A 453,567-nucleotide genomic window follows, 5' to 3' on the forward strand; every position below is an offset into this window, starting at 1 on the left:
GCCTTGGTCGCCGCGGACAGGCCGAGGCCGTCCAGCGCGCGCAGGGTCCATTCCATGTGCGCCATGGCGTTCGGCAGCAGCTGCGGCCGGGTGAACGAGATGACCCCGGGCAGCCAGTGGTGCCGCTGCGTGAGCTGCCACAGCTGGCGCGAGACCAGTTCCAGCTTGGCGCGCCAGCCGTCCGGCCCTGGATCGGGCAGGTCCTGTTCGCCGAACACGGCGTCGGCCATCTCGGCCACCAGTTCGTCCTTGCCGCTCACCTGCCGGTACAGCGACATCGGGCCCACGCCCAGTTCGGTCGCGAGCCGTCGCATGGACACCGCGTCCAGGCCCTCGGTGTCGGCTATCCGGATGGCGGTGCGGACGAGCCGTTCCCGGCCCGGCACCGGTTCGCCGCTTTCCCGGCGTCGCTGACCCGCGCGGGCGCTGACCACCGTGCCGGAGCCGACCCTGGTTTCGAGCAGTCCGGCGTCGCGCAGGATGGCCATCGCCTTGGTGGCGGTCGCGACGGCCACGCCCCAGTCCTCGGCGACCCGGCGGATGGACGGCATCCGATCACCCGCGCGCAGCTCACCGGCGGCGATGCGGGCTTGGACCGAGCTGACGATCCGACGGTACGGCGGGTCCGGCATACCCCGATTGTACTAGTTCACTAGGCCGGATTACTAGCACAGAGTCTGAGAGAAAGCCATGAATAACAACAAAAACAGTCGAGAGGCAGTACATCGCCAATACGGTGTATCTCATGAGTGAGATCGTGGCCGGCGGATCCGGCGAATTCATGACCGTGCGGCACCTGCGGGTGTCCGGCAGCCAGGCCGAGATCGGCCGGGCGCTCGCCGAAGAGGCCAAGACGCACCACGGCTGGCAGCCGCTGCCCGCCGACCCGACGATCAGCCGCGCCCGCCGGGCGTGGTTCGAACGCCACTGGCCGCAGCACCACGCGCGCATGGCCGGTGCCGCCGAGGTGGCCGGTGTGGCGCCGGACGACGAGCGGGTGCACCTGGACTCGCTCGGCGGGGTGCCGCTCGGCTCGGGCTGCTCGGCCAGCTGGTGCGCGCCGTCCGCCACCACCAACGGGCTCGTCGGGCGCAACTACGACTTCTTCACCGTCGGCTGGGAGACGATGTTCGCGCTGATGTCCGGCGGCGAGACCCCGGAGGACGAGCCGCCCGCCGCTGCACGCCCGTACGTGGTCACCAGCGTGCCCGACGACGGGCCCGCCGTGACCTTCGTGACGATGAGCGAGCTGGACTGCGCGATGGACGGCATCAACGAGCACGGCCTCGCCGTGGTGCTCCTGATCGCCGACGCGGAAAACGCGGGTGCGCCCGTGCCCGCCGGGCCGCAGGTCGGGCTCAGCCCGGCGCAGCTGCCCCGGTTCCTGCTGGACACCTGCGAGAACGTCGAGCAGGCCAAGGCGGCGCTGCTCGGCGCCAAGCAGTACGACCTCGGCGTGCCGCTGCACTACCTGATCGCGGACCCGTCCGGCCGGGCCTTCGTCTGGGAGCACGCGCACGGCGGCGTCGAGCACATCGTCGAGCCGGACGGCGACGCCCTGTGCGTGACGAACCACCTGCTCCACCGCCCCGCCGACTCGTCACGGGACGGTGAGGAGACCATGTTCACCCACGACCGCCTCGACCGGCTGGACAAGCGGACGAAGTCGGGCCCGATGTCGCCGTCCCTGCTCCGCGACGCCCTCGACGAGGTGCGGTTCACGCCGGGGGCCTACCCGCTGCGCACCCTGTGGCGCACCGTGTTCGACCTGGGGGAGCGGAGCATGTCCACCCACTTCTACCTGGGCGACACCGCGGACGGTGAGTCCCGGTACAGCCCGGAGCTCACCTTCCAGCCGGCGCGGTAGCTCAGACGTCCTTGGCGCACTTGCCGTTCGGCTGGCCGTTCGAACCGATGACCGGCCAGCCGAGTACGCCGCGGGTCACCGGGCCGTAGATGCCGTCGTCGTCCACACCGGCGTTGGCCTGCGCGTGGGCCAGCGCCTTCTTGGTCATGGTGCCGAAGTCGCCGTCGGCGCTGATGTTCGCCTTCTGGTTGCACCACTTGAGCGCCTGCTGGAGCGGGACCACGGCGGAGCCGGAGTCGCCGTACGCGAGCTGGCAGTTCCGGCCGGCGGAGGTGTGCGCGGGCTGGCGGAAGTAACCGCCGGTGACCGTGAGCTTCTTGACCGTGTTGCACGTGCTCACCGCGGCCGGTGCCGCCGAAGCGGCAGCCGGGGCGAGGCCGAAAGCCGTGGCGAGTACCGCGATGGTGACCAGGGTCCGTCGCATGATTGCTCCCTTCGTTCGCCGAACATGCTCGCCACGCCGCTTTCACCGTGCTTTCAGGCTGGCCAGACCGACTCGGTCACCTTGATCTCGTCGGTGGTCAGGATCGCCACGGCGGCCCGGTAGCCGGGGCCCGGGTGCAGGTCGGCCATCCGCGTGCCGTCCGGCGTCAAAGCCGCGTCGCCGGAGTGGAGCAGGCGGGCGGGTTCGCCGAACGGGGAAAGGGTCAGCGCCTGCAGCGGGATCTTCAGGCCACGTCCGGTCGCCTTCATCAAGGCTTCCTTGCGCGTCCAGTAGGTGAAGAAGGCCTCCGTCCGCTCCGGCGCGGAGAGACCGTTCAGAGCCGCTCGCTCATCGGCGTTCAGGGCGTATTCGATGAGCGAGTCGTCGGCGCGCCGGGTGGCGGTTTCCACGTCCAGGCCGAGCGGCGCCTCCGCGACCGCCAGGCCGATCCAGTCGCCCGAGTGGGAGATGGAGAACCGGAAATCCGCGCCCGGCACCCGGGGCGGGCCGTGGGGCTTGCCGCAGTCCTCGCAGGTCGCGTCCAGCTCGATCGAGCCGGGGGAGCGGCCCAGCCGCTCCCCGGAGACCGTTTTCGCCAGCACGCGCCCGGTCAGGAAGCGCAGTTTGTCCTCGTCCTTGCGGTACGCCTGGTACCGGTCGACCTCTTCGGGGGCCAGCAGCGCCAGCCGGTCCGCGGTGGCGGGCAGCGGCGCCGCCCACCAGACCGTGCAGTCGATCACGAACTCTCCTTGGTCGCCACGGGATGGGTGTCCTCTTCATGTTCGTCGAGCAGCGTCGCCTCGTCGAACGGCCGGTGCCCGGCGAGCACCTCGTGCACCTGCTCCCGGTCGATCTCGCTGGTCCAGGTGCCGATCAGCACGGTGGCCACCGCGTTGCCGGCGAAGTTGGTCAGCGCCCGCGCCTCGGACATGAACCGGTCGATGCCGACGATGAAGCCGACCCCGTCGACCAGTTCCGGCCGGTGCGAGGACAACCCGCCCGCCAGCGTGGCCAGCCCGGCGCCGGTCACCCCGGCGGCGCCCTTGGACGCGATGATCATGAACACCAGCAGCGAGATCTGCTCACCGACCGACAGCGGCGCGTTGAGCGCTTCGGCGATGAACAGCGAGGCCATGGTCAGGTAGATCGCGGTGCCGTCGAGGTTGAACGAGTACCCCGTCGGCACGGTGATGCCGACCACCGGCTTGCTGACGCCCAGGTGCTCCATCTTCGCGATGAGCCGCGGCAGCGCCGATTCCGACGACGAGGTGGACAGGATCAGCAGGAACTCGCGGCCGAGGTAGCGCAGCAGGGAGAACAGGTTGATCTTCGCGATCAGCCAGGTCATCAGCGCCAGCACCACGAAGACGAAGATCGCGCAGGTCAGGTAGAAGCCGATCATGATGACGGCCAGGCTGCGCAGGGCCGCCCAGCCGGTCTCGCCGACCACCGCGGCGATCGCGCCGAACGCGCCGACCGGTGCCGCCCACATGATCATCGCCAGGATGCGGAACACCAGCCGCTGGATGTGCTCGACCCCGCGCCGGATCGGCTCACCCTTCGAGCCCAGCTTCTGCAGCGCGAACCCGGCGAGCAGCGCGACCAGCAGGGTCTGCAGCACCTCGCCCTCGGTGAACGCCGAGACCAGCGTGGCCGGGATGATGCCGAGCAGGAACTCGGTGGTCGACTCGCTCTCCTTGACCTGGCTCTGGCCGGACTTCGCGATCGAGTCGGTCAGGTTCAGCCCGTCACCGGGGTGCAGGATGTTGCCGACCACCAGGCCGATCACCAGCGCCACGGTGGACATCACCAGGAAGTAGCCGATGGCCAGGCCGCCGACCTTGCCCACCTTCGCGGCCCTGGTCACCGAGCCGACGCCGAGCACGATGGTGCAGAAGATGATCGGCGAGATCATCATCTTGATCAGGTTCACGAACCCGGTGCCGAGCGGCTTGAGTTCCTTGGCCAGCCCCGGGGCGACGAAGCCGACCACGCAGCCGAGGAGCACCGCGGCGATCACCGCGATGTACAGGTAGTGCGTCCGGTCGCGACGGCGCGTCTGCGGCGGTTCGGTCGCCATTGGCTCTCCTTGCCCGGGCCTGGTGATCAGTTTTCCGCGGGAAACCTACGGCAACACCTGGTCTTCGTACAGCTGAGTGCTACCGTCGACTAAGCAAGCGCTTAGTCATATGCGGGAGGCCGGCCGATGGACTTCACCCTCAGTGTCGAAGAACGGGAAGTGCGTGACTGGGTGCGCACTTTCGTCCAGCGGGAGCTGATCCCGCTCGAGCAGGAGGTGCTGCGGCGCGAGCGCGCCGGGCAGCCCGGCCTGACCGGGGACGAACTCACCGCACTGCAGCTCAAGGCCAAGGAATCCGGGTTCTGGGGCGTGCAGACGCCCGAGAGCTACGGCGGCATGGGGCTGTCCGCGGTGATGACCGCGCTACTGGAGGCCGAGCTGGGGCGCACCTTCGTGCAGTTCCGCTTCGGCGGCGCGGCGGACAACATCCTGTTCCACGGCAACGAGGAGCAGAAGGAGCGGTACCTGCTCCCGACCATCTCGGGCGAGCGGAAGTCGTGCTTCGCGATCACCGAACCGGGTGCGGGCTCGGACGCCAAGGCCATCCGCACCTCGGCGCGCAAGGTCGGCTCCGACTGGGTGATCAACGGCGAGAAGACCTTCATCACCGGTGGCAACGAAGCCGACTTCACCATGGTCTTCGCGATCACCGACCCGGAGAAGGGGGCCGACGGCGGGGTCACCTGCTTCCTGGTCGACCGCGACATGGGCTGGCGCTCGGAGTACATCGACACGATGGGCGAATGGGGCCCGGCGGCGCTGGTCTTCGAGGACGTCCGGGTGCCGGAGAGCCAGATCCTCGGTGAGCTGGGCGGCGGGTTCAAGCTCGCCATGCAGTGGATCGGCCGGGGCCGCTACCTGCTGCCCGCGCGGGCGATCGGCTCGTGCGAGCGACTGCTCGGCATGGCCATCGAGCACGCCAACACCCGCGAGACCTTCGGCGCGCCGATCGCCGACCGGCAGGCCATCCAGTGGATGATCGCCGACTCCGGCGTGGAGCTGGAGGCGCTGCGCTGGCTGGTGCTGCACGCGGCCTGGCAGGTCGACCAGGGCCTCGACTCGCGGCACGCGCAGTCCATCGCGAAGCTCTACGGCGGCGTGAAGGCCAACGAGATCGTCGACCGCGTGCTGCAGATCCACGGCGGCATGGGCTACACCCGAGAGCTGCCGATCGAGCGCTGGTACCGCGAACTGCGGCTGCTGCGCATCTACGAGGGCACCGACGAGATCCAGCGCCGCACCATCGCGCGCAACCTGCTCAAGGGGCACGTCAAGCTGGGCGGGGTGCTCGGGTGAGGACCAACGCGGTCGTCGTGCGCGGTGACGAGCCGGCGCGCGTCGAGGAGATCACCCTGCGCGAGCCGGGGCCCGGCGAGGTGCTGGTGCGCGTGGTCGCGGCCAGCCTGTGCCACTCGGACCTGTCGGTGATCAACGGAACGCTGGCGCACGAGAAGCCCGTCGTGCTCGGGCACGAGACGTCCGGGCTGGTCGCCAGGACCGGACCGGACGTGGAGGGCTTCGCCGAGGGCGATCCGGTGCTGCTGCTGTGGAATCCGCCGTGCGGCGACTGCTGGTACTGCGAGCAGGGCGAGCCGTACCTGTGCGAGAACACCGCGCAGCACTGGGCCGGCTCGCACGGCGTGGACGGTGACGGCGCCAAGGTCCACCCGTGCCTCGGGGTCGGCGGTTTCGCCGAGTACACCGTGGTTCCGGCGTCCGCCTGCCGCCGCCTGCCCGCGGACATCCCGCTCGACCTGGCCGCGTTGCTCGGCTGCGCGGTGACCACCGGTGTCGGCGCGGTGCTGTCCACCGCGAACGTCCACAGTGGTCAGTCGGTGGTGGTGGTCGGCCTCGGCGGGGTGGGCCTGGCCGCCGTGCAGGGCGCGCGCATCGCGGGCGCGAACCCGATCATCGCGGTGGACCGGGTCCAGGAGAAGCTCGCGCTGGCCGCCTCGATGGGGGCCACCGACACGCTGCTCGCCGGGCCGGAGGTGCGCAAGCGGGTCAAGGCGCTGACCGGCGGCCGTGGCGCGGACCACGTGTTCGACTGCGTGGGGCTGGCCACGACCATCAAGGAGGGCTGGAAGACCGCTCGGCGCGGGGGCACGCTCACCGTGGTGGGCATCGGAGGCAAGACCGAGGTGGTCGAGTTCAGCTCGCTGGAGCTCTACCACTTCGCCCGCAGCATCCTGACCTGCGTGAACGGTTCGTTCGACCCGGAGCGGGAGCTGCCTGCCTACATCGAGCACGTGCGAGCGGGCCGCCTCGACCTGCCGGCGCTGGTCAGCAAGGAGATCGGCCTGGACGGGGTGCCCGCTGCCCTCGGCGAACTCGCCGAGGGCAAGGTGGCCCGCGTACTGGTCAAACCGGGGGCGTGAGCGCGCAGGGCTGCGGGGAGCAGCCCTGCGCACCACGCGCGAAGGGTCTAGGTGGACTGGGCGCGGACGGCGAGGGGGACGCCGGCCAGGTCCTCCTCGTTGCAGAGGAGCTTGAGGTCGTAGTACGGCCGGCCTTCGCGCTCGTCGTAGTCCAGGTGCAGGGCCAGTACGTCGATGGGCTCACCGAGCCATTCCTGCGCCTGGCGCAGCCAGGTCGCGCAGCGTTCCAGCGCCGCGGGCAGATCGTCGTCACGGAAACCGACCGGGCGATACGGTACGTCCTGTACCTGATCACGGGGGTTCGCCGGGGTCGGCAGACCGGGAGCGAGACCGGATTCGTCCAGTTCGAGTTGGATCGTGTGCTCAGTCACCCTTCGAGCGTCCCCCAGTAATGCCGTCTGAGCAAGGCGCCGCGTGCGGATTTGGCGTGTTCCACACGTCCGCGACCACCGCTCGGCAATATCGGAGATCCGGATCGGGCCCGTTACCGGCGCTTTCCAGCGCCCGCAGCGCCAGCCGGGCGTATTCGGCGGCCAGTGCCTCCAAGGTGAGCGGTCCGCGTGGTGAATACCACCGGGAAACGCCGTTGCACATCTCCAGCAGCGCCAGCCGGGTGATCGACGGCTCGTCGGCGGAGAACACCCCACCGGCGACGCCGTCGGCGATCGCGGAGGTCCACAGCCGCTCGTAGGCGTCCCGCAGGCGCACCACCGGTTCCTGCGCGGCGGGGGAGAGCGCGCGCAGTTCGTTGTCCACCACCCGCGTCTCGTCGGGTCGCAGTGCGTGGCTCATCACATGCAGCGCGACCAGCCTGCCGAGGCGTTCCCGTGGATCCGCAACACCTTCGGTGGCCTTGGCTGCCCCATCGAGCAGCCGTTCCAGGCATTCGCGCATGATGCCCGTGAGCAGTTCCTCCTTGGTGCCCATGTAGTGGTAGAGGCTCGCCGACGACAGCCCCGCGGCCTGCGCCAGGTCGCGGATGCCGGTGCCGTGGAAACCCTTTTCCGCGAACAACCGGACCGCCGCCCGGCGGACGCGGTCGCCGGTGGTCACGGCAGCCACCGGGACTCCGTTCTGTCGTACGCGCCCGCACGCGGGTCTTCCTTGCGCAGTTCGCCCTTGGCCACCCGCTCGGACGGGGTGAGCGGCAGGGTGTCGGCGTAGACCCAGAACCGCGGCACCTTGAAGTACGCCAGCTTTTCCCCGCAGAAGCTCGCGAGTTCCTCCGGGTCGACCGCGCGCTCGCCGGAGAGCACCACGTACGCCTTGATCTCCTCGCCACGCAGTTCGTCCGGGACGGCGATGACCGCGGCGAGCCGGACCTCGGGGTGCAGCAGCAGCGCGCGTTCCACCTCGTCGGCGGAGATGTTCTCACCGCTGCGCCGGATCATGTCCTTGGTCCGGCCCACGTAAAATACGCGGCCACCGGTGTCCATGTGCGCCAGGTCACCGGTGTGGAACCAGCCACCGCGGAACGCGTGCGCGGTCGCCTCGGGATCGTCGTGGTAGCCCTGCATCAGGCCGATGCCGCGGATCAGCAGTTCCCCGGTTTCCCCGCGCGGCAACGGCTTGCCGTGCTCGTCGGCGATCATCACCTCGCGGGCGGAGTTCGGCCTGCCGATGCCGCCGGTGCCGACCAGTTCGTCGTGGTCGGCCACGGAAACCCGGATGTCGCTGCCGGTCTCGGTCATGCCGAACGCCTCGAACCACGGCACGCCCCAGCGCGCCTCCAGTTCGGCGTGCAGGTCGCGGGGGATCGCGGAGGCGAAGATGGCCCGCACGTGGTGCTCGCGGTCCTGCGGGGACTCCGGCTGCCGCAGCAGCAGCGTGGGCATCAGGCCGAGGCAGTAGAACCAGGTGACCCGGTGTTCACGCACCTTCGCCCAGAAGGTGGACGGGTGGAACCGGTCGAGCACCACCAGCTTCGCCCCGGAAGCCAGCCCCAGTGCCACGTTCCACTGTGGATCGATGTAGTGGAACGGCTGCGCGGTGAGCAGCACGTCGCCGGAGTAGACCTCGGGATCGTGCAGCACCAGCGACTTCGCCAGCGTGGTCCAGTAGCGGTGGGGCAGCACGCAGCCCTTCGGCGCGCCGGTGGTACCGGAGGTGTACTGGACGTTCGCCGCGCGCTCCCCGGCCGCGGTGAATTCCCGCGCGGGCCCCGTTTTGGTCAGCTCGTCCGGCGTGCGCACGCTGCCTTCCGGGGCGATGATGGTGAGCAGGTCGACGAATTCCTCGGCGGCCACCACGAGCTTCGCGCCGGAATGGGTGAGCACGTGTGCGCCGTCGAGTTCGCGGTAGTTGGTGTTGATCGGCACCAGGCTCGCGCCGAGTTTGGCCAGTGCGAGCCAGAGCAACGGGAATTCCGGCTGGTTGCGCAGCATCACCGCCACGCGGTCGCCCTCTTCGACGCCGAGTTCGGCGAGTGCGATGGCGAATTCGGTGCTCTGCGCGTCGATGTCGGCGAAGGTGAGCCGTTCGCCGGTGGCGTCGAAGTGCCAGGCTTCCTTCTCCGGCCACTGCTCGGCGGCCCTGGTGACCAGCGCGACCAGGTCGTCCACTCCGTCGAGCCTTTCGGGGGCCCGGGGGTCGTCCCCCGAGCGTGGGCGCGGCCCGGTCATGACCGGTTCCGGAAGTCGTCGGCCGACTTGGCGAAGTCGGGGGAGGTCTCGGTGATCAGCGCGTGGGCGACCTCGAGTTCGAGGGTGGCCTCCAGCGCCGAGTCGATGCCGTGGTCGATGGCGCGCTTGGCCAGCGTGACCGCGGCCGCCGGGCGCTCGGCGAGCTTCTCCGCCCAGCTCAGCGCGGTGTCGTGCAGGTCGTCGTCGCCGGTCAGCTGGTTCACCAGGCCCATGCCCTTGGCCACCGGCGCCTCGATCTTCTCGCCGAAGAGCAGCAGTTCCCTGGCCTTGAGCGGGCCGACGAGCAGCGGCAGCAGCCGGGACGCCGCCCCGGTCACGCTCAGCCCCAGGCCGACCTCGGGAAAGGCGAACACGGCGTCCGGCGAGGCGAGGATCAGGTCGCAGCCGAGCGCGAACTCGGCCCCGGCGCCCACCGCGTACCCGTGGACCGCGGCGACCACCGGCTGCGGCAGGTTGCGCAGCCGCCGGGTGACCTCCTGCAGCCGCTCGATCCGCTGCCGCGAGTCGCCGGTCTGGATCGGTTCTTTGAGGTCGTGACCGGCGCAGAAGGCGCGCCCGCGCCCGGCGAGCACCACGGCCCGCGCACCGGAGCCCGCCACCGCGTCCAGTGCGGCCAGCAGGTCCTCGACGAGTTCGGCGGAGACGGCGTTGAGCCGGTCCGGCCGGTTCAGCCAGAGTTCGGCGATGCCCTTTTCGACGGTGAGTTCCACGGTGCCGGTCATGGGTTCAGCCTAGACGTCCTATCGATCGATCGATAGGGTGAATTCATGCAGGTGGACGCGGTGTACGAGAACGCGCGGGTATGGACCGGCGAGTCCAGGACCGACGCGCTCGCGGTCCTGCACGGCCGGGTGGTGGCGCTTGGGGACGACGCGCGCGAGCTGTCCGCCCGCCGCCGGGTCGACCTGGGCGGTGCCTCGGTGGTGCCCGGCTTCCACGACGCGCACAACCACATGGCGTGGTTCGGCATGGGCTTGGACGACGTGCCGCTGGGCCCGTGCCGCAGCGTCGACGAGGTTTACGACGCCATCGCCGCTCGCGCCCGTGAGGTGCCGCCCGGCACCTGGATCATCGGCAGCGGGTACGACCAGAACAAGCTCGACGGCGGCCACCCCACCCGGCACGGCCTGGACCGGGCGGCGCCGGAGCACCTGGTGCGGCTGAAGCACACCTCCGGGCACATGACCGTGGTCAACTCGCGGGTGCTCGACCAGCTGGACCTGGCGAACTGCCCGGTCGGCGGGGACGTGGTCACCGACGAGCACGGCTCACCGACCGGACTGCTGCGCGAGCAGGCCCAGCTGCTCCTGCGCCCGCTGACCTACCCGACGCCGCTGGAGACGGTCGTCCGCGGTCTCGGCCGGGCGTCCCGGCGGTACCTGTCCGAGGGCATCACCAGCGTGCAGGAGGCGGGTGTCGGCGGCGGGCTGGTCGGTGAGACGCCCGCGGAGGTCGCCGCCTACCAACTCGCCCGCGAGCGCGGCCTGCTCGGCGTGCGGGCCACGGTCATGGTCGCCTCCAGCGTGCTGCACGACCTGGAAGACGTCGGTTTCGGCATCGACCTGGGCATCCGCAGCGGCCTGGGTGACGAGTGGCTGCGGATCGGGCCGATGAAGCTGTTCGCCGACGGCTCGCTCATCGGCCGGACCGCCGCGATGCACGACGACTTCGCGAACGACCCCGGCAACCGCGGCTACTTCCAGGTCCCCGAGGACGAACTCGCCGAGACGATCCTGCGCGCGCACCGGGCGGGCTGGCAGATCGCCACGCACGCGATCGGCGATCGCGCGGTGACCACCGTGCTGGACGCCTACGAAGCCGCGCTGACCGCGCACCCGCGCGCCGATCACCGCCACCGCATCGAACACTGCGGGGTGCTGCGGCCGCAGGAGGTCGCGAAGCTCGCCGGGCTGGGGCTGATCCCGTCCCCGCAGGGCCGGTTCGTCAACGAGATCGGTGACGGCATGCGCGCCGCGCTCGGGCCCGAGCGCGAAGGCTGGTGCTACCGGCTGCGCAGCGTGCTCGACGCGGGGTGTGTCCTGCCCGCCAGCTCGGACCGCCCGGTGGTGGACGGCGCGCCGCTGCTCGGCCTCAACGACATGGTCCGGCGCGAGACCGCGGCCGGGTACGTGCTCGGCCCGCAGGAGCGGCTGACCCCGGAACAGGCCCTGCGCGCGTACACGCACGGCTCCGCCTATGCCGCCTTCCGGGAGCACGAGCTCGGCACACTCACGCCGGGCAAGCTGGCCGATTTCGTGGTGTTGTCAGCGGATCCGACGGTGGCCGAGAGCCTGCCGGAGGCCAGGGTGCTCGCGACGGCTGTGGCGGGTGAGATCGTCCACGAGTAGTTCGGGGGTCCGGGGGTTGTCCCCCGAGCGGCCAACACAGAGTAGTTCGGGGGTCCGGGGGTCGTCCCCCGAGCGGACAACACAGAGGAGGACTGATGCCCGTTCGCGACGCGGTCGCCGGCGACATCGAGGAGATCTGCGCGCTGATCGAAGAGCACGCTGTCTACGAAGGCAAGGACGACCTGAAGCTGGACCGGGACGAACTGGGCGGGTTCCTGTTCGGGCCGTCGCCGAAGGCCTGGGTGCTGATCGCCACGCCGCCGGACTCGGCCGAGGTCGCCGGGTTCGCCTTCTGCTCGTGGAACTTCTCCACCTGGGAAGCACGCCCCGGGATCTGGCTGGACGACCTGTTCATCCGTCCGGAACACCGCCGCCACGGCCTCGGCCGCGAGCTGCTCGACGAGCTGGCCGCCCGCACCCCCGGCCGGGTCGAATGGGACATGCAGGCCGGGAATGCCAAGGCGGAAGCCTTCTACACCCAGCTCGGCGCCGAGCCGGTCCCCGGCTGGATCCGCTACCGCTGGCGGCCCGGCCGGAACCCGTAGGCTGTGGGGCATGTCTGACAGCACCATTCGGCGGTCGTCGTCCATCGAGGACTACGTCCGGGCGATCTACGGGCTGGTGGAGCGCGGCGAGGCGGTGTCGAACACCTCGCTGGCCGGACGGCTGGAGGTGAGCCCGTCCTCGGTGTCGGGCATGGTCACCAAGCTGGCCCAGCTGGGCCTGGTCGCGCACGTGCCGTACCGGGGGATCGAGCTGACCGCCGAGGGCCACCGGCTGGCCCGCGCGGTGCTGCGGCGGCACCGGCTGATCGAGACTTACCTGGTGTCCGAGCTGGGCTACACCTGGGACGAGGTGCACGCCGAGGCGGACGCGCTGGAGCACTCCGTGTCCGACCGGCTGATCGACCGCATCGCGGCGAAGCTGGGCAACCCGGTGCGCGATCCGCACGGCGACCCGATCCCGGCCGTCGACGGCAGCATCGAGGAACTGCCGACGGCCATCCTCGACGAGCTGCAGCCGGGTGTGGTCGGCGAGATCGTGCGCGTCTGGGACACCGACCCCGACCTGCTGCGCTACCTCACCGAGCACGCGATCAACCTCGGTGAGCGCATCGAGGTGGTGGAGCGCCAGCCGTTCGGCGGCCCGATCGTGGTCCGGGTCGGCTCACCGCCGGACGCCGCCACGCACGCGCTCGGCAAGGAGATCGCGCAGGCGCTCAGCGTGGCCGTGCGCCCCCGTTGAAGTCCCGTTAGGACCTTTCCACCGGTTGGAGATTCGCCCTCCCGCACGGGCATTGTTGCGCTTGGGGAGCGGGTCTACCGATCAAGCCGCCGCCGGGAATACGCTGCTGGGCCGGGTACCAGGAGCGGAGTCGCGATGACCGTGCGCACCGAAAGCCGTGAGGTCCGGGTTCTGCTGGAGAGCGGTCCGTTCGCGGCCGCGCTGCGAGCCGCCATCCGGGCGCGTGGCCTGGGCCTGGAGCGCATCCGGTTCCGGCTGCTCGATCGCGGCGTGCCGGTCAGCCTGGCCACGCTGAGCTACTGGCAGTCAGGCCGCTGCCGCCCGGAACGCCCTGAGTCGCTGGCCGCGCTGACCGAGCTGGAGGACGTGCTCGAGGTGCCGCCCGGCTCACTCACCCGCCTGCTCGGCCCACCGCGGCGGCGGACCCCAGCCGCCTTTGCTGCACCACGCCAGCCCCGATCGCGACCGCGGTGACCAGCAGGGTCAGCAGCATGGAGGTCCGGCTGGACCCGTTGACCAGCATGGCCACCACCACCGCGGCGAGCACCACCACGACCAGCAGCGACAGCACCGGGAACGCCCACATCCGCAGGGACAACCCGGCCTCGCCGCCTTCGCGGCGCACCCGCAGCCTGCCGCGGATCTGGGTGGCGGTGATCCACAGGTAGACGATCAGCGCCACCGCGCCCGAGGAGTCGATGAGGAAGGTGAACACCGTCTCGGTGGGCAGGAAGTAGTTGGCCACCACGGTGGCGAAGCCCATCGACGAGGACGCGAGCACCGCGCCCACCGGCACGCCGCGGTGGTTCGTCCGGCCGAACACCGGCGGCGCCTCCCGGCGGCCCGCCATCGAGTAGAGCATGCGCGAGGAGGCGTAGACCCCGGAGTTCAGGCAGGACAGCACCGCGGTCAGCACGATCAGGTCCATGACCACGCTCACCGCCGGGAAGCCCAGCTCGCCGAGCACGGCGGCGTACGCCGCTGGCGGTGACCTCGGCGGAGTTCCACGGCAGCAGCGTCACCACCACCAGGATCGACCCGATGTAGAAGACCAGGATCCGCCACACCACGCTGCGCATGCTCTTGCGCACGGCGTCCTCGGGGTGCTGCGCCTCGCCCGCGGCGACGGTGACCATCTCGGTGCCGAAGAAGGACAGGAACACCACGGTCATCGCGGTCAGCACCGCGCCCCAGCCGTGGGGCAGGAAGCCGCCCTGGCCGGTCAGGTTGCTCATCCCGGGCGCCGGGTGGTCGCCGAACAGGCCCAGTATCGCGCTCACGCCCAGCGCGATGAAGAGCGCGATCGCAGCCAGGACGGGATCGACGGCACCAGCTTGACGGTGATCGCGGCACCGGTGATCGCCTCGAAGCCGATGATCACGCACCACTGGTAGGCGTACAACCAGCCGATCGTGATGCCTGCCCACGGGCCCAGCTCGCGGGTGGCGTAGGTGGCGAACGACCCGGTGTCCGGCGAGGCGACCGCCAGCTCGGCCAGCATCCGCATCACCAGCACGACGACCACACCGGCCACCACGTAGGCGATGAGCACGCCGGGACCGGCGGTTTTGATGGCTTTGCCGCTGCCGACGAACAGCCCGGCGCCGATCACCCCGCCGATCGCGATCATCGACAGCTGCCGGGTGCTCAGCGCGTGGTTCAGTTCGCTCATGCCGCCCCCTGGACCCTGCTCGACGTTGGGGGCAGAGTTTGATCTCATCACCGGTTCGGGTCAAATCAGGGACGGGGAGTGGGATGCGCGCGGTGGTGTTCGAGGAGTACGGGGTTCGCCCGGTTTTGCGCGAGGTGCCCGATCCCGTGCCGTCCGCCGATGGCGCGGTGATCACCGTCGAGGCGACCGGGGTGTGCCGCAGCGACTGGCACTCGTTGCAGGGGCACGACTCCAGCGTCCGGCTGCCGCACGTGGCCGGGCACGAACTGGCCGGGCGGATCAGCGCGCTGGGCCCCCAGGTGCGCGGGTGGTCGATCGGGGATCGGGTGACTGTGCCGTTCGTGTGCGCGTGCGGGACATGCGCGCAATGCGTGGCAGGGCACCAGCAGATCTGCGATCGGCAGTTCCAGCCGGGCGCCACGCACTGGGGCTCGTTCGCCGAGCGGGTCGCGATCGACTGGGCCACGGCCAATCTGGTGCGGTTGCCCGACGAACTCGGCTTCGTCACCGCCGCCGCGCTCGGCTGCCGGTTCGCCACGGCGTTCCGCGCGGTGGTGCGGCAGGGGGAAGTCCGTGCGGGGCAATGGGTCGCCGTGCACGGGTGCGGTGGCGCGGGGATCTCGGCGGTGCTGCTCGCGGTCGCCGCGGGCGCGCGGGTGGTCGCGGTGGACCTCTCACCGGCGGCACTGGCGCTCGCCGTCGACCTCGGTGCCGAGGCCACCGTCTCCGGGGGTGACACGGCTTCGGCGGTCAAGGAGATCACCGGCGGCGGGGCGCACCTGTCGCTGGACTGCGTGGGCTTGCCGGCGACCTGTGCCGCTTCTGTTTCTTCTCTGCGCAAGCGGGGGATCCACGTGCAGGTCGGGCTGATGCCCCCGGAGCAGGGCGTTGCGCCGATCGCGATGCACGAGGTGATCGCGGGGGAGCTGCGGATCGTCGGCACGCACGGGCTGCAGGCGCACGAATACCCGGAAATGCTGGGCTTGGTGGCGTCCGCCGGGCTCGACCTCGACCGGCTGATCGGCCGCCGGATCAGCCTCGACGAGGTGCCGGACGCGCTGGTGGCGATGGACGAACCGGTGGCCGCGCACAGCGGCGTGACTGTCGTCGACCGCATGAGCTAGCGAAATTGTCGGTGCTGCCCGGATCATTCCCTGCGTGGCTTCCACGGGCGAACGGCTGATCGGCACCGACGAGATCGACGAGCCGGAATGGGCGGCGGTCGATCGGCGCGTCGCTGCCTCGAGCACCTGGGCGACGTTGCGGGCGATGCCGCGTGCCGCCGCGATGGTGGTCGGGCTGGCCTGGCAGACCTCGCCGCGGCTGACGGTGCTGCTCGGCGTGCTGCAGGTGCTGTCCGGCTGCGTGACGGCGTTCGGCCTGCTCGCCACGGCCGACGTGTTCACCCGGTTGCTGGAGGAGGGGCCGACGCCCGATCGGGTGCTCGGGTCGCTGCCCGCGATCGGGGTGCTGGTCGCGTCGTACGCGGTGCGCGCGCTGCTGGAGTCGGCGGTCGGCGCGGTGCAGGGCGAGCTGAAACCGCGGGTGGAGCGGCTGGCCGAGGACGAGGTGACCGTCGCCGTGGTCACGGTCGACCTGATCGCCTTCGAGGACGCGGATTTCCGGGAGCTGGCGCGGCAGGGCGGGCAGTACGGGGTGCGGGCGGTGGCGCAGAGCGTCACCCGGTTGTCGGACCTGTGCTCGTCGCTGATCGCGATGCTGGCGGCGGTGGTCACCGCGGGATTGCTGAACCCGTGGCTGGCGCCGGTGCTGCTGGTCGCCGCGGTGGCGGACGGCTGGGCGTCGATGCGGGTGGCGAAGCTGAACTACCGGACGTTCCTGCACATGGTCGGGCGGCAGCGTCGCAAGTGGATAGTCGACGACGTGCTCACCGGGCGGGACGCGTCGCTGGAGCGGCACGCGCTGACGCTGCAGTCACCGCTGCTGGCCGAGCACCGCGCGTTGTGCGACGAGCTGACCGAGTCGGACGTGCGGCTGGAGCGGCAGACCACGGTGATCCGGTTGCTGGGCCGGGTGCTGGCCGGGCTCGGCACCGGGCTGGCGTACGTGGTGCTCGGGTGGCTGCTGTACACGGGCGCGATGGACCTGGCGCTGGCGGGCACGGCGGTGGTGGCGATGCGAACGGCCTCGTCTTCGCTGTCGAACACGATCTACGCGGTGAACTCGTTGTTCGAGGAGTCGTTCTACGTGGATTTCCACCGGGAGCTGAAGGAGCAGTCGCGCCTGCGGGCGCGGCCCCCTTCGGAGGTGCCCGCACCACGGAACCCGGCGACCATCCGGCTGGAGGACGTCTCGTTCACCTATCCGGGGCAGGAAAAGCCCGCGCTGGACGGGATCTCGCTGACCTTGCGGCGGGGTGAGGTGGTCGCGCTGGTGGGGTCGAACGGGAGCGGCAAGACCACGCTGGGGAAGGTGCTGACCGGCCTGTACCTGCCGACGAGCGGACGGGTCTACTGGGACGACGTGGATGTCGCCTCGGTGGACGCGTTCTCGCTGCACGAGCAGGTCGCGGTGATCTCGCAGGAACCGACGCGGTGGCCGATGACCGCGGGGAACAGCATCCGCATCGGCCGCCTCTCGCGTCCGTCCTCGGGGCCACAGTGGACTTCCGCGCTGACGAACTCGGGCGCCGACGAGGTACTGGACGAGCTGCCGAAGGGCCCGGACACCGTCGTCTCGCGCTACTTCAAAGATGCCCAGGAACTCTCGGGCGGGCAAGCGCAACGGTTCGCCGTCGCCCGCGGCATCTTCCGCGACGGCGCCATCCTCATCGCCGACGAACCCACCGCGGCACTCGACGCGAAAGCCGAAGCCCGCGTCTTCGCCGGCCTGCGCCACGCCACCACCACCCACGACGGCACCCGCCGCACCACCGTCCTGGTCACCCACCGACTGGCGAACATCCGCCACGCGGACCGCATCCTCGTCATGGACGCCGGCCACCTCATCCAAGACGGCACCCACGCCACCCTCATGCAAACCCCAGGCCTATACCGCGACTACTACACCCTCCAAGCCACCCCCTACACCTAACCCCACCCCCACCTCCGCCGAACCCACATTCAGACACCCGAGTTCCACGCTCACGCACCCGAACCCCACGTTCGCGCACCCGAGTTCCACATTCGCGCACCCGAACCCCACGTTCGCGCACCCGAACCCCACATTCAGGCAGGCGAACTCCACGTTCGGACGCCCGAGTTCCACACCCATGCAGCCGAAACCCACGCTCCGGCAGCCGAGTTCCACATTCATGCACCCGAGTCCCACATTCAAACGCCCGAGTTCCACCTTCAGCATTCGAGTCACACGCTCGGGCGGGTGACTTCAGGTTCGAGCACCCGAGTCACACGCATGCAGCCACGTTCCGCGTTCAGGCAGGAGAATCCCGCGTTCGTGCACCCGAGTTCCACTTTCATGCACCCGAGTTCTACGTTCGCGCAGCCGAATCCAACATTCAGGCAGATGACCCCAACGTTCAGGCAGGAACTTCACGTTCAGTAGCCGAAACCCGCATTACCGCAGCTGAACCCCACACTTGGGCGCCCGAGCCCCACGTTCGGGTAGGCGACCCCCGCGTTCCTGTGGCCGAGCTCGTCACTCAGGCACCCAGGTTTCACATATCCACAGCCGAGTCCAATGGTCCGGCACCCGAGTCCTACGTTCGCGCGCCCGAGTTCTACGTTCGAGCAGCCGAGCCCCACCGTCGGGCAGCTGAATTCCGCGTTCAGGGCTCGGGTCCGCAGCGGAGGCCTTCCACGCCCATGCAGCCGAGTTCCCCGTAACCGAGTTCCGTGCTGAAGGAGGCAAGTGCCGCGCTCGGGCGCCCCGAGTTCCGCATTCCGGCAGCTGAGTCCCACGTTCGCGCAGCCGAACTCCACGTTCAGGCAGCTGAAACCCACATTCCTGCAGCTGAGTTCCGCATTCAGGTAGCCGAGTCTCACGTTGAGGTAGCCGAGTTCCACGCTAACGCAACCGAGGTCGGCGCTCACGCAGCCGAATCCGGTATTCAAGCAGCCGAGGTAGGCGGGAAGTCGTAGGCGGGAACCCCGAAGCGAAGGGTCACCGTGGGCGGGTGGCGTAGGTGCGTGCCTTCGCCCGGTTTCCGCATACCCGCATGCTGCACCACCGCCGCGCGCCTCGGGGGGACGAGTCCCAGAAGGCCCAGTAGCAGTTGTCGCCTGGGCACAGGCGTAGGCGTTGCCATGAACCGGCGGCCTGCGCCCGGGCGTATCCGATGGCCAGCTGGGTCAGGGCCCGCATGATCGGGGTGGTCGCCTGCGGTTCGAAATCAGGCCCCGAAGTGGCGGCGAACGGCAGGCGCGCGAAGCAGCTTACGTCCACCGGCTCGACGTCCGCGTGGTTCGCCAGCGCCAGGCCCCGCAGGGCCGACCGCAGGGAGAGGGCCAGGCGGAATTCGCGGGCAGAAGCCGGGGCCGAATCCACCATGAAACGCGAAGCCAGCCAACTGGTCAGGGCCGCGGCATCCGTCAGCTCGTCCGTCCCTTCCTCGACATCCATCGAGTTCACGAACGCCAGCACCGGCTCCAGGTACTCCGGCAGCACCAGCGGCGCTCCTGCCACACCAACCACCTCCCGGCTTGACAACCCGAGTGTAACCGATAGAGGCTTATAACCGGTTATGCCTCGCAACAGGTTAGGAGATCCGGTGTCCAAGCAGGCCCAGGCCCCGCCGCACCTTCGCAACGAGTGGTCGTTGCTGGTCTTCACCGCCACCACCAACCTCGCCGACGCGGTCACCAAGGTCGCGCTGCCCCTCCTCGCCGCCTCCCTGACCCGCTCGCCGACCCTCGTCGCGGGTGTCGCGGCGATGCTCTCCCTGCCCTGGCTGCTCACCGCGCTGCACATCGGTGTCCTGGTCGATCGGCTCAACCGCCGCAGCCTCATGGTCGCCGCCGAGGTGGCGCGCCTGGCGTCGATCGCCGTCGCCCTCGCGGCCTACCTGACCGGCGCGCTGTCCCTCCCGCTGATCTTCGGCGTCGCCGGGGTGCTCGGCGTCGCGGAGGTGGTCGCGCTGACCGCGGGCGCCTCGATCATCCCGGCCGCCGTCGCACCCCTCCGGCGGCACAAGGCGACCGCGCGCATCACGGCGGTCGAGTACCTCTGCAACGGATTCCTCGGCGCGCCCGTCGGCGGCTTCCTCGTCGCCGCGGGCGCTGGGCTCGCGCTCGGCGTGACCGGCCTCGTCTATGCCGCCGGTGCGCTGCTCCTCCTGATCCTCGCCGGCGATTTCGCCGCGAAACCCGTCGAACGCCGCTCCGTCCACCTCGAGATCCGCGACGGCCTCACCTTCCTCTGGCAGCACCGGGTTCTCCGCACCATGGCCCTCCTCGTCGCGGTGATGGCCGGTGCGTGGAACGCGTGGCTGGCGATCCTGCCGCTCTACGCCGTCGCCCCCGGACCGCTCGGCTTCGACGCCCGCGGCTACGGCCTGCTCCTCACCTGCCTCGGCGCGGGCGGCGTGCTCGGGGCGCTCATCGTCGGCCCGGTCAACCGGCTGGTCGGCCGCCGCTGGGCGATGTTCGCCGACCTGGTCGGCTCGGTGCTCCTCGTCGCCGTGCCCGCCTTGTGGACCAGCGCCTGGGCGGTCGGCGCGGCCGCGTTCGCCGCCGGGGTCGGCGGCACGATGTGGACGGTCAACGCGCGCCTGCTCGGCCAGGAACTGGTCCCCGACCACCTGCTCGGCCGGTTCAACGCCGCGTACCGACTGGTCAGCTGGGGTGCCGCGCCGGTCGCCGCCGCGCTCGCCGGGGTGCTCACCGAACTCGCCGGCTTCAGCGTGGCGTTCGGCTTCTTCGCGGCCCTCGGCGCGCTGACGATCGTCCCGTTCTTCCGGGTGATGACCGCCGAAGCCCTCCGAACGCGAGAGTAGGGCGAACCCCACCCTCCCTGCACCGGTGCACCCCAGTGCCCCGGCCGCCACCACGCGGAACGCTCGACCCATGACCGTAAGGCGTATCGCGCGCTGGAGCGCGACCCATCCGTGGCAGGCCATCGTGGGGTGGCTCGCCTTCGTCCCGATCGCCTTCGCCGCCGGCACCCTCACCGGCACGAACCAGGCCCAGGGCCCGGACTTCTGGATCGGGGAGGCGGGCCGGGCGGAAGCGACGGCCGCCGAGGGCGGGGTTTCCCGGCCAGCGGTGGAGAACGTGCTCATCACGCCCGCCGCCGAACCGGTCGCGGCCGAGGTCGCCCAGCGGGTGCGCGGCCTCGAAGGCGTGGCCGACGTCGCCGAGCCGGAGGTCTCGCCGGACGGCCGCAGCCTGCTCGTGGTGATCACCATGGCCGGTGACGACCAGCAGGCGGGCGACCACGTCGAACCGGTCCTCGAGCAGACCGGCGCGGTGGCCGCCGCGCATCCGGAGGTCCGCCTGGTGCAGACCGGCGATGCGTCGGTGGAACGCGGTCTCAGCGCGCAACTCGGCCAGGGTGTGCTGGTCACCAAGGCCATCACGCTGCCGGTGACGCTGCTCATCCTGTTCTTGGTCTTCGGTTCACTGCTGGCCGCCGGAATTCCGCTGCTCCTCGCGCTCACCGCCATCCTCGGCTCGGTCGGGCTCTATGGCCTGGCTTCAGCGTTCTTCCCGGACGCGGGCGGCGCGGTCACCAGCATCCTGCTGATGATGGGCATGGCCGTCGGCGTCGACTACTCACTCTTCGCGCTGAAACGCGTGCGTGAGGAGCGTGATCGGTCGAACGGAGAATTGAGCCATGTGGCCGCGGTCGAGATCGCCGCCGCGACCTCGGGACGCGCGATCGTGGTGTCCGGGGCGGCCGTGATCGTCTCGCTGGCCGGACTTTACCTCGCCGGTGACGTCATCTTCTCGTCGATCGCCACCGGCACGATCATCGTGGTCGCGGTCGCCGTGCTCAGCGCGCTGACCGTGCTCCCCGCGCTGCTGGCGAAGCTCGGCCCGCGCATCGAAGGCAAGCGCCACGCCCGGCCGTCCAAGCTGTGGGACCGGCTGCTTCGCCCAGCCGTCGAACACCCGGTGCCGACGCTATTGGTGGGCCTGCTGCTGATCGGCGCGCTCGCCATCCCGGGCCTGAACATGAAGCTCGGCGTCGAAGGCATCAACACCTTCCCGCGTTCGGTGCCGGAAATCGCGGCCTACGACGAACTCGTGGCCGCCTTCCCCGATCGCGGCGCGTCGCACATGGTCGTCATCCGCGGGGAGACCGCCGAACTGGCCGCTGACGCGGTCGCCGGGCTGAGCACCGCGGACTCACGTGTCGTGTCCTCTGTGGACGGCAAGATCCAGCGACTGGAGCTGCCGATCCCGTACTCGGCGGGCACCCCGGAAGCCGACAGCTCACTGGCGCAACTGCGGGCTCAGCCGGTGCCGCCGGGGGTGTCGATCGCGGTGTCGGGTGAACCCGCTCGCGGCGTCGACTACTCGGCGCACCAAGGGGAACGACTGCCGTGGGTGGTCGGGTTCGTGCTGCTGGCCACGTTCGTGATGATGGCGCTGGCCTTCCGCTCGCTGGTCATCGGCGCGCTCGGCCTGGTGCTCAACCTGCTTTCGGTGCTGGCCGCGTGGGGTGCGCTGGTGGTCGTCTTCCAGAGCACCTGGGCGGAGGGCCTGCTCGGCTTCACCTCCACCGGGTTCATCGGCTCACGCACCCCGCTGATGCTCTTCGCGATCCTTTTCGGACTGTCGATGGACTACCAGATCTTCGTGGTGAGCCGGATCCGCGAGGCGGTCGCCCGCGGCCTGCCGACCAGGGAGGCGGTGGTCGACGGCATCACCGGCTCCGCGCGCGTGGTGACCAGTGCCGCGCTCGTGATGGTCTCGGTCTTCGTCGGCTTCATGTTCATCGACCGGATCGAGATGAAGCAGATCGGCCTCGGGCTGGCGCTGGCGGTGCTGCTGGACGCGGTCATCGTCCGGATCCTGCTGCTGCCGGCCGCGATGTCGTTGCTGGGCCGGGTTTCCTGGTGGCCGGGTCGGATCCCGGAGCCCGCACCGGCGCTCAGGACCCCGGCAGGTCGAGTCTGATCCGGCAGCCGGTATCGCCGACCACGGCGATCCGGCCGCCGTGCAGTTCGGCGACCCACCGGGCGATGGCCAGACCGAGCCCGGTGCCGCCGTCGCCGGCGCGTTCCCCGCGGGTGAACCGGTCGAACACGCGCTCGCGGTCGGCCGGTGCGATGCCCGGCCCGTCGTCGGCGACCTCGATGGCGAGGCCGGCGCCCATCGCGGTCGCGCGCACGCGGACTTCGCCGTCCGCGGGTCCGTGGCGGACGGCGTTGTCCAGCAGGTTCGCCACGACCTGGTGCAGGCGTTCCCGATCGGCGAAGGCCCGCGCGCCGGGTGGGCTCACTTCGACGGTGAACCGCACGTCCGCCCGGGTTTCCGCGACGGCTTCCCGCAGCAGCGGCTCGATCTCGAACGACTCGCGGTGCAGCGGCTGGACACCGGCGTCGATCCGCGACAGGTCGAGCAGCTCGGTGACCAGCCTGCCGAGCCGTTCGGTCTGCCCGAGCGCGGTCTTCAACGCGTCTTCGCCGGTCACCCCGTCGACGGCGTTCTCCAGCACGGCCCGCAGCGCGGTGATCGGCGTGCGCAGCTCGTGCGAGACGTTCGCGATCATCTCGCGCCGCTGCTGGTCGGCGGCGCCCAGATCGGCGGCCATCCGGTTGAACGCCAGCGCCAGCTCGCCCACCTCGTCCCGCGAGGTCGCGCGGACGCGCCGCGAATAGTCGCCCTCGGCCATCGCGCGGGCGGCCGCGGTCATCTGCCGCAGCGGCTTGGTCATGCCGTGTGCCAGCACCTGCGTGGTGACCAGCGCGATGACCAGCGCGGCGAGCGCGGTCCGCGGCGGCAGCCAGCCGATCTGGTAGCGGAAGAAGACCAGTGCCGCCCCGGTCGCGCCCATCACCAGCAGGCCGAGCTTCAGCTTGATGGAGCGGACCGGGTCGAGCGGCCGGGGCAGGCTCATCGGGCCTCCAGTGCGTAACCGACGCCGTGCACCGTGCGGATCAGGTCGGCGCCGAGCTTGCGGCGCAACGCTTTCACGTGACTGTCCACTGTGCGCGGTGGGCCTTCCCAGCCCCAGACCTGCGAAACCAGCTCTTCGCGGGTGACCACGGCGTCCGGTCGCCGCGCGAGGTTGGCCAGCAGTTCGAACTCGATCGGGGTCAGGTGCGATTCGCTGCCCGCCCGGCGCACGCGGCGGCGGACCGGGTCGATCTCCAGGTCACCGACGACGATGCGCTCGGGCTCGGCCGCCGCCGTGCGCCCGGCGCGCCGCAGCAGCGCGTGCACGCGGGCGGCCAGTTCCCGGATGGAGAACGGTTTGGTCAGGTAGTCGTCGGCGCCGACGGCCAGCCCCACCAGCAGATCGTTCTCGTCGGCGCGCGCGGTGAGCATCAGCACCGGTACCGGGCGGCGGGCCTGGATGCGCCGGCACACCTCGAGACCGTCGTACCCGGGGAGCATGATGTCGAGGACCACCAGGTCGGGCTCGGTCGCTTCGGCGGCGGCGACCCCGGCCGGTCCGTCGTGCGCGACCTGCACCTCGAACCCCTCGGCCCGCAACCGGGCGGCGACCGATTCGGCGATGGTCCGCTCGTCCTCCACGATCAGCACTCTTCGCTGCATGCACGGACTCTAGGCTGAACAGGGAAAATGCGGTCAACCGCACACCTGAGCGAATCGCGGCTCGATTTTGTCGGACCCGGGTGCGAACATGTGTTCGTGTCCGATCAACATCAACTGCTCGTGCGGGTGCGCAAGCTGCTCGCGAAGGCCGAGGACCCGGCGGTCACCGAAGCCGAGGCCGAGGCGTACAACACCAAGGCGGCCGAGCTCATCGCCCGCTACGGGATCGACCGCGCCGTGCTGGCCGCGGCCGGGCGCCACACCGACACCATCACCAGTGTCAAGATCCCGATGCACAACCCGTACAGCAAGGACAAGGCCCAGCTGCTGAGCTGCGTGGCCGATCCGCTGCGGTGCCGGGTGGTGCTGCTCTGCCGCGGCCAGACCGTGCAGGCGGTCACCGTGTTCGGCTTCCGGTCCGATCTGGACCGGGTGGAACTGCTGTACACCAGCCTGTTGCTGCAGGCGACCACCCAGCTGGCCAGGGTGCGGCCGGGCTGGGCCGGGCAGGGGCAGACGGTCGCGGCCTACCGGCGCACCTGGCTGGCCGGGTTCTCCTCGGCCGTGCGCCTGCGTCTCAAAGCCGCGGAGTCCCGAGCCGTCGCCGAACACGACGAGCCCGGCGGTGCGTCCGCCGAACTCATCGTGCTGGACCGGAAGAAGCTGGTCAACGACGCCTACGACGCTCAGTACGGCAGGCTGCGCAAAGCCTCACCCCGCCACCTCTCCGGCACCGGCTACACCGATGGCCACTTCGCCGGACGGCGGGCGAACCTCGGCAGCACGCACCTGAAAGGCGGTGGTATCGCGCTACCCGCCCGCACCGCTTCCTGACTCCGGCACCCTCTCGCCGCCTTCGCCCGGCCGACGCTGGGCTGGATGACGCTGGGCTGGATGACGCAGGGCTGACCCGGCTCGGGGTGGCTGTTGCCTGCCCGATCGTGCGCCTTGCTCGGTCAGGCTCGGTGGCTTGGTCGCCTGGACCTGGCCGACACTGGAGCTTGATGACGCGCAGGGCTGATCGCGGCCGACTGGTGTGGCCCCGTGCGGGCTTGCTGTTCGGCCGTGGTGCCCGTTTCGGCTGGGGATGGCTGCTGCTTGCCCGATCGCGTGCTTTGCCCGGTCAGGCTCGGTGCACCTGGAACGGGGAGAAGCTCTGCGCCACCGGCATCAGTTCGAGCACGTTCACGTTGACGTGCGCGGGCTGCGCGGTGACCCAGTGCACCGATTCGGCGATGTCCTCGGCGGTCAGCGGCTGCATGCCCGAGTACACCTCGTCCGCCCGGTTCTGGTCGCCTTCGAAGCGGACCACGGAGAACTCCGTGCCGCCCACCATGCCGGGTTCGACCGAGGTCACGCGCACGCCGGTGCCGTGCAGGTCGCTGCGCAGGTTCAGGCTGAACTGGTGCACGAAAGCCTTGGTGGCCCCATACACGTTGCCGCCGGGGTACGGGTAGGTGCCCGCGACCGAACCCAGGTTGACCACGTGCCCGCGGCCCCGGTCGACCATGCCGGGCAGCGCCGCGCGCGTGCAGTGGACCAGGCCGGCGCAGTTGGTTTCGATCATCTGCTGCCAGTCGTCCGGATCGGCCTGGTGCGCCGGCTTGAGGCCCTTGGCCAGGCCGGCGTTGTTGACCAGCACGTCGACCTCGGCGAAGGCGGCGGGCAGGTCGGCGAACGCCGCGTTCACCGCCTCGCGGTCGCGCACGTCCAGTTCCAGCGGGTGCACCGAGTCGCCCAGTTCGCCGGCGAGTTCGGCGAGCTTGTCCGCACGCCGCGCGGTGGCGATCACCTTGGCGCCCTCGGCGGCGAACCGGCGGACGATCGCGGCGCCGAAGCCCGCGCTGGCCCCGGTGACGAAGACGGTTTTCTGTCGCGTACTCACGAGCCGAACCGTACTTCCCCGCCCCGGGCACCCGCGAACGAAGAGAGGAACGCCTCAAGCGTGGCGTCGAACTCGTCTCGCCGTTCGAGATTGGGCATGTGCGCGGCACCGTCGATGACGACCAGCTTCGAACCGCTGATGCGCCGGTGCATGAGTTCGGCCTCCGCGACCGGCGTGTACTCGTCATCCGAGCCCACCACGATCAGCGTGGGCACCGCGACCGTGCCGAGCGATTCCACGTAGTCCAGGCGTTCCGCGCGACCACGCAGTGCCGCCGCCGCGCCCTCCGCCGGTGCACCCCGCATCATGCCGAGCACGTGCTCGCCGACCGCGGGCAGCGCTTCGAGATTGTGCGGCGCGACCATCTTCGACAGTACCTCGTCGGCATACGGGCCGAGACCCTCTCGCAGCAGCCGGTCGGCGGTCTCGTTGCGAAACCGCTTGCCCGCCTCCGTTTCCCCGACCGGCGAGGTGTCGGCGAGCAGCAGCCCGCGCACCCGCTCCGGGAACAGCCGGTGGAACTCCATCACGATCTGCCCGCCCATGGAGAGGCCGCCGAGCACGATCCGGTCCACGTCGAGCCGGTCGAGCAGTTCACCGAGATCGCGGGCGAAGGTCTCCAGGTGGGTTTTGCCCGGCACCACGGTGGTTTCGCCGTAACCCCGCAGATCGGGCGCGATCACCCGCCACTGGGCACCGGCGAACCGCTCGATCTGCGGCTGCCACATGGACCGGTCGAAGGGGTGCCCGTGCACCAAGACCAGCGGTTCGCCGGTGCCTTGATCGGTGTATTCCACCGAAATTGCATCGAGGTCAATTCTGGGCATCGTGCCTGCTCTCGGGTAGCTGGTTGACAATCGCAGGCTATGCCCGAGTAGATTGCCTAGGCAATGAAAACAATTACCTCGGTGCAATTTGGGACAATGCATGGATGACTACCGGCTGATCGCCGACCGCCTCGCCGCCGACATCGGCGAGGGCAGGCTTCGCCCCGGCGACCGCCTGCCACCCCAGCGTCGGTTCGCCCGCGAGCACGGCATCGCCGCGTCGACCGCGACCCGCGTCTACAGCGAGCTGGTCCGCCGCGGGCTGGCCGTCGGTGAGGTCGGCCGCGGCACCTTCATCCGCGCGGCGGGCCCGCCCGCCGATCCCGCGCTCGCTGACCCGGCCGCGGCCCCGATCGACCTCGAACTCAACTTCCCGCTGCTGCCCGAGCAGGCGGAACTGCTGGCCAAGAGCCTGAGCGGACTGCTCCGGCCGGAGGCGCTGGGGGAGGGGTTGCGGCCGACCACGCCATCCGGGACGGCGGTGGTGCGCGAGACTTCGGCGGCCACCCTCGCCCGCGGTGGCTGGACGCCCGATCCCGGCAAGATCCTCTTCGCCGGCAACGGCAGGCAGGCCATCGCGGCGACATTCAGCGCGCTGGCCGGGATCGGCGAGCGCATCGCCGTCGAAGCGCTCACCTACCCGGTGGTCAAGGCGATCGCCACGCGGCTCGGCATCACCCTGGTGCCGATCGAAGTGGACGCCGACGGCATGGTGCCCGACGCCGTGCGCGCGGCCCACCGGATCAGTCCGCTGCGGGCCGTGTACGTGCAGCCCGCGGTGCAGAACCCGCTCGGCATGACCATGTCGGCCGGGCGGCGGCAAGCGCTCGCCGAGGCGCTGACCGAACTCGGCGTGCCCGCGATCGAGGACGGCATCAACGGTTTCCTCCGCGACGACCTGCCGCCACTGCTCGCCCTCGCACCCGAACAGGTGATCCTGGTGGACAGCCTGTCCAAGCGGCTCTCGCCCGGCATGAGCCTCGGCTTCGTGGTGCCGCCGGGCCGCTTCGCCGACCGGATCGCCGCCGCGATGCGCTCGGGTGGCTGGACAGCGCTGCGGTTCGGCATGGAGGTCGCCACCCGTTGCATGGCCGACGGCACGCTCGCCGAGATCGAGGCGGCGAAACGCCTCGACGCGCTGGCGCGACAGGAACTGCGGGCGGAGTGCCTGGCGGAGTTCACCGTCCGCGCGGATCCGCGGTCATTCCATTGCTGGTGGGACCTGCCGGAGCAGTGGCGGGCCGAGACCTTCGTCGCCGCGGCCGCCCGCCGGGGCATCGCGGTGAGCCCGGCGGCCGCGTTCACCGTCGGTGCCGGTCACGCCCCCAGCGCGGTCCGGCTCGCCTTGAGCGGCCCGCCGCCCGCGCAGTTGAAAGCCGCGCTGGATCAGCTGGCCGCACTCGCCCGCGGTACGGCTGAAGACGTCGGGACCGAATGAGCCGGATCGGACAGGTGTAGCACCTGGTACCGGATGCCGTCGGAGGCTGGGGGCTCGCCGTCGTACAGGGTGAACCGCGTCAGCTCCCAGTGGCGAAGGTCGACGGCGAGCACGGTGGCGTACACCGAATCGTCCACGAAAAACTGGGCGCGGGCCACCGCGTCCGCGGGCGCCTCGCCGTCCACAATGGACTCGGACGTGCGGATGCCGGTGGTCGCCGTGCGTGCCGGGCCGCGTGCCACTTCGACCCCGAGCCAGTGCGCGATCGGCGGCCTGCCGAAGCTGTCGCAGAGGCCGCGGAACCCGTCGCCCCACAGGAACCGGTTCATCGCCTCGGCCGAATCCCACCAGTAGAACGGCGCGTACTGGTTGACCGGCGACCCGTGCACCCCGCGCTCACGCACGCAGTACGCCTTGAACCCCAGGCCGTCGAAGGTGTCGAGCGCGCTGCCCCTGGTCGCCACGCGGTGCCGGATGATGCCCATGTCGTAGTCGGCGGGCAGGGTGATCTCGTACTGCATCGCCTGCATCAGGGCCGCCGGACGAGCAGGGTGAGCACGCCTTCGACGGCCCGTTCGAATCCCTCGGACGAGTTGGACGCCCGCGCCAGCACGTACCCGCCCTGCAGCGTGGCGACCACGGTGGCGGCGGTGTGGGCCGGATCGAGCCCGGCGAATTCGCCATCGGCCTGACCTTCGGTGATCACGTCGGCGAGCCGGTTCCGTAGCCAGTCGAAGGTCGCCTCGACCGGACGGCGCAGCTCGGGGCTGCCCATCACGTCGGGATCCTGGGTGAGCCTGCCGATCGGGCAGCCGCGCAGGATCTGCCGTTCACGCTGCAGATAGGCGGCGATGCGCTCGGATGGCTTGCCCGGCCCGGACAGTTCGCTGTCGGCCTGGGCACGTATGGCCTCGGCCGTGCGTTCCACCGCGGCCAGCGCGAGTTCGGGCTTGCCGGCGAAGTGGTGGTACATGCTGCCCTGACCGGCGCCCGCGTGCTGCTGGATGGCCTTCGGGCTGGTGCCGACGTACCCGCGTTCCCACAGCAGCTCGCGCGTGCTCTCGATCAACCTGTCGCGCGTGTCCATTCCCAGACCGTACATACCAGTAGGTACAACAAGCAACACCGTGACCGGATCGGTCCGCATCGGGGCCGGATCCGGTCTGGTGCGGCCCGGCCGCAGGGCGCAGGCTGGGGGCATGAACAGAGCCCTTCTGGTGATCGACGTCCAGGAATCGTTCCGGCAGCGGGACAACTGGCGGCACGTCTCGAACCCGGCGATCGTCGACCGGGTCAACCGGCTGGTGACCGCCGCGCGCGCCGACGGCGACCTGGTGGTGTGGGTGCTGCACAACGAGCCCGGCTCCGGCGGGGTGTTCGACCCGGCCAGCGGGTTCGTCCGGCTGATCGAGGGGCTCGAACCGGAGCCCGGCGAGCCGATGGTGCACAAGACCGCGCACAACGCGTTCACCACCACGAACCTGCAGCAGACGCTGACCGCGCACGGCGTGCGCGAGGTGGTGATCAGCGGCATCCGCACCGAGCAGTGCTGCGAGACCACCGCGCGCGTCGCCTCCGACCTGGGTTACGAGGTCACCTTCGTCACCGAGGCGACCGCGACCACGCCGCTCCCGCACTGGGACGCGCCCGCCGACCGCAGCGCCGACGAGGTGCTCGCCGACCCGCGCACGCTCCAGACCGACGAGATCATCGCGCGCACCGAGTACGCGCTGGCGGGCCGGTTCGCCACCATCCGGACCGTGGACGAGGTCGCGGGTACGCTGACCAGATCGTGACCATCCCGCACCCCCCAACCACGGTCGCCTTCCTCTTGGTGCCGAAGCTGCACCTGCTCGATCTCGCCGGGCCGGCGCAGGTGTTCTCCAGCGCCGATGACCTCGGCCTGGGGTATCGCTTGCGCTATCTCGCCGAACGCCCGCAAGTGCCGACGGCGCAAGGGATCCCGGTGGGTGCGGAAGTGGACTGGCCGGAGCTGACCCGGGACGACATCCTGCTCGTCCCGGGTTGGCGCGCGCCCGAACTCCCCGGCACGGGACCCATCGCGGCGGAGACGCTGGCCCGGATCCGCGCGCACCACGACAGGGGCGGCCTGGTGGCGAGCGTGTGCGCGGGAGCCGACGCGCTCGGCCGGGCCGGACTGCTCGACGGCCGCCGCTGCACCACCCACCACGCCTTGCAGGAGGAGTTGGCACGCCGGTACCCGCTGGCCACGGTGGTGCGCGACGTGCTCTACGTGACCGACGGCCGGGTGGTCACCTCGGCCGGGATCGCCAGCGGCATCGACCTCTCCCTGCACCTGATCGCCGTGCGCCACGGGCCGGGCATGGCCGCGCGGATCGCCCGCGAAATGGTCGTCTACGCCCGCCGCAACGGTGAGGAGCTGCAGGCCAGCGCCATGCTCCGGCACCGCGACCACCTCAACGACGCCGTGCACCGGATCCAGGACCTGATCGACGAGCGGTTCGCCGAGCGCCTGCGCCTGGCCGACCTCGCGCGGTCCGCGGGGTGCAGCGAGCGCACGATCACGCGGTTGTTCGGCCGGGTCACCGGGCTGACCCCGTTGCGCTACCAGCAGGTGTTGCGGGTCGAACGCGCCGACCACCTGATCGCCCAGGGCGTGACCGTCGAGCACGCGGCCCGGTCGGTCGGGTTCGAGGACGCGCGCATGTTGCGACGCCTGCGTTCGCGCGGCTGAACACTCCAGTTTGAGTACCCAGCGTGCTAGCCTCTGGTCTCCTACTCAAATTTGAGTGACGCCCCGGAAGGCGGCCCACCGTGGAGAAGACCATTCCGCTGCTGCCCTGCGTTTCGATCGCCGAGACGCTCGACTTCTACCGCCCGCTCGGCTTCGAAGTGACCTACCAGCAGAAGGCGCCCATCGTGTACGCGGCGATCGCCTTCGACGACGTCGAGTTGCACTTCTTCGTGCTGAAAGGCTTGGTGCCGCAGGACAACTTCAGCACTTGCTACGTGCTGACCGATCGGGTGGACGTGCTGTACGAGCGGTTCACCGGTGGCCTGCGCGCGGCGCTGGGCAAGGTGCCCTCGCGCGGGATGCCGCGGGTCAACCCGCTCAAGAACCTGCGTTCGGGCGCCCGGCAGTTCATCGTGATCGACCCGTCGGGCAACTACGTCCGCATCGGCCAGCCCTTGACCGCGCCGAACAACGGGCTCGCCGAAGGGCCGATCGATGGCCCGAAGCTCGGCCGCGCACTGGAGACTGCCACCATGTTGGCCGACTCGCACGACGATCCACCCGCGGCGGTGCGGGTGCTCGACCGGGCGCTGGCGCTCGACGAGGAAGTGCCCGCGGTGCTGCGTTTCCGTGCGCTGGTGCTGCGGGCGGACCTGGCGGTGCGGCTGGGCGACGAGGACAGGGCCCGCACTCTGCTGTCCGAAGTGGACACTTTCGGGCCGCTCGGTGACGGTGAAGTGGCCGACGAGGTGCGGCGCGTGGAGGACCTGCGCGAACAGCTCGCTTGATCGGGTGAAGCGAACGTGAACCAACTTCAACGCAGATAAACCAACGCGAAACGCTTGATAACCAACATGCTCGCGGTTACCCTGAGGAGGCACCTGGCGCCTGATCGAAAGGACGGAAGCGTGCTCAGCACACGAGTCACCATTGGTTCTTCGGTCGGTCTGCACGCACGGCCGGCCCGGTTGCTCGCCGAGGCCGCCGGCAAGCAGTCCGCCTCCGTCCGCATCGGCCGCTCCGAAGACGCGCTGGTCGACGCGGCGAGCATCCTCGCGGTGATGTCGCTCGGCGTCGGTGGCGGCGAAGACGTGGTGCTGGTGGTGGAAGGCGAAGGCGCGGAAGAGACGCTGCGCGAGCTTTCCGAGCTGCTGGCCCAGGATCTCGACGCCACGGTCCCCGCCTGAGCCATCTAGCCGAAGTCCTAGTCCTCGTCATGCATCGTGGGGAGCGTGACGACACCCACGGCACTGACGGTGGTACTGGCAGGCGGTTCGGAACTGTTCACCGCGGACGGTTGCCCGCTCGACGTCGATGATCTGGACGAGGCGGAAGTCGAATTCGTCCGTTCCCCCGAACCACCACGAGCGGCGGGACACGCCGAGTGACCCCCAGCGCTCGGCGTGTTCCCGCGTAACTCCTTCATTCACGGCCGAGGGCGCGGGCGATGTCGCCGCGTTCGGCGGGCGGCAGGGGAGCGCCGACGGATTCCCGCCGGGCAGTCGCCTCGGACAGCAGGCGGCGGGCTTCCGATTGGTCGCCGGCCAGCGAATGCGCGCACGCCAGGCCTTCGAGGCTGAGGGCGATGGCACGCGGGTCGCCGGTTCGTTCGGCCGCCTTCAGCGCTTTCTGTTGCAGCGCAAGCGCTTCTGTCACATCCCCGCGTAGTTCCGCGACGAAACCCAACTCCGCGAACACCAGCGCCGGGCCCGGATCGAACTTCGCCTCCCGGTGCCAGGCCAGCACCGAACGCAGCGTGGCCTCCGCCAGCTCCAGGTCACCGGCCCGCCGGGCGATCAGCGCGAGACCGAGTTCGGCGTGCACCTCGCCCGCTCGGTAGCCGAGTTCCGCCGACTGCCGCCGCGCGCGTTCGTGCAGCGCGCGTGCTTCATCGAGATCCCCGGTGAGCAGGGCGATCCGGCCCAGGCCGGTCAGGCGGTCGGCCGCATCCGCGCCCAGGCCCAGTTCTTCGGCCAGCCGGAGTCCTTCGCGATGCAGGCGCGCTGCTTCGGGGTAGTCGCCGGACACTTCGGCCAGCGCGGAGAGAGCGTAGGCCGATTGCAGCTGTCCCCACCGGTCGCCGAGCCCGCGGAACATCCGAGCGCTCTCCGCGGCATCACGCTCGACCGCCGCGAGGTCGCCTCGGGTGAACGCTTGCGCGGCCCGCACACTCAGTGCCACCGCGAGTTCCCATTCGTCCTTTGTGGTCTGGATTGCGTCGTTGACCAGCTTTTCGCTGCGTGCGAGGTCTTCGCCGCTGCGAAACAGGGCGAGGCCGAGGGGGAGCGCGTCGGGCACGTGCCGCTGCACCTCGGCGAACCGCCCGCGCATCACCCAGTACCAGGCCAGGGGCTTGCCGACCCGCGCCTTGCGCAGGTTGGGGTGCTCGACGTCCAGTCGTTCCAGCCAAGCGGCTTGTTCCGGGCCGCGAAGGTCGGCTCGCTCGGCGAGTCGGTGGTAGTACTCGCGGTGTCGCCTGTGGACGGTGTCCAGCTCGCCTTTCTCGGCGCAGTAGGCGATTACCGACTCCAGCATCCGGAACCGGCCGTCCCGCACGAAGACCAGTGACCGGTCGACCAGGCTGTCGAGCAGTTCGGCGACGTCCTCCGTCTCGCAGACCGCCTCCGCGGCTTCCAGTGTGCAACCGCCGACGTGCACGGAGAGCTGTCGGAGCACCGTCCGCTCGGCCTCGCTGAGCGGCTCCCAGCTCCAGTCGAGCGTCGCACGCAAGGTCCGATGCCGCAGCGGTGCGTCACGCATCCCTTTGGCCAGCAGGCGAAAGCGGTCGTCGAGGCGGGCGAGCAGTTCGGTGACGCCCAGCGTGCGAACACGCGCAGCGGCGAGTTCCACCGCGAGCGGCAGGCCATCCAGCCGGGCGCAGATCGTCCGTACCGCGGCGAGTTCGTCGGTGGTGAAGCCGAGTGCGGCGGCACGGGACAGGAACAGCTCGACCGCGTCGGCCTCCGGCAGCGGAACCACCTCGTGGATCACCTCGCCGGCGATCCCGATCGGGGACCGGCTGGTGGCCAGCACGCGCAGGCCGGGCGCGGCTTTGAGCAGGCTCGACGCCAGTTCGGCGACCTCGTCCAGTGCGCGTTCGCAATTGTCCAGCACCAGCAGCAACCGCCGGTTCCGCAGCGCCTCGGCCAGTGGCTCGTCCCGCAGGCCCAGCGTGGTGGCCACCGCGTCCGCCAGCGAATCCACAGTGGACTCGATGAGCCACGCGTCCGCGATGCCCGCGGCCACTTCCCAGGCGAGCCGCGTCTTGCCGACGCCGCCGGGACCGGTGAGCGTCACCAGCCGGTGGTCCGCCAGCGACTTCCCCACTTCGGCGACCGTGTCGGCCCGCCCGATCAGCGGAGTCAACGAGGACGGAAGATTCGTCGACGGCCGCGGGGCCTCCAGCGCCGGGCTCTGCTCCAGCATCGCTTGGTGCAGTTCGACCAGCTCAGTGCTCGGATCGAGGCCGAGTTCGTCGGCGAGCCGTGACCGCAGGTCCTCGTAACCGGCGAGTGCGTCGGACTGCCGACCAGACCGGTAGAGCGCGCGCAAGTGTGCGGCCCGCAGTCGTTCCCGCAGCGGATGCTGGGCGACGAGTTCACCCAACTCACCCGCCAGCAGGCTGTGCTCACCGAGGTCCAGCCGTGCTTCGGCGAGCGCTTCGACGACGGCCAGGCGCTGCTCTGCCAGCCGGTCGATCGTGGTCCGCGCGAATTCCTCGTCGTCGAAGCCGGAGAACGCCGGACCGCGCCACAACGCGAGCGCCTCGGTGAGCAGATCGGCACGCACCCGCGGATCTCCCGCGGCACGCGCCCGCGAGATGAGGGCGGTGAATTCGTCGGCATCCACGCTCTCGGCGACCAGGCGGTATCCCGGTGCTTCGGCGACCACCAGGTCACGGCCGATCGCCTGCCGCAGCCGGGAAACCTTGGTCTGCAAGGAGGCCGGCGGATTGGCCGGCGGGCGGTCGCCCCAGAGGTCGTCGATCAGCCGGTCGGCCGACACGGGGCGGCCGCGGTGGACCAGCAGCGCCGCGAGCAGGGCACGCACCTTCAGCTCGGGCACCCCCACCGGCGCCCCGGCCGCGGTCCGCACCTCGAGCGGCCCGAGCACGCCGAATCGCACAGCGCCACGGTAACCGACAGGCGGCCGACAACGGACCGAAAGCGACCCCCGGCAGCTTGGGCTCATGACGAACCGACACGTGACAGTCCTCGGCCTCGGCAAGATGGGCGAGCCGATCGCCGCGACCCTGCTCGCCGCCGGTCACCGCACCACGGTGTGGAACCGCAGCGCGGCGAAGGCGGACGCGCTGGTGGCTCGCGGCGCCCAGCGCGCCGGAACCGTCGCCGAAGCGGTCGCCGCCGGTGAGGTGGTCATCGCCAGTCTGCTGGACGCGGCCGCGGTGCGGGAGGTGCTGACCACCGCGGACCTGACCGGCCGCACCCTGGTCAACGTCACCACCAGCGGTCCAGACGACGCCCGCGAGCTGGCCGGATGGGCCACCGAACGCGGCGCGGCCTACCTCGACGGCGCGATGATGGCTGTCCCGCAAACCCTCGGCACACCGGACGCGCTACTGCTCTACAGCGGGTCGAGCGAGGCGTTCGAAGGTGCGAAGGACGTGCTCGAACTCCTGGGCACCACGAAGTTCCTCGGCGAAGAACCGGCACTCGCCGAGTTCTACGACCTCGCGCTGCTCAGCGCCGGGTACTCCACGCTCGCCGGTTTCCTGCACGCGACCGCGTTGCTGCGCACGGTCGGTGTCGCTCCAGGGGAAATGCTGCCGCTGCTCGACCACTGGCTCGGCGGCATGATCGCCTTCATGCCCGAGCTGGCCGGGGAGATCGAGACCGGCGAGTACGCGGCCGGGGTGTCCAGCGTCGACCTGAACCGCTCGGCGCTGCGCCACATCGTCGAGGTCAGCCGGGCGAGTGGCATCGATCCGGCGCTCCAGCTGCCCATCCAGGACCTGCTGGAACGCCGGGCCGCCGACGGTCACGGGGGCGACAGCTTCTCCAGCCTGGTCGAGGTGCTCACCAAGGTGTGAGCGGTGACCGCGTCGGTCAGTGGCCGGTGGATCGCGGGCGCCAGGTAGTGACCCATGCCGGGGATGGTCGTCAGCCGCGCGCCCGGGATCGACTCGGCGAGGTGCCGCGCGTGCGGCGGCGGGTGGATCGGGTCGAGCGGGGCCTCGATGACCAGCGCGGGCGTGGTGATGCCCGCCAGGTCGGTGGCCCGCTCGGTCCAGTCCTGCCGGATCTGGCCGTGCGGGTGGTCCTCGACCGGCTCCTCGTCCGCCGCGTGTGCACGCGCACGATCCAGTCGTTGCTGTAGTTCGCTCTCGTCGAAGGGGAGCTGATCGCCGGAAAGTCGCCGGTAGAACTCGATTTCCGAGACCGACGCGGGGTTGAAGGCGAGTTCGACGAACCAGCGCTTCGGCGTGGGCAGGCCGTCGAGCGTGGGCTCTCCGGTGAGCGCGCGTTCCCAGTTACCGAAGAAGTCCACGTCCATCGCGCAGCTGCCGAGCAGGGTGATCGCGGTCAGCCGTTCGCGGTGGTCCAGCGCGAGCAACTGGCTGACCGCCGAGCCCATGCCGAACCCGAGCGAGTGCACCCGCTCGAGCTCCCAGCCGTCGAGCACCGCGACCGCGTCGCGGGCCAGATCGTCGAAGTTGTACGGATTCGGCGGGAACTCGCGGTGCGTGGAGCGCCCGGTGTCGCGGTAGTCGTAGCGGAGGACCAGGTGCCCGGCGGCGGCGAGCAGGTGCACCAGGTTCTCCGGCCAGTCCATCGACGACTGGCAGTCCCCGGCGTTCAACAGCAGCGCCGGGGCATCGGGTTCGCCGATCGCCTGGGTCCACAGTTCGACGTCGCCGGATCGGATGATTCGTTCGCGCATGTCCTGGAACGTACGCAGGCGAAAAGGCCGCGCGCACATAGAAATTTGCTCGTGTGAAGGCGTGCCGGTGGTGCGCGCTCGTACGGGAGGTGAAGGGTGGAGGTCGTCACCTTCGAGGGAGAGAAACCATGAGATTCATGATCCTGCTCAAGTCCGACGAGTCGAACGACAGCGGCCGGGCGCCCACCGAAGCCGAACTCACCGAGATGGCGAAGTTCAACGAGGAGATGGTCGGGGCAGGCATCCTGCTCACCGGCGAGGGGCTCGCGCCCAGCGCGGAAGGCGCGCGGGTGAAGCTGAGCAACGGCACGGCGACCGTCACCGACGGGCCGTTCACCGAGGCCAAGGAACTGATCGCCGGGTTCTGGATGATCGAGGTGGCTTCGCTGGAAGAGGCGCTCAGCTGGGTGAAGCGGGTCCCCGGCCCCGACCAGGAGATCGAGGTCCGGCGCGTGCTCGAGGCCGAGGACTTCGGTGAGGCCTTCACCCCGGAACTGCAGGAGAAGGAAGCCAGGATGCGCGCGACCGCCGCCGAGCGCACCGACGGCTAGCCGACTTCGAACACGATCTTCCCCAGCACATGGCCGTCCTCGCTGAGGCGGTGCGCGTCGGCGGCCTGTGCCAGGGGGAAGGTCCGCGCGATGGGCAGGCGCAGCTTCCCGGCGTGCAGCAGCGGCAGCACCTCGGCGAACACCTCCGCGGCAGGCACCTTTTCGCCGCCGCCGCTGGTGAAGTGCACGCCGTGGTCGGCGGCGCTGCCGTCGGCGATGGTCACCACCTTGGCCGGGTCGCCGGTCAGCGCCACGGATTCCTTGAGCACGCCACGCCCGGAGCCGTCGAGCACCACGTCGATGCCGTCCGGCGCGGCTTCGCGAACCCGGTCCGCCCAGCCGTCGCCATAGGCCACCGGGTGGACGCCGAGTTCACGCAGGAACTCGTGCCTCGCCTCGCTGGCCGTGCCGAGCACGGTCAGGCCGCGGGCGATCGCCAGCTGCCCGGCGACCAGGCCGACCGCACCCGCCGCGGCGTGCACCAGCAACGTCTGTCCTGATTGGACATCCAGGTACCGCAGGGTGCGCACGGCGGTCTCGGAGGCGACCGGCAACGCGGCGGCCTCCTCGAAGCTGAGCCAGCCGGGCTTGTGCACCAGGCTGTCCGCGCGCGTGATGACGTGCGTGGCGAGCGCGCCGGAGCCCACGCCGGCGAAGACCTCGTCGCCGGGCGCGGCGGTGTCCACGTCGGGGCCGACCGCCTCGACCACGCCCGCCGCCTCGACACCGGTGCCGCGCGGTTCGGCCAGTTCCTGACCCGGGGTGAACAGGCCGCGGCGGATCTTCCAGTCGACCGGGTTCATCCCCGCGGCCCGGACCGCGAGCCGGACCTCGCCCGGCCCGGGTTCGGGCAGGTCGATCTCTTCCAGCCGGAGTACTTCGGGGCCGCCGTATTCGGCGTACCGGACTGCCTGTGCCATGTTGTCCTTTTCCCAGGTTCAGACGAGCAGGAGCGTCTTGCCAAGCACTGTTCTGCTTTCCATTGTGGCGTGTGCTTCGGCTGCTCGGGCGAGCGGAAACATCCGGCCGATCACCGGTTTCACCCGTCCGGCGACGGCTTCGGCGAGCGTCCGGGCGACGAGGACACGCAGGTCGTCCGGGCTGAACTGCACCTGTTCGATCCCGGTCACCTCGACTCCGCGACGGTCGGCCTCGGCGGTGTCCACTTCGGCGAATCCGCCGCTGGGCACACCGTAGGCGAAGAACCGGCGAGTGGCCGTGCCGAAGGCGGCTTGGCCGATGCCGCCGCCGACCCCGTCGAAGACCACGTCCACTTCGAGGCCGTCGGCCCAGTCCCCGGTGCTGTAGTCGACGACCACGTCGGCCCCGAGTTCCTTGGCCAGCGCGAGTTTCTCGGCGCCCCTGGCGGCCGCGGTCACGTGTGCGCCGGCGGCCTTGGCCACCTGGATCAGCAGGCTGCCCAGCCCACCGGCGGCCGCGGTGATCAGCACCCGATCGCCGGGCCGCGGTTTCGCGGCGTCGACCAGGCTCAACGCCGCCGGTCCGATCTGGAGCAGGGCCGCGGCGGTCCGAACATCGAGCCCGTCCGGGATTTCGACGAGGTTCCCGGCGGGGACGAGCGCCTGTTCCGCGTAACCGCCGCCGCTGATCCCGGCGACGACCTCCTTGCCCACCCAGTCGCGGTCGACGCCTTCACCGACGGCCAGTACCCGCCCGGCCACGCCGGTCCCCGGCACGTAGGGCGGCGTCATCCCGAAGTACTCGGCTCCCCAGCCGCTTCGCAACTGGGCTTCGAGGAACAGCACATCCGCGACGGCCACTCCGACCACCGCCTCCCCCGGCCCCGCGATGGGGGCCGGGACCTCGTCCACCCGCAGCTTTTCGGGTCCCCCGAACCCGCTGACCCGAACCGCTCTCATCGTTGTTGTCACGGTCCCAGCCTTCAACCTCCAGTAAGGTGGAGATCAAGCCAGCGTGGCGTAGAACTCCCGGAGATCGTCGGCGAGCACCTTCGGCGCTTCGTGCGCGGCGTAGTGGCCGCCGGTGTCGTAGGAGTTCCAGCTGGTGATCCGCCGGTGGTCGCGCTCGGCGAACCGGCGGATTGAGTGGAAGTCGCCGGCGAACATGGCCAGCCCGATCGGGGTGGTCGTCGGCCCTTGCGGCTCGGCTCCGGTGTGCGCTTCAGCGTGCGCGTCCTCGTAGTAGAACCGGATCGCCGAGCCGGAGGTGCCGGTCAGCCAGTGGATGGCCACGTTGCCCACGACGAACGCCGGGTCGAGGGTTTCGCCGAAGAGCTGGGCGTTCCAGGCGAGCAGGCCGACCGGCGAGTCCGCGAGCGCGAAGGCCAGCGTCTGCGGCTTCTGGCTGTGCAGCTGGTTGAAGGCGAAGTGGTTGTCGTAGAACCACTGAAGGTGCTGGAGCGCGGCCTGGTCCGTCTCGCTCAGGTCGGCCATCTCGGCGGGGTCGCCGGAGGGGAACGAGAAGAGCTGCGTGACGTGCACGCCGATGACGTGCTCGGGGTCGACGCGGGCGACCTCCGGTGAGATCAGCGAACCGGCGTCGTTGCCGACCGCGCCATAGCGCTGGTAACCGAGGCGGTTCATCAGCTCGGCCCAGGCGCGGGCGGTGCGGAAGCGGTTCCAGCCGGTGGTGCGGGTCGGGCCGGAGAAGCCGAAGCCGGGCAGGGAGGGGATGACCAGGTGGAACGCCGGGCCGCTCTCCGGCTCGGTCAGCAGCTCGATGATGTCGAGGTATTCGAGGATGGTGCCGGGCCAGCCGTGGCTCAGGATCAGCGGCGTGGCGTCCTCGCGGGACGAGCGGACGTGCAGGAAGTGGATGTCCTCGCCGTCGATCTCGGTGACGAACTGCGGGTACGCGTTCAGGCGGGCCTCCAGCGCGCGCCAGTCGAACTCTTCGCGCCAGTGACGCAGGAGCTCGCGGACGCGCTCGACCGGCATGCCGTAGTCGCTGCCGGTGCCGGGGAGTTCGTTCGGCAGGATCGCGTGCTCGAGGCGGTCGGCGAGCTGGTCGAGGTCGGCCTGGGGGATCTCGATGCGGAAGGGGTGGATCACGGCGGGCTCCTTGCGTGAGCGTCGGAACGGAATGATTTGTTCTGTTTGAAGACTAGCAGAGCGGAACAGTCTGTTCCAGTGTTAATCTGGTGCACATGGCAACTACGCAGAGCAGCGGCCTGTCGGGACGCCGTCAGCAGGCCGCGCAGAACGACGGCCTCATCCTCGAAGCCGCGCGCGAGGTGTTCCTGGCCGATCCGAAGGCGCCGGTGTCCGCCGTGGCGAAGCGCGCCGGGGTGGGCATCAGCGCGTTGTACCGGCGGTACCCCGGGAAGGAGGACCTGCTGCGGCACCTGTGCCACGAGGGCCTGCGCCGCTACAACGCCGAAGCCGAGGCGGCGCTGGAGGAGGAGGACGCCGGGCGCGCGTTCACCGGCTTCGTCGAGCGCGTGGTCGACGCCGATGTGCACTCGCTGACCGTGCACCTGGCGGGCACCTTCACCCCGACGCCCGAGATGGGCGCGGACGCTCTGCGCTCCAACGAACTCGCGACGACGCTGGTCGACCGCGCGAAGGAGGCGGGCGCGCTGCGCCAGGACGCGGTGCCGCAGGACATCGGGCTCACCCTGGAAGCCTGCGCCGCCATCCGCGTCGACGACCCCACCCGAACCCGCCAACTCCGGCGTCGAGTGCTGGCCATGCTCCTGCGCACGCTGTCGGCCCTCTCTGACCCGCCACTACCAGGCCCGCCACCCCAGCCGGGTGAGCTGAGCGGCCGCTGGAAGCCCGCGTAACCGGAAATCCACTAGAGGTGGGGGTGGGTGGGCCGGTGGGGTGGGGGATCGCGATTAGCGTTGGGTGCGCTCGCTGCCCGACCTCGACAGGAGACGAAGACGATGGCCAGGATTGTGGTGTTCGGCGGGACCGGGTACGCCGGCGGCAAGATCGCCGCCGAGGCGGAGGGGCGTGGCCACGAGGTGGTTCGCGTGGCCCGCAAGGAACGCGCCGGCGTCACCAGCGGCTCGGTGCACGACGAGGCCTTCGTGCTGGACGTGGCCAAGGGCGCGGACGTCCTCGTCGTCGCGGTGCCCGCCGCGCCCGCTGACGGCAAGAGCCTGGTCGACGCGGTCCCGGCGCTCGCCAAGACCGGGGCCCGGATCGGCGTGGTCGGTGGCGCGGGCAGCTTGCAGGTCTCGCCCGGCGGCCCGCAGCTGGTGGATACGCCCGCCTTCCCGGCCTTCGCGAAGGGCGAGGCGCAGGCCCACGTCGGCGTGCTCGAAGCCCTGCGCGCGCTCCCGGACGACGTCGACTGGTTCTACGTCAGCCCCGCGCCCGCGTTCGGCTCGTTCAACCCCGGCGAGAAGCTCGGCCGCTACCGCGTCGGCGGCGACCAGATCATCGGTGACAGCATCAGCGGCGACGACTACGCACTCGCCTTCGTCGACGAGATCGACAAGCCCGCGCACCAGCGGAAGCGCTTCTCGGTCGCCTACTGAGGCAGTACCACCGACACCACCAGGCCGCCGCCGTCGCGCGGGTGGGCTGTCACCTCGCCGCCGTGGGCCTTGGCGACCGAGCGGACGATCGACAGTCCGAGCCCGGCGCCCTTCGCGGTGGCCAGGCGGTCGGTGGCCAGCCGCCGGAACGGCTCGAACAACGCCGGGATCTCGTACTGCGGCACCACCGCGCCGGTGTTGCGCACCTCGACCTCGGCGCGCCCGTCCGCCCTGGTGCGGCTGACCACGTGCACCCAGCCGCCGGTGTTGTGCCGGATGCCGTTCTCGACCAGGTTCTGCACCAGCCGTTCCAGGAACACCGCGTCCCCGGTGGTCATCGCCTCCGCGGCGTCGGTGCGCACCTCGATCCCCGCCCGCTCGGCCTCCGCCGCGGTCTGCGCGACCACGTGCGTCACCACGTCGGCCAGGTCCACCGGCCGCCGGTCCAGGATCTCGTTCTCCGAACCGGCGAGCAGCAGCAATCCGTTGATCAGCCGCTCGTGCCGCGTGTTGATCTCCAGCAGGGTCTCGCCGAGCTGCTTGACGTCGGGTGACGCGGTCTTCCGGTGCATCGCGACCTCGACCAGCGAGCGGCTCACGGTCAGCGGGGTCCGCAGTTCGTGCGACGCGTTGGCGACGAAGCGGCGTTGACCGTCGAACGACCGGTCCAGCCGTTCGACCATCGTGTTGAACGCGCCCGCCAGGTCCTTCACCTCGTCGTCCGGCCCGTGCAGGGCGATGCGCTCGTGCAGGTTCCGGTCCGCCGCCGGAGCCGTGGCGATGCGGCGCGCGGTGTGGGTGACCTGGTGCAACGGCACCAGCACCCGCCCGGCGACCAGCCAGCCGAACCCGGCGGCCAGCCCGCCGACCACCAGCAGCGCGATGCCGCCCTGGGTGAACAGCGAGGTCGTCGCGGCGTCGTGCAGTTGCTCCTGCTGGTCCCTCATCCACTGCTCGGCGCCGGAGCCGTACAGGACGTCGCCGTTGCCGGTCATCACCACCAGGTGCTTGCGCCCGGGGCCGAGTTCGGGCAGCTGGGTCTTCGAGACGATCTTCGGCCCGGTGCCGGTCAGCTGCTGGTTGAACAGCGCGTAGGTGACGCCGAGCAGCACGATGCCCGCGACCAGGAACAACCCGCCGTAGATCAACGTGAGCCGCGTGCGCAGCGTGACCCGGCGGGGACGGAGGCCGGTCACGGGATCCGGTATCCCACACCGGTGACGGTCTCCACGACCGACGGTTCGCCGAGCTTGCGCCGCAGCTTCAGGATGGTCAGCCGGACCACGCCGGTGAACGGGTCGACGTGCTCGTCCCACGCCTTCTCCAACAGGAACTCCGCCGACACCACGGCACCGTCGGCGCGCAGCAGCTCGGCCAGCACGGCGAACTCCTTTTTGGACAGTGGAACGTAGTGGCCGTCGCGGAAGACCTGGTGCCGCGCGGGATCGAGGGTGATGCCCGCGCGGGTGAGCACCGGTGGCGCGGCCGGACGGGAGCGCCTGCCCAGCGAGTGCACGCGGGCGGCCAGTTCGGGGAAGGCGAACGGCTTGGTCAGGTAGTCGTCGGCGCCGAGCGCGAGGCCGCCGACCCGGTCGGTGATCTCGGCGGACGCGGTCAGCATCAGCACCCTGGCCGGTGACTCCGAGCCGACCACCTCGCGGCACACGTCGTCGCCGTGCACCACCGGGAGGTCGCGGTCGAGCACCACCACGTCGTAGGCGTGCACGTGGAGGCGTTCCAGCGCGGCACCGCCGTCGTAGGCGATGTCCACCGCGTGCGCCTCGTCCCGCAGCCACTCCGCGATCGCGTCGGCGAGCAGCGGCTCGTCCTCGACCACCAGCACCCTCATCCGCGCATGATCCCCGATCGCGGTGTTTCGTCCCCGTTAGCGAACGCGGAAACCCTGCGGAAACGGCCCTTCGGCTTGCATCGGCTCCCACGATTCCCGACACAGGAGGACTGATGCGACGGCTCACCCTCGGCGCGCTGACCGCGCTGACCCTGCTGCTCACCGCGTGTGGCGCCGACGACGGCGGTGATCAGGTGGCTTCGGCGGGGCAGCCGGCCACCGGGGCACCCGCGAGCGCCGCGCCGGACGGAAAAGCCGGTGACATGGGCGTGAAGTTCGCCCAGTGCATGCGCGAGAACGGCGTGGACATGCCCGACCCGGAGCCGGGCAAGGGCGTGCAGCTCAAACTCGACGGCAAGATCCCGAAGGAAGTGGTGGACAAGGCGCAGGAGGCCTGCCGCCAGTACAGCCCCCAGGCCAACGGCAAGGCGAACCCGCAGATGCAGGAGAACGCCCGCAAGTTCGCCGAATGCATGCGGGCCAACGGCGTGGAGGCCTTCGCCGACCCGGACCCGAACCAGGGCGGCATCCGGATCGACAAGCAGCAGGCCGAGGACCCCGACTTCGAGAAGGCGCAGGAAGCCTGCAAGGACCTCATGGCGCTGCCGGAGGGCAAGTGATGCGGAGGAAGGTCGCGGCCGGGGTGGCCGTGGTGGTGGTGGCCGGCGCGGCCACCGCGGGCATGCTGGTGTTCACCCAGATGCGGAGCGAGGCCGGTGACACCGCGGCGAGCGAACTGCCGCCCAGCACGGCGGAAGTGGCCCGGCAGACGCTCAACGACTCGCACGACGCGGACGGCGAACTCGGGTACGGCGTCACCACGACCATCAGCAACCGCCTGCCCGGCACGCTCACCTCCGTTCCCGAAGGTGACGCGAGGATCGCGCGCGGACAGCCACTGTACAAAGTGGACGACAAGCCGGTGGTGCTGATGTACGGCTCGATGCCCGCGTACCGCAACCTGACCGACGGCGTCGAAGGCCCGGATGTGCGGCAGCTGGAGGAGAACCTGCGCGACCTCGGGTACACCGGCTTCACCGTCGACGACGAGTACACCTCGGCCACGGCGACCGCGGTGGCGAACTGGCAGGAGGACCTGGGGCTCGACGAGACCGGGATCGTCGAACTCGGGCGCGTGGTGTTCGCCGACGGTGAGTTGCGGGTGGACAGCGTCGAGGCCAAGGCGGGCGAACCGGCCACGCCGGGACAGAAGGTGCTGACCCACACCGGCGTCGCGAAGGCGATCACCGTGGAACTCGAGCCCGCCGACCAGCGACTGGCCAAAGAGGACACCGAAGTGCAGGTCGAACTGCCGGACGGCAAGAAGATCACCGGTCGCGTCGACGAGGTGTCCACGGTCATCCAGCCGGGCGAGGGGCAGAACCAGGAACCGACCACCAAGGTCGAAGTGATCATCGGCTTCGACGACCAGCAGGCCGCCGAGTCGTACGCGCTGGCCTCGGTGGACGTCACCTTCACCGCGGACAAGCGCGAGAACGTGCTCACCGTCCCGGTGGCCGCGCTGCTGGCGCTGGCCGAAGGCGGTTTCGGGGTGGAGGTCGTGGAAGGCACCGCGACCCGGTACGTGCCGGTGGACACCGGGTTGTTCGCGGACGGCCGGGTGGAGATCTCCGGCAGCGGCATCACCGAGGGCACGGTGGTGGGGGTGCCGAAGTGATCTCGCTGACCGAGGTGAGCAAGACCTACCCCGGCGGGGTCGCCGCGCTCAGCGGGGTTTCGCTGCGCGTGGAGCAGGGGGAACTGGTCGCCATCGTCGGGCCGTCGGGCTCGGGGAAGTCGACCATGCTGAACCTGCTGGGCACGCTGGACCGGCCGACTTCGGGGGACGTGCACATCGACGGCTACGACGTGGCGAAGCTGTCCGACGCCAAGCTGTCCGTGCTGCGGGCGCGCCGGATCGGGTTTGTGTTCCAGCAGTTCCACCTCGCCTCCGGCGTTTCGGCGCTGGAGAACGTCGCGGACGGCCTGCTCTACACGGGTTTGCGAGCGGGGGAGCGGCGACGGCGGGCGTGTGCCGCGCTGGAGCGCGTCGGCCTGGCGCACCGGATGGACCACCGGCCGCACGAACTCTCCGGTGGGGAGCGGCAGCGGGTCGCGGTGGCCAGGGCGGTGGCCGGGGATCCGCCGCTGCTGCTCGCCGACGAGCCGACCGGTGCGCTGGACACGGTGTCCGGGGAGGGCGTGATGCGGTTGATGCGGGAGCTGAACGCGGCGGGCACCACGGTCGTGATCATCACGCACGACCGGGACATCGCCGATTCGCTGCCGCGGCAGGTGCGGATGCGTGACGGTCAGCTCGTGGGGGTGAGCTGATGGCGGACGTACTCGCACCGGCGCGGATGTGGCCGCGTGATGTGCTGAAGGTGGGAGCGATCGGCCTGCGGACGCGGCCGATGCGAGCTTTCCTGTCCGCGCTGGGCATCGCCATCGGCATCGCCGCGATGGTCGCCGTGGTGGGGATTTCCTCGTCGTCGCGGGCCGAGTTGGACCGCACGCTCGACGCGCTGGGCACGAACCTGCTCACCGTCGCGCCGGGCACGACGATGATGGGCGAGCAGGCGCAGCTGCCGCTGGCGTCGGAGGCGATGACTTCGCGGATTTCGCCGGTGGAGTCGCTTTCCGCGGTCGGCCGGATCGAGGACGCGAAGGTGTTCCGCTCGGACAAGATCCCCGAGACGCAGACCAACGGCCTTTCCACCTACGCCGCCCGCAGCGACCTGCTGGCCACGGTCGCGGGTCGGGTGCGGAGCGGGAGCTGGCTGAACGACGCGACCGGTTCGTACCGCGCCACCGTGCTCGGTGCGGTGGCCGCGGAACGCCTGGGCATCGGCCAACCGGGCGCCCAGGTGCTGATCGGCGGCGAGTGGTTCACCGTGCTCGGCATCCTGGAACCGGCGGAACTGGCCCCGGAACTGGACGCCGCGGCGCTGGTCGGGTGGCCGGCCGCCGAGGCTTCGCTGTCCTTCGACGGGCACCCGACGACCATCTACACGCGGTCGCAGGAAACCCAGGTGGAGTCGGTGCGTTCGGTCCTCGGCGCCACGGCGAACCCGGAAGCGCCGAACGAGGTGGAGGTCTCGCGCCCGTCGGACGCGCTGGCCGCCAAGCAAGCCGCCACCGAAGCCTTCACCGGCTTGCTGCTGGGGTTGGGCGCCGTGGCTCTGCTCGTCGGCGGCGTCGGCGTCGCGAACACCATGGTCATCTCGGTCCTGGAGCGACGCGCGGAAATCGGCCTGCGCCGCTCGCTGGGCGCCACCCGGGGCCGCATCCGGAGCCAGTTCCTCGCGGAATCCCTCCTGCTCTCCCTCCTGGGCGGCGTGGGAGGAGCGGTGCTGGGCGCCGGCGTCTCCATCGGCTACGCCTTCTCCCGAGACTGGCCCGCCGTCATCCCACCCTGGTCGCTAGGCGGCGGCATCGCGGCCACCCTGCTGATCGGCGCACTGGCAGGCCTCTACCCAGCGATCCGCGCCTCACGGCTGTCCCCCACGGAAGCCCTGGCCACCCCGTGACGAAAGCGGCGGGGCCGCCGGGAAATCTCCGCGACCCCGCCGCCACCGTCACGGCTCGTACTGGACCTGTGGGTGGTCGTCGGCTTCGTCGTTGCCGTTGTTGCCCGCGGTGTTTCCGAGGTGCTGGGCGCCGGTCGAATTCCAGCCGCCGCCCAGTTCTTCGGGGCTGGTCCGGTGTCGAGGGCCGCCGTCGACGCGGTAGTCGAGGCCTTGCCCGCCCGGGTGGTGGGCGTCCAGCAAGCCCTCGTGGCGGTTGGTCGCCCCGCCCAGCGCACCACCGACCGAGCCGGTGGAACCGCCCGCGATAGCGCTGTCGACCAGTTCGCCGCCGCGTTTGCCGTTGGCGAAGTCGTTCGCGATGTTGCCGGACGCCCCGGCGACCGCGCCTTGCGCGGCCCCCCGCGCGGCGGCGCTGCCGAAGTAGGCGGAGTTGTCGCCGATGGTGTTGGCCACCCCGCGGGACAACCACCGCGATGGTTGCTCCACCGAGGTTTCCCCGGCCTCGTTGGTGATCCTGGTGATCGGCCGGTTCGCGGCCCGGATGCTCGCCGCGGTCGCCGCTCCACCGGTCAGTCCGCCCGCGGCCCCCGCGATGGCGCCCGCCTGGATGGCTTTACCAGTTTTGCCCGCGTCCCATTCGTCTCGATTCCCCGCTCCGGTTTGGAAGGCCTGGATGGTGAGATCGACCGCGAGGTTGATGCCCACGTTGATGACGATCTGCTTGAGCAATTCGGTCAGCAGCCGCATGGCCACCACCCTGGTCGCGGCCATCGCGATCGGGATGCCCGCCGTGCTGGACCCGAGCGTGCCGACCGCCGAAGCGATCAGCAACGCGATCTGCGCGGCCAGGATGATCAGCGCGGCGATGATGCTGAGCTTGGTGTACTCGATGCTGGTCGCGCTCTTCCGGCAGGCGTCGGCGATCTGGCGGCAGAGCTTCGCCAGCTTCGGGTAGTCCGCGTCGTCGCACCGGGTGAAGCCGTTCCAGTGCTGGGTGAAATCCGCTGCCGCGGCGGATTTCATCCCGGCGAGCGCGGCCTTCGCGGCGACGTCACCGTCCTTGGCCACCTCCTCGACCGATTCCGCGGCTTTCTCCCACAACTCGCCCAGGCGGCGCAGCGCGGTCTCGTCGCCTTCCGGCCACGAGGTGCCGATGACCTTCTCGGCCAACCACTTGACCTCGCCGGGAACTTCGATCCCCATCGGGGTTCCTCTCAGTCGCTCAGCCGCCGTTTGGTCTTGGCTTCCTGCTCTTCCCAGTCCTTCGCGGCGATTTCGAGCGCGACGCCGGTTTCCACGGTCGAGCCGGCGATCGTGGTGAACCCCTCCTTCGCCTTCTCGACCGCGGGCAGGTAACCCTTGGCGAACGCGTCGCCGATGCCGTCGCCACCCCAAGGTGCGCCTTCGCCCTGCCCACCGGCGAAGAGGGTGTTCATCGCCTGCTTCAGGTCGTCGGCCGCCGCCTTGAACTTCGGTGCGGCCGCCCGGAGCACGTCCGGGTCGATCCTGGCCGTGGTCACTGGTATCCCCTCTGCATGATCGAGCCGATCGGTTCGTCGTCTTCGAGGTGCTGGGTGCGGGGGCGCGGGCGTGCCGGTGGGGCAGGGGGCACCGGTGCCGTTGCCTGGCCCCCTCGGCCAGGCAACGGCACCGGCGGGTTCAGCGCGGTCAGCGAAGGCGCACCGGGGAAGAGGTCCGGGAGGTCCGGCATGCCTTGGCGCGCCGGGGCGAGCGCGGCTGCCGACTTCGCGTGGGCGGCGGCCGCGGCCGCCTGGATGGTCTGCACCACCAAGTGGCCCAGGCGGTCGGGGGTGTTGCGGAGCAAAGCCGACTGGGCGAACCGGACGCCGGTCACCACGCCGGTCGCGTTCACCGTCACCGCGACCTGGCCGTCCGGTGACTGCGCCTCGCCGGTGGCGTTCGCGGCCTCCGCCTGCGCGGCCTTCAACTCACCGGTTTGCTTGCGCAGGCCCGCTAACATGTCCTCGACCTGGTCGCGCAGCGCGGTGTTGCGCGCGTCCAGCTGATCCTGTTCCACGCGGTACCTCCTGGTCGGCTGGACTCCGAAGTTAGTGCGGGCCTGGGAGGGGCGGTGCCGGTCGATCAACCCACACCGGGCGGGCCCGCCGAGCGCGAGGTCGAGCGAGTCGGCCGCCGGTACGCCGTGGTCGTGCGGACCGCGGTGCTGCTTCCGGTCGCCTGCCTGACGTTGTTCACCGTGCCCCTCGATCGTTCGGTGGCCGTGGTGCTCGCGCTGGCTGCGTGGAGCGCGTTCTACTGGGGCCGCGCGTCGCGGGTGCTGGCGCTCGACACCGCGGTGATCGCGGTGCTTTGCCTCGGCGCGCGGTGGATCGACCCGGTGGCGCTGCTGCACGACAGCACCAGCTGGGTCCTCGTCGCGGTGTCCATCACCGCGGTGTGCCACCAGTGGCTGTGCGAGCCGGTGCCGGGGTTCGTGCTCACCGTGGTGCTGATCGCGGCCTACCTGGCGGGAGCGGCGATCGCCGACCCCGGCGGCTGGACCGCGTCCTTGCCGCTCGGCCTGTGGACGCTGGCCGAAGCCGGGTTGTCGCGTGGGCTGCGGGTGCTGGTGCGCAAGGCGAGCCGGGTGGTGGACCGGGGGACGGCCGCGGGGGAGCGGGTGCGCCGCGAGGCCGAGATCGCCGCGGCTCGCCGTGCCGACGAACGCGAGCACCTCGCCACCATGCACGACACCGCCGCCGCCACCCTGCTGGCGATCGGCACGGGCATGGTCACCGGCCGCGAGCCGTGGCTGGCCGATCGTGCCGCGCGGGATCTCGACGTGCTTGCCGGCCGGGCGGAACTGCCGGAAGGCCGGGTGGACCTGGCCGAGCTGCTCGACGATGTGGCCCGGCACAGTCCGGTGGACGCCGAAATCCGGACCACCGAACCGATTTCCCTGCCGACGAGACCGGCTGTCGCGTTGTGCCGGGCGGCTGGGGAGGCGCTGGAGAACGTCGCCCGGCACGCCGGAGTCGCCACCGCGGTGGTCACCCTGTGCCGTGTGGGTGAAGGCGTTCGGCTCGAAGTGACCGACACCGGCCGGGGATTCGACCCGGCGGCGGTCCCCGCCCACCGCCACGGACTGTCGAAGTCCATTGTGGACAGAGTTGCCCGGGTCGGTGGGACGGCCGTGGTGCGCAGCACGCCCGGCAGCGGCACCACGGTCGAGCTGGCGTGGCATGGCTGAACTGACGGTTTCCCGGCTCTTCCGCGGCCTCCGCCTGGCCACCCTGCTCATCATCGCGGTCACCCTGTTCGGCCTGAACCTGCCGCTGCTGCTGGCGAACGCCGAGGTCTACCGCTCCTTCGCGGTCGAGGTGGCCGCCTTCGCCGTCCTGACGGTGGTCGCCGCGGTCACGGGTGTGCTGATCTGGCGCGACCGCCCGCTCGGCCGGTGGCGCTGGCCGGCGCTCGGCGCGGTGTTCGCCGCGTCGGTGGCCGCGGTGTCGGCCGTGCCGCCGGAACTCGTGGTCACCGAGGCGGAATGGTCCTACGGCACGATCGGCTGGTGCTGCCTGCTGCTGCTCGCCGATCACCGGTTCACCGCGGTGCTGCTGGCCCTGGCCGCGCACCAGGTGTTCAGCTTCGGGCAGCTGATCGCGGTCGGGCAGGCCGATCGGCTGACCCTGGCCGGCCTGGCGACCGTGTCCGTCCTCGTGCTCGGGTACCAGCTCACCGTGGCCGCGGCGACGGCCGCGCTGAACCGGCTGGCCCGCCTCGCCCAGCGCACCGCCGTGCAGGAGGAACGCACCCGCACCGCGGAGGCCGTGGCCGGCCAGCTGCACCGCGATCGCCGTGCCCGCTTCGAGGAACTGGCGACGAGCACCGTGCCGCTGCTGGCCAGGCTCGCCGCCGGAACCCCGGTGCGCGACCGCGCGTCCTACGCCGTGGAGGCGGCCAGGATGCGCCGCCTGTTCGCCGAAACCGACGATGTCGACGACCCGCTGCTGCACGAGCTGCGTGCCTGTGCGGAAGTGGCCGAACGCAAGGGAGTCACGGTGTTCCTCGGCACCTGGGGCGAACGACCGGAGCTGCCCGTCCCGATCCGCCGCGCGCTGACCGAACCGGTGGCGGCCTGCCTCGCCGCCACCGTCGCCGAAGCCAGGGTGACCGTGCTGGGCGCCCCCGGCACCGCGACCGTCAGCGTGGTGACCGACGCGCCACCACCCGTCCGGCTGTCCTCGTCCGCGCAGGTCACCGTCACGCACCGCGAATCCGGCGGCAAGCACTGGGTGGAGGCCGCGTGGCCGGCGAAGTGATCACCGCGGTGGTCATCGACGACCACCCCGCCATCGTCAGCGGCATCGAAGCCTGGTGCGCCGCCGCGGAACCGCCCGTGCGGGTGGTCGACTCCGGTCCCACGGTCGCCGTCGCCTGGCTCGACCCCGGCAGCGAAGCCGACGTGATCGTGCTCGACCTCCAGCTCGCCGCGCCCACCCCGGCTTACGGCGACCTCCGCAGGCTGGTCGACGCCGGCCGCCACGTGGTCGTCTACACCATGCGCGACGACAAGGACACGGCCCTGACCTGCCTCGACATCGGCGCGTCGAGCTACCTCACCAAGGCCGAGGGCCCGGCGCACCTGGTCGCCGCGATCCACGCCGCCGCCAGGCAGCTGCCCTACACCCCGCCCTCCATGGCCAGGGCGATCGGCGTGGACACCCGGCCCGATCGGCCACGCCTCAGCGCCCGCGAGGTCGACGTGCTGGTCAACTGGTTCGCCTGCGAGTCCAAGGACATGGTCGCCGAGAAGCTCGGCCTCTCGGTGCGCACGGTCAACTCCTACATCGACCGCGTGCGGATCAAGTACGCCAACGCGGGCCGCGCGGCACCCACGAAGGCGGGCTTGGTCGCCCGTGCCATCCAGGACGGTCTGGTTCGCCTCGAAGATCTTTAGTTGTCAAGCAGCATCCGGAAGAAAGCACGCACCTCCTTCACGAACGACTCCGGTTGTTCGAGTGCGGCGAAGTGCCCACCCCGCTCGGGTTCGGACCAGTACACGATGTTCGTGTAGCGGTTGGCGGCCCAGCGCCGGGAGGGGCGCGGGGTTTCCCTGGGGAACAGGGTGCAGCCGGTGGGAACTTCGATCAGGTCGCTGGTGGCCTCGGTGAACCACTTCTGCACCTGCCGGATGCTTTCCCAGTACAGGCGCGCGGAGGAAGCACCGGTGCCCGGCAGCCAGTAGATCATCACGCTGTCCAGGATTTCGTCCCTGGTGAGCACGTTTTCCACGTCACCGCCGCAGTCGGTCCAGGAACGCAGCTTCTCCACGATCCACGCGCACAGCCCGACCGGTGAATCGACCAGGGAGTAGCCGATGGTCTGCGGTTTGGTGGACTGCTCGGCGGAGTAGCCGTCCTCCCATTCGCTCGCGTGCCGCAACGCGTCGAGCGATCGCTGCTCGGCTTCGGTGAGGTCGTCGAAGGTGTCCGGATCGGGGGCGGCGAGCGGCGGCATGAGGTGGATGCCGATCAGCCGTTCCGGCGCCTCCACCGCCATGCACGTGGTGATGCTCGTGCCCCAGTCGCTGCCCTGGGCGCCGAACCGCTCGTACCCCAGCTCGCTCATCAGCCGCAGCCACGCCCCGGCGATCCGTTCGATGCCCCACCCCGGCTCGGCGGGTTTGTCGCTGAAGCCGAACCCCGGGATCGACGGGCACACCACGTGGAAGGCGTCGGCGGGATCGGGCGGATCGGTCAGCGGCTCGATCACCTTGAGAAACTCGAGGATCGAGCCGGGCCACCCGCTGGTGAGGACCAGCGGGACGGCGTCCGGGTGCGGCGAGCGGACGTGCAGGAAGTGGATGCCCAGCCCGTCGATCTCCGTTTTGTACTGGGGGAGCGCGTTCAGGCGGGATTCCACGCGCCGCCAGTCGTACCCGGTGGCCCAGTAGTCGCACAGCTCGCGCAGGTACGCCAGCGGCACGCCCTGCGACCAGTCGCCGACCGTCTCGGCCTCTGGCCAGCGCGTGCGCAGCAGGCGATCGCGGAGGTCGAGGAGCTCCGCTTCGGGGACTTCGAGTCGGTGGTCGATCACGGTGGGGACGATAAACGGGTGCCCCGACAGTTTCGCGTTGGTAGCGTCGCGCGGTGCCTTCGACCGTCTTCGCGGACCACACTTTCTCCTTGCCACTGAGCCATGATCACCCCAATGGGGAAAGAATCGAGGTCTACGCGCGCGAGGTGCGGACGCGCACGGATCTGCCGTGGCTGCTGTACCTAAACGGCGGTCCGGGCTTCCCGGCGCCACGGGTGCACGGCGACGAAGGCTGGCTGCGGCGGGCGCTCGCGGACTACCGCGTGCTGCTGCTCGACCAGCGCGGCACCGGCCGGTCCACCCCGCTCAACCGGCACACCCTGCCGCGACTGGGACCACACCTGCACCACTTCCGCGCGGACTCCATCGTGCGCGACGCCGAACTGATCAGGCGCTCCCTGCTGGGCGACGAACCGTGGTCCGTCCTGGGCCAGAGCTTCGGCGGCTACTGCACGGTGACGTACCTGTCCATCGCGCCGGAAGGCTTGCGGGAAGCCCTCATCACCGGCGGCCTGCCCGGTGTCGAAGCCGGCGCGGACACGGTCTACCGGCACCTCTACCCGGTCGTCTCGGCCAAAACGAAGGCGCACTATGCACGCTTCCCCGGCGATCGCGACCAGGTCAAGCGGGTGGTCGAGCACCTGAACGACGACGAAGTCCGCCTGCCGGGCGGCCGTCTGCTGACCGCCGACGCGTTCCGCCTCCTCGGCAATCTGCTGGGCTCCAGCACGGGCAGTCGCCAGCTGCACTACCTGCTGGAGGACCCGTTCACCGCAGGCAGGCTCTCGGACGCGTTCCTGATGCAGGTCGAACGCGAGCTGTCCTGGGCGAGCACGTCCCCGATCTACTCGCTCCTGCACGAGGCCACCTACGCCCAGAACGGCAGGACGGACTGGTCGGGGGAGCGGGTGCGCGCCGAGTTCCCGGACCTGGACTTCCTCGGCGAGATGATCTACCCGTGGATGTTCGAGAACGATCCGCTGCTGCGGCCCTTCCGCGCACTGGCCCACGACCTGGCGCAACACCACTGGCCCGCCCTGTACGACCTGAATCGCTTGCGGGCCAACGAAGTCCCCGTCGCCGCCGCGATCTACGCCGACGACCTGTACATCGCACGGGACCTCTCGCTGGCCACCGCAGAGCTGATCCGCGGCCTACGCCCCTGGCTGACCGCCGACCACGGCCACGACGGCCTGCGCGTGAGCAACGGCGCCGTGCTGGACCACCTCCTCACGAGCCTTCGTCGGGGATGAGGGCGGTGCCGTCCCAGGTGAACCGCGCGGTGGTCACCGCGTCGTCGCCATCGGCGCCGGTGATCAGCTGGTGGATGCCCACCCCGCTCAACTCGGCGTAGGTGCACCACTCGTGGTCCGAGGTGAGCATCAGATCGAGGTCGAGCGCGGACAGCAACGCGAACACCTGCCCGCGGTTCGTGGTGTCCACGCCGACGAAGACCTCGTCGAGCAGGATGACCCGCGGGGCCTCCGGCACGGCTTGGTAGTGCGCGGCGACGGCGGCGAACAGCGGCAGGTGCAGCGCGATCGCCTTCTCGCCGCCGGACAGCGCGCCGTGCAGCTTCCTGGTCAGCAGCTCCCAGCCGTTGCCGTTGGCACGATCGACCTTCACCACGAACCGGTGCCAGGCGGTGTAGTCGAACACCTGGGCCAGCTGCTCTTCCCAGGTGGCCGCGGTGTCGTCGGACCTCGCCTGCTCGATGCGCTCGCGGAAGAACCGGTGCAGGGACTGCCGATTGGCCTCGGAGAGCCGGACCGGGTCCTTGAGCAGCAGTTCCCTGGCGGTCTTGGTGCCGGGCGGCAGGTCGGGCGCGACCTGCCAGACCAGGCGCACGGCCACCTTGGACGCGGTGCGCACGCGTTCCAGGCGGGCGTTCATGCCGTCGACCAGTTCGTTGGCCTGCCGGATCCGGGCCGCGAGGTGGCGGCGGGTGTCGCCGGTCAGCGTCTGGTCGAACAGCTCGCGTTCCCGGTCGGTGATCTCGTGGCGGCTGTCGTCGGCTTCGGTGTCGAGGACGTGCAGCAGTTCGGTGGCGCCGACCCGGACCCCGTCGACCACCGCGGTGAAGATCTGCACGTCCTCGTCGGTTTCGAGGTCCAGATCCGCCCGTGCGCTCAGCGCGCTGCGGCAGGTGTGCACCGATTCGGACAGGCGGTGCAGCGCGTCACCGATGTTCTTGGGGGCGTGCGGCATGCTCGGCCAGGCCGTGGTGACCAGCCGGGCCGCGTCCAGCGCGGCGCGCACGCCTTCGGAGCCGCGCAGGGTCTCTTCGAACTTCGCCAGGTCGTCGAGTCCGCTGTCGGCCGGGAAAACCCCGGTGGCCAGCTGGCGGAACCGGTGCGCGGCCGCGTCCCGCCTGGTCGAGGCGGCTTCACGGGCTTGCTCGTCGATCTCGCGCCGTGCCCCGAGTTCACCGACTTTGGTGGCCAGTTCGTTGACCTCACGCGAGGTCGCCCGCAGTTCCTCGGCGAGGCTGCGCAGCTTTTCCCGGAGCGCGGCGATTTCGGCCAGTACTTCGCGGTAGTCGACGCCGAACGTGCTGTCGACCGCTTCGAGGGTCGCAGCGAGTTTCTCGTGGCGGCTCTCGGCCTCCGCGGCTTCCTCTTCGCGCGCGCTCGCATTGGCCGCCGACCGCTGGGCCTGGTTGCGTGACGTGGCCAGCACCCGCCGCGCTTCCAGCAGCTTTTCGTGGGCTTCGAGCCAGGTTTCCGCCTGTTCGTGGAAGACGGTGACCGCGGATTCCAATGTGGACAGACCGGTGCGCTCGGCGGGCAGGCCGTGTTCGGCGGCGAGGCTGGTCAGCTGCCGCAACGCGCGGGTCACCTCGCCTTCCCTGGCCGTCACCGTGTCGACGCGTTCCTGGACGATCCGGTTGGCCGACCCGAGATCGGCCTCGGCTCGGGTCAGCACCGACGTGGCCTCGATCAGCGGTCCGTGGCCGGGCCGGGCGCCGCGTTCCGTTTCGAGCACTTGACGCCGGGTGCGCAGCGAAGCCAGCTCCCGTTCGAGGGAGGCGATTTCAGCCTCATAGTCGGAAAGCTGGTCTTCCAGGTCCTGGATGCGGAGTTCCCGCGCACGCCGTCGAGCGGTCGAGCCGATGAAGGACGGCTGCTCCTTCTGCCAGCTGCCGGTGACGTTCCCGAGCCGCCAGGTCCCGTCCGCGCCGATCGCCGCCGGGGAATCGGGCAGGACCTCGCCGAACGCCACCGACGTCAGCAACCGCCGCACCGCCCGCGAATCCTCGCTGCCCTCAGGGATGAGCACGTCGGCGAGCGAACCGCCGGTGACCGGCACCAGGGCATCCGGATCGGCGAAGATGTCGTGCCCCTCGATCTCGCCGCGCGGCCCGAGCCACGCGTCGAGCAGGCCGGACGCTTCGAGCGCCGCTTCGATGCCCGCGCGCTCGTTTTCCGCCGTGGTGGCGGCGAAATCGACCAACCGCCACAGCGGTGCGCCCGGCATCCGGCTCCGGTCCGCTGTCCTGGTGGCCGGGGCGGTCGGCGGGATGTCGCGTTCCGTGCTGAGCCGGGCCGCTTCGGCGGCGACTTCATCGCGTTTGGTCCGCGCGACCTCCAGCGCCGCGCTCCGGCTCGTTTCCAGCGTGGTGATCTCCTGCTGGGCGCTCAGCGACGCCGTCTCGACCAGCGCCAGCACGGCCGATTCCGACTCCGCCTGCTCGGCCAGCGCGGACGGGTCCTCGAACCGCAGCTCGTGGCACCCGGATGCCCACTCCACCAGGCGGGCGCCGAATTCGAAGAGCACGGTCTCGCGCTCCACCGCCGCGGTGTCGAGCTTCTGCTGGGCCGTGGAGAACGCCGTCCTGGCCTGGTCGAGGTCGCTTTCCGCCTGGTGCCGCAACGCCACCGCGCGTTCGTGGAAGTCGAGCGCCTTGCCGACCGCGCTGAGCTGTTCGCGCTTGGCGCGTACGGCCGCCCGCAACAACGGGCGGCCGGGTTCCCGGACCAGCTCCGCGTGCACGCTGCTCATCGCGGCCCTCGCGGCGGCGTGCCGGATGTCGGTCCGCTGCACCTTTTCGATCTCCGCGTGCCGGTGTTCGGCCTGCTCAGCGGCTTGCTCCGTGGCGCGGTCACCGTCGGCTTCGGTGCGTTTGCGGTGAGCGTCGTCGCGGATCCTGGTCGCTTCGGCCCTGGCTTCGCGGGTGCGTTCGCGCAGCCTGTCCAGCTCTTGGCCCTGCTTGTACGCGTCGCTCTCCGTCAGCCCGGCCTTGCGCGATTCGGCTGTGCCGATCTCCTTTTCCAGCGCCATCACGCGTTCTTCGGCGGCCTGTTTCCGGGCTTCGACCTCGGCGTGTTCCTCGGCGGACGCCTTCGCTGCCTTGGCGGAGTTCTCCAGCTCGTTCGTCGCCGTGGTCAGGACGGCCGCTCCCGCGCGAAGCACCCGTTGCGCGTACGTCTTCTGCCGTGCGGCGAGGGTGCGGGTCGCCGCGACCTCCTCCTCCAGCGTGGTCAGCTTCTCGCGCTGGGCGTCGAGCCGCTCGAACCCCTCGGCGAGGTCCGCGATCTCCTGCGGGTCGAGCGGTGGCAGGGCCCGGGAAAGCAGGTTCGACAGGAGGCCGGGGTCGAGGCGCTGTGACAGCTTCGGCGTGCGCAACTGCAGCAGTGCCAGGATCAGCGCCTCGTACCGCTGCTCGCTCAGCGAAGGGAACAGCGTGGTGCGGACCTCGGTCCGGTAGTCGGTCGCGCTGCCGTGCACGGTGCCGCTGCCGCCCAGGTGCTCGGCCAGCGCGTTCTTGGTCAGCGGCTGCCCGGCCTCGTTCACCAGCTCGAGGTCGTGGCCGATCCGCAGCCCGGTGGTGAAGTACTCGGGGTGCACGGTGGTGGTGTGGCTGCTCGCCTGGAGCCGGGCACCGCAGGTGAACCAGCGCCCGCCCGCCCGGAACTCGAGCCAGACGTAGCCCACCCGGGTGGTCCCGGTCGCGCCCTCGCCCATCAGGTTCCAGTGCATGGTCCGTTCACCGGTGCCGAAGGTGGACAGCCGGTTCGCCCGCAGGTTCGCGTCGAACAGGAACGGCAGCAGCACCTCGAGCGCCTTGGACTTGCCGCTGCCGTTGGGCCCGCGGAGCAGCAACCGTCCTTTGTGGAACTCGAAGACCTCGTCGTAGTACCGCCAGACGTTGAGGATGCCCGCGCGCGTGGGAACCCAGCGCGAGGGCGGTGCTTCCGGCTCGTCGGCGGCGCGGTGCGGCAGTGCGGTGACGGTCACGGGGTCGTCTCCTCGGTGGTCCTGGTGGCGGAAACGGCGTACCGCGCCGCCGCGGGCAGCGGCCGGACCACGCCCGCGGTGACCCGCACGAGGTCGAAGTCGGTGAGCACGGCCAGCGCGTCGGCGGCCAGCTGGCGCGTGCCCTCGTCACCGCGGTAGCTCTTGGCCCACCGCGGGAAGCGGTCGAGCAGGGCCGCGGCGGTGAACTCGAGCTGCTCCACGGTCGCGGGCCCGCTCATCGTGTCGAGCAGCAGCAGGGCGGCGACCTTGGCGTTGGCCACGTCGTCCGGGAAGCGGCTGTCGGTGGCGATGGAGTCGACGTCGATCAGCAGCACGCCCTCGGCCCGCTCCTCCAGCAGGAATCCGCCCAGCTCGGCGGCCTGCCGGAGCAGGCGGCGCCCGGTGGGGGAGTTGAGGTACGCCTGCTCGTCGGCGGACAGATCGTCGAAGTAGACCACCGGATCATCTACCAGCCTGCGGAAAACCGAATGCCGCAGCCACAGGTTCCGCTGGACGTCCGAGGCGCCGGGCGTGTCCTCGTGCCGGCCGGCGGACAAGCCGTACCGGCGTTCGCGGGAGACCGCTTCGAGCAGCTCCTCGAACCGCAGGGCGACGTCCTCCGCCGGTACCGCCAGCTGTGACGGGCCGACGGGCGCGGCCAGCAGCCGCAACAGCAAGGTCGGGTCGACGCGGTAGAGGACCTTCGCTTCGGCCGACTCGACGAAGGTCTCGGTCACCCCGTCGACGACCTCGACCGCGCCATAGGATTCGAGCAGCCGGAGCACGTCGACGAACGCCATCCGCTCGCTCCGGCTCGACGCGTCGAAGGTGGTGACCACTTCGTCCGCGTTGGTGGCCCTGGTGATCCGGTCGGCCAGCAAGCCGATGGTGGTCACCGGCACCGACTGCAGTTCGGCGGCCACTACGCAGAGCAGCACGTACCGGCGGCGGTCGAACGGTGCCCGGCCGGACCGCAGCCGCCGCGCGGGACGGCTGGCGTCCGCGGCGACGCGCACCTTGACCAGCCGGGCGTACCCCAGCCGCGGCTCGACCGTCAGCGTCCAGCCGCAGTAGTAGTCGAACCACTTCCTGATCGGTTCGCGGCGGCGTCGCACCAGGTCGAACACGTCCGGCGCGGAACGTTCCGTGATCAGCGGCGTGGACAGCAACCAGCGGATGCCGTAGGCGACCTCTTCGCGCTCGGCCGTTACCAACTGGTTGGCGAGCTGGCTCATGTGTCGTCTCCGCTCGCTCGCCGCCGTCGTTGCCCGGCCGCCCGGATCTCGATCTCGTAGTCGGGACCCCGGAACTCGCCGCGCGGGGTGGTCAGCACCGCGATCGCGCCGTCCTGGGGCGGCCGCAGCAGGATCTCGATCCGGCCGTCCGAGGTGGTGCTGCGCCGGGTGCCGCCCGCGCCGGGACCGGTGGCCAGCGCGTTGCCCAGCAGGTCCAGCAGGCGTTCGAAAAGCGCGTGATCGAGCCGCTCGAACGCGGAAAGCCGGATCGCGCCACCGGTGTCGAGCATGTCCCAGGCGGCCTCCAGCTCGGCTCGCTCGGCCAGCGCCTGCTCGGCGCGTGCCGCCTTGATCGCCGCGACATCGCGGACGCGGCCGGTTTTGGTGAAGCGCTCGGCTTTCCCGGCCGACCGCAGCAGCGGGGAGACCGCCACCGGCGGGATCTCGTGCCAGGAAGCGGCCGGGCTGACGAGCTCGGGGTCAGGGTGGGCGAGGTGCGCGTGCCGTGCCGAGCTGAGGCCGAACATGGTCGTCCACAGGCGGTGCAGATCCTCCTGCGCCGGGACGACCGTGAACCACCTGGCCAGCTCGCGGAAGTCGGCGACCGCGCTGCTGGAGCGCCGCTTGGACTCGGTGATCCTGGCGAGCACCTGCAGCAGGGTGATGATCGCGCGCCGCGCGACCAGGTGCAGCTGCTCGACCCGGGGAGCCGAACCGTCCGACGGCCGGAACCACGCGCGCAGCCCCTCCCAGCGGGCGCGGCGGTGCGCCAGCCAGGCCGGGCCGGGATCGGTGCCGGTCAGGTGGGGGAGGTCGGCGCCGAGCAGCGCGCGCTGGTGGAGCACGCCGACGCCGTGTTCCTCGATCTTCCCGATCCGGGTGGCGATGGCGTGGGTGCGGGGTTCCAGGTTCGTCAGGAACTCCTCGAGGTAGGCGACCGTCGACGCCTTGACCTCGTGGAAGGTGGTGAGGTCGGCGCCGTCCGCGCGCAGCAGGCGCTGGAGCTCGCCGTTGAACTGCTTGGTGTTGCCCCGCAGGGCTTCCAGGTGCCCTTCGAGTTCGGTCAGCGTGCTGAAAACGCGCCGGTCGGACCCGGTTTCCAGCTCCTGGACCAGGTCGCCGAGCCGGTCGGAGATGGCGTCGAGCACGGCTGTCTGCAGTGCGCCGGTCGAGGCCAGCAAGCCCATCGCGTGCACCACGCCGGCGAAGGCCGCTTCTCCCTGCCGGGTGAGCGAGTACTGCAGGTTGCGGCGCTCGTACTCGCTGGCCGTGCGGTAGTTCTCCGAGTGGTTCTGGGTGACGTCGACCAGGTTCCAGGTGCGGAGCTGGTCGAGCGCGGTGGCGAGGTCGTTGTCGTCGAGTGCGTCGAGCCAGCCGATCGAGCGCAGGCGGGCGCGGACGTCGTCGAGCCCGAGCGCGGTTTCCAGCCGTTCGTTGGCCTCGCCGAAGGCGTGCAGGACCGCGACGTAGAGCTCGGCCCGGTCGCCGCTGGTGAAGCGGAACATCTCGGGCGGGACGCGGATCGGGTCCATGGCGACCACGGTAGGTGGTGATACCGACAGTTACCGGGAGGTGGGCAGTTCTGTGAGCAAAACCGGGGCCACGCGTTCCTCGGAGACCGTGGTGCCGACGCTCCTCAGGTGGCCGGCGAGCGCCGCGTCCCACGGCACGTCGGTGACCCGGCCGACCGGCGGCCCGTCGCCGATCGCGGCCGCGGCGAGGTAGTCGTCGCTGGTCATCCGCCACGGCCGTGCGCCGGTCCGCGCGATGACGTTCGCGGCGATCCGCAGTCCTTCGCCGTCGAAATCGCCGTGGTAGTGCAGGTTCGCGGTGGCCAGTTGCCGGAGCAGGAGGATGCCCGCGCTGCTCGGCCAGCCGGAGGTGCAGACCATCGGCGGGCAGCGGTCGCCGAAGCGGTCGAGGGCCAGTGCCAGGACGCTGGGGTTCTCGAAGATCCAGACGTCCTGTGGTGGCTGGATTTCGCTCTTCCGGAGTTGCTGCAGGGTAAGCACGGCGGCCTGTCCCGCGTCGGCGCATGCCCGCAGGATCCGGTTTGCGACGTCTTGGTTGGCAGCGCGAAAGCCCGCGGCCAGAACGGTGGAGGACAGCTCGTCGTCCGCGATCCCGGCTTGCTCCCAGAGCGCGCGGCGATCCTGGGCGTTCTGGGGCTGCGGCAGGTCGTAGATGGCGGTCAGGGCCTTCTGGACCAGGCCGGTGAGCCGCCTGCCGTCGTCGAGGGCGTGGGTCTCGCCGAGCACGTTTTCGGCGAAGACCGGCAGGGGCACACCAGCGGCGGGGAGGCGGGCGAGCACTTCGAGCGCTTTTTCGAGCTCCTGCTTGCCGGCCCTGATGGTCGCGGCCCACTCGCCCAGGGCGGGCTGCGCCTCGACGACCGGGTGCGTGGCGAGCCAAGTACGCAACTCAGCGCGTTCGTTCGCCGCCTTTCGGCGCTCAGCCGCACGGTCGCCGATGGGTCCTCGCAGGTGGGTGAGGACGGTCCGAAGGTCCTGGCCGGTGGCCTCCTGCACTGCTTCCTGGAGTCGTGGCAGGGAGATGTCGGCGTGGGGGCCGGGGAGCTTCCGGAGTCCGAGCAGGTCGGCGATGGCCGCCTGCTGATCGGCGTCGAGGGGGCCGACCCGGACCCGGCTCACCGGCAGCCCGGACGACAACCTCGTGTGGACCGCGTGCCACAACGGCGCCAGTTCAGGACGGAAGCTCACAGTGGTCGCAGCATAGACTCAGGCGCGTGACCAGGGACGCGCGTGAGCTGGGGAGCGCATGGACCAAGTTCCAGCGACTTTCGTTTCCGCGGCCTTCGCCCGCGCTGGCTCGGTACGTGGACCGCTTCTGGGTGGTGTCGTGGGATTACGACGAGCCTTACCGGCAGCTGATCGTGCCCCGTCCGAACGTGCACCTGGTGTTCAACCGCAGTGGCGGCGCTTACGTGAACGGTGTGTGGTCCGGCCACCGGATCAAGGTCTTGGAAGGCTCGGACGGCGTCTTCGGCGTGGCGTTCCGGCCGGGCTGTTTCCGCCCGTTCCTGGGGCGCTCGGTGTCTGAGCTGACCGACACCACGGTGGACGCCTCCACGGTGTTCCACGGCGAGGTGCCGGACTCCCCCTCCGTGGCGGCCGTCGAGGAGTTCCTGCTGGCCCAGCGCCCCGCCGCGGATGCCAGGGCCGATCTGGCTGTCGATGCCGTGAACCTGATCATCGCGAAACCCGAGATCACCCGTGTCGCCCTACTGGCCGATGCGCTGGGCATGAACGCGCGGGCCCTGCAACGCCTGTTCGCCGAACACGTCGGCATCGGCCCGAAGTGGGTCATCCGGCGATACCGGCTGCACGAGGTCACCGAACGCCTGTCCGCCGGCAGCGTCGTCGACTGGGCCGCGCTGGCCGCGGAGCTGGGCTACGCGGACCAGGCCCACTTCACCCGGGACTTCAAATCCATGTTCGGTGAATCGCCCACCCACTACGCGGAACGCTACTGAGGTTCCGGCGTCCGCTCGTGCTTGGCAGAATGCGACCTCGTGGTGGCGATCGAGGTGAGCGAAAGTTCGGTGCGGGAACTCGCCGGTCCCAAGTCGTTCGAACGAGGTGAGAAGTACTTCGCCGCCGGGCAGGTCCGCCGGGTGAGCGTCGACGGCAAGACGGTGAGCGCGGCGGTCGAAGGCACGCACGTCTACCGCGTGCAACTCGAAATCACCCGGTGCGGATTACGTGGCACTTGCAGTTGTCCATACGGTGCCGAGAGTTTTTTCTGCAAACACTGCGTGGCGACTGCGCTGGCCTGGCTCGACCAAGGTGGAAAGCCCGGCAAACCACGCCGGAAACCGTTGTCGGACAACGACCTGCGCTCATTTCTCGGCACCTGCGACCAGTCCTGGCTGGTGGACCAGCTGATGACCGCCACCAATTCGGACCCAGTGTTGCGAGCGCGCCTGGCTGTCGCAGCAGGAGCAGACGCCAACAACGCCTTCGACGATCGCGAACTGCGGAAGCGGCTGGAAATGGCTATCGAAGTCGCTGACTACGTCGATGAGGTTGCGGCGTACAGCTATTTCCACCACGTCGATGAAGCCCTGAACGCAGTGGAACACCTGCTGACCGGCGGCTTCCCCCACGCGGCGGCCACCTTGGCGGAATACGCACTGGAACTGCTGGACGCCGCCACCGACCAAGTAGAAGACCTGGACGGCCTGCACGCCATGATCGAGCGGGCCGAAGAGATCCACCAGGCGGGTACCTCATGAGCGCTGCTCGTCCGATACCCAGGAGTGCCCCCGGCAGGATTCGAACCTGCGACACCCGCTTTAGGAGAGCGGTGCTCTATCCCCTGAGCTACGAGGGCGGGGACGTGCGGGTCCCAGCCTACCGGGCCCAGCACCGGGACAGCAGCCCAGGGGAAAGATCAGGGATTGATCACGACGCGTCATAGAACCGCCTGGCCGCCGTCACCGTATTGCCGGATGTCACCAGCGGGTGTGGCTCGCTTCGAAACCGACGCTACCCCTAGGTAACCTTCGGCGATGGGATGCGGGGACCCCGCGTTCCCCCGGCAGCCGGAGGCGTCCGTTGATCAAGGTGATGTTTGCCGACGACGAGGAACTGGTCCGTTCGGGCCTGCGCGCGATGCTGTCCGGCGCCCCGGACATCGAGATCGTCGGGGAGGCCAGCGACGGCAGATCAGCCGTGGAGACCGCGCGCCGCTTCCACCCCGACGTCGTGCTGCTCGACATCAAGATGCGCGCCGCCGACGACGGCATCCGGGCGCTGAGGGCCATCCAGGCCTTCCCCGAGCCACCCACCGTCGCCATGCTGACCACCTTCGACATCGACGAGTACGTCAGCCTCGCCCTGCGGCTCGGGGCCAACGGCTTCCTGCTCAAGGACATCGACCCCGCCGCCCTGCTCAGGGCCATCCGCGACCTCGCCCGCGGCGGAGCCGTGCTCGACCCCGGCGTGGCCGCCCGCATGGTGAACGCCCACCGCGACGAGCAGCGCGCCGCGCAACCCGCGCGCAAGCTGCTGGCCTCGCTGTCCGAACGCGAACGCGAGGTGGTCGGGCTGATCGGCCAGGGCCTCTCGAACGCCGAGATCGGCGGCAGGCTGCACCTGTCCGAAGCCACGGTCAAGGGCTACGTCAGCGCGGTGCTCTCCAAGATCGGCGCGGCCAACCGGGTGCAGGCGGCCCTGCTCGCCTACCGCGGTGGCCTGATCGACTGAACCCGTGCTCATCGCGCTGGAGATGATCGGGCTGGTGGCCTTCGCCGGCTCGGGTGCGCTGGCCGCCGTGCAGGCGCGGCTCGATCTCTTCGGCGTGGTCGTGGTCGGCTTGACCACGGCGCTCGGCGGCGGCATCATCCGCGACGTGCTGCTCGGCATCACCCCGCCGACCACCCTGCGCACCTGGCCCTACCTGGCGGTTTCCGCCGCGACCGCGCTGCTCGTCTTCTTCTTCCACCCGCAGGTCGCGCGCCTGCGCCGGGCCGTGCTGCTCGCCGACGCGCTCGGGCTCGGGGTGTTCGCCACCGCGGGCACCTCGACCGCGCTGCACGCCGGGGCACCGGTCTACACCGCGTGCCTCATTGGCATGACCACCGGTATCGGTGGTGGAGCCGTGCGTGATCTGCTGCTCCGCGAGATCCCGCTCGTGCTGCGCAAGGAGATCTACGCGGTGGCGGCGCTGGCCGGGTGTGTGCTGGTCGGGGTGGGGCACCTGCTGCGGCTCCCGGCCGGGCTGGTCATCACCGCCGCGGCGGTCACCACCGTCGCGATCCGGGTACTGGCGCTCTGGCGCCGCTGGAACGCGCCGGTCGCCAAGGGCACCCCGCCGAGCTCATTCAGCTGATTCCGCGCGTGCTCTTAGGACTGTCTCAGACCGGCGGGTAAGACTGTGCCCATGCGCATTCTCGTTGTCGACGACGACCGGGCGGTCCGGGAGTCGCTCCGCCGCTCCCTGGAGTTCAACGGCTACCAGGTCGAACTGGCCAGCGACGGTGCGATGGCCCTCGAGTCGATCATCGCCAACCGGCCCGACGCGATGGTGCTCGACGTGATGATGCCCCGCCTCGACGGGCTCGAAGTGGCCCGCCGCCTGCGCAGCACCGGCGACGACCTGCCGATCCTCGTGCTCACCGCCCGCGACACCGTCTCCGACCGGGTCTCCGGCCTCGACGCCGGTGCCGACGACTACCTGCCCAAGCCGTTCGCGCTGGAGGAACTGCTCGCCCGCCTGCGTGCCCTGCTCCGCCGCGCCAGCCCGGAAACCCAGCCCGGCCAGCAGGCCGAGACGCTTTCCTTCGCCGACCTCACCCTGGACCCTGGCACCCGCGAGGTCCGCCGCGGCGAGCGCGACATCAGCCTGACCCGCACCGAGTTCGCGCTGATGGAGCTGTTCCTCTCCTACCCGAAACACGTGCTGACCCGCGGCCGCATCCTCGAGGAGGTCTGGGGCTACGACTTCCCGACCTCGGGCAACGCGCTCGAGGTCTACGTCGGCTACCTGCGGCGCAAGACCGAAGCCGGAGGTGAACCGCGGCTCATCCACACCGTCCGCGGTGTCGGCTACGTGCTCCGCGAGACCCCGCCGTGAGCAGTGGAGTTCCCACGGTCGTGGTCGGGCGGGACCCGACGCCCGAGGCGGGTCGTCGCCGGTTGTCGCTCGGCTTCCGCGTCACCATGCTCGCCGCGGTCTGCGTCGCCGGCGCGGTCGCGCTGGCTTCGTTCGGCGCCTACTTCACCGTGCGCGACAACCTGTACAGCCAGATCGACGAGAGCCTGAACGCGCGCGCCAGCACCGTGCTCAACGACCGCGACGTGGTCCGCACGGGCGGCGCGGAGATCCCCGGGTACATCTTCAAGCTCGCCGACGTGCAGTTCGACATCATCTACTCCAACGGCGAGAGCGCGCTGCGCGACCAGATCACCGACCGCCCGCCGATCGGGCCGCAGGAGCGGCAGGTCGCGGCCAGGACCACCGGGCAGTCGATCCGCACCGACGGCCGGGCCGACTCGCGCGTGCTGGCCGTGCCGTACGAGGTCACCGGCGGCACCCCGCTCGCGCTGGTCATCGCCCAGCCGCTCGAAGGCACGAAGCGCACGCTCAACGAGCTGTCCGTGGTGCTGCTGCTGATCGGCGGTGCGGGCATCATCGTCGCCGCGCTCGCCGGGACCGTGGTGGCCCGCGGTGGGCTCCGGCCGGTCGAGCGGCTCACCCAGGCGACTGAACGCGTGGCGAAAACGGGTGATCTGACCCCGATCCCGATCAGCGGTGACGACGAGCTCGCCAGGTTGACCCACAGCTTCAACACCATGCTCGGCACGGTCGCCGAGTCCCAGGAACGCCAGCGCCAGCTGGTCGCCGACGCCGGGCACGAGCTGCGCACCCCGCTGACCTCGTTGCGCACGAACCTGGAACTGCTGCTGGCGGCCAATCGCGCCGGCGCGCCGAAGCTCGCCGACTCCGACCGGGTGGACATCGAGGCCGACATCGGCGCCCAGCTCGACGAGCTGACCCAGCTGATCGGCGACCTCGTCGAACTCGCGCGGGCCGACGAGCCGCGCGCCCAGTTCGAACGGGTCGAGCTGGTCGAGGTGGTCGAGCGCGCGCTGGACCGGGCGCGGCGGCGTGCCGGTGAGATCGAGTTCGATGTGGACCTGCGGCCGTGGGTGCTCAGCGGTGATTCCAGTTCGCTCGAGCGCGCGGTGTTGAACCTGCTGGACAACGCGGTGAAGTTCTCCCCGGCCGACGGGCACGTGCGGCTGCGGCTTTACCCGCTCGGCGACGGCACCGCGGTGGTCGAGGTCGCCGACTCCGGCCCCGGCATCGCCGAAGAGGACCTGCCGAAGGTGTTCGACCGGTTCTACCGCTCGTCGGAAGCCCGTACGCTGCCCGGATCCGGACTGGGGCTGGCCATCGTCAAACAGGCCGCCGAACGCCACGGCGGCACGGTGTACGCGGGGCAGGCGCCGGGCGGCGGCGCACTGCTGACCATCCGGCTCCCCGGGGTGCCCGGCTGAGAATCCTGACGATCGCGGCGGGTGTTTGATCGTGTAGGATTTTGTGTAGTTGATGGGGTTCGGGATGGAGTCGACAAAGTGCTGGCGCGGCAGCGACAGGCGGTGATCCTCGAAGAGGCGCGGCGGACCGGAGCGGTCCGGGTCAGCGACCTCGTCGGCAGGCTGGGCGTATCCGACATGACGGTACGCCGGGACCTCGACGTGCTCGCCAGCCGAGGGCTGGTCGAGAAGGTCTACGGCGGCGCGACCTCGGTGATCGGCAAGAGCACCGACGAGCCGGGCTTCGAGGCGAAGTCCGTGCGCCAGCGCGCGCAGAAGGAGGCCATCGCCGACCTCGCCGCCGGCCTGGTCAAACCGGGCACGGCGATCGGCATCTCGGCGGGCACCACCACCTGGACGCTGGCCAGGGCGCTGGACGCGGTGCCGGGGCTGACCATCGTGACGAACTCGATCCAGGTCGCCGACGTGCTGCGCGGGTCGAGCCAGCCCGACCGCACCGTGGTGCTCACCGGCGGGGTGCGGACCCCGTCGGACGCGCTGGTCGGCCCGGTCGCGGTGAACAGCCTGCGCTCGCTGCACCTGGACGTGGTCTTCCTCGGGGTGCACGGCATGGCCGACGGCCCCGGCTTCACCACGCCGAACCTGACCGAGAGCGAGACCGACCGGGCGCTGGTCGAGGCGGGGCGCCGCCTGGTGGTGCTCGCCGACCACACCAAGTGGGAGACCGTCGGCATCTCCACCATCGCCGACCTCGACGAGGCCGACGTGGTGGTCAGCGACGACGGGTTGTCCGAACGCGCCAGGGAAATCCTCAGTGAGAAAGCTGGAGAGTTGATCATCGCGAATGTGCCGGGGGACGACGAGTGAAGCGCACGTCGCACAAGCTCGCGGACGGCCGGGAGATCATCTACTTCGACGCCGACGAGCACGCCCCGCCGCGGGACGCGGTGGACACCAGGGACCTGCCGCCGGTCGCGGCCGCCTCGGAGATCCGGCTCGACCCGCTCACCGGCGAGTGGGTGGCGATGGCGGCGCACCGCCAGACCCGCACCTACAAGCCGCCTGCCGATCTCTGCCCGCTGTGCCCGACCAAACCGGGCAAGCCCAGCGAGATCCCGGAATCCGACTACGAGGTCGCGGTCTTCGAGAACCGCTTCCCCTCCTTCTCTCAGGGCGTCTCCGGCGTCGAATCCACTGTGGACGGCATGCCGATGGTGCCGCTGGCGCCGGGGCGAGGCCGCTGCGAGGTGGTCTGCTTCACCAGCGACCACGACCGCTCGTTCGGGCAGCTGAGCCCGCGCCAGGTGCGGACCGTGGTGGAGGCGTGGGCCGACCGCACCGCCGAGCTGTCCGCTTTGGACGGTGTGCGCCAGGTCTTCCCGTTCGAGAACCGGGGGGAGGAGATCGGGGTCACCCTGCACCACCCGCACGGGCAGATCTACGCCTACCCGTTCGTGACGCCGAAGACCGCCCGCATGCTGGAAGTCGCGCGGGCCTACCAGGCCGAGCACGGCAGCCACGTGCTCGGGGACGTGCTCGCCGCCGAGCAGGCCGCGGGCAAGCGCGTGGTCGCCCGCGGCGCGCACTGGACGGCCTTCGTGCCGTCCGCCGCGCGCTGGCCGGTGCAGGTGCAGGTGGTGCCGCACCGCCAGGTGCCGGACATCCCCGCGCTCACCGACGCCGAACGCGACGACTTCGCGTCCGTCTACTTGGAAGTCCTGCGCCGGTGTGACGCGCTTTACTCCCGGCCCCTGCCGTACGTCGCGGGCTGGCACCAGGCGCCGGTCGGCGCGGGTCGTGAGGACTGGTGGCTGCACCTCGAGCTGTTCTCCGTGCTGCGGAGCAAGGACAAGTTGAAGTACCTTGCTGGTTCGGAGTCCGGGATGGCTGTCTGGGTCAACGACACCACCCCGGAACAGATCGCGGAGAGGCTGCGCGCCGCGCTCTGAGTCGTTCTGGTGCAACCCACAGCTTCGGCTCAGGTGCCTCTCAGGACCGGAGCGCATGGTGGAGACATGACCGAGAACGACCCGCACGGCCAGAGGCCGGAAGCTCAGGACAAGCCGGATAACTCCGCTGGGAACGAGTACGCCGCGCCGAATCCGTGGTCGGCGCCGAGCGCGCACTCGGAACAACAGCAGAACCCGTACGCGACCCCCGGTCAGCCGTACTACCAGCCGTACCAGACGGGCACGGCCGTCTACGGGACCCCGCAGCCCCAGCCGCAGCCGCAGCGCGGGCAGGGTGGCGCGGGCAAGCTCGTCGCCGGGGTGGCCGCGCTGGCGTTGCTGGTCGGCGGTGGCGCGGGCGCGGTCGGGGGTTATCTGGCCTCGGACGGCGCCACGCAGTCGGCCAGCTCGCTCGAAGCCCCGCAACCCGCCAGGCAGACCGGCAACGCGCCGGCGGGTTCGGTCGAGTCGGTGGCCCAGAAGGTGTCGCCGAGCGTGGTCCAGTTGCAGGTCGCCGGCCGGGGTGGGCAGGCGAACGGCGGCTCGGGCTTCGTGATCGACGCCAACGGCTACGTCCTGACCAACAACCACGTGGTGGAGAACGCCGCGAACGGTGGCGGGCAGATCCAGGTGGTGTTCCAGGACGGGCGCAAGGCCCCGGCGACCGTGGTCGGCCGGGATCCGAGTTCGGACGTGGCGGTGGTGAAGGCCGAGGGCGTCAGCGGGCTGACGCCGGTCGAGCTGGGGCGGTCGGACGATCTGAAGGTCGGCCAGGGCGTGGTCGCCATCGGTTCGCCGTTCGAGCTGTCCGGCACGGTGACCTCGGGCATCGTCAGCGCGCTGCACCGGCCGGTGCGGGCGGGCGGTGAGCAGGGCAGCCAGTCCACCGTGATGGACGCGGTGCAGACCGACGCGGCGATCAACCCGGGCAACTCGGGTGGTCCGCTGGCGAACATGGCCGGTCAGATCATCGGCATCAACTCGGCCATCTACAGCCCGCCGAGCAGCGGCCAGTCGCAGGGCGGCAACGTCGGCATCGGCTTCGCCATCCCGATCGACCAGGCGCGCCGGACCGCGGACGAGATCATCAGGACCGGTCAGGCCACGCAGACCTTCATCGGGGCGACCGTGACCGACGCGCCGGAAGGCGGCGCGTCGATCCGGGAGGTCACCCAGGGCAGCCCCGCCGAGCAGGCCGGGCTCAAGGGCGGCGACGTGGTCACCAAGATCGACGACCGCCTGGTGGACAGCTCGGACGCCCTGGTTGCGGCCATTCGGACGAAAGTTCCGGGCGACAAGGTGAAATTGACGCTTGCCTCTAATAATGTGATAGAGGTCACGCTCGGTGGGCAACCGGTGCCGACCAACTAGACGCTCGGTCGCAGTGGCGACCGAGACCAACTCCCGGCTCGACCCCCAGGGGCCGGTGGAGGAGAACCGCGGGTGACCCGACCAGGTCACCCGCGGTTTTTTCGTGCCCGCACCCATGGTTCGACCAGGGAGAACAGGGCGACGGCGAGCCAGACGACGGCGAGGGTGAGGCCGAGGCCGAGCCAGGTGTCGCCGTCGTGCAGGCCGGGGCTGGGCGAGGTGCCGTAGGTGCGCCACAGCAGCGGGACGGCCAGCAGGCACAGCACCCCGGTGGCCGCGCCGCCGACCAGCACCGGCGGCGAAGCCCAGCGGCTGATGGCGTACCCGAAGACGGCGATCAGTGGCGCGAGCAGCAGGTCGTGCACCAGCGGGCCGGCGACCAGCCAGATGCCGACCGGGATGTCGGCCAGCGGCACCAGCAGCGCTACGCCGTAGAGCAGCGCCGCGAGGCCCGGCAGGGCGAGCAGGATCCTCATCGGACCTCCAGTCGCCGGACCCACTTCGTCTGCAGCACGCCCGGCCGGTTCGGCGCGATCACCCGGCACGGATAACCGTGGTCGGGCGGCAGTTCCTCGCCGTCGAGGGCGAGCGCGAGCAGGGTCAGCGGATCGGCGGTGTGCGTACCGGGCAACTCGCTGGTGGCGTACAGGCCGCCACGTTCGAGGGAAAGCACGCGCACATCGGCACCGGGCTCGGCGCCCGCGGCCCGCAGCAGATCGGGGAACGCGACCCCGCTCCACACGGCCGAGTGGCTCCAGCCTTCGACGCACGCGATCGGCAGCTCCGCGGTGGTCTGGGGGAGCGCGGCGAGTTCGGTGCGCGTGAACGATCTGGTCCCAGCCGCGGTGGCGACTTCGAGGCGCCAAGCCGGATCCCGCGCGGTGTCGAGCACGCCTGCCGCCGCCGCGGTCCGGTTCACCGGCAGGTCCTTGCCCGAACGCCACGAGAGGCCGGAGATGTTGCGCAGCAGGGGAACCGTCGCACCCGCGGTCGCCACCACGGCCACGCCGGTGACCAGCCAGGTGGACCGCAGGAACCCGCGCCGCGACAACCCCGGCGATGGCTTCTCCGGCTCCTTCGCCCCGCGCACGATCGGCAGCTTGACCGCGACGTGCACCACCACCGAACCGATCGCGATCCACGCGACGGCGTAGTGCAGCGACGGGAAGTAGAAGTCCCACGGGTAGTTCTGCGCCACGTTCAGCAGGCCCGTGACCACCTCGAAGAAGGCCGCACCGGACAGCACCAGGATCGACAGCCGCTCCAGCGCGTGCGCGGCCGACCGCACCGGCGGCTTCTCGAACAGCTTCGGATAGACGGTCCACAGCTTCGCCAGCAGCAGCGGGATCGACGCGATGCCGCTGATCACGTGCAGCCCCTGCGTGATCCGGTAGAGCTGCACCGGACGGCTCGGCCAGCCGAACCAGCCGGGCGGGTGCTGGATGAGGTGGCTGAGCAGGCCGGTGAGGAAGCAGATCCCGAAGGCGATGCCGAGCGCCGCGCCGATCCGGGTGGTGACCGCGGGGGAGTGCGCCGCCGCGCGGAAGCGGTTCATGCCCGCCTCAATTCGGCGAACCAGCGGCGTCCACTGATCCCTGTCCACTCCGGGCTGAAGCCGGTCCGGTCCGCGATCCCGTCGATCGCCTCGGCACCGACCCAGGCCCACGGGAACCACGAGCCGGTCCCGATCCGGACGTCGCTTCGCCGCAGCCCACGGCCGGGCGGATCGAGTTCCACCAGCACCGAGCCGTCCGCGCCGAGCAGTCGCCGGACGCGGTCGAGCAGGGCGACCGGATCACCGCCGATGCCGATGTTGCCGTCGGCGAGCAGGACGTGCTGCCAGCGGCCTTCGCCCGGCAGCGTCCGGAAGAGGTCGCGGTGCAGAGCGAGTGCACCGCGGGCTCGGGTCAGCCGGACGGCGACCGCCGAGTGGTCGACGCCGAGCGCGGTGACGCCGCGGGCGGTCAGCGCGGCGGTGAGGCGGCCGGGGCCGCAGCCGAGGTCGAGGGTCGGTCCGGTGCAGCGCCCGAGCAGCAGCTCGTCGCCCGCGCCGGGTTCCTCGCTCCACCGCTCGGCGGGCAGCCGCACGCGTTCGCCGGTGCCCGACTCCAGCCAGCAGGGGCCGCCGAGCAGGCCGGTGTCGAAGGCCGTCATGCCGCCTGCCCCAGCACGGCGGTGGCGAAGCGGCCACTGGTCCGCGATGCCACGGCGATCGCGTCCGCCATGGTGTCCACATCGGACAGACGACTGGCGATGCCGATGGTGAGCCCGTCGAGTGCGTTGCGGGTGAGCGCGCCGGTGTCCGGCCTGGACATCGGCACGTCGGCGAGCACGGCGGCCTGGAGCGGGTCGCGCAGGCCCAGCGCCCACCAGCCGCCGTCGTCGGCGGGGCCGAGCACGGCTTCCCGCTCGTCGAGCCGGGCGGCGGTGGCGGCCAGGAGGTCCGGGGTGACCTGCGGCGTGTCCATGCCGATCTGCAGCACGGGCAGGCCGGGGCAGTGGGCCGCGGTGTCGGCGTGCGCGTTGGCGAGCCGTTCCCCGAAACCGTCCCCACGCTGCGGGAATACCGTGGTGTGCTGCAGCGCGGCGGTGATCTCGCTGCGGTTCGCGGCCTGGCCGAGTGCGCCGGTGAAGGCGACCACCGGTACCGCGCCCGGGGTGGCGAGCACGGCGTCGAGCGTGTCGAGCAGGGACGCGGCGGCGATGGCCGCGGCCTGCTCGGGCGTGGCCGGCGGGCAGAGGCGGGTCTTGGCGAAGCCGGGCACGGGCGCCTTCGCGACCACCAGCAGGGCGAACCCGGTCATCGGGCGAGCACCCGCCCCATGTCGCGGACCGCGCGCAGCGTGCCGCGCACCGAGCCGGAGACCTTCGACTTCGTGCCCTTGGCGCGTTCGCGGTAGCTGACCTCGAACTCCTCGATTCGCCAGCCCGCCCGACCGGCCTTTACCAGCAGTTCCAGCGGATAGCCGAAGGCGCGATCGGTGATGCCCAATGCGAGCAGGTCCGCCCGGCGCGCGACGCGGATCGGCGCGATGTCGCTGACACCGAGCCCGCGCCTGCGCAACAACGCCGCGAGCAGCGCGTTGCCCGCCTTCGCGTGCCACGGCCAGACCCCGCGTTCGACCGGCACCCTCCGGCCGACAGCGAGATCGGCACCGCCCTGGACGGCGGCCACCAGCCGGGGCAGTTCGCGCGGATCCAATGAACCGTCGGCGTCGAGGAAGGCGACCAGTTCGGTCGTCGCCGCCTCGAGTCCACTGTGGACAGCTGCACCGTAACCGCGCCGCGGTTCGTGGACCACCTTGGCGCCCAGGGCCGCGGCAATCTCCGGCGAGCCGTCACCCGAGCCGTTGTCGACCACGATCGCGCGGTAGCCGTCGGGCAGCGCGCCGAGAACCCCGGGCAGCGCGCCCGCTTCGTCGAGACAGGGAAGTATCACGTCGACCATCACGGCTGGTCACGTTAGGTCCGCAGTGGACACTGAGAAAGCCTTGGCGTGCTTACCGAATTGTGACAGCGCGCAGGTTCTTACCGGCTGGTGACATCTGCCGCCCGCGGCTCGACGGGCGGTCGCCGCACGGCTTACCGTGCGCTGGTGGTCGACGTCCAGCCGCGCGAGTCCGTCGCGCTCCGAAGCGATCTGCTCGCCGTCGGCGCCGCCGGGGTACTGGTCGCGCTCGGCACCGCGCTCGGGATCCACTTCAACCGCCCCGGCTCCGGGGTGGTCATCTTCGCGTTCGCGCCGCCGCTCTACGGCGACTGGCTGCCGCGCGTCGGCCCCGGCTCGCTGTTCGCCGTGTTGATCGCCGCTGCCGTGGTGATGTGGGGACCGTCGCTGGCCGAACGGCTTTCGTGGCGGCCGCTGCTCGCGCTCGGCTACGGCGTCACGGTCTGCTGGACGATGGCGCTCGCGCTGGTCGACGGCTTCCGCACGGGGTTCGCCGGACGGCTCGAAAGCGACCACGAGTACCTGCACGAAGTCCCCGGCATCACCGACATCCCGGTCATGCTGCGCGAGTTCAGCTCCCGCATCCTGGACTTCCAGCCCGATTCGTGGACCACTCACGTGTCCGGCCACCCACCCGGCGCCACGCTGGTCTTCGTCTGGCTGGACCGCGCCGGCCTCGGTGGCGGGGCCTGGGCCGCAACCGTTTGCGTCCTGGTCGGCTGCCTGTTCGCGGTGGCCGTCCCGGTGACCGTTCGCGCGCTCGGACGGCCCGATGCGGCTCGCGCGATGGTGCCGTTCGCGGCGCTGTTCCCCGGTGCGATTTGGCTGGGCGTCTCGGCCGACGGGCTGTTTGCCGGGGTGACCGCGACGGGGATCGCGCTGCTGGCGTTGTCCCGGCGGCGACCGCCACTCGCCCTGCTCGCCGGGGTGGTGCTCGGCTTCGGGATCTTCCTCTCGTACGGATTGGTGCTCATCGGCTTGATCGCGCTCGCGGTGGTGCGCAGCTGGCGTGCGCTCGGGCTCGCGCTGGCGGGCGCACTGGCGGTGGTGGCGGTGTTCGCGCTGGCCGGGTTCTGGTGGCTGGACGGCTACCACCTGGTCGTCGAGCGGTACTACCAGGGCATCGCCAGCGAACGGCCGTACGGCTACTGGGTCTGGGCGAACCTGGCGTGCCTGGCGATCGCGATCGGCCCGGCACTGGTGGCAGGAATCCGGCGCACGGTCGCCGGTCGCTGGTCGGATCCGGTGGTCCTGCTCGGGCTGGCGGCGCTGCTGGTGGTCGCGTTCGCGGATCTTTCCGGGCTTTCGAAGGCCGAAACCGAGCGGATCTGGCTACCGTTCGCGGTGTGGCTGCTGCCCGCCGCGGCACTGCTGCCCGCGCCCGGCAGGCGCTGGTGGCTGCTCGCGCAGGCGGCGACGGCGCTCGTGGTGAACCATCTGGTCTTCACGTACTGGTAGGAGCTGGCATGACGCAGGAGAGCGGTCGCGTGCTCGTGGTCGACGACGACGAGACCGTGCGCGACGTGGTGCGCCGGTACCTGGAGGTCGCCGGGTTCACCGTCGAGGTCGCCGGCAGCGGTGAGGACGGGCTGCGGTCGTTCGCCGAGCGGGCGCCCGACCTCGTGGTGCTCGACGTGATGATGCCGGGCATCAGCGGGCTGGAGGTGTGCCGCCGGTTGCGGCGGACGAGCCAGGTGCCGGTGGTGCTGCTGACCGCGCTCGGCGAGGAGGAGAACCGGATCGCCGGGCTCGAACTCGGCGCCGACGACTACGTGACCAAGCCGTTCAGCCCGCGCGAGCTGGCGCTGCGGGTGGTCTCGGTGCTGCGGCGGGCGCGGATGCCCAGCCGTCCCGTCGCGCCCGCGGAGGAACTGCGCGACGGTGATCTCGTGCTGCGGACCACCGCGCGGGACGCCACGCTCGGCGGTGTGGAGCTGCCGTTGACCGCGCGCGAGTTCGACCTGCTGGCCTTCTTCCTGACCCATCCCGGCACCGCCTATTCACGCAGCGATCTGCTGGAGAAGGTCTGGGGCTGGGACTTCGGCGACCAGTCGACGGTGACCGTCCACGTGCGACGGTTGCGCGAGAAGATCGAGCCGCAACCGGCGAAACCCGTGCGGGTGGCCACGGTGTGGGGCGTCGGTTACCGCTACGACCCGGTGGCCGCGCGATGATCGAGTCGGACGAATCCTTCGGCGCCATGCTCACGCACGCGTGGCACATCCTGCCGTTCGCGTTGCTGTTCGCGTTGCCGGTGACCGTGGTGGGCGGGCTGCTGCTCTACCGGCTGCGCCGCGGTTCGCTGGCCAGCACGCTGACCGTGCTGGTGCTGATCCCGCTGGTCGCCACGCTGACCGGGGTGCTCGGGGTCAGCGGGTTCATGTTCAACTCGACGCTGACCACGATGCTGCTGGTGTGCCTGCTGGTCGCGCTGGTGACCGTGCCCTGCGCGATCCTGTTCGGCCGGGCGATCGCGCGGCGCAGCGTCTGGGAGCGGGAGGCGCGTGAACGGGAGCGCGCGGCGGAGGCGTCGCGTCGGGAACTGGTCGCGTGGATCAGCCACGACCTGCGCAGCCCGCTCGCCGGGATCCGCGCGATGGCCGAGGCGCTGGCGGACGGCGTGGTGTGCGAGCCCGCCGAGGTCGCCGGGTACGCGCAGCGCATCGGCGGCGAGACCACCCGCCTGTCGGGCATGGTGGACGACCTGTTCGAGCTGTCCAGGATCACCGCGGGCGCGTTGCGGCTGACCATGTCCGCGGTGCCGCTGCAGGACGTCGTCAGCGACACCATCGCCGCGCAAACCCCGGTGGCACACCGGAAACGCGTGCGCGTCGAGGCGTACGCGCAAGGGGCGCCGGTGGTCAGCGGCAGCGACCCGGAACTGGCGCGGATCGTGCGGAACCTGGTGTCGAACGCGATCCGGCACACGCCGCCGGACGGCACGGTCGCGGTGCAGATCGGGGTGGACGGCGCGGAGGCGCTGATCGCGGTCGACGACGGCTGCGGCGGCATCCCCGACGACGAGATCGGCCGGGTTTTCGACGTCGCCTTCCGGGGCACACGAGCCCGGACGCCGGAGCGCGATGGCGCGGGCGGCGGGCTCGGCCTGGCGATCGCGAAAGGGCTGGTGGAGGCGCACAAGGGTCGAATCTTGGTGCGCAACCACGGCCCTGGCTGCCGTTTCGAGGTGCACCTGCCGCTGGCGGTCTAGGCGCTGTCCTGCGAGTCAAGGTCGCGCTCTCAGCGCCCAGGCGGCCCCTGGCGGCACGGGCGAGTTCGGCCGAGTACGGCCAGTACGAGGCCGAATCGCCCGCACCGCCAGGAACCACCTGGATCACGAAGCCCATCGACCAGACTCACAGGACAGCGCCTAGCTGCCTCGCAGTGGGACGGTCGCGAAGTCAGCCACGCCCTCGGCGAAACCGACGCGCGCGGTGAAGCCGAGCAGCTTTTCGGCGAGGGCGGGATCGGCGACCACGTGCCGCACGTCGGCCGGACGCGCGCCGCCGATGATGCGCGGTGCCGGGCCGCCGCATGCTCGGGCCAGTTCTTCCGCCAGGTCGCCGACGGTGTGCGGCACGCCGGAGCAGATGTTGACCGCGGTGATCTCCTTGGGCGGCTCGGCGTACAGGGCTCGCACGTTCGCCCTGGCGATGTCGTCGACGTGCACGAAGTCGCGCCGCTGACGGCCGTCCTCGAGCACGGTCGGCGCTTCGCCGCGTTCGAGGGCCGAACGGAAGAGGGAGGCGACCCCGGCGTACGGGGTGTTCTTCGGCATCCGTGGGCCGTAGACGTTGTGGTAGCGCAGGGCCCACACCTGGCCGCCGGTCTGCCGGGCCCAGGCGCCGGCCAGGTGTTCCTGGGCGAGCTTGGTGGCGGCGTACGTGCTGCGCGGGTGCAGTGGTGCGTCCTCGGGCACAAGCTGGGATTCGAGCTGCGCGCCGCAGCGGGGGCACCGGGGTTCGAACCGCCCGGCGTCCACATCGGACTTCGACCGGGGTGCGGGCGGGACGGTGCCGTGCTCGGCGCAGGCGTACCGGCCTTCGCCGTAGACGACCATCGAAGACGCGAGCACCAGCTTGCCGACGCCCGCGCGGTGCATGGCCGCGAGCAGGACGGCGGTGCCGTAGTCGTTGTGCCAGGCGTAGGCGGGCGCGTCGGACGGGTCGACCCCGTGCCCGACGATCGCCGCCTGGTGGCAGACGGCGTCCACGCCTTGGAGGAGTTCCGCGAGCAGGTCGGCGTCGGTCACGTCGCCGTGGACGAACCGGTGCTCGCTGAGGTAGTCCGGGGTGACCCGCGCATGCGCGGTCGGGGCCAGGTTGTCGAGGAGGACGGGCTCGTCGCCCGCCTCGCTGAGCTGGTCGGCGATGTGGGAGCCGATGAACCCGGCGCCGCCGGTGAGGAGTACTCGCACGCCGGTCACGCTAGGTGCGGGCGGTGGCTTCGCGGCAGCGTCGCGAGGCATCCGTCAGACTTCCGTCACATCCCCGGCGGCCGGGAGGCGCGCAGTGATCGCGTGGTGCCGATTAGCGCTACGGTGGGCACATGGAACGCAGTGCACAACGGCTGGGCCGTGCCCTTGTGGTGATCGTGGACGACCGTGCCGCTCACGGCGAGGTCGACGACACCGCCGGTCCGCTGGTCACCGAGTTGCTGGAAGAAGCCGGGTTCATCGTCGACGGCACCGTGGTGGTGCACGCCGACACCGTGGCCATCCGGAACGCGCTGAACACCGCCGTGATCGGCGGGGCCGACCTGGTGGTCACCGTCGGGGGCACCGGCGTGTCCCCGCGCGACGTCACGCCCGACGCCACCGTCGGTGTGCTGGACCGCCCGATCCCCGGGATCGGCGAGGCCCTGCGTTCCTCCGGCCTGGCCGCCGGCGCGGTCGACGCGGGCATCTCGCGGGGCCTGGTCGGGGTATCCGGTAGCACGCTCGTGGTCAACCTGGCGGGCTCGCGAGCCGCGGTGCGCGACGGCATGGCCACGCTCTCCGCGCTGGTGCCCTACGTGATCGACGAACTCTCCGGCCTGAACGAGGCCTGATGACCGAACCGCCAGCCGACCGCGATCGCCGCCGGGTCGAGGAGATCTTCGGGGACGTGCTGCCGGAGACCACCTCCGACGAACGCGACCCGGAGCCCCCCGGCGGCGACCGGGACAGCTGGTACCACGAAAACCGGCCGCCCCACCACGATCGCTGAGGTTCGGTTTCAGTCGGTGTCGCGGTTGTCGCGCTGCTGCTGGCGGAGCAGGTCGCGGATCTCCTTGAGCAACTCGACGTCGGTCGGCTCGGCGGGCCCGGCCTCCTTGCCGCGCTTGCGGCGCTCCTGCACCCGCTGCAGCGGCAGCACGAACAGGAAGTAGACCACCGCGGCGACGATCAGGAAGTTGATGCCCGCGTTGAGCACGCCGCCGAAGTCCAGGAACGTGCCCTGGTTGCCGGCGAAGATGAAGAAGCCCAGCCCCTGGGCGGCATCCGACCCACCGATGGCGTTGATCAACGGCTTGATCAGCCCATTGGTGAAGGCGGTCACGATCGCGGTGAACGCCGTGCCGATGACGACCGCCACCGCCAGCTCGACGACGTTGCCGCGCATCAGGAAGTCCTTGAAGCCCTTGAGCACAGGTATTTCTCCTTTCCGACGGGGACCAAACGCCACCGGAGCGTAATCGCAACCGCACCCCCCGGCGCGCCAAAACCCACCCACCTCGCCCCCCGCCACTCCCGCCAGTGCCCCGACCCCACCCTCGCCACCGCCCACGCCTCGGTGCCCTCCCGGCCACCCACCGCTCGCCCGGAAACCTCGCTCGCCAAGGGCCCACGAACGTAGAACTCGGCCGCCCGAACGTGAGGTTCGGCTACCTGAACGTGGGATTCACGTACCCGAGTGCGGAACACGGCTGCCCGAGTGCGGGCTTCGGCTGCCTGAGTGTGGAGTTCGGCTGCCTGGATGTAGGACTCGCGTGCCTGAGTGTGGGGTTCGGCCGTCTGAACGTGGGATTCGGCCGCCTGAGTGTGGGATTCGCGTGCCCGAGCGTGGAACTCGGCCGCCGGAGCGAGGCCTCCATCGGGGCATGGCACCCCCGCGAGTCCCACACTCCCGCAGCCGAACCCCACACTCATGCGGCCGAACTCCACGTTCGCGCAGCTGAGTTCCACGTTCAGGAAGGCGAACTCCGCGTTCAGGTAGGTGAGTTCCACATTGGTGGCAACGGTCGCGTCGCTGGGCGGCAAGGGCGGAAGAGGCTGGGAAGGCGTCGGCGTAAGGCGGGGGTGCGAGGCGAGATGCGTGGGAAGCGCGGCTGGACCGGGCGCGGCATGGCGGGATCTGTGGGCAGGGATTGTGGGGTCGGGCGGCGGATGGGTCGGGAGTGTCAGGGGGCTGGGCAGGGAGTGTGGGGTCGGGCGGCGGGCGGGTTGGGTGCGTCAGGGGCTGGGCAGGGATGGGGAGGCTGGGTGCGTCGGGGGAGGGCTTGGGCGGCAGGTGGCAGGTGGTGGCTGGGTGCATCTGGGCTGGGCAGGGATGGGGAGGCGGGGCGCCGGGGAGAGCTGGGTTGGGTGCGGCTGGGCTGGGCTGGGTGCGGTTGGGCTGGGGTGGGTTGGGTGGTGGGTGGGTTAGCGGAGGGTGATGGTTACGGGGGTGTCCAGGGCGGCGGAGGCGAGGGGGGTGGCGGCGTCGGAGGGGACGGCGATCAGGACCAGTGGGCCTTGGGTGGAGTTCGAGCGGAGCTTCGGGGAGTCGCCGGTGGGGGTGACGACGGTGACCACGGTGACGGCGGAGGCCAGTTGGCGTCGGTGGGCGTCGGCGGCGACGACGTCTACGCGGGTGCCCGGGTGCAGCAGGTCGGCGACATCCGGGTCGGCCAAGCGGATGGGCACGGTTGAGGTGCCGGGCGGACCGTGAGAAGGGGAAACCAGGCGAACATCCGTGAGGGGTTCACCGGCTCGTGCCGCGCTGGTCAGCAGGCGCTCGCCGGACTCGCGGAAACCGGACAGCGCACCCGACGGGCGTAGCTCGCCGGGGATGTGGATGACTTTGGTGTCAGCTGGGGCCAACAGGGTGCCCGGGCTCAGATCGCGCGCGGCGACCAAGGTGGGTTCACCGGCCGGGCCGGGCGGCATGAACACCGGTGAGAGTGCTATGGCGACGGCGGTCAGCGCGAGCAGCGCGGCCAGTGATACCCGTAGGCGACGGCTGTTGACCAGCGCGTTCAGGCGATCGGCCAGGTCTTCGAAGAGGTGCACGGTTTCCCCCGTTGTCCGGTGGGGGATCGGCTTGGTGATCCCCCGCGCCTTCGACGTTAGGGGCGCGGGGGTGGGGTGAGCGAGGTGATCAGGCGGGGCCTGTGGACAAGCGGTCGCCTGTGGACAACTCGGTGGCTCAGGAAGCGGCGGCGGTCTTCGTCGTGGTACTGCTGGAAGAAGACGAGGACGAAGACGACGCCGAGGAGGTGGTCGAAGAGGAAGCAGACGAGTCGCTCTTGCTCGAACTCGAGTCGCTCTTGGCCGCGGTTTCAGCCGGCTTCGAGGACGCACCGGACTTCGAGTCGGAACGCGAGTCGTTGCGGTAGAAACCGCTCCCCTTGAAGATCACGCCGACGGCACCGTAAAGCTTGCGCAGCGGACCGGTGCACTGTGGGCACTCGGTCAGGCTGTCGTCGGAAAACGACTGGACCGCTTCGAAACGGTGGTCGCACTCCTTGCAGGCGTACTGGTACGTGGGCACAGCTGCTCCTTCGGACATTGGCACTCTGGGCTCAAGAGTGCTAACCCTAATTGTGCGTCAGATCATTCCCCCAGTGCAAACCAGTGTTCGTCACACCGCTCTGACCTGGTCGAAGTAGCCTGCCACGATGGCATGCAGGATCAGTGAACTCGTGCTCGACGCCCACGACCCCGCCCGGCTGGCCGCTTTCTGGTGCGAGGTGCTCGGTTACGTCGAACTGGGCCGCGAGGGTGACGACATCGAGATCGGGCCGCCGGACACCGGTTTCGGCGGGCCGCAGCCGACGCTGGTACTCAACGCCTCGACCGACCCGAAGCCCGCCAAGCTGGGCCTGCACATCGACGTGAGCCCGACCGACCGCGACCAGGAAGCCGAGCTCGCCCGCCTGCTCGCGGCCGGGGCCACCCACGCCGACTGCGGGCAGACCGGCGAGGAGAGCTGGTACGTGCTCGCCGACCCGGAGGGCAACGTGTTCTGCCTGCTCAAGAAGCAGATCCCGGCGGTGTGAGGGGAAGGCGGACGAGGCCGCGTCCGGGCAGCAGGACGCCGCTCATCAGGGCGTCGTGCGCTTCGGCGGGCAGCCGCGGCACCAGTTCCTCGTCACGCACGATCGCCACCAGGTCGGCGCGCGAAGTGGCTCCGAGCGAACGGTCGTAGAACCCGGCGCCCCGGCCCAGCCGGACGCCGTGGTGATCGACGGCGAGCGCGGGCACCAGGACCAGTTCGGCCAGCTCGACGGCCGACTCGCCCAGCCGGTCGCCGGTGGGTTCCAGCACGCCCCGGAACCGGCCCGGTGCCAGCGAAGACGAGCCGGTGTACTCGGCCCAGTCCAGTGGTCCGGGAGCGGGCGGCACCACCGGCAGCAGCACCCGTGAACCCGCGGCGAGGAGCACGTCCAGCAGCGCGAGCGAACCCGGCTCCGAACCGAACGGTACGTAGCCGCACACGGTCGTCGCGCGAGGCAGTTCGGCGACGTGCCGGGCCAGCGCGCCCGCCTCGGCCACCCGGCGCGCGATCGGCACGGCCGACCTCGCTCCGGTCAACAGTTCGCGCCACTCCGCCTTGCTCAGGTGCTCATTGCCCGCCGTCCGCACCAGCTCAGGTTAGGCTTTGCGCCCATGACGGGCGCCGAAATCACGCAGACGTTCCGAACCGCCATCGTGCCTGCCGCCGGGCTGGGCACTCGATTCCTGCCGGCCACCAAGGCCGTGCCGAAAGAGCTGCTGCCGGTGGTCAACCGGCCGGGCATCGAGCTGGTCGCCGAAGAGGCCGCCGAAGCCGGGGCGCAGCGCCTGGTGATCGTCACCTCACCGGGCAAGGAGTCGGTGGTCGACTACTTCCGGCCCGCCCCCGAACTCGAGGAAACCCTGTCCGCCAAGGGCAAGACCGACCTGCTGGAGAAGATCCGCCGCGCTCCCGCCCTGCTCGAAGTCGACGTCGCCATCCAGAAGCAGGCGCTGGGCCTCGGCCACGCCGTCGCGCAGGCCGAGCCGAACCTGACCGACGAGGACGAAGCCGTCGCCGTGCTGCTGCCGGACGACCTCGTGCTGCCGACCGGCGTGCTCTCCCGGATGGCCGCGGTGCGGGCGAAGGAGGGCGGCAGCGTGCTCTGCGCCTTCGACATCCCGCGCGAGCAGATCTCCCCCTATGGGGTGTTCGACGTGACCGACACGGAGGACCCCGATGTGAAGCGCGTGCACGGCATGGTGGAGAAGCCGAAGCCGGAGGACGCGCCGTCCACCTACGCCGCGGCCGGGCGATATCTGCTGGACAGGGCCATTTTCGACGCGCTGCGCCGGATCACCCCCGGGTCCGGCGGGGAGCTCCAGCTGACCGACGCGGTGGCCCTGCTGATCGCCGAGGGGCACCCGGTTCATGTGGTGGTCCACCGCGGCGGCAGGCACGATCTCGGGAACCCCGGCGGTTTCCTGCGGGCAGCCGTCGACTTCGCGCTCGACGACCCCGAGTACGGGCCGTCGCTGCGCACCTGGTTGACCGAACGAATCGAGAACGCGAGCCGATGACCGCCCCAGACGCGCCTGACGTCCCCGACGCGCCGAAACCCGCCGCGCCAGCGGAGGGTGTCGCGGAGGAACTCGCCGAGTTCCGCTCCGTCGACGCCCAGATCGCCCTCGCACTGGAAGCCGCGGTACGCCCGCGGCCGGTGCGCGTGGCGATTTCGGAGGCGCAGGGACTGTTGTGCGCCGAGGAGGTCGTGGCCGAGCACGCGCTGCCCGGCTTCGACCAGGCGGCCGTCGACGGGTACGCGGTGCGCAGCGTGGACGTGCGCACGGCCGGCCAGGAACCGGTGCAGCTGCCGGTGGTCGGCGAGATCCCGGCCGGCTCGAGACAGCCGCGCCGGTTGCAGCCGGGCCAGGCCGTGCGCGTGGCGACCGGCGCACCGCTGCCCACGCTCGCCGACGCCGTGGTGCCCACCGCCTACACCGATGGGCACCACGCGAAGGTGACCGTGCACAAGTCGGTGCCGTCGGCCGGGTACGTCCGGCGGACCGGCGAGGACGTGCAGATCGGCGACGTCGCGGTGCGCCAGGGCGACACCATCGGCTCGGCGCAGGTCGGCCTGCTCGCCGCGGTCGGCAAGGCGAAGGTGCTGGTCTACCCGCGGCCGCGGGTGTCCATTGTGTCCGTCGGGGACGAACTGGTGGACATCGACCGCACGCCGTCGGTCGGGCAGGTCTACGACGTGAACTCCTACGCGCTGGCCGCCGCCGCCCGCGACGCCGGAGCCGAGGTGAGCCGCGTCGGGATCGTGGCGAGCGACCCGAAGCGGCTGCGCGAGGTGGTCGAAGGCAGGCTGCTGATGTCCGAAGTGGTCGTGGTGGCCGGTGGCGCGGGTGGCAGTTCCGGCGACGAGGTGCACGCGGCGCTGGCCGAGCTGGGCAGCATCGACCTGACGCGGGTGGCCATGCACCCCGGCTCGGTGCAGGGTTTCGGCAGGCTTGGCCCGGACGCGGTGCCGACGTTCCTGATCCCCGGCAACCCGATGAGCGCGCTGGTGGTCTTCGAGGTGCTGGTGCGCCCGCTGATCCGCGCGGCACGCGGCACGCGGAACCCGCACCGCCGCGTGGTCGGCGCGCGGCTGCTGTCGCCGATCACCTCCACCAAGGGGCGGAAGGGTTTCCTGCGCGGGCAGCTGCTGCGGGACGAGGCCAACGGCGAGTACCTGGTGCAGCCGCTCGGCACCTCCGGCGCGCACCTGCTGGCCTCACTGGCGGAGGCGAACTGCCTGATCAACATCGACGAGGACCTCACCGAAGTGGCCGCCGGCGACGAGGTGAAGGTGACCTTCCTGGCGCAGCGCGGCTGACCGGGGTGTCGCAGCTCTACGGCGTCGAAGGCCGGCATCCCGGGTGGCCGGCGAAGCTCGGTCCCCTCCGGGTGCCCGCGGGTGTGGTCGTGGTGCGGCCGGTGCGGTTGCGCGACGGTGGCGAGTGGAGCCGCACGCGGTTGCGGGATCGCGAGCACCTCGAGGAGTGGGAGCCCAGCGGCACCGGGACCTGGGCGGAGCGGAACTCGGTCTGGTCGTGGCCGCCGCAGTGGTCCGCGCTGCGCTCGCTGGCCCGGCGCGGGCAGTGCCTGCCGTTCACGATCACCGTGGACGGCCGCTTCGCCGGGCAGATCACCGTGGGGAATGTGATCAGAGCCTCGCTGCGGTCCGCGTGGGTCGGGTACTGGGTGTCCACTTCGGCTGTCCGGGGCGGCGTCGCGACGGCGGCCGTGGCGCTGGTGGTGGACCACGCCTTCGGGGTGTCCGGGCTGCACCGCATCGAGGCCACCGTGCGGCCGGAGAACACCGCGAGCGTCCGGGTGCTGACCAAGGCGGGATTCCGGCAGGAGGGCCTGCTCCAGCGTTACCTCGACGTGGCCGGGGACTGGCGCGACCACCTGCTCTTCGGCCTGACCGCGGAAGAAGCAGGCCCGGGGCTCACCGCTCGGCTGATCGCGGCCGGGCTCGCTGACTACGAGTGAGCTGGTCGAGGGGCCTTTACCACATCAAACCGTTTTCACCTAATTCGGTGACAAGTTCCGGAATAAGAACCGGCGAGCCTTCCGGCGATCTGTTACTCCTGTGACTAACGTGACGAACGAAGGAGAGTTCACGTCGGGGGAGGTGACGGGAGATGCCAAGCTCGTTGATCATCGTCGCGCTGGCCGCGGCATGGCTCGTCGTCCTCGTTCCCATGATCGCGCGCAAGCGCCAGGAGATCGCGCGCACCGCCGACTCCGCGTTGGCCGCCAGGGTCGTGCGGAGCGGGAGCACACGCCACGAGGGGCGAGAGGAGTTCGCGATGTCCGAGACCGGGAAGCGCGACCATGACGCCGACGAGTACGACGAGGTCGACGCCGACCTCGAAGACGAGGTGGACGACCTCGACGACCTCGACGACGTGGAGCCCGCAGGCCGGGACCTGCCGCCGTTGCCGCAGCCGCGCGAGGGCAACCGCCAGTACCGGCCGGGCCGCGGTGGGTACGACCCGGAAGCCGCGGAGATCGCGGCCAGGGCGAAGTACGCCTACCGGCAGCGCGTGGTGGTCATCCTGCTGGTGCTCGCCGTGGTCACCGCCGGGCTGGCCGCGTTCCTGACGCCGCTGGTGTGGTGGGCGCACGGGGCGATCGACCTGGTGCTCGTCGGGTACCTCGCGTACCTGCGCCGGCAGGTGCGGATCGAAAGTGAGATCCGGCAGCGGCGGTTGTCGCGCCTGAGCGCGGGCACGCGGGTCACCCGGCGACCGGCACGCGACGAGGACACGACGGCGGAGCCGGTGGCCCCGCCGCGCCGCGAGGTCCCGGAACGCAAGCCCTCGCCGACCTCACGCCTGCGGCGGCACGCCGTCGTGGTCGACCCGGAGGACGAGGACCCCGCCTTCCACGAACTCGACGACCCAGGTCAGCGATCCTTCCGTCGCGCCGCCGGGGAATAAGACCCCCACCACGAGCGGCGCACAGCCACTGTTATGCTGAACGAGCTTTCAGGGGCTGTAGCGCAGTTGGTAGCGCGTCTCGTTCGCATCGAGAAGGTCAGGGGTTCGATTCCCCTCAGCTCCACAGATGGCAGGCTCGTGCTCGCGGAGAGCGCGAGCCTTTTCTGTTCCGCCGTGTTTTCTGGGGGTGCAACCCCCAGGCCCCGCCCGGCGGGCTCTGCCCCCGGACCCCCGTCGGTGGTCACCTTGTTCGAGTAAGTGCTCGTAAGGGTCCACCCGATAGTTCTTTTTCGACACACACTGCCCGTACGCGTTATCGCGTGCGGGCAGTGTTGTTTCCGCGACAGCGCTGGGGGACGGTGCGGCGGCGCAGTGGGGGTTCGGCACAATGCCGGAATGGCTGCAGGATCGTTCGCCGAGTACCTGGCCGGGTTGGACGAGGTGGCGCTGACCGGGCTGCTGCGGGCGCGACCGGACGTGCGGATCGAACCGGTGCCGCGTGGGTTCGAGCAGTTGGCGCAACGGTTGAGCGCGCCGGAATCGCTGGCCGTGGCGCTGCGGTCGGTCGATCGGGACGCGATCGTGGTGGGGCAGGCGGTGGCCGCGCTGGGTTCGCCTGCCACGGTCGAGTCGGTGGCGCGCCTGGTCGAGGCATCGCCATCGGCTGTGCGCGTCGCGCTGCACGAGTTGTGCGGGCGTGGGCTGGCGTGGCCGGAGGCCGGGACGGTGCACCTGCCGGAGCGGTTGGCCGAGCACTGGGCGGCCGAGATCGGCGGTGGCCGTCCGCTCGCCGCGATCGCGCGGTCGGCGCTGCTCGCGGATCTGCGGACGGTGGCCGACGCGCTGGGTATCGAGACGGCCGGACTGCGTAAAACGGAGTTGGTCGCCCGGCTCGTCGAGGTGGTGTCCGATGTCCGCGCGATGGTCGACGTGGTGCGTGCGCTGCCCGCGCCCGCGCTGGACCGCGTGGACCAGTTGCGCCACGGTTACGGCCTGTACCACCACGGTTATGCCGCGCTTGGCGACGCTAGGAGCGCCGATCGCGTGCTGGCTGCCACGGGCCTGGCGGTGCGCGTGAACAACCGGTGGGAGGTGCCCCGGGAGGTCAGCGTCGCGGCCTGGTTGACGCAGCAGGACCTGCTGGTGACCGGACGGCCACCGATCGCTCCGGCCGCGGTCGAGACGGGGGCGGCACTGGCCACCGCGCAGGCGGCGGTGCAGGACCTGCTCAGCGGGGTCACCGCGCTGCTGGACGAGGCGCGCTCGAATTCGATCGCGGCGTTGAAGAAGGGTGGCGTCGGGCCGCGGGAGCGGTCTCGGCTGGCTTCGCGGCTGACGCTGCCTGCCGACGTGCTGGCGTTGGGGATCGACCTCACGTACGCGGCCGGATTGCTGGGCCGGACGGACGGGGGCTATGCGCCGACCGAACAGTACGAGAGGTGGCGGGAGGAGCCGCCGGCTCACCAATGGGCAGAGCTGGCGACCGCGTGGTTCACCTTGGAGCACGCACCGACCAGCCGTGAGATCCAGGGAGACAAGGAACTACCCCCGCCGTTGCCCTCGGCTTCGGCGGCGGGAGCGCTGCGGCGCGCCCTGCTGCGGGCGGCGCGCCACGGGCTTTCGGTACGGGCCGTCGGTGCGCAGATCGATTGGTTCTTCCCTCTGCACGACTATGAAAGCGCGCAGTTGCAGGACAAAGTGGACGCTGCCGTGCGGGAGGCGGAACTGCTGGGCGTGGTCGCCACCGATGTGCTGACCGACTGCGGTGAGCAGCTGGTGGCTCTTCTCGATGGCGGGCTTGTCGACGCCGAGCCAGGGGATCGGGTCGACGGGCTGGCCGATCGGGTGGCCGGCGTGCTGGTGGAGACGCCGTGCGCGGTGATCCTCCAGTCGGATCTGACCGCGGTGGTGTCCGGCCGGCCGACGGTGGCGGTCGCTCGACTGCTGGGAGCAGCCGCCGTGAGCGAGGCCCGGGGCGCCGCGGAGGTGTGGCGGTTCAGCCCGGCCAGTGTCCGGGCGGCATTCGACGCGGGGTGGACCGCCGAGCGGTTGCGCACCGAACTGGCGGCGGTTTCGGCTCGTCCGCTGCCGCAATCGCTGGAGTACCTGGTCGCGGATGTGGCCCGGCAGCACGGCAAGGTCCGGGTGCGGGGAATGCGCTCGTGTGTGGTGGCGGACGAAACCATGATCACCGAGGTACTGCACACCCGGTCGCTGGCGAAACTGTCGCTGGCGCGGGTGGCGCCGACCGTTTTGTCCAGTCCGTACGAATTGGACGACCTGCTGGCGCGGTTGCGTGCGGCGGGATTCTCTCCGGTTCCCGAGGACGCCACGGGCACGGTGATCGTCGAGCAGCGGCAGGAGCACCGTGCGGCCGCACCCCGCCGCGCACTGGCGCGGACCGCGCCCAGGGCGCGGCTGGGGGCGGCGGAGCTGGCGAAACACCTGCTCGCGGACCCCGGAGGGGAGGACGGCGCCCCGTCGGAGACGTTCGAGCGGCTGGCGCAGCTGGGTTCGGGCCTGACCGACACCGAGCTGATCCTGCTGGCCGATGCGCTCGACCACGAGCGAGATGTGCTGATCACCTACCGGAACAAGACCGGTAACCGGACCGTGCGGGAAATCCAGCCGAATCAACTTTACGGCCGTTGGCTGGTCTCCTGGTGTCATCTGCGTGATGCGCAGCGAGAATTCACGGTGACCAACATCGAGTCGGTCGCGCCCGTGGGCTGATGCCACGGAATCATCCAGCGAGCGTGACCGCGGCCAGCTCCCGCCAGTCCGCTTCCGCCCCCTCTCGCGTGGCCTCGGTGAACCGCGCATCACCGAGGTCGCGCCGCGCGGCCTGCTCGATCCTCGCCGAGTCCGGCTGCGAACGGTCTGGTAGGCCCCGCACGCTGTGGGCCGCCGCGAGTAGCCGGGTGGCTTGCTCGTGCTGCCGCTCCCGCAGGGCCAGGTCCGCGATTCCGACGAGGACCTGGGCCAGGAGCGGCGCGTAGCCCGCCTCGGAAGCCACCTCCAGGCCCGCGGCGTGGTGTGCGCGGGCTTCGTCGAGATCCTCGGCGAGGTAGCCCCGCAGGTTCTGGAGCACCGCGCGGACGTTCGTCCGCTCGGCATCCTCGCCCAGCATGGTGGTGGCCACGTCGAGTTGCCGGTGCGCCTGTCCGGTGTCACCGCGCCAGCGCGCGAGCTCCGCTTTCGCCAGCGCCAGTTCGGCCAGCGGGCTCGGCCAGACAACCCGTTCCGCGGCCCGCTGCGCTTCGGCCATCGCGGCCGCGGCGGCGGGCCCGTCACCCCGTAGGCAGTGCAACAGGGCCTGCTGTGCCCGGATCCGCACGATGTCTTCGATGGCACCGATCTCGGTGACGACCACGACCGCCTGTTCGTAGTACTCGTGCGCGCCCGCGAAATCACCGCGGACAGCGGTCCGGGTCGCCAGTTCGGCGAGGGCGAACGAGATGCCCCACCGCTCACCGAGCGCGCGGAACTCTTCGAGCGCCGCTTCGAAGTAGTCGTCAGCCTCCCGGCCCTCGTGCCCGATCGCCACCCGCACCTTGCCGAGGTGAAGCCGGGCCAGGGCGCGCACCCAGGGGTCCGCGTCGCCGAGCAGCGGCTCGAACGCCGAAGCGGCCGTCTCCGGTGCCTGCACCATGCGCTCCAGCGGACCGGTGAACGTCAGTGCCGGGTGCTTGCCCCGCGCCCGCTTGCCGCTCTCGTAGGCCTGGTGGATCCACTTCGCCGCCTGGTGCTGGTCACCCAGCCCGGAGGTCATGAAGGTGACGATGAACGCGTACACCACGGCACGGCTCTCGTCGTCCACTTCGCCGGGCAGGGCGACGGCCGCCATGATCAGCTCGTTGCCCTCGACCTTGCGTCCGCCGAGCCACCAGTACCACCCGGCGGCAGCGGCGAGCCGCATCGCCCCACGGGCCTCGCCTGCCGCGATCGCGTTGCGCATCGCGGCGGTGATGTTGTCGTGCTCCGCTTCGAGCGCGGCAAGCCAGTCCAGCTGCTCGGCGCGGCGGAGGTGCGGGTCCGCGGTTTCGGTGAGTTCGGTGAAGCAGGCGAGATGGGCGCGGCGCGCGAGGTCCGCCTCCCACGCCTCCGCGAGCCGGTGCCCGGCGTATTCCCTGATCATGCCGAGGATCCGGTAGCGCGGCGCCCCGTCGCCTTCGATGACCACCAGCGACTTCTCGGCGAGCGCGGTCAGGAGTTCGAGCACCTGCCCCGCCTCGACCGTGTCGCCCGCGCAGACCCGTTCGGCCGCTTCCAGGCTCGCCCCGCCCGCGAACACCGAGAGCCTGCGCAGCACCACCCGTTCGGCGTCGGAGAGCAGTTCCCAGCTCCAGTCGATCACCGCGCGCAGCGTCCGGTGCCGCGGCAGGGCGGTGCGGCTGCCGCCGGTCAGCAGGCGGAACCGGTCGTCGAGCCGGTTGGCGAGCTGGTCGGGGGACATGGTGCGCAACCGGGCCGCGGCGAGTTCGATGGCCAGCGGCATGCCGTCCAGCGCCCGGCAGATGCGTGCCATGGTCGACCAGCCGCCGGCGTCGATCGCGAGGTCGCTGCGTACCGCGCCGGCGCGCTCCCGCAGCAGCCGGACGGCCGGGGAGGACTCGATTTCGGCGGGGCCGGCGTCCTCCGCGGGCAGGACCAGCGGCGCGACCGGCCACAGCGCCTCACCGAAGATGGCGAGCGGTTCCCGGCTCGTCGCGAGGATCCGCAGTCGCCGGCATTCCCCCAGGACCCGGTGGGCGAACGCGGCCGCGGATTCGATCACGTGCTCGCAGTTGTCCAGGATCAGCACCATCGACCGGTCGCGGACCGCGGCGACGAACCGTTCCACCGGTTCCGCGTCCGGGGCCCCGCTGAGCAGCGCGTCCCGCAGGCCGAGCGCGGCGAGCGCCGACTGCGCCACGTCACCGTCCACACCGAGCGGTGCGAGTTCCACCAGCCAGGCGCCGTCCGGCAGGACGCCGAGCAGCGTGCGCGCGGTTTCCGTGGCCAGCCTGGTCTTTCCCGAACCGCCGGGACCGACCAGGGTGGTGAGGCGGTGCTCGGCGACGAGTTCGACGACCGCGGCGACATCGGCGTCCTTGCCGACGTAGCTGGTCAGTTCGGCGCGCAGGTTGGTCTTCCGGACCTCCGCCTGCCGTCCCAGCTCGCCCCGCAACAACGCGACGTGCAACGCGGACAGCTCCGGTGAGGGGTCGACGCCGAGTGTCTCGGCCAGGATTTCCCGCGTGCGCTGGTACACGAGCAGCGCCTCGGATTCGCGGCCGCTCGCGACGAGTGCCCGCATCAACGCGGCGACCAGCCGTTCCCGCACCGGGTTCGCGGCCACGAGGTCGGTCAGTTCGGTGACCAGCTTCGCGCCGTGGCCGAGGCCGATCTCCGCGTCGTACCGGTCCTCCAGCGCGGTCAGGCGCAGCCCTTCGAGCCGTGTGACCGCCACGTCGAACGTCGCGCTTTCCTGCAGGCCGACGTCCTGCATGGCCGCACCGCGCCACAACGCGAGGGCTTCGCGCAACCGCCGTGGGTCATCGTCTTCGCGGGCCCGGCCGATGAGGCGCTCGAACCGCACGGCGTCGACGGCGTCGGGCTCCACCGCCAGCCGGTAGCCGTTCGGCCGGCCGTCGATCGAGCCTTCCGGCAGCACCTTCCGCAGCCGGGAAACCAGGCGCTGCAACGCATTCGCGGCGTCGGCGGGTGGGTGCTCACCCCAGATCCAGTCGACGAGCGCCGCCTTCGGGACCACCTGACCCGGGTCGAGCGCGAGGGCGGCCAGCAGCCCGCGCAGCCGGGCGCCCGGTACGTCGGCGAGGGTGCCGTCAGCCGTGCGCACCTCGAAAGAACCCAGCAACCCGATCTGCACCTGGCCGATCTTGCCACGGCCGGGACCGTGTCAGTGCCGTGTCAGGTCCATGGCGGGACTCGTCGGCCATCGTGGTGGCACCAAACCACCACGAGAGGAATCCCGATGAGCCGGACGGTCTCCGTTCCCCACGGTCTCCCCATGGACCGCGACGCGGGCCCCTTCGACCCGCCCAGCGCGCTCACGGAGCTGCGCGAGGCCCGCCCGGTCAGCCCGATGATCTTCCCCGACGGTCACGAAGGCTGGCTCGTCACCGGTTACGAGGCGGTCCGCCAGCTGATGGCCGACACCCGGTTCAGCTCCCGGCAGGACCTCGGCATCATGCACGTGCCGTACGAGACGCCGGGCATTCCGGCCGCCACCGAGCCGTCGCCGCCGATGCCCGGTCTGTTCATCGCCATGGACCCGCCGGAGCACGGCAGGCTGCGGCGCAGGCTCACCGGCGCCTTCACGGTGAAGCGCATGAAGCGGCTCGAAGAGCAGATCATCGAGATCACCGAGCGGCAGCTGGACGAGCTGGCGCGCCTGGCGCCGCCGGTCGACCTGGTCAAGGAGTTCGCGCTGCCGGTGCCGTCGCTGGTGATCTGCGAACTGCTCGGCGTGCCCTACGAAGACCGGGAGACCTTCCAGGTCAACTCCGCCCAGTTCATGGTCAAGGACCAGACGCTGGAGGAGAAGATGGGTGCGCTGGTCGCGATCAACACCTACCTCGCCGAGCTGGTCACCCGCAAGCGCGCCGAGCCCGGCGAGGACATCCTGTCGGACCTGGCCCGCCACGAGGACCTGACCATCGAGGAACTGGTCGGGGCCGCCTTCCTGCTGCTGCTCGCGGGCCACGAAACCACCGCGAACATGCTGTCGCTGGGCACTTTCGCGCTCCTGGAGCACCCGGAGCAGCTGGCCGAGCTGCGGGCCGACCCGGCGCTGGTGCCGGATGCCGTCGAGGAGCTCATGCGGTACCTGTCCGTGGCCGACATCTTCTACCGCTACGCCTCGGAGGACCTCGAACTCGGCGGCGAGACGATTCCCGAAGGCTCGACCGTGGTCGTCTCGCTCCTGGCCGCCAACCGTGACCCCGAGCGCTTCGAGAATCCGGACACCCTGGTGTTCGGGCGCAAGGCCCGCGGGCACCTGTCCTTCGGCCACGGCATCCACCAGTGCCTCGGGCAGCAGCTGGCTCGCATCGAGATGCGCGCGGGTTTCGAAGGACTGGTGCGCCGCTTCCCGGACCTCGCACTCGCCGTTCCCGCCGGCGAGGTGAAGCTGCGGACCGACATGAACATCTACGGCGTCCACGAACTGCCGGTCACCTGGACGAAAACGGCCGGGTAACGCGGCTTTCCTCAGGAGCCGGTCACGGCCTGGCCGGTGGCGGGGTCGTAGGGGAAGGAGACGTGCTGGTGGATCATCCGCCACCGGTCGTGGCGCCGCTGGAAGATCCGCGTGCCCCGTGAGCGGGTCTCGGTGAAGGTGCCGTCCGGGAGTTCGGCGCGCATGTGGTTGAGGCCCCAGGCCACGGCGATGTCATCCCGGGCCAGTATCTGCAGGTCGGGGACGTGCCATTCGACGGCACCGGTGCTCTGCCCGAGACCCGCCCGGCAGGCTTCCCGGACGGCGGCGATGCCGATGACCTGCAGGGGCGCCTCGTGTTCGTAGGAAACGATGTCCTCGGCGATGTGGGACATCAGGCCGTCTAGATCCTTAAGGGAGGTGCCCTCGAACCACTCCTCGTGGATCTCGCGAACGCGGGACTCGCCGTCGGTCGCCAGCGGGAACGAGTGGTGTTCGTGGGCGATCAGCCAGCGGCCGGATTCCTTGCGCAGCCCGAAGGTCAGGCGCAGGCGCTGATCCCCGAGGTCGGCGGGCATGCCGCAGCGCAGCAAGGCGAAGGCGTAGGCCACGTCTTCGCCGGCGGTGATCTCCAGCGACTCGATCTCGAAGATCGCGCCGTTCGCCTGCCAGTCGAAGAAGGCGGGCCAGGTTTCCCGGTAGGCGGCGATGCCGCGCACGCCCTGCTGCGGCTGCGGCACGTCGAACATCACCACGTCGTCGGCGTGCCCGGCTAGCACGCCGTCCAGGTCGCACTGGTGCACCGCGGTCGCCCACTGCTCGATGAGGGTACGAATTTGTTCGCTCATACCCCTGTAACCCGGCGAACCGGCGGAACTCATCGCGCGACGGTGAGAATCTTCCCGCAGGTGTCCTCGGCGGGCAGCGCGCGCAGGATGGCGTGCGCGAGGTTCGCCCGTGAGATCACGAAACCACGCCGTACCCCGTCGTCGACAGCGGTCCGGTAGTCACCGCGCGGGCCTTCGGTGAGCCGTGGCGGGCGGATGATCGTCCAGTCCAGGACACTCGCGCGGATCAACTCTTCCATCCGGGTCATGTCGGCGAACGGGTGCCGCAGTGCCCGCTGGACGATCGGCTTCACCAGCACCTTGGTCAGCGGGTCGTCGCCGTCGGTGGCCAGGCCGGAGGCACTGACCACCACCAGCCGCCGGGTGCCCGCGGCGGTCATCGCGCGCAGGATGCTCGCCGTGCCTTCGGCGCAGATGGTGGTGGGGCCGCGGCCGTTCCTGGTGCCCAGTGCCGAGATCACGCCGTCGGCACCGGCGACCGCCGGTTCGATCGCGGCCGGGTCGAGCGTGTCGGCTTCGACGACGGTCAGGTCGGTTCTGTCCAGCTTCGACGGGTCTCTGACCACGGCGGTGACCTGGTGCCCGGCCGCGCACGCCTGCTCGACGACGTGCTTGCCGGTGGCGCCGGTGGCCCCGAAGACGGTGAGTTTCATCTGCCCTCCAGGTTGGTGAGTGCTTACTAACCTCTATAGTGGGTGAGCACTCACCAACGTGTCAACCGGGTCCATCAGGAGGCGCTTTGAGCACGCGCGACCGCATCCTCGACGCCGCCGCGCAGGTGATGCGCAGCCACGGCCTGGCCAAGGCGACCACCAAGGAGATCGCGAAGGCGGCCGGGTTCTCCGAAGCCGCGCTGTACAAGCACTTCCGCGACAAGACCGACATGTTCCTCGCGGTGCTCGAAGAACGGATGCCCAGCGGCCTGGCCACGCTGATGGCCGGGTTGCAGAAGCGCGTCGGCGAAGATCCGGTCGAGGACGTGCTGGTCGAATTCGCCCACGCCGCGATCGCCTTCTACGGGCAGACCTTCCCGATCGCGGCCTCGCTGTTCTCCGATCCGCACCTGCTCACCGCGCACCGCGAGGTGGTGCACGACCGCGGCAAGGGCCCGCGCCACGTCGGCGACCTGCTCACCGCCTACCTCGAAGCCGAGCAGCGCGGCGGCCGGATCAGCCAGGAGGCCGATCCGCGCGCGACCGCGGACCTGCTGCTCGGCGCCTGCCTGCAACACGGTTTCCTGAGCAACTTCGACCAGCGGTACGACGACGAACCCACTCGGCGGAAGCTCGCCGAGACCTGGGTGCGCACCCTGCTCGAGGGGTCGGTGGCTTCTCGAGCGCGCGTAGAGCCACGTCCGTGACCCTTCCTGCATGCGAAAGATTGTTGCGAGCCTCTTCATCTCGCTGGACGGCGTGGTCGAGGCCCCCGAAACCTGGCAGGGACCGTTCTTCGACGACCGGATGGGGGAGGTCACCGGCGCCCGGTTCGCCGAGGCCGGCGCGCTCCTGCTCGGCCGCAAGACCTACGAGATCTTTGCCTCCCACTGGCCGAACGAGACCGAGGACGCGCTGGCCGGCGTGCTGAACAGCGTGCCGAAGCTGGTCCTGTCCACCACGCTGGCCTCGGCCGACTGGACGCCGTCGACCGTGCTCAACGAGGACGCGGCGGCGAAGCTGGCCGAAGAGAAGGCCGGCGACGGCGGCGACATCCTGGTTTCCGGCAGCGTCAGCGTGGTCCGCTGGCTGCTCGCCGAGGGCCTGCTCGACGAGCTGGAACTGCTGGTCCACCCGACCGTGCTGGGCAAGGGCGAGCGCCTGTTCGACGACACCCAGGTCAACTTCGAGGTGGCCGAGACCGAGCAGTTCCCCGGCGGGGCGGTCCGCATCATCTACCGCCCGGTGGTTCGATGACCGGGTGAACCGGTGGTGGCCGAAGGGCCCGGCGGGCGACGTGGTGTCGGCCGGGCTCGTGCTGGCGCTCGTGCTGACCTACACCCTCGCGCAGGACGTGCCGCCGGGGCCGTGGGGCCTGGCGCTGATCGTGCTGAGCTGCGGGGTGCTGGCGGTGCGCCGCCGCTACCCGGTGCCGGTCGCGGTGGCCACCATGCTCGGCGTCGGGCTGTACTACCCGCTGATCGGCGCGGGCAGTCCCGTGCTGCTGACGTTGATGATCGCGCTGTACACGCTGTCGGCGCAGGGGTACCTGCGTGCCGCCGCGGTGGTCGCCGGGATCACCGTCGCGGCCACGCTGGCCGGTGAGCTGGCGAGCGTCACCCGGCACGTCGACGACGTCGCGATGGTCATGCTGCTCGGCTGGATCGTCGCCGTGCTCGCGCTCGGCAGGCTCAAGCGGCAGGTCGAACTCGGCCGCGAGGAAGAGGCCCGTCGCCGCGCCACCGAGGAGCGGCTGCGCATCGCGCGTGAACTGCACGACGCGCTCGGGCACCACCTGTCGCTGATCACCGTCCAGGCCGGGGCGGCGCTGCACGCGAACGATCCCGGGCAGTCGACCGGCGCGCTGACCGCGATCAAGCAGGCGGGCCAGGAAGCCCTGCGGGAGTTGCGATCCACGCTGGACGTGCTCCGGACGCCGGTGGACTCCGCGCCGGGGCTCGACCGGCTCGACGAGTTGTTCGGGCACGCGCGAGCGATGGGCCTGGCGGTGACCGCCGAACTGGACGAGCCGCGCCCGGTGCCGCCGGAGATCGGCCTCGCAGCCTACCGCATCGTGCAGGAAGCGCTGACCAACGCGATCCGCCACTCCGGCGCGAGTACGGTCGTGGTGCGGGTCCGGTACGGCGACGATGGTGAGCTGCGCGTGGAGATCGAGGACAACGGGTCCGGCGGGCCGGTCACGCCCGGCCACGGCCTTCGCGGGATGCGCGAGCGGGTGCGGGCCGCGGGCGGCGAGCTGACCATGCCCGCGCGGGACACCGGGCTGGCCGTGCACGCCCGGCTGCCGATCGGCGGGCGGCGGTGATCCGGGTTCTGCTGGCCGACGACCAGAACCTGGTCCGCGCCGGGTTCAAGTCCATTTTGGACGGCGAGGCCGACATCACCGTGGTGGGCGAGGCGGCCGACGGGGAAGCGGTGCTGAGCCTGGCCGCGGAACTGCGGCCGGACGTGGTGCTGATGGACATCCGGATGCCCCGCCTGGACGGCTTGGCGGCCACCCGGCGGATCCTCGGCGACCCCCGGCTGGCCGGGGTCAAGGTGATCATCCTGACCACCTTCGACCTCGACGAGTACGTCTACGGCGCGTTGCGCGCGGGCGCCAGCGGATTCCTGGTCAAGGACACCGAACCGACCGAGCTGATCCACGGCGTGCGGGTGGTCGCGCGCGGGGACGCGCTCCTCGCGCCCTCGGTCACCCGGCGGCTGATCGCCGAGTTCGCCCACCGGGTCACCCGCCCGGAACCGAGCCCGCGGCTGAACTCGCTGACCGAGCGCGAACGCGAGGTGATGACCCTGGTCGCGGCCGGGCTGTCGAACGACGAGATCGCCCGGCGGCTGGTGCTCAGCCCGGCCACCGCCAAGACCCACGTCAGCCGGATCATGACCAAAGTGGACGCTCGCGACCGCGCGCAACTGGTGGTCCTCGCTTATGAGGCGGCGATGGTGACACCCCGGTGGGCACAACCCGGGTAGTACGGGATCGCCCGTAGGGAACAACTCCGGTGGTAGGGCGGGTCGGCCCGCCGGTATGACGACGCGACCCGGGTCGCTGCCCGAACCTGTTCGCGTGAACACAACAGTGGTGGAACCGAGTTCGTTCGAACGGCTCGCGGGGTGGTCGCAACGGCACCGCCGGGTGGCCATCCTGCTCTGGATCGTGGTGCTCGCCGCGATCACCCTCGCCTCGCAGGCCGTCGGCAGCGCCTACGAGGACGACCACGCGCTGCCGGGCACGGAATCCCAGCAACTGCAGGACCGCTACGGCGGGCAGGCCGGGGCGTCCGCGCAGATCGTGGTGCGCCACGAGAACGGTGTGCCCGCCGAGCGGGTGGACCGGATGCTCGCGCAACTGCCCCACCTCGCCGGGCCGCCGAGCCCGCTACGGTTCTCCGGGGACGGCCGCACCGCCTACGCGAGCGTGCCGCTGGCCGAGGACATCCCGGCCGAGGACACCCGCCGCCTGATCGACACGGCGAAGGCGGCCGAGGGTGACGGGCTGGTTGTCGCGCTGGGCGGGGACGCGGTCCGGGCGGCGGCGGAAGGCGGTGGCGGACCGGCCGAAGGCGCGGGACTGCTGGCCTCGCTGGTGATCCTCGTGTTCATGTTCGGCTCGATCCTGGCCGCGAGCCTGCCGGTGCTCACCGCGGTCTTCGCGGTCGGCAGCTCGCTCGGCGTGATCGTGCTGGCGTCCCAGGTGTTCACGCTGCCCAGCTACGTGCCGTACCTGATGATGCTGGTCGGCCTCGGGGTCGGCATCGACTACGCACTGCTGATCTTTTCCCGCTACCGCACGGAAATCCTGCGCGGGGTGGATCGGGAGCAGGCCACCAGGACGGCGTTGGACACCGCGGGCCGGTCGGTGTTGTTCGCCGGGCTCACGGTGATCATCGCGCTGGCCGGGTTGCTGGTGCTGGGCCTGGGTTCGCTGCGCGGGGTGGCGCTGGCGGTGGCGATGACCGTGCTGCTGACCATGGTCGCGGCGGTCACCCTGCTGCCGGCGTTGCTGACCGTGTTCGGCCGCCGCATCGAACGGGCGGTCACCCAGCGCGGCAGGGCACCCGGCGACCGGTGGCGGAAGTGGGGCGCGCTGGTGCAGCGCCGCCCGTGGGCGCCGCTGGTGCTCGCGGTGGCCGCGCTCGGCGTGCTTTCGCTGCCCGCGCTGGGCATGCGGCTCGGCTTCGCCGATGCCGGGACGGAGTCGCCGGAGCAGCCCACGCGCCAGGCGTACGACCTGCTCGCCGAGGGTTTCGGGCCGGGGTTCAACGGGCCGCTGATCGTGGTGGCCGACGGTGGCGATCCGGCCGCGCTCTCGCGGGTTCTGGAGGACACGCCAGGCGTGGACACGAGTACGACCACCGGGGGAGCGGTCTCGACCACGCTCGTCTTCCCGGAGAGCGGGCCGCAGGACGAGGCGACGCACGAACTGGTCACGCGGTTGCGTGGCGAGGTACTGCCCGCGCTGGAGGCGCGGACCGGCGGTGAGTACCTGGTCGGCGGATCGACGGCGGCGGCCGACGACTTCGCCACCGCCATCGCCGAGCGGCTGCCGCTGTTCATCGGTGTGGTGGTGCTGCTCTCGGCGTTGCTGCTGCTGGTGGTGTTCCGGTCGATCCTGGTGCCGTTGAAGGCGGCCGTGCTGAACCTGCTGAGCATCGGGGCTTCGCTCGGCGTGATCACGCTGGTCTTCGGCGAAGGCTGGTTCGGCGCGCAGCCCGGCCCGATCGAGGCCTTCGTGCCGGTGATGATCTTCGCGATCGTGTTCGGACTGTCCATGGACTACGAGGTGTTCCTGGTTTCCCGCATGCACGAGGAATGGCGGCGTTCCGGGGATGCGGCACGCGCGGTCCGCGAGGGACTGGCGAACACCGGCGGGGTGATCACCGCGGCCGCCGGGATCATGATCGTGGTGTTCGGCGCGTTCGTGCTCAGCGCGGACCGCATGCTCCAGCAGTTCGGCCTGGGACTGGCGGTCGCGGTGCTGCTGGACGCGGTGGTCATCCGTTGTCTGATCGTCCCCGCGGTGATGCGGCTGTTCGGGGCGAAAGCCTGGTGGCTGCCCACATGGCTGGATCGGCGGCTCCCCAAGGTCGCGCTGGAGCGGTAGAGAGGTCTGCATGCACATGACGCCGGACGAGTTCCGCACCTATGGCAAGCAGGTCGTCGACTGGATCGCCGATTACCGCGACGGCATCGAGAACCACCCCGTGCGCGCGAAGGTCCAACCGGGAGAGATCCGGGCCGGGCTGCCCGCGCACCCGCCGGAGCGGGGCGAGCCGTTCGACCGGCTGCTGGCCGACCTGGACGAGCGGATCCTGCCCGGCGTCACGCACTGGCAGCACCCCGACTTCTTCGCCTACTTCCCGGCGAACGCGACCGGCCCGTCGATCCTCGGCGACCTGCTCTCGTCCGGGCTCGGGGTGCAGGGCATGGTGTGGGCGACCAGCCCGGCCTGCACCGAACTGGAAACCGTGGTGGTGGACTGGCTGGCGGAACTGCTCGGGTTGCCAGCGGGTTTCCGCACCGACGGGCCCGGCGGCGGGGTCATCCAGGATTCGGCGTCCAGCGCGGCGCTGGTCGCGGTGCTCGCCGCGCTGCACCGGGTCAGCGGCGGCACCGTCGGCGACGAGGGGATTTCCCGGCGGTACACCATCTACGTCACCTCGGAGACGCACTCCGCGCTGGAGAAAGCGGGCCGGATCACCGGGATCGGGGCGCGGAACGTGCGCGTGGTCGACGTCGATCCGTCGACGCTGGCAATGGATCCGGTGCACCTGGCGGCGTTGCTCGAAGCGGATACCGCCGCCGGGGCCGTGCCGGCACTGGTGTGCGCGACCATCGGCACCACCTCGACCACGGCGATCGACCCGGTGGCCGCGATCGGCGAGGTGTGCCAGGCGCACGGGGTCTGGCTGCACGTCGACGCCGCCTACGCGGGAGTGGCCGCGGTGTGCCCGGAACTGCGGTGGATCAACGAAGGTGTGGCCGAGTACGTGGACTCGTACGCGACCAATCCGCACAAGTGGCTGCTGACCAACCACGACTGCACGGTGTTGTGGGTGACCGACCGCGCGCCGCTGATCGGCGCGCTGTCGATCCTGCCGGAATTCCTGCGCAACCCGGCGACCGAATCCGGCGCGGTGATCGACTACCGCGACTGGCAGGTCCCGCTCGGCCGCCGGTTCCGCGCGCTGAAGCTGTGGGCGGTGCTGCGGTGGTACGGCGCCGAAGGGCTGCGTGCGCACATCCGGTCCGGTATCGAACTGGCCGCCGAGTTCGCCGCGCTCGTCGCCGCGGACGACCGGTTCGAACTGCACGCGCCGCGGCACTTCGGCCTGGTCTGCTTCCGTCCGAAGTGGACCGACGAGCGGATACTGGCGTTGCTGGAGCGGCTGAACGACTCCGGCGAGCTGTACCTCAGCCACACCAGGGTGCACGGCAGGGTGACGCTGCGGTTCGCGGTGGGCAGCACGTCGACCACGGCCCAGCACGTCCGCGACGCCTGGGCGACCATCTCCGCCGCCGTGGCTCAGGCGGGTCCGAGGTAGGCGTCCAGGGTGACCGCCAGCGGCACGTCGATGGACGGCGCGAAGCTGGCCTTGGCGAGCCCGCCCCACAACCACAGCTCGGCCAGCCCGTGCAGGGCCGCCCACAGCGAGGCCGCGACCAGCCGCGGGTCGGTGTCCCCGGTCGACGCGGCGGCGGCCAGTTCCGCGAAGAAGTCGAAGACCGCACTGCTGGCGCGGACGAGTTGGGCGTCGCCGGTGTCGAGCAGGTCGTGCCGGAACATCAGCTCGAACATCGCCGGGTTGTCCAGCGCGAACCCGACGTACGCCCGGCACGCGGCGATCAGCCGGGCCCGCGGCGGACCGTCGGGCAACTCCTCGCGCCGGGCGTACAACTCGGCGAAGCCGGTGGCCGCGACCGCGGAGAGCAGTTCGGCGCGGCCGGCGAAGTGCCGCAGCGGAGCCCCGTGCGAGACGCCGGTGTGCTTCGCGATCCCGCGCAGCGTGACCGCCTCCACGCCCTCGGCGGCGAGCAGCGCGACCGCGCTCGCGATCAGGCGTTGCCGGGGAGCGGGGCGGAGATCCATGCCCTGATCTCGTCGGTGGAGATCGGCTGCAGTTCCGGGCGCTTGGGCAGGAAGCCGTCGCCGGGGGAGCGGCCGATCAGGCGGTTGCGGACGCGGGTGACGGCGACCGGGCGCACCACGTGCCACAGCCATTCCGCGTGCGCGCGGGTGTCCGGCCGGGCGGGATCTCCCGGCAGGTCGGCCAGCCAGCTGGGTTCGAACGGCACCGCCAGCGCGTCGAGCAGGTGCGCGGCGAGGCGGCGGTGGCCGAGGTCGGACAGGTGCAGGCGGTCGCGGCCGAAGTAGCGCAGGTCGTCGGCGGCGCGGTCGGGCCAGAGGTCGACCAGCCGGGCGCCGTAGCTTGAGGCGGACTCGCGGATGGCTTCGTTGAGTGACTCGATGCGCGGGCGCAAGCGCTTGCCGAACGGCATCCGGTGCGAAATGTCGCTCAGCGTGAACACCACCACGGTCGGCGCCAGCTCGGTGACCCGGCGGACGGCGGTGCCCACGCGGCGGGCGATCTCGGCGGATCCGGAGCCGGTGAGCACGTCGTTGGCGCCGCCGAACAACGCCACGAGGTCGGGTTCGAGCGCGTTGAGCGCGGGTACCTGCTCAGCGGTGATCTGGTCCAGCCGCCGGCCGCGCACGCCCAGGTTGGCGTAGCGGAACCCGGGTTCGTCCATGGCCAGCCGGGCGGCGGCGAGGTCGGCCCAGCCGCGGTAGCGCCCGCCCGCCGGATGCGGGTCGTCGAGCCCTTCCGTGCAGCTGTCGCCGAGCGCGACAAAGCGTTCGTAACCCATTCATCTCTCCGTCACCGTTTGTTCAGCCGGGTCCCACTTTGTAGCAAACCGATGTAGACGGTGTCTACTTGTGGTTTGTTGGACGGCATGGAGCTGAGCGAACGGTTCGGGAGTTCGAGCGGTGAGGTGCGCTGGACCAGCGTGGGCGACGGCCCGCCGCTGGTGCTGCTGCACGGGACGCCGTTCTCGGCGTTCGTCTGGCGGCGGTTCGCCGAGACGCTGGCCGAGTGGTGGCGGGTCTACCTGTGGGACATGCCCGGCTACGGCGGTTCGGCCAAGTTCGACGGCCAGGACGTGTCGCTGGCCGCGCAGGGCCGGGTGTTCGCCGAACTGCTGGCGCACTGGGACCTGGAGCGCCCGGCGGTGGTCGCGCACGACTTCGGCGGCGCGGTCGCGTTGCGCGCGCACCTGCTGCACGGCCGCGCGTACGAACGGCTCGCCGTGGTCGATCCGGTGGCGCTGGCGCCGTGGGGTTCGCCGTTCTTCCGGCTGGTACGGGAGAACGCGGCGGTGTTCGAGCAGCTGCCGCCGTTCCTGCACGAGGCGCTGGTGCGGGAGTACGTCAACTCGGCCAGCTCGCCGGGGCTGCACCCGGACGTGCTGGCGCGGCTGGTCGAACCGTGGCTCGGTGAGTCGGGTCAGCCCGCGTTCTACCGGCAGATCGCGCAGGCGGACCAGCGCTACACCGACGAGGTCCAGTCGCGGTACCCGGAGCTGGACCTGCCGTTCCTGGTCTGCTGGGGCGCCGACGACCAGTGGATCCCACCGGCGAAGGCCGCCGAACTGGCCGGGCTGGTGCCCGGTGCCCGACTGCGGCTGATCGAGGGAGCCGGGCACCTCGTGCAGGAGGACAACCCGGCGGCGCTGCTCGGCGCTCTGCTGCCCTTCCTGCGGGCTGAACGGGGATGAATATTTACGAACGGTCGTGCTAATTTCTCGGCATGACCGAACTGCTGATCAACGGGGTATTCGTCGGGCAGCCCAGCGTGCTCGGGCACCAGCGCGGCGAGCCGGTGCTCAGTGGCATCACCAAGACCAGGACCGGCGAGGCGCAGCTCGAGCTGTCCGAGGTCAACCTCACCGGTGACGGCCAGGCCGACCTCAGCGTGCACGGCGGCCCGGACAAGGCGGTCTACGCCTACCCGGCCGAGCACTACGAGGGCTGGGTCGCCGACGCCTTCGACCTGGAGGCGGGCGCGGTCGGGGAGAACCTGTCGGTCCTCGGCGCCGAGGAGGACACCATCCGCATCGGCGACGTTTTCTCCTGGGGTGAGGCGCACGTGGAGGTCTCCCAGCCGCGGACGCCGTGCTACAAGCTCGGCATGAAGACCGGCCGGAAGGACATCATCCCGGCGATGATCGACTCCGGCCGCAGCGGCTGGTACCTGCGCGTGCGGCGCACCGGCACGGTGCCGACCACCGGCGCGCTCACCCTTCTCGACCGCGACGAGGCGAGCCCGACGATCAGCGAGCTGTACCTGGTCCTCTACGCGAACCCGGCGAATCTGGACGACGGGCAGCGTGCGGCGTACCTGGAGCTGGCGCGCCGGGCGGTGAAGGCGCCCGCGCTGTCCGAGCAGTTCCGCCAGGGCCTGACGGGCAAGCTGCTGCGGGTGGAAGCACGCGATGCCGGTTGACGGCAGGCTGGTGCGCGGAGACGCGACCCGGCAGGCGGTGCTCCGGCGGGCGATGGACGTCGCGTCGGTCGAAGGGCTCGACGGGCTGTCCATCGGCGGGCTCGCCAAGGAACTGGACCTGAGCAAGAGCGGGGTTTTCGCGGTCTTCGGCTCGAAGGAGGAGCTACAGCTCGCCACCATCGACGCGGCGAACGCGATCTTCACCGAGCAGGTGGTCGACCGGGTACCGGCTTCGGCGACCGGCGTGGACCGGTTCAGCGAGCTGTGCGAACGCTGGCTGGATTACTCGGAGAAGCGGATCTTCCCCGGCGGCTGCTTCTTCTTCCACACGTCCGCCGAATACGACGCGCGGGACGGGCGGGTGCACGACGCGCTGGTCGCGCGGAGCCGGAACTGGACCCGGCTGCTGGTCGACACCCTGCGTGCGGCCGACGTGGACGATGCGGAACAGGTCGTCTTCGAGGTCGAGGCGCTGGCTCGCACGGCCAACGCCTTCTCCGTGCTGCACGGGAGCCCGGACGCATACCGGCGGGCGCGGATCGGAATCCGCGCCCGCCTGGCTGAACTGCGCTGACTACTTCCAGTCGATCTGCGGCGACCGGTAGAAGTCGATGCCCTGGGCGCTCAGCCGCGGGCCCTGCTTCGCGAGCCGGTCACGGTAGTTCTCCCAGTTGTGCTTGGCCTGCGGCGACCAGCCGAGTTCGGCGATCGCGGTGAGCCGCGGGAACGCCATGAACTCGATGTCCTCGATGTTCCGCAGGGTTTCCGACCACAACGGGGCTTCCACGCCCAGCACGGACGACTCCGGCACACCGGGGACGAACGTGCCCGGGTCCCACTCGTACGCGGTCTTGACCTCGATGTACCCGGCCCACTTCAGGCCCAGCTTGGTGTTCTCGTCGTACTTCATGTCCAGGTACGCCTTGTTGGCCGGCGAAACCAGGACCTTGCTGCCCCGCTTGACGGCCTCGGCCACCGCGGCGTCGCCGTCCGGCGTGCTCCACCAGTACTGCGGGGTGGTGGTGGCCGGCGAGTTGGCCTTGGCGATCTCGTGCCAGCCGAACGGCTTCTTGCCGTACTTCGCCGTCATCGGGATGACGCGCTCCATGAACTTCTTGAAGTCCTCGTCCGTGGTCGCGTGCGCCTCGTCCCCGCCGATGTGCAGGTACGGGCCGGGCGTCATGGCCGCCAGTTCGCGGATGACGTCCTCGACGAACTTGTAGGTCAGCTCGTCGTCGATGCACAGCGAGGAGTAGCCGACCTCGATGTCCGTGCGCGGCGCCGGGGCGACCCCGTCGCAGTTCAGCTCCGCGTAGGTGGCCTGCGCGGCGTTGGTGTGCCCCGGCATGTCGATCTCGGGCACGATGGTGATCTGCCGCTCGGCCGCGTACTTGTTCAGCGCCGCGTAGTCGGCCTTGGTCAGGAAGCCCGCGCCGACGCCGTCCACGCCGGTGCCCGGGCCGCCGCCGACCGTGGTCAGCTTCGGCCAGCTGTCGATCTGGATGCGCCAGCCCTGGTCGTCGGTCAGGTGCAGGTGCAGGTAGTTGATCTTGTACTGGGCGATCTCGTCGATGTAGGTGCGGATCTCGTCCGGCGTGTGGAAGTGCCGGGCCAGGTCCAGGAATGCGCCCCGGTAGCCGAAGCGCGGGTAGTCCACGATCCGCCCGCCCGCCACCGACCAGGCGGTCCGCTGCGGGGTGTCGGCCTCGATCTTGGCGCCGAACAGCTGGCGCAGCGACTGCACGCCGTTGAACAGCCCGGCCGCGGAGTTGGCCCGGATGGTCACCCCGGTGACGTTCGAGTCGAGCTGGTAGCCCTGGTCACCGATGCGCTTGTCGGCACCGCCGAGCAGCAGCGAGATGCCCGGGATCCACGAGGGGCCGGAGCTGACCTTGAGCGGGTAGCCGGTGGCCGGGCGCAGCAGTCCGGCCAGGTGGTCGCCGACCTGCTTGGCTTCCTTCGAACCCGGCTGGGTGTGGATGCGGCTGAGCGGGGTCAGCCAGAACTTGGTGTGCCCGTTGGGCTTGACTTCGACCGGCGCGGGCAGCACGTCGGTCAGCTGGGTTCCGCCCGCGGTCGACTGGGTGGCCGCCTCCTCGGGTGCCGCAGCGGCGGCTCCCGAAGTGGCCACCGTCGACACGGCCAGTACGGCCGCACCGAGCAAGGCGGACAAGGACAAACGCTTCCTCACGGAGCACCTCCGGCAGGGAGACTAAGAGTGCATAAAGGTATAGACCAATAACTCGGGCAGCACAACGGCCGTTGGAAGGGGTTGAGGAATTTCGCGGCCGTTGCCGGAGCGGGGAATGCGTAACCGGACGATCACTCGCTGCGCAGGGTGGTGCGCAGCGCGTCAAGAACGGCGGGGTCTTCGATCGTCGAGGGAACCGGCTCGTCCCGCCCGTCCGCGATACCCCGCATGGTCTTGCGGAGAATCTTGCCGGACCGGGTTTTCGGCAGCGCGTCCACAACCGACACGTCGCGGAATGCCGCCACCGGGCCGATATCGCGGCGCACCGCGGCGACGAGTTCCTCGCGCAGCCGGTCACCGTCGATGTCCACTCCGGACTTGAGCACGACGAAACCCCTGGGCAGCTGGCCTTTCAGCGGGTCGCGCACGCCGATCACCGCGCATTCGGCGACCGCTGGGTGCGCGGCGAGCACGGCCTCCATCGAGCCGGTCGAAAGCCGGTGCCCGGCCACGTTGATGACGTCGTCGGTGCGGCCCATCACGAAGAGGTAGCCGTCTTCGTCGAAATAACCGGAATCGCCGGTGAGATAATGCCCTTCGTAACGCGAGAGGTAGGCCTCGACGTACCGGTCGTCGTCGCCCCAAAGGGTCGGCAAAGTGCCGGGCGGCAAGGGGAGTTTGAGGGCGATGGCGCCTTCCCTCCCGGCGGGCAGGTCGTTGCCCTCCTGGTCCAGGACGCGCACGTCGTACCCGGGCACCGGCACGGTCGACGAACCCGGCTTCACCGGCATCGGCTCGATGCCGCGCGGGTTCGCCGAAATGGGCCAGCCGGTTTCGGTCTGCCACCAGTGGTCGATCACCGGCGTGCCGAGCTTTTCTTTCGCCCAGTGGTAAGTCTCGGGATCGAGCCGTTCCCCGGCGAGGAACAGCGTGCCGAACTCCGAGAGGTCGTACTTCGCCAGTTCGGCCGCGTCCGGGTCGACCTTCTTGATCGCGCGCAACGCGGTCGGCGCGGTGAACAGCGCCTTGACCCCGTGTTCGGCGATCACCCGCCAGAACGCGCCCGCGTCCGGGGTGCCGACCGGCTTCCCTTCGTAGAGCACCGTGGTCGCCCCGACCAGCAGCGGCGCGTAGACGATGTAGGAGTGGCCGACCACCCAGCCGACGTCGGAGGCGGTCCACCAGACGTCACCGGGGCCGATGTCGTAGATCGCGCCCATCGACCAGGCCAGCGCCACCGCGTGCCCGCCGGTGTCGCGCACGACGCCCTTCGGCTTGCCGGTGGTGCCCGAGGTGTAGAGGACGTACAGCGGATCGGTGGCGGCGACCGGCACCGGATCGGCCGGCGACGCGCCCGCGACCAGCTCGTTCCAGTCTATGTCGCGCTCGCCGAGTTCGGCGCGGACGGCGTCGCGTTGCAGCACCACGACCCGGTCCGGCTGGTGCTCGGTGCCCCGCAGCGCCTCTTCGATGATCGGCTTGTACTCGACCACCCGCGTGGGTTCGATGCCGCAGGACGCGGTCACGATGACCTTCGGCTTGGCGTCGTCGACGCGGGCCGCCAGTTCCTTGGGCGCGAAGCCGCCGAACACCACCGAGTGAACCGCACCGAGCCGCGCGCACGCGAGCATGGAGATCACCGCCTCGGGCACCATCGGCAGGTAGATGATCACCCGGTCGCCGCGTTCGACGCCGAGTGACCGCAACGCCCCGGCGAACCGGGCGACGGCCTCGTGCAGTTCGCGGTAGGTGAAGCGGCGGGTCGTGCCGGTGACGGGGGAGTCGTAGATGAGGGCGGTCTGCTCGCCGCGGTCGGCGAGGTGCCGGTCGAGCGCGTTGTAGGAGGTGTTCAGCTCGCCGTCGGGGAACCACCGGTAGAGCGGCGCGCGCGAGTCGTCCAGCGCCCTCGACGGCTTCCTGGTCCAGTCGATGCCCTCGGCGGCGGCCAGCCAGAAACCCTCGGGATCGGACATGCTCCGCTGGTAGGTCTCGGCGTACTGGGCCATCGGGGGGACCTCCTCGTTGCGATCCGGCACCGACCATCTTGTACCGGTGGCGACGCGCGGGCGAAAGGAAGCACTTGACCAGCGGGAAAGACCGGCCGCACCGGGTGCACCGGGCCTCGCGGGTATCGTGGTCCGCTCGCGCCTGAGACCGAAGAGTCCTTGCCGTGATGAACCTGCCGGGTGACGGCGGCGTCCAACGACAGACCCGACATACTGGAGTCGGGTAGCAGGGCAACGACAAGGAGCGGGAGTGGATTCATTCGCGAGCTCGTTGCTGTCGTTCGCATACGAGGTGTTCGGGCCTGGTTTCTGCCCGGGTGGCGCGGTGTGGGCGACCAGCATGGCGGGCGCGCTGATCGCGTTGTTCCCGGTGGCGGGCGCGGTGATCGTGGCGCTGATCCGGAAGTTCACCGGGAACCGGTACGACCCGACGATGATGGCCGTGTTCGGCCTGGTCGCCGGGTTCTTCACGCTGATCATGCCGTGGTTGCTGTTCATCGGGGTGTCGAGCAACTTCAGCGCGGTGCGGGCCGGTGACGGCGCCGACCTGTCCGCCGGCCTGATGGAGGAGCTGGGCAACAGCCGCTGCGACTTCATCGGCAAGCAGAGCGACTACCTCGGCGGTGGCCAGAACGTCTACGAGGCGCTGTTCTACCCGTCGGGCGGGCTGGCCTACGGCTACTACCTCGGTGCGCTCATCGGGCTGCCCGCGCTCGCCCTGCTGTTCGTCATGCTGCTGGCGCGCACGGCGCTGCGCCGCGGGCCGAAGTGGCCCGCCCGGTTCTTCTGGATCCCGTTCGTGCTGATGTTCTTCTTCAGCATCGGGGTCTCCGCGAACACCGCGGTGCACCTGTGGCTGGGTTTCCTGCCGATCACCGTGCTGGGCATCATGCCGGTGGCGCTGGTCGGCCCACCGGCATGGTCGACGCTGCAACGCTCGGAACGGCCGCCGGAGCGGCGCCCGGTGGAACCGCCGCGGCAACCGCCACCGCCGTACGTGCCGCCGCCCTCGCAGCAGCGTCAACTGCCGCCGCCGCAGCCCCCGAAGGACTACCCGAAGACCGCGCTGGCCCAGCAACCCGAGCCGCAGGTTTCGGCCGCCTCGGAGAGTCCCGGCCTGGCGAACACCCCGGGTCCGATGCCCGTTCCGCCCGGTTCGAGCAGTTCGGGCAGCGGCCGGTACCGCCGGGTCCGGCGACTCGGGCACGGTGGCTTCGGCACCGTGTGGGAGGCCGTGGACAACCAGCTCGGCCGCACGATCGCGCTGAAGATCGCACACGCGCCGGACCGCGACACGGTGGAGCGGATGCAGCGCGAGGCACGGGCGCTGGCCGTGGTGAACCACCCGAACTGCGTGAAGGTGTACGACCTGGTCGAGGAGCCGGACGGGCTCGCGCTGGTGATGGAGTACCTGGAGGGTCAGCCGCTGGGTGCCGCCGTGGACACCGGCGGCCCACTGGACGACGTGGCCGCGGGCCGGCTGTGGGCGACCATGGCGGGCGCCCTGTCGGCGGCGCACGAAAAGGGCGTCCTGCACCGGGACGTGAAGCCGTCGAACGTGATCTTGGACCCCGGGGGCATCGCGCACCTGATCGACTTCGGCATCGCGCGCAGCAAGGGCGACTCGCAACTGACCGCGACCGGCATGATGATCGGAACGCCGGACTTCACCGCCCCGGAGACGGCCGCGGGTGCGCCCGCGTCCCCGGCCTCGGACGCCTGGCAACTGGCCGCGACGGTCAGCTACGCCCTGTCAGGCCAGCCTCCGCGCGGCACGCGGGAAACCCCGATGGCCGCGCTCATGGCCGCGGCGCGTGCGGAACCGGCGAACAAACTGCCGCCGCGGAGCGTCCACTCGCGGCTGCTGATCGCCTCGCTGGACCCGGAACCCCGCCGCCGCCCCACGCTGAACTCGGTGCGGAAGGAAGTCGAAGGCTGGCTCTCGCGCGCCGGCAAGTCCCCGGACGGCCCAGTCACCCGAGTAGTCCCACGGGCGCACTGATTCTTGGGCTGGTGTCACGGATGTGGCTTTGGGGGCCGATTCCGCCCCGAAAGCCACATTCGTGACACCCACCGCGGCGGAGCACGCCACGACCCCCCCCAGAACCCCCCGCAATGCCATGAATGGGGCATTCCAAGCGTTCTACGCAAGTAATGCCCCACTCATAGCATCCGTCAGGGCACGCACCCCCCCAGCGCAACCGCCGCCCGGACACCCCACCAGAGCATCCGCCCAGACCCCCACCCCGCCCCGATCCAAAGCCAAAACACGGCGAAGACCTCGATGTCAAGGCATCTTTCCCGCCTTGACATCGAGGTCTTCGCCGTAGTCACAATCAAAACCCGGGGCGGCCCCCCGTCCGACCAAGCCGAACGCCCAGCGCCCGCGAACCTCGCCCGCTCAAACCCGGAACTCGGCTACCCCAACGTGGAACTCGGCTCCCCGAACGTGGGACTCGACTACCTGAACGTGGGGCTCGCGTGCCTGAACGTGGGACTCGGCTACCTGAACGTGGGGTTCGCCCGGGTGGTCCCCAAGCTCAGCGTAGGGAGTTCAGGTGCGCCCGGACCGGGGCCGAGAAGGCGCCTCCGGACGTAGCGTCCCAGTTGGTCGACCAGGTCATCACGCCGCCGATTCCCGGGAAAGCCGTTTCCGGCACGTAGGTTCCGCAGTTCGTGCGCTTCGCCAGGCAGCTCAGGGCGTTGTTCACCACGGTCGGGTTCACGTAACCGCTGCCCGCCGCCGAACGCGAGGCCGGCAGGCCCAGCGACACCTGGTCCGGTCGCAGCGTCCGCAGCAGGAAGCACGCCTGCGCGGTGATGAAGTCGACGCTGCCCTGGCTGACCACCTGGTCGTTGCAGCCGAGCATGCTGCCCGAGTTGTAGTACTGCGTGTGCACCACGGTGATCAGGTCCTTGGTCCGCTCGATCAACTGCAGGTACCGTCCGCCCGGCTGCACGTCGATGGTCTGCGGCGCCATGGTCAGCAGGAACCCCGCTCCCAGGCGCGAGCGCAGCTGCTGGATCGCACTGGTGGTGTTCGCGACGTTCAGCCCGTGCTCCAGGTCCACGTCGAGACCCTGGATGCCGAACGACTGCGCGATCGCGGTGAACGAGTCGACGAAGTTGGTCACCTTCGACGGCGAGCTCAGGTCGACGTTGCCCTTCTCTCCGCCGATCGACAGCACGATCGACTTGCCCGCGGCCTTCTTCGCGGCGATGTCCGCCTTGAGGTCAGCGTCGGTGTATCCGCCGACCGCGCTCGCCAGGCCCGGGTCGACGCCGAAGGTCACCGCCCCCGGTTTGGCCGGGTCGGCGTTGGCGAACGCCAGCACGAGCACGTCGTAGGCGTTCGGCACGTCGGAAAGCTTCTGCGCCTTCGCGCCGTTGACGAAGTTCTGCCAGTAACCGGTCAGGTGCTTGTCGGGCACCGCCGCGCCCGCGGTGGCGGGCAGGCCGGTGAGCAGCAGCGCCGCTCCGGCCAGTGCGGCGAACAGGGACCTGCGGAGGGACATGGCCGTCTCCTTCATGTGGTCTAAACCAATGTCCCCATGGTCGACCCACTGTCACGGAACGGCAACACGACGAAAGTCGGAAAGGTCAGCGCCAGGACGGCAGCCACAGCTCCGACTGCCAGTGCTCGTTGGTGATCGACACGCCGTTGAGGACCGGCCACAGCCAGGCGAAGTTCGCCACCACGAGCCCCACGTACAGCGACACGACCAGCAGCCCGGTGCCCCGCCGTTCGAAGCCCTGGCGCACCGCGCCGAGTATCTGCCCGAGCGCCAGTGTCAGGCCGAGCATCAGGAACGGCGCCATCGGCGTGGCGTAGAAGAAGTACATCTGGCGGTCGAGGTTGACGAACCACGGCAGCAGCCCGGCCAGGTAGCCGACCACCACGGCGGCGTAGCGCCAGTCCGCGCGGAACGCCGAGCGCCACAGCCCCCACGCCAGCACCGGCAGCGAGAGCCACCACATCGCCGGGGTGCCGATCAGCATGGTGGCCCGCACGCAGTCGGCCTCGCCGCAGCCGACGGCCTCCGCGCCCGACCCGTAGGAGTAGAGCATCGGGCGCAGGCCCATCGGCCACGTCCACGGCTTCGACTCCCACGGGTGCGGGTCGTTCTCCGGGGTCTTCAGCCCGGAGTGGAAGTCGAGCACGTGCAGCGAGTAGTGCACCAGGGAGGCGAGCGCGTCCGGCACCCAGCCGAAGATCCACCACGGCTGGATGTCGTCCAGTGCCACCAGGTGCCGGTCGGTGCCGGTCTCGCTGGCGAACCAGAACGCCCAGGTGCCCAGGTAGACCAGCACCGGGATGGCGACCAGCGCCCACAACGCGGGGGCGACGTCGCGGCGCAGCGTGCCCAGCCACGGCCGCGGCACGCCGGCCGCGCGGCGGGCCGCCACGTCGAAAGCCACGCAGAGCAGGCCGAACGCGACGATGTAGTACAGCCCGGACCACTTGACGCCGAGCGAAAGCCCGATCATCACGCCGCCGGTGAACCGCCACCAGCGGAACCCGAGCCGCGGCCCGTACGGCGATTCGTCCGCCCAGCCTTCGCGCACGGCCAGCGCCATCCGCTCGCGCACCTGGTCGCGGTCGAGCAGGAGGCAGCCGAACGCGGCCACCACGAACAACGCGATGAAGATGTCCAGCATGCCCATCCGCGACTGCAGGTGGAGCACGCCGTCGCTGATCACCAGCACGCCCGCCACGCCGCCGAGGAAGGTGGACCTGGTCAGCCGTCGCGCGATCCGGATGACCAGCAGGATGAGCAGGGTGCCCGCGAGCGCCGCGGAGAAGCGCCAGCCCCAGCCGTTGTAGCCGAAGAGCCATTCGCCGATCGCGATCAGCTGCTTGGCCACCGGCGGGTGCACGATCAGCTCGTAGGCGTAGTTGTCCTCGTACCCGCCGTTGCGCAGCATCTGCCACGCCTGCGGCACGTAGTGCTTCTCGTCGAAGACCGGCGTGCCCTTGTCGGTCGGGTGACCGAGGTTCTGGAACCGCAGCACGCCACCGATGAGCGTCAGGACCAGCGTGACCACCCAGCCGCGCAGCCGGTCGGCAGGCATCGCGCGGCCGAGCAGGGTGGCCTCGCGATCGGACCGCGGGGCGTACTCGTCGACCGGATCCGGGTACGCGCCGTCGCCGGACGAGCGCGTCAGGAGTGCGGTCACGGGGACCGATCCTAGGCGCTGTCCTGCGGGTCTGGTCGATGGGCTTCGTGATCCAGGTGGTTCCTGGCGGTGCGGGCGGGTCGGCCTCGTACTGGCCGTACTCGGCCGAGTCGCCCGTGCCGCCAGGGGCGCCTGGGCGCGGAGAGCGCGACCTCGACTCGCAGGACTGCGCCTGGGCGGCGTGCTGTGAGTTCGCCGCGAGTGCCCGGCTAGGCTGCCTTTCATGCCGGAGACCGGGCGGCTGGTGCTCGCCGCGACACCGCTGGGGGACGTGGGCGACGCGTCCCGGCGACTGGTCGAGGCGCTCGCCGCGGCTGACGTCATCGCCGCCGAGGACACCCGGCGCCTGCGCTCGCTGGCCGCCGCACTCGACGTCACGCCGACGGGTCGTGTGGTCAGCTTCTACGAGGACGTCGAGACCTCGCGGCTCCCGAAACTGCTCGAAGCGCTCCGATCAGGTGAGACCGTCCTCCTGGTCACCGACGCGGGTATGCCCAGCGTGTCCGATCCCGGTTACCGCCTGGTGGCGGCCTGCGTCGAAGAGGACCTGCCGGTCACCTGCCTGCCAGGACCGTCCGCGGTAACCACCGCGCTGGCGTTGTCCGGCCTGGCGTCGGACCGCTTCTGCTTCGACGGCTTCGCCCCGCGCAAGGGCGGAGAACGGGCCAAGTGGCTAAGTGGACTGGCCACTGAGCCACGCACCACCGTCTTCTTCGAGTCACCCCACCGCCTGGCGAGCACGCTGCGCGACGCCGCCGGTGTGCTCGGCGCGGATCGGCGGGCGGCCGTCTGCCGCGAGCTGACCAAGACCTACGAAGAGGTCAAGCGCGGTGAGCTCGGCGAGCTGGCGGACTGGGCCGACGAGGGCGTGCGCGGGGAGATCACCGTGGTGCTCGCGGGCGCGCCGCCGCGGTCGACCAGTGTCGAGGACCTGGTCGCCGAGGTCGCGGAGCGGGCGGCCGCCGGGGAGCGGCTCAAGACGGTCGCCGCCGAAGTGGCCGAAGCGACCGGGGTCTCCAAGAAGGAGCTGTACGACGCCGTGCTGACCGCGCGCCGGTCAGCGAAGTAACGCGGCGACGGCCTCCCGCGCCTTGTCGGCGTCGGGTTCCTCGCCGGAGATGATGTCGGTGTAGATGAACGACTCGGCGATCCGCACGATCAGGTAGGCCAGGTCGTGCACCGGCAGCGGCGGCTCCAGCGTGCCGTTGCCGATCTCCTCGGTCAGCATCGCCTCCACCGCCGCGATGGTCCGGCGCTGCACCAGGCTCGCCTTCGTGGTCAGCAGGCGCAGCGCGCGTTCGGGCTCGCGCCGCAGGAACGCGCGGAACGGCTGGTCGCTGTTGACCGTGCGCACGTAGGTCCCGACGACCTCGGCGACGCGGGCCCCGCCCGACCCCCCGATGGCCCGGTTGTGCCGGTCGAAGGCACGTTCGGTGATCGACCAGATGACCTCGCCGAGCAGCTGCTCCCGGTTGCCGACCCAGCGGAACAGCGTGGCCCGGCCCACCTTCAGCTCGGCGGCCAGCTCCTGCATGTCGATCCGCCGCCCGTCGAGGAACCACTGCCGCGCCAGGGTGAACGCGTCCGTCACGTCCGGTTTGGTGGAGACCACGTAGGGAACATAACACGGCATTGTCTCATGATGAGACGATCAGTAGGATCGTCTCATCCGACGAGGGAAAGGCTGGCTGGAATGCGTGCTGTGCAGGTGACCGAGTTCGGCGGACCCGAGGTCCTGAAGCTGGTGGAGCTGCCGGATCCGGAGCCCGGTCCCGGTGAGGTGCTGATCGAGGTCGACCACGCCGGCGTCAACTACGCCGACACGCACGCGGCGGAGAACAGCTACCTCGCGCCCACCGAGCTGCCGCTCGTGCCCGGCGGTGAGGTCGTCGGCCGCACGCCGGACGGCAGGCGCGTGGTCGCGCTGCTCCACAAGTCCGGCGGGTACGCGGAGAAGGCCGTCGCCCCGGAGGCGACCACCTACGAGGTGCCGGACGGCGTGGACGACAACGCCGCGCTCGCGTTCATCGTCCAGGGCATGACCGCGTGGCTGATGCTGCGCAAGAACGCGCACCTGGAGGCCGGTGAATCGGTGGTCGTGCACGCGGCGGCCGGTGGGGTCGGCTCGCTCGCCGTGCAGCTGGCGAAGGCGTGGGGCGCCGGCCGGGTGATCGCCACGGCCAGCTCGGAGGACAAGCGGAAGGTGGCGCTCGACCTGGGCGCCGACGTGGTCGTGGACTCCCGCGCGGAGAACATGACCGACGTGCTGCGCGAGGCCAACGGCGGCAAGCGGGTGGACATCGTGCTCGACATGACCGGCGGCCGCATCACCGACGAGAGCATCGCCGCGCTGGCGCCGTTCGGCCGGCTGGCCTTCTACGGCATGGCCAGCCGCGAGCAGCCGAAGCCGGTCGAGCTGCGCAACCTGCTCGGCCACTCGACCACCATCTCCGGCATCTGGCTGCCGCACGCGCTGCGCCTGCCCGGCAACCTCTTCGAGCGCGGCCTGGCCGAGCTGTTCGAGCTGGCGAAGAGCGGCGAGGTCAAGGCGATCAAGGGCGGCGAATACGCCCTCGCCGACGCACGCAAGGCGCACGAGGACATCCGCTCCCGCGCGACCACCGGCAAGCTGGTCCTCAACCCCCGGGCGTAGCCAGCAGCCGTTCCAGTGGCGCGGCCTTGTGCAGGCACTCCTGCCATTCGCGCTCCGGGTCGGAGTCGGCGGTGATGCCACCGCCGACGCCCAGCCACAGCGTGCCCGCGTGCACCTCGAACGTGCGGATCGCGACGTTCAGCTCGAGCCCGGCCACCGGGGACACCAGGCCCATCGCGCCGGTGTAGACCCCGCGGGGCACGGGCTCGAGCTCGGCGATCAGGTCGAGCGCGCGGATCTTCGGCGCGCCGGTCACCGAGCCGGGCGGGAAGGTGGCCGCGAGCAGCCCGGCGTCCCCGGTCACCATTCGTCCCTCCACAGTGGACTCCAGGTGCCAGACGCCGGGCGCCGGGCGGACGGCGAGCAGTTCGGGCACCCGGACGCTGCCGACCGCGCACACCCGGCCGAGGTCGTTGCGCACCAGATCGGTGATCATCACGTTCTCCGCGACGTCCTTTTCGGACCGCCGCAGCTCGCCCGCGAGGTGGTCGTCACCGGGACCGCGGCGCGGCAGCGTGCCCTTGATCGGCACCGACCGCACGAGGTCGCCGTGCCGGGCGAGGAACAGTTCCGGGGACAGCGAGACGACCGCACCCCAGTCGCCGCTGAGGAACGCGGCCCGCCGCGGGTGCAACCGCCGCACGCCCTCGCCGAACAACGCGCTCGCGCTGCCTTCGAACGTGGTCGAGAACCGCGTGCAGATGTTCGCCTGGAACAACTCCCCGGCTTCGATGGCGTGCACGCAGGCCTTCACCGCGTCTTGGTGTTCGGTGGGCAGGGGCCGGTTCAGTTCCGCCGCCGTCCAGCCGAGCCGGGGTGGCACCCCGTTCAGCGTCGCTTCGAGTTCCCGCCGCAACTCGTGGGGTTCATCGCCGTCGACCAGAGCTTCGAACCACCACTGGCCGTCATTGTCCAGTCGCAGCACGTGATCCGCCCAGCCCCAGGCGGCGCGCGGCAGCGGGGTCCGCCGTTCACTGGGATCGGTCAGGTCGTAGGAGAGATAGCCGAACCAGCCGCCGCCGATCGCGCCGGGAACCAGGTCGTCGACCTCGTCGAGCGGCAGTGAATACGCGTCGGCCACCTCGCCGATCGCCACGCTGGGCGCGAGCACTGCCCGCGAGCCGAACCACTCACCCGACAACGCCGCGGGCGGCGGCAGGCCGAGGGTGCGGGCGCGCGCGTCGAGCAGCGACAGCGCCGCTTCGGGCGCCACCGTCGAGTGCAACGCTCCGCGCACCAACCGCATGGCGGCCATTGTGACCTACCGTCGGGGCATGGTCCGAGTACTGGAAACCAGCCAAGTGGCCCAGATCACCGGCGCGGGCACGGCGAACCGCACCGACGAGCGGTTCGGCATCCACGCCACCGACCTCGGCATCCTCTGGGACGCCGGGGACGGGCGCGTGCTGGTGCTCTTCGGTGACACCTACGGCCAGGGCTGGGGCGGAGACGGCGCCGGGCCGCCGGAAGCCGACTGGCGGTGCAACGTGCTGGCCCATTCGTCCGAACGCGACCTGCGGCACGGGCTCGTGCTGGAGGGCGTGGTCGCCAGGGCCGACGGCTCGGCCGCGCAGGTGCTCGCCTCGGCAGGCCGCCGCGACGAGGTGACGATCATCCCCAACGCCGGTATCGCGGTCGACGGCAAGCAGTACGTGCAGTACATGTCCGTGCGCGCCTGGGGACCACCGGGCCAGTGGCACACCAACTACGCCGGCATCGCGGTCTCCGCCGACGGGGGCGCCACCTGGGAGCAGCCGCGCCGGGCCCGCTGGATCAACCGCGCCGAGGGCGACCACCCGTTCCAGATCGGCTCGTTCGCCCGCGACGAGCAGCACGTGTACCTGTTCGGCACCACCAACGGCCGCTTCGGCCCGGCCTACCTGGCGCGCGTCGATCCGGCGTCGGTGCTCGAACCCGCGGCCTACCGGTACTGGACCGGCGACGGCTGGGGCCGCGACGAGTTCGCCGCCGCGCCGGTGCTCCCGGGGCCGGTGGGGGAGCTGTCCGTGGAATACAGCGTCCACTTCGGATGCTGGCTGGCGCTGCACCTCGACGAGCGCCGGGCGGCGATCGTCCTGCGCACGGCCGATCGCCTCGAAGGTCCGTGGTCGGACGGTCAGATCGTGGTGTCCGGACAGGACCGGCCCGCGCTCTACGGCGGCTACCTGCACCCGTGGGCGCTCGACGGCGACGAGATCTACTACCTGATTTCCCAGTGGGGGCCGTACAACGTCTACCTGATGCGGACGCGATTACAGGAGTAGGTCCGACAGGACGAAGGGATACACCACGGCGTCGTAACCGATCTCGCCGTGGAAGCCCGGTGCGTCGTCACCGCTGCCGTGCTGGTGCACACCGAGTCGCGAGTGGAACCAGCCGGGACGGCCGGGGATGCCGTTGTGCCGCGCCAGCCAGAGCACCACTTCGGAGTCGGCCCACTTGTCCGGGTGCAGTTCGTGCAGCCACTGCTCGTAACCGGCGTAGACCAGCACCCGCTTGATGTTCGCCGCGTGCCGGATCCCGCGGATCCACGACTTGATGAACCGGTCGCTGATGCCGGGCGCGCGCACATCCAGTGAGGGCGCCAGCGATCCCGGCGCGAACACCCCGAGTGGACTCGCGGTGCGCTGGAAGTGCGTCACCTGTTCGTGCACCGAACCGGGGCGCGCGAAATGGCGGGCGCCGGTGTGCAGTCCGGCCGTCTGCGCGGCCCGCACGTTGCGGATCGCCGCTGAATCGCTCCAGTTCGTGCTTTCCGTGATCGTCACGCTGGAGAACAGGACTCCGTGCGCGCGCACGGTCCGCCAGTCGTCCACGGTTTCGTGGTGGGACAGGTTGATCCCGCGTTCGGGCTCGGGTTCGCGCAATCCGCCTCCTCCCCCGAGGTGGGTGAAAGGCCACCATACGTGCGATCAGCACATATGGTGGCCTCAGCGGACCAGCGTGTCCGAAAAACCCGGACCGTCAGGAGTTCTCCTTCTGGAACGTGCGCACACCCCAGAACACGCTCAGCACGGCCATCACCACCAGCGCCAGGCACCCGGTGAACAACGCGTCCATCGTGATGTCGCCGCGGAAGGCGGCGCGTTCGGCGTCGACCACATGGGAGAACGGGTTGATGCGCGAGAGGTTGTACAGCCACGAAGGCGCCAGCCCGGTGGTGATCGGCACGAGGATGCCGGACAGCAGCAGCAACGGCATCAGCACCGCGTTCAACAACGCCGGGAACGCCGTCTCGCTCTTGATCATCAGCGCCACCGCGTAGGACGCCGAGCCCAGCGTGATCGCCAGCAGTGCCACGATCACCAGGCTCAGCAGCACCCCGGCCACCGGAGCGTCCAAGGGGAACACCAGGAACGCCACCACGATGATCAGCAGCGCCTGCACGACCGCCTGGAAACTGGCCGCGAACAGCTTGCCGAACAGCAGCGCGGCGCGGCTGATCGGCGTCACCCGGAACCGCTCGGTGACCCCGGCGCGGTATTCGGCGAGCAGGCCGAAGCCGGCGAAGGAGGTGCCGAACAACGCGGTCTGCACCATGATCGCCGGGGTGAGCACCGCCCAGGAGTTGCCCGGCGGGAAGCCCGGCGTGTTCTGGACCACCTTCTCCATCAGCGGGCCGAAGAAGAACAGGTAGAGCAGCGGCTGCATGATGCCGATCAGCACCCACGCCGGGTTGCGCAGGGACAGCGTCATGTCCCGCTTGAAGATCAGCCAGATGTCACGGAACACGAGCGGCCTCCGGGGTCGGGGTGGCGGCTTCCGCGTCACGCAGGGAACGGCCGGTCAGGGTGAGGAACACGTCGTCGAGCGTGGGCCGGTGCACCTGCATCGACTCCATCGCGATGCCGGCGGCGTCCAGCGCGCGCAGCAACTCGGGCATGGCCACGTCCCCGCGCGGCACCCGGAACCGCACGGTGTCCTCCACAATGGACACCTCGTGCGCGCCGGTCAGCTTGCCGGCGATTTCGGCGGCGGCGCCGGTCGACTCCAGCGGCACCCCGATGGTCACGCCGTCGCCGGAGACGCCGGCCTTGAGCGAGTCGGGGGTGCCCTCGGCGGCGATCTCGCCGTTGTCGATGACCAGGATCCGGTCGCACAGCGAGTCGGCCTCGTCCAGGTAGTGCGTGGTGAGGAAGACGGTCACGCCGTGCTCGGTGCGCAGCGAGCGGATGTGCTCCCACAGGTTCGCCCGGCTCTGCGGGTCGAGCGCGGTGGTCGGCTCGTCGAGGAAGACCAGGCCGGGCCGGTGGATCAGGCCGAGCACGATGTCGAGGCGGCGGCGCTGGCCGCCGGAAAGCGTCTTGGTCTGGCGCTGGTCCAGGCCGGACAGGTCGAGCTGCTCGGACAGTTCGGCGCCGCGGGCCAGCGACTCGGCCTTGGTCAGCCCGTAGAGCCTGCCCTGGATCTCGATCTCTTCGATGACCTTGCAGTCCTGCCAGGTGCCCCCGGCCTGGGCGACGTAGCCGATGCGGCGGCGCACGCCGAGCGGGTCGGCCAGCAGGTCGCAGCCGCCGACGGTGGCCTGCCCGGAGGTCGGCTTGAGCAGCGTGGTCAGCATCCGGAGCGTGGTGGTCTTCCCGGCGCCGTTGGGCCCGAGGAAGCCGACGAGTTCCCCCTCGGCCACGTCGATGTCGACGCCCCTGACCGCGTCGACCGTGCGGCCACGGGCGGTGAACCGCCTGGCGAGGCCGCGTGCGGTGATCATGGAATCCCCTCTCGGTAATCAAGTTTGACTAGTGCTGCGCCCGGCATGTTTCCCTACCTATCGCCAGCAGGTCAAACGTGATTACCGGGAACGGGAAACGTGGGCGGATCGTCGTCGGCCATCCGGTACTCCCCGGCCTCCAGCGCGGCGACCAGGTCGTGCACCCAGGCGCGCGTGGTCTCGGTCTGCCCGCCCCACAGCCGGTACATCCGCACCACGTGCGGCGGGTGCCCCCACTCGTGCGCGTGCACCGCGGTCTGCAGGATCTCCGCGATCGCGCCGTCGAGCCGGACCTCCATCAGTTTGAGCAGCTCGATCGCCCGGCGGCGGGGCAGCATCGGCATCAGCGCGATGCCCGCGGACAGCAGCGGCCCGGCGTCGTCGGCGTCGGACAGCGCGCCGGAGAGCAGGTGGAAGAACTCCTGCTCGCCCTCGGCGGTGAGCTGGTAGGCCGTGCGGTCCGGCCCGCGACCTGCCTCCGTGCTGACCTCTTCCAGCAGCTGTTCCGCGGCCATCTTCTTCAGCGCGTGGTAGATCGACCCCGGCTGCACGTTGGCCCACTTGTCCGCGCGCCAGCCCAGCAGTTCCCGCCGCACCTGGTAGCCGTGGGCCCGTCCGCTGATCCGCAGCACGCCGAGCACCAGCAAGCGGGTCGCGGACAACGAGCCTCCCAGGACAAAACGCATGTGACAGCTTCCGTAGGCTAATCGGGTATGAGCACCCCTGTGTTGACCGCGGTGGCCTGGCCCTACGCCAACGGCCCCCGCCACATCGGCCACGTGTCCGGCTTCGGCGTCCCGTCCGACGTCTTCTCCCGCTACCAGCGAATGGCCGGCAACCGGGTGCTCATGGTCTCCGGCACCGACGAGCACGGCACGCCGATCACCGTGCAGGCCGACAAGGAAGGCCTGACCTCGCAGCAGACCGCGGACAAGTACACCCGCCAAATCGGTGAGGACCTGCGCGGCCTCGGCCTGACCTACGACCTGTTCACCCGCACCAGCACCGGCAACCACGCCGCGGTCACCCAGCAGATCTTCCTGGCCCTGCACCGCAACGGCTACGTGGTGCCGAAGACCACCCGCGGCGCGATCAGCCCGTCCACCGGGCGCACCCTGCCCGACCGCTACGTCGAGGGCACCTGCCCGATCTGCGGCTACGACGGCGCACGCGGCGACCAGTGCGACAACTGCGGCAACCAGCTGGACGCCGCCGAGCTGATCAACCCGAAGTCCCGGATCAACGGCGAGACGCCGAAGTTCGTCGAGACCGAGCACTACTTCCTCGACCTGCCCGCGTTCACCCAGACACTGGGCAAGTGGCTGTCCACCAAGACCGACTGGCGGCCGAACGTCCTCAACTTCACCAAGAACCTGGTCGACGACATGCGGCCGCGCCCGATCACCCGCGACCTGGACTGGGGCGTGAAGATCCCGCTCGACGGCTGGCGCGACCAGCCGATGAAGCGGTTCTACGTCTGGTTCGACGCGGTCATCGGCTACTTCTCGGCCAGCGTCGAGTGGGCGCGGCGCTCCGGTGACCCGGACGCCTGGCAGCAGTGGTGGACCAACCCGGACGCCCGGTCGTACTACTTCATGGGCAAGGACAACATCACCTTCCACGCCCAGATCTGGCCCGCGCTGCTGATGGGGCACAACGGCCATGGCGACAAGGGCGGCGAGCCGGGCCCGTACGGCGAGCTGAACCTGCCGAGCGAGATCGTCTCCAGCGAGTTCCTCACCATGAGCGGCTCGAAGTTCTCCACCTCGCGCGGCACGGTCATCTACGTCAACGACTTCCTGCGCGAATACGGCCCGGACACGCTGCGGTACTTCATCGCCGCGGCCGGCCCCGAGACCCAGGACACCGCGTTCACCTGGGACGAGTTCGTCCGGCGCACCAACTTCGAGCTGGCCAACGAGTGGGGCAACCTGGTCAACCGGTCGATCTCGATGGCGCACAAGAACAACGGCGGCGTGCCCGCGCCGTCCGCGCCGACCGCGGCCGACGAGGAGCTGAAGGCGCTGTCGCGCCAGGCCTTCGAGACCGTCGGCGCCCACCTCGGGCGCTCGCGGTTCAAGATGGCGCTGGGCGAGGCGATGAAGGTGGTCTCGGCGGCGAACAAGTACCTGTCCGACCAGGAGCCGTGGAAGCTCAAGGAGGACACCGCGCGGCGCGACAGCGTGCTGCACACCGCGCTCCAGGTGGTTTCCGACGCCAACACCATGCTGACCCCGTTCCTGCCGCACTCGGCGCAGAAGGTGCACGAGGCGCTCGGCGGCACCGGGGTCTGGGCGGCCCAGCCGGAACTGCAGGACGTCGAGGACCTCGACATCGACGGCCGGACCAACCCGATCCTGACCGGTGACTACGCCGCCGAGCAGGCGCAGTGGTCGTCCGCGCCGATCGAGGTGGGCCGTCCGCTGGCCAAGCCGTCGCCGCTGTTCGCCAAGCTCGACGCCAAGCTGGGCGAGACCGGGCCCGAATGGGCGCCGATCGAGCCGTGAGCAAGAAGGACGAGAGTGGTTCGGGGGTCCGGGGGGCGTCCCCCGTGCCGAAGACGCTGCCACCGGTGCCGGAGAAGCTCCCGGCACCGGTGGTCGACGCGCACACGCACATGGACGCCTGCGGCGCGGTCACCGCGGCGGACGTGACCGCCATGGCCGACCGCGCCGAGGCCGCCGGGGTGACCCGCCTGGTCACCGTCGCCGACGACCTCGCCGCCGCCCGCTGGGCCGCCGAAGCGTCCACATGGGACAGTCGCGTGTTCGCCGCGGTCGCGGTGCACCCCACGCGCACCAAGGACTTCGGTGAGGCCGAACGGTCCGAAGTGGAGCGACTGGCCCGCGGTGAGCGGGTGGTCGCGGTCGGCGAGACCGGGCTGGACTACTACTGGGACTACTCGCCGCACGACGCCCAGCAGGAGGCCTTCCGCTGGCACATCGACCTCGCCAAGCGGCTCGGCAAGACGCTGATGATCCACGACCGCGACGCGCACGACGACGTGTTCCGCATCCTCGCCGAGGAGGGCGCGCCGGAGACGGTGGTCTTCCACTGCTTCTCCGGTGACGGAGAGTTCGCCCGCCGGTGCCTCGACGCGGGTTACGTGCTCTCGTTCGCCGGCACGGTGACGTTCAAGAACGCGCGCGGACTGCACGAGGCGGCGCGGATCTCACCACTCGGTCAATTCGTGGTCGAGACGGATGCACCATTTTTGACCCCCCATCCCCACCGGGGCAGGCCCAATGAGCCCTACTGCACGGCCTACACCGTGCGTTACCTCGCTGAGCTGCGGGAAGAGTCCGTGGAAACGATCTCGAACGCCGTGCGGCAGACCGCCGAACGGGTCTTCCGACTGCCCACTGTTACTTAGGGTTTGACGCATTGCGACAAAGGATCAGCCCTGTTGGGCCATCCGAGGAGTGATGCAGATCACGAGATCGCGGGGGGTGTTTGCGCAACCCCCGAGTCTTCGTTACTGTCCCGTGATCGTGCCGGTCGGTTACCCGCAGAGGGGTCGCCGCTGGGACACCCACAGTCACGTCAGTGCACGTCGGGGAAGTGCGAACGGGCCCCCGAAGCCCGGGACCACTTGGATGGCGCTGACTGCGGGAGCCGGATAACTGGCGCTCCGGCGCCGAAATGAAGGCAACGGCCTTTTTGTGAAAGGGATCGACCCAGTGACTGGTGGTTACAGGCGCGAGTACTCGCGCCAGGACAACCCGATGAGCACGTTCGCCTCCTCCCGCGGGGGTGTCGGCACGCTCGACTGGCCCAACCCCGAGGGCGAGCTCGACTTCTCCGACGACCTCAACGTCACCCAGCACGACGTCCTCGCCGTGCTCGGCCCCGACGCCGACGCGTTGATGGCCGAGGCCAACGTTGACGTCGACGAGCTGATCCGGCTGATCAACGCCGAGACCACGATGCTCCCGCCGATCGTGATCCCGGACGAGATCAGCGAGGACCGCGTCGCCCAAGGCGAGCCGATGCCGGTCGAGGCCGGTGTGGTAAAGGCCGTCAAGACGTGGAAGAAGCGCTTCCTCAAGGGCACCGTGCTCGCCGTGCTGCTCACCCTGACCGGTGGCGGCGCCGCCGCGATGGCGATGAACAAGAGCGTCACGGTCGACGTCGACGGCGCGCAGCAGACGGTCAACACCTTCGGCGGCACGGTCGGCGAGGTGCTCAAGGACGCCGGCTACTCGATCGGCGCGCACGACGCGATCTCGCCGTCGCCGGACGCCGCGGTCGCCGACGACACCGTCATCACCCTGGAGCGCGGCCGCCAGCTGAACCTCATGGTCGACGGCACCCCGCGCGAGTCGTGGGTGCGTGCCACCACGGTTTCCGAGGCGCTGACCCAGCTCGGCCTCGCCGAGGCGAGCAAGGCCGGCACCTGGATGTCGGCCCCCGGCGACGGGCAGATCCCGCTCGAGGGCATGACCCTCGAGATCAAGACGCTGAAGAACGTCACGCTCTACGACGGTGGCAGCGACCCGCGTCAGGTCCAGACCAACGCGGTGACCGCGAAGGAGTTCTTCGGCGAGCTCCAGCTGACGATCGGCCCGGAGGACAGGGTCGACGGCGGCATGGACTACAAGCTGACCGACGGCGCCGAGGTGCACGTCAGCCGCACCGGCGTGTCGGTGATCAACGAGAACGAAGAGATCCCGCCGCCGGTCGAGGAGATCAAGGACGACACCCTCGACAAGGGCAAGACCGTCGTCGAGGAAGCGGGCGAAGCCGGTTCGAAGAACGTCACCTACCGGGTGACGAAGGAGAACGACAAGGAAGTCGCCCGGGAGAAGCTTTCCGAGGAGATCACCAAGGAAGCCAAGCCGAAGAAGGTCCGGGTCGGCACCAAGAAGGCCGCGGTCCCGCCGGTCTCCGGTGGTGCGGTGTGGGACAAGCTCGCGCAGTGCGAGTCCACCGGCAACTGGGCCGCGAACACCGGCAACGGCTACTACGGCGGCCTGCAGTTCAACGCCAGCACCTGGAAGGCCTACGGCGGCACGCAGTACGCCCCGCTGGCGCACCAGGCGACCCGGGAGCAGCAGATCGCCGTCGCCACCAAACTCCGCGATGACCGCGGCGGCTACGGCGCCTGGCCGCACTGCTCGAAGAAGCTGGGTCTCTGACGCACCCCCGCTCCACTCCGCTCCGTTGACCGTGGCTTCCCTCCAACAAGGGAAGCCACTTTCATATGCGCCCCCTCGGCTCCACTGTCACGAATGTGGCTTTGGGGGCCGATTCCGCCCCCAAAGCCACATTCGTGACACCGCGCGCCCAGCCGCCCCCGCCCAAGCCCGCACCCCCGGGCGCATCCCGCTACCCAGCTGAGCCTCCGGGACCCAACGCCCGCGACGCACCCCACCCAGCCGAACCCAGGCAGCCACCCCCCCCGAAGCAGCCCCCTCCCCAAGCCGAGCCCCCGGCACCCAACGCCCGCAGCCGAACCCCACGTTCAGGCACCCGAACCTCACACTCAGGCACCCGAATCCCACACTCAGGCAGCCGAATCCCACACTCAGGCGCCGCGCATCGCGACCACCCAGCCGGGCCCGCGCTACAAGCCCAGGGGCATCCGCTCCCAAGCCGAACCCGGGCGCCCAACCTCCAGGGAGCGCCCAGCCCCCTCCCCAAGCCGAACCCGGGCGCCCAACCTCCAGGGAGCGCCCAGCCCCCTCCCCAAGCCGAACCCGGGCGCCCAACCTCCAGGGAGCGCCCAGCCCCCTCCCCAAGCCGAACCCGGGCGCCCAACCTCCAGGGAGCGCCCAGCCCCCTCCCCAAGCCGAACCCGGGCGCCCAACCTCCAGGGAGCGCCCAGCCCCCTCCCCAAGCCGAACCCGGGCGCCCAACCTCCAGGGAGCGCCCAGCCCCCTCCCCAAGCCGAACCCGGGCGCCCAACCTCCAGGGAGCGCCCAGCCCCCTCCCCAAGCCGAACCCGGGCGCCCAACCTCCAGGGAGCGCCCAGCCCCCTCCCCAAGCCGAACCCGGGCGCCCAACCTCCAGGGAGCGCCCAGTCCACCCCCTCACCCCGATCCAAAGCCCAAACACGGCGGGGATTCTGTTGTCAAGGCACGCTTTCCCGCCTTGACAACAGAACCCCCGCCGTAGTCACAATCAAGCGCCGGGGTGACCCCGCCCCCGACCCCATCCCGCCCAAGCCCCACCCGCCCAACCAACCACGGACGCCTAGACTCACGACCCGTGACCAAACCTGCCGGGCTACTCGGCCCCGCCGAGATCCGCGGCCTGGCGGCCGAGCTGGACGTGCGGCCGACCAAGAAGCTCGGCCAGAACTTCGTGCACGACCCCAACACCGTCCGCCGGATCGTCGAGCTGGGGGCGGTCACCGAGGACGACCTCGTGCTCGAAGTCGGCCCCGGTCTCGGGTCGCTGACGCTGGGCCTGCTCGCCACCGGCGCGCGCGTGGTCGCCGTCGAGATCGATCCGGTGCTCGCCAAGCGGCTGCCGGACACCGTCGCCGCGCACGCGAAGCCCGAGCACGCCGCGAACCTGAACGTCGTCGAAGCCGACGCGCTCAAGATCGACGAGAACCACGTGGGCGAGCCCACCACGCTCGTCGCGAACCTGCCCTACAACGTCGCCGTGCCCGTCGTGCTGCAGCTGCTCGCCGGACTCCCGAGCCTGCGCCGCGGCCTGGTGATGGTCCAGACCGAGGTGGCCGACCGCATGGCCGCCGGCCCTGGCAGCCGGATCTACGGCGTGCCCAGCGTCAAGCTCGCCTGGTACGGCCGCGCCAGGAAGGTCGCCGCGGTGCCGCGCGCGGTGTTCTGGCCGGTGCCCAACGTCGACTCCGCGCTGGTCGGCTTCGAACGGGTCCAGACCACTCGTCCCGCCGAGCGGAAGACCGTCTTCGCCGTGGTGGACGCCGCCTTCTCGCAGCGGCGCAAGACCCTGCGCGCGGCGCTGGCCGGGTGGGCCGGCTCCGCCGAGCGCGCGGGGGAGTTGCTGACCGCGGCCGGTGTCGACCCGCGCACCCGAGGTGAGCAGCTCACCGTCGACGACTTCGCCAGGATCGCCGCCGCCGCGGAAAACGAGGGTTGACGCCGCTGTTCGTGTGATCTCCGACCACGGACTTGCTTTCCGTGAGCCGGATCGGGTGTACTCCTTGTGCGTCCATCCGGAGCGACTGAGAGGCCTGGCTCGCTGAAGTCGCAGCAACCACCCGCAAGGGCAGGTGCTAACGCCAGGACCGATGGAGGATCCTGTGTATCGGTCGCGAATGCTGACCCGGCGCCGAGTAGTGGATGAAGGTCGCCGCACGGTAAGTGCGTGTCGACGCTCCAACGTCTGACCTAGTAACCACTTCGCCGCTTTCCGGTCTCCGCTCACACCGTCGTCGACAATTCCGGCGGTGCTTCCTTAGTGCCTCGGCGCTCGTTCGCGCCCAGCTGTTGGAGCATTCACGTGATCACGCTCGAAAATCTGACCAAGTCCTTCCCCGGCGACTCCGCGCCCGTCCTGGCCCTGCGGGACGTCAACTTCGACATCAACGCCGGCTCGCTCTACGGCGTGGTCGGCCCGGCCGGCTCCGGCAAGTCCACCCTGACCCGCTGCGTCGCGCTGCAGGAGCGCCCCGACCGCGGGGTCGTCCGCCTCGACGGTCTCAACACCGGCACGCTCGACGGCCGCCGCCTGCGGGAGATCCGCCGCCAGGTCGGCATCGTCGACGGCCGGGCCGCGCTGCAGCCCGAACGCACCGTCGCCGGGAACGTGGCCTCGCCGCTGGAGCAGCTCGGGGTCGACGGCCCGCGCCGCCGCACCCGCGTCGGCACCCTGCTCGACCTCGTCGGCCTGACCCAGCGCGGCGGCCAGCACCCCGCCGAGCTGAACCCGGGGCAGCGCCGCCGGGTGGCCGTGGCGAAGGCACTGGCCACCTCGCCCTCCGTGCTGCTCGCCGACGACCCGACCGCCGGGCTCGGGGTCGAGGACGCCGCCGGCGTGCTCACCGCGCTCGACCGGGCCCGTGCCGAGCTGGGCTTGACCGTGCTCGTCACCACGCCGGACGCCGGTGTCGTCCGCCGCATCTGCGACGACGTCGCGGTGCTCGAGGACGGCAAGGTGGTGGAGAACGGCAACGTCCTCTCCCTGCTGGTCGACCCGTCGAGCCGCACCGCGCAGGCGCTGCTGCCCGCCATCGAGACCACCCGCGCGCAGTCCGCCCGCTACGACCGCTCGGTCGACGTGGTGCTGATCGGCTTCGCTTCGGTCGGCGCGCTGCTGCCCGAGGCGGCGACCCGGTTCGGCATCGACATCGCCACCATCGGCGGCGGCCTGACCCGGATCGGTGACACCCCGGTCGGCCGCTTCCGCATCGGCCTGCGCGGGGAGCAGGCCGACGGCGCGCTGGCGTGGATCGCCGAGCGCGGCGCCCACGTCACCCACCCGGTCAGCGGTCCGCAGGGCGTCGCCGCCTGAGCCGGCCGGAGTCGTGAGTGCCCGGGGCCGGAACGGGCCGGTGCACTCACGGCTTTTTTGCCGCCACGTAGGCTTGGGCCGTGCTCGCTGTCGTTCCGCCTCCAGTCACCGTCCGGGTGCCGTCGAAGATCAACCTGCACCTGGCGGTCGGTGACCTGCGCGAAGACGGTTACCACGAGTTGGTGACCGTGTTCCAGGCGTTGTCGCTGGCCGACGAGGTGACCGTGGCGGTCACCGACGATCCCGGTGTCGAGGTGTACGGCGAGGGCGAGAAGTCCGTGCCCACCGGGGCCAACAACCTGGCGTGGCGCGCGGTGCAGGCGCTGGCCGCGCACGTCGGCCGCGCCGAGAGCGAGTCCAAGGTCCGGGTGGTGCTGCGCAAGGGCATCCCGGTGGCCGGCGGCATGGCCGGGGGCAGTGCCGACGCGGCCGCCACCCTGGTCGGCCTGGCCTCGCTGTGGAAGCTGGAGATCACCCGCGACGAACTCGCCGACATCGCCGCGAAACTGGGCAGCGACGTGCCGTTCGCGCTCTACGGCGGCACCGCGCTCGGCACCGGCCGCGGCGAGCGCCTGGTGCCGGTGCTTTCGCGGCACACCTTCCACTGGGTGCTCGCCTTCGACCAGAAGGGCCTGTCCACCCCGAGGGTCTTCGCCGAACTCGACCGGCTGCGCGAGGAGGGCGATCCACCGCGGATCGGTTCGCACGCGCCGGTGGTCGAGGCGCTCGCGTCCGGCGATCCGCGGCAGCTGGCTCTCCTGCTGGGCAACGACCTCCAGGCCGCCGCCGTCTCACTGCGCCCGGGGCTGCGCCGCACGCTGCGCGCCGGGGTGAACGCCGGTGCGCTGGCCGGCACGGTCTCCGGCTCAGGCCCGACCTGCGCCTTCCTCTGCGAAGACGCCGAAACCGCGCTCGAAGTGGCGGCCGAGCTGTCCGGCGCCGGGGTGTGCCGCACGGTCCGGGTCGCGCACGGGCCGGTGCCCGGCGCCCGGATGGTCGGCGGCGAAAACGACCACCGTCCCGTTCCCCCGCAGGTGCACGCGTAATGGTCAACCTGGTCAACCTCGAATCGGTCTCCAAGTCCTACGGCGTCCGCCCGTTGCTGGACAACGTCTCGCTCGGGGTCGGTGAGGGCGAGCGCATCGGCGTCGTCGGCCTCAACGGCGGCGGCAAGACCACCCTGCTCGAAGTGCTCACCGGCATCGCCGGGCCGGACAGCGGCCGGGTCAGCCAGGTGCGCGGGCTGCGCATGGCCGTGGTCACCCAGCGCACCGAGCTGATCGGCGAAACCGTGCGCGAAGCCGCGCTGGCCGCCTATGGCGCCGAGCACGAATGGGCCGCCGACGCCCGTGTCCGGTCCATTGTGGAGGGTCTGGGGATCATCGGGCTGGGCCTGGACAACCCGACGGCCACGCTGTCCGGCGGTGAACGGCGCCGGGTGGCGCTGGCCGCCGCGCTGGTCGGCGAGCTGGACCTGGTGGTGCTCGACGAGCCGACCAACCACCTCGACATCGAAGGCGTGCACTGGCTGGCCGACCACCTGCTGGCGCGCCGGGTCGCGCTGGTGGTGGTCACCCACGACCGCTGGTTCCTCGACACCGTGTGCGGGCAGACCTGGGAGGTCGTCGGCGGACGGGTCGAGCAGTACGAAGGTGGTTACGCGGACTGGGTTTTCGCGCGGGCCGAACGCGCGCGGCTGGCCGCGACGATGGAGGAGAAGCGGCAGAACCTGGCGCGCAAGGAACTCGCGTGGCTGCAACGCGGTGCGAAGGCACGCACGTCCAAGCCGCGCTACCGGATCGAAGCCGCCGAGGCGCTGATCTCCGACGTGCCACCGCCGCGGGATTCCGTCGAGCTGATGAGCTTCGCCAGGCGGCGACTGGGCAAGACGGTCGTCGAGCTGGAGGACGTGACCCTGACCGCGGGCGAGAAAGCCTTGCTGGACAACGTGACCTGGCGCATCGGCCCGGGTGACCGGATCGGCCTGGTCGGGGTGAACGGCTCCGGCAAGACCACGCTGCTCAAGGCGCTGGGCGGCGAGGTCCCGCTGGCGGACGGGCGCCGGATCGAAGGCAAGACGGTCCGCCTGGCGCACCTGACCCAGGAGCTGGAAGACCTGCCGGGGCACCTGCGCGTGCTGGAGGCGGTCGAAGAGATCGCCGGGCGCGTGGTGCTGGGCAAGCACGAGCTGTCCGCGTCGCAACTGGCCGAGAAGCTGGGCTTCCCGCCGGCGCGGCAGTGGACGCCGGTCGAAGACCTCTCCGGCGGCGAGCGGCGCCGGTTGCAGCTGGTGCGCCTGCTGATGGCCGAGCCGAACGTGCTGCTGCTCGACGAGCCGACGAACGACCTGGACATCGACACCCTGCAGCAGCTGGAAGACCTGCTCGACTCGTGGCCGGGCACCATGGTGGTCGTCTCGCACGACCGGTACCTGGTGGAACGGGTCTGCGACGCGGTGTACGGGCTGTTCGGCGACGGGCGCATCACGCACCTGCCCGGCGGCATCGAGGAGTACCTGAAGCGGCGCCTCAGCTCGGTGCCGGAGCGGCAGTCCACCAAGCGGGCGCCGGGATCCGCCGACGACCAGCCGAAACTGTCCTCCGCCGAAGTCCGCGCGCTCGGCAAGGAGCTGTCCCGGCTCGAGCGCAAGCTGGACCAGTTGCACGACAAGGAGCAGAAGCTGCACGCGCGGCTGCTCGAAGCGGCGACCGACCCGGCGAAGCTGATGGAGCTGAACGCTCAGCTGAAGACCGTGCAGGCGGAGAAGGACGAGGTCGAGCAGCGCTGGCTGGAGACCTCCGAAGCGGTCGAGTAGCGCTGCACCTTTAGAGTGAGTCCATGAGTCGGTTCGTGGACACCCTGGTCGCCACCGCGGCCGCGGGCGGTCAGCAGCGGGGCATGGTCACTGGGGAGCCGGGGGAGCCGGTTCGCCGCACCTGGGCGGAGGTCCACGAGCAGGCGAAGCGGTTCGCGGGCGAGCTGATCCACCGCGGGCTGGAGCCCGGCAGCGCGGTCGCCGTGCTCGCCGCCGCGCCGGCGCTGATCGCGCCCACCGTGCAGGCCGTGTGGCTGGCCGGTGGCAGCGTGACCATGCTGCACCAGCCGACCCCGCGCACCGATCTGGCCGAATGGGCCGAGGACACCCTGCGCGTGCTGCGGATGATCGGCTCGGAGCTGGTGCTGCTCGGCGAGCCGTTCGACGCGCTGGCGCCGGTGCTGACCGAGCACGACATCGCCTTCCACTCGATCACCGAGCTGGACGCGGGCGAGCCGATCACCGAGCCGGTGCCGATCGGCGAGGACGACCTCGCGCTGCTGCAGCTGACCAGCGGGTCCACCGCCGAGCCGAAGGCCGTGCGGATCACCCACGGCAACCTCTACACCAACGTCAAGGCCATGGTCGAGCGCGCCGAGTTCGACTTCGGCACCGACGTGATGGTCTCGTGGCTGCCGACCTTCCACGACATGGGCATGGTCGGCTTCCTGACCGTGCCGATGACCTTCGGCGTGGAGCTGGTCAAGATCACCCCGGTCGAGTTCCTGTCCGGGCCGCTGATCTGGCCGCGGCTGATCACCAAGTACGGCGGCACCACCACCGCCGCGCCGAACTTCGCCTACGCGGTGGTCGGCAAGCGCATGGCCCGCGCCGACGAGGCCTTCGACCTGTCGAAGCTGCGGATCGCGCTGAACGGCGCCGAGCCGATCGACGAGACGGCCGTGCAGACCTTCGTGGACGCCGGGGCGCGGTTCAAGATGCCGCCGGAGTGCGTGTTCCCGGCCTACGGCATGGCGGAGGCGACGCTCGCGGTGTCGTTCGCGCCGCTGTTCACCGGGCTGACGCTGGACGTGGTGGAGGCCGACGCGCTGGAGGCGCACAACCGTGCGGTGCCGGTGCCCGAGGACGACCCGCGCCGCGGCACCGAGGACGTGCGTTCGTTCGCCGTGCTCGGCCGCCCACTCGACGGGCTCGAAGCGCAGATCGCCGACGACAGCGGCAAGGTCCTCGGCGAGCGCGAGGTCGGCGAGATCCGCCTGCGCGGGCCTGCCGTCACGCCGGGGTACTTCACCGTGGACGGTCCACTCGAGACACAGGACGCCGAGGGCTGGATCGACACCGGCGACCTCGGGTACCTGGTGGACGGGCAGATCGTCATCTGCGGGCGCCGCAAGGACGTGATCATCATGGGCGGGCGCAACATCTACCCGACCGACATCGAACGCGCGGCCACCTCGGTCGAGGGCGTGCGCCTGGGCAACGCGGTCGCGGTCCGGCTCGACGCGGGCAGCAGGCGCGAGCGGTTCGCCGTGGTGCTGGAGTCCAAACTGGCCGGCAACGAGGAAGAAGAACGGCGCGTGGCCAAGGAAGTCGCCGCCCGCGTACGCGACGCGGTGGACGTACGCCCGTTCGCCGTACTGGTCCTCCCCGCCGGAAGCCTGCCGAAAACCCCCTCCGGCAAGGTGAAGCGCGCCGCCACCGCCACCCGCTACGCCGACCAGATCAACCAAGCCGCCCACTGACGAGCCCCACGTTCCCGCAGCCGAACCCCACACTCAGGGCCTCGAGCCAACCGAGTCCCAGAAGGCCCGAATGCTATGAGTGGGGCATTACTAGCGTTCAATGCAAGTAATGCCCCACTCATAGCATTCAGCGGCCCGGGTGCTCAGCTGCGCACGCGTCGCCAGAGGGATTTGCGGGTGTGCGAGTGTTCCAGCGCGGGTGCGATGTAGGCGTTCGTCGGTGCGTGCGGGGTCCAGCCTTCGCGCGCGGCCAGCGTGCTTTCGACCTGTCGCAGGAAGGCGTCGACCTCCTGCTGGTCGTATCCCCGCTTCCCCAGCGGCGGCCTGCCGAACGCGGCCTCGTGCACCTGCGCCGCGGTCAGGTGGTCCTGTCCGTCGAGGGTCTTCGCGACCCGGTCGAGGAAGTCGTCCACCGCGGTCTCGCTGTAACCCCGCGAGCCGATCGGCGCCCGTTGGAATCGGATGGCCAGCACGTCCACCGCGGTGAGCACCATCATCGCTCCGAATACTGGTCGACGGGCGCGGACCGCGCCCTGGCGTCGGTGGCCTGTGAGGCGTCACGGGCGGCGGGCACCTGGGGCGCCCGCAAGTCCGCGCCGAGGTGCGCGACCAGGGCCTCCTCGGCGGTGTCGAGGAACTCGTCGACCTCGCGCTCGTCGTACCCGCGCTTGCCGATCAGCGGCCTGCCGAACAACACGTGGTGCACCTCTGCCGCAGTCAGGTCGTCCTGCCCGTCGAGGGTGCCCGCGATGCGCCGGACGAACTCGTCGACCTCCGGCTTGGCGTAACCACGGCGGCCGATCGGCGCGTTCGCGAAGGCGACGCGCCGGGCGTCATCGGCGGTCAAGGACATGAGGGGTCTCCCTAGGGTGTCGGTTACGTCCCCTGTCCGTCCTAGCCCGCGCGGGGCGGGACGGGGAAGCCCTGCGACCTGAATGAGGGCGGCAAGCCACGCCTTTGGGTGAGCAAGTGGCCACTCAGGGTGGCGATCCTCACCCGGCGTGGAAGGCGTTCTGGGCCGCCAGCAGCCCCTTCTCGAGCAGCGCTTCGACGGCGTCGGCGCAGCGGTCGAGGTTGAGCGCGAGTTCCTTGCGCTCGACGGTGGAGAAGTCCTTGAGCACGTAGTCGGCCGGGTCCATCCGGCCGGGCGGGCGGTCGACGCCGAAGCGCACCCGGAAGTAGTCCTTGGTGCCGAGCGACTTGGTGATCGAGCGGAGACCGTTGTGCCCGTTGTCGCCGCCGCCGAACTTGAGCTTCAGCGCGCCGTAGGGCAGGTCCAGTTCGTCGTGCACGACGACCACCCCGTCCGGCCCGACCTTGAAGAAGCGCGCCGCACCGGCGACCGGGCCGCCGGAGAGGTTCATGAAGGACCGGGGCTTGACCAGCGCCACCTTGCGCCCGGCGAGGCGCCCTTCGAGCACGTCGCCGCCGCTCTTGTGCGACTTGAACTTGCCGCCCATGCGAGCGGCCAATTCGTCCAGCACGAGGAAACCGGCGTTGTGCCGGTTGCCCGCGTACCGGGGCCCCGGATTGCCGAGGCCGGCGAGCACGATCTGCTCGCCGGCCCCCGGCAGGTCGACATCCACGAGGGAATTACTCCTCGGTGGTCTCGGGCGCGTCCTCGACCACGCCGGCGCCTTCGGCGTCGACCTGGCTCTCCATGGCGGCCTCGTTCGGCGCCTCGTTCACCGCGACGACCAGGTGGTCGCCCTCGGTGATCAGCTCGGCGCCCTGGGGCAGCTCGATCTGCGAAGCGAGGATCTGGGTGCCGGCGGTGAGCCCCTCGATGGAGACCTCCACCTGCTCCGGGATGTGCAGGGCCTCGACCTCGATCTGCAGCGCGTCCAGGTCGTGCTGGACCAGGGTGCCCGGGGCGGCGTCGCCGGTGAGGACCACCGGCACGTCCACGGTGACCTTCTCGCCGCTCTTGACCACGAGCAGGTCGACGTGCTCGATGTAGTTCTTCAGCGGGTGGACCACGATGGTCTTGGTCAGCGCCAGTTCGATGGAGCTGTCGACGTCCAGGGTGATCACGGCGTTGCTGCCGTTCTCACGGACGACGCGGGCGAACTCGAGAGCCGGCAGCGACAGGTGCCGGGGGTCCGAGCCGTGACCATAGAGAACCGCGGGGATCTTGCCGGCACGCCGCGTGCGACGCGCGGCGCCCTTGCCGAACTCGGTGCGTGGTTCGACGGACAGACGTACCTCGGACACGGTGAAGCACTCCTTACAAATCTTCAGCGAACTCAGGTGTGGTGAGGTCCTGGGGGAGAACCATCTCGGCTGCGCCGGCGGCGAATCCCACGACGTGACTTGGACGCGTGGCGACTCAAGCCGCCGCGTCGATCACGTCGGACACCACCGGGTGCTTGCGTGGAGTCCGCCTCGCCGAGACAACCCGGACAGTGTAGAGCAAGGTGTTCGGGCGGCTTTGCGGCGGGGATCGGGAACCGTTATCGAACGGTGGCGTCGGATGAGTACATTTCGTCTGGCGAAACGAAAGCGAGGGCCGTCATGGGGTGGAGCCGGGTGCGCGGGTACGCCGTGCTCGCGGTCGGGGCGGCGCTGGCGCTGTCCGGGTGCGAGGTGTCCACCATCGGCGCGGCCGGGCCCGCCGCGGCCGATCAGGCCAGGGCCGACGCGCGGACGGCCCAGCGCGACGCGGTCAAGGCGGCCGTCGACGACCTGGGCGAGCAGCAGGCCATCGCCTACCGCAGCCAGGTGCGCAACGACGCCGGTGAGCTGGTCGACCTCGCGCTGAACGTGACCAAGAACGGCACCAGCTACGGCGCGCTCGGCGTCGGCGGTCAGGTGGTGAACCTGGTTGAGGCGGACGGCAAGCCCTACCTCTCCGCGCCGGCGGCCTACTGGAAGACCAAGGGCGTCGACGACGCGCAGGCCGAGGAGTACGGCAAGCGCTGGATGTTCGTCGAAGACACCGACCTGCCGCTGAGCCCGAGCAAGGTGCTGATCCCGCGCGAGATCCGCACCGCGCTCTACGACGCCTCGCTCGAGCTGGACCAGCTCGCCGACCCGGTCAAGACGCGGCTGGCGGACGGCACGGAGGTCTACGAGCTGGCGCTGCCGGGCGGCAAGCTGCAGGTCACCGCGACCCGGCCGCACCGGGTGGTCTCGTTCGACGCCGGGCTGGTCGCGAACGTGGGCAAGGCGTTCGGCTCGGGCACGGTGGTCACACCCGGCGGGCTGACCGGGGACGCGCTGGTGCAGTTCAAGAACGGCCTCGGCGGCGCGGTCGACGCGTTCGCGCAGGCCTTCGACTACGCCGCGGAGCTGGTGGTGCTGGTGGACGGCAACGACCTCCAGTGCGCGACCAGCGGGTCGTGCACCTCGAACGTCAAGGTGAGCAACTCGATCATCGGCGCGGACGGCCGGGTTTCCGGGGTGCGCGTGCTGGTGAAGGCGGACGTGAGCGCGCCGGGGCTGGGCAGCCAGACGTGCACCGCGGAGGCGACCGCCGCGCCCAACGCCACGGTCGACGTGCCGTGCACGGTGAGGTTCAGCGTGCCGAACCGCACCGCGTCCTACCAGGTGACCTCGATGCCGACGGCGACCGGCGAGGCGATCGCCGCGGTGGACGTGGGCGGGGTCAAGCAGAAGATCGAGGCGGAGTTCGCCACGCTCGGCGGTTAGCGCATGGCTCTGAGAATCGGTGCGAAGCGTTTCATCGCCGGTTCGAAGACGGTGAAGTAGGTGAAGCCGAAGCGGTCGCGGAGTTCGTGGACCCGGTCGATGATCTGGTGCTCGGTGCCGATCAACAACTGCGGGGCTTCGAGCATCGCGTCCACTGTGGACTCGGCGCGTTCGGCCCATTCCGTTGCGGCGGCCCGTTTGTCGTCGGTGACGACGACGTCCTGGATGAGCATGTTCGACTCGGTACTCTGGTTGAGACCGGCGTAGAAGGCGACGCGCTCGGCGAGTTCGGCTTCGGTGGCCAGTCGCCAGATGCCCGGCTCGGCGCCGGGCTTCGGTTTGAGCCCGGCGAACCCGACGATCTGCGCGTGCTCGGCGGCGATCCGGAGCACGCCCTTGCTGTGGCCCGCGATCAGCAGGGGCGGCACCTCGACGTCGACCGCTTCGAGGCGTCGGCGGAGGTCGGTGATCGTGGTGGTGAGGTACTCGAGTCGGGTGCGGAGGTCCTGCCAGGGCAGGCCCGCGTCGTCGAACTCGGCCTTCATGTGGCCCGCCCCGAGCCCGAGCTCGAACCGGCCGCCGGTGAGCTGCACGGTGGCGGCCACGTCCCTGGCGAGCAGGGCCGGGTTGTGGAAGGGGACGTTGAGCACGAGGGTGCCCACCTTGATCCGCTCGGTCACCACGGCCGCGGCGGCGATGGCGGGGAAGGGCGCGGGCGCCGTACCGCCGATGTGGTCGGGCACGGTGATGACGTCGTAGCCGAGTTCCTCGGCGGCTCGGCACTTGGCCGTCCATTCGGGGGCGGTGCCGATGGAGCGGAGGGTTACGCCGAATCTCATAGGGGGGACGGTAGGGCGTTTTTTGGGTGGGGTGGGGGTGTTTCGCGTAGGGCGGATTCCTGGTGTGACCACCCCGGTTTTTTATTGTGACTACGGCGGGGATTCTGTTGTCAAGGCGGGAAAGCGTGCCTTGACAACAGAATCCCCGCCGTGTTTGGGCTTGGGATCGGGGTGGGGGAGGGGGTCTGGATGCTCCCTGGACTTGAGCGCCCGGGTTCGGCTTGGGGAGGGGGCTGGATGCTCCCTGGGGGGTTTGGGCGCCCGGGTTCGGTTTGGGAGCGGGATGTTTCCTGGACTTGAGCGTCCGGGTTCGGCTGGGTGAGGTGGCCGGGATGTTCCCGGGGTGTTCCCTGGGGATTAGGCGCCCGGGGCCCGGCTGGGTGGTCGCGATGCGCTGCGGGCGTTGGGTGCCGGGGGCTCGGCTGGGGAGCGGGATGTTCCCTGGGTTTGAACGCCCGGGCTCTGCTGGTGGTGGATGCGCCCTGGGGCTCGGCTCCTGGTGTCGCGGAGGGGGCGTGGATGTCACGAATGTGGCTTTCGGGACGTTGGATGTCTCGAAAGCCACATTCGTGACAGTGGGGGCTCGAAGGGGGCCGTGAATGTGGCTTTCACGGCGTAATTCGCTGTGAAAGCCACATTCACGGCACCAAGAGCGTCAGGCTTGGCCGTCGAAGAGGCTGGTGACCGAGCCGTCTTCGAAGACCTGTTGGATGGCTCGGGCCAGCAGGGGGGCGATCGAGAGCACCGTGAGGCCCGGGAAGCGCTTCTCTTCGGGGATCGGCAGCGTGTTGGTCAGGATGACCTCGCGCGCCTTGCAGTTCGAGAGGCGGTCGGTGGCGGGGTCCGACAGGATGCCGTGCGTGGAGGCGATCACCACGTCCGAGGCGCCTTCGTTCAGCAGCGCTTCCGTGGCCTTCACGATGGTGCCACCGGTGTCGATCATGTCGTCGATCAGCACGCACAGCCTGCCCTCGACCTTGCCGACCACGCGGTTCGCCACCGCCTGGTTGGGCTTGTCCGGGTCGCGGGTCTTGTGGATGAAGGCGATCGGCTTGTTGCCGAGTTGCTCCGCCCACTTCTCCGCCAGGCGCACCCGGCCGGAGTCCGGCGACACGACGGTGATCTCGTGCTCGGCGTAGGTGCGGTTGATGTGCTCGGCCAGCAGGTTCTGCGCCAGCAAGTGGTCCACCGGCCCGTCGAAGAAGCCCTGGATCTGCGCGGTGTGCAGGTCGACCGTCATGATCCGGTCGGCACCGGCGGTCTTGAACAGGTCCGCGATGAGCCGCGCCGAGATGGGCTCGCGGCCCTTGTGCTTCTTGTCCTGCCGGGCGTACGGGTAGAACGGCATGATCACGGTGATCCGCTTGGCGCTCGCGCGCTTGAGCGCGTCCACCATGATCAGCTGCTCCATCACCCACTCGTTGATCGGCTGCGGGTGGCTCTGCAGCACGAAGGCGTCACACCCGCGCACCGACTCCTGGAACCGGACGAAGATCTCCCCGTTGGCGAAGTTGTGCGCCGTCTGGGGAGTGATGGTGAGGTTGAGGTGCTTGGCCACCTCTTCGGCCAGCTCTGGGTGGGCGCGGCCGGAGAAGAGCATCAGGTTCTTCTTCGGCGTACCGGACTTCGGGCTCATTTCTGCGACTCCCCGTCGTTTTCCACTTCGTTTCGGGCGAGAGCCGCCTCGGCTGCCTCCGCCGCGGGAGTGCCCGGTCGCTTCCGGGCCACCCAGCCTTCGATGTTGCGCTGCGGTCCCCCGGACACCGCCAGCGCGCCCGGCGGCACGTTCCGCCGGATCACCGCACCCGCCCCGCTGGCGGCGCCGTCGCCGACGGTCACCGGAGCGACGTACATGTTGTCCGAGCCCATCCGGACGTGGGAGCCGATGGTGGTGTGGTGCTTGTGCACGCCGTCGTAGTTGACGAACACACTGGCCGCGCCGATGTTGCTCTGCTCGCCGATGGTGGCGTCGCCGACGTAGCTCAGGTGCGGCACCTTGGTGCCCCGGCCGATGTCGGCGTTCTTGGTCTCGACGAAGGTGCCGATCTTGCCCTTGTCCCCGAGCCGGGTCCCCGGGCGCAGGTAGGCGAACGGGCCGACGCTGACGTTTTCGCCGAGCACCGCGCCCGAACCGTGCGTGCGGACCACGCTGGCGCCCGCGCCGACCTCGACGTCGGTCAGCGTGGTGTCCGGGCCGATCGTCGCGCCCTCGCCGACCGTGGTGGCGCCCTTCAGCTGGACGCCCGGCTCGATGCGCACGTCGCGGGCCAGCGTCACCCCGGCGTCGAGCCAGGTGGTGGCCGGGTCGACCACTGTGACCCCGGCGCGCTGCCAGGCCCGCACGAGCCGCCGGTTCAGCTCGGCGCCCAGCACCGACAGCTGCACCCGGTCGTTCACGCCCTCGGTCAGCCACGGGTCCTCGACCACCAGCGTGCCGACCGCCCTGCCGTCGCCGCGCGCGATGCTCAGCACGTCGGTCAGGTACAGCTCGCCCTGCGCGTTGTCGGTGGACAGCCGGGACAGCCCGTCGGCCAGCACGGCCGCGTCGAAGGCGTAGACCCCGGAGTTGATCTCGGTGATCGCCAGCTGGGTCTCGTCGGCGTCCTTCTGCTCGACGATGGCGGTGATCCCGCCGTCGGCGTCGCGCACGATCCGGCCGTACCCGGTCGGGTCGGGGACCACCGAGGTCAGCACGGTCACCGCGTTGCCGGCGCCGGTGTGCTCGGCGAGCAGCGCGGCCAGGGTCTCGGTGTCCAGCAGCGGCACGTCGCCGTAGCTGACCACCACCGTGCCGGTCAGCTGGGGCGGCAGCGTGGCCAGCGCGCACCCGACCGCGTGCCCGGTGCCGTTCTGCGCCTCCTGCACCGCGGTGCCGATCGGGCGGCCGAGCTGCTTGGCGACCTCGTCCAGGTGCCCGCTGACCGCCTCCCGGCCGTGGCCGACGACCACGACGAGGTGCTCGGGGTCGAGTCCGGCGGCGGCCCGCACCGCGTGTTCGACGAGCGGCCGCCCGGCGATCGGGTGCAGCACCTTCGGGGTGGTCGACCGCATGCGGGTGCCCTCGCCCGCGGCGAGGATCAAGGTTGTCAAAGGCCCGGTCACAACGCTCCTAGCGCTCCTTGTGTGCGTTTCCGCCGGGGCCCGATCCTACGTGTGCTCTCGCAGTCCCCACGCCGGGTCGGTGTCGGCGGGCTCACCCGGCCAGCCCGCGGCGGGCTCACCGGCTTCCAGAAAGGCCGAGGCGACCTGATTCCCACCTCGGCGTTTTGCCTGGTACATGGCGGCATCGGCCCGGGAGAGCACCTGCTCGGCCCGTTCCTGCGCGCGGATGGAGACAAGTCCAACCGAAAGAGTCACCCCGTGGGAGAGGTGGTGCGGAAGTGACGCGACGGCCGTCACAGCGCGGCTGAGGGCCTGGGTGGCCGCGGACACCGGCGCCCCTGGCAGCAGCACGATGAACTCGTCACCGCCGTAGCGCGCCACGATGTCGTCCCCGCGCAGGGCGTCGCGCAGCGTGCTGGCCACCACGCGCAGCACGTCGTCACCCTCCGCGTGCGAATGCCGGTCGTTGACGCCCTTGAACCCGTCGAGGTCGACCAGTGCCACGGCGAGCGGGTGTGATGTTGCCGACGAAGCCAGCGCGCGCAGGCGCTCGTCGAGCGCGCGGCGATTGGGCAGCCCGGTCAGCGGGTCCTGCAGCGCCTGCTGGGTCATCTCGCCGTGTTCGGCGGAGAGCCGCTCGTGCTCGCGGCGCGCGGTGAGCGTGGCGATCTGCGACTCGCGCAGCGTCCACAGCTCGGCCTCCAGCGCGCCGGCGTAGTTCAGCAGCAGCGTGGGCGCCAAGGCGGAACTGTCCGATTCCTTGGAGAGGTCCTCGTTCTGGTGCGTTTCCAGCTTCGCCAGCTCGCGCACGAGGTTGAGCCGCATCGACGGCTGGGAGTTGTCCTCGGCGGCGTTCGCACGCGCCGAGTTCAGCACCTCCAGCGCCTCTTCGCGGCGGCCGATTTGGTCCAGGCACCTGGCCAGCGCGATGGTCACGATGACCTGCTCGTGCGGGTAGCCGGGCTCGGTCAGCAGGCCGCGCAGGCGGTCGAGGTGGACCGCGTCGGGCGCGGCCAGCGCCAGCGCGGCGGCCAGCACGCCGACCTGGTCGATCGCGGGCACCCCGGACTTGCGCGGGAACAGCGACTCGGCGAAGGGCGCTTCCGCGGCCACCGCCATCGAGGCCGCGGTGCGGAACTTCTCCACCGCCTCGTCGTAGCGGCCGACGCGTTCGAGCCGCAGGCCCCAGCCGAGCATCATCTTGACCCGGTTGATCAGCTGCAGGGTGATCTCGTGTGGCCCGGCGCTGTCGCGGATCGCCTGGTGCGCCCGGGAGATCACCTCCTCCGCGGCCTCGTAGACGCCGAGCTGGTTGAGCACCAGCCAGCAGTCGATCAGCGCGCTGGCCAGCAGCTTGTCCCAGGCGCGGCGGCCGAGTTGCACGTCGGGGGTGGCGGAGTCGTCCAGGATGGCCAGTGCCCTGGCGATCTCGGTGAGCGCCGCGTCCTCCTGCTCGGCCAGCACCAGCCGCCGCCCGCGCAGCGCGTGCGCGTCGGCCCGCAGCAGGGCCAGGCCGTGCCTGCGGGTGTGCGCGAGCATCTCGTCGACCTTGGGCTCGGCGTCGGCGGCCATGCCCTTGGTGACCAGGCGGGCCAGGCACACCGACCGGAGCAACTGGGCGACCAGGATCGGCTCGCCGCGGCGCTGGGTTTCCTCCAGCAGCTCGTCGAGGGTCTCGATGATCTTGACCTGCTCGGCGTACTCGCTGCGCTGCACGGTGGCGATGAGTTCGCGGGCACGGCCGACCAGCCAGGCGTCCGACATCTCGATCAGCGCCGGGCGGCGGTGCTGCTTGGGCTCACTCACGTCGTCGTGCAGTGGTTTCAACCCCCTCGGCTGTTTCCGATCGGGCGCGCGTGCTCCGCCGCCAGGATTCGAACCTGAACTGTCAGAACCAAAATCTGAAGTGCTGCCAATTACACTACGGCGGATCGTGCCTGGTCAGGATAGCCAGCCCGGCCCAGGCCAGGCCACACGGGTTGGCCTCGCGCGCGATCATGCCTGGTGGGCCCGACGTCACGCCTTTTGACTCTCCCCAGCCAGCACAACTTCCGGTACCGTAACTTACGGCATCGTAGGTAAGGACACCCTTGGTGATGAGGGGTCCACCGTAGGAAGAAGTGACGTGTATGACGGCCACCCTTGACCGTTCCGCCTCCGGAGATTCCCCAGCAGCAAAAGGCCCCAAACCGGTCATCGACGGGCAGCGGTCCTTTCCCATCCAGTTCTCGGTCTACCTCGGGGTCATCGCACCCCTGCTGGCGCTGCTGGTAGCTGTTCCCTTCGCCTGGGGGTGGGGCCTGAGCTGGGTGGATGTCGGACTCTTCGTGCTCTTCTACTGCATCAGCGGTCTGGGTATCACGGTCTCGTTCCACCGCTACTTCACACACGGCTCGTTCAAGGCGAAGCCGTGGCTGCGGGTGGCGCTGGCCATCGCCGGCAGCATGGCGCTGCAGGGCCCGGTGATCACCTGGGTCGCCGACCACCGCCGCCACCACGCCTTCTCCGACCGCGACGGCGACCCGCACTCGCCGTGGGCCTTCGGCACCACGCCGCTGGCGGTGGCCAAGGGCTTCTGGCACGCGCACATGGGCTGGCTGTTCGAGCGCGACCAGACCAACGCCGAGCGCTTCGCCCCGGACCTGGTCAACGACCCGGCCATCGCGCGGGTGAACCGCCAGTTCGGCCTGTGGACCCTGGTCAGCCTGCTCGGCCCGGCGCTGCTCGGCGGGCTGCTCTCCTGGTCGCTGTGGGGCGCGGTGACCGCGTTCTTCTGGGCCGGGCTGGTCCGCGTCTGCGTGCTGCACCACGTGACCTGGTCGGTCAACTCGATCTGCCACATGATCGGTGAGCGCCCGTTCGCCGCGCGCGACCGGTCGGCGAACTTCTGGCCGCTGGCGATCTTCTCCTTCGGGGAGTCGTGGCACAACCTGCACCACGCCGACCCGACCTCGGCCAGGCACGGCGTGCAGCGCGGCCAGATCGACATCTCCGCGCGGGTGATCTGGCTGTTCGAGAAGTTCGGCTGGGCGCACAGCGTGCGCTGGCCGACGCCGCAGCGACTGGCCCGGCTTTCGACGGAAAGCAAATAAGATTCAGGCCCGGACGGTAGGGTGCCCCGGTGGCGGCCAAACGTCGGGGAAAGCGTGAAGGGATCACCGGGGTGCGTCCAGGCACCCCGGTGACCCGTGTCCGGATGACCGGTGCCGAACGCCGTCAGCAGTTGCTGAACGTGGCGCGGGCGCTGTTCGCCGAAAAGGGGTTCGACGGCGCGTCGGTCGAGGAGATCGCGCACCGCGCCAACGTCTCGAAACCCGTGGTGTACGAGCACTTCGGTGGCAAAGAGGGCATCTACGCGGTGGTCGTCGACCGCGAGACCCAGCTGCTGCTCGACCGCATGGTGTCCACTTTGCACGGTGGGCACCCGAGGGCGATGCTGGAGCAGGCCGCCATCGCGCTGCTGTCCTACGTGGAGGATTCGCACGACGGGTTCCGCATCCTGGTGCGGGATTCACCGGTGGCCAGTTCCACCGGCACGTTCTCCACGCTGCTCAACGACATCGCCAGCCAGGTCGAGCACATCCTGGGGCAGCAGTTCACCGCGCGCGGGTACGACGACAAGCTCGCCGCGCTGTACGCGCAGTCGCTGGTGGGCATGGTCGCGCTGACCGGCCAGTGGTGGCTGGACGCGCGCAAGCCCAAGCGCGACGAGGTGGCCGCGCACCTGGTCAACCTCGCTTGGAACGGGCTTTCCAACCTGGAGCACAAGCCGAAACTGCGCCTGAACTAACGGGTCCAGAGCTTGCGGATTTCCGGTATCGTCGGTCTCCCGCCGCCATTGAAAGCGCTTACTGCGAAAAGGGGAACCGATGGTGCAGAGCAGGGAAATCGTCGTCACCGGCGGCGGGACCGGGATCGGGTACGCCGTGGCCGCGAAGTTCGCGGCGGCGGGCGAGAACGTCACGATCACCGGGCGCCGCGAGAAGGTGCTCTCGGAGGCCGCCGCGCTGCTCGGCGCGAAGTACGTGGCCTTCGACGCCGCGGACGCCGCCGCGGTGGAGCGGGCGCTCGCCGAGTTGCCGGAGCGCGTCGACGTGCTGGTGAACAACGCCGGCGGCAACACCGACCGCATCCGCGAGAAGGCCACCGACCTGGCCGGGGTCGCGGACGCCTGGCGGGCGAACTTCGAGGCGAACGTGCTGACCACCGTGCTGGTGACCACCGCGCTGCAGCCGCGGCTGGCCGAGCGGGCGCGGGTGGTGACCATCGGCTCGATCGCGGCGAAGGCCGGTTCCGGTTCGTACGGCGCGGCGAAGGCGGCGCTGGAATCGTGGAACGTCAACCTGGCCAAGCAACTGGGGACCTCGGGCGCCACGGCGAACATCGTCGCGCCGGGCGTCATCCTGGACACCGAGTTCTTCCAGGGCACGCTGGACGAGAAGTGGCTGGAGAGCAGGCTGTCCGCGGCGATCAACAAGCGTGCCGGGCAGCCGGACGAAATCGCTGATGCGGTTCTGTTCTTGGCTGGGACGGGGGCGGGGCACGTTACGGGGCAGGTGTTGCATGTGAATGGTGGGGCTTATCTGAGTTCGTAGTTCGGGGGTCCGCCCCGGTTTTTTAGTGTGACTACGGCGAAGGCCCCGATGTCAAGGTGGGAAAGATGCCTTGACATCGGGGCCTTCGCCGTGTTCTTGGCTGTGGACCGGGGTGGGGTGGGGGGTCTGGGCGGTGCTCCTGCTGGGGTGCCCCGGGCGGCGGTCGGGTTGGTGGCTCCGGGCGACGATTGGGCTCGGGGCGGCGGGGGACGAACGCTATGAATGGGGCATTACTAGCGTTGGATGCAAGTAATGCCCCACTCATAGCATTGGGCCGTAGGGGGGCGAGTGTCACGAATGTGGCTTTCACGGCGGAATGTGCCGTGAAAGCCACATTCACGGCACCCCGGCGACCCTTAGGCCAGGGTGACTCGGAGGAGTTTGTCGTTGTCCCCGGTCGAGGTGGTCACGTACAGGGCGCCGTCCGGGCCGGTGCGGACGCCGCGCAGGCGGCCGAACTCCGAGTTGAACTCCGGCGGCAGGTACACATCGGTCACCGCGCCGGGGCCGTCCATGGTGAACACCAGCAGCTTCTGCCCGCGCAGCGCGGCCAGCACCATCCGCCCGTCCAGTTCGCCCCACTGCGGACCGGTCAGGAAGGCCGCGCCCGAGGGCGCCTCGGTGGTCTTGCCCGAGGTCCACGCCTGCGGCACGGCGTCGGGGAAGCGCTCCAGGTCGGTCATCGGCACGCTTTCGTCGTACTCGTCGACCGTGCCGCCCTGCGACGGGTCCCACCCGTAGTTGCCGCCCGCCTTGACCAGGCTCAGCTCGTCGAAGTTCGTCGGCCCGTGCTCGGAGACGAACACCTGCCCGGTCCCGGTGCGCACGGCCACGCCCTGCACGTTGCGGTGCCCGTAGGTGTACACGCGCCGCTCGTTCGCGTTCGCCGACGACGCGAACGGGTTGTCCGGCAGCCCTTCCCCCGTCTGGAGGTCGATCCGCAGCACCTTGCCGCCGAGGTTGGTGCGGTCCTGCGGCACGTCCGGGTCGTCCGCCGCGTCCCCGGTGCCGACCAGCAGCGCCCCGTCCTCGGCCAGGGTCGGGCGGCAGCCGCTGTGCCTGCCGTTCGGGTTCACCGGCATGCCGGTGAGCAGGGTCTGCACGCGCTGCGCGGAAGTTCCGTCGGCGGACAGCGTCCAGGTGATCAGCCGGACGTCGGTCGGCGTCTCACCCTGCTTGTAGTTCTGACAGGTGGTGAACTTGCGCGATCGGGCGAAATCCGGGTGGACGACCAGGCCGAGCAGACCGCTCTCGTGTTCGACGAAGAGGTCGGCGAAATCGGCCTTCACCTCCGTCGTGGTCGCCCCCGGTTGCAGCCCGGAAACCAGTGCGATCTTGCCCGGCCGCTGGGTGACGAGCGCCTTGCCGTCGGGCAGGAAACCGATGTCCCAGCCGTGCGTCAGACCCCCGGCGACCTCCTCGACCTTCAGCGCGAGGCCCGCGGGCTTCCCGGCGGGCGCGGCGTTGGACGGGGGCGCCGGCGGCGTGGCGGCCTCCGGTTCGGGGGGTGTGTCGCTGCAGGCCGAGGTGAGCGTGACCAGCGCGGCGATCATCGCGATTCCGGCTTTTCGTGCGGGCATGGACCCCAGCATGCACCGTGGTGACCGGCCGCGAAAGTGTCGGTCGCTCCACGTAGGCTGGTTCGCGACGCACCAGGTGAGGGGAAGTCTGCGGTGAACTCTGCAGTGAACAACGCCGTTCTGTCCGGTCTTGTGGAGTCCACCCTGTCCGGCTCCGCGCTGCGCCCCGTGCTGGACCGTGCCGGGGCGCCGATCCTCGAACTGCAGGGGCCGACAGCGGCCCGGCAGCTGGTCGCGGCCGCCCTCGCCAGCCCCGGTGGCGCCGATCGCCCGGTCCTCGCCGTCACGGCCACCGGCCGCGAGGCCGACGAGCTGACAGCCGCGCTCTCGGCCATGCTCGGCCCGGACGCGGTCGCGGACTTCCCGTCCTGGGAAACGCTGCCGCACGAGCGCCTTTCGCCCCGCGCGGACACCGTCGGGCGTCGCCTCGAGGTGCTGCACCGGCTCAACGGGCCCGGCCACGGCGGCCTGCGCGCGGTGGTCTCCACCGTGCGCAGCCTGATCCAGCCGATGGCCCCCGGCCTGGGCACGCTCGCGCCGGTCGACCTGCGGGTCGGCGAGGAGCAGGAGTTCGAGGGCGTGCTCGAACGGCTGGTCGAGCTGGCCTACGCCCGCGTCGACATGGTGGAAAAGCGCGGTGAGTTCGCCGTGCGCGGCGGCATCCTCGACGTCTTCCCGCCGACGGCCGAGCACCCGCACCGCATCGAGTTCTGGGGCGACGAGGTCAGCGAGATCCGCGCGTTCGCGGTGTCGGACCAGCGATCGCTGCCCGGCGAGATCACCGCGGTCGCCGCGCCGCCGTGCCGCGAGCTGCTGCTCACCGCGGACGTCAAGGCCCGCGCGGCCGAGCTGGCGCAGACCCATGCCGCGGACGCCCAGCTGGCCGAGATGCTCACCAAGCTCGCGGACGGGATCCCTTGCGAGGGAATGGAAGCGCTCATCCCGGTGCTGTGCGCGGGTGAGCTGGAGCTGCTCACCGACGCGATGCCGGTGGGCACCCACGTGCTGCTCGCCGACCCGGAGAAGATCCGCGCGCGGGCACACGACCTGGTCCGCACCGGCCAGGAGTTCCTCGAAGCATCCTGGACCACGGCCGCCAGCGGTGGCGCCGCGCCGATCGACCTCGGCGCCTCCGCCTACCGCGACCTGACCGAGGTGGCCGCGCACGCCCAGAACACCAAACGCCCCTGGTGGACGCTGTCGCAGCTGACCACCGAGGGCCGGGACGTGGTGCACGTCGCGGTCGAGGCCGCGCCCGCCTACCGCGGTGAGTTCGAGCGCGCGATCGCCGACCTGCGCGCGCACACCGCTTCCGGCGGCGCCGCGGTCATCGTGGTCGCCGGGCACGGCACGGCCAGCCGCGTGGCCGAGCAGCTGGGCGCGGCCGAGGTCCCCGCCCGGCAGGTGGAGCGGCTGGAGGAGCCGCCGGAGGCCGGGCTCGCGACGATCACCTGTGGTGGGCTGTCCGACGGGTTCGCGCTGCCCGGCCAGGCGCTGGTGGTGCTCAGCGAAGCGGACCTGACCGGCCGCGGCGCGGGCGCCGGATCGTCCACAAGGGACTTCAACACCAAGATGCCGTCGCGGCGGCGCAACGCGGTCGACCCGATCGCGCTCAAGGCCGGCGACTACGTGGTGCACGACCAGCACGGCATCGGCCGGTTCGTGGAGATGGTGCAGCGCACGGTCGCCGGGGCCACCCGCGAGTACCTGCTGCTCGAATACGCCTCGTCCAAGCGCGGCCACCCCGGCGACCGCCTGTTCGTGCCGACCGACCAGCTCGACGAGGTCTCCCGCTACGTCGGCGGTGAGCTGCCCACGCTGAACAAGCTCGGCGGCTCGGACTGGAAGAACACCAAGGCCAAGGCGCGCAAGGCGGTCAAGGAGATCGCCGCCGAGCTGGTGCAGCTCTACGCCGCCCGCCAGGCCGCGCCGGGGCACGCCTTCGGCCCGGACACCCCGTGGCAGAGCGAGCTGGAAGACGCCTTCCCGTTCACCGAGACCGGCGACCAGCTCGCCGCGATCGACGAGGTCAAGACCGACATGGAACGCGGCGTCCCGATGGACCGCGTGATCTGCGGTGACGTCGGCTACGGCAAGACCGAGATCGCCGTGCGCGCGGCGTTCAAGGCGGTGCAGGACGGCAAGCAGGTGGCCGTGCTGGTGCCGACCACGCTGCTCGCGCAGCAGCACCTGAGCACCTTCGCCGAGCGCATGCAGTCGTTCCCGGTGACCATCAAGGGCCTGTCGCGGTTCACCTCGAAGACCGATTCGGAGCTGACGCTCGAAGGACTGGCCGCCGGCGAGGTGGACATCGTCATCGGCACGCACCGGCTGCTGCAGACCGGTGTCCGCTACAAGGACCTCGGCCTGGTGATCGTGGACGAGGAGCAGCGGTTCGGCGTCGAGCACAAGGAGCACATCAAGGCGCTGCGCACGCACGTCGACGTGCTGACCATGTCGGCGACCCCGATCCCGCGCACGCTGGAGATGTCGCTGGCAGGCATCCGCGAGATGTCCACCATCCTCACCCCGCCCGAAGACCGGCACCCGATCCTGACCTACGTCGGCGCGTACGACGACAAGCAGGTCGGCGCCGCGATCCGCCGCGAACTCCTGCGTGACGGCCAGGTCTTCTACGTGCACAACCGGGTTTCGACGATCGAGAAGGCCGCCAAGCGGATCCGCGAGCTGGTGCCGGACGCGCGGGTCGCGGTCGCGCACGGGCAGATGAACGAGGACAAGCTCGAGCACCTCATCGAAAGTTTCTGGGCACGCGAGTTCGACGTGCTGGTGTGCACGACGATCGTGGAGACCGGACTGGACATCTCGAACGCGAACACGTTGATCGTCGAGCGCGGTGACCTGCTCGGCCTGGCGCAGCTGCACCAGTTGCGCGGGCGTGTCGGCCGTGGGCGCGAGCGCGGGTACGCGTACTTCCTGTACCCGGGGGAGGCGCCGCTGACCGAGACCGCGCACGACCGGCTGGCCACCATCGCGCAGAACACCGAACTCGGCGCCGGCATGGCGGTCGCGATGAAGGACCTGGAGATCCGCGGCGCCGGGAACATCCTGGGCGCCGAGCAGTCCGGGCACATCGCGGGCGTCGGCTTCGACCTGTACGTGCGGCTGGTCGGCGAGGCGGTGGACGTGTTCCGCCGCAGTGCCGGCGCGGAGCCGCTGGAGGACGAGGCACCCGCCGAAGTCCGGGTCGACCTGCCGGTGGACGCGCACATCCCGCACGACTACGTGCCCGGCGAGCGGCTGCGCCTGGAGGCGTACCGCAAGATCGCCGCGGCTACCGACGGCGCCGCGCTGGACGCGGTGCGCGAGGAACTGGTCGACCGCTACGGCCAGCCGCCCGCCTCGGTGGGCAGGCTGCTGGCGGTCGCGCGGTTCCGGCACGCCTGCCGCGCGTCCGGGGTGACCGAGGTGTCCACGCAGGGCAACAGCATCCGGTTCGCGCCGCTGCCGCTGGCCGATTCGCAGCTGGTGCGGCTGAAGCGCTTGTACCCCAAGGCGATGTACAAGGCGGTGACGCACACGGTGTCGGTGCCGAAGCCGACCGAGGGCGGGGCGGGCGGCCGGATGGGTACGCCCCAGCTGCGCGATGAGCCGCTGCTGGACTGGTGCACCAAACTGCTGCGATCGCTGACGAAGGCACCGGCCGCGGTCGGTTGACGAACCGGTCGTTCCCCAGCGGCGAACGGATGTGAGAGGGTAGGCGCTGTGATGCGGATCATGGGTCGCCCGCGGGCGCTGTTTGCCGTCCTGACCACCGGTCTTGTGCTCGCCGGCTGCGGCTCCGGGCCGAGCCAGGTGGACTCGGCCGCGATCGTCGGTGACCGGTCCGTGCCCCTGGAGTCGGTCCAGCAGGAAATCAACTGGTTGCTGCAGAACTCGCCGGACGCGCAGCAGGCGCAGCAGCAGCGCAAGCTCGACCTGAACGCCCGCGTGGTGGTCGACGGCCGCATCCTGCACGAACTGCTCGCCGTGGCCGCGCAGCGCGAAGGCCTGCGCGTGGACCCGGTCCAGGTCAACGAACTCATCGAGCGCAGCGGCGGGGCCGCGGCCATCGCGCCGCGCGTGAACACCTCGGTCGAGCGCGTGCCCGAGTTCGTCTCCGACTTCCTGATGACCCAGGAGCTGGGCGCGAAGTACGCCTCGTCGCTGTCGGTCGACGTGGTCGGCACGGTGATCACCGAGGAGTCGCCCGGCTCGACCGCGAAGGACCAGGCGCTCGCGCTGGCCAAGAAGATCGCCGAGCAGCCCGCGCGGGCCGGTGAGGTGATCAGCGAGTCGAACCTGCGGGTGCTGCAGCAGCCGCTGAACTTGGCCGCGACCCAGGGCGAGCAGGGTGGCGCGGAGGCGCTGCCGGGCAGCGCGCTGTTCGGCGCGAAGCCGGGCACCGTGGTCGTGGTGCAGCCGAGCCAGCAGCAGGCGGGCTGGTTCGTCGCGCTGGTGAAGGACCGCACGACCACGTCCGCGGCGCCGCAGACGCCGATCGCGCCGGACTCGGAAGCCGTCTACCAGCTCGGCAAGCGACTGCTGCAGCCGATCGCGGAGGAACTCGGCATCAAGGTCAACCCGCGCTACGGCGTGTGGGACGCGGCGAGCATGGCCGTGCTGCCGAACCCCGACGAGGCGACGGGCTACCAGTTCCCGGTGAAGGCCGTGCAACCATTGCGGCCATGAACACGGTCGTACTGGCACCCGCGGCACTGCCCGCGGTGCTGCCCGCCGCCGCGTGGCCCGCGCTGCGCTCGGCCGATGTGGTCTACGCGGCCGGTGACCTGCCCGAGGTGACGCGGGTCGCGCTGGACGCGAAGGTCGCGCCCGCGCCGGAAGAACTGCTGCGCGCGACCGGTGCCGTGGTGCTGGTCGCGGCGGATCGCGGTGACCCGGGCGCTGCGGCGCTGCTGGAGGCCGGGGCGGCGCTGGTCTCGGTGCCGGTGCCCGCGGTGGTCGAAGCCGTGGCGGTGATGGACGCACTGCGTTCGCCGGGTGGGTGCCCGTGGGACGCCGCGCAGACGCACGACTCGTTGCGGCAGTACCTGGTCGAGGAGACCTACGAACTGCTGGAAGCCATCGAGGACGGCGACCGGGCGGCGCTGCGCGAGGAACTGGGCGACGTGTTGCTGCAGGTGCTGTTCCACGCCCGCGTGGCGGCGGAGGACGGGCAGGACCCGTTCGACATCGAGGACGTCGCCGGTGAGCTGGTGGCGAAACTGGTCGGGCGGCACCCGCACGTGTTCGGCGGTGACGAGGTGATCGACACGGCCGAGCACCAGCAGGTCCGGTGGGAAGAGCTGAAGCAGACCGAAAAGCGCCGGGAGTCCATTGTGGATGGGGTGGCGCTGGGGCAGCCGGCCGTGGCGCTGGCGGGCAAACTGGGCCAGCGCACCGGCCGCGCCGGCCTACCGCCCGACCTCTTCCCCGCCGGGGACACCGATGCCGAACAACTCTTCCGCCTGGCGGCTTCCGCGCGACGAGCCGGCGTGGACCCGGAAGGCGAACTACGAGCCGTCGCGAAGCGCTTCGCCGCCGACGTCCGCTCCGCCGAAGCCTCCGCCCGCTCCGCCGGCGTCACCCCCCAAGACCCCCCCACCTGGCGCCACCACTGGCCCCACTAACCCCACCCCCGAACCCCACACTCACGCACCCGAGTACCACGTTCAGGCATCCGAACCCCACACTCAGGCACCCGAGTTCGACATTCGAGCGCGAGTGGCACGTTCAGGCAGCCGAGTTCCACGTTCAGGAGCCCGAGTCCGACATTCGCGGGGCGAGTTCCACATTCGAGCATCCGAGTTCCACACTCGGGCAGCCGAATCCCACGTTCAGGCATCCGAGTTCCGCATTGGGGACGCCGGTGCCGAGTTGAGGTGGCCAGGCTCCAGGGCTCGGGCTGCCGGGTTCCGCGCTCAGACAGCCGAGTCCCACGTTCAGGCACCTGAGTCCTACGCTCCCGCAGCCGAGTTCCACACTCGCGAGTCCGAGTTCTACATTCGCGTGCGCGAGTCCGCTTTCAGATAGCTGAGCTGACTGGTGGGGACTGTTCCAAGATCGGTGTTTCCGGCCCGACACGCCGGGCTGAGGTCCGGCGGGATGGGCACTGTGAGTGATGACATCTGAGGTTGTGAGTCCACGTAAGCGTGAGGGCAAGCCGGCGCGGGAGCTGTCGCCGGAGCAGGCCGCTGCGGCGGCGATGGTGGCCGAGGCCAAGGCCCGGGGGCTGGCGCTGACCGGCCCGGACGGCTTGCTGAAGCTGTTCACCAAGAATGTGCTGGAGACCGCGCTCAACGAGGAGATGACCGAGCATCTCGGGCACGAGAAGAATCGTGCCGAGGCGGACCGGGCCTCGACGAACGTGCGGAATGGGGCACGGCCGAAGACGGTGATCTCCGATGCCGCCGGCGAGGTCGGCATCGAGGTTCCCCGAGATCGGGAAGGCACGTTCGAGCCACAGATCGTGAAGAAGCGGCAGCGACGGCTCACGGATGTGGACGAGATCGTGTTGTCGCTGTATGCGAAAGGCATGACCACGGGTGAGATCTCAGCGCATTTCGCCGAGATCTATGGTGCCTCGGTGTCGAAGGAGACGGTGTCGCGGATTACCGACAAGGTCGTGGCGGAGATGAACGAGTGGGCCAACCGGCCCCTCGATGCGGTGTATGCGGCGGTGTTCATCGACGCGATCCATGTCAAGGTCCGCGACGGCCAGGTCGCCAACCGTCCGGTCTACGCGGCTATCGGGGTCACGGTGGACGGGCGCAAGGACGTCCTGGGTCTGTGGATGGGCACTGGTGGTGAGGGCGCGAAGTTCTGGATGAGCGTGCTGATCGACCTGAAGAACCGTGGCATCGGTGACGTGTTCTTCCTCGTCTGCGACGGACTGAAAGGCCTGCCCGAAGTGGTGGCGAATGTGTGGCCGCAGGCTGTCGTGCAAACCTGCATTGTTCACCTGATCCGGAACACATTCCGGCTGGTGTCCCGCAAAGACTGGGACGCGGTCAAACGAGAGATCAAACCCATCTACACCGCGCCTAATCCCGCCGCCGCGCTCGCCGCGCTGAACGATCTCGACGAAACCTGGGGAAGAAAATACGCGGCGATGATCCGGCTCTGGCGCAACGCCTGGGACGAGTTCATTCCGTTCCTCGACTACGACGTCGAGATCCGGCGCATGATCTGTTCCACGAACGCGATCGAGTCGCTCAATGCCCGCTATCGGCGGGCGATCCGCGCACGCGGGCATTTCCCGACCGAGCAAGCGGCGATGAAGTGCCTGTACCTTGTGACCCGCAGCCTGGACCCGACCGGGACAGGCCGCACCCGATGGACGATGCGCTGGACACCCGTGCTCAACGCCTTCGCCATCACCTTCGGTGACCGCTGGCCGGCCGCCGAAACCTACTGATCAACAACGCCGGAAACACCGATCACGGGATAGACCCGACTGGTGAACTCGGCCGCCGAACCGCGGGCCTCGGCCGTCCGAGTGTGGGATTCGGCTGCCGGAAGGTGAGACTCGCGTGTCCGAGTGCGGGGTTCGACTGCTTGAGTGTGGAACTCGCGTGTCCGAGTGTGGGGATCGGCTGCCTGAGGGTGGAACTCGCGTGCTCGAGTGTGGGGTTCGGTTGCGTGAGTGTGGGAGTCGCGTGCGCGAACGTGGGGTTCGGATGCCTGAACGTGGAACTCGGCTGCCTGGGCGTGGGACTCGGCTGCTGGAGTGTGGAACTCGGCTGCCTGGACGTGGGGTTCGGGTGTTTGAACGTGGGTTTGTGGTTGAGGGGGTCGTGGGTGGGGGTGAGGCCGTAACCTGAACGGGTGGTCGAACCCTCGCCTGTGGAGACGTTGCCCGGGCCGCCGCCGCGGCGGAGGTCTGGGCGGCTCATGACGCGGCTGGCGCTGGTGGCCACCCTGATCGTGGCCGGGCTGGTGCTGGTCCTCACCATCGGCGTGACCCGCAGCCAACGGGACGAACCCGACAACCCGCCCCTCCCGGTGCCCGATCAGCGGCCCCAGCCGGGGGTCGCGGTGCCACGGCAGGCGTTGCCCGCGCCCCAGGATCGGCTCAACGCCTCCGATCAGGCCGAACTCGACGCCTGGGCGCAGAAGGTCGCCGCCGCGACCAATGTGTCGCCGCGGGTGCTGACCGGTTACGGCAAGGCCGAGATGTGGATGCGTTCCCAGCAACCCGGCTGCCGCATCTCGTGGGCGATGCTCGCCGGCGTCGGGCGCGTCGAGTCGCAGCACGCCGGGTTCGGGGGCGCCGAAGTCGGTGCCGACGGCCGGGTGAGCAAGCCGATCATCGGCATCCCGCTCGACGGCTCCGAAGGCGTGAAAGCCGTCCCCGACACCGACGACGGCAAGCTCGACGGCGACCAGCAGTGGGACCGCGCCGTCGGCCCCATGCAGTTCCTCCCGGCCACCTGGCAGCGCCACGCCGCCCGCGCGGCAGGCGACGGCGCCCAGCCCGACCCCCAGAACATCGACGACGCCGCCCTCACCGCCGCCCGTTACCTCTGCTCGTCCGGCGGTGATCTGAGCACCCCGGACGGCTGGTGGAAGGCCGTGCTCACCTACAACCAGTCGGTCGAATACGGACAGGACGTGTTCAGCGGCGCCGATGCCTACGCCGCCGCCATCCCCATCCCCTAGGATCGACGACCATGGGGCCCGCATCTCTGTTCGACGAGCAAGCACCCGCCTACGACGCCGACGGTTTCCACGACCGGGTCGCCACCGCGCTGGTGGACGGCCTGGAGAACACGCCCGCGCGGAGCGTGCTCGACGTGGCCACCGGCACCGGTGCCGCCGCGTTCGCCGCGCTGCGCCTGCTGAACCCGGCCGGTATCACCGCGGTCGACCTCTCCGGCGGCATGATCGCCCGAGCTCGGCAGCGCGCGGCCGAGCTCGACCCCGAAGGCCGGATTTCGTGGCTGGTCGCCCCTGCCGTGCCCGCCCCGGTGTCCGATGTGGACACCGTGCTCTGCGCGTCCTCACTCCACTTCCTCGGCCTCGCCGCCATCGAAGACTGGCTGCGCGTGCTCAAGCCGGGCGGCCGCGTCGCGTTCACCCTGCCGTTCGCGGGCACCTTCAACCCGTCCGGGCCGATCGCCGGGCACGTGGCCGCCGACCTCCCCATTCCGTCCGATGTGGACGAAGCCGCCGCGGTGGCCGCCGGGTTCACCGACGTGCGCGTGCGGCGCTGGGAGACCGACGGCCGCGTCGTCTTCCTGGTCCACGGCCGCAAGCCCTAGGACCGCCGCAACCGCAGCAGGTTGTCGAGACGGGTACCCGCCTTGCTCTCCGGCTGCGAGACCTCCTCGTCCGCCTCGACCCGCCACTGCGGACCGAGTGCCAGCGAAGCCAGCACCTCCGAAGTGGTCGGCAGCGGCCCGTGCTCTGGGTGCTCACCGGCGTGCCCGATGATCAGCAGCACCCCGCCCGGCGCGACCGCGTCCCTCGCCGCCTGGCCGAGGATGCGGTTGCGTTCGCCGTCCCCGGCCACCGGCGAGTGCAGGAACGACGCCGACACCAGATCGAACTCACCGTCCGGAAAGGACAGTGTGAGATCGTGCCGCTGCCAGTCGATCCGGTCGGCGGCCCCGGCATCGGCCGCGTGCGCCGCGGCCCGCTTCAGCGCGGTCTCCGACACGTCGACCGCGGTGACCCGCCAGCCCGCCGACGCCAGCCAGATCGCGTCACCGCCCTCGCCGCAGCCGAGGTCCAGCGCGGTGCCCGGCCGCAGGTCCGCGACTTCCCGCACCAGTAGCGAGTTCGGCTTGCCCGACCACACCTCGCGCTCGCTGTAGAACTCCTCCCAGAACTCCGCCGCCTCGCTCATTCGCCCGCTCCGACCAGGTCGGCGTGGATGCCGATCGCGGCTCGCGCCCCGTCACCGGCGGCGGTGATCACCTGCGCCCGCAGGTCGACCACGTTGCCGGCGGCCCACACCCAGCTCACGCTGGTCCGGCCGAAGGAATCCACCTTGACCAGCCCGTCTTCGCCGTGCGCGCAGCCGAGGTTGACCAGGATCCGGTCCTTCGGCACGAACTTCGGCGCGACGAACACCGTGTCGCGCTCGACCACCGTGCCGTCGGCCAGTTCCACCCCGCGCAGCCGGTGTTCCGCGGTGCTCAGCCGGGAAACCGGGCCGGTGACCACCTTCACGCCGCGCGCGCTCAGCCGCGCCAGCGCGTCGGCGTCCGGCGGGTTGTCGTGGCTGAAGAACACCACGTCATCACTCCACTCGCGGAGCAGTTCCGCCTGGTGCGCCGAGTTCGGTGAGGTGGCGAGCACCCCGATCCGCTGGTCGCGCACCTCCCAGCCGTGGCAGTAGGGGCAGTGGTGCACGTCGATCGCCCACAGGTCCCGGACGCCGGGCAGGTCGGGCAGTTCGTCGGTCAGCCCGGTCGCCACCAGCAGCCGCTTGGCGCCGAGCAGCCGCCCGTCGGCCAGTTCGACGGTCCGGTCGTGCCGCACCGCGCGCACCACCCCGTCGAGCACCTCGCCGCCGTAACCCTCCACCTCGGACCGCCCGATGGCGAGCAGTTCGCCCGGTGGCGTGCCGTCCCTGGAGACGAACCCGTGGACGCCCTCGGCCGGGGCGTTGCGCGGGTTGCCGCCGTCGACCACGGCCACCCGCCGGCGTGCCCTGGCCAGCACCTGGGCCGCGTTCAGTCCGGCCGGCCCACCGCCGATGATGATCACGTCGTAGTCGCTCATGTCCCCGAGCATCCGGACCTTCCGGCGAATTGGCAAAGTTATTTGCCGATCTGGCAAAATGGCCGTCATGTCCGAGATCGAGCAGGTGCTCAGCGGCGTCGGCCCCCGGTTGAAGGCGCTGCGGCGCGAGCGGCGGATGACGCTCGGCGCGCTCGCCGAGTCGACCGGCATCTCGCAGAGCACGCTCTCGCGGCTGGAGTCCGGGCAACGCCGGGCCACCCTGGAACTGCTGCTGCAGCTGGCCCGTGCCTATCAGGTGCCACTCGACGACCTGGTCGGCGCGCCCGCGGTCGGTGACCCACGCGTGCGGATCGAGGCCAAGGAGACCAACGGCATGACCACCATGGCGCTGAGCAAGCGCCCCGGTCAGCCGCAGGCGTACAAGCTGGTCGTGCCGCCGCGCGGGGAGGTCGACCTCAAGGTGCACGAGGGCTACGAGTGGATGTACGTGCTCGACGGCCGGTTGCGCCTGGTCCTCGGCGATCGCGACATGGTGCTCGGGCCGGGCGAGGCGGCCGAGTTCGACACGCGCGTGCCGCACTGGTTCGGCGCCGCCGACGAGTACCCGGTGGAGGTGCTTTCGCTGTTCGGCAAGCAGGGTGAGCGAGCCCACCTGCGCGCGCGGGCCGGGAAGGGCTAGTCGTTGCCGCGCAACGCGATGCGCGCGGTCAGTTCGGACACGCCGTCCTGGTAGTCGGGCACCGGGTACATCGCGTTCGCCATGCGCATCTGCCCGAGCGCCTCCGCCAGCCGGTCCATCCGCTGCAGCGTGCGCCCGAGCACGAACCGCGCGTAGTGGTCGGTGGGGTCCAGCTCCAGCACCCGGCGCAGGGCGGCCTCGGCCCGGCGCAGCTGCGCTGAGAGGAAGTAGGCGCGCCCGGCGAGCAACTGCACGCTCGGCTTGTCCGGCTCCGCCTCGAGCACCGGCTGGAGCAGCTTCAGCGCTTCGAGCGGCCGGCGCGCGCTGACCAGGTCCTCCGCCTTGCGGAACGCCGTGAACCGATCCTCCGCCGGGTCCTGTTCCTGAGCAACCATGGTCCCTTCGACGCTACCCGCGAGCGCGGGCCCGCGCGACGGCCGAGCCGGTGATCACGCGGGCCGGAGGGGGTGCGGCCCACCGCGGAAGTTCACATGGTGGACTAACCCGTCATGAGCGAAGAGCACGAAGGGGGAGCGCGCTACCTCGGGCTGGCGCCGTACCTCTACTACACCGACGCCACCGAAGCGCTGGACTGGCTGGTCAGGGTGTTCGGCTTCACCGAGAAGGTCCGGTACGTCGATTCGTCCGGTGTGGTCTTCCAGGCCACCCTCCAGGCGGGGACGGCCGAGGTGCAGCTCGCCGGCGCCGGCTCCGACTACTGGGAGTCCAAGGGGGTCGACGGCCCGGTCGGGCAGCTCAACATCGTCTACGTGGCCGATGTGGACGCGCAGTACTCCCGGGTCTGCGCGGCGCTGGGTGAGGACGCCGACCTGGCCCCGCCGCAGGACCAGCCCTACGGCGCGCGGGTGTTCACCGTGCCCGACGTCGGCGGCAACAGCTGGACCTTCTGGCAGCAGGTGTCCGAGCGGGTCGAGCTGCCCGCGGGCTGGCAGGTCATCCGCAACGGGTGACGTGAGCCTCCAACGGGTGACCCTCGTCAACGGCTACGCTGGGCGGCGTCGTGGCTGGGACAACCGGACGAGGAGCAAGGCGTGGCGGTAATCGAACAGGTAGGCGCGCGCGAGATTCTGGATTCGCGCGGCAACCCGACGGTCGAGGTGGAGGTGGCTCTCGACGACGGCACGCTGGCGCGGGCCGCGGTCCCGTCGGGTGCGTCGACCGGTGAGTACGAAGCCGTCGAACTGCGTGACGGTGACACCGCCCGCTACGGCGGCAAGGGCGTGGAGCGCGCGGTCGCCGCGGTGCTCGACGAGATCGGCCCGGACCTGGCCGGTGTGGACGCGGTCGACCAGCGCATCGTCGACCAGAAGCTGGTGGACCTGGACGGCACGCCGGACAAGTCGCGCCTGGGCGCCAACGCCATCCTCGGCGTCTCCCTCGCGGTCGCCAAGGCCGCCGCGGACTCGGCCGAGCTGGAGCTGTTCCGCTACCTCGGCGGGCCGAACGCGCACGTGCTGCCGGTGCCGATGCTGAACATCCTCAACGGTGGCGCGCACGCCGACACCGATGTGGACATCCAGGAGTTCATGATCGCGCCGATCGGCGCGGAGACCTTCCGCGAGGCCCTGCGCTGGGGCACCGAGGTCTACCACTCGCTCAAGTCGGTGCTCAAGAGCCGCGGCCTGGCCACCGGCCTCGGCGACGAGGGGGGGTTCGCGCCCAGCCTGAAGAACAACCGCGAGGCGCTCGACCTGATCCTCACCGCCATCGAGAAGGCGGGCTACACCCCGGGCCGCGACGTCGCGCTCGCGCTCGACGTGGCCGCCACCGAGTTCCACAACGACGGCGCGTACACCTTCGAAGGCGCGAAGAAGAGCGCCGAGCAGCTCATCGGCTACTACACCGAGCTGGTCGACGCCTACCCGCTGGTGTCCATCGAGGACCCGCTGGGCGAGGACGACTGGGACGGCTGGGTGCGGCTGACCGCCGAGCTCGGCGAGCGGGTGCAGCTGGTCGGCGACGACCTGTTCGTCACCAACCCGGACCGCCTCGAGGACGGCATCACCCGCCGCGCGGCGAACGCGCTGCTGGTGAAGGTCAACCAGATCGGCACGCTGTCCGAGACGCTGGACGCGGTGTCACTGGCCACCTCCTACGGCTACAAGTCGATGATGAGCCACCGCTCCGGCGAGACCGAGGACACCTTCATCGCGGACCTGGCGGTCGCCACCGGCGTCGGCCAGATCAAGACCGGCGCGCCGGCCCGCGGTGAGCGCGTCGCCAAGTACAACCAGCTGCTCCGCATCGAGGAGACGCTGGCCGACGCAGCCAGGTACGCCGGCGACCTGGCTTTCCCGAGGTTCACCCCGGAGTCCTGATCCACCATGGCCGAGCGCGGCGGGAGAAGCCGGGAGCGCACCGGCGGGCGGGCGAGGAAGTCCTACGCCCGCCGGCCGGAGCGCGTGCACCGGGAAGGCAGGCGAGCCCGGTTGCGGCGGGGCTGGAGCGCGAAACGCGCTTCCGGCGCCGCCCGCGTGCTCGGGCTGTCGAACACCCGCCGCGCGGCGGTCGTGGCGATCGTGGTGTGCGCGCTCGCGTTCACCATCGCCGTGCCGCTGCGCACCTACCTCACCCAGCGCTCGGAGGTCTCCGAGCAACAGCAGCAGCGCGAAAAGCTGCGTGAGGAAGTCGCGCAGCTCGAAGCCCGCAAGGCCGAACTCGCCGACCCGGCGCAGGTGCAGGCCGAGGCCCGCCGCCGGCTGCGGTACGTGATGCCGGGGGAGACCCCGTACATGGTGCAGTTGCCCGAGGACAAGCAGCCCGCGCCGAACCAGCCGCCCGGCGAGCAGGCACCGCCGCCGTCCGGGCCGTGGTACGAGCGCCTGTGGGACCAGGCGACCGGGTAGCTACGCTGAGCGCCGTGAGCAGCACCGAAACCCCCCGGTTCGAACCCGTCACCGCGCAGGACGAGGCGGTGATCGCGGAACAGCTGGGCCGCCCGCCCCGCGCCCTGCGCGCGGTGGCCGCGCGCTGCCCGAGCGGGCACCCGTCGGTGGTGCAGACCAGCCCGAAACTGGAGAACGGCACGCCGTTCCCGACGCTGTACTACCTGACCTGCCCGCGCCTGTCGTCGATGGTCGGACGGCTGGAAGCGTCCGGGCTGATGAAGGAAATGACCGAGCGCCTGTCCACCGACGAGGAACTGGCCGCCGCCTACCTGCGGGCGCACCGCTCGTACCTGGCGCAGCGCGACGCGATCGAACCGCTGGGCCACGAGGTCACCGCGGGCGGGATGCCGGGCCGGGTCAAGTGCCTGCACGTCCACCTGGCGCACACGCTGGCCTGCGGGCCGGGCGTGAACCCCTTCGGCGACGAGACTTTGGCGTTGTTGCAAGCCGAAGGCTGGCCCTCGGGCGAGTGCGCGTCTGTCGCAAAAGGACAGTAACGTTCCACGGGCCGCCGGAGATATGTCCACCGGGTAGGACTCTCACGGGAAAGGCGTTCTCGGCGTGCGGTTGTTCGGGGTCTCCGGTGCGGTCGGGGAAAAATCCAGGGAATTCGGCCTGCGCTCTCGGACGGCGCTCGTGGTGCTCGGCGGCACGCTCGCCGTGGCGCCCACCTTCACGCTGACCGGCGGGACCGAGGGCTGGATCAAGGTGGCCAACCAGATCGCGCCGCCCGGCGGCGGCGATCCCGGGTCCGCCGTGGTCGGCGTGGACGGCAGCCTGCCGCAGCCGCCCGATCCCGAAGCGCTGCTCGCCGACGTGCCGCCGCCCGGCCCGCTCGGCATCCCCGGGAGCGCACTGCGCGCCTACCAGAACGCGGCGAACATCCTCGGCTCCGAGCAGCCCGCCTGCCACATCGACTGGGCGCTGATCGCCAGCATCGGCCGGATCGAGTCGAACCACGCACGCGGCGGTTACCTCGACGCGAAGGGCAACACGCTCGAACCGATCCTGGGCCCGGTGCTCGACGGCGTCGGCCCGGTGGCCGCGATCAGCGACACCGACGGCGGCCGCTACGACGGCGACACCGTGTGGGACCGCGCCGTCGGACCCACCCAGTTCATCCCGTCGACCTGGCAGGGCTACGCCTCGGACGGCAACGCCGACGGTGAGACCGACCCGAACAACATCTACGACGCCACGCTCGGCTCTGGTCGTTACCTCTGTTCCGGTGGTCTGGACCTGGCGAACCAGGAGCAGTTGCGCACCGCGGTCTTCCGCTACAACAACTCCGACAGCTACGTGACCACGGTGCTCACCTGGGCACAGGCCTACCGCACCGGCGTCACCCCGCTGCCGGACAGCGACGTGCCGGTGGGGCCGGCGAACCCGGTCACCGAACCCGCGCCCGCCCCGGTCACGCCGCCGCCCGCGCCCGTGGACCCCGGCACGCCGTCGAACCCGTCGAACCCGCCGGGTCCCGGGGAGCCGGGGCCGTCGCTGCCGCCGTCGCAAAGCGAGCCGCCGCCCACCTGTGAATCGGTTCCGCCCAGTTCGTCGACGCCACCTTCGTCGACCACGCCGCCGCCTTCTTCCTCGCTGCCGCCGTGTGAACCCAGTACACCGCCGTCCTCCGAACCGGACGCGGAGCCGGGGTCGCCGGCCCCGTGAGGACCCGCTCGCGTTCTGTACAACGAAAGAACTAGGCCATTCGGCCGCTCTTTATCGGCTTCCGATGAACGAGAACCCGGTGGTTGTGGAAATCTGACAGGGCCGTGGGCTTTTGTGCGTTGCCGGTGTTTTCGCCCACTTCACATCCGGCATGCTGAGCTACCAAGTGCGGTAACGGCGCGATGCGACGTGGAGGTCATGCGGGTGCGGGTGTGGCAGAGGCGCGGGGTACGCGCCGGACAGACCAGATCAAGACGGCGGACACGGGCGATGGCATGGGGTGCGCCCCTGCTGGCGTTGCCGCTCATGGTGCCCGGCAGTGGCATCGGCGGGTTCACCCTGCTCGGCGACTCCAGTCCCAGCCGCTATCTCGATGCGCAGGGCCAGCCGGTGGATGCGCAGGGCAACCCGGTCAGCGTGAACGGCAGCCTGCCCAACGGTGACTCGATCGGCCAGCAGCTGCTCGCCGACGCGGGCAACCCGGACGCGCTGAACGGCAACGCCGGGCTGCCGTCGGGTCCGCTGGGCATCCCGGGGTCCGCGCTGAAGGCCTACACGCGGGCCGCCGACCACCTCGCCGCCAGCCAGCCCGGCTGCAACATGCACTGGTCGCTGCTGGCCAGCATCGGGCGCATCGAGTCGGGTCACGCGCGCGGCGGCAACGTCGACGTCGCGGGCTACACCCGTGCGCCCATCCTGGGCCCGGTGCTGAACGGGGCCGGTCCGGTCGCCGCGATCAGCGACACCGACGGCGGTGCCTACGACGGCGACACGGTGTGGGACCGCGCGGTCGGCCCGATGCAGTTCATCCCGTCGACCTGGCAGGGCTACGCCTCCGACGGCAACGGGGACGGCGATCGCAACCCGAACAACATCTACGACGCCACCCTCGGCGCCGGGCGGTACCTCTGCTCGGGCGGGCTGAACACCGCCGACCCGCAGCAGCGCGCCACCGCGGTCTTCCGCTACAACCACTCCGATTCGTACGTGCGCACGGTGCTGAGCTGGGCCGAGGCGTACGCCGGGGGCGTGCACCCGACGACGGACCACCAGGGCCCGATCCTCGCGGCGCCGCAGGCCCCCTCGGGCGGTGGCGCGCCGGGCGAGGTGCCGCTGCCGTCGGTGCCGCCGCCGGGCGGCCCGAGCACACCGCCGCCGTCGACCTCGAACCCGCCGAGCTCGTCGAACCCGCCCTCGTCGTCGATCCCGAGCACGACGAACCCGCCGAGTTCCTCGAACCCGCCGTCGTCGACGAACCCGCCGTCGAGCACCCCGCCGGAGACGACCACGCCGCCGGAGACCACCCCGCCGCCGGACTGCGTGACGCCCGAACCGGGCACCACGCCGGAACCGCCGGCCGAGGGTGAGCCGCCGCTGTGCGAGGACACCTCCTCCGAGGCGCCGACGACTCCCTAGTACCGGAGTGGTGGACAGCCCACCGGCCTACGCGGGCCGGTGGGCTGTTCGTCGTTAGGGTGGGTGCCATGCCTCGTGTTGCCGCGATCGACTGTGGGACCAACTCCATCCGCCTGCTCGTCGCCGAGCTGACCGAACGCCATGACGGCACGTTCGACCTGCGCGACCTGCACCGCGAGATGCGCGTCGTCCGGCTCGGGCAGGGGGTGGACGCCACCGGCAGGCTCGCGCCGGAAGCGCTGGAGCGCACCCGCGCCGCGCTGGCCGACTACACCATCGCCGCGCGCCGCAAGGGCGTCGAGAAGGTGCGCATGGTCGCCACCTCCGCCACCCGCGACGCGAGCAACCGCGACGAGTTCTTCGCCATGACCCGCGAGGTGCTGGGCACCGAGGCCGAGGTCATCACCGGCGACGAGGAGGCCCGGCTGTCGTTCACCGGCGCGGTCGGCGAGCAGGACCCCGACGACGGCCCGTTCCTGGTGGTCGACGTCGGCGGCGGCTCGACCGAGCTGGTGCTGGGCACCTGGGACGGCAAGTGCGCCGAGGTGCTCGCCGCGCGTTCGGTGGACATCGGCTGCGTGCGGATCACCGAGCGCACGCTGAAGTCGGACCCGCCGACCGCCGACGAGGTCACCGCGGCGCACAAGCTGGCCACCGAGGTGCTCAACGAGGCGTTCGAGGTGGTCGACGTCTCGCGGGCGAACACCTGGATCGGCGTCGCGGGCACGGTCACCACGCTGTCCGCGGTGGCGCAGGAGCTGCCGCAGTACGACACCGAGCGCGTGCACCTGTCGAAGCTGTCCCGCGCGGACATCGACCGGCTCACCGACGACCTGCTCGGCGTGGACCACGCGGCCCGCGCGGCGAACCCGGTGATCCACCCGGGCCGGGTCGACGTGATCGGCGGTGGCGCGGTCATCGTGCGGGCGCTGGCCGAGCAGTTCGCCGAGCGCGGCGGCCCGGCGGAGCTGGTGGTCAGCGAGCACGACATCCTCGACGGGATCGCCCTGTCGCTGGCCCCCTGACGCCCCTCCTTCCCCTCCGCTGAACGCTATGAGTGGGGCATTACTTGCATTGAACGCAAGTAATGCCCCACTCATAGCGTTCGCCCGGGCGGGGAGGGACGTGTGACGAGTGCGGTGAAGCGCTTGCGGCATTCAGCGGGTTCACGTTGCTCCGTTGGTGTGGGGCTGACGGAGTAATGTGGATCATCGTGATTCTTTCGCAATGATTTGCGTCTGTGGTCTGGCTCACCCTCCCGGCTAGCGTGCCCCTTCATGAAGGCGCGAATGCGGACGACGCGGCTGGCAGTGCTCACGATGACGACGGCCATGGTGCTGAGCTCGTGCGGGGGCGGTGGCGATGACTCGCCCGGCACCGGCGACACCGGGGGCGCCATCTCGGTGTTCAACACCGAACCCGAGAACCCGCTGGTGCCGGGGAACACCACCGAGTTCGGCGGCGGGCAGGTGATGGACGCGATGTTCACCGGCCTGATCGCCTACGACCCGCAGACCACCGAGGTGAAGAACGCGGTCGCCGACTCGATCACCGACGTCGACTCGAAGGTCTACACCTTCAAGCTGAAGCCGGGCTGGAAGTTCCACGACGGCACCGACGTGCGGGCGAAGAACTTCGTCGACGCCTGGAACTGGACCGCCTTCGGCCCCAACGCCACCCAGGGCGCGCCGTTCTTCTCCGACATCCAGGGCTACGACGAGGTGAACCCGGCCGACCCGGACGGCAAGAGCGGCCCGCAGCAGGCCCCGGCGCCCGCCACGGACAAGATGTCCGGGCTCAGGGTGGTCGACGACCACACCTTCGAGGTGACGCTGAAGAGCTCGTCGCCGGTGTTCAAGGTCAAGCTCGGCTACGAGGTCTTCTCACCGCTGCCGGACTCGTTCTTCGCCGACAAGGCCGCCTTCGAGGCCAAGCCGATCGGCAACGGCCCGTTCAAGTTCGTCTCGCGCCAGGTCGGCACCGAGGTGAAGCTGACCAGGTTCGACGAGTACACCGGCCTGGACAAGCCGAAGTTCAAGGACCTGACCTTCAAGGTCTACCAGAGCCGCGAGGCCGCCTACCCCGACCTGGTCGGCAACCAGCTCGACTTCATCGAGGAGCTGCCGCCGAACGCGCTCGCCGGGCAGCAGCACAAGACCGACCTCGGCGACCGCGTGGTCGAGAGCGACTCGCTGATGAACCAGACGCTGTCCTTCCCGCTGTACCAGGAGAAGTACCAGAACCCGGACCTGCGCAAGGCGATCTCGATGGCGATCAACCGCGAGGAGATCACCACCCGCGTCTACGAGGGCAGCCGACGGCCCGCCGACGGCCTGGTGCACCCGCTGATCAAGGGCTACCAGAAGGGCCAGTGCGGCGAGCTGTGCACGTTCAACCCGGACAAGGCCCGTGAGCACCTGGCGAAATCCGGGTTCACCGGCACGCTGAAGATCATCAGCAACTCCGACGGCGGGCACAGCGAATGGGCCACCGCGGCGGCGAACAGCATCAAGAACACGCTCGGCATCGAGTGCGTCTTCGAACCGGCTACCAGCCTCGGCGAGTTCCGCGGGAAGATCAACGCCCGCGAGATGACCGACATGTACCGCGCCGGCTGGGTCGCCGACTACCCGTCGATCGAGAACTTCCTCAACCCGATCTACAAGACCGGCGCCTCGTCGAACGACGGTGAGTACTCGAACCCCGAGGTGGACGCGAAGCTCGCCGCCGCGGACACTGCGGCATCGGAGGAGGAAGGCATCAAGCTCTACCTCGAAGCCGAGAAGATGATCCTGAACGACCTGCCGTTCGTTCCACTGTGGACGCAGAACACCATCGGCGGGAAGTCCGACCGGCTCGTCTCGGCGAAGCTGAGCGCCTTCCGGAAGCTCGACCTGACCAGCGTCGAAGTGGCCTGAATTGGGCCGGTATGTACTGCGGAGGCTGCTGCAGATGGTGCCGGTGTTCCTCGGCACCACCTTCGGCATCTACCTGCTGGTGTGGGCGTTGCCCGGGGACCCGTTCGCGGGCAAGTGCGGCGAGCGGGACTGCCCGGACGCGTTCGTCGCGGCGATGAACGAGAAGTACAACCTGGACGACACGATCTTCGTGCAGTACGGGAAGTACCTGTGGAACCTGCTGCGGGGTGACTTCGGTGAGACCTTCTCCGGGGTGCCGGTGAGCGAGCTGATCGCCAACTCGTACCCGGTGACGGTCCGGCTGGCCGTGGTGGCGCTGCTGATCGAGGCGGTCATCGGCATCACCGCCGGCGTGGTCACCGGCCTGCGGCGGCGCGGGTTCCTGGACAGCCTGGTGCTGGTGTCCACGCTGTTCCTGATCTCCATCCCGGTCTTCGTCACCGGGTACGTGCTGCAACTGCTGCTCGGGCTGGAGTGGGGGATCATCAACCCCACCGTTTCGTCGAAGGCCGGGTTCGGTGAGCTGATCGTGCCCGGTTTCGTGCTGGCCAGCCTGTCGATGGCGTACGTGGCCCGGCTGACCAGGGCCAGCATCGCGGAAACCCGGCGCGCGGACTACGTGCGGACCGCGGTGGCGAAGGGGCTGCCGCAGTCGCGAGTGGTCGGCGTGCACATGCTGCGCAACGCGGCGTTGCCGGTGATCACCTTCCTCGGCACCGATCTCGGCGCGTTCATGGGCGGCGCGATCGTCACCGAGGGCATCTTCAACATCCCCGGCATCGGCGGGCTGATCTTCAAGTCCATCCAGTCCAAGGAGGGTGCCACGGTGACCGGGCTGGTGGTCCTGCTGGTGCTGGTCTACCTGCTGATGAACCTGCTCGTGGACCTGCTCTACGGCGTGCTCGACCCGAGGATCCGCTATGACTGACCCGGCGACCGCGGCGACCGGGGTGTCCGCGCGACCCCGTGGCCTGTTCGGCGACGCGTGGCGCGACCTGCGGCGGCGGCCGATGTTCTGGATCTCGTCGTCGATCATCCTGGTGATCGTGGTGATGGCGGTGTTCCCGTCGCTGTTCACCTCGGCCGACCCGAGCCTCGGCGACCTGGGGCGCCAGCGGCAACCGCCGTCCGCGCAGGCCTGGTTCGGCTACGACAACCAGGGCTACGACATCTACGCCCGCGTCATCCACGGCGCTCGGGCGTCCATTGTGGTCGGTGTCCTGGCGACGCTGGGCGTGGTGCTGCTCGGCGGGCTCTTCGGCATCCTGGCCGGGTACTACGGCGGCTGGCTCGACACGGTGATCTCGCGGATCGCGGACGTGTTCTTCGGGCTGCCGTTCGTGCTCGGCGCGATCGTCATCCTGACCACGCTGAACTCGGCGGGCGACGCCGGTGCGGTGCGGATCGTGGTGCAGGTGGTGCTGTCCATCGCGTTGCTGTCGTGGCCGGTTTCGCTGCGGATCATGCGCTCGGCGGCGATCACCGCGAAGCAGCAGGACTACGTGAAGGCGGCGCGGGCACTGGGCGCGAGCGGCACGCGGATCATCTTCCGGCACCTGCTGCCGAACTGCCTGGCGCCGGTGCTGGTCTACGCGACCATCGCGCTGGGCGCGTTCATCGGCGTGGAGGCGACGCTGTCCTACCTGGGCATCGGGTTGCGGCCGCCGGTGGTCTCGTGGGGCGTGATGATCAACGACGCGCGGACGTACGTGCGCGCGGCCCCGCACCTGCTGTTGTTCCCGGCCGGTTTCCTGGTCACCACCGTGCTGGCCTTCGTCATGCTCGGCGACGCCGTGCGCGAAGCCCTCGACCCGCGGGCCCGGTGATCCACAATGGACAGATTGCTGGAGATCGACGACCTGCGCGTGGAGTTCCGCACCCCGGACGGGGTGGCGAGCGTGCTGAACGGCGTCAGCTACCACGTGGACGCGGGGGAGACCCTGGCCGTGCTCGGCGAATCGGGGTCGGGCAAGAGCGTGACCGCGCAGACGGTGCTGGGCATCCTGGATCGGCCGCCCGCGGTGATCACCGGTGGGGCGATCCGGTTCCACGGCGAGGACCTGCTGACCGCGAGTGCCCGGCGGCAGCGCGAGGTACGCGGCGGCGGCATCGCGATGATCTTCCAGGACGCGCTTTCCGCGCTGAATCCCGTGTTCACCGTGGGGTTCCAGATCGAGGAACAGTTGCGGCTGCGCAAGGGCATGAGCCGGCGGGCGGCGCGGGCGCGGGCGGTGGAACTGCTGGATCTGGTGCACATCCCGAACGCCGCTTCGCGGGTGCGGGAGTACCCGCACCAGTTCTCGGGTGGGATGCGGCAGCGGGCGATGATCGCGATGGCGCTGGCACTGGACCCGGAACTGCTGATCGCCGACGAGCCGACCACGGCGCTGGACGTGACGGTGCAAGCTCAGATCATGGACCTCCTGGCGGAAATCCAGGCGGAACGGCGGATGGGCCTCGTGTTGATCACGCACGATCTGGGGGTTGTCGCCGAAGTCGCCGATCGGATCGCGGTAATGTACGCCGGTAGGATTGTTGAACAATCCGACGTCCATACGTTGTTCCGATCCCCCGCGCACCCCTATACCGCGGCCCTGATGAACTCCCTGCCCCGCCTGGACCAGAAGGGGCAAAGCCTGGAAACCATCACCGGCCTGCCCCCGAGCCTGCTCGACATCCCGCCGGGCTGCCCCTTCCACCCACGCTGCCCCCGCGCCGAAGCCCTCTGCTCCACCACCCGCCCACCCCACCACGAACCTGCCCCGGGCCGGTACAGCGCCTGCCACTTCGCCACCGAGGTACTCCAAGGTGACTGACCCCCGCCACGCCGCACCCGCCCACCTCACCGTTTCGGCTCCCGGCCGCCGGACCTTCACCGTTTCGGCGCCCCGGCCGCCCTGCTCAGTACGCTCCCGGCGCCCGGCCGCTTTGCCTCGCCGTTCTGGCCCACCCGCTCTCTCCGGTTCGCTCCGACACCCGGCGATCGCGCCTCCCTCGCTCCGGTGCCCGCTCGACCTTCGCCGTTTCGGCCCCGCTCGCTCCAGCCACCCCGCCCGGCAGTCGGCCATCCCGACTTCCTCACTCCGGTTCCTGGCCGCTTCGCTGTCACCGTTTCGGCCACTGGTCGCCTTGCCCCGGGCTGCCTTGCTCTCACTTTCCGGCCCCCGCCGCTCCGGCATCTGGCCGTCCCGCCTTCCTCGCCCCGGCACCCGTCCGCATCGTTCGGCCCCCGGGACTTCGCCCCCCCAGTCCGGCGCTCGGCCGCCGCACCGTTCGGCATCCGCCCGTCCACGCCCACCGTCCCGGCATCCGAGCGTGCTGCCCTCGATTTCCAGCCCGGAGCCGGGCCAAGCCGGGAAACCGGCACCCTGCCAGTCCAGCGCGGAAGGTGTGATGCGCGGTGAATGAGCCGATCCTCCGGGTCTCCGGTCTCGTCAAGCACTTCCCCGTCCGCACCGGCGTGGTCTTCAAGCGGACCGTGGGCCAGGTCAAGGCGGTCAACGGCGTCTCGTTCGAACTGGCCGCGGGGGAGACGCTGGGCATCGTCGGCGAGTCCGGGTGCGGTAAGTCGACGCTGGCCCAGGTGCTCCTCCGGCTCGAGGAACCCACAGCGGGCAAGGCCTACTTCGAGGGCCGCGACATCTTCGCCATGCGCGGCACCGAACTCCGCCGCCTGCGCCGCAACATCCAGATCGTGCTCCAGGACCCGTACACCTCGCTCAACCCCCGGATGACCGTCGGCGACATCGTCGGCGAGCCGTTCGAGATCCACCCCGAGGTGGCCCCCAAAGCCGACCGGGCCCGGAAGGTGCGCGAACTGCTGGACGTCGTCGGGCTCAACCCCGAGCACCTCAACCGCTACCCGCACCAGTTCTCCGGCGGCCAGCGCCAGCGCATCGGCATCGCCAGGGCGCTCGCGCTGCGGCCCAAGGTGATCATCTGCGACGAACCCGTTTCCGCGCTCGACGTCTCCATCCAGGCCCAGGTGATGAATCTGCTGGAGGATCTGCGCGCCGAATTCGGATTGTCCTATGTGTTCATCGCGCACGACCTTTCCGTGGTACGCCACCTCTCCACCCGGGTCGCGGTGATGTACCTCGGCAAGATCGTCGAGATCGGCACCGAGGACGACATCTACAACCGGCCGTCCCACCCGTACACGCAGGCGCTGTTGTCCGCTGTTCCGGTAGCGGACCCGTCACTGCGCGGTCACCGCCAGGTGATCCGGCTCGAAGGCGATGTGCCGAGCCCGGTGGACCCGCCGTCCGGCTGTCCATTCCGGACACGCTGCTGGAAGGCCCAGGACCTCTGCGCCACCGAGGAACCGGCGCTCGAACTCCGCGCGGGCGGGCATTCCAGCGCCTGCCACTTCGCCGAAGAACGGCACGTCGTTCCCTGACTTTCGCCGGTGGCCGGTTTCCGGCGCGCGTCGTACATTCCGCCTACCGCAGCAGTAGGAGGAAATCAGCGTGAAGTCCAACGCCGCCATCGGCCTGGTCACCGCGAGCGCGCCGGCGAACGGCTTCAGCGAGCGCGTCTCCGCCGACCGCGCGGTGTACGGCGCAGCCAAGGCGTAGCCGAACGCGCCGGCGCCGGTCGGCACCGATCCGCTGGACGAGCAGCTGTGGGGCCTCAAGTCGGCTCGTGCGCACCGTGCAGCCGGGCGACAAGCGGGTCAAGGTCGGCCTGCTCGACACCGGTGTCGACGGCACCCACCCGGACATCGCGCCGAACTTCGACGCGGTCCTCTCGCGCAACTTCGTTCGCGACATCCCGGCCGACGAGGCGGGCAACGAAGTCGACGGCTCGTGCGAGTTCCGCGGCTGTGTGGACCCGGTCAACCACGACGACGGCGGGCACGGCACGCACGTGGCGGGCACCATCGGTGCGGCTGCCAACGGTTTCGGCGTCTCCGGCGTGGCCCCGAACGTCAGCATCGTCAACGTCCGCGCCGGCCAGGACTCGGGCAGCTTCTTCCTGCAGCCGGTGGTCGACGCCATCACCGAGGCGGTCAACCGCGCGCTCGACTACGCGCACGGCAAGGGCGTGACGCAGGTGGTCTCGCTGGGCAACCAGCACACCGACCTCGGTGCGCCGCAGCCGGACACCGTCAGCCCGAACTTCCCGGTGAAGACCAACTACGACCGCGACATCGACAACTCGTCCTGCGTGACGCTGCCGGTCGAAGGCCGCCACACCATCGGCGTCTCCGCGTTCGGCCCCTCGCAGGCGAAGGCGGACTACTCGAACTACGGCGTCGAGCAGATCTCGGTTTCCGCGCCGGGTGGTTTCTACCGCGACTACTTCGGCACCCCGTGGTTCTCCACTGTGGAGAACCAGATCCTGTCGACCTACCCGCGCAACGTCGGTGTGGCCGAGGGCCTGCTCGACGCCGACGGCAACATCACGCCGGACGGCGTCAAGGCGGGCGTGCGGAAGGCGACCGCGGCCGACGGCCGGGTCGGCTACTACCAGTGGCTGCAGGGCACTTCGATGGCCTCGCCGCACGCCACCGGCGTCGCCGCGCTGATCGTTTCCCAGTACGGCAAGCCCGGCAGGGGCGGGTTCGGCATGGACCCGGACGCCGTGCAGCGCGTGCTCGAGGGCACCGCGGCGAAGATCGCCTGCCCGGTGCCGCGGACCGTGGACTACCTGGACGAGGGACGCGACGACACCTTCACCGCCACCTGCACGGGTGACACGGCGTTCAACGGTTTCTACGGCCACGGCGCCGTCGACGCCTACTCCGCGGTGACCAGGGGCAAGGAGCACCTGCGTCGCTGAGTTGGTGATTCCCGGAAGTCGTGAGTGCGTGGGGTTGTATTAACGACTTTACGCACTCACGACTTTTGTCCGCTTCTGCGGTAGAACTGTGCGCACCACCGCGTCCAGGAATTGGGAGTCCGATGACCACGAGCGATGCCGGCCGCCTCGGAGACTCGATCGACAAGGTTTCCGTCGGCCGGGTCTACGACTACCTGCTCGGCGGCAGCCACAACTACGCCGCCGACCGGGCGTTCGCCGACGAGCAGATGAAGGCCCTGCCCGACATCCGCCGGTTCGCCAGGTCGAACCGCGCCTTCCTGGGCCGGGCGGTGCGCTACGCCGTCGACTCGGGCATCCGGCAGTTCGTCGACATCGGCTCCGGCCTGCCCACCCAGGGCAACGTGCACGAGGTCGCCGAGGAGGCCGCGCCGGGCGAATGCCGCGTGGTCTACATCGACAACGAGCCGATCGCCCAGGCGCACGCCGAGATCCTGCTCGAACGCACCGCCGACCCCGAGCGCCACCGCGCCATCGACGCCGACTTCTTCGACGGCCCGCAGTTGTGGCGCAGGGTGCGCAACACCGGCCTGATCGACGAGACCCAGCCGATCGCGCTGCTGGTGGTGGCCCTGCTGCACTTCATGCCCGACGAGACCAAGCCGCACGAGGTGCTGCGCGGCTACATCGATCGCCTGCCGCCGGGCAGCATGGTCGCGCTGTCGCACATCCACGTCGACCCGAAGGACGCCGCGACCATCGCCGCCGGCGACAAGGTCGCGGCCGCCTACCGCAAGCAGACGAACAGCCCGGCGGTGCCGCGCCCGCGTCCGGACATCGAGGCGTTCTTCGACGGTCTCGAACTGACCGAACCCGGCCTCGTCTGGCTGCCGCAGTGGCAGCCGGACGGGGACGAGCTGTTCGCCGACCAGCCCGAGAAGTCGCGTGGCCTGGCGGCCGTGGGCTGGAAGACGACCTAGACGATCTAGACGGCCTGTTCCGGCACGGCTGACCGGATGAACGCGCCCAGGTCGGCCGCCTGCCGGACCCGCGAAGGTTCGTGCACGTACATCATGTGCCCGGCCGGGTAGTACGCCCGGTCGATGTTGGCGTGCAGTTCCTCGGGGATCTCGAGGTGCGCGAGCACGTTCTCCGAGCCGAAGTACGGGGTCGCGCCGTCGTAGTGGCCGAAGGCGACGTGGAGCTTCAGGTGCGGGTTCGCCCGCATCGCCGCGCTCAGCGAGCGCACCGCGGACACCGCGCGGCCCTCGAAGTCGCTGTAGGACCACTGCTGGAACACGTTCATCGAAAGGATCTCGTAGGGCAGATCGCTCTCGTAGCCCAGTTCGGTGCGCACGTAGTGGTTGAACGCGGCCGAGTAGGCGCCGATGATCCGGGAGATCGAGGCGTCGTCGCTCATGTGCTCGCGGCCGCCGTCCGGCTCCCAGGTGGTGAACCGGCCGTCCATCCGGCCGACGGTCAGCCCGCGCTCACGCAGCAGCTCGGTGAAGAAGCGCACGTGCTCGATGCGCAGGTTGACGCGGTCCACATAGGACTCGCTCAGCCCGGTCAGGCGCGCCAGTTCACGCACCGCGGCGGCTCGCTCGTCGGTGGTCAGCCGGGCGCCGCGCTGCAGTGCCCACGGCAGGTCGCGTGAGGCGAACGCCTCGGCCTCGGCCAGCACCTCCTCGAGTGGACGGTCGCCGTGGAAGCCGTGGTAGTGCGCGATCGCCGCGTAGGTGGGCAGGAAGCTGAGGTAGGCCTGCTCGTTGCCCTCGGTGAACCGGATCGAGCCCATGTCCAGCACGGACGAGATGAGCAGCAGCCCGTTGAGGTACATGCTGTGCCGGTCCTGCAGGTGCGCCGCCAGCGCGGCCGCGCGCAGGGTGCCGTAGGACTCGCCGGCCAGGAACTTCGGCGAGAGCCAGCGCCCGTTGCGGGAGGTCCACAGCCGGATGAGCTCGCCGACCGACTCCACGTCCGGGGTGAAGCCGAGGTAGTCCTTCGGCTTCTCGCCGGTCACCGCGCGCGAGTAGCCGGTGGAGACGGGGTCGATGAACACCAGGTCGGTGTGTTCGAGCAGGCTTTCCGGGTTGTCGGTCAGCCCGTACGGCGGCGGCGCGGGGGAGTCGACGTCCCCGGAGACGACCCGCCGCGGCCCGAGCACGCCGAGGTGCAGCCAGACGCTCGACGAGCCGGGCCCGCCGTTGAACGCGAAGGTCACCGGGCGCGTCGCCGGGTCGGCGTCGTCGAGGGTGTAGGCGACGAGGAAGACCTCGGCCTTGGCCAGGTGCCCGTCGAACTTGCCGTCGGTGAGCACCTCCTTTTTGAGCACCACGCGCCCGGTCTGGGCGGTGTAGGCCAGTTCCCGGTTCCCCGCGGTCAGCGTGTGCCTGGTGGTGACCAGGTCGTCGCTGGGCTCGGGCGGCTTGGTGTCCTCGTCGGTCTTGTCTGTTTCCGGCATGCCCCGAATCTAGATCACAATGGCCGGATGACCCTGGCCGAGATGGATGCCGAACTGATCGACTGCCGGGCCTGCCCACGATTGGTCGAGTGGCGTGAGCAGGTGGCCGAGACCAAGCGGGCGGCCTTCGCCCACGAGACGTACTGGGGTCGCCCGGTGCCCGGCTTCGGCCCGCCGGACGCGGCGCTGGGCATCGTCGGCCTGGCGCCGGCCGCGCACGGCGCCAACCGCACCGGCCGCATGTTCACCGGCGACCGTTCGGGTGAGGTGCTCTACCGCGCGATGTACGACGTCGGCCTGGCCACGCAGCCGGAAGCGCACCACATCGGCGACGGCCTGGAGCTGATCGGCACGCGGATCACCTCGCCGGTGCACTGCGCACCCCCGGCGAACAAGCCGACGCCCGCCGAACGCGACACCTGCGGCCGGTGGCTGGCCAAGGAGCTGGAACTGCTGGCGCCGACCCTGCGCGCGATCGTGGTACTCGGCGGTTTCGGCTGGCAGGCGCTGATGCCGGTGCTGGCCGCCGCGGGCTGGGCGGTACCCCGGCCACGGCCGAAGTTCGGCCACGGGGTGCGTGTCAAGCTGGAAGGCCCGGCTCCGCTGCAGGTGTTCGGCTGCTTCCACGTCTCGCAGCAGAACACCTTCACCGGCCGCCTCACCCCGGCGATGGTGCGCGAGGTCCTCACCCAAGCCAAGACCGCGGCAGGCATCCGGTGAACCCGCCCGACGAGGTCGACGCCGGTCGGGTGTTGTTGCGGCGCTGGCGCGTGGCCGACGCCGCCGAGTTGCAGCGGGTGGTGGAGGAAGCGCAGGAGCACCTGCGGCCCTGGATGCTCTGGGCCTTCGGTGAGTACCGCGCCTTGGACTTCCTCGGCGGCTGCGACGAGAGATGGGCCGCGGGCCAGTCGTACGCTTACGCGCTGGTCGTCGACGGCCGGGTGGTCGGCGGCGTCGGCTGCGAACGGCGCATCGGGCCCGGCGGCATGGAGCTCGGCTACTGGTTGCACCCGGACTGGACCGGCCGCGGCCTGATGACCACGGCCGTCGAGGCGTTGCTCCCGGTCGTGTTCGCGCTGCCGGACGTCGACCGCGTCCAGATCTGGCACGACGCGGCCAACGAACCCAGCGCCGCGATACCCCGGCGGCTCGGTTTCACCGAGGTCGCGCGGCACCACCCGCCGCGTGAGGAACCGCGGCCGGGGATGGCGGGCACGGACGTCGTCTGGCAGCTCGAGTGAGCTCGCTCACCGGTGACGGAGAGTGGTCAAACTGACGGAATCACCCGCTATGGGTTTATTCTGGCCTTACTTGCTCTACGCTCCGCGATTGGCCGACTACCCGAAGCTGCCACTTGCTGAATCGTTCAATCTTCGGTGGCGACGCTGGTCACAGCAGCGCGGGGTATACGAGCGGGGGCCCTGGATGGGTGCGACCATGGACGCATGGCAGCGAAGTCGGAACCGACTCGGATCCTCGTCCTCGGCGGCGGATATGTCGGTCTGTACACGGCGTTCGGGCTCCAGAAGATGCTGCGGGCGAACGAAGCGTCCGTCACCGTTGTGGACCCCCAGCCGCACATGACGTACCAGCCGTTCCTCCCCGAGGCGGCGGCCGGCGCGATCGAGCCGCGGCACGTGGTGGTCCCGTTGCGGCGCGTGCTCAAGCGGTGCCACGTGCTGACCGCGCGCGTCACCAAGATCGAGCACGAACGCAAGGCCGTGACCGTCGAGGCGGCCGACGGCCACATCGAGCAGCTGTCCTACGACGTGCTGGTGGTCGCGCTGGGTGCGGTGGCGCGCATCCTGCCCATCCCCGGACTCGCCGAGGAGGGCATCGCCTTCAAGACCATCGGCGAGGCGATCTACCTCCGCAACCACGTGCTGACCAAGCTGGACCAGGCGGCCAGCACCCTCGACCCCGAGCTGCGCAAGCGCCTGCTGACCTTCACCGTGGTCGGCGGCGGCTTCGCGGGCATCGAAGCGCTCGCCGAGCTCGAGGACATGACCCGCTTCGCGACCAGGTACTACGAGAACATCGAGCCGTCGGACATCCGCTGGGTGCTCGTCGAGGCCGCGGGCCGCATCCTGCCCGAGGTCCGCGAAACGCTCGGCGTGTGGACCGTGGAGCAGCTGGAGAAGCGCGGCATCGAGGTGTACCTGTCGACCGCGGCGAAGTCGTTCGAAAACGGGCACGTCGTGCTCTCGGACGGCACCGAGTTCGACAGCGACACGATCATCTGGACCGCGGGCGTGAAGGCCAACCCGGTGCTCGGCGACTCGGACCTGCCGCTGGACAAGCGCGGCCGGCTCGAGGCGACCGTGGCACTGCAGGTCGTCGGGCACCCCGACGTGTGGACCGCGGGCGACAACGCCGCGGTGCCGGACCTCGCGCGCACCGAGGACGACCCGTCGGCCACCTGCCCGCCGAACGCGCAGCACGCGGTCCGGCAGGCGCGGCTGATGGCGAAGAACATCATCAAGGTGCTGCGTGGCGGTCAGCCGAAGGACTACTACCACAAGAACCTCGGCGCGGTGGCCGGTCTCGGCCTGCACAAGGGCGTGGCCGACGCGCTGAACCTGAAGATCAAGGGCTTCCCGGCCTGGGTCTTCCACCGCGCCTACCACGTCAAGGCGATGCCCACCTGGAACCGGAAGATCCGCATCTTCTTCGACTGGGTCTTCGGCGGCCTGCTGCGGCGCGAGGTCGTGTCGCTGGGGCAGATCAACAACCCGAAGGACGAGTTCACCAGGGCCACGAAGTCCTGACCTGAGCTGCGAACGCAGGGCTTGGCCGCCTAGGCTGGGCCCTGCCCCCGTAGCCCAACCGGCAGAGGCAGTCGACTTAAAATCGACCCAGTGCGGGTTCGAACCCCGTCGGGGGCACTACCGCGCTGGTCAGCGGGTTCCCCGAAGGGCGTTCTAGATCATCTCCCCGGTTTATCCCCGGAAAAGGGTTCTAGACCCCTTCGGACCACACTGACTCCAGCGCGTCCGCTGCCCGCGGCGAGGCTATCCCACGCCCCAGGTAGTTGTCCTGGGTCATCGACGGCTTGGCGTGCCCGAGCTGATCGGCGATCTCCCGCGCGGTCAGCTTCGCCTCATCCATGATGGTGGCCGCGGTCTTGCGGAACACGTGCGACGTCACCCAGGCGAACTGATCGCTTCCGCGTGCCTCCCTCAGCGTCCGCCGGGTGTTCGACGGGTCCCGAAGGCCACCCCGTGAGTCGGGGAAGACCGGACTCGCGGGTGGGCGGTGTTCCGCCACGGCGGTCACACGCCGGCGACGCAGCATGTCCGCCGCCCACATCGGCAGCCGCAAGGTCCGCTCACTCGCCGGCGTCTTCGGGTCAGTCCGCCGGAGCCCTACACCCTTGATCCGCACCACAGTCCAGTCGATCCGGACGGTTCTGGTGTCGAGATCCACGTCTTCCCAGTACAGCGCCAGCGTCTCGCCGATGCGTACGCCCGTCGCCATCATGAAGCGCGTCAGGTCCGGGAGATCGTGACGACAGGCGTCGGGATCTTGTTCGAGCTGGGCAAGCCACTCCGTTCGTTCGGCCGGCGTGAGCGCGCGGACCTTCCTTCGGGCGCTGCCTTCGATCGGTTCGATGTCCCGTACCGGGTTTCCGGTGATCGCACCGTGCCTCGCCGCGTACCGCAGGATGCCGCTCACGACGGCCCGCGCGGTGATCGCGTGCGCCGGGCTCGACTTCGCGATCAGCGCAGGGAAGAAGCGGTCCAGCCGGGGCACAGTGACTTCGGACATGCGCAGCTCGCCGAACGCGGGGAGTACGTGGTTCTTGAGCATGCTGCGGTAGTTGTCCAGCGTGCCCGGGGCTCGTTTGCCTGCCGCCACCCGGCGTTCCTGCCAAACCAGCCAGCGAGCAGCCACGACATGAAAGCGGGTTTTCGCGGTGATGTCGCTCCCGCTCGGTGTTTGCAGTTCCTCCTTGATCGCGTTTTTGAGCGCGCGCTCCGCCTTGGCCTCCGTGGCGCCGGACCGTTCGATGTCTCGGACACGCCCGTCATGGCTGCGAAAGCTCGCTCGCGCACGAACGCCGGTCTTCGTCGCGTTGAAACGGATTTTGCCGTACGTACCGACCTCCAGCGGTGGTCGTCCCATCACGCGCCCCCTTGAGCAGCCACCCAGGCCGTGACGTCCTCGGGCTGGTAGCGGACGTGCTTGCCGATGCGTTTTCCGGCGGGACCGTAGCCCTTGGTGCGCCACTGGTAGAGGGTGTTCTTCGGGATTCCGAGGTAGTCGGCGACGTCGTCGATGGTCCACAGTCTGGCGTTCATCAGGAGTGCTCCTTTTCGAGGTTTTCCTTGCGGTGTTGGCGCTTCCGTTCGTAGATGGCGTGGGCGATCTCGCGTTCGGTGTCGTCGGCGTAGCCGTTGCCGGCGTGCTTCCAGTGGTTGACGACCAGCACGGAGGCGGGGTCGGTGCCGAGTTGTTCAAGCGCGCGGTGGTGCTGCCAGGTCCGGCGTTCGGTGCGCAGCGCGGTGAAGGTGAGGCTGTAGCGCTGGGATTTGGTGAGGAAGTGACCGCGGAACCCGAGCATGTGCGCCCAGCGGCGGAGGAAGGCCACGTCCTCGTTGGCGCCCAGCTCCCACGCGGCGGTGATCATGGCTTTGTGGTGGGGGTGGATGGTGAGGTGGTCGATGTCGCGTTCGGAGCGCATCGGCCGGTCTGCGGCGTCGCTGGTGGACGTGCCTTTAGTGGCGTATTTGGCGATGTAGCCGGCGAGGGCGCGGTCGCTGATGTCGCCCTGGTCGTCTTCGACGGTGTGGGCGTGTTCGGGGCGGATGGTGCGCACGTCGACCTGGTCTCCCCAGGTAAAGGTGTGCCGGGTGGTGGTGCCGTCCAGGCGGAGCGTTTTGGTGACAGTGGTGGTGGCCGCGGCGGCGGTGACCGCGGCGGCGAGGGTGGTGGCGGTGGCCCAGTCGGGGGCGGGGTCAGCAGCGCCTTCGGGGCCGTCCAGGCGGATGACGGCGTGGAAGTGGATGAGGCCGCGTTTCTGGTATTCGGCGACCTTGGCGTAGGACAGGCGGGCGTGGTCGGCGAAGTCGGCGACGCGGATGCCGGCGGCGGTGGCGAGTTCGCGGCGGAGACGGATGGTGAAGCGGTGCCACAGTTCGCCAGCGTGACCTTGCCACAGAACGGCCCCGCGGTAGTCGTAGGTGTCGGGGTCCAGGGCGGTGCCGGGGCGGGGGTCGTCGTCGTGGTGGTAGGTCCCGCACGGGCAGGGGACGCGTTTGCCGTTGGGTCGGGTGCGGCGGGTGTGCACGGGGCCGAAGGAGGGTGCGGTGAGGGTGAGGAACAGCCGCGGCTTGTCGGTCACGGTGTCGGGGATGGTCTTGCCGCCGGAGACGCCGGCGCGGATGAGGTGGAAGGCGTCCGCGGCGTAGCGGTCCGAACAGGACGGGCACACCGATTCGCGGCGGTTGCCGCACGGGGCGTAGACGGTGCCGTCGGTGCGGTCCAGGACACGGCCGGTGTGGTCGGTGATAACGCGGTGTCCGGTGAGGTGCACGGGTTTGAGGCAGCCGCCAGTGGCCTCGATGCGGGCGCGCAGGCTCGGGAAGTCGGGGCGGGACATGCGGTGGGTGAGGCGAGAGGCCAGCGACGTGGTGTCGTTCTGGGGTGTCACAAGGGTCTCCTGTCGTGCGGGCGCACGGGGACAGGGCCGGGCCACGGTGGTGCTGGAGTGGCCCGGCCCTGGTGTGCGTGGGAAGTGGTGCGTGTCTGGGCTGGTGGTCAGGTGGTGATGGGGTGGTGGTTGACGGTGGTGTTGAGTTCGTCGACCAGGGTGGTGACCATCGGTGCCGGGAGATTGATGCGTGCGGTGATGTCGTCGGCGGTGATCGGTCGGCCCGCGGTGTGAGCGTCGGCGGTGACCGCGGTGACGGCGTCGCGAGCGGTGGCCGGAAGCTTGGCCAGTACTCCGCCGATGTGACGCGGTGACGAGTTCAGTGCGGCCGTCACAGGCGTCTCGATGTCCGGTGTGGTCGGTCGCGTGTGGACCGGTGCGGCGAGTTCGAGATCCGTTTCCGCCGGTGCTGGGGCGGGGTGGCGAAGCAGGAGCTTGACCACGATCAGGAACCCGAGAGCGGGCATCGCCGCGGCGAGCCACCCGAACAGGGTGCGGGGTGCGAGGGCGACTTGCGCGGTCATCTGGATACCGAAGGCGACCACGAGGACCACGACGGGGAAGGTGAGCAGACGGTGGGGGCCGGGGCGTCGGCGGTCGCGCTGGATTTCCAGGCCAGCCATGATGGCCATGCCTTCGATGACGACGGCGTCGGCCCAGGCGAGCCAGCCGTGTTGTCCGTTGTGGACGGCCCAGTCGTGGGTGTGTTTGAACCCGGCAGCCGCGCCGATGCTGCCCAGTATGACCGCGACGGTGACGCGGACGATAGTGGCCGCGTCCGGGCGGGACCGGCGCGGGCTGTCCGGGGTAGTCATGACTGGATACTCCTTTCAGGCTTCAGCCGCTACTTGGATACGGCCATGTCATAGGTGTGGGCTTGCACCCGGCGCAGCTCGGTCGCCTCGACTTCGTGAATGGCGGCCATCTGACCGGCCAGTTCGGACAGTCGAAGCAGGGCGTCTCGGTTGGTCCCGCCGGTTTCCCTAATCACCAAGCGGTCCACGGTGTCGAACTCTTCTTGCAGTCTCGTGAGTTTGGTCAGGCTGGAGTTTGTGCTTCCCATGGCGGTGTTCCTTTCGTTCTGATCAGGCCGCGGCCGGGATGGCCATGGCAGCGGTGAGTTGCGCGTACAGTGCGGTGCCGATCCAGTGGGTGTAGGCCGGGGGGATGGCTTCGGAGAGTTCGTTGCGCGACATCCAGTCGATGCCCATGGCCGTGCGTGCTTGGGCGACGCCCGAGAAGTTGCCCACGACGTGCATGCGCTCGCCGGGGCGCGGAGGGCGGCCCATCTTGGTCAGCGGTTCAAGATGCCGTGGGTGCGCGGGCGTGCGCAGGGGGAAGCTGGTTTCGAACAGCCGATGCCGGTACACGTTGAGCTGGGAGAACATGGTTCCGCACAACAGAATCGGGTTGTGCAGGGGTGCGCCTTCGACGTTCTCAATCACCCAGGGGCGCCCGGTCAGATTGAGCAGGTCCCGGCCCGGGGTGATCAGGTCTGGATGGTCGTTGCCGCGGATGCGCTGGGCCAGGCTGAATCGCTGGCAGGGCCAGGAAGCGGCGATCGCGTCGAACTCGCGGCCGTGGCTGGCGAGGAAGTCCAGGGCGTCGGCCTGGTGGAACTCGAACGGGTAGTTGGGCTGCGGTTCGATGTCGACGCCGACGACGTCGAAGCCGGCATCGTGGTAGCCCTTGCTGGTACCTCCGGCCTTACAACACAGGTCGAGTAATACGGGGCGGGCCATCAGGCGGCGTCCTTCCGGTAGTTGGGTCCGGTTTGGATGTAGCGGGCGTGGGAATCGAGCAGGGCGGCCAGGTAGCGGGCGTACTGCGGTGTCATGGCCAAGTCCCACACCGCTGCCGGTGCGCTACCGGGCCGGGCGGTGTGGTCGATGCGCAGGCACACGTGGTCATCGAAGGTGACCACCGCGGTGTTGCCGACGCTGACTCCGCAGAACCGGACGCCGTCGAGGCTGTGTCGTGGGTAGACCCCGAGGCCATCGGCGAGCAGGTTGAGCGCAGACTCCCACACGTTGTCCTCCGGGCCGGGGATGCTGTCGCGCATGGGGATTACCTCCTGCAGGTGTCAGTCGTGGGTGGTGTCGCGGATGAACGCGTAGTGGTAGGCGCCCGGGGTTCGGCGGGCGTGGCGCCATTCGCCCACGATGAGAGCGGTCACCACGAGGTAGACGACGACGGTCAGCCCGGCGGCGAGCAGGAACAGCCAGAACCCGGTGATGAGGACGTATTCGGCGAGCAGCAGCAGCCCGAAGCCGCCCGTCGTCTTGAGCCAGGTTTTCAAGAAATGCAGCGTGATCATGTAGGACCCCTTCGAAGCAGCATGTGTACGGTTGACGAATCGCTAGGAACGGACGTAGTCAGCGGCATCGCGAGCCCGCTCGACCGCCTGTTGCGCAGCAGCCAGAAATTCCCTGGCCTGGGCGATCTCTGCATTCCTGAAGGCGGCGATCTCGCTCTCTGAACCGGAAGTCGGGTTGCCTGGCCCGACCAAGTCGCGTCGAGCTGCACGGATCGACAGGAGTGCATCAGCGCAGCAGTCTTCCCAAGTAAGAACCATTTCTTGTCCCTTCCGGACAGTCAGGCGGCGAAGGGGACGACGTTGCTGTCGTCGCCGTGATCGATGCCCGGGGTACAGAGCTTCACGAGTTCGTCGATGTCGTCGTCGTCGCTGTAGCCGGCGCGCACACGGATGGGCTGCCGGGACTTCTCCGAGGTGCGGTAGCCGATGCCCTCGCACCCGACTTCGGGGATCTCGTCGGCCAGGGCGCCACGTTCGCGGGCGTCTTCGCCGAGCACAAGGTTCACGTACGTGGCCGACCCGGTGCGCAGAGAGATCCGGCGGGTGAACAGGTCCCGCACCGGCACGATGTCCTTGGTGGGTTCCTGGACGTAGGCGATCACGGCGAACCCGCACGCCCGGCCCTGGGTGAGGATTTCGGCCAGGACCTTGTTGACGGCCATGATGGTCGCGCGGCGGCCACCGAGGGCGGTGAGCATCGCGAGTTCGTCGATCATCAGGATGTCGAACGGCGTCTCGGTGGATGGGGAGAACTTGCGCTTGCCCTCCTGGCGGAGGAGTTCCTGCCGGGCTTTCATCTCGTCACGGAATTCGTAGAGCACCCCGAGCATGGCGTCGATGTCGTCGGGACCGTCGCCGTCGTCGTACTCGACTTCCCCGTCGGCGGAGGTGGCGTATCGGTAGAACAGCGGCCGGCCGCGTTCGGTCTCCATGCCGCCCTTGGGGTCGATCATCCAGACGCGCACGACCCGCTCCCGGATCATCGGCCCGATGGCTCGCAGCGGGTTCCACAGCAGTGAGCCCTTGCCCGAGCCGGTCGCGCCGCTGATCAGCCAGTGCTGACCGATCAGCGGTTCGGTCCAGATCTGGCCGTACTCGGTGTCCCCGAGTTCGATCGCGGACAGGTCGACCTCATCGACTTCGCCGGGGATGTCCACCGGCGGGACCATGTCGTCGAACGGGTTGCCGTGTACCAGGGTGATGGTCAGCACCCGCGGCTTGCTCTTCTCGATCGCGATCACGTCGGCCCCCAGTGCGGAGGCCAGTTCTTCCTGGACCTCGCGGAAGGTGTTGAGCGACTGGCCCTTGCGGATCTGCACCCGGAGGACGTCGATCGATGGAGTGGGGGAGGAGACCTTGAGCAGCCTGGGCACGAGGAGTTCGCCAGTGCGGCGGTGCTGGACGACCAGGTTGCAGTGGTCGAGGGTGTCGCGCCAGGACCGGCCGATGTAGCGGGTCCAGCGGCGGCGGAACGCGCGCAGCCGGGGGGAGGCGATCCGAGTAAAGGAGTCCGGGTGTGCGCGGTACCAGCCGGCGCCCGCGGCGATCAGTCCGCCGGCGATCCCTCCGGTGGTGACGGGGCCGAGCTGGAGCATGCTGGCGCTGATCGCGGTGGGGGTGGCCAGGGCGCCGGGGTGGCGGGCCAGCCACAGCATCGCGCGGGTTTCCACGCGGGTCTTGTGCTTGCTCGGACGGGTCTGGTTGCTGGTCTGCTTGCGTGCCATTTCGCGGGTCTCCCGAGGTGTGGGGAACGCGCGAGGCCGTGACTCCGGACGGTGGAGGTGCACGGCCTCGCTACGTCCAGGTGGTGAAGTCACGTCAACGGTGATGCAGGTGCGTGGTGCCGGTGATCGGGCTTACTTGCGGCGGGCCTTGGGGCGGCGGCGGTCGGTGTCGAACAGCGGTCGCGCGGTCTCCAAGGTGGTGATCATCGTGGCGACCTTGCGGGCGGCGTCGGTGTGCTGCTTGCCGAAGCCTCCGAGCCGGTTGGGCAGCGCGGTCATCGCTTCCCGCAGGCGCTTCATCGCCTTGTCCAGTTCGGTCATCTTCGCGTCGATCTGGTTACTGCTCACGGTGCCCTTCTCTCTTCTCAGTTCGGTGTGCCGGCGGGCGGTGGGTCAGACGCGCCAGCCGCGGGAGATCAGTTCGGCCTTGCGCTTGGTGGAGGCGGCCCGCAGTTCGTCCAGGGCGCTGGAAGCGGCGTTCACGGCCGCCTTGACCTCGGCCTTGGAGGGGACCTGCCAGCCCTCGAACCGGCTGTTGGTCCTGCCACCGTCGTCGAGGCTCTTGGTGAACCTGCCCAGGTCGTCGAAGGCCACGCGGACCTGGTCCAGGGCGAACTCGTACTCGGTGTACTTGGCCTTGTTGTGGTTGTTGATCGTCTGGGAGGTCATCAACTCGCCTTCCGTCGCTGATTATCGGTGGTGGGGCGGGCCATCAGGGCGCGCCACATGCGGGCTTTCTCCCTGCTCGCGCGGGGCACCAGCACCGAGTTACCGGGGCCGGAGTGCCCGTCGCAGGTGTAGATGTGGGTTCCTCCTTTCGTCAGCCACTTCGCGTCCAGGAGCTGGTGAACCGCGTGGGCCTCCGCGACCGGTGCGGCCTCGATCGTCTTCGCCGCGATCAGCCGGAAGACCCGCTCCGCGGGGCCGACCAGGGCGTAACCGGTGTCCGCCGCGGCCTGAAGAACCTTCTCGATCAGCTCCATGTCGTTGATCGGAGGTCGCTCCGAAGCACCGGCGGTCGGCTCGGTGACCTTGTTGCCGAACAGGTCGAGCAAGTCCTCAGCCATGGCCGTCACCTCAGCTCCTTGCACAGGGCGTCGAGCTTCTTGAAGGTCGCGCACGCTTCGTCGGTGAGAGCCTTGATACGAGGGGCGTACTCGCCGGCGCGCGTACCGGCGTCCACACGGACCTGGTCAAGCCTGGCGATCACGTTCGCCAACTGGCCCGCCGCTTCGTAGCACTCCTCATGCAGTGCCCACGCCCAGTAGCCTCCTATGGCCGGAGCAGTCATCTGCTGCCTCACTTCCTGGTCCTGATCGCGACGAACAAGCCGAGAACAAGGGCCAGCACGCCGAACGCAGGCATTGCCACGAGCAGGCAACCGGCGAGCAGAAGCCATATCGGGTACAACGTTTCGCTTGCAAGGTCAGACATCGGTACCTCACATTTGCCATTGGCGACCGCAGACATTGCAGGTCGCGATACGGGTAGGGGAAAGCCAGAAATTCGCTGAACACGCGTGAGAACCCATCACAGGACTCGTTTCGGTCCAGCCGGGTCGAAGGTCGACAGACCGGCGTGTAGTGCGAACAATCGGTCAGCCATGAGTGCGCACCCTTTCCAAGTCGGCGCGAATTCGAAGAACCTCGCGGTAGAGCGTGTTGAGCTGGTTGATCGAGTGCGCGGACCGACGCTGAAAGAACTCGTCCACGGAACCAACCGAGAAGTGCGAATTCTCCAGCAGGCGAGCCGCCTGGTTGATGTTCTCCAGCGCCGCGGTGTAGTCCTCCAGCGCCATGTTCATGGCGATACGGGTGATCACGCGTCCTCCTCCTCGGAGGCCAGGTGCAGCCACGGCCACGCCGCGAGCTGCCACACCAACAGTTCGTCATCGAGCATGAAACCCTCCTTGAAACGTCGAAGACCTACGTTGGTAGAACCCAAAGATCCCCGGAAGAATGACCCCGGGAATCAATGCGCGCCACCACGAATAGCGCGTGATTTGGGCATAGCTCGGCTCACTATGTAATTCTCAATGAACGAATAAGCGCCCTCGCCCGACTCGAAACGGGCTGCCTACCGAAGCAAGGGGAGGGCCACGCCAGGCCGGATCAGGCCACGGGCTTGATACCCATCGCGCCGAATGCGATACCCGACACCGTCTCGCCCCGATCGTTCTTGAACGAGTAGGGCGACACCCGAGCGTCGATCAACTCGACAACCTGGCCCTCTTCGAACGACTCACCCGGGTCCGAGTCCAACGTCACCCGGATCTCCTCGCCCTTCTGGTCCGCGGCCTTGACGAACAGCGCCACCGCGAACTTGGCCTCACCGGTGGTCCCGTCGGTCACCACCTCCTCGCGGCCATCCTTCTTCCGCATCTTCATCGCCGGTGGCTCCGAGATCCGAAGTCGGTAGCCGCTCAGGTTGACCGGAATGTTCCTCATGACTTTCGACCCTCCGTGTTGTGTCCTCTATCACCTGCTGACAACGACGTTAACCGGTCAACGTTCAACGGTCAACGTTAACCGTTGAACTGTTCGCTTATGCACACGTCAGAGGGGTCAACGTTGGCCGACGAACAACTAGACTGGTGGCATGTCACCGCGCGACTTCCGACCCGTCTACCAGCGGGTCCTAGACGACCTCCAGGCGCAAATCGCTGGCGGCGAACTGGCACCCGGCGACGCGCTCCCGAGCGAGGAGGAGCTAGCCGACAAGTACGGCGTATCCCGCACCTCCGTCCGCGGTGCGGTTCGCATCCTCCGAGACGCCGGCATAGTCGAGGTTCGGCGTCCTCTCGGTACCTTCGTGCGAAAGCAGCCGGTACGTACAGTGCGTGCCCCTAGTGAGCGCTACCAGTGGGAGAAGGACCGAGCACACAAGCCGCTTGAGGAACGCCTCGCGACAGGTACAAGCGAGCGTGAAAGCGGTCTTGACACGCCCGAGCTGGAATTCAGTGCCAAGTACACCGTTGTGCCCGCCAGCGATCGAATTGCTTCCGCACTCCAGATCGCCCCGGAGACCGAGGTTCTCCAGCGGGTGTACGTAACCAGTAGTAAGGATTCCGGCACTGCGATCGGCGGCTCTGAGTCGTACATCCCACTAGAGCTGATCGAGTCGAACCCGAAACTCCTGGACGAAGCCAACGAACCGTGGCCAGGAGGCACGCACCACCAGCTCTCAACTGTCGGTATCGAGATCGAATCGATCACGGACAACATCACAGCCCGGATGCCGTCAAGCGACGAGAAGGATTCGATGAAGATTCCGGATGGAACGCCGGTCTTCGAGATTCGGAAGCTCTCCACGGACACGCTCGGTCGCAAAGTCGAGTGCTCCTTCATCGTGCTCCCCGGTGACCGCGCCGAGCTCGAATACACGGTCAGGCTCGACCGCTGGGAGGTAGCGCCAAATGCCGATAATTAGCGTTGTCACGGCCGTACACAGTGGTGGTTCTCGCTACCTTCGAGACGCCTACGAGTCATTGGTCAAACAGGAACTTCCCCGAGACTGGGACTGGCAATGGTGCCTTCAGGAGGATGGAGACACCGGCGAACCGCTGGCCGCGCTCCCGGTTGACTCTCGCATCTCCTACGGCACCGGCCTACCTGCGCGCACCGGTGTCACTCGAACTATGGCCCTGACCCGAGCAGGCGGCCCGCTTATTCGCACACTTGACGCGGACGACATTCTGCTTCCCGGTGCCCTCCAGCGAGACATCAGCACGCTCGAGCAGGTCGCCTGGTGCACCTCTGCGTGCATTGACCTACTGCCCGACGGGACAACGAAGTCTGGACCGTACGACCCGGGAGACGGCCCGGTGGAGAAAGGCCGCTTCTACCGCGAGCATGGCCAACAACGCCTGTCCGTGCAGGCGGTGACATTCGCCGCGCACACCGATCTCGTATGGGCGCTAGGGGGTTGGCCAGCACTCACCGGTGCCGAAACCGACGGCCTTCTACTCGCTGCTGAAGCGGTCTCGAATGGATGGTTCATTGCCCAGCCAAGCCTGCTGTACCGCAAGCACGACGCCCAGACCACGGCCTCGTCCCGCTACTGGCACCAGTCCGAATCCAACGCCCGATTCACAGCCGTTCGCCAGCGCGCCGACGCTCTTCAGCGGTCAGGCTGGACCTGGACTTGGGAACAGCGGAGACCGCAGGATCAGAATGATTGACTTTGGCGAGATCAATAAGGTACGGCGGGAGCCGAACCCTGTCCGCCGAGCTGTCCGAGCTACCGAACTCATTACCGAGTACCAGGAAGCGACGAGTCTGCTCGCTTCCATCCGAAGAGAAGCTGTCGAGGAGGCCCACCACGACCTCGGTATGACCTACACCGAAGTCGCAAATGCTCTAGGCGTGACCAAGGGGCGAGTCACGCAGATCCGCCACACGCCTTCTCCTCCGTCCGACTCTCCATAACGAAGCCTCCATGCGGCACAGGACCGCCGTGTTCAGAGTTTCCTTACTTGTTCAAGGCGGCCCCTCCGGGGCCGCTGAGCACTGTGTTTGATCCGCGGGCAAGCCCCGCCGGGGCGTGCGGCCTCCGGCCGGTCCCCGGCGGTCGCCCGCGGGAACACAGCTCAGCGACCACCCGCCGGAGGGACCGCAAACGAGAAGAGATGTCCTCGCCGGACGGGCAGGTCTCGGAGATGGCCGGCAGTGCACATGAGTTGCGTCCGTGGGCGACCAATCGGCATCTCCTCGACCTCCCACAGGGCTATCAGGCCAGGTCAAGGGGGCGCCAGTCGCGGTACGCCTACTTAGTCGATCAGGCCCCCTTGACCTGGCCTGATCGGGCTACGCCAGGTCGAGGAGATGCCGAGTGGCCACCCACTTGTAGATTGCTACAACAATCTCTGCCTTGAAGCAGACGAGATTAGTCCAGCATTAGAGAGCCTGTGACACCCTCACTCAGGTGCTTTTCAACTACGAACTGCAGTTCCAGGATGCGCGCTCCGTCCACATCCACGCGAAGCACGTAGGCGCCGTACGTGGGCGCTTCAATATCAGTCAACGGAATCGCGAATGGCAAGCCAGGTTTCGGTTCGGGGCATTCGTCCGCGATGGCCAGATCATAAGTAAAGGCACCCACGGCGATATGATCGCTACTGTCCGTAATCAATGTCAGAACCAAGTCGTGGGTGCCAGTCATCTCTTCGAGACTCTCTGGCTCCAGCATTAAGGCGAGGTCGACTTCTAGTGGCGCTGGAAGCTGGGGGCGCCCTAAAACCCGGACGCCGCCACCCAGGACATGCAGGAGGCCCTCTCGGACAGTGGCCTTGTCGCAAAGGACGCCAACCGAAGCTTTCATGGAGAAGCCAGTCCCACCTCGTTGGTGGTAACCCTCACGCCTGGACTTGAGGTCTTCGTGAGAAAACCGCCAGCCGTCCGTGTCAAATTCAGCAACATGCTGACTGGTGACGCTCCGTTGCTGGACGGGTTCGAAGAGTGGGCGCGCACGGTGGTGGTGCACCTGACAGGCGTGTCGTCTGCTAGTTCGTCCCACGCGACGTCTAGGTACGTGAGACCTCGCTCGCGATCGATCCGAACGACGCGTGCTGGCGCGGCCACTTCGTCGTCAGGCTCGAAGGCGGTCACGCTGTGGCCCACGCCGAGCGGGCCGTTGGCGTCAGCGATGCGTGCAACGAGCGAACCGTCGCGGCTACGAGAGTTCAGATCGATCTGGATGCGAACCTTCGGCGCCCTGACTACCGTGTTTTCCTCTTCCATGCTGGGTTCACCTCCTGTCTGGGTTCGAACACTCTGACCAGGGCTTCAACATCCGACTGCCGTAGCGTTGTTCCTAGTACCACATCGTAGTGATGCGGTGGCGGTTCGGACAGTCGTACTGTAAACCCAGCACCTTCTAAGAGCCCTTCGGTGGCCAGCCAGACCTTCTTGCCGCTTACGGGCGCTTCTGTGCAAATGCGAAGGATGAGATCCTCCACGCTGTCGTCTTGGCCTCTGACCAGGCCGAACGTGGAGATGGAGTAGAGCGGCGGTTCCCCTCGACTGAGGCAGTCTTGCCTGGACGTCTCAGCCTGGATGAGGAAGCGTTCGACGTTCATGGGTGAGAACCGCACTATGAGCAGCTCCCCCGGAGTGACCGTCAACACGTGCATGACCCTAGGGGGATGCGCTTGCTGTGCGTAACCTTGCGTGTTGCAACATGACCAACTTGTAACCTACCTTCGGCGACGATTGAGACGTGTGTTGCTGGCTCGGTGGGGCAGCGCGACGGCTCTGAAGCCGAAGCCGGCCCCGTGCCTGGTTGCCGCTAAATTGCCAGGAATCCATGCTAAATGTGACCAAGTGTCGATCAATGACGACGCCTGCGACGTGGCCGGTTCCTGCAGGCGAGAGCCCTCACTGAGGGGCGATGACAGATAGTGACCGAGACTGAGCCCGGATCAGAAGGACTCAGGTTCTCGGTTGGTCACCTAGACGAGGGGGTGTTCGGCCAGGCTCTGCGCGTGCAGTAGCACTAGGTCACGCAGCTCGACTGGTGTTAGCCACTGGCTCCCACGATGGATCATGCGATGACAGTTTGCGCAGAGTACGGCCAGATCGACAAGGCGGGTTTTTGTCTGTCCAGTGACATGCAGCGGGACGACGTGATGGACCTCCGCATACCCCGAGCCGCGCGCGCCGTAGGTCCGTTCGAAGTCGAAGCCACAGACCTCGCAGGCGATGCGGCCGTGGTTGGTGATCACCTGGTTCAGCTTCTTGGCGCGAAGCTTGGGATCCCGTTCGCGCCGTAAGTGGAGGAGGACGAGCGTGCGCCCTTCGGACGCTGCTATCTCTTCGTCGATATCCGGTGTCGGCGGCAGGGTCGATAGCTCACCGGTGTCGACGCCGGCCCGGATGGCGGCAGCCTGTGCGTGCATCTCCTCTGGTCGATTGAGGAAGTCGAACAGGACCTCGCGGTCGAGCTTGCCGCCGCGGGTTCGGACGCCGCCGTACGAAGGATGCTGGGTGGCGATATTCGACGTCTTAAGCTGGACGCTGTCTGGGCTGCGGAAGTTGTGGCCTCGCGCCTCGCGTGGGTACAGGGGCAAGGATTGCAGCAAGGTCGATAACTCGATCGCCCGAGGGTCGCTCGAACGCACCCCTTGCCAGTCGTTTCGGGCGACAAGATCGCAAGCGAGGACGAGCTCGTCGCGGAGCCACAGCAACCGCTCACTCTTGCGAACAGTGAAACCGAGCCGTTCCAGCACCTGAACGACCGTGTTCTGCCCGCCGGAGAAGTCGCTAGCGGCAAGCGGTGAACGACCTGGCAGATACCCGTGCGCAACGCCCACGATGGCCTTCGAGTCGTACTCTCGCCCGTCGTGAAGGAGGATGTAGACCCAGGCCTGGCCGAACTTGTGGCGCTTCCGGAACTCGTCGACTCCAAGTCGATCGTGCTCCGCGATGGCGGCGACCACAGCCTCTCGGGTGACGTCGGTGATACTCACGAGTCGTGACTTTAGGCTCCGGCACCGACAGTCCGATCTTGATGCCGCATGGTATTGCGCCTCAGTGCTGCTCGGCGACCACGACCGCAAGATCATCCGGCCGGTTTACTCCCGGAATTCACTGATCGACAACGACAAAACTCCGCCGATGACAGTCGTTCGCGTTCGCGAAGCGCGCAGGTGTCGGCGGATGTCGGCAGGTGTCGACTGATGACGAACCTAGAAGATCTCTGAACCGTAGGTTATGGGTTCGGGCTCTCCCGTGGGCGTGCGCCAGGTCGCCGACTAGCGAGCAGCAGGCACCTGCGAGGGCGGGACCCCCGCTCTACCCCCGGAAAACGTCACGAGAAGCCCGTAGGCGACAGCAAGGGACAAGTATTCCCTCTTGCTAACGCCGCAGGTGACAGCCTATGACGACAATGCTTGACAAGGGTCCGATAGTTTCGCCTTGAAATCGACCCAGTGCGGGTTCGAACCCCGTCGGGGGCACTACTACTCCAGTAGCCCTACCGCGGTGTGACGACTTGCGGCCCGGATCTTCCTAGCCTGAGCGCATGCGCAGACTGGGCTCGTTGGTACTGGTGGGTTTGCTGCTCGGGCTGGCGATCACGCCGGCCACTGCGGCGACGGCGATCGACTGGCGGCGGTGTTCGCCGGACGAACCGGCGAACTTCGAGTGCGCCGAGGTTCAGGTGCCGCTCGACTACTCGAACCCGTCCGGCCGCAAGATCGACATCGCGGTTTCGCGCGTGAAGGCGACGGGGGATCGTCGTGGCGTGCTGGTGATGAATCCCGGTGGGCCCGGCAGCGCGGGGTTGGACATGCCGATCACCAAGCAGTTCCCGCCGGAGATCGGGCAGCACTACGACCTGGTCGGCTTCGATCCCCGTGGCATCGGGGCGAGTTCGCCGGTCACCTGCGGGCTGGAGCGTGGCTGGTCGCCGATTCCGTTCGAGCGGGCGAAGTTCGACGAGCACGTGGCGCAGACCAAGGCGATCGCGGACCAGTGCTGGGCGGCTCAGCCCGATCTGCTGCCGCACCTCACCACCCGCAACACCGCCCGCGACATGGACGCCATCCGCGCGGCGCTGGGTGAAGCGCGCATTTCGTACTACGGCATCTCCTACGGCACCTACCTCGGCGCCGTCTACACGCAGCTGTTCCCCCGGCGGGCCGAGCGGATCGTGCTGGACAGCAACGTGGATCCGGATCGCGCGTGGCGGGGCATGATCCAGATCTGGGCGGTCTTCGCGGAACGTGCGTTCGGCCTCTTCGCGGATTGGGCGGCGGTCCGGCAGGAGACTTATGGCCTCGGGGGATCGGTGGACGAGGTGCGGAATACTTTCCGGGGATTGTTGAACAATCTGGATCGTCACCCAGTCACCATCGAGGGCGAGACCTACGACGGGAACCGGGTGCGCCTGTTCGCCCGTGGCCTCGGGCAGCGTGAGACCAAGAACCTGGCACTCGCCGCGCTGATGCGGAAACTGCTGGACGCCGAGCGGACGATCACCGTGGCCGCGGCGCAACCACCGGAGGACAACCGGGCGGCCGGCTCCCTGGCGGTCATGTGCGGCGACGCCCGATGGCCGACCGACCCAGCCCAATACCTGCGCGACGCCCTCCGCGACACCCAGCGCTACCCGATGATGGGCGGCCAGACCTCGAACATCTCCCCGTGCGCCTTCTGGCCGAACCCCGTCGAGCCCCGGACCCGAATCCGCGACAACCAGGCCGGAAGCGTCCTCCTGGTGCAGAACGAGTACGACACGCAAACCCCGCTCGAAGGCGCGGCGCACCTGCGTGAACTCCTGCCGGACAACTCCAGGATGCTGCTGGCACAAGGGGCTTGGCGTCACGGCGCCTATCCCGGCCACTGCGCCGACGACACGGTCACCCGCTACCTGCTGGACGGCGAACTGCCCGCGCGGGACGTGACCTGCTCCTAAGGGACGACGAGGCCCGCTTCGTAGGCGAAGATGGTCATCTGCACGCGGTTCGCCGCGTTGATCTTCGCGAAGACGCGGGTGATGTGGGTTTTCACCGTGGCTTCGCTCAGGTGCAACTCGGCGGCGATCACCGAGTTCGGCTTGCCCTGGGCGACCGCGGTGACGATCTGGCGCTCGCGTTCGGTGAGCGCGTTCAACCCGGTCATCGCCCGGTGCCGCCGCGGGTTGCTCCGCGCCGAGACGAAGTGGCCGATCAGCTTCTTGGTGGCACGCGGGGATAGCATCGCCTCCCCGGCACCGACCACGCGCACCGCGTCGATGATCTCCTGCGGCGAGCACTCCTTCAGCAGGAACCCGCTCGCCCCGGCGCCGAGCGCGTCGAACACGTACTGGTCCAGGTCGAAGGTGGTCAGCACGAGCACCTTGGGCGGCCGCGCGAGCGCGGTCACCGCGGCGGTCGCGGCCAGCCCGTCCATGCGGCCCATGCGGATGTCCATCAGCACCACGTCCGGCGCGTGCGCGGTCACCTTCGCGACCGCCTCGTCGCCGTCCCCGGCTTCCCCGACCACGGTGATGTCCCCCGTGCTGGCCAGGATCATGGACAGCCCGGTCCGCACCATCGCGTCGTCGTCGACGAGCAGCACGCGTAAGGGGCGCTGAGTCACCCGGTCATGCTAGTGCGGCTCCCACGGCAGCCACGCCCGGAGGGCGAAGACGCGCTCGTCGGTCGGTCCCGCGCTGACGTTCCCGCCGAGCAGCGAGACCCGTTCGCTGACCCCGGTCAGCCCGGTTCCCGAGCCCGGCGACGGTTCCGGCGCGGTGGCGGGCAACGGGTTCACCACCTCGATCGACAGGCCGGCACCGGGTCCGCCACGCACGGTCACCTCCGCTGTGGATCCCGGCGCGTGCCTCAGGACGTTGGTCAGCGCCTCCTGGGCGATCCGGTACGCCGCGGTGCCCAGTTGCAGGGGTGCGGCGGTCGCCTGGTCGAGCATGATCGTGGCGTTCACCGGAAGTCCGGACTGCCGGGCGCCGGCGATCAGCTCCGGCAGGTCGGTCAGTGTCGGTTGTGGACGTTCGGGCGACTGCGAACCTGTTTCCCGGTCGGCGAAATCCTGACCGTCACGCAGCACGCCGATCACCTGACGCAAGTCCTCAAGGGACTGTCGAGCGGTGGTGCGGACCGTGCGCGCCGCGACGGTCGACGACTCCGGGTCGTGCGTGACTTCCAGCGCGCCGGCTTGCAGTGACAGCAGGGAAAGCCGGTGCCCGAGCACGTCGTGCATCTCGCGGGCGATGCGCGTGCGTTCGGCACGGCGCGTCATCTCCGCGCGCAGTTCCTGCTCCTGGGCTTCGCGGCGGGCGAGGTCGCCGCGCACCCCGCGCACGATGCCGACGGTGAGCGGGATCGCGATCATGAGCGCGGTCAGCAGCAGCACGTCGATGATCTGGGCGAAGCCGTACCGCGTGCCGACGATCGCGCCGGCGATCGACACCTCCTCGTGTCGGTTCGCGTCCCTGAGCACCGCCAGCGCGGTGGCGGCGTAGACGGCGCCGGCGCCGGTCCAAAGCCAGTGGTCCCGGCGGTTCGCGGCGAGCGCGGCAAGCGCGACCAGTGCGGCGAGCGCGTCCGCGCCGAGCAGGAGCGACGGCACGAGCGTGATCCCGGTGATCACCAGCGGCCACTGGTGGCGCCAGCAGAGCATGACGGCCGCGCCGATCGCCGCCAGGAAGCTCAGCGTCGACCACGCGTTCGGCACGAAGGTGTCGGCCTCGGGCAGATAACCGGTGGACGCGAAAACGAAAATGCTGCTGATCACGCAAGCGGTCACCGCGAGCACGGTGATCAGCACGCCAAGTACACGCCGGGCCATGGCACAAAGCGTACGCAGGGGGAGCACCCGGCTCATCGGCGAAACGGCTCCCGCGGAATGGGGAAGTGACGACTTTCGTCGTAGTGCCGAAAGGCTATCGGACGACGCGGGGAAGTGCCTCCGGGTGATTGCATGCGGTTCGCCAGTTCATTCGGAAAGGAAATTCTCTCGTGACCCAGCAAACCCCCTACCCGCCGGCCATGCCCTACCAGGCGCCGCCGCAGCAGCAGCCGCCCCGCAACGGCATCGGCATCACCGGCTTCGTGCTCGGCCTGGTGGGGCTGGTCTTCTCGCCGATCCCGTTCATCGGCGTGATCGCCTGGCCGCTGGTGATCCTCGGCCTGATCTTCTCGATCTTCGGGGTGGTGCGGGCCAACAAGGGCGTGGCCACCAACAAGGTGCTGTCCATTGTGGGCATCGTGGCCTCGGTGGTCGGGCTCGGCGTGTGCGTCGCCTGGGTGTTCATCTTCAACCAGGCGGTCAACGAGGTGCAGGACGAGTACAACCGCACCGCCGCGGTGACCTACGACGTGACCGGGGACGCGACCGGTGTCGAGGTGACCTACGGCGAGGCGCTGAACCCGATTTCGGAGACGGTCAGCACGCTGCCGTGGACGAAGCAGGTGGAGAACAAGGGCGTGGTCAAGGGCGGCATGCTCACCGTCATGGCGGACGAAACCGGTGGTGAGGTCACGTGCAAGATCACCGTCGACGGCGCCGTCGTCGCCACGAACACCGCTTCCGGCCCCTTCGCCGTCGCCGTCTGCACCGGCGCCTGACATTCCCCCAGGGCGTTGCTCGCTTCCCCACGCGAGCAACGCCCTTTCCTTTCTCTGACCCTCACCCCTCCTAATCTCCCGACAATTTCCCCTCCCCTGCTAACCCGCAGATAATTACCCCACTCCCACACCCGCCCACCTATCCCGCAGATAACTTCCCCCTCCCCTCCCGCCCCAATCCACCCACCAATCCCACACCCGCACACGCAGCCTCACCCACCACCACCATCCCCCGCCACCCAAACCCCACGCCCAGAAAGCCGAGTTCCACACTCGCGCAGCCGAACTCCACGTTCATGCAGCCGAGTTCCACGTTCCCGCAGGCGAGTGCCACGTTCCCGCAGCTGAGTTCCGCACTCGTGCACTCGAGTCCCACGTTGCCGCAGCCGAGTTCCGCACTCGGGCGGGCGAGTGCCGCCCTGGTTCCGGCGAGCCCACGGCCGCCGGGCGAGTCCCACACTCGTGCAGCCGACTTCCACGCTGGTGCAGCCGAGTTCTACGTTCCGGCAGCCGAGTTCGACACTCGGGCGGGTGGGTGCCGCCCTGGCTTCGGCGAGCCCCACGTCTTGCCGGGCGAGTCCCACACTGGGGCAGCTGACTTCCACGCTCGTGCAGCCGAGCTCCACGTTCGTGCAGCTGAGGTCCGCACTCGGGTAGCCGAGTTCCACGCTGGTGCAGCCGAGTCCCACGTTGCCGCAGCCGACTTCTGCACTCGGGCGGGCGGGTGCCGCCCTGGTTCCGGTGCGTCCCGAGTTCCGGCAGCCAAGCCCGAGGCTCGGGCGGCCGACTTCTACGCTTGGGCAGCCGAGTCCCTCTCTGGCGCAGGCAAGTTCTGCGTTCCGGCAGCTGAGTCCCACACTCGAGGCTGCCGAGTTCTGCGTTCTGGCAGCCGAGTCCCGCGCTCAGGCAGGCGAGTTCCGCGTTCCGGCAGCTGAGTCCCACGCTCGGCAACCGAGTCCCGCGCAGGCGTAGGCGAGTTCTACGTTCGGGCAGCCGAGTTCTGCGTTCGGGCGGGCGAGTTCTACGTTCCGGCAACCGACTTCCACGTTCGGGCAGCTGAGTGCCGCGTTCGGGCAAGTGAGTTCCACGTTGCCGCAGTTGAGTTCCATGCTCGGGTAGGTGGGTGCTGGCGGCGGCGAGTCCCGCGTTCCGGCGTGAGTGTGGGCCGAGCAGAGGGTTACTGGCGTGCGGCGGCTTCGGCCTGGGCGGCGTCGTAGGCCGAGCGGGCGGCCGCGATTTCCTTCTGGTGGTCCTCCGTCCACGTGACCAGCGCCTGGATCGTGGTGTGCAGCGTCGCGCCGAGGGGGGTGAGGGCGTAGTCGACGCGCGGCGGGACCACCGGGTGCACGGTTCGGTGCACCAGGCCATCCCGCTCCAGGTGACGCAGCGTGGTCGTGAGCATCCGCTGCGAGATGCCTTCGATCTCGTGCCGCAGCTCGGTGAAGCGCAGTGTCTGCCGATCCAGGAGTGAGATCACCAGCAGTGACCACTTGTCCGCGATCCGGTCCAGGATCTGCCGCACCTCGCAGTCCTCCCGCACGTGCCACTGCAGCACGCCGTAATCGTCCTCGGTGCGGCAGGAGTAACTCGGTGAGTTGAAAGTGCCTTCTTCCACGGTTGCCGATGATGCCGCAGGATGCCAATGGTTACAAGAAGGAACTGACCGGCCTCGGGGTAACCGAGGCTGCCGAAGGAGCCGAACCGTGTCCGCACCGCAGCTCTCGCCACCCGAACGGCTCACCGGACGCGCCTGGGGCGTCCTCTTCGTCCTCTGCGGGTCGATCTTCCTGGAGGGGATCGACATCGCCATGCTGAACGTCGCCCTCCCGTCCATCCGCGCCGACCTCGGGCTGTCCACCGCGATGCTGAGCGGCGTGGTGAGCGCCTACGTCCTCGGTTACGCCGGGTTCATGCTGCTCGGCGGGCGCGCCGCCGACATGTTCGGCCGTCGCCGGATGTTCCTCGCGTGGCTCGTGGTCTTCCTGCTCTTCTCCGGCCTCGGCGGGCTCGCCACCGAAGGCTGGATGCTCCTGCTGGCGCGCTTCGCCACCGGTGTCGCCGCCGCGTTCATGACGCCCGCCGGGATGTCGATCATCACCACCAGCTTCGACGAGGGACCGGCGCGCAACCGGGCGCTGCTGGTCTACGCGGGCACCGCGGCAGGCGGCTTCTCGCTCGGCCTGGTCATCGGCGGCCTGCTCACCGCGATCGACTGGCGCTGGGTGTTCTTCGCGCCGGTGATCCTGGCGGCGATCCTGCTGGTCGCCGCGATCCTGTTGATCAAGGACACTGGTCGCCCGGATCGGACCGGCCAGCGCACCGACCTCGCCGGCGCGGTCGCGATCACCAGCTCGATGCTCCTACTGGTCTACGGCGTGGTGCGGCTCGAGCACCCGGCTGACGGCTGGGGCTGGACGGTCGCGGCGTTCGCCGCCGGATTCGCGTCGCTGGCCGCGTTCGTGGTGATCGAGCGGCGGTCCCCGGCACCACTGGTGCGACTGGGCATCTTCCGGTCGGGCACACTGCTGCGGACGAACATCGGAGCGGCGCTCTTCGCCGGGTCGTTCTTCGGCTTCCAGTTCCTCGTGACGCTCTACCTGCAGGAACTGCGCGGCTGGTCCACGGTCGAGACGGGGCTAGCAATGCTAGCGATCGGGGTCGACGCGGTGCTAGCACCGACAGTCACGCCGCGGCTGGTCAACCGGTTCGGCAACACACGGGTGGTCTTCGGCGGCCTGCTGCTCGCGGCGGTGGCGTACGCGTTGTTCCTGCCGATCGGCCTGGATTGGGCTTATGCGGCAATGTTCCCGACGATGCTGCTGCTCGGCATGGCGTTCTCGCTCACCTATGGCCCGTTCACCATCGCCGCCACCGAAGGCGTCGCGGCGGACGAGCAGGGCTTGGCGGGCGGGCTGTTCAACACGGCCTTCCAGTTCGGCGCGGCACTGGGACTGTCGGTGGTCACCGCGGTGAACGTCGCCTTCCTCGACGACGCCAACCCGCTCGACGCCTTCCGCGCCGCGTTGCTGGTGCCGCTGGTCGCGACCGTGCTCGCGGCACTGGTGACCGCCTTCGGTGTCCGCCGGCGCGTGCCCGGCCCCGTACCCGCGCTGGCGGTGACCCGGTGAGGACCCCTCAGCAGCCGATCCGGGTGGTGCCGAGGGCGATGTCGTCGAACCAGAACGTGTCGGCGTCGTTGCCGTAACCCTCCCAGCCGAGCCGCAGATCGGTGACCGCCGGTTGCCAGGCGCGGTTCAGCCACTGCTGGTCGATGTCCGGTGTCGGCGTGCCGTCGACGACCAGGCCGGGCACCTCGGTGGAGTCGAGCCAGGTGCGCAGCGTGCCGTGGTCGAGCTGGAATTCGAAGCAGGACCAGGTGTTCACCGGGAGTGGCGCGCTCTGCGCCACTCCCGCCGGGCTCTGCGCGGGCAGCGTCGCGTCGTCGGACTCGCGATTCCACTGCAGGACTTGGTTTTGCCCGCCGGCGCGCAGGTCGCGGTTGTTGTCGGCGGTGTCGCGCATGGCCATGAAGGTGACGTGCGCCTGGGGCAGGGGAGTGGCGTGGCGGACGTGGAAGCGGCCGTAGAGCACGCTGCCGGTGGTGACGTCGGCGAGGCTGGTGCCGAGGAAGATGTGGTTGCAGTAGTTGCCGCCGCCGGTGACCTTCGCGGACCGGGTGCCGGTGTGGGCGACCGTGGTGTCGATGGTGACCGTGCCGGTGCCCTGGCAGTTGGGCGCGCCGACCGTCCAGCGGCCGCCGGGCGTGGTCATCGCCTCGAAATCCTCGCAGACGGTGGCGGCGCATTCGGCTCCGCGCGCAGGCGCGACGACCACCGCGGTGGTCGCGGCGGCGCAGACGATCGCTAGGGCTCCGGCGAGTTTCCGCATTGGCTGTCCCTTCGTTGGGAGCGCTCCCAAACGAGCGAACCACGGTGAGGTGAAGCTGTAAAGGCGGCCAAACGGCTGGTGTCTCGGTTCGATCACCGGCGACTGCGGACGGTAACGGGCTCCTGGTGGTGACCGACTTGAGGACGAGACCACCAGGGAGAGCGCATGCCGCTGATCAAGAAGAAGACGCCGGAAGAACTCGCTGCCATGGCTGCTGAGCAGGAGCGCGAGTACGCCGAGGCAGAAGAGCGCAAACGGCTCGCGCGCGAAGAACGGGAGCGCAAGGCGTTCGAGGCGTCACCGACCGGGCGGGCGCGGACGGCCTTCGAGCGTGGTGACCACGTCTTCCAGTACTCGATCGACGTGATGAACCAGCAGGCGATCATCATCGCGATGGTGGGCGGCACGACCACGCGGAAGACCACTGACCCGGCCGAAGTGCTGAATTCCGTCTGCGCGGAGGGCTGGGACCTGGTGAACGGCTCGTTCGTCTTCGTCGAGCAGGGCCAGGAAAGTCGCGACAAGTTCCTGTCGTCCGGGCAGAACGTGGCGATCAAGGGGCAGACCGTCGGCTACTACTTGTTCAAGCGCTGCACCGAAAACCGTCTCGTGGTGGGCTGAGCAAAAGCAGTGTCTGAAGTGGACTCAGGGGTGTAGCAGGCGTCGCGGGCCTGGGCCGTGGGCGGCCAGGCGGTCTTCCGGGTTGATCAGCTGGCACTGGTCGAACGACAGGCAGCCGCAGCCGATGCAGTCGGTGAAGCGGTCGCGCATCCGCTCCATCTTCTCGATCCGGCTGTTCAGCTCCTTGCGCCAGCACTCCGACGCCCGCTCCCAGAATTCCTTGGTCGGCGGCGAATCCGCGGGCAGGAAGTCCAGGACCTCCCGGATCACCGCCAGCGGGATGCCGACGCTCTGCGAAGCGCGGATGAACGCCACCCGCCGCAGCATGTGCCTGCCGTAGCGCCGCTGGTTCCCGCTGGTGCGCCGGCTGCGGATGAGGCCCTCGCGCTCGTAGAACCGCAGTGCGGAAGCGGGCACCCCGCAGCGCTCCACCATTTCACCGATGGTCAGTTCCTGCGCGACGGCCATGCCGCCAGCGTAGCTCAACCAATGTTCAGGTCGACCGCACCACGAGGGCCCCTGGTCACCGGGACGCAGCGGTCGGCGGAGCCGTTCGACGCGGCCAGCACGCGTTCGAGGATGCCCAGCGAGGTCTCCAGTTCGGAGATCTGCCCGCGGATGCGCTGCCGCGCCACCTCGAGGTCCTTCGCCAGCCCCGGCCCCGGCACGATGTACTCCGCGGTGCCTTCGACGCACGGCAGCAGCTGCGCGATCTTGCTGCTGCACAGCCCGGCCGAGTAGAACAGCTGGATCTGCACGACCTTGGCGACGTCGCTCTCCTGGAAACAGCGGTAGCCGTTGCCGTCGCGACCGGGCCGGAGCAGGTGCTCCTCTTCGTAGTACCGCAGGGCCCGCACGCTGACACCGGTCCGCCGGGACAGGTCACCGATCCTCATGGACAGAGATTAGCTTGACCCTCACGCCGGTGTGAGGGTTTAGCTTCGCCGCATGCCTACCGCAAGCCCGCTCCTGCGCCCCTACCGAGACGGTGCGCTCGCCCTGCCGAACCGCGTCGCGATGGCCCCGATGACCCGGGGCCGCGCCGACGACGCCACCGGTGTCCCGCACCCGCTGACCAGCCTGTACTACGCCCAGCGCGCCGGCGCCGGGCTGATCGTCACCGAAGGGATCTGGCCCGTCCTGGTGGGCAAGAGCGGTCCCGGCATCCCCGGGCTCGCGACCGCCGAACAAGTCGACGGCTGGCGTGCGGTGACCACCGCCGTGCACGCCGCGGGCGGGCGCGTGTTCGCCCAGCTCTGGCACGCCGGGCGCGTCAGCCACCCGTCCGTGGTCGGCGAGCAGACGGTCGCCGCGTCGGCCGTGCGCGCCCAGGGCCGGATCTACATCGAGGGCGGCTGGGCCGAGACCACCACACCGCGTGAGCTGACCACCGAAGAACTGCCGCGGCTCGCCGAGGACTACGCGACCGCCGCGCGCAACGCGATCGAAGCGGGCTTCGACGGCGTCGAGATCCACGGCGCCAACGGCTACCTGCTGCACGGCTTCCTCGCCGACAACACCAACCTGCGCACCGACCGCTACGCCGACCGGATCCGGTTCCCGCTGGAGGTCACCGAGGCCGTCGTGGCGGCGATCGGCGCGGACCGCGTCGGCTACCGGATCTCACCGGGGAACCCGGAGAACGACCTGGTGGAGGCGAACTGGCCGGCCGTCTACCGCGACCTGCTGCACGAATTCACCCGGCTCGGGCTGGCCTACGTGCACCTCGTGGCCACCGAGGACCGCGTGTTCCCCGAGCTGCGGCCGCACTGGCAGGGGCCGCTCATCGGCAACGTGCACCAGGGGCCGCCGTCGAGCCAGGCCGCGGGGGAGCGGCTGCTCGAGGACGGCCTGGTCGACGTGGTCGCGTTCGGCCGGTTGTTCATCGGCAACCCGGACCTGCCGTCGCGGTTCGCCACCGGGGCGCCGCTGGTCCACGTGAGTGAGAAGCACCACTACGGCTCCGCGCTGGAGGGTTACGTGGACTTCCCCGCGGTCACGACGACGCGGTCGCCTTCTCCGGTGCCTGCTTGACGCCGTTCCCGTTCGGCTGAACCGCCGTGGCGGAGGCCGGCTTCACTTCCTTGGTCTTTTCCGAGCTGGAGGTGGCCGCCTCCGCGTCGGCGGGCGCGGTGACCGACTCGTCCTTCTCGTCCTCGATCGGGTCGAGCGCACCGGCGCTGCGGCTGAGTACCTCGTCGGCCGCGCGCAGCCGGGCCAGCGCCTGCTGCTGCAGCTCGGAGAGCTTGTTCACCTTGGTGGTGGCGTCGGTCGTGCGGCGCTCGGCGTCCCGCGCTGCCTCGTCGACCAGGCGCTTCGCCTCGGCGGTGGCTTCGTCGAGCCGCCGCTTGGCTTCGGCGGTGGCCTCCGCCAGCCGCCGCTCGGCCTGCTGCTTGCTCGCCGCGCGCTGATCGGCGACGTGCTTGTCCAGCGCCGCGTGGTCGGCCGAGAGCTTGGCGTCGAACTCCATCTCCAGCGACCGGCGCTTGCGCTCGGCCTCGATGTCGAGCCGCTCGCGGTGGCGGGTGGCGTCCACGGTCAGGCGCTGCACCTCGGCGCGCGTGGCGTCCAGTGCGGCACGCTGCTCGCGCTGGATGGCGTCGGCCTGCTTGTCCACTTCGGCCAGCAGCTTGGTGTAGCGCTCGCGGAGCTTGTCCGCGGCCTCGGTGGTCGCCGTCCAGTGGCTCTCGGCGGCCACCTTCGCGCGCTGGGTGATCTCCTCGGCGCGCATCTGGGCGAGCTTGACCGTGCGCTGCATGCGCTCGTCGAGGTCCTCGAGCCGCTCCGGCGGCTTCTTCAGCTCCTCGACCCGCGCGTGCATCTTGCTGATCTCGCGGCGGGCGTTCTCCAGCTCTCTGGCCATGGTGTTGGCCTGCGCCGCGGCCGAATCGCGCTCGGCCATGATCCGCCGCACCTGCGCCTCGACGTGGTCGAGGTACTGCAGCACCTGACTGCGGTCGAACCCGTGCCACGCCTGTCCGTATTCACGACGGAGGGGCAGGAACCCGGTTTCGCGTTCGGAGGACCGTCCAGCACTTCCAGCCATGCCTCCGACGTTACCCGCGTCCGGGACCGCGCCCGCGTTCGACCTGCCCTACCAATGGAATCCCTTGGTCAATCGGGCCAGTGCGGTGGCCGCTTTCGAGAGGTGACGTTCGCCACGGCCGAGCTTGAGCCCGCCCGAACCGCCGGCCGCCGCGGAGTCCGGGAAGATGCGGAAACCCTGGTACGCCACGGCATCCGTGAGCGCGGGGGTGAGCGTGTAGGCCAGTCCGATGGCCTGGCCGATCGGCGTGCCGATGTGCTTCGGGCGGTCCTTGAGCGCCTTCAGCACCATCTCCGCCGCCTGATCGGGTGATTTGGTCGGGAAGGCGTCGTAGATCTTCGTCGGGCGGATCATCGGCGTGCGCACCAGTGGCATGTGGATGGTGGTGAAGGTGATCCCGTCGCCGTGTGTTTCGGTGGCGGCGATGCGCGAGAAGTAGTCGAGCGCGGCCTTCGAGGCGGCGTAGGCGGAAAACCGCGGCGCGATGCCCTGCACGCCGATCGAGGACACGTTCACGATGTGCCCGAACTTGCGCTCGGACATGTGCGGCAGCACGGCGAGGATGAGCCGGACCGCGCCGAAGTAGTTGATCGCCATCGCGCGCTCGTAGTCGTGGAAGCGGTCGTAGGACAGCTTGATCGAGCGGCGGATGGACCGGCCGGCGTTGTTCACCAGCATGTCGATGCGGCCGTGCTCGGCCAGCATGGCGTCGACCGCCTTGTGCACCGACTCCTCGTCGGTCAGGTCCGCCGGGTACACCGAGGCGTGCCCGCCCGCGGTGATGATCTCGTCGCGGACCTCCTCCAGTTCGTGCCGCCGCCGGGCGACCAGCAGCGGCACCCCGCCCTGCTCGGCGACCTTCAGCGCGGTCGCCCGGCCGATGCCCGATGACGCGCCGGTGATGATCACGCGACGGCCGTCCAGCTCACCGCGCGGACCGTGCTTGCGCGCGCGGAACGGGTCGAGGTGCTCGCGCCAGTAGCGCCACAGGGCGGGCGCGTAGTCCTCCAGCCGCGGCACCTCCACGCCGGACCCGGCCAGGGCCTTGCGCGTGCTCGCCGAGGCGAACATCGACGGGAAGGTCATCGTCTCCAGCAGCACCGGCGGGATGCCGAGCCGTTCGAGCACCGCGTCGCGCGCGAGGGACACGCCGGGGATGTTCTCGCTGAACCGGACCAGCTTCAGCACCCCGCGCGAGAGCCGCTCGTCCAGTTCGGTGGTGATCACCGGGGCCCCCGCGGCCTTGGCGAAGGCGTTGTAGACGTCGGTGACCGGCTGCGGCTCGGGGTTGACCAGGTGGAAGACCTGCCCGTCGAGCCCCGGCTTGAGGCTCAGCTCGACCAGCGCGTCGGCCACGTAGTCGACCGGGACCAGGTTGGTGTCGCCGATGTCCGGCCCGACCAGCGGCAGGCTGGGCAGCGCGGTCAGCCGCGAGATCGCCGGGAAGACGTAGTACGGGCCGTCGATCTTGTCCATCTCGCCGGTGCGCGAATGCCCGACGACCGCGGCGGGCCGGTAGATCCGGTACGGCACCTCGTGCTGCTCGCGGACCAGGCGTTCGGCTTCGAACTTGGTGCGGTGGTACGGGGTCGGCAGGCGCTGCCCGGCGTCGAACATCTCCTCGGTGAACACGCCCTCGTAGTCACCGGCCACGGCGACGGACGACACGTGGTGCAACCGGCCCGCGCGCAGGTCGGCGGCCAGCGCGAGCACCTGCTGGGTGCCTTCGACGTTGGCGCGGGTGCTCTCTTCGTCGTCGGCGGTGAGGTCGTACAGGGCGGCCAGGTGCATCACGTGGTCGACTTGGCCGCGCAGCTCCTCGCGGGTGCGCTCATCCAGGCCGAGCAGCGGTTCGGTGAGGTCGCCGGTGACCAGTTTCACCCGTTCGGGATGCGGCCAGTCGTCGACGAGCGCGGCCAGCCGGTCCCGCGAGGCCTCGCGGACGACCAGCGTCACCACGTCGACCTCCTCGCGGGTCAGCAGCAGCCGCGTGAAATGGCGGCCGATCAGCCCGGTCGCCCCGGTCACCAGGAAGGTCGCCATTTCTCCTCCAGAATTCGGCCGCACGGAGCCCGCCGGGGCATTGTGCCACCGCGTCCGGGGGACAACCGTGATCAAAGGCCCCTAGTGTGGGCTGCACCGGCACTCGCCGGATATGAGTAAAGTTGTCTTTACCCGACGGGAACCGGCCGGCACGCGCGGTCGTTATACCCGATGCAAGGTGCCAGTAGATCCAGGAGGATCAGGTGCGTTCCAGCAGCAACCCCGCGTTCCGGCGGCTGCCCGTGGGCGGCGGCGGAACCCAGTACGGGCCGAACACGGGCTTCGGCCAGCCGCAGGGTGGCGTGCCCGGTTACGGCCCGCCGCAGGCCCCGGCCGGCTCCGCCGACCGGCCCATGACCGTCGACGACGTCGTCATCAAGACCGGGATGAGCCTCGGCGTCGCGCTCATCACCGGCATCATCACCGCCATCTGGGCGCAGGGCCAGGTCGCGGCCAACGCGATGGGCCCGGTCTTCGGCGCGCTGATCGGCGGCATGCTCGTCGGCCTGGTGATCTCGCTCGTCATCATCTTCAAGCAGAAGCCCAGCGGTCCGCTGACGCTGGCCTACTCGGCCGCCGAAGGTGTGTTCCTCGGTGCCATCTCCGGCGTGTTCGAGATGCTCTACCCGGGCATCGCGCTGCAGGCCATCATCGGCACCGCCGGTGTCTTCGTCACCATGCTGGTCGTCTACAAGACCGGCGCGGTGAAGGTCACCCCCAAGCTGACCAAGTGGATCGTCGGGGCCGTCGTCGGCGCCGGGATCCTCATGCTGGTCAACCTGGTGACCAGCTTCTTCGGCTTCAACCCGCTGCGTGACGGCGGGCCGATCGCGATCATCTTCAGCCTCGTGGTGATCGGCATCGCGGCGTTCTGCTTCCTGCTCGACTTCGACCAGGCAGACCGGATGATCCGCGAAGGCATGCCGTCGAAGTGGGCGTGGTTCGCCGCCTTCGGCCTGATGACCACGCTGGTCTGGCTGTACCTGGAAATCCTGCGGCTGCTCTCGTACCTGCAGAGCGACTAGCCCTGGGGTCCTCCCCAAAGCGGGCGGTATCCGGTGACTCCGGGTGCCGTCCGTTTCTTTTTGCTTCACGTTTCGCTGAAACCGGGGTGCGCGCGGGGGTGGCGGTGTTAGATACGCCGCGTCCCGATCCGTTTCTCATCATTGTGAGGCACCCGTGAGTGTCCCCCCTCCGCCGTCGCAGCCCCAGGCCCAGCCGGGTCCGTACGGTCCCGCGCCTGGGCAGCCGGACGGTGGCTTCGGCGCGCCGCCCCCACCCGCGCCGAAGAAGAACAAGGCGCTCGGCCTGCTGCTGAAGATCGGCGTGCCGGTGCTCGTGGTCCTCGTGGCCGGCGTCATCGGCATCCTGAACTTCGTCGACTCGCCCGCCACCTCCAACGTCGGTGACTGCCTCAACGTCACCCAGTTCAACTCGACGACGGAGCCGACCAAGGCCGACTGCGCCGCGCCGGAGGCGAACCTGCGCATCGGCGCGAAGCTCGACGGCAGCGGCGGTGCCTGCCCGGCGGGCGGCACCTACGACGAGTACACGGTCAGCGGCCGCGGTTCCTACAAGCTCTGCCTGGTGCTCAACGTCAAGCAGGGCGAGTGCGTGGCGAACTTCAGCGCGGGCGAGACCGGCTACAAGCGCGTCCCGTGCACCGACCCGAGCGCCGAGGTCGAATTCCTGAAGGTCGCCGAGGGCGTGGCCGACGAAGCGCTGTGCGAGGGCACGGAGGCGGAGAAGGTGCTCACCTACCCGCAGCCGGCCACCACGCTGTGCTTCCGGCAGGTCCAGGCGTAGCTCCACCCGAGAAGGGCACCTCGTCGCACTCTGTGGGACGAGGTGCCACGGAGCGGACCGGCCACCTACCTTCGGGGCGTGACGACCGAGTCCAAAGTGTTCTCCACCTTTCCGACCTCTTGCGCCGCACCGGAACCCCGTCCCGAAGAGCCGGTGCGCGTGGTGCCGCTGGCCATCGCCGGTGCGCTCGCCCTGGCTCTGACGTGGTACGTCTGGGCTTCCTACGGTGCGAAGAACGGGGTACTGCTGGCCCTCGGCTTCGGCCTGGGGCTGGCCCTGTTCCACTCCCGCTTCGGCTTCACTTCGGCGTGGCGTCAGCTGATCGCCGTGGGCAACGGCCAGGGGCTGCGGGCGCACACCTTGTTGCTGGGCACCGCGACCACGTTGATCGCGTTGATCGTCTCCACCGGGTCCGGCCTGTTCGGCTCGGTGCCGAAGGCGACCGGCGGCCCGATCGGGCTCGCGTTGTTCGCCGGGGCGGTGTTGTTCGCGATCGGCATGCAACTGGGCGGTGCCTGCGCTTCCGGCACGTTGTTCGCGGTCGGGTCCGGGCAGTCGGCGATCGTGCTGACCCTCGGCGGGTTCATCGCCGGTTCGGTGCTCTACACCTGGGCGTTCCCGTTGTTCGACGGCTGGCCCTCGCTGCCGGGCGTGCTGTTGTCCGACCACGTCGGGTGGTTCGGTTCGTGGGTGATCACCATCGCCGCGCTGGCCGCGATCGTCTACGTGACGAAACTGGTGCAGGCGCGGCGGAACCCGCCACCGGTGGACGTGGTCCCGACCGCGCGGGGCTTCGCCAGGATCCTGCGCGGCTCGTGGCCGATCCTGGTCGGCGCGGTGGTGCTCGGCGTGCTGGCCGGCGCGGTTTTCCTGGTGTCCGGCGGGATCTGGGGCGTGACCTTCGCCTTCGCCCTGTGGGGCGCGAAACTGCTCCAGCTGTTCGGGCTGCACCCGGAGGCGTGGGAGTTCTGGCAGGGCACGAGCAACGCCAAGGCACTGGCGAGTCCGGTGTGGACGGACAAGACCACGCTGACCAACGTGGGCATCATGATCGGTGCCGCGATCGCCGCCGCCGCGGCGGGCGCGTGGAAGATCCACAGCCAGATCCCGTGGCGGACCGCGCTGGCCGCGGTGCTCGGCGGCGTGCTGATGGGCATCGGCGCGCGGCTGGCCGGCGGCTGCAACATCGGCGCCTACCTCGGCGGCATCTCCGTGGGCAGCCTGCACGGCTGGCTGTGGGGCCTGTTCGCGTTGGGCGGGACCTGGATCGGGTTGAAGCTGCGGCCGCTGTTCGGGCTGGGGATCCCGAAGCCCGCCGACTCGGTCTGCTGAACGCTATGAGTGGGGCATTACTTGCGTTGATTGCTAGTAATGCCCCACTCATAGCATTCGCGGGGGACTACGAGAGGCGTTCCAGGACCAGGGCCATGCCCTGGCCCCCGCCGACGCACATGGTTTCCAGGCCGAACTGCTTGTCGTGGTGCTGCAGCGAGTTGATCAGCGTCGAGGTGATCCGCGCCCCGGTCATGCCGAACGGGTGGCCGACCGCGATCGCGCCGCCGTTGACGTTCAGCCGCTCGATGTCGATGCCGAGGTCCTGGTAGGACGGGATGACCTGCGCGGCGAACGCCTCGTTGATCTCCACCAGGTCGATGTCGCCGATGGCCAGCCCGGCCCGCTCGAGCGCCCGGCGGGACGCCTCCACCGGACCGTAGCCCATGATTTCCGGTGACAGCCCGGAAACCCCGGTCGACACCACGCGCGCCAGCGGCGTGATGCCGAGTTCCTTCGCCTTGACGTCGGACATGATCACCAGCGCCGCGGCACCGTCGTTGAGCGCGCAGCAGTTGCCCGCGGTGATCCGGCCGTCCGGGCGGAACACCGGCTTCAGCCCGGCGACACCCTCCAGCGTGACCCCGGCGCGCGGGCCGTCGTCCTTCGAGACGATCGTGCCGTCGGGCAGGGTCACCGGCGTGATGTCCTTGGCCCAGAAGCCGTCGGCGATCGCCTTCTCGGCCAGGTTCTGCGACCGGACGCCGAACTCGTCCATCTCCTCGCGCGAGACGTTCTTCAGCCGCGCCAGGTTCTCCGCGGTCTGGCCCATCGCGATGTAGACGTCGGGCAGCTGCCCGTTCTCGCGCGGGTCGGTCCAGCTGTCCGCGCCCTGCTCGGCGGTCGCCTTCGTGCGGGCCTCGGCCTCGGCGAACACCGGGTTGTGCGTGTCGGGCCACGAGTCCGAGCTGCCCTTGGAGAAGCGCGAGACGGTCTCGACACCGGCGGAGATGAACACGTCCCCTTCACCGGCCTTGATCGCGTGCAGCGCCATCCGGGTGGTCTGCAGGCTGGACGAGCAGTAGCGGGTCACCGTGCAGCCGGGCAGGTGGTCGTACCCCAGCTCCACGGCCACCGCGCGGCCCATGTTGAACCCGGACTCACCGCCGGGCAGGCCGCAGCCGAGCATCAGGTCCTCGATCGCGGTGGGGTCGAGCTGCGGCACCTTGGCCAGCGCGGCGCGCACCATCTGCACGGCGAGGTCGTCCGGCCGCATGTTCACCAGCGAACCCTTGTTGGCGCGCCCGATGGGGGAACGCGCGGTGGACACGATCACGGCTTCGGGCATCGTGGGGCTCCTTTAGTCAACTAAGCGGGCGCTCACCTCCATCCTCCACGCTCAGCGCCGCAGGGCAAGCCCCGGGCCGGTTAGGGTGGAGGCGCGCCCCGACCGGGCGCACCTTTGCGCAGAACAGGAGCCGGGAGTGCAGTACGCCGAACACATCATCGACCTGGTGGGCAACACCCCGCTGGTGAAGCTCAACGCGCTGGCCGAGGGGCTCAAGCCGCTGGTGCTGGCGAAGGTCGAGTACGTCAACCCCGGCGGCAGCGTCAAGGACCGCATCGCGCTGCGCATGGTGGAGGCGGCCGAGCGCTCCGGCGAGCTCAAGCCCGGCGGCACGATCGTCGAGCCGACCTCGGGCAACACCGGCGTCGGGCTCGCCATGGTCGCCCAGCGCAAGGGCTACAAGTGCGTGTTCGTCTGCCCGGACAAGGTCAGCGAGGACAAGCGCAACGTGCTCAAGGCCTACGGCGCCGAGGTGGTGGTCTGCCCGACCGCCGTCGCGCCGGAGCACCCGGAGTCCTACTACAACGTCTCCGACCGCCTGGTCGGCGAGATCGAGGGCGCCTGGAAGCCCAACCAGTACGCCAACCCGGAGAACCCGGCCAGCCACTACCACTCGACCGGCCCGGAGCTGTGGCGGCAGACCGACGGCCGGATCACCCACTTCGTCACCGGCGTCGGCACCGGCGGCACCATCTCCGGCACCGGGCGCTACCTCAAGGAGGTCAGCGACGGCAAGGTGAAGATCGTCGGCGCGGACCCGGAGGGCTCGGTCTACTCGGGCGGCTCCGGACGGCCGTACCTGGTCGAAGGCGTCGGCGAGGACTTCTGGCCGGAAACGTACGACCGTTCGGTCGCCGACGAGATCATCCCGGTCTCCGACGCCGACTCCTTCCACATCACCCGCCGCCTCGCCCGCGAAGAGGGCCTGCTGGTCGGCGGCTCGTGCGGGATGGCCGTGGCCGCGGCACTGGAACTGGCCGGGCGGTGCACCGAGGACGACGTGATCGTGGTGCTGCTGCCCGACAGCGGCCGCGGCTACATGGCCAAGGTGTTCAACGACTCGTGGATGGCCTCGCACGGCTTCCTGCCCCCGGACTCGACCGGCGCCACCGTCGGTGACGTGCTCCGCCGCAAGGACGGTGCGCTGCCCGACCTGGTGCACAGCCACCCCAACGAGACGGTCGGCGAGGCCGTGGCCATCCTGCGCGAGTTCGGCGTGAGCCAGATGCCCGTGGTCAGCGCGGAGCCGCCGGTGATGGCCGCCGAGGTGGTCGGCGCGGTCAACGAGCGCGATCTGCTCGAGGCGCTGTTCACCGGCAAGGCCGCGTTGTCCGACCGGCTGGAGACGCACATGTCCCCGCCGCTGCCGACGATGGGCGCCGGGGAGCCGGTCGGTTCGGCGATGACCGCGCTCACCGCCGCCGACGGCGCGCTGGTGCTCGTGGACGGCAAGCCCGCCGGGGTCGTGACCAGGCAGGACCTGCTCGCCTTCCTCGCCGGGAAGTAGGCCGGTTCCAGCGCGTGGCGGGGTCGGGGCGTTACGCGCACTCCACCCCGCCATCAGATAGCGTGTGCTCGAGTTGAGTGAACAGTTCAGGCCCACGTCAAGGGGGTTCAAGACCCACATGAGTGCTCCGCAGCCACCGGACCAGCCTTGGGGCGGCGGGCAGCCGTCTCAAGGCCCGCCGAGCGGCCCCAACCCACAGCAGGAAAACCCGTTCGGTCAGGCCGAGCCGACCCAGGTCGTGCAGCCGGGCCAGCCGCCGGCCGGCGGTGGCCAGTTCGGCGACACCCCGGAACCGACGCAGGTGGTCCAGCCGGGGAGGCCCGGCGACGCCGGTGCCACCCAGGTGGTGAACCCGGTGCAGGGTGGCGGTGAGCCTGGCGCGGACTCCACACAACTGGTGCCCCCTGGCTCGCAGCCGCCACCGGCCATCCCGTACGCCCCGCCCCCCAGCGCGGCGGACAACCCGAACGCGGCCTTCGGCCACCAGCCCGGTGGCGGCTTCGGCGCTCCCGGCGGGTTCGACCCGTCCCACCAGCAGCAGCAGCAACACCCCGGCGGTTTCGGCGGACCCCCGCCCGGTGGGCCCGGCGGTTTCGGCCCGCCTCCCGGCGGCCCCGGTGGCTACGGCCCGCCTCCCGGCCAGGGTGGCTTCGGCCCGCCCCCGGGTGGTTTCGGCGGCCCGCCGCAGGGCGGTGGCGACAGCAGCAAGATGATCTCCATGATCATCGCCGGCGTGCTCGCGCTGCTGGCCGGGCTGTCGCTGATCGTCAACCTGATCAGCCTGATCGACGTGGCCACGCTGCCCGACCCGTGCGAGCACCTGTCCGGTGCCGCGCTGGAGCGGTGCCAGGGCATCGGGGTCGACTACGGCGTCGGCGCCGGCGTGATCATCATGTGGGTGGTCCTGCTGCTCGGCCTGGCCGGTGCGGTCGGCGGCGCGGTGCTGATCTTCCTGCGCAAGAAGCTCGCGCAGTACGTGCTGCTCGGCTCCGGTGGCCTGCTGGTCGTCTTCACCATCGTGGTGGCGGCGATGTACACCTTCGCCGGCAGCCTGATCTTCAACCTGTTCATCGGCCTGCTCGCCGCCGGTGCCGGGGTGCTCGGGTTCTTCCCGGCCACCCAGCCCTACATCGGCATGGAGAGCGGTTCGGCCTTCGGTGGCCAGCAGGGCCAGGGTGGCGGCTTCGGCGGTCCCGGCGGCCCGGGTGGTCCCGGTGGCTTCGGCCCGCCCCCCGGCCAGGGTGGGTTCGGCCCGCCGCCCGGTGGTCCCGGTGGTTACCCGCAGCAGGGCCCGCCCAGCGGTGGCTTCGGCCAGCCGCCCCAGGGTCCGCCGAGTGGTGGCTTCGGCCAGCCGCAGCAGGGTCCGCCCAGCGGCGGTTTCCCGCAGCAGGGTCCTCCCGGGCAGCACCAGCCGCCCGCGTTCGGGCAGCCGGGGCAGCAGCCCCCGCCGCCCGGTGGTTTCCCGCCGCCGCCGGGGCAGCAGCCCCCGCAGCAGTGGTGACCGGATGAGCAAGGGGTGCCCTCGGCCGAACAGCCGAGGGCACCCTTTTTTCGTGCCGGGACCGCTAGGGTGACGGCCTAGGAATCGCGACGCACCTGGGAGATCCCCGTGACGAATCCCTACGGATATCAGGCACAGCCGGGCCCTGGTTACCCCGGACAGCAGGGCTATCCCGCGGCGCAACGCCGGCCCAACGGGGCCACCGCGATCATCGCCGCCGTGCTCGGCCTGGTCCTCGCCGGGACCGCGGGCTACCTGCCGCTCGGCGAGTTGTTCATCGACCTGCCGTCCGGCGTGGACATCGGGGACCTGCCCGGTGGTGTGCTCACCTTCTACGGCCTGCTCACCGGGTGCGCGGTGTTCTCCCTGATCGGCGCGCTGATCACTTTCTTCCGGGCCACCGCCGGCGCGATCCTGCTGCTGATCGGCGCCCTGCTCGGGGCCGTCGCGGTCTTCCTCGAACCGGTGCTCTGGGACCGGGCGTACGGCCTCTACTTCGAAGCCGTCCTCGAATTCTCCAGGACCGAGGGCATCCTGCGGTTCATGATCATGGTGCTGGCGCCGCTCACGCTGATCTTCGCGGTGCTGCCGGCGACCTTCCGGTACCTGAGCCACAAACCGCAGGCCCAGCCGATCTACGGACCGCCGCAGGGATACCCGCCGCAACAGGGCTGGTGACGCCGTGCGGACCGCGGTGGCCGCCGGGGTGCTCGCGCTGTTCGGCGGCCTGTGGCACCTGTTCGGCCTGATCACGGCCGCGGTGGGCCTGATGACCACGCAGGCGGGCTGGTACCAGCTGGTGGTCGGTCTGGGGTTGAACCTGGTGGTCAGCGCGTTGCTGCTGCCGGGGTCGATCATGCTGTTGCGCCGCCGCCCGTACGGCAGGCTGATGGTCATCGCCGGGGTCTGCGCGGCCCTGCTGAGCTACCTGCTGGTGATCCTCAGCGGGCTCGCCGGGCTCAGCGAAAGCGCGGCAGGCGCCAGTCTCGCCATGGCCGGGGTGGTGCTGATGCTCACCCTCGTGCCCGCGGTCGTCACGCTGGGCCTGGTGCTGGTGCCCGCCACGAGCCACTGGGTCAACCACGGTTCCGGTGGTTCCCCCGACCAGCCGGTCGGACCCGGTTACGCTGACCGACCGATGGAGTGGCCACCCGGCCGGTGAATGGGGAGTACCAGTGACGCAGCCGAACTATCCGCAGTACCCGCAGCAACCGCAGTCCGGGGGTTACCCGGCGCAGCCGTACCCCGCCGGGCCGCCCGGATACCCGGGCATGCAGCCGAAGCCCAGCGGCGGCACCGCGATCACCGCCGGCGTGCTGGCCGTGCTCGGTGCGCTGTGGGCGCTGATCTCCCTGGTCGCCAGCATCGTCGTGCTCAGCGAGTACGGCAGCATGCCGGCGTACTCCTACATCGGCCTCGGCCTCACCGCGATCGAGGCGGTGCTGCTGCTCGTCGGCGGCGTCCTGCTGTTCATGAAGAAGCCGGCCGGCCGGTGGATGGTGATCGTCGGCTGTGCGCTGGTGGTGCTGACCTACGCGCTGGGCATGGTGATGACCGCCGTCGGCACGGCGGGCCTGGACAGCTCCGTCGGGGGCGCGGTGGTCGGCGGCGCGGCCGCCGGACTGGTCATCGTGGCCTTGCCCGCGATCGCCACGCTGGTGCTCGCAGCCGTCCCGCCGACCGGGCGCTACCTGCGGCAGAACGCCGCGCCGCAGCAGCCGATGGGCTACCCGCAGGGACCCGGCCCGCAGGGCTGGTGATCCCGGGCGCGGATCTGGGCGCGGCAGTATCGCCGCGCCGGGACCGCCGCGTCCACCCCCGGGCTCGCCGTCTCACTTTTTGGGACGGCGGCTCGCGGGTCGTACCCTGGGATCATGGTTGACGACGTCTTCAGGTTCGGGTTCGAAACGCGCGCGATCCACGCGGGCCAAGAGCCCGATCCGCGAACCGGTGCGGTCATCGTGCCGATCTACCAGACCTCGACCTACGCCCAGGACGGCGTGGGCGGTACGCGCGAGGGCGACTACGAGTACTCGCGCACCGCCAACCCCACACGCACCGCGCTCGAGCAGGCGCTGGCCTCACTGGAAGGCGGCCGCCACGGGCTGGCCTTCGCCTCCGGCATGGCCGCCACCGACGCCGTGCTGCGCACCCTGCTCCGCCCCGGCGACCACCTGGTCCTCGGCGACGACGCCTACGGGGGCACGTTCCGCCTGATCGACAAGGTGCTCACGCATTGGGGCGTGGAGTACTCGGTGGCGCACCTGTCCGACCTCGACGAGGTGCGCGCGGCGATCCGCCCGGAGACCAAGCTGGTCTGGTGCGAGTCGCCGACCAACCCGCTGCTCGGCATCGCCGACATCGCCGCGCTGTCCGGCCTGGCGCACTCGGCGGGCGCGCGGCTGGTGGTGGACAACACCTTCGCCACCCCGTACCTGCAGAACCCGCTCTCGCTCGGCGCCGACCTCGTGCTGCACTCGACCACGAAGTACCTGGGCGGCCACTCGGACGTGGTCGGTGGCGCGGTCATCACCAACGAGGACGAGCTGCGCGAGCGGCTGTTCTTCATGCGCAACACCTCCGGCGCGGTGCCCGGCCCGTTCGACGCCTTCCTCACCCTGCGCGGCATCAAGACGCTCGCCGTGCGCATGGAGCGGCACTGCGACAACGCCGAGCTGATCGCGAACGCGCTGGTCGCGCACCCGAAGGTGGCCAAGGTGTACTACCCGGGGCTGCCGGAGCACCCCGGCCACGAGGTCGCGGCGAAGCAGATGCGCCGGTTCGGCGGCATGGTCTCGTTCACCCACGCCGACGGGGAGCAGGCCGCGCTGGACACCGCCGCGCGGACCGAACTGTTCATCCTGGCGGAGTCGCTGGGCGGCATCGAGTCGCTGATCGAGCACCCGGGGCGGATGACGCACGCCAGCGTGGTGGGCTCGACGCTGCAGGTACCCGCGGAGCTGCTGCGCCTGTCCGTCGGCATCGAAGACAGCCGGGACCTGCTGGACGACCTGCTCAAGGCCCTCGGCTGAGCTTTCGCTGCCGGGCGCGGTGCCGAGTGGGCGCCGCGCCTCAGGGGCGGTAGTTCGAGTGACTGGTCTCGGTGCCGGTCTTCTCCGGTGTGTGCGGCAGCGAGGCGCCGTCCACGCAGCCACCGATCAGCTCGACGTGGTCGTCGTGGCGGACGTACTGGCCGGGGTCCCCACAGCCGGCGGCGTCCACGGTGTAGAAAGCCGCGCCGGTGAGCGCGACGGCCGAGGCCAGACCGGCGATCAGGGGCAGCACACCGACCGACCGGCCCGCGGTGAACACCCGTGACATGCTTTCGCTCCCTGTGGAAAACCGGTGACGAGCTTCAGGGTACCTGGTCCGGCAAAGGTCCTCTGCCGAAGTCGGTGAAGCTGGCATCATCCCCAGGCATGCAACTGGTTGATCTCGACCGGATCCAGGCGGCCCGGACCCTGTTGGCCGGCGTGGTCCGCAAAACCCCGATGGAGCACGCGCGTGACCTGCGGCGACTCCACGGCGGTCCCGTCCACCTCAAATGCGAGAACCTCCAGCGCACCGGGTCGTTCAAGATCCGGGGCGCCTACACCCGCATCCACGGGCTGAGCGAGGAGGAACGCGCGCGTGGTGTGGTCGCCGCGAGCGCGGGGAACCACGCGCAGGGCGTGGCGCTGGCCGCGGCCCTGCTCGGCGCGAAGTCCACCGTGTTCATGCCCCAGCGCGTCCCGCTGCCGAAACTGGCGGCGACCAAGGGATACGGCGCCGACGTGCACCTGCACGGCGACGTGCTGGAGGAGACGCTGGCCGAAGCGATCGCCTTCGCCGAGGAGACCGGCGCGGTGTTCATCCACCCGTTCGACCACCCGGACATCATCGCCGGGCAGGGCACGGTCGGGCTGGAGGTGCTCGAACAGGTGCCCGACGTCGCGACGATCCTGGTCGCCACCGGCGGGGGTGGCCTGGTCGGCGGGGTCGCCTCAGCGGTGAAGGCGGTGCGGCCGGAGGTGAAGGTGATCGGCGTGCAGGCGGAGAACGCGGCTGCCTTCCCGCCTTCGCTGGCGGCCGGGAAACCCGTCCGGCTGAGCTCACTGAGCACCATGGCCGACGGCATCGCGGTCGGCTCACCGGGGCCGGTCAGCTACGCCCACGTGTCCCAGATGGTGGACGACGTGGTCACTGTGACCGAAGAGTCTTTGTCGCGGGCGGTCCTGCTGTGCCTGGAACGGCGGAAGCTCGTCGTCGAACCCGCCGGCGCGGCGGCGGTCGCGGCCCTGCTGCAGCACCCGGGCGCCTTCGAACCGCCGATCGTGGCGGTGCTGTCCGGCGGGAACGTCGACCCGCTGCTGCTGTTGCAGATCATCCAGCACGGCATGAGCGCGGGCGGTCGCTACCTGAAGCTGCGGCTGCGGGTCCCGGACCGCCCGGGCTCGCTGGCCGGGGTCCTGTCGAAGGTGAGCGAGCTGGGCGCGAACGTCGTCGACGTCGAGCACTCGCGGATCTCGGGCGCCCTGCGCCTGGGGGAGGTCGAGGTCTCGCTGAACCTGGAAACCCGGGGCCCGGAACACTGCGCCGAAGTAGGCGCCGCCCTACAACGCGCCGGCTACACCGTCACCTAACTCTCCCACCCGCCTCCACGTCCACGCCCCCGAGTTCCACACTCACACACCCGAACCCCACATTCGTGCAGCCGAACCCCACACTCACGCACCCGAACCCCACACTCACGCACCCGAGTCCCACGTTCGTACCCGAACTCCACGTTCGTGCAGCCGAGTTCCACACCGGGCCTCGCGAGTCCCACGTTCCGGCAGCCGAGTTGCCCACCGGGGAGCACGAGTTCCACGTTCAGGGAGCCGAGTCCCACATTGGCGGGCGCGAGCCCCACATCCAGGCAGGTGAGCCCCGTATCCGGGCTCGCCGAGATCCCGACCCGGGCAGGCCGGAGACGCCCTGGCAGCACGCCCGAGTGTGGAACTCAGCTGCGTGAGCGCCGGACTCGGTTGCCTGAACGTGGAGTTCGGCTGCCTGAGTGTGGAAGTCGGCTACCCGAGTGTGGGGTTCGGGTGCGTGAGCGTGGGGGTCGGGTGCGTGAGCGGGGACTTGGCGGGGTGGGCATCGCTCGCGTGGGGCGAGCGATGCCCCGGTGGGTCAGAGGTTGCCGCGGCGTTCTTGTTCTCGCTCGATGGCTTCGAAGAGGGCCTTGAAGTTGCCCTTGCCGAAGCCCAGCGAGCCGTGGCGTTCGATCAGCTCGTAGAAGACCGTCGGGCGGTCGCCGATGGGCTTGGTGAAGATCTGCAGCAGGTAGCCGTCCTCGTCCCGGTCGACCAGGATCCGGTGCTCCTTGAGCGTCTCGATCGGCACGCGCACCTTGCCGATCCGCGCCCGCAGCTCCGGGTCGTCGTAGTAGGAGTCCGGGGTGTCCAGGAACTCCACACCGGCCGCGCGCATCGCGATGACCGTGTTCACGATGTCGTTGGTGGCCAGCGCGATGTGCTGGCAGCCCGCGCCGCCGTAGAACTCCAGGTACTCGTCGATCTGCGACTTCTTCTTCGCGATGGCCGGCTCGTTGAGCGGGAACTTCACCCGGTGGTTGCCGTTGGAGACCACCTTGCTCATCAGCGCCGAGTACTCGGTGGCGATGTCGTCACCGACGAACTCCGCCATGTTCACGAAGCCCATCACCCGGTGGTACCAGTCCACCCAGTAGTCCATCTTGCCCAGTTCGACGTTGCCGACGCAGTGGTCGACCGCCTGGAACAGCCGCTTCGGCGCGCCCTCCGGCCGCTTGACGGTGCTCTCGCGGGCCACGTACCCGGGCAGGTAGGGGCCGGTGTAGCGGGAGCGGTCGATCAGCGAGTGGCGGGTCTCGCCGTAGGTCGCGATCGAGGCGATGCGCACGGTGCCGTGCTCGTCGGAGATCTCGTAGGGCTCGTCGAGCACGGTCGCGCCCTGCGCGCGGGCGTGCTCGACGCACTTGTCCACGTCGGCGACCTCGAGCGCGAGGTCGGTGACGCCGTCGCCGTGGCGGCGGTGGTGATCCAGCAGCGGGGAGTCCGGCTTGACCCCGCCGTTGATGACGAACCGCGCCGAACCGGACTTCAGCACGAACGACTTCCGCTCGGGGTGCCCGGTCTCGGGACCCGAATAGGCGACCAGCTGCATGCCGAACGCCACCTGGTAGAACCACGCGGTCTGCGTGGCGTTGCCGGAGATGAAGACCACGGCGTCCATGGCCTTCACCGGGAACGGGTCGGCCGACGCGTCGTGGTCGACGAGGCCGACGAGCTGACGCAGCTGGTCATAGCTGACGTCGTCGAGTGCGCCTTGTGGGTCGAGTGTGTGCGTCATGCCACTGAGCATCAGCCTGCCGGGCAAGATGAGCAACAGTCGTCGAATTCACTGGGCAGTATGCTCAAGGAAACCGGGAACCCGCCGGTCAGAGTGGACAACCTGCGCAGGAGATCACCCATGTCCGAAGCCCTCGACGACCTCGACGCGCGCCTGCTCCTGCTGCTCACCGACGCCCCGCGCCTCGGCGTGCTCGAATGCGCGCGGCGGCTGGGGGTGGCACGCGGAACCGTACAGGCCAGGCTGGACCGGCTGGCCGCGAGAGGTGTGCTCGGCGGCTTCCCGCCGGAACTGGACCTGGGTGCGATGGGCTACGGGCTGACCGCGTTCGCCTGGCTGGAGATCGCGCAGGGCCGCCGGACCGAGGTGGCGGCGGCGCTGGCCGCGATCGAAGAGGTGTGCGAGGTGCACGCGACCACCGGGCAGGGCGATCTGTTCGTGCGCATGGTGGCCCGCGACAACGACGACCTGCAGCGGGTGATCGACGCGGTGGTCGGCGTGCCGGACGTGCTGCGAACCTCCACCTCGGTGGCGCTGTCCACCCCCGTCCCACCGCGGGTGCGCCCGTTGCTGGAGCGCACCGCGCGGGGGGCGTAGGGAGCCAGGCCCGATGCTATGAGTGGGGCATTACTTGCAATGAACGCAAGTAATGCCCCACTCATAGCATTCGGCGGTGGGTCAGTCGCGCGCGTGCTCGAGGTAGCGCTTCGCGGACCGCTGCACGATGCCGTGCGCGTCGGCGTTGATGGAGGAGTTCCACCACGCGCCGTGCAGCTTCTCGAACCGGTACGGCTCCAGGATTTCGGCGGCGTGCTTGACGATGCTCGGCCGCTCCGGGATCAGGTTCGGGTAGCTGTACATGAAGCCGACGAACTTGCGATCGGGGATGACCTGCACGATGTCGCCGGTGAGCAGGGCGCCCTGGCCCGCGGCGCCGTCGCGCCAGTGCAGCACCGTGCTGCCGTCGAAGTGCACGCCGAGGTTGATCAGCGTGAGGTCGTCGGCGAGCTGCTTGGAGTCGCCGCTCCACAGCTCGATCGAGTCGTCGGGGCGGGCGATCCAGTCCTTGTCCTTCTCGTGCAGGTAGATCGGCACGTTGAAGGCCTTCGCCCACTCCACCATGGTGGTGTAGTAGTGCGGGTGGCTGATGGCCAGTCCGGTGATGCCCCCGGCCGCCTCGACCGCCGCGACGATTTCGTCGTCGAGGTAGGTGACGCAGTCCCAGAGGAAGTTGCCCGAAGCGGCCTGGACCAGCAGCGCGCGCTGGCCGATGCCGAACCGGGGTTCGGTGCCGATTTCGATCAACCCTTCGCCCGGGTGTTCGATGCGTGCCGAATAGTCACCACTGGCCCGCATGGCGGCGAGAGAGGTCCAGGTTTGGCCGGACTGCGGGACGTACTGGCGTTCGTCCTCGCAGATCTGGCATTCGGTCTGTGGCGTCGCGTACTGGGTCCCGCAGGTCCCGCAAATAGGTAAGTCGCTCAAAACTGCCTCCCAAAGCTTTGCTTCGAAGCTAACCGGAAACATGCGCGCCCGGCCATGGGCACAACTCACGGCCGGGCGTGCATTTTTCAGGTCGGGATCTCAGCTGGAGAGGAAGCGGCGGCTCAGCCGGTGTACGGGACCGCCTTGACCAGCGTCACCTTCTGGGTGTTGCCGTTGGGCAGCTCGTACTCGCGAGCCTCGCCCTCCTTCGCGCCGAGCAGGGCGCGGCCGAGCGGTGACTCCGGGGAGTACACGTCGAGGTCGCCCTCGGCGCCCTCCTCACGGGTCGCGAGCAGGAACTTCTCGTCCTCGTCGTCACCGTCATAACGCACGGTGAGAATCTTGCCGGGCTCCGCGAGTCCGTCGTTGGCCGGGGCTTCGCCCACCTTGGCCGCGCGCAGCAGCTCCTGGAGGTGGCGGATGCGGGACTCCTGGTGGGCCTGTTCCTCACGGGCGGCGTGGTAGCCACCGTTCTCCTTGAGGTCGCCCTCTTCCCGGCTGTCGTTGATCTTCGCGGCGATGACCGGACGATTCTCGATGAGTTCGTCGAGCTCGTGCTTGAGCCTGTCGTAGGCATCCTGGGTCAGCCAGGTCACCTGGGTGTCGCTCACGGTCACCATCTCCTCGTCGGGCCTGCCGGTCTTGGGTATGCAAGCCGGCTACCTCGCCCGACGTGGCTCGCCGGCGAGGCAGGAATAAAGGAAAAACACGGCCCACCTCGGGCCGTGCCGGTAGATCAGCATAACACGAGGAGCGGCTCCCAGGCCGCTCCACAGACCGTTGAACGGACGTTGACCGCCCCGTTCACCCCGTTGGCCGCTATGGGGTTGACAAATATTCCGGTACTTCGTAAGAGCAACCGAATACGTCGGCGGTCACCGGGCGACCGCGGCTTTTGATCACCGCTTTCACCGCGGTGCCGCTCTCCCCGGGAGGTACGAGCACTTCCCGCCGCCCGCTCTCCGCGCCGGTGATGTCGCGCACCCGCACGATGCACACCCCGGGGCGCTCCGGCTCGTCGCGGGTCACGTCGACGGTGATCTCCATCGCGTCGCCGGGCAGCTCGGTGAACAACCGGCGCTCGCCCTCGATCGGCGCGGTGCCGAGGTTGGTGTAGGCCAGTACCGCCACCGCACCGCCGACCAGCAGGCCCGCCGCGCTCAGCGCCCACGTCCGCCACCGCTTCGGCGCCGGCCGTTTCGGCTTGCCGTAGCGGCCTTCCGGCAGGCGGGCGGGCGTTTCGGTGGGCAAACCGGGCCTCCGGGCCGTCTTGTCGGGGTGATGGGGACAATGGGGAAGGAATAGCTGAGGTGAGTATCCGCGTTGGCTGTCTGGGGGCTCGACGTGGGGTCAGCGCAGAGAAAGGATATGCCGGTTATGGGGCTTCGGCTGATGGCGGTGCACGCCCACCCGGACGATGAGTCCAGCAAGGGGGCGGCCACGATGGCGCGCTACGTCGCCGAGGGGCACGAAGTGCTCGTGGTGACCTGCACGGGCGGTGAGGCCGGCAGCATCCTCAATCCGGCGATGGACCGGCCCGAGGTGCTGGAGAACATGTCGGAGATCCGCCGCGAGGAGATGGCGCGCGCGGCGAAGATCCTGGGGGTGCAGCACCGCTGGCTCGGCTTCGTCGACTCGGGCCTGCCCGAGGGCGACCCGCTGCCGCCGCTGCCGGAGGGCTCGTTCGCCACCGTGCCGATCGAGGAGTCCACCGGCCCGCTGGTCGAGGCCATCCGCGACTTCCGCCCGCACGTGATCATCACCTACGACGAGAACGGCGGCTACCCGCACCCGGACCACATCCGCACCCACGAGATCTCGATGGCCGCCTTCGACGCGGCGGGTGACCCGGACGAGTACCCGGAGGCAGGCGACCCGTGGCAGCCGCTGAAGCTGTACTACGTGCACGGCTTCTCCCGCGCCAGGATGACCGCACTGCACGAGGCCCTGCTCGAGGCGGGCCTGGAGTCGCCGTATGAAGAGTGGCTCAAGCGCTGGAGCGACGACAAGCCGGACGTGATGGAGCGGGTGACCACCCGCGTCGAGTGCGGCGACTACTTCGAGCAGCGTGACGAGGCCCTCAAGGCGCACGCCACCCAGATCGACCCGGACAGCCGCTGGTTCGCCACCCCGCTGGAGATCCAGCGCGAGCTGTGGCCGACCGAGGAGTACGAGCTGGTCCGGTCGCTGGTGGACAGCACGGTTCCGGAGGACGATTTGTTCGCGGGCATCGTGGGGGCGGACGAAGGACGCCCCGCCAAGCTCTGAGAAGGTGAGCGCATGAGTTTCGTACTGCCGGACCTGGCCGTGGCACCGGTCACCGCGACAGCGGTGCTGGCCCAGCAGCCCGGCAACGGTGACAACGGCGGCCAGGGCGAGGACTTCGGCAAGTCCTCGCCCGTCGGCCTGCTCGTGTTGATCCTGTTCCTGATCGCCGTGGTCCTGCTGGTCCGCTCGATGACCAAGCACCTCAAGCGGGTGCCCGCCAGCTTCGACAACGACGAGGAACCGGCTCCGGCGAGCGAAGCCAAGCCCGCCGGAACCGAGACCGGTACCAAGGCCCAGGCAGCCGCCGAGACCAAGGCCGAGCCCTCCAGCTAGGCACGGGTCACCGGCACGCGTCCATAGTGGACGGCTCGGCCGCGGTGGCAGGCCCGGCGAGCCGTCTCGGCCGGAATCGGCGACACCGGAACAGTGGGTGACCGGTCCTGGTCCGGTACACCTGGTTTTCCCCGGCCGCCAGGTCCGTTGAGCCGCTGCGCGGCACAGCTTCCTCTGGAACGCTGGACCCATGTCGAACCGACTCGCCGCAGCGACCAGCCCGTACCTGCTCCAGCACGCGGACAACCCGGTCGACTGGTGGCCGTGGGGGCCGGAGGCGCTCGCCGAGGCCCAGCGCCGCGACGTGCCGATCCTGCTCTCGGTCGGATACGCCGCCTGCCACTGGTGCCACGTGATGGCCCACGAGTCCTTCGAAGACGAGGGCACCGCGGCGCTGATGAACGCGAACTTCGTCAACATCAAGGTCGACCGCGAGGAACGCCCGGACATCGACGCGGTCTACATGGCCGCCACGCAGGCGATGACCGGCCAGGGCGGCTGGCCGATGACCTGCTTCCTCACCCCGGAGGGCGAGCCGTTCCACTGCGGCACCTACTACCCGCCGCGCCCGCGCCCCGGGATGCCGTCGTTCCCGCAGTTGCTGGTCGCGGTGGCCGAGGCGTGGACAGAACGGCCGGACGAGCTGCGGGAGGGCGCCGGGCAGATCATGGCGCACCTCACCGAACGCACCGGCCCGCTGAAAGAGTCCGTTGTGGACGATGAGGCACTGGCCGGTGCGGCGGCGAAACTGGCCGAGGACGAGGATCGGGTCCACGGCGGGTTCGGCAGCGCGCCGAAGTTCCCGCCGTCCATGGTGTTGGAGTTCCTGTTGCGGCACCACGAACGCACCGGCTCCGCCGAAGCTCTGTCCATTGTGGAACGCGCCGCGCACGCGATGGGCCGCGGTGGTCTGTACGACCAGCTCGCCGGTGGCTTCGCGCGGTACTCGGTGGACGCCGGCTGGGTGGTGCCGCACTTCGAGAAGATGTTGTACGACAACGCCTTGCTGCTGCGGTTGTACGCGCACCTCGCGCGCCGCACCGGCTCCGACTTCGCCGAGCGGATCGCCGACGAGACCGCCGCGTTCCTGCTCCGCGACCTCCGCACCGAGGAAGGCGCGTTCGCCGCGTCGCTCGACGCCGACACCGACGGCATCGAGGGCCTGACCTACGTCTGGACGCCCAAGCAGCTCACCGAAGTACTGGGGGAGAAGGACGCCGAGTGGGCGGCCGAGCTGTTCCAGGTCACCGAAGCGGGCACCTTCGAAGGCGGCGCGTCCACGCTCCAGCTGCCGCTCGACCCGGACGACGAACCGCGGTGGAACGGCGTGCGCTCGGCACTGCTGCGTGCTCGCGCCGACCGGCCGCAACCCGGGCTGGACGACAAGGTGATCGCCGCGTGGAACGGGCTGGCGATCACCGCGCTGGCCGAAGGCGGCCTCGCCCTCGGCCGGACGCGCTGGATCGACGCCGCCGCCGAGGCCGCGCGGTACCTGGTCGACAACCACCTGGCCGACGGCAGGCTGCGCCGCAGTTCGCGGCACGGCGTGGTCGGGGACGCGGCCGGGGTGCTCGAGGACTACGCCTGCCTGGCGGACGGCCTGCTCGCGCTGCACCAGGCGACGGGCGAGGCGCGCTGGCTGGCCGACGCGACCGAACTGCTGGAGGTCGCGCTGACCCGGTTCGCCGACCCCGAGGTGCCGGGTGCCTTCCACGACACTGCGGACGACGCCGAGCAGTTGGTCCACCGGCCGTCCGACCCGGGGGACAACGCGAGCCCGTCGGGTGCTTCCGCGCTGGCGGGAGCGTTGCTGACGGCTTCGGCGCTGGCCGGTTCGGCGGCCGCGGGCCGGTATCGGGACGCGGCCGAGCAGGCGATCAGCCGCACCGGCGCGCTGTCTTCGCAGATCCCGCGGTTCGCCGGGCACTGGCTGAGCGTGGCCGAAGCGCTGCTGTCCGGTCCGGTGCAGGTCGCGGTGACCGGCCCGGACGCGGTTTCGCGTGCGGAACTGGTCGCCGAAGCCGCGCGGCAGGTGCACGGCGGCGGCATCGTGCTCGGCGGCGTGCCCGACGCCGAAGGCGTGCCGTTGCTCGCCGACCGGCCGCTGGTCGAGGGCGAGGCGGCGGCGTACGTCTGCCGCGGTTACGTCTGCGATCGGCCGGTGACCAGCGTGGAGGACCTGCGCGCGTCGCTCTGACCCGGTCTGTCCGCCGTCAGTGAACGGACCTCGCCTTGCCTGCTTTCCGGCGTAACGTCAGAAGCAACGTAATCATGTAATCAACGTTGCAACGGAGGCAGTGATGGGACGAGGATGGCGCGGACGAGGTGGCTACCAGCAGGCCGAGGTACCGCCTGCCGATGACGCGGCGGCGTGGTTCGCCGGCCGGTTGCCTGACGGCTGGTTCACCGAAGCACCGCGGGTCACGGTCGACCGGGAGGAGATCCTGCTGGTCGGCGAGCTGCCGGCGCTCGACGGCGACTTCGACGACGACGCTGCCCGCAGCGCTGCGGAGTCGGGCCGGATCAGCCGGTTCCGCGAGGAGACGCGGGACGAGCGCATCGAGATCGCCCGCCAGGCGGAACACCGCTACCAGCGGAAGGTCTCGTGGGGCGCGCGGCTCGGCGGCACGCAGGAGCTGTTCACCACGGTGTCGGCGCCGGTGATGACGCGACTGCGGCAGCCGGAGCGTCTGGTGCTCGACACGCTGGTCGACTCGGGTGTGGCGCGTTCGCGGTCGGAGGCGCTGGCGTGGGCGGTCCGGCTGGTCGGGGAGCACGCGGACAGCTGGCTCGGTGAGCTGCGGGACGCCATGTCCAAGGTGGACGACCTGCGGTCGAAGGGGCCGGACCTCGGTTGAGTGACGCGGGTCGCGTCGCGTTTGGTCCTGCGGCAGGCTGGTTACTAGTCAGTAGGTAGTAGCCAGCCCTTGGAGGAGCCGTGCCCGACCTCGAAGTCCAAGCCGAAGCGCTGACCGCGGTACTGGACGGCCGGTGGGCCGAACTCAAGCGCGGCGTCCGCGCGCAGATCGCGGAAGAGAAGTTCCACGACACCACCGATTTGGACACCGAGGCGCACCGGGCGCAGGTGCTGGAGCAGATGCAGGCGCTGGCGCGCACGGACCGGCCCGGCCTGGGCTACGACCCGGAGTACGGCGGTGGCGGGGACGTCGGCGGCTCGCTGACTTCGTTCGAGATGCTCGGTTTCGGTGACCTGTCGCTGATGGTCAAGGCCGGGGTCCAGTGGGGGCTGTTCGGCGGAGCCGTGCAGTTGCTGGGCACCGCGCGGCACCACGAGAAGTACCTGCGCCGCATCACCAGCCTCGACCTGCTCGGCTGCTTCGCGATGACCGAGCACGGGCACGGGTCCGATGTGCAGAACCTGCGCACCACCGCGACCTTCGACGATGGCGGCTTCGTCATCGACACGCCGGACGCGATGGCGGTCAAGGAGTACATCGGGAACGCGGCGCGCGACGGTGAGCTGGCCGTGGTGTTCGCGCAGCTGATCACCGGCGGCGAATCCCGTGGTGTGCACGCTTTCCTGGTGCCGATCCGGATCGACGGCAAGCCCGCGCCCGGCGTGACCATCGAGGACTGCGGCAAGAAGGCGGGCCTCAACGGAGTCGACAATGGACGGTTGTCCTTCGACAAGGTGCGCGTGCCGAGGGAAGCACTGCTGAACCGCTTCGCCGACGTGGCCGAGGACGGCACGTATTCGAGCTCGATCGAAAGCGACAACCGGCGCTTCTTCACCATGCTGGGCACGCTGATCCGCGGCCGGATCAGCGTGGCGGGCAGCGCGGGCAACGCGACCAAGCGGGCACTCGCCGTGGCGGTCCGGTACGCCGAGCGGCGGCGCCAGTTCTTCAAGCCGGACGGCGAAGAGGTCGTGCTGCTGGATTACCGGGCGCACCAACGAAAACTGCTTCCGGCTCTGGCCAAGACGTATGCCCTGCACTTCGCGCAGGAGGAACTGCTCAGCACCCTGCACGACCTCGGCCTCGAGCCCCCTGAGCAGGAACAACGCGAACTCGAATCGCGAGCCGCGGGCATCAAGGCCATCACCACCTGGCACGCCACTTCCACCATCCAGATGGCGCGCGAAGCCTGCGGTGGCGCGGGTTACCTGGCGGAAAACCTGCTGCCCGCCCTGAAAGCGGACACGGATGTCTTCACCACTTTCGAGGGCGACAACACGGTGTTGTTGCAGCTGGTCGCGAAGGGCCTGCTGACCAGTTACAAGGAACAGTTCTCGGACCTCAGCCCGTTCGCCACCGTGCGGTTCGTGGCCGAGCAGATCGTCGAATCCGTCATCGAACGCACCTCCGCGCGGAAGGTCGTCGAACGGCTGGCCACCGCGAGCGACGACGACGTCCTGTTCAACCGGGAATGGCACCTGAAGCTGTTCGAAGACCGGGAAGAACACGTGCTGGACGGCGTCGCCCGCCGCCTGCGCAAAGCCGTGGAGGAAGGCGATCCCTTCGACGCCTTCAACGATGCGCAGGACCACGTGCTGCGGGCGGGTCGTGTCCACGTCGATCGCCTGGTGCTGGAAGCCTTCACCGCCGCCATCGCACGCTGCCAGGACCCCACCGTCGCGGCGCTGCTGGAACGGGTCTGCGACCTCTATGCGCTGTCGAACATCGAAGCGGACCGGGCGTGGTTCCTGGAACACGGCCGCCTCACCTCGGCGCGCTCGAAGGCCGTGGTCGCCGCCGTGAACTCGCTGTGCGCCGAACTACGCCCACACGCGCGCACACTGGTGGACGGCTTCGCCGTGCCCGAACAGTTCCTGCGGGCACCGTTGCTCGATGCTTGAGACTTTGCTGGCGTTGTCCGTGGTAGTTCTCGCGTGAGTTTCAACAGAGCTTTCAACGATACGCTTGAGTCTCATGAGTCAGGACATTCGAGACTTCGTGAACAGCTCCGTGGACGTGCTGGCCTTCGGCGAGCCGACGCACCAGGAACCGGCCTTCGCCCGCGTGCGCAACGACCTGTTCGCGCAACTGGCCGACCTCGGCTTCCGGTCGATCGCCATGGAGACCGACCGCGTGGCCGCGCTCGCCGTGAACGCCTATGTCCAGGAGGGCAAGGGAACCCTCGACGAGGTGATGCGCTCCGGCTTCACCCACGGCTTCGGCGAACTGGACGCGAACCGGCGGCTGATCACCTGGATGCGGGAGTACAACGCCGACCGCCCGGCTGCCGACCGCCTGGCCTTCCACGGTTTCGACGCCCCAATGGAAACCATGAGCGCGCCGAGCCCGCGGCCCTACCTGGAACACGCGCGGGACTACCTGGGCCTGGATGACGACATCGCCGGTATCGCCGGTGACGACGAGCTTTGGAGCCGCACGGAAGCCGTCATGGATTACGGTCAGTCGCCAGGCGCCGGCCCTGAGGCCGCCCGCCTGCGATGCCTCGCCGATGACATGCTGGTCCTGCTGTATTCGCGGGCCCCCAAGCTGCTCGCCACCACTTCACGCGCGGCCTGGCTCAACGCCGAAGTGCACCTCACCGCTGGTCTCGGCATGCTGCGCTACCACGCCCAATGCGCGAAGCCGGTAGAGCCGATGCCCGCGCGGGTCTCAGAACTGGGCGCTGTCCGGGACGCGCTCATGGCGCAGAACCTGCTTTCGCTCCGCCGCACCGAATCCTTCCGCGGCGGGACCCTGCTTTTCGCGCACAACAAGCACCTGCAGGCGAGCGAAAACACCCTCGACATGTGGGACATGGAGCTTTCGTGGGCGCCCGCCGGTGCCATCTTCGCGGCTGTGTCGGATGAGCGGTACACCTTCGTCGCAGGCAGCCTGGGTCACAGCGAGGCCATCGCCCTCGGCGCGCCTCCGCCCGGTACTTATGAGGCCCACCTGCAACCGCTCTTCGAAGGCTGGGGCCTGAGCGCCCCCACGCTGCCGCCACTACAGGTGCGCACCGACACCACCCCGCCGCAGGGCTACTTCCCGCTGGACCCACCCACCCTGAACGACGCCACCGCCCTGCTGCACATCCCCTGACTCCGGGGCGAACAGCCAGGAAGCACCTGGCTGTTCGCCACGGCGGCAGAACGGTGCCGGGGTCAGGCCGTGCCTGGCGACGGCCTGATCATGGTGGAGACCAGCAAAACCGCTGCTAGGAGTACATGGCGAGCCAGATCGCGACGTAGTGCGAAGCGGCGGCCAGCACGGTGCAGGCGTGGAAGTACTCGTGGTAGCCGAAGACGTGGGGCCAGTGGTTCGGCCACTTGACGGCGTAGAAGATCGCGCCCGCGGTGTAGAAGGCGCCGCCGACCAGGAGCAGGACCAGGGCGGTGACGCCGGCGCTGGCCAGTAGTTCCGGCAGCACGAAGACGGCGACCCAGCCCAGTGCGATGTAGATCGGCACGCCCAGCCAGCGCGGGGCGGTGGGCCACAGCAGCTTCAGCGCCACCCCGGCGACGGCGCCGCCCCAGACGATGGCCAGTACGACGTAACCGGTGGGCTTGGACATGGCCAGCAGCGTGAACGGCGTGTACGTCCCGGCGATGAACAGGAAGATCATCGAGTGATCCGCCCGCTTCATCCACTGGTACGCCTTCCGGCTCCAGATGCGGCGGTGGTACAGCGCGCTCACGCCGAACAGGCCCAGCACCGTCAGGCCGTACACCGACGTGGCCAGCGCGGCGAGGCCGGACACCGTCGTGGCTGCCAGGGTGACGAGCGCCGCGGCGGCGACCAGCGAGACGAAGAACGACCAGAAGTGGATGTGCCCGCGCAGGCGAGGGCGGCTTTCGGGGCCCGGCTTCGGTTGTTGTTGCGTATCGGTAGCGGAGCTCACCTGTCCAAGATTACGGGACCGTAGGTCAAAACACAGTGCTCCGTGGCGCGCCCCACCACCTCCGCCGGGTTGCGTACGCTGTGCCGACGTGAGCGTTCGATCATTCGTGGCCGACATCGTGTACAGCGCGTACTCGCGGCGCCTCATCCAGCAGGCCGCGGGCAGGCACCCCCGGCACATCGCGATCATGCTCGACGGCAATCGCAGATGGGCGCGGGAGGCCGGCTTCACCGACGTCAGCGACGGCCACCGGGTCGGCGCCAAGAAGATCGCCGACTTCCTCAGCTGGTGCCGCGAAGCCGAGGTCGAGGTGGTCACCCTCTGGCTGCTGTCCACCGACAACCTCAGCCGCTCCTCCGACGAGATCGAGGCGCTGCTCGAGATCATCCCCGACGTGGTCGACGAGCTTTCCGGCCCGGAAACCGCGTGGCGCCTGCGCATGGTCGGCGCGCTCGACCTGCTCCCCGAGCACACCGCCAAACGGCTGAAGGCCGCCGCCGAGCGCACCGACGAGCGCACCGGCATGGAGGTCAACATCGCCGTCGGCTACGGCGGCCGCCAGGAGATCGCCGACGCCGTGCGCAAACTGCTGCTGCAGCACGCCGACGAGGGAACCAGCATCCGCGAGCTGGCCAAGATCCTCGACGTGGACCACATCTCCGAGCACATGTACACCTCGGGACAGCCCGATCCGGATCTCATCATCCGGACCTCGGGCGAGCAGCGGCTGTCCGGTTTCCTGCTCTGGCAGTCCGCCCACTCGGAGTTCTGGTTCACCGAGGCCTACTGGCCCGCCTTCCGCCGCGTCGACTTCCTGCGTGCGCTGCGTGACTACGCGGTCCGGCACCGGCGGTTCGGCTCCTGAACCCACCGGACCGTTTCAGCGGACCGTGAATGCCGATCCGGCTCACGAGCGCGTTGCCACATCCGGGGCCTGACTGGGGAATCCCGGAAAAGTCCACAGTGTCCCGTGATAACCGCACAGTGGACATTGACGTGCCACCCGAATCGGTGAGAGCTCGCAAATCCGGCTACCCAGCGTGGTAAAGGGCTGTTTCTCACTCCCTGTTCGTAACCTGCGACTGACCGTGAGATGACGGTTTGACGAATCACCTGTGTGGCTGCCTGCAGCGGCCGCCATACGCAGGTAGCTTGCGAAGTGATGGACCGCGACCCCTGCGGGCCATCACGGGAGGCCCCTGGTCGTGGCGGTCGTAGAAGGAGCGGGACATCCGCTCGTGATACGCACGAGTGGGCCGGCACCCGGCCCTCGTGGCCGCGAAGGCTGACGCGCACCGCGTCGAAGCCCGAGCGGACCAACCGGGGCAGTGCCCGGCCCAGCGAGTGCGGGCGTGGTGCCACGCCCACGAGGGAGATGCCGTCGTGACTGCGCAGCGTTTGCCCCGGAAGGCCTCCGGCCGCTCTTCGACCAGTGCCGACGGCACTGAGAAAGTTCTCGGATCCCCAGAATCCCCGCGGCACACCTATGTGCTCGACACCTCGGTCCTGCTGTCCGACCCCCGGGCCGTGACCAGGTTCGCCGAGCACTCCGTGGTTCTGCCGCTGGTGGTCATCAGCGAGCTGGAAGCCAAGCGGCACCACCCCGAACTGGGCTGGTTCGCGCGTGAGGCGCTCCGCCTGCTGGACGACCTCCGGCGCACCCACGGCCGGCTGGACGCCCCGGTTCCGATCGGCGAAAGCGGCGGCACGCTGCACGTCGAGCTGAACCACTCGGACCAGTCCGTGTTGCCGCCCGGTTTCCGCACCGACTCCAACGACCACCGCATCCTGGCCTGCGCGCTGAACCTGCAGGTCGAGCTCGAAGCGGTGACGCTGGTGACCAAGGACATCCCGCTCCGGGTCAAGGCGGGTGCGGTGGGGCTCGTGGCCGATGAGTACCGCGCGCAGGAGGTCACGCCCTCGGGGTGGACCGGCATGGCGGACGTCGACGTGCAGCAGCCGGTGCTCGACGCGCTCTTCCACGACGGGCCGGTCACCCCGGCCGAGTTCGGCCTCGACGAACTGGGTGAACTGCCCTGCCACACCGGCCTGCGGTTGCTGGCGGGCAGCTCCAGCGCGCTCGGCCGGATCACCCCGGACAAGCGCATCCGCCTGGTCCGCGGGGACAAGGAGGCCTTCGGGCTGCACGGCCGGTCCGCGGAGCAGCGGATCGCGCTCGACCTGCTGCTCGACCCCGAGGTCGGCATCGTCTCGCTGGGCGGGCGGGCCGGTACCGGCAAGTCGGCGCTCGCGTTGTGCGCCGGGCTCGAGTCGGTGATGGAACGCCGCGCGCACCGCAAGGTCGTGGTGTTCAGACCGGTCTACGCGGTCGGCGGGCAGGATCTCGGCTACCTGCCCGGCTCGGAGTCGGAGAAGATGCAGCCGTGGGCGCAGGCGGTGTTCGACACCCTCGGCGCGCTGGTCAGCCAGGACGTGCTGGACGAGGTGTTCGACCGCGGCATGCTCGAGGTGCTGCCGCTGACGCACATCCGCGGCCGTTCGCTGCACGACGCCTTCGTGATCGTCGACGAGGCGCAGTCGCTGGAGCGGAACGTGCTGCTGACCGTGCTCTCGCGGCTCGGCACGGCGTCGCGGGTGGTGCTCACGCACGACGTGGCGCAGCGCGACAACCTGCGCGTGGGGCGGCACGACGGGGTTTCGGCGGTCATCGAGAAGCTCAAGGGCCACCCGTTGTTCGCGCACATCACGCTGACGCGGTCGGAACGCTCACCGATCGCCGCCCTGGTGACCGAAATGCTCGAGGACCACTAAAGAGTCCGTAAGTGCCGTGAATGTGGCTTTCACAGCGAAATACGCCGTGAAAGCCACATTCACGGCATCACCAGCCGGCGGGGAGGGGGCGACCTTCGGCGAAACCGGCGGCCGACTGGATGCCCAGCACCGCCCGCTCGTGGAACTCCTCCAGCGTGCGCGCGCCCGCGTAGGTGCACGCCGAGCGCACGCCCGAGCCGATCGAGTCGAGCAGGTCTTCCACGCCGGGCCGGGTCGGGTCCAGTGCCATGCGCGAGGACGAGATGCCCTCCTCGAACAAGCCCTTCTTCGCCCGCTCGTAGACGTTGTCCGTGCGGGTGCGGGCACCGACGGCCCGCTTCGACGCCATGCCGAACGACTCCTTGTACGGCCGCCCCTGCTCGTCGTAGCGCAGGTCGCCGGGGGATTCGTGGGTGCCGGCGAACCACGAGCCGACCATCGCGGCCGACGCGCCGGCCGCCAGCGCGAGCGCGATGTCGCGCGGGTGCCGCACGCCGCCGTCCGCCCACACGTGCTTGCCCAGCTCACGGGCCGCCGCCGCGCATTCGGTGACCGCGGAGAACTGCGGCCTGCCGACGCCGGTGGCCATCCGCGTGGTGCACATCGCGCCGGGGCCGACCCCGACCTTCACCACGTCGGCACCGGCGGCGATCAGGTCGCGCGTGCCCTCGGCGGTGACCACGTTGCCCGCGACCACCGGCACCGCGGGCGAGACCGACCGGACCGCCTTCAGCGCGGCGATCATCTTCTCCTGGTGCCCGTGCGCGGTGTCGACCACCAGCACGTCCACGCCGCCGTTGAGCACGGCTTCCGCCTTCGCCGCCACATCGCCGTTGACGCCGATCGCGGCGGCCACGCGCAGCTTGCCGGAGGCGTCCAGCGCGGGCGAGTAGATCTCCGCCCGCAGCGCCGCGACCGGCGTGAGCACGCCCGCGAGCCGCCCGGTCTCGTCGACGCCCAGCGCGAGCCGGTCGCCGTGCTCGTGCAGGCGCTCGAAGACTTCGCGCGGAGCAGTGTCCAGCGGCACGGTGACCATGGCCGGGTCGACGATCTCGGACAGCCGCGCGAACCGGTCCACGCCCTGGCAGGCCTCCTCGGTGACCACGCCGGTGGGCCGCCCGTCCGCGTCGACCACGACGACCGCGCCGTGGGCCCGCTTGCCGACCAGGTTCAGCGCGTCGGCGACGGCGTCCCCGCCGGTCAGCACGAGCGGGGTGTCCCAGACGACGTGCCTGCTCTTGACCCAGGCGGTGATGTCGGCCACGGCGGCCGGGTCCACGTCCTGCGGCAGCACCACCAGCCCGCCGCGGCGGGCCACCGTCTCGGCCATCCGGCGGCCGGCGACCGCGGTCATGTTCGCCACCACCACCGGGAAGGTGGCACCGGTGCCGTCCGCGGTGGCCAGGTCCACGTCGAACCGGGACTCCACGTCGGAGCGGTTGGGGACGAGGAAGACGTCGTCGTAGGTCAGGTCGTTGGCGGGCCGATGGCCATCCAGAAAGCGCACGAGGACAGCGTAGTTCGGCCGCGCCTCCGGCGCGGCGGGCGAGGTCGCTTTGAGCCGGTCATCGGGACGAACACGTCGTGCCGCTGGGCGGCCCGGCGCGCCCATCCCGATGACCGGCGCGACCTCGCGGTCAACGGGGGGCGATGGCGGTGCCGGTCCGGTACAGCTCGATGAGCAGGGGGCGCAGCCGTTCCCCGGTGGGCGTCAGGCGGTGGCTGGTCCGCGGCGGGAAGCCCGGCAGCGCGGTGCGTTCGGTGAGGCCGCGTTCGGCCAGCGTGGTCAGCCGTTCGGTCAGGACCTTGGCGGACAGGCTGGGCAGCGCCTCCCGCAGTTCGCCGAACGAGCGCGGACCGGCCATCAGTTCACGCAGCACGAGCGTGGTCCAGCGGCCGGAGATCGCGGCCAGCGCGATTTCGACCGGGCAGTCCGGTTCCGGGCGGCGCGTGCGGCCACGGGCGTCCGGCACCAACTCGGCGTCGTAGGTTTCCGTTTGGTGACCTTCGAGGGCATCGGCTTCGCTGAGCACATGTCCAGTCTGCGCCTCACCGGCGACGCCCAGAAGCACCCGTTCGTTTTCGCCGACGCCTTCAACAGCGGCGACAGCGACCTCGTCGAGCAGGTCTACGAGCCCGGCGCCGTGTTCGTGCGCCGCGACGGCACCGGCGTCACCGGGGTCGAACGGCGCCGGGCGAACGAGGAGTTCCTGCGCCTCGGCCTGCCGATCACCGTGCGCCCGCGCCGGGTCGACGTGGTCGGCGACCTCGCGCTGCTGATCGTCGACTGGACGGTCGGCGACAGCATCAGCGGCACCGCGACCGACGTCGCCCGCCGCGGCGAGGACGGGCTCTGGCGCTACGTGATCGACAACCCGTTCGGCGCGTCAGTCCCAGCCGGCTGAGCCGGACTTCTCGTCGCCGATGGTGGTGCCCTCGCCGTGCCCGGTGTTCACGCGGGTGTCCTCGGGCAGCCCGAACAGCTTGTCCTGAATGGACTTCTTGATCGTCGGGTAGTCCGAATAGGACCGTCCGGTGGCGCCGGGGCCGCCGTTGAACAGGGTGTCGCCGGTGAACACCGTGCCGAGGTCGGCGGCGTAGAGGCAGACCGCGCCGGGGGCGTGGCCGGGCGTGTGGATCACCTTGAGCCTGGTGCCCGCGACGGTCAGCTCCTGGCCGTCGGCGAGCTCGCCGTCCGGGGCGCGGTCGGCGTGGGTGAGGTCCCAGAGCACGCGGTCCTCGGGGTGCAGCAGGATCGGCGCGCCGGTCCGGCCCGCCAGTTCGGGAGCGGCGTTGACGTGGTCGTTGTGCGCGTGGGTGCAGACGATGGCGACCACCTTGCGCTCGCCGATCGCGTCCTCGATCCGGGCCGCGTCGTGGGCCGCGTCGATCACCAGTACTTCCTGGTCATCACCGATCAGCCAGACGTTGTTGTCCACTTCCCAGCTGCCGCCGTCGAGTTCGAAGACGCCGGAGGTCACCACGTTCTGCACGATCGCCGTCATGGGCCGGACCCTAACAGTGACCGGGATCACCTTCGAATACTGGCGGTATCTACCGTCCCGTTAAATGACCGGCATGGGTGCGGTCGAACTCCTCGCGGAGCCTCTTCAACTGCGGTGCGGCGCGGAACTGCCGCACCGGATCGCCAAGTCGGCGTTGAGCGAGCAGCTCGGTGACCGCCGCAACCGGCCGTCCGCCGAGCTGGTCGAGCTGTACCGGACGTGGGCGCGCGGCGGCGGGGGCCTGCTCTGCACCGGCAACGTGATGGTCGACCCGTCCGCACTCGGGGAGCCGCGCAACGTTTCCGTGCCGGTGCGGCCCGACGCGGGGGAGTACCGCACCTGGGCCGACGCGGTGACCGGCACCGACGCGCAGCTCTGGGTGCAGCTGAACCACCCCGGCAGGCAGAGCCCGCGGTTCCTTTCGCGCCAGCCGGTCGCGCCATCGGCGGTGCCGTTCGAGACGCGCGGCCTCCGGTCGGTGTTCGTGCCGCCGCGCGAGCTGACCGGTGACGAGATCGAGGCGATCATCGACCGCTTCGCGCTGTCCGCGCTCACCTTCGTCGAAGCGGGGTTCGCCGGGGTCCAGGTGCACGCCGCGCACGGCTACCTGGCGTCGCAGTTCCTGTCGCCGCTGACCAACCGGCGCACCGACGTCTGGGGCCAGCAGCGCAGCCGGTTCCTGCTGGAAGTGGTGCGCGCGGTGCGGGCCGCGATCGGGGACGCGGTGCCGATTTCGGTGAAGCTGAACAGCGCGGACTTCCAGCGCGGCGGCTTCACCGAGGAGGAGTCGCTGGCCGTGGTGCGCGAGCTGGGCGAGGCGGGGATCGACCTGCTGGAGGTGTCCGGCGGCACCTACGAGAAGGCCGCGATGATGGGGATGAGCGGGGAAAGCACCGGTCGCCGCGAGGCCTACTTCCTCGACTACGCGACCAAGGCGCGGAAGGTCACCGACGTCGCGCTGATGGTCACCGGCGGTTTCAGCACCGCCGAGGGCATGGCCGACGCGCTGCGGTTCGGCGCGCTGGACGTGATCGGCCTCGGCCGCCCGCTGACGGTCACCCCGGACCTGACCGCTCGGCTGCTCGCCGGCGAGGAGATCACCGCCGAGCGGCTGTGCCCGAAGACCGGGGTCAAGCTGGCGGACAGCTGGCTGGAGGTGCAGTGGCACACCCAGCAGATGCACCGGATCGCCGCGGGCAAACCGGTCGACGTGCGGCGCGGGGCGCTGCGGTCGCTGGTGCACGCCGGGCTCGGCGACCCGCTGAACGCCTTCCGCCGGGTGCGTGGCTGAAAGATCTTCACAGGTGCGCCCGTGCGCCGCTCCGGATACCGTGAGCGGGCCTGAGCGGACTACAGGGAGACGCACGCATGCTGCGGATTCATCTGTCGGCGGCTGATCTCGGGCGGGTGCGCGTCGCCCGGCAGCCCGACGAACTGTGGAACGTGGCGCTCGGCCTGCAACGGCTCCGCGTCGCGGACAACTCGGCCACGCTCGGTGGCTGGCGGAGCTGGGCCGGTGCCCAGGTGGCCAAGGTGCCCGGTGGCCGGGAGGCGGTGCACCGGCTGGCCACCGTGTTGCCCACCCGCGGGTACTTCCCGGACTTCCTCACTCCGACGCGCGGGGAGACCACGCTCGACGACGGGGTGCGCAAGCTGCTCGACACCCCGGCCGAACGGGTCGAGGCCGAGCTGCGGCTGCTCGGCGATCAGCGCTGGGAGCACACGAAGTGGGTCGCGGAGACCGGGCTGGGACCGCTGGCCGGGGCGATGACCCGGTTCCACGAGGTGGCGATCGCGCCGGTTTCGCGGCAGCTGCGAGCGATGTTCGAGGCCGAGCGCATGGTCCGCGACCGGATCCTGCTCGACCAGGGCGTCGAAGGGCTGCTCGACTCCTTCGCGCCGTTCGCCCGCTGGCGGGCGCCGGTGCTCGAGGTCGACTTCCCGGTGGAGCAGGACCTGGAGCTGGACGAACGCGGGCTGGTGCTGCTGCCCTCGGCCTTCTGCCGCGCCCGGCCGACCAGCCTGCGCGACCCGGGCCTGCCGCCGGTGCTGGTGTACCCGGTGGCGGCGAACTGGAGCGAGCCGCAGGTGGAGGCCGACGCGATCGCCGCGTTGATCGGGCCGACGCGGCAGCAGGTGCTCAGCTGCATCGTGGAGTCCGCCGGTGGGCGGACGACCACCGAAATCGCGCGTGAGCTGGGCGTGTCGACCGCGTCCGCCAGCCAGCACGCGACGGTCCTGCGCAACGCCGGGCTCATCTACAGCAGACGGCTCGGGAGCTCGGTGTTGCACGGGCCGACCGAACTCGGGCGGGCGCTGAGCGCCTAGGCGAGCGTGGCACGCACGGCGTCGATCGTGTCGGCGTCACCTGCTTCCTTGTCCGGCCGGTACCGGAGCACCCTGGCGAAGCGCAGCGCGACCCCGCCCGGGTAACGGGTGCTGACCTGGGCGCCGTCCAGCTCGATCTCCACCACCAGCTCCGGTCGCAAGTAGACGGTCCGCTCGTCGCGCTCGCGTTCGAGTTCCTGGAACTTCGCCGTCTGCCAGGTGAGCAGCTCGTCGGTCAGTCCCTTGAAGGTCTTCCCGACCATGATCGGCGGGCCGCCGTCGGGATCGCGGGCACCGAGGTGCAGGTTCGACAGGTAGCCGGTGCGGCGGCCGTGGCCCCACTCGGCGGCGAGCACCACGAGGTCGAGCGTGTGCACCTGCTTGACCTTGAGCCACGCGCTGCCGCGGCGGCCGGCCGCGTACGGCGAGTCGAGGTCCTTCACCATCACGCCTTCGTGCCCGGCGGCCAGCGAATCGCCGAGCAGCCGCGCCGGATCGGCCGGCTCGACTTCGCCGGGGATCAGGTGCTCGCCGACCACCTTGCGCAGGGCCGCGTTGCGCTCGCGCAACGGCGCGTCGAGCAGATCCTCGCCGTCGAGGTGGAGGCAGTCGAAGAAGTACGGGCGCAGCAGCAGCGCGCGCACCTGCTCGTCACGCGTGCTGCCGAACCGGCTCATCGTCTCCTGGAACGGCCGCGGCCTGCCGTCGTCGGTGAGCGCCAGGGTTTCGCCGTCGAGCACCACCGATTCGCACGGCAGCGCGCGCACCAGGTCGACCAGTTCGGCGACCGAGCCGGTGATCTCACGCAGCGTCCTGGTGTAGACGTGCACCTCGTCGCCGTCGCGGTGCACCTGGATGCGTGCACCGTCCATTTTGTACTCGACCAGCGCGCTCGGGTGCTCGGCGATGGCCTCGGCCAGCGACTCGGCGGGGGAGGCGAGCATCGGGCGGATCGGCCTGCCCAGCTCCAGCCGGAACTCGCCGAGCGCGGCTTCGCCACCGGACATCGCGGCCACGGCCGTCGCGGGGAGCCGCCCGGACAGCATGAACGCGCGGCGGACCACGTCACCCGGCACCTCGGCGGCAGCCGCCACGGCGTCGACCATCACCCCTTCGAGGGCGCCCTGACGCAGCTCCCCGGTCATCAGCCGGACGAGGAACTGCTGCTCCTCCTCGGTGGCGTTGCCGAACAACGCCTGCAACGCCGCCGACCTGGGCTTGGTCGACCCGGCACCGGTGAACTCGGCGATCTCGGTGAGCCGCCGGTCCACCTCGGCGATGGTCAGCACGGGCTGCTCGGCTGGGGTGACGCCGAGCCCGGCGAGCGAACGCCACCCGACGCCGATCCGGCCCTGCACCAGCTGCCCGGTGAGGAAACCGACCACCGGCCCCAGCTCGCCGGGCTCGGCCGCGCGCAGCACTTCGGCCAGCGTGGCGATCTTCGTCTTGCGAGATCGCGTCGCGGTGAGCGCGGCGGAGGCCTGCACGGCGTCGGCGAGCAACATCCGCCCATTGTGCGGTCGACCCCCGACAATTCGCGCGCTCAGGCGCTCCGGCCGTTGGCGACCTCGGCTATTTCGGCGACCACCGCGCGCAACCGGTCCGGTGAGGATGCCGCGTATCCCAGTACCAGTCCGGGAAACGGGCGCCCTGCGGCGGAATGGGCGTAGCCGGAGAGCGCCGGTGCGTGGATGCCGCGTGCCGCCAGTGCCTGGTGCACCTCGGTGTCGTCCGTGCCGTCGGGCAGCCGGAGCACCACGTGCAACCCGGCCGCGATGCCCACCGGGCGCCACGAAGGCAGTGCGGTGGCGAGCGCGTCGAGCAACGCGTCCCGGCGCTGGCGGTAGAGCCGCCGCGTGCGCCGCAGGTGCCGGTCGTAACCGCCGGAGCGCAACATCCGCGCGAGCGCGGCCTGCGGCAGGGGCGCGCAGCCGAGGTCGTGCCGCATCTTCGTCAGAACGACCTCTTCGCGCAGGTTCGGCGGCAACACCAGCCAGCCGATGCGCAACGCGGGGATGAGCACCTTGCTCACGCTGCCGATGTAGGCCACGCGAGTGGGGTCGAGCGCGCGGATGGCGCCGAGGGCGGGCCGGTCGTAGCGGTGTTCGGCGTCGTAGTCGTCCTCGATGACCAATCCGCCGGTCCGCTCGGCCCAGGCCAGCAGCGCGCGGCGCCTTGCCGGGTGCAGCGCCATGCCGAGCGGGAACTGGTGCGCGGCCGTCACGAGCACCGAACCGCAGCCGGGCTCGGTGAGCTTGCTGATGTCGATGCCGTCCTCGTCGACCGGTACGCCGACCGGTTCGAGGCCGTGGGAGGTGAGCAGATCCGCCTGCCCGAGGTGGCTGGGATCCTCGACCGCGATCCGCCGGTCGCCGCGTCGGTGCAGCACGGTCGTCAGCAGGGACAGGGCTTCCGCCGCACCACTGGTGATCACGAGGTCGTCGGGTGTGGTCGGCAGCGCGCGGACGCGGCCGAGGTAGCTCGCCAGTTCCACGCGCAGTTCGTGCAGCCCGGCCGGGTCGGGATAGCCGAGACCCGCGTCCGGCAGCGAATTCAGCGCTTCTCGTTCGGCGGCAAGCCATTCCGCGCGGGGGAAGGCGCCGAGCGCGGGCAGGCCGGGCTTGAGGTCGTAACGCCAGGCGGGTGCGGACGCTTCGGTGGTGGCGCGGGTTTCCTGCCCGCCGCCGATCGGTGCGACGCGGGTGCCGGAACCGCGCTCGGCGAACAGATAGCCCTCGGCGACCAGTTGCGCGTAGAACGCCATCACCGTGCCGCGGGCCAACCCGAGCTGCGTGGCGAGGTCGCGGCTCGACGGCAACCGGGTGTGCGCGGGCAGCCTGCCCGAACGGATCGCCTCGCGCAGCGCGGACTCGGCGGCCTTGCCGGGCCGTCCACCCGCGTCGATGGCCGGGAGCAGCAACTCCCGCAGTGCACTATCGGACACGGGCCGCCTCGCTCATGCCACCCAGTATCTCCAGAGCCCCGGCGATGTCACGAATGTGGCTTTGGGGGCGGAATCGGCCCCCAAAGCCACATTTGTGTCCGAGGAGAGCGGTGATCGCGTAGCGGAGCACGGGTCACCTAGATCCAGTGCTCCGACTGGAGAGCAGAGCACCGGGTGGAGAGCGGCGCTCTGTGGTCCAAGTAAGCGGCCTGGAAGTGGTCCTGTCGACTGGGCCGCTCGGTGATCAAGCTGGGCGGCATGACAACAACGATGGCGCCGGCCCGCGATCGGCTGGGCATCGTCGCCGGGGTGACCACCGCGGCGATCGTCGGTGGCTCGGTGCCGGTCACCGGCATGCTCGACGGCTACCCGCTCCTGCTCGGCCAGGCCCTCCGGTACGGGCTGGCCGGGCTGCTCCTGCTCGCCTGGTTCGGCCTGCGCCGCCGGCCACTGCCCATTCCGAAGTGGACGGACCTGCCCGCGCTGCTCGCGCTGGCCGCGACCGGCATGGTCGGCTTCCAGGCCTGCCTGCTCTACGCCCAGCGCTACGCCGAGCCCGGGCTGGTGGCCGCGGTGCTCGGCGGCAGTCCGCTGGTGCTGGCGGTGGTGGCCCCGCTGCTCGCGCGCAGGCAACCGTCGGCCGCGCCGATCTTCGGTGCGGTGCTGGCGGTCAGCGGGGTCGTGGTGCTCACCGGCGGCGGCGGCGCCACCGGCACCGGACTCGTGCTGGCCGTGCTCGCGATGCTCTGCGAGGCCTGCTTCACCCTCTTCGCGGTCGGCCTGGTGAAGCGGCTCGGGCCGCTGGCCACCTCGGCGTGGAGCTGCCTCGCGGCGGCCGCGGGCAGTGCCCTGCTCTCGACCTTCGTGGAGAGTTGGCGGCTGCCCGACGCGAGGCAGCTCGGCGCCTTGCTGGTGCTGGCCGTGCTCGTCACCGCGGTCGCGTTCGGCATCTGGTACTTCGCGGTGTCCGTGCTCGGCGCCGACCGCGCCGGGGTGCTGATCGGCGTCATGCCCGTCTCCGGCCTGCTGGTCGCCGTGCTGCTCGGCGCCCAGCGGCTGGAGCCGGCCGACCTGGCAGGCGTCGGACTGGTCGGCCTCGGCGTGCTGATCGGCCTGCGCCGCCGCGTGGGGTGACTACTTGCCGCCGCGCGCCATCCGGAGCACGTCGAGTGCCTCGTCCAGCTGCGCTTCGGTGAGCTTGCCGTCGGCGACGTAACCGCGTTCGATGACCACCTCGCGGATCGTCTTCAGCTCCTTGAGCGCCTGCTTCGCCACGGCCGCCGCCTCTTCGTAGCCGATGTACTTGTTCAGCGGCGTCACGATCGACGGCGAACCCTCGGCGTACTCACGTGCCCGGTCGGCGTTCACGGTGATCCCGGCGAACACCTTGTCCGCCAGCAGCCGCGAGACCGCGGCGAGCAGGCGCGCGGACTCCAGCACGTTGCGGGCGATCACCGGCAGGTTCACGTTGAGCTGGAAGTTGCCCTGCGCACCGGCGAAGGCCACCGCCGCGTCGTTGCCGATCACCTGCGCCACCACCTGCAGGGTCGCCTCCGGGATCACCGGGTTGACCTTGCCCGGCATGATCGACGAGCCCGGCTGCAGATCCGGCAGTGCCAGCTCGGCGAGCCCGGTGCGCGGGCCGGAACCCAGCCAGCGCAGGTCGTTCGCGATCTTGTTCAGCGAGACGGCGACCGTGCGCAGGTGCCCCGAGATCTCCACCACGCCGTCCTGGGTGGCCTGCGCCTCGAAGTGGTCGCGGGCCTCGGTCAGCGGCAGGCCGGTCACCTCGGCGAGCTCGGCCGCGACCGCGGCGCCGAAGCCGTCCGGCGCGTTGAGGCCGGAGCCGACCGCGGTGCCGCCGATCGGCAGTTCGCCGAGGCGGTCCAGGCCCGAACGCAGCCGCTCGACGCCGAAGCGCACCTGCGCGGCCCACGCCCCGGCCTCCTGCCCGAGCGTGATCGGCACGGCGTCCATCAGGTGCGTGCGGCCGGACTTGACCACGTCCGCCCACTCCGCCGCCCGGCCCTCGATGGTGCCCGCGAGGTGTTCGAGAGCGGGGATGACGTCGGAGAGCACGGCTTCCGTGGCAGCGACGTGGATGGTGGTCGGGAAGGTGTCGTTGGACGACTGCGAGGCGTTGACGTGGTCGTTCGGGTGCACGTCGCGGCCGAGCGCGCGGGTGGCCAGCGTCGCGATGACCTCGTTGGCGTTCATGTTCGACGAGGTGCCGGAACCGGTCTGGAACACGTCGATCGGGAAGTGCGCGTCGTGCCTTCCGTCGGCCACCTCGTCGGCGGCGGCGGCGATCGCGCCCGCGAGGTCCTCGTCGAGCACGCCGAGCCGGGCGTTCACCCGCGCGGTCGCGGCCTTGAGCAGGCCGAGCGCGCGGATCTGGGCGCGCTCCAGGCCACGGCCGGAGATCGGGAAGTTCTCCACGGCCCGCTGGGTCTGGGCGCGGTACAGCGCGTCGACGGGCACCTTCACTTCGCCCATCGTGTCGTGCTCGATGCGGAATTCCTGTTCAGGCATGACCCCAGTCTGGCCCAGGTGGAGCGGGCCTGCGGAGTGGTCTTTCGCACTAGGGTGGCGTGTGACTGCCGACACACCACCACGCACGGCGGAGGGATTCTTCAGGATGAGCGTGCCCGATTCGACCGTGGACCTGGCGATCATCGGTGCCGGGCCGACCGGCCTGTTCGCCGCGTACTACGCCGGTTTCCGCGGGTTGACCACCGCCGTGATCGACTCGCTGCCCGAGGCCGGCGGCCAGGTGACCGCGATGTACCCGGAGAAGATGATCTACGACGTGGCCGGGTTCCCCGCGGTGCGCGGGAGGGACCTGGTCAACTCGCTGGTCGAGCAGGCCGCGCAGTGGAAGCCGTCGTACCTGCTGGGGCGCAAGGCCGAGCACCTCAGGCACGTGGACGACGGGCTGGAGGTCGTGCTCGACGGCGGTGAGACGCTGCGCACCGGCGCGGTGCTGATCACCGCGGGCATCGGCGAGTTCACCCCGCGCCCGCTGCCCGCCGGGGATGGCTGGCTCGGGCGCGGGATGGTGCACTTCGTGCCTTCGCTGCGTGCGCACGAGGACCAGGACGTGGTCGTGGTCGGCGGGGGCGACTCGGCGTTCGACTGGGTGCTCGCGCTGCACCCGATCGCGCGGAGCGTCACGCTGGTGCACCGGCGCGCGCGGTTCCGGGCGGTGGAGTCGATCGTGCGGCAGGCGCGCGAACTCGGCATCCGGATCATCACCGACGCCGAAGTGACGGAACTGCGCGACACCGGCGATGGCGCGCTCGGCGAGATCACCGTCGAGGTGAAGGGCGGCGGGACGGAGGTGCTGCCGGCGCAGTCGGTGATCGCCGCGCTCGGGTTCACCGCGGACCTGGGGCCGATCGAGAACTGGGGCCTGGAAATCGACCACCGCGCCATCTCGGTCGATTCGACCATGGCGACCGCGAAAGCCCGCGTCTACGCGGCGGGCGATGTCGCCGCGTACCCGGGCAAGGTGAAGCTGATCGCCACCGGTTTCGGCGAAGCGGCCACCGCGGTGAACAACATCGCCGTCGCCCTGAACCCCGACGCACACCTGTTCCCCGGCCACTCCAGCAACGCCGAGTGACCCCCCGGCGAATGCTATGAATGGGGCATTACTTGCATTGAACGCTAGTAATGCCCCACTCATAGCGTTTGCCTAGGGCGCCGGTGGCGGGGGTGGGGTCGTCGGCGCAGGGGCTGGGGTCGTCGTCGACGAAGGGGCTGGGGTGGGCGTCGGTTCTGGTGTGGGCGTAGGTGTGGGAGCGGGGGTCGGCGTGGGCGTCGGTTCTGGGGCCGGCGGTGGTGGTGTCACCTGCTGCGTGATCCACGCCGAGTAAGCGATCGCCGAGGTGTAGATCGACGGGGCCGTGCCGCAGACGTCGGAATCGTTGCCGGGGCGGCTGGTCACGCCCAGCAGCACCCACTTGCCGTCCACTTTGGCCAGTTGCGGCCCGCCCGAATCGCCGTAGCACGAGCCCGCCGTGCCACCCGGGTTGTCGGTGCACAGCTCCACCGCGCCGTCGAACGGCACCGCGGCGCACTTCTCCGGCGCCACGATCGAGGTGTCCAGCTGCTGCAACACCGTCGGCTTGCTCCCACACCCCAGCTGCGCGCACGTCTGCCCCCACCCGAGCAGCCGCGTCGCGGTGCCCGGCGCGGCGGCCACGCCCAGCGGGACCGGTGTCGCCACAGCCGGGGAACTCAGGCGCACCAAGGCGATGTCGCCGCGCGCACCGTCCGGGTCGTACTCCGGGCTCACCACCACCGCGGCCACGAGCATCGCCTCGCCGCCCAGCGTGTGGTCGTTGCTGCCGATCCGCACCTTGAGCATCCCGGGGCTGCGCCCGTCCACGCAGTGCGCGGCCGTGAGCACCCATTCCGGCGCGATCAGCGACGCACCGCAGTTGTGCTTCCCGGAGCTCGACTGCAGCGAAACGATGAACGGGTACGGCTGGTCGGCCGCCACCCCGCCGACGATGTAGGGCTCCACGGCGGAAGCCGGTGCGGCGGCGAGGAGGACGGCGGCCAGTACGGCGGCGACGCGCTTGATCACGGCAGCGGCGGCACCACGTCGAGCTCGTCGGCGTCATCGAGGTGACCGTCGAAGTTGACCGACGAATACGAGCGCAGTTTCGTCAGCCGGTGGTACCCGTCGATCATCCGGACCGTGCCGGACTTCGACCGCATCACGATCGACTGGGTGGTCGCGCCGCCCGCGCGGTAGTGCACGCCGCGCAGCAGGTCGCCGTCGGTGACGCCGGTGGCGCAGAAGAACACGTTGTCGCCCTGGACGAGGTCGTCGGTGGAGAGCACCCGGTCCAGGTCGTGCCCGGCGCCGATCGCCTTCTCGCGCTCCTCGTCGTCCTTCGGCCACAACCGGCCCTGCAGCTCACCGCCGATGCACTTGAGCGCGCTCGCCGCGATGATGCCCTCGGGCGTGCCGCCGATGCCGAGCAGCATGTCCACGCCGGTGTTCGGCCGGGCGACGGCGATCGCGCCCGCCACGTCACCGTCCGAAATGAACCGGATGCGGGCGCCCGCCGCGCGCACGTCCTTGATCAGCCCTTCGTGGCGCGGCCGGTCCAGGATGCACACCGTCACGTCGGACACGCCGCTGTTCTTCGCCTGCGCCACGCGCCGGATGTTCTCCGCGACCGGCGCGGCCAGGTCGACCAGGCCCGCGGCCTCCGGCCCGACGGCCAGCTTCTCCATGTAGAACACCGCGGACGGGTCGAACATCGCGCCGCGTTCGGCGACCGCGAGCACCGCGAGCGCGTTCGGCATGCCCTTGGCCATCAGCGTGGTGCCGTCGATCGGGTCCACCGCGACGTCGCAGTCGGGCCCGTCGCCGTTGCCCACCTCTTCGCCGTTGTAGAGCATCGGGGCTTCGTCCTTCTCGCCCTCGCCGATCACCACCACGCCGCGCATGGACACCGTGCCGACCAGCTGGCGCATGGCGTCCACCGCCGCGCCGTCGCCGCCGTTCTTGTCGCCCTTGCCGACCCAGCGCCCGGCCGCCATCGCGGCGGCCTCGGTCACCCGGACCAGTTCCATGGCCAGGTTGCGGTCGGGCGCCTCCCCACGGCGCGTCGCATCGGTGGGCTGGCTGGGGTTGGACATGTTGCCTCCAGGGTCGTCCAGTCGCCCGGTCATCCTCTCAGATACCGGCAGCACACCGGGTACCCGCGAGCATGGGGTTCCTCACCCAGCGTTGCCCTTTTCGGCGGTTTCGGTGCCGTTCTCCACCGAGGCCAGCGCGGCCTCCACCCGCTCGCGCGCGCCGTCCAGGTGGCGCTCGCAGACCTTGGCGAGCTTCTCGCCCTTCTCCCACAGCGCCAGCGACTGCTCCAGGGACAGCCCGCCGGCCTCCAGGTCGCGCACCACTTCGACCAATTGGTCGCGCGCTTGCTCGTAGCCGAGTTCTTCGGTCACTGTGCCTGCTTCTCCGCTCGACGACGTCCGCCGCAGACTACCGCGCTGGCCATCGCGTTGTCGTAGTCGCTGAAGGCCTTCGCGAACTCCTGGCCGTCACCCTCGGCGATCGCGTCCTCGATCTGGCACTGCGCGCCCGCCACCCGATTGCGGTGTGACGCGCCGTCGGTCGACCACCAACGGGTGCCGACGTACAGCGAAGTCGCCTCGGACAGCTGCCGCAGCCGCGGCGCCAGCCCCCACTGCCCGGCGTTCGCGCACCCGGCGATCAGCGCCGTCCAGCACGCGCCGGCTGCCACGTCCGCCTCCTGCGCGCGGAGCAGCACGGCCCCGGCGCCTGCCCTGGCGGCAGCGCCGCTGGTCAGGGGCAGGAACTCGTTCGCCCGTGGTTCGAGCACGGCTACCCCTCCTCTCCGCCATCCGTGATCACCGCGCGGAGCGCACCGTCGCCGACGCGGATCCGGACCTCGGCGCCTTCCGACACTTCAGAGACCGATCGGAGTACCCCGAGGTTGCCCGCCGCATCGGAGAACTGCACGACCGCGTAACCCCGTTCAAGGGTCGCCGCCGGACCGAGCGCGGTCAACCGGGCGCGCGCGGCGGTCAGCGCGGTTTGTTCTCTGGTCAGCGTGGACAGGATCTCCCGGCGGCCGCGCTGGCGCTGGATCTCCACCTCGTCGGCGCGCCGGGTGATCGGCCCGAGCGGATCGGCCAGCGCCGGACGGCTGCGCAACTGGTCGAGCAGGCGGCGCTGGGTGTCGACCCAGCCGTGCAGCGCGCGGCGGCCGCGATCGCGCATCTGCCGCACGCGCTCGCTCTCCTCGCGCACGTCGGGGACCACGCGCTTGCCCGCGTCGGTGGGCGTGGAGCAGCGCACGTCGGCGACGTGGTCGAGCAGCGGGGTGTCCGGCTCGTGGCCGATCGCGCTGATCACCGGCTTGCGGGCGGCCGAGACCGCGCGGCACAGCGCCTCGTCCGAGAACGGCAGCAGGTCCTCCACGCTGCCGCCGCCGCGGGCGATCACGATCACCTCGATCTCCTTGTCCCGCTCCAAAATGGACAGTGCGTCGAGGATTTCGGGCACCGCGAGCGCGCCCTGGACGGCGGTGTTGATCACCCGGAACCGGGCGCCCGGCCAGCGGGCGTGCGCGTTGACCAGCACGTCGTGCTCGGCCGCCGACGCGCGCCCGGTGATCAGCCCGATGCCCTGGGGCAGGAACGGCAGCCGTCGCTTGCGTTCCGGGGCGAACAGGCCCTCGGCGGCGAGCAAGCGGCGCAGGCGCTCGATCCGCGCGAGCAGCTCGCCGATGCCGACCATGCGGATCTCGCTCGCGCGCAGGCTCAGCGTGCCGCGGCCGAAGAAGTACGCCGGTCGCGCGTTGACCAGCACGCTCGCGCCCTCACGCGGCGGCGGTTCCAGCGTGCGGAGCAGGCCCATCGGGCAGGTGACCGACATGGACACGTCCGCCGCCGGGTCGCGCAGCGTGAGGAAGGCCGTCCCGGTGCCGGGACGGGCGGAGATCTGCGTGACCTGGCCCTCCACCCAGACGGCGCCGAGGCGGTGGATCCAGTCGCCGATCTTGCGCGCCACCGTGCGCACCGGCCAGGGGTTCTCCGCGGTCGAAACCTCGCGAGCCGCGGTTTCGCTCACTGGCCGCCGTCGCCGGGCTGCTGGAGGTTGCCGAGCCGCCGGGCCAGCATGCCGGTGAACGAGGACCGGTTCTGGTGCGCGCGCTCGTAGGCGAGCAGTTCCTCGACCTCTTCGGCGGAGAACCGGCGCAGGCGCGCGCGCAGCTGCGGCAGGGTCAGCTCGTCGTAACCGACGACCCCGGCCGGGCCCGCTTCCTCGACGATCGCCCGTTCTTCGGCGGCCCACGGGTCTTCCGCGATTTCCGCTTCCACGGTCTTAGCCGCGGCCGGTTCGGCTTCGGGTTCCGGCGCGGGCGTGCGGTGGCCGTTGCGCGAGGGCTCGTCCGGCAGGTCCTCGTCGAAGGTGGCCCAGCTGGGCGACTCCTCGACCGGGCGAAGGGTGGACAGCACGTCGTCCCCCTTGATCGCCAGCTCGGTGACGTGCTGCTGGACGCGCATGGAGAACTGGAGTACCTGGCTGGCGACGGTGACCGGGAGGCCGGTGAGCTGCCGCGGCAGTTCGCGAGCCCGCTCTACGGTCGTCACCGCGAGGCCCGCCGCGACGCGCAGCGGGAGCGGGAGTGGCTTCATGCCGTACAGCGTGCCGTACCTAGCCCGTCTTGCCCAACTCTGTGTGTTGTTCGGCGTACTCCAACGGACCAGCGGAAGGACCCACGCGTGACCCCGGGCACAGGGGCGCTACCCGTACCCTGGTGGCATGGACTCAGCGACTCCAGGTACCGAGCCCGCCGAAATCGTCCCGATCAAGCCCCGTGACGGCAAGCGCGTGCTGCTCGCCAAACCACGTGGTTACTGCGCCGGGGTCGACCGCGCGGTGATCGCCGTGGAGAAGGCGCTGGAACTGCACGGCCCGCCGGTGTACGTGCGCAAGGAGATCGTGCACAACCGGCACGTGGTCGAAACGCTGCGTGAGCGCGGCGCGATCTTCGTCGACGAGACGGACGAGGTGCCCGAGGGCGCGCTCGTGGTGTTCTCCGCGCACGGCGTCTCGCCCGCGGTGCACGCCGAAGCCGCGAACCGCAACCTGCGCACCATCGACGCCACCTGCCCGCTGGTGACCAAGGTGCACAAAGAGGTCAACCGGTTCGCCAACAGCGACTACGACATCCTGCTCATCGGCCACGAGGGGCACGAAGAGGTCGAGGGCACCGCGGGTGAGGCACCCGAGCACGTCCAGCTGGTCGACACCGCGGAGGACGTGGACAAGGTCACCGTGCGTGACCCGTCCAAGGTGATCTGGCTGTCCCAGACCACGCTGAGCGTGGACGAGACGATGGAACGGGTGGACCAGCTGCGCGAGCGGTTCCCCGAGATCTCCGACCCGCCCAGCGACGACATCTGCTACGCCACCACGAACCGGCAGGTCGCGGTGAAGGCGCTGGCGCCGGAGTGCGATCTGGTGCTCGTGGTCGGCTCGACCAACTCGTCGAACTCGAAGCGGCTGGTCGAGGTGGCGCTGAAGGCCGGGGCGAAGGACGCGCACCTGGTCGACTTCGCGCACGAGGTGGACGAGTCCTGGTTGGCCGGGGTCACCACGGTCGGCGTGACCAGCGGCGCTTCGGTGCCGGACACGCTGGTGATGAACCTGCTCGACTGGCTGGCCGAACGCGGCTACGGCGACGTCGACGAGGTCACCACGGCCAACGAGAAGATCACCTTCTCGCTGCCGAAGGAGCTGCGCAGCACCGTGCGCTAGGCCGCGTTCCCGGTTAGGTTCGCCTTGAGGGGCAACGGAAATCGGGAGGACGCTCGATGGAGTATCGCCAGCTGGGCCGGTCCGGGCTGCGGGTCTCGGTGCTGACGATGGGCACGATGACCTTCGGCGGTGGCGGCGTGTTCGCGAACGTCGGGGACACCGATGTGGACGGCGCGCGGCGGCAGGTCGACCTGTGCCTCGATGCCGGGGTCAACCTGGTCGACACGGCCAACGTGTACTCGACCGGGGCGTCGGAGGAGATCGTCGGCGAGGTGCTCGAAGGCCGCCGTGACCAGGTGCTGATCTCGACGAAGGTCCGCATGGGCATGGGTGACGGCCCGAACGACGCGGGGCTTTCGCGCCACCACATCATCACGCAGGCCGAGGCGAGCCTGCGGCGGCTGCGGACCGACCACATCGACATCTACCACGTGCACGAGTGGGACGGTCAGACGCCGCTGGAGGAGACGCTGGAGGCGCTCGACACGCTGGTGCGGTCGGGGAAGGTGCGTTACCTGGGGGTGTCGAACTACGCGGGCTGGCAGCTGATGAAGGCGCTGTCGGTGGCGGACGCGCGGGGGTACCAGCGGTTCGTGAGCAACCAGATCTACTACTCGCTGGAAAGCCGGGACGCGGAGTACGAACTCGTGCCGCTTTCGGTGGACCAGGGGCTGGGGATCATGGTGTGGAGCCCGCTGGCCGGTGGCTTGCTCTCGGGCAAGTACCGGCGGGGGAGTTCGGCGGAGGAAGGCCGGCACCTGAGCGCGTGGGACGAGCCGCCGGTGCGGAACGAGTCACGCCTGTACGACACGATCGAGGTGCTGATCTCGATCGGGGAGGCGCACGGCGTCTCGGCGGCGCAGGTCGCCCTGGCGTACCTGCTGACCCGGCCGGCGGTGAGCACCCTGGTGATCGGGGCGCGGAAGGACTCGCAGCTCGAAGACAACCTGGCCGCCGCCTCACTGCGGTTGTCGCCTGACGAGGTGTCCACTTTGGACTCCGTGAGCGCGCCGGACCTGATCTATCCGCACTGGCACCAGGCGAAGACCGCCGGCGACCGGTTGGGTAGGGCGGACGCCGCGTTGCACGGGTCGCGATAGTTCGGGGCGGGCCACCCCGGCTTTTCAGTGTGACTACGGCGGGGCTTGGGTTGTCAAGGCGGGAAAGCGTGCCTTGACAACCCAAGCCCCGCCGTGTTTTTGGCTTCGGACCGGGGATGGAGAGGGATGGGTGGACGCGGTGTGCGGTCTGGGCGCCCCACTCCCGTCTGAGGCCCAGGTGACTGGATTGTCCGACGGTGGGACTGAGCCGTCTGGGCGCAAGACCTGGCTGTCCGCGCGTGTGCCTCGGCCGCCCGGTACATCCAGGCAGCCGACCTCACGCTCACGCAGCCGAACCCCACATTCAGACGCCCGAACTCCACACTCAGGCAGCCGAGTGCCACGTTCAGGTAAATGAGCCCCACGTTCAAGCAGCTGAAGCCCACGTTCGGAACTTGTCCGCGAGCGTGGGACTCGGCTGCCTGAACGTGCGACGGGGCTGTCCGAACGTGGGGTTCGGCTGTCTGGATGCAGGATCCGGGCTCGCGAGTGTGTGGAGTTCGGCTGCGTGAATGTGGGACTCGCCGGGGGCGTTAGACGCCGGGCGAGTTCCTCGTTCTGGGCAGCGTGGGCCTGCCCTTGTATGCGGCCCGGGTGCGGGGCTCGGCTGCTCGAATGTGAGTTCGGGCTGCCTCAACGCGGGGGCCGGACTCGCGAGTGTGGAACTCGGCTCGAATGTGGGGTTCGGCTGCGCGAGTGTGGGACTCGGCTGCCTGAGTGTGAGGCTCGGCTACCCGAATGCGGGCTTCGGCTGCGTGAACGTGAGGTTCGCGGCTGCCTGAGGGGGCTCATGCTCGTGAGCGTGGGGCCCGGGTGCTTAAACGTGAGGTTCGGCTGCCTGGGCGTGGGCTCGGGTGCGCGAGTGTGGGACTCGGCTGCCTGAACGTTGGGCTCGGGTGCCTGAACGTGGGGTTCAGGTGCGTGAGTGTGGGGTTCGGGTGCCTGAGTGTGGGTTTGGGGGCGTGGCGTGGGGGTGGGCTTGCCTGGGGCCGGTAGGTGGGGGTTAGTCGCGGTCTTCGTCCCAGGGGCGGGGGCGTTGTGGTGGGGTGCGACGGCCGGGTGGGCGGCCGGTGCGGTCTTGAGGGGCGTCGGTGCGGGGTGGGGGAGGGGTGCGGCGCGCCGGTTTGCCGTCGGTGGGGGGTGGGGTGCGCTTTCGGGGTTCACGGTCGAGTGGTTCCCGGCGGCGTGGCGGGTCGTCGGCTGGGCGGCGGCGTACGGCACCGGTGCCACCGGCGCTGCTTGCGCCGCCGCTGGCTGGGCGTCGCGGAGGGGTTTCCCGGGAGCGAGCGGAGTCGCGCGCGGCGTCCCTGTCCCGGGTGGCGCCACCGGTGGCTGGGCGCGCGGGGCGACGGGGAGCGGGGGCGTCATCGTCGGCGGGGCGTGAGCGGGGCTTGGCCGGCGGCCGCGCGGCTTCGGCCGGGCGCGGCTCCTTGCTCGCCGCCGACTTCCCGGACTTCCCGGACGCAGCGGACTTACCGGACTTCACCGGCTTCATCGCCGGGTCCGGGTCGCGCTCGCGGAAGATCCGGTAGAAGCCGAGCGCCAGCGCCGCGCCGGTGGTGATGGCCATCGTGGGGAAGCCGTTGATCAGCGGCGTCGCGATCGCGAGCGCGGTGGAGAACTTGTCCCCGCTCGTCGGCGTGCCCGAGAACAGCAGGGCGGCGGGCACGGTGACGGCCAGGATCAGCGGCGGCTGCACCATCGGGCCGAACAGGCTTCTCCGCTGCACCGCCGCGACCGCACCGACCGCGCCCACGAAGTAGGCGCCCTGGAAGATCAGTTCCAGGTTGTCCGTGATCTGCAGGCTGGCCACCGCGCCGAGCGCGGCCAGCCCGAAGCCCAGCAGCACCGCGCCCCACCACGGCAGACCTCGTCGCGTACCCACGACGGGAAGCTCGTCCCAGGGCACGTAGAAGTCGTCGTCGGCGTCAGGGTCGCTCTGCCGATCGCGTATAGCGGTCACAGGCACACCGTATCCCGTGGTCACGGGTGGAATGCCACCACTGTCTCAGCCCGCTGGGCCAACCGGCGTCATCGGGTGATCGACAATGCCGCCATCAGGGCGAATGCGTGCGCCACCGCGAGGTGACCCAGGCCTCTCCTCGAACCCGGAGCGTCTTGATCAGCGTCTAGGCGAACTCCTCCCCACGCCGGATCGCCGGCACCGGCGCCGGACTCGCCGAGGCCTCGGTCAGCGGGGTGACCGCGGCCCGGAAGCCCTCGAGCGCTTCCAGCTCCCGCCGCCGCGCCGAGACGAACCGCTGCAGGTGCGTGCTCGACAGGTTCAGCGCGTCGATCGCCCCGCCCGCCGCCCGGTGCGCCGACGCGGCGGCCTCCCGCACCAGCTCCACGTCCTCGGCCAGCGCCGTCTCGGTCACCGCGAACAACGCCGAGGACGCCAGCACCGCGAACCCGGTCGGCCCGCAGATGAACACCCGCCGGTCCAGCAGCCAGCGCAACAGCTCCGGATCGGTGTCCAGCGCGGCGACCACGGCCGCGTCCGACGGGACGAACATGATCGTGCCGTAGATCGCGTCCGCCCAGCGCGCGTAACCCTTCCCGGCCAGCTCCGCCGCCCGCGACCGCAGGTTGCGCACGTGCACCCGCAGCGCGTCCAGCCGTTCCGCCGGATCGTCGGTCTCCACCGCTTCGGCCCAGCACGCCATGCTCGCCTTGGCGTCCACCGGCACCGTCCGGTCGCCGCCGACCCGCAGCACCATGTCCGGTTTCGCCGCCCCGCCACCGGCCAGGTCGGTCTGCAGCGTGAAGTGCAGCCCTTCGCGCAGGCCCAGCGCCTTCGCCGTTTCCGCCAGCACCTGTTCGCCCAGCTCACCGCGCCCGCTGATGGAGGCGAACGCGACCTCGTAGCGGCGCAGCGCGGCCTGCTGCGCGTCCACGCGCTTGCGCTCGGCGTCGATCTGCCCGACCGCCGCGTCCGCGCGCCGCACGCTGTCCGTGTAGAGCCGCCAGACCAGGGCGATCCCGATCGCGAGCACCAGTGCGACGGCGACGGCCGCCGTGGTGATCACCGTGGTCACCGCAAGCACACTCCTCAGTTCTCCGGTCGAAGGGGTCTGTGCCCATCATGGCCGACCCCACCGACAGAATCCGGGCGGTGACACGCCCACGACAGGTCCCCGGTCTTCGCGGAGGCAGCGCTTAACTTGAGCAACATGAAGGTCCTGCACACCTCGGACTGGCACGTCGGGCGCACCTTCCACGGCACCGACCTGCTGGCCGAGCAGGAAGCGGTACTGGCCCACCTCGCCGAGCTGGTCTCGGCCGAGGCGGTGGACGTCGTGCTCGTCGCCGGGGACGTGTACGACCGCGCGGTGCCGTCCGCCGAGGCCGTGCGGGCCGCCACGCGCGGGCTGGAACTGATCCGCGAGGCGGGCGCCCGCGTGGTGCTCACCCCGGGCAACCACGATTCCGCCGCCCGCCTGGGCGCCTTCGCCGGATTCGCCGCCGCGGGCGGGCTGTACCTGCGCACCACCATCGAAGCCCTGCACGAACCGGTCCTCTTCGAAGACGACCACGGGCCCATCGCCTGCTACGGAATCCCTTACCTGGAGCCGGAACCGGCGCGGCACGCACTGGGTGTGCCGGACGCGAAGGGCCACACCGGCGTGCTCACCGAAGCCATGCGCCGGATTCGCGAAGACCTCGCCACCCGGCCCGCCGGAACGCGGTCCATCGTGCTCGCGCACGCCTTCGTCAGCGGTGCCGCGCCCACTGATTCCGAGCGCACCATCGCCGTCGGCGGCGTCGAAGACGTCGACGGTTCGGTGTTCGACGGCGTGGACTACGTCGCGCTCGGGCACCTGCACGGTCCGCAGGTCCTCGCCGAGCACCTGCGGTACTCCGGCAGCCCGCTCGCGTACTCGTTTTCCGAGTCGCAGCAACGGAAATCCGTGTGGCTGGTCGAACTCGATGCCGACGGGCTCGCCGAAGTCCGCCGCCACGAACTGCCCGTGCCGCGCAAGCTCGCGACCCTGCGCGGAAAGCTCCAAGAGCTGCTCGAATCGCCCGCGCACCAAGAGGTCGAAGAGTGCTACCTCTCGGTCACGCTGACCGACGAAGTCCGCCCGATCGACGCGATGCGCAAGCTGCGCACCAGGTTCGCCTACGCCGTGCACCTGGAATGGGAGCCGGAAGGCGGTCGCGCCACCGGTGAACTCAAGTACTCCGAAGCCATCCGCGGCCGGTCGGACCTGGAGATCGCGTCCACCTTCGTCGCCGACTGCCGCGGCGCCGCGCCCAACGAATCCGAACAGGCGCTGCTGACCCGCGCGCTGGAGGAAGCGGGCAAGCTCGAGGCGGTGGGCCCGGAACTATGAGGCTGCACCGGCTGGAAGTCGCCGCCTTCGGCCCGTTCGCGGGCCGCGAGGTGGTGGACTTCGACGCCCTCGGTGCCGACGGCCTCTTCCTCCTGCACGGCGACACCGGCGCCGGGAAGACCACCCTGCTGGACGCGGTCGCGTTCGCGTTGTTCGGCGTGGTGCCCGGTGCCCGCAACGAAGCCAAGAAACTGCGTTGCGAACTCGCCGAAGCCGAGCAGCTGACCGAGGTCGTGCTCGAGGTGACCGTGCAGGGGCAGCGGCTGCGGCTGGTGCGCAGCCCCGAATACGACCGTCCTAAAAGGAGCGGCGACGGAACGACGAGGCAGCGCGCCAAGTGCTCGCTGACCTGGGTCGGCGAATCCCCGCCGGGGCATCCGGCCGAGGGGCTCACTCGCATCGACGAGGTCGCGCGGACCGTGCAGCGGCTGCTCGGCATGAGCGCGGACCAGTTCTTCCAGGTGGTGCTGCTGCCGCAGGGCGAATTCGCCCGCTTCCTGCGTGCGGACACAGCCGAACGCGAGCAACTGCTGGAGCGGCTCTTCGGCACCAAGCGCTTCTCGGACGTCGAGGCGTGGTTCCGGAACCTGCGGCAGGAACGCATGCGGGAACTGGAGATCCGCCGTCAGACCGTGCGGGAATGGGTCGCGCGCCTGTCACAGGCCGCCGGTGTCGAGGTGCCCGAGGAGATCACCTCCACCTGGGCCGCGGAACTGCGTGAGAGAGCCAATGCCGATGTGGCGCGGGAGTTCGCCGCCGAGACGGCGGCCCGCAAGGCGTGGGAGGCCGCCGATCAGCGCCTGCAGGAAGGCCGCACGTTCGTCGAGCAGGTGCGGCGGGTGCGGGTCGCGGTGGCGAACCTCCAGTCGTGGAAGGAAGGCGAGGCGGAGCGCAAGCGCTGGACAGCCGAGATCGCGGCTGCGCGCCGGGCGATTCCGGTCGCCGAAGCGGTGGCCACCGAGGAGCGGCTGAAGGAGCGGCTCGCGGAGGTCCAGCAATCCGCCAAGCAGCGTGCGCAAACGCTTGCGCGCACCAAGGCGACCGTGCCCGAGCTGCGACAAGAAGCCGGTGAACTGCGCGAAGAGGCCGGCGCGCTCTCCGGACTCGTCGAGGAAGGCGAGCAGCAACAACGGGACATGGCACGCCTCGGCAGGCTCGCGGTGCAGGCCGATCAGGCGAGCGCACGGGCGAAAACGCTGGGCTTCAAGCTCTCGACCATGCCCGCCCGGTCCGAGGAACTGCGGTCGCGGGTCGAAGCGGCGACCCAGGCCGCCGCGAAGCTGGACGGCGCGCAGGCCCGTGCCGACGAGCTGGCCCGCGCTGTCGCTTCGGCGAACCGGATCCCGGCCGCGGAGGCAGCCGTCCGTGCCGCGATCGAGGTGCAGGCCAAGGCCGTCGACCTGCACCAGGAGGCCCGTAGTCGGCTGCTGGACCTGCGGGAACGGCGGCTCAGCGGCATGGCTGCCGAGCTGGCGGCGAAGCTCGGCGACGGCGACCCGTGCCCGGTGTGCGGTTCCGCCGAGCACCCGGCGCCCGCGCTCGCCGGGCGCCAGCAGGTCGGTGAGGCCGAGGAACGCGCCGCCGCCGATGCCGAGCGTGCGGCCGATGCCGAGCGTCAGCGTGTCGTCGAAGCCCGTCACCAGGCCGAAACCCGGCTCGGCGCGCTGCGCGAGGCGTTGCTCGGCCGCACCGCGGAGGACCTCGCCACGGAGTTGACCGAGGTCAGGGCGAATGTCGCGGAACTCGCCGAGCTGGCCGAACACCGCGAACGCCTGGAGCAGGAACAGCGCGGGCTGGCCGCCGAGATCGAGCGGCTGACCGAGCAACGGGCCGCGGCCGAACGCGAGTCGGCGAAGGCGGAGGCCGAGCAGCAAGCGCTCGCGGTGACCGTCGCCGAACGCGGTCAGCGGCTGGAAGAAGCCCGCAAGGAGTACGAGGACGTCGCCGCGCGCCGGGCCGCCTTGCTCGCGCGGGTCAAGGCGATCGAGGAACTGGCCGAGGTGCGGGCGGCGGTCGCGGTCGCCGAGGAGCGGCTGGCCGAGCAACGCGAGACGGTCGCCGAAGTCCTGCGCCGCGCGGAGTTCAAGACGGTGAAGAAGGCGCTGAGCGCGGTCCGCGACGACGCCGACATCGCGCGGCTGGACGAGGCGCTGGTCGAGGCGGACCGCGCGGCGGCAGTCGCCCAGTCGACGCTGACCGAGCCGGAGCTGGCGGGTATCACCGGCGACGAGGTGGTCGACCTCGACGCGGCACGGGCAGCGCTGGAACAGGCGTCTACGCAGGTCGAGACGGCCGTGGCCGCGCATCGGGCCGCCGCGCGGATCGCCGAGGACCTCGCCTCGCTGGGCACCCGCTTCGACGCCGCGTTGCGCAAGCTCGCGCCCGCGGAGGAGGAAGCGGCCGAGCTGGACGCGCTGACCGACGTGGTCAACGGCCGCGGGCAGAACGCGCGGAAGATTTCGCTGCGGTCGTACGTGCTGGCCGCGCGGCTGGAGGAGGTCGCGCTGGCCGCGACGGCCCGGCTGCGCACGATGAGCCAGGGCCGGTACTCGTTCGTGCACTCGGACGCCGCTGGCGCCCGCGGCACCCGCGGTGGCCTTGGGCTGGACGTGCTCGACGACTTCTCCGGCACGGTCCGCCCGGCGAAAACCCTGTCCGGCGGCGAATCCTTCCTGGCCTCGCTCGCACTGGCGCTCGGCTTGGCGGACGTGGTCGCCGCGCAGACCGGCAGCGCGCTGCTGGACACGCTGTTCATCGACGAGGGCTTCGGCACGCTCGACGCCGAGACGCTGGACGTGGTGATGAACGTGCTCGACGAGCTGCGGGCCGGTGGGCGCGTGGTCGGGCTGGTGTCACACGTGGAAGAACTGCGCCAGCGCATCCCGACACGGCTCAAGGTGCGGAAGGCGCGCTCCGGTTCGACGCTCGCGCTACACGCCGGCTGACGCCCGCCACAGGTGCATGCCGGCGTAGGAACGCCAAGGGCGCCAAGGCAAAGCGCGTTCGCTCAACGCGGCGGGGTCACCGGGCAGGCCCAGCGCGACCGCACCCTTGCGGAGGGCGACGTCCCCGGTGAGCAGTACGTCGGGCGCGCCGAGCACGCGCATCAGCACGTAGTCGGCGGTCCACGGGCCGATTCCGGGCAGAGCCAGGAGGTCCGCGCGGAGTTCGGCACAGATCCGTCCAACGTGGACAGTCACTTCGCCGGACGCGAGCGCTTCGGCGACCCCGCAGATGGCCTCGATCCGGCGACGCGGCCCGCGCAGCACCTCGCGGCCGTGTTCGGCGATCACCTGCGCGGTGGGGAAGAGCCTGGTCAGCTCGTCGGTGCGCTGGGCGTCGGGCATCGGGTCGCCGAGTTCGGCGGTGAGCCTGCCCGCGGCGGTCCGCGCGGCGGCGACGGAGATCTGCTGCCCGAGCATGGCGCGGATGACCAGCTCGTGGCCGTCGGCGGCGCCAGGGACGCGCATACCGGGGTCGTAGACGGGAGCCAGCGCCGGATCGGCGGCGAGCACCTCGCCGATCGCCTGCGGGTCGGCGTCGAGGTCGAAGAGGCGGCGCACGCGGGTGACGGCGCTGCTGAGGTCGCGGACGTCGGCGAGGTTCAGGTCGCAGTGGACGTGGTCGGGTTCGGGCGTGAGGTGCACGGTGCCGGGACCGTGGGGGAGACGCAGGGCACGGGCGTAGGTCCGGGGTCCGGCGTGCTCGACCAGGGGGACCGCGCGCTGGGCGAAGAAGGCGAGCAGGCCGTCGGCGTCGAACGGTGGCCGGTACGGGAGCCGCAGCGAGAGCCGCATACCGGCGGCGTCGGCGTCCTGACGTGGGCGAGCGGCCCGAAGTTGGGAGGGCGTCGCGGCGAAGACCTCGCGGATGGTGTCGTTGAACTGGCGGACACTGGCGAACCCGGCGGCGAAGGCGACGTCGGTCAGCGGCATCGCGGACATCTCGATCAACAGGCGGGCGGCGTGCGCGCGGTGGGCGCGGGCGAGCGCGAGCGGACCGGCGCCGAGTTCGGTGGTGAGCACGCGGCCGAGCTGGCGTTCCGAGTAACCGAGGCGGCTGGCGAGGCCGGGCACGCCCTCGCGCTCGACGGTGCCGTCGGCGATCAGCCGCATCGCGCGGGCAGCGAGGTCGGCGCGCACGTTCCACTCGGGTGAGCCGGGCACGGCGTCGGGCAGGCAGCGGCGGCAGGCGCGGTAACCGCCGGACTGGGCGGCTGCTGAGGTCGGGTAGAAGCGCACGTTCTGCGGTTTCGGCGTGTTCGCCGGGCAGGACGGGCGGCAGTAGATGCCGGTGGTGCGCACGGCCATGATGAACTGCCCGTCGAACCGCGCGTCGCGGGAGGCGACCGCGCGGTAGCAGCGTTCGGTGTCCCGCCAGAGGCTCACGGTGGTCGGCGCTTCGGGCGCGATGGTCATGGCTCGATCGTGCCACCGGGCGGGTGCCCCGACTGGCGGGAATCCGACGTCACGTCCGCCGTCCGCCGGTCCGGGGCAGGCACGTAGACTGCCAGCCCGTGAGTCTGACCCTCGGCATCGTCGGCCTGCCCAACGTCGGCAAGTCCACCCTGTTCAACGCGCTGACCCGCAACGACGTGCTCGCCGCGAACTACCCGTTCGCCACCATCGAGCCCAACGTCGGTGTGGTCCCGCTGCCCGACCCGCGGCTGGACAAGCTCGCCGAGGTGTTCGACTCGGCGAAGACCGTGCCCGCGGTGGTGTCGTTCGTGGACATCGCCGGCATCGTCAAGGGCGCGTCGGAGGGGGCCGGGCTGGGCAACAAGTTCCTGGCCAACATCCGCGAGGCGAACGCGATCTGCCAGGTCATCCGCGTGTTCGACGACCCGGACGTGGTGCACGTCGACGGGAAGATCGACCCGCTGTCCGACATCGAGACGATCAACACCGAGCTGATCCTCGCCGACCTGCAGACCCTGGAGAAGGCGCTGCCGCGGCTGGAGAAGGAAGCGCGGACGAAGAAGGAGAACCGGCCCGCGCTGGAGGCCGCGCAGCAGGCGAAGGAGCTCCTCGACTCCGGGCGCACGCTGTTCTCGGCGCAGAAGGAGATCGACGGTTCGCTGCTGCGGGAGCTGAGCCTGCTGACCTCGAAGCCGTTCCTGTACGTGTTCAACGCGGACGAGGGCGTGCTCACCGACCAGGCGCGGCGAGAGGAGCTGGCCAAGCTGGTGGCCCCGGCGGACGCGGTGTTCCTGGACGCCAAGGTCGAGGCGGAGCTGCTCGAACTGGACGACGAGGAGTCGGTGCGGGAGCTGCTGGAGTCGGTCGGCCAGCACGAGCCGGGCCTGCACGCCCTCGCCCGCGCCGGTTTCCACACGCTGGGCCTGCAGACCTACCTGACCGCGGGCCCGAAGGAGTCGCGGGCGTGGACCGTGCCGAAGGGCGCCACCGCCCCCCAAGCCGCCGGCGTAATCCACACCGACTTCGAACGGGGCTTCATCAAAGCGGAGATCGTTTCGTACGCCGACCTCATCGAGGCGGGCTCCATGGCCGCGGCCCGGTCGGCGGGGAAGGTGCGGATGGAAGGCAAGGACTACGTCATGACAGACGGCGACGTGGTTGAGTTCCGACACGGATCACCATCTAAATCGAAGGCGTGACCGTGTCGGAAGCCCGCGAGGCTTCCTGCACGTGATGCTTAACGCCGAGCGGGCCCGACTTCAGGTCGGCCCCGTTCGGCGCTGAAGACGCTGACCGGGGCCTCCGACGGGATGGAGCCCCGCCGTGAGCGTCACTCCGCACAACATCTCACAGTTTTCCGTCGACACGCTGGTCGAGCGCTGGTCAACTGCCCGTAGCCGCACGTTCCTGGCCAAGCACAGAGGTCGCCAACTCGATCCGCGCGAGCTGTTCGCCGAACTCGCCTACGGAGTCCGGATCGCGCAGGAAGTCACCGCCGGTCGGTGGTGCGTGGTCGCTGACCTGCTGCGATTAGGCGCTGTCGACTCTTGGTCACAGATCGCCGACGCCATGGGCTTGGCCGAAACCGAGGCCCGCGCCGGTTTCCACGCTTGGGTCACAGCCCAGTCCGACCTTCGTCGGCGTACCGGCAGTATCGGAATCACCGAAGCCGAAGCCGCCGAGCTGTACGCGCTCTCCGAGGCGGTGACCTGGTGAGCATCGAAGCGATCCACTGGGCACTCAATGCGGCCCCGATCCCTCGGGACCGCCGCGACGCATCCAGCCTGGCGATGGTGCTGGTCGGCCTGGCCAACCACGCCGATCCGGATGGCTGCAACGCCTTCCCCTCGCTGGCGAGGCTGGCCCGATACACCCGGCTATCCGAGCGATCGGTCCGCTACGCCCTGCGAGCGCTGGAGGAACTGGGCCTGATCCGGTCCTCCGACCCCGAGATCGTGGCCGCGTACGTGAAGCGCGCCGATCGGCGTCCCAACGGCTACAACCTCGCTGTCCACCTCGTGGACAACTCCGTCAACGAGGGGCAGAGTCTGCCGCCCGTTGAGCAGCACGAGGGGCAGACACTGCCGTCGCGAGGGGCAAACAACGACACGACGAGGGGCAAAGCTTGCCCCCAAACCGTCCTTAACCGTCAAGGGAACCGTCCTGCGCCCGAGGCGCGCTCGCCGCTCCGGCCGCCCTGCGGCCAGTGCGATGCCCGGCCGGATGATCCAGTTCCGGCCCGGGTGGTCTGGCTCGATGCCGACCGAACGCGTTCGACTCTCTGCCCACGCTGCCACCCGAACGCCAACCGTGCCGGAGGTGCTCGATGAGCGCCGACATCCTCGACCAGGTTCGCCAAGCGGTCACCGAAGCCCGCGCCGCTGGCGACCCCAGGCCCGGCCGCCCGACACTCGTCAGGTTGACCGGCGCGACCGACTACCAAGTCCGCAAGGCCCTGGCCACGCTTGACGGTGAACCGCCACCTGGCGCCAGTGCTGGCGAGCCCGAGCCGCCAGCAGCGCCAGCTCCACCCAATGCATCCGCCCGTCTGCCTCGACCCTGGCCGCTGATCTTCATCGGCCTGGCTGCGGCCGTGGCGATCTGGGGCGGCTGGGTACGCCTCGGCGAGCTGACCGGCTTCGGCCCAATCAATCTGCTGCCCGGTGCCGGTGGCGGATTCACCATGGACACGGCCGTGGTGCTGCCGCTGTCGGTCGAGTTCTATTCGGCCTACGCCCTGCGCGTACTGCTCGCCTCGGACCGGTTGACCGAACGCTCCCGGCGGTTCGCACGGCGATCGTTCCTGGCCAGCTTGGCGGTGGGCGGTGGCGCTCAGATCGCCAGCCACATCATGGCCGCCGCCCACGTCACCAGCGCCCCGTGGCCGGTCACCACGGTTGTGGCTTGCGTGCCGCTGCTCGTGCTCGGGCTGGCGACCGGCCTGGCGACCCTGGTGAAACGGGACGCCAGCGCTGGTGAGCGCTAGTGGTGTTCTCCGGTGGACGCCGCCGACGAGACGAGATGGGGACTTGCCGCGCAGCTGGCGCAAAGGCATTTTCAGCTGAGTTGCCTACTCGATCACGGCAAACACCCTCCGTTACATGCTATCGCTGCTTTTTGCGCTGTCGGACTAACACGTTTGCTACGTCCGAGTGATCGTGCCGTAGAGCCACAGGAGTGCCCTTTAAAGTCGATCTGGGGCGGGGAGGGAGCTGTGCTCGAACCACCGCACCAGACGTGGCAGCTGACAAGGTGGAGGCGGGCTGAGTATGGCGCAGAACAAGGGACAACAACGACGTGAGCGCCAGCGTCGAGAAGCTCTGCAAGCGCAGAAAGCCCAAGAACGGTTTATCGCCCAACAGCAGCGAGAGGTCGAGCGTCAGGAGCGCGAGGCCAAACGCGTCGAGGCCCAGGCTGACCGCGACCGCAAAGTTCAGTATCTCGCCGAACGGATCGCTGAGGCCGAGGAACTTACTACGGCGGTAGCCACTCGAACCGCAACACTTGCAGCTGTCCTGCTTACAGGCTTGAAACGGCAAGCTCCGCTCAATTTCCGCTCGATGCGTCTCACGTTCACGGCCAATACTTGGGCACCTGGAAATCTGGCTAAGGCAGAGCAAGCACCGCGATGGGAAAGTTTCGCGCCACCAGAACCGGGCTTACTGTCGAGAGTGTTCGGGGGAGATGCCCGCCACAGCCAAGCGGTCCAGCAAGCTCGCCTACGGTTCGAACAGGAACAGGCTGCTCACTTGCAGCGAGAAGTGCACCGTGTCGCTCAACTGGAACAACTCCGTCAGCAACATGCCCGGCGTGAGGATGAGCGGAAGCGGCATGCCAGCCAGCACAACGTACAGGTCGATGCGCTACAGCGGGCATTCCAACAAGGTGACCAAGAGGCCGTCGAGCGATGCCTTCGACTCGCATTGGAGGCGGCACCTCTGCCCGATGGCGTTCCTCGCGAAGCGGAGGTCGGATACAGGCCGGATAGCCGGCAGACCCTGGTCGTCCGCGAACTGCCGGACACGGACGTCATCCCAACTGAGGCTGCGTTCCGGTACGTCAAAGTTCGTGACGCGATCGAGCCGACACCTCGAAAGCCTGCTGAAGTTCGGCAGCGATACGCTGATTTAATTGCTCAGATTGCGTTGCTCACGCTGCGAGACGCGTTCGCCGCTGCATCGGCGCAACAAGTCGACGAGGTTACGGTGAACTGCCACCTTTCGACCACCGACCGGGCAACGGGAAAGGCCATTCGACCTTGCCTGCTCACCGTGTCGGCGTCCAGAGAAAAGTTCGATGAACTCGTACTTGATAAGCTCGAGCCGCGGGAGTGCTTGCGACATCTGAATGCTTTGATGTCGCCGCACCCGTACGACGTCGAACCCATCAAGCCGATCTTCGACCCTGACCTGACGCGATTCCGCCTCGTCGATGCCCAATCCGTGGCCGCTGGCCTAGATTCCCGGACCGTGTTGGTGGAGCAGACGCCGGGCGAGTTCGAGCACCTGGTCCGTGAGCTGTTCGAAGCAATGGGCATGCAGTCCTGGGTGACACAGGCGTCACGGGACGACGGTCTCGACGCGATCGCCGTCAACCCCGACCCAGTAATGGGCGGGCTCGCAGTCATCCAGGCCAAGCGCTACGTCAAGAGTGTCCCGGTAGAGGCGGTGAGAGCGCTCTGGGGCACGATGGAGGACAAGAAGGCGGGCACGGGCATCTTGGTCACTACCTCCTACTACGGTAAGGCCGCCCATGATTTCGCCCACCGGAACGAGCGTCTCCGGCTGATTGAAGGGCCGGAGCTGAAGCACCTGATCAAGGAGTTTCTTGGCCAGGACGTCATCGTCGGTGCGAAGGAACCGCCGAAGAACCGGCGTTGACGCGGTGGCACCTGTCAGCTGGCGTCGTAGCTCGCCCGAAGATGCACCTCCGCGCGCGCAAGATCCGCTGAACTCTTGATCCGGAGTTCGAGGTCGCCGGTGCCAAAGTGACCGATGTTGCGCACGTCACGGGAAAAGCCCGGCTCCAGTTCGATCGAGTCGGGATCGACCTTGAGGTAGACGAGCAGCGCTCGACTTTGCGGGTGCACTTCGACGCAGGCGAAGTTCTTCAGCCTCTTGTACGCGAAGTAGAGCTTGCGCGTGGTCTTCTGGATGTCGTCCCCGAACGCCATGAGCTGGGCGTCAAGATCTGCGTAAAGATTTTTGAGTGACTCTGGTGCCTTCGCAAGGTACTCCGTCACCGTCTGCTCGGCCGCAGTTGACGAACCTCCACCGGTGGGTGCCGGAGAAGTCGTGCTGACCGCTGTCAACAACTCCAAAGCGAGCAGTTCACCACCGAAATCGCGGTACCGGACGAGTTCGATGTTGTGGTTGTTTTGCCGCACTGCATGCTCGTCGTAACGGGTGAAGTCCCCGGCAACGCAGACGAGTCGTGGGTTAGTCCAGTCGATCTGCTTGGCAGCATCCTGCCCAAGCCGATCCATCACGAGCAGCTTGAACTCGCCCTGATGGTCGAGCAGCCAGTCCAGGTAAAACAGGCCCTGGTTGATGACGTTCTCGTCCCGTGACCGCTTGTACTCGAAGATCACCGGCGACCCGGTCTCGTCGATACCCAGTGAGTCGATGCGCCCACGATGCTTGGCTCCGGTCGAGTACTCGGATGCCAAGAAACGGACCCCGAACAGCGTGTCCATGTTCGACTCGATCGTCCGTTGTAGCTGACGCTCCAGGGCGACTGCGCTGCCAGCCAGCTCGCGAGCCTTGCCGCCATCGATCCGGAACAGCTTGAGGTCACTCATCGATTACGTTGCCCTGACGCTCGGCCTGGTTGCCCTTTCGGCGGACAGCATGGCCGGGGATGCCGAAGTGGCAAAGGCGGCCTGCGTGAGTGCTTCGGCGAACTGGCGACACTTGATCATGGCTGTGTTGGAGTCGGTGAACAGAATCGACGCTGCTGCCGCGCCGTACGCGACCAGCACAGGTTCGTGACTCAGGAGATACCCGAAGTTTGGCGTTCGCGCCGCTGTCGCTCCGACCTGTTCGTTGAACCCCACTTGCGTCCCCTCCCCGCTTTACCTGAGCTAGGCAGGTTAGCAGCCCAGCTGATCAGCTTATTGGAGCCAAGTGGTTGCTTGAGAACACGATTCTATGAAGGCTCCGCCAGGCGGTGTCTGGCCCAGGTCCGCGCCGCCGCAGTTAGTTCGGCACGCATAGGCAGCGGATCGGTGTGCTGCAAGTACGTCCACATGCCCAGCAGCGCCACCGAGAACGAGGTCAGGGAATCGGCCGAAACTTCTGGCCAGGCAGCGGTGGTGGCCGCCCAGCGCTCCGCGGCTTCAGGAGTGTGGCCCTGGCCGATCAGACGAACGATTAGGTGGGCGGTGTCGACCCAGGCAGCGCCGGTCTGTGACCAGGCCCAGTCGATCACCCATGCCTGGGTGTCGTCGCCGAGGATATTCAGAGGGTGCAGGTCGGTGTGCAGCAGGTTATCCCCGGCGACCGCCTCGATGCCCCTGGCCTCCCAGCTCGCGAGGAGGTCGAGCCGGTCACGGCTCCAGTCGTCGAGTTCGGCCGGTGGTCGGTGTCGCAGCCGTCGCCAGCCGGACATCCAGGCCATCTTGTCCGTCAGGGCTGGCACGTTCGGCGCGCGGCAGCCACGTAGCTCTCGCGACATGGTGGACACCGTGTCGGCCACCATCGGTAGGTCCGGCGAGCCGGGGGAGAGGTCGGCGTGGTGGCCGGTGATGTGTTCGAAGCCCAGCAGCAGCCAGTCCTCGGCGTCGGCTCGCCACAGGAGGCGCGGCGCGACCGCCGGGGGCAGGTAGGGGTTGATGTCTGCCTCGTGGCGGTGCATCGTCCCGCGCTTGCCCCCGGCGTCGGCGATGCCCTTGCAGAAGACCATGCCGCAGTCCGTGTGCAGGGTGGCGGCGAAGTCGGAGTTGCGCCCGGCCGCCGGCGTTTCGGCGTGGGTGACCGGTCCGGTCTCGGCTTCGATCGCGGCGCGCACGGTGGTGGGGAGTTCGTCCCAGGTGTGCAGCATCTGTCCTCAGCTGGCGGGCGGCGGGTCGTCGGAGCAGCCGTTCTTGCACTGCGAACAGTTCACGTTGCACTTGCCGTTCACGGCGGGCCACAGCGCGGGGTCGACAGCGTATCCGGCTCGTTCGATGGCGGCGACCGTGCGCGCCAGCGTGGCGTGGGCGGCTTCGCCGGTCGCCGCCGGGTCGCCGTCCTCGGTGGGCACGTGGTGTAGGAACCGGCCCGCGATCCGGTCGCAGAAGTTCGCGTAGTCGCGGGTGTGCAGGATGAAGGTGTGCCAGCCGGTGTCCACCTGCTCGCTGGGTGCCAGCGGAGCGCCGGTGTTGCGGGCGCAGGCGGCGAGGAACGCCAGTGCCTGCTCCACGATGCGTTCTGCGAGGTCGCGCGGCAGTTGCTCCTCAGCGATGATCCGGCCAGCGAGGCGGTCGAAGAGGGCGGCGGATACCAGCTTGCGGCCGGTGGCGGATGGGGTCAGGACAGCGGTCACAGGTTCTCCTCGATTGAGCGGATAGGTAGTCACCGCGCTGGTCGCGCGGAGTTTCGGGGCGTCCACAAGCGGGGCGCGGTGGCTCTCACGAGCCGGGGCGCGCCCGGTGCGTCCGGGGGCGGCAGGGTGAGCAGGCCGTCTACGACGTCGGCCAGGCTGCCGTCGCGCTGCCACAGCACGCCGCCGGTGTGGTCGGCGCGCAGCGCGGCGGCGTCGGTGACGTAGCGGACCATCAGCGCGTCGGCGGTGCCGGTGCCCGGCCAGGCACGCACACCGCGGACCTCAACCAGCTCGCCGTCGTGGTCGTGCACCGGCAGGAACAGCCATCCGGCGTTGAGCAGGTCGGCCAGGCGCCGCAGCTCCGGGAACGCCGCCAGCGACTGCTCATGGCCGCTGGTCACGAGACGATCCGCAGGTGGGCCCCGGCTGGCACGGGGTCGGGGTCACTCGTGCCAACCGGGAGTCGGGGGAGTTCGGCGGGCCGAGGGGCTGGCACCGGGGTGTCCCGCCGAGGGGGTAAGCCGAAGTGCCGGCGGAACTTGGCGTCGCAGCCCAGGCAGCCGCTGGTTTTGCGTGGCTTGGTTGCCTCGGTGACCTGGTACAGCTCGCCACACAGCAGCAGCACGATCGTCCCGGCGGGCGGACGGCACTTGTGCCAGGTCAGGTGCTCGACGCCGCCGATGACAGGCTGATACGCCGTGACGTTTTCCATCGAGCCGGTGGTGAAGGTCATCGGCATCGCCCGCCGTTCGCATCGGCGGAAGCTGACCGCGAGGGTTGCCGTGTCGTAGCCACCTCTACAGCGTCGACATAGTTGACCAGCGAAAACACAGCCCCGGAGCATGTGTTCCCGAGGCCGCGCGGGCGTTCTCTGCCTTTCGAGCAGGGAAAGTGGTAATCGACCGATGGCGGTAACCTGCGAAACCGTGGACCTTCTCCCGTTCAGTGAGTACGCGGCTTCTCTCAACCGGAAGCGCACGGCCGCCGGCGTGCTGCTGCGCGACGACCGGTCGCGCGTGCTGCTGGTGGAGACCACGTACAAGCCCGAATGGGAAATCCCGGGCGGCGCGGTCGAAGCGGAAGAGGCCCCGTGGGTGACGGCGGCCCGCGAGCTTCACGAGGAGCTGGGCATCACCCGGCCGCTGGGCACGCTGCTGGTCATCGACCACATCCGCACCCAAGGCGTGATGCCGGAGGGACTGGCGTTCGTGTTCGACGGCGGCCTCATCACCGAAGATGAGGTTCGCGGTATCCAGTCGACCGACCCGGAGATTCAGTCCGTGGGGTTATACACGCTGAGCGAGGCCGAGACGCTGGTCAAACCCACCCTGCACGCCCGGATCAGCACGGCCTTGCGCGCGGCCGACAACGGCGCGACCGTGTTTTGCGAAGCCGGTCACCCTGCGACAACCGTCCGGAACTAGCGCATGCCGAGGGGGAACAGTGTCCAGCTCGCTGGCGGAGAACCTGGCGCGCTTCCGCAAGGCGCGCAATCTCTCGCAAGAGGAGCTGGCGGCGGCTGCGTCGGTCGGGGTGGACACCGTAGGACGGATCGAGCGCGGGGAACGCCGGACCACGCGCCCCGCCACCGTCGCGAAGCTCGCGCGGGTACTGGCGGTCACCCCGGACGCACTGCTGGGGTTACTGCCCACCGCCCACGCTGTGCGGGACGCCGAGGTCGCCCGGCTGCGGCAGGCGATCACCGCCAGTGCCGAGGTGCCTGGGTTGGACGACCTCGCCGACAACGACGACATCAGCGACCCGGCCAGCTTGGCCAAGGCCAGCCACGCCACCTGGCGGGCCTATGTCGACGGCCGCCACGGCGAGCTGCTGCACGCCCTGCCGGTCCTGCTCGCCGACGCCCGGCGCCTCGTCCACGCGACCACCGGGGACGCGAACGCCGCCGCGCAGCAGCTGCTGTCCACGGCCTACCGGCTCGGCGCCGGGATCGCCGGACGCCTCGACATGGACGACCTCGCGTGGACCGCCGCCGAGCGCGCCCTGGCCGCCGCCCGCAAGTCCGACAACCCGGAGATCGACTCGGCGATCTCGCTGCGCTACCTCGTGTGGACCCTGATCAAGCAGGGACGCACCGAGGACGCCGAGCGCGTCGCGGTCAAGGCCGCGGAGCAGATCGAGCCCCGGATGCTCGACCGGGACAGCACCCGGGCGGGCGTCTTCGGCAACCTGCTGTTCAACGCCGCCAACGCCGCGCTGCGCTCCGGCAGCGGCGACCGCGCCAACGACCTGCTGGCCATCGCCCAGTCAGCAGCGCTGCGGGCCGGGCGGGATAACGCGACCGAGGCCGCCATCTTCGGTCCCCGGGTGGCGGCCTTCCAGGCAGTGGATCACGCGGTCCGGCTCGGTGACCCGGAGGCCGCGCTCCGGCTTGCGGACCGCATCGCCGAACCACAGGGCCCGGTGCCCGCCTTCTGGGAAGCCGGCCACCGGCTGCACCTGGCCCACGCCGCGGCTCAGCTCCGACGGGACCAGCTGGCTGCGGACCTGTTGAGCGAAGCCCGAGACCTTGCGTCGGACTGGGTGCAGCGTCAGCCGCTCGGGTCCACGGTTATGCGCGGGCTGGTGGATCGGGCTACTCGCCGACGCGGGCGTCGTTTCGCTGACCTCGCGGCGCACTACGGCGTTCTCTGACATCTGCATACACACGATCGGGTGACTGGAAGGCAGCGGAGCCCGACGGCTGTGGCCGGAACCTGCGAGCTGTGACGGATGGTGTTCGCCTGGCTGGCCTGTGCGAACGCGCTTACCGGGCTCTCCGGCTGGCTGTAGACCGCGGAGGCGGCTTATAAGCGGCTGGAGTGTGCACCGTCGGGCGGTTGCCAGGTGCATATCGCCGCTGAGTTACGGGTTCGGGCGATGCTTGCGGGATGGGCGCCGATCGTCTGGCGTGCACGGTGGCGGCACGAGCAGCAGCGACACGGTCAATAGGTAGCGCGTTGATCGTGCGCTCGGCGGCTGCGGCCTGGTGGACGCGGGCATTCGCCTGCTGCCACGCGCAGATTTCGGCGATCAGCCCGGCGAGCGCCAGGACCAGGGCGGCGAGTACGAATCTCTCGCTACCTCGTCCGTGTATTGCTCCGATCGCCGCCAACTTCCGCGCGGCCCGCCGCAACTCCCGGGCCAGCGGGCCGAGGTCGTGCGCCAGCACGCGATGGGGGCTGCGTGCGGCCCGGTCGTAGTAGTCGTGCGCGGTGGTGAGCGGGCCGGGAGTCCGGTATTCCTTTCCCAGTGCGAGCGTGCCGAGCAGTTCGCCGACGGCGTGGGCGATGCCGTCGGGGTCTTCCTGTTTTGTGCGGATCGCTGCGGCCGCGGCGTTGACCACGGCGGTCGCTTCGGCAAGAACATCTTGCCGTGCGTGCGGGGTGGAGCGGCCGTCGTTGGTGCGTTCGACGGAAGTATCCGCGGCGGGTGTGCTGTTCCAGCGGGTAAGGAGTTTCGGCCAGGTGAGATCGGCGGCGAGCTTGCCGCCGCCGAACCACACCAGCTCGCCGCCGCGGGTCTGGTCGAAGCGCGTCGCGTACGCGCAGCCTCGGATTCTTCCCGTCGCGGTATACGACAGTCGGTAGTTGATCTGCAGCTCATCGAGCTTGGCGAAGAACCGATCCGATCCATGGGTGCTGGCTGCGGCTTGGGAGATGAGCCGGTGTAGCTCGGACCGCGCCGTTTCGGAACGCCGGTTCCTGTTCGCTTTGCTGATCTCGCCGCGGGTGGGTTGCTTGGCCGCGGTGCGGTCGATGCCCGGGGTCGGGGTGAGCCCGAATTCCCGCTCGAGTTCCTGGCACGCCTCGCGCAGCCGCGTTTTGTAGAAGGGCGGGGAGAACCGTGTGAGTCGGCCGCTTTCGTGCTGCGCGACGAGGACCGCCATCAGGTGGATGTGATCGTCGGCATGGCGGACCGCGATCCATCGACACCCGGCCTGGTGGATTCCGGTCGCGTCCATCAGCCGTTGCGCAATGTGTTCCCACTGCTTGTCGGACAGCACCGGGTCGTCCGGGTGCAACCTGACCGGGCAATGCCACACGTACCCGTCCTTGAGCACGATCTCCTGTGCCTTCGGGTCGTAGCGGTAGAGCTTCAGCCAGTCTGGTGCGAGTGAAGGCGGCTTCCGCCTCCCGGCGATGCGCAACCACTGCATCCACTCTTGGGCGTTGGGGAGCCCTTCTGGTGTTGGCGCGGGGTTGGCCAGCGGCAGTCCGAATTCCTTCGGCAACTCCTGCATTACCCCGATCAGCTCACGCAAATCGAAGTCGAACTCGCCGGGACCCGTCTTCGGTGGTTGGTGGAAGGCTGGGGCGCCGTCCCAAGACGCGACGACGCGCGGGTTGCGGTGCTCCTCGTGTTCGCCGGGGCCGAGGAGGTAGGCGATCAGTCCGGCCGGGCGCCATCCAGTGACGACCTTCGCGATCACCGCAACGCGTCCCGCAACGCAGCCTGCAGCCCGTGTGCCATGGCGACGCGGCGGCGCACGATCGCCATGATCGCCAGCGCCTCCGCGCCGACAGTTTCGATCTCGTGGGTGCTGTTGGCGTGTCGGGCGACGTCGTTGAGGTTGCCGCCGATCTTCGCCAACTGAACGCTGTGGTGGTTGATGGCCTCCAGCAGCCTGGTCAGCAGCTCCCGGTCGAGCACCTGCCCGCTCACCCGCATCCGGGCGACGTCCAGCGCCGCCTGAGACACGAACGAACCCGGCTGCACGCCATCACGAGCCGCGGCCCGCACGATGACGAGCCACTCGGCGTCGTTGTACGTCAGTGGAGTGCGTGGCTTGCGCGGACCGTGTCGTGAATGCTCGCGCCTCTTCAACCGCCGGACCGATGCCGTCCCGGAGTCTGTCCGGGCGGCGGGTGTGATCTCGTTGTCGTTCATTGCGTTCATCCCCCATGCGGCCCGCCGGCCCGAGGCACCCCCTGCGCCTCGCCGCGGTCCGCTAGGACCAGCCTGCCAGGGTGCACAGCGTCCTGGCGAAGATCCATATGGATCTTCAACATCTTGCTCTGCGGTTCTACCCGGCTACAGCGGCAAGTCGCGTCGCACGGTCACGGGCAATCCGTTCTGCTTCACGTCCAGCCGACTCCGTGGCTGTAGCGGTCAAAGCTGGGAGTAGTAATCGCTGGCGGTACGGCCTTCGAGCATCAATCGGCACGCCGAGCACAAAATGCCTCCGGGCCGCCCAGGAGGGCGCAACCCGCACTTGCTGCATCGTCTTGCTGCGACGCGCGGATGCTCGAGGTTGAGGCAGGTGGCAGTGCGGGGCGCTGGCCGTCCGTGGCGCTTGGTTGGGCGGCCGGGCTGGTACTCGCCGGTTTGCTCGGTCATCTCCTGGAACAGCTCAAGGTCGGCGGGGGAGACGAGCCGCACGTCGCCGAGCAGGTCGCGCATCGCGACAAGCTCACCGGCGGGAAGTCGTTCGGCGACGTCGTCGACGGTGAGGCCGTTCCAAGGCTCGGGGTTCGGGTGCATCTGTCCGCACACTCGACGTGGTCGGCTGCGTTTGCCGCGGTGGCGGCCACCTGTCGGGCAGTAGTCCCAGGCGCTGAGGGTGCAGCGGGTCGGAATCATCCGGCGTGGGCCGAGCGCCGTGGCGGCTCGCGGCGGCGGCAGTGAAGTCCAGGCCAGCTTGTTACACCCGAGCGCCGGTACCTGGGTGAACCAGGGCGGGGTGCGATCGGAGTCTAGGAACCACACCGGCAGCCAGCCCGCACCGAACGACTTGGTGGTCCGGGACTTCACCAGAGTCGGGTCGATCGCCGAGCGCTGTACCTCGATCCCGGTGCGGTACGGGCCGTCGATCGCAACGTCCAAGATCGTGCCTCGTCCGGTGCGGCGCTCCTGTGTTACCTGGTAGCCGGCGTCTTCGGCCGCCCGCTGCCAGTAATCCTTCTGGCGCCGATGCTCGACGGATTCTTCCGCGATCTCGTGATCGTTGGTGCAGCTGCTACCTCGGAAGTGAACTGCCCAGTAACGGCCGCGAGTCAGCCGGACGAACATCTCCGCGCCCTCGTCGTCGACCGGCGCCTGTTGGCACAGTAGGACCCGGTCGTGTCGGCGGATCTCGCCCCGCAGCGACTTGATCAGCTCGAAATCCTGCGAGTTCAGGTGCGCCAAGTCGATCAGGCGATCGTCCTGGCCGTGGATGTAGCGCACCAAGGTCGACATCAGGCGCCTCCCCGCAGCAACTCAGGGCACGACTCTGCACCGACAGGGTCAAGCTCTGTCGTGGAACATCCACCGTCGCAGGCGTTCCGCTTGGTCGTCTACCGCCAAGTCGGGTGGAATCAGCAGGTCGGCTGCACGGTCGAAGTGCGCCGAGTTCCCTGATCCGGACGGCTGGTGTTGGCTGGACGAATGGCACGTTCATCACGTCGAACAGGGCCGCGGACTCCGGCGCCGTCGACGGTCGAGGAGTTCCTCGACGCGCTCGAAAAAGCCGGGGGCGAGTTACGGATCGTGGCGCCGAGCGATGAGGTACGCGCTGCTTGGCGCCGCGTGATCCACCGCATTCGACAGGGCAAGCATGTCCCCGACGGCTGGCATCTGTTGCATCGGGGCCGTGACAGCGGTGACCTCGTCATCGAGATGCGCCCTGGCGAACATCCCGCCGACAAGTACCGTCGACCGGGTGGAGACCGGGTGCCGATTCCGGCTGCGCTGACAGACCCGCACCCCGTGGTCGAGGCACTTCGCGATTCACCGGAGCGCCTTCCGGATTCGCCCGCAAACCGTAGTCGAGCGGTGATGATCGTCCAGGTGATCGCCGAGGAGACGCAGCGTCGCGGCCTTACCGTGGAGCCGGGTATTGGTGATGTGCTTCTTCGGGTGGAGGCGCTGGGAAGCCGGTATGCCATACGAGTCACTGAGGAAAGCGGTGCTCGGTGGACCCTGCGGCTCGTACTTCAAGTGCGCGGCCCTGGAGAACCAGCTGACGCTCGTTGGTGTGACCGTTCTGGCTGGCGAGTCGAAGAGGCTCTAGGACAGGTGCTGGATGAGATCGTTCGACGAGCGGAGGCCGTTCGAGAGGAGGTCGAATTTGAGGAACGACGTCAAGCAGACCGAGCGGCCGCAGAACGCAACAGAGCCGTTTGGGCATATCGGGCGAGTGTCTTGCGTGATCAAGTCGCTGCCTGGCGTGAGGCGGAGGCGATTCGGCGCTACTGCGACCAGCTCGTTGCCTCCGGTACGGACGATCAAGACGAATGGGTGAAGTGGGCGCGGGCGCGTGCATCTGCGATCGACCCGCTCAGGGAACCACCCGGCATGCCGCCTGAGCCAAGTGAGGATTCAGTGCCTCGGCAGCAACCAGCTTCGGTCCGTATGCCGAGAGCACCATTACCGGAACCAAGACCGTGGCATCCGAATCAGAAGTGGTGGTCTCGCTAGCCGGGCCCCCACGGGCTATGGCCGCGCAGGTATGGCTTGAGGTCGTCTGGCCCGGCTTTGGGAGTCGTCGGCATTCCGGCGTGGTTGCGCACAGGATCAGCTTCCTCGGCGTATGTCTCGGCCCAAGTGGCCCATGCGATGACCTCATCTCGGCGCGACGGGTCGACCGAATTGGCGGCATCGCGAAGGGCGGCGGCGTAGGCGAGGACGTCCTCTACCTCGGCTGCTTCCTTGATCCGTGCCCGCAGAGTGTCTTGTCGGTGTTGCTCGGCGAACTGCTCCCTGGCCACGACCATCGCGGCTTCCCAGCGCCTCCTGCGCTCATCAGCTCTGCGAGCCTCCTCCGCGCGGCGTTCGACTGCCGCCTTGATCATGAGTTCTAGCCGGTCGAACATTGCCGTGAGCTGCTGCTCAAGTGGGTTGCCCTCGGCATCCGACCACGCTGGATCTTTGCGGCCATGGCGGCGGTCATCAGAGTGAAGTCTGAGCCACAACCCGTTCTGTGTGCCGCCGCCGATCAGGCTGAACTCGTCGTCCCAGCTGGCCTCGATCGTTACGTACTCCCCGCGACGCTGGCCACCGACCCGTACCCGGTAGTCCCGGAACTTTGCCTCGTCCAGGATCGCTTGCCAGATCCGCAGCATCCGACCGGCTTTCTGCCGCGGGACGTCTGGTATCCAGTCTGGGACGAACGCGCGAGAGTGATAAGGACGCCACCGGTCCGCCTCCCGCCGCTTCATGCCCTCCTGCATCTCGGTTACCAGTGGGTGCGGAACTTTCGGCAATTTCGACGGAACTCGGATAGCGCGTCCGACGAAGTCGCCTTTGGGACGGCTATCGGGCTCCGGCGTAGCGGGACTCGTCTGGCGACTGGGCTTCGGCGGCGCGGTTGGGTCGGTCAGCGAAATCCGAATGGTGTCCTCGGAGGTCCACTTGCTGAGTCGTGCGCTTCCTACTCGCCACAGCCGAAGCTGGGCCGTACGAGCTGCGCGGCGCCAGGCTGCGAGTTCTTCGGGGGCCAAGTCGTTGAGGACGAGGTGCCCACCCGCTTCGGTTACCCGCTTCAGGACCTCTTCGGGCGTGATCTCAGGAAGTTCGGTCTCACCCTCCGTCATAGCCACCACCATAGGTGTCCTGGTCGCCAGCGGCAGGAGAAGGAGGTGGTCGGCATTGTTGATCTTGTCGTACAGTGTCGCTCACCGTGAACAGAGGGGGATACCTGGTGCGGGAGAGTGAACGGGCAGCACAGGTTGTGCGATTCTGGCGAACCATCGAAATGTTCAGTCCGCAAGGCGTGCCCAAGCCGACATTTGACTCCCGGGAGGAATCGGGAAAGACCGTCCTTGACCTCGCAGCGGATGAGCTGGCTCCGTGGCAGCCGGATCATCCTATATGTGCCGCGCCGTTGAGAGAGGGGATGACCTGGCAGTTCACGATCTACGGGGGCTTGTACGAGATATCCGCGGCTCGGGCCGAGATGGTTAGGGTGTTCGGCGAAGACAACAAGCCGGATGATGCGCGGCAGGGCGGCCAGACGGCGATGTTCGCGTTCACGTTGGACGTGGAAGGGTGCCTGGTGGAGAACTCCGCCACGCTGTCGGCCTGTGCCTGGGCGATCAGCCGGCTGAGGTCGCCGGGTCCGGGAGAACCCAATTGGCTCGACGGGTTCGAATTTGATGAGCGTGAATTCGTTGCTGGGCTGAACAAGCTTGTGCCGCCGAAGTTGCAGAACTCGACGAATGTGAGCGAGCAGACCGCAACTCTGCACAAAGTTGGCAAAGCAGTTGCCGAGCACGTCAAGGGTGCTGCCGTCGAGGCCGTGACGGCCGGAGCGGAGGCCACTGGCGTGGCGGTCACGGCGGCAGTCGGTGCCGGTGTGGGGGCAGTCGCGGGATCAGTCGTTGGTGGCATCGCGGGCACGGTCGCGGGCACCTTCGCGGAAAAACTACTTACCCCTGGCACTGGCACGAAGAGTGACGCTGAGCCCGGTGAGACGGCAGCAGGCGCTCCGGAACCGAAAATTCCACGCCTTCAGATGACGGCGCAAACGTTGCATGAGTTTGTAGCGGAGCTGGGCTCGGCATTGGGCCTTCGCGATGCACTCCGTGTGGTAGGGGTCCGCGTCGCGTGCGTACAGGTGCCGATCAGGAAGAGTGATGAGGCAGGTGAGCAGAACTTTCTCAACAGCTACATCGCAAGCGACTTGGCAGAGGTTGAGAAGGCAGTGTGCGGCGCCGGGATCGGGAACGGACTCACTGCATACCTCACCGACAGTCGGCATGTCCAGGTCGCGAACAGGATCGACGTTCGTGCCGGTCGTCATGCGTTGATCTCAGGCGTCGCACCGAGCCGTATCCCCGGCGGACGCTGGCCCACGAGTACGGCGAAGCCTCTCGTGGTGAGTCAGCAGTTCGCGGTCAATCAGATTCTCGATGAGCTCGGCGACAGCACAGGGCTCTTCGCGGTCAACGGCCCGCCTGGCACAGGGAAGACCACGATGCTGCGTGATGTGCTCGCAGCTGTCGTGGTCAAGCGTGCCCGACGACTGGCAGAGCTGGACGATCCGTCGAAGGCGTTCACCGAGGTGCTGCAGCGGGTTCCGCTGAGCAAAAATTACAGCCCTGCCGTGCGTGGAATCCGCCCGGAGTTGACCGGCTTCGAAGTGGTAGTGGCCACCGCAAGCAACGACGCTGCTGCCAACGTGACGGCCGAGATTCCGAGCCTCGATGCGGTGCGCGGCGCTGAGGACGACGCACTAGCCATCGATTACTTCACCGACTTGGCCTCCCATGTGCTCGGCGGCAAGGCATGGGGCATGGTCGCGGCCGTGCTGGGCAACATGAAGAACAGGAGTGCGTTCGCCAGCCGATTCTGGTGGGGAGATGAGGCAAAGAAGAAGGAACGACCAGCCGGGGCAGGGCCCAGTAGCGCGGCCCAGCCAGCCGAGCCTGCCGATGACCCCGAGAACGTCGGGATGCTGGCGATCTTGAAAATGGTGCGCGAGCAGTCGGATGACATCGAGGACTGGGGCGACGCGGTCGCCTCGTTCCAGGATGCAGAATCCGAAGTTCGGCAACTCGCAACTCATCGCCAGGAGGTTGCGGATGCGATCGCCGAGGCATTCCGTTGTCAGGCTGCAGTCCGCGCGGCTGAAGAGCACCTGAGGAACACCCATATCAGATGGGAGCAGACCCAGGACTCGGTCAGATACGCAGTCGGGCAGTTCGATGAGGCGAGCGCTGCCTACTCAAAAATCGATGGGGATTATCAGAACCATCTCGACCGCAAGCCCGGGTTCTGGATCTCGCTCGTGAGAGGCTTCCGGAAACGGCGGCGATGGGCGGGAGGCCGCAGAATACTTGAGGGCCTGCGTTCAGCGGCCAAGTCGAAGCTTGATCAACTGAATCATGCGGTCGTTCAAGGCAAGGCCCATCTCGCGGCTGTGCTTGAGGAGCGTCACCGACACGAGAATGCGCTTAACGACGCGAAGCGCGCTCTGGCTGCCGTCGAGGCGCGCATCGATGTTGCGCGCGACCGTTGGCCAGGTAGGGTCCCGTTTGGTAGTGATGTCGAGGATGACGAAGCATTCCAGTTGTGTGCGCCGTGGGCTGATCAGGAGTTTACAGCTGCCCGGAATCGGCTTTTCCTCGCAGCTTTGAGCTTGCACAAGGCTTTCCTGTTCAATACCGAACGACAGGTGCGCGGGAACCTCGCTGTCATCGCGTCGGCGGTGCGAGGCAAGGTGGACATGAAGCCGAGCACTCTGCTGGCGGCATGGCAGTCGCTGTTTATTGTGGTGCCGATGATCTCTACGACCTTCGCATCGCTGCCCCGCTTGTTCGCTGGGCTCGGGCGGGAGGCGCTCGGCTGGCTGTTTATCGACGAGGCCGGTCAGGCGACGCCGCAGCAAGCGGTCGGCGGGCTTTGGCGGTGTCGCCGGGCAGTGATCGTCGGTGATCCGCAGCAACTTGAACCCATTGTGACGTTGCCGCTTTCTGCTCAACAGACCTTGCTTCGTCACCACGGTGTACATGAGCAGTGGACTCCGGACAACACCTCCACGCAACGGATCGCGGATCGGCTTGCTCGGCACGGTACGGCATTGCCTGAACCAGACGGAGAGTCCAGGATCTGGGTGGGTGCACCGCTACGTGTGCATCGCCGCTGCGACCGGCCGATGTTCGATGTCTCCAATACGATCGCCTACGGCGGAGACTTGATGGTCTACGGAACTAACCACAGCGGTGACTACCCTGGAACGAACGCCTGGATCGACGTTCGAAGTGGGCAATCGCGTGGCAACTGGGTACCAGCTGAAGGCGAGGCTTTGAAGGACCTGCTCGGCCAGTTGGCCGAGCACGGGGTAGCGCCGCGGGACATCCGCGTGGTTAGTCCGTTCCGCGACGTCGTACGAGAAAGCAAGGAAGCTGTACGACGTAGCAGAGAAGAACTTCCATCGTTCGACTGGCGATTCATGAGTAAGAACATCGGCACCGTGCATACTGTGCAGGGCCAGGAGTCCGATGTCATAGTCTTGGTCCTAGGTAGTGCACCCAACCGGCCAGGGGCTCGTGCTTGGGCGGCTGAGAAGCCGAACCTGTTGAATGTAGCTATTTCTCGTGCAAAGCGCCGTTTCTATGTGATCGGGAACCGTGACAACTGGAAGGACCTGCGCTATTTCAATGTTCTGGCGAGGAATTTTCCGGTCGAGTTCTGAGTCCAGCAATTGAAAGGTCGATCGGCCTTTGTCGGGTGCAGGCAGCATCTGCCTGCACCCGACGGAAGAGGTAGATTACGCCGCTGCGTCTGATCGGTGATGCCGTCCTCGTTGGATCACTGGTTTGGCAGTCAGCAGGGTTGTCAGTCGCTCCCTTTGTGAAGCTGTCAAGGCTGGTGCGGCGTCAACAATGCGTCGGACATGAGCGTCCAACTTCGCCTCAACGGACAGTTCCGACTGTTCGGTGGCGGGAATCGGGTAGTCGTTTGCCACTGGGTGGCCCTTCCGAACCAGGAAGGTCGACGACGGTCGTGCTGCTATGGCGCTCCCCCGAACGCGCACGGCCTGACGTGACCCTTCACCGTGTAGGGCGGTAAGGGGCGCGGCGTATCCGGGTGCTCTGGCGACGCGTGGTTTCGATCGCAGGTTGCGGCCTGGTGGCCGTAGCGCACGGTCGGGTTTTCGCTTTCGACTCTCGGGTCCCGCTGGGTTTTTCGCGGCGGGAAGTACTTCCAGCATCAGGAAGAGCAGTACCGGTGCCAGCGCGGTGGGGAACCTTCGTCGGCCAGCCGAGGACAAGACGAGCAGGAGCTTGACCAGCCGAAGCAAGGTGTGAGCCTTGGCGAGGTTCGTGGCATGGATATCTGGAGGTGCGCCGGGACTCCAGTCAGCGGTCAGGTCACTCGCGGCCGATGCTCCGAATACGGTCTTCGTCGTGTGCTGGAGCAGTGCCTCGTAAGCCACGTAGGGCAGGTTCTGGGCGCGTTTCAGCAGGTGAAGTCGCTGCTGATGGTTGCCGGCGAGTTGTTCTTGGCTCGCTCGGAAGCGCGTAGCGAATGCTTCGAAACCCCCGGCGTAGCCGCGGGGAAGCTGAGCCAGGACGGCGTTCTGCTGATCAGGAGTGAGGGTTGAGCGCATCTCGCGGAGAGTGGCGGCACGAGCGAGGATCTCCCCACCTGAGAAGGACTCGGCTTGCGCAGCAGGTGCCGTCAGCTCATCTAGCCAGTGACTTATAGTCACCGTGCTCTTAAAGTCATCCCCCATTGGACCAGCGTAGATCGTCCGGTTCTGCATGTCGATCTACTGGCTTGAGTACACTGAGTGACGATATGGCTTACCGGTGTTCCCGCCATACGACGTCCACGGAGTTCGGGTCAAAGGTCTTCCGGCCGCGCGGCGTCGGTGAGAGCTTGACCGAGCACAGCGCATCCACCACGTTCCGACGGATCATGAGCGGAGCGGCGTCGAACGCTGCCACGGGGTCGACTGCGGATAGCGTCGATGCTGCAGCGCTCCGAGTGGTCAGTCGCACTTGGGTGAGCCGTGCTTTCGCGAGTTCCGCCTTGACCTTCTCGGTCGACACCTTGTAGCGAGGCCCGTCGATGTCGCCCGCATCGTAGTCCGCTTCGATGCGTTCCAGCCTTTCGTTCAGCCGCTTGACTTCCTCGCTGGCAGCCTTCGCTCGCGCGGACTCCTTCGGCGTGATCAAGCCGGCAAGGTCGGGACGGCTCAACCTCTCTCGCATGGTCTTGATCACGAGTTTGTCGATCTGCTGTTGGGAGCGAGTCAGGCAGCCGTTGGGGCAGCGGTACCGGTTGCCTGACCATGAGCGAACCTTCGAGTCGCACTTCGCGCACTCGAACAGGCCGGCGCCGAGGTGCTTACGATCCGTTCCCTGCTGGGTCTTGCGGCGTGGATCGGCTAGCTTGGCTTCGACCAACCTGAAGACCTCGTCTTCGACGATGGCGTCCCAGACTCCTTGCTTGCCGTTCGTCTTGCCTTGGTACACCGCGTGACCTGCGTATCGCGGGTTCGTCAGGATCGTGCGAACGCTCGACGGGTTCCATGGGCGGCCGTGGCGGGTGGCGACTCCGGCTTCGGTGAGCCACATCGCCAGTGCTCGAAGCGAGTCCCCGGCGGCGAACCGGTCGAACAGTTGCCGCACGATTGCGGCCTCGTCCTCGATGACTTCACCAGTGGAGGAGTAGCCGGTCAGTCGGACGCCGAGCGGCGGCTTGCCTCGTTCGGCACGCTGGAGCGCGGCGGCGCGTTGACGTGCGGCTTTCCGTTCGATCTCGCTGCGGGCCACGGTGGCCTTGATCCGGGCGAACATCCGGCCGCCGTCGGTGGATAGGTCGGCTTCGCCGTTCGCCGTGACTAGCAGCAGGCCGCGGTCCTGCGCCGCGTCGATCCAGTCTTCAAGCTGGCGGGGCTGACGGGTGAGCCGATCCAGGTCCCAGCACACCAGCGCGTCGAACTCCCCGGCCTCGTATGCGGAGACCAGCGCGTCGTATCCCGGCCGTGCCTTGTGCTTGTCGGATGCCGAGATGGAGTTGTCTACGAACTCGCCGATGATGTGCCATTGTCGCTGGTCAGCGATGCGTTGGCAGTCCGCGCGCTGCCGCTGAACAGCTAGCTGCTCGCCGGTCGCGTCTAAGCTGACTCGTAGGTAGATGGCGCAGCGACGAGGTCCACTCACCCTTGAAGTGTTGCACGGTGTGGTAACCTGGTCGAATTCCGTTTCAACGTCTGACCAACTCGGGCCGTGATGGCCGGTAACTAGTTGTTACTTTCATTGGGCGCAGGATATGCTGCGTTCAATGAAACCTTCGCCGAGTCTGCTTCCGCTGCTGCGCTCACGCATGCAGGGTGAGCTGCTCGCGCTCGTCTTGCTGTGCCCGCACCGCGAGTACAGCATCAGCGAACTCGCTGCGGCGTGTGGCGTGTCGCCCACCGCGGTGCTGCGCGAAGTCGAGAGGTTGACCGCCGGCGGCATCCTGGAGGACCGGCGGGTGGGCCGGACCCGGCTCGTCAAAGCCCGTACGGACACCCCCCTCTACCGGCCACTGAGTGACGTCATCGCCGTCACGTTCGGGCCGATGCCGTTGTTGACCGAAGCCCTGTCCGAGCTGGCTGGCGTGGACGACGCCTACATCTACGGGTCCTGGGCCGCGCGCTACAGCGGTGAACCGGGTCCGCCGCCGGGTGATGTCGACGTCCTGGTCGTCGGATCGCCCGACCCGGACGAGCTCTTCGATTCGGCCGAACACGTGTCGCGGCGTCTCGGCCGCGAAGTCAACGTCCATCGGATCTCGTCGCAGTCGTGGGCGTCGGAGAGTTCGGATCCGTTCCTCACCAGCGTTCGTGAGCGTCCGCTGGTTCGCCTGAACCTCAACGTGGAGACCCGATGACCCGGTGGAACCAAGGTCGCACAACGATCGACGCGCTCATCGCGCGGGGTGCGGTCGAGCACGTACCGGCTTTCCAGGAGGCCGCGGAGGCCGAACTCGTTCGGGCTCGCACGCACGTCGCGTCGGCGCGGCAGCTGCTGGGCTCGGACCCGGAGGGGTCTTACACGCTCGCCTACGACGGTGCACGTCGTGCGCTGGCGGCGATACTGCAGAACCAGAACCAGAACCAGAACCAGAACCAGAACCAGGGCCTGCGGGCGACGAGCCGTGGAGGGCACATCGCCATCTACGAAGCCGTTCTCGCGCAGCTCGATCCCCCGTTGGGCTCGGTTTTGCGTCCCTTCAACCGGATGCGGGTCCGGCGCAACGAAGTCGCCTACCGCTCTTCGGAGGCACCTTCGGTGACCGCGGACGACGTGGCGGCCGACGTGTCGAAGGTGGAGGCGCTCATCGAGGTCGCCGAGAAGGCGATACCGAACATGCCTCACTATTGACCCACTGCTCGCCGAAGCCGGACGGGAACTCGCCCGGCTCGGCGATGAGTCGGGCGGTCAGCCGGCGATGCCGAGGAGGATGACGGCGATCAGGGTGGTCGCGGTCGCCACGGTGGTGACCCAGGCGCGCTGGGCGGCGGTGAGGGCGGGGGCGGCGTTGTTCATGGGCGCGTCCTAAGAACTGGGTGCTGTTTCGCCCGGGACACCGCGTTGATCAGGCCATATGTTACTCGGTTGTGGCCGAAGTCACGTCCAGGACGGCGTCGATCTGGGCGGCCAGCGCGGTGTCCTTCGCGGTCAATCCGCCGGCCGAGTGAGTCGAGAGGCGGAAGGTGAGTTCGCGCCACCGGATGTCGATGTCCGGGTGGTGGTCGACGCTCTCGGCGATCTCCGCCACCCGGTTGACCACGGCGATCGCCGCGGGGAAGGACGGTAGGGACGCGGTCGCCTCCAGTGCGTCCCCGGTGCGGCTCCAGCGCGGCAGGTGGGAGAGGGCTTCGGCCAGTTCTTGATCACTCAATAGTTCCGCCATGACCCCATGGTGGTACCCCGGCGGGTACGCTGCACCTTCGCCACGGGAGTCCGGTGCGCCGGGCTGAGAGGCGGGCGTGAGCCCGCGACCGTTCGCACCTGAACCGGATCACGCCGGCGTAGGGAGGTCCGCCCTCGCCTGCCGCCGGTGATCCCGAGCAAGGAGGGGCCCATGACACGCACCGTCCGCACGGCGGCCGTGCTGTGCGCGGCTGGGGTGCTGCTCGCCGGTTGCACGCTGTTCTCCGGATCCGAGGAACCGGCGGGCGACGACGTGACCACCATCAAGCTGGTCACGCACGACTCGTTCGCCGCGCCGCAGGAGATCCTCGACGCGTTCCAGCAGCAGTCCGGCATCCGCATCGAGGTGCTCAAGGAGGGGGACGCGGGCGCGCTGACGAACAAGCTGGTGCTGACCAAGGCCAGCCCGATCGCCGACGTCGCGTTCGGCGTCGACTCCACCTTCGCCTCCCGCGCGCTGGCCGAGGGCGTCTTCGAGCCCTACACCAGCCCGGAGGCCGATCGCGGCCCGCAGCGCTACGCCATCGACCCCGAGCACCGGCTGTCCGCGGTCGACGTCGGCGATGTGTGCGTGAACATCGACACCGCCTACTTCGCCGAGAAGGGGCTGCCCGAGCCGAAGACCTTCGACGACCTGGCCGACCCGCAGTACAAGGACCTGCTGGTGGTGGAGAACCCGGCGACCAGCTCGCCCGGCCTCGCCTTCCTGCTCGGCACGGTCGCCAAGTACGGCCCGCAGGGCTGGTCCGAGTACTGGGGCAAGCTGAAGACCAACGGCGTCAAGGCGGTCAGCAGCTGGGAAATCGCCTACAGCCAGGAGTTCTCCGGTTCCTCCGGCAAGGGCGCGCGGCCGCTGGTCGTCTCCTACGCCTCCTCGCCCGCTGCGGAACTGGCCGAAGACGGCAAGCCGCGGACCAAGGCGCTGCTGGACACCTGCTTCCGCCAGGTCGAGTACGCCGGGCTGCTGGCCGGTGGCAAGCAGGCCGACAAGGCCGGGCGCGTGGTCGACTTCCTGCTCTCGCAACAGTTCCAGAGCACGGTCGCGGAGAACATGTACGTCTACCCCTCGCGCGAGGGCGTCGAGCTGCCCGCGAGCTGGGTGCAGGCGGCGCCGCAGCCGCCGAAGCCCGCTTCGCTGCCGGGTGAGGAGATCCAGGCGAACCGCGAGCAGTGGATCGAGCAGTGGCGCGGACTCATCGAGGGCTGATACTCCTCGCACTCCTGCCCCTCGGTTTCCTGGTCGTCTTCTTCGCTTGGCCCGTCGCCGCGATCCTCGGGCTCGGTCTGGGCGACGGCGGGGTGGCCGAGGTGCTGGGCCAGGCGTCGACCTGGCGGCTCGCCGGGTTCACCGTGGGGCAGGCGGCCGCGTCGACCGTGCTTTCCGTGCTCGCCGGGTTGCCGATCGCATTCGTGCTCGCCCGGCTCAAGCTGCCCGGTGTCGCGCTGGTCCGGACCATCGTGCTGGTGCCGTTCGTGCTGCCCACCGTGGTCGTCGGGCTGGCCTTCCGCGCGCTCTGGCCGGACGGCGGTGTGCTGTCGATCGTGCTGGCCAACGCGTTCTTCAACGTCGCGGTGGTGGCTCGCACGGTCGGCGGGCTCTGGTCCCATTTGGACAGACGAGCGGAGGAAGCCGCGCGGGCGCTGGGCGCCTCTTCGTGGCAGGCGTTCCGTTCGGTCACCCTGCCGCGCCTGACCCCGGCGATCTTCTCCGCGTCGGCCGTGGTGTTCCTCTTCTGCTCCACCAGTTTCGGTGTGGTGCTCATCCTGGGCGGCGGCCGGTTCCGCACCTTGGAAACCGAGATCTACCTGCGCACGGTCAACCTGCTCGACCTGTCCGGCGCGGCCGCGCTCTCGCTGGTGCAACTGCTCGCGGTGGTCGCGGCGCTGGTGATCGGCGCGCTCGCGCGCCGCCGCCGGGAGACCGCGTTGCACCTGCGGGCCGCCGCGGAGTCGGTGCGACGGCCCGAAGGCGGCGAATGGTGGGTGGTCGCCGCCGCGGTCGCCGTGCTGGGCCTGCTGCTCACGCCGATCGTGGCCTTGCTGCTGAAGTCGAGCATCGCCGGGTTCGAAGGGCTCGCCACGACCGGCGGCGCGTTGCCGGTGTCCGGCTGGGACGCGGCGTCGCGCTCACTGCGGACCGCGACGGACGCGACCGTGCTGGCGATGTGCGTCGGCGTGCTGGCCTCGGTGGTGCTGGTGTCGTTGCGCCGCCTGCCCGGCCGGTTCGCCAGGGGAGCGGGCGAGACCATGGACGCCGCGCTGATGCTGCCGCTCGGTGTCTCGGCGGTGACGGTCGGCTTCGGCTACCTGGTCACCCTCGACGACCTGCCCGGTGACCTGCGCACTTCACCGCTGCTGGTCCCGTTCGCGCAGGCGCTGGTGATCATCCCGATGATCGTGCGCATGGTGCTGCCGGTGCTGCGCTCGGTCGACGAGCGGCTGCGGCAGGCGGCCGCCACGCTCGGCGCGAGTCCGGCCCGGGTCTGGCGTGAGATCGACTTCCCGCTGGCCGCGCGAACGCTCGTGGCCGCCGCGGGCTTCGGGTACGTGATCGCGCTCGGCGAGTTCGGTGCCACCAGCTTCCTGGCCCGGCCTGGCGAACCGACGCTGCCGGTGGCGATCGCGGCGCTGATCTCGCGGCCCGGCGACCTGAACAGTCAGATGGCGTACGCGGCCTGCGTGCTGTTGATGCTCCTCACCGCGGCCGTGGTGATGGTGATCGACCGGCTCGGGCCGTCGACCGGGGAGTTCTGATGCCACTCACAGCCGAGCACCTGACCGTGCGCTACGGCTCGCTCACCGCCGTCGCGGACGCCTCGCTGGAGATCGGCGACGGGGAAGTGCTGGCGCTGCTGGGACCTTCGGGCTCCGGGAAGTCCACTTTGCTCCGGGCGATCACCGGGCTGGAGCCGCTGAGCGACGGGCGGGTGTGCTGGAACGGCACCGACCTGGCGGGGCTGCCGGTGCACCGCCGGGAGTTCGGCCTGGTCTTCCAGGACGGCCAGCTGTTCCCCCACCGGGACGTCGCCGGCAACATCGCGTTCGGCCTGCGCATGCACCGGGTGCCGAAGGCCGAGCACGCCGCGCGCGTGTCCGAGTTGCTGGAACTGGTGGGGCTCAAGGGATACGGCCGCCGCCGGGTGACCGAGCTGTCCGGTGGCGAGGCGCAGCGGGTCGCGCTGGCCCGCGCGCTGGCACCGCGGCCGCGGTTGCTGCTCCTGGACGAGCCACTGTCCGGATTGGACGCCGAACTCCGGGAACAGCTGGCCATCGACCTGGCCGCGTTGCTCCGCCGCGCCGGGGTGACCACGCTGCTGGTGACGCACGACCAGGAGGAGGCCTTCACCCTGGCCGATCGGGTCGCCGTGCTGGAGGACGGCCGGATCCGCCAGGTGGGCCCGGTGCGCGAGGTCTGGCGGCGGCCGGTGGACGAGCGGGTGGCGCGTTTCCTGGGGGTGACGGCGTTCGTGGACGCGACGGGCCGGGACGGCGTCCTCAGCTCGTCGTTCGGTGACGTCCGCGCGAACGTCGAAGGGCCGGTCCGATTGGGACTGCGGCCGACCGCGCTGCGCAAGGCGGAAACCGGTATCAGCGGCGAAGTCGTCTCGCAGGTCTACCGGCGCGACCACGTCCGGCTGAAGGTCCGCCTCGACGACGGGTCCACAGTGGACGCGGCAGCGCCGGTGCTCGCCGAACTGGAAGCGGGCGATTCCGTCCGGCTCAGGCTCGACCCGGACGGAATCGCCGTGCTCAGCCGTCCTTCGTGATGATGCGCGCGTACGCCAGCGACAGTCCGATCGCGATGTAGCACGCCGCGCGGATGGCGCCTTCGAGCAGGCTCGACGTGGGCACCGGATCGCGCAGCACGTCGGCCAGCGCCTCCCATGACGAGTTCAGCAGGAACGGGTGCAGCCACGACAGCGAGTCGAGCAGCTGCAGCACCGAGGACACGATCACCCCGCCCAGCAGCGAGGCGACCACCAGCATCGGGTGCTCGGTGCAGGCCGAAATCGCCAGCGCCACCGCGCCGATCGCCCACGCCTGCAGGGTCACCCACAGCACCGCGATGGCGATCTTCCCCAGTACCGCGCCGAAACCCGGGGTGGTGCCGGAGAGGGTGAAGATCGCGTCGGTCCCGTTCAGGATCACCCCGGTGACCACGCCGACCACGGCCATCGCGGTGACCGCGACCAGCACGACCACGCCGACGCCGAGCGCCTTGACCGCGAGCAGCCTGCCCCGGCTCACCGGGGAGAGCAGCCAGCCGCGCAGCGTGCCGTGGGACGACTCGCCGGCCAGCGCGTCGGCACTGGCCATCGCCGCGGCCAAGGGCAACAGCAGGCCCAGCCCCATGGTCAGCGCGGCGATCGGCAGCACCAGCGCGTTGCCTGCGGCGGCCACGAGCAGCGAGTCACCACCGTTGTTGGGCCCGTCGGAGCCACCGCTCGGCGGACCGTCCACAAAGGTCAGTCCGATGCCGATGACCGCGGGCATCGCGGCGAGCAGGCCGAGCACCGCGAGGGTGCGCGGACGGCGGAAGATCCAGCGCAGTTCCGCGCGCAGCAGGCGCGGCACGCCGATCGCCCGTGCGGGCGTGGTGTGCGGCAAAGCGGCAGTGCTGTGGTCGGCCGGGGGACCCCCGGACCCCCGGAAAGACGTCAGGGCGGTCATGCGCGTTCCTCTTGCTCGGGCTCGTCCTGGGTCAGCCGGGCGAACAGGTCCTCCAGCCCGGTGCGGGCGCGGCGGGCCTCGTAGACCCCGACCCCGGCCTTCACCAGCGTTTCCAGCACCTGCGGCGGGGTACTGGTGCTCAGGTCCACCCGCACCCCCTCCGGCGTCAGCTTGCTCGGCATCCGGTTCTCCCGCAGCACTTCCATCGCCAGCTCGGTGTCCGGAGTGGACACCAGGAGGTTCGGCGAACCGGACTCCAGCAGTTCGGCGAGCTCACCCTGGGCGACCACGGTGCCGGCGTGCAGCACGGCCACGTGCGTGCAGGTCGCCTCGACCTCGGCGAGCAGGTGCGAGGAGACCACCACGGTGGTGCCCGCGGCGTGCAGCTCGGCGATGATCTTGCGGATGTCGCGGGTGCCCGCCGGGTCCAGCCCGTTCGTCGGCTCGTCCAGCACCACCATCCGGCGCGGCACCAGCAGTGCCCCGGCCAGGCCGAGCCGCTGCTTCATGCCCAGCGAGTACCCCCGGTACCGCCGGTGCGCGGCACCGGTCAGGTTCACCCGGTCCAGCGCCGCGGCCACCGCACCCGGGATGTCCCCTGTGGACAGTCGCGGTTCGGCGGCGGCCATCCGGAACAGGTTCTCCCGGCCGGACAGGAACGGGTGGAAGCCGGGGCCTTCGACCAGGGCGCCGACGTCCGGCAGCGCGCGGCCCGCGCCGTCGGGCATGCGCTCGCCGAGCAGTTCGACCTCGCCCTCGGTGGGCCGGACCAGGCCGAGCAGCATGCGGATGGTGGTCGTCTTGCCCGAGCCGTTCGGGCCGAGCATGCCGAGCACGGCACCGGACGGCACGTCGAGGTCGACCTGGTCCACCGCGACCGTGCCGCGGTAGACCTTGCGCAGGCCGCGGGTCTTCGCGGCCAGTGGGACGGCCGAGGTGGCCGCTCCTTCCGGAACGGCCACCTCGGGTACCCCCTGATGGGTGGTGGTCACTTCGCGCCCAGCGCGTCGATCAGCACCTGCTCCGGCACGGCGCCGGCGGCGAAGCGGCCGTCGTCGGTCAGCAGCGCGGTGCCCACCTTGGTGGTGATCACGTGGCCGGTGCCGAACGGCCCGCTGACCGGCTTGGCGATCTGGCCGAGCAGCGCCTGCACGTCCAGGCCCTCGCTGCCGTCCTGGCCCTCGACCTCGGCGGGCAGCTTGCCGCCCGCGAGCGCGTCCGCGGGGACGCGACCGGTGATCACCGAGTCCCAGCCCTCGCCGACGACCTGCGGGTCGACCGCTTCCTTGGCCTTGTCGGCCTCGGCCTGGTCGGGCTTCGCCTCCGGGGTGACCTCGTCGACCTTGGCCCCGGCGGGCGGGGTGAAGGCGAACAGGTCGGCGGGCTGCTGCTCGACGGCGAACTCGCTGAAGCCGATCTCCAGCGCCGGCTCGGTGGTGCCGTTGGTCAGCACCTCCATGCGCAGCGGCAGCCGGGTCTCGGAGTCCACGGCCACGCGGATCTCGCGCAGCAGCGTCCGCTCGTCCGGCTTCGGCGTGAGCACCAGCTCGTAGGCCGGGCGGTCGGCGACCCTGGCGGTGCCGTCGACGGTGACCGTGCTGAACTCGCGCACCGCCTGGAGCAGCTGCCCGGCGACCGCGGTCGGGTCGGTGAGCTGCCCGTCCTCGGTCATCCCCTCGTGCTGGCCGTGGCCTGCCCCCGCGGGCAGGGTGACCTTGGTGGCGGTGTTGTCGGCGGAGTTGTACGACCAGACGGTGGCGCCGTCGTGCACGACGGTGTTCTCGGCGCCGCCCTGCTTGATCGCCAGCCTGGTCTTGCCGTTGCCGTCGTTGAACACGCGTGCCTCGTCGAGGTCGAGCGTGCCGACGCCGGGCAGTACGGCGGGCAGGCCGAGCTGCTCGGACACGGTCACCGTGCCGCTCAGCGCGGGTGCCTGTGCGGTGAGCACGGACTGGACCAGGTCCTCGGCGCTGACCGCTGGCAGCTCGGGCGGGGCCTCACCGGCGCCGGCCGGCATGGCGATGAAAGCCAGCCCGGCCAGGCCGATCGCGGTGCCCGAGGCCGCGGCGACGAGTGCTTTCTTCCTGGGTTGCATCTCGTGATCTCCCTGTGGTCGGTAGTGCAAGTGTGGAGGATTCCCCAGAGCCAGGCTTCCCTCCTGAGGCTGAGATGGGGCTGAGATGCCGCGTGATGCTGAGAGGGCGCTGAGAGATCAGCCGCGCAAGCCGGCGATCAGGGCATTCTGAGAATCGTGAAACCACGGGTACTGGTTGTCGACGACGAGCCGGGTGTGCGGAAGGCGCTGCAGCGCGGGCTGCGGGCCGAGGGCATGGAAGTGCTCGCCGCCGCGGACGGGCCGAGCGCGCTCAAGCTCGCCGAGACCGGTGCCTTCGACGTGGTGCTGCTCGACATCATGCTCCCCGGCCTGTCCGGGTACCGCGTGCTCCAGGCGCTGCGGGCGCAGGGCGTGCAGACGCCGGTCCTGCTGGTTTCGGCCAAGGACGGCGAGGTGGACCAGGCCGACGGGCTGGACCTGGGCGCCGACGGGTACCTGGTGAAGCCGTTCTCGTTCGTGGTGCTGGTCGCGCAGGTGCGCGCGGTGCTGCGGCGGGCGGCCCCGGACGGCTCGCGTGGGCCGTTGCGCATCGGGTCGCTGCAGGTGGACCGGGCTTCACGCGAGGTCAAGTGGGGCCACGAGCAGGTGGCACTGAGCCCGCGTGAGTTCGCCCTGCTGGAGGTGCTGGTCAGCCGGGCGGGCACGGTGGTGACCAAGGACGAGCTGCTGCGCGCGGTGTGGGGTGACGAGCAGGCCGCCACCCGTAATGTCGTCGAGGTGTACGTGGGATACGTGCGGCGGAAGCTGGACGCGGTCGGCGCGGGCTCGGTGGTGCGCACCGTGCGCGGGCACGGCTACCTGGCCTCCGACCCGCAGCTCGACGAAGTACTGACGCCGGGGTGACCTGGTGGAACCGCCGCGGCCTGCGCTTCCGGATCACGCTGGTCTCGGCCGCGGTCACCTTCGCCTGCCTGGCCGGGCTCGCGCTGATCGCCGGGCGCGGGCTGGGGCCGCTGCTCATCCGGTCGGTCGACTTCGAGCTGAACCAGGCGCTGGCCCCGGCCATCGCCGAGGTCGCCGCCGGGCGCCCGGCCACGCCGTTGTCCGGGGTGACCGTCCGGGTGCTGGACATCGCGGGCGCGCCGCGTGACGGGCTGCCGCCCGCGCCCGGACTCGGTCCGCAGGAGATCCGCGAGCTGAAATCCGGCCTGGCCGTGCGGACCGGCGACGGGGGTGACGGCCCGCGCTGGCGGTGGCTCGGCTCGGTGGTCACCGAACCGGACGGCTCGCAGCGGCTGGTGGTGGTCGGTACCGGGCTGGTCGGGTTCCACGAAGCCGTGTCCGACGGGGCGTTCTGGCTGGTCTGGGTGGCCTTGCTGAGTGCGCTGGTGGCCGCGATGGCGACCTGGCTGGGGGTGCGGTCCGCGCTGGGGCCGGTCACCCGGATGCGCCGCTCGGTACGGGCGCTGCCCGCCGGGGCGCGGTTGCCGTTGCCGTCCGCGCACGACGACCTGCGCGCGCTCGCCGCCGACTTCAACGAACTGCTCGCGCGGCAGGAGGAGGCCGCGCAACGGCTGCGCCGGTTCACCGGGGACGCCGCGCACGAACTGCGGTCGCCGGTGGCCTCGATCCGGGTGCAGGCCGAGGTCGCGGTGGCGAACCCGGATCCGGAACTGGCCCAGGAGACGCTGGCCGACGTGCTCGCCGAGGCCGAACGGCTGTCGGCACTGCTGGATGGGCTGCTCGCGCTGGCGCGGTCGGACGCGGGGGAGTTGCCCGCCGCCGAGCCGGTCGAGCTGGTCACCGAGGCACGGGCCGCGGTCGCGCGCATACCCGCGGACGCGCCGGAGACACGCATCGCCGGTGCGGTCGGGGAGGCGTGGGCACACGCGTCGCACGCCGAGGTGGAGCTGGTGCTGAACAACCTGCTGCGCAACGCGGCCAGGTACGCGCGCGGGCAGATCGTGGTGTCGGTGCTGGCGGGGCGGTCGAGCGTGCGGGTGGTGGTCGACGACGACGGCCCCGGCATCGCGCCCGAGCACCGGGACCGGGTGTTCGACCGGTTCTACCGGGTGGCCGACGACCGGGCGCGCACCTCGGGCGGCACCGGGCTCGGCCTGGCGATGGTCGCCGAGGCGGTGCGGCGGCGCGGTGGTTCGGTGCAGGTCGGGGAGTCGCCGGAGGGCGGGGCGCGGTTCGAGGTGCGGTGGCGGTCGGCTAGCGTGCCGCGCTTGTGAAGACGGTTGTGGGCGCGGCCATCGTGCGGGACGGGAAGCTGCTCGCGCAGCAGCGGGCCTGGCCGGCGGACGCGGACGGCAAGTGGGAACTGCCCGGCGGCCGGGTCGAGCCGGATGAGTCCGAAGTGGACGCTCTGCGGCGGGAGTGCCTGGAGGAACTGGACGCGGCGATCACCGTGGGGGAGCGGGTCGGGCCGGACGTGCCGTTGCCGGGCGGTTCCGTGCTGCGGATCTACGCGGCGCTGATCGAGCCCGACGTCGAGCCGCGGGCCGTGGAACACCGGGACCTGCGCTGGCTTTCCGCCGCCGACCTGGAGTCCCTGGACTGGCTACCGGCGGACCGGATCCTCATCCCACACCTGACCGCGCTGCTGGGGCAATGCTATGAGTGGGGCATTACTAGCATTGAACGCAAGTAATGCCCCACTCATAGCGTTCAACCGGCGCCGACTAGGCGGAGGGCTGAAGCGAGCCGGTGTTCGCCTCGTTCCGCGGCGCGCGTGGCGCCCTGTTTCCGGATGCGGTCCAGTTCCGCCGGGTCGGCCAGCAGCGACCGCGCCGCCGTCCGGATGGGCGTGAGGGTTTCGATGACGGCTTCGGTGACCGCCTCCTTCAGCGCCCCATATGAGCTGAAGGAGGCGGCCAGCTCGGCGGGCGAGCCGCCGAGGCACCCGGCCAGGATGTCCAGCAGGTTCGCCAGGCCAGGCCGCGTTTCCGGCTCGTAGACGACCTCGCTCCCGCCGTCCGTGACCGCCCGTTTGATCTTGCGCCGCAGCGCGTCCGGGTCGTCGAGGACGAACAGCACCCCGACCGAATCGCGCGTCGACTTCGACATCTTCCTGGTCGGGTCGCTCAGGTCCCGCACGCGCGCGGCGGCGGGCGGCAGCACGGCCTCCGGCACGGTGAACACCTCGCCGTAGGTCGCGTTGAACCGCCGCGCGAGCACGCGCGCCAGCTCCACGTGCTGCCGCTGGTCCTCACCGACCGGCACCTGCGTGGCACCCTGCAGCAGGATGTCCGCGGCCATCAGCGCCGGATAGGTGAGCAGGCTCAGCCGCACCCCGGCCTGGCCCTTGCTCTTCTCCTTGAACTGGATCATCCGCGCGGCCTCGCCGTAGCTGCAGGTGCACTCCAGGATCCAGGTCAGCGCGCCCAGCTCGCGGGCGAGATCGGACTGCACGAACACGGTCCGCTCGCCGACCCCGGCCGCGATCAGCACCGCGAGCTGCTCCCTGGCCAGCGACCGCAGCACGGCCGGGTTGTGCGCACCGGTCATGCCGTGCAGGTCGGAGATGAAGTACAGGTCGTCCGGCGCGCCCTCGGCGGCCCAGCGGCGGATCGCGCCGAGGTGGTTGCCGAGGTGGACGTGGCCGGACGGGGTGATGGCGGAGAGCCGGATCACGGGATTTCCCTTCGGGTCGGCGCCGCTCGCTCAAGGTGCCGACACGAAAAACGGCCACCCGAACGGGCGGCCGGTTTGTCACGCGCAAGTCTCAGGCCGCCGTCGGCGGCCACCACATCTGGGACGAAGCGCGCATGCCGCCCACTCTAAGGGATCGGACCCGCATCGACCAGGTGATGAACGGTGTTCACCGGCGAAGGCCGGAGTTACCGTGAACGGATGTATGTCGTACTGGTCAACTACACGGCACCGCTGGAAGAAATCGACTACGTGCTGCCCGACCACGTCGCCTGGCTGACGCGGCAGTACGAACAGCACCACTTCCTCGCCTCCGGCAGGCGCAACCCCCGCGTCGGCGGCGTGATCGTCGCGCGGCCGATGGCCCGCGGGAAACTGGACGCGATCCTGGCCACCGACCCCTTCGCGCTGCAGCACCTGGCGCGCTACGAGGTGATCGAGTTCTCGGCCACGCGGACCGCGCCCGAACTGCACCGGCTGAACGAAGCGCTCACCCACTGAGCGCGCGGGACCTCAGGCGGCGGTCTTGGCCTTCGCCTTCTTCAGCGCGAGCACCGGGCACTTCTTGCAGCGGGGATCGGACCGGCAGCACTTCTTCTTGACCTTGCCCGCCTTGATCCACTTGCGCACGAGCGCCTTCGGATCACCCTTGTGCTTCTTGCCCACACACACTCCCCCGGTAGCGGCCCGTCTCGGAGCCTTTCAGGTTAGATCTGGCTGACCCCTCGGTCACTTCGGAGCGGCTCGTGGGGTCGCGCCGGTCACCGGCCAGGGGTGCGCCAAGGCCGCACGGCGAGGCGCGTCCCAGGCCGGTGACCGGCTCAAAAGCGACCCCACCGCTCCGCCGGAGGCGGGGCAGAAGACACCGTGGCCCTGGTCACACGGGTGTAGCAGGTATCCTGTTCGTGATCGCGTATGACCAGCGCCGCTCTCGCGTGCCTTGGATTGGTTTCCAACACGGGTATCCGCGGTCGCCACCCAATTCCGAAGTATCAGGAGCTCGAGCGTGCCCGCAGCCAGTGTCATCGCCGCCGGGACCGACCGCGGGACGTTCGGCCGGACCCGGCCCGACCTGCGCAACGTCGCCATCGTCGCACACGTCGACCACGGCAAGACCACCCTGGTCGACGCCATGCTCCGCCAGTCCGGCGCCTTCGCCGAACGGGCCGAGATGGTCGACCGCGTGATGGATTCCGGGGAGCTGGAACGCGAAAAGGGCATCACCATCCTCGCGAAGAACACCTCGATCCGGCGCCAGACCGAGGACGGGCCGGTGACGATCAACGTCATCGACACCCCCGGGCACGCCGACTTCGGTGGTGAGGTCGAGCGCGGCCTGGCCATGGTCGACGGGGTGGTGCTGCTGGTCGACGCCAGCGAGGGGCCGCTGCCGCAGACGCGGTTCGTGCTGCGCAAGACCCTGGAGGCCGGGCTGCCGGTGATCCTGGTGGTCAACAAGGTCGACCGCCCGGACGCCCGGATCAGCGAGGTCGTCGAGGAGACCCACGACCTGCTGCTCGACCTGGCCGGTGACATCGAGGACGCCGACCTCGACGCCGTGCTCGACCTGCCGGTGGTCTACGCCTCGGCCCGCGCCGGCAAGGCCGCCCTGGAGCAGCCCGCCGACGGTGCGCTGCCCGAGAGCGAGAACCTGGACCCGCTGTTCGAGACCCTGCTGCGCCACGTGCCGCCGCCCCTCGCCGACCCCGACGGCCCGCTGCGCGCGCTGGTCACCAACCTCGACGCGTCGAACTTCCTCGGCCGCATCGCGCTGATCCGCGTCCACTCGGGCAAGCTGCGCAAGGGTCAGACCGTGGCCTGGCTGCGCGAGGACGGCTCGGTGCACTCCGTGCGCATCTCCGAGCTGCTGGTCACCGAGGCCCTCACCCGCGTCCCGGCCACCGAGGCCAGCGCCGGTGAGCTGGTCGCGATCGCGGGCATCCCCGAGATCACCATCGGTGACACCCTGGCCGACCTGGACAACCCGGAGGCGCTGCCCCGGATCACCGTGGACGAGCCTGCCATCTCGATGACCATCGGCGTGAACACCTCGCCGCTGGCGGGGCGCAACGGCGGCGACAAGGTCACCGCGCGGCTGGTCAAGGCCCGGCTGGACCAGGAGCTGATCGGTAACGTCAGCATCCGCGTCATCCCGACCGAGCGCCCGGACACCTGGGAGGTCCAGGGCCGCGGTGAGCTGGCGCTGGCGATCCTGGTCGAGCAGATGCGCCGCGAGGGCTTCGAGCTGACCGTGGGCAAGCCGCAGGTGGTCACCAGGGTCATCGACGGCAAGGTGCACGAGCCGTTCGAGCGCCTGTCGATCGACGCGCCGGAGGAGCACCTCGGCTCGATCACCCAGCTGCTGGCCGCCCGCAAGGGCAAGATGGAGCACATGGGCGGGCACGGCACCGGCCGGATCAAGCTGGACTACGTGCTGCCCGCGCGTGGCCTGATCGGCTTCCGCACCGACTTCCTCACCGAGACCCGCGGCACCGGTATCGCGAACCACGTGTTCGAGGGCTACCACCCGTGGGCGGGCGAGATCCGCACCCGGCACAGCGGTTCGCTGGTCGCCGACCGCTCCGGCCCGATCACCGCCTACGCGATGATCCAGCTGGCCGACCGCGGCAGCTTCTTCGTGGAGCCGGGCGCAGAGGTGTACGAGGGCATGGTCGTGGGCGAGAACCCGCGTGCCGAGGACCTCGACATCAACATCACCAAGGAGAAGAAGCTGACGAACATGCGTCAGTCCTCCGCCGACGTGATGGAGACGCTGGCCCGGCCGCGCAAGATGGGTCTGGAGGAGGCGCTGGAGTTCTGCGCCGTCGACGAGTGCGTCGAGGTCGCGCCCGACGTGGTCCGGATCCGCAAGGTCACGCTGGACGTGAACACCAGGGCCAAGGAGCGCAACCGGGCCAAGAACCGCGGCTGACCCGGGTCGGCCGGAACCGGCGGTGGGGCTCGCGCGTCTTCTTCTCTAGGGGGCGACGGGCGGGCACTGCGCGTAGCTCCGTTGAGGGTGGCGGTGGGCGACGGCGAGCACTGCGCGTAGCTCCGTTGAGGGCGGCGGTGGGCGACGGCGAGCACTGCGCGTAGCTCCGTTGAGGGCGGCGGTGGGCGACGGGCGGGCCAAACCCGGTGTCGGGGCGATCGCTGTCCATGGCAGCATGGCGGTCCGGCGAGCGAGAGGTGAGCAGTTGCGGTTGAGGCGCGGAACCACCGGACGCGGCGTGCGCGGGCCGCGGCTGGGCGCCATGGGGCTCCTCGCCGCCGCGGCGCTGGCCGGGTGCACCAACACCCCGCCGCCCCCGGTGGTGAGCACCCCGGTCGCCGAGGAGTCCACGCCGCCGGGCCAGACGCCCTCGCAGATCGTCATCGGCGTCGACGACATCGTGGGCGGGTACAACCCGCACAACCTGGCCGACTCCTCGACCGTCACCTCGGCGCTGGCCGAGTTGCTCCTGCCGTCGGTGTTCCGGGCGGGCGAGGACGGCACCCCGCGGCTGGACAAGAACCTGATGGACGCCGCCGAGGTGATCTCGGGTTCGGCACAGGTCAGCTCGGACATGCCGTTCGTGGTCGCCTACGACATCCGGCCCGACGCGTCCTGGTCCGACGGCGCGCCGATCGCCGCCGAGGACTTCGCCTACCTCGCCAACGCGATGAAGGACGAGCCGGGCGTGGTGGATCCGGCGGGCTACCGGCTGATCTCCGACATCCAGTCCCGCGAGGGCGGCAAGCGCGTCGAGGTCACCTTCGCCAAGCCGTACCCCGGCTGGAAGACCCTGTTCAGCGGCCTGCTGCCGCAGCACCTGTTCAAGGACGCCCCCGGCGGCTGGCGTGCCGCGCTCGAGGGCGGTTTCCCGGCTTACGGCGGCCCGTTCTCCATCAAGACGCTGGACCGCGACCGCGGTGAGATCATCCTGGAGCGCAACGAGCGCTGGTGGGAGAAGCCCGCCGCGGTCGACCGCCTGGTGCTGCGCCGTGCCGACCAGGCGGGCACGGCGGCCGCGTTGCGCAGTGGCACAGTGCAGTTTTCCTTGTCCCGCACCGATTCCACCGGCCTCAAGCTGCTCGGTGAACTCGGTGAGTCCGTCCGGTTGCACACCGTGGCCAAGCCGCGGCTGGCCACCGTGCTGCTGCGCCCGACCGGCGCGGAGTTCGACGACGACCGGGTGCGTGGCGCGATCGCCGCCTTGCTCGACCGCACCAAGCTGATCGACGAGGGCACCAAGGGTGGTGCTTCGGCGCAGTTGCGTGCCGATTCGCTGCTGACCCCGCCTTCGGTGCCCGGTTACCAGCCGACCATTCCGGCGAGCGGGGCGCCGGGTGTACCCGACCCGGCGAAGGCCGGTGAACTGCTCGCCAACGCCGGCTACACCCGGGATGCGGGAACCTGGCGGGATTCCACCGGTCGTCAACTGTCCCTTGTGGTCGCTTCGCCGGGGCAGCGGGAGCCGTACGCGACCATCGCCAAGGAGCTGACCTCGCAGCTGGTCGCGGCCGGCGTGGACGTGCGCATGATCAACCCGCAGCCCCGCGAACTGTTCTCGAACCTGCTCGCCCCGCCGGTCGGCGAAGACGCGCAACTGCCGCCCGCCGACGGTGGGGTCGGGGTCGACATCGCGGTGGTGCCGCAGGCCGTGAGCACGAGCCCGGCGCTGACGCTGGCCTCGGAATTCGGCTGCCGCACACCCGAGCCGGAGAGCACCCCGGCGCTGCCGGTGGTCGCGGCGAACCCGGCCGCGTTCTGCGACGAGAGCCTGCAGCCGCGCATCGAGACCGCGCTGACCGACCTCGGCTCCCCGGCCGGAGTGGTCGAGACCATTGAGCCGGAGCTGTGGCAGCGGTTCGTGTCGATCCCGTTGTTCCAGCTCGCCGACACGCTGGCGGTGGGCAAGGGCGTCTCCGGTGTGAGCCAGGGACCGCCGATGACCGGGCCGTTCGGCAACGCGGTGAACTGGACGCGCGGGACCAACTGACCGCCCGTGTCGCGGGTGATTTGCGAAGTTGTGCCGCTCGTCACCCTTTGGTCACGATCACCACTGAACTGGTGACCAGGGGGAGGCAGCCTTTCTAGCGTGCACCAACGGCCGGCGGCCACTGCCGCGGCCAGGTGCTAGGAGGGCACAACCGACATGAGGAGAACCAGAGCGGTCAAGGTCGTCTCGGTGCTCGCCGGCGCGGCGCTCGTGGTGAGCGCCTGCAGCGGCGGTACGGAAGAGGGCGGTGACCCGAACACCGGCTCGGCCGAGGACATCAAGGGCATGGCCGTCGGGAAGTCGCAGACCGGCGACAACTTCAAGCTCGGTGACGCGCCGAACAGCGACGCCATCACCGTGGCCATCGACCAGGGGTACTCGGCGTACAACAACGACACCCCGGACGCCAACAGCTCGTACAACACCTTCGTGCTCACCTCGGTGCTGGCCGGGGCGAACGTGCTGGACGGCAACAACAAGGTCCTGCTCAACAGCGACGTGCTGGAGTCGTGGACGGTCAAGTCCGAGAGCCCGCAGGTCGTGGAGTGGAAGATCAAGCCAGGCGTCAAGTGGTCCGACGGCGAAGCCTGGGACTGCGACGACTTCTGGCTGGCCTGGCTCTCGCACAGCAACCAGGTCAAGGACGGCGACACCCCGGTCTTCCAGTCGGCATCCATCGCCGGGTACGACAAGGTCAGCGCCCCGGTCTGCAAGGACGACCTGACCTTCGAGGCCCAGTTCTCCAGCCCGTTCCTCGACTACAAGGGCATGTTCAACTCCACCGCCGTGCTGCCGGCGCACGTGGTGGAGAAGGGCACCGGCATCGCCGACGTCAAGACGCTCAACCTGCAGAGCAACCTCGAGGACCTGAAGAAGGTCGCCGAGTTCTGGAACACCAAGTTCAAGAACTTCGACAAGGCGCTCATGCCCGGCTCCGGGCCGTACATGATCACCGGCTTCGACCAGAACGGCCAGGCGGTCACCCTGGAGAAGAACCCGAACTGGATCGGCGCCAAGGGCGGCCCGGCGAAGGTGCTCGTCCGCGGCATCCCGGACACCAAGGCGATGGCCACCGCGCTGCAGAACGGCGAGATCGACGTCGCGTCCTCGGTCCAGCCGGACGTCACCGCGGCCAACACGCTCAAGAGCCTGGCCGCGCAGGGCGTCAAGTACGGCTCGGCACCGCGCCTGTCCTTCGAGCACCTCGACCTGAACTTCGCGAAGCCGATCTTCCAGGAGGAGGCCACGCGCAAGGCGTTCTTCGAGGTGGTCAACCGCCAGGAGATCGTGGACAAGCTGCTCAAGGAGGTCCAGGCGGACATCCAGCCGCTGAACAGCCTGGTCTTCTACCCCGGTGAGGAAGGCTTCGCCGACGTCTACAGCGACAAGGCGGGCAAGGGCGCCGAGGCCGCGGCCAAGACGCTGACCGACGCGGGCTGGGTCAAGGGTGCCGACGGCATCTTCGCGAAGAACGGCCAGCGCTTCGCGGTGACGATCACGCACAACACCAACGACCGCCGCAAGCAGACGGTCGAGATCATCATCGCCCAGGCCAAGGCCGCGGGCATCGAGATCACCGACCAGACCGACCCGAACTTCCTCAAGGGCAATCTGGACAAGGGCGAGTACGACGTCGCCCTGTTCGGCTGGTCGGCGGCTCCGTTCAAGGCCGAGCAGCCGCCCATCTACGTGCCCAAGGACCAGGGCGGCAGCCAGAACTACCAGAGCCTGAACGACCCCCGGATCAAGATGGCCTACGACAAGGCGATCGCGGCCACCGACGAGGGCGTCGCGCGGCAGGGTTTCGCGGAGGCGGACCGGTACATCGCGGAAAACTATGCGTCGCTCCCGCTGTTCCAGACCCCGTCCATGTGGGGCTTCCGTGGCATCGACAGGGTGTTCAACCAGTCCTACAACGGCGCGCTGTGGAATGTCGGCGAGTGGGCCGTCACCAAGTAGGTATGCGCACGACTGAGTGATCATTGACTACACCACGGGGCCGGGTGAACACCCGGCCCCGTGTTGCGTCCGGGTGAGGTCCGTTGCGCGGTCGGTACCGGCCGGTAACTGTTGTATTTCCGGACGTTGGTGGGAAGTCACCCTTTGGTCACGATCACGCGGTAACTGGTGACCGGGCGTGCCCGCGCTTTCTAGCGTGCACCCGCAGTGCGCCAATTGAGGGTTGCTTGGCGTGTCATAAGCTCCGGCTCAACTATCCGGGGCGGGTGGGTCCCCAGGTCCGATGCCCCGGGACCCAGTGCTAGGAGGGCACACGTAAATGAGGAGAAGCAAAGCAGTCTCCGCCCTGTCGCTGGTCGCCGGTTCCGCGCTCCTGTTGAGCGCGTGCAGTGGCGGCGGCGGCAACGAGGGCGGCGACCCGAACACGGGCTCGAGCGCCGATATCAAAAGTATGGCGACGGGCAAGGCCCAGAGCGGCGAAAACTTCAAGCTCGGCGCCGCGGCGAACAGCGACCAGGTGATCGTCGGGATCGACCAGGGCTTCTCGGCGTACAACAACGACACGCCGGACTCGAACAGCTCGTACAACACCTACGTGCTGACCACGGTGCTCTCCGGTGCCGACGTGCTCGACGGCAACAACAAGGTGCTGCTCAACAACGACGTGCTGGAGTCGTGGACGGTCACGTCCAAGGAGCCGCAGATCGTCGAGTGGAAGATCAAGCCCGGCGTCAAGTGGTCCGACGGCGACGCCTGGGACTGCGATGACTTCTACCTCGGCTGGCTCTCGCACAGCGGCAAGGTGAAGGACGGCGAGACGCCGGTCTTCAACTCCGCGTCCTCCGCCGGCTACAGCCTGGTCAACGAGGCCACCTGCAAGGACGACCTGACCTTCGAGGCCAAGTTCGAAGCGCCCTACCTCGACTACAAGGGCATGTTCAACTCCACCGCGATGATGCCCGCGCACATCGTGGAGAAGCAGACCGGCATCGCCGACATCACCAAGCTGACCCTGACCAGCCCCATCGAGGAGCTGAAGAAGGCAGGCGACTACTGGACGAACAAGTTCAAGGACTTCGACCCGGCCACCATGCCGGGCTCGGGCCCCTACAAGATCGCCGCCTTCGACGCCAACCAGGAGTCGGTGACCCTGGAGAAGAACCCGCTCTGGATCGGTGAGAAGGGCGGCCCGGCCAAGATCGTCGTCCGCGCCATGAAGGACACCAAGGCGATGGCCACCGCGCTGCAGAACGGCGAGATCGACGTCGCGGCGTCGACCCAGCCGGACGCCACCGCGGCGGCGACCATGAAGGGCCTCGCGGCGCAGGGCGTGACCTACGGCTCGGCCTCGCAGCTGACCTTCGAGCACCTCGACCTGAACTTCGCCAAGCCGATCTTCCAGAAGCAGGAGACCCGCAAGGCGTTCTTCGAGGTGGTCAACCGCCAGGAGATCGTGGACAAGCTCCTCAAGGAGGTCCAGGCCGACGCGCAGCCGCTGAACAGCATCGTCTTCTACCCGGGCGAGCAGGGCTACGTCGACCTGTACAGCGACAAGGCGGGCAAGGGCGCCGAGGCCGCGGCCAAGACGCTGACCGACGCCGGCTGGGTCAAGGGTGCCGACGGCATCTTCGCCAAGGACGGCCAGCGCTTCTCGGTGACGATCACGCACAACCAGAACGACCGCCGCAAGCAGACCGTGGAGATCATCATCGCCCAGGCCAAGGCCGCGGGCATCGAGATCACCGACCAGACCGACCCGAACTTCCTCAAGGGGAACCTGGACAAGGGTGAGTACGACATCGCCCTGTTCGGCTGGTCGTCGGCTCCGTTCAAGGCCGAGCAGCCCTCCATCTACATCCCGAAGGACCAGGGTGGGGCGCAGAACTACCAGAGCCTGAACGACCCGCGCATCAAGACGGCCTTCGACAAGGCGGTCTCGGCGACCGACGAGACCACCGGTACGCAGGCGTACCAGGAAGCCGACAAGTTCATCGCGGAGAACTACGCGACGCTGCCGCTGTTCCAGACCCCGTCCATGTGGGGCTTCCGGGGCATCGACAAGGTGTACATGCAGTCGTACAACGGTGCGCTGTGGAACGCCGGCGAGTGGGAGAAGACCAGCTAGTCCTGGTCCTCCCGCTTCACCGATCGACCCGGCGGGGATCGGGGACGGCCACAAGCCGGCCCCGATCCCCTTCGGAAGTAGCTGTTGACGCCCGGTACCGGGGCACTACGGTGTACCTGGAATTCCGGGTTCGGTTGCTTTTCCACGCCGGGCCCCGACGAGGAGCAATTAGTTGAACCTGGTTGTCTACGTACTACGTCGCATCGCGATCTCCATTCCCATTCTGCTGATCGCGACTTTCCTGTGTTTCCTGATGGTCGCCGGCGCAGGCGACCCGCTCGGGGAACTGCGCGGGAACCCGAACGTCAGCCGCGAGGCGGTCGACGAGCTGGCCCGCCAGCTCGGCCTGGACCAGGGCCTGGTGCCCCGGTACTTCGACTGGCTCGGCAGCTTCCTCACCGGTGACTGGGGCGTGTCCATCGCCCAGGGCCAGGGGTTGCAGCCCGTCTTCCCGAAGGTGATGAGCGCCTTCGAGGTGACCGCCCGGCTGGTCATCGGTACCGAGCTCCTCGCGGTGGTCCTCGGCGTGACCGTCGGCGTGATCGCCGCGGTCAAGCAGTACTCCATCGTCGACTACCTCGCGACCACGGTGGCGTTCCTGCTGTTCTCGATGCCGATCTTCTGCGTCGCCATCGTGCTCAAGCAGTACGCGATCGAGATCAACGTGCTGGTCCGCGACCTCGGGTGGGACGAATGGCTGGGCAATCCCTGGCTGCGCACCACCAGTCCGGAGAACCTGCAGGCGGACGGTGTGTTCGACTTCGCCACCAGGTACGTCGGCGCGTTCCTGCTGCCGACCCTGTCGATCATGGCGATCAGCTTCGCGGCCTACAGCCGCTTCCAGCGCGCTTCGATGCTGGAGACGCTGAACGCGGACTACGTGCGGACCGCGCGGGCGAAGGGCCTGTCCTCGTCCCGGGTGATCTTCCGCCACGCCTTCCGCAACGCGCTGATCCCGGTGACCACGCTGTTCTCGGTCAACTTCGCCGCGGTGCTCACCGGGGCGATCATCACCGAGCGCGTGTTCAACTGGAACGGCATGGGCTCGGTGCTGGTCGAGGCCGTGGACCGGAACGACCCGAACGTGCTGATGGGCTGGCTCGTCCTGGTCGCCGCCATGGTGGTGGTTGCCAATCTGATCGCCGACCTGATGTACGGCATCCTGGACCCGAGGATTCGCGTTGGCTGACATGAACTCGCTCCTCACCGGTGCGGAAACCCCATCGGACGGCACCATGGCGACGCCCGGTGCACCCATGCCGGAGGCGTCCAGCCAAGGCAAACTGGTCCTGCGGAAGTTCGTCCGGCACAAGGCCGCGATGATCTCCAGCGCGGTGCTGTTGCTGCTGGTGCTGATCACCGTGATCATGCCGATCTTCTGGCCGTACGACTACGAGCAGACCGTGGGCGGCTTCCTGCCGCCGACCGGGGAACACCCGCTCGGCACCACGCAGGTCGGCAAGGACATGGTCTCGCAGGTGCTGCGGGGCACCCAGTACTCGCTGCTCATCGCGCTCACCGTGTCGGTCGTGTCGACCACGCTGGGTGTGCTGATCGGGGCCAGCGCGGGCTACCTGCGCGGGTTCACCGACTCGGCGGCCTCGCGGCTGACCGACCTGTTCCTGATCGTGCCGCAGATCGCGGCGGCGGCCATCCTGGTGAAGGTCGCCGGCGGCGGTTCCTGGTACGTGGTGGCGATGGTACTGGCGGCCTTCGGCTGGATGCCGATCGCCCGGATCGTCCGCGCGGAGGCCATGTCGCTTTCGCAGCGGGAGTTCGTCGAGGCCTCCCGGGCGGCCGGTGCCGGAACCGGGCGGATCATCTTCAAGCACCTGGTGCCGAACATGGTCGGCAGCATCACGGTGAACGCGACCCTCGCGGTCGCGCAGGCCGTGCTCGCCGAGGCCGCGCTTTCGTTCATCGGTCTCGGTGTGCAGCTGCCGGACACCTCGCTCGGGCGCGTCATCCTGGAGAACTACGCCCAGCTGCAGGGACGGCCGTGGCTGTTCTTCGGGCCGTTCGTGGTGCTGGTGCTGATCTCGCTCACGATCAACTTCATCGGTGACGGGTTGCGGGACGCGTTCGATCCGCGGCAGCGGAGGATGAAGGCGTAGGTTTCTTGGTCGGGGGTTTTGCCACCCCGGTGTTTTAGTGTGACTACGGCGAAGGCCTCGATGTCAAGGCGGGAAAGATGCCTTGACATCGAGGCCTTCGCCGTGTTTTGGGCTTGGGACCGGGGATGGGGGAGGTTGGGTGGGCTCGATGGTCCACTTTTGTGCCCGGCTTCCGGTTCTGTGCCCGGGTTTGGTCTTGTGTCCGGTTCTGGTCTTGTGTCCGGCTTCCGGTTTCTGATGCCCGGATTCGGTTTGTGTCTGGCTTCCGGTTTGTGCCCGGGTTCCGGTTTGTGGTGTTGAACGGGTAGTTGGTAGGGGGTTGGCTCGGGTGGCCGGGCGCCGGGGGCCGTGGCGCCGAGGGGTGCCGTGAATGTGGCTTTCACGGCGGAATCGGCCGTGAATGTGGCTTTCACGGCACGGGGGATGTCACGAATGTGGCTTTCGGGACATCTAACGTCTCGAAGGCCACATTCGTGACATGGCGGGGCGGGGTCGGTGTCACGAATGTGGCTTTGGGGGCGGAATGTGCCCCCAAAGCCACATTTGTGGCAAAGGAAGGCCCCCGGGAGGGGCCTGGGGGCCTTTGAGCGAGAGGGGGTCAGTCGGCTACGGGGGCGAGTTTGCCGGCTTGCCAGGCCTTGCGGCGCTCGGCTTGCAGGATGGGGTCGGCGACCGGGGCGGCGGAGAGCAGGCGCCGGGTGTAGTCCTCCTGCGGCGAGTGCAGCACCTGGTCACGCGTGCCGACCTCGATCAGCTTCCCGTGCTGCATCACGGCCACGCGGTCAGCGAGCAGGTCGACGACGGCCAGGTCGTGGCTGATGAACAGGCAGGCGAACTGCAGACTCTGCTGCAGGTCGAGGAACAGGTCCAGCACCCGCGCCTGCACCGACACGTCCAGCGCCGAGGTGGGTTCGTCGGCGATGAGGAGTTGCGGGTCCAGTGCGAGCGCCCGCGCGATGGAGACGCGCTGGCGCTGGCCGCCCGAGAGTTCGTGGGGGTAGCGGTTGCGGTAGTTGCCGCCCAGTTCCACGTTGTCGAGCAGGGTCTTCACCCGGTTGTTGAGCGCCTGGCCCTCGACGACCTTGTGCAGCACCAGCGGCTCGGCGATCGACTCGCCGATCGTCATCTTCGGGTCCAAAGTGGACGCCGGGTCCTGGAAGACGATGGAGAAGTAGCGGCGCAGCGGGCGCAGTTCCTTGGTGGTCAGCTTGGTGATGTCACGCCCGGCGATGAACACCGAACCCTCGGTCGGGTCCAGCAGGCGGATCGCGCAGCGGCCGACGGTCGACTTGCCCGAGCCGGACTCGCCGACCAGGCCCAGGATCTCGCCCTTGCTGATGTGCAGCGAGACGTCGTCGACCGCGCGGTTCTTCTGCTGACCCCGGCGGCCCGGGTACTCCAGCACCAGGTTCTTGATTTCGAGCGCGTACGCGGTTTCCTCGATCTGGGCTTCCAGCTCCTTGTCGGTGAGCCGGATCTCCTCGGTGTCGACCTCGATCGAGGTCTCCTCCAGCAGCCGCCTGCCTTCGGGGCGCTGGCCGAGCACGGGCACCGCGGCCAGGAGCTTGCGGGTGTACTCCTCCTGGGGCGAGGCGAACAGTTCGCGCACCGGCGCGCTTTCGACGATCTCGCCCTGGTACATCACCACCACGCGGTCGGCCAGGTCGGCCACCACGCCCATGTCGTGCGTGATCAGCACGATCGCGGTGTTCAACGTGTCCCGCAGCTTGCGCAGCAGGCCGAGGATCTCCGCCTGCACGGTCACGTCGAGCGCGGTGGTCGGCTCGTCGGCGATGATCACCTTCGGGTCGCAGGCGATCGCCATCGCGATCACCACGCGCTGGCGCAGCCCGCCGGAGAGCTGGTGGGGATACTGCTTGAACCGGACCGGCGGGTTCGGGATGCCGACCATCTCCAGCAGCTCGATCGCGCGGGCGTCGGCGGCGGACTTCGACAGGTCCTGGTGGGTGCGCAGCGCCTCGCGGATCTGCCAGCCGATCGTGTAGACCGGGTTCAGCGCGCTCATCGGCTCCTGGAAGATCATCGCGATCTCGTTGCCGCGGATCTTGCGGAGCTCGGCGTCCTTCATGCCACCGAGGTCGGTCTGCTCGAGGCGGCGCTCGCCGGCGATCTGGGTGGTCTTCGGCAGCAGGCCGAGCACCGACATCGAGGTCACGGACTTGCCCGAACCGGACTCGCCCACCACGGCGACGATCTCGCCGGGGGCCACGTCGAAACCGATGCCCTTGACCGCTTCGACGATGCCGTCATCGGTGGAAAAGGTGATGTGCAGGTCCGAGATGGACAGCACGGAACCCGATGTCGTTGTTGCTTCTGTGCTCACCAAGATGCCCTTCGTGGGGGTACACGTAGCGAGCCCTGCAACAGCGCTTTATCGCCGTACTCGAGGTGCCGCTCGCACGTCACGTTCAACTCTGCCCGGCAGGATATCCGAGGTCGCCCCGCGTGGAATACCGACGCGGGAATTAATCTGAACCCGTGATCTCGCCAGAACCCCGCAGGTTGCTGCTGGTCCACGCCCATCCCGACGACGAGACGCTGACCACCGGCGGCACCATCGCCCGGTACGCGGCCGAAGGGGCCGAAGTGACGGTCGTCACGTGCACGCTCGGGGAGGAGGGGGAGATCATCCCGCCCGAGCTGGCCCAGCTCGGCTCCTGGGCGGGCGACCAGCTGGGCGGCTACCGCAGCGGCGAGCTGGCCACGGCCTGCGCCGCGCTGGGTGTCTCCCGGCACCACTACCTCGGCGGCATCGGCCGCTGGCGCGACTCCGGCATGGCGGGCACCCCGTCGGCCGAGCACCCGCGCGCGTTCGTGCGCGGGCTGATCGAGGAGCAGGCGGCCCAGCTGCGCACCCTGCTCGACGAGGTGCGCCCGCAGGTGGTGGTCAGCTACGACGACTTCGGCGGCTACGGCCACCCCGACCACATCCGCGCCCACGAGGTGACCATGGCCGCCGTGGCCGGCGCCGAGTCCGTGGCGCGCGTGTTCCACACGGTGGCCTCCGCCGGGGACACCTCACGCGGCTTGGCGCTGCTCCGGAACCGCGAAGGCGTGCCGTTCCGGGTGCCCGCCGACAGCGAGCTGCCCGCGACCCCGGACGAGGTGATCACCACCAGGGTGGACGTGTCCGGGCAGCTGGCCAAGAAGGTGACGGCCCTGCGGGCGCACGCCACGCAGGTGCACGTCGGTGAGGGCGTGTTCGCCCTGTCCAACAACATCGCGCAGCCGCTGGCCACCACCGAGTGCTTCGTGCTGGCCGCCGGGGACGGCGAAGGCGCGGCGACCGACCTCTTCGGGGGGCTGGCCTGATGCGCTGGCTGATGGCGGTGGTGCTGGTCGTGGACGCGGTGCTGCTGGCCGTGCTCGAACTGTTCTTCCTGCCGATGCGCGCCGACGGCACGCTGCTGCCGGCGCTGGGCTCGTTCCCGGTGCCGCTCTCGCTGGTGGTGGCCGCGGTCACCACGCCGCTGCTGGTGCTGACCGGCCGCGCGCTGGTCGGCCCGCCGTTCGCCGGGATCGTGCTGGCGGTGTGGGCCTTCAGCGCGATCGCCTTCGCCATGTTCGGGCCCGGCGGCGACCGGGTATTCGTCGAGGACTGGCGTGGACTGCTGTTGCTGGCGGTCGGTGCGCTCCCGGGGGCGTTCGCCGTCGGCGGCTCGGTGCGAGCGAAACAGGAGGCGAAACTCCGTGGGTGAGGCGATTTCGGACGCGCAGGTGGTCAAGGTGCTGCGGCCGTTCGTGCGCGGCTGTGGTCCGATGCTGGACGCGCTGCGCGAATCCGACCCGCTCGGGTTGCTGGCGCGCGCGGAACGGCGGGACGGCAACCCGGAACTGGACGAGGTCGATCCGAAGCTGCGCGACAAACTCCTCAACGGCCTGACTTCGGTCAAGGTTCCCGGTACCGAAGCCTGGGCCGCGATGGACGCCGAGGAACGCACCCGCTGGTGGATCAACCGCGTCGGCCGGTTCACCGCGCTGCTCACCTCGATCCCCGGCCTCGGCGGCGCGCTCGCCGACCGGCTGCCGCTGCAGGACGCGCTCGGTGCCGCCGCGCAGGGGCTGCTGCTGTGCGCGATCAGCGGGGAGCACGGCATCACCGAGGTCGGCGACCGCGTGCGGTTGATCGCCTGGGTGCTGTTCGAACGCGACGTCGATCCCGTGCTGGCCGCGGGGAAGGACGCGGCCCACGACCCTTCGGCCGAGGACTCGCGGACCGAGGCACTGACCGAAGAACTGTCCCAGTCGGAGCACCGGCACGGGCGGATGACGGTGAAGGCCGCCGCGCGCACGCTGTGGCGGCTCGGGCGCTCGCTTCTGTCCATCGTGGACGAACTGGAGAAGCGCCCGCGCGGGGGGCTGGTCCACCGGGCCCTCGGCATGCTGCCGGTGGTCGGCATGGCCGGGGACTACCTCGGTGAGCGCTCCGGGCTGAAGAAGGTGGCCAAGCGCGCCCGCGCGTGGATAGACCGGGAAGCCCCCGGCGCGGTTCCGGCTCAGTAACGCCAGAACTGGAAGGCGATCTGGCCGACGGTGGAGGCGTTGGAGTTGCCGCCGACCGCGTCGAAGACCAGTGCGGTGAGGTCCCACAGGGCGTTGCCGATCGCGGGCACCGCGAGGATGAGCGCGAACAGCACCAGCGGGGCCCACGGCCGCGCCTTCGCGCCGAACTCCCGCGCCTGCGGCGAGAGGTACGGCTCGATCGCGCCGTAGCCGTCGAGTCCGGGCACCGGCAGGATGTTGATCACAAAAGCGAGGATCTGCAGCGAGGCCAGGTAGCTCAGGCCGATGACCAGTCCGGTGGGCATCGGGATCAGCGCGACCGAGATGGTCAGCACGATGCCGAGCGCGAGGTTGCTCAGCGGCCCGGCGAGCGAGACCCACGAGGACACCGAACGCGACCGCAGCGCCCACCGGTTGATCCACACCGCGCCGCCCGGCAGCGGGATGCCGCCGATGGCCAGGATCAGCAGCGGGATCAGGATGGAGAAGACCGGGTCGGTGTACTTGCGGATGTCCATCGACAGGTAGCCCTTGGCGGCCACCTCGTGATCGCCACCGCGGTAGGCCACGATGGCGTGGCCGAACTCGTGGAACACCAACGAAACCGCCCAGCCGCCGAGGATCAGCAGCACCGCTCCGGCGGTGCCGGTCCAGTTGCGGTCGCCGATGAACACGCGGCCGGTCAGCTCGTCGAAGGGGAACGGGCTCTGCAGGGCCATGAGCACACCGCCGGCGACGGTGACGGCGAGCAGGCCGTAGAACAAGGGGCTTGGGCGGGTGGCAGAACGGTGCACTGGTCCAGTCTTCCCCATCGACGTTGGGTGGCGCACGGCGTGTCCGCTTGCGCGAACGGTTTCGGTTATCCCCCGAACACGCTACTCAGCTTGACCTGACCCGATTACACGGGTGTAATCACAACTGTGTCATTCGTTGGAGCAAGGGGATCAACGGGTGATTGCGGTACCGCCAGCCTGGGAGTGCGTGGAAGCGAGGAGGCGGACATGCGGGCAGCAGTCGACGGAAGGGAAGGGGGCTCGGTCATGGATTGGGGCGAACGCCCGGAGCAGGAACTGGGGGTTCTCACTGATCTTTTCGACCCGGCCGAGGAACAGCAGTGGCAGGAGCGTGCGCTCTGCGCGCAGACCGACCCCGAGGCGTTCTTCCCCGAAAAGGGGGGTTCCACCAGGGAAGCGAAGCGGATCTGCCAGGGCTGCGAGGTGAAGGACGAATGCCTCGAGTACGCGCTCGGGCACGACGAACGCTTCGGGATCTGGGGCGGGCTGTCGGAGCGGGAGCGCCGCAAGCTCAAGAAACGCGTGGTCTAAGCGAAAGTCACCGCAGACGGCGTGTTCGCCCGGGTCGCGTACCCGGACGGGCACGCCGTCTCGCCATGTGAGCGGCCGGGTTTCCAGTCAGTGAGACCCTCCTAACGCGACAGTCGGCCCCGCCGGGGTGGCGGGCCGGGCGCCCCGGCGCTGGCCGTAGGGTGAGCGCCGTGCCGAGCTTCGCCACCGTGCCCGTTCTCGCGGTTTTGGTCTGCCACAACGGGGAAGCGTGGCTGCCACTGGCGTTGTCCGCGCTGCGGCGCACCGGGCCGCGCCCCCGTCACGTCATCGCGGTGGACACCGGATCCACCGACCGCACCCCGTTGCTGCTCGCCGAAGCCGCCGATCCGGACGGTGCGGTGGGCGGCGCGGGCCCGATCCTCGACGGCGTGCTCACACTCACGGGTGAAACCGGCTTCGCCGAAGCCGTCGCCGACGCGGTGGCGCACGCCACCGATCGCTGGGGCGATCCGGGTTCCTGGCTCTGGCTGCTGCACGACGACTGCGCGCCCGAGCCGGACTGCCTCGACCGGTTGCTGCGCGCGGCCGAAACCTCGCCCTCGGCGGGGGTGCTGGGCCCGATTTCCGTGGACTGGACCGATCCACGGCTGATCACCGAAGCCGGGCTGTCCACCGACGCCTCCGGGCACCGGCAGTCGGTCGCCGGTGATCTGGAGCACCGGCCGGAGCAGAGCACCGAGGTGCTCGCCGTACCGAGCGCCGGCGTGCTGGTGCGCCGCGGGCTGTGGAACGAACTCGGTGGCTTCGACACGGAAATCCCGTTGCTGCGCGAGGACATCGACTTCGGCTGGCGGGCGAACGCGGCGGGCAGCGTAGTGCTGTCCGTGCCGACCGCGCGGATGCGGCACGTCCGCGCGCTGGCCACGGGGGAGCGGACCGCGCACGCGGTGCCGGGTTCGCTCGCCGCCGCCGATCGCGCGCTCGGCCTGCGCACGTTCCTGGTCAACTGCTCAGCGCCGTCGTACTGGTGGGGACTGCCGCGGCTGTTGCTGCTGTGCCTGCTGCGCGGACTCGGATTCGCCTTGCTGCGCCGGGGAAATCGGGCCGCCGCGGAGTTCCGGGCAATCGGTTACCTCACCAGCGGGCGGGCACGGCTGAGAGCGGCACGCCGGGCGCGGGCCGGTCACCGCGGTTCGGTCCGCGGGTTGCTGATCGGCCGGTACGTCCGGCTGCGCAACGCCACCCGTGCGTCGGTGCTTTCGTTGATCAGGCGTCGGGTGGCGAGCGAGGCCGCGCTCGGCAGGTTGCCCGAAACCACCTCCGCCGAAACCGCCTGGATCCCACCGGAGGCGATGGGCGGGGCGACCGGCGGTCGCCGCCCGGTCGGTCCGGACGCGCTGCCCGCCGGGGTGCGCAGTTCGGGGCGCTCGCTGGTGTCCGGGCTGCGGCGGCCCGCCGGGGTGGTCGCGGTGGAACTGCCCGAGGAACCGGCTGCCGCCGAGCCGGAGCGGCCGCGGCCGTCGCCCGGTCCGAGGGAAGCTCCACGCGAACTGGTCTTCGTGGAAGTCAACCGGCGCCGCATCCTCGCCGCGACGGTGTTGTCCCCGCCCGTGGTGCTTTTCGTCGTGCTGACCGCGCTCGCGCTGGTGATGAACGCCGGGCGGCTCGGCTTCGACCTGGCAGGCGGACGGCTGCTGCCGGTCGGTGACCTCGGGCAGCTGTGGTCGGAGTACCTGGCGTCGTGGCACGCGGTCGGCGGTGGCACCGCGGCCGCGGCACCGCCTTCGCTGGCCGTGCTCGGGGTCCTCGGTGCCGTGTTCCAGCCCGTGGGTGGTCCGGCCACGCTGGTCGCGCTGGTGCTGGTGCTCGAAGCGCCGATCGCCGCGCTGCTCGCCTACGCCGTCACGCGGCGGCTGCGGGTGCACCGCTGGGCGCGGGCCGCGGCGGCGGCCGGTTACGGCCTGCTGCCGTCGGCGACCGCGAGCGTGGCCCAGGGCCGCCTGGACGTGGTCGGCGCGCACCTGCTGCTGCCCGTGGTGACTGCTGGAATCGTCGCTGTGCTGACCGCCGAGCGCCGCAAATGGCTGCACACGTCGGTGTTGTGCGCGCTGGGGCTGGCGGTGTTCGGCGCGTTCTCGCCGCTGGGGCACGCGCTCGCGCTGGCCGGCCTGGTGGTCGCCTTCGTGGTGCTGCCGGCGCCCGGACTGCTGCTGCGGCGGGCGGCGTCCGTGGTGATCGTGGTGTTCTTGCCGCTGCTGCTGTTGCTCCCGTGGCCTGCCGTGCTGGTGCGGTACCCGAAGTTCCTGCTGCACGGGCTGGGTGCGCCCGGTGGCGCGCAGCCCGGCCCGGGTGAGCTGTTCGGGCTGGCGCCCGGTGGTCCCGGGGCGTGGCCGGTCGGCGTCGTGGTGCTCGCGGCGGCGTTGATGGCGTTGATCCTGCGGCCGACCCCGCGGGCGCTGCCGGGGCTCGCGCTGGCGGCGCTGGGCACGGCGGGCGTGGTGCTGGTGCGCTCGGTCGAGGTCGCGGCCACCCCGGGAGGGGTGCTGGTGCCGGGCTTCGCCGGGGTGCCGCTGCTGGTGGCCGGGGCCGGCTTGCTGTGGGCGGTGCTCGCGGCCTGCGAGCGGACCACCACCCCGGCCGCGGCCTGGCTGCCGAAGGCGGCGGCGATCGGCGGCGTGGTGTTCCTCGCCGTGCTGGCCACCGGTGCCGTGGTCGCGGGCCGGGAAGGGCCGCTGACCGCGGGAGGTGGCCTCCGGCTCGCGGATCCGCTGACCAGCGAACTGGCGCAGACCCAGCGCTCGGTCTTCGTGCTGGCAGGCGGCGGTGAACCGGCGCGGCAGGCAGCCGGGCGGCTGCCGTCCTACGGCGACGACGACCTGGTGCCGACCACCGGCGCGCCGGAGCGGCTGGCCGACTGGCAGGTCAACCTGCTCAGCGGGGTGCGGGAGCCGGTGCAGGAAGCGCTGGCGGGCATGGCCGCCGACGGGGTCCTGTTCGTGGTGCTGCCGCCGGGCGTGGACGGCGCGCCGATCCAGGCGATCGCCGACGAGCAGGTGGCCGCCGCGCCACCCGCCTCGGACGGGCGCCAGGTGCTGCGGCTGACCACGGTCGGCGGGCCGGTGGTGCTCATCTCACCGGAGCTGGCGCACCGGGCGGTCAACGGCCGCCCGCCGGAGATCCAGTCGCCCGACGCCTCGGTGGCGGGCACGGCGGTGGTCGACGCGGTGCCGCCGGAGGTCCGGGTCCGGGTGTCGGACGGGCCCTCGGGGCGCATCCTGGTGCTGGCCGCCGACGAGGAACCCGGCTGGCGGGCGACGGTCAACGGCGAACAGGCCGCCATCGTGCGGGCCTGGGGTCACCAGGTCGCGGTCGCCGTGCCGACGCGGCAGTCGGAGGTCTTCGTCGAGTACTCGGGTGGTGGGCGGAACATCCTGCTGCTGGTCCAGGTGGCGGCCCTGCTCTTCGCCGCGCTGACCGCGGTGCCGAGCAGGCGGGGTCATTCGCCTTCGATGACGTCCGGTTCCACACCGAGGTAGCCGGCGACCTGCTCGACCAGCACGTCGTGCACGAGTTCGGCCAGTTCCGCCGGGTCCTTCGCGCGGGCCTCCAGCGGCCGCCGGTACAGCACGATCCGCGCCCGCGTCGGCAGGCCCGCCCGGTCGACCCCGGCCGGGACCAGCCGCGACAGCGGGACCGAGCCGTCGTGCAGCACGCCTTCGGTGTTCGCCGGACGGCCGTTGCGCCGGACCTCGGGCACGTCGTCGACCGCCACATCCAGCTTGGTCAGCTCATGCCGCCACCGGGCCTCGATCGGCTCCAGCGCGTCGAGCACGAGCGCGTCGAACTTCTCCGCGCGGCTCGAAGCCGCCGGCAGCGAGGCCGGGTACAGCGGTCCTCGCAGGCCACGCCCGTGCCGGTCCCTGCGCAGGCGCTGCTGCTGTCGGAATCCACGAGCCATCGCCACGAATCGACAGGGTACGCGCCCGTCGCCGCGCCCGGTGCACGAGGCGAGAATCCGCCTCTCCGGTGCGCCTGCGCGATGTGACGCGTGTTAAGCGCTATCGTCTGACCTTGTGCCGAGCGTACGAAAGTGTTCGCGGACAGGGTGCCTGGAGCCCGCTGTCGCCACGCTGACCTACGCCTACAGCGACTCGACCGCTGTCGTGGGACCGTTGGCGACGGCCTCCGAGCCGCACTCCTATGACCTCTGCGAGGAGCACGCCCTGCGGCTGACCGCGCCCCGGGGCTGGGAGGTCGTGCGCCACGAGGGCGGCTTCGCCGCACCCCAGCCCTCTGGTGACGAACTCACCGCACTCGCCGAAGCCGTGCGGGAGGCCGGGCGCTCGGAAGGGCCCGCCACCCGGGTCGAGCCGGAGGCGCCATCCGGCAGGCGCGGCCATCTGCGGGTCCTGCCGGACCCGATCAAACGCTGATCCACCGACTGTTAATTCAGTACCTGCATCGACCGCCGCACCTCGCCGGTAGGCTTTCCGACGCGCATCGAGCGCACCAGCCGTCGTCGAAACCACCGGGAGAGGGCGTGTCAGACCTGTCGGCCATCGTGAAGGCCTACGACATCCGAGGAGTTGTCGGGGAACAGCTGAACGCCGACCTCGTCCGTGACTTCGGGGCCGCGTTCGCCCTGCTCGTGAAGCTGGACGTGCCCACGGCCGTGGTGATCGGCCACGACATGCGCGAGTCCTCGCCCGGCCTGGCCGCGGCCTTCGCCGATGGCGTCACCTCGCAGGGCCTCGACGTGATCAACATCGGCCTCGCCAGCACGGACCAGCTGTACTTCGCCTCCGGCTCGCTCAACCTGCCGGGCGCGATGTTCACCGCCAGCCACAACCCGGCCAAGTACAACGGCATCAAGCTGTGCCGCGCCGGTGCCGCCCCGGTCGGGCAGGACTCCGGCCTGGCCGAGATCCGCGACACGGTGAGCCAGGGCGTGCCCGAGTTCGCCGGGCAGCGCGGCACCGTGACCGAGCGGGACGTGCTCGCCGACTACGCCGCCCACCTGCGCAAGCTGGTCGACCTCTCGGCCAACCGCAGGCTCAAGGTCGTGGTGGACGCGGGCAACGGCATGGGCGGGCACACCGTGCCCACGGTGTTCGAAGGACTGCCGATCGAGGTCGTGCCGATGTACTTCGAGCTCGACGGCAGCTTCCCGAACCACGAGGCCAACCCGCTCGACCCGAAGAACCTGGTCGACCTGCAGGCCAAGGTGCGCGAGACCGGCGCCGACGCGGGCCTGGCCTTCGACGGCGACGCCGACCGCTGCTTCGTCATCGACGAGCGCGGTGAGCCGGTGCCGCCGAGCGCGGTCACCGCGCTGGTCGCGGTGCGCGAGCTGGTCAAGGAGCCGGGCGGCACGATCATCCACAACCTGATCACCTCCCAGGCGGTCCCGGAGATCGTGCGCGAGCACGGCGGGCAGCCGGTGCGGACCAGGGTCGGGCACTCGTTCATCAAGCAGGAGATGGCCACCACCGGCGCGATCTTCGGCGGCGAGCACTCCGCGCACTACTACTTCCGCGACTTCTGGAAGGCCGACACCGGCATGCTGGCCGCGCTGCACGTGCTGGCCGCGCTCGGCGAGCAGGAGGGCCCGCTGTCCGAGCTGACCGCCCAGTACTCGCGCTACGCCGCCTCCGGTGAGATCAACTCGACGGTGGACGACCAGGTGGCGCGCCAGGTCGCGGTCAAGGACGCCTTCGCGGGCCGGTCCGGCGCGCTGGTCGACGAGCTGGACGGGCTGACCGTGCGGCTGGACGACGGCAGCTGGTTCAACCTGCGCGCCTCGAACACCGAGCCGCTGCTGCGCCTCAACGTCGAGGCGGCCGACGAACAGGCCGTCCGTGCCCTGACCGATGAGGTTCTGGCGATAGTTCGTGACTGAGGCGAGGGGAATCACGGACCTCGCGGTGGTAAGGAGGAACCATGGCCGTAACGCTTGACGAGCAGCTGCTCGAGATCCTGGCTTGTCCGTCGGAGGATCACGCGCCGTTGCGGCCGGGATCCCCGGAAGACCCCGAGGCCGACGCGCTCACGTGCACTTCGTGTGGCCGGGTGTACCCGGTCCGCGACGGCATCCCCGTGCTCCTGCTCGACGAAGCCGTCGAGCGGGCCGAGAAGGATCCCGCTTCCGATGGTGATTGACGACACGCTGATCGACGACCCGTCGAGACTGGCCGACGTCGACTCGCGGGGCCTGCTCCGCGCCACCGCGATGGCCGGGGCGCAGGTCCGCGCGACCACCGAGGCGGCGGCCGAGCTCGGCCTGGCCGACCGGCTGGACGTCGGCCGCCCGCGGGCGCTGGTCCTGCTGGCCCGGCCGGGGGTCGGGCGCACGGTGACGAACGTGCTCGCCGCGCTGCTCACCCCGACCTGCCCGGTGCCGATCGTGGTCAGCGAGTTCGTGCCGTCCTGGATCGGCGCGCTCGACGTGGTGCTCGCGCACACCGAGCAGGCCGAAGACCGTGAGCTGGCCGCCTCGCTGGAGCGGGCCGCCCGCTACGGCGCGACCGTGGTGCTCTCGGCGCCACCGGAGGGGCCGGTGGCCGCCTCGGTCTCCGGCCGCGGCCTGCTGCTCGCGCCACGGGTGCCGGTGCCGCCCGAGCTGTCGTTCCCGCGCGCGCTCGTGGCCGGGCTGCTCACCGCGAACGCGCTGGGCCTGCTCGTCGCCGACGTGGAATCGCTGGCCGACCAGCTCGACGCCGAGGCCGAACGCGACCAGCCCAACCACGAGTCGTTCGTCAACCCGGCGAAGGCGCTGGCGCTGCAACTGGCCGACCGCACCCCGCTGCTGTGGGGCCTGGACCCGGTCGCGCTGGCCGTGGCCGGGCACGCCGCGCACTCCTTCGCCTCGCATTCGGCGGTGGTGTGTGACGTGGCCGACTACCACCAGGCGCTCGCCCGCCCGGCGCTGCACCGCGTGGCGGTCGGCAGCACCACCGAGCGCGACATCTTCGCCGACCCGGACGAGGGCGGACTGCCGCAGCCGCGTGTGCTGCTGCTGTCGCTGCGCTCCGGGCCGGGTGCCGAAGCCGCCCGCCGCCAGGCGGAGGACATGCTCGCCGGGGTCGACGTGATCGCCCCGGCCGAGGAGATCGACGCCGACGAGCCCGCCAGGGCGGCGGTGCTCGCGCTGCGGTTCGAGCTCGCCGCGATCTACCTCGGGCTGGCCGCGGGCAGCATCGGCGGGGCAGGCCGCTACACGTCCGCGACCGCGTGAGCGGGCCCGACGCAAGCCAGCGCCGGGCGAATCCCGGCCGAAGTGGTGACTAGGTCGCCGAGGAGTTGAGAGCACAGTGGAGCTGCTGCGCAATGCCGTGCGGCCCTACGCATGGGGATCGAGGACCACCATCCCCGAGCTGCTGGGCCGCCCGGTGCCGGCCCCGCATCCGGAGGCCGAACTCTGGATGGGCGCGCACCCCGGTGACCCGTCGAAGGTGGTCGGGCCCGACGGGGTCGAGCGCAGCCTGCTCGAACTGGTCGAGGCCGACCCCCTGGCGCAGCTGGGCGACCGGTGCGCCGGTGCCTGGGGCAACCGGCTGCCGTTCCTGCTGAAGATCCTGGCCGCCGAGGAGCCGCTGTCGATGCAGGCGCACCCGTCGGCCGACCAGGCCGCCGAGGGGTACGCCCGCGAAGAGGCGGCGGGCATCGCGCGTGACGCGGCGAACCGGAACTACCCGGACCCGACCGCGAAGCCCGAGCTGGTCTGCGCGCTCACCGAGTTCCACGCGCTGGCCGGGTTCCGCGACCCCACGCGCACGGTGAAGCTGCTCAACGCGATCGAGACACCCGGCTTGGCGAAGTACACCAGCCTGCTCGCCGCGCAGCCGGACTCCGACGGGCTGCGTGCCCTGTTCACCACCTGGATCACGCTGCCGCAGGCCACGCTGGACGAGCTGCTGCCCGAGGTGCTGGACGCGTGCGTGCTGCACGTGAAGGACCACGGCGAGTTCGACACCGAATGCCGGACCATCCTCGAGCTGGGCGAGGCGCACCCGCGTGACGCCGGGGTGCTGGCCGCGCTGCTGCTGAACCGGCTGGTGCTGCGCGCGGGCGAGGCGATCTACCTGCCCGCCGGCAACCTGCACCTGTACCTGCACGGCACGGCCGTGGAGATCCTGGCGAACTCGGACAACATCCTGCGCTGCGGGCTGACCCCGAAGCACGTCGACGTGCCCGAGCTGCTGCGCGTGGTGGACTTCGCCGCCGTCGATATGCCGGTGCTCAAGGGCGAACCGAGCACCTGCGGCGCGGTCTACCGGACCGACGCGCGGGAGTTCGAGCTGTCCAGGCTCGAATGGGCGGCGAGCGACCGGGAGTCCGTGGTCGCCGACTGCAGCGGCCCGCAGATCCTCCTGTGCACCGAAGGCGCGCTGCACATCCAGGCCGAGGACGGCCGTGAGCTGAAGCTGGACCGGGGGCAGTCGATCTGGCTGGCGGCGGTCGATCCGGCGGTGCGGATCACCCCCACGGGGAACGCGCCGGCGCAGTTGTTCCGCGCCACCGCGGGCACCTGCTGACCCTGGGTGTGCCACGGCCACCCAAATCCGCGGTGGCCGACCTAGCCTGGAACCCATGGAGACGACGAACCCGCTGGGCCAGTTCCTCCGGGCCCGCCGGTCGCAGGCGCGGCCGGAAGACGCCGGGCTGGCGCCCGGACCCCGGCGACGGGTGAGCGGGCTCCGGCGGGAAGAGGTCGCGCTGCTGGCCGGGGTCAGCACGGACTACTACATCCGCCTGGAGCAGGGGCGCGAGCGCAATCCGTCGGCGCAGGTGCTGGACGCGCTGGCGCGGGCGCTGGACCTGGACGAGGAGTCGGCGGCCCACCTGCACCAGGTCGCGCGCCCGGCGCGCCGCCGCCGACCGGCCGCCGCGGACCGGGTCAGCCCGAACCTGGTGCGCACCATGGCCGCCTGGCCGGACACCCCGGCCGTGGTGATCGGGCCGTACCTGAACGTCCTGGCGCGCAACGCCCTGGGCGGTGCGTTGTTCGCCGGGCACCAGTACAGCGACGACCTGCTGCGCCTGGTCTTCCTCGACCCGGGCGCACGCACGTTCTACCCGGACTGGGAACGCGTGGCGGTGAACACCGTCGGCGCCCTGCGCGCAGCGGCGACCGACCACGACGACCCGCGGCTGATCGAGGTCGTCGGCGAGCTGTCGGTGAAGAGCGCCGAGTTCCGCAAGCTCTGGGCGCGGCACGACATCCGGCAGAAGACGCGCGAGACCAAGCGCTTCCAGCACCCGCTGGTGGGCCCGCTGTCGCTGGCCTACGAAAGCCTGACCGTGAACAGCGCGCCGGGCCAGCAACTGGTGATCTACCAGGCCGAACCGGCCAGCCCGTCGGCCGAAGCCCTCAAACTGCTCGGCAGCCTGGTCGCCAGCGACGCGTGAGCGTGGTCAGGCGGATGTCGTCGAGTGCGTGGCCGATGTCGACCGGGTAGTCGCCGGGCCGCACGTGCCAGCCGTCGCAGACGTCAGCGGGAGCACGGAATTCTCGTTGCGCAGCAAGACGAACGAGCGCTGCGCCAGCTCCGAAACCGTCCGAGACGAAGTGGACATGCCGGAAACGTTGCGCGACTTCCTCGCCCTACCGAGCGCGGGCGGGTGGGCTGGCTCTAGGCTGCAACCCGACAATTCGGGTCGACGCTCCAGGGGGCAGTGGTGGCAGCAAGCGGCGGGACCAAGGCGATTCTGGCGGCGTTGTTCGCCAACGCCGGGATCGCGACGGCCAAGTTCGTCGGATTCCTGATCACCGGTTCGTCCTCGATGCTGGCCGAGTCGGTGCACTCGGTCGCCGACACCTCGAACCAGGGTCTGCTGCTGCTCGGGCAGAAGACCTCGAAGCGCAAGGCCACCAAGGAGCACCCGTTCGGGTTCGGCCGCGACCGGTACTTCTACTCGTTCATCGTCGCGCTGATGCTGTTCACCCTCGGTGCGGCGTTCGCGCTGTACGAGGGCATCCACAAGCTCCAGCACCCCGAGGACCTCAAGTCGCCGATGGTCGCGGTGGTCATCCTGGTGGTGGCGATCGGGCTGGAGTGCTACAGCTTCTACACCGCGATCGTCGAGTCGAAGAAGATCAAGGGCGACGCCACCTGGTGGGGCTTCATCCGCCAGTCCCGCACCCCGGAGCTGCCGGTGGTGCTGCTCGAGGACGCGGGCGCGCTGTTCGGCCTGGTGCTCGCGCTGCTCGGCGTCGGCCTGGCCACCATCACCGGTGACCCGGTCTTCGACGCGCTCGGCACCATCTGCATCGGCCTGCTGCTCGGCGTCATCGCGATCATCCTGATCATCGAGATGAAGAGCCTGCTGATCGGCGAGGGCGCCACGGACAAGGAACTGAGCACCATCGAGGACGAGCTGGCCGCGGGCAAGGTCGAGCGCGTCATCCACATCCGCACCCAGTACATCGGGCCGGACGAGCTGCTGGTCGCCGCGAAGCTCGCGCTGCGCCCCGGCCTGGAGACCGCCGAGGTCGCGCAGGCCATCGACGACGCCGAGCACCGCGTGCGCGCGAAGGTCCCGGCGGCCCGCCTGATCTACCTGGAGCCGGACCTCGACCGGAACCTGGCCGAGCGCGCCGAACGGCACTGACCAGCGCGGCACCGCCCGACCGGCGCTCCGGGGTGGGGACCATTAGGGTGAATCCCCGAACTGGCACCCGCGGAGGAGGTCGACGTTGCCCGGCACGGGTTTGTGGCGCACGAAGTCGGTGGAGCAGTCCATCGCGGACACCGACGAACCGGACACCAAGCTGCGAAGAAACCTCAGCGCCTGGGACCTGACGGTCTTCGGCGTCGCGGTGGTCATCGGCGCGGGCATCTTCACGCTCACCGCGCGCACAGCGGGTGACTTCGCCGGTCCGTCGGTCTCGGTGGCCTTCGTGCTCGCCGCGATCGCCTGCGCGCTGGCGGCGCTCTGCTACGCCGAATTCGCCTCGACGGTGCCGGTGGCGGGCAGCGCGTACACCTTCTCCTACGCCACCTTCGGCGAGTTCATGGCCTGGATCATCGGCTGGGACCTGGTGCTGGAGCTGGCGGTCGGCGCGGCCGCGGTGTCCAAGGGCTGGTCGGTCTACCTGGAGACGGTGCTCGGCTACCTCTTCGGCGACGGCACCCGCACCACCTTCGACGTCGGCGGCCTGACCGTCGACTGGGGTGCGCTGCTGCTGGTGCTCGCCCTGGCCACGGTGCTGACGCTGGGCACGAAGCTGTCCTCGCACGTGTCGATGGTGATCACCGGCATCAAGGTCGCCGTGGTGCTGTTCGTGATCGTGCTGGGCTTCTTCTACGTCAAGGGCTCGAACTACACGCCGTTCGTGCCGCCGTCGCAGCCGGCCGGCGAGTCCGGTGGCGGAATCGAGCAGTCGCTGTTCTCCGCGCTGCTGGGGGGTGAGGGCAGCACCTTCGGCGCGTTCGGCCTGCTGGCCGGTGCCTCGCTGGTGTTCTTCGCGTTCATCGGGTTCGACATCGTGGCCACCACCGCGGAGGAGACGAAGAACCCGCAGAAGTCCGTGCCGCGCGGCATCTTCGGCTCGCTGGCCATCGTGACCGTGCTGTACGTGGCGGTCTCGCTGGTGGTGGTCGGGATGGTGAACTACACCGAGCTGTCCACCGGCACCAAGGCCGACGGCAGTCCCGACCGCAAGACGCTGGCTTCGGCGTTCTCCGCGAACGGGGTCGACTGGGCGGCGAACATCATCTCGATCGGCGCGCTGGCCGGGCTGACCACCGTGGTGATGGTGCTGATGCTGGGGCAGATCCGGGTCATCTACGCCATGTCGCGCGACGGCCTGATGCCGCGTCAGCTGGCCAAGACCGGCAACCGCGGCACGCCGAAGAACGCCACGCTGATCGTGGGCCTGCTGGTCGCCGTGGCGGCCACCTTCTTCCCGGCGGACAAGCTGGAGGAGATGGTGAACGTGGGCACGCTGTTCGCGTTCATCCTGGTCTCCGCCGGGGTGATCGTGCTGCGCAAGACCCGGCCGGACCTGCCGCGCGCGTTCCGCGTGCCGTGGGTCCCGGTCATCCCGATCGCGGCGATCATCGCCTGCCTGTGGCTGATGCTGAACCTGACCGTGCTGACCTGGCTGCGGTTCCTGGCCTGGATGGCGCTGGGCGTGGTCGTCTACTTCGCCTACGGCCGCCGCCACTCGCTGCTGGGGAAGCGGATCAAGAACGAGGGCGCCACGGCTTCACCGTTGCCCGTCGACGGGGCCGATCCGAAGAAGTAGGGGCCCCACCCCGGTTTGGGTGGCCGGCCTCGGCTCGGGGAACGTTCTGGGTGCCGTGAATGTGGCTTTCACGGCCGAATACGCCGTGAAAGCCACATTCACGGCATGTCGACGGTGACGACCCGGCGAAGTATGGCCCGCTCGTGTCACGAATGTGGCCCCGGGTGATGTCGTCAGTTCGGTGAGTGGCGTAGGTCCGGGCGGAATCGGGGGCGTTCCACCGGGGGCAGGTCGCCGAACAGCGGGAACTGCTCAGCCGCCGGGCGCATCGGCTTCCCGGGCAGCTCCAGCCCCGCCGCGCAGGCCACCGCCCGGTCCCATTCCGGATCCGCCAGGTAGTCCGCGTGCCGGCACACGCCCGGCGCCCACCGGTGGCCGGGGGAGGGCGCGCGCAGCGGGTCCGGCAGCCAGTGGTCGCCGCCGAGGACCACGGCGCCCGAGGTCCCGCACTCCGCGGGCGCGAGCGGGCCGACCGTGCCGTCCGGCAGGTAGCCGACGCCGTGCAGCTTGTCGTCCTTGACCTCGTGCCGCCAGGTGGTCACGCCGCCGCCGAAGGTGTCGGTGCCCCGGCTCAGCCCGCGCCACCGCCCGTCCAGCTGCCCGAACAACCGCGCCAGCGCCTGGTGCGGCAGCACCGCCGGGAAGGCGCGCTGATAACCCCACTGCAGCGGCGAGCCCGCGGTCAGCACCCCCACGCGCGACCGGTCGGCCTCCGGCAGCTCCCGCATCAGCCGGGCCGCGGTCACCACGGCCAGCAGGCCGCCGAGGTTGTACCCGGCGAGCACCACGCGCGTGTTCGGCTCCTCCAGGTGCAGCCGTGTGCGGGCGGCCAGCTCGGGCACCACCTTCAGCGCGTAGCAGGGCGGCACGGTCGGGTGCGCCGCCCGCGGCCAGAAGCAGACGAGGTCGGCCAGCGCGCCGAGGTGCCTGCTGCGCTCCGGACTGCTCGCCGCCGTGTAGACCACCCGCAGCAGTCCGGCCGCCAGCGCGCCGAGCGCGAACACGCCCAGCGCCGACAACGGGTCCAGCCAGGTCGGCAGCGGCAGGTCGCCGACCCGCACGGTCAGCAGCGCGAGCGTGGCCGCCGACATCACCAGCACCGTGCTCAGCACCAGCTGGTGCAGCCGCCGCCGTTCCCAGGCCGAGCGCGCCCACGCCGCCGCCGCTTCCTCGCAGTCCTCCGGCTTGTCCTGGAGCATGTCCACGATCTTCGGCACGCCGCGCTTGCGCCGCCGCCGCGGCACCGCACCGGCGAAGCCGACCACCGCGAGCACCGCGGCCACCACGATGCCGACGCCCCAAACCATGGTCAGCAGCGTGTACCCGCGCGGCAGCACCAGGTCGTCGTCACCGAGCAGTTCGCGCGCGGCGATGGCGACACCGGCACCGAAGCCGCCGCCGAGCAGTCCGGCGAGCGCGAGCGCGGGAGCCGAAGCCCACCCGCCGACCCACGGCCGAAGCCGGCGGGGCAGCGTGTTCCACGCCGGACGGGCCAGCAGCGCGGCGGGGACGAGCAGCAGCGCGAACAGCACCACCACCGCGAGCAGCCCGCCGCCGATCACCTCGACCACGCCCTGCGTGCCGGGCAGCACCTGCGGCAGTTCGCGTACCCGCACCACCACCGCGACCACCAGCGCCAGCCCGAGGCCGAGCACCAGCCGTTGCGTCCAGCGGCCGATCGCGCGGGTCAGCACGCGCACGTCCAGCACCGCCACCAGCACCAGCCCGAGCACGATCAGCCCGACCGCCACGCCCCACAGCATCGCGCCGAACGCGTCGGACGGCGGCCGCAGCGGACCGCCGAGCGGCAGCAGCGCGACGCAGGCCAGCGCGGACAGCGTGTGCAGGCAGCGCAGCAGCGGGGTGTCGGGGGAGGTGCGCAGATCGTCGCCGGGCAGCGGCTCACCTTCGGCGGTGATCGGTTTCGACTGCGCGACCGCCCAGTTCGTCGACGAGATCAGGTGCAGCAGGAAGATCAGCACCAGCAACGGGAGCACCCCGGCGGAGAGCCGGAGCACCGAGCTCTCCCGCGTCCACGACGGCGCCCAGTCGAGGCAGCCGGTGTTCGGCGCCAGGCACTGCGCCGCGATCAGGTCGAGCGAGATCACCGCGACCTGGCTCACCAGCAACATGGTCAGCGCGAGCGACGCGATCCGCAGCAGGCTGCGGCACACCGCGGCCAGCACCCGTCCGAATCCGCGCTCGGGCACCGGCGGCAGCATCCAGTGCGCCACGTTCGCCAGTGAGAAGGGGAACAGCAGCGCCCACGTGGCTTTCGCCACACCGCCGGAAGTCATCCGGCTCCAGAGGTAGCCCTCGATGATCCGGGGCACGGTCCGGCCCAGCGCCGGGAGAGTGGGGCCGGGGGCCGGACGGCGGAGCCGATCGGCCGGGCGGGTGAACTGCCCGATCCCGTCACCGGCCACGTCCACCGCCGCGGTCGCGTCGAGCAGGGCCTCGCCGGTGGTGCCGACCAGCCCGGCCACGCGGATTTCCACCACGCGGGCGTCCGGCCCTGGCATCGGCACGAGAGCTCTCCTCACTCTTCCTCAATCGGGGGTCGAGAAAGACACGGTACTGTTCTGGCGTCCGCGAGCCTTGGAGGAACCACCACTATGTCGTCCGAAAGCGTTGCCGCACGGCTGCAGACCCGCAACGGGATCGACTTCGCCGTCGCCGATCTCGGCCTGGCCGAATTCGGCCGCAAGGAGATCCGCCTCGCCGAACACGAAATGCCCGGCCTGATGGCGCTGCGGCGTGAATACTCCGAGGTCTACCCGCTGCGCGGGGCACGGGTTTCGGGCTCGCTGCACATGACCGTGCAGACGGCGGTGCTGATCGAGACGCTGATCGCGCTCGGCGCCGAAGTGCGCTGGGCCTCCTGCAACATCTTCTCCACCCAGGACCACGCGGCCGCCGCGGTGGTGGTCGGCCCGCACGGGACCCCCGAGGAGCCCCAGGGCGTGCCCTGCTTCGCGTGGAAGGGCGAGACGCTCGAGGAGTACTGGTGGTGCACCGAGAAGATGCTCACCTGGGACGGCGAGGGCCCGAACATGATCCTCGACGACGGTGGCGACGCGACCATGTTGGTGCACAAGGGAACCGAGTTCGAGAAGGCCGGCGTGGTGCCGTCGCCGGACGACAACGACCCCGACGAGTGGAAGGTCTTCCTCGGTTTGCTCAAGGAATCGCTGGCCGCGGACACCGGCAAGTGGACCAAGATCGGCGAGGGCGTGCTCGGGGTCACCGAGGAGACCACCACCGGCGTGCTGCGGCTCTACCAGCTCGCCGCCGCGGGTGAGCTGCTGTTCCCGGCGATCAACGTCAACGACGCGGTCACCAAGTCGAAGTTCGACAACCGCTACGGCATCCGCCACTCGCTCATCGACGGCATCAACCGTGGCACCGACGTGCTGATCGGCGGCAAGGTCGCGGTGGTCTGCGGGTACGGCGACGTGGGCAAGGGCGCGGCCGAGTCGCTGGCAGGCCAGGGCGCGCGCGTGATCGTCACCGAGATCGACCCGATCTGCGCGCTGCAGGCGGCGATGGACGGCTACCAGGTCAAGTCGCTGGAGTCGGTGCTGCCCGAGGCGGACCTCATCATCACCACCACCGGCAACAAGGACGTGGTGATGGTCGAGCACATGGCGAAGATGAAGCACCAGGCCATCGTCGGCAACATCGGCCACTTCGACAACGAGCTCGACATGGCCGGGCTGGCGCGGTACCCGGGCATCGTGCGCAACAACATCAAGCCGCAGGTCGACGAGTGGGTGTTCCCCTCCGGCCGGTCGATCATCGTGCTCTCCGAGGGCCGCCTGCTGAACCTGGGCAACGCCACCGGGCACCCGTCGTTCGTGATGTCGAACAGCTTCTCCAACCAGGTGATCGCGCAGATCGAGCTGTTCACCAAGCACGAGGAGTACGACAAGGAGGTGTTCCGGCTGCCGAAGAAGCTCGACGAGAAGGTCGCCAAGATCCACCTCGAGGCGCTCGGCGGTGAGCTGACCAAGCTCACGAAGGAGCAGGCGGAGTACATCGACGTGGACGTCGAGGGCCCGTACAAGCCGGACCACTACCGCTACTGACGGTTCCCGCCGAGCAGGCCCGCCGCCGGACGGTACAGTGCGGCGGTGGGCAGGCTGGTGGTGATCGAGGGGCTGGACGGGGCCGGGAAGCGGACCCTGACGGCAAACCTGACGAAGGCGTTGCACGACAGCGGCGCGACCGTCGGGACGCTGGCGTTCCCCCGGTACGGCAAGAGCGTGCACGCCGATCTGGTGCGCGAAGCGCTGCACCGCGGCCACGGCGATCTCGCCGATTCGGTGTACGGCATGGGGATGCTCTACGCGCTGGACCGCCGCGGCGCGGCCGACGAGATCCGCGGGTCGCTGGACCTGCACGACGTGGTTCTCCTGGACCGCTATGTCTCCTCCAACGCGGCGTACGCGGCCGCGCGACTGCACCAGGACAGCTCCGGTGAAGTGGTGAAGTGGGTCCGCGAACTGGAGATCGACCGTTTCGGTCTCCCGGTGCCCGACGCGCAGATCCTGCTCCGCGTACCCCGTGAGGTGGCCGCGCAGCGCGCTGAGCAGCGTGCCCGCGAAGAAGCCGACAGGGCCAGGGACGCCTTCGAATCCGACTCCGCCCTCCAGGACCGCTGCGGCGCCGTGTACGACCAGCTCGCCGCGGAGCACTGGCTTTCCCGGTGGTTCGTGCTCGACGGCGTGAGCGGGGTCGACGCCCCCGCGCTGGCCGCGGAACTGCGCTCCCTCTGATTCGGACAGTCCGAAGTGGACTAGTACTGGAAGTAGCCCAGCTGCTCGGAAAGCTCCGCGGCGGCATCGGCCATCGGCCGCACGATCTGCCGCACGCGCTGGCGCGAAAGCCGGTAGGACGGCCCGGACGCGCTCATCGCGCCGACCACCTCGCCGTGCGCGCCGTGGATGGGCACCGCGACCGCGTGCATGCCCAGCTCCAGCTCTTCGAAGCTGGCGGCGAAACCGTCTTCGGCGACCCGCTCCAGTTCGGTGGCCAGTTCGGCTGGATCGGTGTGGGTGCGCGGGGTGAACTGCTCCAGCTTCCGGCGCAGGATGCGGCGGCGCTCGGTGTCGGACATGTACGCCAGCAGGACCTTGCCGCTGGAGGTGGCGTGCAGCGGGGTGCGCTGGCCGGTCCAGTTCTGCGTGGTGATCGCGGCGGCCCCGCGTGCCTGGCTGATGTTGATCGCGCCGCCCTGGTCGGCCACCGCGATGTTGACCGTCTCCCCGAGCGACTCCGCCAGTGCCTGGCAGGTCTGCCTGCCCAGCCTGGCCAGGTCCATCCGGCCGGTGGCGGCCCCGGCCAGCCGCACCACGCCGAAGCCGATCACGTACTTGCCCCGCTCGCCGAGCTGCTCCACCAGCCCGCGGGCCTCCAGTACGCTGACCAGCCGCGACGCGGTCGACTTGTGCACGCCCAGCTCGGCGGCGATGTCGGTGATCCCGGTTTCCCCCTGGCGCGCCAGCAGTTCCAGCACGCTGATCGCGCGGTCGACCGACTGGACCTGACTCGGTGCTCCCTTGCTCTGCTCGGGGTTCCCCATGGCGCAACACTAACGGCTGAGGTCATTTTCGCTAGGCCGACCGGGTGTATCCGGCGCTCGCTCCCGGGCCCGGTCAAGGCCCGCTTGATCGTCCATCCGGGCTAAGTCAGGCCGATGATCATCGGCTGTTCGCCGGGTCGTGCGTACCCGGACGGCCGTGAGTGCGAGTATGTGAACATGAAGGCACGTGTCTTGGTGGTCGATGACGACCCCGCCCTCGCGGAGATGCTCACCATCGTGCTGCGTGGGGAGGGGTTCGACACCGCCGTCGTCGCGGACGGTTCACGCGCGCTGCCCGCGTTGCGCGAGCTCAAGCCCGACCTGGTCCTGCTGGACCTGATGCTGCCGGGGATGAACGGCATCGACGTCTGCAAGGCCATCCGCGCCGAGTCGGGCGTGCCGATCGTGATGCTCACCGCGAAGAGCGACACCGTGGACATCGTGCTCGGCCTGGAGTCCGGCGCGGACGACTACGTGGTCAAGCCGTTCAAGCCGAAGGAACTGGTGGCGCGGGTGCGGGCCCGCATGCGCCGCACCGAGTCCGAGCCCGCCGAATCGCTGGCCATCGGCGACCTGACCATCGACGTGCCGGGCCACGAGGTGACCAGGGAGGGCAAGGCCATCCCGCTCACCCCGCTGGAGTTCGACCTGCTGGTCGCGCTCGCGCGCAAGCCGCGCCAGGTGTTCACCCGCGAGGTGCTGCTGGAGCAGGTGTGGGGTTACCGCCACGCCGCCGACACCCGGCTGGTCAACGTGCACGTCCAGCGGCTGCGCTCGAAGGTGGAGAAGGACCCGGAGCACCCCGAGGTGGTGTTGACGGTGCGCGGCGTCGGTTACAAGGCCGGCCCGCCGTGAGCAGACCGTGAGCAGGGTCGCCGCCTTCGGGCGCGGGACCATGACCACGGGCCGCCGCGTGGCCGCCTTCCTCCGCCGCCGATCCATCGACTTCGGCGAGCTGTGGCGCCAGTCCCTGCAGTTCCGGGTCACCATCTCCACCCTGGCGCTGTCGTCGGCGGTGGTGTTCGTGCTGGGCATGGTGCTGCAGAACCAGATCACCGACCGGCTGATCGAGACCAAGAAGGCCGCCGCGATCGCGCAGACCAGGGCCATCCTGGACGACGCGGAGAGCGAGCTGTCGGGCATCGACGCGGCACCCGACGAGCTGAGGTCGCGGCTGGGGAACGCGCTCAAGAAGCTCGCCAGCGCGCCCGGCGGGCAGGACCCGACCAGCGCCAGCGCCGGGGCCTTCGAACCGGTGCTGGCCAGCGCGGACCCGAGCAAGTCCAGCGAGGCCACCGTGTTCGCGGGCCCGTTCGAGAAGGTCACCCCGCGGTTGCGGCAGTTCGTCGAGGGCGAGCAGTTCTCCGAGCAGATCCACACCGCGGGTGTCGAAAGCGCCCGCACCACCTACCTGATGATCGGCGCCCCGATCACCGGCGCGCCGCGCCCGCTGCAGTTGTACCTGCTGTTCCCGCTGACCGCCGAGCAGAACACCGTCTCGACCGTGCAGAACACCCTGATGGTCGGTGGCCTGGTGCTGCTGTTCCTGCTGGTGCTGATCACCAACCTGGTCACCCGCCAGGTGGTGCACCCGGTGCGCCGGGCCGCGGCGGCCGCGGAGAGGTTCGCCGAAGGTGAGCTGGACCAGCGGCTCGGGGTGCTCGGCGAGGACGATCTGGCCAAGCTCGCCGAGTCGTACAACGAGATGGCCGCGAGCATCCAGCGGCAGATCCGGCAGCTGGAGGAGTTCGGCCAGTTGCAGCGCCGGTTCACTTCGGACGTCTCCCACGAGCTGCGCACCCCGCTGACCACCGTGCGCATGGCCGCCGACGTGCTGCACGCCTCGCGCGAGCAGTTCCCGCCGGGTTTGGCGCGGTCCACCGAGCTGCTGGTCGACGAGCTGGACCGGTTCGAAGCGCTGCTCGGCGACCTGCTGGAGATCAGCAGGCTGGACGCCGGCGTGGAGGAGCTGTCCGCCGAGCTGATCGACGCGCGGCCGATCGTGCTGCGGGTGGTCGAGCAGGTGCGGGTGATCGCCGGTGACGCGAACAGCGAGCTGGAGGTCGACCTGCCCGAGACCCCGGTCGAGGCCGAGCTGGACTCCCGCCGGGTCGAACGCATCCTGCGGAACCTGCTGGCCAACGCGGTGGACCACAGCGAAGGGCAGCCGGTGCGCGTGCGCCTGGCCGCCAACGAGCACGCGCTGGCGGTCACCGTGCAGGACTTCGGCGTCGGCCTGCGGACCGGCGAGGCGGGGCTGGTGTTCAACCGGTTCTGGCGCGCCGACCCCTCGCGCAACCGCCGCACCGGCGGCACCGGCCTCGGCCTGGCGATCAGCCACGAGGACGCGAAGCTGCACGGCGGTGAGCTGGAGGCGTGGGGCGAACCGGACCGCGGTGCCTGCTTCCGGCTCACGCTGCCGCTGCGCCAGGGTGAGAAGTGGGAGAGTAGTCCGCTGGACCTGCCGCCCGACGTGCCGCCGGGCGGGTTCATCGGCATCGAACCCGACGAGCCGGCCGGTGAGGTGTCCGTGACGCCGGATCTGGTCGCCGCCGAACGCGAGGAGGCCAGGTGAGGAACCGTCTGCGGGCGGCGGGCGCGTTGCTGGCCTGCCTGCTCCTGCTGGTGGTCGGCGGGTGCGCCACGGTGCCGGAGGAGTCGCAGGCCCGGGTCATCTCGTCGGGCGGCATGGCGACGCCCGCGCCGCCGAACCCCGAGCCGGACAAGGATCTCGACGCGCTCGGCGTGGTCCGCGAGTTCGTCTCGGCGAGCGCGCAGCCGAACAACGACCACAACCGCGCCCGCCTCTTCCTCGACCCGCCGTCCCGGTCGACCTGGCGGCCGGACCGCGGGCTGACCGTGATGGAGGAGAAGTTCGACACGGTCTACTCGCCGAACCAGCCCGAGGACCCGAACCGCCGCGTCGTGCTGCTGCGCGGCACCAACGTGGGCAAACTCGGCCCGGACAGCGCGTTCATCCCGCTGAGGGACAGCTTCGAGCGCCCGGTGCACCTGGCCAGGCAGCCGGACGGCCAGTGGCGGATCGTCTCGCCGGCCAACGACATCGTGATCACCGAGCCCGACTTCACCCGCAACTACTTCCGGGTGCCGGTGTACTTCTTCGCCACCGACCGCAACTCGCTGGTGCCGGACCTGCGGTACGTGGTGCAGAAACCGCAGTCGGGGCTGCCGGGCCGGGTGATCGACCTGCTGCTGGCCGGGCCGTCGGACTTCCTCGACGGCGCGGTGAACAACCCGCTGGGGCAGGCGTCGATCGACCAGAACGTGTCCAACGCGGCGGACGGCGCGGTGGTGGTGCCGCTGACCGGGGTCTCCGAGCAGAGTGACGAACAGAAACGCCTGATCGTGGCGCAGGTGGTGCTTTCGCTGCAGAGCGTGACCAGCAGCCGGATCAGACTGCTCTCGGACGGGGCGCCGCTGGTGCCCGGCCGCGAGGAGTGGCGAGCCAGTGATCTGCCGTCGTACGAGACGAGTTCGTCCCCGGCGTCCGACCTGCCCGGCCTGATGATCTCGGGTGGTCGCGTGCGCTCGCTCAGCGACGGCGCGCCGGTGCCCGGACCCGCGGGCTCGCGGGCCTACGACGTGGTCACCGCGGCGCAGTCGGTCGACGGCAAGCAACTGGCGGTGATCGAACGCCAGGACGGGCGGTTGTGGCTGCGGGTCGGCGAGTTCGGCAGCGAGCTGGCCAGGACCGAGCTGAACGGGGACAGACTCAGCCGGCCGACCTGGCGGCCCGCGCTGACGGGCACCGGGGAGGGCGGTGAGCTGTGGACGGTGGTCGACGGCTCGCAGGTGGTGCGCGTGCTGCGGACCGCGCAGGGCACCTGGGCCAGCCAGGTGGTCAACGCGGACTCGGTGCGCTCGGTGGGCCCGGACATCTCCGCCATCCGCCTCTCCCGGGACGGCACCCGCGCCGCGATGGTGGTCACCGGGCGACTGGTGGTGGTTTCCGTCGTGCGCACCGCCGACTCGGTGAGCCTGCGCTCGCCACGCGTGCTCCAGGAGACGCGGCTGTCGGACGTGACGGACGTGGACTGGGCGAACCAGGACAGCCTGGTCGCGATCACCGGCTCGACCGCACTCCCGGTCGTCCGCGTCCCGGTCGACGGCCTGCGGCTGGACCAGTTCAACCTGTCGAACCTGACCCCGCCGCTGCACGCGATCACCGCCGCCCCGTCCCGCCCGGTCGTGGTCGCCGACCGCGAGGGCCTCTGGACCGCTTCAGAAGTCGGCGAGGTGTGGACCCCGCACGACCACAGCCTCCCGCTGGACACCATCCCCTTCTACCCAGGCTGACACCGGTCCGCCTCACCCCGGCCCGACCGGCCCCGCCACCTCGAACTGCAAGTTCTTACCACTCGATCCGAGACTGTCGGCCCCCGTCGGCAGGCTCTCGGGCATGACCAACCTCATCGACCTCGTCCTCCCGTCCGTCTGCGCCGGCTGCGGCGCGCTCGGGTCCGCCTGCTGCGCCACCTGCGTCCGCGCCTGGGGCGCGCCCGCGCTCGTACCGCTCCCCGAACTCGCCGTGTTCACGCTCGCGGCCTACGCGGGCGTCGCCCGGCGCCTGGTGCTCGCCTACAAGGAACGCGGCCGTCGCGACCTCGCGCCGGTGCTCGGCGAGCTGCTCGCGAAGGCCGTACCGTACTTACCAGGAGCGAGGCCGGCGCCCGACGGCCTGTGGTGGCTCGTGCCCGTGCCCTCGCGCCGGATCGCCTCGCGCATCCGAGGCGGTCCGCACATGCTGAGACTGGCGCGCGCCTGTGCCCGCCGGCTGGCCGAACACGGTCACCCGGCCGCCGTCGCGCCGGGTCTCGTGCTGGACTCGGGAGCCAAGGACGCCGCCGGGCTGGCGCGGCACCAGCGCGCGGCCAACCTCGCCGGCCGGATCGCCCCCGAACGGGCCGGGCTACCTCCGCCCGGCACCCCGGTGCTGCTGCTCGACGACGTGCTGACCACCGGGTCCACGGCGTCGGAGTGCGCCCGCGTCCTCCGCGCGAGCGGCTACCCGGTTACCGCCGGGTTAACGCTCACCAACGCTCACTCATCCGAGTGAAGCTGCGCCGGGAACAATTCGGCACACCTCGCCCGTTGTCGGGATATGACGCGGTCAGCGAGTCAAGCACCCTCGGCGGCACATCCTGCCGCAGTGGTGGCTGTTCTCCTTGCCGCTGTCACCGTCGCGAATTCCGAGCCCCTTTCACTGAGCCTTTGGCGTGAAAGGCAGTACCGCGCAATGCTCCGAACGGGTCGGAAACTGGCGAGTAACCGGCGTAGTCCATTGCTCGCAGTGACGGCTTCTCACGGCTTGACATCCCCCGGCTCGGGGGCTGTTGCTCCGGGCCAGAGCGGGCTAACGTGCTCCGCTATCAGCAATCCCGGTAGGCGGGGAGGTGACAAGCCCATGTCCCTGGCGCCGGAGGCACGCTGAGCCCGCGTCCGGCCGACCGCCACGAGACGTCGTGACCGAGTCGGCGGATTCTCTCAGTGAGGCGTACTTCCGTACCGCTCCGGCGGATTCCGAATAACGCAGTCCCGATTTCACCGGCGCCGTAATGCTCACAAGCTCGCAGTCAATTCAGCGAGGGAGGTCGTGTATGGACATCGTCGTGAAGGGCCGTAACGTGGAGGTGCCCGAGCACTATCGGGCACACGTCAGCGAAAAGCTGTCGCGGCTGGAACGCTATGACAAGAAGGTCATCCGTTACGACGTGGAACTCTTCCACGAACCCAACCGCCGCCAGGCGAAGAACTGCCAGCGCGTGGAGATCACCGTGGTCGGCAAGGGCCCGGCCGTGCGGGCGGAGGCCTGCGCCGGCGACTTCTACGCCGCGCTCGACGTCGCGGTGAACAAGCTCGAGAGCCGCCTCCGCCGGTCCCACGACCGGCGCCGTGTCCACTATGGACGCCGCCGCTCCGAGTCCGTCGCCGAAGCGACGTCGGTGGCAGGCGGGATGGCCGATTCCGGCAGGCGGCCCGCCGCGAGCACCGCGGTACTGGACGCGCCCGTCCACGACGAAATGCCGCTCGACGGCGAAGCCGCCAGAGCGAACGGCATCGATGTACCCCAGCAGCGCTGGGACGACGGTGTGGCCGAACACCTCCCCGGTCGCATCGTCCGCGAGAAGCAGCACGACGCGGAACCCATGACCGTCGACCAGGCTCTCTACGAGATGGAGCTGGTCGGGCACGACTTCTACCTGTTCAACGACTCCGAAAGCGGTAGGCCGAGCGTCGTCTACCGCAGGAAGGGCTTCGACTACGGCGTGATCCAGCTCGCGAAGTGAGTTCACCGTGAGCTGAAACCCGTTCCGACCCTGACGGCCCGGCGGCCCGCACGCGCGACGCGTGCGGGCCGCCGGCCTGTCCGAGCAGCATCTTTCGTACGGCGGTGCGTGCACGAACACCGGCACGTTCCCTACGATGGTGGGTGGGCAACCCCCCGAACCCCCCGAAGTACGCATAGTCATAGTGAGGTCTCCTGAGATGGTTCTGAACCGCCTGCTCCGCGCGGGCGAGGGCAAGATGGTCAAGCGCCTGCGCAACATCGCGGACCACATCAACACCCTCGAAGACGACGTGAAGAACCTTTCGGACGCCGAGCTGCAGGCCAAGACCGGTGAGTTCCGCGAGCGGTTCGCCAACGGGGAATCCCTCGACGACCTGCTGCCGGAGGCCTTCTCGGTGGCTCGCGAGGCCGCCTGGCGGGTGATCGGCCAGCGGCCGTTCGACGTCCAGCTGATGGGCGGCGCCGCGCTGCACCTCGGCCAGGTCGCCGAGATGAAGACCGGTGAAGGCAAGACCCTGACCCAGGTGCTGCCCGCCTACCTCAACGCCATCTCCGGCGAGGGCGTGCACGTCATCACGGTCAACGACTACCTGGCCAAACGTGACGCGGAGTGGATGGGCCGCATCCACCGCTTCCTCGGTCTCGACGTCGGCGTGATCCTCTCCGACATGACCCCGGAGCAGCGCCGCGCGGCCTACAACTGCGACATCACGCACGGGACGAACAACGAGTTCGGCTTCGACTACCTGCGTGACAACATGGCGTGGGACATCAACGACTGCGTGCAGCGCGGGCACAACTTCGCCATCGTCGACGAGGTCGACTCCATCCTGATCGACGAGGCCAGAACGCCGCTGATCATCTCCGGCCCGGCCGACCAGTCCTCGCGCTGGTACATCGAGTTCGCCAGGATGTCGCCGCTGATGAAGCCGGACGTCCACTACGAGGTGGACATCCGCAAGCGCACCGTCGGTGTCACCGAGAAGGGCGTCGCCTTCATCGAGGACCAGCTCGGCATCGACAACCTCTACGAGGCCGCGAACACGCCGCTGGTCGGCTACCTGAACAACGCGCTGAAGGCCAAGGAGCTGTACAAGCGCGACAAGGACTACATCGTCCGCAACGGCGAGGTCCTCATCGTCGACGAGTTCACCGGCCGCATCCTGGCGGGCCGTCGCTACAACGAGGGCATGCACCAGGCGATCGAGGCCAAGGAAGGCGTCGAGATCAAGGCCGAGAACCAGACGCTGGCCACGATCACGCTGCAGAACTTCTTCCGCCTCTACGACAAGCTCTCCGGCATGACCGGTACCGCCGAGACCGAGGCCGCCGAGTTCCACCAGACCTACAAACTGGGTGTGGTGCCGATCCCGACGAACCGGCCGATGGTGCGTTCCGACCAGCCGGACCTCATCTACAAGACCGAGGAGGCGAAGTTCGAGGCGGTCGCCGAGGACATCGCCGAGCGGCACGTCAAGGGCCAGCCGGTGCTGGTCGGCACCACGAGCGTGGAGAAGTCCGAGCACCTGTCGAAGCTGCTGCTCAAGCTGCAGGTGCCGCACGAGGTGCTGAACGCGAAGTACCACGACCGGGAGGCGCTGATCGTGGCGCGCGCCGGGCGCAAGGGCGCGGTCACGGTGGCCACCAACATGGCCGGTCGTGGTACCGACGTCGTGCTCGGCGGCAACCCGGACATCATCGCCGACGACGTGCTGCGCCAGCGCGGTCTCGACCCGGTGGAGCACTCCGAGGAGTACGAGGCCGCGTGGCCGAAGGTGATCGAGCAGGTCAACGCCGAGGTCAAGGCGGAGGCCGAGGAGGTCCGCGAGGCGGGCGGGCTCTACGTGCTGGGCACCGAGCGGCACGAGTCCCGCCGCATCGACAACCAGCTCCGCGGCCGGTCCGGTCGTCAGGGCGACCCGGGTGAGTCCCGGTTCTACCTTTCGCTCGGTGACGAGCTCATGCGCCGGTTCAACGCGACCATGGTCGAGCGCGTGATGACCACCATGCGCCTGCCCGACGACGTGCCGATCGAGCACAAGATGGTCTCCAAGGCGATCAAGAGCGCGCAGACGCAGGTCGAGCAGCAGAACATGGAGATCCGCAAGAACGTCCTCAAGTACGACGAGGTGATGAACCAGCAGCGCCAGGTCATCTACAGCCGTCGCCGGAAGGTGCTCGAGGGCGAGGACCTGCGCGACCAGGTGATGAACATGCTCACCGAGGTGGTCACCGCCTACGTCAACGAGGCCACCGCCGAGGGTTACGCCGAGGACTGGGACCACGAAAAGCTGTGGACCGCGCTGAAGATGCTGTACCCGGTCAAGGTGCAGTGGGAGAACCTCGCCGAGGACACCGACGACCTGGACTCCGAGGCGCTGCGGGAGGCGCTGGTCGCCGACATCCGCGAGGCCTACGAGCGGCGTGAAGCGGAGATCGAGTCCACCGTCGGCGAAGGCGCGATGCGTGAGCTGGAGCGCCGGGTGATGATGTCGGTGCTGGACCGCAAGTGGCGCGAGCACCTCTACGAGATGGACTACCTCAAGGAGGGCATCGGCCTGCGGGCGGTCGCGCAGCGCGACCCGCTGATCGAGTACCAGCGCGAGGGCTTCGACATGTTCGACCGGATGGTCGACGCGCTGAAGGAGGAAGCGGTCGGGCTGCTGTTCAACCTCCAGGTCGAGCGGCAGGACCCGCCGCCCGCCCCGGAACCGGCCACCGACCTGCCGGTCCCGCTGCCCTCCGGTGGCAACGGATCCGCTCCGCGTGAGAACGGCAGGCACGCGCAGCCGGTCCCGCCGCAGCCGAAGCCCGACCCGGTCCCGGCCGCCCTGCGCGGCAAGGGCCTGGACGGCGGCGCCCAGCGAGGCCTGACCTACTCGGGCCCCGCCGAAGACGGCGGCGTCGAATCCCACGGGGACACCGCCGACACCGGCGACGACGCCGGCGGCACCCGCCGGGAACGCCGCGCCGCAGCCCGGGCCCAAGCCAAAAAAGGCAAAAAAGCCCCCCGCCGCTAACCCCCACCCACCCAGGGCCACGCACCGCCTCCCCAGCCGGTGCGTGGCCCTCCCCATACCCCCCGAGTCCCACACTCATACGCCCGAACCCCACGTTCAGGCAGCCGAACCCCACGTTCGAGCGGCCGAACCCCACGCTGGGGTGCGCGGGTCCCACACTCCCGCAGCCGAACCCCACATTCGGGCAGCCGAGTTCCACACTCAGACACCCCAACTCCACGCTCAGGCAGCTGAGTCCCACGTTCAAGTCGCCGAACGCCACCTTGGTGCGCGCGAGTTCCACACTCGTGCAGCCGAGTCGCGCACTCGGGCGGCCGACATCCACGTTCAGGCAGCTGGGTTCCGTGTTCGAGCAGCGGAACCCACGTGGGGCGAGGCCCACTCGGTTAGCCGAACTCCACGTTCAGGCAGCCGAACTCCACGTTGGGGAAGCCGAGGTCCACATTCGGGCGCTGGCGCGCTCCCGGGCCGCCCCTCCACGTTCAGGTAGCTGAACCGTGCGCTCGGGCGGCCGAGTCCTACGTTCGGGCAGCTGAGTTCCACGTTCAAGCAGCGGAACTCCACCTTGCGAGCGCGAATTCCACACTCAGGTAGCCGAAACCCACATCCAGGTAGCCGAGTTCCACACTCGGGCGGGCGAGTCCCACGTTCGGGCGCTAATCCCGCGTTCAGAAGCTGAACCCACCTTGGGGCGTGAATGCACAGTCAGGCAGCTGAGTTCCGCAACAGGCAGCCGTGTCCCACGTTCAGGCACCCGAACTCCACGTTCGGGAAGCCGAGTTCCACACTCAGACGCTCGAACGCCACGTTCGGGCAGCCGAACTGCACGTTGGGGAAGCTGAGGTCCACATTCGGGCGCTGGCGCTCCCGGGCCGCCCCTCCACGTCAGGTAGCCGAGTTCGACGTGCAGGCAGCTGAACCGCGCTCGGGCAGCCGAGTCCTACGTTCGGGCAGCCGAGTCCTACGTTCGGGCAGCCGAGTCCTACGTTCGGGCGGCTGAGTGCCACGTTCGAGCGGCCGAACTCCACGTTGAGGCGCGAACTCCACCGTGGTGCGCGCGAACTCCACGTTGGTGCGCGCGAGTTCCACACTCCTGCACTCGACTCCCGCGCTCAGGCGGCCGAACCCCACGCCCCCGGGCAAGGGCGAGCGGCGCGCCTGCCATCCAAGAACAGCAGGCGCGCCACCACCAGAAACCGTCACCCAGCGCGGTGCTTGTGCAACTGCGGCTCCCCGATCAGGTCGAACGCGACGCACCACCATCCCGAAGCTGTCGCCTCGAAGCGGGCGGCGACGGCGAAGGAGCGCACCCCGCCGTGCACCGTGCCGCAGGTTTCGATGACGCCTGCGACCGGGAAGCACGCCTGGATCGGGGTCTGCAGCGTGTACCGCCGTGCCGTTGTGGTGGTGAGCTTCGCGAAGACGTCCGGTCGCACGAACGGGCGCAGCTGCGCCCGCGGTCTGCGGCCACAGCACAGCTCCAACAGCGCGGTCACCATCCGCTCCAGCGTCCGCCGCCCCGGTACGGGTGGGCCGGGGCGGTGGCGGCCCAACGGCACCCCCGCGAAAATCGGTAGTTCCAGTTGCTGGCCGACGCCACCAGCCGGCACCGCGCGCAGGCGGTCCGCGGCTTCCAGCGTGCTCAGCGGTCGTACATCCACAGGGCCTCTCCCCAGGTCCCGGGCGGCCACGGGCGGCCACCTCCGCCCCGTAGAGCAGTGAACTCCCTGAATCCGGTCCAAGATCGCCCAACTCGGTGACACCCGGCGGCTAAGGTGACCGCCCATGCTGCGGGGACTCGTTCTGGACTACGCCGGGGTGCTCACCGACCCCGATGCCGACGCCCTCTTCCAGGCGGTGGACCTCCTGCGCGATCGCGGGATCAGAACCGCCCTGCTCTCGAACGCGCCGGGTGCCGCGGGGCCGACCAGGCGACGGCTCGATCCGTTCTTCGACGCGCTCGTCTTCTCCGGCGAGGTCGGCGTCGCGAAGCCGGACGAGCGGGTTTTCCTGCTCACCGCGGACCGCCTCGGATTGGGGGCCGGGCAGTGCGTCTTCGTCGACGACTCAGCGGGCAACGTCCGGGGCGCGGTCGCCGCGGGCATGGTCGGCGTGCACCACACCTCGGTCAACAGCACCCTGCTCGAACTGGACGCCCTCTTCTCAGCGTGACCGGCGCACCAGCTCGAAGCACAACACCGCCGCCGCCGCGGACACGTTGAGCGACTCCACCTCACCCGGCATCGGGATGGACAGCCACCCCGTCGCCAGCTCGCCGACGCCCTCGCTGACCCCGCCGGTCTCGCCACCAAGCACGAAGACCGCGCGCTCCGGCAGGGACGCCTCGAAGATCGACTCCCCGGAAGACGACCCCAGCGCGTACACCGCGTACCCGGCTTCGGTCAGCAGCGTCGCGGCCTCCTCGGCGCTGCCGCAGCGCAGCACCGGCGCCCGGAACGCGACCCCGGCCGAGGCCTTGACCACCAGCGGGTCCAGCGCGGCCACCCCGCGCCGCGGCACCACGATGCCGCCGACCCCGGCCGCCGTCGCGGTGCGCAGGATCATGCCGACGTTCGCCGGCGTGGTGATGCCGTCGAGCAACAGGAGCCGTCCCGGCGGCACCCGATCGTCCAGCGCGGCGTGCAGCGGGCGCATCCGCGGCGCCACCACGTCGGCGAGCACGCCCTGGTCCTGCTTGCCGTTGCCGGCCAGCACCTTCACCCGGTGCGCGCTGGCCCGCTGGACCGGCACGCCCGACTCCTTCGCCGCGCGCTGGATCTCCGCCGCCGCGGGACCGCGGGCGGTGTCGGCCAGTATCACCTTGTCGACATCCAGGGCCGGGTCGGCCAGGGCCTCCAGCACGGGCTTGCGCCCGTAGACGGTCAGGAACCGGTCCTTCGGGGACACCGCCGAATTCGACTCACGCACGAGAGCATTAGAGCAGGGTGTGCCAGGATCACCGCATGCACGACCGCCTGTCCGCCCTGGACGCGTCCTTCCTCTTCATGGAGGACCCGGTGACGCCGATGCACGTCGGCGGGGTCGCGGTCTTCGAACGGCCCAGCGCCGGCTTCGACTACTCCGACGTGCTCGCCCTGATCGGGCAGCGCCTCGGCTACCTGCCGCGGTACCGCCAGCGGGTGGTGACCGTGCCGGGCAACCTGGCCAGACCGGTCTGGGTGGACGACGTCGACTTCGACCTCAACTACCACGTGCGCCGCTCCGCGCTGCCCGCTCCCGGCACCGACGACCAGCTGTTCGACCTGGTCGCGCGCCTGGTCTCCCGCCCGCTGGCGCTGGAGCGCCCGCTCTGGGAGGTCTACTTCGTCGAGGGCCTGTCCGACGACCGGATCGCCCTGGTCACCAAGACGCACCAGGCGGTGGTCGACGGCGTCGGCACCATCGAACTCGGTCAGCTGATCCTGGACGAGAGCCCGGCCGAGTCCGAGGAGTTCGAGGACACCTGGACCCCGCGCCGCCAGCCGAGCCGCACGCAGCTCGTGCTCGACGCGGTCACCGAGACCGTGCAGCGACCGGGTGAACTGGTCAACACCGCCAGGGTGGCCGCGCAGGACGCGGTGGCCACGGTCGGCAAGGTCACCGAAGCCATCAGCGGGGTCGCCGCCACGTTGCGCAGCGTCGCCCGGCCCGCGCCGGAGGGGCCGCTGAACGCGCCCGTGTCCGGCGGCCGCATGTACTCCGTGGTGCGCACGCGCCTCGAGGACTTCCGCAAGATCCGCGCCGAGCACGGCGGCACGGTCAACGACGTGGTGCTCGCCGTGGTCACCGGCGCGCTGCGCGAATGGCTGCTGTCCCGCGGGGCCGCGCTCACCTCGGACTCCACCGTGCGCGCGCTGGTGCCGCTGGCGGTCAGCGACGCCGAGACCGAGTACTCCTCCGCGGGCCTGATCGGCAACGAGGTCGCGGCGTACCTGGTCGACCTGCCGGTCGGCGAGCCGAACGCGGTGCTGCGGCTCCAGCACGTCGGGCACGCGATGACCGCGCACTCGGACTCCGGCCGCTCGGTGGCCGCGCGCACGCTGCTGCGCGTCGGTGGGTTCGCTCCGGCCACCCTGCACTCGCTCGGCGCGCGGGCGGCGAACTCGTTCTCCGGGCGGTTCTTCAACCTGGTCATCACCAACTCGCCGGGACCGCAGGAGCCGCGCTACGCCGGTCCGGCGAGAATGACCGAGATGTTCCCCGTGCTGCCGCTGGCCAAGAACCAGGCACTGGCGATCGGGGTCACCTCCTACCTCGGAGGTGTCTACTTCGGACTGAACGGGGATCGCAAGGCCGTGTACGACGTGGACCTGCTCGGCGGGATGATCGAAGAGTCGTTGGAAGAACTCAAGGGAGCGGACTGGTGAGGGTCTACCTGCCTGCGACGATCGCCACACTGCGCCGCTTGGTCGAGGACGGGGAGTTCGCCCCGATCAGCGGGACCGCCTTCGCGCTCACCCCGGCGCTGCGCGAGTCCTACACCAGCGGTGACACCGAGGAACTGGAGTACGCCGCGCTGCTGGACGCGGCCAGGGCCTCGCTGCGCCTGATCGCCGCGGAGGACACCGACGAGAAGGACCCGCCGCGGCGCGTGGTGATCTCGGCCGACGTCGAGCAGGTGACCCCGCGCCCCGATCTGGACGCCGCGGTGGTGCGGGTCGCCGGTCCGGTGGAGCTGACGCAGATCGCCGCCGTGCACGTGGACACCGCCGAAGCCGAAGCCGCCGTGGTGGCCGCCGCCGCGGTGATCGACGCCGCCGACCTGGGTGACGACGACGCCGAGTTCGCCCTCGGCGAGGCCGAGGACCACGAGCTGGCCTGGTATGCCCCGCAGGAGTTGCCGTTCCTGCTCGAACTGCTCTGACCCCTGTTCCCGTGCCAGGATGGGACCGCGCCCACAAGGCGCCCACCCGGCTCGGAAACCACAGGAGGCGAAGCAAGTCATGGACGCGGTGACATCCGTTCCCCACCCGGTCAACGAACCGGTGCACACCTACGTGCCCGGCAGCGGCGAACGGGAGTCCCTGCAGCGCAGGATCGCCGAACTCGAGGGGGAGAAGCACGAGCTGCCGCAGACCATCGGCGGGCGGCGGCGCTTCGCCGGTGGTGAGGCCTTCGACGTGGTCCAGCCGCACGACCACGCGCACGTGCTCGGGGTCTCGGCGAACGCCACCAACGAGGACGTCGCCGACGCGGTGACCGCCGCCAAGGAGGCGGCACCCGGCTGGCGCGACCTGCCCTTCGACGAGCGCGCCGCGGTGTTCCTGCGCGCCGCCGACCTGATCGCCGGGCCCTACCGGGACACGCTCAACGCGGCCACCATCCTCGGCCAGTCGAAGTCGGTGCAGCAGGCGGAGATCGACGCGGCCTGCGAGCTGATCGACTTCCTGCGCTTCAACGTGCACTTCGCCCGCCGCATCCTCGCCGAGCAGCCGATCTCGGTGCCCGGCGCGTGGAACCGGATGGAGTACCGGCCGCTGGACGGTTTCGTCACCGCGATCACCCCGTTCAACTTCACCGCCATCGCGGGCAACCTGCCCAGCAGCCCGGCGCTGATGGGCAACACCGTGGTGTGGAAGCCGACGCCGACGCAGCAGCTGGCCGCGCACTACACCATGGAGGTCTTCGAGAAGGCCGGGCTGCCGCCGGGCGTGATCAACATGGTCACCGGCGACGGGCGCGCGGTCAGCGAGGTGGCACTGTCCGATCCGGACTTCGCCGGGCTGCACTTCACCGGGTCCACCGCCACCTTCAAGCTGCTGTGGCGCACCATCGCGGAGAACCTGGACGGCTACCGCGGCTATCCGCGGATCGTCGGCGAGACCGGCGGCAAGGACTTCGTGGTGGCGCACTCCTCGGCCGACCCGGACAAGCTGGTGACCGCGCTGGTGCGCGCCGCGTTCGAGTACCAGGGCCAGAAGTGTTCCGCGGCTTCGCGAGCGTATATTCCGCAGTCCCTTTGGGACGGTGGGCTGCGCGAGCGGCTGGCCGACGTGACCCGCACGGTGAAGTACGGCGACGTGAGCGACCTGTCGATGTTCGGCGGCGCGGTGATCGACGCGCGCGCCTTCGCCAAGCACCGTGAGCTTCTGTCCAGTGTGGACGGTGATCCGGAGCTGGAGGTGCTGGTCGGTGGCAACTGCGACGACCAGATCGGCTACTTCGTCGAGCCGACGGTGCTGGTCTCGGACAACCCGGCGCACCCGGTGTTCGCCACCGAGTACTTCGGGCCGATCCTCGCCGTGCACGTCTACCCGGACGCCGAGTACGCACGGATCCTCGAAGTGGTCGACCGGTCGGCGGCGTACGCGCTGACCGGCGCGGTGTTCGCCGACGACCGCGCGGCCGTGCAGCAGGCGCACCGGGCGCTGCGGTTCTCCGCGGGCAACTTCTACGTCAACGACCGGCCGACCGGCTCGATCGTCGGCCAGCAGCCGTTCGGCGGCTCGCGGGCCTCGGGCACCAACGACAAGGCGGGCTCGATGTTCAACCTGCAGCGGTGGACCAGCCCGCGCGCGATCAAGGAGACCTTCGACGCGCCGACGGACATCCGCTACCCGCACATGGGCTGAGCACGAAAAACGCCCCCGGAGCCGGGCTCCGGGGGCGTTGTCCGCGTTGCGTACTACTACTTCGGCATCGGCCCGACCTGGTCGGCCGGCGGCGCCTCGACGTCGACCGGCGAACCCCAGTCGGTGTACTTCATGGTCATCTTGGCGTTGCCACCGGGCATCTGCTGGCCGGTCTGCTCGCTCATCTTCTGCATCATCGCGGCCATGTCCATGGTCACCTGGACGGGCAGCTCGTCGGCGTTCAGCCACAGCTCCATCGGCACGACGATGCCGTCGGGCAGCTGCGCGAGGTCCGCCTCGCTGGCACCACCCATGCCACCGGCCTTCTTCAGGTCCAGGTCGACGAAGTAGTGGCTGACCGGCTGGCCGTCCAGCGTGGCAGGCTCGGCCTTGGTGATCCGGCCCGCCTTCTGGATCATCTCCAGCATCTTGCGCGGGTCGCTCTGCTCGGCCTGGTCCATCGCCTGGCCCAGTTCGGCGGCGTCGGCGCCCTCGAGCTTGACCCACGGCTTGCCGCTGGGGGACTGGCCCTCCGGCAGCTTCATGAAGATCTGGCCGTCGACCATGCGCATCTCGATGGACATGCCCATCATCTGCATGCTCATGGTCATCTTGCTGTTGGCGCCCTCGAAGGAGCCCTGCCCGGAGCCGGTGATCTTCTGGCCGAGCATGTCCATCTCGATGGTGAACTTCGCGGTCTTGGCCTGGTCGGCCCGCGCGGAGGCGGCCCGAACCAGTTCCTGCGCGTCGTTGTGCAGCGAGGAGGCCGGCTTGGTGTCGGCCTGCTGGGCCGCGGTGTTCGTGGTGGTCGGCGTGCTCTCGCTGCCACAGGCAGTGAGCGCGAGCAGCAGCGCGAAGCCACTGGCAGCGAGCGCTGTCTTGCGCATCCGGATACCTCTCAGATCTTGTGATCGTCTGGGTGGTTGTCCCCCAGTAGAGTTACAGCGTCCCAGACACGCGCAAACGGGTGTGCGGGGTTGCCAGAATTAAGGTCACGATTCGAGACCGGCGCGGGAAGCAAGCAGCCGTCTGAGTGATGCCAGGCGTTCCGGTTTGGCGTCACCCTGGGTGACCACGTCGTCCAGTACGCAGTCCGGGTCCTCCGGCGGGCCCAGGTGGCCGCAGCCGGACGGGCACTCCTCGGCGGCCGCGGTGAACTCCTCGAAGGAGTCCACGATGTCGTCCGGCGTGATGTGGGCGAGGCCGAACGAGCGGATCCCCGGCGTGTCGATCACCCAGCCGTCGCCGGGCAGGGGCAGCGCGACCGCGGCGACCGAGGTGTGCCGGCCCTTGCCGACCGCGCTGACCACGCCGGTGGCCAGCGAGGCGTCCGGGACCAGGCGGTTGACCAGCGTGGACTTGCCGACGCCGGAGTGCCCGACCAGCGCGGAGACCCGGCCTTCGACCCGGGCGCGCAACTCGTCGGGCTCCTCGTCGTGCCGGGTGACGACCGCGGGCACGGCCAGGTCGGCGTACCCGGCGAGCAGCTCGGCGGGGTCGGCGAGGTCGGCCTTGGTCAGGCAGAGCAGCGGTTCGAGGCCGCCCGCGTAGCAGGCGACGAGGCAGCGGTCGATGAAGCCGGTCCGGGGCTGCGGGTCGGCCAGCGCGGTGACGATGACCAGCTGCTCGGCGTTCGCCACGACCACGCGCTCGAACGGGTCGGTGTCGTCGGCCGTGCGGCGCAGCACGCTGGTGCGTTCGTCGACGCGGACGATCCGGGCGAGCGTGTCCGGGCGGCCGCTGACATCGCCGACCAGGCCCACCGAGTCGCCCACCACCACCGGCGTGCGGCCCAGCTCACGGGCGCGCATGGCGGTCACCGAGCGGGCCGGATCACCGTCGACCGCGCAGGTCCAGCGGCCGCGGTCGACCCCGGTGACCATCGCGGTGGAGGCGTCCGCGTGCTCGGGACGGCGCTTGCTCCGGGGGCGGGTGCCCTTGCCGGGGCGGACGCGGACGTCCGATTCATCCAGCTTGCGCCAGTCCCGCTTGCTCAATCGCCCATCCCCTTCGTCCCGGTGGCCGCTGGCTGAATGATCCCCCATCGAGCGGACACCGGTCACGCGGCGCACTCGCCAAGGCCGCCACGACCGTGGAACCATGGCTGGAGTCCGTGAAAACGCAGATCGGAGGTGGGGCCGCGATGTGTGGTCGTTACGCCGCCACGAAGAACCCGGCCAAGCTGGTGCAGGAGTTCGAAGCGGCCGATGAGACCGGGGGGCACGCCCCCTCGCCGGACCACAACGTGGCGCCGACGAAGAAGGTGCTCGCCGTGGTGCAGCGCCACCCGCGCGACGCCGATGGCCAGGTGCTCGAGGACGAGCCGTCGGTGCGGACGCTGCGGGTGATGCGCTGGGGGCTGGTGCCGTTCTGGGCGAAGGACCCGTCGGTGGGGAACCGGATGATCAACACCCGGTCCGAAACCGCGCACGAGAAGCCCGCGTTCCGCAAGGCGCTGGCGCGCAAGCGCTGCCTGCTCCCGGCCGACGGCTGGTTCGAGTGGCGCCGCAACGGCAAGGAGAAGGAACCGTTCTTCATGACCCCGCGGGACGAGTCCACGCTGGTCATGGCCGGTATCTGGGAGAGCTGGCGTGATCCGAAGGACGCCGACGCGGCGCCGCTGATCACCTGCTCGGTGCTGACCACCGACGCGGTCGGCCCGATCGCCGACATCCACCACCGGATGCCGCTGCTGCTGGCCAAGGACAACTGGGCGAACTGGCTGGACCCCGACCGCGAGGAGATCGGCGAGCTGCTGGCGCCGCCGAGCGCGGAGCTGGTGGACGCGCTGGAGCTGCGGCCGGTGTCGAGCCGGGTCAACAACGTCCGCAACAACGGCCCGGAGCTGCTCGAGCGCGCCGAGCCGGCGACCGACCTCGACGCGGGCGCGTTGTTCGACGCACCGTCGAAATGACCTCCGTCCGGATCGACACCGACCACGGCCCGGCGCGGGCCGAACTGCACTGCGCCGAGCAGGGGCGGGCGGTGCTGCTGCTCGGGCACGGCGCGGGTGGGGGATTCGGCGCGAAGGACCTGATCGTGGTGACCAGGGCGGCGCAGGCGGTGGGGGTGCACGTCGCGCTGGTCGAACAGCCGTACCGCGTGGCGGGCCGCCGCGCCCCGGCGCCCGCGCGGCAACTGGACAACGCCTGGCTGACCGTCGCCGAAGAACTCGCGGACAACCGCTTCGACGGCGAGCCGGTGGTCTTCGGGGGCCGTTCGTCGGGCGCGCGGGTCGCCTGCCGCACGGCCGCGGCGGGCCAGGCGGTGGCCGTGTTGTGCCTTGCCTTCCCGACGCACCCGCCGGGCAAGCCGGAGAAGACACGGCAACCGGAACTGGACGCGGTCGAGGTGCCGACGCTGGTTGTACAGGGTGAGCAGGACCCGTTCGGCGTCCCGGCCGCCGGACCGCACCACGAACTGGTGGTGCTCCAGGGAAACCACAGCCTGAGCGCAGATCTGGACGGCGTCGCGCGCGCCACCTCGGAATGGCTGGAACGAGTCCTGCGCCCCCTCGACTGACCCCACCGATGTGCCGACTCGGCGACCCTGGACGGGGAACTCGGCTACCCGAGTGTGGGGTTCAGCTGCCCGAACGTGGAACTCGGCTGCCTGAGTGTGGAACTCGGCTGCACGAACGTGGGACTCGCCCGGCATGCCCCCGCATCCCGGGCGAGTCCCGCACTCAGGAATGTGAGTCCCACACTCCAGCAGCCGAACCCCACACTCAGGCAGCCGGCCCGAGGTCATCGGACACGAATGTGGCTTTGGGGGCGGATTCGGCCCCCAAAGCCACATTCGTGTCCAGTGAGGCGCGGAGAAAGGGGCTCGGCAGGCTGGGTGGTTAGGCGCCGGCGATGGGGGCGACGGTGGCCTTGGTGAGGCGGATCAGGTCCCCGGGCGCCAGTTCCATTTCCAGGCCCCGCCTGCCGGCCGAGCAGTGGATCGTGTCGAACGACTCGGCTGTGGCATCGATGACCACCGGCAGTCTGCTCCGCTGTCCCAGCGGGGAGATGCCGCCGAGTACGTAGCCCGTGGCGCGCTGGGCGGCTGCCGCCTCGGCCATGCGGGCTTTCTTGCCGCCGACGGCTGCGGCGAGGGCTTTCAGGTCCAGCGAGCCGGTGACCGGGACCACGCCCACGGTCAGGGAGCCGTCCACCTCGGCCACCAGTGTCTTGAACACCCGCGCGGGATCCAAGCCGAGGATTTCCGCCGCCTCGCCGCCGTAGGACTCGTGCCGCGGATCGTGGTCGTACGAATGCAACTTGTGGGTGATCTTCTGCTTCACCAGCAGCGCCGTCGCCGGTGTGCCCTTGCCCGCCATGGGCGGCACCCTACGACGGGAATGCCCGGGCCTGCCACCGTGTTGAACCCAGCGTGTTGACCAAGGTATCCCCCCGCGAAGAGCAGCTCAGGCGACCGGCCGTGCCCAGCCGACCCGGAGTCGCCCGCGTATCCTCTGGGCAGAAGTACGCACGTCTGCCCGACGTGGATTGGGAAGGGAACGGTTTGCCGAGCACGTCAGAACCCGCCGCCTCCGAGGCGGGCACCGAGCAGGAGGACGTCCAGGCCCGGACCGAGCGGTTCGAGCGTGACGCGATGCCCCTGCTGGACCAGCTGTACTCGGCCGCGATGCGGATGACCAGGAACCCGGCCGACGCCGAGGACCTGGTGCAGGAGACCTACCTCAAGGCCTACTCGGCGTTCGCCTCCTTCAAGCAGGGCACCAACCTCAAGGCCTGGATGTACCGCATCCTGACCAACACCTACATCAACGGTTACCGGAAGCGGCAGCGCCAGCCGGTGCAGCAGCCGACCGAGGAGATCACCGACTGGCAGCTGGCCAAGGCGGAGAACCACACCTCGGCAGGCCTGCGCTCGGCCGAGGTCGAGGCCATGGACAAGCTCCCGGACGCCGACGTCAAGGCCGCGCTGCAGCGGCTGCCGGAGGACTTCCGGCTCGCCGTCTACCTCGCCGACGTCGAGGGCTTCGCTTACAAGGAAATCGCTGAAATCATGGACACCCCCATCGGTACTGTGATGTCCCGCCTCCACCGCGGCCGCGCCCAGCTGCGCGACCTGCTCGCCGACGTGGCTCGTGAACGCGGGTTCATCCGCGGGCCCAAGCAGGAGGTGGCAGGGCGATGAACCACTGCTCCGGTGAAGACGGCAAGGCCAAGGTCAACTGCGACGAGGCGCTCGCCGAGATCTACCTGCTCCTGGACCGGGAGTGCAGCCGGGAACACGAGGTCGAGCTGCGCAGGCACCTCGACGAGTGCCCGCCGTGCCTCGAGGAGTACGGGATCGACGAGCAGATCAAGCAGATCCTGGCGCGCAAGTGCGGTGGCGACCTCGCCCCGGACGAGCTGAAGAGCAGGCTGCGCGCGTCGATCCGCAAGACCGTCGAGGAGCGCTCCGGCAAGACGATCGAGCGCACCGAGGTGACGATCGAGCGCGTCACCGAATAGCCCCCGAACACCCGAAGAAGCCCCGGTCACCTGTGGTGGCCGGGGCTTTTTCCTACGCCGAGCTCAGGCGTTGGGCTTCTTGCCGTGGTTGGCGCCGTTCTTCTTGCGGTCGCGGCGCTTGCGAGCTCGCTTCGACATGGATCACTCCTCGTGGATCTCTACCCGGGCAACCCCCCTAGTGTGGCACGTGCCCTAGAACAGGGGTGTTCGGCCTGGGCGGCGACCCCGGACCTCTGGTTGGATTGGGCTCCCAGCTCGCGCGCAGGAGGGGCATCGCCGATGGCCGAGGAAATCCGGGCCGAGATCGTCGCCAACGTTCTGAAGGTGGTCGCCAACGTCGGTGACGACCTCGAGACCGGGGACACCGTGGTGCTCCTGGAGTCGATGAAGATGGAGATCCCGGTGCTCACCGAGGGCTCGGGCAGGCTTTCGCGGCTCGCCGTCGGCGAAGGGGACGTGGTGCAGGAGGGCGATCTGCTCGCCGTGCTGGAATAGCGGGGTGAGCACTCTCTCCGATCTGCTGGCCGAGAACACCGGGCTGTCCGGCGAAGCGGCCGTCCACCTGCAGTCGGTGGTGGCCGAATGGCAACTGCTGGCCGACCTGTCGTTCAGCGACTTCCTGCTCTGGGTGCCGGTGGCCGAGAGCGTCCAGCCCGACGGCGGCGACTTCGTCTGCGTCGCGCAGGCCCGGCCGACCACCGCGCCGACCGCGCACCCCGAGGACGTGGTCGGCAGCCGGTTCACCATCGACGAGCACCCGCAGCTGGACCGCGCGATGCGCGAGGTCAAGATCAGCCGCGAGGAGGACCCGCACTGGTACCGCGACCTGCCGATGCGGCGGGAAGCCATTCCGGTGACCTTCGGCAAGCAGGTGATCGCGGTGCTCAGCCGCGAGACGAACCTGGCCGCGCCGCGGGTACCGAGCCCGCTGGAGATCGCCTACCTCGGCAGCGCGGCGGACCTGTGCCAGATGATCGCCGACGGCAGCTTCCCGGCCGACGGCACGCTCACCGACGTGCACACCAGCCCGCGCGTCGGGGACGGGCTGATCCGGCTCGACCAGTCGGGCACGGTCGTCTTCGCCAGCCCCAACGGGCTGTCCGCCTACCACCGCATGGGCTACGAGTCGGACCTCGTCGGCGTGCGGCTCGCGCCGCTGACCCGCTCGCTGATCCGCGACCCGTTCGACGCGACCGAGGTCTCCCACCGCATCATCGACGCGCTCGACGGCAAGCCGGGTTCGCGCACCGAGGCGGACTCACGCCGGGGCGCGGTCGTGCTGTTCCGTGCGCTGCCGTTGCGGCCCGCCGGGCAGCCGGCCGGCGCGCTGGTGCTCGTCCGCGACGTGACCGAGGTCAAGCGGCGGGATCGCGCGCTGCTGTCGAAGGACGCCACGATCCGCGAGATCCACCATCGGGTGAAGAACAACCTGCAGACCGTGGCCGCGTTGTTGCGCCTGCAGTCGCGCCGCACGGCCAGCGAGGAGGCCAGGCTCGCGCTCGGCGAGTCGGTGCGGCGGGTGTCGTCGATCGCGATGGTGCACGAGGCGCTGTCGATGTCGGTCGACGAACGGGTCGATCTGGACCAGCTGCTCGACAACGTGCTGCCGATGGTCGGCGAGGTGGCCACCGCCGAGGGGAGCGTCACGCTTTCGCGGACCGGCACGTTCGGCATCGTGGTGGCCGAAATCGCCACCCCGCTGGTGATGGTGGTCGCCGAACTCGTGCAGAACGCGGTCGGGCACGCGTTTCCCGGCGGACGGCCGGGCAAGGTCCAGATTTCCGCCGAACGGTCGGCGCGCTGGCTGGACATCGTGATCAGCGATGACGGTCAGGGCCTGCCCGCGGGCTTTTCACTGGAGCGCGCGGACGGTCTCGGTTTGCAGATCGTGCGAACGCTGATCGAATCGGAGCTGCGCGGCTCGCTTTCGCTGCGGCCGGGCCGCGCGGAATCCGGCGGTGGCCGCCGAGGCACGGAAGCGGCGCTGCGCATCCCGCTTTCCCGCCGTCTCTGAGCGGTTTCCTCGATCAACTGCAAGCGCGAACACTTGAGGGCGGGCACCTGAAACGGTGCCCGCCCTCAAACGTGTTGGCGGAGGGACTCAATGGTCCCTGGCGGCCGTGACGCCGGCGGGTGTGGCGGGCGTCGGCCGCGGGTGGTGCTGGGAAAAACGGTGCTGCAAAACAACAATCAGGCGTTGGTGCGCGTGCTGATGTGCGCACGGCGACGCTTGAGCGCGCGTCGCTCGTCCTCGCTCATCCCGCCCCACACGCCGGCATCCTGCCCACTGGCCAAAGCCCAGGCCAAGCAGTCGGAAGCGACGGTGCAACGGTGGCACACGGCCTTCGCCGCGGATACCTGGGAGATGGCCGGACCGCTGGTCCCCACGGGGAAGAACAGCTCGGGGTCCTCGTCTCGGCAGGCCGCGTCGTGGCGCCAGTCCATTTTACTGAGCTCCTTCATGATGGCGCGGCAGTCCGCGCCACAGTCGTCATGGCGGTCGTTTTTTGGGGTGCTTGTGAATGCTTTCACGAAGACCCGTTTTCGACAAGGGTTTTCTGCGGATCGGTGAGTCACCTCACCCAGCCGGGCGACTAGCCTGACCTGCGGTTTCAGTCCGGAACTGGCCGCTGAGCGGAAGGGGAGATGCGGTGAGCGGAGGTTTCCGATCGACGAACGGCACTTGGTACTTTGCCCCGCACGATCACCCTGTCGGTGACGCCGGTCGCGGTGACCGTCACACCATCACCGTCAGCACGTCCGGCACGCTGAGAAACTCCACACTGCTCCGCTGACCCATCAGGTCACCGTCCACCTGGAAGTTTACCGGCTCTTCCGCGTCGATGCGCACTATCGCCAGGTCGTCGTGACGAAGCAAACGCTTGCCCCGGTGCTTGCTCTTCGTGCGCAGCGCCTGGCGCGCCTGGTTGAGCACGGTCGGCATGGCCATGCTCCGCAGTGCGAACAATCCCAGCCCGCTGTCGAAGGAGCACTCGGTGTTCAGGTGCACCGGCCGGTCGCCGAGGTAGGTCCACGGGTCGGTGTTGGAGACGAAGGCCGTGCGCACGGCGGCCGGTTCCGCGCCGGGCACCCGCACGGTGAGCGGCGGGCGGCCGTGCGGCGGGCGGAAGTAGCAGGCGAGCGCCATCCGGGTGTAGAGCGTCGGGCTGGCGCGCTTGCCGCGGCGCTTCTCCACCCCGGCGACCACGTCGGCGTCCCAGCCGAGCCCGGCGTTGAAGGTGAACCAGCGGCCGTCGGCCATGCCGAGCCCCACCCGGCGGCTGCGGTCGTGCTCGATGGCCTGCAGCAACTGGTAGGTGGCCTCGACCGGATCCCGCGGCAGGCCGAGCGCCCTGGCGAACACGTTCGCCGAGCCGCCGGGCACCACGCCGAGCGCCGGCACGCGGTCCGCGCGGCCCGGCATGCCGGAGTTGTCCGCCAGCAGGCCGTTGACCACCTCGTTGACCGTGCCGTCGCCGCCGTGGGCGACGACCAGCTCGATCCCGTCACGGGCCGCCGAACGCGCCACCGCGAGCGCGTGGCCGCGGTAGTCGGTTTCGACGACGTCGAGCTTCACCTCGCTGGCCAGCGCGTGCGCGAGCACGTCGCGGCCACCGGGGGAGGTCGCGGTGGCTTGCGGGTTGACGATGAGCACTGCGCGCACTCCCGCAGAGTAGGTCAGAACCGCACTGTTCCAACCCTTCAACGGGAAGCTGCGAGCCTCGTCACTCGCCGGGTGGTGGGCACTGTGCCGACTGGCCTCCCTGTCTTCACGCGCGCGGACTACGACGCTCGTCGTGACAAGTGCACCCCGGGACCGCCCGGCTCATCAGACGACACCCAGATCTTGACCCGTGCGGCGCCCGGGCGAAAACGGCCGACCGGGTGGCATAACATCGAATGTGTTCACGCACGGTCACCCGTCTCGATTGGACACCGTCAGTGCCGCTCGCCGACAAGTTCCAGCCGGCGCCCCGTGAGGTCCGCCTCGCCGGTGCGCTCACCGCGCTCCCCGGCCTGGCTTCGGTGGTGATCGCGGTGATCCTGCTGGTGAGCGCCTTCGGCGCGGAGGGTGCCAGGGCGGGCAACATCTACGCCGAGGCCGGCTACTACGCCGTGCTCGGCGCCGGAACCCTCGCCTGCGGCATCGGCCTCCTGATGGGCTACACCTGGGCCCGCTCGCCTTCGGTGGTCGTGGCGCTGATGGTGGCCGGGATCGGCTGGTACACCGCCGGGCCCTCGGGCCGCCCCGGCTACGGCGTACCGCTGATCATCGGCGGTCTCCTCGTGGTGGTGCTGCTGTTCCGCCGCCCGTCCCGCGCGTGGGTGCTGGGCATGGCCGAGGGCGAGGACGAGGGCGAGGCGTCCGAGCGCGACGCCGAACGACGGCGCCGCGGTCGCGACCTCTAGAGGCTTTCAGCCAGCTTGCGCAACGGCTCGTCGGTGAGCCGGTGCACGGTCCACTCGTCCATCGGCTCGGCGCCCAGGGCGCGGTAGAACTCCACCGCCGGGTTCCAGTCGAGCACCGACCACTCCAGCCGCGCGTAACCCCGGTTCACGCACTCCTCGGCCAGCGTGGCCAGCAGTGCCTTGCCCAGCCCGGTGCCGCGCTGCTCCGGCCGCACGTAGAGGTCCTCGAGGTAGATGCCGTGCACGCCGCGCCAGGTGGAGAAGTTGAGGAACCAGAGGGTGAAGCCGGCGATCCCGCCGTCCACCTCGGCCACGTGGCCGAAGACCGCGGGCTGCTCGCCGAACAACGCGGTGTGCAGCTGACCGGCCGTCAGGTGGCACTCGTCGGGTGCCTTTTCGAACTCGGCGAGGTCGTACACGAGGCCGACCACATCGTCCACATCGGACTCTCTGATCCGGCGGATGGTGAACTGGGGCAACGGGTTTCCTTTCACTGCGCTGGGATGTTGAGGTGGCGGAGCTGCGGCACGCCGCGTTCGTCGCCGAGTTCGGTGAGCCCGGCGGCCTCCAGCGCGAACCGCACGCCGTCGGTGGCCGCCAGGTCGAGCCAGCGCGCCACCAGCACCCGGCTGAAGTGCCCGTGCCCCACCAGGACCACCGGGCGGTCGGCCAGCAGTTCGCGGATCCGGACCAGCACGCGGTCGGCGCGGGCGGAGACCTGCTCGGCGGTCTCGCCGTTCGGTATCGGGTGCGACCAGACGGTCCAGCCCGGCACCGTCTCGCGGATCTCGTCGGTGGTGATGCCCTCGTAGTCGCCGTAGTCCCACTCGGCGAGCTCCTCGGTGACCTCCGACACGGTGAGCCCGGCGAGTTCGGCGGTCTTCAACGCGCGCTGCCGCGGGCTGGACAGCACCGCGGGCGTGCCTTCGGGCAGCCGGCCTGCCAGGGTCCGTCCTGCGGATCTGGCCTGGTCACGACCGGTGTCGGTGAGCGGCAGGTCGGACCGGCCGGTGTGCTTGCCCTGGGCCGACCACTCGGTCTGGCCGTGCCGGAGAAGGAAGAGAGGATGCTCCACAGGTTGGAATATAGCCGCCGGTGTGCTTCGCTACTGGCGAGTAACAAGGAGGGTGAGCCGATCGTGCGGACCTATTCGCTGTGGCGGTCGCTGGCCGCGAAGCCGGGCGGGAAGCTGCTCTTCTCGGCCGCGATGTGCCTGCGTGTGCCGTATTTCCGGACCGTGCTGCCGCACGTGCGGGACCTCCGGCCGGGCCGGTGCGAGGTCTCGGCGCCGAAGTGGTGGGGTGTCCACAACCACATCGGCACCTTCCACGCGATCGCGGCGTGCAACCTCGCGGAGATCGCGATGGGCATGCTGGCCGAATCGACCGTGCCCCCGACGCACCGCTGGCTGCCCAAGGGCATGTCGGTCGACTACCTGGCGAAGGCGGAGACCGGCCTGACCGCGGTCGCCGAGCTCGCGGCGCTGCCGGAGTTCGGCGAGGAAGGCACCGAGGTACCGGTACCGGTGACCATTCGCGACAAGGCGGGCGAAGTGGTGGTCAGCGGCACGATCACCATCTGGGTCACGAGGAAGAAATAGCCCCGCGCAGTTCCTCGTAACGCGCCACGCAGGCGTCGTAGGACGGCAGCCGTCCTTCGGCGGCCAGCTGCGCCACCGTCGGTGCGTCACGGTCCTTTTCGGACAGAATCGGCTGGATGCCGGTGGGCCACGGCAGGCCCAGTGCCGGGTCCAGCGGGTTCGCACCGTGCTCGGCGGTGGGGTTGAACCCGGTGGAGCACTGGTAGGTCATCGCGGCGTCCTCGAGGGCGATGAAGCTGTGGCCGACGCCCTCGGCCACGTAGACCGCGCGCAGGTTCTCCGCGTCCAGGTGCACCGCGTCCCAGTGGCCGAAGGTCGGCGAGCCGACGCGGAGGTCGACCACCACGTCCAGCAGCGCGCCACGCAGGCACTGCACGTACTTCGCCTGCCCCGGCGGGGTGTCGGCGAAGTGGATGCCGCGGATGGTGCCGCGCCGGGAGTAGCTGTAGTTGGTCTGCGCCAGGTGGAGCGGGTGGCCGACGGTCTCCCGGAACACCGCTTCCTGGAACGGCGCGGTGAACAGACCGCGGTGATCGGGGAATTGACGCGGGGTGAACTCATAGCAATCCCGCACGGCCAACTGGCGCACCTGCATGGGGACCAGCTTAGGGCAGGGCTTCCCAATCCGGACGGACGTCTTGCTAAAAGCCCGTCCGGCAAGGGAAAACACCGGAATATGTGACATCAGCCGCACCAGGGGGCCACAACCACGGATCGGCCTGCCACACTGTCCGGACCGCCGCGTCCGCGGTTCCCCCCGCCGGGAGCCGGACCAGATGCAGCCTCACCACGGGCATCGACGGACGCCTCGCCCGGTCGTAGGCGCTACCGCGCTGGACAGCCGCGCTCGAGGAGCCCAAGCAACTAGAGGGACGGCGCCTGCCGTTTCCCTGTTCGACGTCCCGGGAGAAGTCCAGTGACCTACGCACCAGTCGAAGGTTCGGTTTCCGATGAAGACGGAACCATGACGGGAAAAGCCATGAACGAAGACAGCACGCCGGTGACCGACGAGGAGATCTTCACCGGTCACGAAGGCGGCAAGCTCTCCGTCGCCGCCAACCGGCCGATCTCGGTCGCGCGTGATCTGTCCATCGCCTACACCCCGGGTGTGGCCAAGGTGAGCCGCGCCATCGCCGAGGACGCCGAGCTGGCCAAGCGGTACACCTGGGCCGAGCGGCTGGTCGTGGTGGTCAGCGACGGCACCGCCGTGCTGGGCCTCGGCGACATCGGCCCGAGCGCCTCGCTGCCGGTGATGGAGGGCAAGTCGGTCCTGTTCAAGACCTTCGCCGACCTGAACTCGATCCCGCTGGTGCTGAACACCACGGACGTGGACGAGATCGTCGAGACGCTGGTCCGGCTGCGGCCGTCGTTCGGCGCGGTGAACCTCGAGGACATCGCCGCGCCGCGGTGCTTCGAGCTGGAGGACAAGCTCAAGGCGGCGCTCGACTGCCCGGTCATGCACGACGACCAGCACGGCACCGCGATCGTGGCGCTGGCCGCGCTGCGCGGGGCGAACCTGGTGCTCGGCAAGAACATCACCGACCAGCGCGTGGTGATTTCCGGGGCCGGTGCGGCGGGGGTGGCCTGCGCGCGGATCCTGCAGGCCGCGGGCATCGGCGAGGTCACCGTGCTGGACTCGAAGGGCATCATCCACGAGGGGCGCGACGGGCTGAACTCGGTCAAGCAGGGGCTGGCCGCGTCGACCAACGCGAGCGGGCTGACCGGCGGGCTGCCGGAGGCGATCCGGGGCGCCGACGTGTTCCTCGGGCTGTCGGGGTCCACCATCGAAGAGGAACTGCTGGCCACCATGGCCGGTGACTCGATCGTGTTCGCACTGTCCAATCCGGACCCGGAGATCCACCCGGCGGTGGCCGCCAGGTACGCCTCGATCGTGGCGACCGGGCGCAGCGACTTCCCGAACCAGATCAACAACGTGCTCGCCTTCCCCGGCGTGTTCCGTGGCGCGCTGGACTCGGGGGCGCGGGCGATCACCGAGCGGATGAAGATCGCCGCCGCGGACGCCATCGTCGCCGTGGCCTCCGACGACCTGGGCCCGGACCGCATCGTGCCGAGCCCGCTGGACCCGCGGGTCGCCCTCGAGGTGGCCGCCGCCGTCGCGAAGGCCGCCACCGAAGACGGCGTCGACACCTGACCCCTCCCGCACGCCCACCCCGGGCGCCGCTCGCCCCGCGAGCGGCGCCCCCTTCATCCCACCCCTCCCAACCCCCACGTTCGCGCCCCCTACCCCACGTTCGCGCAGCCGAGTCCCGCCTTCAGGCACGCGAACCCCACGTCCAGGCACCCGAACCCCACGTTCGTGCAGCTGAACCTCACGTTCAGGCGCGCGAGCCCCACGTTCGGGTAGCCGAGCCCCACGTCCAGGCACCCGAACCCCACGTTCGTGCAGCCGAGCCCACGTTCAGGCGCGCAAGCCCCACGTTCGGGTAGCCGAGTCCACGTTCGGGCACGCGACCCCACGCCAGACAGCCGAATCCCACACTCAGGCAGTCGAGTCCTACGTTCAGGCACCCGAACCCCACGTTCAGGCAGGCGCACTCCAAGTTCGGGTAGCCGACCCAACACTCGGGCGGCCGAGTTCCACGTTCAGGCAATCGAGTCCCACGTTGGGGTACCCGGGTTTCACATTGGCGGTGGCGAGTTCCGCATTCGGGCATCCGAGCCTCACGTCAGGCATGCGGGTCCCGCGTTCAAGCAGCCGAGTCCCACATTCAGGCGTCCGAACTCCACATTCGGGCAGCCGAGTCCCACGTTGAGGCAGCTGAGTTCCACGTTCAGGCGCCGAACCCCGCGTTCAGGCAGCCGAGTCGCACATTGGCGGTCGCGAGTTCTGCGCTCAAGCATGCCAATCCCACGTTCGGTGGGCCGACTCCTACGTTGAGGTGGCCGAGTCCCACGTTCGGGAAATCGAGTTCCGCGTTCTCGCGGACGACTCCTACGTTGAGTCAGCTGAGGTCCGCATTGGCGGCGCGAGTCCCGCATTCGGCCGGGCGCGAGTGTGGAACTCGGGCGCGCGAGTGTGGGGTTCGGCTTCGCCAACGTGGGGCTCGGGCTTCTGAGAGTGGGACTCAGCTAGCTGCGTGAGTGTGGAACTCGGCTGCGCGAACGTGGGGTTCGGCTGCGTGAGTGTGGGAGTCGGGCGGCGCGAATGCGGGGTTCAGGTGCCCGAACGTGCAGTTCGGGTGCACGAGTGTGGGATTCGGCTCCCTGAACGTGGGGTTCGGGTGCGTGAGTGTGGGAGTCGGGTGCGTGAGTGTGGGGGTCGGGTGTCTGGATGTGGGTTAGGGGAGGGTTTGGGGGAGGTGGTGGCGGGGGAGGTCGATCAGGCGGTAGGGGTGTAGCGGGGTGGGGATGTTCGGGAGGTTGGCGAGGCGTGCGTGGGCTCGGGTGAGTGGTAGGGCGGGTGAGTCGACGGCATCGGCGACCACGACGGCGTGTTTGTTGTCCGGCAGGCTGCGCAGCAGCTTCAGCTGGTACTTGGAGCCGATCAGGTCCAGCAGGGCGGCTTGCGCGTCCGCGTTGACCAGGTCCGGGTGCGAGTTCGGCACCAGGATCGCCACCCGCGAGGCGTTCGTCGCCAGTAGCAGGCGCAGCAGCCACGGGCCCGGGTCCCCGCTGAGGTCGAAGGCCAGCGCGACGTCCGGCTTGCCGTTGATCGGCTTCGACCAGTCCGGCCGCGGGGTTTCCACCACCGGCCGGTCGGCGATCTCGCGCACGCGGTCCATCAACGCCGCCGAAGAACCGGAGGATTCGACCGACTGCGGGCCGTGCGTGTAGATGCCCTGCTTCGCCTTCTGCTTGCGCGCCCGTGCGGTCGGCTGGCAGACGTACAGGTCCGCGGACGCGCCGATCGCCTGCGCGCCGTGGTAGGAGTGGAAGTCCGGCAGGATCGCCTCGAAGGTCAGCCCCAGCCGCATCAGTTCCTGCTGCACCTGGGCACCGAGCGCCGGGTGCCGCGGGCTGTAGCCGTACGCCAGCAGCAGCCTGCCCAGCGGCGGCTCCGCCAGCGCCTCGATCCCGCGCGCGGCGAACAGGCCCATGCCCTCCGGCGTGTACGGCGGATCGCTGAACACCAGGTCCGCGCTGCCGAGCACGGCGTGCGGCAACCCGATGCGCAGGTCGGCGTGCAGCGTGCGCACCGCCCCAGCGGACCGTTCATCCACATAGGCCAGCACGCGCTCGTCGAGGTCGACCACGGTCAGCTCCGCGTCCGGCCGCAGCGCGTGCACGGCGAGCGAAGTGAGATCGTGATCACCCAGGAACACCAGGCGCGCGCCGCCGAGTTCGTACCGCGCGTCCAGCCACTCCGCGCGCCGCACCACGGTTTCCGCGGTGGCTTGCACGTGGTCCAACGCGGGCAGTGGCGGCGGCACGTGCTCGATCAACGCCGACACCTTCGACAGCAGCTCGGGCGCGCTTTTCCCGGTACGCGGCCGGAATTCGGCGTAGCGCGAGACAGCGGACGGTTGCAGCCGCAGCGCTTTCCCGTCCCGTTCCAGGTCGGAACCGAGCGATTCGAGCAGTTCTTCCACACTCCGCCGCGGCACCGCGGCCCGCCGGATCAGCTCGTCGAACCGGATCCAGCCGTCCGCCAGCAGCGCGATCGCCGTGCGCAGCGGACGCTGGTGCACGCCGTGGGACCGCAGAACCTCGTTCAGTGAACTCACGACGCACAACATATGGAATGCCGTGCCGAGGCGTTTGATCTGGGCTAGGGTTTTCCGACTTGTGGACCCTGCAGGGCCGGCGGGGTCGTTGATGGGAGTGCCACGTGGCAATCGAGTTCCAGGGCGTGACGAAGAAGTACCCGGACGGGACCGTCGCGGTCGACAACCTCAGTCTCACGGTGGAGGACGGGACCATCACCGTGTTCGTCGGGCCGTCCGGCTGCGGCAAGACCACCTCGCTGCGGATGATCAACCGCATGGTGGAGCCGACCTCGGGCACCGTGCTGCTGGACGGCAAGGACGTCTGCGACTCACCGCCCGCGCAGTTGCGCCGCGGCATCGGGTACGTCATCCAGCACGCCGGCCTCTTTCCACATCGGACGGTGCTGGACAACGTGGCCACCGTGCCGCTGCTGTCCGGCTGGGGCAAGGCGAAGGCACGCGAACGCGCGGCCGAACTGCTGGAGACCGTCGGCCTGCCGTCGGAGCTGGGCAAGCGGTACCCGGCCCAGCTTTCCGGTGGTCAGCAGCAGCGCGTCGGGGTGGCGCGCGCGCTGGCCGCGGACTCGCCGGTGCTGCTGATGGACGAGCCGTTCTCCGCGGTGGACCCGATCGTGCGCGAGGGCCTGCAGGACGAATTGCTCCGGCTCCAGCAGCAGCTCGGCAAGACCATCGTCTTCGTCACGCACGACATCGACGAGGCCGTCCGCCTCGGTGACAAGGTCGCGGTGATGCGGGTGGGCGGCAAGCTCGCCCAGTACGGCACGCCGTCGGACGTGCTGCGCCACCCGATCGACGACTTCGTCGCCTCCTTCGTCGGCAAGGACCGCGGTTACCGCGGCCTCTCCTTCCTGACGTCGGAAAACGTGCAGATCGACCCGATCGACACGGTCGAGGTCGGCGCCGTGCCCGGCGAGGGCGCCACCTGGCGGATCGCGGTGAACGGCGACGGCGAGCCACGCGGCTGGCTGCCGCCGAATTCCACTGTGGACGGTGAACTGACCGAGCGCGATCTGGTCGCGGGCGGTTCGTTGTACCATAAGGGCGCCCCGGTGCGTGGCGCGCTGGACGCGGCCCTGTCCTCCCCGGCCAGCCTCGGCGTGGTCGTCGACGACGGTGGCCGGGTGGTCGGCGCGGTGACCGCCCGGCAGGTGCTGGACGTGATCGAGCAGCACCCACAGGGAGCGGCCGGGTAGAGGGGGCGGGTCATGGGCGAGTTCTTCGACGAGCTCGGGCGTTATCTCTCCAGCGCCAACAACCGCGCGCAACTGCTGCAGAACCTGCTCGAACACATCTACCTGGCCTTGCTGCCACTGGTGTTCGGCGTGGTGCTCGCGGTGGCGGTCGGCTGGCTCGGCAAGCGCTGGCGGGTCGCGCGCCGGGTGGCGATGGTGGTGTCGAACCTGCTGTACACGATCCCGTCGCTGGCGCTGTTCGTGGTGATCCCCGGCTTGATCGGGACGAAGATCCTGGACAGCGTCAACGTGATCGTGGCGTTGACCATCTACACCACCGCCTTGCTGGTGCGCCCGGTGCTGGACGCGCTGGATTCGGTGTCCCCGCCGGTGCTCGCGGCCGCGACGGCGATCGGTTACCAGCCGGCGCGCCGCTTCCTCACCGTCGAACTGCCGCTGGCGGTCCCGGTGTTCGCGGCGGGCGTGCGGGTCGGCGCGGTGAGCAACGTCAGCCTGGTCAGCGTCGGCGCGCTGATCGGCACCGGCGGGCTCGGCGTGTTGTTCACCGACGGCTTCCAGCGTGAGTACTTCTCGCCGATCGTGGTCGGCATCGTGCTGACCCTGCTGCTGGCGCTGGTGACGGACCTGCTGCTGGTGTGGCTGCTGCGGCTGAGCACGCCCTGGCAACGGGCGACGGCCAAGCCGGCGCCGGAGGGGAGCGCGGCATGAACGAGATCTTCGGCTGGTTCGGCGATCCGGCCAACTGGCAGGGCGTCGACGGGGTGCCGAACCGGCTGGCCGAGCACCTCGGTTACGTGGCGCTGGCGCTGGTGATCGCGCTGGCGATCGCGATCCCGCTTGGCCTGTTCGTCGGGCACACCGGCCGCGGCGCGGTGGTGCTGGTGGCCGGGAGCAACTCGATTCGCGCGCTGCCCACCCTCGGCCTGGTCACCTTCCTCTTCCTGCTGTTCACAGTGGAGGGTCCGGCGACCACGATCGCGTTGGTGGTGCTGGCGATCCCGCCGATCCTGGCCGGGACGTACGCCGGGTTGCAGGCCACCGACCACGGCGTGGTGGACGCCGCGCAGGGCGTCGGGATGACCGGCTGGCAGCGGTTGTGGAAGGTCGAAGTGCCGATCTCCCTGCCGCTGGTGCTCGGCGGGGTGCGCAACGCCGTGCTGCAGCTGGTGGCGACCGCGGCGGTGGCGGCCTACGTCGGGCTCGGCGGCCTCGGCCGCTTCCTGCTCGACGGGCTGGCCGTGTTCGACTACGGCAAGGTGGTCGCCGGTGCGGTGCTGACCGCGCTGCTGGCCATCGTGCTGGACCTGGTGTTCGCCGGCCTGCAACGGGCCGTGGTGCCGAAGGGGGTCCGGCTGGCCGCGTTGGCCGCCGGGAAGCAGGCCAAGGCGGCGGGAGGCGGCGAGTGAAGCGACGGCTGGGAGTTCTGCTGGCGGTGGTCGCGCTGCTCACCACCGCCTGCGGCGACCCGTTCGAAGGCGGGGCCGAGGGCGGCGCCACCGGCGAGATCATCATCGGCGCCTCCGACGTGGGCGAGAGCCTGCTGCTGGCGCAGATCTACGCGGGCGCGCTGCGGGGCGCCGGGGCCGAGGACGTCACCGTGCGCCCGCCGGTCGGTGGCCGCGAGGTGGTGGTCAAGGCACTGCAGGACCGCTCGCTGTCGGTGGTACCCGACTACACCGGCAACCTGCTGCGGTACTTCGACAAGAACACCGAGGCGACCACGTCCGCGGACGTCTACGGCGAGCTGCGGCAGAAGCTGCCCACCGGGTTCGAGGTGCTCGACCAGGCGCCCGCCGAGGACAAGGATCTGCTGGTGGTGCGCAAGGAACTGGCCGACTCCGGCGTGCGCACGTTCTCCGACCTCGGCCCGCGCTGCGGCGAACTGGTCTTCGGCGGTCCCGGGCAGTGGAGCGACCGCTGGAAGGAGAAGATCAAGGCGCTCTACGGCTGCGAGTTCAAGGAGATCCGGACCACCGACACCGGCGGGCCGGTGACCGTGGCCGCGCTGCGCTCGGGCGAGATCCAGGTGGCGGACCTGTTCAGCACCTCGTCGACCATCCAGAGCAATGGTTTCGTGCCGCTGGAGGACGACAAGGCCATGTTCCCGGCGCAGAACATCGTGCCGCTGGTGGCGAAGGGCACGCTGAACGAGCGCGAGGTGAAGGCGCTCAACGACGTCTCCGCCGCGCTGACCACCGAGAAGCTGACCCGGTTGAACGTGGAATTCAGTGAAGAGAAGCAGAACCCGCTCGACATCGCGGAGAAGTTCCTGCGGGACAACGGGTTGAACGGTTAGATCCGGTCGAACGCCGGTGCGTAGTGGAAGGCGCCGGTGAATTCGGCCGAGTACGCGGTCAGCGGGCGCACCTGGAAGTGCGGGACCCAGTCCGGAGTGGACGGTGTGATGCCGTGCTCGGCGGCGAGCACGAAGCCGAACCGGGAGTAGTAGCCGGGGGAGCCGAGCAGCACCACCACCGGGATCTCCAGTGCGTCCGCGGCCGCGATCACCGCGTGCATCAGCGCCGAGCCGACCCCTGCCGACTGAAATTCCGGGAGCACGCCCAACGGGCCGAGCCCGACCGGCCCCGGCGTGCTCTCGATGCGGGCGTGGCTGCAGCAGACGTGCCCGGCGACCCGGCCGTCGATCTCGGCGACCAGCGACAACGCCGGGAGCAGGTCGCCGTCCGCCCGGAGTTCTCCGACCAGCCTCGACTCCACGGTTTCCGCACCGGGTGCATCGGGTTTGGCGAACGCGGCGTCGTGCACCACCCGGATGGCGGCAGCGTCGGCTTCGGTCTCACGGCGGATCAGCATGCGCCGACCCTGCCGGAGCCCGCTGATGTGGGCAACCGCATAACGAGCGTTCGGTAATCCCTACTTTCGTCGGCAGCCGTTCGAGTCTCCCCATACTCCGTGGGAAACTTGATTTCAAGGTCTACCTTCGGGGGAATCTCCGACTTACGCTCTCTTGCGTGCAACAGAGGGTGAAGCTTCTTTCACCCGCTGCGCACAGTCCCGTTCCCCGGTTACCCCGATTCGGCTGCCCGTCGCCCCTGCGGTGGGCCGGCGAACCCTGCCCTTGGGAGGACCCCCATGAACAAGCGCAGACCACTGGCCGCGCTCGGCCTGGCGGCTGGAGTCGCCGTGCTGACCGCGCTCGGCGGCACCACCGCCGCCACCGCCGCGGAAGGCACGGTCGTCGACGCGAACAGCGCCGACGCGGTACCGGGCAGCTACATCGTGGTGCTCAAGGACGGCGTGTCGGCCCAGTCGGTGGAGGGCGCGGCGCAGACCGTGCTGTCCCGGCACGGCGGCTCGCTGGACCGGCTCTTCACGACCGTGCGCGGCTATTCCGCGAACATGAACGAGACGCAGGCCAAGCGGGCGGCAGCCGACCCCGCGGTGGCCTACGTCGAGCAGAACAAGGTCGTGCGCGCCAGCGCCGACCAGCTCAACCCGCCCTCGTGGGGCCTCGACCGGATCGACCAGCGTGACCTCCCGCTGAACCAGAAGTACAGCTACAGCACCGACGCGGCCAACGTCAGCGCGTACATCATCGACACCGGCATCCTGACCACGCACAACGACTTCGGCGGCCGCGCCACCCACGGCTACGACTTCGTGGACAACGACGCCGACGCCACCGACTGCCAGGGCCACGGCACGCACGTCGCGGGCACCGTCGGCGGCACCGCGCACGGCGTGGCCAAGGCGGCCAAGCTGGTCGCCGTCCGCGTGCTGAACTGCAGCGGCTCCGGCACCACCGCGGGCGTCATCGGCGGCGTGGACTGGGTGACCGCCAACGCGGTCAAGCCCGCGGTCGCCAACATGAGCCTCGGCGGCGGCGCTTCGGCCACCCTGGACAACGCCGTCCGCAACTCGGTCGCCTCCGGCGTCACCTACGGCCTCGCCGCGGGCAACGACACCGGCGCCAACGCCTGCAACACCTCGCCGGCGCGCACCAAGGAAGCCATCACCGTCGGCTCCACCACCAACACCGATGCGCGGTCGAGCTTCTCGAACATCGGTGACTGCCTGGACATCTTCGCGCCCGGCAGCGGGATCACCTCGGCGTGGATCGGTGGCAACACCGCCACCAACACCATCAGCGGCACCTCGATGGCCACCCCGCACGTGGTCGGCGGCGCGGCGCTGTACCTGGCGGCGAACCCCGCGGCCACCCCGGCGCAGGTTTCCGCCGCGCTGGTGGCGAACGGCACCAAGGGCAAGGTGACCAACCCGGGCACCGGCTCGCCGAACGTGCTGCTCTACACCGGTTCCGGCACGCCGGACCCCGACCCCGAGCCCGTCCCGTGCGCCACCACGGCGAACGCCACCGACGTGACCATCCCCGACGCCCCGGCCGCCGCGGTGACCAGCTCGATCACCATCGCCCAGTGCGCGCGCAACGCCAGCGCGACCACCAAGGTCGATGTGCAGATCAAGCACTCCTACCGCGGTGACCTGGTGATCGACCTGCTCGCGCCGGACGGCACCGCGTACCGGCTGAAGAACTCGAACAACGATTCGGGTGACGACGTGAACGCCAGCTACACCGTCAACGCGGGCGCCGAGGCGGCCAACGGCGTGTGGAAGCTGCGGGTGCAGGACATCTACCGGGCGGACACCGGCTACCTGGACAGCTGGACCCTGACCGTCTGATGATCCGGGCCTGAAACGCAATGAGTGGGGCATTACTTGCAATGGATGCGAGTAATGCCCCACTCATAGCATTCGAACTACGTCAGCCTCAGCTGAAGGCCTTGGCGATGATCGCCTTCTGCTCCACTTCGTGCACCTTGGACGAGCCCGCCGACGGAGCCGCCATCGGCCGCCGGGCGGCGACCTCCAGGCCGCCGAAGGTCTCCGGGAACTTGCGCGGCAGGTTCAGCCCGAAGAACGGCCAGGCACCCTGGTTCTCCGGCTCCTCCTGCACCCACATGATCGACTTCGCCGCGGTGTACCGCTCGACCGCGGCCAGCAGCTTCTTCTTCGGCAGCGGGTAGTACTGCTCGACCCGCACCAGCGCCACGTCGTCGACCTGCTGCTTGACCCGCTCGGCCAGCAGCTCCCAGTACATCTTGCCCGAGGTCAGGACCACCTTCCGGACCTTCGCCGGGTCCAGGTGCTCGTCGTCGATCACGGACAGGAACTTCGACTGCTCGGTGAAGTCCTCGACCGACGACTTGACCGCCTTGTCGCGCAGCAGGCGCTTGGGGGTGAAGACCACCAGCGGCCGGTTCACCCCGTCGAGGGCATGGCGGCGCAGCAGGTGGAAGTAGTTCGCCGGGGTGGACGGCACCGAGACGGTCATCGAACCTTCGGCGCACAGCTGCAGGAAGCGCTCGATGCGGCCCGAGGTGTGGTCCGGTCCCTGGCCCTCGTGGCCGTGCGGCAGCAGCAGCACCACGTCGGAGAGCTGGCCCCACTTGGCCTCACCGGAGGAGATGTACTCGTCGATGATGGTCTGGGCGCCGTTGACGAAGTCGCCGAACTGGGCTTCCCACATGACCAGCGCGTCGGAGTTGGCCACCGAGTAGCCGTACTCGAAGCCGACCGCCGCGTACTCGGACAGCGCCGAGTCGTAGATCATCACGCGGCCCTGGTTCTCGGCCAGGTGCTGCAGCGGGGAGTACTCCTCGCCGGTCTTGCGGTCGATGAACACCGAGTGCCGCTGGGTGAAGGTGCCGCGGCGGGAGTCCTGACCGGACAGCCGGACCAGCTTGCCCTCCAGCGCCAGCGAACCGAACGCGAGCAGCTCGCCGAAGGCCCAGTCGATGCCGCCTTCGCGGGACATCTTGTGGCGGCGTTCCATCACCGGCTTGACGCGCGGGTGCGGGGTGAAGCCCTCCGGCACGTCGATGAACGCGTCGCCGATGCGCTCGACCACGTCCTTCGAGATGGCCGTCGGCACCTTCGCGGGCACCTGCTGCTCCTCTTCGACCGAGGGGCTCGCCTTGACCGGGTGCTTCTCCAGCTCGCGGACCTCGTTGAAGACGTGCTCCAGCTGGCTGGAGAAGTCCCGCAGCGCGGCCTCGGCCTCTTCCACGGAGATGTCCCCGCGGCCGATCAGCGACTCGGTGTAGGTCTTCCGCACGCTGCGCTTGGTGTCGATGATGTCGTACATCGCCGGCTGCGTCATCGACGGGTCGTCGCCCTCGTTGTGCCCGCGGCGGCGGTAGCAGATGAGGTCGATCACCACGTCCTTGTTGAACGCCTGGCGGTAGTCCACGGCCAGCTTGGCCACCCAGTGCGCGGCCTCGGGGTCGTCGCCGTTGACGTGGAAGACCGGCGCGCCGATCATCTTCGCCACGTCGGTGGCGTACTGCGAGGACCGCGAGTTCTCCGGCGCGGTGGTGAAGCCGACCTGGTTGTTGATGATCAGGTGCACGGTGCCGCCGGTGCGGTACCCGCGCAGCAGCGCCAGGTTCAGCGTCTCGGCCACCACGCCCTGGCCCGCGAAGGCCGCGTCGCCGTGCAGCAGCACCGGCAGCACGGTGAAGCCCTCGCCACCCTTGTCGAGGATGTCCTGCTTGGCGCGGACGATGCCCTCGAGCACCGGGTCCACGGTCTCCAGGTGCGACGGGTTCGCGGTCAGGGAGACCTTGGTCTCGCCGTCGCCGAACATGCGGAAGTACTTGCCCTCGGCGCCGAGGTGGTACTTCACGTCACCGGAGCCGTGCGCCTGGCCGGGGTCGAGGTTGCCCTCGAATTCCTGGAAGATCTGCGAGATCGGCTTGCCGACGATGTTGGCCAGCACGTTCAGCCTGCCGCGGTGCGGCATGCCGATGACGACCTCGTCCAATTCGTACTCGGCGGCCTTGTCCAGCACGGTGTCCAGCAGCGGGATGGTGGTCTCGCCGCCTTCGAGCGAGAACCGCTTCTGGCCGACGTACTTGGTCTGCAGGAAGGTCTCGAAGGCCTCCGCCGCGTTCAGCTTGGACAGCACGTACTTCTGCACGGCGGGGTCCGGCTTCTCGTGCGGGATCTCCACCCGCTCCTGGATCCACCGGCGCTCGTCGGGGTCGATGATGTGCGTGTACTCGATGCCGACCGTGCGGCAGTAGGAGTTGCGCAGCACGCCGAGGATGTCGCGGAACTTCATCCGCTCCTGGCCGGCGAACCCGCCGACCGGGAACTCGCGGTCCAGGTCCCACAGGGTGAGACCGTGGGTGAGCACGTCGAGGTCCTCGTGGCGGCGCTGGCGGTAGTTCAGCGGGTCGGTGTCGGCCATCAGGTGGCCGCGCATGCGGTAGGCGTCGATCAGCTCGATCACCCTGGCGGTCTTGTCGACCGCGCCCTCGGGGATGTCGGCCACCCAGCGGATCGGCTCGTAGGGCAGCCGCAGCGAGGTGAACACGTCGTCGTAGAAGCCGTCCGAGCCGAGCAGCAGCTCGTGGATGCGCTTGAGGAACTCGCCGGACTCGGCACCCTGGATGATCCGGTGGTCGTAGGTGGAGGTCAGCGTCATGATCTTGCTGACCGCCAGGTCGACCAGGGTCTTCTCGCTGGTGCCCTCGAACGAGGCCGGGTACTGCATGGCGCCGACGCCGATGATGCAGCCCTGCCCGGCCTGCAGCCGCGGCACCGAGTGGTTGGTGCCGATGCCGCCCGGGTTGGTCAGCGAGATCGTGGTGCCGGCGAAGTCGTCGGCGGTGAGCTTGCCGTTGCGGGCCTTCTTGACGATGTCCTCGTAGGCCTGCCAGAACTGCAGGAAGGTCATGTTCTCGGTCGCCTTGACCGAGGCCACCACCAGCGTGCGGGCGCCTTCCTTGCCCTTCATGTCGATCGCCAGCCCGAAGTTCACGTGCTCCGGGGTCACCGCGAACGGCTTGCCGTCGATCAGCTGGTAGTGCCGGTTCATGTTCGGGAAGTCGCGCAGCGCGCGCACCATCGCGTAGCCGATGAGGTGGGTGAAGGAGATCTTCCCGCCCCTGGTCCGCTTCAGGTGGTTGTTGATCACGATGCGGTTGTCGGCCATCAGCTTGGCCGGGACCGCGCGCACACTGGTCGCGGTCGGCACGGACAGCGAGGCGTCCATGTTCTTGGCGATGGCGGCGGCCGCCCCCCGCAGGGGCTTGCTCTCGCCTTCGTTGGTGCTCTTGCTCTCGGCCTTCGCGGCCGGGGCCGCTTCCTTCTTCGGCGCCGGCTTCGCGGGCGCCGGTTCGGCCTTCTTCGGCTGGGCCTTCTCCGGCTCGTTCGCCTTCGGCGCGGACTGGCGTGCCGCCGACTCCGCGTTCTGCTGCGACTGGCGCGAGGGCGGGTTGGCCTGGCCGTTCTTGGCCGGCGCCTCGGTCTTGGCCGTGGCGCGGGCGTTGTCGGCCTTGGACTGCGCGTCCTGGGTCGGCTTGAAGTCGGCGAAGAAGTCATGCCAAGCGGCATCTACCGATGAAGGGTCGGCCAGGAACTGGTCGTACATCTCTTCGACCAGCCACTCGTTGGGGCCGAACTGTGACGCAGGGCTGCTGCTGGACACGGCTTGGGCTCGCCTCTATCCATACTCGATCTCGGGTCCGGTTACGCGCCTACCAGGCTAACCCCCTCGCCGGAGTGCGTGTGACGGAAGTGGCCCTAGCAGGCCGGCCGGAGGTTGGCATTCGTCACTGAATCGATACGGGACAGTGGTCGCGCCGCTGGTCCGGACCCGCGCGGAATGATGGGGAACCGCGGGCGGTGCGGGGCCGTCTGTGCGGGTAGGGACTACGGGAGGGGTGTCCGGTGGCTGACTTGGCCGACGTCGAACGCATGGTGAACGACTGGGAGCGCAACGCGGCGGAGACGTCGCAGAAGTACCAGGCGATGCAGGCCGAGGTGGAGCGCATCTCGATCACCGAGTCGGTCGCCTCGGGCGCGGTGAGCGTGACCGTCGGGCACAACGGGCTGCCCACCGACGTCAAGATGACCCAGGCCGTGCTGAAGATGAGCCCGGACGAGATCGCCGCCAACGTGCTCCGCGCCATGCAGAAGGCGCAATCGAAGTACCCGGAGCGGCTGGCCGAGATCACCGCCGAGACCGTCGGCGACGACTCGACCACCCGGCACCTGGTCGCCACCGCGGTGGACAACTTCCCGGCGCCGCCCGAAGAGGACGAGCCGCCCGCTACGGGACAGCCGCAGGAGCGACGGCTGTACGACAGCGAAGAGGAGTCGCCCGCTGCGCCCAAGGCGCCTCCCGCACCTACACCCAAGCCGACGCCGCGGCGCAAGGGCGGGCCGGGGGACGAGGACGGCGAAGACTTCAGCGACCAGTCGTTCCTGCGCCGCGACTAGGAGGGTGAGCGATGCCACAGGGCTACGAGGTACTCAACGACGAACTGACCGTGCACGCCGGTAAGGTGGACGGCTTTTCCGAGCGGATGCAGACCGCGGTGGACGCGGCGAACACGGTGACCATGGACGACAGCGCGTACGGGGTGATCTGCCAGCCGTTCGCGATGTTGCTGCAGCCGTTCGAGGAGATGGGCGTCAACGCGCTGAAGACGGCGGTCGAATCGCTGAGCGAGACGGCGACCAAGGTCCGCGACTCGGCGGCCGCGTACGAGGAGCGTGAGGGCGGCACCAGCAAGGCGCTGAAGAACGCCGAAGCAGGCTGAGAGCTCGAGGGTGGTGACGTTCAACGGGCTCGCGCCGTGGTCGGACGATGTCCCGAAGGTGGATTTCGACACCCCGGCCGGCCTGGTCGACCTGCACAACTGCGCCGACGTCGTGGGCATCCGGGTGCTGATCGCGGAGCAGTCGGTGGAGTTCGAGTTCCGCTACGCCCCGGACCACACCGAGATCGAATCGGCGGGCAGGCCGGTCCGGCTGCGGTTCGGCTCGGTGTCGGGGTTGCGGATCTCGCAGGCCGAGGATTTCGACGTCCGCGCCGCGGGCACGCTGGAGGGGGTCACCCGGCACAGCGGCTCGGAGTTCGTGGTCGACCTCGGCGACATCCAGTGCACCTTCGCCGCCGAGTCGGTCACGCTGACCCGGTGAGCCCCGGCTCGTTGCGGTCGTCGGCGCCGGGCGGGAGGATCAGGGCGGAGGTGGTTCGGCTGTGCGGCGGTCCACGTTCGCGGAGGTGGTGCGGATCCGGCTCGACCGCGACCGTGAGCTGTTGATCGCCGAGGGGCGGCTGGTGGGCTGGCGGCTCGTCGACGCCGAGGACCTGCGGCTGATCGACTACCTGCGACTTTTCGAGGACGGGCGGCTGCACGTGCTCCTGGCCGGTGGTCCCCGTGACCGGGTGGCGCTGGAGGAGTTGCGCCTGAGACTGGCGGACTGTCCGGCCGCCGGTTCGCCGATGAGCGTGCTGCTGAACGGCTACATCGCGGAAATGCTCGCGATTTTCGACCTCGACGGGGACGAACCGCTCTAGGATGAGCCATCTTTTTCGCCGGGTTTGGGTGGTGAAGTTCTGTGGGCTGCGTTTTCGAAGTCGGTGAGGAAACGGTGTGGCACCCGGCGTCGCGCGTCGGGGAGACCTACCTGGCGCTGGCCGGGGGCATGGCGGGCCTGGTCGGGGTGCCCACTGGTTTCACCGCGACGGCGGCGGATTTTCACCGGGTGGACATCGTTCAATTCGATGTGTTCACCAAACGTGTTTTCGCCGAATATTTCCGCTCCGGCCACGAACTGCGGCGCACGATGGTGGACGCCGTCCTGCGGCCGTCGATCGTGATGCTGGTGCGGGGTGGTGGCCGGATCGAGCCGGCCACGGAGGAGCAGCGACTGTACCTCGTGGAGGCAGGACGATTGGCGAGCGCGATGCCCGCTCAGCGTTCGTAGGGCCGTTATCCGGGCGCGGGCCTGGGCGCGCTTCTGGGCATGGCGGGTGCGCTTCGCCTTGGAGACTCGCCGTCCGCCTCGAATGCGGAACTCGGCCGCCTGAGTAGGACTCGTCTGCCTGAGTGGGACTCGGCTGTCCGTATGTGGGACTCGCCTGTCGGGGGTGTGGGACTCGGCTACCCGAGCGTGGAGCTCGGTTGCCCGGACGTGGCCTCAGATGTGCGAACGTGGAGCTCGGCTGCCTGAGTGTGGAGCTCGGTTGCGCGAGCGTGGAGTTCGGCGGCCTGAGTGTGGGACTCGCTTGTCTGAACGTGGGACTCGGCTGCCTGAGCGTGGGACCCGGCTGCCTGAGCGTTGAACTCGCGCGCTGGAACGTTGACTTCAGCTGGCTGGGTGCAGGATTCGTTTGCGCGAGCGTGGACTTCGGCGGTCTGAACGTGGAATTCAGCGGGCCGAATGTGGATCTCGGCTGCTTGGGTGCGGGTCTCGGTTGCGCGAGTGTGGAACTCGGGTTCCTGAAGGTGGGACTCAGTGGCCCGAGCGCGGACGCCGGGTTCCTGAACGTGGGTGTCGGTTGGGCGAGTGTGGAGTTCAGCCGTCTGAGCGTGGGGTTCGCGTGCGCGAGTGTGGGGTTCGGCTGCCTGAATGTGGATGTCAGGTGTGCGGGCGTGGATTTCGGCTGTCTGAGCGCAGGTTCGGTGGTCCGGCCGCGTGGTGCGGGCTGTCCGAACCTGCTCGAACGTGGAACTCGGATTTTGGACGTGGGACTCAGGGGCTCGAATGTGGATTTCGGGCTCCTGAGTGCGGGTTTCGGCTGCCCGAATGCGGGTTTCGGTTGCACAAGTGTGGTGTTCGGGTGCGCGAACGTGGGACTTGGTGCACGAGTGTGGGACTCGGGGTGCGTGGGTGTGGGGTTCGGGTGCGTGAACGTGGGACTCGGGTGCGTGGGTGGGGGCGGAGGGGTTAGGTGCTTAGGTGCCATAGGTGGGCGTAGGGGCCTGGGGTGGCTAGGAGGTTGGGGTGGGTGTCGAGTTCGACGATGCGGCCGTGGTCCAGGACGGCGATGCGGTCGGCTCGGGCGGCGGTGGCGAGGCGGTGTGCGACGACGAAGGTGGTGCGCCGGTGGGTGATCTGTTCGGTGGCTTGCAGGACGGCGGCTTCGGTGGACGGGTCCAGGGCGGCGGTGGCTTCGTCCAGTAACAGGATGTCCGGATCCACCAGTTCCGCGCGCGCCAGGGCGACCAGTTGCCGTTGTCCGGCGGACAGTGAGCGGCCTCGTTCGCCGACGGGCTGGCGGAAGCCTTGCGGGAGCGCGGCGACGCCTTCCAGGGCGCCGACGGCGCGCACGGCGGCTTCGACTTCGGCGTCTGTCGCTTGTGGACGGCCGTAGCGCACGTTGTCCGCGACGGTGCCCGAGAACAGGTGCGCTTCCTGCGGGACCACGCCCATGCGCGAACGCAGCGAAGTCAGGTCGTACTCGCGGATGTCCACGCCGTCGATCCGCACGGCGCCCTCGGTCACGTCGTAGAAGCGGGCGACGAGTTTGACGGCGGTGGACTTGCCCGCGCCCGTCGCACCGACCAGTGCGATGGTTTCGCCGGGGCGGACGTTCAGCGAAATTCCGGACAGGGCCTTGGTTTCCGTGCCCGTGTAGGCGAAATCGACGGAGTCGAAGGTGACTTCGCCGCGCAGGCGCTCGGGCGCCGGGCGCGGGTTCTCGGCGGCCGGAACGGAACTCGGTGTGCGCAGCAGGTCGCCGATGCGCTTGAGGCCGACCTTCGCCTGCTGGTAACCGTCGAACACCGACGAAAGCTGCTGGATCGGCGAGAAGAACTGCCCCAGGTACAGCAGGAACGCCAGCAGCACCCCGGCCGACAGCGTGCCCTCGGCCACCCGGTTCGCGCCCGCCACCAGCACCACGGCCTCGGCGATGCCGGAAAGCATGGTCACCAAAGGGAAGTACGTGGCGATGTAGCGTTGCGCGCGCAGGCGGGAACGTCGGTACGCGTCGCTCTTGGAGGCGAAGGACTCCGCCGAGCGCTCCTCACGCGTGTACGCCTGCGCGACCCGGATGCCGGTGACGTTCTCCTGCATGTCCGCGTTCACCACGCTGACCCGCTCGCGGGCCTCGGTGTACGCCGCCGACGCCAGGCGCCGGAAGACCACCGTCGCGACCACCAGCACCGGCAGCACCGCGAGCGCGTACAGCGCCAGCGAGACGTCGATCACCAGCAGCGCCACCGAGATGCCGACCAGGGTCAGCGCGCTGACCACCGCGGTGGCCAAGCCGGTCTGCAGGAACGTGGACAACGCGTCGACGTCGGTGGTCATCCGGGTCATGATCTTCCCGGACAACTCGCGCTCGTAGTAGTCCAGCCCGAGCCGTTGCAGGTGCGCGTAACTGCGGACCCGCAGCGCGTAGAGCACGGTCTCGCCGCTGCGTGCGGTGAGCCGGGTCTGCGCGGCGATCACCAGCAAGTCCAGCGCGATCACCAGCGCGCCGATCCCGGTGACCACCCAGATCGCGGTGACCGAACCGGCGATCACGCCCCGGTCGACGCCCTGCTGGTACAGCGCGGGCAGCGCGATGCTCGCGCCCGCGTCCGCCGCCACCAGCGCGACCACCCCGGCCAGCAGCCAGCGCACCGGCCGCAGCATGCCGGCCAGCCGGAAGCGCGGATCCGGCGCGGTCACGTCCATGCCGTGCAGGGCCGGTTCGTCGCGGACAGGAGGGAGTTTGCGCACGCCCTCCAGCAGTTCCTCGGTCGGCGGCAGATCGAGCGAGCCGCTGCCGCGTGGACCGCTCAGCGCGCTCGGGCTCGGCGTACCCGTGCGCTGCTCGGCGGCTTCGGCCAGGCGGGCGACCTCGTCCTCGTGCTCGTCGTCCGGCCAGAGTTCCGGGGTGACGCCGTCGGCGTCGCGTTGCAGCGGCGTGCAGTGGTGCACCGCCTCGACGTCCTCACCCGGTCCGGCGACCAGTTCGCGGAACAGCCGGCAGCGGGCCTCCAGTTCCTCGGCCGTGCCCACGTCGACCACGCGCCCGGCGTCCAGCACGGCGATCCGGTCGGCCAGCGCCAGCGTGGACCGCCGGTGCGCGACCAGCAGCGTGGTGCGCCCGGCGGTGACCGCGCGCAGGGTGTCGTGGATCGCCGCCTCGGTGGCCGTGTCGACCGCGGAGGTCGCGTCGTCGAGCAGCAGGATGCGCGGGTCGGTGATCAGCGCGCGCGCCAGGCCCAGCCGCTGGCGTTGCCCGCCGGACAGCGTCAGCCCGCGTTCGCCGACGAGGGTGTCGTAACCGTCGGGCAGCTGCTGGATGAACTCGTGCGCCTCGGCCGCCTTCGCCGCCGCGACGATCTCCTCGTCGCTCGCGTCCGGCTTGCCGTAGGCGATGTTGTCCCGCACCGACGAGGAGAACAGGAACGCCTCTTCGAACACCACGCCGATGGCCTGCCGCAGCTCGGTGAGCCGGAGATCACGCACGTCGTTTTGTCCGATGTGGACGGATCCGGCGTGCACGTCGTAGAACCGCGGCAGCAGCAGCGAGATGGTCGACTTGCCGGAGCCCGCTGTGCCAACCAGTGCGAGCGTCTCGCCCGGCTGGGCGTGCAAGGACAACCCGTCGAGCACCGGTTCCGTGCGCGTGTAGCCGAACTGCACGTCGTCGAAGCGGATGCCGAGCGGACCGTCCGGCAGCGGGCGCGCGTCCGGCTTCTCGGTCACCTCCGGCTGCGCGTCGATCAGCTCGTACACCCGTTCCGCGCCCGCGCGGGTGAGTTGCGCCTGCACGATCAGGCTCGACAGCATGCGGGCCGGGCCGACCAGCGCCGCGACGTAGGTGGCGAAGGCGAGGAAGGTGCCGAGGCTGACCTCGCCGTTGAGCGCCAGCACCCCGCCGACGCCCAGCACCGCGACCTGACCGGCGGCGGGCAGCGCGGCCGTGGTGGCGGCGGGCCAGGAGGAGAGGCGGGCGGCGCGCAGGCGTTCACCGAAGAGTTTCCGCGCGGTGCGTTCGAGCCGCGCGACCTCGCGGGCCTCCTGGCCGAAGCCCTTCACCACGCGCACACCGGTGACCGTCTCCTCGACGTGCTGCGCCAGATCGGCCGCCCGCTGTTGCGCGGACCACGTCGCCGGGAACAGCCGCTTCCGGCTCAGCGCCACCACGATCGCCACGGCGGGCGCCACCACCAGGGCGATCACCGTCAGGAGGGGGGACATCCACAGCATCGCACCGAGCGCGAGCAGCGCGAAGATCACCGAACCGGCGGAGAGCGGGACCTGCATCAGGATGCTGACCACCAGCTGCAGATCGGTGATCGCGCGCGAGGCGATCTGGCCGGTGCGCAGGGAATCCTGCTTGCCGCCGTCCAGTCGCGACACCGCGCCGAACACCGCCTGGCGCAGGTCGTGCTGCACGTCGAGGGCGAGCCTGCCGCCGACGTACCGGCGCAGGAAGGCGGTGCCGAAGCTGAGCACCTGCAGGCCGATCAGGAACCCGGCCAGCAGGCCGAGCTGCGAGGTCTGCCCGGCCACCGCGTCGTCCACCGCGGCCCGGACGACCAGCGGCCCGACCGCCTGCAAGCCCACGCCGAAGATGGCCGCGCACAGCGACAGCACGACCAGCGCGCGGTGGCGCCAGCAGGCCGCGGCGAGCCGGCGGATCCAGCCGGGGCGGTCCGCTTCGGAGGGTGGGGCGGGGGCCTCGGTGCGAGGCCGGGGCGGGGCAGTGGTCACGTTCGCCAGGCTAGGCGGGATCACCGACAATCGCCGCCGAACGACCCCTACGGGCTGGGGTCCGAACGTCCCCGGAGGCCGGGTCCGAATGCTATGAATGGGGCATTACTAGCGTTCAACGCAAGTAATGCCCCACTCATAGCAATGGCCGAAGCCGAGGCCAAAAACTCAGGTGATGTCTCGGCGTTGGTTGACCAGCCAGCCGCCGACGAAGAAGATCGCGGTCCACGCGGCGAAGATCAGCGCCGAGGCCCACCAGGAGAACGCGCCCGGCGCGCCGGCGGCGTACTGCAGTGCCCACCGGGTTTCCTCGTCCAGGCCCGGCAGGGTGACCCCGGCCGCGCCGAACGCCTCGGCGCCGATCGCGCCGACGATGCCGTTGACCGTGCCGTTCGGCAGCACCCCGCCAAGCCAGGTCACGTCGAGCCAGCCGAAGGCCACGATGACCAGCAGGTTCTCCACCACCAGCAGGTAGATCACCAGGGTGATCACGCTCCCGACCACGCTGTTCCACACCGCGCCGACGCCGATGCCGAACAGGGTGGCCAGCACGGTCGCGAGGATGCCCGCGCCCAGCACGCCGAGGAACTGCGGCGCGCTCGGCATCAGGTTGCTGTCCACGGTGAGCGCCGTGCCGAGCGCCGCGGCGCCGACCACGACCACGCCGTACAGCACGCCCCAGGCCACGTAGGTGATCATCTTCGCGCTCAGCGCGAGCCCGCGGTTCGGCGCGGTCAGGAACGTGGTGGAGATGGTCTTCTTCGAGTACTCACCGGCCAGCGCGAACACCCCGAAGATCACCGGGAAGATCGTGCCGATGTTGATGCCGTGCGCCATCGCCAGCAGGCCGACCGGCCACTCGCTGGGGTTGAGGCCCAGCATGCTGGTGACTTCCCTGGTGTCGGAGCTGCCGAGGAAGTTGGCGAAGTCGTTGGTGGTGAAGCCCCAGCCCAGCGAGAAGACGAAGGCGAACAGCACCGCCGGGATCAGCAGGCCCCACCAGCTCTTGGTGGACAGCGTCTTCCGGAACTCCGCCTTGATCAGCCTGCCCATCAGCGCTGCCCTCCCCACTGCTGTTGTTGTTGCTGCTGCTGGTACTGCTGGGGCGGTGGCGGGCCCCAGCCGGGTTGCTGCGGTGGCTGGGCGCTGAACTGGCCCGCGGTCAGCTGGAAGAACAGCTTCTCCAGGTCCGCGGTCTCCTCGCGCAGCCCGTAGATCGGCACGCCCTGCTGCAGCGCCAGATCACCGACCTGGCGCGCGGTGGCGCCCGCCACGGTCAGCCAGCCGTCCGGCATCGGCTGCACGTCGGGGGCACCGGCCTCCTTGAGCGCGGTCGCCAGCTTGGCGCCGTCGCCCGGCAGCACGATCACCCTGGCCTGCTGCGAGCCACGCAGCTGGTCCACCCGGCCGTGGTACATCGTCTGCCCGCGGCTGATGATCACCACCTGGTCGATGGTCTGCTCCACCTCGGCCAGCAGGTGGCTGGACACCAGCACCGTGCGCCCGCCACTGGCGTAGGACCGCAGGAAGGTGCGCAGCCAGGCGATGCCCTCGGGGTCCAGGCCGTTCGCCGGTTCGTCGAGCACCAGTACCTGCGGGTCGCCGAGCAACGCGGTGGCGAGCGCGAGCCGCTGGCGCATGCCGAGCGAGAAGTCGCCCGCCTTCCGGTGTGCCGCCGAGCTGAGCCCGACCAGGCCGAGCACCTCGTCGGCGCGCTGGTCCGGCACGCCGATCGCGGCGGCGTAGACCAGCAGGTGGTTGCGCGCGGTGCGCTTGGGGTGGAAGCCCTCGTTCTCCAGCACCGAGCCGACCACGCGGGCCGGGTTGCCCAGCTGGTCGTGCGGGCGCCCGTTGATGGTCGCGGTGCCTGCCGTGGGCTTGACCAGCCCCAGCAGCATGCGCAGCGTGGTGGTCTTCCCCGCGCCGTTCGGGCCGAGGAACCCGGTCACCGAACCCGGCTCCACGGCGAAGCTCAGGTTCTGCACCGCTGTCACCGGCCCGAACTGCTTGGTCAGGTTCTGCACCACGATCCGGCCACTGCCGTCGTGCATATCGCCCCCGATCTTCGGCTAGCTGTGGGTGGCATCCTGCCGTACGCGCGGGGCGGCGGGGCGATCTCGGTCACTTTCCGCGTGGCCGGTGCCGACCGTCCCCAATGGAGTCCGGCACGAATGCCCAGGTCGCGGCCACTCCACTGGGTCATTCACCAGTTCCGGTCGCTTCGGGTGGACAACGAATCGCCGACACTTGCCGACCCCGTGCGGCGAAGCCACGCGAGAGTGCCTAGACTGTGCAGTGGCGGCCCGCTCCCAGTGACCCCCAGGCTGGTTGAGCGGGCCGCCGCTTCATGTCCGCGGTCCTTCCGCACCCTCCACGCGCTGCCCCGGCTCCGGGTTGTCCGCGCGAATTCGCTGTCCGTGAAATCGGTGGTTCGCGCTCGCCTACTCTCGTACGGTGTAAGGTAGTCGTACACCGTAAGGGGGGGTTGGTCATGACTCAGCTTTCGCCCGCCGGCCAGGGCGCCTCGCACCCACGCCGCTGGGCGATCCTTCCGTGCTCTGCCTGGCGTTGCTGGTGGTGTTGCTGGACAACACCGTGCTCAACGTGGCCATCCCGGCCATCACCGATTCGCTCGGCGCCACCACCGCCGAGATCCAGTGGATGATCAACGCCTACTCGCTGGTGCTCGCCGGCCTCCTGCTGACCACGGGCTCGTTCGCCGATCGCTTCGGCCGCAAGCGCGCGCTGCTGATCGGGCTGGTGCTGTTCACCGGCGGGTCGGCGATCGCCGCGTTCGCGCAGACGCCGCTGCAGCTGATCCTCGCGCGCGGGGGCATGGGCATCGGGGCGGCGCTGCTGATGCCGAGCACGCTCGCCGTGCTGATGCAGATCTTCGACGAGAAGGAGCGGCCCAAGGCGATCGCCGCGTGGTCCGCGGTGGCGTCGCTGGGGTTCGCGCTCGGCCCGGTGATCGGCGGCGGGCTGCTGGAGAACTTCTGGTGGGGCTCGGTCTTCGTGCTCAACCTGCCGGTCGGGGCGGTCGCGATCACCGCGATCGCGCTGCTGGTCCCGGAGTCGAAGACCCCCACGACGCGGCGGATCGACCTGCCGGGCGTGCTGCTGTCCGTGGTGATGAGCGTGGGCGTCGTCTACGGCATCATCTCGGTGCCCGAGCACGGCTGGGGTTCGGCGCGGGTGCTGGTTCCGCTGGTGGCCGGCCTGCTCGCCGGTGCCGCGTTCATCGTCTGGGAGCGCCGGACCGCCGAGCCGATGCTCGACCTGACGTTGTTCCGGAACCCGCGGTTCACCGGCGCGGTCGCGAGCAACGCGCTGGTCGCCTTCGCCATGGGTGGCTCGCTGTTCCTGTTCACCCAGTACCTGCAGTTCGTGCTGGGCTATTCGCCGCTGGAGGCCGGGTTCCGGGTGATGCCGCTGGCGGTCAGCGTGCTGCTGGTGACCCCGTTCAGCCCGCGGATCAGCGCGTGGATCGGCATTCCGGCGACTATCGCCGCCGGGTTGGCCGTGCTCGGCGGCGGGTTGCTCGCGCTCAGCTTCGTCACCACCGACAGCGGGTACGGGCCGACGCTGCTCGGCCTGGTGCTCGTCGGCGCCGGGGTCGGCATCGCCATGCCCACCTCGGCGAACGCGCTGATGGGCGCGATCCCCCGTGAACGCGCCGGAATCGCGTCCGGGCTGACCTCGACGCTGCAGGAACTCGGGACCTCGCTGGGCGTGGCGATCCTCGGCAGCCTGGTGTCGGCGCGGTTCGCCGCCGAACTGCCGTCGTTCCTGCCGGACGGGGTGGAGCGGTCGATCGGCCTCGCGCTGCAGGCGGCGGGCACACCCGAGGCGGTGCACGAAGTGCGGGACGCCTTCGTCAGCGGGATCTCGGTGAGCCTGCTCTGCGGGGCGGCGGCCGCGGTCGCGGCGGGCGTGCTCGCGTGGGTCCTCCTGCGCCGGGAGGGCGGGGATAGGGTGGATGCGTGACTGAAGAAGGGCCGTTGCTCGACAGCATCTGGCTGACCGAGCGCCGGACCACCACCGCACGGCAACCGGGCCTGACGCGCGAGCAGATCGTCCGCGCGGCCGTGGAGATGCTCGACGCCGACGGCCTGCCCGCGCTGTCGATGCGCAAGCTCGCCGCCCAGCTCGACGTGGCGCCGATGTCGCTCTACTGGCACGTGCCGACCAAGGACGCGCTGCTGGAACTGGCGCTGGACGCGGTTTCCGGGGAGATCCGGCTGCCACCGGAGGACGACGACTGGGCGGACCGCCTGCGCGCGATCGCCGGTGGCCTGCGGAAAACCGTGCGCGCGCACCCGTGGACCGCCTCGGTCTACGGGGTGATGCTGAACGCCGGGCCGGAGGCGATGCGCGTGTACGACGCGTTCGTCGGCGCGCTGGAGGATTCCCCGTTGCCGCGCGAGGAGATCGCGCCGGCGGCGAACGTGCTGAACAACTTCATCTACGGGTTCATCGTCAACGAGATGAAGTGGTCCCAGCGGGTCGCCGCGCACGGTTCGTCGTTCGAACAGGTCGGCGCCGAGGTGGCGGAGAAGTTCACCGCGGCCTACGGCGACCGGTTCCCGCGGATCACGCGGTACCTCGGGCTCGCCGACGCGCAGGACCCCGACGAGCTGTTCGAGTACGGACTGGCCCGGGTGCTCCACGGACTCGCCGCGGAGCACCCGTCCTGACCAGTCAGACGACCTGGGACAGGGGGGTGTGGGCGAGGCCGTGCGCGACGGCGACGGGCTCGTTCGTGAGCTGCCCGGCGTGCGTGTTGAGGCCCTTCGCCAGGCTCGAGTCGGCACGCAGCGCGGGCTGCCAGCCGAGGTCGGCCAGCGCCACCGCGTAGGGCAGGGTCACGTTCGTCAGCCCGTAGGTCGAGGTCCGCGGCACCGCGCCCGGCATGTTCGCCACGCAGTAGAAGACCGAGTCGTGCACCTGGTAGGTCGGCTCGTCGTGGGTGGTCGGGCGCGAGTCGGCGAAGCAGCCGCCCTGGTCGATCGCGATGTCGACGAGCACGCTGCCCGGCTTCATCCGCGCCACCAGCTCGTTGGAGACCAGCTTCGGCGCTTTCGCGCCGGGCACCAGCACCGCGCCGATCACCAGGTCGGCTTCGAGCACGGCCTGCTCCACGGAGAAGGCGTTCGAGGTGACCGTGCGGATGCGGCCACCGAAGTCGTTGTCGATCTGACGCAGGCGGTCGACGTTGGTGTCGAGGATTTCGACGTCCGAGCCGAGGCCCAGTGCGACCCGTGCCGCGTTGAGCCCGGCCACACCGCCACCGATGACCACCACGCGCGCCGGGTGCACGCCGGGGATGCCGCCGGGCAGCACACCGCGGCCACCGCTCGGCTTCATCATCGCGTAGGCACCGACCTGCGGGGCCAGCCGTCCGGCGACCTCCGACATCGGGGCCAGCAGCGGCAGCGCGCCGTTCGGGGTCTGCACGGTCTCGTACGCCACGGCCGTGGTGCCCGCCTTCAGCAGCGCCTCGGTCAGCGGCTGGTCGGCGGCGAGGTGCAGGTAGGTGAACAGCACCTGGTCGGCCCGCAGGCGGTGGTACTCCTCGGCGATGGGCTCCTTGACCTTGAGGACGAGCTCGCCCTCGGCCCAGGTGTCGTCGGCGTTGGCGACGATCTTCGCGCCCGCCGAGAGGTACTCGTCGTCGGTGATGGCCGAGCCGAGGCCGGCGTCGGCCTCGACGAAGACGTCGTGCCCGCGGCGGGTCAGCTCGTGCACCCCGGCCGGGGTGAGGGCGACCCGGTATTCGTGGGTCTTGATCTCACGGGGGACGGCGATCCGCACGGCTGCCTCCTGTGTCTGGTTGACGAAGTGCTCTGCTTCACGGTGAAGCACTCGGACGGCGGTGTCATCGTGCTGGCCGGACAGGATTGCCCTGGGTTCGTGGTGGCCTCAGAACAGTTCTTGACCTCCACCGAACTGGAGCTCGCAGAGTTGCCGCATGAGAGCCGTGTGGTTGAGGGAGTTCGGCGAGCCAGGGGTGCTGGTCGCGGGGGAGGCGCCGGAGCCGGTGCCCGGATCGGGTGAGGTGCTGATCGACGTCGAGTTCGCGAACCTGACCTACGTCGAGACGCAGTTCCGGCGCACGGGTTTCGGCCCGTTCCGCGGGGAGTTCCCGATGATCATGGGCAACGGCGTCGGCGGGGTGGTGCTGGCGGCCGAGGACGGGTCGCTGGTGGGCAAGCGCGTGGTGAGCAGCCTGCGGGGGTCCGGCGGTTACGCCGAGCGGGCGGTCGCACCGGTGGGGAACGTGCTGGAGGTGCCGGCCGGACTCGGGCTCGACGACGCGGTGGCGCTGCTCGCGGACGGGCGGACCGCGCTCATGCTGATCCGCGCGGCGGCGTTGACCGGGGGTGAACGCGTGCTGGTCGAGGCGGCCGCCGGTGGGGTCGGCAGCCTCCTCGTCCAGCTCGCCAAGGCGGCGGGGGCCGAGGTGCTGGCGGCCGCGGGCGGTCCCGAGAAGCTCGCGCTGGCCAAGGAACTCGGCGCCGACGTGACACTCGACTATCGGCAGCCCGACTGGGCCGAACCGGTCGACGTGGTGTTCGACGGCGTGGGCGGGCGGATCGGCCGCGCCGCGTTCGAAGCGGTGCGGCCGGGCGGGCGGGTGTTCGTGTTCGGGCAGGCCAGTGGGGAGGCCAGCGACCTCGAAGACGCCGAAGCGCGAGGGGTGCGGATCGAACGAGGGCCGCTGGCGAAGCCCGAAGAGATGCCGGTGCTCGCGCTCCAGGCGCTGACCGAGGCCGCCGCGGGCAGGCTGCGGCCGGTGATCGGGCAGCGCTTCCCGCTGGAACGCGCGGCCGACGCGCACGCGGCCATCGAAGCCAGGTCCACGCTCGGCAAGACCCTGCTGGAGGTCCGGTGAAAATCGGCGTCTACCTCGACGGTTCCACCCCGGATTCGTTCGTCGCGCACGCACGCCGGGCCGAGGACGCCGGCCTGGAATCGGTGTGGGTCGGGGACCACCTGATCACCGCCTCGCCGCGCATGGACAGCATCGTCGCGCTGACCGCCGCGGCCGCCGCCACGACCCGCGTCAAGGTGGGCTTCGGGGTGCTCGTGCTCGCGTTGCGGCCGGCTGCCTGGGCGGCGAAGCAGATCGCCACCCTCCAATCGCTGTCCGGCAACCGGGTGCTGCTCGGGGTCGGCACCGGCGGGGACGCGCACGGGGAACTCGGCTGGCGGGCGGCGGGGGTGCCGTTCGCCGAACGCGGCAAGCGGACCACGGCGATGCTGGAGGTGCTGCCGGACCTGGTCGCGGGCCGACCGGCCACTGTGGACGGGGTGGAGTTCGCGCTGGCGCCGGGGGCCCAGATGCCGCCGCTGATCATCGGCAGCGGGCCGGGGCTGTTGCGGCGGGTGGCGCGGTTCGGGGACGAATGGTTCCCCGCGTTCTCGGCGCCCGCGTGGATCGGGGAGCAGCGGGCGCGGCTGGCCGAGTTCGCCGCGGAGTACGACCGGCCGGTGCCCGGGATCACGGTCGGGGTCAGCCTCGCCGTGGGGAAGCTGCCGGATCCGGTGCTCGACGCCCAGGTCCGCTCGCTCACCGGCTACGGGATGAGCGAGGCACAGGCGAGGGAAGCACTGGTGACCGGCAGCCCGGCGGAGGTCGCCGAGCGGCTCGCGGTCTACGCGGACGCCGGGGTGCACCGGATCGCCGCGATGCCGTTCGCCGGGGATCGCGGGGAACAGATCGACCTGCTCGGGGAAGTCGCCGGGCTGCTGCCGTGAGCCCGTTCGACGTCGACGCCTTCCTCGCCGGGCCGCTGACCGCCAGGGTCGCCGCGGCGGGCCCGAGCGTGCGGCCCACCTGGTACCTCTGGGAGGACGGCGCGTTCTGGATCCTCACCGGCCCGTGGTCGCGGCTGCCCGCACTGGTCGCCGCGGATCCGGTGCTGGCGCTGGTGGTCGACGTCTGCGAACTCGACACCGGGCTGGTGCGGCAGGTGATCGCCCGCGGCGAGGCGGAGTTGCTGCCGTTCGACGTCCCGCGCGGCAGGCGGAAGCTGCGCCGCTACCTCGGTGACGACGAATCCCGCTGGGACCAGCGGTTCCGCGACTACCTGTACGAGGACGCGCGCTGCCGGTGGTTGCGCGTCCGGCCGGGTTCGCTGCGGGCGGTCGACCTGAGCTATCAGGCCCAGTGCAGTGACACGAGCTGAGTGAGCAGCGCGAGCCGGACGTCCGGGTCGTCGAGGTCGACCGGCACCAGTTCACCCAGTTTCCGCATGCGGTACCGCAGGGTGTTGGGGTGGATCCGCAACGACAGCGCGGCCTCGCGCGGATCGCCGGGGTGGCGCAGCCACTCGTAGAGGGTGTCGGTGTAGTCCGTCCGATGTGCTTCGTCGTGGGCGCGGATCGCTTGCAGGGGACCGAGTTCGGCTACCTTCGCGGCGCCGGCCGCGGTCGCCGCGCGGTGCAGGGCCAGCGCGGTCCACTCCTCGTCGAAGCTGACCACCCGGCCCGGCACCAGTCCGGCGCGCAGCAGGCCGAACGCCTCCTCGGCCTCCGCGCGCGACCGGGCCAGTTCCGCGACCTCGCTCGCGCTGCCCGCGGCCACCCGCGGGGCGCCGCGCCTGGTCTTGGCCTGGGCGAGGACCTCGCGCAGTTCGGTCCAGGCGTCGCCGTCCGGGACGACCGCGTAGAGCAGGCCCCCGAGTTCCGTGGCCACCGGACGCCACCCGATGCCGCTGGAAATGCGCTCCAGCAGGGCCAGCCTGCTGCCTTCGGCGTCCCGCGAGCCGTCTTCGGGGGTGTCGATCACCACCACCCGGTGGGGTACTTCGGCGAGGTCCAGTTCGGCGATCGCCTTGCGCGGGCTCGCCTTGCCCTGCAACACCGCGCGCAGGAGTTCGGCACTGGCCCGGCGCTGCGCGTCGGCGTGCGCCCGGCGCCGCAGCAGGTGCAGGGCGACCACCGGCGCGGCGTCGGCGAAGGCGGCGGCCCGCTCGTCCGACACCGGCCCGCGCACCACCGCCCACATCGAGCCGAGCAGCTCCCCGCCCATCCGGATCGGCACGATCAACCGCGGCAGCGTGCCGTCGCGCTGCTCGGGCACGAAGATCGTCTGCCTGCCGCGGGAGAGTTCGCGGAACACCCCGCGCGAACGGAACCGCGCCAGCACGTCGTCCGGGATGCGGCGGCCCATGATGGTCGACACCCTGGCCGGGTCGGTGATGTCCTGGCGCGCCGAGTAGGCCAGCACGCGCGAATTGGTGTCCTCGATGGTGACCGGCGCGTCGACCACCGCGGCCACCGCGTCGGCCAGGCGGAACAGGTCACCGCCGCCGGGGTCGCCGCCGTTCTCCGGGGATTCGGCCTCGTCGGTCAGCGCGTCGAGCACGGTCCGCAGCAGCCAGACCAGCTGGGCCCACGAGGTGGCCGCGCTGACCTCGATCAACGCGATGTCCGCCGCCTTGGCAGCCCGCTTGACCGACGGCTTCGCCGCCAGCGGTGGTTTGAACAGCACCGCCGCCGCGCCCTTCTTCGCGCAGCAGCGGACCAGGGTGACCGCGTCCGCCGGATTGGTCACCGCCACCGCGAGCACCAGATCACCGGCCGCGAGGTGCCCCGGCGTGCCGGGCTCGGCGATCACCACGTCGGCGACCGGCGGCGGCTCGTCGGGCAGGAGGAGGGCGTGCAGCAACGTGGGCCCCACCCGGTCAACCACGGTGCGCACCGACGCCATGAACATCGACTCTATCCGTGGCCGCGCCCCGGCGGCGTGACCTCCCGGTGTTCTCCCTCCGCCGATTCACCTTTCCGCCGGGCTTGAAGAACGAGAGCAAAGTGGCGATCAGCAACAGCGTGAGCCCGGCGCTCATGGCGCTGAACAGCATGACGGCGGTGTCACCGATGGGCTCGCCGCGTGCGGCTTTGTCGGCCGCGTCGGCGAATCTGGGCACCACCGCGAGATTTCCGCCGATGGTCAGCGCCAGCGTGATGGCTATTTTCAGCAGCACCCACCAATAGCGCGCCAGCCCCCATTTGGTGCCCAAGCTCAGCGCTATTCCGGAAACCAGCGTGAGCAGGCTGGCAGGCAGGTAGAAGAGCTCGCCGAGCGTGCCCGCGCTGAGCTGCACCCCGCGGACCACCGCGGGGTCGTCGCTGAGCAGCCCGACCGCGCCGAGCGCCATGATCGACAGCTCGACGCCGACCCAGCCGATGGAGGCCACGACGTGGACGATCAACAGCCATTTCCGGGTGGTGGGACGCAACCTGGTCATGGCATCCAGGATCGGGACCTACCCGTGTCTCGTCGTCGTGTCCAGGGCGGCACCGGTTCCTACGCCTGATGGGGTACCCGGCTCCCAAGGCGTGAGAGGCGGTTGGGCTGAACGGTGGCGGTAACTAGCTTCGGCAGCAATCCCCAGTGCACCGATTCGCCGAGTCGCGAGGAGAACCACCCATGACCGAGGCCTGGTCCTTCGAAACCAAGCAGATCCACGCCGGCGCCGCGCCGGACCCGGCCACCGGCGCGAGGGCCACGCCGATCTACCAGACCACCTCGTACGTCTTCCGCGACAGCCAGCACGGCGCCGACCTGTTCAGCCTCGCCGAGCCGGGCCACATCTACACCCGCATCAACAACCCGACCCAGGACGTGCTGGAGCAGCGGGTGGCGGCGCTGGAAGGCGGGGTGGCGGCGCTGGCCTTCGCCTCGGGCACCGCGGCCACGAACGCGGCGATCCTGAACCTGGCGAACTCGGGCGACCACTTCGTCTCCAGCCCGTCGCTCTACGGCGGCACCTACAACCTGTTCCACTACACGCTGCCCAAGCTCGGCATCGAGGTCACCTTCGTCGACGACCAGGACGACATCGAGCAGTGGAAGGCCGCGGTCCGCCCGAACACCAAGCTGTTCTTCGCCGAGACGCTGGCGAACCCGGGCAGCAACGTGCTGGACATCCGGGCCGTCGCGGACGCCGCGCACGAGGCCGGGGTGCCGTTGCTGGTGGACAACACCATCCCCACGCCCTACCTGCTGCGCCCGATCGAGCACGGCGCCGACGTGGTGGTCCACTCGGCGACCAAGTACCTCGGCGGCCACGGCACCACGATCGCCGGGGTGCTGGTCGACGGCGGCACCTTCGACTTCGGCGCGGACCCGGCGAAGTTCCCCGGCTTCAGCGAGCCCGACCCCAGCTACAACGGGCTCAAGTACTGGGAGGCCCTCGGCCCGGGCGCGTACGCCGCGAAGGCGCGGGTGCAGCTGCTGCGCGACACCGGCGCCGCGATCGCGCCGTTGAACAGCTTCCTGATCCTGCAGGGGATCGAGACGCTGTCGCTGCGCATCGAGCGGCACGTGTCGAACGCCAAGGCGCTCGCTGAGTGGCTGGAGGCACGGGACGAGGTGGAGAAGGTCTACTACGCCAGCCTGCCGTCGTCGCCGTACCACCAGGCCGCGCAGAAGTACCTGCCCGGCGGTGCGGGCGCGGTGCTGTCCTTCGACCTGCGCGGCGGGGTCGAGGCGGGCCGCAGGTTCGTCGACGGCACGGAACTGCACAGCCAGCTGGTGAACATCGGGGACGTGCGCAGCCTGATCGTGCACCCGGCGAGCACGACGCACAGCCAGCTCTCCCCGGAGGAGCAGCTGGCCTCCGGCGTGACGCCGGGACTGGTGCGGCTGGCCGTCGGCCTGGAGCACATCGAGGACCTGAAGGCTGACCTGGAGGCCGGGTTCAGGGCGGCCAAGGCGGCTCTGTGACCGGTGCCTGGCGCCCGGGTGACCCGCCGGGCCGCCGCCGGTGGGTCACCCGCACCGGCGCGGTCCGGCTGGAGTCCGGCGGCGAGCTGCCCGGGTTCGCGCTGGCGTACGAGACCTGGGGCACGCTGAACGCCGACCGGTCGAACGCGGTGCTGATCGAGCACGCGCTGACCGGCGACAGCCACGTCGCCGGTCCGGCCGGTGACGGCCACCCCAGCGCGGGCTGGTGGGACGCGCTGGTCGGGCCGGGACGGCCGGTCGACACGGAGGAGTACTTCGTGGTCGCGCCGAACGTGCTGGGCGGTTGCCAGGGCTCGACCGGACCGTCCTCGTTGGACTCCGACGGCCGGGCATTGGGCAGCCGGTTCCCCGCGCTGACCATCCGGGACCAGGTCTCCGCCGAGACCGCGCTCGCCGACGACCTCGGCATCGCGAGCTGGGCGGCGGTGCTGGGCGGTTCGATGGGCGGGATGCGGGCGCTGGAATGGGCGGTGAGCCACCCGGCGCGCGTGGAGGCGCTACTGGTGCTCGCCGCGCCGGCGGCGGCTTCGGCGGACCAGATCGCCTGGGCGTCCCCGCAGTTGCACGCGATCACCGGCGATCCGCACTGGCACGGCGGCGACTACTACGACACCGGCGAGGCCCCGCATGTCGGCCTGGGCATCGCGCGGCGGATCGCGCACGTCACCTACCGGAGTGAACCCGAACTGGTGCAACGCTTCGGCCGCTCCCCGCAGGGGGACGGCCGGTTCGCCGTGGAGTCCTATCTGGACCACCACGCCGAGAAGCTGGTGCGGCGTTTCGACGCGGGCAGCTACGTGACGCTGACCCGCTCGATGAACTCGCACGACGTGGGCCGGGACCGGGGCGGCGTGGCGGCGGCCCTGTCGCGGGTCACCGCGCGCACCGTGGTCGCCGGTGTGGACAGTGACCGGTTGTACCCGCTCGCGCAGTCCGTCGAGCTCGCGGCGGGCATCCGGGGCGCGGGGGAGGCGGCGGTGATCCACTCCCCGTACGGCCACGATTCGTTCCTGATCGAAACCGCGCAGATCGCCGCCCTGCTGAAGCCGCTGCTGACCTAGTCGGCCAGTGCGTCGGAGATCCAGGCGGTGACCGGGAGGTCGCGGTCCAGGCACTCGGTGGACAACCGGATGGTCCACCGCAGTGCCTGGAGCACCAGGCTGTCGACCTCGTCCGGGGCCGCGCTCGACAGGGCGATCTCCAGCTGTTCCTGCGCGGCTTCGGTGTTCCCGTGCACCTCGGCGAGCAGCGTCCGCACCGCCGTGCGCACCGGCGGGTCCGCCTGGTCGATCGAGACCTCTTCCCCGGCCTCGTCGAACACCTGCACCTTGACCGGCGCGGTCCCGCCGTCCCCGAGGGTGGCCACCATCGCGCTGCACTCACCGAAGAGCAGCAGCATCAGCTCCCGGGTCTCGGGCAGGCCGGCCTGCGCGGGCGCCAGTTGGTCGAGTGCGTCGGCGTCCTCGCCGAACCGCATCGCCACCAGCGCGCGCTGCGCTTTTTCCACGAGCCGCCGCTGCTCGTCCTCGCTCCTGTCGGGCTGCACGTGCCTATCAAACACCAGGGCGGCCGCCTTTGGGACCACTCCCGGGTGACTATCGGGAGCGGTGCGTCACCGCGCCGCGCGGAGTGCGCCGAGCGCCAGCCGTTCGAGCAGCTCGGCCAGTTCCTCGTCAGCCAGATAGCGGTTGTGCGGGGTCGAATTGATCAGCCCGAACACGGCGTGTGCCGAGGACCGGGCGTGGGTTTCACCGACCTCGGGGACGGTGGTCCGGATCGCCTCGACCCACAGCTCGACGTACTGGCGTTGGAGCGCGCGAACCTGTTTGCGGTCGGCGTCGGTGAGGTTGGCCAGGTTCCGCTCCTGCACGGTGATCAGGGCGGGCTGGCTGAGCGCGAAGTCCACGTGGAACTTGACCAGCGCGCCGAGCAGCTCGGCCCCGGTGCGCGCGGCGGCCAGCTCCTGCCCGCCGTCGAGCAGGTAGCGGCTGATCGAGCTCAGCATCTCGCCGAGCATCGCGTCCTTGCTGCGGAAGTGGCGGTACAACGCGGGGCCGGAGATGCCCACGGCGGCGCCGATGTCGTCGATCCCCACGCCGTGGAACCCGTGGCGGGCGAACAACTCGGCGGCCGCGGCCAGTATCTGCTCGCGCCGGCTGGCCTTCTCGCCGTGCACGAGGGGGGTCGGGTGCGCTGGCATCCGCCCATCGTAGAGCAGGCACGTTAGCGATCGCTAACAACTGGGCAATCCGGACGGGCGACTTTCGGGGTAGTCCGGTCGAGTTACGTCATCCGCGCGTGCTTCCCCGTGCATTTCCCACGTGGTACTTGTTCTTTCACGTTGGGGGCTCACGAAGGAGAACCATGGTCACGTCCGACCACAAACCGACCCTGCCCGTTTGGCGAGCGATGATCGTGGCCGTCGTGGCCGGTCTCGCCCTGCTCGGCTTCACGATTCCCGCCTCGGCCGCGACGAACTACGTGGCGCTCGGCGATTCCTACTCTTCCGGGCTCGGCGCCGGCAGTTACGGCGACTCGGGTTCCTGCAAGCGAAGCGCCAACGCGTACCCGCGGCTGTGGGCCAGCGCCAACGGTGCCTCGCTGAACTTCCTCGCCTGCTCCGGTGCCCGCACCCCGCAGGTGCTGAGCCAGTTGGACAACGTCGGTTCCGGCACCAACGTCGTCACCGTCTCGGTGGGCGGCAACGACGCCGGTTTCGTGGACGTGATGACCGACTGCACGCTCGGGTCGGACCAGGCCTGCGTCAACCGGGTCGCCGAAGCCAAGGCCTACGTGAACGGCACGCTGCCGGGGCTGCTGAAGGGCGTCTACGACAAGATCAAGGCCAAGGCGCCCGGCGCGAAGGTGTACGTGCTCGGCTACCCGCGCTTCTACAAGGTCCCCGGCTCCTGCGATGTGGGCCTGAGCGACACCAAGCGGTCCGCGATCAACTCCGGTGCCGACGCGCTCGCCTCGGTCACCTCGGCGCAGGCTTCGAACGCCGGGTTCACCTTCGTCGATGTGCGCACCGTGTTCACCGGGCACGAGATCTGCTCGGCCGACCGCTGGCTGCACAGCCTCACCTGGCCGGTCGAGGAGTCGTACCACCCGACCGCCAACGGGCAGAAGCTCGGTTATCTCGCCGCGTTGAACGCGGCCGGCTGAGCCGCAGGCTCGCCGGGATCGCCGGAGGGGACAGCCGCCTGCACGGCTGGCCCCTCCGGCTTTTTGCTGTCCAGGTTCGAAATTTTCGACTTGCTCCATCTGGGTTTACGTTGCTTGACGACACTCCATCGGGGTTTTACCTTACGAAAGCTTCAAGACTTTTTTCGAAACTTTCGGAAACGCAACCCCTGGAGGAAGTGATGTCCGAAACTGCTGTCATCGAAGCCGGCAGGCCGGAACGACGAAGAGGCCGGTTCGCCGCCATCGCCGGGATGACCGGCCTGCTCGGCGCACTGGCCGTGGTCCTGCCCGGCGTCGCCAGCGCCGGCACCACGCTGGGCGCGTCCGCCGCGGAAAGCGGCCGCTACTTCGGCACCGCGGTCGCGGCGCACAAGCTCGGCGACTCCACCTACTCGGGCATCCTCAACAGCGAGTTCAACAGCGTCACGCCCGAAAACGAAATGAAGATGGACGCCACCGAGCCGAACCAGGGGCAGTTCTCCTACGGCTCGGCCGACCAGATCGTCAACCACGCGCTCAGCCGCGGCATGAAGGTTCGCGGGCACGCGCTGGCCTGGCACTCGCAGCAGCCGGGCTGGATGCAGGGCATGGAGGGTTCCTCGCTGCGCCAGGCGATGCTCAACCACGTCACCCAGGTCGCCACCCACTACAAGGGCAAAGTGGTCGCCTGGGACGTGGTGAACGAAGCCTTCGCCGACGGCAGCAGCGGTGCCCGGCGCGACTCCAACCTGCAACGCACCGGCAACGACTGGATCGAGGCGGCGTTCAAGGCGGCGCGCGCGGCCGACCCGGGCGCGAAGCTCTGCTACAACGACTACAACACCGACGACTGGTCCCACGCCAAGACCCAGGCCGTCTACAAGATGGTGCAGGACTTCAAGAACCGCGGCGTGCCGATCGACTGCGTCGGCCTCCAGTCGCACATGAACAGCGGCTCGCCGTACCCGGCGAACTACCGCACCACGCTGTCCAGCTTCGCGGCGCTGGGCGTGGACGTGCAGATCACCGAGCTGGACATCCAGGGCGCGTCGCCGACCACCTACGGCAACGTCATCAAGGACTGCCTGGCGGTGCCCAGGTGCACCGGAGTGACCGTGTGGGGCATCCGGGACAGCGACTCGTGGCGGCCGAACGACACCCCCCTGTTGTGGAACGGCAACGGCCAGAAGAAGCCCGCCTACGACGCCGTGCTCAGCGCGCTCAACAACGGCGGTACGCCCGGTGGCCCCAGCTGCTCGGCCGGGTACGTCGGCCTGACCTTCGACGACGGTCCGATCAGCGGCACGACCACGCAGCTGGTCAACGCGCTGAAGTCGGCCGGGCTGCGGGGAACGTTCTTCAACGTGGGCAACAAGGTCCAGCAGAACCCCGCCTTGGCGAAGAGCCAGCGCGACGCCGGGATGTGGGTGGGCAACCACAGCTGGTCGCATCCGCACCTGACGCAGTTGTCGGCGCAGGAGATGACCTCGGAGCTGACGCAGACGCAGCAGGCGCTGCAGCAGGCCACGGGTGAGACGCCGAAGTTGTTCCGCCCGCCGTACGGCGAAACGAACAGCACGCTCAAGTCGGTCGAGCAGCAGCTCGGGCTGACCGAGGTGCTGTGGAGCGTCGACTCGCAGGACTGGAACGGCGCGAGCACCAGCCAGATCGTGCAGGCGGCCTCGAACCTGCAGCCCGGTGGCGTGATCCTGATGCACGACGGCTACCAGTCGACGATCAACGCCCTCCCGCAGATCGCCGCCGGGCTGGCCAGCCGGAACCTCTGCGCCGGCATGATCTCGACGTCCACCGGCCAGGCGGTCGCGCCTTCGGACAACCCGGGCAACCCGCCCGTCGGCGCCTGCACCGCGACCTACCAGCGGGTCCAGCAGTGGGGCGACCGGTTCAACGGCCAGGTGACCATCACCGCGGGCGCTTCGGCGATCAGCAGCTGGACCGCGAAGGTCACGCTGACCTCCCCGCAATCGGTGTCGACCACCTGGAACGGCACGCCGAGCTGGAGCGGCAACGTGATGACCATGAAGCCCAACGGCAACGGCAACCTGGCCGCGAACGCCAGCACCACGTTCGGCTTCACCGTCATGGCGAACGGCCAATGGGCGGCTCCCGCCGTCACCTGCAGCACCCCCTGATCGGCTGACGAGCCCCCGCCAAACCCTCTGGGAATGCTATGAGTGGGGCATTACTTGCATTGAACGAACAGCGCGCAGCTCCGTTGAGGGTGGTGGCGGGTGACGGGAGGGCGCTAGTAATGCCCCACTCATAGCATTCGGTGGCGGGCGCGCCTGGACAGTGCGGTTAGTGGTCGCTAACATCGAAGCTGGTGTTAACGACCGCTAACCCCTGTCTCGAGGAGCCATGGACACCCCGGTGCTGAGCAGTTCCGCCGATCCGCGGAGCGCGGACCACGCCCGCTACGCCACTGGTCACGCCGAGCTGGCCGAGGACCTGCGCAAGCGGCTCGCGCAGGCCCAGCTGGGCGGCCCGGAGAAGGCACGCATCCGGCACGTGGAACGCGGCAAGCTGCTGCCCCGCGATCGGGTGGACGCTTTGCTAGACCCCGGCTCGCCCTTCCTGGAGCTCTCCCCGCTGGCCGCGACCGGGCTCTACGACGACGAGGCCCCCGCCGCCGGCATCATCACCGGCGTCGGCCGGGTGTCCGGGCGCGAATGCGTGATCGTCGCCAACGACGCCACCGTCAAGGGCGGCACCTACTACCCGATGACGGTCAAGAAGCACCTGCGCGCGCAGGAAGTCGCGCTGCACAACAACCTGCCGTGCCTGTACCTGGTCGACTCCGGTGGCGCCTTCCTGCCGCGCCAGGACGAGGTCTTCCCCGACCGCGAGCACTTCGGCCGCATCTTCTACAACCAGGCGACCATGTCCGCCCGCGGCATCCCGCAGATCGCCGCCGTGCTCGGCTCGTGCACCGCGGGCGGCGCCTACGTGCCCGCGATGAGCGACGAGGCCGTGATCGTCCGCAACCAGGGCACCATCTTCCTCGGCGGCCCGCCGCTGGTGAAGGCCGCGACCGGCGAGGTGGTCACCGCCGAGGAACTGGGCGGCGGCGACGTGCACGCCCGCCAGTCCGGCGTCACCGACCACCTGGCGAACGACGACGCGCACGCGCTGCGCATCGTTCGCTCGATCGTGTCGACCCTCGGCCCGCGCACGCCGCGGCCCTGGGACGTGCGGCCGGTCGAGGAGCCCGCGGTGAACCCGGCCGAGTTGTACGGCGTGGTGCCGACCGACTCGCGCACCCCGTACGACGTGCGCGAGGTGATCGCCCGGATCGTCGACGGCAGCCGGTTCGCCGAGTTCAAGAAGGAGTACGGCAACACCCTGGTCACCGGGTTCGCGCACGTGCACGGGCACCCGGTCGGCATCATCGCCAACAACGGCGTGCTGTTCGCCGAGTCGGCGATGAAGGGCGCGCACTTCATCGAGCTGTGCGACAAGCGCTCGATCCCGCTGCTGTTCCTGCAGAACATCACCGGTTTCATGGTCGGCAAGGCGTACGAGGCCGGTGGCATCGCCAAGCACGGCGCGAAGATGGTCACCGCGGTGGCCTGCGCGCGGGTGCCGAAGCTGACGGTGATCATCGGCGGCTCGTTCGGCGCGGGCAACTACTCGATGTGCGGGCGGGCGTATTCGCCGCGCTTCCTGTGGATGTGGCCCAACGCCCGGATCTCGGTGATGGGCGGGGAGCAGGCGGCATCGGTGCTCTCGACCGTGCGCCGCGACGCGATCGAAGGCCGCGGTGGTGAATGGTCCACCGAGGACGAAGAGGCCTTCAAGGACCCGATCCGCGAGCAGTACGAGGCGCAGGGCGGCCCGTACTACTCGACCGCGCGGCTCTGGGACGACGGCGTGATCGACCCGGCGGACACCCGCACGGTGGTCGGCCTCGCGCTGTCGGCGGCGGCCAACGCGCCACTCGAAGCTGTTTCCTACGGCGTTTTCCGGATGTGATCGTCTTGTTCGACACGGTTTTGGTCGCCAACCGCGGGGAGATCGCCGTCCGGGTGATCGGCACGCTGCGCCGGATGGGCATCCGGTCCGTCGCGGTCTACAGCGACGCCGACGCCGACGCCCGGCACGTGCTCGAAGCCGACGTCGCGGTGCGGATCGGGCCCGCCGAGGCCACGCGCAGTTACCTGTCCATCCCGGCGATCATCGAGGCGGCAAGGGAAACCGGGGCGCAGGCCGTGCACCCCGGTTACGGCTTCCTCGCCGAGAACGCCGCGTTCGCCACCGCCTGCGCCGAGGCCGGGCTGGTGTTCATCGGCCCGCCGGTCGGCGCGATCGAGGCGATGGGCGACAAGATCCAGGCCAAGCGCACGGTCTCGGCCGCCGGGGTGCCGGTGGTCCCCGGATCGTCCGATTTGGACATTCCGGCGGGTGGTTTCGCCGACGCTGCCGCGAAAGTCGGTTACCCGTTGCTGCTCAAGCCGTCCGCCGGTGGTGGCGGCAAGGGCATGCGGCTCGTCGAGGACCCGGCCGACCTGGACAGCGCGGTGGAGTCCGCGCGCCGCGAGGCGAAGGCTTCCTTCGGTGACGACACGCTGTTGCTGGAGCGGTTCGTCACCACCCCGCGGCACATCGAGATCCAGGTGCTCGCCGACGGCCACGGCAACGTGATCCACCTGGGCGAGCGCGAATGCAGCCTGCAGCGGCGGCACCAGAAGATCATCGAAGAGGCGCCGTCGGTGCTGCTCGACGAGGCGACCCGGGAGCGCATGGGCGCGTCGGCGGTCGAGGCAGCGCGCGCGGTCGGCTATTCCGGTGCGGGCACGGTCGAGTTCATCGTCTCGGCGGTCAACGCCGAGGAGTTCTTCTTCATGGAGATGAACACGCGGTTGCAGGTCGAGCACCCGGTCACCGAGCAGGTCACCGGGCTGGACCTGGTCGAGTGGCAGGTGCGGGTGGCCGCCGGTGAGCCGCTGGGCGTGCGGCAGGCCGACGTCCGGCTGACCGGGCACGCGGTGGAAGCCCGGGTGTACGCCGAAGACCCCGCCCGCGGCTTCATCCCCACCGGCGGCACCGTGCTGCGCGTGGTCGAGCCCGCCGGCGACGGCATCCGCGTGGATTCCGGGGTGCGCGAAGGCACCGAGGTCGGGTCGAACTACGACCCCATGCTGGCGAAGGTGATCGCCTGGGGGCCGGACCGCGCGGCCGCGCTGCACCGGCTGGACCTGGCGCTGGCGAAGACAGCGGTGCTCGGCGTCGGCACGAACGTCCGCTTCCTGCGGGCGCTGCTCGCCGACGAGGACGTGCGGGCGGGCCGGCTCGACACCGGGCTGGTCGAGCGCCGGCTCACCGAGCTGACCTCGGCCGAGGTGCCCGCCGAATTCTTCGTCGCCGCCGCGATGGACCGCCTGCTCGGGCTGTGGCCGTCGGAGTCCGTCGTGGACCCCTGGGCGGTGCCGACCGGCTGGCGGATCGGCGGCGGTGGCGGGGTGAGCTTCCGCCTGCGTTCCGGTGAGACCGAGGCGCTGGTGCGCGTCGAAGGCGAACCGAGCCGCGCCAGGGTGAGCGTGGACGACGCCGAGCCGGTCGCCGCGTCGGCCGCACGGCGTGGCGGGCAGCTGGAACTGCGGTACCGGGGCGAGTTCCACCGGTACGAGACGGCTCCGGTCGCCAACGGGTTGTGGCTGGCCAGGGACGGCCACGCGGTGCTGATCGGGGAGCGCCCGATCATGCAGCTGGCGCACGGGGAGGCCGCCGAGGCCGGCCCGGTGACCAGCCCGATGCCCGGCACCGTGCTGGTGGTGAAGGTCGCGCGCGGGGACGTGGTCACCGCGGGCACCCCGCTGCTGGTGGTCGAGGCGATGAAGATGGAACACACGATCACCGCGCCGATCGACGGCGTGGTCGAAGAATTGCGCGTACAGGCCGGCCAACAGGTCGCGCTGGACGAAGCGCTTGCCGTGGTGACCCCGCAGGAGGACGCACGATGATCGATTTCCGGCTCGACGAGGAGTACGAGGCGCTGCGCAAGACCGTCGAGGACTTCGCGCACAGCGAGGTGGCGCCGGTGATCGGCGGGTTCTACGAACGGGAGGAGTTCCCGTACGAGCTGGTCGCGAAGATGGGTTCGATGGGCCTGTTCGGCCTGCCGTTCCCGGAGGAGTTCGGCGGCATGGGCGGCGACTACTTCGCCCTGTGCCTGGCGCTGGAGGAACTGGCGCGGGTCGACTCCTCGGTGGCGATCACCCTGGAGGCCGGGGTTTCCCTCGGCGCCATGCCGATCTACCGCTTCGGCGACGACGAGCAGAAGCAGCGCTACCTGCCGTCGATGTGCGCGGGCGAGGCGCTGGGCGCGTTCGGCCTGACCGAGCCGGGCGGCGGTTCGGACGCCGGAGCCACCCGGACCACGGCGAAACTGGACGGTGGGGAGTGGGTCCTCAACGGCAGCAAGTCGTTCATCACCAACTCGGGGACCGACATCACCAGCGTGGTGACGGCGACCGCGGTGACAGGGGAGCGGGAGGGCGGCCGCAAGGAGATCTCCGCCATCCTGGTGCCCTCGGGCACGCCGGGGTTCACCGTGGCGCCGAAGTACTCGAAGGTCGGCTGGAACGCCTCGGACACCCACGAGCTGTCGTTCGCCGACTGCCGGGTGCCGGAAGGGAACCTGCTGGGCTCGCGCGGCCGGGGTTACGCGCAGTTCCTGTCCATTTTGGACGAGGGCAGGGTGGCGATCGCCGCGCTGAGCGTCGGCCTGGCGCAGGGTTGTGTCGACGAATGCCTGCGCTACGTCGGTGAGCGGGAGGCGTTCGGGCACAAGATCGGGACGTACCAGGCGATCCAGTTCAAGATCGCGGACATGGAGACGCGGACCCACACCGCCCGCCTGGCCTACTACGCCGCGGCCTCGAAGATGCTGCGCGGCGAGCCGTTCAAGCGGGAAGCCGCCATCGCGAAGCTGGTCTCCTCGAACGCCGCGATGGACAACTCGCGGGACGCCACCCAGATCTTCGGCGGGTACGGCTTCATGAACGAGTTCCCCGTGGGCCGCTTCTACCGGGACGCGAAGATCCTGGAAATCGGCGAAGGCACGAGCGAGGTGCAGCGCATGCTCATCGCCCGGGAACTAGGCCTCCGCTAACCCCCTGCGAATGCTATGAGTGGGGCATTACTTGCATTGAACGCTAGTAATGCCCCACTCATAGCATTCAGGGCGTCGCTCACCGGCGAGTTCCACGTTCCCGCAGCCGAACCCCACACTCAGGCAGCCGAACTCCACGTTTCAGGCAGCCGAACCCCACGCTCGGACAGCTGAGGTCCACGTTCGGGGCCCGAGTCGGCCAGGTCCCATCGCCGTGGGGGAGTCGACCCGGGATAGTTATACCGGTATAGTTATCGCCATGGTTGAGATCAAGACACCGGGCGAAGTGGACGTCATGCGCGAAGCCGGGCGCGTGGTCGCCCAGGCGCTGGAGGCGGTGCGCGAACACGCGGCGATCGGGGTGAGCCTGCGCGAGCTGGACGAGGTCGCCGCGCAGGTCATCCGGGATGCCGGGGCGAAGCCGAACTTCCTGAACTACCAGCCCCGCCCGGCCCCCTACCCGTTCCCCGGCGTGCTCTGCGCGAGCGTGAACGACGCCGTGGTGCACGGCATCCCCAACGACTACCGCCTGGTCGACGGCGACCTGGTCAGCATCGACTGCGGTGCCTACATCGACGGCCTCCACGGCGACGCCGCCATCAGCTTCGTCGTCGGTGAAGCCGATCCGGCCGACCTCAAGCTCATCGAGGCGACCACGGAAGCCCTGATGGCGGGCGTGGCGCAGCTGGTGCCCGGCAACAAGCTCGGCGACGTCTCGCACGCGATCGGCGTGGTCGGCCGCCGCGACGGGTACGGCATGCTCGCCGACCACGGCGGTCACGGCATCGGGCACGCCATGCACGAGGATCCGCACGTGGCCAACGAAGGCCGCCCTGGCCGGGGCCTGCGGCTGCGGCCAGGCATGGTGTTCGCGCTGGAGCCGATGCTGATCGCGGGCGGTCGCGACGAGTACCGCGCCGACAGCGACGGGTGGACCCTGCGCACCGCGGACGGCAGCCGCGCGGCCCACGTCGAACTGACCGTCGCCGTGACCGAGGAAGGTCCCCGTACGCTCACCACCTTGTGAGCGAAGTGGAATTCCGCCCTGGGGGCGAGCAAGACGCCAAGCACCTGCTCGACATGTTCGACGGCGCCGTGGCCTGGATGAACTCACGGGGAAACACCCAGCAGTGGGGCACCGAACCGTGGTCGTCGGTGCCGGCGCGGGTCGAGCGGGTGCGGGGCATGGCTTCCGGCGGCAACCTGGTGCTGGCGGAGATCGACGGCGAACCGGCCGGCGCGGTCGTCCTCGACCCCGGCCCGCCGAAGCACGTGCCCACTGTGGACGAACCGGAGATCTACCTGGGACTGCTGATCACCGCGCGTGGGTTCACCGGCCGCCAGGTCGGCGCCGGACTGATCCGGTACGCGCTCGGCGAGGCCGCGAAACGCGGCATCGACCTGGTGCGCGTCGACTGCTACGCCGGTGGCGACGGCAGTCTGGTCCGCTACTACGAGCGCCAGGGCTTCCGGAAGACGGTCACCTTCGACTACCACGGCTGGCCGGGTCAGGTCTTCGAGCAACGAGTGGGGGATGGACGGGACCGCGCCGCCGGGTGATGATTGGCAGAGCGTCAACAAGCTCTTGCAGCGAGCTCTCTCAACGGCGAAGGAGCACGAGGATGGCCAAGCGAGCACGTTCCCTCCACGGCAAGGTCGTGGTGATCACCGGCGGTGCGCAGGGCATCGGCGCGAAGACCGCCGAACTGCTCACCGGACTCGGTGCCCAGGTGGCGATCGGCGACCTGGACCAGGTCCGGGCCGAGAAGACGGCCGGTGAGCTGGACGCGCTCGCCCTGCCGCTGGACGTGACCGACACGAAGAACTTCAGCGAGTTCCTCGACGAGGTCGAGCAGCGGCTCGGGCCGATCGACGTGCTGATCAACAACGCGGGCATCATGCCGCTCGCCGCGCTGGAGGACGAGGACGACGCGTCCACCCGGCGGCAGCTGGAGATCAACCTGCACGCGGTCATCCACGGCACCCGGGAGGCGGTCAAGCGGATGCGCCCGCGCGGCACCGGGCACATCGTGAACGTCGCGTCGATGGCGGGCAAGGCCGGTTTCCCCGGCGCGGCGACGTACTGCGCGACCAAGCACGGCGTGGTCGGGCTGTCCGAGGCGGTGCACCTCGAACTGCGGGGCACCGGCGTCGAGGTGTCGTGCGTGATGCCCGCCATCGTGCGGACCGAGCTGGCCAGCGGCCTGCCGGAGGCGCGGATGATCAAGTCGGTGTCGCCGGAGGAGGTCGCGGCGGCCATCGCCGAGGCGCTGGCGCGGCCCCGGTTCGACGTGTTCGTGCCGAAATCCCTGGACGTGGTCGGCCGCTTCACCCGGCTGCTGCCGCGGCGCGTGGGTGAGTGGATCTCGCGCTCGCTCGGCGCCGACAAGGTGCTCGCCACGGCGCACGCGGGCGCCAGGTCGGAATACGAATCGAGGGCGGCGAACAGCGCTCCCGCGGTCAGCTCGGATGGTTAGATGAGGCTCAGGAAGTCCGTCTGAGCAGGGGAGACACTTCGATGGCAGCACCGCCGGCCCGGCTGGCCGCCGCGACCGCCAACGTGCTCGGCAAGGTGCTGCGCGGTGGGGTCGCCGACCTCCGCCCGGTGCCGCGGGTGCTGATCGACCACGGCCCGAACCGCACGGTGTACCGGCTGACCTCGGGCGGCCAGGCGCCGGACGGGCCACCGGTGCTGCTGGTGCCCCCGCTCGCCGCGCCCGCGCTGTGCTTCGACCTGCGGCGCGGGTGCAGCCTGGCCGAGCACCTGGTCGACAGCGGCAGGCGGACCTACCTGGTCGACTACGGCACGGTCGCCTTCTCCGACCGGCGGCTCGGCATCGAGCACTGGATCGAGGAGGTGCTGCCGCGCGCGATCCGGCGGGTGAGCGAGGACTCCGGCGGGCAGGGCGTGCACCTGGTTTCGTGGTGCCTCGGCGGGATCTTTTCGCTGCTGACCACGGCGGACCAGCCGGACCTGCCGATCGAGTCGGTGGTCACGGTGGCTTCGCCGTTCGACTTCACCGCGATCCCGCTGGTGGCGCCGTTCCGCCCGCTGGTGGACCTGACCGGCGGGCACCTGCTGACCCCGTTCTACCGCGTGCTCGGTGGCGCACCGTCCTATTTGGTCAGCCGCGTGTTCCGCGCGACCGGGCTGCACAAGGAGATCACCAAACCGCTGGCGATCCTGAAGAACCTGGACGACCGGGACTACCTCGCGCAGATCGAGGCGGTCGACCACTTCATGGACAACATGGCCGCCTACCCGGGGCGCACGTTCGGGCAGCTGTACCACCGTTTTTTCCGCGCTAACGACCTGGCCGAAGGCAGCGTGGACCTGAACGGGCGAATGATTTCGCTCTCCCGGGTGAAGGTGCCGACGCTGATCGTCGCGGGCGAGAACGACACGATCGCCCCACGCGCCGCCGTCGAACGGCTGACCGGGTTGCTGGAGAACGCCCCGGAAGTCCGCTTCGAAACCGCCCCCGGTGGTCACCTGGGCGTGCTGACCGGCCGGAAAGCGCGGGGCACTACCTGGCGCTACATCGACGACTTCCACGCGGAGCAGCTGTGAGCCTTGCCAACGACAGGCGCAGAATGTACATTTTGTACATGTCTTCCGAGATGAGCGTGACCGAGGCGCGGCCCGAACTGCCCGAGTTGATCAATCGTGCCTGCTACGCCGGTGAGACCACCTACCTGACCAAGCACGGGCGCCGCACTGCGGCTGTGGTGTCGGCCGAGAAGGCTCAACTGCTCGAAGACCTCGAAGAACTCGTTGACGCCGAAGAGGTGCGCAAGGTGCGCGCGTCGCTCGCCGACGGCTCCGAGACACGGGTGCCGTTCCGGCGTCGCACCACCAGGAGTCGGACCGACTGAGTGTCGTACGAGATCGAGGTCACCAACCAGGTCAAGAAATTCCTCGACAAGCTGGCCAGAGGGCAGCCCGGCGATGCCGAGGCGCTGGAAAACGCCATCGACGATCTTGCTGCCGAGCCCAGACCGTCTGGCTGTCGAAAGCTGAGTGACTGCTCCGGGGTCATGCGGGTGCGGGTTGGCGGCTACCGAATCTGCTACGAGATCGATGACGGCAAGCTAGTGGTGCTGGTCATCGTCATAAGCACCCGCGACAACGTGTACGAGGCGGTCAGGCGGCACCTCGGGCGCTGATCAGGGGAGTAGGCGTGAGGTGTAGCCGGCGGTGGCGAGGCGCTGGTAGGCGTCGGTGACCTCGGTGGGGACGTCCAGGGCGATGGTGTGCCCCAGTTCCGCGTAGCGCGTCAATCGCTGGGCTTCGCCGACGAGCATGTCGATGACCAGCGAAGCGTCCCCGATGCCGGCGGTGTACGCGTGTAGTGGCCGCCGGTCGGCGGAGCAACGGATGTCTACGCCCGGCCACCGCTTCGCGGCGGTCGCGTACGCGCGGCGCTGGTGGTACGGGCGGCAGGTGATCAGCACCGACCCGACCTGCACACCCTTCTCACGCAGCAGTTCGCGGCTGAAGTCGATGTTGTCCGCGGTGTGCTTCGCCGCCGACTCGACCAGGACCGACTGCTCCGGCACTCCGTGCTCGACCGCGATCTCGCGGAAGTGCACGGCCTCCCCGCGAGGGAAGCGCCCGATGGTCGTCGGCGCGTTGGAGCCGGTGAACACGATCAGCGGGCACACCCCGCGCAGGAACAACTCGGCCGTGTACACCGCCACCCCCGGGTCGTGGCACCCGAGGCCGATCGCCACGTCCACCGGCGCGATCTCGTCGTCGACCCGGAGGTACCGCCAGAGCGCCTCCACGTCGGCACGCACGGCTTCGGGGATGGTGGCGGTGTCGAGGGTCACCAGCCCAGGCTACGGCGGCGCGGAGCGCTCGTTTGAGGGTGGTGGGGGATCGGCTAGCTGAAAACGACCGAGCGCAGGAGCAACCGGTCCGAGCCGTGGCCGCCGTTGGCGCGGAGGGAGAAGTAGGCGTCGCTTTCGCAGTCGTCGTCCTTGAACACCACGGCCCGCGAGTCGGTGTTGTTGCGCGGGCGGAACGCGGACACGTCCCAGTCGGCGATCTCCGGGATCTCGATGCACTCGCCGCTCGGCGGGTCGACCAGCGAGCCGACCCGGACGTCCCCGTCCTCGTCGAGGTAGCGGTAACTGAACTCGCCCTCGGCGGCGGAGGCGATGCCGGGAGCCGCGCAGAACAGGACGAGAGCACTGGCGACAGCCAGGAAAGAGGTGCGCATCGGGAGCCTTTCAGCGGTTGGTCAGCACCTCCACAGTGCGCGACCCGCCGCCGCCGATGCGCCCGAGCCACCCGGTCCAGTGACCCAACGCCACCAGACCGGGTAGCGAACGCGGCGGCTACTTCAGCTCGGCCGACGACTTGCCCAGCAACCGGCGCGCCACGATGAGCTGCTGGATCTGCTGCGTCCCTTCGAAAATGTCCAGGATCTTCGCGTCGCGGCTCCACTTTTCCAGCAGTGACTCTTCGGTGTACCCGAGCGCCCCCGCCAGTTCCACGCAGCGCAGCGTGATGTCGACGACCGAGCGCCCCGCCTTCGCCTTGGCCATGGAGGCCTGCAGCGAGTTCGGCTTCCGGTTGTCGGCCATCCAGGCGGATTCCAGGGTCAGCAGGTACGCCGATTCGTAGTCCGACTCCAGTTCCAGGTACGTCGCCGCGGCGGCGTGCTGGTGGTGCGCGGGCTTGTCGTAGTCGACGGTGACGCCTGCTTCGGCCAGGATGCGCGCGGTTTCCTCCAGGGCGGCCCGTGCGACACCGACCGCCATGGCGGCCACCAGTGGACGGGTGTTGTCGAAGGTCTGCATGACCCCCGCGAACCCCTTCTTGGTGTCGATCTCCGGCGTGCCGAGCAGGTTTTCCTTCGGCACGCGGCAGTTGTCGAAGCGCAGCACCGCGGTGTCCGACGCCCGGATACCCAGCTTGTGCTCCAGGCGCACCACCTCGAACCCGGGCGTGCCCTTCTCCACCACGAACGACTTGATCGCCGCGCGGCCCTTGCTCTTGTCCAAAGTGGCCCAGACGACCACGGCGTCGGCCCGCTCGCCGGAGGTCACGAAGATCTTCTCGCCGTTGAGCACGTACGCGTCACCGTCGAGGCGCGCGGTGGTGTTGATCGCCGCCGAGTCCGAGCCGCAGTCCGGCTCGGTGATCGCCATCGCCGCCCAGATCTTGCCGAACCGCGCCAGCTGCTCCTCGTTGGCCACCGACGCGATGGCCGCGTTGCCCAGGCCCTGCCGCGGCATCGACAGCAGCAGGCCCACGTCACCCCAGCACATCTCGATCGTGCCGAGCGCCACGTTCAGGTTGGCGCCGTTGCGGTTGCCGGACTTCTTCTTGTCCGCCTTCTCGTCACGGCGCACACCCGCCGCGCCGGCGCCACCCTCACCGGAGGAGTTCAGCCCGTCCAGCAGCGCGGCGAACATGTCCAATTCGGACGGATAGGCGTGCTCGGCGCGGTCGTACTTGCGCGAGATGGGGCGGAAGACCTCCGCCGCCGCCTGGTAGGCCTGGTTGACCAGTGCGCGCGCCTTGGCCGGGACCTCGAGATTGATCATGATGGGAACCCTTTCCAACCAAGGAGAATCAGAGAAGGACCGAGCCTTCGAGGACACCGGCCGCGCGCAGGTCGCGGTACCAGCGTTCGACCGGGTGCTCCTTGACGAAGCCGTGCCCGCCGAGCAGCTGCACGCCGGCGCTGCCGATCTTCATGCCCTTGTCCGCGGCCAGCCTCCTGGCCAGCGCGACCTCCCGCGCGTACGGCTTGCCCTGCTCGGCGCGCGCCGCCGCGCGCAGGGTGACCAGGCGCAGGCCCTCCAGCTCGATGCCGATGTCGGCGACCTGGAACGCCACGCCCTGCCGGTGGCTGACCGGCTCGCCGAACGCGTGGCGCTCGTTGACGTACGGGATCACGTAGTCCAGCACGGCCTTCGCGGTCCCCGCCGCGAGCGCCGCCCAGCCGAGGCGCGAAAGCCGCACCAGCTCGGCGAAGACCTCCGGCTTCCCGCCGCCGAGCAGGGCCGACGCGGGCAGGGAAACCCCTTCGAGGTGCAGTTTCCCGGTGGCCGCGCCACGCAGGCCCATCGCGGGCTCGCCCTCGATGCTCACCCCGGCGTTCGACGACTCGACGATGAACAGGGCCGGCCCGCGTCCCTCCAGATCCGCCGACACGACGAAGAGTTCGGCCTGCGCGGCCCGTGGGACCAGCGACTTCACCCCGTCCAGCTTGTACCCGTGCGGCGTGCGACGGGCCTTCGTGCTCGGCTTGAACGGGTCGAACAGCGGCGCGCGCTCCTGCAGCGCCAGCGCGGCGGCGGGCACGTTCTCCCCGACGAACGCCGGGAGGTAGGTCGCCTGCTGTTCGGCGTCACCCCAGGACACCAGCGCCGTGCTCACCGCGGACGGGGCCAGCACCGCGACGGCCAGCCCCAGATCGCCGTGCGCGAGCGCCTCGGCGACCAGCGCGCCGGTCACCACCGAGCGTTCGGTGCCGACGCCGCCCAGCTCCTCGGGGATGCCGACCAGCGTCACGCCCAGTTCGGCGGCCCGCGTGAGCAGGCCGTCCGGCGTGGTCAGCTTCGCGTCGGCCTCGGCGGCGGCCGGGCGCAACTGCTCGGCGGCGAAGTCGCGGACGGTCTCCACGATCATCTGCTGCTCTTCGGACGGGGTCAGGTCGAACAGCCCGCTGTCCGGCGCCGACGCCAGCCGCTCGGGTGCGTCGCGCCGCTGGATCGCCTTGAACGAGCGCCCGGCGGCACCGGCTGCCTTGAACCCGCCGCGGGTCGCGGACGAGACCAGTGACTCGATCGGCTTGCGCAGCCCGGCCCGGTCGATGGCCTTGACCCCCGCGAGCTTGGTCAGCGCGGCGAGGCCCAGGCCCATGGCGTCGCGCTTCTTCCCCGGCGTGCCCATGGCCGCCCTCCCGTCATCGCTTACCTACTCGTGAGTAGGTTAACGCGCAGTGGTGGCGAACGCCAGTAACGGGGTCGGATTTGGCATCGTGGAACGAGGTTCAATCCAGGTCGAGCACCGAAATCATCATCTGGTGCAGTTCCGCGGGCAGGTGAGGACGGGCGTTGACACGGCGCGTGCGCGCGAGATCGTTCGCGATGGTCAGCGCGGCGTGCACGGTGATCTTCGCTTCACGCGCGTTCAGCTCCGGGTGTACGGCCGAAAGCAGGTGGACCCATTGGGCCACGTAGTCGCGCTGGACCCGCAGCAGTTCGGCCTGGTCCTGCTCGGGCAGGTTCAGCGGGTCACCGGCGAAGGCGACGGACAGCTCCGCGGATCCGGTCAGCGTGCGCACGTAGGACTCGGCGAGCCGCCGCAGTGCCTCGCGCTCGTCCGGCGGGGCGCTGGTGCGCAACGCGTGCTCGGCGCCCACGGCCAGCCGGTCCGCCGCACGGCGGCAAATCGCGATCACCAGCGCGGACTTCCCGGCGAAGTGCCGGTAGACGCTGGGGCCGCTGATCCCGGCCGCGGCGCCGATCTCCTCCATGCTCACCGCGTGGAAACCGCGCTGGGAGAACAGTTCCGTCGCCGCTGAGAGCAGTTGCTCACGACGGGAGGTCTGGCCGATGCCGGGCGATACGGGCCCAGTCACCGCCTCGGGAGCCGGGGGCAGGTCCGTGTGCAGGACCCGCCGCGCCAGGTCGACCAGCAGCTGCGCGAACCGGCGCTTCGCGACGCTCGTGTGGTGCACCGAGACGCTGCCGAACACGCTCAGTCCGGCCCAGCACAGCAGTTCCGCGTCCTCCGGCGTCAGCTCCGGGCGCCCCAGTTGCAGTGACTTGGCCCACGACGCGAGCACCTCGCCCGAGCGCCGCCGGATCTCGCGGCGGTCGTCCCGGGGCAGGTGCTTGCCTTCCCAGCGCCAGAGCGCGGCGATCTCCCGGCGTTCGACGGCCTGCCCGGCCAGGCAGGTGAGCAAGGTCTCGATCTGCTCCGGGCCGGGCACCGAGCTGTCGGACACCGCCGAGGCCGTCGCGGCCTCCATGTCGTCGATGCCGGAGAGCACCACGTGCGCGAGGATCGCCTGCTTGTCCGCGAAGTGCCGGTACAGCGCCGGTCCGGTGACCCCGGCCGCGGCGGCGATGTCGTTGATGCCCACCCCGTGGTAGCCCCGCGCGCGGAACAGCTCGGCGGCCACTCCGGCGAGCTGGTTCTTGCGATCGCGTGGCCGTTTGCCACGGGCGGGCGTAGGTTCCATAGGTGAACACACTCTAGCGAGTGTCGATTGGCTCGCAACCCATTGACACCCTGGGGTTTGGGGGGACTAAGTTAGTCAGTATTAGCGTTACTGACTAGTACAGTACCCGTGTGAAGTCCCAGTACCGGAGGATTCTGTTGTGAGCAGTGAGGCGTACATCTACGAGGCGCTCCGCACGCCTCGCGGCAAGAACAAGGGCGGTGCGCTGCACGGCACCAAGCCGGTCGACCTGGTGGTCGGCCTGATCAACGAGCTGAAGGTGCGTCACCCCGACCTCGACCCCGCGGTGATCGACGACATCGTGCTCGGCGTGGTCTCGCCGGTCGGTGAGCAGGGCGGGGACATCGCCCGCACCGCCGCGCTGGTGGCAGGCCTGCCCGAGACGGTCGCGGGCGTGCAGCTGAACCGCTTCTGCGCCTCCGGCCTGGAGGCCACGAACATCGCCGCGCAGAAGGTGCGGTCCGGCTGGGACCGCCTGGTGATCGGCGGCGGCGTGGAGTCGATGTCGCGGGTACCGATGGGTTCGGACGGCGGCGCGCTGTTCATGGACCCGGCCACCGCCTACGACAACTACATCGTGCCGCAGGGCATCGGCGCCGACCTGATCGCCACCATGGAGGGCTTCTCGCGCGAGGACGTGGACGCGTTCGCCGTCCGCTCGCAGGAGAAGGCCGAGGCGGCCTGGTCCGGCGGCTACTTCTCGAAGTCGGTCGTGCCGGTCAAGGACATCAACGGCGTGACCATCCTCGACCACGACGAGCACCGCCGCCCCGGCACCTCGGTCGAGGGCCTGGCCAAGCTCAAGCCCGCCTTCGCCGGCATCGGCGACATGGGCGGCTTCGACGCGGTGGCGCTGCAGAAGTACCACTCGGTCGAGCGGATCGACCACGTGCACACCGGCGGCAACTCCTCGGGCATCGTCGACGGCGCCGCGATCGTGCTGGTCGGCGGTGAGGAGATCGGCAAGCAGTACGGCCTGACCCCGCGGGCGCGCATCGTCGCCACCGCCTCGGTCGGTTCCGAGCCGACGATCATGCTGACCGGGCCCACTCCGGCCACCAAGAAGGTGCTGGCCACCGCCGGGCTCACGGTCGACGACATCGACCTGTTCGAGCTCAACGAGGCCTTCGCCTCGGTGGTGCTGAAGTGGATGAAGGACCTGAACCTGCCCGAGGAGAAGGTCAACGTCAACGGCGGCGCCATCGCCATGGGCCACCCGCTGGGCGCCACCGGCGCGATGCTGGTCGGCACCGTGGTGGACGAGCTGGAGCGCCGTCAGGCTCGCCGCGCGCTGGTCACCCTGTGCATCGGCGGCGGCATGGGTGTCGCGACCATCATCGAGCGGGTGTGAGGAAAGAGATGACCGAAGCGAAGACGATCCGCTGGGAAAAGGACGCCGATGGCATCGTCGTGCTCACCCTGGATGACCCGAAGCAGTCGGCGAACACGATGAACGCCGACTTCCGCGAGTCGCTCGGGGTGGTCGTCGACCGCCTGGAAGCGGAGAAGGACTCGATCACCGGCGTGGTGCTCACCTCGGCGAAGAAGACCTTCTTCGCCGGTGGTGACCTCAACGACCTGATCCAGGCCAAGCCGGAGAACGCGGCCGAGATCACCGAGAGCAGCGGGCAGATGAAGGCCCAGATGCGGCGGCTCGAGCAGCTCGGGCGGCCGGTCGTGGCGGCGATCAACGGGGCCGCCCTCGGCGGTGGCCTGGAGCTGGCGCTGTCCACCCACCACCGCATCGCGGCCGACGTGAAGGGCAGCCAGATCGGCCTGCCCGAGGTCACCCTCGGCCTGCTGCCCGGTGGCGGCGGCGTGGTGCGGACCGTGCGGCTGCTGGGCATCCAGAGCGCGCTGCTGAACGTGCTGCTGCAGGGTCAGCGGCACAAGCCGGCGAAGGCGCTGGAACTGGGCCTGGTGCACGAACTGGTGGGCAGCGTCGACGAGCTGCTGCCCAAGGCCAAGGAGTGGATCAAGGCCAACCCCGAGGCCGTGCAGCCGTGGGACGTCAAGGGCTACAAGATCCCGGGCGGCACCCCGTCGAACCCGAAGTTCGCGGCGAACCTGCCCGCGTTCCCGGCCAACCTGCGCAAGCAGATCAAGGGCGCGAACATGCCGGCGCCGCGGGCGATCCTGTCCGCCGCGATCGAGGGCTCGCAGGTCGACTTCGACACCGCGCAGCTGGTCGAGACCCGGTACTTCGTGCACCTGGCGACCGGCCAGGTGGCGAAGAACATGACCAAGGCGTTCTTCTTCGACCTGCAGCACATCAACTCCGGCGGTTCGCGGCCGGACGGGTTCGAGAAGTTCACCGCGAAGAAGGTCGGCGTGCTCGGCGCCGGGATGATGGGCGCGGCGATCGCCTACGTCTCGGCGAAGGCCGGGATCGACGTGGTGCTCAAGGACGTTTCCCAGGAAGCGGCCGAGAAGGGCAAAGGCTACGCGGTCAAGCTGGAGCAGAAGGCGCTCTCGCGGGGCAAGACCACGCAGGAGAAGTCGGACGAGCTGCTCGCGCGCATCAAGCCGACCGGTGACCCGGCCGACTTCGCCGGTGTCGACTTCGTGATCGAGGCCGTCTTCGAGAGCGTCGAGCTGAAGCACAAGGTGTTCGGCGAGATCGAGAGCATCGTCAACCCGGACGCGGTGCTGGGCTCGAACACCTCGACGCTGCCGATCACCTCGCTCGCCGAGGGCGTGCAGCGGACCGAGGACTTCATCGGCATCCACTTCTTCTCACCGGTGGACAAGATGCCGCTGGTCGAGATCATCTGCGGGGAGAAGACCTCGCCGGCGACGCTGGCCAAGGTCTTCGACTACACCCTGCAGATCCGCAAGACCCCGATCGTGGTGAACGACAGCCGCGGCTTCTTCACCTCGCGGGTGATCGGCACGTTCATCAACGAGGCCGTCGCCGCGCTGGGCGAGGGCGTCGAGCCGGCGTCGATCGAGCAGGCCGGCACGCAGGCCGGGTACCCGGCGCCGCCGCTGCAGCTGATGGACGAGCTGACGCTGACCCTGCCGCGCAAGATCCGGCTGGAGACGAAGGCGGCCGTCGAGGCGGAGGGCGGCACCTGGAACGGGCACGCCTCCGAGGCGATCATCGACCGGATGGTGGAGGAGTTCGACCGCAAGGGCCGGTCCTCCGGTGCCGGGTTCTACGAGTACGACGACGAGGGCAAGCGCACCGGGCTGTGGCCGGGCCTGCGCGACGCGTTCAAGTCGGGCACCGGTGACGTCCCGTTCGAGGACCTCAAGGAGCGCATGCTCTTCGCCGAGGCTCTCGAGACGGTGAAGTGCTTCGACGAGGGCGTGCTGACCTCGGTGCAGGACGCGAACATCGGGTCGATCTTCGGCATCGGGTTCCCGGCGTGGACCGGTGGTGTCATCCAGTACATCAACCAGTACGAGGGTGGTCTGGCCGGGTTCGTGGCGCGGTCGCGTGAGCTGGCCGAGCGCTACGGCGACCACTTCCTGCCGCCGGAGTCCCTGGTGGCGAAGGCCGAAAAGGGCGAGATCTACGAGTAGCCCCTGGTAGTCCCCAGTGGCCCTGCCGGTTCGCCGGTAGGGCCACTTTTTTGCGTTCGGGAGGTATGGTTTGGCTATAGTGCTAGGTAGCTAGATAAACAGAGAAAGGGGACTCCATGTTGAGACGTCTGGTGGCCTTGGCCGGGGTGGCGGTGCTCGCGGTCGGCGGGATGCCCGCGTCCGCGGCCACCGATCTGCACCTGCTGAAGCCGACGGGGGTGCTCCCGGTCGGGACGACCACGCTGCACCTGGTGGATTCGTCGCGCCCGGACACCTGGGTGCCGGAGGCGGGGCCGCGCGAGCTGATGGTTTCGCTGCGGTACCCGACTTTCGTGTCGCACGGGCAGCGCGCGCAGTACATGACCCCGCTGGAGTCGGAGCTGCTGCTGAAGGAAGCGGAGATCACGACGCTGCCGTTCGACCTGCTGAGCCGCACGCGGACGCATTCCGTGGCGGGTGCGGCGCCGATGGGCCGGTGGCCGCTCGTGGTGCTTTCGCCGGGCTTCGGCAAACCACGCGCCACGCTGTCCGGTCTGGCCGAGGACTTGGCGAGCCACGGATACGTGGTGGCCGTGGTCGAGCACACCTACGAAAGCGTCGCCACGACCTTCCCGGATGGGCGGGTGACCCAGTGCGTTGCCTGCGAAATAGTGCGCACGCCGGAGAACGTGCACGAGTTCTGGAAGAAGATGCACGATGGCCGGGCGGCTGATGTTTCGTTCGTGATCGACTCGCTACTGGCGGACTACGGACGCTCCATCGACGGCTCGCGCATCGCGATGGCCGGTCATTCGGCGGGCGGCGCGAGCGGCATCCACTCGATGCTCGCGGACCCGCGGATCAAAGCGGGCATCAACATCGACGGCATGCAGGACGGTCCGGCGCAGATCGACCTTTCGCGTCCGTTCCTGTTCCTGGGGCGGGCGGAACAGTACACACCGGGGGTGAGCGAGCAGGCCGGGACGTGGGAAGCGGCGTGGTCGCAGTTGGCTGGGTGGAAGCGATGGCTCGTGGTCGCCGGCGCGGAGCACGGTTCGTTCACGGATGTGGGTTTGCTGGGGGATCAGGCCGGGTTGGACGGTGGTGGGGAGCTCTCCGGTGAACGCACTTCGGTGATTACGCGTCGATATGTTCGGGCGTTCGTTGATGAGCATTTGCGTGGGGTTCCGCAGGTTTTGCTGAACTCGCCTTCTTCGCGGTATCCGGAGGTCGCGTTTTGTTCTCCGGGGGTGGGTTGTGGGTAGGGGAACCACCCCGCTGTTTTAGTGTGACTACGGCGGGGATCGGTTTGTCAAGGCGGGAAAGCGTGCCTTGACAAACCGATCCCCGCCGTGTTTTTGGCTTTGGGTCGAGGTGGAGGGGGGAGTGTGGGCGGACGGCTGGGTTCGGTGCCCGGGTCCCGTTTCTGCTGCCCTCGGTCTTTTGTCGCCGGTCTCCTTTGTCGACCGGGTCCCGTTTCTCTGCCCGGGTCGCCTTTGCTGCCGGGGCCCGGTTCCTCTACTTGGGCAGCTTTGCTGTCCGGGTCACCTTGGCGGTCCCGGGTTACGTTGAGGGACACGAATGTGGCTTTGGGGGCGGAATCCGCCCCCAAAGCCACATTCGTGTCGGTGGTTCGCGAGGCTAACGGTCGCGCCAGTGGAGTGGGGAGATGTTCACGGCGGCTTCGGTGATGGCTCGTGCGTCCGGCTTGTCGAGGTGGGCGCGTGCGGTGTGCGGGAGATCGCCGGTGCGGATCTCCTGGCTGTCGTGCCAGATGGCGAGGTATGCGGTCCGCGCAGGGTCGCCGCCTTCCTCGGCGGCGATCAGTCCGGCCAGCTGCGCGACCGGAGGCTGTGCTCACCGATCGACTCGGGATCCCCGACCCCGGCGTGCCACCAGCCCGCACGCCGCATCCGCTTCATGATCCCCAGCTCATACCCGAACGCGGCCAGCGCCTCGTCGTCGTCAGGCACCTGCACTCCTCATCGATCCGGTGCGCGGGGTTCAGGGGAGGGGTTGCAGGTCTACGACTACGGCGGTGGCGTTGTCGGTGCTGCCCAGGGTGTGGGCGGTGTGCACGAGGTCCGTGGCGGCGGCGTGGGGGTCGTGGGCGGCGGAGAGGAGGGTTTTGACGGCGGGCATGCTGAGCGTCTTGTGCACACCGTCCGTGCACAGCAGGAGACGGCCGCCGCGGACGGGGGTGTAGGCGCGGCCGATGTCCGACTCGCGTGCGGTGCGGACGGAGTCCGTGACGACGTGTTCCATGCGCGCGGAGGGCACCAGGTCCTGCGAGCGCCAGAATTCCGCGAGCGTGTGGTCGACCGTCAGCTGTGACAGCACGCGCCCGTTCCACCGGTACAGGCGGCAGTCACCCACCCAGGCGATGTCGGCCAGCGCCTCTTCCGGGGGCGTTCAGGGGCGGCAGGATGGCCACGATGAGCACGCAGTCCGCCTGCTTCTCGTCGAACTGCGTCCGCAGTTCTTCCTGCGCGGCAAGCAAACCGGCGTACGCCCCGGAACGTGCACCGGCTTCGGCGGCGACTCGGGCCGACAGGCGCGCGGCCCTGGCGGCGAGCAGGTGGTCGCCGACGCCGTCGGCCACCACGAAAGCCGTGCGGCCCGAGACCGCGTCGGTGTGGGTGGCGACCGCGTCGGCGTTGATCGACCGCGGGCCCCGCCTGCTCACCGAATCCGACATCGGGCGATGGCCGAGGGGCAACTGGAGCGTGGTCATCATGGCCGGCCTCCTCACGGTACGTCCGGGCCCCGCCCGGTACACCTCAAGTGAACCCGGCGAAACCGTCAGTTACCGAAGATCTCTCTGAGAAGACCCTGTGAAAATCAGACCAGCGGCGGCACGATCGTGTCGATCAGGTGCGGACCCGGCTCCGCCAGTGCCCACGAGAACGCGTCGGCCAGCTCTTCGGCCGTCGTCGCGCGGCGGGCGGGCACGCCGAGGCCCTCGGCGATCTTCACGAAGTCCATGTCCGGACCGGACAGGTCCAGCAGCTCCTGCGCCTTCGGGCCGGACCCCTCCGCACCCACGCGCTGCAGCTCCATCCGCAGGATCGCGTAGGCGCGGTTGTTCAACAACACCGTGGTGACGTTGGACTTCTCCCGCGCCTGCGTCCACAGCGCCGAAATCGTGTACAGCGCGCTGCCGTCGGACTGCAGGTTGATCACCGGCCGGTCCGGTGCCGCGATCGCCGCGCCGGTGGCCACCGGGATGCCCTGCCCGATCGCGCCACCGGTCAGCGTGAGCACGTCGTGGCGCGGGGCGCCCGCGGTCGCCGCGGGCAGCAGGACGCCGGAGGTGTTGGCCTCGTCGGCGATGATCGCGTTGTCCGGCAGCAGCGCGCCGATCACCTCGACCCAGTTCTGCGGGGTCAGCGGGCCGCTCGGCAGCGCGGGCCGGGTTTCCTCCTGCAGCACGGGTTCGGTGTCCGCGGCGACCACATCGGCGAGGTCCTGCAGCGCACCGACCACGTCCGCGTCCAGCCCGGCCAGCGTGTGCACCTGCGCGCCTCCCGGCACCAGGTCGCTGGCCTTGCCCGGGTAGGCGAAGAACGAAACCGGCGCCTTCGTGCCCGCGATGATCACGTGCTTGACGCCCTGCAGCTGGTACTCCACGTGCTCGGCCAGATAACCGAGCCGCTCGATGGTGGGCAGTCCCGCACCCCGTTCGAGCCGCGCGGGGAAGACCTCGACGAACGGCTTCGCGCCGGTCGCCGCCGCGATCCGGCTCGCCGCCCGCAGCCCGGTCTCCCGGCATGCGGCGCCGCCGATCAGCAGCGCCACCTGCTCACCCGAGCGCAGCACCTCGGCGATCTGCCCGACGGTCGCCTCGTCCACTTCCTTCGGCACGCGGGCGGGCACCGGCGGGCAGGGCTTCCCGCCCTCACCCCAGGAGACGTCCGCGGGCAGGATGAGGTTCGCGATCCGGCCGGGCGCGTCCTGCGCGGCGGCGACCGCGGCCGCGGCGTCGGCACCGACGTCGGCGGTGTGGTCCGAGCGCCGCGTCCAGCCGTTCAGCGTGCCGGTGAGCGCCTCGATGTCGGATTCCAGTGGGGCGTCGTACTTCTTGTGGTCGATGGCGTGGTCGCCGATGACGTTCACGATCGGCGTGTGCGCGCGCTTGGCGTTGTGCAGGTTCGCCAGGCCGTTGGCCAGGCCGGGGCCCAGGTGCAGCAGGGTCGCCGCGGGCCGTCCGGCGATGCGCGCGTAGCCGTCGGCGGCACCGGTCACCGCGCCCTCGAACAGGGCGAGCACCCCGCGCATCTCCGGCACCGAGTCCAGCGCCGCCACGAAGTGCATCTCCGAGGTGCCCGGGTTGGCGAAGCACACGTCCACCCCCGCCTCGACGAGGGTGCGGATGAGGGACTGCGCGCCGTTCATGCTCACTGTGACTCCTGGTCGAAGAGAACCCCGGGGTTGAGGATGCCCAGGGGGTCGAAGGACTGCTTGATCCGGCGCATCAGCTCGATCTTCGCCGGGTCCTCCAGCTCGAGGAAGTGCGTCTTCTTGGCGTGGCCGATGCCGTGCTCACCGGAGATCGAACCGCCGACGGCCATGCCTGCCGCGAAGATCTCATGCAGCAGCGCGCGGCGCTTCGCCGGGTCCTTCTGGAAGATTCCCAAGTGGACGTTGCCGTCCCCGGCGTGCCCGCAGCCGACCGCGCCGGACTCGGCGGCGAGGGCCAGTTCGCGCACCTTGGTCAGGAAGGCGGGCATCTCCGCCCGCGGGATCACCACGTCGATCACGTCGTCCGCGCCGACCGACTTCGCCGTCCAGAACGCGTTCTCCCGCGCTTCGATCAGCTTGCGCGCGGACGGCCCCTCCAGCACGTACACGTCCGTGGCACCCAGTTCGGCGAGCAGTTCGCCGAGGGTCTGGATGTCCTCGTCCAGCCGGTCGTGGTCGCGGTTTTCCAGCGCCACCACCAGGTACGCCTGCGAGGCGTCCCTGACCTCGTCCGGCACGCCGAGCGCCAACTGTTCTTTGTAGACGATCGCGGCCATGGTCAGGTTGTCGATGTATTCCAGGATGTGCGGGTCCAGCCCGCTGGAAATGATCTTCGGCACCGCGCGCATCACCTGGCCGAGGTCGCCGAACGGGGCGAGCACGGTGGCGCCGTGGGGCAGGCGCGGGTGCAGTCGCACGATCACCTCGGTGGCCAGCGCGAGCGTGCCCTCCGAGCCGATGATCAGCTGGGTGAGGTCGTAGCCGGTGGAGGTCTTGGAGGTCTTGCCGCCGGTGCGGATCAGTTCACCGCTGGGGAGCGCGGCTTGCAGGCCGAGCACGTTGTGCCGGGTGACGCCGTACTTCACCGCGCGCATGCCGCCCGCGTTCGTGCCGACGTTGCCGCCGATGCTCGCGCTCAGCTCGCCGGGGTAGACGGTGTAGGACAGCCCGGCCGCGGCGGTCTTTTCGTCCAGTTGGGCCAGGGTGACGCCGGGCTGCACCACGGCGACGTGGTTGTCGGCGTCGATCTCGAGCACCTGGTTCATCCGCTCGAAGGAGATGAGCAGGCCGTCCGGCCGCGGACGCGCCGCGCCGGACAGGCCGCTGCCCGAGCCGCGGGCGGTCACCGGGACCCGGTGCTCGACGGCGGCCTTGAGCAGTTCCGCGGTTTCCTCGGCGGTGGCCGGTTTGGCCACGTAGCGGGGTTTCTGCGGCTCCACGGTGAGGCATTCGTCGTGGGCGTAGTCCTCGCCCACGGCCTCCCCGGTGAGCACGTTGGCTTGGCCGACGATGTCGGTGAGGCGTTGCTCGAAACCCCCGGGACCGCTGTCGTTCATGACGGTGTCGACCGTCCTCTCACCTCTGCGCCGAGACCTGGCTACCGCAGGGTAGTACGGGCCGGACGAATCCCGCTATGAAACCTTTTCACGTTTGGGGTGGGTGGTTTAGGGCCGCCCCGGTTTTTTTATTGTGACTACGGCGAAGACCTCGATGTCAAGGCGGGAGAGATGCCTTGACATCGAGGTCTTCGCCGTGTTTTTGGCTGTGGACCGGGGCGGGGTGGGGGTCTGGGCGGGTCCTTTGGTGGGGTGCCCGGGCGGCGGTTGCTCTGGTGACATCGCGGGGGTGCGAGTGTGTGGTTCGGCTACCTGAGTGTGTGGTTCGGGTGCCTGGGTGTGTGGTTCGGGTGCGCGAGTGTGTGGTTCGGGTGTTGGGGTGTGCGACTCGCCCGGGGTGGGGGTGTTCCGGGGCGAGTCGTGTCCGTACTTGGGTGGCTTAGGTCTCTGCGCGGGCGAAGGAGAGAGTTTCGCCTTCGACGCCGCGGAGCCAGAGGTCCTGTGCGGCCGCGGCGATCTCGGGCAGGCCCTCCTCGATCGTGGCGAACACGTTGCCGGGCACCCAGCCGGCGTCGCCGTTGATCAGCAGGTTGTTGCGGCCGTAGAAGATCGCGAGGTCGGTGGCGCCCTGGTCGCTGTGGGCCTCGCTGCCCTCGTCGTAGCCGTACGCCGGGTTGCCGATTTCCCACGCCTCGAAGCCGAAGTACACGACGTCACCCGGGATCGGGGTGACGGTCGGGTTCTCCCGGCCCGGCTTGGGCTGGGCGAACGGCGGCACGAGCGTGTAGACCTCGTTGCGCGCGTACTTCGCGTGGTAGGCCGAACCGCTCTGCGGCAGCGCGTTCCACACCGCTTCGCAGGTGCGCGGGGCTTCGGCGTCGAGCAGCCGGGCGCGGCAGGAAACGCCGCGCTTGTCCAGCGTGATGGTGATGTAGCGGGCCAACGAAGATTCTCCTCAGCTCTTGGTGACGGTGTCGACGACCTCGGCCCAGATGCCCAGCGCCTCGTCGACCTGCTCGGCGGTGACCACCAGCGGCGGGATCATCCGGACCACGTTCATCCAGGCACCGCAGGTGAGCAGCAGCAGCCCGCGCTCGGTGGCGGCCTTCTGCGCGGCCTGCGCGGTGACCGTGTCCGGCTCGCCGTCCGCGGTGGTGAACTCCGAGCCGACCAGCAGCCCGAGTCCCCGCACGTCGCCGATCGCCGGGGTCTTGTCCCCGATCAGCCGGGCGCCGTCGAGCAGCTGCGTGCCGCGCTCGGCGGCGTTGGCGACCAGGCCCTCTTCGGCGATCACGTCGAGCGTGGCGCAGGCCGCCGCGCACGAAACCGCGTTGCCGCCGTAGGTGCCGCCCTGCGAACCCGGCCACGCCTTCGCCATCAGCTCCTGCGACGCGGCGATGCCGGACAGCGGGAAGCCGCTGGCCAGGCCCTTCGCGATCAGCACGATGTCCGGGCGGACGTCGAAGTGGTCGTGGCCCCAGAACTTGCCGGTGCGGCCGAACCCGGTCTGCACCTCGTCGAGCACCAGCAGGATGCCGTGCTTGTCGGCGCGCTCGCGCAGCCCGGCCATGAACTCGGTGTTCGCCGGCACGTAACCGCCCTCGCCGAGCACCGGCTCGACGAAGAAGGCGGCGACCTCGTTCGGCGCGGTGATCGTGGCGAACAGGTAGTCCAGCTCACGCAGCGCGAACTTCGTCGCGGTCCGCTCGTCCCAGCCGTAGTGGTAGGCGTACGGGAACGGCGCCACGTGCACGCCCGACATCAACGGCGAGAAGCCCGCGCTGAACCGCGTGCCCGACGTGGTCATCGACGCGGCGGCGACGGTCCGGCCGTGGAAACCGCCCTGGAACACGATCACGTTCGGCCGCCCGGTCGCCTGGCGCGACAGCCGGAGCGCGGCTTCCACCGCTTCACTGCCGGAGTTCGAGAAGAACAGCGAGTCCAAACCGGACGGCAGCACGCCGCCGAGGCGCTCGGTCAGTTCGAGCAGCGGCTTGTGCATCACGGTGGTGTACTGCCCGTGGATCAGCTTGCCGATCTGCTCCTGCGCCGCCGCGACCACCCTGGGGTGGCAGTGGCCGGTGCTGGTCACCCCGATGCCCGCGGTGAAGTCCAGGAACCGCCTGCCTTCGCTGTCGAACAGGCAGGTGCCCTCGCCGTGGTCCACGACGACCGGGGTGGCCTGCTTGAGCAGGGGGGAGAGCTGGGCCATGGCAGCGGTGCTCCTTTGGACGAAGGTTGCGTGCGCGGCCGGTCGGGTAGCCGATCGGGTGCACACCGAGGATCTCTTGTCGATTGTTGACAATATGCATAGCATGGCCCTCGGACCGGGCGCAATGAACGCGGACAGGAGCGGTAGTGATGGGCGAGATCAGCGAGGCCGGGGTCGTCGACACGGTCGCGAAGGAACTTTTCATCGGCGGCAAGTGGACCGCCGCGGAAGGTGGCCGGACCTTCCCGGTGCTCGATCCGTCCACGGGTGAAGCGCTGTGCGAGGTGGCCGACGCCTCGCCGGCGGACGGCATGGCGGCGCTCGAAGCGGCGACGGCCGCGCAGGCCGAGTGGGCGAAGACGGCACCGCGCGAGCGCGGCGAGATCCTGCGCCGGGCCTACCAGGCGCTGGTGGACCGCACCGAGGAACTCGCGCTGCTGATGACACTGGAGATGGGCAAGCCGCTGGCCGAGTCGCGGGGCGAGATCGCCTACGCCGCGGAGTTCTTCCGCTGGTTCGCCGAGGAGGCGGTCCGGATCGGGGGCGACTATTCGGTGGCGCCCAACGGATCCGGCCGATTCCTGGTGGCCAAGCAGCCGGTCGGGGTGTCGCTGCTGATCACCCCGTGGAACTTCCCGATGGCGATGGGCACGCGCAAGATCGGCCCGGCGGTGGCGGCCGGCTGCACGATGATCATCAAGCCCGCCGCGCAGACGCCGCTGTCGATGCTGGCGCTGGCCGACATCCTGGCCGAGGCCGGGCTGCCCGAAGGCGTGCTGAACGTGCTGACCACCAGCGACTCCGGTGGCGTGATGGAGCCGCTGATCCGCGACGGCCGCGCGCGCAAGCTGTCCTTCACCGGGTCCACCGCGGTCGGCCGGAAGTTGCTGGAGCAGTGCGCCGACAAGGTGCTGCGGACCTCGATGGAACTGGGCGGCAACGCGCCGTTCATCGTCTTCGACGACGCCGACCTCGATGCCGCGCTCGAAGGCGCGATGCTGGCGAAGATGCGCAACATCGGCGAGGCGTGCACCGCGGCCAACCGGATCTACGTGCAGAAGGGCGTCGCCGCCGAGTTCGCCCGCCGCCTGACCGAGAAGATGTCCGCGCTGCCGATGGGCCGCGGCACCGAGGACGGCGTGGTGGTCGGCCCGCTGATCGACCGGGCCGCGGTGGACAAGGTCAGCGGCCTGGTCCGCGACGCCGTCGAGCGCGGTGCCAAGGTGCTCACCGGTGGGGCCACTGTGGACGGTCCGGGGAACTTCTACCAGGCCACCGTGCTCACCGAAGTACCGCTGGACGCGGAAATGGCCACCGAGGAGATCTTCGGCCCGGTGGCGCCCATCTACATCTTCGACACCGAGGACGAGGTGCTCGCCGCGGCCAACGACACGGAATACGGCCTGGTCAGCTACCTCTACACCAGCGACATCAAGCGGGCGCTGCGGGTTTCCGAGCGGCTCGAGTCCGGCATGGTCGGGCTGAACCAGGGCCTGGTGTCGAACCCGGCCGCGCCGTTCGGCGGCATCAAGGCGTCCGGGCTGGGCCGCGAGGGCGGCAAGTTCGGCATCGACGAGTTCCTGGAGACCAAGTACATCGCGGTGAGCCTGTGACCGAGTACAAGATCGCGAGCATCCCCGGCGACGGCATCGGCGTCGACGTCACCATCGAGGCGCGCAAGGTGCTCGACCGCGCGGCGAGCCTGAACGGGTTCTCCTTGCGGTGGACCGAATTCGACTGGAGCTGTGAACGGTTCGCCGAGACCGGGCGGATGATGCCGGAGGACGGGGTTTCGCAGCTGTCCGCCTTCGACGGGATCTTCCTGGGCGCGGTCGGCTTTCCCGGGGTACCGGACCACGTTTCGCTGTGGGGCCTGCTGATCCCGCTGCGTCGGGCGTTCGCGCAGTACGTGAACCTGCGGCCGGTGCGGTTGCTGCCGGGGACCACCTCGGCGCTGGCCGGGCGGTCGGCGGACGAGCTGGAGATGGTGATCGTCCGGGAGAACTCCGAGGGCGAGTACTCCCAGCTGGGCGGGCGGCACAACACCGGGCAGCCGGGGGAGTTCGTGCTGCAGGAGTCGGTGTTCACCAGGGTCGGCGTGGAGCGGATAATCCGGTACGCCTTCGAGCTGGCGAAGACCCGCACCGGGCGGGTGTGCTCGGCGACCAAGTCGAACGGGCTCATCCACTCGATGCCGTACTGGGACGAGATCTTCGCGGAGATCGCCGCCGAGTATCCGGATGTCCACAGTGAACAGTGCCATGTGGACGCACTGGCGGCGCGGATGGTGCAGCAGCCGGACCGGCTGGACGTGGTGGTCGCGTCCAACCTGTTCGGCGACATCCTCAGCGACCTGGCCGCGGCGGTGACCGGCGGGCTGGGCATGGCGCCGTCGGGCAACATCAACCCGCCGGGCGACCACCCGTCGATGTTCGAAGCGGTGCACGGCAGCGCACCGGACATCGCCGGCCAGGGCATCGCCAACCCGGTCGCCCAGGTGCTCGCCGGCGCGATGATGCTCGACCACCTCGGCGAGCCAGGCGCGGCGCGTGCCATCAACTCGGCCGTCGAAAAGGTACTCGCCGACGGCTCGGTAGCCACCCCGGACCTCGGCGGCAACTCCACCACCACCGACCTGGGCACCGCCATCACCAATGCCCTGACCTGACCGGGCTCTGACACGAATGTGGCTTTGGGGCCGATTCCGCCCCCAAAGCCACATTCGTGTCCCACCCGTCCAACGCGGAACTCACCTTCCCGAACGTGGCACTCGCGCGCCTGAACGTGGAGTTCGCCTGCCCCAACGTGGGACTCGCGCTCCCGAGTGTGGGACTCGGCTGCCTGAACGTGGAACTCGCCCGAAGCCCCCGCCCCCGCGAGTCCCACACTCAGGCAGCCGAACTCCACGTTCAGGAGGCCGAACTCCACACTCAGGTAGGCGAGTCCCACGTTCAGAAAGCTGAGTTCAACGTTCGGGGAGCCGAGTTCGACACTTGGGGCGGGCCCGGGCGAGGGGGAGTGCCCAGACCTCCCCTTCCATCCCGGTCCGAAGCCAAAACCCTCGCCGTAGTCACACTAAGAAACCGGGGTGGTGCCCACTGCTGCTGGGGTCCGGCGCAAAGCGGCAGCGGTGAGAACCAAAACCCCACCCAGGCACAGCCACGCGAAGACATCGCCGACTGAGCTGTAGACGGTGGCGGTACGAGCCTGGAGGGGGAGGTTCGCCACGAGGGTCTGCTGATCGGTGCGGAACCAGTCGGTCTCGGCGAGTACCCGGCCTTGCGCGTCCACGGCGGTGGACAGGCCGTGTGCCGAATCGCGCAGCATCGAGTAGCCGTATTCGACGTTGCGGAAGACGGCCTTTTCCGCGTGCAACTCGGAGAACTCGGCCCAGTCGTTGGCGGGGACCAGCAGCAGGTCCGCGCCCTTGTCCGCGGCTTGGCGCATGAGGTGCGGGAAGTCGGCGTCGTAGCAGATGGCGCCGGCGATCCGGCCGTACGGGGTGTCCACTGTGGGCAGATCACCGGGGCCGGGGGTCATCGGCTCCATGGGCGTCGGCTCGCTCTTGTCGTAGGTCCAGGCGACCTGGCCTTCGGGGGTGATCATGGTGCTGACGTTGCGGATGTTGGGTGCCTCGCCGGTGTACAGGGCGTAGGCGATGTTGATGTACGCGCCGGTTTCCCTGGCGATCACGGCGGTGCGGTCGAGCAGGTCGCGGTGGTCGCGTTCGAGGACACGGGCGTGGGTTTCCGGCCACAGCACGATCTTCGCGCCCGCCTTGGCCTGGGTGCGGGTCTGCTCGAGCAGGTCGTCGGTGACCGGGGCGAAGGCCGCGCTGGTGGCTCGCGGATCGGCGGCCACGACGTCCGCGGCTCGCCAGTACTTGAGGTCCATTGAGGACTGAGCGTCCGAGGAAAGCTGGTCGGCGGCACGGGCCGGGCTCACCGCTGCGACGCGCACGGACTGCTCGGTGGGCGCGGAGAAGACGAGCCGGGCGCCACCTGCGGCGAACACGGCCGCGAGCACGACGCCGTAGACCACGAACTTGCGCGCGTTGCGCGTTTCCCACGCCCACACGGCCGTCGAAGCGAACCAGCCGATGAGGAACGTGATGCCGTAGACACCGGTGACCGAGGCGAGTTGCAGGAGCGGGAGGTTGGCGTGCTGGGTGGAGCCGAGCGCGCCGAAGTCGCCGAAGCGGATGAGCACCGGGAACAGGTATTCGGCGGCGGCGAGCACGGTCGGGAAGACGAGGGTGCCGAGGAAGCCGGGCAGCCGCGGGGTGAGCAGCCGGTGCGCGACGAACGCGAGCCACTGGAGCAGCGTGAGCCCGGCGAAGGCGAGCAGCGCCTCGGGGACGAAGAGCAGTGAGGTCGCGGCGAGCCAGACGACCATGCCGATCGCGAGTGCGCCGAGCACTTTGAGCAGCCCGCGGCGCGCGGTGAACAGGAGCAGCGGGATGGCGAACAGCCACGCCGCGAGGGGACTGGCCCAGTTGGTGTGCACGGTCAGGACGAGCAGGGCCACTCCGGACCACCAGAGCCACTTCGATTCGGTCACCAGGCAACGGTACGAAGCGGGACCGGGGCGCCACAGTGCCCGAAGGACGCCACCCACCCCCGACTTTCGTCAGGTACCGGGTGCCGTGAAGGTGGCTTTCACAGCACCCGACATCGCGCCAAGGTCAGTGCAGCGAGGTGCCGGGCAGGAGGCGTTGGATGGCGTCTTCCATGTGTACTTCCAGCAGCTTCAGCACGGCCTCTTCGTCACCCGCGCGGATGGCCTTGATGAGCTGGTTGTGCTCGTCCACCCGTTCCTCGACCCGCTGGTAGGTCTGCTGCAGCATCGACAGGCACATCCGCGTCTCGATCAGCAGGGTCTGCGTCATCCGCATGAGCCGGCGGCTGCCGGATTCGGCGACGAGCACCTCGTGGAAGCGCAGGTCCGCGTCCGACAGGGCGGTCGGGTCGTCGTCGCTGGCGGCGGCCTCCATCGCGTGCACGATCTCGTCGAGTGCGGCGGCCGCCTTCTCCCGGTCACCACGCATGATGCGGATGGCCGCGGCCCGTTCGATCGCGGTCCGCGCGACGTAGATGTCGTACACGTCGTCCGGCTCGAGGTCGATCACGAACAGCCCGCGGTGTCGTTCGCTGCGCAGCAGGCCCTCCGACACCAGCCGCTGCATCGCCTCCCGCAGCGGCCCGCGCGAGACCTGGAACCGCGAAGCCAGTTCCGTCTCACCCAGCTGCGTGCCGGGTGGCAGCGCGCCGTTCATGATCGCGTCGCGGAGCTGCCGCGCGATGATGCCCGCGGTGGACTCCCGGCTCACCGGTTCGATGTCGGCCAGCGGCATGTCAATTTCCCTCGTCCCGGACCGTTCTCGTGAACAGAGCTCCCAGCTCGCCGGACGTCACCGAGACGCCGGCCTGCCGGAGACCTTCCCAGATGGTCACCTGGTTCGCGGTGAGAACCGGCTTTCCGAGCCGGTTTTCGATGGCTTCGAGCACGCCGAGCGTGCGCATCGCGGTGTCGGGCACCAGCACGGCGTCGGCGTCCGGGTGGTCGTGAGCCACCGCCAGCTCGACCACCGCCTCCGGGCTCAGTTCGCCGACCTCGGCCGCGGTGTCGATGCCCGCGCTCGACATGGTCAGCATTTCGACCCCGCCCGCGCCGAGGAACTCGACGAACAGCCGCGCCACGTCGTCGGGGTAGCTGGCGGCGACCGCCACCTTCCGCACGCCGAGCGCCTTGGCCGCCTCGACGAACGCGAAGGAGGTGCTGGTCGACGGCACCCCGGCGGCTTCGGCGAGCTGCTCGGCCTGCTTGCGCGCGCCTTCCCAGCCGTAGACGAAGCTGCCGCTCGTGCACGCCCAGACCACCGCGTCCGGCTTGTGCTCGGCCAGCAGCGCGGCGCCTTCCTTGAGGCGTTCGGGACTGCCGAGGTCGAGCAACTCCGGCACGGCGTGCAGATCGGTGCCGTAGATGTGCTCGACCGGCAGCTGGAACCCCGCGCCGAGGAGGCGTTCGGCCAGCGGGTAGTCGTCTTCGGCCGCGTGGTCCGGGTAGATGAAGCCGATCGTGGGCAAGCTCGAACACCTCCTGCAGATTGTCGACAATCCTAACGAACGACCCTAGGTCACGTCACGCAACCACTTCCCCGGCCCGACGATCGGCAGGTTCATCCGCTTCAGGCAGGCCCACATGGTGAGCTGGTTGGCGGTCAGCACCGGCTTGCCGAGCGCCGCCTCCAGCGGCTCGATCAGGTCGAAGGTCGGCAGGTTCGTGCAGCTGACGAACACCGCCTCGGCCTCGGAGTGGTCGGCGGCGAGGATGCGTTCGGCGATGGTCCGGTAGCTCACCTTCCAGATGCCGCCGCCGAGCCCGAGGTGGTCACTGGACACCGTTTCCACGTCCAGTTCGGCCAGGAATTCGTGCAGCTTCCCGGTCAGGTCCTCGTCGTACGGCGTCAGCACCGAGACTTTGTGCAGGTCGAGTCCTTGCAGCACCTCGGCGAGCGCGCCGGAGGTGGTGATGGCGTCGGGCGCGCCGGCGTCGCAGATCGCCTTGCACAGCGAACGCTCGTAGTGGATGCCGTTGACGAAGCTGCCCGACGTGCACAGGTACGCGACCACCTCTGGTTCCACGTGAAGCACGTCACGGGTGGCGGCGGCCAGGTGCCTGCTGTCGCTGACCAGTTGCGCCATCTCCATGCTCACCGGCACGGGTTCGTACGGCGTGCGTGCCAGGTGGAGGGACACCTCCATCGGGACCCAGCGCCACAATTCGCGTTCCAGTGCGAGGTCGAAGGGAGCGATCACGCCGATGCCCCGCTGGGCGAGCGGGCCGTCGAACACGGGCATTTCGAAATCCAAGGCCAAGCCTCCGCGGTGACGTCTTGGGGAATGCAGAGAGCCTCCGGGGTGGCTCCTCGGATTGTTGACAATCATACGACCGGTCCATACCGTGTCAACGGTGATCGGCACGGAATCCCCGGTGTTGGCGGTGCTGTGCGGCGACCGGCACCCCCCGGACATGGACAGCATCGAGCATCTGGCCGCGGTGCGTTATACCGGCGAGGCTGGTTTAAAGAAGGCGTTACACGGCGCTGACATCCTGTTCGTCTACGACTTCCTGTCCACCGCCGTGCCCGGCGCGTGGGAGGCGGCGGACCGGTTGAAGTGGTTGCACATCGCCAGCGCGGGCGTCGATCCGGTGTTGTTCCCCGGCCTGCGCGAGAGCGACGTCGTGCTGACGAACTCGCGCGGGGTCTTCGACGACGCCATCGCCGAGTACGTCCTCGGAGTGGTGCTCGCCTTCGCCAAGGACTTCGCCCGCTCGCGCCAGTTGCAACAGGAACGCACCTGGCTGCACCGCGAGACCGAGCGGATCGCCGGCCGTCGTGCGCTGGTGGTCGGCACCGGCCCGATCGGACGGTCGATCGCGCGCCTGCTGCGGGCCGCGGGGCTGGACGTGGCCGGCGCCGGACGCACGGCGCGCGACGCCGATCCCGACTTCGGCGTGGTGCGCCCGTCGGCCGAGCTGACCGATTACCTGGGCGAATACGACTACGTGGTCGCGGTGGCCCCGCTGACCGAGCAGACCAAGGGCATGTTCGACGCACGCGCCTTCGCCGCGATGAAGCCCGGTTCGCGGTTCATCAACGTGGGGCGGGGCGAACTGGTGGTCACCGAAGACCTGATCGCGGCACTGCGGGACGGTCGCCCGGCCGGTGCGGCGCTGGACGTGTTCGACACCGAGCCGCTGCCCACTGATAGTCCACTGTGGACCATGGAAAATGTGCTGATCTCCCCGCACATGTCCGGCGATTTCCTCGGCTGGCGCTCTACCCTGGTCGAGGTGTTCGCCGGGAACTTCGAGCGGTGGCGGACCGGGCAGCCGCTTCGTAATGTCGTGGACAAGCGTCTGGGCTACGTGCCGTCAGGCAGCAACTGAGGAGGACCATGAACGAGTCGGGGACCCTGCTGACGGCCAGTGAGCTCGTCGCGGCCTACGGGTCCGGCGAGCTGTCGCCGGTGGAGGCGACGCAAGCCTCCCTCGACGCGATCTCCGAGCGCGACGGTGAGCTCAACGCCTACTGCCTCGTCGACCGCGATTCCGCGCTGGAGCAGGCGAAACTGGCCGAGCAGCGGTGGCGCGACGGCAATCCGATCGGCTGGCTGGACGGGGTGCCGACCTCGGTCAAGGACATGTTCCTCAGCCAGGGCTGGCCGACGCAGCGGGGTTCGCGCTGCATCGACCCGGCCGGGCCGTGGGAGGTCGACAGCCCGGTCACCGCGCGCCTGCGCGAGCACGGATTGGTGCTGCTGGGCAAGACGACCACGCCCGAGCTGGGCTGGAAGGCCGTCACCGACAACACGCTGAACGGCATCACGCGCAACCCGTGGAACCCCGAGCTGACCGCGGGGGGTTCGAGCGGGGGCAGCGCGGCGGCCGTCGCGGCGGGCATGGGTGAGCTGTCGGTGGGCACCGACGGCGGTGGTTCGGTGCGGATCCCGGCTTCCTTCTGCGGGATCGTCGGGTTCAAGCCGACGCACGGGCGCATCCCGCTGTTCCCGGCGAGCCCGTTCGGGCCGCTGGGGCACGCCGGTCCGATGGCCCGGTCGGTGGACGACGTGGCGTTGCTGCTCGATGTGCTCGCGCTGCCGGACCACCGGGACCCGTCGGCGCTCCCGCCGCCGGTCAGCTCCTACCGCGAGGCCGTGCGGCGGGACGTGCGCGGGGTGAACGCCGCGTACTCGGCGAACCTGGGTTACGTGGACGTCGATCCGGAGATCTCGCGGATCGTGCTGTCCGTGGTGGCCGCGCTGGACGAGGCGGGGCTGCGGGTCGAGGAGACGGACCCGGGGTTCACGGATCCGCTGGACGCCTTCGACGTGCTGTGGTCCACGGGTGCGGCGAAGTGGCTGGACACCTTCCCCGAGGGGTCGGCGGAGCTGATCGACCAGGGGCTGCGCAAGGTCTGGGAGCACGGGCACACCTTCTCGGCGAGCGACTACCTCGAAGCGAGCGCGGTGCGGGCCGCGCTGGGCATCCACATGGGCGAGTTCCACCTGCGCCACGACGTGCTGATCACGCCGATGATGCCGATCTCACCGTTCGAAGCCGGGCACGACGTGCCGCCGGGCAGCGAATACCGGAGCTGGCCGGAGTGGACGCGGTTCACCTACCCGTTCAACCTGACGCAGCAGCCGGCGATCAGCGTGCCGATCGGGTTCACCGCGGCGGGGTTGCCGGTGGGGCTGCAGATCGTCGGGCCGCGGCACTCGGACGACCTGGTGCTGGCGGTGGCGAAGCTGGTCGAAGAGGTCAAGCCGTGGGCCACGGACCGCCCGGCGGCACCGCGGCGCTGACACCGCCCTCAAGCGGCGGCTGGTGGCGGTGGCACCGCGCCGGTCAGGTCGCTGGGGTGCGCGGTTCTGCGGGTCAGCGTGCGGATCTGCTTGCTGCACAAGGCGAGCGCGGTGCTCACCAGGACGAGCACCGCGCCGGCCAGCAGGGTGGTGTCCGCGCCGAAGCGCTGCGCCAGCGGGCCCGCGGCGATCTCGCCCACCGGCATCGCGATGAAGGAACCCAGCATGTCGTAGGAATACACGCGCGCCAGCTTGTCCTCCGGGATGTTCTCCTGGAGCGACACGTCCCACGCGACCACGAACTGCTCGATCGCGATCCCCGCCAGGAACATGGTGACCAGCAAGGGGATCAGCTGCGGTAGTTGGGCCAGCGTGATCAGCGGGATGGCCTCGACACCGATCACCGCGACGCCGATCAGCAGCGCGTGCCGTGGTTGCCAGCGCGCGGCGAGCACGCCGCCGATGAAGGCGCCCAGCGTCTGCGCGGCCAGGATGAAACCCCAGGCGGCACGGCCCACGGTCGCGTCCGCCACCGTCGGGCCGAGCACCGCGTGCCCGCCCATGATCACCGCGTTGACCACGGTGAACTGCGCGACCACCACCCACACCCACGAGCGGGCGATGAACTCGCGCCAGCCTTCGGCCAGGTCCTTGAGCGGGTGCGACCGCTCGGCTCGCACGCGCTGGGCGATCCGCACACCCCGGTAACCCGCTGCGGACACCAGGAAGATGGCCGCGTCGATCGCGATGGCCCAGCCCGCCCCGAGCCCGGCGGCGAGCATGCCGCCCAGCGCGGCGCCCAGGATGCGGCCGGTGTTCGAACCCATGCGCGCCAGCGCGTTCGCCGGGGTGAGCAGGCCGGCGGGCACGGTCTGCGGGGTCAGTGAAGCCGCGGCGGGCAGGGACATCGCGCTGACCGCGCCGTTGAGCGCGCTCAGCCCGAGCAGCAACGGGATGGAGGCGAAGCCGCCCAGCACGCTCGCGGCGATCAGGCCCTGCGTGACCGCGGCCGCGAGCCCGGTGCCCTGCAGGATCACCGCCCGCGGCAGCCGGTCGGCCAGCACCCCGCCGAACAGCAGCAGGATCACGTTCGCCAGCGACCGGACGCCGACCACCAGGCCGAGGTCGACCACCGAACCGGTCAGGTCGAGCACCGCGAACGCCAGTGCGACGGGCGCGATCGCGTTCGCCAGTTCGGCGCCGGTCCGCCCGGCGAGCAGCCACCGGAAACTGCGGTGCCGCAACGGTTCCCGCAGGCTCATGGCCTGGTCATTTCGAACAGCGCGACGGTGGCGCTCACGCGGCGCGTACCCGGCGAGCGGGGTGGGCGCGCGGCCGCGTGCAGGATCTTCCCGAGCTGGTGCGCGACTTCCACGGCCCGGTCCCAGTCGGCGGGCGCGAGCCAGACTTCCGCGTCCGTGACCGCGGAGCGGCCGCTCGGCACGCGGCTCTCGGTGCGTCGCCGCAGCTCATCGGCCAGGGTGGCGGCGAACAGCTGCTCGCCTTCCGGGTCGTCGTGGTCCCACGGCGGGCTGCCCCCGGGCACGTGCCGGTACCGCTTGGCCAGTCCACCTTGGATCCGGACTTCCTCGGCGATCACCAGCAGGCCCGCTTCGTGCAGCCGCCGCAGGTGGTAGCTCACGTTCGCCTGCGTCTCGCCCAGTTCGCGCGCGGCCTCGGCGGCGCTCATCGCGGTGCCCGTGAGCAGCGACAGGATGCGCAGGCGCAGGGGATGGGCGAGCACGCGCAGCCCGACCAGCTCGGCCTTCTCCGACATGGGGCGAGTATCGGAGGAGCCGCGAGCAACTGTCAAATGAACCTTTGGGGGTTGCCCGGCTCAGAGCGTGAACAGCGTGCCGTCGAGTGGGAGGTGGGCCCCGGCGGCCAGGATTTCCTTGTGCTCCGGGGAGTCCGGGGCCAGCGCCGGGTTCGTGTTGTTGAGGTGCGTGTAGGCCCAGCGCGTGCCAGTGCGGTTCCGGATGCGGGCGAGGCTCTCGGTGATCGGCACGTGGCCCATGGCGCGCTGCGCCTGCGAACCGACGCCGGCGTGCGTCGCCCCGGACATCTCGTCGGCCGCGTAGAAGGTGCCGTCGAGCAGCACGTGGTCCGCGCCCGCGACGAACTCGTCGAACCCCGGTGGCCAGGTCGCCAGGCAGGGCGCGTAGACGAAGACACCGCCGGTCGACGGGTCCTCGATGCGGTAGGCGACCACCCACGGGCCGTCCACAGTGGATTCACGCGCGTACTTGGGCTTCTTGTCGCTGACCGGGAGCGCGGAGACCCGGAGCCCGTCGATCTCCGGAGGAACCGGCGAGAAGGTCCAGTCGCCGTACCGGCCCACCGGCAGCGCGCCGCGAAGGGCGTGCAGCGCGGCATCCGGTCCCCAGACGCCGAACGACGGCGCCTCCCGCAACATGACCAGGCCCAGCGTGTGGTCCAGTTCGGCATCCGTGACCAGGGCACCGCGCAACGGGGTCTCGCGCGGGCCCGGTCCGGCACGCAGCACGGATGAGGCCAGGATCTGGGCACGGATGTCCGGTGAGGCGTTGATCAGGTACCACTCGCGGCCGTCCGCGCTGAACGCCACGCAGTCCTGGGTCCGGGGTGGAGCGTCCGAAGTGCACAGTGCGCACGCGCAGTTCCATTGCGGGAAGCCGCCTCCGGCGGCCGTCCCGAGCAGCAGCACCTTCACCGCGGCACCCGGCGAAGGACCAGCTCCGGCTCGACCGCGGGTGGTGGCGCGGCGAGGATGAGGTCGACGATCTCGCGATCCGGGGACCGCGAGCAGACCGGATCGGTCGACGCCGCGTCGCCGGTCAGCAGGAACGCCTGGCACCGGCAGCCGCCGAAGTCGGCGCCACGCCGATCACAGGACCGGCAGGTCTCGCTCATCCAGTCCTCCCCGCGGTAGGCGTTGAAGGAGGTCGAGCCGTACCAGATGTCGTGCAACGGTTTCCGGGTCACGTTGTCCAGGTCGAGCGTGGTGATCGCGGTGGCCGCCGGGCACGGCAGCACGTCACCGTTCGGCGCCACGGTCAGCTGCCGCGCGCCCCAGCCGTACATGCACGGCTTCGGGTACGGCTCGTAGTAGTCGGCGACCACGTAGATGATCTCCATGGTGCCGCGCAGGCGTTCGGTCGCGGCCCGGACGATCGGCTCGGCGACGGCGAGTTGTTCGCGCGTCGGCATCAACGCGGTCCGGTTCTTCAGCGCCCAGCCGTAGTACTGCGTGTTCGCCAGTTCCAGGCGGTCGGCGCCCATGCGCTCGGCGAGTGCGATGATCCCGGCGAGCTGGTCGTGGTTCTGCTTGTGCAGCACCACGTTCACGCTCAACGGCAACCCGGAGCGCTTGATCAGCGCGGCGGCGGCGAGCTTGTGCTCGTGCGCGCGGGTGCCGGCGAGCCGGTCCGCGCGTTCGGCGTCCGCGCCCTGCACGGACAGCTGGATGTGCGCGAGGCCGCGGTCGGCCAGGTCGTCGAGGCGCTTCCCGGTCAGGCCGAGGCCGCTGGTGACCAGGTTGACGTAGCAGCCGAGGTCGCTCGCGTGCGAGACCAGTTCCGGCAGGTCCGGCCGGGCCAGCGGTTCACCGCCGGACATGTGCACCTGCAGCACACCGAGGTCCCGCGCCTGCGACAACACGGAAAGCCATTGCCCGGTGTCGAGTTCGGCGTCCCTGGTGATCAGTTCGAGCGGATTGGAGCAGTACGAGCAGTGCAGCGGGCAGCGGTGGGTCAGCTCGGCGAGCATGCCCAGCGGCGGTTCGGCGGGCTTCACGTCCATTCGACCACCCGCCGTTCCTCCAGCCGGGACAGCACCCCGCTGATGTCCGCCTCGCGCACGCCGCGGTACTTCCGGCCGAGCGCCTCGGTGATGTCGGCGACGCTGGTCTCCCCGTCGCAGAGTTCGAGCACGGCGGCGGCGGTCTTGTTCGGCACCAGCACGCCTTCGGGGAACAACAGCACGTGCGTCTCGCGGACCTTGTCGTAGGTGAGCCGGACACCGCGGCGCAGTCGGGGTTTCACGCTCACTCCTTGCTCGCGGCGCGTTCGATGGCGTCCAGGATGGACCAGAGCACGTCGCACTTGAAGGACAGCGCGGCGAGCGCGGCTTCCTGCTGCTCCCGCGTGCGGCAGTGGGCCAGCACGAGGTCCACTGTGGCCTGTCCTTCGCCCGACACCGCGTCGATGCGGTTGGTGAAGTAGGCCAGGTCGGTGCGGTTGATCCAGTCGTAGTTGGCCAGCATGTCGGCCACCCGGCGCTTCATCAGGTGCCCGGAGAACATCTCGGTGAGCCCGGACGCGACCGCCTCGATCCACGGCTTCGTCCTGGCGAAGTTCACGTAGGCGTCCACGGCGAACCGGACGCCGGGCGCGACGTGCCGCTCGTCCAGCACCTCCTCACGACTGAGACCGACCGCCTCGCACAACCGCAGCCAGCGCTCGATGCCGCCTTCGCCCGGTGCGGCGCCGTCGTGGTAGACGAGCCGGGGCAGCCACTGCCGCCGCACCTCGGGCAGCGGGCAGTTGCTGATGATCGCGGCGTCCTTCTGCGGGATCATGCGCTGGTAGTACCAGCGGTTCGCGGCCCAGACCTTCAGCTCGTGCTCGGACAGCTCGCCGGCGTGCATCCGGTGGTGGAACGGGTGGGTGCCCCAGTAGCGGTGGGACAGTCCACGCAGGGCGGCGTCGAACTCGTCGTGGCTGAGCGGCGCGCTCATGGGACCTCCGGGTCGCGCTGGGGGAGCAGGCGAGGAGGCGGGGGCACGCGGGCCCCCGCCCGCCCGTCATTCCATGCGGGCCGCGTAGGCCGTGACTTCCATCGGCGTTTCGTACTCGACGAAGTCCGGAGTGGTCCAGACCTCAGTGGGTTCGATCATGCTGACTCCTCGGATCTCTGCGGACCGGGCATGACGACCCTAGAAGCGTCGCCGGACCGAAATCTAGGGAAGTCAGCTAATTTCTGACTGGTGTCAACCCTGCGTCCCGCTGATGGAGTAACAAAGCCGGGCTGAGGTCACCGAGGGTGAGCCACGCAGTGATCCGATGACTCGCGTGTCAGGGCTTGGCGACCGCGCTCTCCAGCTCGGCCAGCGCGGTGTCCAGGTGGGTGAGGATGCGCTGCAGGTGCGGCACGCTGCGGCGGCAGCCGGTGATGCCGAAGTCCAGGTTGTCCCCGTTGCTGGTCAGCGTGATGTTCAGCGCCTGGCCGTCGAGCAGCACCGAAGCCGGGTAGATCCCGTCGAGCTGCGCGCCGTTCCAGTACATGGTCCGGCGCGGGCCCGGCACGTTCGAGATGACCAGGTTGAACGGCGGGCGCGTGTTGTTGACGAACCCCGGGATGGTGGACGCGCCGAGCGGGGCCACGTTGATGCCCGAGAGGATCAGCGCCTGCAACGGGGTGAGGTCTTTGAAGATGCGCTTGCCGTCCCGCATGGACTGGTGGATCACCTTGAGCCGGTCGGCCGGGTCGCTGCGGTCGGTGGCCAGGTTGCACAGCAGCGCGCCGACCGCGTTGCCCGAGGCCTCGCCGGCGTCGCCCTGCTTGCGCATGGAGACCGGCACCATCGCGACCATCGCGGTGTCCGGCAGCGCCCGCTGCTCGATCAGGTAGTCGCGCAGCGCACCGGCGCACATCGCCAGCACCACGTCGTTGCGCGAGACCCCGGCGGCGGTGGCGATCCGGCGGACGCGGTCGAGGGACCACGACTGCGCGGCGAACCGCCGGGCCCCGCCGATCGGCACGTTGAGCATGGTCTTCGGGGCCTGCGTCGGCAGGGTGAGGCTGTGCTCGCGGAAGGCTTCTCCTGCCACCTTCACCGCGGCCTTCGGCAGTTTCGCCAGCTGGGCCAGTGACTGCCGGGTGCCGGTGAGCAGGGACAACGGATCGCGGCGGGAGCGCCGCACGCTCGGGGACTTCGGCCCGCCCCACGGCGGTGGTGAGTCGCGCTCGTCCGGGCTCTCGCTGAGCGTCGCCTGCATCTGGCGCAGGGCGGACACGCCGTCCATCAGCGCGTGGTGGACCTTGCTGTACAGCGCGAACCGGTCGTCCTGCAGGCCTTCGACCAGGTGGACCTCCCACAGTGGACGGTGGCGGTCGAGCAACGTGCTGTGCCAGCGGCCGGTCAGCTCCAGCAGCTCGCGGATGCGGCCCGGCTGTGGCAGCGCGGAATGCCGGAAGTGGTAGTCCAGTTCGAGTTCGACGTCCTCGGCCCAGGCGGCGTAGCCCATGGTGTTCACCGGGCGGGCGGGGCGGCGGCGGAAGGCGCGGCGGACCTCCGAGCGGTCGAGCAGCCGCCGCCGGATCTCGCTGAGGTAGTCCGGTCCGGCGTCCGCCGGTTTGCGGAACAACTGGAGTCCGCCGACGTGCATCGGGTGCTCGCGGGACTCCACCAGGAGGAACATCGAGTCGGTCACGGGCATCAACGGCATAACCGGCCACCTTCCCTCACACACCCGGTTTCCACCGGAGGGCCGAGTCTACGCATGGTTGAGGCTGAGGAAAGCCCTGGAACGACCGTAGTCTGCGGGAATGGCGGAGTTGCCGGAGCGGGCGGGTGTGGTGATCGTCGGCGGCGGGGTGATCGGCGTGAGCAGCGCTTTCCACCTCGCCGAAGCGGATGCGGACGTGCTGCTGCTGGAGCGCGGCGCGCTGGGTGCCGGGTCGACGGCCAAGGCGGCGGGCGGGGTCCGGTCCTCGTTCACCAGCCGCGTCAACATCGAACTGGGACTGCGCGGGCTGGCCGAGTACGAGCGGTTCGCGGACCGGTTCGGCCAGGAGATCGACTTCCGGCGCGACGGCTACCTGTACCTGATCACCGATCCCGCCGACCTGCCGGTGTTCGAGAGCGGCGTGCGGCTGCAGAATTCGTTCGGGGTGCCGAGCCGGATCATCGACGCGGCCGAGGCGAAACGGCACAATCCGCTGATTTCGGTCGACGGGGTGCACGCCGCGGTGTGGTCGCCGCGGGACGGGCGTGCCACGCCGGATTCGGTGGTGCAGGGATACGCGCGGGCGGCCCGCGCGCTGGGCGCGACCCTGCGCACCGGCGTCGAGGTCGAGGGCATCGAGCGCGACGGCGACCGGATCCGGGCGGTGCGGACTTCGGCCGGGGTGGTCCGGACCGGGGTGGTGCTGTGCGCGGCCGGGGCGTGGTCGGCGCGGATCGGTGAGCTGGCGGGCTGCCCGCTGCCGGTGCGGCCGGAGCGGCGGCAGGTGGTGTTCACCGGCCCGATCGGCGGACTGCCGGAGGCGGTGCCGCTGACCGCCGAGATGCCCTCGGCGTTCTACTTCCACCGCGAGGGACCGGGGCTGGCGCTTTCCTTCCCCGGTGGGGGATCCGAGTGGCTGCCCGCGCTCGCGGAACTGGCCGCGCGGCGGGTCCCGCCGGTGCTCGACGCGGGGATCCGCACCACGTGGTCCGGGTTGTACGAGGTCACGCCGGACCGGAACCAGGTGGTCGGCGAGGCGGCCGGGGTGTCGCGCTTCCTCTACGCCACCGGATTCTCCGGCCACGGGTTCCAGATGGGCCCGGCGATCGGCGCGGTGATGCGCGACCTCTACCTGGGCCGTACGCCGGAGATCGACGTCTCGGAACTCGACGTCCGCCGATTCGACCGTCCCCTGGAGACCGCCCGGGAGCATCACGTGGTCTAGCAAGATTCGAACCGCGTCGCTACTGTCTGATCGTTCAACGATTGCGTAGGGTGTAGCGCTGTGCCGGTAGTCAGCCATGCCAAGCCGAAGTCCGGGGCCGATCAGCTCGCCGATGCGCTGGGTGAGCTGGGCGTGGAGGTCGCCTTCGGCTTGCCCGGGGTGCACAACCTCCCCATCTGGGAGGCGCTCGCGTCGACCGGGGTGCGACTGCTCGGCGTCCGCCATGAACAGACCGCCGGGTACGCCGCCGACGGGTACGCCCGCGCCACCGGCAAGCTCGGCGTGGCCATCGTGACCACCGGGCCCGGCGCGGCCAACACGCTCGCCGCGGTCGGGGAGGCGCAGGCGTCCGGCTCGCCGGTGCTGGTCATCGCCACCGACATCCCGTCCACGCTGCGCCGGCCCGGTGTGGTGCGCGGGGTGCTGCACGAGAGCAGCGACCAGGCGGCGTTGTTCGCGCCGCTCACCAAGCACCAGTACACCGTCACCGCGCCGGAGGAGATCGCCGGCGCGACGCTCGAAGCGGCCCGGCTGGCGCAGCAACCGCAGAGCGGCCCGGTCTACCTCGGTATCCCCACCGACTTCCTCACCGCCACCACCAAGCGCGCGCCGGACCCGGTCCACCACGCGCCGGTCAGCGAGCCGCTCGACCTCGGCCGCGCGCGCGAGTTGTTCGAGCGCGCCGAACGGCCGCTGATCTGGGCCGGTGGGGGCGCGCTACGGGCCGGTGCGGGCGCGGTGATCGGCGAACTGGCGGAGAAACTGGCCGCCCCGGTGCTCACCACCTTCGGCGCGCGCGGCCTGCTCCCGCCCGAACACCCCTGCCTGGCCCCGAACTCGGTGCACAGCCCGGAGGTCGGCGCGCTCTGGGACGATGCCGACCTGGTGCTCGGCATCGGCACCGACTTCGACGGCCTGATGACCCAGAACTGGCTGATGCCCCCGCCGCCGACGCTGATCACGGTGAACGTCGACGCCGAGGACGCGGCCAAGAACTACCAGCCGGAACTGAGCCTGGTCGGGGACGCGCGCGAGGTGGTCACCGCGCTGCTCGGGGAACTGCCGCAGAAGGACGGGCAGGAAAGGCTCACCGCGCGCCTGCGCCGGATCAGCGCGGCGATCCGGCGGCGCATCCGCGAGGACGAGCCGCAGGCCGCCGACTTCCTCGGCACGCTGGAGGAAGTGCTGCCCGAGGACACCATCCTGATCGCGGACATGTGCGTCGCGGGGTACTGGATCGGCGGGTTCCACCGCATCCCGGGACCGCGCAAGCTCGCCTACCCGATGGGCTGGGGCACGCTCGGCTTCGGTTTCCCCGCCTCGCTCGGCAGCGCGGCGGCCGGGACCGGGCGCGCGGTCTGCATCACCGGGGACGGCGGCTTCCTGTACGGCGTCGGGGACCTGGCCACCGCCGCGCAGGAGAACCTGCCGGTCACCGTGGTCGTGGTGGAGGACGGCGGGTACGGGATGCTGCGGTTCGACCAGGAGCAGGCCGGGCTGCCCGCCCGCGGGGTCGACCTGGACGGCCCGGACTTCGTCGCGCTGGGCAAGTCGTTCGGCCTGCGCTCCGAACGGGTGCAGGGCTTCGGCCGGGCCTTCCGCCGGAAGCTGGGCGCGTTCATCCAGTCCGACGAAGCGAACCTGCTGGTGGTCGAGGCGGCGATGCGCCCGCCGCTCAACACGTCACCGCGCTGGTACCGGAAGGAGCGAGGATGACGTTGCGGGTGGGGGTGGACATCGGTGGCACGTTCACCGATCTCTGCGTGCTGGACGACTCCGGCGTCGTGGCCATCGGCAAGACGCTGACCACGCACGACGAGCCAGCCAGGGCAGTGGAGGAGCTGCTGGTCAGCACGCTGCCCGATCCGTCCCAAGTGGACAAACTGGTGCACGGCACCACGCTGGTCACCAACGCGCTGATCGAGCGCAAGGGCTCGAAGCTGGCGCTGCTCGCGACCGCGGGCTTCCGCGATGTGCTGGAAATGCGCCGGGAGCACCGCTACGAGCTGTACGACCTGCAGATCGAACTGCCGGAACCGCTGGTGCCCCGGCACCTCCGGTTCGACGTGCCGGAACGGATCCTCGCGGACGGCAGCGTGCAGATCCCGCTCGACGAGGAGTACGTGGCCCGGCTCGGCGCCGAACTGGCCGAGCGCGGCATCGAAGCGGTGGCCGTCTGCTTCCTGCACTCCTTCACCAACCCCGAGCACGAACGCCGCGTGCGCGAGGTGCTGGCCGAAGTGGCGCCGCGGTTGCGGGTCGCGCTGTCGTCGGAGGTGGTGCCGGAGATCCGCGAGTTCGAACGGTCCTCCACCACGGTCGCGAACGTTTACGTGCAGGACCTGACCGAGCGCTACCTGCGTGATCTCGAGCAGCGGGTGCACCGGGCCGGCATCGGCCCGGCACCGCACATCATGCTGTCCAACGGCGGGATCGCCACGGTGGACACCGCCGCGCGCTACCCCATCCGCATCCTCGAATCCGGGCCGGCCGGTGGGGCGCTGGCGGCGTCGGCGTTCGGGGCCATCGCCGGGGAGGCCGACCTGCTTGCCTTCGACATGGGCGGCACCACGGCGAAGCTGTGCTTGATCTCCGACGGCGCGCCGCTGGTCACGCACGAGTTCGAAGTGGACCGGGTGTACCGGCTGCTGCCCGGGTCCGGGCTGCCGGTGAAGGTGCCGGTGACCGACATGATCGAGATCGGCGTCGGTGGTGGCTCGATCGCCCGCATCGACGCGCTCGGCCTGCTCACCGTTGGCCCCGATTCGGCGGGTTCCGAGCCGGGGCCGGTGTGCTACGGCCGCGGTGGCACCGAGCCCACGGTCACCGACGCCGATCTGGTGCTGGGTTACCTCGACCCCGGCTACTTCCTGGGCGGGGAGATGACCCTGGACCCGGACGCGGCCCGCGAGGTCATCCGGCGGAAGATCGCCGAACCGCTGGGCGTGGACCTCGCCGAGGCGGCGTACGGCATCCACGCGCACGTCAACGAGGACATGGCCAACGCCGCGCGGGTGCACGCGGTGGAACGCGGCAAGGATCCGGCGCGGCTGCCGATGTTCACCTTCGGCGGTGCCGGGCCGGTGCACGGCGTCGGCGTGGCACGGGCGCTGGGCGCACGGCAGGTGGTCGCGCCACCCGCGGCTGGGGTGATGAGCGCGGTCGGGTTCCTCACCGCACCACTGGCCTTCGACTTCGTCCGGACCTCTCACGTCGGCGTCGACGAGCTGAGCTGGTCCGAAGTGGACGCTCTGTTCGCCGAGATGGAGCGCGAAGGCGAGGAACTGCTCAAGGCGTCCGGGGTGGACGTGGTGACGCACAGCCGGATCGCCGAAATGCGGTACGCGGGCCAGGGCTACGAAATCCGCGTGCCGGTGCACCAGGGCGAATGGCCGGCTTCCCTGGTGGAGGCCTTCACCGAGGCCTACCGCGAGCTGTACCGCCGGACCGGCCCGGATGTCGGCGTGGAAGTGCTGAACTGGCGGGTGGTTTCGTCGGGCCCGGTGCCGAAGGTCAATCTGCGCCTGAGCGTGGAAGCCGGCGCCGGGGACGCACGCAAGGGCAGCAGGCAGGCGTACTTCCCCGGTGGCTTTGTCGACACCGCGGTGTACGACCGGTACCGGTTGCGGGACGGCGACCGGATCGAAGGCCCGGCGATCATCGAGGAACGTGAGTCCACTTTGGTCATCCCGCCGGGCGCGGTGTGCACCGTGCGGGCCGACGCCAGCCTGGTGGTGACCCCGTGAGCGTGGACCCGATCCTGGTGGGCGTGGTCGGCAACCGGCTGCACTCGATCCTGGCCGAGCAGCAGAACGCACTGGTCAACACGGCGTTCTCGTCCGTGGTCCGTGAATCGCTTGACCTGGCGTGCGCGGTGTTCGACTCACGCGGGGAGATGATCGGGCAGTCGGTCGGCGGCACGCCGGGGCACATCAACGCGATGGCCACCGGCATGCACCACTTCGTCGCCGCCTACCCGCCGGAGCGGCTCGAACCCGGCGACGTGCTGCTGACCAACGATCCGTGGCAGACGGCCGGGCAGATCAACGACATCACCGTCGCCACCCCGGTCTTCCACCGGGGCCGGGTGCTCGCCTGGTTCGCTTCCTGTTGCCACGCCCCGGACATCGGCGGGCGGCTGGTTTCGGCCGAGGCTAACGAGGTATTCGAAGAGGGCCTGCGGCTGCCGATCCTCAAATTCATCCGTGCCGGTGAGGTGAACGCCGAGCTGGAGGCGATCATCCGCGCGAACGTGCGCACGCCCGAAGAAACCATCGGCGACCTGTACGCACAGGTCGCGGGCAACGCCGTCGGCGCGGCGAGCCTGGTGCGCCTGGCCGAGGAGTTCGAGCTGGACTCCATCGACGAGATCGCCGCCGAGATCATGAACCGGTCGGAACGGGCGCTGCGCGACGCCATCGCCGCGTTGCCGGACGGCACCTTCCGCAGTGAGCTGCGCACCGACGGGTTCGGCGACGAAGAGGTGCGCCTCAAGGTCGCGCTGACCGTGCGCGGCGAGGACATCGACATCGACTTCGCCGGGTCGTCACCGCAGAGCAAGCACGGCATCAACGTGGTGCTCAACTACACCAGGGCGTACGCCTCCTTCGCGGTCAAGGCGGCCATTTCCCCCGGTGTGCCCCACAACGCGGGGTCGTTCCGGCCGGTGCACGTGACCGCGCCGGCCGGTTCGGTGCTCAACTGCCTGCCGCCCGCGCCGGTCGCCTCCCGGCACCTGATCGGCCACTTCCTGCCGTCACTGCTGATCGGCGCGCTGGACGGGCGGATGGCGCACAGCGCCGACGCGCTGTGGATGACCATCTGGCGTGGACAGTCGCAAGAGGACGGCCGCGAGTTCATGCTGAACGTCTTCCAGACCGGCGGCATCGGCGCCAGGACCACCAAGGACGGGCTGAACACCACCGGCTTCCCCAGCGGGCTGCGGGCCACGCCGACCGAGGTGATCGAGACCATGGCGCCACTGGTCCAGACCCGCCGGGTGCTGCGCACCGACTCCGGTGGCGCGGGCACCTACCGCGGCGGGCTCGGCCAGTCGACCACGGTGACCGCACGCGGTGAGGTCTCCTGGAGCGTCAACGGGAACGTCGACCGCACCAGCTCACCGGCGACCGGCGTACACGGCGGCATGGACGGGGCGCCGGGCCGGTTCGGCCTGGCCGACGGCACCGACCTGCCCGGCAAGCGGCGGGTGCCGCTGGCGCCCGACGCCGAGGTCGACGTGGTGCTGCCCGGTGCCGGTGGCCACGGCGACCCGTTGAAGCGCGACCCGCAGCGGGTGCTCATGGACGTGGTCGACGGTTACGTGTCGATCGAAGCCGCCAAGGACGTCTACGGCGTCGAAATCCGCTACACCGGCAGGCCGGACGCGCTGGTCCGGCTGCCCGCCGACTACGAAATCGTGGAGAGGGACTGAACATGGGCCGGATGGAGAACAAGGTCGCGCTGGTCTTCGGCGGTGCCAGGGGTATCGGCCTGGCCACGGTGAAGGAGTTCCTCGCCGAGGGCGCGATCGTGCACGCGAGCGACATCCGCGAACCGGCCGAGGAGATCGGGCACGAGAACCTCCGGCACAGCCTCGTCGACGCCACCGACGAGGCCGCCGTCCAGTCCTTCGTGGAGCAGGCGCTCGGTGAGCACGGCCGGATCGACGTGCTGTTCAGCAACGTCGGCATCCACCTCGGCAAGCCGTTGCCGGAGACCACGCTCGAGGAGTTCGACCACATCTTCGCGCTGAACGTGCGCACCGCCTTCCTGGCCACCCGCGCGGTCCTGCCGCACATGATCGAGGCGAAGGCGGGCAGCATCGTGATCACCTCGTCGAACGGCGGCATGATGGGCCGCCCGGCAGACCCGGTGTACAACGCCACCAAGCACGCGCTGGTCGGGCTGGCCAAGTCGCTCGCCGTGGCGCACGCGCACCTGGGCATCCGGGTCAACACGGTCAACCCCGGCGCGATCGACACCGACATGCTGCGCAGCACGCTGGCCTCACCCGACGAGTTCGAGGCCAAGCAGCACGCGCTCACCGCGAGCACGCCGGCCGCCCGTGTCGGCGAGGCCTGGGAAGTGGCGAAGGCGGTGGTCTTCCTGGCCAGCGACGAGTCGCGGTTCGTCAACGGCGCGGTGCTCCCGGTCGACGGCGCCAAGGCCGCCGGGGCCATGCCGGGTCACCGCTACGCCCTCGATTTCGAGCTGGGCGTGCGATGACCACCGGCGATCCGTCGGCGGTGCTCGCGGGCGACCGGTCGTCGCTCGCCAGGGCGGGCACCGCCGAGCGGGTGGCCCAAATCCTGCGCCAGCGCATCACCGAGGGCGTGTTCCTGCCGGGGACCCGGCTGTCCGAGCCCGCGATCAGCGGCGCGCTCGGCGTCTCGCGGAACACGCTGCGCGAGGCGTTCCAGCTGCTGGCGCACGAGCGGCTGGCGGTGCGTGAACTCAACCGCGGCGTGTTCGTCCGCGAGCTGACCGCGCCGGACATCGAAGACCTGTACCGGATCCGGCGCATGGTCGAATGCGCGGCCGTCCGGGAGGCCGCCGACCGCGAGGGCCTGGTGCTCACCGGGCTGGAGGGCGCGCTGGCGACCGGCAAGCTGGCCGCGGCCGCCGAGGACTGGCAGGCCGTCGCCACCGCGAGCATCCAGTGGCACCAGGCGCTTTCCGAGCTGGCCGGGAGCGATCGCGTGGCCGGCACGATGCGCCAGGTGCTCGCCGAGACGCGGTTGTTCTTCGTGCTGACCGAGAACACGCGGGCCTTCTTCGAGCCGTACCTCGTCCGCCACGAGAAGATCATCGGGCACCTGCGGCGACGCCGGTTCGACCTCGCCGAGCAGGCACTGGAACGCTACCTGCGTGACGCCGAGCGCCAGCTGCTCGCCGCGTACCACCGAAGGGAAACCTCATGACCGCACCGCGGTTCTTCGACGCCGGGGAGATCGGCGCAGTGCTGGGGGTCGAAGCGGCGATCGAGTCGCAGCGCCGGGCGTTCCGCGCCCTCGGGGAGAAGACCGCCGTGCTGCCGCCGAAGACGCAGGTGCCGGGGCCCGGCGGCGCGCTCGCGCTGGCCTACCCGTGCCGGTTGTCGCCGGACACCGGGCCGGTGTGCAAGTTCCTCAGCCTCAACCCGGGCAACGCCGAGCACGGCCTGCCCACCATCCACGGCCTGATCCTCGCGCTGCACCCGGAGACCGGCGTGCCGGTGGCCGTGCTGGACGGCGCCGCGGTGACCACCCTGCGCACCTCCGCGGCGAGCGCGGTGGCGGCCGACGTGCTGGCCAACCCCGACGTCACCGACCTGGCCGTGCTGGGCAGCGGGGTGCAGGCGGTGGCCCACGTGCGCGCGATCGCCGCCGTCCGTCCACTGCGGACGGTCCGCATCCACAGCCCGAACGAGGATCACCGGACCCGCGCGGCCCGGCGGCTGTGCGAGGAACTCGGGCTCGTGGTGACCTCGACCGAGGACGCGGAGAGCGCGGTGCGTGGCGCGGGCCTGGTCGCGCTGTGCACGCTGAGCACCGAGCCGGTGGTGCGACCGGAGTGGCTGGCCGAAGGGTGCACGGTGCTGAGCATCGGCTCGTTCGAACCACACCGGCGCGAAGTCGGCCGGGACCTGGTGGAAGCGGCGGCCGCGGTGGTGGTCGATCATCGTGAGACGGCCCTCTCACATGCGGGACCGATCGTGGACGCCCCGCTGGTGGAGTCCGAGCTGCAGGAACTCGGCGAAGTCCTGATCGGCAGGGCGCCGGGACGGCGACGGCCGCAGGACCTTATTTATTACAACAGCGTGGGAGTCGGTGTCCAGGACGCCGCCGCCGCGTGGGCCGTCATCGAGCGGAGCCGGGGTTAGGGTCACTGGTGGCTGACACCGGACCAACAAGGGAGTTCGCTCGATGCGTGACGTGATCTATGTCGACGGGAAGTGGGTCGCCTCCGCCGCACCGGAGACCATCGACGTGGTCAACCCGGCCACCGAAGCGGTGATCGACCGGGTGCCCGCGGGCAGCGCCGCGGACGTCGACGCCGCCGTGGCCGCCGCGCGCCGGGCCTTCGACAGCTGGTCGGCCACCCCCGCTGAGCAGCGGTGCGGCTACCTCGGGCAGCTCGCGGCGAAGCTCAAGGAACGCAACCAGCAGATCGCCGAGGCGATCACCGCGGACATGGGCGCGCCGGTGAAGATCGCGCAGAAGGTGCAGGCCGGCCTGCCCGCGGTGGTGGCCGCCAGCTACAGCGACCCGGCGGTCGTGCCCGAGCGCGGCGAGGAGGTCGGCAACTCGCTGATCGTGCGCGAACCGATCGGCGTGGTCGGCGCGATCACGCCGTGGAACTACCCGCTGCACCAGATTGTGGCGAAGGTCGCACCCGCGCTCGCCGCCGGCTGCACGGTGGTGCTCAAGCCGAGCGAGGTGGCCCCGCTGGCGGCCTACCTGCTCACCGAGATTTTCGACGAGATCGGCCTGCCCGCCGGGGTGTTCAACCTGGTCAGCGGCACCGGCCCGGTGGTGGGCGAGGCCATCGCCGCGCACCCGGACATCGACATGGTCTCGTTCACCGGCTCCTCGCGCGCCGGCGCGCGGGTCTCCGAGGTGGCCGCGGGCACGGTCAAGCGGGTGGCGCTGGAACTGGGCGGCAAGTCGCCCAACGTGATCCTGCCCGACGCCGACCTCGCCACCGCGGTCAAGGCCGGGCTGAGCAACGTCTACCTCAACAGCGGGCAGACCTGCACCGCGCTGACCAGGATGATCGTGCACCGCGACCAGCGCGACGAGGTGGTCGGCCTGCTCGCCGAGGGGGTGGCGAAGTTCAGCGTCGGCGACCCGGCCGACCCCGCCACCAAGCTCGGGCCGCTGGTCTCGGCGGCCCAGCGCGACCGCGTGCGCGGGTACATCCAGCAGGGCATCGAGGAGGGCGCGACGCTGGTCGCCGGTGGCCCGGACGCGCCGGAAGGCCTGGACCAGGGCTACTACGTGCGGCCGACCGTCTTCGCCGACGTCACTCCGGAGATGACCATCGCGCAGGAGGAGATCTTCGGGCCGGTGCTCTCGGTGCTGACCTACGAGACCGAGGACGAGGCGGTGGCCATCGCGAACAACACCCCGTACGGCCTCGCCGCCGCGGTCTGGGCCGGGGACGCCGAGCACGCCACCGCGGTCGCCAGGCGCATCCGCGCCGGTCAGGTCGAGGTCAACGGCGGCGCGTTCAACCCGCTGGCCCCCTTCGGCGGGTACAAGCAGTCCGGCAACGGGCGTGAGCTGGGCCGCTTCGGGTTGGAGGAGTTCCTCGAGACGAAGGCGATCCAGCGCTGATGCGGCCGCTGGACGGCCTCCGGGTGCTCGACCTCTCCCGCATCCTCGCCGGGCCGTACTGCACGCAGTACCTCGGGGAGATGGGCGCCGACGTGATCAAGGTCGAGCCGCCGGGGCACGGGGACGACACCCGGAACTGGGGCCCGCCGTTCGTGGGTGACACCGACGAGGCCGTCTACTTCCTCGCGGCGAACCGCAACAAGCGCGGCATCGTGCTCGACCTGAAGAGCGAGCGCGGCCAGGAGGCCGTCCGGCGGCTGGTGGCGCGGGCCGACGTGCTGGTGGAGAACTTCCGCCCCGGCACGCTGGAGCGCTGGGGGCTCGGCTACGACCAGCTGTCGGAGCTGAACCCCCGGCTGATCCACGTGTCCATCACCGGTTTCGGGCAGACCGGCCCGTACCGCGACCGTCCCGGGTACGACCTGATCGCCCAGGGCATGGGCGGGGTGATGGGGCTGACCGGGGAGGCCGGCGGCGCGCCGGCGAAGGTCGGCCTGCCGGTGGCCGACCTGAACGCGGGAACGTGGGCGATCATCGGCGTGCTGATGGCGTTGCAGGCCCGCCACGCCACCGGTCGCGGGCAGTACCTGGACGTGTCGCTGATGGACGCCCAGGTCGCCTGGCACATCTACGCGGCGGGCGCGTACTTCTACGACGCGAAACGGCCCGAGCGGATGGGCTCGGCGCACCCGAGCATCGTGCCGTACCAGGCGTACCCGACCGCTGACGGCTGGCTGAACGTGGCCGTGGGCAGCGAGAAGCTGTGGCGCGCCTTCTCCGCCCTGCTGGAGCTCCCCGACGACCCGCGCTTCGCCACCAACGCGCTGCGGGCGGAACACCGCGACGAGCTGAACGAGCGGATCTTCGCGGTGATGCGCACCCGCACGAGCGCGGACTGGCTGAAGAAGTTCGAGGAAGCGTCCATCCCGGCCGGGCCGATCAGCACCATCGACGAGGTGTACGAGGACCCGTGGGCCGAGGAACGCGAGCAGATCGTCCGGCTGCCGCACCCGAGCGTGGGCACCTACTACGGCACGGGGTTCCCGGTGAAGGCCTCGGAGACCCCGGCCCGGCCCACCTCCGCGCCACCGCTGCTGGGCCAGCACACCGCCGAGGTGCTCGCGGAGCTCGGGTACACCGAAGAGGAGATCGCCGGGTTCACCCGGTGAGACCGTCCAATTCGGACGCGAGCCCCTCGATCGCCAGCAGGTACTGCTCGACCTGGTGCACGATCGCGGTGCACGCCTCGTGCACCAGGTCGGCCGGTTCCGGGGTGAGGTCGCCGTCGAGCACCAGCACGCAGGCGGGGTCGGCCTCGATCGCGACGTGCACCGCGTACCGCGCGGCGGCGCGGGCGAACCCGTCGAGCTGGTCGGCGATCCGCAGCCCCGCCATGACGGTCCGGTCGGCGGCCTCCCGCTCGTCCCGGTAGGCGCGCACCAGCTCCCCGCGATCGGCGCAGCCGCCGCGGATACGTGCCTCGCTGTACTCGACATTGGCTTCGGCCAAGGGTTTCTGCGCGGCCCGCGCTCGCTCCACCATGCCGCGCAACGCGGCGGGCGCGCAGTCGACGTAACGCAGCGCGTCCACCGGATCGGCCGTGTGCAGCAACTCGGCCGCGGCCCGCAGCCGCACCAGGTGCGCGGCCGCGGTCCGCAGCTCGGGATGCATGAACACCATGGGGAGAATTCTCCCACTCAGGCGTAGCGCAGCGCGTGACCGTCGGCCGCGTCGCGCAGCTCGAACGCCTCCCGCTCGGTCGCGTCGGCGAGCACCCGCATCCCGGCGGCCCGGGTGCGCAACGCGGCGTTCCACCGGTCCGCGAGCAGGCGCGCCTGCCCCGAGATGCCCAGCGGCGGCCCGCCGGTGAGCGGGTCGGGCTCCTCGCGCCCCAGCTCCAGGACCCCGGCGGCGAACCGCACGGTCTGCGCCGCGTCCTCCATCATCGCGGCGGCCTGCCCCAGTTCGGGTCTGACTTCGTACGCGGCCATCGGCAACTCCTCGGTCCGGTGCTCCACTGGATACGACGTCCGGTGGTATGAACGGTTCCGTTGAACCACCCCGGGCAGCCGTGACCGCGCCGCCGCGCCGGGGGCCGGGCCGAATCACAGCACGAAGTGAGTAAAAGCCTCTTGGATTCGTTGCGCGTGTGAGTGGAGGACGGTGATGGCGGCGCGCTTGGCGGCATCGCCGATCCGCATCGCCGGGCCCGCCACGGTCAGGACGGTCGCCCGCTGACCTGGCACGCGCACCGGCACCGAGCAGGACCACGCGCCCTCGTCGACCTCGACCGCGTACCGGTTGACTTCGACTCGTTTCAGCTCGTCGCGCAGGCTGCCGCCGCTTCGCTGCACCACCTCGGCCAGCCGGCGGCTGCGTTCCGGTTCGGGCAGGCTGGCCAGCAGCATCCGGCCGGAGGCCCCGGTCCCCAGCGGCATCGAGTGCCCCGGCTGGAAGGTGAACCGCACGGCCTGGTCGCACTCCACCCGTTCCGCGCACACCGCCGAGTCGCCGAAGTGCTGGAACAGGAGCACGGTCTCCCGCAGCTCGCGGGCCACGTCCTCCATCACCGGGCGGGCCAGCCTGGCCAGGTCGTTGGCCACCTGCGCGGCCCGCGCCAGCGGCATGACCTGCGAGGTGGGGTGGTAGCGCCCCGCGCGGCCCTCTTCCAGCAGCTGCAGTTCCTTGAGCAG

419 protein-coding genes, 4 tRNA genes, 6 pseudogenes and 1 riboswitch (2 of these 430 cut by a window edge) are annotated in these 453,567 nt (G+C 69.9%); of the genes and pseudogenes, 239 read left to right on the forward strand and 190 right to left on the reverse strand.

Going from position 1 to position 453,567, the window contains the following annotated elements; translation table 11 throughout:
• Positions 1–632 carry the 5' portion of a TetR/AcrR family transcriptional regulator C-terminal domain-containing protein gene (locus tag L3Q67_RS14865; RefSeq protein ID WP_499190056.1) on the reverse strand. The gene continues 373 nt to the left of window position 1, outside the view, so 632 of the gene's 1,005 nt are visible here — the first part of the coding sequence; its start codon is at positions 630–632; its stop codon lies beyond the left edge, outside the window.
• Between the two features lie 113 nt (positions 633–745).
• Here L3Q67_RS14865 and L3Q67_RS14870 point away from each other — a divergent pair, with 113 nt between their 5' ends.
• Positions 746–1,867 (forward strand): C45 family peptidase, encoded by a 1,122-nt coding sequence (locus tag L3Q67_RS14870; RefSeq protein WP_499190057.1) that lies wholly within the window; start codon positions 746–748, stop codon positions 1,865–1,867.
• A 1-nt stretch (position 1,868) separates the two neighbouring features.
• Here L3Q67_RS14870 and L3Q67_RS14875 read toward each other — a convergent pair whose 3' ends face one another.
• Genes L3Q67_RS14875 through L3Q67_RS14885 form a run of 3 tightly spaced genes read right to left on the reverse strand, consistent with a single transcriptional unit; the run spans position 1,869 to position 4,371 of the window.
• A complete protein-coding gene (locus tag L3Q67_RS14875; protein ID WP_499190058.1) occupies positions 1,869–2,291 on the reverse strand; it encodes a peptidoglycan-binding domain-containing protein in 423 nt (140 codons plus the stop codon).
• A gap of 53 nt (positions 2,292–2,344) precedes the next feature.
• The gene (locus L3Q67_RS14880) at positions 2,345–3,031 is read right to left on the reverse strand and encodes a 4'-phosphopantetheinyl transferase family protein (RefSeq protein WP_499190059.1); all 687 of its coding nucleotides are present in this window, start codon (positions 3,029–3,031) and stop codon (positions 2,345–2,347) included.
• Entirely contained in the window at positions 3,028–4,371 is a 1,344-nt protein-coding gene (locus tag L3Q67_RS14885; protein WP_499190060.1) for a cation:dicarboxylase symporter family transporter, read from the reverse strand. The genes L3Q67_RS14880 and L3Q67_RS14885 overlap by 4 nt, the downstream gene beginning before the upstream one ends.
• A 126-nt stretch (positions 4,372–4,497) precedes the next feature.
• On the opposite strand from L3Q67_RS14885, the gene L3Q67_RS14890 reads away from it, so the two are divergent.
• Positions 4,498–5,667: an acyl-CoA dehydrogenase family protein gene (locus L3Q67_RS14890; RefSeq protein WP_499190061.1), complete on the forward strand. Its 1,170-nt coding sequence runs from the start codon at positions 4,498–4,500 to the stop codon at positions 5,665–5,667.
• Entirely contained in the window at positions 5,664–6,749 is a 1,086-nt protein-coding gene (locus tag L3Q67_RS14895) for an MDR/zinc-dependent alcohol dehydrogenase-like family protein (RefSeq protein WP_499190062.1), read from the forward strand. The genes L3Q67_RS14890 and L3Q67_RS14895 overlap by 4 nt, the downstream gene beginning before the upstream one ends.
• Before the next feature lie 47 nt (positions 6,750–6,796).
• Here the strand turns inward: L3Q67_RS14895 and L3Q67_RS14900 are convergent, their stop codons facing one another.
• The 4 genes from L3Q67_RS14900 to L3Q67_RS14915 are packed head-to-tail and all read right to left on the reverse strand — an operon-like array spanning position 6,797 to position 10,113.
• A complete protein-coding gene (locus L3Q67_RS14900) occupies positions 6,797–7,120 on the reverse strand; it encodes a hypothetical protein (RefSeq protein ID WP_209662673.1) in 324 nt (107 codons plus the stop codon).
• On the reverse strand, positions 7,113–7,802 hold the full coding sequence (locus L3Q67_RS14905) for a TetR/AcrR family transcriptional regulator (protein WP_499191539.1): 690 nt from the start codon (positions 7,800–7,802) through the stop codon (positions 7,113–7,115). Before L3Q67_RS14905 ends, L3Q67_RS14900 begins: the two co-directional genes overlap by 8 nt.
• Positions 7,799–9,370 carry an ATP-dependent acyl-CoA ligase gene (locus L3Q67_RS14910; protein WP_499190063.1) on the reverse strand — a complete coding sequence of 524 codons (1,572 nt, stop codon included), beginning with the start codon at positions 9,368–9,370 and terminating at the stop codon, positions 7,799–7,801. Before L3Q67_RS14910 ends, L3Q67_RS14905 begins: the two co-directional genes overlap by 4 nt.
• Complete coding sequence (locus tag L3Q67_RS14915) at positions 9,367–10,113, reverse strand: enoyl-CoA hydratase/isomerase family protein (protein ID WP_499190064.1); 747 nt, start codon at positions 10,111–10,113, stop codon at positions 9,367–9,369. Before L3Q67_RS14915 ends, L3Q67_RS14910 begins: the two co-directional genes overlap by 4 nt.
• Before the next feature lie 45 nt (positions 10,114–10,158).
• Between L3Q67_RS14915 and L3Q67_RS14920 the strand changes: the two genes are divergently transcribed.
• The 4 genes from L3Q67_RS14920 to L3Q67_RS14935 all read left to right on the forward strand — a co-directional run bounded on the left by L3Q67_RS14920 (position 10,159) and on the right by L3Q67_RS14935 (position 13,458).
• A complete protein-coding gene (locus L3Q67_RS14920; RefSeq protein ID WP_499190065.1) occupies positions 10,159–11,739 on the forward strand; it encodes an amidohydrolase in 1,581 nt (526 codons plus the stop codon).
• Positions 11,740–11,834: 95 nt separating this feature from the next.
• Positions 11,835–12,284 (forward strand): GNAT family N-acetyltransferase, encoded by a 450-nt coding sequence (locus L3Q67_RS14925; RefSeq protein ID WP_499190066.1) that lies wholly within the window; start codon positions 11,835–11,837, stop codon positions 12,282–12,284.
• 10 nt (positions 12,285–12,294) lie between these two features.
• Positions 12,295–12,984 carry a metal-dependent transcriptional regulator gene (locus L3Q67_RS14930; RefSeq protein WP_499190067.1) on the forward strand — a complete coding sequence of 230 codons (690 nt, stop codon included), beginning with the start codon at positions 12,295–12,297 and terminating at the stop codon, positions 12,982–12,984.
• Positions 12,985–13,119: 135 nt separating this feature from the next.
• On the forward strand, positions 13,120–13,458 hold the full coding sequence (locus L3Q67_RS14935) for a transcriptional regulator (protein WP_499190068.1): 339 nt from the start codon (positions 13,120–13,122) through the stop codon (positions 13,456–13,458).
• Here the strand turns inward: L3Q67_RS14935 and L3Q67_RS14940 are convergent.
• The gene (locus L3Q67_RS14940; RefSeq protein ID WP_499190069.1) at positions 13,376–13,951 is read right to left on the reverse strand and encodes an amino acid permease; all 576 of its coding nucleotides are present in this window, start codon (positions 13,949–13,951) and stop codon (positions 13,376–13,378) included. The two genes, L3Q67_RS14935 and L3Q67_RS14940, sit on opposite strands and share 83 nt — an antisense overlap.
• A 70-nt stretch (positions 13,952–14,021) precedes the next feature.
• A pseudogene (locus L3Q67_RS14945) lies at positions 14,022–14,704 on the reverse strand (amino acid permease); the annotation flags it as partial.
• Between the two features lie 35 nt (positions 14,705–14,739).
• Between L3Q67_RS14945 and L3Q67_RS14950 the strand changes: the two are divergent.
• Both L3Q67_RS14950 and L3Q67_RS14955 read left to right on the forward strand, forming a co-directional pair.
• On the forward strand, positions 14,740–15,780 hold the full coding sequence (locus L3Q67_RS14950) for a zinc-dependent alcohol dehydrogenase family protein (RefSeq protein WP_499190070.1): 1,041 nt from the start codon (positions 14,740–14,742) through the stop codon (positions 15,778–15,780).
• A gap of 34 nt (positions 15,781–15,814) precedes the next feature.
• The gene (locus tag L3Q67_RS14955; protein ID WP_499190071.1) at positions 15,815–17,710 is read left to right on the forward strand and encodes an ABC transporter ATP-binding protein; all 1,896 of its coding nucleotides are present in this window, start codon (positions 15,815–15,817) and stop codon (positions 17,708–17,710) included.
• 1,029 nt (positions 17,711–18,739) lie between these two features.
• On the opposite strand, the gene L3Q67_RS14960 is transcribed toward L3Q67_RS14955, so the two are convergent.
• Complete coding sequence (locus tag L3Q67_RS14960) at positions 18,740–19,261, reverse strand: CGNR zinc finger domain-containing protein (RefSeq protein ID WP_499190072.1); 522 nt, start codon at positions 19,259–19,261, stop codon at positions 18,740–18,742.
• Positions 19,262–19,346: 85 nt separating this feature from the next.
• On the opposite strand from L3Q67_RS14960, the gene L3Q67_RS14965 reads away from it, so the two are divergent.
• Both L3Q67_RS14965 and L3Q67_RS14970 read left to right on the forward strand, forming a co-directional pair.
• Positions 19,347–20,570, forward strand: coding sequence for an MFS transporter (locus L3Q67_RS14965; protein WP_499190073.1), 1,224 nt, complete (start codon positions 19,347–19,349; stop codon positions 20,568–20,570).
• Between the two features lie 70 nt (positions 20,571–20,640).
• Complete coding sequence (locus L3Q67_RS14970) at positions 20,641–22,698, forward strand: MMPL family transporter (protein WP_499190074.1); 2,058 nt, start codon at positions 20,641–20,643, stop codon at positions 22,696–22,698.
• Here L3Q67_RS14970 and L3Q67_RS14975 read toward each other — a convergent pair.
• Together L3Q67_RS14975 and L3Q67_RS14980 are read right to left on the reverse strand one after the other, a co-directional pair.
• Entirely contained in the window at positions 22,673–23,641 is a 969-nt protein-coding gene (locus L3Q67_RS14975) for a HAMP domain-containing sensor histidine kinase (RefSeq protein WP_499190075.1), read from the reverse strand. The two genes, L3Q67_RS14970 and L3Q67_RS14975, sit on opposite strands and share 26 nt — an antisense overlap.
• Positions 23,638–24,303: a response regulator transcription factor gene (locus L3Q67_RS14980; RefSeq protein ID WP_499190076.1), complete on the reverse strand. Its 666-nt coding sequence runs from the start codon at positions 24,301–24,303 to the stop codon at positions 23,638–23,640. The genes L3Q67_RS14975 and L3Q67_RS14980 overlap by 4 nt, the downstream gene beginning before the upstream one ends.
• Positions 24,304–24,399: 96 nt before the next feature.
• Between L3Q67_RS14980 and L3Q67_RS14985 the strand changes: the two genes are divergently transcribed.
• A complete protein-coding gene (locus L3Q67_RS14985) occupies positions 24,400–25,137 on the forward strand; it encodes a DUF2786 domain-containing protein (protein WP_499190077.1) in 738 nt (245 codons plus the stop codon).
• A 289-nt stretch (positions 25,138–25,426) separates the two neighbouring features.
• Here the strand turns inward: L3Q67_RS14985 and L3Q67_RS14990 are convergent, their stop codons facing one another.
• Both L3Q67_RS14990 and L3Q67_RS14995 read right to left on the reverse strand, forming a co-directional pair.
• The gene (locus L3Q67_RS14990; protein WP_499190078.1) at positions 25,427–26,188 is read right to left on the reverse strand and encodes an SDR family oxidoreductase; all 762 of its coding nucleotides are present in this window, start codon (positions 26,186–26,188) and stop codon (positions 25,427–25,429) included.
• A complete protein-coding gene (locus L3Q67_RS14995) occupies positions 26,185–27,015 on the reverse strand; it encodes an alpha/beta fold hydrolase (protein ID WP_499190079.1) in 831 nt (276 codons plus the stop codon). The genes L3Q67_RS14990 and L3Q67_RS14995 overlap by 4 nt, the downstream gene beginning before the upstream one ends.
• A gap of 100 nt (positions 27,016–27,115) precedes the next feature.
• Here L3Q67_RS14995 and L3Q67_RS15000 point away from each other — a divergent pair, with 100 nt between their 5' ends.
• Positions 27,116–28,453 carry an aminotransferase-like domain-containing protein gene (locus L3Q67_RS15000; RefSeq protein ID WP_499190080.1) on the forward strand — a complete coding sequence of 446 codons (1,338 nt, stop codon included), beginning with the start codon at positions 27,116–27,118 and terminating at the stop codon, positions 28,451–28,453.
• Here the strand turns inward: L3Q67_RS15000 and L3Q67_RS15005 are convergent.
• Both L3Q67_RS15005 and L3Q67_RS15010 read right to left on the reverse strand, forming a co-directional pair.
• Positions 28,402–28,974 carry a DUF4865 family protein gene (locus tag L3Q67_RS15005; RefSeq protein ID WP_499190081.1) on the reverse strand — a complete coding sequence of 191 codons (573 nt, stop codon included), beginning with the start codon at positions 28,972–28,974 and terminating at the stop codon, positions 28,402–28,404. The genes L3Q67_RS15000 and L3Q67_RS15005 overlap by 52 nt on opposite strands.
• 8 nt (positions 28,975–28,982) lie before the next feature.
• Positions 28,983–29,540 (reverse strand): TetR/AcrR family transcriptional regulator, encoded by a 558-nt coding sequence (locus L3Q67_RS15010; protein WP_499190082.1) that lies wholly within the window; start codon positions 29,538–29,540, stop codon positions 28,983–28,985.
• Between the two features lie 112 nt (positions 29,541–29,652).
• On the opposite strand from L3Q67_RS15010, the gene L3Q67_RS15015 reads away from it, so the two are divergent.
• The 5 genes from L3Q67_RS15015 (at position 29,653) to L3Q67_RS15035 (ending at position 32,557) form a co-directional block, all read left to right on the forward strand.
• Complete coding sequence (locus L3Q67_RS15015) at positions 29,653–30,249, forward strand: cysteine hydrolase family protein (RefSeq protein WP_499190083.1); 597 nt, start codon at positions 29,653–29,655, stop codon at positions 30,247–30,249.
• Positions 30,246–31,169: a GlxA family transcriptional regulator gene (locus L3Q67_RS15020; protein ID WP_499190084.1), complete on the forward strand. Its 924-nt coding sequence runs from the start codon at positions 30,246–30,248 to the stop codon at positions 31,167–31,169. Before L3Q67_RS15015 ends, L3Q67_RS15020 begins: the two co-directional genes overlap by 4 nt.
• Positions 31,170–31,249: 80 nt before the next feature.
• Positions 31,250–31,957, forward strand: a complete 708-nt coding sequence (locus tag L3Q67_RS15025; RefSeq protein ID WP_499190085.1) for a bleomycin resistance protein — start codon at positions 31,250–31,252, stop codon at positions 31,955–31,957.
• A 120-nt stretch (positions 31,958–32,077) separates the two neighbouring features.
• Positions 32,078–32,356: an HPr family phosphocarrier protein gene (locus tag L3Q67_RS15030; protein ID WP_395903572.1), complete on the forward strand. Its 279-nt coding sequence runs from the start codon at positions 32,078–32,080 to the stop codon at positions 32,354–32,356.
• Between the two features lie 45 nt (positions 32,357–32,401).
• Complete coding sequence (locus L3Q67_RS15035) at positions 32,402–32,557, forward strand: hypothetical protein (RefSeq protein WP_499190086.1); 156 nt, start codon at positions 32,402–32,404, stop codon at positions 32,555–32,557.
• Between the two features lie 34 nt (positions 32,558–32,591).
• Here L3Q67_RS15035 and L3Q67_RS15040 read toward each other — a convergent pair whose 3' ends face one another.
• Entirely contained in the window at positions 32,592–35,294 is a 2,703-nt protein-coding gene (locus tag L3Q67_RS15040) for an AfsR/SARP family transcriptional regulator (protein WP_499190087.1), read from the reverse strand.
• Between the two features lie 64 nt (positions 35,295–35,358).
• Here L3Q67_RS15040 and L3Q67_RS15045 point away from each other — a divergent pair, with 64 nt between their 5' ends.
• Positions 35,359–36,219, forward strand: coding sequence for an NAD(P)-dependent oxidoreductase (locus tag L3Q67_RS15045; protein WP_499190088.1), 861 nt, complete (start codon positions 35,359–35,361; stop codon positions 36,217–36,219).
• Here the strand turns inward: L3Q67_RS15045 and L3Q67_RS15050 are convergent.
• Positions 36,168–37,070, reverse strand: a complete 903-nt coding sequence (locus tag L3Q67_RS15050; protein WP_499190089.1) for an alpha/beta fold hydrolase — start codon at positions 37,068–37,070, stop codon at positions 36,168–36,170. The two genes, L3Q67_RS15045 and L3Q67_RS15050, sit on opposite strands and share 52 nt — an antisense overlap.
• A 128-nt stretch (positions 37,071–37,198) precedes the next feature.
• On the opposite strand from L3Q67_RS15050, the gene L3Q67_RS15055 reads away from it, so the two are divergent.
• Positions 37,199–37,621, forward strand: a complete 423-nt coding sequence (locus tag L3Q67_RS15055) for a YciI family protein (protein WP_499190090.1) — start codon at positions 37,199–37,201, stop codon at positions 37,619–37,621.
• Here L3Q67_RS15055 and L3Q67_RS15060 read toward each other — a convergent pair.
• The 3 genes from L3Q67_RS15060 to L3Q67_RS15070 are packed head-to-tail and all read right to left on the reverse strand — an operon-like array spanning position 37,618 to position 40,653.
• The gene (locus tag L3Q67_RS15060) at positions 37,618–38,541 is read right to left on the reverse strand and encodes an NADP-dependent oxidoreductase (RefSeq protein WP_499190091.1); all 924 of its coding nucleotides are present in this window, start codon (positions 38,539–38,541) and stop codon (positions 37,618–37,620) included. The two genes, L3Q67_RS15055 and L3Q67_RS15060, sit on opposite strands and share 4 nt — an antisense overlap.
• An 18-nt stretch (positions 38,542–38,559) precedes the next feature.
• On the reverse strand, positions 38,560–39,501 hold the full coding sequence (locus tag L3Q67_RS15065; protein ID WP_499190092.1) for an MDR/zinc-dependent alcohol dehydrogenase-like family protein: 942 nt from the start codon (positions 39,499–39,501) through the stop codon (positions 38,560–38,562).
• Between the two features lie 45 nt (positions 39,502–39,546).
• Entirely contained in the window at positions 39,547–40,653 is a 1,107-nt protein-coding gene (locus L3Q67_RS15070; protein ID WP_499190093.1) for an epoxide hydrolase family protein, read from the reverse strand.
• Between the two features lie 95 nt (positions 40,654–40,748).
• Between L3Q67_RS15070 and L3Q67_RS15075 the strand changes: the two genes are divergently transcribed.
• Together L3Q67_RS15075 and L3Q67_RS15080 are read left to right on the forward strand one after the other, a co-directional pair.
• Positions 40,749–41,387 carry a TetR/AcrR family transcriptional regulator gene (locus L3Q67_RS15075; protein WP_499190094.1) on the forward strand — a complete coding sequence of 213 codons (639 nt, stop codon included), beginning with the start codon at positions 40,749–40,751 and terminating at the stop codon, positions 41,385–41,387.
• 102 nt (positions 41,388–41,489) lie between these two features.
• Positions 41,490–42,089 (forward strand): NAD(P)-dependent oxidoreductase, encoded by a 600-nt coding sequence (locus tag L3Q67_RS15080; protein WP_499190095.1) that lies wholly within the window; start codon positions 41,490–41,492, stop codon positions 42,087–42,089.
• Here the strand turns inward: L3Q67_RS15080 and L3Q67_RS15085 are convergent.
• Positions 42,083–43,285 (reverse strand): sensor histidine kinase, encoded by a 1,203-nt coding sequence (locus L3Q67_RS15085; RefSeq protein ID WP_499190096.1) that lies wholly within the window; start codon positions 43,283–43,285, stop codon positions 42,083–42,085. The genes L3Q67_RS15080 and L3Q67_RS15085 overlap by 7 nt on opposite strands.
• A complete protein-coding gene (locus L3Q67_RS15090) occupies positions 43,282–43,938 on the reverse strand; it encodes a response regulator transcription factor (RefSeq protein WP_209662617.1) in 657 nt (218 codons plus the stop codon). The genes L3Q67_RS15085 and L3Q67_RS15090 overlap by 4 nt, the downstream gene beginning before the upstream one ends.
• 113 nt (positions 43,939–44,051) lie before the next feature.
• Here L3Q67_RS15090 and L3Q67_RS15095 point away from each other — a divergent pair, with 113 nt between their 5' ends.
• Genes L3Q67_RS15095 through L3Q67_RS15110 form a run of 4 tightly spaced genes read left to right on the forward strand, consistent with a single transcriptional unit; the run spans position 44,052 to position 47,468 of the window.
• Entirely contained in the window at positions 44,052–44,558 is a 507-nt protein-coding gene (locus L3Q67_RS15095; protein ID WP_499190097.1) for a hypothetical protein, read from the forward strand.
• Positions 44,558–45,616 (forward strand): efflux RND transporter periplasmic adaptor subunit, encoded by a 1,059-nt coding sequence (locus tag L3Q67_RS15100; protein WP_499190098.1) that lies wholly within the window; start codon positions 44,558–44,560, stop codon positions 45,614–45,616. The genes L3Q67_RS15095 and L3Q67_RS15100 overlap by 1 nt, the downstream gene beginning before the upstream one ends.
• Positions 45,613–46,272, forward strand: a complete 660-nt coding sequence (locus L3Q67_RS15105; RefSeq protein WP_282768292.1) for an ABC transporter ATP-binding protein — start codon at positions 45,613–45,615, stop codon at positions 46,270–46,272. Before L3Q67_RS15100 ends, L3Q67_RS15105 begins: the two co-directional genes overlap by 4 nt.
• A complete protein-coding gene (locus L3Q67_RS15110) occupies positions 46,272–47,468 on the forward strand; it encodes an ABC transporter permease (protein ID WP_499190099.1) in 1,197 nt (398 codons plus the stop codon). The genes L3Q67_RS15105 and L3Q67_RS15110 overlap by 1 nt, the downstream gene beginning before the upstream one ends.
• 48 nt (positions 47,469–47,516) lie before the next feature.
• On the opposite strand, the gene L3Q67_RS15115 is transcribed toward L3Q67_RS15110, so the two are convergent.
• The 3 genes from L3Q67_RS15115 to L3Q67_RS15125 are packed head-to-tail and all read right to left on the reverse strand — an operon-like array spanning position 47,517 to position 49,506.
• Positions 47,517–48,671 (reverse strand): WXG100-like domain-containing protein, encoded by a 1,155-nt coding sequence (locus L3Q67_RS15115; RefSeq protein WP_499190100.1) that lies wholly within the window; start codon positions 48,669–48,671, stop codon positions 47,517–47,519.
• Between the two features lie 11 nt (positions 48,672–48,682).
• The gene (locus L3Q67_RS15120; protein ID WP_499190101.1) at positions 48,683–48,988 is read right to left on the reverse strand and encodes a hypothetical protein; all 306 of its coding nucleotides are present in this window, start codon (positions 48,986–48,988) and stop codon (positions 48,683–48,685) included.
• Positions 48,985–49,506 (reverse strand): YbaB/EbfC family nucleoid-associated protein, encoded by a 522-nt coding sequence (locus L3Q67_RS15125; protein WP_499190102.1) that lies wholly within the window; start codon positions 49,504–49,506, stop codon positions 48,985–48,987. The genes L3Q67_RS15120 and L3Q67_RS15125 overlap by 4 nt, the downstream gene beginning before the upstream one ends.
• A 54-nt stretch (positions 49,507–49,560) precedes the next feature.
• Here L3Q67_RS15125 and L3Q67_RS15130 point away from each other — a divergent pair, with 54 nt between their 5' ends.
• Genes L3Q67_RS15130 through L3Q67_RS15140 form a run of 3 tightly spaced genes read left to right on the forward strand, consistent with a single transcriptional unit; the run spans position 49,561 to position 52,389 of the window.
• Entirely contained in the window at positions 49,561–50,679 is a 1,119-nt protein-coding gene (locus L3Q67_RS15130; RefSeq protein ID WP_499190103.1) for a sensor histidine kinase, read from the forward strand.
• Positions 50,672–51,751 carry a hypothetical protein gene (locus tag L3Q67_RS15135; RefSeq protein ID WP_499190104.1) on the forward strand — a complete coding sequence of 360 codons (1,080 nt, stop codon included), beginning with the start codon at positions 50,672–50,674 and terminating at the stop codon, positions 51,749–51,751. Before L3Q67_RS15130 ends, L3Q67_RS15135 begins: the two co-directional genes overlap by 8 nt.
• Entirely contained in the window at positions 51,736–52,389 is a 654-nt protein-coding gene (locus L3Q67_RS15140; RefSeq protein WP_499190105.1) for a DNA-binding response regulator, read from the forward strand. Before L3Q67_RS15135 ends, L3Q67_RS15140 begins: the two co-directional genes overlap by 16 nt.
• Here the strand turns inward: L3Q67_RS15140 and L3Q67_RS15145 are convergent.
• Positions 52,386–53,528 carry an epoxide hydrolase family protein gene (locus L3Q67_RS15145; protein WP_499190106.1) on the reverse strand — a complete coding sequence of 381 codons (1,143 nt, stop codon included), beginning with the start codon at positions 53,526–53,528 and terminating at the stop codon, positions 52,386–52,388. The genes L3Q67_RS15140 and L3Q67_RS15145 overlap by 4 nt on opposite strands.
• 53 nt (positions 53,529–53,581) lie before the next feature.
• Here L3Q67_RS15145 and L3Q67_RS15150 point away from each other — a divergent pair, with 53 nt between their 5' ends.
• The gene (locus tag L3Q67_RS15150) at positions 53,582–54,781 is read left to right on the forward strand and encodes an alpha/beta hydrolase family protein (protein ID WP_499190107.1); all 1,200 of its coding nucleotides are present in this window, start codon (positions 53,582–53,584) and stop codon (positions 54,779–54,781) included.
• Here the strand turns inward: L3Q67_RS15150 and L3Q67_RS15155 are convergent.
• Genes L3Q67_RS15155 through L3Q67_RS15170 form a run of 4 tightly spaced genes read right to left on the reverse strand, consistent with a single transcriptional unit; the run spans position 54,759 to position 62,721 of the window.
• Positions 54,759–58,766: a TIGR02680 family protein gene (locus L3Q67_RS15155; RefSeq protein WP_499190108.1), complete on the reverse strand. Its 4,008-nt coding sequence runs from the start codon at positions 58,764–58,766 to the stop codon at positions 54,759–54,761. The two genes, L3Q67_RS15150 and L3Q67_RS15155, sit on opposite strands and share 23 nt — an antisense overlap.
• A complete protein-coding gene (locus tag L3Q67_RS15160; RefSeq protein WP_499190109.1) occupies positions 58,763–60,001 on the reverse strand; it encodes a TIGR02678 family protein in 1,239 nt (412 codons plus the stop codon). Before L3Q67_RS15160 ends, L3Q67_RS15155 begins: the two co-directional genes overlap by 4 nt.
• Complete coding sequence (locus L3Q67_RS15165; protein WP_499190110.1) at positions 59,998–61,533, reverse strand: DUF2397 domain-containing protein; 1,536 nt, start codon at positions 61,531–61,533, stop codon at positions 59,998–60,000. Before L3Q67_RS15165 ends, L3Q67_RS15160 begins: the two co-directional genes overlap by 4 nt.
• Before the next feature lie 30 nt (positions 61,534–61,563).
• Complete coding sequence (locus L3Q67_RS15170; RefSeq protein WP_499190111.1) at positions 61,564–62,721, reverse strand: TIGR02679 family protein; 1,158 nt, start codon at positions 62,719–62,721, stop codon at positions 61,564–61,566.
• Positions 62,722–62,747: 26 nt separating this feature from the next.
• On the opposite strand from L3Q67_RS15170, the gene L3Q67_RS15175 reads away from it, so the two are divergent.
• Together L3Q67_RS15175 and L3Q67_RS15180 are read left to right on the forward strand one after the other, a co-directional pair.
• Positions 62,748–63,494, forward strand: coding sequence for an AraC family transcriptional regulator (locus L3Q67_RS15175; RefSeq protein WP_499190112.1), 747 nt, complete (start codon positions 62,748–62,750; stop codon positions 63,492–63,494).
• Between the two features lie 39 nt (positions 63,495–63,533).
• Entirely contained in the window at positions 63,534–64,256 is a 723-nt protein-coding gene (locus tag L3Q67_RS15180) for an SWIM zinc finger family protein (protein ID WP_499190113.1), read from the forward strand.
• 25 nt (positions 64,257–64,281) lie between these two features.
• Here the strand turns inward: L3Q67_RS15180 and L3Q67_RS15185 are convergent.
• A tRNA-Arg gene (locus L3Q67_RS15185) sits at positions 64,282–64,354 on the reverse strand.
• 224 nt (positions 64,355–64,578) lie between these two features.
• Between L3Q67_RS15185 and L3Q67_RS15190 the strand changes: the two genes are divergently transcribed.
• The 7 genes from L3Q67_RS15190 to L3Q67_RS15220 all read left to right on the forward strand — a co-directional run bounded on the left by L3Q67_RS15190 (position 64,579) and on the right by L3Q67_RS15220 (position 71,345).
• On the forward strand, positions 64,579–65,229 hold the full coding sequence (locus tag L3Q67_RS15190) for a response regulator (protein ID WP_113694589.1): 651 nt from the start codon (positions 64,579–64,581) through the stop codon (positions 65,227–65,229).
• Positions 65,230–65,251: 22 nt separating this feature from the next.
• The gene (locus tag L3Q67_RS15195; RefSeq protein ID WP_499191540.1) at positions 65,252–65,854 is read left to right on the forward strand and encodes a trimeric intracellular cation channel family protein; all 603 of its coding nucleotides are present in this window, start codon (positions 65,252–65,254) and stop codon (positions 65,852–65,854) included.
• 51 nt (positions 65,855–65,905) lie between these two features.
• Positions 65,906–66,598: a response regulator transcription factor gene (locus L3Q67_RS15200; protein ID WP_209662585.1), complete on the forward strand. Its 693-nt coding sequence runs from the start codon at positions 65,906–65,908 to the stop codon at positions 66,596–66,598.
• Positions 66,595–68,025 carry a sensor histidine kinase gene (locus L3Q67_RS15205; protein ID WP_499190114.1) on the forward strand — a complete coding sequence of 477 codons (1,431 nt, stop codon included), beginning with the start codon at positions 66,595–66,597 and terminating at the stop codon, positions 68,023–68,025. The genes L3Q67_RS15200 and L3Q67_RS15205 overlap by 4 nt, the downstream gene beginning before the upstream one ends.
• Before the next feature lie 78 nt (positions 68,026–68,103).
• Positions 68,104–68,892 (forward strand): DeoR/GlpR family DNA-binding transcription regulator, encoded by a 789-nt coding sequence (locus L3Q67_RS15210; RefSeq protein WP_209662584.1) that lies wholly within the window; start codon positions 68,104–68,106, stop codon positions 68,890–68,892.
• Complete coding sequence (gene galT, locus L3Q67_RS15215; protein ID WP_499190115.1) at positions 68,889–69,974, forward strand: galactose-1-phosphate uridylyltransferase; 1,086 nt, start codon at positions 68,889–68,891, stop codon at positions 69,972–69,974. The genes L3Q67_RS15210 and galT overlap by 4 nt, the downstream gene beginning before the upstream one ends.
• Positions 69,975–70,040: 66 nt before the next feature.
• Complete coding sequence (locus tag L3Q67_RS15220) at positions 70,041–71,345, forward strand: S1C family serine protease (protein ID WP_499190116.1); 1,305 nt, start codon at positions 70,041–70,043, stop codon at positions 71,343–71,345.
• A gap of 86 nt (positions 71,346–71,431) precedes the next feature.
• Here L3Q67_RS15220 and L3Q67_RS15225 read toward each other — a convergent pair whose 3' ends face one another.
• From L3Q67_RS15225 to L3Q67_RS15245, 5 genes are read right to left on the reverse strand one after another with little or no spacing between them, the layout of a single operon-like run.
• Positions 71,432–71,821 carry a hypothetical protein gene (locus L3Q67_RS15225; RefSeq protein ID WP_499190117.1) on the reverse strand — a complete coding sequence of 130 codons (390 nt, stop codon included), beginning with the start codon at positions 71,819–71,821 and terminating at the stop codon, positions 71,432–71,434.
• Positions 71,818–72,900, reverse strand: a complete 1,083-nt coding sequence (locus tag L3Q67_RS15230; protein ID WP_499190118.1) for a molybdopterin-dependent oxidoreductase — start codon at positions 72,898–72,900, stop codon at positions 71,818–71,820. Before L3Q67_RS15230 ends, L3Q67_RS15225 begins: the two co-directional genes overlap by 4 nt.
• Positions 72,897–73,499, reverse strand: coding sequence for a class I SAM-dependent methyltransferase (locus tag L3Q67_RS15235; RefSeq protein WP_499190119.1), 603 nt, complete (start codon positions 73,497–73,499; stop codon positions 72,897–72,899). Before L3Q67_RS15235 ends, L3Q67_RS15230 begins: the two co-directional genes overlap by 4 nt.
• Complete coding sequence (locus L3Q67_RS15240) at positions 73,496–74,149, reverse strand: TIGR04282 family arsenosugar biosynthesis glycosyltransferase (protein ID WP_499190120.1); 654 nt, start codon at positions 74,147–74,149, stop codon at positions 73,496–73,498. Before L3Q67_RS15240 ends, L3Q67_RS15235 begins: the two co-directional genes overlap by 4 nt.
• A complete protein-coding gene (locus tag L3Q67_RS15245; RefSeq protein WP_499191541.1) occupies positions 74,146–74,793 on the reverse strand; it encodes a glycosyltransferase family 2 protein in 648 nt (215 codons plus the stop codon). The genes L3Q67_RS15240 and L3Q67_RS15245 overlap by 4 nt, the downstream gene beginning before the upstream one ends.
• Before the next feature lie 144 nt (positions 74,794–74,937).
• Between L3Q67_RS15245 and L3Q67_RS15250 the strand changes: the two genes are divergently transcribed.
• The 3 genes from L3Q67_RS15250 to L3Q67_RS15260 are packed head-to-tail and all read left to right on the forward strand — an operon-like array spanning position 74,938 to position 78,004.
• The gene (locus L3Q67_RS15250) at positions 74,938–76,251 is read left to right on the forward strand and encodes a hypothetical protein (RefSeq protein WP_499191542.1); all 1,314 of its coding nucleotides are present in this window, start codon (positions 74,938–74,940) and stop codon (positions 76,249–76,251) included.
• Between the two features lie 8 nt (positions 76,252–76,259).
• Positions 76,260–76,967 carry a response regulator transcription factor gene (locus L3Q67_RS15255; protein ID WP_395897916.1) on the forward strand — a complete coding sequence of 236 codons (708 nt, stop codon included), beginning with the start codon at positions 76,260–76,262 and terminating at the stop codon, positions 76,965–76,967.
• Positions 76,964–78,004 carry a sensor histidine kinase gene (locus L3Q67_RS15260; protein ID WP_499190121.1) on the forward strand — a complete coding sequence of 347 codons (1,041 nt, stop codon included), beginning with the start codon at positions 76,964–76,966 and terminating at the stop codon, positions 78,002–78,004. The genes L3Q67_RS15255 and L3Q67_RS15260 overlap by 4 nt, the downstream gene beginning before the upstream one ends.
• 159 nt (positions 78,005–78,163) lie before the next feature.
• On the opposite strand, the gene L3Q67_RS15265 is transcribed toward L3Q67_RS15260, so the two are convergent.
• Positions 78,164–79,210 carry a Rossmann-fold NAD(P)-binding domain-containing protein gene (locus tag L3Q67_RS15265; protein WP_499190122.1) on the reverse strand — a complete coding sequence of 349 codons (1,047 nt, stop codon included), beginning with the start codon at positions 79,208–79,210 and terminating at the stop codon, positions 78,164–78,166.
• Between the two features lie 131 nt (positions 79,211–79,341).
• Between L3Q67_RS15265 and L3Q67_RS15270 the strand changes: the two genes are divergently transcribed.
• Positions 79,342–79,842: a MogA/MoaB family molybdenum cofactor biosynthesis protein gene (locus L3Q67_RS15270; RefSeq protein WP_499190123.1), complete on the forward strand. Its 501-nt coding sequence runs from the start codon at positions 79,342–79,344 to the stop codon at positions 79,840–79,842.
• Entirely contained in the window at positions 79,842–80,000 is a 159-nt protein-coding gene (locus L3Q67_RS15275; RefSeq protein ID WP_499190124.1) for a hypothetical protein, read from the forward strand. Before L3Q67_RS15270 ends, L3Q67_RS15275 begins: the two co-directional genes overlap by 1 nt.
• 9 nt (positions 80,001–80,009) lie before the next feature.
• Here L3Q67_RS15275 and mscL read toward each other — a convergent pair whose 3' ends face one another.
• From mscL to L3Q67_RS15290, 3 genes are all read right to left on the reverse strand, one after another.
• Positions 80,010–80,423 carry a large conductance mechanosensitive channel protein MscL gene (gene mscL, locus L3Q67_RS15280; RefSeq protein WP_499190125.1) on the reverse strand — a complete coding sequence of 138 codons (414 nt, stop codon included), beginning with the start codon at positions 80,421–80,423 and terminating at the stop codon, positions 80,010–80,012.
• A 992-nt stretch (positions 80,424–81,415) separates the two neighbouring features.
• Positions 81,416–82,045: a CpaB family protein gene (locus L3Q67_RS15285; protein WP_499190126.1), complete on the reverse strand. Its 630-nt coding sequence runs from the start codon at positions 82,043–82,045 to the stop codon at positions 81,416–81,418.
• Positions 82,046–82,181: 136 nt separating this feature from the next.
• Positions 82,182–82,526 (reverse strand): FmdB family zinc ribbon protein, encoded by a 345-nt coding sequence (locus L3Q67_RS15290; RefSeq protein WP_499190127.1) that lies wholly within the window; start codon positions 82,524–82,526, stop codon positions 82,182–82,184.
• 127 nt (positions 82,527–82,653) lie between these two features.
• Between L3Q67_RS15290 and L3Q67_RS15295 the strand changes: the two genes are divergently transcribed.
• A complete protein-coding gene (locus tag L3Q67_RS15295; protein ID WP_499190128.1) occupies positions 82,654–83,034 on the forward strand; it encodes a VOC family protein in 381 nt (126 codons plus the stop codon).
• Here the strand turns inward: L3Q67_RS15295 and L3Q67_RS15300 are convergent.
• Complete coding sequence (locus tag L3Q67_RS15300) at positions 83,009–83,620, reverse strand: 5-formyltetrahydrofolate cyclo-ligase (RefSeq protein ID WP_499190129.1); 612 nt, start codon at positions 83,618–83,620, stop codon at positions 83,009–83,011. The genes L3Q67_RS15295 and L3Q67_RS15300 overlap by 26 nt on opposite strands.
• Before the next feature lie 24 nt (positions 83,621–83,644).
• On the opposite strand from L3Q67_RS15300, the gene L3Q67_RS15305 reads away from it, so the two are divergent.
• The 6 genes from L3Q67_RS15305 (at position 83,645) to L3Q67_RS15330 (ending at position 90,202) form a co-directional block, all read left to right on the forward strand.
• Positions 83,645–84,550, forward strand: coding sequence for a UTP--glucose-1-phosphate uridylyltransferase (locus tag L3Q67_RS15305; RefSeq protein ID WP_499190130.1), 906 nt, complete (start codon positions 83,645–83,647; stop codon positions 84,548–84,550).
• Positions 84,547–85,854: a molybdopterin molybdotransferase MoeA gene (glp, locus tag L3Q67_RS15310; RefSeq protein ID WP_499190131.1), complete on the forward strand. Its 1,308-nt coding sequence runs from the start codon at positions 84,547–84,549 to the stop codon at positions 85,852–85,854. The genes L3Q67_RS15305 and glp overlap by 4 nt, the downstream gene beginning before the upstream one ends.
• Entirely contained in the window at positions 85,851–86,516 is a 666-nt protein-coding gene (locus L3Q67_RS15315; RefSeq protein WP_499191543.1) for a GNAT family N-acetyltransferase, read from the forward strand. Before glp ends, L3Q67_RS15315 begins: the two co-directional genes overlap by 4 nt.
• A 152-nt stretch (positions 86,517–86,668) precedes the next feature.
• On the forward strand, positions 86,669–87,469 hold the full coding sequence (gene sepX, locus L3Q67_RS15320) for a divisome protein SepX/GlpR (RefSeq protein ID WP_499190132.1): 801 nt from the start codon (positions 86,669–86,671) through the stop codon (positions 87,467–87,469).
• Positions 87,470–87,520: 51 nt separating this feature from the next.
• A tRNA-Ala gene (locus L3Q67_RS15325) sits at positions 87,521–87,593 on the forward strand.
• Positions 87,594–87,865: 272 nt separating this feature from the next.
• On the forward strand, positions 87,866–90,202 hold the full coding sequence (locus L3Q67_RS15330; protein WP_499190133.1) for a helicase-associated domain-containing protein: 2,337 nt from the start codon (positions 87,866–87,868) through the stop codon (positions 90,200–90,202).
• A gap of 10 nt (positions 90,203–90,212) precedes the next feature.
• Here L3Q67_RS15330 and L3Q67_RS15335 read toward each other — a convergent pair whose 3' ends face one another.
• Positions 90,213–93,341, reverse strand: a complete 3,129-nt coding sequence (locus tag L3Q67_RS15335; RefSeq protein WP_499190134.1) for an ATP-binding protein — start codon at positions 93,339–93,341, stop codon at positions 90,213–90,215.
• Positions 93,342–93,446: 105 nt separating this feature from the next.
• Between L3Q67_RS15335 and L3Q67_RS15340 the strand changes: the two genes are divergently transcribed.
• Positions 93,447–94,673, forward strand: coding sequence for a cytochrome P450 (locus L3Q67_RS15340; RefSeq protein ID WP_499190135.1), 1,227 nt, complete (start codon positions 93,447–93,449; stop codon positions 94,671–94,673).
• A gap of 11 nt (positions 94,674–94,684) precedes the next feature.
• Here the strand turns inward: L3Q67_RS15340 and L3Q67_RS15345 are convergent, their stop codons facing one another.
• Together L3Q67_RS15345 and L3Q67_RS15350 are read right to left on the reverse strand one after the other, a co-directional pair.
• Positions 94,685–95,479, reverse strand: a complete 795-nt coding sequence (locus tag L3Q67_RS15345; protein ID WP_499190136.1) for a nuclear transport factor 2 family protein — start codon at positions 95,477–95,479, stop codon at positions 94,685–94,687.
• Positions 95,480–95,508: 29 nt separating this feature from the next.
• Complete coding sequence (locus L3Q67_RS15350; RefSeq protein WP_499190137.1) at positions 95,509–96,132, reverse strand: NAD(P)-dependent oxidoreductase; 624 nt, start codon at positions 96,130–96,132, stop codon at positions 95,509–95,511.
• Positions 96,133–96,218: 86 nt separating this feature from the next.
• Here L3Q67_RS15350 and L3Q67_RS15355 point away from each other — a divergent pair, with 86 nt between their 5' ends.
• The 6 genes from L3Q67_RS15355 to L3Q67_RS15380 all read left to right on the forward strand — a co-directional run bounded on the left by L3Q67_RS15355 (position 96,219) and on the right by L3Q67_RS15380 (position 102,698).
• Entirely contained in the window at positions 96,219–96,839 is a 621-nt protein-coding gene (locus L3Q67_RS15355) for a TetR/AcrR family transcriptional regulator (protein ID WP_499190138.1), read from the forward strand.
• Positions 96,840–96,849: 10 nt separating this feature from the next.
• The gene (locus tag L3Q67_RS15360) at positions 96,850–97,389 is read left to right on the forward strand and encodes a dihydrofolate reductase family protein (RefSeq protein WP_499190139.1); all 540 of its coding nucleotides are present in this window, start codon (positions 96,850–96,852) and stop codon (positions 97,387–97,389) included.
• A 4-nt stretch (positions 97,390–97,393) separates the two neighbouring features.
• Positions 97,394–98,458, forward strand: coding sequence for a sensor histidine kinase (locus L3Q67_RS15365; protein WP_499190140.1), 1,065 nt, complete (start codon positions 97,394–97,396; stop codon positions 98,456–98,458).
• Positions 98,455–99,126 (forward strand): transcriptional regulator, encoded by a 672-nt coding sequence (locus L3Q67_RS15370; protein WP_499190141.1) that lies wholly within the window; start codon positions 98,455–98,457, stop codon positions 99,124–99,126. Before L3Q67_RS15365 ends, L3Q67_RS15370 begins: the two co-directional genes overlap by 4 nt.
• Positions 99,127–99,220: 94 nt before the next feature.
• Complete coding sequence (locus L3Q67_RS15375) at positions 99,221–101,257, forward strand: MMPL family transporter (RefSeq protein ID WP_499190142.1); 2,037 nt, start codon at positions 99,221–99,223, stop codon at positions 101,255–101,257.
• Positions 101,258–101,273: 16 nt separating this feature from the next.
• Complete coding sequence (locus L3Q67_RS15380; RefSeq protein ID WP_499191544.1) at positions 101,274–102,698, forward strand: PLP-dependent aminotransferase family protein; 1,425 nt, start codon at positions 101,274–101,276, stop codon at positions 102,696–102,698.
• Here L3Q67_RS15380 and L3Q67_RS15385 read toward each other — a convergent pair.
• On the reverse strand, positions 102,680–103,243 hold the full coding sequence (locus L3Q67_RS15385) for a TetR/AcrR family transcriptional regulator (protein WP_499190143.1): 564 nt from the start codon (positions 103,241–103,243) through the stop codon (positions 102,680–102,682). The genes L3Q67_RS15380 and L3Q67_RS15385 overlap by 19 nt on opposite strands.
• Positions 103,210–104,022, reverse strand: a complete 813-nt coding sequence (locus L3Q67_RS15390) for an SGNH/GDSL hydrolase family protein (protein WP_499190144.1) — start codon at positions 104,020–104,022, stop codon at positions 103,210–103,212. Before L3Q67_RS15390 ends, L3Q67_RS15385 begins: the two co-directional genes overlap by 34 nt.
• A gap of 87 nt (positions 104,023–104,109) precedes the next feature.
• Here L3Q67_RS15390 and L3Q67_RS15395 point away from each other — a divergent pair, with 87 nt between their 5' ends.
• The 3 genes from L3Q67_RS15395 to L3Q67_RS15405 are packed head-to-tail and all read left to right on the forward strand — an operon-like array spanning position 104,110 to position 106,233.
• The gene (locus tag L3Q67_RS15395) at positions 104,110–104,931 is read left to right on the forward strand and encodes an alpha/beta fold hydrolase (protein ID WP_499190145.1); all 822 of its coding nucleotides are present in this window, start codon (positions 104,110–104,112) and stop codon (positions 104,929–104,931) included.
• 32 nt (positions 104,932–104,963) lie between these two features.
• A complete protein-coding gene (locus L3Q67_RS15400) occupies positions 104,964–105,659 on the forward strand; it encodes an MOSC domain-containing protein (RefSeq protein ID WP_499190146.1) in 696 nt (231 codons plus the stop codon).
• Positions 105,649–106,233, forward strand: a complete 585-nt coding sequence (locus tag L3Q67_RS15405) for a TetR/AcrR family transcriptional regulator (RefSeq protein ID WP_499190147.1) — start codon at positions 105,649–105,651, stop codon at positions 106,231–106,233. Before L3Q67_RS15400 ends, L3Q67_RS15405 begins: the two co-directional genes overlap by 11 nt.
• Here L3Q67_RS15405 and L3Q67_RS15410 read toward each other — a convergent pair whose 3' ends face one another.
• Together L3Q67_RS15410 and L3Q67_RS15415 are read right to left on the reverse strand one after the other, a co-directional pair.
• Positions 106,234–107,850: a beta-N-acetylhexosaminidase gene (locus L3Q67_RS15410; protein WP_499190148.1), complete on the reverse strand. Its 1,617-nt coding sequence runs from the start codon at positions 107,848–107,850 to the stop codon at positions 106,234–106,236.
• 131 nt (positions 107,851–107,981) lie between these two features.
• Positions 107,982–109,856: a propionyl-CoA synthetase gene (locus L3Q67_RS15415; RefSeq protein WP_499190149.1), complete on the reverse strand. Its 1,875-nt coding sequence runs from the start codon at positions 109,854–109,856 to the stop codon at positions 107,982–107,984.
• Between the two features lie 250 nt (positions 109,857–110,106).
• Between L3Q67_RS15415 and L3Q67_RS15420 the strand changes: the two genes are divergently transcribed.
• A complete protein-coding gene (locus L3Q67_RS15420) occupies positions 110,107–111,858 on the forward strand; it encodes a serine/threonine-protein kinase (RefSeq protein ID WP_499190150.1) in 1,752 nt (583 codons plus the stop codon).
• A gap of 538 nt (positions 111,859–112,396) precedes the next feature.
• Here L3Q67_RS15420 and L3Q67_RS15425 read toward each other — a convergent pair.
• Both L3Q67_RS15425 and L3Q67_RS15430 read right to left on the reverse strand, forming a co-directional pair.
• A complete protein-coding gene (locus L3Q67_RS15425; RefSeq protein ID WP_499190151.1) occupies positions 112,397–113,371 on the reverse strand; it encodes a chitinase in 975 nt (324 codons plus the stop codon).
• Positions 113,372–113,456: 85 nt separating this feature from the next.
• A complete protein-coding gene (locus L3Q67_RS15430) occupies positions 113,457–115,034 on the reverse strand; it encodes a dolichyl-phosphate-mannose--protein mannosyltransferase (RefSeq protein WP_499190152.1) in 1,578 nt (525 codons plus the stop codon).
• Between the two features lie 223 nt (positions 115,035–115,257).
• On the opposite strand from L3Q67_RS15430, the gene rsmI reads away from it, so the two are divergent.
• Positions 115,258–116,103, forward strand: coding sequence for a 16S rRNA (cytidine(1402)-2'-O)-methyltransferase (rsmI, locus tag L3Q67_RS15435; RefSeq protein ID WP_209662518.1), 846 nt, complete (start codon positions 115,258–115,260; stop codon positions 116,101–116,103).
• Here the strand turns inward: rsmI and L3Q67_RS15440 are convergent.
• Positions 116,092–116,646 carry a QsdR family transcriptional regulator gene (locus L3Q67_RS15440; protein ID WP_282771070.1) on the reverse strand — a complete coding sequence of 185 codons (555 nt, stop codon included), beginning with the start codon at positions 116,644–116,646 and terminating at the stop codon, positions 116,092–116,094. The genes rsmI and L3Q67_RS15440 overlap by 12 nt on opposite strands.
• An 81-nt stretch (positions 116,647–116,727) precedes the next feature.
• On the opposite strand from L3Q67_RS15440, the gene L3Q67_RS15445 reads away from it, so the two are divergent.
• Complete coding sequence (locus L3Q67_RS15445; protein ID WP_499190153.1) at positions 116,728–117,687, forward strand: quinone oxidoreductase family protein; 960 nt, start codon at positions 116,728–116,730, stop codon at positions 117,685–117,687.
• Here L3Q67_RS15445 and L3Q67_RS15450 read toward each other — a convergent pair.
• Entirely contained in the window at positions 117,671–118,933 is a 1,263-nt protein-coding gene (locus tag L3Q67_RS15450) for an aminodeoxychorismate synthase component I (RefSeq protein ID WP_499190154.1), read from the reverse strand. The genes L3Q67_RS15445 and L3Q67_RS15450 overlap by 17 nt on opposite strands.
• A gap of 28 nt (positions 118,934–118,961) precedes the next feature.
• On the opposite strand from L3Q67_RS15450, the gene L3Q67_RS15455 reads away from it, so the two are divergent.
• Positions 118,962–119,951, forward strand: a complete 990-nt coding sequence (locus L3Q67_RS15455) for a glycoside hydrolase family 183 protein (protein ID WP_499190155.1) — start codon at positions 118,962–118,964, stop codon at positions 119,949–119,951.
• Here L3Q67_RS15455 and L3Q67_RS15460 read toward each other — a convergent pair.
• The 4 genes from L3Q67_RS15460 to L3Q67_RS15475 form a co-directional block, all read right to left on the reverse strand.
• Positions 119,940–120,554: a glycoside hydrolase family 25 domain-containing protein gene (locus tag L3Q67_RS15460; RefSeq protein ID WP_499190156.1), complete on the reverse strand. Its 615-nt coding sequence runs from the start codon at positions 120,552–120,554 to the stop codon at positions 119,940–119,942. The genes L3Q67_RS15455 and L3Q67_RS15460 overlap by 12 nt on opposite strands.
• A gap of 97 nt (positions 120,555–120,651) precedes the next feature.
• Positions 120,652–121,419 carry an ABC transporter permease gene (locus tag L3Q67_RS15465; protein ID WP_499190157.1) on the reverse strand — a complete coding sequence of 256 codons (768 nt, stop codon included), beginning with the start codon at positions 121,417–121,419 and terminating at the stop codon, positions 120,652–120,654.
• Positions 121,409–122,395 carry a DrrA family ABC transporter ATP-binding protein gene (locus L3Q67_RS15470; protein ID WP_499190158.1) on the reverse strand — a complete coding sequence of 329 codons (987 nt, stop codon included), beginning with the start codon at positions 122,393–122,395 and terminating at the stop codon, positions 121,409–121,411. The genes L3Q67_RS15465 and L3Q67_RS15470 overlap by 11 nt, the downstream gene beginning before the upstream one ends.
• A gap of 71 nt (positions 122,396–122,466) precedes the next feature.
• Positions 122,467–123,057, reverse strand: a complete 591-nt coding sequence (locus L3Q67_RS15475; protein ID WP_499190159.1) for a PadR family transcriptional regulator — start codon at positions 123,055–123,057, stop codon at positions 122,467–122,469.
• Positions 123,058–123,108: 51 nt separating this feature from the next.
• Here L3Q67_RS15475 and metG point away from each other — a divergent pair, with 51 nt between their 5' ends.
• From metG to L3Q67_RS15515, 8 genes are all read left to right on the forward strand, one after another.
• Positions 123,109–124,902: a methionine--tRNA ligase gene (metG, locus tag L3Q67_RS15480; RefSeq protein WP_499190160.1), complete on the forward strand. Its 1,794-nt coding sequence runs from the start codon at positions 123,109–123,111 to the stop codon at positions 124,900–124,902.
• Positions 124,903–124,946: 44 nt separating this feature from the next.
• Positions 124,947–125,768: a TatD family hydrolase gene (locus L3Q67_RS15485; RefSeq protein ID WP_499190161.1), complete on the forward strand. Its 822-nt coding sequence runs from the start codon at positions 124,947–124,949 to the stop codon at positions 125,766–125,768.
• Positions 125,769–126,120: 352 nt separating this feature from the next.
• Complete coding sequence (locus L3Q67_RS15490) at positions 126,121–127,533, forward strand: resuscitation-promoting factor (RefSeq protein ID WP_499190162.1); 1,413 nt, start codon at positions 126,121–126,123, stop codon at positions 127,531–127,533.
• A gap of 1,072 nt (positions 127,534–128,605) precedes the next feature.
• Positions 128,606–129,466 carry a ribosomal RNA small subunit methyltransferase A gene (rsmA, locus tag L3Q67_RS15495; RefSeq protein WP_499190163.1) on the forward strand — a complete coding sequence of 287 codons (861 nt, stop codon included), beginning with the start codon at positions 128,606–128,608 and terminating at the stop codon, positions 129,464–129,466.
• Between the two features lie 69 nt (positions 129,467–129,535).
• A riboswitch (SAM riboswitch) is annotated at positions 129,536–129,624 on the forward strand.
• A 205-nt stretch (positions 129,625–129,829) separates the two neighbouring features.
• Positions 129,830–130,840 (forward strand): methionine ABC transporter ATP-binding protein, encoded by a 1,011-nt coding sequence (locus L3Q67_RS15500; RefSeq protein ID WP_499190164.1) that lies wholly within the window; start codon positions 129,830–129,832, stop codon positions 130,838–130,840.
• An 80-nt stretch (positions 130,841–130,920) separates the two neighbouring features.
• A complete protein-coding gene (locus L3Q67_RS15505; RefSeq protein ID WP_499190165.1) occupies positions 130,921–131,886 on the forward strand; it encodes a 4-(cytidine 5'-diphospho)-2-C-methyl-D-erythritol kinase in 966 nt (321 codons plus the stop codon).
• Complete coding sequence (locus L3Q67_RS15510; RefSeq protein ID WP_499190166.1) at positions 131,886–133,655, forward strand: ABC-F family ATP-binding cassette domain-containing protein; 1,770 nt, start codon at positions 131,886–131,888, stop codon at positions 133,653–133,655. Before L3Q67_RS15505 ends, L3Q67_RS15510 begins: the two co-directional genes overlap by 1 nt.
• A gap of 23 nt (positions 133,656–133,678) precedes the next feature.
• Entirely contained in the window at positions 133,679–135,358 is a 1,680-nt protein-coding gene (locus L3Q67_RS15515) for a fatty acyl-AMP ligase (protein ID WP_499190167.1), read from the forward strand.
• 143 nt (positions 135,359–135,501) lie between these two features.
• Here L3Q67_RS15515 and L3Q67_RS15520 read toward each other — a convergent pair whose 3' ends face one another.
• The 4 genes from L3Q67_RS15520 to L3Q67_RS15535 form a co-directional block, all read right to left on the reverse strand.
• Complete coding sequence (locus L3Q67_RS15520) at positions 135,502–135,855, reverse strand: DivIVA domain-containing protein (protein WP_499190168.1); 354 nt, start codon at positions 135,853–135,855, stop codon at positions 135,502–135,504.
• Positions 135,852–136,211, reverse strand: a complete 360-nt coding sequence (locus L3Q67_RS15525; protein WP_499190169.1) for a DivIVA domain-containing protein — start codon at positions 136,209–136,211, stop codon at positions 135,852–135,854. Before L3Q67_RS15525 ends, L3Q67_RS15520 begins: the two co-directional genes overlap by 4 nt.
• 139 nt (positions 136,212–136,350) lie before the next feature.
• Positions 136,351–136,944: an aminoacyl-tRNA hydrolase gene (gene pth / locus L3Q67_RS15530; RefSeq protein WP_499190170.1), complete on the reverse strand. Its 594-nt coding sequence runs from the start codon at positions 136,942–136,944 to the stop codon at positions 136,351–136,353.
• A gap of 7 nt (positions 136,945–136,951) precedes the next feature.
• The gene (locus tag L3Q67_RS15535; protein ID WP_499190171.1) at positions 136,952–137,572 is read right to left on the reverse strand and encodes a 50S ribosomal protein L25/general stress protein Ctc; all 621 of its coding nucleotides are present in this window, start codon (positions 137,570–137,572) and stop codon (positions 136,952–136,954) included.
• 300 nt (positions 137,573–137,872) lie between these two features.
• On the opposite strand from L3Q67_RS15535, the gene L3Q67_RS15540 reads away from it, so the two are divergent.
• Entirely contained in the window at positions 137,873–139,009 is a 1,137-nt protein-coding gene (locus L3Q67_RS15540; RefSeq protein WP_499190172.1) for a hypothetical protein, read from the forward strand.
• On the opposite strand, the gene L3Q67_RS15545 is transcribed toward L3Q67_RS15540, so the two are convergent.
• The 5 genes from L3Q67_RS15545 to L3Q67_RS15565 form a co-directional block, all read right to left on the reverse strand.
• Positions 139,006–139,848, reverse strand: a complete 843-nt coding sequence (locus L3Q67_RS15545; RefSeq protein ID WP_499190173.1) for an LLM class oxidoreductase — start codon at positions 139,846–139,848, stop codon at positions 139,006–139,008. The genes L3Q67_RS15540 and L3Q67_RS15545 overlap by 4 nt on opposite strands.
• 655 nt (positions 139,849–140,503) lie before the next feature.
• Positions 140,504–141,484: a ribose-phosphate pyrophosphokinase gene (locus tag L3Q67_RS15550; RefSeq protein ID WP_499190174.1), complete on the reverse strand. Its 981-nt coding sequence runs from the start codon at positions 141,482–141,484 to the stop codon at positions 140,504–140,506.
• On the reverse strand, positions 141,481–142,950 hold the full coding sequence (glmU, locus tag L3Q67_RS15555) for a bifunctional N-acetylglucosamine-1-phosphate uridyltransferase/glucosamine-1-phosphate acetyltransferase (protein WP_499190175.1): 1,470 nt from the start codon (positions 142,948–142,950) through the stop codon (positions 141,481–141,483). The genes L3Q67_RS15550 and glmU overlap by 4 nt, the downstream gene beginning before the upstream one ends.
• A 45-nt stretch (positions 142,951–142,995) precedes the next feature.
• Entirely contained in the window at positions 142,996–144,714 is a 1,719-nt protein-coding gene (locus L3Q67_RS15560; RefSeq protein ID WP_499191545.1) for a GGDEF domain-containing protein, read from the reverse strand.
• A 95-nt stretch (positions 144,715–144,809) separates the two neighbouring features.
• Positions 144,810–144,881, reverse strand: a tRNA-Gln gene (locus L3Q67_RS15565).
• 198 nt (positions 144,882–145,079) lie between these two features.
• Here L3Q67_RS15565 and L3Q67_RS15570 point away from each other — a divergent pair.
• The 3 genes from L3Q67_RS15570 to L3Q67_RS15580 all read left to right on the forward strand — a co-directional run bounded on the left by L3Q67_RS15570 (position 145,080) and on the right by L3Q67_RS15580 (position 147,545).
• Entirely contained in the window at positions 145,080–146,042 is a 963-nt protein-coding gene (locus tag L3Q67_RS15570; protein ID WP_209662485.1) for an acyl-CoA desaturase, read from the forward strand.
• A 104-nt stretch (positions 146,043–146,146) separates the two neighbouring features.
• Positions 146,147–146,740, forward strand: a complete 594-nt coding sequence (locus tag L3Q67_RS15575; protein ID WP_499191546.1) for a TetR/AcrR family transcriptional regulator — start codon at positions 146,147–146,149, stop codon at positions 146,738–146,740.
• A gap of 79 nt (positions 146,741–146,819) precedes the next feature.
• Positions 146,820–147,545, forward strand: coding sequence for an SDR family NAD(P)-dependent oxidoreductase (locus tag L3Q67_RS15580; RefSeq protein WP_499190176.1), 726 nt, complete (start codon positions 146,820–146,822; stop codon positions 147,543–147,545).
• A gap of 356 nt (positions 147,546–147,901) precedes the next feature.
• Here L3Q67_RS15580 and L3Q67_RS15585 read toward each other — a convergent pair whose 3' ends face one another.
• A complete protein-coding gene (locus L3Q67_RS15585) occupies positions 147,902–149,125 on the reverse strand; it encodes a PQQ-dependent sugar dehydrogenase (protein WP_499190177.1) in 1,224 nt (407 codons plus the stop codon).
• A 120-nt stretch (positions 149,126–149,245) separates the two neighbouring features.
• Between L3Q67_RS15585 and mfd the strand changes: the two genes are divergently transcribed.
• The 6 genes from mfd (at position 149,246) to L3Q67_RS15615 (ending at position 158,388) form a co-directional block, all read left to right on the forward strand.
• Positions 149,246–152,803, forward strand: coding sequence for a transcription-repair coupling factor (gene mfd / locus L3Q67_RS15590; protein WP_499191547.1), 3,558 nt, complete (start codon positions 149,246–149,248; stop codon positions 152,801–152,803).
• Between the two features lie 51 nt (positions 152,804–152,854).
• Positions 152,855–153,817, forward strand: coding sequence for a SurA N-terminal domain-containing protein (locus tag L3Q67_RS15595; RefSeq protein WP_499190178.1), 963 nt, complete (start codon positions 152,855–152,857; stop codon positions 153,815–153,817).
• Positions 153,814–154,755: a nucleoside triphosphate pyrophosphohydrolase gene (locus L3Q67_RS15600; RefSeq protein ID WP_499190179.1), complete on the forward strand. Its 942-nt coding sequence runs from the start codon at positions 153,814–153,816 to the stop codon at positions 154,753–154,755. The genes L3Q67_RS15595 and L3Q67_RS15600 overlap by 4 nt, the downstream gene beginning before the upstream one ends.
• Positions 154,756–155,246: 491 nt before the next feature.
• Positions 155,247–156,542: an IS256 family transposase gene (locus L3Q67_RS15605; RefSeq protein WP_499183566.1), complete on the forward strand. Its 1,296-nt coding sequence runs from the start codon at positions 155,247–155,249 to the stop codon at positions 156,540–156,542.
• Positions 156,543–157,018: 476 nt separating this feature from the next.
• Complete coding sequence (locus L3Q67_RS15610) at positions 157,019–157,786, forward strand: lysozyme family protein (protein WP_499190180.1); 768 nt, start codon at positions 157,019–157,021, stop codon at positions 157,784–157,786.
• 11 nt (positions 157,787–157,797) lie between these two features.
• Positions 157,798–158,388: a class I SAM-dependent methyltransferase gene (locus L3Q67_RS15615; protein WP_499190181.1), complete on the forward strand. Its 591-nt coding sequence runs from the start codon at positions 157,798–157,800 to the stop codon at positions 158,386–158,388.
• Here L3Q67_RS15615 and L3Q67_RS15620 read toward each other — a convergent pair.
• Both L3Q67_RS15620 and L3Q67_RS15625 read right to left on the reverse strand, forming a co-directional pair.
• Complete coding sequence (locus tag L3Q67_RS15620; protein ID WP_499190182.1) at positions 158,385–158,975, reverse strand: class I SAM-dependent methyltransferase; 591 nt, start codon at positions 158,973–158,975, stop codon at positions 158,385–158,387. The two genes, L3Q67_RS15615 and L3Q67_RS15620, sit on opposite strands and share 4 nt — an antisense overlap.
• A complete protein-coding gene (locus tag L3Q67_RS15625) occupies positions 158,972–159,856 on the reverse strand; it encodes an NAD(P)/FAD-dependent oxidoreductase (protein WP_499190183.1) in 885 nt (294 codons plus the stop codon). Before L3Q67_RS15625 ends, L3Q67_RS15620 begins: the two co-directional genes overlap by 4 nt.
• Positions 159,857–159,923: 67 nt before the next feature.
• On the opposite strand from L3Q67_RS15625, the gene L3Q67_RS15630 reads away from it, so the two are divergent.
• The gene (locus tag L3Q67_RS15630) at positions 159,924–160,496 is read left to right on the forward strand and encodes a helix-turn-helix domain-containing protein (protein WP_499190184.1); all 573 of its coding nucleotides are present in this window, start codon (positions 159,924–159,926) and stop codon (positions 160,494–160,496) included.
• On the opposite strand, the gene L3Q67_RS15635 is transcribed toward L3Q67_RS15630, so the two are convergent.
• Positions 160,493–160,891 carry a tetratricopeptide repeat protein gene (locus L3Q67_RS15635; protein ID WP_499190185.1) on the reverse strand — a complete coding sequence of 133 codons (399 nt, stop codon included), beginning with the start codon at positions 160,889–160,891 and terminating at the stop codon, positions 160,493–160,495. The genes L3Q67_RS15630 and L3Q67_RS15635 overlap by 4 nt on opposite strands.
• Before the next feature lie 114 nt (positions 160,892–161,005).
• Here L3Q67_RS15635 and L3Q67_RS15640 point away from each other — a divergent pair, with 114 nt between their 5' ends.
• The 14 genes and pseudogenes from L3Q67_RS15640 to L3Q67_RS15705 all read left to right on the forward strand — a co-directional run bounded on the left by L3Q67_RS15640 (position 161,006) and on the right by L3Q67_RS15705 (position 176,150).
• Positions 161,006–161,467 carry a VOC family protein gene (locus L3Q67_RS15640; protein WP_499190186.1) on the forward strand — a complete coding sequence of 154 codons (462 nt, stop codon included), beginning with the start codon at positions 161,006–161,008 and terminating at the stop codon, positions 161,465–161,467.
• An 81-nt stretch (positions 161,468–161,548) separates the two neighbouring features.
• Positions 161,549–162,835 (forward strand): phosphopyruvate hydratase, encoded by a 1,287-nt coding sequence (gene eno, locus L3Q67_RS15645; protein ID WP_499190187.1) that lies wholly within the window; start codon positions 161,549–161,551, stop codon positions 162,833–162,835.
• Between the two features lie 6 nt (positions 162,836–162,841).
• Positions 162,842–163,363 (forward strand): FtsB family cell division protein, encoded by a 522-nt coding sequence (locus L3Q67_RS15650; RefSeq protein ID WP_499190188.1) that lies wholly within the window; start codon positions 162,842–162,844, stop codon positions 163,361–163,363.
• 14 nt (positions 163,364–163,377) lie between these two features.
• On the forward strand, positions 163,378–163,902 hold the full coding sequence (locus L3Q67_RS15655; protein ID WP_499190189.1) for a DUF501 domain-containing protein: 525 nt from the start codon (positions 163,378–163,380) through the stop codon (positions 163,900–163,902).
• A 70-nt stretch (positions 163,903–163,972) separates the two neighbouring features.
• Positions 163,973–165,073, forward strand: a complete 1,101-nt coding sequence (locus L3Q67_RS15660) for a lytic transglycosylase domain-containing protein (protein ID WP_499191548.1) — start codon at positions 163,973–163,975, stop codon at positions 165,071–165,073.
• Between the two features lie 270 nt (positions 165,074–165,343).
• On the forward strand, positions 165,344–166,489 hold the full coding sequence (locus L3Q67_RS15665) for a lytic transglycosylase domain-containing protein (protein ID WP_499190190.1): 1,146 nt from the start codon (positions 165,344–165,346) through the stop codon (positions 166,487–166,489).
• A 68-nt stretch (positions 166,490–166,557) separates the two neighbouring features.
• On the forward strand, positions 166,558–167,514 hold the full coding sequence (locus tag L3Q67_RS15670) for a Ppx/GppA phosphatase family protein (protein ID WP_499190191.1): 957 nt from the start codon (positions 166,558–166,560) through the stop codon (positions 167,512–167,514).
• A 252-nt stretch (positions 167,515–167,766) separates the two neighbouring features.
• The gene (locus L3Q67_RS15675; RefSeq protein WP_499190192.1) at positions 167,767–169,407 is read left to right on the forward strand and encodes a peptide ABC transporter substrate-binding protein; all 1,641 of its coding nucleotides are present in this window, start codon (positions 167,767–167,769) and stop codon (positions 169,405–169,407) included.
• A 1-nt stretch (position 169,408) separates the two neighbouring features.
• Complete coding sequence (locus L3Q67_RS15680; protein ID WP_499190193.1) at positions 169,409–170,335, forward strand: ABC transporter permease; 927 nt, start codon at positions 169,409–169,411, stop codon at positions 170,333–170,335.
• A complete protein-coding gene (locus L3Q67_RS15685; RefSeq protein WP_499190194.1) occupies positions 170,328–171,233 on the forward strand; it encodes an ABC transporter permease in 906 nt (301 codons plus the stop codon). Before L3Q67_RS15680 ends, L3Q67_RS15685 begins: the two co-directional genes overlap by 8 nt.
• 6 nt (positions 171,234–171,239) lie before the next feature.
• On the forward strand, positions 171,240–172,223 hold the full coding sequence (locus tag L3Q67_RS15690) for an ABC transporter ATP-binding protein (RefSeq protein WP_499190195.1): 984 nt from the start codon (positions 171,240–171,242) through the stop codon (positions 172,221–172,223).
• 584 nt (positions 172,224–172,807) lie between these two features.
• Complete coding sequence (locus tag L3Q67_RS15695) at positions 172,808–173,806, forward strand: ABC transporter ATP-binding protein (protein WP_499190196.1); 999 nt, start codon at positions 172,808–172,810, stop codon at positions 173,804–173,806.
• A 70-nt stretch (positions 173,807–173,876) separates the two neighbouring features.
• Positions 173,877–175,191 (forward strand): annotated as a pseudogene (locus L3Q67_RS15700) (S8 family serine peptidase); the annotation flags it as partial.
• Between the two features lie 122 nt (positions 175,192–175,313).
• The gene (locus tag L3Q67_RS15705; protein ID WP_209662449.1) at positions 175,314–176,150 is read left to right on the forward strand and encodes an SAM-dependent methyltransferase; all 837 of its coding nucleotides are present in this window, start codon (positions 175,314–175,316) and stop codon (positions 176,148–176,150) included.
• Between the two features lie 5 nt (positions 176,151–176,155).
• Here the strand turns inward: L3Q67_RS15705 and L3Q67_RS15710 are convergent, their stop codons facing one another.
• Positions 176,156–177,634: a S10 family peptidase gene (locus L3Q67_RS15710; protein ID WP_499190197.1), complete on the reverse strand. Its 1,479-nt coding sequence runs from the start codon at positions 177,632–177,634 to the stop codon at positions 176,156–176,158.
• A gap of 27 nt (positions 177,635–177,661) precedes the next feature.
• Here L3Q67_RS15710 and L3Q67_RS15715 point away from each other — a divergent pair, with 27 nt between their 5' ends.
• The 4 genes from L3Q67_RS15715 (at position 177,662) to L3Q67_RS15730 (ending at position 180,519) form a co-directional block, all read left to right on the forward strand.
• Positions 177,662–178,354 (forward strand): uracil-DNA glycosylase, encoded by a 693-nt coding sequence (locus tag L3Q67_RS15715; protein WP_499190198.1) that lies wholly within the window; start codon positions 177,662–177,664, stop codon positions 178,352–178,354.
• Positions 178,351–178,875, forward strand: a complete 525-nt coding sequence (locus L3Q67_RS15720; protein ID WP_499190199.1) for a GNAT family N-acetyltransferase — start codon at positions 178,351–178,353, stop codon at positions 178,873–178,875. Before L3Q67_RS15715 ends, L3Q67_RS15720 begins: the two co-directional genes overlap by 4 nt.
• Positions 178,876–179,079: 204 nt before the next feature.
• Positions 179,080–180,402 carry an NAD(P)/FAD-dependent oxidoreductase gene (locus tag L3Q67_RS15725; RefSeq protein WP_499190200.1) on the forward strand — a complete coding sequence of 441 codons (1,323 nt, stop codon included), beginning with the start codon at positions 179,080–179,082 and terminating at the stop codon, positions 180,400–180,402.
• Between the two features lie 43 nt (positions 180,403–180,445).
• Positions 180,446–180,519: transfer RNA gene (locus L3Q67_RS15730), tRNA-Leu, on the forward strand.
• A 73-nt stretch (positions 180,520–180,592) separates the two neighbouring features.
• Here L3Q67_RS15730 and L3Q67_RS15735 read toward each other — a convergent pair.
• The 15 genes from L3Q67_RS15735 to L3Q67_RS15805 form a co-directional block, all read right to left on the reverse strand.
• Positions 180,593–181,759 (reverse strand): tyrosine-type recombinase/integrase, encoded by a 1,167-nt coding sequence (locus tag L3Q67_RS15735; RefSeq protein ID WP_499190201.1) that lies wholly within the window; start codon positions 181,757–181,759, stop codon positions 180,593–180,595.
• Positions 181,759–181,935 (reverse strand): helix-turn-helix transcriptional regulator, encoded by a 177-nt coding sequence (locus L3Q67_RS15740; RefSeq protein WP_499190202.1) that lies wholly within the window; start codon positions 181,933–181,935, stop codon positions 181,759–181,761. The genes L3Q67_RS15735 and L3Q67_RS15740 overlap by 1 nt, the downstream gene beginning before the upstream one ends.
• Entirely contained in the window at positions 181,935–183,287 is a 1,353-nt protein-coding gene (locus tag L3Q67_RS15745; protein WP_499190203.1) for a replication initiator, read from the reverse strand. The genes L3Q67_RS15740 and L3Q67_RS15745 overlap by 1 nt, the downstream gene beginning before the upstream one ends.
• A 107-nt stretch (positions 183,288–183,394) precedes the next feature.
• The gene (locus L3Q67_RS15750; protein ID WP_499190204.1) at positions 183,395–184,102 is read right to left on the reverse strand and encodes a DUF2637 domain-containing protein; all 708 of its coding nucleotides are present in this window, start codon (positions 184,100–184,102) and stop codon (positions 183,395–183,397) included.
• A gap of 29 nt (positions 184,103–184,131) precedes the next feature.
• Positions 184,132–184,350, reverse strand: a complete 219-nt coding sequence (locus L3Q67_RS15755) for a hypothetical protein (RefSeq protein ID WP_499190205.1) — start codon at positions 184,348–184,350, stop codon at positions 184,132–184,134.
• A gap of 22 nt (positions 184,351–184,372) precedes the next feature.
• Positions 184,373–185,029: a DNA cytosine methyltransferase gene (locus L3Q67_RS15760; RefSeq protein WP_499190206.1), complete on the reverse strand. Its 657-nt coding sequence runs from the start codon at positions 185,027–185,029 to the stop codon at positions 184,373–184,375.
• Positions 185,029–185,349 carry a hypothetical protein gene (locus tag L3Q67_RS15765; RefSeq protein ID WP_499190207.1) on the reverse strand — a complete coding sequence of 107 codons (321 nt, stop codon included), beginning with the start codon at positions 185,347–185,349 and terminating at the stop codon, positions 185,029–185,031. The genes L3Q67_RS15760 and L3Q67_RS15765 overlap by 1 nt, the downstream gene beginning before the upstream one ends.
• A 21-nt stretch (positions 185,350–185,370) precedes the next feature.
• Positions 185,371–185,604, reverse strand: coding sequence for a hypothetical protein (locus L3Q67_RS15770; RefSeq protein ID WP_499190208.1), 234 nt, complete (start codon positions 185,602–185,604; stop codon positions 185,371–185,373).
• Between the two features lie 278 nt (positions 185,605–185,882).
• Positions 185,883–187,328: a P-loop NTPase family protein gene (locus L3Q67_RS15775; RefSeq protein ID WP_499190209.1), complete on the reverse strand. Its 1,446-nt coding sequence runs from the start codon at positions 187,326–187,328 to the stop codon at positions 185,883–185,885.
• A 132-nt stretch (positions 187,329–187,460) separates the two neighbouring features.
• Positions 187,461–187,676 (reverse strand): hypothetical protein, encoded by a 216-nt coding sequence (locus tag L3Q67_RS15780; RefSeq protein ID WP_423580057.1) that lies wholly within the window; start codon positions 187,674–187,676, stop codon positions 187,461–187,463.
• Positions 187,677–187,721: 45 nt separating this feature from the next.
• Positions 187,722–187,997, reverse strand: coding sequence for a hypothetical protein (locus tag L3Q67_RS15785; protein ID WP_423580055.1), 276 nt, complete (start codon positions 187,995–187,997; stop codon positions 187,722–187,724).
• A complete protein-coding gene (locus tag L3Q67_RS15790) occupies positions 187,997–188,395 on the reverse strand; it encodes a hypothetical protein (protein WP_499190210.1) in 399 nt (132 codons plus the stop codon). The genes L3Q67_RS15785 and L3Q67_RS15790 overlap by 1 nt, the downstream gene beginning before the upstream one ends.
• 5 nt (positions 188,396–188,400) lie before the next feature.
• The gene (locus L3Q67_RS15795; RefSeq protein ID WP_499190211.1) at positions 188,401–188,631 is read right to left on the reverse strand and encodes a hypothetical protein; all 231 of its coding nucleotides are present in this window, start codon (positions 188,629–188,631) and stop codon (positions 188,401–188,403) included.
• Between the two features lie 294 nt (positions 188,632–188,925).
• Positions 188,926–189,150 carry a hypothetical protein gene (locus tag L3Q67_RS15800; protein ID WP_499190212.1) on the reverse strand — a complete coding sequence of 75 codons (225 nt, stop codon included), beginning with the start codon at positions 189,148–189,150 and terminating at the stop codon, positions 188,926–188,928.
• A gap of 289 nt (positions 189,151–189,439) precedes the next feature.
• Positions 189,440–189,775: a hypothetical protein gene (locus tag L3Q67_RS15805; protein ID WP_499190213.1), complete on the reverse strand. Its 336-nt coding sequence runs from the start codon at positions 189,773–189,775 to the stop codon at positions 189,440–189,442.
• A gap of 151 nt (positions 189,776–189,926) precedes the next feature.
• On the opposite strand from L3Q67_RS15805, the gene L3Q67_RS15810 reads away from it, so the two are divergent.
• Together L3Q67_RS15810 and L3Q67_RS15815 are read left to right on the forward strand one after the other, a co-directional pair.
• Positions 189,927–190,757, forward strand: coding sequence for a GntR family transcriptional regulator (locus L3Q67_RS15810; RefSeq protein WP_499190214.1), 831 nt, complete (start codon positions 189,927–189,929; stop codon positions 190,755–190,757).
• Positions 190,758–191,151: 394 nt separating this feature from the next.
• On the forward strand, positions 191,152–191,508 hold the full coding sequence (locus L3Q67_RS15815; protein WP_499190215.1) for a hypothetical protein: 357 nt from the start codon (positions 191,152–191,154) through the stop codon (positions 191,506–191,508).
• 704 nt (positions 191,509–192,212) lie between these two features.
• Here the strand turns inward: L3Q67_RS15815 and L3Q67_RS15820 are convergent.
• From L3Q67_RS15820 to L3Q67_RS15830, 3 genes are all read right to left on the reverse strand, one after another.
• Entirely contained in the window at positions 192,213–192,647 is a 435-nt protein-coding gene (locus tag L3Q67_RS15820; RefSeq protein WP_499190216.1) for a DUF6941 family protein, read from the reverse strand.
• A complete protein-coding gene (locus L3Q67_RS15825) occupies positions 192,644–193,066 on the reverse strand; it encodes a hypothetical protein (RefSeq protein WP_499190217.1) in 423 nt (140 codons plus the stop codon). The genes L3Q67_RS15820 and L3Q67_RS15825 overlap by 4 nt, the downstream gene beginning before the upstream one ends.
• A 710-nt stretch (positions 193,067–193,776) precedes the next feature.
• Positions 193,777–194,793 (reverse strand): HNH endonuclease, encoded by a 1,017-nt coding sequence (locus tag L3Q67_RS15830; protein ID WP_499190218.1) that lies wholly within the window; start codon positions 194,791–194,793, stop codon positions 193,777–193,779.
• 554 nt (positions 194,794–195,347) lie between these two features.
• Between L3Q67_RS15830 and L3Q67_RS15835 the strand changes: the two genes are divergently transcribed.
• A complete protein-coding gene (locus L3Q67_RS15835) occupies positions 195,348–196,742 on the forward strand; it encodes an alpha/beta hydrolase (RefSeq protein WP_499190219.1) in 1,395 nt (464 codons plus the stop codon).
• Here L3Q67_RS15835 and L3Q67_RS15840 read toward each other — a convergent pair.
• The gene (locus tag L3Q67_RS15840; RefSeq protein ID WP_499191549.1) at positions 196,739–197,386 is read right to left on the reverse strand and encodes a response regulator transcription factor; all 648 of its coding nucleotides are present in this window, start codon (positions 197,384–197,386) and stop codon (positions 196,739–196,741) included. The genes L3Q67_RS15835 and L3Q67_RS15840 overlap by 4 nt on opposite strands.
• Positions 197,387–197,416: 30 nt before the next feature.
• Entirely contained in the window at positions 197,417–198,616 is a 1,200-nt protein-coding gene (locus L3Q67_RS15845) for a sensor histidine kinase (RefSeq protein WP_499190220.1), read from the reverse strand.
• A 170-nt stretch (positions 198,617–198,786) separates the two neighbouring features.
• On the opposite strand from L3Q67_RS15845, the gene L3Q67_RS15850 reads away from it, so the two are divergent.
• Positions 198,787–199,395 carry an MmpS family transport accessory protein gene (locus L3Q67_RS15850; protein WP_499190221.1) on the forward strand — a complete coding sequence of 203 codons (609 nt, stop codon included), beginning with the start codon at positions 198,787–198,789 and terminating at the stop codon, positions 199,393–199,395.
• 1,177 nt (positions 199,396–200,572) lie between these two features.
• Here L3Q67_RS15850 and L3Q67_RS15855 read toward each other — a convergent pair.
• Positions 200,573–201,010 (reverse strand): winged helix-turn-helix transcriptional regulator, encoded by a 438-nt coding sequence (locus L3Q67_RS15855; RefSeq protein WP_499190222.1) that lies wholly within the window; start codon positions 201,008–201,010, stop codon positions 200,573–200,575.
• A gap of 88 nt (positions 201,011–201,098) precedes the next feature.
• On the opposite strand from L3Q67_RS15855, the gene L3Q67_RS15860 reads away from it, so the two are divergent.
• Entirely contained in the window at positions 201,099–202,523 is a 1,425-nt protein-coding gene (locus tag L3Q67_RS15860) for an MFS transporter (protein WP_499190223.1), read from the forward strand.
• 7 nt (positions 202,524–202,530) lie between these two features.
• Here the strand turns inward: L3Q67_RS15860 and L3Q67_RS15865 are convergent, their stop codons facing one another.
• Positions 202,531–203,283 (reverse strand): hypothetical protein, encoded by a 753-nt coding sequence (locus tag L3Q67_RS15865; RefSeq protein WP_499190224.1) that lies wholly within the window; start codon positions 203,281–203,283, stop codon positions 202,531–202,533.
• A 165-nt stretch (positions 203,284–203,448) separates the two neighbouring features.
• On the opposite strand from L3Q67_RS15865, the gene L3Q67_RS15870 reads away from it, so the two are divergent.
• Positions 203,449–203,904 (forward strand): hypothetical protein, encoded by a 456-nt coding sequence (locus L3Q67_RS15870; protein ID WP_499190225.1) that lies wholly within the window; start codon positions 203,449–203,451, stop codon positions 203,902–203,904.
• 24 nt (positions 203,905–203,928) lie between these two features.
• Here L3Q67_RS15870 and soxR read toward each other — a convergent pair whose 3' ends face one another.
• Together soxR and L3Q67_RS15880 are read right to left on the reverse strand one after the other, a co-directional pair.
• Positions 203,929–204,372, reverse strand: a complete 444-nt coding sequence (gene soxR, locus L3Q67_RS15875) for a redox-sensitive transcriptional activator SoxR (RefSeq protein ID WP_499190226.1) — start codon at positions 204,370–204,372, stop codon at positions 203,929–203,931.
• Between the two features lie 14 nt (positions 204,373–204,386).
• Positions 204,387–204,800, reverse strand: coding sequence for a MerR family transcriptional regulator (locus L3Q67_RS15880; RefSeq protein WP_209662428.1), 414 nt, complete (start codon positions 204,798–204,800; stop codon positions 204,387–204,389).
• 52 nt (positions 204,801–204,852) lie between these two features.
• On the opposite strand from L3Q67_RS15880, the gene L3Q67_RS15885 reads away from it, so the two are divergent.
• Positions 204,853–205,938, forward strand: coding sequence for an alkene reductase (locus L3Q67_RS15885; RefSeq protein WP_499190227.1), 1,086 nt, complete (start codon positions 204,853–204,855; stop codon positions 205,936–205,938).
• On the opposite strand, the gene L3Q67_RS15890 is transcribed toward L3Q67_RS15885, so the two are convergent.
• A complete protein-coding gene (locus L3Q67_RS15890; RefSeq protein WP_499190228.1) occupies positions 205,901–206,950 on the reverse strand; it encodes a coiled-coil domain-containing protein in 1,050 nt (349 codons plus the stop codon). The two genes, L3Q67_RS15885 and L3Q67_RS15890, sit on opposite strands and share 38 nt — an antisense overlap.
• 48 nt (positions 206,951–206,998) lie before the next feature.
• The gene (locus L3Q67_RS15895; RefSeq protein WP_499190229.1) at positions 206,999–208,993 is read right to left on the reverse strand and encodes an SDR family oxidoreductase; all 1,995 of its coding nucleotides are present in this window, start codon (positions 208,991–208,993) and stop codon (positions 206,999–207,001) included.
• Between the two features lie 203 nt (positions 208,994–209,196).
• Between L3Q67_RS15895 and L3Q67_RS15900 the strand changes: the two genes are divergently transcribed.
• The 3 genes from L3Q67_RS15900 to L3Q67_RS15910 all read left to right on the forward strand — a co-directional run bounded on the left by L3Q67_RS15900 (position 209,197) and on the right by L3Q67_RS15910 (position 212,131).
• Entirely contained in the window at positions 209,197–210,018 is an 822-nt protein-coding gene (locus L3Q67_RS15900) for a Bax inhibitor-1/YccA family protein (protein WP_499190230.1), read from the forward strand.
• Positions 210,019–210,172: 154 nt separating this feature from the next.
• Complete coding sequence (locus L3Q67_RS15905; RefSeq protein WP_499190231.1) at positions 210,173–210,799, forward strand: LppU/SCO3897 family protein; 627 nt, start codon at positions 210,173–210,175, stop codon at positions 210,797–210,799.
• 78 nt (positions 210,800–210,877) lie between these two features.
• Positions 210,878–212,131, forward strand: a complete 1,254-nt coding sequence (locus L3Q67_RS15910; RefSeq protein WP_499190232.1) for a YeeE/YedE family protein — start codon at positions 210,878–210,880, stop codon at positions 212,129–212,131.
• A 67-nt stretch (positions 212,132–212,198) separates the two neighbouring features.
• Here L3Q67_RS15910 and L3Q67_RS15915 read toward each other — a convergent pair whose 3' ends face one another.
• Positions 212,199–213,419, reverse strand: coding sequence for an acetyl-CoA C-acetyltransferase (locus L3Q67_RS15915; protein ID WP_499190233.1), 1,221 nt, complete (start codon positions 213,417–213,419; stop codon positions 212,199–212,201).
• 136 nt (positions 213,420–213,555) lie between these two features.
• On the opposite strand from L3Q67_RS15915, the gene L3Q67_RS15920 reads away from it, so the two are divergent.
• From L3Q67_RS15920 to L3Q67_RS15945, 6 genes are all read left to right on the forward strand, one after another.
• The gene (locus tag L3Q67_RS15920) at positions 213,556–214,926 is read left to right on the forward strand and encodes a cystathionine beta-synthase (protein ID WP_499190234.1); all 1,371 of its coding nucleotides are present in this window, start codon (positions 213,556–213,558) and stop codon (positions 214,924–214,926) included.
• 118 nt (positions 214,927–215,044) lie between these two features.
• Positions 215,045–216,427 (forward strand): FUSC family protein, encoded by a 1,383-nt coding sequence (locus L3Q67_RS15925; protein ID WP_499190235.1) that lies wholly within the window; start codon positions 215,045–215,047, stop codon positions 216,425–216,427.
• A 108-nt stretch (positions 216,428–216,535) separates the two neighbouring features.
• The gene (locus L3Q67_RS15930; RefSeq protein ID WP_499190236.1) at positions 216,536–217,105 is read left to right on the forward strand and encodes a hypothetical protein; all 570 of its coding nucleotides are present in this window, start codon (positions 216,536–216,538) and stop codon (positions 217,103–217,105) included.
• 4 nt (positions 217,106–217,109) lie between these two features.
• Complete coding sequence (locus L3Q67_RS15935; RefSeq protein ID WP_499190237.1) at positions 217,110–217,589, forward strand: hypothetical protein; 480 nt, start codon at positions 217,110–217,112, stop codon at positions 217,587–217,589.
• A gap of 13 nt (positions 217,590–217,602) precedes the next feature.
• Positions 217,603–218,187 carry a hypothetical protein gene (locus tag L3Q67_RS15940; protein ID WP_499190238.1) on the forward strand — a complete coding sequence of 195 codons (585 nt, stop codon included), beginning with the start codon at positions 217,603–217,605 and terminating at the stop codon, positions 218,185–218,187.
• Between the two features lie 114 nt (positions 218,188–218,301).
• Positions 218,302–219,459 carry a cystathionine gamma-synthase gene (locus tag L3Q67_RS15945; RefSeq protein WP_209662399.1) on the forward strand — a complete coding sequence of 386 codons (1,158 nt, stop codon included), beginning with the start codon at positions 218,302–218,304 and terminating at the stop codon, positions 219,457–219,459.
• Positions 219,460–219,499: 40 nt separating this feature from the next.
• Here L3Q67_RS15945 and L3Q67_RS15950 read toward each other — a convergent pair whose 3' ends face one another.
• A complete protein-coding gene (locus L3Q67_RS15950; RefSeq protein WP_499190239.1) occupies positions 219,500–219,748 on the reverse strand; it encodes a hypothetical protein in 249 nt (82 codons plus the stop codon).
• A gap of 98 nt (positions 219,749–219,846) precedes the next feature.
• On the opposite strand from L3Q67_RS15950, the gene ilvA reads away from it, so the two are divergent.
• Positions 219,847–221,049 (forward strand): threonine ammonia-lyase, encoded by a 1,203-nt coding sequence (ilvA, locus tag L3Q67_RS15955; protein WP_499190240.1) that lies wholly within the window; start codon positions 219,847–219,849, stop codon positions 221,047–221,049.
• Positions 221,050–221,581: 532 nt separating this feature from the next.
• Here the strand turns inward: ilvA and hppD are convergent.
• Entirely contained in the window at positions 221,582–222,781 is a 1,200-nt protein-coding gene (gene hppD / locus L3Q67_RS15960) for a 4-hydroxyphenylpyruvate dioxygenase family protein (protein ID WP_499190241.1), read from the reverse strand.
• Positions 222,782–222,901: 120 nt separating this feature from the next.
• On the opposite strand from hppD, the gene L3Q67_RS15965 reads away from it, so the two are divergent.
• Positions 222,902–223,378 (forward strand): Lrp/AsnC family transcriptional regulator, encoded by a 477-nt coding sequence (locus L3Q67_RS15965; RefSeq protein WP_499190242.1) that lies wholly within the window; start codon positions 222,902–222,904, stop codon positions 223,376–223,378.
• 81 nt (positions 223,379–223,459) lie between these two features.
• Here the strand turns inward: L3Q67_RS15965 and L3Q67_RS15970 are convergent, their stop codons facing one another.
• From L3Q67_RS15970 to L3Q67_RS15980, 3 genes are all read right to left on the reverse strand, one after another.
• Positions 223,460–224,266 (reverse strand): MBL fold metallo-hydrolase, encoded by an 807-nt coding sequence (locus tag L3Q67_RS15970; protein ID WP_499190243.1) that lies wholly within the window; start codon positions 224,264–224,266, stop codon positions 223,460–223,462.
• A 122-nt stretch (positions 224,267–224,388) separates the two neighbouring features.
• Complete coding sequence (gene greA / locus L3Q67_RS15975) at positions 224,389–224,886, reverse strand: transcription elongation factor GreA (protein ID WP_209662382.1); 498 nt, start codon at positions 224,884–224,886, stop codon at positions 224,389–224,391.
• 199 nt (positions 224,887–225,085) lie between these two features.
• Positions 225,086–225,517, reverse strand: coding sequence for a DUF4307 domain-containing protein (locus tag L3Q67_RS15980; RefSeq protein WP_499190244.1), 432 nt, complete (start codon positions 225,515–225,517; stop codon positions 225,086–225,088).
• A gap of 117 nt (positions 225,518–225,634) precedes the next feature.
• Between L3Q67_RS15980 and mca the strand changes: the two genes are divergently transcribed.
• The 6 genes from mca to L3Q67_RS16010 all read left to right on the forward strand — a co-directional run bounded on the left by mca (position 225,635) and on the right by L3Q67_RS16010 (position 232,884).
• A complete protein-coding gene (gene mca, locus L3Q67_RS15985) occupies positions 225,635–226,534 on the forward strand; it encodes a mycothiol conjugate amidase Mca (protein WP_499190245.1) in 900 nt (299 codons plus the stop codon).
• A 12-nt stretch (positions 226,535–226,546) separates the two neighbouring features.
• Positions 226,547–226,867, forward strand: coding sequence for a hypothetical protein (locus L3Q67_RS15990; RefSeq protein WP_499190246.1), 321 nt, complete (start codon positions 226,547–226,549; stop codon positions 226,865–226,867).
• A gap of 190 nt (positions 226,868–227,057) precedes the next feature.
• Positions 227,058–229,064, forward strand: coding sequence for a thioredoxin domain-containing protein (locus L3Q67_RS15995; RefSeq protein ID WP_499190247.1), 2,007 nt, complete (start codon positions 227,058–227,060; stop codon positions 229,062–229,064).
• 103 nt (positions 229,065–229,167) lie between these two features.
• On the forward strand, positions 229,168–229,725 hold the full coding sequence (gene abmR, locus L3Q67_RS16000; protein ID WP_499190248.1) for an ATP-binding transcription factor AbmR: 558 nt from the start codon (positions 229,168–229,170) through the stop codon (positions 229,723–229,725).
• 80 nt (positions 229,726–229,805) lie between these two features.
• Positions 229,806–231,686, forward strand: a complete 1,881-nt coding sequence (locus tag L3Q67_RS16005) for an acyl-CoA dehydrogenase family protein (protein WP_499190249.1) — start codon at positions 229,806–229,808, stop codon at positions 231,684–231,686.
• 73 nt (positions 231,687–231,759) lie between these two features.
• Positions 231,760–232,884 carry an erythromycin esterase family protein gene (locus L3Q67_RS16010; RefSeq protein WP_499190250.1) on the forward strand — a complete coding sequence of 375 codons (1,125 nt, stop codon included), beginning with the start codon at positions 231,760–231,762 and terminating at the stop codon, positions 232,882–232,884.
• Between the two features lie 115 nt (positions 232,885–232,999).
• On the opposite strand, the gene trhA is transcribed toward L3Q67_RS16010, so the two are convergent.
• On the reverse strand, positions 233,000–233,683 hold the full coding sequence (trhA, locus tag L3Q67_RS16015) for a PAQR family membrane homeostasis protein (protein WP_499190251.1): 684 nt from the start codon (positions 233,681–233,683) through the stop codon (positions 233,000–233,002).
• Between the two features lie 88 nt (positions 233,684–233,771).
• On the opposite strand from trhA, the gene L3Q67_RS16020 reads away from it, so the two are divergent.
• Positions 233,772–234,548 carry an isoprenyl transferase gene (locus L3Q67_RS16020; RefSeq protein WP_499190252.1) on the forward strand — a complete coding sequence of 259 codons (777 nt, stop codon included), beginning with the start codon at positions 233,772–233,774 and terminating at the stop codon, positions 234,546–234,548.
• 623 nt (positions 234,549–235,171) lie between these two features.
• On the forward strand, positions 235,172–236,455 hold the full coding sequence (phoH2, locus tag L3Q67_RS16025) for a PhoH family protein (protein ID WP_499190253.1): 1,284 nt from the start codon (positions 235,172–235,174) through the stop codon (positions 236,453–236,455).
• A 67-nt stretch (positions 236,456–236,522) separates the two neighbouring features.
• Here phoH2 and guaB1 read toward each other — a convergent pair whose 3' ends face one another.
• Both guaB1 and L3Q67_RS16035 read right to left on the reverse strand, forming a co-directional pair.
• Positions 236,523–237,962 carry a GuaB1 family IMP dehydrogenase-related protein gene (gene guaB1 / locus L3Q67_RS16030; protein WP_499190254.1) on the reverse strand — a complete coding sequence of 480 codons (1,440 nt, stop codon included), beginning with the start codon at positions 237,960–237,962 and terminating at the stop codon, positions 236,523–236,525.
• A 130-nt stretch (positions 237,963–238,092) separates the two neighbouring features.
• Positions 238,093–238,488: a winged helix-turn-helix transcriptional regulator gene (locus tag L3Q67_RS16035; protein ID WP_499190255.1), complete on the reverse strand. Its 396-nt coding sequence runs from the start codon at positions 238,486–238,488 to the stop codon at positions 238,093–238,095.
• On the opposite strand from L3Q67_RS16035, the gene L3Q67_RS16040 reads away from it, so the two are divergent.
• Entirely contained in the window at positions 238,489–238,860 is a 372-nt protein-coding gene (locus L3Q67_RS16040) for a YybH family protein (protein ID WP_499190256.1), read from the forward strand. It abuts the gene before it with no gap.
• Here L3Q67_RS16040 and L3Q67_RS16045 read toward each other — a convergent pair.
• Positions 238,843–239,460: an MBL fold metallo-hydrolase gene (locus L3Q67_RS16045; protein WP_499190257.1), complete on the reverse strand. Its 618-nt coding sequence runs from the start codon at positions 239,458–239,460 to the stop codon at positions 238,843–238,845. The genes L3Q67_RS16040 and L3Q67_RS16045 overlap by 18 nt on opposite strands.
• A 64-nt stretch (positions 239,461–239,524) precedes the next feature.
• Between L3Q67_RS16045 and L3Q67_RS16050 the strand changes: the two genes are divergently transcribed.
• Complete coding sequence (locus L3Q67_RS16050; protein ID WP_499190258.1) at positions 239,525–240,751, forward strand: NADH:flavin oxidoreductase/NADH oxidase family protein; 1,227 nt, start codon at positions 239,525–239,527, stop codon at positions 240,749–240,751.
• A gap of 77 nt (positions 240,752–240,828) precedes the next feature.
• Positions 240,829–241,788, forward strand: a complete 960-nt coding sequence (locus tag L3Q67_RS16055; RefSeq protein ID WP_499190259.1) for an ArsR/SmtB family transcription factor — start codon at positions 240,829–240,831, stop codon at positions 241,786–241,788.
• Here the strand turns inward: L3Q67_RS16055 and L3Q67_RS16060 are convergent.
• Together L3Q67_RS16060 and pdxR are read right to left on the reverse strand one after the other, a co-directional pair.
• Positions 241,785–243,293, reverse strand: a complete 1,509-nt coding sequence (locus L3Q67_RS16060) for an ATP-dependent DNA ligase (RefSeq protein WP_499190260.1) — start codon at positions 243,291–243,293, stop codon at positions 241,785–241,787. The genes L3Q67_RS16055 and L3Q67_RS16060 overlap by 4 nt on opposite strands.
• Positions 243,294–243,331: 38 nt before the next feature.
• On the reverse strand, positions 243,332–244,732 hold the full coding sequence (gene pdxR, locus L3Q67_RS16065; RefSeq protein WP_499190261.1) for an aminotransferase-like domain-containing protein: 1,401 nt from the start codon (positions 244,730–244,732) through the stop codon (positions 243,332–243,334).
• 258 nt (positions 244,733–244,990) lie between these two features.
• On the opposite strand from pdxR, the gene L3Q67_RS16070 reads away from it, so the two are divergent.
• Positions 244,991–245,866: a DMT family transporter gene (locus L3Q67_RS16070; RefSeq protein WP_499190262.1), complete on the forward strand. Its 876-nt coding sequence runs from the start codon at positions 244,991–244,993 to the stop codon at positions 245,864–245,866.
• Here the strand turns inward: L3Q67_RS16070 and L3Q67_RS16075 are convergent, their stop codons facing one another.
• Complete coding sequence (locus L3Q67_RS16075) at positions 245,867–247,264, reverse strand: class II fumarate hydratase (protein ID WP_499190263.1); 1,398 nt, start codon at positions 247,262–247,264, stop codon at positions 245,867–245,869.
• Positions 247,265–247,370: 106 nt separating this feature from the next.
• Here L3Q67_RS16075 and L3Q67_RS16080 point away from each other — a divergent pair, with 106 nt between their 5' ends.
• Positions 247,371–248,357, forward strand: coding sequence for an NAD(P)/FAD-dependent oxidoreductase (locus tag L3Q67_RS16080; protein WP_499190264.1), 987 nt, complete (start codon positions 247,371–247,373; stop codon positions 248,355–248,357).
• A 72-nt stretch (positions 248,358–248,429) separates the two neighbouring features.
• Here L3Q67_RS16080 and L3Q67_RS16085 read toward each other — a convergent pair whose 3' ends face one another.
• The 6 genes from L3Q67_RS16085 to L3Q67_RS16110 all read right to left on the reverse strand — a co-directional run bounded on the left by L3Q67_RS16085 (position 248,430) and on the right by L3Q67_RS16110 (position 252,925).
• Complete coding sequence (locus L3Q67_RS16085) at positions 248,430–249,326, reverse strand: S1 family peptidase (RefSeq protein ID WP_499190265.1); 897 nt, start codon at positions 249,324–249,326, stop codon at positions 248,430–248,432.
• Positions 249,323–250,393: a fructose-bisphosphatase class II family protein gene (gene glpX / locus L3Q67_RS16090; protein WP_499190266.1), complete on the reverse strand. Its 1,071-nt coding sequence runs from the start codon at positions 250,391–250,393 to the stop codon at positions 249,323–249,325. Before glpX ends, L3Q67_RS16085 begins: the two co-directional genes overlap by 4 nt.
• Positions 250,394–250,474: 81 nt before the next feature.
• Positions 250,475–250,705 (reverse strand): exodeoxyribonuclease VII small subunit, encoded by a 231-nt coding sequence (locus tag L3Q67_RS16095; RefSeq protein ID WP_499190267.1) that lies wholly within the window; start codon positions 250,703–250,705, stop codon positions 250,475–250,477.
• Complete coding sequence (locus L3Q67_RS16100) at positions 250,702–251,103, reverse strand: hypothetical protein (protein ID WP_499190268.1); 402 nt, start codon at positions 251,101–251,103, stop codon at positions 250,702–250,704. Before L3Q67_RS16100 ends, L3Q67_RS16095 begins: the two co-directional genes overlap by 4 nt.
• 2 nt (positions 251,104–251,105) lie before the next feature.
• Positions 251,106–252,356 (reverse strand): exodeoxyribonuclease VII large subunit, encoded by a 1,251-nt coding sequence (gene xseA / locus L3Q67_RS16105; protein ID WP_499190269.1) that lies wholly within the window; start codon positions 252,354–252,356, stop codon positions 251,106–251,108.
• On the reverse strand, positions 252,353–252,925 hold the full coding sequence (locus tag L3Q67_RS16110; protein WP_499190270.1) for a lipid droplet-associated protein: 573 nt from the start codon (positions 252,923–252,925) through the stop codon (positions 252,353–252,355). Before L3Q67_RS16110 ends, xseA begins: the two co-directional genes overlap by 4 nt.
• A gap of 127 nt (positions 252,926–253,052) precedes the next feature.
• On the opposite strand from L3Q67_RS16110, the gene L3Q67_RS16115 reads away from it, so the two are divergent.
• Both L3Q67_RS16115 and L3Q67_RS16120 read left to right on the forward strand, forming a co-directional pair.
• Positions 253,053–254,051: a 4-hydroxy-3-methylbut-2-enyl diphosphate reductase gene (locus L3Q67_RS16115; protein WP_499190271.1), complete on the forward strand. Its 999-nt coding sequence runs from the start codon at positions 253,053–253,055 to the stop codon at positions 254,049–254,051.
• Between the two features lie 56 nt (positions 254,052–254,107).
• Positions 254,108–255,151: an aldo/keto reductase gene (locus tag L3Q67_RS16120; protein WP_499190272.1), complete on the forward strand. Its 1,044-nt coding sequence runs from the start codon at positions 254,108–254,110 to the stop codon at positions 255,149–255,151.
• 1,003 nt (positions 255,152–256,154) lie between these two features.
• Here L3Q67_RS16120 and L3Q67_RS16125 read toward each other — a convergent pair.
• Both L3Q67_RS16125 and L3Q67_RS16130 read right to left on the reverse strand, forming a co-directional pair.
• Positions 256,155–257,114, reverse strand: a complete 960-nt coding sequence (locus tag L3Q67_RS16125) for a DUF6542 domain-containing protein (protein ID WP_499190273.1) — start codon at positions 257,112–257,114, stop codon at positions 256,155–256,157.
• A gap of 166 nt (positions 257,115–257,280) precedes the next feature.
• Positions 257,281–258,189, reverse strand: coding sequence for a DNA recombination protein RmuC (locus tag L3Q67_RS16130; RefSeq protein ID WP_499190274.1), 909 nt, complete (start codon positions 258,187–258,189; stop codon positions 257,281–257,283).
• Between the two features lie 135 nt (positions 258,190–258,324).
• On the opposite strand from L3Q67_RS16130, the gene L3Q67_RS16135 reads away from it, so the two are divergent.
• Both L3Q67_RS16135 and L3Q67_RS16140 read left to right on the forward strand, forming a co-directional pair.
• Positions 258,325–259,488, forward strand: coding sequence for an exonuclease SbcCD subunit D (locus L3Q67_RS16135; protein ID WP_499190275.1), 1,164 nt, complete (start codon positions 258,325–258,327; stop codon positions 259,486–259,488).
• Entirely contained in the window at positions 259,485–262,433 is a 2,949-nt protein-coding gene (locus tag L3Q67_RS16140) for a sbcc family protein (RefSeq protein WP_499190276.1), read from the forward strand. The genes L3Q67_RS16135 and L3Q67_RS16140 overlap by 4 nt, the downstream gene beginning before the upstream one ends.
• On the opposite strand, the gene L3Q67_RS16145 is transcribed toward L3Q67_RS16140, so the two are convergent.
• Entirely contained in the window at positions 262,419–263,906 is a 1,488-nt protein-coding gene (locus L3Q67_RS16145) for a DNA-3-methyladenine glycosylase 2 (RefSeq protein ID WP_499190277.1), read from the reverse strand. The genes L3Q67_RS16140 and L3Q67_RS16145 overlap by 15 nt on opposite strands.
• 98 nt (positions 263,907–264,004) lie before the next feature.
• Here L3Q67_RS16145 and ychF point away from each other — a divergent pair, with 98 nt between their 5' ends.
• The 5 genes from ychF (at position 264,005) to L3Q67_RS16170 (ending at position 268,786) form a co-directional block, all read left to right on the forward strand.
• Positions 264,005–265,105, forward strand: a complete 1,101-nt coding sequence (gene ychF, locus L3Q67_RS16150) for a redox-regulated ATPase YchF (protein WP_499190278.1) — start codon at positions 264,005–264,007, stop codon at positions 265,103–265,105.
• Between the two features lie 124 nt (positions 265,106–265,229).
• Positions 265,230–265,622, forward strand: coding sequence for a hypothetical protein (locus L3Q67_RS16155; protein WP_499190279.1), 393 nt, complete (start codon positions 265,230–265,232; stop codon positions 265,620–265,622).
• Positions 265,619–266,236, forward strand: a complete 618-nt coding sequence (locus L3Q67_RS16160) for a helix-turn-helix domain-containing protein (RefSeq protein ID WP_499190280.1) — start codon at positions 265,619–265,621, stop codon at positions 266,234–266,236. The genes L3Q67_RS16155 and L3Q67_RS16160 overlap by 4 nt, the downstream gene beginning before the upstream one ends.
• On the forward strand, positions 266,233–266,892 hold the full coding sequence (locus L3Q67_RS16165) for a hypothetical protein (RefSeq protein ID WP_499190281.1): 660 nt from the start codon (positions 266,233–266,235) through the stop codon (positions 266,890–266,892). Before L3Q67_RS16160 ends, L3Q67_RS16165 begins: the two co-directional genes overlap by 4 nt.
• Before the next feature lie 283 nt (positions 266,893–267,175).
• Positions 267,176–268,786 (forward strand): restriction endonuclease, encoded by a 1,611-nt coding sequence (locus L3Q67_RS16170; RefSeq protein ID WP_499190282.1) that lies wholly within the window; start codon positions 267,176–267,178, stop codon positions 268,784–268,786.
• A 14-nt stretch (positions 268,787–268,800) separates the two neighbouring features.
• Here L3Q67_RS16170 and L3Q67_RS16175 read toward each other — a convergent pair whose 3' ends face one another.
• The 5 genes from L3Q67_RS16175 to L3Q67_RS16195 form a co-directional block, all read right to left on the reverse strand.
• Entirely contained in the window at positions 268,801–269,706 is a 906-nt protein-coding gene (locus L3Q67_RS16175) for a DUF5655 domain-containing protein (protein WP_499190283.1), read from the reverse strand.
• Between the two features lie 347 nt (positions 269,707–270,053).
• Entirely contained in the window at positions 270,054–270,947 is an 894-nt protein-coding gene (locus L3Q67_RS16180) for a phosphotransferase family protein (protein ID WP_499190284.1), read from the reverse strand.
• A 6-nt stretch (positions 270,948–270,953) separates the two neighbouring features.
• The gene (locus tag L3Q67_RS16185) at positions 270,954–271,430 is read right to left on the reverse strand and encodes a glycine-rich domain-containing protein (protein WP_499190285.1); all 477 of its coding nucleotides are present in this window, start codon (positions 271,428–271,430) and stop codon (positions 270,954–270,956) included.
• A gap of 29 nt (positions 271,431–271,459) precedes the next feature.
• Positions 271,460–271,831 (reverse strand): hypothetical protein, encoded by a 372-nt coding sequence (locus L3Q67_RS16190; protein WP_499190286.1) that lies wholly within the window; start codon positions 271,829–271,831, stop codon positions 271,460–271,462.
• Positions 271,828–272,163, reverse strand: a complete 336-nt coding sequence (locus tag L3Q67_RS16195; protein WP_499190287.1) for a hypothetical protein — start codon at positions 272,161–272,163, stop codon at positions 271,828–271,830. The genes L3Q67_RS16190 and L3Q67_RS16195 overlap by 4 nt, the downstream gene beginning before the upstream one ends.
• Positions 272,164–272,356: 193 nt before the next feature.
• Between L3Q67_RS16195 and L3Q67_RS16200 the strand changes: the two genes are divergently transcribed.
• Both L3Q67_RS16200 and L3Q67_RS16205 read left to right on the forward strand, forming a co-directional pair.
• Positions 272,357–272,854 carry an NUDIX hydrolase gene (locus tag L3Q67_RS16200; RefSeq protein WP_499190288.1) on the forward strand — a complete coding sequence of 166 codons (498 nt, stop codon included), beginning with the start codon at positions 272,357–272,359 and terminating at the stop codon, positions 272,852–272,854.
• Between the two features lie 19 nt (positions 272,855–272,873).
• Positions 272,874–274,082 (forward strand): helix-turn-helix domain-containing protein, encoded by a 1,209-nt coding sequence (locus tag L3Q67_RS16205; RefSeq protein WP_499190289.1) that lies wholly within the window; start codon positions 272,874–272,876, stop codon positions 274,080–274,082.
• A gap of 112 nt (positions 274,083–274,194) precedes the next feature.
• On the opposite strand, the gene L3Q67_RS16210 is transcribed toward L3Q67_RS16205, so the two are convergent.
• The 4 genes from L3Q67_RS16210 to L3Q67_RS16225 form a co-directional block, all read right to left on the reverse strand.
• Entirely contained in the window at positions 274,195–275,859 is a 1,665-nt protein-coding gene (locus tag L3Q67_RS16210) for a relaxase family protein (protein ID WP_499190290.1), read from the reverse strand.
• The gene (locus L3Q67_RS16215; RefSeq protein ID WP_499190291.1) at positions 275,856–276,317 is read right to left on the reverse strand and encodes a MobC domain-containing protein; all 462 of its coding nucleotides are present in this window, start codon (positions 276,315–276,317) and stop codon (positions 275,856–275,858) included. The genes L3Q67_RS16210 and L3Q67_RS16215 overlap by 4 nt, the downstream gene beginning before the upstream one ends.
• Before the next feature lie 222 nt (positions 276,318–276,539).
• Positions 276,540–277,607, reverse strand: coding sequence for a hypothetical protein (locus tag L3Q67_RS16220; protein ID WP_499190292.1), 1,068 nt, complete (start codon positions 277,605–277,607; stop codon positions 276,540–276,542).
• 1,217 nt (positions 277,608–278,824) lie between these two features.
• The gene (locus L3Q67_RS16225; protein ID WP_499190293.1) at positions 278,825–279,943 is read right to left on the reverse strand and encodes a hypothetical protein; all 1,119 of its coding nucleotides are present in this window, start codon (positions 279,941–279,943) and stop codon (positions 278,825–278,827) included.
• Between the two features lie 107 nt (positions 279,944–280,050).
• On the opposite strand from L3Q67_RS16225, the gene L3Q67_RS16230 reads away from it, so the two are divergent.
• Positions 280,051–283,545: a DEAD/DEAH box helicase gene (locus L3Q67_RS16230; RefSeq protein WP_499190294.1), complete on the forward strand. Its 3,495-nt coding sequence runs from the start codon at positions 280,051–280,053 to the stop codon at positions 283,543–283,545.
• Between the two features lie 1,114 nt (positions 283,546–284,659).
• Here the strand turns inward: L3Q67_RS16230 and L3Q67_RS16235 are convergent.
• A complete protein-coding gene (locus tag L3Q67_RS16235; RefSeq protein ID WP_499190295.1) occupies positions 284,660–286,024 on the reverse strand; it encodes a recombinase family protein in 1,365 nt (454 codons plus the stop codon).
• A 163-nt stretch (positions 286,025–286,187) separates the two neighbouring features.
• On the opposite strand from L3Q67_RS16235, the gene L3Q67_RS16240 reads away from it, so the two are divergent.
• Positions 286,188–286,736: an ArsR family transcriptional regulator gene (locus L3Q67_RS16240; RefSeq protein WP_499190296.1), complete on the forward strand. Its 549-nt coding sequence runs from the start codon at positions 286,188–286,190 to the stop codon at positions 286,734–286,736.
• Positions 286,733–287,230: a hypothetical protein gene (locus tag L3Q67_RS16245; RefSeq protein WP_499190297.1), complete on the forward strand. Its 498-nt coding sequence runs from the start codon at positions 286,733–286,735 to the stop codon at positions 287,228–287,230. Before L3Q67_RS16240 ends, L3Q67_RS16245 begins: the two co-directional genes overlap by 4 nt.
• Positions 287,231–287,456: 226 nt before the next feature.
• Here the strand turns inward: L3Q67_RS16245 and L3Q67_RS16250 are convergent, their stop codons facing one another.
• Positions 287,457–287,762, reverse strand: coding sequence for a 4a-hydroxytetrahydrobiopterin dehydratase (locus L3Q67_RS16250; protein ID WP_499190298.1), 306 nt, complete (start codon positions 287,760–287,762; stop codon positions 287,457–287,459).
• A gap of 171 nt (positions 287,763–287,933) precedes the next feature.
• Between L3Q67_RS16250 and L3Q67_RS16255 the strand changes: the two genes are divergently transcribed.
• From L3Q67_RS16255 to L3Q67_RS16265, 3 genes are read left to right on the forward strand one after another with little or no spacing between them, the layout of a single operon-like run.
• Positions 287,934–288,989, forward strand: coding sequence for a thiamine ABC transporter substrate-binding protein (locus L3Q67_RS16255; protein ID WP_499190299.1), 1,056 nt, complete (start codon positions 287,934–287,936; stop codon positions 288,987–288,989).
• Positions 288,965–290,536, forward strand: a complete 1,572-nt coding sequence (locus L3Q67_RS16260) for an ABC transporter permease (RefSeq protein WP_499190300.1) — start codon at positions 288,965–288,967, stop codon at positions 290,534–290,536. The genes L3Q67_RS16255 and L3Q67_RS16260 overlap by 25 nt, the downstream gene beginning before the upstream one ends.
• Entirely contained in the window at positions 290,536–291,549 is a 1,014-nt protein-coding gene (locus L3Q67_RS16265) for an ABC transporter ATP-binding protein (protein WP_499190301.1), read from the forward strand. Before L3Q67_RS16260 ends, L3Q67_RS16265 begins: the two co-directional genes overlap by 1 nt.
• Here the strand turns inward: L3Q67_RS16265 and L3Q67_RS16270 are convergent.
• The 3 genes from L3Q67_RS16270 to L3Q67_RS16280 are packed head-to-tail and all read right to left on the reverse strand — an operon-like array spanning position 291,533 to position 294,548.
• Positions 291,533–292,453: an ABC transporter permease subunit gene (locus L3Q67_RS16270; RefSeq protein WP_499190302.1), complete on the reverse strand. Its 921-nt coding sequence runs from the start codon at positions 292,451–292,453 to the stop codon at positions 291,533–291,535. The two genes, L3Q67_RS16265 and L3Q67_RS16270, sit on opposite strands and share 17 nt — an antisense overlap.
• The gene (locus L3Q67_RS16275; RefSeq protein ID WP_499190303.1) at positions 292,450–293,415 is read right to left on the reverse strand and encodes an ABC transporter ATP-binding protein; all 966 of its coding nucleotides are present in this window, start codon (positions 293,413–293,415) and stop codon (positions 292,450–292,452) included. Before L3Q67_RS16275 ends, L3Q67_RS16270 begins: the two co-directional genes overlap by 4 nt.
• A gap of 26 nt (positions 293,416–293,441) precedes the next feature.
• Complete coding sequence (locus L3Q67_RS16280; RefSeq protein ID WP_499190304.1) at positions 293,442–294,548, reverse strand: LolA family protein; 1,107 nt, start codon at positions 294,546–294,548, stop codon at positions 293,442–293,444.
• A gap of 144 nt (positions 294,549–294,692) precedes the next feature.
• Here L3Q67_RS16280 and L3Q67_RS16285 point away from each other — a divergent pair, with 144 nt between their 5' ends.
• The 3 genes from L3Q67_RS16285 to L3Q67_RS16295 are packed head-to-tail and all read left to right on the forward strand — an operon-like array spanning position 294,693 to position 297,165.
• Complete coding sequence (locus L3Q67_RS16285) at positions 294,693–295,412, forward strand: response regulator transcription factor (protein WP_499191550.1); 720 nt, start codon at positions 294,693–294,695, stop codon at positions 295,410–295,412.
• Entirely contained in the window at positions 295,409–296,746 is a 1,338-nt protein-coding gene (locus L3Q67_RS16290) for a sensor histidine kinase (protein ID WP_499190305.1), read from the forward strand. Before L3Q67_RS16285 ends, L3Q67_RS16290 begins: the two co-directional genes overlap by 4 nt.
• Positions 296,743–297,165: a (deoxy)nucleoside triphosphate pyrophosphohydrolase gene (locus L3Q67_RS16295; protein ID WP_499190306.1), complete on the forward strand. Its 423-nt coding sequence runs from the start codon at positions 296,743–296,745 to the stop codon at positions 297,163–297,165. Before L3Q67_RS16290 ends, L3Q67_RS16295 begins: the two co-directional genes overlap by 4 nt.
• Positions 297,166–297,182: 17 nt before the next feature.
• On the opposite strand, the gene trpS is transcribed toward L3Q67_RS16295, so the two are convergent.
• Positions 297,183–298,148, reverse strand: a complete 966-nt coding sequence (gene trpS / locus L3Q67_RS16300) for a tryptophan--tRNA ligase (RefSeq protein WP_499190307.1) — start codon at positions 298,146–298,148, stop codon at positions 297,183–297,185.
• Positions 298,149–298,367: 219 nt separating this feature from the next.
• Between trpS and L3Q67_RS16305 the strand changes: the two genes are divergently transcribed.
• Entirely contained in the window at positions 298,368–298,667 is a 300-nt protein-coding gene (locus L3Q67_RS16305) for a YciI family protein (RefSeq protein ID WP_209662337.1), read from the forward strand.
• A 12-nt stretch (positions 298,668–298,679) separates the two neighbouring features.
• Here the strand turns inward: L3Q67_RS16305 and L3Q67_RS16310 are convergent, their stop codons facing one another.
• On the reverse strand, positions 298,680–298,832 hold the full coding sequence (locus L3Q67_RS16310; protein WP_209662336.1) for a hypothetical protein: 153 nt from the start codon (positions 298,830–298,832) through the stop codon (positions 298,680–298,682).
• Between the two features lie 340 nt (positions 298,833–299,172).
• Here L3Q67_RS16310 and typA point away from each other — a divergent pair, with 340 nt between their 5' ends.
• The 6 genes from typA (at position 299,173) to L3Q67_RS16340 (ending at position 309,346) form a co-directional block, all read left to right on the forward strand.
• Positions 299,173–301,098: a translational GTPase TypA gene (gene typA / locus L3Q67_RS16315; protein ID WP_499190308.1), complete on the forward strand. Its 1,926-nt coding sequence runs from the start codon at positions 299,173–299,175 to the stop codon at positions 301,096–301,098.
• Positions 301,099–301,420: 322 nt separating this feature from the next.
• Complete coding sequence (locus tag L3Q67_RS16320; protein WP_499191551.1) at positions 301,421–303,148, forward strand: ABC transporter family substrate-binding protein; 1,728 nt, start codon at positions 301,421–301,423, stop codon at positions 303,146–303,148.
• Between the two features lie 156 nt (positions 303,149–303,304).
• Complete coding sequence (locus tag L3Q67_RS16325; RefSeq protein ID WP_499190309.1) at positions 303,305–305,107, forward strand: ABC transporter family substrate-binding protein; 1,803 nt, start codon at positions 303,305–303,307, stop codon at positions 305,105–305,107.
• A 319-nt stretch (positions 305,108–305,426) separates the two neighbouring features.
• Positions 305,427–307,232, forward strand: coding sequence for an ABC transporter family substrate-binding protein (locus L3Q67_RS16330; RefSeq protein ID WP_499190310.1), 1,806 nt, complete (start codon positions 305,427–305,429; stop codon positions 307,230–307,232).
• Positions 307,233–307,404: 172 nt separating this feature from the next.
• Entirely contained in the window at positions 307,405–308,421 is a 1,017-nt protein-coding gene (locus L3Q67_RS16335) for an ABC transporter permease (RefSeq protein ID WP_499190311.1), read from the forward strand.
• Position 308,422: 1 nt separating this feature from the next.
• Positions 308,423–309,346, forward strand: a complete 924-nt coding sequence (locus L3Q67_RS16340; RefSeq protein ID WP_499191552.1) for an ABC transporter permease — start codon at positions 308,423–308,425, stop codon at positions 309,344–309,346.
• Between the two features lie 598 nt (positions 309,347–309,944).
• Here the strand turns inward: L3Q67_RS16340 and L3Q67_RS16345 are convergent.
• On the reverse strand, positions 309,945–311,690 hold the full coding sequence (locus L3Q67_RS16345) for an ABC transporter ATP-binding protein (RefSeq protein WP_499190312.1): 1,746 nt from the start codon (positions 311,688–311,690) through the stop codon (positions 309,945–309,947).
• 179 nt (positions 311,691–311,869) lie between these two features.
• On the opposite strand from L3Q67_RS16345, the gene mshB reads away from it, so the two are divergent.
• Genes mshB through L3Q67_RS16360 form a run of 3 tightly spaced genes read left to right on the forward strand, consistent with a single transcriptional unit; the run spans position 311,870 to position 313,870 of the window.
• A complete protein-coding gene (gene mshB, locus L3Q67_RS16350; RefSeq protein ID WP_499191553.1) occupies positions 311,870–312,679 on the forward strand; it encodes a PIG-L family deacetylase in 810 nt (269 codons plus the stop codon).
• Entirely contained in the window at positions 312,679–313,065 is a 387-nt protein-coding gene (locus L3Q67_RS16355; protein WP_499190313.1) for a hypothetical protein, read from the forward strand. The genes mshB and L3Q67_RS16355 overlap by 1 nt, the downstream gene beginning before the upstream one ends.
• Positions 313,058–313,870, forward strand: a complete 813-nt coding sequence (locus L3Q67_RS16360; RefSeq protein WP_499190314.1) for a hypothetical protein — start codon at positions 313,058–313,060, stop codon at positions 313,868–313,870. The genes L3Q67_RS16355 and L3Q67_RS16360 overlap by 8 nt, the downstream gene beginning before the upstream one ends.
• Here the strand turns inward: L3Q67_RS16360 and L3Q67_RS16365 are convergent.
• Positions 313,864–314,664: a site-2 protease family protein gene (locus tag L3Q67_RS16365; RefSeq protein ID WP_499190315.1), complete on the reverse strand. Its 801-nt coding sequence runs from the start codon at positions 314,662–314,664 to the stop codon at positions 313,864–313,866. The two genes, L3Q67_RS16360 and L3Q67_RS16365, sit on opposite strands and share 7 nt — an antisense overlap.
• A gap of 207 nt (positions 314,665–314,871) precedes the next feature.
• Between L3Q67_RS16365 and L3Q67_RS16370 the strand changes: the two genes are divergently transcribed.
• The gene (locus L3Q67_RS16370; RefSeq protein ID WP_209662327.1) at positions 314,872–315,195 is read left to right on the forward strand and encodes a WhiB family transcriptional regulator; all 324 of its coding nucleotides are present in this window, start codon (positions 314,872–314,874) and stop codon (positions 315,193–315,195) included.
• Positions 315,196–315,365: 170 nt separating this feature from the next.
• Complete coding sequence (locus tag L3Q67_RS16375) at positions 315,366–318,692, forward strand: glycosyltransferase family 2 protein (RefSeq protein ID WP_499190316.1); 3,327 nt, start codon at positions 315,366–315,368, stop codon at positions 318,690–318,692.
• Here L3Q67_RS16375 and L3Q67_RS16380 read toward each other — a convergent pair.
• The gene (locus L3Q67_RS16380) at positions 318,653–319,114 is read right to left on the reverse strand and encodes a metallopeptidase family protein (RefSeq protein WP_209662326.1); all 462 of its coding nucleotides are present in this window, start codon (positions 319,112–319,114) and stop codon (positions 318,653–318,655) included. The two genes, L3Q67_RS16375 and L3Q67_RS16380, sit on opposite strands and share 40 nt — an antisense overlap.
• A 115-nt stretch (positions 319,115–319,229) precedes the next feature.
• On the opposite strand from L3Q67_RS16380, the gene L3Q67_RS16385 reads away from it, so the two are divergent.
• The 8 genes from L3Q67_RS16385 to L3Q67_RS16420 all read left to right on the forward strand — a co-directional run bounded on the left by L3Q67_RS16385 (position 319,230) and on the right by L3Q67_RS16420 (position 327,406).
• Complete coding sequence (locus tag L3Q67_RS16385; protein WP_499190317.1) at positions 319,230–319,589, forward strand: DUF3499 domain-containing protein; 360 nt, start codon at positions 319,230–319,232, stop codon at positions 319,587–319,589.
• A gap of 107 nt (positions 319,590–319,696) precedes the next feature.
• Positions 319,697–321,055 carry a phosphomannomutase/phosphoglucomutase gene (locus L3Q67_RS16390; protein ID WP_499190318.1) on the forward strand — a complete coding sequence of 453 codons (1,359 nt, stop codon included), beginning with the start codon at positions 319,697–319,699 and terminating at the stop codon, positions 321,053–321,055.
• Between the two features lie 41 nt (positions 321,056–321,096).
• On the forward strand, positions 321,097–321,315 hold the full coding sequence (locus L3Q67_RS16395; RefSeq protein ID WP_423584137.1) for a Trm112 family protein: 219 nt from the start codon (positions 321,097–321,099) through the stop codon (positions 321,313–321,315).
• Positions 321,305–322,390, forward strand: coding sequence for a hypothetical protein (locus L3Q67_RS16400; RefSeq protein ID WP_499190319.1), 1,086 nt, complete (start codon positions 321,305–321,307; stop codon positions 322,388–322,390). The genes L3Q67_RS16395 and L3Q67_RS16400 overlap by 11 nt, the downstream gene beginning before the upstream one ends.
• A gap of 76 nt (positions 322,391–322,466) precedes the next feature.
• A complete protein-coding gene (gene manA, locus L3Q67_RS16405) occupies positions 322,467–323,690 on the forward strand; it encodes a cupin domain-containing protein (RefSeq protein WP_499190320.1) in 1,224 nt (407 codons plus the stop codon).
• A 55-nt stretch (positions 323,691–323,745) separates the two neighbouring features.
• Positions 323,746–324,564: a helix-turn-helix domain-containing protein gene (locus L3Q67_RS16410; RefSeq protein ID WP_499190321.1), complete on the forward strand. Its 819-nt coding sequence runs from the start codon at positions 323,746–323,748 to the stop codon at positions 324,562–324,564.
• 270 nt (positions 324,565–324,834) lie between these two features.
• On the forward strand, positions 324,835–325,767 hold the full coding sequence (locus tag L3Q67_RS16415; RefSeq protein ID WP_499190322.1) for a cation diffusion facilitator family transporter: 933 nt from the start codon (positions 324,835–324,837) through the stop codon (positions 325,765–325,767).
• Between the two features lie 85 nt (positions 325,768–325,852).
• Positions 325,853–327,406 carry an APC family permease gene (locus tag L3Q67_RS16420; RefSeq protein WP_499190323.1) on the forward strand — a complete coding sequence of 518 codons (1,554 nt, stop codon included), beginning with the start codon at positions 325,853–325,855 and terminating at the stop codon, positions 327,404–327,406.
• A gap of 173 nt (positions 327,407–327,579) precedes the next feature.
• On the opposite strand, the gene L3Q67_RS16425 is transcribed toward L3Q67_RS16420, so the two are convergent.
• On the reverse strand, positions 327,580–329,928 hold the full coding sequence (locus L3Q67_RS16425) for a hypothetical protein (protein WP_499191554.1): 2,349 nt from the start codon (positions 329,926–329,928) through the stop codon (positions 327,580–327,582).
• A gap of 93 nt (positions 329,929–330,021) precedes the next feature.
• On the opposite strand from L3Q67_RS16425, the gene ahcY reads away from it, so the two are divergent.
• Both ahcY and L3Q67_RS16435 read left to right on the forward strand, forming a co-directional pair.
• Positions 330,022–331,494: an adenosylhomocysteinase gene (gene ahcY / locus L3Q67_RS16430; protein WP_499190324.1), complete on the forward strand. Its 1,473-nt coding sequence runs from the start codon at positions 330,022–330,024 to the stop codon at positions 331,492–331,494.
• Between the two features lie 45 nt (positions 331,495–331,539).
• Positions 331,540–332,184 carry a dTMP kinase gene (locus L3Q67_RS16435; protein ID WP_499190325.1) on the forward strand — a complete coding sequence of 215 codons (645 nt, stop codon included), beginning with the start codon at positions 331,540–331,542 and terminating at the stop codon, positions 332,182–332,184.
• Positions 332,185–332,204: 20 nt separating this feature from the next.
• Here the strand turns inward: L3Q67_RS16435 and L3Q67_RS16440 are convergent, their stop codons facing one another.
• Positions 332,205–332,990 carry an IclR family transcriptional regulator gene (locus L3Q67_RS16440; RefSeq protein WP_499190326.1) on the reverse strand — a complete coding sequence of 262 codons (786 nt, stop codon included), beginning with the start codon at positions 332,988–332,990 and terminating at the stop codon, positions 332,205–332,207.
• A gap of 177 nt (positions 332,991–333,167) precedes the next feature.
• On the opposite strand from L3Q67_RS16440, the gene mtrA reads away from it, so the two are divergent.
• The 6 genes from mtrA (at position 333,168) to secA (ending at position 342,320) form a co-directional block, all read left to right on the forward strand.
• Positions 333,168–333,845 (forward strand): MtrAB system response regulator MtrA, encoded by a 678-nt coding sequence (gene mtrA / locus L3Q67_RS16445; RefSeq protein WP_113697829.1) that lies wholly within the window; start codon positions 333,168–333,170, stop codon positions 333,843–333,845.
• A 40-nt stretch (positions 333,846–333,885) separates the two neighbouring features.
• A complete protein-coding gene (gene mtrB / locus L3Q67_RS16450) occupies positions 333,886–335,565 on the forward strand; it encodes a sensor histidine kinase family protein (protein ID WP_499191555.1) in 1,680 nt (559 codons plus the stop codon).
• Positions 335,562–337,307, forward strand: coding sequence for an LpqB family beta-propeller domain-containing protein (locus tag L3Q67_RS16455; protein WP_499190327.1), 1,746 nt, complete (start codon positions 335,562–335,564; stop codon positions 337,305–337,307). The genes mtrB and L3Q67_RS16455 overlap by 4 nt, the downstream gene beginning before the upstream one ends.
• A gap of 103 nt (positions 337,308–337,410) precedes the next feature.
• Positions 337,411–338,067 carry a ComF family protein gene (locus L3Q67_RS16460; RefSeq protein WP_499190328.1) on the forward strand — a complete coding sequence of 219 codons (657 nt, stop codon included), beginning with the start codon at positions 337,411–337,413 and terminating at the stop codon, positions 338,065–338,067.
• 541 nt (positions 338,068–338,608) lie between these two features.
• A complete protein-coding gene (gene hpf / locus L3Q67_RS16465) occupies positions 338,609–339,298 on the forward strand; it encodes an HPF/RaiA family ribosome-associated protein (RefSeq protein ID WP_499190329.1) in 690 nt (229 codons plus the stop codon).
• A 199-nt stretch (positions 339,299–339,497) separates the two neighbouring features.
• Positions 339,498–342,320: a preprotein translocase subunit SecA gene (gene secA, locus L3Q67_RS16470; protein ID WP_499190330.1), complete on the forward strand. Its 2,823-nt coding sequence runs from the start codon at positions 339,498–339,500 to the stop codon at positions 342,318–342,320.
• A gap of 1,199 nt (positions 342,321–343,519) precedes the next feature.
• Here secA and L3Q67_RS16475 read toward each other — a convergent pair.
• Positions 343,520–343,981 (reverse strand): Rv3235 family protein, encoded by a 462-nt coding sequence (locus L3Q67_RS16475; protein WP_499190331.1) that lies wholly within the window; start codon positions 343,979–343,981, stop codon positions 343,520–343,522.
• Between the two features lie 124 nt (positions 343,982–344,105).
• Between L3Q67_RS16475 and L3Q67_RS16480 the strand changes: the two genes are divergently transcribed.
• Positions 344,106–344,492 carry an HAD family hydrolase gene (locus tag L3Q67_RS16480; protein WP_499190332.1) on the forward strand — a complete coding sequence of 129 codons (387 nt, stop codon included), beginning with the start codon at positions 344,106–344,108 and terminating at the stop codon, positions 344,490–344,492.
• Here L3Q67_RS16480 and L3Q67_RS16485 read toward each other — a convergent pair.
• Positions 344,484–345,248: a TrmH family RNA methyltransferase gene (locus L3Q67_RS16485; RefSeq protein ID WP_423584124.1), complete on the reverse strand. Its 765-nt coding sequence runs from the start codon at positions 345,246–345,248 to the stop codon at positions 344,484–344,486. The two genes, L3Q67_RS16480 and L3Q67_RS16485, sit on opposite strands and share 9 nt — an antisense overlap.
• A 35-nt stretch (positions 345,249–345,283) precedes the next feature.
• Here L3Q67_RS16485 and L3Q67_RS16490 point away from each other — a divergent pair, with 35 nt between their 5' ends.
• The 3 genes from L3Q67_RS16490 to pruA all read left to right on the forward strand — a co-directional run bounded on the left by L3Q67_RS16490 (position 345,284) and on the right by pruA (position 348,892).
• Positions 345,284–346,687, forward strand: a complete 1,404-nt coding sequence (locus L3Q67_RS16490; RefSeq protein ID WP_499190333.1) for a WS/DGAT/MGAT family O-acyltransferase — start codon at positions 345,284–345,286, stop codon at positions 346,685–346,687.
• Positions 346,684–347,184, forward strand: a complete 501-nt coding sequence (locus L3Q67_RS16495) for a DUF6912 family protein (RefSeq protein WP_499190334.1) — start codon at positions 346,684–346,686, stop codon at positions 347,182–347,184. The genes L3Q67_RS16490 and L3Q67_RS16495 overlap by 4 nt, the downstream gene beginning before the upstream one ends.
• 79 nt (positions 347,185–347,263) lie before the next feature.
• Positions 347,264–348,892 carry an L-glutamate gamma-semialdehyde dehydrogenase gene (pruA, locus tag L3Q67_RS16500; RefSeq protein WP_499190335.1) on the forward strand — a complete coding sequence of 543 codons (1,629 nt, stop codon included), beginning with the start codon at positions 347,264–347,266 and terminating at the stop codon, positions 348,890–348,892.
• Between the two features lie 56 nt (positions 348,893–348,948).
• On the opposite strand, the gene L3Q67_RS16505 is transcribed toward pruA, so the two are convergent.
• Both L3Q67_RS16505 and rsgA read right to left on the reverse strand, forming a co-directional pair.
• Positions 348,949–349,779, reverse strand: a complete 831-nt coding sequence (locus tag L3Q67_RS16505) for an SCO4651 family lipoprotein (RefSeq protein WP_499190336.1) — start codon at positions 349,777–349,779, stop codon at positions 348,949–348,951.
• A gap of 105 nt (positions 349,780–349,884) precedes the next feature.
• Positions 349,885–350,889, reverse strand: a complete 1,005-nt coding sequence (gene rsgA, locus L3Q67_RS16510) for a ribosome small subunit-dependent GTPase A (protein WP_499190337.1) — start codon at positions 350,887–350,889, stop codon at positions 349,885–349,887.
• A 146-nt stretch (positions 350,890–351,035) separates the two neighbouring features.
• On the opposite strand from rsgA, the gene L3Q67_RS16515 reads away from it, so the two are divergent.
• Positions 351,036–351,806 (forward strand): SOS response-associated peptidase, encoded by a 771-nt coding sequence (locus L3Q67_RS16515; RefSeq protein ID WP_499190338.1) that lies wholly within the window; start codon positions 351,036–351,038, stop codon positions 351,804–351,806.
• Positions 351,803–352,414 carry an alpha/beta hydrolase family protein gene (locus tag L3Q67_RS16520; RefSeq protein ID WP_499190339.1) on the forward strand — a complete coding sequence of 204 codons (612 nt, stop codon included), beginning with the start codon at positions 351,803–351,805 and terminating at the stop codon, positions 352,412–352,414. Before L3Q67_RS16515 ends, L3Q67_RS16520 begins: the two co-directional genes overlap by 4 nt.
• A gap of 322 nt (positions 352,415–352,736) precedes the next feature.
• Here L3Q67_RS16520 and ybaK read toward each other — a convergent pair whose 3' ends face one another.
• Positions 352,737–353,216 carry an aminoacyl-tRNA deacylase gene (gene ybaK, locus L3Q67_RS16525; protein WP_499190340.1) on the reverse strand — a complete coding sequence of 160 codons (480 nt, stop codon included), beginning with the start codon at positions 353,214–353,216 and terminating at the stop codon, positions 352,737–352,739.
• A 185-nt stretch (positions 353,217–353,401) separates the two neighbouring features.
• Here ybaK and L3Q67_RS16530 point away from each other — a divergent pair, with 185 nt between their 5' ends.
• Both L3Q67_RS16530 and rsrA read left to right on the forward strand, forming a co-directional pair.
• On the forward strand, positions 353,402–354,040 hold the full coding sequence (locus L3Q67_RS16530) for a sigma-70 family RNA polymerase sigma factor (RefSeq protein ID WP_499190341.1): 639 nt from the start codon (positions 353,402–353,404) through the stop codon (positions 354,038–354,040).
• Positions 354,037–354,360 (forward strand): anti-sigma factor RshA, encoded by a 324-nt coding sequence (gene rsrA / locus L3Q67_RS16535; RefSeq protein ID WP_499190342.1) that lies wholly within the window; start codon positions 354,037–354,039, stop codon positions 354,358–354,360. The genes L3Q67_RS16530 and rsrA overlap by 4 nt, the downstream gene beginning before the upstream one ends.
• 63 nt (positions 354,361–354,423) lie before the next feature.
• Here the strand turns inward: rsrA and L3Q67_RS16540 are convergent, their stop codons facing one another.
• On the reverse strand, positions 354,424–354,498 hold the full coding sequence (locus tag L3Q67_RS16540) for a 50S ribosomal protein bL37 (RefSeq protein WP_098515123.1): 75 nt from the start codon (positions 354,496–354,498) through the stop codon (positions 354,424–354,426).
• A 141-nt stretch (positions 354,499–354,639) separates the two neighbouring features.
• Here L3Q67_RS16540 and L3Q67_RS16545 point away from each other — a divergent pair, with 141 nt between their 5' ends.
• Together L3Q67_RS16545 and L3Q67_RS16550 are read left to right on the forward strand one after the other, a co-directional pair.
• Complete coding sequence (locus L3Q67_RS16545) at positions 354,640–354,855, forward strand: acetyl-CoA carboxylase biotin carboxyl carrier protein subunit (RefSeq protein WP_499190343.1); 216 nt, start codon at positions 354,640–354,642, stop codon at positions 354,853–354,855.
• 4 nt (positions 354,856–354,859) lie between these two features.
• Positions 354,860–356,374: a sensor histidine kinase gene (locus L3Q67_RS16550; protein ID WP_499190344.1), complete on the forward strand. Its 1,515-nt coding sequence runs from the start codon at positions 354,860–354,862 to the stop codon at positions 356,372–356,374.
• 176 nt (positions 356,375–356,550) lie between these two features.
• Here L3Q67_RS16550 and L3Q67_RS16555 read toward each other — a convergent pair whose 3' ends face one another.
• Together L3Q67_RS16555 and L3Q67_RS16560 are read right to left on the reverse strand one after the other, a co-directional pair.
• A complete protein-coding gene (locus tag L3Q67_RS16555) occupies positions 356,551–356,805 on the reverse strand; it encodes a WhiB family transcriptional regulator (RefSeq protein WP_209670635.1) in 255 nt (84 codons plus the stop codon).
• Between the two features lie 292 nt (positions 356,806–357,097).
• Entirely contained in the window at positions 357,098–358,024 is a 927-nt protein-coding gene (locus tag L3Q67_RS16560; protein ID WP_499190345.1) for a diacylglycerol/lipid kinase family protein, read from the reverse strand.
• A 278-nt stretch (positions 358,025–358,302) separates the two neighbouring features.
• Here L3Q67_RS16560 and L3Q67_RS16565 point away from each other — a divergent pair, with 278 nt between their 5' ends.
• Entirely contained in the window at positions 358,303–358,770 is a 468-nt protein-coding gene (locus tag L3Q67_RS16565) for a hypothetical protein (RefSeq protein ID WP_499190346.1), read from the forward strand.
• Here the strand turns inward: L3Q67_RS16565 and L3Q67_RS16570 are convergent.
• Positions 358,767–359,249, reverse strand: a complete 483-nt coding sequence (locus L3Q67_RS16570; protein ID WP_499190347.1) for a GNAT family N-acetyltransferase — start codon at positions 359,247–359,249, stop codon at positions 358,767–358,769. The two genes, L3Q67_RS16565 and L3Q67_RS16570, sit on opposite strands and share 4 nt — an antisense overlap.
• Before the next feature lie 11 nt (positions 359,250–359,260).
• Positions 359,261–359,845, reverse strand: coding sequence for a histidine phosphatase family protein (locus L3Q67_RS16575; RefSeq protein ID WP_499190348.1), 585 nt, complete (start codon positions 359,843–359,845; stop codon positions 359,261–359,263).
• Between the two features lie 60 nt (positions 359,846–359,905).
• Between L3Q67_RS16575 and L3Q67_RS16580 the strand changes: the two genes are divergently transcribed.
• A complete protein-coding gene (locus L3Q67_RS16580) occupies positions 359,906–360,370 on the forward strand; it encodes a hotdog fold domain-containing protein (RefSeq protein WP_499191556.1) in 465 nt (154 codons plus the stop codon).
• Here the strand turns inward: L3Q67_RS16580 and L3Q67_RS16585 are convergent.
• Positions 360,354–360,965, reverse strand: a complete 612-nt coding sequence (locus L3Q67_RS16585; RefSeq protein WP_499190349.1) for a dTDP-4-dehydrorhamnose 3,5-epimerase family protein — start codon at positions 360,963–360,965, stop codon at positions 360,354–360,356. The two genes, L3Q67_RS16580 and L3Q67_RS16585, sit on opposite strands and share 17 nt — an antisense overlap.
• A 384-nt stretch (positions 360,966–361,349) precedes the next feature.
• On the opposite strand from L3Q67_RS16585, the gene L3Q67_RS16590 reads away from it, so the two are divergent.
• A complete protein-coding gene (locus tag L3Q67_RS16590; protein ID WP_499190350.1) occupies positions 361,350–362,522 on the forward strand; it encodes an NAD(P)-dependent malic enzyme in 1,173 nt (390 codons plus the stop codon).
• 1,147 nt (positions 362,523–363,669) lie between these two features.
• Here L3Q67_RS16590 and L3Q67_RS16595 read toward each other — a convergent pair.
• Positions 363,670–365,055, reverse strand: a complete 1,386-nt coding sequence (locus tag L3Q67_RS16595) for a class I SAM-dependent methyltransferase (protein WP_499190351.1) — start codon at positions 365,053–365,055, stop codon at positions 363,670–363,672.
• 104 nt (positions 365,056–365,159) lie between these two features.
• Between L3Q67_RS16595 and L3Q67_RS16600 the strand changes: the two genes are divergently transcribed.
• From L3Q67_RS16600 to L3Q67_RS16615, 4 genes are read left to right on the forward strand one after another with little or no spacing between them, the layout of a single operon-like run.
• Positions 365,160–366,251 (forward strand): ABC transporter ATP-binding protein, encoded by a 1,092-nt coding sequence (locus L3Q67_RS16600; protein ID WP_499190352.1) that lies wholly within the window; start codon positions 365,160–365,162, stop codon positions 366,249–366,251.
• 12 nt (positions 366,252–366,263) lie between these two features.
• A complete protein-coding gene (locus L3Q67_RS16605) occupies positions 366,264–366,959 on the forward strand; it encodes an ABC transporter permease (RefSeq protein WP_499190353.1) in 696 nt (231 codons plus the stop codon).
• On the forward strand, positions 366,956–367,657 hold the full coding sequence (locus tag L3Q67_RS16610) for an ABC transporter permease (RefSeq protein WP_499190354.1): 702 nt from the start codon (positions 366,956–366,958) through the stop codon (positions 367,655–367,657). Before L3Q67_RS16605 ends, L3Q67_RS16610 begins: the two co-directional genes overlap by 4 nt.
• Positions 367,654–368,547, forward strand: a complete 894-nt coding sequence (locus L3Q67_RS16615) for an ABC transporter substrate-binding protein (RefSeq protein ID WP_499190355.1) — start codon at positions 367,654–367,656, stop codon at positions 368,545–368,547. Before L3Q67_RS16610 ends, L3Q67_RS16615 begins: the two co-directional genes overlap by 4 nt.
• Here the strand turns inward: L3Q67_RS16615 and L3Q67_RS16620 are convergent.
• Positions 368,544–369,065 carry a GNAT family N-acetyltransferase gene (locus L3Q67_RS16620; protein WP_499190356.1) on the reverse strand — a complete coding sequence of 174 codons (522 nt, stop codon included), beginning with the start codon at positions 369,063–369,065 and terminating at the stop codon, positions 368,544–368,546. The two genes, L3Q67_RS16615 and L3Q67_RS16620, sit on opposite strands and share 4 nt — an antisense overlap.
• A 279-nt stretch (positions 369,066–369,344) precedes the next feature.
• On the opposite strand from L3Q67_RS16620, the gene L3Q67_RS16625 reads away from it, so the two are divergent.
• Positions 369,345–370,913, forward strand: coding sequence for a S8 family peptidase (locus tag L3Q67_RS16625; RefSeq protein WP_499190357.1), 1,569 nt, complete (start codon positions 369,345–369,347; stop codon positions 370,911–370,913).
• Between the two features lie 88 nt (positions 370,914–371,001).
• Here L3Q67_RS16625 and L3Q67_RS16630 read toward each other — a convergent pair whose 3' ends face one another.
• On the reverse strand, positions 371,002–374,727 hold the full coding sequence (locus L3Q67_RS16630; protein WP_499190358.1) for a multifunctional oxoglutarate decarboxylase/oxoglutarate dehydrogenase thiamine pyrophosphate-binding subunit/dihydrolipoyllysine-residue succinyltransferase subunit: 3,726 nt from the start codon (positions 374,725–374,727) through the stop codon (positions 371,002–371,004).
• Positions 374,728–374,969: 242 nt separating this feature from the next.
• Between L3Q67_RS16630 and L3Q67_RS16635 the strand changes: the two genes are divergently transcribed.
• From L3Q67_RS16635 to L3Q67_RS16655, 5 genes are all read left to right on the forward strand, one after another.
• Entirely contained in the window at positions 374,970–375,521 is a 552-nt protein-coding gene (locus L3Q67_RS16635; protein ID WP_499190359.1) for a YbaB/EbfC family nucleoid-associated protein, read from the forward strand.
• Between the two features lie 11 nt (positions 375,522–375,532).
• Positions 375,533–375,844, forward strand: a complete 312-nt coding sequence (locus tag L3Q67_RS16640) for a WXG100 family type VII secretion target (RefSeq protein ID WP_499190360.1) — start codon at positions 375,533–375,535, stop codon at positions 375,842–375,844.
• Between the two features lie 13 nt (positions 375,845–375,857).
• Complete coding sequence (locus L3Q67_RS16645; RefSeq protein WP_499190361.1) at positions 375,858–376,226, forward strand: hypothetical protein; 369 nt, start codon at positions 375,858–375,860, stop codon at positions 376,224–376,226.
• Positions 376,227–376,287: 61 nt separating this feature from the next.
• Positions 376,288–376,608 carry a hypothetical protein gene (locus L3Q67_RS16650; RefSeq protein WP_499190362.1) on the forward strand — a complete coding sequence of 107 codons (321 nt, stop codon included), beginning with the start codon at positions 376,288–376,290 and terminating at the stop codon, positions 376,606–376,608.
• 41 nt (positions 376,609–376,649) lie between these two features.
• Positions 376,650–377,018, forward strand: coding sequence for a DUF6086 family protein (locus L3Q67_RS16655; protein WP_499190363.1), 369 nt, complete (start codon positions 376,650–376,652; stop codon positions 377,016–377,018).
• A gap of 963 nt (positions 377,019–377,981) precedes the next feature.
• Here L3Q67_RS16655 and L3Q67_RS16660 read toward each other — a convergent pair.
• The 3 genes from L3Q67_RS16660 to L3Q67_RS16670 all read right to left on the reverse strand — a co-directional run bounded on the left by L3Q67_RS16660 (position 377,982) and on the right by L3Q67_RS16670 (position 383,800).
• Positions 377,982–381,749, reverse strand: a complete 3,768-nt coding sequence (locus tag L3Q67_RS16660) for an ABC transporter ATP-binding protein (protein ID WP_499190364.1) — start codon at positions 381,747–381,749, stop codon at positions 377,982–377,984.
• Positions 381,750–381,917: 168 nt separating this feature from the next.
• Positions 381,918–382,802 (reverse strand): ABC transporter permease, encoded by an 885-nt coding sequence (locus L3Q67_RS16665; protein WP_499190365.1) that lies wholly within the window; start codon positions 382,800–382,802, stop codon positions 381,918–381,920.
• Positions 382,802–383,800 carry an ABC transporter ATP-binding protein gene (locus tag L3Q67_RS16670; RefSeq protein ID WP_499190366.1) on the reverse strand — a complete coding sequence of 333 codons (999 nt, stop codon included), beginning with the start codon at positions 383,798–383,800 and terminating at the stop codon, positions 382,802–382,804. Before L3Q67_RS16670 ends, L3Q67_RS16665 begins: the two co-directional genes overlap by 1 nt.
• Before the next feature lie 502 nt (positions 383,801–384,302).
• On the opposite strand from L3Q67_RS16670, the gene L3Q67_RS16675 reads away from it, so the two are divergent.
• Both L3Q67_RS16675 and L3Q67_RS16680 read left to right on the forward strand, forming a co-directional pair.
• On the forward strand, positions 384,303–385,736 hold the full coding sequence (locus L3Q67_RS16675) for an MFS transporter (RefSeq protein ID WP_499190367.1): 1,434 nt from the start codon (positions 384,303–384,305) through the stop codon (positions 385,734–385,736).
• Positions 385,733–386,446, forward strand: a complete 714-nt coding sequence (locus tag L3Q67_RS16680) for a TetR/AcrR family transcriptional regulator (RefSeq protein ID WP_499190368.1) — start codon at positions 385,733–385,735, stop codon at positions 386,444–386,446. Before L3Q67_RS16675 ends, L3Q67_RS16680 begins: the two co-directional genes overlap by 4 nt.
• Before the next feature lie 4 nt (positions 386,447–386,450).
• On the opposite strand, the gene ald is transcribed toward L3Q67_RS16680, so the two are convergent.
• Positions 386,451–387,563 (reverse strand): alanine dehydrogenase, encoded by a 1,113-nt coding sequence (gene ald, locus L3Q67_RS16685; protein WP_499190369.1) that lies wholly within the window; start codon positions 387,561–387,563, stop codon positions 386,451–386,453.
• A gap of 157 nt (positions 387,564–387,720) precedes the next feature.
• Between ald and L3Q67_RS16690 the strand changes: the two genes are divergently transcribed.
• Genes L3Q67_RS16690 through L3Q67_RS16700 form a run of 3 tightly spaced genes read left to right on the forward strand, consistent with a single transcriptional unit; the run spans position 387,721 to position 389,941 of the window.
• Complete coding sequence (locus L3Q67_RS16690) at positions 387,721–388,644, forward strand: MDR/zinc-dependent alcohol dehydrogenase-like family protein (protein ID WP_499190370.1); 924 nt, start codon at positions 387,721–387,723, stop codon at positions 388,642–388,644.
• The gene (locus L3Q67_RS16695) at positions 388,641–389,510 is read left to right on the forward strand and encodes an LLM class flavin-dependent oxidoreductase (RefSeq protein ID WP_499190371.1); all 870 of its coding nucleotides are present in this window, start codon (positions 388,641–388,643) and stop codon (positions 389,508–389,510) included. The genes L3Q67_RS16690 and L3Q67_RS16695 overlap by 4 nt, the downstream gene beginning before the upstream one ends.
• A complete protein-coding gene (locus L3Q67_RS16700) occupies positions 389,507–389,941 on the forward strand; it encodes a pyridoxamine 5'-phosphate oxidase family protein (RefSeq protein WP_499190372.1) in 435 nt (144 codons plus the stop codon). The genes L3Q67_RS16695 and L3Q67_RS16700 overlap by 4 nt, the downstream gene beginning before the upstream one ends.
• Here L3Q67_RS16700 and L3Q67_RS16705 read toward each other — a convergent pair.
• Both L3Q67_RS16705 and L3Q67_RS16710 read right to left on the reverse strand, forming a co-directional pair.
• Entirely contained in the window at positions 389,914–391,467 is a 1,554-nt protein-coding gene (locus tag L3Q67_RS16705; RefSeq protein WP_499190373.1) for a helix-turn-helix domain-containing protein, read from the reverse strand. The two genes, L3Q67_RS16700 and L3Q67_RS16705, sit on opposite strands and share 28 nt — an antisense overlap.
• Entirely contained in the window at positions 391,442–392,005 is a 564-nt protein-coding gene (locus L3Q67_RS16710; protein ID WP_499190374.1) for a hypothetical protein, read from the reverse strand. The genes L3Q67_RS16705 and L3Q67_RS16710 overlap by 26 nt, the downstream gene beginning before the upstream one ends.
• Positions 392,006–392,187: 182 nt before the next feature.
• Between L3Q67_RS16710 and L3Q67_RS16715 the strand changes: the two genes are divergently transcribed.
• Positions 392,188–393,486, forward strand: coding sequence for an O-acetylhomoserine aminocarboxypropyltransferase/cysteine synthase family protein (locus L3Q67_RS16715; protein ID WP_499190375.1), 1,299 nt, complete (start codon positions 392,188–392,190; stop codon positions 393,484–393,486).
• Positions 393,483–394,568, forward strand: coding sequence for a homoserine O-acetyltransferase family protein (gene metX, locus L3Q67_RS16720; RefSeq protein ID WP_499190376.1), 1,086 nt, complete (start codon positions 393,483–393,485; stop codon positions 394,566–394,568). The genes L3Q67_RS16715 and metX overlap by 4 nt, the downstream gene beginning before the upstream one ends.
• On the opposite strand, the gene L3Q67_RS16725 is transcribed toward metX, so the two are convergent.
• Both L3Q67_RS16725 and L3Q67_RS16730 read right to left on the reverse strand, forming a co-directional pair.
• Positions 394,565–395,053: a hypothetical protein gene (locus tag L3Q67_RS16725; protein ID WP_209662262.1), complete on the reverse strand. Its 489-nt coding sequence runs from the start codon at positions 395,051–395,053 to the stop codon at positions 394,565–394,567. The two genes, metX and L3Q67_RS16725, sit on opposite strands and share 4 nt — an antisense overlap.
• A gap of 66 nt (positions 395,054–395,119) precedes the next feature.
• Positions 395,120–395,707: a TetR/AcrR family transcriptional regulator gene (locus tag L3Q67_RS16730; protein WP_499190377.1), complete on the reverse strand. Its 588-nt coding sequence runs from the start codon at positions 395,705–395,707 to the stop codon at positions 395,120–395,122.
• A 164-nt stretch (positions 395,708–395,871) separates the two neighbouring features.
• On the opposite strand from L3Q67_RS16730, the gene L3Q67_RS16735 reads away from it, so the two are divergent.
• The 12 genes and pseudogenes from L3Q67_RS16735 to L3Q67_RS16790 all read left to right on the forward strand — a co-directional run bounded on the left by L3Q67_RS16735 (position 395,872) and on the right by L3Q67_RS16790 (position 407,971).
• Positions 395,872–396,672, forward strand: coding sequence for an SGNH/GDSL hydrolase family protein (locus L3Q67_RS16735; protein ID WP_499190378.1), 801 nt, complete (start codon positions 395,872–395,874; stop codon positions 396,670–396,672).
• A 272-nt stretch (positions 396,673–396,944) separates the two neighbouring features.
• A pseudogene (locus L3Q67_RS16740) lies at positions 396,945–398,228 on the forward strand (endo-1,4-beta-xylanase); the annotation flags it as partial.
• Positions 398,229–398,465: 237 nt separating this feature from the next.
• Entirely contained in the window at positions 398,466–398,825 is a 360-nt protein-coding gene (locus tag L3Q67_RS16745; protein WP_499191557.1) for a cellulose binding domain-containing protein, read from the forward strand.
• A gap of 226 nt (positions 398,826–399,051) precedes the next feature.
• The gene (locus L3Q67_RS16750) at positions 399,052–400,665 is read left to right on the forward strand and encodes a carboxyltransferase domain-containing protein (RefSeq protein ID WP_499190379.1); all 1,614 of its coding nucleotides are present in this window, start codon (positions 399,052–399,054) and stop codon (positions 400,663–400,665) included.
• 5 nt (positions 400,666–400,670) lie between these two features.
• A complete protein-coding gene (locus tag L3Q67_RS16755) occupies positions 400,671–402,653 on the forward strand; it encodes an acetyl/propionyl/methylcrotonyl-CoA carboxylase subunit alpha (RefSeq protein WP_499190380.1) in 1,983 nt (660 codons plus the stop codon).
• Positions 402,650–403,804, forward strand: coding sequence for an acyl-CoA dehydrogenase family protein (locus L3Q67_RS16760; RefSeq protein WP_499190381.1), 1,155 nt, complete (start codon positions 402,650–402,652; stop codon positions 403,802–403,804). The genes L3Q67_RS16755 and L3Q67_RS16760 overlap by 4 nt, the downstream gene beginning before the upstream one ends.
• A gap of 259 nt (positions 403,805–404,063) precedes the next feature.
• Positions 404,064–404,831 (forward strand): type I methionyl aminopeptidase, encoded by a 768-nt coding sequence (gene map / locus L3Q67_RS16765; RefSeq protein ID WP_499190382.1) that lies wholly within the window; start codon positions 404,064–404,066, stop codon positions 404,829–404,831.
• Positions 404,828–405,364, forward strand: coding sequence for a GNAT family N-acetyltransferase (locus tag L3Q67_RS16770; protein ID WP_499190383.1), 537 nt, complete (start codon positions 404,828–404,830; stop codon positions 405,362–405,364). Before map ends, L3Q67_RS16770 begins: the two co-directional genes overlap by 4 nt.
• Before the next feature lie 62 nt (positions 405,365–405,426).
• Positions 405,427–406,281, forward strand: coding sequence for an SDR family oxidoreductase (locus L3Q67_RS16775; protein WP_499190384.1), 855 nt, complete (start codon positions 405,427–405,429; stop codon positions 406,279–406,281).
• A 41-nt stretch (positions 406,282–406,322) separates the two neighbouring features.
• Positions 406,323–406,757: pseudogene (locus L3Q67_RS16780) on the forward strand (alpha/beta hydrolase); the annotation flags it as partial.
• A 458-nt stretch (positions 406,758–407,215) separates the two neighbouring features.
• Positions 407,216–407,680: pseudogene (locus L3Q67_RS16785) on the forward strand (type II toxin-antitoxin system prevent-host-death family antitoxin); the annotation flags it as partial.
• Positions 407,681–407,971 carry a type II toxin-antitoxin system RelE family toxin gene (locus tag L3Q67_RS16790; RefSeq protein WP_499190385.1) on the forward strand — a complete coding sequence of 97 codons (291 nt, stop codon included), beginning with the start codon at positions 407,681–407,683 and terminating at the stop codon, positions 407,969–407,971.
• On the opposite strand, the gene L3Q67_RS16795 is transcribed toward L3Q67_RS16790, so the two are convergent.
• From L3Q67_RS16795 to L3Q67_RS16815, 5 genes are all read right to left on the reverse strand, one after another.
• Positions 407,972–408,637 carry a YdcF family protein gene (locus L3Q67_RS16795; protein WP_499190386.1) on the reverse strand — a complete coding sequence of 222 codons (666 nt, stop codon included), beginning with the start codon at positions 408,635–408,637 and terminating at the stop codon, positions 407,972–407,974.
• 53 nt (positions 408,638–408,690) lie between these two features.
• A complete protein-coding gene (locus L3Q67_RS16800) occupies positions 408,691–409,029 on the reverse strand; it encodes a hypothetical protein (protein WP_499190387.1) in 339 nt (112 codons plus the stop codon).
• A gap of 118 nt (positions 409,030–409,147) precedes the next feature.
• Positions 409,148–410,362 carry an acyl-CoA dehydrogenase family protein gene (locus L3Q67_RS16805; RefSeq protein WP_499190388.1) on the reverse strand — a complete coding sequence of 405 codons (1,215 nt, stop codon included), beginning with the start codon at positions 410,360–410,362 and terminating at the stop codon, positions 409,148–409,150.
• Positions 410,363–410,390: 28 nt separating this feature from the next.
• The gene (locus L3Q67_RS16810) at positions 410,391–411,686 is read right to left on the reverse strand and encodes an acyl-CoA dehydrogenase family protein (protein ID WP_499191558.1); all 1,296 of its coding nucleotides are present in this window, start codon (positions 411,684–411,686) and stop codon (positions 410,391–410,393) included.
• A gap of 130 nt (positions 411,687–411,816) precedes the next feature.
• Positions 411,817–413,013: a TetR/AcrR family transcriptional regulator gene (locus L3Q67_RS16815; protein WP_499190389.1), complete on the reverse strand. Its 1,197-nt coding sequence runs from the start codon at positions 413,011–413,013 to the stop codon at positions 411,817–411,819.
• 139 nt (positions 413,014–413,152) lie between these two features.
• On the opposite strand from L3Q67_RS16815, the gene L3Q67_RS16820 reads away from it, so the two are divergent.
• The 3 genes from L3Q67_RS16820 to L3Q67_RS16830 all read left to right on the forward strand — a co-directional run bounded on the left by L3Q67_RS16820 (position 413,153) and on the right by L3Q67_RS16830 (position 417,785).
• Positions 413,153–414,364 (forward strand): acetyl-CoA acetyltransferase, encoded by a 1,212-nt coding sequence (locus L3Q67_RS16820; protein WP_499190390.1) that lies wholly within the window; start codon positions 413,153–413,155, stop codon positions 414,362–414,364.
• Positions 414,365–414,372: 8 nt separating this feature from the next.
• A complete protein-coding gene (locus L3Q67_RS16825) occupies positions 414,373–416,541 on the forward strand; it encodes a fatty acid beta-oxidation multifunctional protein (RefSeq protein WP_499190391.1) in 2,169 nt (722 codons plus the stop codon).
• Positions 416,542–416,657: 116 nt separating this feature from the next.
• A complete protein-coding gene (locus L3Q67_RS16830; RefSeq protein WP_499190392.1) occupies positions 416,658–417,785 on the forward strand; it encodes an alpha/beta hydrolase family protein in 1,128 nt (375 codons plus the stop codon).
• Between the two features lie 382 nt (positions 417,786–418,167).
• On the opposite strand, the pseudogene L3Q67_RS16835 reads toward L3Q67_RS16830, so the two are convergent.
• From L3Q67_RS16835 to L3Q67_RS16865, 7 genes and pseudogenes are all read right to left on the reverse strand, one after another.
• Positions 418,168–418,442: pseudogene (locus tag L3Q67_RS16835) on the reverse strand (HD domain-containing protein); the annotation flags it as partial.
• Positions 418,443–418,524: 82 nt separating this feature from the next.
• Positions 418,525–418,860 (reverse strand): PP2C family protein-serine/threonine phosphatase, encoded by a 336-nt coding sequence (locus tag L3Q67_RS16840; RefSeq protein ID WP_499190393.1) that lies wholly within the window; start codon positions 418,858–418,860, stop codon positions 418,525–418,527.
• A gap of 28 nt (positions 418,861–418,888) precedes the next feature.
• Positions 418,889–419,257 carry a hypothetical protein gene (locus L3Q67_RS16845; protein ID WP_499190394.1) on the reverse strand — a complete coding sequence of 123 codons (369 nt, stop codon included), beginning with the start codon at positions 419,255–419,257 and terminating at the stop codon, positions 418,889–418,891.
• Between the two features lie 104 nt (positions 419,258–419,361).
• Entirely contained in the window at positions 419,362–420,915 is a 1,554-nt protein-coding gene (locus L3Q67_RS16850; protein ID WP_499191559.1) for an acetolactate synthase large subunit, read from the reverse strand.
• A 2-nt stretch (positions 420,916–420,917) separates the two neighbouring features.
• Positions 420,918–422,318, reverse strand: a complete 1,401-nt coding sequence (locus tag L3Q67_RS16855; RefSeq protein ID WP_499190395.1) for an FAD-binding oxidoreductase — start codon at positions 422,316–422,318, stop codon at positions 420,918–420,920.
• A gap of 439 nt (positions 422,319–422,757) precedes the next feature.
• The gene (locus L3Q67_RS16860) at positions 422,758–423,261 is read right to left on the reverse strand and encodes a DUF3830 family protein (RefSeq protein WP_423584071.1); all 504 of its coding nucleotides are present in this window, start codon (positions 423,259–423,261) and stop codon (positions 422,758–422,760) included.
• Between the two features lie 12 nt (positions 423,262–423,273).
• Positions 423,274–424,530, reverse strand: a complete 1,257-nt coding sequence (locus L3Q67_RS16865; RefSeq protein ID WP_499190396.1) for an aspartate aminotransferase family protein — start codon at positions 424,528–424,530, stop codon at positions 423,274–423,276.
• A 149-nt stretch (positions 424,531–424,679) separates the two neighbouring features.
• Between L3Q67_RS16865 and L3Q67_RS16870 the strand changes: the two genes are divergently transcribed.
• Both L3Q67_RS16870 and L3Q67_RS16875 read left to right on the forward strand, forming a co-directional pair.
• The gene (locus L3Q67_RS16870; protein WP_499190397.1) at positions 424,680–426,143 is read left to right on the forward strand and encodes an NAD-dependent succinate-semialdehyde dehydrogenase; all 1,464 of its coding nucleotides are present in this window, start codon (positions 424,680–424,682) and stop codon (positions 426,141–426,143) included.
• Positions 426,140–427,198, forward strand: coding sequence for an isocitrate/isopropylmalate dehydrogenase family protein (locus L3Q67_RS16875; protein WP_499190398.1), 1,059 nt, complete (start codon positions 426,140–426,142; stop codon positions 427,196–427,198). The genes L3Q67_RS16870 and L3Q67_RS16875 overlap by 4 nt, the downstream gene beginning before the upstream one ends.
• A gap of 407 nt (positions 427,199–427,605) precedes the next feature.
• Here L3Q67_RS16875 and L3Q67_RS16880 read toward each other — a convergent pair whose 3' ends face one another.
• From L3Q67_RS16880 to L3Q67_RS16895, 4 genes are all read right to left on the reverse strand, one after another.
• Positions 427,606–429,090 (reverse strand): apolipoprotein N-acyltransferase, encoded by a 1,485-nt coding sequence (locus L3Q67_RS16880; RefSeq protein ID WP_499190399.1) that lies wholly within the window; start codon positions 429,088–429,090, stop codon positions 427,606–427,608.
• 124 nt (positions 429,091–429,214) lie between these two features.
• Positions 429,215–429,883 carry a GntR family transcriptional regulator gene (locus L3Q67_RS16885; protein WP_499190400.1) on the reverse strand — a complete coding sequence of 223 codons (669 nt, stop codon included), beginning with the start codon at positions 429,881–429,883 and terminating at the stop codon, positions 429,215–429,217.
• A gap of 1 nt (position 429,884) precedes the next feature.
• A complete protein-coding gene (locus L3Q67_RS16890; protein ID WP_499190401.1) occupies positions 429,885–430,616 on the reverse strand; it encodes a maleate cis-trans isomerase family protein in 732 nt (243 codons plus the stop codon).
• Between the two features lie 45 nt (positions 430,617–430,661).
• The gene (locus L3Q67_RS16895; RefSeq protein ID WP_499190402.1) at positions 430,662–431,390 is read right to left on the reverse strand and encodes a maleate cis-trans isomerase family protein; all 729 of its coding nucleotides are present in this window, start codon (positions 431,388–431,390) and stop codon (positions 430,662–430,664) included.
• 112 nt (positions 431,391–431,502) lie between these two features.
• Here L3Q67_RS16895 and L3Q67_RS16900 point away from each other — a divergent pair, with 112 nt between their 5' ends.
• Together L3Q67_RS16900 and L3Q67_RS16905 are read left to right on the forward strand one after the other, a co-directional pair.
• The gene (locus L3Q67_RS16900; RefSeq protein WP_499190403.1) at positions 431,503–432,483 is read left to right on the forward strand and encodes a D-2-hydroxyacid dehydrogenase; all 981 of its coding nucleotides are present in this window, start codon (positions 431,503–431,505) and stop codon (positions 432,481–432,483) included.
• 8 nt (positions 432,484–432,491) lie between these two features.
• Complete coding sequence (locus L3Q67_RS16905) at positions 432,492–433,901, forward strand: amidase (protein WP_499190404.1); 1,410 nt, start codon at positions 432,492–432,494, stop codon at positions 433,899–433,901.
• 8 nt (positions 433,902–433,909) lie between these two features.
• On the opposite strand, the gene L3Q67_RS16910 is transcribed toward L3Q67_RS16905, so the two are convergent.
• The 8 genes from L3Q67_RS16910 to L3Q67_RS16945 all read right to left on the reverse strand — a co-directional run bounded on the left by L3Q67_RS16910 (position 433,910) and on the right by L3Q67_RS16945 (position 440,329).
• Positions 433,910–435,163 (reverse strand): MFS transporter, encoded by a 1,254-nt coding sequence (locus tag L3Q67_RS16910; RefSeq protein WP_499190405.1) that lies wholly within the window; start codon positions 435,161–435,163, stop codon positions 433,910–433,912.
• The gene (locus tag L3Q67_RS16915) at positions 435,160–435,678 is read right to left on the reverse strand and encodes an ArsR/SmtB family transcription factor (protein WP_499190406.1); all 519 of its coding nucleotides are present in this window, start codon (positions 435,676–435,678) and stop codon (positions 435,160–435,162) included. The genes L3Q67_RS16910 and L3Q67_RS16915 overlap by 4 nt, the downstream gene beginning before the upstream one ends.
• A 60-nt stretch (positions 435,679–435,738) precedes the next feature.
• Positions 435,739–436,593 (reverse strand): MBL fold metallo-hydrolase, encoded by an 855-nt coding sequence (pqqB, locus tag L3Q67_RS16920; protein WP_499190407.1) that lies wholly within the window; start codon positions 436,591–436,593, stop codon positions 435,739–435,741.
• Entirely contained in the window at positions 436,590–437,681 is a 1,092-nt protein-coding gene (gene pqqE / locus L3Q67_RS16925; RefSeq protein WP_499190408.1) for a pyrroloquinoline quinone biosynthesis protein PqqE, read from the reverse strand. Before pqqE ends, pqqB begins: the two co-directional genes overlap by 4 nt.
• Complete coding sequence (gene pqqD, locus L3Q67_RS16930) at positions 437,672–437,929, reverse strand: pyrroloquinoline quinone biosynthesis peptide chaperone PqqD (RefSeq protein WP_209662227.1); 258 nt, start codon at positions 437,927–437,929, stop codon at positions 437,672–437,674. Before pqqD ends, pqqE begins: the two co-directional genes overlap by 10 nt.
• On the reverse strand, positions 437,926–438,618 hold the full coding sequence (pqqC, locus tag L3Q67_RS16935) for a heme oxygenase-like domain-containing protein (protein ID WP_499190409.1): 693 nt from the start codon (positions 438,616–438,618) through the stop codon (positions 437,926–437,928). The genes pqqD and pqqC overlap by 4 nt, the downstream gene beginning before the upstream one ends.
• Positions 438,619–438,684: 66 nt before the next feature.
• Entirely contained in the window at positions 438,685–438,777 is a 93-nt protein-coding gene (gene pqqA, locus L3Q67_RS16940) for a pyrroloquinoline quinone precursor peptide PqqA (protein ID WP_209662225.1), read from the reverse strand.
• 178 nt (positions 438,778–438,955) lie between these two features.
• Positions 438,956–440,329 carry a WS/DGAT/MGAT family O-acyltransferase gene (locus L3Q67_RS16945; RefSeq protein WP_499190410.1) on the reverse strand — a complete coding sequence of 458 codons (1,374 nt, stop codon included), beginning with the start codon at positions 440,327–440,329 and terminating at the stop codon, positions 438,956–438,958.
• Between the two features lie 100 nt (positions 440,330–440,429).
• On the opposite strand from L3Q67_RS16945, the gene L3Q67_RS16950 reads away from it, so the two are divergent.
• The 9 genes from L3Q67_RS16950 to L3Q67_RS16990 are packed head-to-tail and all read left to right on the forward strand — an operon-like array spanning position 440,430 to position 452,043.
• Complete coding sequence (locus L3Q67_RS16950) at positions 440,430–441,554, forward strand: NAD(P)/FAD-dependent oxidoreductase (RefSeq protein ID WP_499190411.1); 1,125 nt, start codon at positions 440,430–440,432, stop codon at positions 441,552–441,554.
• Positions 441,555–441,614: 60 nt separating this feature from the next.
• A complete protein-coding gene (locus L3Q67_RS16955) occupies positions 441,615–443,270 on the forward strand; it encodes a thiamine pyrophosphate-binding protein (protein WP_499190412.1) in 1,656 nt (551 codons plus the stop codon).
• Positions 443,267–445,300 carry a hydantoinase/oxoprolinase family protein gene (locus L3Q67_RS16960; RefSeq protein WP_499190413.1) on the forward strand — a complete coding sequence of 678 codons (2,034 nt, stop codon included), beginning with the start codon at positions 443,267–443,269 and terminating at the stop codon, positions 445,298–445,300. Before L3Q67_RS16955 ends, L3Q67_RS16960 begins: the two co-directional genes overlap by 4 nt.
• Positions 445,297–446,988, forward strand: a complete 1,692-nt coding sequence (locus L3Q67_RS16965) for a hydantoinase B/oxoprolinase family protein (RefSeq protein WP_499190414.1) — start codon at positions 445,297–445,299, stop codon at positions 446,986–446,988. Before L3Q67_RS16960 ends, L3Q67_RS16965 begins: the two co-directional genes overlap by 4 nt.
• Positions 446,989–446,990: 2 nt before the next feature.
• Positions 446,991–447,782 carry an SDR family NAD(P)-dependent oxidoreductase gene (locus L3Q67_RS16970; protein WP_499190415.1) on the forward strand — a complete coding sequence of 264 codons (792 nt, stop codon included), beginning with the start codon at positions 446,991–446,993 and terminating at the stop codon, positions 447,780–447,782.
• The gene (locus L3Q67_RS16975) at positions 447,779–448,477 is read left to right on the forward strand and encodes a GntR family transcriptional regulator (RefSeq protein ID WP_499190416.1); all 699 of its coding nucleotides are present in this window, start codon (positions 447,779–447,781) and stop codon (positions 448,475–448,477) included. The genes L3Q67_RS16970 and L3Q67_RS16975 overlap by 4 nt, the downstream gene beginning before the upstream one ends.
• Positions 448,474–449,418, forward strand: a complete 945-nt coding sequence (locus L3Q67_RS16980) for an ornithine cyclodeaminase family protein (RefSeq protein WP_499190417.1) — start codon at positions 448,474–448,476, stop codon at positions 449,416–449,418. The genes L3Q67_RS16975 and L3Q67_RS16980 overlap by 4 nt, the downstream gene beginning before the upstream one ends.
• Positions 449,419–449,461: 43 nt before the next feature.
• Complete coding sequence (locus L3Q67_RS16985; RefSeq protein ID WP_499190418.1) at positions 449,462–450,874, forward strand: aldehyde dehydrogenase family protein; 1,413 nt, start codon at positions 449,462–449,464, stop codon at positions 450,872–450,874.
• Complete coding sequence (locus L3Q67_RS16990; RefSeq protein ID WP_499190419.1) at positions 450,874–452,043, forward strand: CaiB/BaiF CoA transferase family protein; 1,170 nt, start codon at positions 450,874–450,876, stop codon at positions 452,041–452,043. Before L3Q67_RS16985 ends, L3Q67_RS16990 begins: the two co-directional genes overlap by 1 nt.
• Here the strand turns inward: L3Q67_RS16990 and L3Q67_RS16995 are convergent.
• From L3Q67_RS16995 to L3Q67_RS17005, 3 genes are all read right to left on the reverse strand, one after another.
• Entirely contained in the window at positions 452,033–452,554 is a 522-nt protein-coding gene (locus L3Q67_RS16995; RefSeq protein ID WP_499190420.1) for a hypothetical protein, read from the reverse strand. The genes L3Q67_RS16990 and L3Q67_RS16995 overlap by 11 nt on opposite strands.
• Positions 452,555–452,571: 17 nt before the next feature.
• The gene (locus tag L3Q67_RS17000) at positions 452,572–452,865 is read right to left on the reverse strand and encodes a hypothetical protein (protein WP_499190421.1); all 294 of its coding nucleotides are present in this window, start codon (positions 452,863–452,865) and stop codon (positions 452,572–452,574) included.
• A 114-nt stretch (positions 452,866–452,979) separates the two neighbouring features.
• Positions 452,980–453,567: the 3' portion of an IclR family transcriptional regulator gene (locus L3Q67_RS17005; protein ID WP_499190422.1), read on the reverse strand. Its footprint extends 150 nt past the window's final position; only the last 588 of its 738 coding nucleotides appear in the window; the start codon falls outside the window, past its right edge; it ends in the stop codon at positions 452,980–452,982.

The sequence above is a fragment of the Saccharothrix sp. AJ9571 genome, assembly GCF_021725495.1.
Taxonomy (GTDB): Bacteria; Actinomycetota; Actinomycetes; order Mycobacteriales; family Pseudonocardiaceae; genus Amycolatopsis; species Amycolatopsis magusensis.

Excerpts from the sequence above, each read along its gene's own strand:
- L3Q67_RS14870 (WP_499190057.1), top strand. The coding sequence starts at position 746 with ATGAGTGAGATCGTGGCCGGCGGATCCGGCGAATTCATGACCGTGCGG.
- L3Q67_RS14875 (WP_499190058.1), bottom strand. The coding sequence starts at position 2,291 with ATGCGACGGACCCTGGTCACCATCGCGGTACTCGCCACGGCTTTCGGC.
- L3Q67_RS14885 (WP_499190060.1), bottom strand. The coding sequence starts at position 4,371 with ATGGCGACCGAACCGCCGCAGACGCGCCGTCGCGACCGGACGCACTAC.
- L3Q67_RS14890 (WP_499190061.1), top strand. The coding sequence starts at position 4,498 with ATGGACTTCACCCTCAGTGTCGAAGAACGGGAAGTGCGTGACTGGGTG.
- L3Q67_RS14910 (WP_499190063.1), bottom strand. The coding sequence starts at position 9,370 with ATGACCGGGCCGCGCCCACGCTCGGGGGACGACCCCCGGGCCCCCGAA.
- L3Q67_RS14915 (WP_499190064.1), bottom strand. The coding sequence starts at position 10,113 with ATGACCGGCACCGTGGAACTCACCGTCGAAAAGGGCATCGCCGAACTC.
- L3Q67_RS14920 (WP_499190065.1), top strand. The coding sequence starts at position 10,159 with ATGCAGGTGGACGCGGTGTACGAGAACGCGCGGGTATGGACCGGCGAG.
- L3Q67_RS14925 (WP_499190066.1), top strand. The coding sequence starts at position 11,835 with ATGCCCGTTCGCGACGCGGTCGCCGGCGACATCGAGGAGATCTGCGCG.
- L3Q67_RS14930 (WP_499190067.1), top strand. The coding sequence starts at position 12,295 with ATGTCTGACAGCACCATTCGGCGGTCGTCGTCCATCGAGGACTACGTC.
- L3Q67_RS14935 (WP_499190068.1), top strand. The coding sequence starts at position 13,120 with ATGACCGTGCGCACCGAAAGCCGTGAGGTCCGGGTTCTGCTGGAGAGC.
- L3Q67_RS14950 (WP_499190070.1), top strand. The coding sequence starts at position 14,740 with ATGCGCGCGGTGGTGTTCGAGGAGTACGGGGTTCGCCCGGTTTTGCGC.
- L3Q67_RS14970 (WP_499190074.1), top strand. The coding sequence starts at position 20,641 with ATGACCGTAAGGCGTATCGCGCGCTGGAGCGCGACCCATCCGTGGCAG.
- L3Q67_RS14975 (WP_499190075.1), bottom strand. The coding sequence starts at position 23,641 with ATGAGCCTGCCCCGGCCGCTCGACCCGGTCCGCTCCATCAAGCTGAAG.
- L3Q67_RS14980 (WP_499190076.1), bottom strand. The coding sequence starts at position 24,303 with ATGCAGCGAAGAGTGCTGATCGTGGAGGACGAGCGGACCATCGCCGAA.
- L3Q67_RS14995 (WP_499190079.1), bottom strand. The coding sequence starts at position 27,015 with ATGCCCAGAATTGACCTCGATGCAATTTCGGTGGAATACACCGATCAA.
- L3Q67_RS15000 (WP_499190080.1), top strand. The coding sequence starts at position 27,116 with ATGGATGACTACCGGCTGATCGCCGACCGCCTCGCCGCCGACATCGGC.
- L3Q67_RS15005 (WP_499190081.1), bottom strand. The coding sequence starts at position 28,974 with ATGCAGTACGAGATCACCCTGCCCGCCGACTACGACATGGGCATCATC.
- L3Q67_RS15010 (WP_499190082.1), bottom strand. The coding sequence starts at position 29,540 with ATGGACACGCGCGACAGGTTGATCGAGAGCACGCGCGAGCTGCTGTGG.
- L3Q67_RS15015 (WP_499190083.1), top strand. The coding sequence starts at position 29,653 with ATGAACAGAGCCCTTCTGGTGATCGACGTCCAGGAATCGTTCCGGCAG.
- L3Q67_RS15045 (WP_499190088.1), top strand. The coding sequence starts at position 35,359 with ATGACGAACCGACACGTGACAGTCCTCGGCCTCGGCAAGATGGGCGAG.
- L3Q67_RS15050 (WP_499190089.1), bottom strand. The coding sequence starts at position 37,070 with ATGCGCGAACGAATCATCCGATCCGGCGACGTCGAACTGTGGACCCAG.
- L3Q67_RS15055 (WP_499190090.1), top strand. The coding sequence starts at position 37,199 with ATGAGATTCATGATCCTGCTCAAGTCCGACGAGTCGAACGACAGCGGC.
- L3Q67_RS15060 (WP_499190091.1), bottom strand. The coding sequence starts at position 38,541 with ATGGCACAGGCAGTCCGGTACGCCGAATACGGCGGCCCCGAAGTACTC.
- L3Q67_RS15065 (WP_499190092.1), bottom strand. The coding sequence starts at position 39,501 with ATGAGAGCGGTTCGGGTCAGCGGGTTCGGGGGACCCGAAAAGCTGCGG.
- L3Q67_RS15075 (WP_499190094.1), top strand. The coding sequence starts at position 40,749 with ATGGCAACTACGCAGAGCAGCGGCCTGTCGGGACGCCGTCAGCAGGCC.
- L3Q67_RS15080 (WP_499190095.1), top strand. The coding sequence starts at position 41,490 with ATGGCCAGGATTGTGGTGTTCGGCGGGACCGGGTACGCCGGCGGCAAG.
- L3Q67_RS15090 (WP_209662617.1), bottom strand. The coding sequence starts at position 43,938 with ATGAGGGTGCTGGTGGTCGAGGACGAGCCGCTGCTCGCCGACGCGATC.
- L3Q67_RS15095 (WP_499190097.1), top strand. The coding sequence starts at position 44,052 with ATGCGACGGCTCACCCTCGGCGCGCTGACCGCGCTGACCCTGCTGCTC.
- L3Q67_RS15100 (WP_499190098.1), top strand. The coding sequence starts at position 44,558 with ATGCGGAGGAAGGTCGCGGCCGGGGTGGCCGTGGTGGTGGTGGCCGGC.
- L3Q67_RS15110 (WP_499190099.1), top strand. The coding sequence starts at position 46,272 with ATGGCGGACGTACTCGCACCGGCGCGGATGTGGCCGCGTGATGTGCTG.
- L3Q67_RS15115 (WP_499190100.1), bottom strand. The coding sequence starts at position 48,671 with ATGGGGATCGAAGTTCCCGGCGAGGTCAAGTGGTTGGCCGAGAAGGTC.
- L3Q67_RS15135 (WP_499190104.1), top strand. The coding sequence starts at position 50,672 with ATGGCTGAACTGACGGTTTCCCGGCTCTTCCGCGGCCTCCGCCTGGCC.
- L3Q67_RS15160 (WP_499190109.1), bottom strand. The coding sequence starts at position 60,001 with ATGAGCCAGCTCGCCAACCAGTTGGTAACGGCCGAGCGCGAAGAGGTC.
- L3Q67_RS15165 (WP_499190110.1), bottom strand. The coding sequence starts at position 61,533 with ATGGACCCGATCCGCGTCCCGCCCGAGATGTTCCGCTTCACCAGCGGC.
- L3Q67_RS15195 (WP_499191540.1), top strand. The coding sequence starts at position 65,252 with ATGATCGGGCTGGTGGCCTTCGCCGGCTCGGGTGCGCTGGCCGCCGTG.
- L3Q67_RS15200 (WP_209662585.1), top strand. The coding sequence starts at position 65,906 with ATGCGCATTCTCGTTGTCGACGACGACCGGGCGGTCCGGGAGTCGCTC.
- L3Q67_RS15220 (WP_499190116.1), top strand. The coding sequence starts at position 70,041 with ATGACCGAGAACGACCCGCACGGCCAGAGGCCGGAAGCTCAGGACAAG.
- L3Q67_RS15225 (WP_499190117.1), bottom strand. The coding sequence starts at position 71,821 with ATGAGGATCCTGCTCGCCCTGCCGGGCCTCGCGGCGCTGCTCTACGGC.
- L3Q67_RS15230 (WP_499190118.1), bottom strand. The coding sequence starts at position 72,900 with ATGAACCGCTTCCGCGCGGCGGCGCACTCCCCCGCGGTCACCACCCGG.
- L3Q67_RS15235 (WP_499190119.1), bottom strand. The coding sequence starts at position 73,499 with ATGACGGCCTTCGACACCGGCCTGCTCGGCGGCCCCTGCTGGCTGGAG.
- L3Q67_RS15240 (WP_499190120.1), bottom strand. The coding sequence starts at position 74,149 with ATGACCGGGTTCGCCCTGCTGGTGGTCGCGAAGGCGCCCGTGCCCGGC.
- L3Q67_RS15245 (WP_499191541.1), bottom strand. The coding sequence starts at position 74,793 with ATGGTCGACGTGATACTTCCCTGTCTCGACGAAGCGGGCGCGCTGCCC.
- L3Q67_RS15255 (WP_395897916.1), top strand. The coding sequence starts at position 76,260 with ATGACGCAGGAGAGCGGTCGCGTGCTCGTGGTCGACGACGACGAGACC.
- L3Q67_RS15260 (WP_499190121.1), top strand. The coding sequence starts at position 76,964 with ATGATCGAGTCGGACGAATCCTTCGGCGCCATGCTCACGCACGCGTGG.
- L3Q67_RS15270 (WP_499190123.1), top strand. The coding sequence starts at position 79,342 with ATGGAACGCAGTGCACAACGGCTGGGCCGTGCCCTTGTGGTGATCGTG.
- L3Q67_RS15275 (WP_499190124.1), top strand. The coding sequence starts at position 79,842 with ATGACCGAACCGCCAGCCGACCGCGATCGCCGCCGGGTCGAGGAGATC.
- L3Q67_RS15295 (WP_499190128.1), top strand. The coding sequence starts at position 82,654 with ATGGCATGCAGGATCAGTGAACTCGTGCTCGACGCCCACGACCCCGCC.
- L3Q67_RS15305 (WP_499190130.1), top strand. The coding sequence starts at position 83,645 with ATGACGGGCGCCGAAATCACGCAGACGTTCCGAACCGCCATCGTGCCT.
- glp (WP_499190131.1), top strand. The coding sequence starts at position 84,547 with ATGACCGCCCCAGACGCGCCTGACGTCCCCGACGCGCCGAAACCCGCC.
- sepX (WP_499190132.1), top strand. The coding sequence starts at position 86,669 with ATGCCAAGCTCGTTGATCATCGTCGCGCTGGCCGCGGCATGGCTCGTC.
- L3Q67_RS15330 (WP_499190133.1), top strand. The coding sequence starts at position 87,866 with ATGGCTGCAGGATCGTTCGCCGAGTACCTGGCCGGGTTGGACGAGGTG.
- L3Q67_RS15340 (WP_499190135.1), top strand. The coding sequence starts at position 93,447 with ATGAGCCGGACGGTCTCCGTTCCCCACGGTCTCCCCATGGACCGCGAC.
- L3Q67_RS15345 (WP_499190136.1), bottom strand. The coding sequence starts at position 95,479 with ATGAGCGAACAAATTCGTACCCTCATCGAGCAGTGGGCGACCGCGGTG.
- L3Q67_RS15350 (WP_499190137.1), bottom strand. The coding sequence starts at position 96,132 with ATGAAACTCACCGTCTTCGGGGCCACCGGCGCCACCGGCAAGCACGTC.
- L3Q67_RS15360 (WP_499190139.1), top strand. The coding sequence starts at position 96,850 with ATGCGAAAGATTGTTGCGAGCCTCTTCATCTCGCTGGACGGCGTGGTC.
- L3Q67_RS15380 (WP_499191544.1), top strand. The coding sequence starts at position 101,274 with ATGACGCCGGACGAGTTCCGCACCTATGGCAAGCAGGTCGTCGACTGG.
- L3Q67_RS15385 (WP_499190143.1), bottom strand. The coding sequence starts at position 103,243 with ATGGATCTCCGCCCCGCTCCCCGGCAACGCCTGATCGCGAGCGCGGTC.
- L3Q67_RS15390 (WP_499190144.1), bottom strand. The coding sequence starts at position 104,022 with ATGGGTTACGAACGCTTTGTCGCGCTCGGCGACAGCTGCACGGAAGGG.
- L3Q67_RS15395 (WP_499190145.1), top strand. The coding sequence starts at position 104,110 with ATGGAGCTGAGCGAACGGTTCGGGAGTTCGAGCGGTGAGGTGCGCTGG.
- L3Q67_RS15400 (WP_499190146.1), top strand. The coding sequence starts at position 104,964 with ATGACCGAACTGCTGATCAACGGGGTATTCGTCGGGCAGCCCAGCGTG.
- L3Q67_RS15405 (WP_499190147.1), top strand. The coding sequence starts at position 105,649 with ATGCCGGTTGACGGCAGGCTGGTGCGCGGAGACGCGACCCGGCAGGCG.
- L3Q67_RS15415 (WP_499190149.1), bottom strand. The coding sequence starts at position 109,856 with ATGGCCCAGTACGCCGAGACCTACCAGCGGAGCATGTCCGATCCCGAG.
- L3Q67_RS15425 (WP_499190151.1), bottom strand. The coding sequence starts at position 113,371 with ATGTCCCTCCGCAGGTCCCTGTTCGCCGCACTGGCCGGAGCGGCGCTG.
- rsmI (WP_209662518.1), top strand. The coding sequence starts at position 115,258 with ATGCCGGAGACCGGGCGGCTGGTGCTCGCCGCGACACCGCTGGGGGAC.
- L3Q67_RS15445 (WP_499190153.1), top strand. The coding sequence starts at position 116,728 with ATGCGTGCTGTGCAGGTGACCGAGTTCGGCGGACCCGAGGTCCTGAAG.
- L3Q67_RS15450 (WP_499190154.1), bottom strand. The coding sequence starts at position 118,933 with ATGCGGTTGGTGCGCGGAGCGTTGCACTCGACGGTGGCGCCCGAAGCG.
- L3Q67_RS15455 (WP_499190155.1), top strand. The coding sequence starts at position 118,962 with ATGGTCCGAGTACTGGAAACCAGCCAAGTGGCCCAGATCACCGGCGCG.
- L3Q67_RS15470 (WP_499190158.1), bottom strand. The coding sequence starts at position 122,395 with ATGATCACCGCACGCGGCCTCGCCAGGCGGTTCACCGCCCGTGGCCGC.
- metG (WP_499190160.1), top strand. The coding sequence starts at position 123,109 with ATGAGCACCCCTGTGTTGACCGCGGTGGCCTGGCCCTACGCCAACGGC.
- L3Q67_RS15490 (WP_499190162.1), top strand. The coding sequence starts at position 126,121 with ATGAGCACGTTCGCCTCCTCCCGCGGGGGTGTCGGCACGCTCGACTGG.
- L3Q67_RS15510 (WP_499190166.1), top strand. The coding sequence starts at position 131,886 with ATGGTCAACCTGGTCAACCTCGAATCGGTCTCCAAGTCCTACGGCGTC.
- L3Q67_RS15515 (WP_499190167.1), top strand. The coding sequence starts at position 133,679 with ATGAGTCGGTTCGTGGACACCCTGGTCGCCACCGCGGCCGCGGGCGGT.
- L3Q67_RS15520 (WP_499190168.1), bottom strand. The coding sequence starts at position 135,855 with ATGATGGTGCTCACCGCGGTGGACGTGCTGGCCATCCGATTCCAACGG.
- L3Q67_RS15525 (WP_499190169.1), bottom strand. The coding sequence starts at position 136,211 with ATGTCCTTGACCGCCGATGACGCCCGGCGCGTCGCCTTCGCGAACGCG.
- L3Q67_RS15540 (WP_499190172.1), top strand. The coding sequence starts at position 137,873 with ATGGGGTGGAGCCGGGTGCGCGGGTACGCCGTGCTCGCGGTCGGGGCG.
- L3Q67_RS15545 (WP_499190173.1), bottom strand. The coding sequence starts at position 139,848 with ATGAGATTCGGCGTAACCCTCCGCTCCATCGGCACCGCCCCCGAATGG.
- L3Q67_RS15550 (WP_499190174.1), bottom strand. The coding sequence starts at position 141,484 with ATGAGCCCGAAGTCCGGTACGCCGAAGAAGAACCTGATGCTCTTCTCC.
- L3Q67_RS15560 (WP_499191545.1), bottom strand. The coding sequence starts at position 144,714 with ATGTCGGACGCCTGGCTGGTCGGCCGTGCCCGCGAACTCATCGCCACC.
- L3Q67_RS15570 (WP_209662485.1), top strand. The coding sequence starts at position 145,080 with ATGACGGCCACCCTTGACCGTTCCGCCTCCGGAGATTCCCCAGCAGCA.
- L3Q67_RS15575 (WP_499191546.1), top strand. The coding sequence starts at position 146,147 with ATGACCGGTGCCGAACGCCGTCAGCAGTTGCTGAACGTGGCGCGGGCG.
- L3Q67_RS15580 (WP_499190176.1), top strand. The coding sequence starts at position 146,820 with ATGGTGCAGAGCAGGGAAATCGTCGTCACCGGCGGCGGGACCGGGATC.
- L3Q67_RS15585 (WP_499190177.1), bottom strand. The coding sequence starts at position 149,125 with ATGCCCGCACGAAAAGCCGGAATCGCGATGATCGCCGCGCTGGTCACG.
- L3Q67_RS15595 (WP_499190178.1), top strand. The coding sequence starts at position 152,855 with ATGCGGATCATGGGTCGCCCGCGGGCGCTGTTTGCCGTCCTGACCACC.
- L3Q67_RS15600 (WP_499190179.1), top strand. The coding sequence starts at position 153,814 with ATGAACACGGTCGTACTGGCACCCGCGGCACTGCCCGCGGTGCTGCCC.
- L3Q67_RS15605 (WP_499183566.1), top strand. The coding sequence starts at position 155,247 with ATGACATCTGAGGTTGTGAGTCCACGTAAGCGTGAGGGCAAGCCGGCG.
- L3Q67_RS15610 (WP_499190180.1), top strand. The coding sequence starts at position 157,019 with ATGACGCGGCTGGCGCTGGTGGCCACCCTGATCGTGGCCGGGCTGGTG.
- L3Q67_RS15615 (WP_499190181.1), top strand. The coding sequence starts at position 157,798 with ATGGGGCCCGCATCTCTGTTCGACGAGCAAGCACCCGCCTACGACGCC.
- L3Q67_RS15620 (WP_499190182.1), bottom strand. The coding sequence starts at position 158,975 with ATGAGCGAGGCGGCGGAGTTCTGGGAGGAGTTCTACAGCGAGCGCGAG.
- L3Q67_RS15625 (WP_499190183.1), bottom strand. The coding sequence starts at position 159,856 with ATGAGCGACTACGACGTGATCATCATCGGCGGTGGGCCGGCCGGACTG.
- L3Q67_RS15630 (WP_499190184.1), top strand. The coding sequence starts at position 159,924 with ATGTCCGAGATCGAGCAGGTGCTCAGCGGCGTCGGCCCCCGGTTGAAG.
- L3Q67_RS15635 (WP_499190185.1), bottom strand. The coding sequence starts at position 160,891 with ATGGTTGCTCAGGAACAGGACCCGGCGGAGGATCGGTTCACGGCGTTC.
- L3Q67_RS15640 (WP_499190186.1), top strand. The coding sequence starts at position 161,006 with ATGAGCGAAGAGCACGAAGGGGGAGCGCGCTACCTCGGGCTGGCGCCG.
- L3Q67_RS15650 (WP_499190188.1), top strand. The coding sequence starts at position 162,842 with ATGGCCGAGCGCGGCGGGAGAAGCCGGGAGCGCACCGGCGGGCGGGCG.
- L3Q67_RS15665 (WP_499190190.1), top strand. The coding sequence starts at position 165,344 with ATGGCATGGGGTGCGCCCCTGCTGGCGTTGCCGCTCATGGTGCCCGGC.
- L3Q67_RS15670 (WP_499190191.1), top strand. The coding sequence starts at position 166,558 with ATGCCTCGTGTTGCCGCGATCGACTGTGGGACCAACTCCATCCGCCTG.
- L3Q67_RS15675 (WP_499190192.1), top strand. The coding sequence starts at position 167,767 with ATGAAGGCGCGAATGCGGACGACGCGGCTGGCAGTGCTCACGATGACG.
- L3Q67_RS15685 (WP_499190194.1), top strand. The coding sequence starts at position 170,328 with ATGACTGACCCGGCGACCGCGGCGACCGGGGTGTCCGCGCGACCCCGT.
- L3Q67_RS15690 (WP_499190195.1), top strand. The coding sequence starts at position 171,240 with ATGGACAGATTGCTGGAGATCGACGACCTGCGCGTGGAGTTCCGCACC.
- L3Q67_RS15705 (WP_209662449.1), top strand. The coding sequence starts at position 175,314 with ATGACCACGAGCGATGCCGGCCGCCTCGGAGACTCGATCGACAAGGTT.
- L3Q67_RS15710 (WP_499190197.1), bottom strand. The coding sequence starts at position 177,634 with ATGCCGGAAACAGACAAGACCGACGAGGACACCAAGCCGCCCGAGCCC.
- L3Q67_RS15715 (WP_499190198.1), top strand. The coding sequence starts at position 177,662 with ATGACCCTGGCCGAGATGGATGCCGAACTGATCGACTGCCGGGCCTGC.
- L3Q67_RS15725 (WP_499190200.1), top strand. The coding sequence starts at position 179,080 with ATGGCAGCGAAGTCGGAACCGACTCGGATCCTCGTCCTCGGCGGCGGA.
- L3Q67_RS15735 (WP_499190201.1), bottom strand. The coding sequence starts at position 181,759 with ATGGGACGACCACCGCTGGAGGTCGGTACGTACGGCAAAATCCGTTTC.
- L3Q67_RS15740 (WP_499190202.1), bottom strand. The coding sequence starts at position 181,935 with ATGAACGCCAGACTGTGGACCATCGACGACGTCGCCGACTACCTCGGA.
- L3Q67_RS15750 (WP_499190204.1), bottom strand. The coding sequence starts at position 184,102 with ATGACTACCCCGGACAGCCCGCGCCGGTCCCGCCCGGACGCGGCCACT.
- L3Q67_RS15755 (WP_499190205.1), bottom strand. The coding sequence starts at position 184,350 with ATGGGAAGCACAAACTCCAGCCTGACCAAACTCACGAGACTGCAAGAA.
- L3Q67_RS15760 (WP_499190206.1), bottom strand. The coding sequence starts at position 185,029 with ATGGCCCGCCCCGTATTACTCGACCTGTGTTGTAAGGCCGGAGGTACC.
- L3Q67_RS15765 (WP_499190207.1), bottom strand. The coding sequence starts at position 185,349 with ATGCGCGACAGCATCCCCGGCCCGGAGGACAACGTGTGGGAGTCTGCG.
- L3Q67_RS15770 (WP_499190208.1), bottom strand. The coding sequence starts at position 185,604 with ATGATCACGCTGCATTTCTTGAAAACCTGGCTCAAGACGACGGGCGGC.
- L3Q67_RS15775 (WP_499190209.1), bottom strand. The coding sequence starts at position 187,328 with ATGGCACGCAAGCAGACCAGCAACCAGACCCGTCCGAGCAAGCACAAG.
- L3Q67_RS15785 (WP_423580055.1), bottom strand. The coding sequence starts at position 187,997 with ATGACCTCCCAGACGATCAACAACCACAACAAGGCCAAGTACACCGAG.
- L3Q67_RS15790 (WP_499190210.1), bottom strand. The coding sequence starts at position 188,395 with ATGGCTGAGGACTTGCTCGACCTGTTCGGCAACAAGGTCACCGAGCCG.
- L3Q67_RS15805 (WP_499190213.1), bottom strand. The coding sequence starts at position 189,775 with ATGAGGAACATTCCGGTCAACCTGAGCGGCTACCGACTTCGGATCTCG.
- L3Q67_RS15810 (WP_499190214.1), top strand. The coding sequence starts at position 189,927 with ATGTCACCGCGCGACTTCCGACCCGTCTACCAGCGGGTCCTAGACGAC.
- L3Q67_RS15820 (WP_499190216.1), bottom strand. The coding sequence starts at position 192,647 with ATGAAAGCTTCGGTTGGCGTCCTTTGCGACAAGGCCACTGTCCGAGAG.
- L3Q67_RS15825 (WP_499190217.1), bottom strand. The coding sequence starts at position 193,066 with ATGGAAGAGGAAAACACGGTAGTCAGGGCGCCGAAGGTTCGCATCCAG.
- L3Q67_RS15835 (WP_499190219.1), top strand. The coding sequence starts at position 195,348 with ATGCGCAGACTGGGCTCGTTGGTACTGGTGGGTTTGCTGCTCGGGCTG.
- L3Q67_RS15845 (WP_499190220.1), bottom strand. The coding sequence starts at position 198,616 with ATGGCCCGGCGTGTACTTGGCGTGCTGATCACCGTGCTCGCGGTGACC.
- L3Q67_RS15865 (WP_499190224.1), bottom strand. The coding sequence starts at position 203,283 with ATGCGGAAACTCGCCGGAGCCCTAGCGATCGTCTGCGCCGCCGCGACC.
- L3Q67_RS15870 (WP_499190225.1), top strand. The coding sequence starts at position 203,449 with ATGCCGCTGATCAAGAAGAAGACGCCGGAAGAACTCGCTGCCATGGCT.
- soxR (WP_499190226.1), bottom strand. The coding sequence starts at position 204,372 with ATGGCCGTCGCGCAGGAACTGACCATCGGTGAAATGGTGGAGCGCTGC.
- L3Q67_RS15880 (WP_209662428.1), bottom strand. The coding sequence starts at position 204,800 with ATGAGGATCGGTGACCTGTCCCGGCGGACCGGTGTCAGCGTGCGGGCC.
- L3Q67_RS15885 (WP_499190227.1), top strand. The coding sequence starts at position 204,853 with ATGCCTACCGCAAGCCCGCTCCTGCGCCCCTACCGAGACGGTGCGCTC.
- L3Q67_RS15890 (WP_499190228.1), bottom strand. The coding sequence starts at position 206,950 with ATGGCTGGAAGTGCTGGACGGTCCTCCGAACGCGAAACCGGGTTCCTG.
- L3Q67_RS15895 (WP_499190229.1), bottom strand. The coding sequence starts at position 208,993 with ATGGCGACCTTCCTGGTGACCGGGGCGACCGGGCTGATCGGCCGCCAT.
- L3Q67_RS15915 (WP_499190233.1), bottom strand. The coding sequence starts at position 213,419 with ATGCCCGAAGCCGTGATCGTGTCCACCGCGCGTTCCCCCATCGGGCGC.
- L3Q67_RS15925 (WP_499190235.1), top strand. The coding sequence starts at position 215,045 with ATGAGTGCTCCGCAGCCACCGGACCAGCCTTGGGGCGGCGGGCAGCCG.
- L3Q67_RS15945 (WP_209662399.1), top strand. The coding sequence starts at position 218,302 with ATGGTTGACGACGTCTTCAGGTTCGGGTTCGAAACGCGCGCGATCCAC.
- L3Q67_RS15950 (WP_499190239.1), bottom strand. The coding sequence starts at position 219,748 with ATGTCACGGGTGTTCACCGCGGGCCGGTCGGTCGGTGTGCTGCCCCTG.
- ilvA (WP_499190240.1), top strand. The coding sequence starts at position 219,847 with ATGCAACTGGTTGATCTCGACCGGATCCAGGCGGCCCGGACCCTGTTG.
- hppD (WP_499190241.1), bottom strand. The coding sequence starts at position 222,781 with ATGACGCACACACTCGACCCACAAGGCGCACTCGACGACGTCAGCTAT.
- L3Q67_RS15965 (WP_499190242.1), top strand. The coding sequence starts at position 222,902 with ATGTCCGAAGCCCTCGACGACCTCGACGCGCGCCTGCTCCTGCTGCTC.
- greA (WP_209662382.1), bottom strand. The coding sequence starts at position 224,886 with ATGGTGACCGTGAGCGACACCCAGGTGACCTGGCTGACCCAGGATGCC.
- mca (WP_499190245.1), top strand. The coding sequence starts at position 225,635 with ATGCCGGTTATGGGGCTTCGGCTGATGGCGGTGCACGCCCACCCGGAC.
- L3Q67_RS15990 (WP_499190246.1), top strand. The coding sequence starts at position 226,547 with ATGAGTTTCGTACTGCCGGACCTGGCCGTGGCACCGGTCACCGCGACA.
- L3Q67_RS15995 (WP_499190247.1), top strand. The coding sequence starts at position 227,058 with ATGTCGAACCGACTCGCCGCAGCGACCAGCCCGTACCTGCTCCAGCAC.
- abmR (WP_499190248.1), top strand. The coding sequence starts at position 229,168 with ATGGGACGAGGATGGCGCGGACGAGGTGGCTACCAGCAGGCCGAGGTA.
- L3Q67_RS16010 (WP_499190250.1), top strand. The coding sequence starts at position 231,760 with ATGAGTCAGGACATTCGAGACTTCGTGAACAGCTCCGTGGACGTGCTG.
- L3Q67_RS16040 (WP_499190256.1), top strand. The coding sequence starts at position 238,489 with ATGTCCAGTCTGCGCCTCACCGGCGACGCCCAGAAGCACCCGTTCGTT.
- L3Q67_RS16045 (WP_499190257.1), bottom strand. The coding sequence starts at position 239,460 with ATGACGGCGATCGTGCAGAACGTGGTGACCTCCGGCGTCTTCGAACTC.
- L3Q67_RS16050 (WP_499190258.1), top strand. The coding sequence starts at position 239,525 with ATGACCGGCATGGGTGCGGTCGAACTCCTCGCGGAGCCTCTTCAACTG.
- L3Q67_RS16055 (WP_499190259.1), top strand. The coding sequence starts at position 240,829 with ATGCTGCGGATTCATCTGTCGGCGGCTGATCTCGGGCGGGTGCGCGTC.
- L3Q67_RS16060 (WP_499190260.1), bottom strand. The coding sequence starts at position 243,293 with ATGTTGCTCGCCGACGCCGTGCAGGCCTCCGCCGCGCTCACCGCGACG.
- L3Q67_RS16070 (WP_499190262.1), top strand. The coding sequence starts at position 244,991 with ATGACAACAACGATGGCGCCGGCCCGCGATCGGCTGGGCATCGTCGCC.
- L3Q67_RS16075 (WP_499190263.1), bottom strand. The coding sequence starts at position 247,264 with ATGCCTGAACAGGAATTCCGCATCGAGCACGACACGATGGGCGAAGTG.
- L3Q67_RS16080 (WP_499190264.1), top strand. The coding sequence starts at position 247,371 with ATGAGCGTGCCCGATTCGACCGTGGACCTGGCGATCATCGGTGCCGGG.
- glpX (WP_499190266.1), bottom strand. The coding sequence starts at position 250,393 with ATGTCCAACCCCAGCCAGCCCACCGATGCGACGCGCCGTGGGGAGGCG.
- L3Q67_RS16110 (WP_499190270.1), bottom strand. The coding sequence starts at position 252,925 with ATGAAGCCACTCCCGCTCCCGCTGCGCGTCGCGGCGGGCCTCGCGGTG.
- L3Q67_RS16115 (WP_499190271.1), top strand. The coding sequence starts at position 253,053 with ATGGACTCAGCGACTCCAGGTACCGAGCCCGCCGAAATCGTCCCGATC.
- L3Q67_RS16120 (WP_499190272.1), top strand. The coding sequence starts at position 254,108 with ATGGAGTATCGCCAGCTGGGCCGGTCCGGGCTGCGGGTCTCGGTGCTG.
- L3Q67_RS16135 (WP_499190275.1), top strand. The coding sequence starts at position 258,325 with ATGAAGGTCCTGCACACCTCGGACTGGCACGTCGGGCGCACCTTCCAC.
- L3Q67_RS16140 (WP_499190276.1), top strand. The coding sequence starts at position 259,485 with ATGAGGCTGCACCGGCTGGAAGTCGCCGCCTTCGGCCCGTTCGCGGGC.
- L3Q67_RS16145 (WP_499190277.1), bottom strand. The coding sequence starts at position 263,906 with ATGACCATCGCGCCCGAAGCGCCGACCACCGTGAGCCTCTGGCGGGAC.
- L3Q67_RS16165 (WP_499190281.1), top strand. The coding sequence starts at position 266,233 with ATGAGCGCCGACATCCTCGACCAGGTTCGCCAAGCGGTCACCGAAGCC.
- L3Q67_RS16170 (WP_499190282.1), top strand. The coding sequence starts at position 267,176 with ATGGCGCAGAACAAGGGACAACAACGACGTGAGCGCCAGCGTCGAGAA.
- L3Q67_RS16175 (WP_499190283.1), bottom strand. The coding sequence starts at position 269,706 with ATGAGTGACCTCAAGCTGTTCCGGATCGATGGCGGCAAGGCTCGCGAG.
- L3Q67_RS16180 (WP_499190284.1), bottom strand. The coding sequence starts at position 270,947 with ATGCTGCACACCTGGGACGAACTCCCCACCACCGTGCGCGCCGCGATC.
- L3Q67_RS16195 (WP_499190287.1), bottom strand. The coding sequence starts at position 272,163 with ATGACCTTCACCACCGGCTCGATGGAAAACGTCACGGCGTATCAGCCT.
- L3Q67_RS16215 (WP_499190291.1), bottom strand. The coding sequence starts at position 276,317 with ATGAACGACAACGAGATCACACCCGCCGCCCGGACAGACTCCGGGACG.
- L3Q67_RS16220 (WP_499190292.1), bottom strand. The coding sequence starts at position 277,607 with ATGTCGACCTTGGTGCGCTACATCCACGGCCAGGACGATCGCCTGATC.
- L3Q67_RS16225 (WP_499190293.1), bottom strand. The coding sequence starts at position 279,943 with ATGACGGAGGGTGAGACCGAACTTCCTGAGATCACGCCCGAAGAGGTC.
- L3Q67_RS16240 (WP_499190296.1), top strand. The coding sequence starts at position 286,188 with ATGCAGGGTGAGCTGCTCGCGCTCGTCTTGCTGTGCCCGCACCGCGAG.
- L3Q67_RS16245 (WP_499190297.1), top strand. The coding sequence starts at position 286,733 with ATGACCCGGTGGAACCAAGGTCGCACAACGATCGACGCGCTCATCGCG.
- L3Q67_RS16250 (WP_499190298.1), bottom strand. The coding sequence starts at position 287,762 with ATGGCGGAACTATTGAGTGATCAAGAACTGGCCGAAGCCCTCTCCCAC.
- L3Q67_RS16255 (WP_499190299.1), top strand. The coding sequence starts at position 287,934 with ATGACACGCACCGTCCGCACGGCGGCCGTGCTGTGCGCGGCTGGGGTG.
- L3Q67_RS16265 (WP_499190301.1), top strand. The coding sequence starts at position 290,536 with ATGCCACTCACAGCCGAGCACCTGACCGTGCGCTACGGCTCGCTCACC.
- L3Q67_RS16270 (WP_499190302.1), bottom strand. The coding sequence starts at position 292,453 with ATGACCGCCCTGACGTCTTTCCGGGGGTCCGGGGGTCCCCCGGCCGAC.
- L3Q67_RS16280 (WP_499190304.1), bottom strand. The coding sequence starts at position 294,548 with ATGCAACCCAGGAAGAAAGCACTCGTCGCCGCGGCCTCGGGCACCGCG.
- L3Q67_RS16305 (WP_209662337.1), top strand. The coding sequence starts at position 298,368 with ATGTATGTCGTACTGGTCAACTACACGGCACCGCTGGAAGAAATCGAC.
- L3Q67_RS16320 (WP_499191551.1), top strand. The coding sequence starts at position 301,421 with ATGGGGCTCCTCGCCGCCGCGGCGCTGGCCGGGTGCACCAACACCCCG.
- L3Q67_RS16325 (WP_499190309.1), top strand. The coding sequence starts at position 303,305 with ATGAGGAGAACCAGAGCGGTCAAGGTCGTCTCGGTGCTCGCCGGCGCG.
- L3Q67_RS16330 (WP_499190310.1), top strand. The coding sequence starts at position 305,427 with ATGAGGAGAAGCAAAGCAGTCTCCGCCCTGTCGCTGGTCGCCGGTTCC.
- L3Q67_RS16340 (WP_499191552.1), top strand. The coding sequence starts at position 308,423 with ATGAACTCGCTCCTCACCGGTGCGGAAACCCCATCGGACGGCACCATG.
- L3Q67_RS16355 (WP_499190313.1), top strand. The coding sequence starts at position 312,679 with ATGCGCTGGCTGATGGCGGTGGTGCTGGTCGTGGACGCGGTGCTGCTG.
- L3Q67_RS16370 (WP_209662327.1), top strand. The coding sequence starts at position 314,872 with ATGCGGGCAGCAGTCGACGGAAGGGAAGGGGGCTCGGTCATGGATTGG.
- L3Q67_RS16380 (WP_209662326.1), bottom strand. The coding sequence starts at position 319,114 with ATGGCTCGTGGATTCCGACAGCAGCAGCGCCTGCGCAGGGACCGGCAC.
- L3Q67_RS16395 (WP_423584137.1), top strand. The coding sequence starts at position 321,097 with ATGGCCGTAACGCTTGACGAGCAGCTGCTCGAGATCCTGGCTTGTCCG.
- L3Q67_RS16400 (WP_499190319.1), top strand. The coding sequence starts at position 321,305 with ATGGTGATTGACGACACGCTGATCGACGACCCGTCGAGACTGGCCGAC.
- L3Q67_RS16410 (WP_499190321.1), top strand. The coding sequence starts at position 323,746 with ATGGAGACGACGAACCCGCTGGGCCAGTTCCTCCGGGCCCGCCGGTCG.
- L3Q67_RS16425 (WP_499191554.1), bottom strand. The coding sequence starts at position 329,928 with ATGCCAGGGCCGGACGCCCGCGTGGTGGAAATCCGCGTGGCCGGGCTG.
- ahcY (WP_499190324.1), top strand. The coding sequence starts at position 330,022 with ATGTCGTCCGAAAGCGTTGCCGCACGGCTGCAGACCCGCAACGGGATC.
- L3Q67_RS16440 (WP_499190326.1), bottom strand. The coding sequence starts at position 332,990 with ATGGGGAACCCCGAGCAGAGCAAGGGAGCACCGAGTCAGGTCCAGTCG.
- mtrA (WP_113697829.1), top strand. The coding sequence starts at position 333,168 with ATGAAGGCACGTGTCTTGGTGGTCGATGACGACCCCGCCCTCGCGGAG.
- mtrB (WP_499191555.1), top strand. The coding sequence starts at position 333,886 with ATGACCACGGGCCGCCGCGTGGCCGCCTTCCTCCGCCGCCGATCCATC.
- L3Q67_RS16460 (WP_499190328.1), top strand. The coding sequence starts at position 337,411 with ATGACCAACCTCATCGACCTCGTCCTCCCGTCCGTCTGCGCCGGCTGC.
- hpf (WP_499190329.1), top strand. The coding sequence starts at position 338,609 with ATGGACATCGTCGTGAAGGGCCGTAACGTGGAGGTGCCCGAGCACTAT.
- secA (WP_499190330.1), top strand. The coding sequence starts at position 339,498 with ATGGTTCTGAACCGCCTGCTCCGCGCGGGCGAGGGCAAGATGGTCAAG.
- L3Q67_RS16480 (WP_499190332.1), top strand. The coding sequence starts at position 344,106 with ATGCTGCGGGGACTCGTTCTGGACTACGCCGGGGTGCTCACCGACCCC.
- L3Q67_RS16490 (WP_499190333.1), top strand. The coding sequence starts at position 345,284 with ATGCACGACCGCCTGTCCGCCCTGGACGCGTCCTTCCTCTTCATGGAG.
- pruA (WP_499190335.1), top strand. The coding sequence starts at position 347,264 with ATGGACGCGGTGACATCCGTTCCCCACCCGGTCAACGAACCGGTGCAC.
- L3Q67_RS16505 (WP_499190336.1), bottom strand. The coding sequence starts at position 349,779 with ATGCGCAAGACAGCGCTCGCTGCCAGTGGCTTCGCGCTGCTGCTCGCG.
- L3Q67_RS16515 (WP_499190338.1), top strand. The coding sequence starts at position 351,036 with ATGTGTGGTCGTTACGCCGCCACGAAGAACCCGGCCAAGCTGGTGCAG.
- L3Q67_RS16520 (WP_499190339.1), top strand. The coding sequence starts at position 351,803 with ATGACCTCCGTCCGGATCGACACCGACCACGGCCCGGCGCGGGCCGAA.
- ybaK (WP_499190340.1), bottom strand. The coding sequence starts at position 353,216 with ATGGCGGGCAAGGGCACACCGGCGACGGCGCTGCTGGTGAAGCAGAAG.
- rsrA (WP_499190342.1), top strand. The coding sequence starts at position 354,037 with ATGAACCACTGCTCCGGTGAAGACGGCAAGGCCAAGGTCAACTGCGAC.
- L3Q67_RS16545 (WP_499190343.1), top strand. The coding sequence starts at position 354,640 with ATGGCCGAGGAAATCCGGGCCGAGATCGTCGCCAACGTTCTGAAGGTG.
- L3Q67_RS16555 (WP_209670635.1), bottom strand. The coding sequence starts at position 356,805 with ATGGACTGGCGCCACGACGCGGCCTGCCGAGACGAGGACCCCGAGCTG.
- L3Q67_RS16585 (WP_499190349.1), bottom strand. The coding sequence starts at position 360,965 with ATGCAGGTGCGCCAGTTGGCCGTGCGGGATTGCTATGAGTTCACCCCG.
- L3Q67_RS16590 (WP_499190350.1), top strand. The coding sequence starts at position 361,350 with ATGAACGAAGACAGCACGCCGGTGACCGACGAGGAGATCTTCACCGGT.
- L3Q67_RS16605 (WP_499190353.1), top strand. The coding sequence starts at position 366,264 with ATGGGCGAGTTCTTCGACGAGCTCGGGCGTTATCTCTCCAGCGCCAAC.
- L3Q67_RS16610 (WP_499190354.1), top strand. The coding sequence starts at position 366,956 with ATGAACGAGATCTTCGGCTGGTTCGGCGATCCGGCCAACTGGCAGGGC.
- L3Q67_RS16620 (WP_499190356.1), bottom strand. The coding sequence starts at position 369,065 with ATGCTGATCCGCCGTGAGACCGAAGCCGACGCTGCCGCCATCCGGGTG.
- L3Q67_RS16625 (WP_499190357.1), top strand. The coding sequence starts at position 369,345 with ATGAACAAGCGCAGACCACTGGCCGCGCTCGGCCTGGCGGCTGGAGTC.
- L3Q67_RS16640 (WP_499190360.1), top strand. The coding sequence starts at position 375,533 with ATGCCACAGGGCTACGAGGTACTCAACGACGAACTGACCGTGCACGCC.
- L3Q67_RS16665 (WP_499190365.1), bottom strand. The coding sequence starts at position 382,802 with ATGGGCAGGCTGATCAAGGCGGAGTTCCGGAAGACGCTGTCCACCAAG.
- L3Q67_RS16670 (WP_499190366.1), bottom strand. The coding sequence starts at position 383,800 with ATGCACGACGGCAGTGGCCGGATCGTGGTGCAGAACCTGACCAAGCAG.
- L3Q67_RS16690 (WP_499190370.1), top strand. The coding sequence starts at position 387,721 with ATGAGAGCCGTGTGGTTGAGGGAGTTCGGCGAGCCAGGGGTGCTGGTC.
- L3Q67_RS16705 (WP_499190373.1), bottom strand. The coding sequence starts at position 391,467 with ATGGCGTCGGTGCGCACCGTGGTTGACCGGGTGGGGCCCACGTTGCTG.
- L3Q67_RS16710 (WP_499190374.1), bottom strand. The coding sequence starts at position 392,005 with ATGACCAGGTTGCGTCCCACCACCCGGAAATGGCTGTTGATCGTCCAC.
- L3Q67_RS16715 (WP_499190375.1), top strand. The coding sequence starts at position 392,188 with ATGACCGAGGCCTGGTCCTTCGAAACCAAGCAGATCCACGCCGGCGCC.
- L3Q67_RS16730 (WP_499190377.1), bottom strand. The coding sequence starts at position 395,707 with ATGCCAGCGCACCCGACCCCCCTCGTGCACGGCGAGAAGGCCAGCCGG.
- L3Q67_RS16735 (WP_499190378.1), top strand. The coding sequence starts at position 395,872 with ATGGTCACGTCCGACCACAAACCGACCCTGCCCGTTTGGCGAGCGATG.
- L3Q67_RS16745 (WP_499191557.1), top strand. The coding sequence starts at position 398,466 with ATGATCTCGACGTCCACCGGCCAGGCGGTCGCGCCTTCGGACAACCCG.
- L3Q67_RS16750 (WP_499190379.1), top strand. The coding sequence starts at position 399,052 with ATGGACACCCCGGTGCTGAGCAGTTCCGCCGATCCGCGGAGCGCGGAC.
- L3Q67_RS16760 (WP_499190381.1), top strand. The coding sequence starts at position 402,650 with ATGATCGATTTCCGGCTCGACGAGGAGTACGAGGCGCTGCGCAAGACC.
- map (WP_499190382.1), top strand. The coding sequence starts at position 404,064 with ATGGTTGAGATCAAGACACCGGGCGAAGTGGACGTCATGCGCGAAGCC.
- L3Q67_RS16775 (WP_499190384.1), top strand. The coding sequence starts at position 405,427 with ATGGCCAAGCGAGCACGTTCCCTCCACGGCAAGGTCGTGGTGATCACC.
- L3Q67_RS16800 (WP_499190387.1), bottom strand. The coding sequence starts at position 409,029 with ATGCGCACCTCTTTCCTGGCTGTCGCCAGTGCTCTCGTCCTGTTCTGC.
- L3Q67_RS16805 (WP_499190388.1), bottom strand. The coding sequence starts at position 410,362 with ATGATCAATCTCGAGGTCCCGGCCAAGGCGCGCGCACTGGTCAACCAG.
- L3Q67_RS16810 (WP_499191558.1), bottom strand. The coding sequence starts at position 411,686 with ATGGGCCTGGGCCTCGCCGCGCTGACCAAGCTCGCGGGGGTCAAGGCC.
- L3Q67_RS16815 (WP_499190389.1), bottom strand. The coding sequence starts at position 413,013 with ATGGAACCTACGCCCGCCCGTGGCAAACGGCCACGCGATCGCAAGAAC.
- L3Q67_RS16825 (WP_499190391.1), top strand. The coding sequence starts at position 414,373 with ATGACCGAAGCGAAGACGATCCGCTGGGAAAAGGACGCCGATGGCATC.
- L3Q67_RS16830 (WP_499190392.1), top strand. The coding sequence starts at position 416,658 with ATGTTGAGACGTCTGGTGGCCTTGGCCGGGGTGGCGGTGCTCGCGGTC.
- L3Q67_RS16845 (WP_499190394.1), bottom strand. The coding sequence starts at position 419,257 with ATGATGACCACGCTCCAGTTGCCCCTCGGCCATCGCCCGATGTCGGAT.
- L3Q67_RS16850 (WP_499191559.1), bottom strand. The coding sequence starts at position 420,915 with ATGAACGGCGCGCAGTCCCTCATCCGCACCCTCGTCGAGGCGGGGGTG.
- L3Q67_RS16855 (WP_499190395.1), bottom strand. The coding sequence starts at position 422,318 with ATGAACGACAGCGGTCCCGGGGGTTTCGAGCAACGCCTCACCGACATC.
- L3Q67_RS16865 (WP_499190396.1), bottom strand. The coding sequence starts at position 424,530 with ATGGCCCAGCTCTCCCCCCTGCTCAAGCAGGCCACCCCGGTCGTCGTG.
- L3Q67_RS16870 (WP_499190397.1), top strand. The coding sequence starts at position 424,680 with ATGGGCGAGATCAGCGAGGCCGGGGTCGTCGACACGGTCGCGAAGGAA.
- L3Q67_RS16885 (WP_499190400.1), bottom strand. The coding sequence starts at position 429,883 with ATGCCGCTGGCCGACATCGAACCGGTGAGCCGGGAGTCCACCGCGGGC.
- L3Q67_RS16895 (WP_499190402.1), bottom strand. The coding sequence starts at position 431,390 with ATGCCCGTGTTCGACGGCCCGCTCGCCCAGCGGGGCATCGGCGTGATC.
- L3Q67_RS16905 (WP_499190404.1), top strand. The coding sequence starts at position 432,492 with ATGAACGAGTCGGGGACCCTGCTGACGGCCAGTGAGCTCGTCGCGGCC.
- L3Q67_RS16910 (WP_499190405.1), bottom strand. The coding sequence starts at position 435,163 with ATGAGCCTGCGGGAACCGTTGCGGCACCGCAGTTTCCGGTGGCTGCTC.
- L3Q67_RS16915 (WP_499190406.1), bottom strand. The coding sequence starts at position 435,678 with ATGTCGGAGAAGGCCGAGCTGGTCGGGCTGCGCGTGCTCGCCCATCCC.
- pqqE (WP_499190408.1), bottom strand. The coding sequence starts at position 437,681 with ATGGACGTGAAGCCCGCCGAACCGCCGCTGGGCATGCTCGCCGAGCTG.
- pqqC (WP_499190409.1), bottom strand. The coding sequence starts at position 438,618 with ATGAGCGCGCCGCTCAGCCACGACGAGTTCGACGCCGCCCTGCGTGGA.
- pqqA (WP_209662225.1), bottom strand. The coding sequence starts at position 438,777 with ATGATCGAACCCACTGAGGTCTGGACCACTCCGGACTTCGTCGAGTAC.
- L3Q67_RS16945 (WP_499190410.1), bottom strand. The coding sequence starts at position 440,329 with ATGCCGTTGATGCCCGTGACCGACTCGATGTTCCTCCTGGTGGAGTCC.
- L3Q67_RS16950 (WP_499190411.1), top strand. The coding sequence starts at position 440,430 with ATGGCGGAGTTGCCGGAGCGGGCGGGTGTGGTGATCGTCGGCGGCGGG.
- L3Q67_RS16960 (WP_499190413.1), top strand. The coding sequence starts at position 443,267 with ATGACGTTGCGGGTGGGGGTGGACATCGGTGGCACGTTCACCGATCTC.
- L3Q67_RS16970 (WP_499190415.1), top strand. The coding sequence starts at position 446,991 with ATGGGCCGGATGGAGAACAAGGTCGCGCTGGTCTTCGGCGGTGCCAGG.
- L3Q67_RS16975 (WP_499190416.1), top strand. The coding sequence starts at position 447,779 with ATGACCACCGGCGATCCGTCGGCGGTGCTCGCGGGCGACCGGTCGTCG.
- L3Q67_RS16980 (WP_499190417.1), top strand. The coding sequence starts at position 448,474 with ATGACCGCACCGCGGTTCTTCGACGCCGGGGAGATCGGCGCAGTGCTG.
- L3Q67_RS16985 (WP_499190418.1), top strand. The coding sequence starts at position 449,462 with ATGCGTGACGTGATCTATGTCGACGGGAAGTGGGTCGCCTCCGCCGCA.
- L3Q67_RS16990 (WP_499190419.1), top strand. The coding sequence starts at position 450,874 with ATGCGGCCGCTGGACGGCCTCCGGGTGCTCGACCTCTCCCGCATCCTC.
- L3Q67_RS16995 (WP_499190420.1), bottom strand. The coding sequence starts at position 452,554 with ATGGTGTTCATGCATCCCGAGCTGCGGACCGCGGCCGCGCACCTGGTG.
- L3Q67_RS17000 (WP_499190421.1), bottom strand. The coding sequence starts at position 452,865 with ATGGCCGCGTACGAAGTCAGACCCGAACTGGGGCAGGCCGCCGCGATG.